We start from the raw sequence: 371,060 nt of genomic DNA, 5'->3' as shown, positions 1-371,060 counted from the left end.
GTCAAGCCGCACAAGAAGTTCAATGCCGAAGCCTACATCCTGACGAAGGAAGAAGGCGGCCGTCATACGCCGTTCTTCACCAACTACCGCCCGCAGTTCTACTTCCGTACGACTGACGTGACCGGTATCGTTTCGCTTCCGGAAGGCACTGAAATGGTTATGCCTGGCGACAACGTCACCGTTGTTGTCGAGCTGATCGTTCCGATCGCGATGGAAGAAAAGCTGCGCTTCGCGATCCGCGAAGGCGGCCGTACCGTCGGCGCCGGCATCGTCGCATCGATCATCGAGTAATGATCGATCGGCCGCTTCGAAAGGGGCGGCCGATTCGAATGACATTATTATGATGCAGGCGGTTTAGGCCGCTTGCTTATTACACAGAAATGTTGCAAATGGCGCGCAAGCGCGATTTGCGTGCTGCTTCGTTCGCGAAGCGGCGAACAAAACTAACAATAAGGTGGGCTTTAAAGGCCCGAAGAGTGGATAGGGATGCCGTTCTCGCGGTGTCCTTCTCGATCTTTGAAACCGGTGGTCCGCCTTAGCGAAAACAAAAAACGCGTCTTGAGAAAGGCGCGCGAAAAACAGAACACAAGGATAATGTCGAATGAACGGCCAAAATATCCGCATTCGCCTGAAGGCGTTCGATCACCGAATTCTCGATGCTTCCACGCGCGAGATTGTGTCGACGGCGAAGCGCACCGGCGCAAGCGTCCGGGGCCCCGTTCCGCTTCCGACTCGCATCGAGAAGTTTACGGTTAACCGGTCCCCACACATCGACAAGAAGAGCCGCGAGCAGTTCGAGATGCGCACGCATAAGCGCCTCCTCGACATCGTAGATCCGACCCCGCAGACGGTAGACGCGCTGATGAAGCTCGATCTCGCCGCCGGTGTCGATGTTGAGATCAAGCTCTGAGCCCTGCTCGAGCGGATTTGGAAGGATTGAACCGATGCGTTCAGGTGTGATTGCACAGAAGGTGGGCATGACACGCGTCTACAACGACGCTGGTGAGCATGTTCCAGTTACCGTACTGCGTATGGAAGGCTGCCAGGTCGTCGCTACGCGTACTGTCGAAAAGAATGGCTACGTCGCTGTCCAGCTTGGTGCTGGCACGGCCAAGGTCAAGAATACCTCCAAGGCCATGCGCGGCAACTTCGCAGTTGCCAACGTTGAGCCGAAGGCGAAGCTCCAGGAATTCCGCGTTTCGGAAGATCAGCTCCTCGAAGTTGGCACCGAAATCAAGGCTGGTCACTTCGCAGCCGGTCAGCTCGTCGACGTGACGGGTACCACGATCGGTAAGGGCTTTGCCGGCGCCATGAAGCGCCACGGCTTCGGTGGTCTCCGCGCCACGCACGGTGTGTCGGTTTCGCACCGTTCGCACGGTTCGACGGGCTCGCGCCAGGATCCGGGCAAGGTTTTCAAGAACAAGAAGATGGCTGGTCACATGGGCCAGACGCGCGTTACGACTCAGAACCTGGAAGTGGTTTCGACCGATGAAGATCGCGGTCTGATCCTGATCAAGGGTGCAGTACCCGGTTCCAAGGGTGCCTGGATCATCGTGCGCGATGCCGTCAAGTCGGCAGCGAAGTAAGGGAGCCGGACCAATGGAATTCAACGTCAAGACCCTCGAGGGAAAAGACGCAGGGAAGGTTTCTCTTTCTGACGCGATTTTCGGCCTCGAGCCCCGTGAAGACATTCTTGCCCGCGTTATCCGCTGGCAGCTTGCCAAGAAGCAGCAGGGCACTCACCAGGCCAAGGGCCGCGCCGACGTTTGGCGCACCGGCGCCAAGATGTACAAGCAGAAGGGTACGGGCCGCGCTCGTCACCATTCGGCTCGTGCTCCGCAGTTCCGTGGCGGTGGTAAGGCTCACGGCCCGGTTGCCCGCAGCCATGAACACGACCTTCCGAAGAAGGTTCGCGCTCTCGGCCTGCGTCTCGCCCTGTCGGCAAAGCTGAAGTCCGATGATGTCATCATCATCGACAACCTCGTTGCTGCTGAAGCAAAGACCAAGGCTCTGGCCGCTACCTTCGAGACGCTCGGTCTGACCAACGCGCTCTTCATCGGTGGTGCTGAGCTCGACGGCAACTTCAAGCTCGCTGCCCAGAACATCCCGAACATCGATGTTCTCCCGATCCAGGGCATCAACGTTTATGACATCGTCCGCCGCGGCAAGCTCGTGCTTTCCAAGGCTGCCGTTGAAGCTCTAGAGGAGCGTTTCAAGTGACCGATCTTCGCCACTATGATGTGATCGTCTCGCCGTCGATCACCGAAAAGTCCACTCTGGTATCTGAGAACAACCAGGTTGTTTTCAATGTCGCCAAGAAGGCGTCGAAGCCGGAAATCAAGGCTGCAGTCGAGGCGCTCTTCGGCGTCAAGGTCACGGCCGTCAACACGCTGCTCCGCAAGGGCAAGACCAAGCGTTTCCGCGGTTTTGCCGGCAAGCAGCAGGACGTGAAGAAGGCTGTCGTAACGCTGGCTGAAGGCCAGACGATCGACGTCTCCACCGGTCTCTGAGGAATAAAAACATGGCATTGAAAACATTCAATCCTATCACCCCGAGCCAGCGTCAGCTGGTCATCGTCGACCGCTCCTCGCTCTACAAGGGCAAGCCGGTCAAGGCGCTGACGGAAGGTCTGACGAAGAGCGGTGGCCGTAACAACCTCGGCCGTATCACTGCCCGCTTCATCGGCGGCGGTCACAAGCGTACCTACCGTCTGATCGACTTCAAGCGTCGCAAGTTTGAAGTTGAAGGCACGGTTCAGCGTATCGAGTATGACCCGAACCGTACGGCTTTCATCGCGCTCATCGCTTACGCAGATGGCGAACAGGCCTACATCATCGCTCCGCAGCGTCTCGCTGCCGGCGATAAGGTCATCGCGTCTGAAAAGGCTGTCGACGTAAAGCCCGGCAACGCAATGCCGCTGCAGTACATCCCGGTCGGCTCCATCATCCACAACGTGGAAATGAAGCCCGGCAAGGGTGGTCAGATCGCCCGTTCGGCTGGCGGCTACGCCCAGCTGGTTGGCCGCGATGCAGGCATGGCGATCCTTCGTCTGAACTCTGGCGAACAGCGTCTCGTTCACGGCTCTTGCCTGGCGACGATCGGTGCGGTTTCGAACCCTGACCACGGCAACATCAACGACGGCAAGGCCGGTCGTACGGTGTGGCGCGGCAAGCGTCCGCATAACCGCGGTGTCGTCATGAACCCGGTCGACCACCCGCACGGCGGTGGTGAAGGCCGCACCTCTGGTGGCCGTCACCCGGTTACTCCGTGGGGCAAGCCGACCAAGGGCAAGCGCACCCGGTCGAACAAGTCGACCGACAAGATGATCATGCGCTCGCGTCATCAGCGTAAGAAGTAAGAGAGGAAGTCTCCAATGGCTCGTTCAGTATGGAAAGGTCCGTTCGTTGACGGCTATCTTCTCAAGAAGGCTGAGAAGGTTCGTGAAGGCGGACGTGCAGAAGTAATCAAGATCTGGAGCCGTCGCTCCACGATCCTGCCGCAGTTCGTCGGTCTCACCTTCGGCGTCTACAACGGCAGCAAGCATGTACCGGTCAGCGTCAACGAAGACATGGTCGGTCACAAGTTCGGTGAATTCTCTCCGACGCGGACCTACTACGGTCACGGCGCGGACAAGAAGGCAAAGAGGAAGTAACGATGGGCAAGGCAAAAGCCGAACGCCGGCTGAAGGACAACGAGGCGCAAGCAGTCGCCCGCACGCTCCGCGTCAGCCCACAGAAGCTCAACCTGGTGGCCGCGCTTATCCGCGGCATGAAGGTCGAGCGTGCACTCGCTGAGCTGGAATTTTCGCGCAAGCGCATTTCGGGCGCCGTCAAGAAGACGCTCGAATCTGCGATCGCAAACGCCGAGAACAACCACGATCTCGACGTTGACTCGCTGGTCGTAGCAGAAGCCTACGTTGGCAAGTCGATTGTCATGAAGCGCTTCCACGCTCGTGGCCGCGGCCGTGCATCTCGCGTCGAGAAGCCGTTCGCGCACCTGACGATCGTCGTGCGCGAAGTGCAGGCACAAGAGGAGGCCGCATAATGGGTCAGAAAATTAATCCAATCGGTTTCCGTCTTGGCATCAACCGTACCTGGGATAGCCGCTGGTTTGCGGACAATGCCGAATACGGTCAGCTGCTGCACGAAGACCTGAAGATGCGTAAGTTCGTCATGAGCGAACTGAAGCAGGCTGGTATCGCCAAGGTCGTCATCGAGCGTCCGCACAAGAAGTGCCGCGTCACGATCCACTCGGCTCGCCCGGGTCTGATCATCGGCAAGAAGGGTGCAGACATCGACAAGCTCCGCAAGAAGCTGTCGGACATGACGAACTCCGAAACGCACCTCAACATTGTTGAAGTTCGCAAGCCGGAAGTCGACGCAACGCTGGTTGCCCAGTCGATCGCCCAGCAGCTCGAGCGTCGCGTGGCTTTCCGCCGCGCCATGAAGCGCGCTGTTCAGTCTGCCATGCGTCTTGGCGCCGAAGGCATCAAGATCACCTGCGCAGGCCGTCTCGGCGGTGCCGAAATCGCTCGTACGGAATGGTATCGCGAAGGTCGCGTTCCGCTCCACACGCTGCGTGCGGACATCGACTATGGCACAGCCGAAGCGGAAACCGCTTTCGGTATCTGCGGCATCAAGGTTTGGATCTTCAAGGGCGAAATCCTTGAGCACGATCCGATGGCCTCCGAGCGCCGCGCACTCGAGGGTGATGCTCAGGGTCCGGCTAGCCGTGATCGCGATCGTCGCCGCGACAACGCTTGATAGCGTTGGTGGCTAAGAAGTTCGGAGAATAAGAAAATGTTGCAGCCAAAGCGTACCAAGTACCGCAAGCAATTCAAGGGCCGCATCAAGGGCGTCGCCAAGGGTGGGTCTGATCTCGCCTTTGGTGAATTCGGCCTTAAGGCTCAGGAGCCAAACCGCGTCAACGCACGTGAAATCGAAGCGGCCCGCCGCGCGATCACGCGCTACATGAAGCGTGCCGGCCGTGTGTGGATCCGCGTGTTCCCGGATGTTCCGGTAACCGCAAAGCCGACCGAAGTCCGTATGGGTAAGGGTAAGGGCTCCGTTGAATACTGGGCATGCAAGGTCAAGCCCGGCCGTATGATGTTCGAGATCGACGGCGTCAGCGAAGAGATCGCCCGCGAGGCACTTCGTCTCGGCTCTGCCAAGCTCTCGGTCAAGACGCGCTTCGTACAGCGCATTGCAGAGTAAGGAGAGGCAGATGAAAGCCGAAGAAGTCCGCGGCCTCACGGCCGATCAGCTCAAGGACAAGCTCGCCGACCTGAAGAAGGAGCAGTTTAACCTGCGCTTCCAGAAGGCAACCGGCCAGCTCGAAAAGTCCTCGCGTATCGACGAAGTCCGCAAGGATATCGCCCGCGTGAAAACCATTGCCCGCCAGAAGGCGGCAGAAGCAAAGGCGTAAAGGAAAAAATCATGCCGAAGCGCATTCTGCAGGGCGTCGTCGTTGGCGACAAGAACGAGAAGACTGTGGTAGTCCGCGTCGAGCGCCGTTTCGCTCACCCGCTGCTCCAGAAGACCGTTCGTCGTTCCAAGAAGTACAAGGCCCACGACGAAAACAACCAGTATAAGATCGGCGATACCGTTTCCATCGAGGAATGCGCGCCGATCTCCAAGGACAAGCGTTGGACGGTCATTTCCGCCCAGGCTAAGTAAGAATTTTCGGCGAGGCCTTGCGCCTCGCGGAAATATCTGTATGAAGCAGCGTCAGAACGCTCGAAAGCCGGGCGTTCTTTTGCTTTGAGCGCACGGAAGGTCCCGTTGGGAAACCACCCTGGCACGATCGATCCCGCGCTATTCAAGCTATTGCCGTGTTTTCGCCTGTCCTTGTGGCAAGCGGCCGGCTGACAATTTTCATAAGCCGGGGTAGGGGGCGAGAGCCCAACCATTCCGGTAAACCAAAAAGGCGACCTGATATGATTCAGATGCAAACAAACCTCGACGTGGCGGATAATTCCGGCGCACGTCGTGTCATGTGCATCAAGGTGCTGGGCGGCTCGAAGCGCAAGTATGCCTCGATCGGCGACGTTATCGTCGTTTCGATCAAGGAAGCGATCCCGCGCGGCCGCGTGAAGAAGGGTGACGTGATGAAGGCGGTTGTCGTTCGCACCGCCAAGGAAATCCGTCGTGTTGATGGCAGCATCATCCGCTTCGACACCAATGCAGCAGTCCTCATCGACAACAAAAAAGAGCCGATCGGCACCCGTATCTTCGGACCGGTTCCGCGCGAACTTCGCGCCAAGAACCACATGAAGATCATCTCGCTGGCTCCTGAAGTACTGTAAGGAGCGAGACCGATGCAGAAGATTCGTAAGGGCGACAAGGTCGTCATGCTCGCAGGCAAGGACAAGGGCCGTACTGGCGAAGTCCTCCAGGTCCTGCCCAAGGAAGATCGTGCCGTTGTCCGCGGCGTCAACGTCGTAAAGCGCCATCAGCGCCAGACGCAGACCCAGGAAGCCGGCATCATCAACAAGGAAGCTTCGGTTCACCTGTCCAACCTTTCCATCATCGACAAGGACGGCAAGCCGACCCGCGTTGGTTTCAAGGTTGTTGACGGCAAGAAGGTCCGTGTAGCTAAGCGTTCCGGTGAGGTGATCTGATGGCTGAGGCAAAGTACGAGCCACGGCTCAAGAAGGAATATGTCGAGCGCATCCGTGCGGCCATGCAGGAGAAGTTCTCCTACGCCAACGAGATGATGATCCCGAAGCTCGACAAGATCGTAATCAACATGGGTGTTGGTGAAGCAACGGCTGATTCGAAGAAGCCGACTGTTGCTGCTGCCGACCTGGCCGCTATCGCTGGTCAGAAGCCGGTCATCACCCGTGCACGTAACTCCATCGCTGGCTTCAAGGTCCGCGAACAGATGCCGATCGGCGCGAAGGTTACTCTCCGCGGCGCCCGCATGTACGAGTTCCTGGACCGTCTCGTGAACATCGCGCTTCCGCGCGTTCGCGACTTCCGCGGCCTGAACCCGAAGAGCTTTGACGGCCGTGGCAACTTCGCCATGGGCATCAAGGAGCACATTGTGTTCCCTGAGATCAACTACGATAAGGTTGATCAGATGTGGGGCATGGACATCATCGTTTGCACGACGGCAACGAAGGACGACGAAGCACGCGCTCTGCTCACAGAGTTCAGCTTCCCGTTCCGTCAGTAACCGTAACGACGAGCGTAGAAAAGGAACCTGACATGGCGAAGACCAGCGCAGTTGAAAAGAACAAGCGCCGCCGTACTACGGTCGCAAATCAGGCTGCAAAGCGTGCAGCTCTGAAGGCGATCATCATGAACCAGTCTCTTCCGATCGAAGAGCGGTTCAAGGCCTCGATCAAGCTGGCATCCCTGCCGCGCGATGGATCGAAGACCCGTATTCGCAACCGTTGTGAAGTATCGGGCCGTCCGCGCGCATACTACCGCAAACTGCGCATGTCGCGTATCGCGCTGCGTGAACTCGGCAATCTCGGCAAGGTGCCGGGCATCGTCAAGTCCAGCTGGTAAGGAGCAGGTTAGATGACAATGACTGATCCGTTGGGCGATATGCTCACTCGCATCCGTAACGGCGCTTCCCGCCGCAAGTCGTCGGTATCGACGCCTGCTTCGAAGCTCCGTGCACGCGTTCTCGATGTTCTGCAGTCCGAAGGCTACATCCGTGGCTATTCCGTTGTCGATTTCGGCAATGGCAAGTCGGAACTCAGCATCGAGCTGAAGTACTACGAAGGCACATCGGTGATCCGTGAGATCGGCCGCGTGTCCAAGCCGGGCCGCCGGGTTTATGTCTCGGTCAAGTCCATTCCGCAGGTCGCGAACGGCCTCGGCATCACCATCCTTTCGACTCCGAAGGGTGTGATGGCCGATCACCAGGCTCGCGAACAGAACGTTGGTGGCGAGGTTCTTTGCTCGGTCTTCTAAGATTGAGCAAGGATCTCCATAGCGAACAGACAGGATTGAAACATGTCTCGTATCGGTAAGAAGCCCGTTCAGGTACCTGCTGGGATCACGGCTACGGTCGAAGGCCAGAAGGTTACTGCAAAGGGCCCGAAGGGCGAGCTGTTCTTCGTCGCAAACGACGAAGTCGGCATCAAGCTCGAAAACAACGCGGTTGTCGTAACGCCGCTCACGCAGTCGAAGGATGCTCGTTCGAAGTGGGGCATGTCCCGCACGATGATCGAAAACATCTTCAAGGGCGTCAAGGACGGCTTCGAGCGCAAGCTCGAAATCAACGGCGTCGGTTACCGCGCATCGCTTCAGGGCAAGAACCTGCAGCTGGCGCTCGGTTTCAGCCACGACGTGGTTTATGAGCCGCCGCAGGGCATCACGATCGCTGTGCCGAAGCCGACGGAAATCGTCGTCACCGGTATCAACAAGCAGCAGGTCGGCCAGGTTGCCGCAGAAATCCGCGAATACCGCGGTCCTGAGCCTTACAAGGGCAAGGGCGTCAAGTATGCCGAAGAGCGGATCATCCGCAAAGAAGGCAAGAAGAAGTAAGGATCACGCGAAATGGCTAGCAGGAAAGAAGCACTTGCACGTCGTGCCAACCGCGTGCGCCGTCATCTCAAGTCGGTGGCCAATGGCCGTCCGCGCCTGTCGGTTCATCGCTCCTCGAAGAACATCTACGTTCAGGTCATCGACGATGTTGCAGGCAAGACGCTCGCGTCTGCCTCGACTCTCGATAAGGATCTGCGCGGTTCTCTGAAGACCGGTGCCGATACCGCAGCAGCTGCCCTCGTCGGCAAGCTCGTTGCAGAGCGCGCAACGAAGGCAGGCGTCAGCGAGGTCGTATTCGACCGTGGCGCCTTCATCTACCACGGCCGTATTAAGGCCCTGGCAGACGCAGCCCGCGAAGGCGGTCTGTCCTTCTAATAAAGTTTCCGGCCGGACGCTGCGAAGCGCCGGCCGGATCTCACCGGACCGCAAACGCTCCCTGATGGGAGGCTGATGCGGTCCTCGTTTTGTTTGCCCGTTGCACCCGGAAAAGAAAAAGGAAAAGGACAATGGCACAGGAAAGAAGAGGCTCGCGGGATGACCGTCAGAGCCGCGAAGAGCGCGATAGCGAATTCGTCGACAAGTTGGTCGCGATCAACCGCGTCGCCAAGGTCGTCAAGGGTGGCCGCCGTTTCGGTTTTGCCGCTCTCGTCGTCGTCGGTGACCAGAAGGGCCGCGTAGGCTTTGGTCACGGCAAGGCACGCGAAGTGCCGGAAGCGATCCGCAAGGCAACGGAAGCCGCCAAGCGCGAACTGATCTTCGTGCCGCTGCGCGAAGGCCGTACCCTGCATCACGACGTTCACGGCCGCCACGGCGCCGGCAAGGTTCTGCTGCGCTCGGCCAAGGTCGGTACCGGTATCATCGCCGGCGGTCCGATGCGCGCCGTTTTCGAAACGCTCGGCGTTCACGACGTTGTCGCCAAGTCGACCGGTTCCTCGAACCCTTACAACATGGTTCGCGCTACCTTCGACGCTCTGAAGCACCAGGTTCACCCGAAGGACATCGCAGCTCAGCGCGGCATCAAGTATGCTACGCTTCAGGCTCGCCGTGCCGCCTCCGGCAACGCCTCTGAAGAATAAGAGGAGTCTGACCCATGGCCAAGGCTACCAAGAAGACCGAAGCAAAGACGGTTACCGTCGAGCAGATCGGCAGCCCAATCCGCCGTCCTGACGTTCAGCAGCGCACGCTGATCGGTCTGGGCCTCAACAAGATGCACCGCCGCCGCACGCTGGAAGATACGCCTTCCGTCCGTGGCATGATCCGCGCTGTGCAGCATCTCGTTCGCATCGTCGACGAGAAGTAAGCAGGGGATACGATCATGAAACTGAACGAAATCAAGGACAACGAAGGTTCGACCCACAGCCGTAAGCGTCTCGGACGCGGTATCGGCTCGGGCTCGGGCAAGACCGGTGGTCGCGGCGTCAAGGGCCAGAAGTCCCGTTCGGGCGTTGCCATCAACGGCTTCGAAGGCGGTCAGATGCCAATCTACCGTCGTCTGCCGAAGCGCGGCTTCAACAACATCTTCAAGGCCGACTACGTTGTCGTGTCGCTTGAGCGCATTCAGGCTGCCGTCGATGCCGGCAAGCTCGATGCCAAGCAGACCGTTGATGCAGCTGCCCTGAAGGCTGCTGGCGTCATCCGCCGTGCCAAGGACGGCGTTCGCGTCCTGTCCGGCGGCGAACTCAAGGCCAAGGTCAAGATCGAAGTTGCAGGCGCTTCCAAGTCTGCTGTCGAGAAGATCGAAAAGGCTGGCGGTTCCATCACGCTTCTTTCTGCCGCAGCGGCAGAATAATAATCTTATGATATGTCGCCCGGGGTGCTTCACACCGGGCGATTTTGCTCCCATATGTGGGCCTCACAAAACCTGTATCGTTGCACCCCCGCGGCGTGCCGGTTTCCGACGAAATCAAGGGTGAGGCAATGGTTGCGCCAGCAATCCGTCCGAAGCCCGGCTTTTGAATATTGACATACCTTTTCCGGGTCCGGCCACTTCGCGAAGGGCTGGAATGGGTAGCGCGGAGAATCGCATGGCTTCTGCAGCGGAACAGTTGGCTTCCAATCTTAATTTTTCGACCTTCGCCAAAGCTGAGGATCTCAAGAAGCGCCTGTGGTTCACACTGGCAGCTCTCCTCGTCTATCGCCTGGGTACGCACATCCCGCTTCCGGGCCTGAACCCCGAAGCCTATGCCCAGGCCTTCCGCGGCCAGGCAGGCGGCATTCTCGGCCTCTTCAACATGTTCTCGGGCGGCGCCGTACAGCGTATGGCGATCTTTGCGCTCGGCATCATGCCTTACATTTCCGCTTCGATCATTGTGCAGCTCATGACCTCGGTCGTGCCGGCGCTCGAGAATCTGAAGAAGGAAGGCGAGCAGGGCCGCAAGATCATCAACCAGTACACCCGCTACGGCACGGTGTTGCTCGGCACGCTGCAGGCCTATGGTATTGCGGTCGGCCTCCAGAGCGGCAACGGTCTCGTTGTCGATCCGGGCTGGTTCTTCAAGATTTCGACCGTCATCACGCTGCTCGGCGGCACGATGTTCCTGATGTGGCTCGGTGAGCAGATCACCTCGCGCGGCATCGGCAACGGTATTTCGCTGATCATCTTCGCCGGTATCGCCGCAGGTCTTCCGACCGCACTGGCCGGCACCCTCGAGCTCGGCCGCACCGGCGCTCTGTCGACGACGCTGATTCTCGCCGTCATCCTGATCGCCATTGGCGTCATCGCCGTCATCGTATTCGTGGAACGCGCCCAGCGCCGCCTTCTGATCCAGTATCCGAAGCGCCAGGTGGGCAACCGCATGTTCCAGGGCGACACGTCGCACCTGCCGCTGAAGCTCAACACCTCGGGCGTCATTCCGGCGATCTTCTCGTCGTCGCTGCTGTTGCTGCCGGCAACGCTTGCTGGCTTTGCCAACACCACGGCTCTGCCGTCCTGGGCGACGTCGATCGTAGCCGCGCTCGGCCACGGCCAGCCGCTCTACATGCTGCTCTACGGCGCGCTGATTGCCTTCTTCGCCTTCTTCTATACGGCCATCGTCTTCAATCCGAAGGACACGGCCGACAATCTCAAGAAGCATGGCGGCTTCATCCCCGGCATCCGTCCGGGTGAGCGTACCGCCGAATATATCGATTACGTCCTGACCCGAATCACGGTGATCGGCGCAATCTACCTCGTGTTCGTCTGCATCCTGCCCGAGATCCTGGTGTCGCAAACCGGCATCCCATTATCCCTTGGTGGGACTTCGCTTTTGATCGTGGTTAGCGTAACTCTTGATACGGTTGCGCAGATTCAGGGTCACCTGATTGCACAGCAGTACGAAGGCCTGATCAAGAAATCGAAGTTGCGTGGAGGAAAGAGGGGGCGATGAGACTCATACTTTTGGGGCCGCCGGGCGCGGGTAAGGGGACCCAGGCCCAGCGGATCGTGGAGAAGCACGGCATTCCGCAGCTCTCCACCGGTGACATGCTCCGTGCAGCCGTTCAGGCCGGCACGGAGGTAGGCAAGCGGGCAAAGGCTGTCATGGACGCCGGCAAGCTTGTTTCCGACGAGATCGTCAATGCCATCGTCTCCGAGCGTCTCGATGCTCCCGATTGTGCCAACGGCTTCATCCTCGACGGCTTCCCGCGCACGCTCGTGCAGGCGGATGCCACCGAGGTGATGCTGAAGGGCAAGGGGATCGAGCTCTCGGCCGTCATTGAGATTGAAGTCGACGACAAGATCCTCGCTGATCGCGTCTCCGGCCGTTACACCTGCGCCAACTGCGGCGCCGGCTATCACGACACCAACGTGAAGCCGAAGGTGGAGGGGGTCTGCGACCGCTGCGGTTCGACTCACTTCAAGCGCCGCCCGGACGATAACCGCGAGACCGTGGTGACCCGCCTGGCAGCCTACTACAAGGAAACGTCGCCGCTGATCGGCTATTACCATGCAAAGGGTAAGCTGAAGGTGGTGGATGGAATGGCGGATATCGATCACGTGACTGCGGAGATCGACGCCATTCTTTCGAAGCTCTAGGTCTTCGAAAATAAACTTGGCGGGAGCGGTTGCCTTTCAGCACTGATTCCGTTAAACACCGCGCCAACTCGCGACATTTGATGCGATCGGCGCGGATTTCCCAAGGAAGTCCGGGTTCGGTCGTTTTGACATGTACGAACCCCAAATATGAACGAGCGGCCCTACGGAGGGCGGCATAACGAAGCCCTCTTGCCGGATGGCAACAGGAATGCAAGGAGAACAGGCGTGGCACGTATCGCTGGCGTCAACATCCCGACTGCGAAGCGCGTGATTATCGCGTTGACCTACATTCACGGGATTGGTCCGAAGTTTGCTAAGGAAATCATGGAGAAGGTCGGTCTTCCGGCCGACAAGCGCGTCCATCAGCTGACGGACTCCGAAGTGCTCCAGATCCGCGAAACTATCGACCGCGATTATCAGGTAGAAGGTGATCTTCGTCGCGACACCGCGATGAACATTAAGCGCCTGATGGACCTCGGCTGCTACCGCGGCCTTCGTCATCGTCGCGGCCTTCCGGTCCGCGGTCAGCGCACGCACACCAATGCTCGCACCCGCAAGGGTCCGGCAAAGGCGATCGCTGGTAAGAAGAAGTAATTTCCGGGAAACCGGGAAGGGGAGGCTGGCGGTCCGCCGGCCTCTTTTGAGTTTGGAGCGGTGCCTGTCGGGTATCGCTCTGGTGGAGCCGCTGGCATTACGGCGGTGACGATATCCAAGAAAGGGATAAGAATGGCCAAGGAAGCCGTACGCGTTCGCCGTCGCGAACGTAAAAACATCTCGTCGGGCGTGGCGCACGTCAACTCGACCTTCAACAACACGATGATCACCATCACCGACGCACAGGGCAACGCGATTGCCTGGTCGTCCGCTGGTGCCAAGGGCTTCAAGGGTTCGCGCAAGTCGACTCCGTTCGCTGCCCAGATCGCTGCTGAAGACTGCGCCAAGAAGGCTCAGGAACATGGCATGAAGTCGCTGGAAGTCGAAGTTTGCGGCCCGGGTTCCGGCCGTGAATCCGCTCTGCGCGCGCTCCAGGCTGCCGGTTTCATGATCACGTCCATCCGCGACGTGACCCCGATCCCGCACAATGGCTGCCGTCCGCGCAAGAAGCGCCGCGTCTGATCATCGCCACTCACAACGCCGGTGAGCGCAGTCGCGCTCCCGGCGCTTCTCAAGCTCGGTTGCCACGATTGGATGGTGGCAACGAACGGAAGGCAAAGATATGATTCAGAAGAACTGGCAGGAATTGATCAAGCCGAACAAGGTCGAGTTCTCTTCGAGCTCGCGCACCAAGGCGACGCTCGTAGCAGAGCCGCTGGAGCGCGGTTTCGGCCTCACCCTCGGCAACGCGCTTCGCCGCGTTCTGCTCTCCTCGCTGCGCGGTGCTGCAGTGACGGCAGTGCAGATCGATGGCGTGCTGCATGAATTCTCCTCGATCCCGGGCGTCCGCGAAGACGTTACGGACATCGTGCTCAACATCAAGGAAATCGCCATCAAGATGGATGGCGACGACGCAAAGCGCATGGTCGTGCGCAAGCAGGGCCCGGGCGTTGTAACGGCTGGCGACATCCAGACGGTCGGCGATATTGAAATCCTCAACCCCGAGCATGTGATCTGCACGCTCGACGAGGGCGCCGAAATCCGTATGGAATTCACCGTCAACAACGGCAAGGGCTACGTTCCGGCCGAACGCAATCGTGCGGAAGATGCTCCGATCGGTCTCATCCCGGTCGACAGCCTGTATTCGCCGGTCAAGAAGGTGTCCTACAAGGTTGAAAATACCCGCGAAGGACAGGTTCTCGACTACGACAAGCTGAACATGACCATCGAAACCGATGGCTCGATCTCCGGTGAAGACGCAGTCGCTTTCGCGGCTCGCATCCTCCAGGATCAGCTTGGCGTGTTCGTCAACTTCGACGAGCCGCAGAAGGAAACCGAGGAAGAAGCCGTCACCGAACTGGCTTTCAACCCGGCGCTCCTGAAGAAGGTAGACGAACTCGAACTGTCCGTTCGCTCGGCAAACTGCCTGAAGAACGACAACATCGTCTACATCGGCGACCTCATTCAGAAGACCGAAGCAGAAATGCTCCGCACCCCGAACTTTGGTCGCAAGTCGCTGAACGAAATCAAGGAAGTTCTCGCTTCCATGGGCCTGCACCTCGGCATGGAAGTGCCGGCATGGCCGCCCGAGAACATCGAAGATCTCGCAAAGCGTTACGAAGACCAGTATTAAGAACCAAAAAAGGCAGGCTCTGAGGCTGCCTTTCCCAGTCAAACAGCAGGCAGATCGCCTGTATGTGCCAGGAAACGGCAGGCCCGCTAGAAGCGAAGAGCCCTGCATCAAAGGAGAATAGCAATGCGCCACGCAAAAGCCGGCCGCAAGCTGAATAGAACTGCCAGCCACCGCAAGGCAATGTTTGCCAACATGGCGGCTTCGCTCATCCTGCATGAGCAGATCGTGACCACCCTGCCGAAGGCTAAGGAAATCCGTCCGATCGTTGAAAAGCTCGTCACCCTCGGCAAGCGCGGCGACCTGCACGCTCGCCGTCAGGCGATCTCGCAGATCCGCGACACCGCCGTCGTTTCGAAGCTGTTCGACGCGATTGCTACGCGCTACGCCACCCGCAACGGCGGCTACCTGCGCATCATGAAGGCTGGCTTCCGCCAGGGCGACAACGCCGCTCTCGCCGTCGTCGAATTCGTCGATCGCGACACCTCTGCCAAGGGCGCAGCCGACAAGGCCCGCGTCGAGGCAGAAGCTGCTGCTGCGGAAGCCGCATAAGTCATCCGGTTCTCCGGAAACAAAACAGCCGGGCTGCAAAGCCCGGCTGTTTTCGTTTGTGGTGGCGGGCTGCATTCAGTTCTGCAGATATTGCTGCAGGAAGTCTTTCACCCGCGCGAAGGACTGTTCGGCGGCGGCGGCATCGTATTCCTCCCTATGGCCGAGCATCATCTTCGGCGTTGCGACATCAGGCGCATCGAATGAGTGATAGGCACCAGGATAGACATCGAGTTCGATGGGAGGGCCTTTGCCGCTGAGATGCGAAATCCTCTGCCGGCAGCGTTCGACCGGGCTCCAATCGTCGACATCGCCGTTCAGGATCAAGGTCGGTACCGTCGCATCGCCGGCATGAGGTGCGCAGACCGGATAGTAGCCGACCGCTGCCTTGAATTTACGGTCCATAAGCTGTTCGTTGCCCTCGGCTTTCGTGGCTTCCAGCGCCGCGATCCCACCAGCGGAAAACCCCAGCAGCGCGACATGCCCGGCATCGACGAACGGCAAAGTGGCCAGATAATCGAGCGCGCCATAGGCATCGAACACGCGATCCGGCAGATAGCGTTGACAGGTGTTGTCGATATTGCGGGTCGTGAAGCTGTCGACGACAAGCACGGCGTAGCCCCATGAGGTCAAGCGTTGCGGCCAATAGGTCTTGGTGTTCGGATGGATGCCGCCACAGCCATGCATGACGACGACAGCCGGAAACGGACCGTCTCCCTCGGGTTGGCTTAGATAGCCCTGCAAGTGCGTGGCCTGGGATTGCGGAAGACTTATGCCTTCGTCTTTTATCTTGCGGGCGAGGAACGGGCTTGGCTTAACGACGGCACTGTCAAATCGCACCAACTGGTCCGCCTGAGCCGTCAGACCAGGCGGTACGGCGGCGAGGAGCAAGAATCCGAAAGCAAGCGCTGCAGTTTTCATGGGTCGGTCCCGCGCGCGATAGCGGCCATTCAAACACTATCCTTCACGGATATTGATTTAGGCGCTGAACTATCGGCGTCCATAGGCTTCGGACCTGCCGAATTGCCACAGCTTTCTATGCAGAAACGGCGCTCGCTTCGCCGCTAGCTCACCGTCGCCGCAGCCCGCCCTCTTTGGCGCCCTTGTGTCGCCCGTTTCCGGCTCCTGGCGATCGGCCGCCAGGACCGGTAGAGGATCAGCAGGATGATCAGGCCGACATAGATATATTGCTCGAGGTCGAGGATCTTGGTTGACAGCGCGAAGTGCAGGGCACCCGCGGCGGCGATGATGTAGATCAGCCTGTGCAGCCAGATCCATCTCATGCCCATCTTGCGGATCGAGAAATTGTTCGATGTGACGGCGAGCGGTACGAGCAGGGCGAGCCCCGCCATGCCGAACATGATGAAGGGCCGCTTCAACACGTCGTCCAGAACCGCGGACAGGTCTAGCGCCTGGTCGAGCACCATGTAGACGGTGAAATGCATCAGCGCATAGTAGAAGGTCAGCAGCCCCAGCGCCCGGCGGTAGCGCAGATAGTTCCAGCCGAGCAGGTCGCGGACCGGGGAGACGGCCAGCGTCAGTATCAGGAAGCGGATCGTCCAGAGGCCGAGGAAGAGCTCGAATGTCTTGACCGGGTCGGCGCCGAGCTGGTCGCTGGCGCCGAGATAGAAGGTCCATGCGGCGGGCAGCAGGCCGATGGCGTAGAGCGCCCAGACGGAAGCCGGCTGCCAGCGCTTCGGCAGACTGAACGAAAGATCCGCCATCAGAAATTCGCTCTCAGATCCATGCCGGAATAGAGGCTCGCCACCTCGTCGGCATAGCCGTTGAACGGTAGTGTCGGATGGCGGCTGGCACCGAAGAAGCCGCTTTCGCCGATCCGCCGCTCTGTCGCCTGGCTCCAGCGCGGGTGATCGACGGCCGGGTTCACATTGGCATAGAATCCGTATTCCTGGGCGTTGGTGACCTGCCAGGTGTTCTTCGGCTCCTTGTCGGTCAGCGAGATGCGCACAATCGACTTGATGCCCTTGAAGCCGTACTTCCATGGGACGACGAGGCGGATCGGCGCGCCGTTCTGGTTCGGCAGCGTTTCGCCATAGAGGCCGACGGCGAGCAGTGTGAGCGGATGCATGGCCTCATCGATACGCAGCCCTTCGACATAGGGCCATTCGAGCGATTGGAAGATGCCCTTCTGGCCCGGCATTTCTTCGGGCCGCACCACGGTCTCGAAGGCCACATACTTGGCGCTGCCCTGCGGCTCGACCTTGTTCAGGAGAGCGGCCAGCGGAAAACCGTCCCAGGGGATGACCATCGACCATGCTTCGACGCAGCGCATCCGGTAGGTGCGGCTTTCGATCGGGAATTCCTTCATCAGCGCATCGAGATCGAAGGTGCCGGGCTTGTTCACCATGCCATCGACCTTGACGGTCCAGGGCAGGGGCTTGAAGTCACCCGAGAGTGCTGCTGGATCGCCCTTGTCCAGGCCGAATTCATAGAAATTGTTGTAGGTCGTGACGTCCTTCAGTGGCGTCGTCTTTTCATCGACCGTATATTTGCTGTCGACGGCGTTGAGCGCTGCGGCACTCGCCTTTCCGGCGCCGTAGAGCGCCATGGCGCCGAGCGTCGCAGCGCCGAGAAACTCGCGGCGGCGCAGGTAGACCTGATGCGGGGTGATCTCCGACGAGCGGATTTTCGGGGGGCGGTAGGTCGGCATTTCAAACCTCCTGGGCTGGGGGCGGCCCAAATATCTCTTTAAACGCATGATGGGCGTTTTCAGATTAGTGTCTAGGCCTTGAACCAGCCTGACGGAAAGCCAATTTTTTGTGTTCGGATGTGAAGGAATAGCCTGTAACAAAAGGCTCCTTCGCTCCGTATATGCCCGATGGACGCCTTGGTGCGCCGTACCGGATTTGCCCTTGCCGGTAGTGACAGCCCCTGCCGATTGGATTAGGACAATTCCAAAATACGGCGATCGTCGGCCAGCAAACAGCTTTGCCGCCCTATATCGCAGATAAATCCGGCACTTTGAGGAACACACCGATGCCAGCCTATCGTTCGAGAACCACGACCCACGGCCGCAACATGGCGGGCGCGCGCGGCCTTTGGCGCGCCACGGGCATGAAGGACAGCGATTTCGGCAAGCCGATCATTGCGGTGGTGAATTCGTTTACGCAGTTCGTGCCCGGCCACGTCCACCTGAAGGACCTCGGCCAGCTGGTTGCCCGCGAAATCGAGGCAGCCGGTGGTGTCGCCAAGGAATTCAACACCATCGCGGTGGATGACGGCATCGCCATGGGCCATGACGGCATGCTCTATTCGCTGCCGTCGCGCGAATTGATCGCCGACAGCGTCGAATACATGGTCAACGCGCATTGCGCCGACGCTATGGTTTGCATCTCCAATTGCGACAAGATCACTCCCGGCATGCTGATGGCGTCGCTGCGCCTCAACATCCCGACGATCTTTGTCTCCGGCGGCCCGATGGAAGCCGGCAAGGTGGTTCTGAACGGCAAGACCCACGCCCTCGACCTCGTCGATGCCATGGTCGCTGCGGCCGACGACAAGGTCTCCGACGAGGACGTCAAGGTCATCGAGCGCTCGGCCTGTCCGACCTGCGGTTCGTGCTCCGGCATGTTTACCGCCAATTCGATGAACTGCCTGACGGAAGCGCTTGGCCTGTCGCTGCCCGGCAACGGCTCGACACTTGCCACCCATTCGGACCGCAAGGAACTCTTCCTCGAAGCCGGCCGCCGCGTCGTGGCTCTCGCCAAGCGTTACTACGAGCAGGACGATGCCACGGCACTGCCGCGCACCATCGCCAGCAAGGGCGCTTTCGAAAACGCCATGGCGCTGGATATCGCCATGGGCGGATCGACCAACACCGTTCTGCACATCCTGGCGGCTGCCCATGAGGGCGAAATCGACTTCACCATGGAAGACATCGACCGCCTATCGCGGCGCGTGCCCTGCCTGTCGAAGGTGGCGCCGGCGAAATCCGACGTCCACATGGAAGATGTCCATCGTGCCGGCGGCATCATGGCGATCCTCGGCGAGCTGAACCGCGCCGGCCTGATCAACGCCGGCCTGCCGACCGTCCATGCCCCAACGCTTGGCGATGCGCTGGCCGAGTGGGATATCTCGGTCACCGACAATCCGGCCGCCCTGAAGCTCTTCAGCGCAGCCCCCGGCGGCGTACCGACTCAGGTTGCCTTCAGCCAGAGCACACGCTGGGACGAGCTCGATCTCGACCGCGAGAAGGGCGTCATCCGCGATGCCCAGCACCCGTTCTCCAAGGATGGCGGCCTTGCCGTTCTGAAGGGCAATCTGGCGCTCGACGGCTGCATCGTGAAGACCGCAGGCGTCGATGAATCGATCTTGAAATTCTCCGGCCCGGCCAAGGTCTATGAAAGCCAGGATGCCGCCGTGAAGGCCATTCTCGGCAACGAAGTCGTCGCCGGCGATGTCGTCGTCATCCGCTACGAAGGACCGAAGGGCGGACCGGGCATGCAGGAAATGCTCTATCCGACCAGCTATCTGAAGTCGAAGGGCCTCGGCAAGGCCTGCGCGCTGATCACCGACGGCCGCTTCTCGGGCGGCACCTCGGGTCTGTCGATCGGCCACGCCTCGCCGGAAGCCGCCAATGGCGGCACCATCGGCCTCGTACAGCCGGGCGACATGATCGATATCGATATCCCGAACCGCACGATCAGCCTGCGCGTCAGCGACGCCGAGCTGGCAACACGCCGCGCCGAGCAGGACGCCAAGGGCTGGCGCCCGGCTGAAGTCCGCAAGCGCAACGTGACCACGGCGCTGAAGGCCTATGCGGCATTTGCAACAAGTGCCGATCGCGGTGCAGTGCGTATCCTGCCGGAATAACTCGATCCGGTTTGAGTTGAACCTGAGAGCAGCTGATTAAGAGTCAGCTGCTCTTTTCTTTTTCAGAGATGCCGTATTTCGGCAGGCGTGTTCCACCAGCTGTTATTGCGGCCGTCGAAATGCTGCAGCGGAGCCTCGGCAAGTTCCGACGGATCGAGGTCATCGAGGCAGGCGAGGTTGATCGAGACGTAGTCGCCGCCCACTTCCGCAACATAGCCGTGGCCATAGGGTGCCACGCCGCAGGTGATGCAGAAGCGGTGATGACCGGACATGCTGCCGAACTGGTAGTCGCCGATGCCTGCCTCCTCGCAGGTCAGCCGGAAATCCTCCGGCTTGATGTTGGTGCCCCAGTAGCGGCGCTTCCAGCAGATCGTGCAGTTGCATTTTCCCGTGCCGGCCTGCAGGTCGATATCGGCTTCGTAGCGGATCCGGCCGCAATGGCAGCTTCCGTGATAGGTCTTTTTCATCGCCTCTTTCCCTTGCGATCCCAAATCTAATATGACAACATATTGTCATTATTAAAAATGGACAACATGTTGTCAATATGAAATCGAAGCGAACAGCCGAGGGCGATGCATTCGCAGCATTCTCAATCGCGGTATTGCGGCTTGCGGGACATTTGCAGGCGGAAGGCGATACGCTCGCCAAGCCCGCGGGCCAGACCAGCGCCCGCTGGCAAGTCTTGGCCGCAGCCGACCATGCGCCGATGTCGGTTGCCGATGCAGCCCGCGCCTTGGGTCTGGCAAGGCAGGGGGTGCAGCGGGTCGCCGATCTTCTCGAAGGAGAGGGCCTGATCGCCTATCGCGACAATCCCGCGCACCAGCGGGCGAAACTCATGGAGTTGACCGAGGCGGGTAGAGTGGCCCTCAGTGACATACAAGGACGCCAGGCGAAATGGGCGGATCGGCATGGCGGGAAGTTCGGCGAGCAGCGGTTGCGCGAGGCGACTGCGGTAATTGCTGAGGTGCTGGCATCTCTGAGCGGCAAGCAGCAAGCGTAAGCTGCTTCGGATGGCCACGCATTGCTATCGGTAAGGAACTTCCTTACATTCAGCGAGAGGTGAGCAATGATCACAAGCAAGATAACGAGCAAAGCACAGACAACCATTCCGCAGGCTGTGCGTTCTGCACTGCGCCTTCGGGAAGGCGATTCCATTGTCTATACGCTCGAGGATGAAAACCGCGTCGTGATATCGCGGGCTGCCGAGCCGCTTGCCGACGATCCGTTCGCGGCCTTCTCCGAGTGGGACAGCGAAGCTGACCGGAAGGCCTATGCCGATCTTTGAGCGGGGCGATATCATAAGGGTGCCTTTCCCTTACACCGACCGCGACACGCGCCAGCGCCGCCCGGCGCTGGTCGTTTCCGCTGGTGCCCTCGGAGAGAACGAGGCGTTGGTGTGGGCCGTGATGATCACCTCAGCAGAAAACCGCCCGTGGGTTGGAGACGTCGCGATCGACGATCATCATGCCGCCGGCCTGCCAGCGCCGTCTGTCGTCCGTCCGGCCAAGATTGCGACTGTCGAGACGGGACAGATCGACAGGATCGGCCGGTTGCCCGATGCGACGCTCTCGGCTGTCATATCTACAATACGAGCCCATATTGGCGGCTGATGACTAAAGCGGCCTGTTGATATTCTTGTACGTCTCGCCAAGCTGCTTCAGCCGCTCGTCATAGACCGCCTTGATGCAGGCCGCGTCCGCCTGGCATTCCTGGCGTTTCTTCAGCCAGGCCGTCTGCTCGTCCTGCAGCGTGCCGCGTGAGCCCATGGCGAGCAAGCCGGAGAGCAGGTCGAAGGTGGTGACCATCTTCACATCTGCGTCGTTCAGCGCCCGGTTGTCGCAGATCGCCTTCTCGTCGGGCTTCAGCTCCTTGGCATCGCAATCGAAGCTCGCGGCATTCGCAAGCGGTACGAAGGTCGGGAGGAGAGTGAAGGCGAGGGCGATAGTGGCGGCTTTCATGCAGTGGATTCCTGTTTGCGGGTACGGCGCTCAGAGGAGCGCCCGGATCAGGAAGATGATGCAGCAAGCCCAGACGGCAAGGATGAAGATCAATCCGGTGCGGCTGACTGGGCGTTCTGCACGCTCTGCCGCCTGCGCCCGGAGTTCTGCCATCAGCGGTGGCGGGATGAGCCGGACCGCCAGCAGAATGCCGAGCGGCACGATGATGATGTCGTCGAGATAGCCAAGAACAGGAATGAAATCCGGGATGAGGTCGACCGGCGACAGCGCATAGGCGGCGACCGCGCCGGCAACGGCTTTGGCATGCCAGGGGACGCGCGGATCGCGTGCTGCGAGCCACAGGGCGACAATGTCACGCTTGAGTGACTTGGCCCATATTTTCGCTTGGCTTATCAGGCTCATATGCGCATTTCCTGAATCAATGTGGCAGGCTCCTCAATTGCTTTTTCGCGTGCTCGCTTCTTCCATGCTTCCGCCCTCTTTCCTTTCTAGCGTCCGGCGCTACAACACTGATCCTTGTAGCATTTCAGAAGGAAATACGATGCTAGGCCTGTCGAAACGTTCGTTTGTCCCGCTCTTTGCGCTCGCCGTGCTCCTGCCGCTCGGCGCGCATGCCGAGGATGCGAAAACCGTACCGCAGAGCCAAATGCAAATGCAGCTCTCCTTCGCGCCGCTGGTCAAGCAGACGTCAGGCGCGGTTGTGAACGTCTATGCCGAGAAGACCGTCCAGCGGCAGTCGCCTTTTGCCGGCGATCCCTTCTTCGAGCAGTTCTTCGGCCAGCAGATGCCGAACCGCTCCGAGAAGCAGTCCTCGCTCGGTTCCGGCGTCATCGTCGAGGCAAACGGTACCGTCGTCACCAACAACCACGTCATCGAGGGTGCCGACGACATCAAGGTAGCGCTGTCGGACGGGCGTGAATTCCCCTGCAAGGTGGTGCTGCGCGATGACCGCCTCGATCTCGCCGTCCTGAAGATCGAGACCAAGGCCAATTTCCCGACGCTGCCGATCGGCAACTCGGATGCTGTCGAAGTCGGCGATCTGGTTCTGGCGATTGGCAACCCGTTCGGCGTCGGCCAGACGGTGACGTCAGGCATCGTGTCGGCGCTCGCCCGCAACCAGGTGGTCAAGAACGAGTTCGGCTTCTTCATCCAGACCGATGCTTCGATCAACCCTGGCAATTCCGGCGGTGCGCTGATGAACATGAAGGGCGAGCTGATCGGCATCAACACTGCGATCTTCTCGCGCGGCGGCGGTTCCAACGGCATCGGCTTTGCCATCCCAGCCAATCTCGTCAAGGTGTTCCTGACCTCGGCCGATGCCGGCGTGAAGTCTTTCGAGCGGCCCTATGTCGGCGCCACCTTCGATGCCGTGACGTCAGAGGTCGCCGAGGCGCTCGGCCTGGACAAGGCCCGTGGCGCGCTGATCGTCAAGGTCACCGATGGCAGCCCGGCGCAGAAGGCCGGCCTCAAGGCAGGCGAGATCGTCACCGCCGTCAACGGCATTCCCGTCGAGCATCCCGATGCCCTTCTCTACCGCCTGACAACGGCCGGCCTCGGCAACACCGTCAAGCTTGGTGTCGTCGAAAACGGCGGCGAGCAGGAAGTGGCGCTGAAGCTCGATCGTGCCCCTGAAACCTCGCCGCGCGACCAGCGCACCATTGGCGGCCGCACACCCTTTACCGGCACCGTCGTCGAGAACCTGTCGCCGCGCGTTGCCGACGAGCTGCGCATGCCGACGGAATCATCAGGCGTCGTCGTTTCCGAGGTCAAGGAAGACTCTCCGGCCGCCCGTCTCGGTTTCGAGCCGAAGGATATTATCGTTGCCATCAACGGCACGCCGGTGCAGACGACCGAGCAACTGTCGCAGATCGCCGCTGATGATGCCGGCCTCTGGCGTGTCGAGATCGAGCGTGACGGCCAGCGGATCAGGCAGTTCTTCCGATGAGCAATGATCTGTTCGCCCCACGCGTTCCAGACGAGGTCGCCAACCGGCGGCCTCTTGCCGATCGTCTGCGGCCGCAGACGCTTTCGGAGGTCGCCGGTCAGGAACATCTGACCGGTGAGGACGGCGTTCTCAGGCGGATGATCGAAAGCGGATCGCTGGGGTCGATGATCTTCTGGGGTCCGCCCGGCACCGGCAAGACCACGGTGGCCCGGCTTCTCTCGGGCGAGGCGGGGCTGGCCTTCGAACAGATTTCGGCGATCTTCTCCGGTGTCGCCGATCTGAAGAAGGTGTTCGAAACCGCGCGGCTGCGGCGGATGGATGGACGCCAGACGCTACTCTTCGTCGACGAGATCCATCGCTTCAACCGGGCGCAGCAGGACAGCTTCCTTCCGGTCATGGAGGACGGCACCGTCATCCTCGTCGGTGCAACGACCGAAAACCCGTCCTTCGAACTCAACGCCGCTCTCCTGTCGCGTGCCCGCGTCCTGACCTTCAAGTCGCATGGCGAGGAGAGCCTCAGCGAATTGTTGACGCGCGCCGAAGCCGTCGAGCAGAAGCCGCTGCCGCTGACCGATGACGCGCGGGCAAGCCTGCTGCGCATGGCAGACGGCGATGGCCGGGCGATCCTGACGCTGGCCGAGGAGGTCTGGCGCGCGGCAAGGCCGGGCGAGGTCTTCGATACCGAGGGCTTGACGCGCATCGTCCAGCGCCGGGCTCCGGTCTACGACAAGGCACAGGACGGCCACTACAATCTGATTTCGGCGCTTCACAAATCGGTTCGCGGCTCCGATCCCGATGCCGCTCTTTACTATCTGGCGCGCATGTTCGATGCCGGCGAGGATCCTCTCTATCTCGGCCGCCGGCTGGTGCGGATGGCCGTGGAGGACATCGGCCTTGCCGATCCGCAGGCGCTGGTCATCTGCAATGCCGCCAAGGATGCCTACGATTATCTTGGCTCGCCAGAGGGCGAACTGGCGCTGGCGCAGGCCTGCGTCTATCTGGCCACGGCACCGAAATCCAACGCCGTCTATACCGCCTTCAAGGCCGCGACCATGGCCGCCAAGCAGAACGGCTCGCTGCTGCCGCCCAAGCACATCCTGAATGCCCCGACAAAGCTGATGAAGGATGAAGGCTACAACGACGGCTACCGTTATGACCACGATGAGCCGGATGCCTTTTCAGGTCAGGACTATTTTCCGGAAAAGATGGGCCGCAAGACCTTCTACGATCCGCCGGAGCGCGGTTTCGAGCGCGAGATCCGCAAACGGCTGGAATGGTGGTCCAAGCTCCGCAAAGAGCGTAATCCGCGCTGAACCTGCAGGGCGGCGGCTTTACGAAGCCTTCTTCTGAGCGCCAGGCGCTGCGATCACCTTGACGGCGGATTCCGCCAGCCCGTGATGGCCTTCCATATCGACGATCAGGTGCCAGTGGCCGCTGTCGGGGATCACCATTTTCACCGGCGATTTCTTGGCGACGCCGCCGATATATTTGAAATCGAGAACTTCCGTGAAACGCTGGAATTGCGGCGCCGTCATCAGGCGGACATTGTTGACCGCATTCAGCGCCACCTCGACGATCGTTCCGGCGCGCTGTTCGTGAAGGTCGTAGTGCTTGAAGCGGAAATTCGGCTTGGTCATCGGTCTCAAAAACTGGCTGCTGTCCGACGGCAATCTTAGTCTGTGCCAGTTAAAGAAAAGTTTGGCAGCCTGTGCGGGAAGGCTCCCGTCTTGGCACAACGGGAGCCTGCGCCCTCAATGCAGCCGGGGCTCGATCGCCTCGAAGACGGTGAGATCCGTCACGATCCCGTCTGCAGCACGGTAGATCTCGGCCGGGTTGTGATTGCACTCAGCGGCAGCGAAGTGAAGGGCGGCGGCCTCGTTGATGAAGAGGCCGCCGACCAGCCCGTCGCGGTCGGCAACGATCCACTGTCCGCGCCTGTTCCTGCCGATGGTGAAGCGGGCCGGCGCGGTGTTGCGTTGAAGCGGATCGGCGGACGCGGCGGAAGAAAGACGTGACATCGATATGTCCTTTCGAGATGTCTGGCTTACCGTTCAAATCTATGAAGAGACGGATTGCCTTTCCATTCGGCGCCGTGGCCGAATGTATAAGATTGTCATAGGGATAATGCGCGTTTCGGCGTGGCGGCGAAGGGCATCAGCGCCGCGGCGACCGCCTCTCTTGCTGCATCATCGGCGGCAACGAGCGGCAGGCGGACGTCTGCGCCAATGCCCGGATAGGCACTCAGCGCATACTTGATACAGGCAGGGTCGCCGCCGATGGCATCGATCAGCGCCGTCATGCGATCGGCAAGCGTGAGCGCCGCAGGCAGGTTGCCGCAAGCCGCGGCATGCTGCAGCGAGGTCACGAGTTTCGGAAGCACATCGCCGACAGGTGCAATTAGGCCGTCGCCGCCACAGGCAAGAAAAGCCGGGGCGCCGAGGGCATTGCCGGTGAAGAGATGAAGGCGGTCCCTGTAGCAGGCGAGCGTTGCCATATCGCCCTCGATGTCGAGCAGGCCGAAGATCGTGCCATCGGCAGAAAGTACGTCGAGCGTCGATGGCAGAAGCGGCGAGGCCGTTCGCGCAGGATCGTTGACGATGATCAGCGGCAGGCTGGTGGCCGCTGCCAGTTCGCGAAAGTGATGGAGGATGCCCTTCTGCCCCGGCTTCGAATAGTAGGGGACGGTGACCAGCGCCGCGCTAGCGCCGAGCGCTTCGGCCCGCCGCGTCGCTTCGATGGTCTGCGCCGTGCAGTTGGTGCCGGTCGCAGCAAGAACGGGAATGCGGTCATCGGCAACGCGCAGCACTGCCGAGAGAACCTTGTCGCGCTCGGCCTGCGAAAGCGCCGGGCCTTCGCCGGTAACAGTTCCAACCGCAAGCGCGCCGATGCCGCTGGCGATCTGCCATTCAGCCAGAATCTCGAGTGCCTTGATGTCGAGCGCGCCGTGGCGGAAAGGGGTGACGAGCGGGGTGATGGCGCCGGAAAGGCGCAGCGAAAGATTGGATCGCATCGAAGAGTTCAGATCCAGCTGACGATCACGTAGAGCTCGACGCAGGCAAGAATGACGCCGAACAGCATCAGCACCTGGGCCGTGCGCCTTTCACGCATGGCGCGGGCCTTGACGGCTCGGCGGGGCCGGTCGCGAAGCGGATTGGCGGGCATGACGTTGCGCATGGGATTACCTCTGCATTCTCCACAGAGGTTAAGGCCGCCAGGCGTAGGAAATCCATTCCGGGCAGCCGCGCGTCATATATGAAAAGAATAAATGGCGCAGGCCGGTAGCCATGCGACCAAATCGGAGGTCCGCGCTAGCTTGTTCGCCTGTTCTCGATATCGAGCTGCGAGGTCAGCGCAAGCACCACCTCGGACACCGGCGTCGGAACTGCCGCAAGGCGGCCCAGAGACACGACCATGCCGCTCAGCGGCACGATCTCCAGCGCCTTGCCGGCGAGCAAATCCTGCAGCATCGAGGTTCTGACGGCGCCGATATGGCGCGATTGCTCAAGGCGCTCCTCGATGGTGATCGAGAATGTGGCGCCCAGCGCGGTTCCAACGGCACGAACCTCGTTCATGATCTTGCCGACCATGTCGTAGAGCGCCGGGTCCGCCATGATATCGGTCATCAGGGCGCGCGTCAGCGCGCTCAGCGGATTGAAGGCGGCGTTGCCGGTGAGCTTGTTCCAGATGTCGTCGCGGATGCGTGGGGTTGTGGAGACATTCAGCCCGGCGCCCGTCAGCAGGCTCTTGATGCCTTCAAGATCGGCGCTCATTTCGCCGGAGGGTTCGCCAAGGATGTAGCGGCCATTGTTCGACAGCTGGATTTCGCCTGGCCTGACGACCTCGGCGCCCTGCATTGCCACGCAGCCGATGACGCGCTCCGGGCCGACAAGCCGCCACAGCCGCCCGGCCGGGTCGAGTTCCTCGAACTGCAGCTCGGCATGCTGGCTCTGGCTGTCGCGGTGGAAGTACCACCAGGGAATGCCGTTGAGGATCATCATCACCCGCGTTCCCTGCTTGAGGAGCGTGGCGATGCCTTCGGCGGCATCGCCGAGCTGATGCCCCTTGAGGCCGGTAATGATCAGGTCCTGCGGGGGCAGGGTGGACGGATCATCCGTAGCGGTGATCTCTACCGTGATCGGTTTCTCGCTGCCCGCCTCGAATAGCCGCAGGCCGTTTTCGCGGATGCTTTTGAGATGTGCGCCACGCGCCACCGCCGAAACGGTGACGCCGCTATCCGCGGACGCCAGCTTGGCCGCGATGGCGCCACCAAGCGCACCGGCGCCGTAAACGCAGATCGATTTGAAGGACATTGAGAGAGGTCTCCGCGAAGATGTAATCGTCGCGTTAGACTTAGGTCATTCGCACGCGATGGCGAATGACAATTTTTCACGAGCGCCCAAATTAGTGCGCAGTTGCGCCATCGACGAGTTCGGTGCGGCGCAGCTCATCGATTGCTGCGACCGCATCCTCCGCCGACCAGCCGGCGCGCAACGCAGCAGCCACCATCTTGATCTCGACTTCCTGCTCAAGCGCCAGGAAGAGCGGCTCAAGTGCTTCCTGAACAGTCAGCGTATGCTCGTGGGGTGGGGCGACGGTCTGGTGTGCGGCAATGCTAGGCATCTCAGCGGTACTCCTCTCCGTTGGCAATGATGATGATAAAGATGACATGAATCCGTCATAATGCGCAGCGGTGAAAAAGGTTCCGAATTTTCTTTCGGAGCGGCTGCATCTTGTTCTTTCGCCCCGCCTCTGCCTTCTTGCGCCTTTAGCCTTACACTCGATTCGCTGTTCCGCAACGAGGGCGGGGCATGAGTGAGGCATCAAAGGAGAGTACGATGAGCGACGCCAAGAGCGGCATTTCGGGACTGCGGCCGCGTATTACTGTCATCGGCGTCGGCGGCGGTGGCGGCAATGCGATCAACAACATGATCGCAGAAAATCTTGAGGGTGTCGATTTCATCGCCGCCAATACCGATGCCCAGGTGCTCGCCACCTCCAAGGCCTCGCGCCGCATCCAGCTTGGTGCGCATGTCACGGAAGGTCTCGGCGCGGGCTCGCTGCCTGAGGTCGGCCATGCGGCCGCCGAGGAATCGATCGACGAGATCATGGATCATCTGGCCGGTTCCCACATGTGCTTCGTCACCGCCGGCATGGGCGGCGGCACCGGCACGGGTGCCGCGCCCGTCATCGCCCACGCGGCGCGCCAGGCAGGCATCCTGACCGTCGGCGTCGTCACCAAGCCCTTCACCTTCGAAGGCAACCGCCGTATGCGCACGGCCGATGTCGGCATCGAGGCGCTGCGTCAGGCAGCCGATACCGTCATTGTCATTCCGAACCAGAACTTGTTCCGCATTGCCGATGCCAAGACGACTTTTGCCGACGCCTTCATGACCGCCGACCGCGTTCTCTACGCCGGCGTCGGCTGCATCACCGATCTGATCGTCAAGGAAGGCCTGATCAATCTCGACTTCGCCGACGTCAAGTCGGTCATGCGCGGCATGGGCCGGGCGATGATGGGCACAGGCGAAGCGGCAGGCGAAGGCCGTGCCATGAAGGCTGCAGAAGCCGCAATCGCCAACCCGCTGCTCGACGACATCTCGATGAAGGGCGCCAAGGGCGTGCTGATCTCGATCTCCGGCGGTTCCGACATGACGCTGTTCGAAGTCGATGAAGCGGCAAGCCGCATCCGCGACGAAGTTCAGGACGATGCCGACATCGTCGTCGGCGCGATCTTCGACCGCAATCTCGACGGCAAGTTCCGTGTCGCAGTTGTCGCAACCGGCCTCGATGGCAATGGCGCGCCAGCAGCTCCGGGCCACGCTGTGCAGCAGGCTCCGATCCGTACGCTGCAGTAAGTCACCGCTCGGTGATCAGCCGGTTGACGCCAACCGGCTGATCACCACATCCACGAAGGCCCTCAGCCTCGGCAGTCGCTTCAGATCGCGATGATAGCCGAGGAATGTATCGCGCCCCGGCGGCGCCTCCGGAACGTCGACGCGTTCCAGGCCTTCAAAATTGTCGCCAAGCGGCCGCGGCAGAACGGCCATTCCAGCGCCGAGGGCGCAGAGCGCTGCCTGCACATCGCGATTGTTGCTCCGCATGGTAATCGTCGCCTTCGGGAACATGCGGGTCACCCAATGCACATCGGGCATCTCGGCAAAGGCCTCGTCCATGGTGACGATGGCAAAGCCGCTGCCGTCGCCTGCCGTTGGGTGAGGGGTGCCTTTCGCAACGTAAAGGCCATAGCCGATATGCATCAGCTTGCGTGAAATAACCTCCGGCTCGGTGAATGGCTTGATGCGAAACACCAGATCGGCCTCGCGCCGGGACAGGTTGAGGAGCCGCGCATCCGTCAGCAATTCGACCGAGACCTTCGGATGTGCCAGCGAGAATTCCGCCAAGACAGGCGTCAGCATGTGAAGGCCGAACCAGTCCGAGCATGAAATCCGCAGCATTCCCTCAAGTGATCGCGTGCTGCCCTGCAGTTGCCGCTCCAGCGCAACGGCTTCCTCTTCCATCCGCAACGCATGCTGCAGAACGATGCTGCCCTCGTCTGTCAGCACGAATCCGTCGGCCGTTCGCTGGAACAGCATGTGACCGGTCGCAGCCTCCAGCGCCTTGAGCCGCCGCCCCATGGTCGGCTGTGTCTGGCCGAGCCTGCGGGCGGCCGCACCCAGCGTGCCTTCGCGGGCAATCGCGAGAAAGATCCTGACGTCGCTCCATTCCATGATCGCCTCATTCAATAATGAATGGACATCATGCGATATCTTTGATTTTCATTCAATCGTGTTGGGAAGATCATCCGCTCATCGAAAACGGAGTGACCGACATGAACACGATGAAAGCCCTGATCCTCGAAAACCACAATGCACCGTTCCGCCTGGCCGAGATCGGCCGTCCTAAACCGGGTGCCGGCGAAGTGCTGGTGCGCATCAAGGCAAGCGGCGTCAATCCGCTCGACACCAAGATCCGCGCCGGTGCTGCCGCCCATGCCCGCCAGCCGCTGCCTGCCATTCTCGGCATCGATCTCGCCGGTATCGTCGAGGAGATCGGCGAGGGCGTTTCCGGCTTCCGCCCCGGCGACGAAGTCTATGGCATGACCGGCGGTGTCGGCGGCGTGCAGGGCTCGCTGGCGGAATTCGCCGCCGTCGATGCCCGCTTGCTGGCGATCAAGCCCGCAAACCTGACAATGCGCGAAGCCGCCGCCTTGCCACTGGTCTTCATCACCGCCTGGGAAGGCTTGGTCGACCGCGCTGCGGTGAAGTCCGGCCAGACGGTACTGGTTCTCGGTGGTGCAGGCGGCGTCGGCCATGTCGCGGTGCAGATCGCCAAGGCATTCGGCGCTGACGTCTACGCTGCCGATGGTGCTGCCAAGGCGGACTATATCCGCAGCCTCGGTGCGACCCCGATCGATCACACCGCCGAAAGCGTCGAGGACTATATGGCGAGATATACCGGCGGCAAGGGCTTCGATATCGTCTATGACACCGTTGGCGGGGCAGGGCTCGATGCCGCCTTCAAGGCCGTCGAGCGTTTCGGCCATGTGGTGACCAGCCTTGGCTGGGGCACGCATGCGCTGGCTCCGCTTTCCTTCAAGGCGGCCACCTATTCCGGCGTCTTCACGCTGCTGCCGCTCCTGACCGGCGAGGGCCGCGAGCACCACGGCGAGATCATGCAGGAGGCAACCAGGCTGGCCGAAGCCGGAAAGCTGGCCCCGCGCCTCGACGCCCGCCGCTTCACGCTCGATGAGACCGCCGAGGCTCACCGCCTGATCGAGGAGCGCCAGGCCAAGGGCAAGCTGGTGATCGATATCGGCTGAGACGAGAAACGCCGCCCGTCATAAACGGGCGGCGTTTTCGTGTAGGCGACCTGCCTCAGGCGGCGAAATCGGTCGAAACGGCCAGCGCCCGCCAAGTGGAAAGTTCCTGCTCGACGAAGGCATTCTTCTCGCTAAGCTTCGCCACCGTATCGCTGCCGAAGGGCATGCGCAGCGGCGGGTTTTCGGCATTCACCAGCGTCACGATGCCGACTGCGAATTTCGCGGGATCACCCGGCTGGGCGTGATTGGCGCTGGCGGCGAAGTCCCGCATGTTGCCGGCCGGTGTTCCCACATAATCCGGGATCGAGGCCGGGCTGATCGACAGCGAATTGTCGGCTAGGAAATCCGTGCGGAAGAAGCCGGGCTCGACGATCGTTACCTTGATGCCGAACGGCTCGATCTCCGTCGCCAGCGATTCCGAAAGACCTTCGACCGCAAACTTGGTCGAGCCATAGACGCCCCAGCCGGGATAGCCGGCATAGCCGCCGATCGACGAGAAGTTCAGGACATGGCCAGAGCGCTGACGGCGCATATGCGGCAGCACTGCGCGGGTGACCTTCAACAGGCCGAAGACATTGGTCGCATAGATCTTCTCGATCTCATCGGCGGTGGCTTCCTCGACAGCGCCGAGCAATCCGTATCCTGCATTGTTGACCAGAATGTCGATGCGGCCGAAGCGCTGGACGGCCGCTGCCGCCGCTTCCTGCGCCTGTCGCTCGTCGGTGACATCGAGTGCGGTAGCCAGCAGATTGGGGTGGTCGCCGATAGCATCGATGACGGTCTTGGGATTGCGGGCAGTGGCGACGACGGCGTCGCCTGCGGCAAGCGCTTCCTTGGTCATCAGCGCGCCAAAGCCGCGGGATGCACCAGTGATGAACCAGACTTTCATGACACGTTCCTTTCAGATCTCTCTTCGTTGTGTGCCGGTCTCTCTGTGCCGGTGAGGAGAATTTGACCTGAAAGCGGCTCATGCATAAGATTTGTTATTTTCCGAATTATGCTGAGTGAAATTCATCAATGCGTGCGACCGATCTTTCCGAAATGGCGGCGTTTGCGGCCGTTGCCCGGCATCTCAGCTTTCGTAAGGCAGGCGAGGAAAGGGGCGTGACGGCTTCGGCGATCAGCCATGCGGTGCTCAATCTCGAAGAGCGGATCGGCATCCGGCTGCTCAACCGCACCACCCGCAGCGTGTCGCTGACGGAAGCCGGATTGCTCCTCAAATCGCATCTCGATCCCGCCTTCGGCGAGATCAGCTCGGCGCTCGATGCGCTGAACCAGTTTCGCGACACGCCCTTCGGCAAGGTGCGCCTCAACGTTGCCAATTCGATCGCGCCTTTCGTCATCGGCCATATCATCGGTCCGCTCCTGTCCAAGAACCCCAATCTGCAGCTGGAGATCAGCGCCACCGACCGGCTGGTCGATATCGTCGAGGAAGGCTTCGATGCCGGCATCCGCTTCGGTGAGCGCGTCACGGAGGGGATGATCGCGCTGCGCATCCGCCCGCGCCTGCGTCTCGTCGTCGTCGGCTCGCCCGCCTATTTCGAGCACCGCCCGAAGCCACTGACGCCGCATGATCTGAAGCGCCATCTCTGTATCCAGAACATGTATCCCTCCGGCGTGCGCTATCCCTGGGATTTCGAGCGCGACGGACAGACGATCACCTTCCATCCGAACGGACCGCTGTCGCTCGACGATCACGAGCTGATGACGCAAGCGGCCCTCGGCGGCGTTGCTCTCGCCTATGTCTGGGAAAACCGCGTCGCCGAGCATGTCGCCGCCGGGCGCCTGATCAAGGTGCTCGACGACTGGTGCCAACCGGAGGAACCGCTCTACCTCTACTATCCCAGCCGCCGCCACATGTCCGCTGGCTTCCGGGCGCTGATCGAGGCGATCAAGGCGGAATAGGTGGGGCAATCTGGAAATCGGGCAAAATCGCCCTACATGTTTATTGTTACCTTCTGCCTCCCAAAGGCACTCCCAAAACATCAGGAATAGACCATGTCCCAAGACAACGCCCCCGTCTGGTTCATCACCGGCTGCTCGACAGGCTTTGGCCACGAGCTGGCCAAGCTCACCATCGCCCGCGGCTGGCCGACCATCGTCACGGCCCGCGACAAGGCGCGTGTCGCCGACCTCGCCGAAGGCCACGACAATGCGCTGGCCGTTGCCCTTGACGTCACCGGCCAGGGACAGATTGCAAGTGCGGTCAAGGCTGCCGAGGAGCGCTTCGGCCGCATCGATGTTCTCGTCAACAATGCCGGCTACGGCTACCAGTCCTCGATCGAGGAAGGCGACGACAAGGAGATCCGCGATCAATTCGAAGCCAATGTTTTCGGCCTCTTCGCCATGACCCGTGCCGTGCTTCCCGGCATGCGCACCCGCCGCCGCGGCCACATCATCAATATCACCTCGGTTGCCGGCTTCATCGGATTCCCGGCCTCGGGCTATTATTCGGCGAGCAAGCATGCCGTCGAAGGCTTCTCGGATTCGCTCGCTGCCGAAACGGCGGCACTCGGCATCCAGGTCACCTGCGTCGAGCCCGGACCGTTCCGCACCGATTGGGCCGGCCGTTCGCTGCGCCAGACCGAGAGCAAGATTGGCGACTATGCCGAGACCGCTGCCGGCCGCATGAAGCAGACGGCGGGCTATAGCGGCCAGCAGCCGGGCGATCCGGTGCGCGCTGCCGAAGCGATGATCAAGATCACGCAAGTCGAGAAGGCGCCGCGCCATCTCGTGCTCGGCGCCTTCGGCTACGAGGCGGTCACCAAGAAGCTTGCCGAGCGTCTGGCGCTCGTCGAAGCCTGGAAGGAAACCAGCATCGGCGCTGATTTTCCGAAAGACTGAGCCGAAGACGTAGCAAGCCTTTGACTTCTGCGGCCGTCCTGTTCGATGATCGGGCAGGGCGGCCGTTTGGTTTCGGAGGGATGAATGCGTGACCGGTTATTGTCTACAGCAGCTGGCGTGAGGGCGGCCGGGTTTGCATTGGCACTGCTGCCGGGCTTTCTGGTTGCGGCGGATGCCGGCGCCGCCGATATTCCGCCGCAGAGCGCGCAATCGAAACAGCAGGTCGAGCAATTGACCGGGCGCTGGAAAGAGCATTTCGCCGATGCCGCGACCCCGGAAAAGCGCGCCGCAGCCTTCCGCAGCTTCATGGCTGACAATCCCGAGCCGGCCCGCGTGCAAATCCGCCACATGGATGCCGATGGAGTCGAGGCCGATCTCATTTGGCCGGCCCGGCTTCACCACCCGCTCGGCCGCCGCGGCATTCTTTATGTGCATGGCGGCGGCTTCCACGGCGGCTCGCCGCGCACCCACCGGCTGCTGGCCGGATCGCTCGCCAAGGCTGCCTCCTCGGACGTGCTGGTGATCGACTACCGGCTGGTCCCCGAGGGCCGCTATCCCGCACAGATCGACGATATCAGGACCGCCTATCGCTGGATGCTGGAAAACGGTTATGAAAGCGGCAACATCATCCTTGCCGGTGATGGCACCGGCGCCAATCTGGCGATCGAGGCCGTTCTGCGCCAGAAGAAGGCCGGCCGCCAGCTGCCCGCCGCCGTCATTGCGCTCAGCCCGGTGACCGATCTTTCCGCCAGCGGCGTCTCGATGACGTCGAATGCCGCCACCGATCCCGTCATCACCAAGGCTGGCATCGAGGCGCTGGCCAAGCCCTATCTCGGCGCGACGGCGCCTGACAATCCAGACGTTTCGCCGCTCTTTGCCGATCTTTCCGGCCTGCCGCCGCTCTTCCTGCAGGTCTCGGACAGCGAAGCGCTGCTCGACGACACCCTGCGGCTCGCCGACAAGGCGAAGGCGGCAGGTGTCGAGGTGACGCTGGAGGTCTGGCCGGGCTTGATCCACGGCTGGCAGCTCTTCCCGCATCTGCTTGCCGATGCCGACAGCTCCAACCAGCGCGTCGCCGAATTCGCCATGCGCCATTTCGCCGACACCCCGCAGCAGTGATTTTCAAGGAGACCGATGATGGTTAAGGCAGCCTATGTGCTTGGCACGCTTCTGGTGCTGGTCGGTCTTGTCTGGATCGGGCAGGGCAGCGGCTATTTCCCCTATCCTGCCGAGAGCTTCATGATCGACCAGACGCCCTGGATCTATTGGGGCGCGCTGGCGGCTGCCGCCGGTGCTGTAGTGATTGCGCAGGCGAGGCGGCGCAGTCGATAGGACCGGCTGGCCGACGCAATGGTTGAGACCAGGGTCGGGCGATACCGGTCTGCTTGCTGACGACAGGGGCCATTCACCGCGCACCCGCGGTGAATGGCTTTGGTCCGCCAAATCGATGCCGCACTCCGGCGCATTGGATCCCGGCGGCAAGTGCGGGGTTAAAATGAGCGTGGCGCTCACACCGGATTGCAGGTCATCCCGTTGCGCCGCGCATTGTCGATGCAATCGCTTTTATTGACATAGGCTTCAGTCGACGCACCCACGATGTCGCCGTTGCGCGCGGTTCGCCGCCAGCGCCAGCCGTTGCTTTGATAGATCTCCCAAGTGTCGCCATTTGATTCCTTGCAGCTCGCCATTTTTCCTCCCGTCAGTGTTGCGTGATCGGGCAAACCTAAGCGAGAAAAGTCGCCTGCTCCACGAACTGGCTACAGCCGCTGGATGGTGAAAAAGAGGGTGGCGATTGCAGCCTCAAACGAGCCCGTCGATCGGCCGTCCGATGGCAAGCGACTTGCGCAGATTGGGATCGAGCCGTTCGGCGTAAACGTGGTCTGGCGCGGCACCGAGCGCGTCGAGCATCTTGGAGAAGAAGCAGCGCGCCGCAGCCGCCGCCGTGATGTCGAAGATCTCCGCGTCGGAAAGCCCGTGCGTCTTCAGGGCATCGACATCCTGCTGGGTGACGGTCGTGGCATCGCGCACCACCTTGGCGGCAAACGCCATGATCGCCCGTTCGGCCGCATCGACCGGCGCCTTCTCAGCCCCACCCGCTGTCGCAGCCAGCCCGTCATTGGTAAAACCCTCACGCAGCAGCACGGAACCATGGGCCAGCATGCAATAGGACGACTTGAGCTCCCGCGCAGCAGCCAGCGTCACCAGCTCATAGCGCCTCAGCGTCATATGGCTGCGAATACTGGACAACAGCGCTCCCCAATGCTCCATCACCTCCGGCCTGTGCCCGAAGGCGCGGTACATGTTCGGCAGATAACCGTAGCTGGCCTCTGCCGAGGCGTACATCGACGCGGTCTTGTCGTTCTCGGATGCATGGGGCGTATGAATGAAGGCCATGGCGCGATCCTCCTTCGCTGAGACAAAGAGGATAGTCCAAAATGCCGGTGCGGCAAGCGGGTCGGAGTTGGCAGTGGTGCGGCGCTGGCCAACCTCGTCCTTCGAGGCTGCGCTCTAGCGAGCTTCGCGCCTCAGGATGAGGTTGGAGTGGGCGATGCGGCAGGTCGTCAGGATCGTCGCGATACAGACGCTGCAGCTCCTCGCGAAAACAGGCTGGCACAAACGATCAGCCCTCATCCTGAGGCGCGCAGGCGAGGCCGGAGCCTCGAAGGACGGGGTGGGTTAGGCGGTGGCCAACCTCGTCCTTCGAGGCTGCGCTCTAACGAGCGCAGCACCTCAGGATGAGGTTGGAGTGGGTGATGCGGCAGGTCGCCAGGATCGTCGCGATACAAAGGCTGCGGCTCGCGAAAACAGGCTGGCGCAACCGACCAGCCCTCATCCTGAGGCGCGCAGGCGAAGCCGGAGCCTCGAAGGACGAGGGCGGGTTGCAACTGAAACACCCGCTATGGTAGATTTGAGCCGCGGTTGGGGGGCACGCGATGGAAGTGACCGTTTACATTCTGAGATGCCGCGACGGCGCCTATTATACCGGGCTGACCAAGCAGAATATCGAGGCCCGCTTATGGGAGCACAATGCTGGTGTCTACGACGGCTACACCGCCAAGCGCCTGCCCGTCGAGCTCGTCTTCACCGAAACCTATGACCGCATTATCGATGCCATCGCCCGCGAGCGCCAGATCAAGGGCTGGTCGCGGCGCAAGAAGGAAGCGCTTATAGCACTGGACTATGAGGGGTTGCCGGGATTGTCAAAGCGTGGACCGGTTGCGGCTAAGTCGTGAGGTGGCCAGCCCCGTCCTTCGAGGCTGCGCCCTACCGGGCTTCGCACCTCAGGATGAGGCTGGAGTGGGTGTCCCGCGATGGAGTTTTCGCCATCGAAGTTGCCAAACGGGCTCGCCGTTACCTCAACGCCCCAAAACGATAGCACAACGACTAGCCCTCATCTTGAGGCGCGCAGGCAAAGCCGGAGCCTCGAAGGACGGGGGCGGGTGAATGTCGTGGCCAGCCCCGTCCTTCGAGGCTGCGCCCTATCGGGCTTCGCACCTCAGGATGAGGCTGGAGGGGTGCCGCATCAGGCTGGTGGCAATATCGCCCCAAGCAAAAAAATAAGGGCGCCGAAGCGCCCTTATCACATCATCGTCAGTTCAAATCTCAGCTGCAACCACTCGTCGCGCCGCAGGTGTCGCACTTCTCGCACGTCCCATTCCGCACCATCGTGAAGTTCTGGCACTCGGAGCACATGTTGCCCGTGTAGCCCTGCATGATGGAGCGGGCGCGGCGTTCGGCTTCGACCTTCTTGGCTTCCGTCTTGGCGGTCGCAGCGTCGGCGGCGGCCTTGTCGGAGAAGAGGGCGGTTGCCTGCTGCTGGGTTTCGGTGGCGATCTCCTCGATCACTTCCTCGGCGATCTCTTCGGCCAGTTCCTTTGCGCGCTCCTCGTAATCGCGCTTGAAGGCGACGATTTCGGAGGTGGAGATGGCAACCGTTGGTTCCAGCTTGCGGGCGGCAGCGCCGGCAAAGGAGGTGACGGTCGCGGTCGAGGAGGCGCGGGCAGGAGCGGCGGTCGCCGAACCTTTCGGTTCGCCGGCAGCCTGGCGTTCGCCGTTCGAAACCAGCGTCGGCTTGTAGCCCCGGGTCCAGCCGGTCGAGACGAGGTTCGTCTTGCCTTCCTGGATACCCTTGCCGAGAGCCGTGTTCGAGAAGTCGGACGTATCGACATGCGCGAGGTCATGGCGGCCGAGATAGGAGACAGCCAGTTCGCGGAACACGTAGTCGAGGATCGACGTGGCGTTCTTGATAGCATCGTTGCCGATGACCATGCCGGCCGGTTCGAACTTGGTGAAGGTGAAGGCCTCCACATATTCTTCGAGCGGCACGCCATACTGGAGACCCAGCGAGATGGCGATGGCGAAATTGTTCATCATCGCACGGAAGGCAGCGCCCTCCTTGTGCATGTCGATGAAGATTTCGCCGATGCGGCCGTCGCCGAATTCGCCGGTGCGGAGATACACCTTGTGTCCGCCGACGGCAGCCTTCTGGGTGTAGCCCTGGCGGCGGTTCGGCAGCTTTTCGCGTTCGCGGGTGACGCGTTCGACCACACGCTCGATGATCTTCTCGGTGATCGTTACGGCCTGGGCCGCGACCGGCTGCTGCAGCAGATCCTCGAGCGCATCCTCGTCGCTTTCGTCTTCGATCAGCGAGGCGTTCAGCGGCTGCGACAGCTTGGAGCCGTCACGGTAGAGGGCGTTCGCCTTGAGGCCGAGCTTCCAGGAGAGCATGTAGGCGCTCTTGCAATCGTCGACCGTTGCATCGTTCGGCATGTTGATCGTCTTGGAGATCGCGCCGGAGATGAACGGCTGGGCAGCCGCCATCATGCGGATATGGCTGTCGACCGAGAGGTAACGCTTGCCGATCTTGCCGCATGGGTTGGCGCAATCGAAGACGGCGAGGTGCTCGTTCTTCAGGAACGGTGCGCCCTCAAGGGTCATCGCACCGCAGACGTGAACGTTTGCCGCCTCGATGTCCTTCTTCGAGAAGCCGAGGTGGTCGAGCAGGTTGAAGCTCATGTCGCCGAGCTGCTCGTCGGAAACCTTCAGGGTGCCCTTGAGGAAATCGGTGCCAAGCGTCCACTGATTGAAGACGAACTTGATGTCAAAGGCCTGCTTGAGCGCGCCGTTGACTGCTTCGATCTTCTCGTCGGTGAAGCCCTTAGCCTTCAGCGAGCCAGGGTTGATAGCCGGTGCCTGATTCAGGTTGCCGTGGCCGACTGCGTAAGCTTCGATCTCGGCGATCTGGCTTTCGGAATAGCCGAGCGTGCGCAGCGCTTCCGGAACGGCGCGGTTGATGATCTTGAAGTAGCCGCCGCCGGCGAGCTTCTTGAACTTCACCAGTGCGAAATCAGGCTCGATACCGGTCGTGTCGCAATCCATGACCAGGCCGATCGTGCCTGTCGGCGCGATAACGGTTGCCTGAGCGTTGCGGTAGCCATGCTTTTCGCCGAGCTCGAGTGCCTTGTCCCAGGCGCTCTTGGCGTGTGCGGCCAGATCCTGATCCGGGTTTTCGGAGTGGATCAGGGCGACCGGGTTGATCGACAGGCCCTCGTAGCCGGATGTCTCGCCATGGGCGGCGCGGCGATGGTTGCGGATGACGCGCAGCATGGCTTCGCGGTTCGGCTTGAACATCGGGAACGGACCGAGTTCAGCAGAGATTTCGGCCGACGTGGCATAGGAAATGCCGGTCATGATCGCCGTCAGCGAGCCAGCGATGGCGCGGGCTTCGTCGGAGTCGTAGGGAATGCCCGACGACATCAGCAGGCCGCCGATATTGGCGTAGCCGAGGCCGATCGTGCGGTATTCGTAGGAGCGCTCGGCAATCTGCTTCGACGGGAACTGCGCCATCATCACCGAGACTTCGAGAACGACGGTCCAAAGGCGGACGGCATGCTCGTAATCGGCAATATCGATGCGCTTGGTCGCCGCGTCCTTGAACTGCAGCAGGTTGAGCGAAGCAAGGTTGCAGGCCGTGTCGTCGAGGAACATGTATTCCGAGCACGGGTTGGAAGCACGGATCGGGCCGGCCGCCGGGCTGGTGTGCCAGTCGTTCATCGTCGTGTTGAAATGCAGGCCCGGATCGGCCGATGCCCATGCGGCGTAGGAGATCGACTCCCAGAGGTCGCGGGCCTTCAGCGTCTTCATGACCTTGCCGTCCTTGCGGGCGGTCAGGTTCCAGTCACCGTCGTTCTCGACAGCGCGCAGGAAGTCGTCCTTGATCGAGACCGAGTTGTTGGAGTTCTGGCCCGAAACCGTCAGATAGGCTTCCGAATCCCAGTCGGTGTCATAGGTCTTGAACTCGAGGTCCTTGTAGCCCTGGCGGGCGAACTGGATGACGCGGCCGATATAGTTTTCCGGAACCTGATCCTTCTTGGCAGCGCGGATTTCGCGCTTCAGGGCGGGGTTCTTGTTGGCGTCGAAGCAATCGCCGTCATCGCCGCCGTCGCAATTGACGCAGGCCTTCATGATCGCCTTCAGATGCTTGGCGACGACCTTGGAACCGGTAACGAGGGCAGCAACTTTCTGCTCTTCCTTGACCTTCCAGTTGATGTATTCCTCGATATCCGGATGATCGATGTCGACGACCACCATCTTGGCCGCACGGCGGGTCGTGCCGCCGGACTTGATGGCGCCGGCAGCGCGGTCGCCGATCTTCAGGAAGCTCATCAGGCCGGAGGAGCGGCCGCCGCCGGAAAGGCGTTCGCCTTCGCCGCGCAGGTAGGAGAAGTTGGAGCCGGTGCCGGAACCGTACTTGAAGAGACGGGCTTCGCGGACCCAGAGGTCCATGATGCCGCCTTCGTTGACGAGATCGTCGTCAACCGACTGGATGAAGCAGGCATGCGGCTGCGGATGTTCGTAGGCGGACTTGGACTTGGTCAGCTTGCCGGTGAAAGGATCGACATAATAGTGGCCCTGGCCGGGGCCATCGATGCCGTAGGCCCAATGCATGCCGGTGTTGAACCACTGCGGCGAGTTCGGGGCAACGCGCTGTGTGGCAAGCATGTAGGCAAGTTCGTCGCGGAAAGCAGAGGCATCTTCCTCGGACGAGAAATAGCCGCCCTTCCAGCCCCAGTAGGTCCAGGTGCCGGCGAGGCGGTCGAAGACTTGACGGGCGTCGGTCTCGGAGCCGTATTGCTGATCCTTCGGCAGATCCTTCAGCGCCGCTTCATCGGCAACCGAGCGCCACAGGAAGGAAGGAACGTCGTTTTCCTCAACCTTCTTCAGCTTGGCGGGCACGCCGGCCTTGCGGAAATACTTCTGCGCCAGAATGTCGGCGGCAACCTGCGAAAACTGCGCGGGAACATCGATGTTCTCGAGGCGGAAGACGATCGAACCGTCAGGGTTCTTGATCTCGCTGGTCGCCTTGCGGAATTCGATCTCCGTATAGGCGCCCTGATCTGCCTTCGTAAAACGCCGTTCGATGCGCATGTTGCCTAACCTCTAGATTGCGCGCCCCGTCCCCGATGACCAAGGCGCAAGTTTCCTCATCCGGCAGCGCCGTAAAGAGCGCAGCCAGTTCTCGTATCCGTATCGTGACAGGGGTGTCATCCGGAGATGTCTTTCCTGTATCTTGTGGTGATGGTGGCTGCTAGCACTAAATATAGTATTAACAGCTTATTTTCGCCAGCCCCGGATGTTGTTTTTTGGAGCCAAAAAATCGCGCGCAAAAGCTGTCGAGGTGCACACCCGCGATGGATACAACACCCTGATTCTACGCTCGTTTTTTGAAGAGAACCGGCCTCGTTACTTCCGGTCCAGCTGCCGCCGCAACATCGAAGCCTATTAAGTTTGAAACAGGCGATTCCGTCAAGGGGTGGTTTTTAACGAAGCGTTCACCACAAGATATTGTGGATGGGGCTGTGGACAGTGGGGAAAAGCCCGGAGGCCTTGTTTTTCAAGGGCTTGCAGCGGCTTGAGCCGCCAATGATACCGGCGTCATCAAAAAAACACGAATTTCCAAATCTTGCGATGGCTATTGCGCCCCAAATCGGCATTGCGATTCGGAATGCGAAGAACGCTCAGATCGCGTCCAGCGCGATCGTTACGGTGGCGATGCCGATCGCTGCGCCATTCTCGTCGCGGATCGTGAAACTTGCCTGTGTTTCAAGGATTTGCGTGACATCGTCGCGTTCGGCGCGGTCGATGAAGATCTCATCCGAATCGCTGGCGAAGGTTCTCAGATATTTATTTTCGTCGCCCTGCCAGTAATCCACGGTCGGACGGCTCTCGCCGACATTCAGTCCGTTTTTATCGGTCACAAAGAATTCAATAATGATGCCCTGCGAATTGTCCTGTTCGGCCTTGAGATATCGCGAGACCGGTTTCGCCGAGAGATTGGTCAGCATCTGGTACTGACCAGTCTCGATCTCGGCACGGTAGGTGGAATCGAGCACCTGGATGTCGGTTTTGCTGACATCGCCGAATTTGATGTTCTGGTCCTTGATCGCCTTCATGACAACAGGATCCTTGACCATCGGCCGCACGACCTTATCGACATATTCCCGGACCACCGAGATATAGGCAGGTTCTGCAAGGGCAGGGGAAAAGACAGCAGTTGGCAGGATCGAAAGCCCTGAAGCCACGACCGCAATAACCCAACCCCGGTACCGCATTACCCTTCCTTGCTGCGCGCCCAGAGGCACGCCGTTGCCGGTATATATCTGTGGCAGGGGCAGATTTGCCGGCGCGCCCTTGTGCCGGTAATCTGTGGATGCCCTTGCCGAGCACCCACTATACGTTCGCAATATTACTAAGATAACAATCAATACCCGCACCAGCTGCGCCGGTCGGAAATATCATCTTTAGGTTTATTTTGGGCCTTTTGCAATCGGTTCCTGATAGGTGAAGCCCATATCCCACGGGAAATAGATCCACGTATCCTGGCTGACCTCGGTGACGAACGTATCGATCGTCGGCACACCCTGCGGCTTGGCATAGACGCAAGCGAAATGCGCCTTCGGCAGCATGCGGCGCACCTGGGCGGCGGTCTTGCCGGTGTCGGTCAGATCGTCGACGACGAGAATGCCTTCGCCGCCATTCTGCTGCAGTTCCGGTGCGATCCCCTTCAGCACGACCATTTCACCCTGGTTGACGTAATCGTGGTAGGAGGCGACGCAGACCGTTTCGATCAGCCGGATGTTCAGTTCGCGGCAGATGATCGCTGCCGGAACCAGCCCGCCGCGGGTGATGCAGACGATGCCGGTGAATTCCTTCTTCAGCCCGGCGATGCGCCAGGCCAGAGCACGGGCGTCGCGGTGGAACTGATCCCAGGAAACGGGAAAGGCTTTATCGGGAAGGGACATGGGGCTGCTCCACGGCATGAAAGAAAGACCGCCGGCGACCTGGGGCTGACACAAACGCAAATCGCGCAGCCGGGGCTGCGCGAAAAGTGCCGGAACCCGTCACCGGTCGCCTGAAATAGCGGGATTTGCGGTCAAAACGCAAGTCCCGCCCAGATGTCATCAACGGGAGAGCAGCGTCAACGCCGTCATCGACTGCAGCAGCGACTTGGTGGTGCCGCCGAAAATCAGCTGCCAGAGGCGCGAATGGGTATAGGCGCCCATGACCAGAAGGTCGATGCTGTTGTCGGAAAGCCGGTTCTCGATGACCGACGACGCGCTCTTATTGGCGCTTTCGGCGGTGGCGAGGCTGACCTTGACGCCGTGGCGGGCCAGATTTGCGGCGATATCGGCACCGGCCATGCCGGCACTCTGCGTCGCCGTATCGACCGGATCGACCGAGAACACCTCGACTTCGTCTGCGGCTTTGAGGATCGGCAGGGCATCCAGCGTGGCACGCGCCGCTTCCTTAGAGCCGTTCCAGGCAACCAGCACCCGCTTGATCGGCTTCGGCGTGCGCAGGATATAGGGGATCATCAGCACCGGACGCCCGCTCTCGAACAGGAAGCTGTCAACATCGACATGACTGTCGGAAGGCTTGGCGGGGTCGGCCTGCGAGGCGATCAGCAGGTCGGCACTGCGGGCGGTTTCGATCAGCGGCGCCGAGCCGTAGCCGGTCGCAGTCGCAAAGCTGCGCCATTCGAAGGGCACGCTGCCCGCCTCCGCCTTCTGCCGGAAGATGCGCTCGACCTCGAGCGTTTCGGAATGCGCCATGTCCTGCAGCGCCTGAACGGCAACCGGATCCGGGATCTCCATCGGCGCAACCAGCGGAACCGCAGACAGCGTCTCGGCATGCAGCCCGATCACATGGGCATTGTTTGCCGCTGCAATCGAAAACGCGAAATCTGCCACGGTCGCGCTGTTATCGGCAGTATCGAGAATGGCCAGTATGGTTTTGTAGGACATATCAATTCTCCTTGGGCGGCTGAAATGAACTTCCGCGTCTAAAGAATGCTTTCGATGGTGCTCCGGTTCCTTGACTGAGATCAAAGGCTTGGCGGCAAAAAGCCGCGTGCCTCAAGCTTCGGCGGAATGGTTTTCGCCAATCGCCTTGGCCTTGCGGATATCCTCGATCATCGCTTCCACCTCCTTGCCGGCGGCGTCGATGACGTCCTGCGAGCGGCCGCGCACGACGATCTCGGTCGAGAATTTCTGGCCGACATAGCGCGGATAGGAGCCGATGCTGGTCTCCGGATGCGCCTTCTGGATCGCCGCCAGCGGCGTGCCGATATCACCCTCGCCATAGGGGCAGGCGATCGCCAGCGACAACACCTTGGCGCCTGTTCTCAACGTCGGCAGAACATTGCCGATCATCGCCTGGAAGACCTGCGGCACGCCGGCCATCACATGAACATTGCCGATGATGAAACCCGGTGCTGTCGAGACCGGATTGTCGATATGGGCAGCACCTCGCGGCATCCGCGCCATCCGCTGGCGAGCTTCGGTGAACTCCATCTCGCGGCGCTTGTACATGTCTGCGAGCAGTGACATCGCCTTCGCATCGTGTTCGCAGGGCACGCCGAACGCCTTGGAAATCGCATCCGCCGTGATGTCGTCGTGGGTCGGGCCGATGCCGCCGGAGGTGAAGACATAGTCGTAGCGGCCACGCAGCGCATTCAGCGCCTCAACGATCGCGTCCTCTTCGTCGGCGACGATGCGGACTTCCTTGAGATCGATGCCCGATAGCGTCAGGAGATCGGCGAGATAGCCGATATTCTTGTCCTTGGTACGGCCCGAAAGCAATTCATCGCCGATGGCGAGCATGGCGGCAGTCACGATGGTCTGATTGGTCATGGAAACAGTCCGGAATGAAAATCGTCCGCTATAGGTAGCGCCGATTGCGCCGCTTGCAAATGCGGCGGAAAAACTGTTCGAAAATCACAAAAATAAGACAGCAAGCACTTTTGCGTCTTCATACAGTGAACACTGAGTTCTGTTTAGGCGGGCTGTGCCATGGACGCGCGGCTGATAGAACCGGCACCGGTTACAAACCCAATCAACCCAGACGGAGCTTGAAATGGCAAAAGTCCTCGTTCTCTACTACTCGGCTTACGGCCACATCGAAACCATGGCCTATGCCGTAGCTGAAGGTGCGAAGTCGGCTGGCGCCGACGTCACCGTCAAGCGCGTACCGGAACTGGTGTCCGAAGAAGTCGCCAAGGCTTCCTATTACAAGCTCGACCAGAAGGCCGAGATCGCAACCATCGACGAACTCGTCGAATATGATGCTATCATCGTTGGCGCCGGTACCCGCTTCGGCACCGTTGCTTCGCAGATGCGCAATTTCTGGGACCAGACCGGTGGTCTGTGGTTCGGCGGCAAGCTCGTCGGCAAGGTCGGCTCGATGTTCACCTCGTCAGCTACCCAGCACGGCGGCCAGGAATCGACGATCCTTGGCTTCATCCCGACCTTCCTGCACCACGGCATGGCCTATGCCGGTCTTCCCTATGCCTTCCAGGGCCAGATGGGCACTGAGGAAGTCAAGGGCGGCTCGCCCTACGGCGCTTCGACGATCACCAACGGCGACGGCTCGCGCCAGCCTTCCGAGATCGAACTCGAAGGTGCACGCTTCCAGGGCGCTCACGTTGCAAAGCTTGCAGCCAAGCTCGCCTAACACCTATTGACGCTGATCGATGAGAACGGCGCGGCCTCGGCTGCGCCGTTTTTGCTGGGCGTATCAGCCCAGATTATGAAGCTGTGAAGTCAGGGCAAGAAAAGACACTGCCGCGATCGCCGTTGCGAAAATACAGGCCGCAGTCGCTTTGTAGAATCTCAGACGCTTCGTTCTGACGCCATCCCAATCGTATACCACCGTCTTACTCCCACAAGACAATCTCTACACATACGCCGCATCGTCATTCTTGCATCTTGCGCCGGCCAATCAATCGCCAGCGCCCCGTTCTGCACAATATACAAGCACATTCGAACGCGATGATAAAGCCTTCGGCATTCTGGCGGACTGCGCAAAAATGGTGCAATCGCCGGTGACGCCCTGTCATCGCGTCCTATATGACGGATTTCAAAGGAGATTCGCCGATGCGCGCTGCTGTTTTTCTGATGCTTCTGCTGCCGCTGGCGGCCTGCAACACCACGATGCCGGCGCCCGAGCCAATGCGCGGCAGCCTGACCTATGGCAACAGGGTGGTCTATTATGGAGCAGCGCCGGGCCACGTGGTCGATCACGAATTCCCCGACAAGTTCGGCTATCGCGTCTTCGAGAAATATGTGGTGCAGCCCGACGGCACACTGAAATTGATCTCGCGCCGGACCGGCTCCGACTATTGGAAGATCCATCGCTGAGCATCGCCGCCGTTTGACTTCGCTGTGATCCGCGCCAGTTTTTCGCGCTGAGCCTGTTCCCCGGAGTTTCGCGTATGGTGACGAGAATTGCCAAATGCACCTGCGGCCAGCTGCAGATCGTGGTCGAAGGCGAACCGCTCGGCGTTGGTGTCTGCCACTGCTTCGCCTGCCAGAGCCGCACCGGCAGCGTCTTCGCCGCGCTCGCAGCCTTCAGTCCCGACTATAGGGTGAGCGGCCGCGCCACCGACTACATTCGCACCGGCGACCAGGGTGCCAGATTTCGCTTCCGCTTCTGCCCGGTCTGCGGCAGCAATCTCTATCACACGGAGGAGGGCGAGGAGCATCGCTCGGTAGCGGTCGCCGTCGGCGCCTTCGCCGATCCGGATTTCCCGCCGCCACAGGATTCGGTCTACGATTGCCGCAGGCACCGCTGGGTAAAGCTGCCCGATGGCGTCACCGTCTATGAAAAGGACCCGGAGTAGAGGCTTGGTGCGGGCGGCGGGGATCGAACCCGCATAGCCTAAGGCCGAGGGATTTTAAGTCCCTTGCGTCTACCAGTTTCGCCACGCCCGCATTCAAATCCAAGTTGCCGTATCACATTTGGTTTTCAGCCGTGACGACGCCTTCTAAGCAAACTTTTCAAACACGTTCAATAGCAGGATTTCCAGATGCGCTGCAGACTGATTTGCTCCCAATTTGAAAGTGTTGGGATGTCCACAAGAGTTTCTCCGATCCAAGCAAGTTTTCAGCTCTGCCTTAACATTTTTCCCAATTATCGACAGTCCTTCTAGGCGATCTAAAAAATCGCCCTCCTTCATTTTTCCCAAGTCATCCGTACTGAGGGCTAGTTTCCATTTCGGCCCAAGAACGCGCGTCGCCTCGCTGTTGAATGCCGCCAAATGATTCTTGTGTACGAACTTGTGCAGTACGTCTACCGCACCGAGCCAGGACATAACTACAGCTGCGCGATAGCACCCGGCCTCGTGACAGGTGATCGCCTCTTGAACGAACTTTTGTGTTTGCTGATCAGCCAGTTTGCTCAAATGAGTACGGAGATCAACAGCGATTGAAATCGACGGGGCGCCAGACGCAGGTACACCGAGCCCAATGAGATAAGCTCGCCCTGAGTTTGTTAGTTCCCATCCATCCGGTGTCCGTATCGCTTTTCCCTTACTGCCCGACAGGACTTGAGCAACATTCCATTTCCGGATTTCGTTGAAACCGGATTCTTTCGCCAACGACCTAATGTCTTCGAGTGACATAGGTCGGTCAGAAGCGCCTAGCAGCAGCATCGCCTTATCTAACCGAGAGCGGTCGCTATGAAGCCAGTCTTTAAGCTCATATAGCAGCAATCTTTGCCTCCGCGCTCTTCAGCTCTGAAGCGGTTAGCGCGTAGGAGTCAGCACCTAATTGATTTATGCGCTTGTTCTTGACCAATCCGCTAATTGAGCTGCCAAAATTGCTCATAATGTTCGCGTTGTAGAATGATGTTGCCGTTTTAATATCAGTTTGTATTTCTTTCTTGCTGACGCTCTGCTTTCCTGTTCCTACCTGAAGGTGAGCCAAGGCAGTCATTATCAAATCAGGGCCGGATTTTACGTCGAAATGCGCAGCCAAGGTGTTCAGTGACAACTGCGGCAAGCTCGACGGTGAGACTGGCTGAGCGTCGGAAACAGAAATGGGAGGGTGATCGTTGCTATCGAGATCGACAGCATTCTGGTGCAACAGAACAGACGGGGTCAAATCTTTTAGCGTTTGAAGAAGGTCCGGAAGTCCGTTGGTCAGAAATGCGGGATCGCCTTCATATTCAATTTCTATTCCACCAAACTTCAGCTTTATACTTGATGTCGTCATCGTTAACTCCATCCCAAGAATCGTCACTAACGTTTAAGTAGAAAATCGAGCAAATGCCTTCTCGTCAATGGCTCTTTATTGAGGGCTACCGATGTAGGTTGCCCATGGTCACGACGAATTAAAACGATAGGAACGCTTAGCTGCGCTCGCTTTTGTGGAAATACGCAAAAACGGAATAGCTTGGCGGCGCCGACGTTGTTTCAGTCAAGTGCGGCGCTGGAGGGAGCGGGGTCCGCTGGCTCTTTGGGAGCCGCCTTGCGGGCGCGAATTTTCAGAAGGCCGTGGGCGGCCATCGCGCCGATCGCGGCGCCGATACCCTTGATGATGCCGTCGTGCAGGCGAGCGTGGCGGCTGGGCGAGAAATATTGCAGGGCCTCGATAGCGACGGCGCCGAAGGCGAGCAGCAGGACGATCAGCTTCCATTGCTTGGGATAGCCGAGCACGAAGATGAAGCCGGTAACGGCGTAGGCGAGCGCGCGGTCGAAATCGACCGTGGTCATCGTGTGCGGGCGCAGGCTGATCGACGATATCGTGACGAAGACGATCGCGGCCAGCACCAGCCAGGCCAGCGGTCTCATGATTTTCGGTGTTATCATTCCGTCACATTAGCAGCGCGGCCTCATGGGTGCACTGCAAAAAACCGTGTCCGTGCCGTGTTGTGGAAAGCGGGCTTAAGAAATGCTTGCCGCAACCGAACCGCCGCGGCCGCTTTCAGACTTTCTTTCGGCCCGCGCTCTATGTCATAGCGGACCCTCGAAATGAGGAATGGACCGATGACCGTCAATCGTCAGGATGTTGAAAATGCGGGGGAGGCGCTGCGCAGCCTGTTTCCGGCAACGCCGCTGCAGCTCAATGATCATCTTTCGGCGCGCTATGGCGCGGAGATCTGGCTGAAGCGCGAAGATCTGTCGCCGGTTCGCTCCTACAAGATCCGCGGTGCGTTCAACTTCTTCCGCAAGGCGATTGCCGAAGGTGGCGAGGGGCGCACCTTCGTCTGCGCCTCGGCCGGTAATCACGCGCAGGGTTTTGCCTTCGTCTGCCGCCATTTCGGCGTGCCGGGCGTCGTCTTCATGCCGGTGACGACGCCGCAGCAGAAGATCGACAAGACCCGCATGTTCGGTGCCGAGTTCATCACCATCAAGCTCTATGGCGACTTCTTCGACCAGTGCTACAAGGCGGCCCGCGATCACGTGGAAGCCATCGGCGGCGTCATGGTGCCGCCTTTCGATCATGAGGACATCATCGAGGGGCAGGCGACGGTGGCCGCCGAAATCATGCAGCAGCTGCCGGATGGCAAGGTCCCCGACATGATCGTCATGCCGGTCGGCGGCGGCGGTCTGGCAGCCGGGATCACCGGTTATCTGGATGGCATCGTGCCAAAGTCCGGTTTCGTCTTCACCGAGCCGGCGGGCGCTGCGAGTCTCAAGCGCAGTATCGAGGCGGGTGAGGCGGTAACGCTCGCCAAAGTCGACAACTTCGTCGACGGCGCCGCCGTGGCCCGCATCGGCGATCTCAATTTCGCAGCGCTGAAGGATTTTCCGGCCGATCAGGTGATGCTGATGCCCGAGAATGCGATCTGCGTGACGATCTCGGAAATGCTGAATGTCGAAGGCGTGGTGCTCGAGCCCGCCGGCGCTCTGTCGCTAACGGCGATTGCGGCGATGGATCCGGAGGATATCCGCGGCAAGACCATCGTTGCCGTCGTCTCCGGCGGCAATTTCGACTTCGAGCGCCTGCCCGATGTCAAGGAGCGCGCCATGCGCTACGCGGGCCTCAAGAAATACTACATCCTGCGGCTGGCGCAGCGCCCCGGCGCACTTCGCGATTTCCTCAATATGCTTGGCCCGGACGACGATATTGCCCGCTTCGAATATCTGAAGAAGACGGCCCGCAATTTCGGCTCGATCCTGATCGGCATCGAAACCAAGGCGCCTGAGAATTTCGCGACACTGATCGAGAACTTCGACAAATCGGGCATGGGCTTCGAGGACATTACCGAAAACGAGATCCTGGCAAACCTGATCATTTGACTTTGCGGCATCAAGTCCCTCGTGTTAAAGGCGAAACATGGCTTCGATATTCTCCAGCATTTTTTCGATGTTCTCAGGCGGCGGCGACAAGGCTGCTGCGAGCAGCGGCAGCAGCAAATCCGTTGAGCCGCAGCTCTACGGCGACTGCGCCATCTATGCCGAACCGCAGAAGGAAGGCGGCCAGTACCGCTTGGCAGGCCGGATCGAGAAGGGAGCAGGCGAGGATGTGCTCGTTCGCACCTTCATCCGCGCCGATATGTTCTCCTCGCTCGACGATGCCAACGAGTGCACCGTGCGCAAGGCACAGCAGATTATCGACCAGCACGGCGTGTCGCTTTTCGGCGACGGCGTCAAGCAGCGCCAGGTCTAGGTTCGCCTAGCGCCGGATACGGGCTTCTGTCACTTAATTTTAAGTGATTTCCGCCAAAGGTGCTGCGAAGGGAATCGCAGGATCATTTCGTGGTTGCTCCAACCCGCTCTCCATCCGGACTGGCTCATCGCCCGCATGCGCGCCCTGCGCAGGCGGTGAATGATGCGCGGAATTCGCCTGGGAGCGCGCCGCGATGATCGAAGCCACCAATCTCGGCCTCTTCGTCCTCGAAGCCATCGGCTATTTCGGGCTGATGGTGACGCTGCTGCATTTCAGAAACCGCCTGGGCCTTGGCGTCTTCGTCGCCGCGCTCGGCGTCATGCATTTCATGGAAACCTATCTGGCGGCGGTCTTCTACGTCTCGCTGCCCTTCGGCGTGGCATCGCCAGGCTCTTCGGTGTTCTTTGCCGGCAAGCTGATGATGATCCTGATGCTTTACCTGCAGGAGGATGCCGCAACCGTCCGCCAGCCAATCTATGGTCTGTTCATCGGCAATCTGCTGACGGTGGCGATCGCCTGGATCCTGCAGCTGCATCACACCATCCAGCTTTCGCCCGGCAACGAAGCCGATTTCGGTTTCCTCAAGGAAATGGGCTGGCTGATGATCTGGGGCACGGCACTGCTCTACCTGGATTCGATCGGCATCATCCTGCTCTATGAGCGGCTCGGCCGTTACATCAGGCGCAAGGTCATCCTGCGCTTCATGATCTGCGGTTTTGTGCTTCTGACCTTCGACCAGGTCGGCTTCTTTGGCGCGCTGCATTATTTCATGGACGTGCCGCTGGCGGCTTTCTGGGATGGCTGGAAGGCGAAGATGTTCGCCGTCCTGATCTACACGGTGCTGTTTGCCGCTTACGAGATCTATGTCAGGCGCGACCGCCTGCCGTCCTCGACGCGTTCGATCAGCGACGTATTCGGCGATCTGACCTTCCGCGAGCGTTACAACGATCTGCTCGACCGCAGCGGCCGCGATATCCTGACCGGCGTCTATGACCGCGGCCGTATGGAGCTGGAAGCGCCGGTGATGATCCGCGAGGCGCTGCGCCAGGGACTGCCGGGAACGGTGATCATCATCGATGCCGACCACTTCAAGGACGTGAACGACAATTTCGGTCACCTGCAGGGAGATGAAGTGCTGAAGGCGATTGCCGCGCGCCTCGGTACCATCCTGCGCTCGGCCGACCGTGTCTTCCGCTTCGGCGGCGAGGAATTCGTCGCCATCTGCCCGGGAACCGATCAGGAGGAAGGCCTGCTGGTCGCCGAACGTCTCCGCTGGACGATCGCCACCAGTGTCAAGACGCCCGATGGCAGGCCGGTAACCGTCAGCATCGGCGTCGCCACGGCGGACGAAGACGGCGTCAGCTTCACGACGGTTCTGTCTGCCGCCGACGACCGGCTCTACCAGGCTAAGAAGAGCGGCCGCAACTGCGTCGTCGGCCGCTCCGGTCTCGTCAAGGTCAGCTGAATTTCCGAAGCCCATAGCCGGACAACGAAAAACGGCCGGTGGTGAACCGGCCGTTTTCTTTGGGGATGCGTCGAGCCGTTAAGCGGCAAGGGCGATTTCTTCTGCGCGGGCCTTGGCGGCGCCGATCGCCTTTTCGGCGGCTTCCGGACCGAAGGCCAGGCCTTCGACATAGATGGTCTCGACGTCAGTGATCCCGAGGAAACCGAGAACCGATTTCAGGTACGGAACGGCATGGTTCATGCTGACGGCTGGGCCCTGCGAATAGACGCCGCCCGAAGCGAGCACCACATAGACCTTCTTGCCGGTGGCAAGGCCAACAGGGCCGTTTTCGGTGTAGCTGAAAGTGCGGCCGGCACGTGCAACGTTGTCGATCCAGGTCTTCAGCGAAGAATAGATGTTGAAGTTAATGAGGCCGGTGCCGATGACGATGGTGTCGGCGGCCAGCAGCTCGTCAACCAGCGCGTCGGAGGTCTTGACGGCTTCGGCTTCCTGCGCGGTGCGCTGGTCGGCAGGCTTGCGGATGGCGGCTGTGAAGAGGTCATCGATATGCGGCAGCGGGTTGGCGGCGAGGTCGCGGCGAACAACGACGCTGCCGGCATTCTGAGCGGCGATCTTGTTGGCGAGATCGGCAGCGATCGTCGTCGACAGCGATTCAGCGCGCGGGCTGGAGGTCAGAAGAAGGATGGAAGACATGGCAGGCTCCTCATTTCGAATTGGGTTTGCCGCGGCAGCAAGGGAGGTTTGCCGTGGCTTCGACATGAGAAATAGGTCTGGCCAGCTATCTAAAAAACTGGGATAATATAGATCGAAACTATCGATGGATTAGATATGCTCCCAAACCCCACCCTCGATCAGCTGCAGGTGTTTCTGACCGTTGCCGATACCGGCAGCTTCTCGGCCGCCTCGCGCGTGCTGAACCGTGCGCAATCGGTGATCAGCTACACGATCGCCAATCTTGAGGCGCAGCTGGAAGTCGAGCTTTTCGAGCGCTCCGGCGCCCGCCAGCCGAAGCTGACCAAGGCCGGTCATGCGATGCTCGCCGACGCGCGCCGCCTTGTTGCCGATCTGGAAGTGATGCGCGCCCGCGTGAAAAACCTGAAGGAAGGGCTGGAGGCTGAGCTGTCGATCGCGATCAGCGTCATGGTGCCGTCGCAGGCCGTGGTGATGGTACTGCGCGAATTCCGCGTCAAATTCCCGTCGGTCACAGTCAACCTGATGGTCGGCGAGCTCGGTGAAGTCATGAACATGGTCGCAACCGGCGATGCGACCGTTGGCATCGGCGGCGCGCTGATGAAGCAGGACGATACGCTGGTTGCGGAGCGGATCGGCCATTCATTCATGATTCCCGTCGCCGCACCCTTCCATCCGCTCGCCAAGCTGCGCCGCCCGCTGACGCTTTCGGATGTCCGCGAAGAGGTTCAGATGGTGGTGCGCGATACGTCTGGCATTACCAATGGCCGCGATTTCAACGTGCTGTCCTACCGGACGTGGCGCGTCAGCGACATCGCCATCAAGCACCAGCTAATTGCAGGCGGCCTTGGATGGGGTGGTCTCCCAGCTTCGGTGTCACGCGATGATCTGAACTCCGGCAAGCTCGTGCAGCTCGATCTCCCTGCCTATGAGCAGGGCGAGTACCCGATCTACAGCCTTCACAAGATCGCCAATCCCCCGGGTCCGGCAACCGCCTGGCTGATCGATCGCTTCCGCAATCTCCTGTCGATGTGCCCGAGCCATAGCGAATTCCAGGAGCAGCTTGCCGCGCTGACCTCGGTGCAGGAAGCGGCAGAATAGGCCGGCGCTGCCGCCGGCCCCGTCGTCAGCAAGACCGGTTCGTCAGAGAACCAACCGGAACTTGGCGAAGCCCTCGTTGGCATCGCCAGCTTCCTCGATCTTGGCGCCCTTGATGTCACCCAGGAACTGCTTCGCTTTCGGCCCGCTTTCGAAGATGGCGGTGGTGCCGGGCAGGGACTTGAAGGTCCAGTTGCCGTCAGCCGACGGATTGATCGTGCCCTGATCGTGAATGAAGCGGACGATGACGTCGCGGTTCGTATCCGGTGCCTGGAACACCACCTTGTCGGAGGCGATCTCGGGGAACTTGCCGCCGCCGCCAGCGCGATAGTTGTTGGTCACCACGACGAACTTCTGCTTCGGATCGATCGGCTTGCCTTCGAATTGCAGGTTCTGGATGCGGTTCGAAGCCGCATTCACCGCCTTGCCGTCATTGTCGTACTTGCGCGGCTGCGACAGGTCGATCTGATAGGTGACACCGTCGATCACATCGAAATTGTAGGACGGGAAGTCGTTGTTCAGCAGCGGGGTATCCTTGGACCCCACCTTCACCTCGTTGAACATCCCGGCCGACATTTCCAGCCAGTTCTTCACCTGCTCGCCGGCGATGACGACCGCCTGCACGGTGTTCGGATAGAGATAGAGGTCCGCGACATTCTTGATCGCCAGGTCGCCCGCCGGAACGTCGGTATAGTAATCGGCGCCGCCGCGGCCACCGGCCTTGAAGGGCGCTGCTGCCGAGAGAACAGGCAGATCCTTGAACTCGGTATCGGCAAGCATCTGCTTGATGTACCAGGTCTGCGCCTGGCTGACGATCTGCACCGAGGGATCGTCGGCAACCAGTGCGAAATAGGAGTAGAGAGGCGCTGAAGTCTTGCCGACAGGTGTCCGCACATAGGCGAGCGTTGCCTCATGCTCAGCCTTCGCGGCTTCCACCACTTCCTTCTTGTCGGCGACGTCGGCCACCACCTTCTTGCTCTCGTCGCGATGATAGATCGGCCGCGCCTCGGCAGTGAAATCGACGATCTTCCAGCTCTTGCCGTCCTTCTCCAGCAGCAGGTCGATCAGCCCGAGATGCGATCCCCAGAAGCCGGCCATGACAGTCGGTTTGCCATGCAGAGTTCCCTTGACGGGATCCGCATTGGCAATGCCGTCCCAGGTCTTGGGGCCAGGGAAGACCAGATGCTGGTGACCGGTGAAGATCGCATCGATGCCGTCGACGGCAGCAAGATAGAGCGAGGCGTTCTCCATCTTTTCCGATGGTGCCGTACCGTCGATACCGGAGTGGGACAGCGCGATGACGATATCCGCACCCTCTTCCTTCATCACGGGAACCCAGGCCTTGGCGGCCTCGACGATATCGCGGGTCTGCGCCTTGCCTTCGAGGTTCTTGACATCCCAGAGCATGATCTGCGGCGGCACGAAGCCGATAAAGCCGATCTTGACCGGGCTCTCGTTGCCGGCACCATCCTTGATCTGCTTTTCGACGATCATGTAGGGCTTGAAGAACAGATCGTCCTTCTTGGGATCGGAGGCCAGCTGGCCCTTGGTGAGATTGGCACAGACGAACGGGAAGTTCGCGCCGCCGAGCACCTTGAACATGAAGTCCAGGCCATAGTTGAACTCGTGATTTCCGAGTGTGCCGACCGTATAGCCGAGCGTGTTCATGGCCTTGATCACAGGATGGACGTCGCCGTCCTTCATGCCGTGCTGATAGGCCATGTAATCGCCCATCGGATTGCCCTGCAGCACGTCGCCATTGTCGATCAGCAGCGAGTTGGCAGCTTCCGCTCGGATCGAATCGATGATTGTCGCGGTGCGTGAAAGTCCCATCGTGTCGTTCGGCTTGTCGGCATAGTAGTCGTAGGGAAAGACGTTGACGTGAATATCCGTCGTTTCCATCAATCTCAGATGCGCCTGGTTGGCGGCGGCGCGGGCGGTGAAGGGATGGAGCAGGACGAGGGCCGAGGTCGCGGCGATTCCGCTGAGCAGAGACCTGCGGCTGATCGGGTGCAAATCGAGAATGGAAGACATCAAACACTCCTTCAAAAAATCACGCAACGCCCAGCCCGGGGTCGAACGTAGAATGATTTGCACGGGAGTGCATCCGTAAAATGACAGTGGATCGGCACGCAGTCGAAACCGGGCCGATCCACGGTGATGGCTTCAGGATTGCGTCAGCGCGCCAATACCGGCTTCACGTCGCGGTGGAAGAAACGGAAGTAGGAGGCGACCTTGGCGCGGGCGTTCGAGTTCGGATCGAAGTGAATGCCGAGGCGGCCGTTGTGGCTCCAGCGGATGATTCCGTCCAGCGTTCCCAGGTCCTCGGCTTCGATATAGACGCGGCTACCCGAAGAGGCCGCGACCGGCGTTCGAAGATCGACGGCGATGCCTGTTGTCGACAGATCGACGATGCGGGCGTCGATGATCTGATTCAGATAGCGCAGCTTGCCGAAGATGCGGCAGCGCTTGCGCTCCGACTTGCGGGTGATGATGTTCAGATTGCGTGTCATACAGCTCCCCAAAACGATTTGAGGGAACTGTAGCAACGGAAAATTGAAATCTTTTTAGACAGTTCGATAAAATTGCACGAAATCTAATGCGCTTTGGCGGCCTGCCGCGACACCACATGTTCGCGCCAGATGGTGAAGATGCCAGCCGCCACGACGATGACCGAGCCGATGACTGTGGTCAGGCTGATGCTCTCGCCGAAAATGGTGACGCCGAGGATCGAGGCGTAGACGAGCTGCAGATAGGTGAGCGGCTGCACGGCTGCCGCATCCAGCATGTCGTAGGCGCGAATCAGGAAATAATGGCTGGAAATGCTGGTCATGCAGACCAGCGCCATCCAGCCCCAATCGCCCGGCAGCATCCAGGTCCAGTAGAAGGGACCGATCAGCGTCATGGTGATGCCGCCGACGACGCCGGTATAGAAGAAGCTGGTCATCGAGCTGTCGTCGCGCGACACCAGACGTGTCGCGATGACATAGAAGGCGAAGATGAAGCAGGAGACGATGGCGAGCATCAGCTTGACGTCGAAGAACTCGCCCTCCGGCTTCAGGATCAGCAGGACGCCGAAAAGCCCGGCGCCGATCGCCGTCCAGCGCCGCCAGCCGACGCGCTCGCCGAGGATCGGCATGGAGAGCAGGGCGATGATGATCGGCGTCGCCGCAAAAATCGCCTGCGAATGCGCCAGCCCAATGACGGCAAAGCAGGTAATGGCAAGCACGACCTGAACGGCAAGCAGAACGCCGCGCGTCACCTGCAGCAGCGGCCGCCTGGTGCGCGCCGTCTGCCGGATGCCGCCGCGCATCTTGGAGGCCAGCAGGATGGTGAAAAGCGCAAAGGCCCAATAGCGGATCATCGTCACAAAGATCGGTGGGTAGAGCCCGCCGAGATGCTTGGAGATCGCATCCTGTGCCGAAAAGATCGTCAGCGCCAGAAGGACGAAGATATAGCCTTGCGTCTTGGATTTCATGTCTTGCAGTCAGGCATTGGGGGTGTCCGCTTGCCACAAGCTTGGTCAGGATTCCAGGCGCTTTGCAAGGTCTCAGAAGCCGACATTCGGCCGGTCGAAGATTTCGCGCAGCGCAAAGCTGGAATTGATCTTCACGACATGGGGGAGCGCCGAGAGCCAGTCGCGGTGGATGCGCTCGTAATCTTCGAGATCCCGGGCCGCGACGCGCAGGATGTAGTCGTATTCGCCCGACATCAGATAGCACACCAGCACGTTCGGACAGCGCTTCACCGCCAGTTCGAATTCCGACAGCGTCTTGGCGAACTGGCCCGACAGCGAGATATGGACGATCGCGATCATCTTGTATTCGAGCACCTTATTGGAAAGGCGCGCGTGATAGCCGGCGATCGCTCCGTTCTTTTCCAGGATGTCGAGACGTCGAGAACAGGCCGAAGCCGAGAGGCCCACCTTGTTGGCAAGTTCGGCGTTGGTGATCCGGGCGTTTGCTTGAAGCACTCTCAGAATCGCAAGATCGATACTGTCGAGTTCAGACATTCGAAAAACCTTCGGTTTGGGTCGATGAAACCGCACAATCTTCGAAAAATAGCTTTCAGGCAATACCTCTTTGCAAGGACATTTCGCAACGGCAGTGGTTGGATTCACCCATTGAAAACGTCCCGCGCCAAGCGGGCATATATGAGAGGAACGCTCCATGCGTGTCGGTTGCCCGAAGGAAATCAAGAACCATGAATATCGTGTCGGTCTGACACCCGCTTCGGTTCGTGAATATGTCGCCCATGGCCATGAAGTCTGGGTCGAAACCAAGGCAGGCGCCGGCATTGGTGCCGATGATGCCGCCTATGCCGCCGCCGGCGCGAAGATCGCTGCCACGGCCAAGGAAATCTTCGAAAAGTGCGATATGATCGTCAAGGTCAAGGAGCCGCAGCCTTCCGAATGGGCGCAGCTTCGCGATGGTCAGCTTCTCTATACCTATCTCCATCTCGCGCCGGATCCGGAACAGACCAAGGGTCTGCTCGCCTCCGGCGTGACCGCGATCGCCTATGAGACCGTCACCGACGAGCGCGGTGGTCTGCCGCTCTTGGCGCCGATGTCGGAAGTTGCCGGACGCCTGTCGATCCAGGCCGGCGCCACGGCGCTGCAGAAGGCCAATGGCGGCCTCGGCATTCTCCTTGGTGGTGTCCCCGGCGTTCTGCCTGCCAAGGTCACCGTCATCGGCGGCGGCGTCGTCGGCCTGCATGCCGCCAAGATGGCGGCCGGTCTCGGTGCCGATGTCAGCATTCTCGACCGTTCGCTGCCGCGCCTGCGCCAGCTCGACGATATCTTCAACGGCCGCGTCCACACGCGTTATTCCAGCATCCAGGCGCTCGAGGAAGAAGTGTTTTCGGCCGACCTCGTCATCGGCGCCGTGCTGATCCCGGGCGCTGCCGCACCGAAGCTCGTCACCCGCGAAATGCTCTCGGGCATGAAGAAGGGCTCCGTCATCGTCGACGTCGCCATCGACCAGGGCGGCTGCTTCGAAACCTCGCATGCAACGACCCATTCCGAGCCGACCTATGAGGTCGATGGCGTGGTGCATTACTGCGTCGCCAACATGCCTGGCGCCGTGCCCGTCACCTCGGCGCATGCGCTGAACAACGCAACGCTGGTTCACGGCCTGGCGCTCGCCGACCGTGGTCTGCGCGCCATCGCCGAAGACAAGCACCTGCGCAACGGCCTGAACGTCCACAAGGGCCGCGTCACCTACAAGCCGGTCGCCGAAGCGCTGGGCTACGAAGCCTACGCACCGGAAAGCGTACTCAACGTCGCGTAATTCCCATCGCGCTACGTTAGATGAAGGCGCCGGCTTCGCGAGAGTCCGGCGCCTTTTCTATGCGGCACTGGAAGCAGTTGTTGCGTGCCGAGCGGACATGCACATAGGCGATACCAGGCCGCTCCAGCAGGCCACCGGCATAGGCCGGGATATCACGCGTCGGCGTTACCGCGCCGGTGCCGTAGACGATGCGGTTGTTGTCGGAATAGCCGCGAACGATGTAGTCGGTACTGCTGAGAACGGGCGGGACGATCTCTTCGGCCTGGTAACGCTCGCAACGGCGCTTGTGCAGGAAGATCGGCCCGGTTTCCGCATAGGGCTGCATTTCGGGAAACGGCCGGTAGGCGAAAACCAACAATTCCTCACCGGCGTCGATATTCCCAAGGCAATGGCGGCAGGGATGGCCGGGCCCATCGGACACCATCGTTTCCGGCAGGAAGCCATAAGAATCGGTGCCGCCATTCCAGAGCTGTTCGGCGTCGGCAGTCGGCATTGCGGAAAAACGGATATCGGTCATGGCGGTCTCCTCAGGGGTCCGCCATGAAATGCGCCTTTATCAGGAAGCGAACCACCCGATTCCTGCCGAACTTCAGGCAAGCCTATCGGCGTCGAGTGTCTTCTTCGAATTATCGAATGCCAATTTCAGTCCCGCGAAGCCCAAGATTTGCGGTAGGGGGGCTAAGTTGAGCCCTCCGAACTGCAATGTTGGAAATACCTCACTGCCAGCCGGCGAATCCACCGCGACCGCGTTTGGTCCCATGTCTGCCACCTGCAGACCGGGAATCATCTTGATATCCGCGACCTTGACGAAAAGATCGCCAAAGACGCTCTTCACGTCGGCGGCGACAGCGGCGCCGCTTATGCTCATCGTCACGTCCTTGACCGACGGCGCGTCGTTGTCGATGAATTTGATGATTTCGTAATGCATGGGGTCGTTGAAGGATTTTCCCCAGCGAAAGCCATGATGCTCGAAGACCGGCGCAATCGGGGCGGTGGTGCAGCCGAGACATTTGTCGTCGGCGTTGAGGTCGATCGCGATTCCGAACGAGTGGTTGGATGGCTCCTTGCTGAGCGCGCCCGACGTTGGCTTCTTCAGCCGCTGATAAAAGGCGCCGGCGCAGCTATCGATATGTTTCAGTAGCCCGAGATTTTCGATGTCTTCGAACGCCGCCAGTAGCTGCTTTTGTCCACGCTTGTGAAACTTGATCACCCCGTTATTCGTGTTTGGGATATGCTTCAGCTGCGGAACGGTAACGTTGACTACGTCGGCGGAATTGAAGCCGTCAATGAAGGTGATTGGATCGCCACGCCGCCAATCATTGTGCTTTGTCTTGAATTTCACGACCCCGAAAAGCGGGTGATTATAAGTCCCTATTGGCATCGTCATCCCTCCCTCAGATGAGGTTGAGAATACTGCATCGGGCTGACGAAATCCATCTTAAGTTGCGTTCGATGTAGCAACTCAAGGTATATACGGGTTGCACTCAGCCCTTGCGGGCGATCTCCAGCAATTCCTTGTCGCTCAGCGGCCGGACGATGCCGGTGCCGGTCGAGACCGGGGAGAAGCCGAACATCTGGTAGAGCTGCAGCGCGCGGGGATGATCGAGATTGTTGGTCGTCGTCAGCACCCGCTTCGGGTTCAGCGTCCAGATCGCATAGAGTGCCTGCAGCAGGAACCATTTGCCGATGCCGAGGCCGAGCGCGTGCTCGATCAGGCCGAAATGCGACAGCTCGATCGTGTCCTCGTCCTGGCAGAAATACTCATAAAATCCGCCGGGTGCACCGTTGACATAGAGCACGCTGATATTGTTGCGCTTGTCGTGGAGCGTTGCGGTCAGCTGTTCATCGGTCAACCGGAGACGGTCGACCCACTGCCAGCGGGCTCCGACCTGCCGGTAGAGGTGGCGGTAGAAGGGCAGCGGGATCTCGGTCGTCCGCATGATCGCCGTCTGGATATTGACAGGCATCGGCAGGCTCGCCTTCGGCGGCGAGGTCATTTCAAGGCGAGTGATATGGGCGGAGAGCGACGAAGGAGATTTTGCCATGCGCTCAAGCCTTGATCGGATCGGGCGGGCCGGTGACGACAGGCGTGTCGTCGCGGCTGCCCCATTCGCTCCATGAGCCGTCATAGAGCTTGTTGTCGGTATGGCCGAGTGATTCCAGCGCCAGCGTGATGATGGCCGCGGTGATGCCGGAACCGCAGGACGTGACGACGGGCTTCGACAGGTCGATGCCGGCGTCCTCGATCGTCTGCTTCAGTTCGGGCAGCGACTTGAAGCGGCCCTGTGTGGCGAAGACGCCGGACGGAAGGCTGCGGGCGCCGGGCATATGGCCGGAACGCATGCCTGCGCGCGGCTCGGGCTCGGCGGCGGCAAAGCGTCCGGCGCTGCGGGCATCGGCGATCTGCAGCGCGCCGCTCGAAACGATGTGGCGCATGCGATCGAGCGTGACGACGCGGGCTTCGTCGTAGTTTGTCTTGAAGATCGCAGCCGGATAATCCGGCTTTGCCGTTTCCAGCGGACGTCCCTCGGCTTTCCAGCCATCGAGACCACCGTCGAGCACGAAGACGTTCTTTGCGCCCATCACCCGGAACATCCACCAGACACGCGGCGAGGCGAACATGCCGATGCCGTCATAGACGACGATCCGGTCGTTCTCGCTGATGCCGAGCGTGCCGGCTTCGACAGCGAAATAGTCGGGCGAGGGGATCGTATGGGGCAGGTTGGTGGAGTGATCGGCGATCTTGTCCTGATCGAAGCGGATCGCACCCGGGATATGGCCTGCCGCATATTCGGCATCGGCGTCGCGCTTCTGTGCCGGCAGATAGAAGGAGGCGTCGAGGATACGCAGATCAGGCTTTCCAAGCTCGCCCTGCAGCCAATCGGCCGAAACGACGAAGCGGCTCTTGTCTTCACTCATTCTGCTCTCCCTGATCTCTTGATGCAGCCTTTAAACGGCTGACTTACGCCTCGTCGCCGGGAGCGCCGAAACGGATGCGGAAGCGGCGGTTTTCCTTGCCCTTCTTTTCGATCTTGGCAATGTGAATCTGCCCAACTTCCTGCGTTTCCGACACATGTGTCCCGCCGCATGGCTGGCTGTCAATCGCGGAATTCTCGCCGATGCAGACAAGGCTGACGCGCCCGAGACCCATTGGCGGGCGCACGTTCTTCGACTTGACGATACCAGGGTTGGCGGCGAGCTCGTCGTCGGTGATCCACTGCAGATAGACGGGATGGTTCTGGTTCACCAGCTCCATCATCTTTGCCGTCACCTCGTCCTTGTCGATCGTTTCGCTCATGTCGAAATCGACACGGCTCTCGTCCTCACCGACGGCGGCACCGGTGATCGGGAAAGAACAGACGACGGAGAGCAGATGGCAGGCGGTGTGCATGCGCATCAGCTTGTAGCGGCGCGGCCAGTCTACATGCAGCACCAGTTTCTCGCCGACATCAGGACGTGGCTGCCCCTCCAGCGGTACATGGATGATGATATCCTTGGCAGCGCCGTGCTTCGTCTGGCCGAGTTCTATCTTCGAGCCGTCGGCGCGCTCCAGAAAGCCGGTATCACCCGGCTGTCCGCCCGATGTCGCGTAGAAGCAGGTCTGGTCCAGTTCGATGCCCCCATCGTCGTGGACGGCGGTGACGACCGCCTCCGATGTCGAAAGGTAGAAGTCGTCACGGTAGAGGGCATTGACTGGCATCGGGTCTCACGCTGCTGGTTCGTAGGGTATGTTGATATCTGCCGCGGACTTGATGAATCCCGGAACCGGCAGGCCCTTGGACTTCAGGAAGTCGGCGTTGAAAAGCTTAGACTGGTAGCGGTTGCCGTAGTCGCAGAGGATTGTCACCACCGTGTGACCCGGGCCCAGATCCCGTGCGAGATGAACGGCACCGGCGATGTTGATCGCAGTCGATCCGCCGAGGCAAAGCCCCTCATGCTCGACAAGATCGAAGACATAGGGAAGCGCTTCGGCATCGGTGATCTGATAGGCGAAATCAGGCGTGAAATCTTCGAGATTGGCGGTGATGCGCCCTTGGCCGATGCCCTCGGTGATCGAGGAGCCCGAGGATTTCAGTTCGCCGTTCTTGTAGAATTCGTAGAGTGCCGCGCCTTCAGGGTCGGCAAGGCCGATCTTGATGTCCTTGTTGAAACCCTTCAGACCGGCCGCGACGCCCGCCAGAGTGCCACCGGAGCCCACGGCGCAGATGAAGCCGTCCACCTTGCCATCGGTATCCTGCCAGATTTCCCTGGCGGTCGTCTCGATATGTGCCTGACGGTTGGCGACATTGTCGAACTGGTTGGCCCAGATGGCGCCGTTCGGCTCGCTCTTTGCCAGCTGTTCGGCAAGACGTCCCGAAACCTTCACGTAGTTGTTCGGGTTCTTGTAAGCGACGGCAGGCACTTCCACGAGTTCGGCGCCGAGCAGCCTGAGCGCATCCTTCTTTTCCTGGCTCTGGGTCTCGGGAATGACGATGACGGTGCGGTAGCCGAGCGCCTTGGCGACGACGGTCAGGCCAATGCCGGTATTGCCGGCCGTGCCCTCGACGATCACGCCGCCAGGCTTCAACAGGCCCTTCTTCTCCGCATCGCGGATGATGTAGAGCGCGGCGCGATCCTTCACCGACTGGCCCGGATTGAGGAATTCAGCCTTGCCGAGAATGGTGCAGCCGGTCGCTTCTGACGCGCTCTTCAGCTTGATGAGCGGGGTGTTGCCGATCGCTTCGATCACGGAGGGGTAGAAGGTCATGGAATCTGCCTCTTTGGAGCTCTTACTGTAAGAACGGTCTTTTCCCTTCACAAGGCAGGGTTGGCAAGAAATGCTATTCCTCGCCATTGCCCGCGCCGGTAAAATTAGTCTTCAGTTTCGGGAAGTCTCGAAGTCGGCCCAAAAGTGGCGGGTGATCCGAAGATTGACTTTCCGCGTATGGACGACGACAAGCAATTGCGGAGCGCAGGAACAGGGCGTGGCCGAAACCGATATGGTTCATGAGCATATAGACAGTGTCGATGCATTGATGGCGCATTATGTCGCCGGTTCATTGCCAGAACCGGCGCGCGTGCTTGTGGCCTCCCACCTGGAACTGAAGCCGGATAACCGCGGCCTGGTGACGGATCTGGAACTGCTGGCCGGCGAAGCCCTCGAGCTGACGGACGGCACGCCGATCGCCGATCGCGACCAGCGCCTGCAGGCGATTTTTGCTTCAAAAGACATGCCATCGGCTGCCCGCGTGCCGAACTCTGCCAGGCCTGTCTTCCCACGCCCCATCCGCGAGCTTGTCGGCTTCGATGCCGATACCGTGCCGTGGAAGACCAAGCTTCCCGGGTTCAAGGAATATTCGACGGACATAGATGGCTGCGAGGTCAGCCTGATGTGGATCCGTCCCGGCCGTGCGCTTCCCGCCCATACCCACAAGGGCATGGAGCTGATCCTCATCCTCGACGGCGCCTTCATCGATGAACGCGGCCGGTTCGGGCCGGGCGATATTTCCGTTGCCGACGAGACCCTCAACCACCGGCCGGTCGCCGAAAAGGAGCGTCCGTGCATTGCTTTTTCCGTGCTCGACGCACCGATCAAGCTCACGGGATCGTTCCGCCAGCTGATCGGCGATCTGATCGGCTGAAAGCAGCCACAATAGCGTGATATGAGCTTGAATCCGGGAGCACTCGGGGAACTTCCGGACGTGGTTTGGGTTGAGTCCGGCAGTCTTGGAGGTATTTCATATGCGCGATTTCATTGCCCGCCCCGAACACGGCATCGTCTGGATTTCAGGCGCCAGTTCCGGCATCGGCCGAGCCTTGGCGCTGAAGCTCGCAGGCGAGGGCTACAAGGTTGCCGTCACCGCCCGGGATCACGAAAAGCTTGCCGAACTGCAGTCCGAAGCCAACGGCCTTTCGGGCAGCATCATCGTTCTCGACGGTGACGTGACCGATGCCGAGGACATGGAACATGTGCTCGCCTCGATCGAATACGAACACGGCGCACTCGCCATGGCGATCTTCAATGCCGGTGTCTATCTGCCCGTTCATGCCGAGGAATTGCATATTGCCGACTTCGAAAAGACTTTTGCGGTGAACCTCTCCGGCGTCGTCAACTGTCTGGTGCCTGCCGTCCGGCACATGAAGGGCAAGGGGCAGGGACAGATCGCCATCGTCTCGTCGGTGACGGGCTATGGCGGGCTGCCAACGAGCGCTGCCTACGGCGCCAGCAAGGCTGCACTTATCAACATGGCCGAGAGCCTGAAGTTCGATCTCGACAAGATGGGAATCCGCATCCAGATCATCTGCCCGGGTTTTGTCGATACGCCGGCAACGCAGAAGAACGAGTTTCCGATGCCGTCGCTGATATCCGTCGAGGAAGCGGCGTCGGAGATCGCCGCCGGCCTCAAATCCCAATCCTTCGAGATCAGCTTCCCGAAGCGCTTCACCTATCAATTGAAGTTGCTGCGCATGCTGCCCTATAGCCTGTACTTCTGGCTGCTGAACCGCTCGACCGGCTGGAGCGAACGGCCGGTCGGAAAGCACAGCCATCACCCCGTCACTCCCCATCCGGCCGAGTGATCAGCGGCTTTCGATCCGATGGCGCAGCTCGCGATGCTTTGCCTCGTCGAGTGGAAAATTCCACATCAATGCCACGGCGCCGAGCTTCAGCGCGATCGGCACCCATGCGTAGATGGCGCCGAGCGCCGTCAGCGCAGCAGGCGCGTTGTCTGCTCCCTTCGCGGCATCGAAGCCGAACAACGCCAGGGCGGGAAACACCAGCCCTGCAGCCACGGCCAACGAGGCCTTGGTCGCCAGTCCCCAGGCGGCGAAATAGAGGCCGCTGCGCTGTTCGCCCGAATTCGCCGTATCCTCGTCGATCACGTCGGCCTGCATCGCAGGCGGCAGCGACAGATCGAAGCCTAGCATCAGCCCGGTCAGGACACAGATAAGGCCGAACGAATAGACGGCACCCGGCGGCAGCAGAGGTGCCACGGCAAACACCAGACAAGCGGCGATCATCGCCAGACACCAAGCGCGGTGCTTACCTGCTCGTTTGGCGGCAAACGCCGCCAGGGGCACTCCGGCTATTCCGGCAAGGAAATAGATGAAAAGCAGCGGACCGCGTGCCTCGGGCATGCCGAGCCTCGCAGAGACGAAATAAAGAAACAGCGTGGCGGGTATTCCGTTGGCAAGCCCGTTCATGAAATAGGCGGAGAGCAGCCGGACAAACGGACGATTGGCGGCGAGATAGCCGAGCCCCTTGCGCCAGCCGACGATCGCAGCCGTATGCTCCGAAGGTTCCGGGACTTTCGATAGGGTAAACGCGCCGATCACTGGCAGCGAGATGGCGACGGCAATGCCGAGCACGGCCAGTCCCGAAATGCCGCCCGCCGGATCAAGGCCGATTGCAAAGGGCAGGACGATGGCGATCAGGGTTCCCACCAGCGTCGTCGCTTCGCGCTGTGCGGCAAGCGAAGTGCGCCCCGCATAATCGCTGACCAGTTCGGCGCCCCAAGCCGAATAGGGCACCAGCGCCAGCGTAAAGCCGAGGGAAAGCAGGCAGCCCCAGAATCCGAGCCAGACCACTGTCGCACCGGCAGGCGGCGCATAGAGCGCCAGTGCCGCGATCGCCGCCACCGGTAACGACAGCGCGAAGAAGAACCGCCGTCGCCCGAATCTCGGCCGGTAGCGGTCGGCAAGCAAGCCGATAATGGGATCGCAGACCGCATCGAAGACCCGGACCAGCAACAGCGTCAGCCCGACGGCCGCAAGCGGCAGACCGAGCGTCTCGGTATAATAGGTCGGAACGACGGCATAGAGCGGCAGGCCGAGCGCTGCGAGCGGGGCGGCGGGCAGCGCATAGGCGAGGCGGGTCGCGGCTGTCACATTTGCTCCATGCCGCTCGCCGCTCATCCGCTGCCGTCAGCTGCGCGAAAAGACGACCTGGCGGACGTCGATATTCTTGGCGCGGAATCCTGCCTCGCAATAGAAGAGGTAGAATTCCCAGAGGCGCTTGAAACGCTCGTCGAAGCCCATCGGCCGGACCCGCTCCCAGACATTCCAGAAGCGTTCGCGCCATTCGGCCAATGTCCGGGCGTAATCGAGGCCGAAGCCGAAATCCTTCACCAGCGACAGATCGACCCTGCGGCCGAGTTCCGCCAGATGGTCCTGCGTCGGCAGCATGCCGCCCGGGAAGACGTATTTCTGGATGAAGTCGGGATTGCTGCGATACTGATCGAAAGCCTCGGGTTTGATGGTGATGATCTGCAGCCCGGCCTTGCCGCCCGGCTTCAGGCATTCGCGGAGCTTTGAGAAGTAGGCGGGCCAGTATTTTTCGCCGACGGCCTCGAACATCTCGATCGAGACGATCCGGTCGTAGAGCCCTTTCTCGTCGCGGTAATCCTGGAAACGCAGCTCGACTCGGTCGGCAAGCCCCGCCTTGCGGATGCGCTCTTCCGCAAAGGCCAGCTGCTCGCGGCTGATCGTCAATCCCGTCACCTTGCAATTCATCTCGCTGGCGGCGAATTCAGCGAAGCCGCCCCAGCCGCAGCCGATCTCCAGCACATGATCGCCGGGCCTGATGCCGGTCGCTTCGGCGAGCGCCCGGTATTTGGCGTTCTGTGCCGACTGCAGATCGTTGGCGCCGGTGGAATAGAGCGCCGACGAATAGGTCATCGTCGGATCGAGCCACTGTTTGTAGAAGTCGTTGCCGAGATCGTAGTGGGCCGAAATGTTGCGCTTCGAGCCCGTCTTGGTGTTGGTGTTCATCCAGTGGCGGATGCGCTCGAACACCCGCATGATGCCTTTCCTGCCGTTCGAATATTTTTCGGCCGCCTCGCCGTTGATCAGGAACAGTTCGAGGAAGGCGGTAATGTCGGGGCTCTGCCAGTCGCCGTCCATATAGGTCTCGGCAACACCGATCGTGCCGCTGGTCATAGCCCGGCTGGCAAGGTTCCAGTTGTTCAGCTTGACGGCGGCGCGGGGACCCTCGATCCGTCCTTCGATCAGCGCCTTGCGTCCGTCCGGAAGCTCGAGCGCCAGCGCACCGTGCTGCATCTGCAGGAGGCCGCGCAGCGCGAACTTCGCCTTCAGTGGCAGACCCTTCGAAAAGCGGCCAAGATTATCGGCCGTCAGCGCCAGTGCGCCGCGGGCAAAGGAATTCCAGTCTTCTGCAGTGGTCATGATCGGTTCCTCCAGCCGTTAGCCGGTTAAGGACGGAGATTGCATGAGCCAGCCCCCCGGCATTTCTGCGAACGCTAATGTCATTCAGCAGCTTCTGCAATATGGGATGGATGGCGCACACTTACCGGCGGCGGCGGGGCAGGGCGCGAGATGTATTTCGCCCCCTTGATCCAGAGCTTGAGCGCCTCCCAATGGATGCCGGCGACGATCTTGAAGGTCAGGAAGGGAATGCGCGCCGTCAGCCCGGCAAGGGTGGCGGTGGCGAGCGGCTTCATCGCGCCGGAGAAGGTCGCCGCGAGCAGCGGTCCCTGCCGATCTGTCTCCAGGATCCGCCAGCGGATCTCGTCGCCCGGCGGAAGCATGCGGAAGTGATAGTCCATATCCATGCCGATGAAGGGAGAAACATGGAAAAGCTTGCTGCAGCTCTGCCGCAGCCCGCTGTCCGAAAGGTCGCCAAGGCCGACGGGGCAAACATAGGTGTGCCGCTCGCCAAAAGTGTTCCTGACCTCGTAGATCATGGCGATGAGATCGCCCGACGCACCATAGGCGTAATAGACGGAAATCGGATTGAACACGTAGCCGAGGATACGCGGATAGCAGACGAGCAGAATGCGCGCCGCCCGTTCACCAAGCCCGGCGTCCTCGAGCAGCCGGTCGGCATAGGCGCGCAACGGCATCCCGGCGGTACCGGTGTGATCGGCTTCGTAAAAAGCGACGAGGTTGCGGCTGTTGACGGAGAAGACCGGCGACAGGCCGTCGGCTTCCGCAAGCCGGTCGAGATCGATGAGCAGCGAGAAGACTTTGTACTGGAAGCGGTGCCCGAAGGGCTTCATGCGCTGGTGCATGACGCTGCCGCAATAGAGCGCGGCGGCGGCATCCGGCGGCGGACCGTTCCGTCCCATGCTCGCGCCATGTCTTTGCGGGCGGGCAGTCACGCCGCCGCGTCCAGAAGAGGTTCGCGGGAAGAAGCCTGGGTGGCCCGCCAGGGGATCACCCCGCCCAGGGCTTCCGCCGCCGCTAGGCCGGATACGAGTCCATCCTCATGGAACCCGTAGCCCGTCCAGGCGCCCGCGAAATAGCAATTGTTGTTTCCCTGGATCGACGCGATCTCCCGCTGGGCCGCCATGCCTTCCGCCGAGAATTGCGGATGCTCATAGCTGAACTCGGCAAAGACCTTCGCCGGATCCGGCTCGCGCCCGGGATTGAGCGTCACGAACAGCGGCAGCGTGGGATCGATGCCCTGCAGCCGGTTCATCCAGTAGCTGACGGCAACCTCGGCGCGGCCATCGTCCTCGCTGGAGCGCAGGTAGTTCCACGATGCCCATACCTTCTGCCGCTTGGGCATCAGCGACAGATCGCGGTGCAGCACGACGCGGTTCGGCTGGTAGGGTACGGCCCCGAGCAACCGCTTCTCGCGATCGGTGGCATCGACGAGCATTCTCGCCGTCTGGTCGCTGTGGGAGGCGAAGATCACCTTGTCGAAATGCTGCTCGTTGCCGCTGTCGTCGATCACGGTCACGCCATCAGCGTTACGCATCACACCGCGCACGCCGCAGGAAAGCTTCAGCCGGCTGCCGAGCGGCGCCAGCAACTTTTCCAGATAGTTGCGGCTGCCGCCGGTCACGGTCCGCCACTGATGCTGCTTGGTGTAGATCAGCCGGTGATTGTCGAAGAAGTTGACGAAGTGTTCGGCCGGAAACTGCATCATCCGCTGCGATGGCGTCGACCAGATGGCAGCCGCCATCGGCACCAGGTAATTGTTGGTGAAGCCAGGGGAAAAGCCGCGCCAATCGAGATAATCGCCGATCGAGCGTGATGCCAGATGGCCGGCGGCGCGGTCTTCCAGGCAGGTCTTGTTGAAGCGCAGGATCTCGCGGATCATCAGCAGGAAGGACGGGCGCAGCAGGTTGCGCTTTTGGGCAAACAGCGAGGAGAGACCGCAGCCGCTCCATTCAAGACGGCCCTCGTCCAGCGACAGCGAGAAGCTCATGTCGCTGGCATGCGTTGCGACGTCGAGCTCCGCAAACAGCGCGGTCAGATTGGGGTAGTTGCATTCGTTATAGACGATGAAGCCGGTATCGACCGCGATGTGCTTCCCGTCATAATCGACATCGACGGTCGCCGTGTGTCCGCCGGGGCGGCTGTTCTTTTCGAACAGCGTGACGTCGTGCACCGGATTGAGCGCCCAGGCAGCCGAAGCACCCGAAATGCCGGAGCCGATCACGGCGATCCTCAAGCGTTCCTGCGGTGGCCGGGCGATGTGAAAATGCGCGTTCATGCAGCGTCCTTTATGGCGTTGTAAGCTTTCAGCGCGCGGTCGCGGGCGGCGGCGTGATCGACGATCGGTTTTGGATAGGTGTCACCAAGAATGATGCCAGCTTTCTCAAGCACCGCAGCCGGTGCATCGAAGGGGCGGTGGATGTATTTGGTGTCGAGCTTTGCGAGCTCGGGGATGAATTCGCGCACATAGGCGCCGTCTGGATCGAACTTCTCGCCCTGCAGCACCGGATTGAAGATGCGGAAGAATGGCGAGGCATCGGCGCCGGAGCCCGCGACCCACTGCCAGTTGGCCGCGTTGCTCGCCGGATCGGCATCGACGAGCGTGTCGCGGAACCACTTTTCGCCGCGCCGCCAGTCGATCATCAGATCCTTGATCAGGAACGAGCCGGTGATCATCCTGACGCGATTGTGCATGATCCCATGCCGCCAGAGCTGACGCATGCCGGCGTCGACGATCGGATATCCCGTCAGGCCGCGCGTCCAGGCGTCGAAATGCGCCTTGTTGTTATGCCATTCGAAGCCGTCGAAACGATCGTTCCAGTTGGCGTAGGGCAGCTTCGGGAAGTGGAAGAGCAGATGATAGCAGAATTCCCGCCAGGCAAGCTCCTTGCGGAAATGCACGAGATCATCCGGCGAAACACGTTTCGACAATCCCCGCGTCGCATCCCAGATGCGGGCAGGCGATATTTCTCCGAGTGCCAGATGCGGGGACAGCATCGAGGTGGCTGTAACCGAGGGGAAGTCGCGATCCTTCTTGTAGCCGCTCAGGCGATCGTCGACGAAATCGGCAAGCTTCTCCAGCGCCGCATCCTCGCCAGGCGTCCAGACCTCGTCGAAGGCCGACGCCCAGTTCGGCTTCGCCGGTAGCAGCTTCCAGGAAGCAAGGCTTTCCGATTGCGGCCAGTGGCGGGGGAACGCGATCTTCTTCGGCGCTTCCAGCGGATGCGGCGGCTCTCCGGAGCCCTCCAGCGCCCGCCAGAACGGCGTGTAGACCCGGTAGGGCGTGCCGGCGCCGGTCTTCAGCTTAGAAGGCTCGTGCAGCAGCTGCCCGGCAAAGCTCTGCGCCTGTACGGCCTGCCGCTCCAGTTCGTGCTTGATGCGCGTGTCGATGGCGATCCCAGGCGGATCGTAGCGGCGGTTCCAGAGCACCGTTTCGGCACCCGTCGATTTGATCAGCGCGTGCAACACATCGAGCGCGTTGCCGCTCAAAAGCACGAGCTTGCTGTGATGTTTTTGAAGCGAGCGGTCGAGTGCTTCAAGAGAGTGGTGAAGCCACCAGGCCTGGGCAGCGCCAAGCGGGCCATTGCCCGACGATTCGGGCTCGCGGATATAGATAGGAATGACCGGCTTTCCCAAGGCGCAAGCCTCGTGCAGCGCGTGATTGTCGTCCAGACGCAAATCCTTGCGAAACCAGACAATAACCGGTTTTTCCACTGCCTTCGCCAACGCCGTCATTCCCTGTTCTGTTCTTTTGGTCTGCTACGCACTTACGGCGCCTCTGGATCAAAAGTTTCAGACGGAGAGACAGTTTTATTCACACGTCAGGCGGACATGAAAAAGGCCGGTCGAAACCGGCCCTTTCCGGGGAATGACGTCGGTCAGTTGTCATACTCGCGGCAGCGATCGCTGATCGATGCGCCGCCCTGACCGGCACGGCTATCGACGACGCCCTGCTGCGGCATATTCGGGCAATCGAGCACGCCACGCGGCTCGCCGATGCTCTCGGTCGTCACCGGATCGACCGGCTCGACACGAACAGGATGCGTGCCGTTGTTATCAACGCTCATATCGGACGAATAGCGCGGTGCATCCGGTGCCGTCGTATCGTAGGCCGGTGCCGATTGCGCGAAGGCGGGCGCGGCGAGGCCGATGGCGAGCAGCGATGCTGCGGCAAATGTCTTACGCATGGAGAAACTCCTCCTTATTCTGCTTCCTCACTATGGGTGACCAAGGCGAAACCCGTGGGACGAGCTATTGTTCCGAAATTTCCCGTTGAAGTTTCAGTCCGCAAAAGCCGGCGTGGTTACGCGTAAACCTTAACAGGCGAAGCCGCTGGCCACGGCTTCTTTCGCGTGATTAGGAAGCGCCATGTCGCATGATGCGGCGCGTGGGGTTCAGGTGGTCATTTCCTTTATCGAAGCAGCGGATATGTCGTTCAAGGCCGCCCTGTCGGTTGCCCTGACGATCGGCGGCATGATGGCGGCCACTGCTATCCTGAAGAGCGAATCTGCCGAGAGCCAGCGTCTTGACCTGTCGCGGCCGGTCCTTTGGACGGCTGAACCGGTCCGCGTGCCGCCGCCGCTGAATTTCGCGTCGGGTGATGGCGAAGACAGCGGGCGCTTCTGCGTCAGCGAGATCGGCCTGCGCATCGATTGCGATCTGATCAACACGACATCGTCGTCGCTCTGATCAGAGCGTGCCGCCATCCTTGTAATAGCTTGGATATTGCACGAATTCCGGATCGCGTCCGCTATCGCCTTCGGGGCGTTGAGCGTTGCCTTCAAGCGTTTCCGCATAGCCGTGGCTGATCAGCCAATCCTGCACGATATGGCGCATCGCTTTGTCGCGCTCGGTTATGCCGAACTCCGCCATGAACCGCTGAAGGGCCTGCTCGCACCGTTCTGAAAAATCCTCTGCCATCAGATGGTAAGCGGCGAGGGCGGAGATTGTTCCACGCATTGTAGCGCAGAAAAAAGAAGAGCCGGTTCGCTGACGAACCGGCTCATTCAATCTATCAGCTAGGCTGATGAATCTGGCTCCCCGGGCCGGATTCGAACCGGCGACCTGTCGATTAACAGTCGAATGCTCTACCGCTGAGCTACCAGGGATCACCGCTTGCCGCGGTGTGAGTGGGCTAATACAAATGCTTGTTCGATTTGCCAAGCGGTTTTTTCAAAAAAATGACATCTGCTTGCAATTGCTGCACTTATCCCCATCTCCTGTGGATGACTGACGGGAAAAACAACACTGGAAATTCGCGCGCCAAGCGCTTTGGCATCGATCATGCGACCGGCGAGCTCGTTCTTGGCTCTTGGCGCATCCCGCTGCCGCGCTCGCGCATGGCGCGGATCGGCATCGGACTGCTGCTGATTGTCTGTGGCTTCCTGGGGTTTCTGCCCATCCTCGGCTTCTGGATGCTGCCGCTGGGCTTCATCGTACTGTCGCACGATCTGCCTTTGGCGCGCCGCTGGCGCCGCAGGCTGTCGGTCTGGTGGCACCGGCGGGGCAGGCCCGCCGGTAGCTAAAGTCTGGAATCAGGCGAAGAAGCCCGCGGCCCAGTAGAACAGCGCCGAGATCAATGCCGCCGCCGGCAGCGTTACCACCCAGGCGATGACGATATTGCCGGCAAGCCCCCACCGCACCGCTGAGACGCGCTTTGCCGCGCCGACGCCGATGATGGCGCCGGTGATCGTATGCGTCGTCGAAACCGGAATGCCGAGCCATGTCGCGCCGAACAGCGTCAGCGCTCCGCCGGTCTCGGCGCAGAAACCCTGCATCGGATTGAGCTTGGTGATCTTTGATCCCATCGTGTGGACGATTCGCCAGCCGCCGAAGAGCGTACCGAGCGCCATCGCCGTCTGGCAGGAAAGCACCACCCAGAGCGGAACGTGGAAGCTGCCGCCGAGATAGCCCTGCGAATAGAGAAGCACGGCGATGATGCCCATGGTCTTCTGCGCATCATTGCCGCCATGGCCAAGCGAATAGAGCGAGGCGGAGACGAACTGCAGGATGCGGAAGGTGCTGTCGACGGCAAACGGCGTCTGCCGCACGAAGATCCACGAGACGGCGAGCACCAGAAACAGCGCCAGCAGAAAGCCGATCATCGGCGACAGCACGATGGCCCCCGCCGTCTTCAGCAGGCCGCCCCAGACGATCGAGCTGAAGCCGACCTTGGCGAGACCGGCGCCGACGAGACCGCCGACCAGCGCATGCGATGAGCTCGACGGTATGCCGAAGACCCAGGTGACGATGTTCCAGATGATCGCGCCCATCAAGGCCGCAAAAATCACCAGCGGGCTGACGATCTCGGGATTGATGATACCGGTGCCCAGCGTTTCCGCCACATGCAGGCCGAAGAACAGGAAGGCGATGAAATTGAAGAACGCCGCCCACATCACGGCATATTGGGGCTTCAACACACGCGTCGAGACGATCGTCGCGATCGAATTCGCCGCGTCGTGCAGTCCGTTCAGGAAGTCGAAGAACAGCGCGACCGCGATCAGTCCGATCAGCAGCGGAAAGGCGAGGGTGGCATCCATCAGACGTTCTCGATCACGATGCCGCTGATTTCGTTGGCGACGTCCTCGAACCGGTCGACGACCTTTTCGAGCTCGGCATAGATCTCACTGCCGATGATATACGCCATCGGGTTGGAGGCGCCGTGACGGCGGAACAGGTCTTTCAGACCGAGATCGTAAAGCTCGTCCGACTTACCTTCGACCCGGGTCACTTCCTCGGCGATCGACGTCAGCCGCTGCGCATTGGCGCCCATGCGGTCGAGAAGCGGAATGGCCTCGGCAATCAGATGGGCCGCCTTGACGATTTCCTTGCCCATCTCCTGCATACCTGGATCGAAGCTCTTCTGTTCGAACAGGCGGATGGTCTTGACCGTCTTGTGCATCATGTCGATCGCGTCATCGAGCGACTGGATCAGATCCTTGATGTCGCCGCGGTCGAATGGCGTGATGAAGCTGCGGCGGACGGCCAGCAAAACTTCGCGGGTAATATCGTCGGCCTCGTTTTCCAGCGTGACGATGCGGTTGCAATGCCGCTCGGTATCGTTTCCGGCCAACAATTCGTTCAGCGATTCCGCCGCGCCGACGACGGTGCGCGAGTGCTGAGCAAAAAGATCGAAGAATCGGTCTTCGCGCGGAAGAAGTTTGCGAAACCAGCTTAACATGGCGACCCCGTGAGTGCTTGAGTTGTCACGCAACTGTCACAAATGGGGTCCTGTTGCAATAAAAGCCGGGCCGAACATACCGCGCCAGCAGGCTTTTCCACGCGTTTGAGGCAGGTTTCACACAGCCCCGGGAATACGATTCTCTTAATGAAGGTCGAGTGTCAGCTGCCGGTTCTTGATCTGAGGCAGGGGCAGGCCGATATCGATCTTGCCGAACACGCGCCGTCTGCGCTCCTCGTCCTTTTCCCGCTCAGCGCGGCTGGCAGCCACGGTCGCAAGCGCATTCGCAATTACCTGTTCGGCATGGGTCATAGGAACCTCCGTCTTATGTTCCTATTTTGTTCTCATTCAAGCGAATAGTCAAGTCTGCTCATTCACCGAAGTAGAACAGCGGTTCACGGGTCAGTTCACCGTTGCCGATATGGCCATACAAGTCCTGGCCGAGAATCCAGTAGGTAATCTTTTGCGTCGTCAGGGAGAAAACATAGTCTCCGTCGATCCAGTGCTCGGCCTTGCTGCCGCCGATTGGGAACAAAAACTTGCCTGCTTGAAACAGGACCGCTTTCTCAGACTTATGATCGAAAATGTATCTCGTTTTCGCCATGTGTCATCCCGCTTCTATACGCAGGATGCAACGTCACATGGGATTTTGATCATGTCTATATTATCAGAAGTAGAGTCTGATTATATTCACAGATAAGCTTTAGCTTAAACAGCATTATCCCAAAAATGGATAATACATCACCGGCCGCAGGGGCGGGGATGTATTCCGGCAATACAAGCTTGGATTGTTGAATTTGGAGGCCTCGCCCGGAATTGAACCGGGGTACAAGGATTTGCAGTCCTCTGCGTCACCACTCCGCCACGAGGCCATCCGTGAACGACTTGTTCAGTGGTGGCGCGGATTTAGAATGATCCAAAGGAAACCGCAAGAGGTGTTTTTCGAAAAATCTTGACCGGCAACAACTCGTCCACCGGCAATCGGCATCCGGCGCCCTTGATCATTCGGCGAATCCGCTCATTATCCATATATGAGAAACATCTCAAAACCCTTTGTCACCAAGGACGATCCCGACCGCCACATTCGGTGCCAGGACGCGCTTCAGTTCGCGTTCCGCGATTTGATCGAGGCGGCGGTTGCCGCCGGATGGAGTGAGCAGGAAGCGCTGGATGCCGTCGGCTATCTTGCCGAAGGGCATATGCAGGAGCGGGTGGCGAGAGCGGATGCCGCGGCATTGGCGGCGCTTTTGAAGACAATGCGCTGATCCGCGCGGCTATCCAACGCCTCAATTCGATCTTTGAAGCGCGGCAATCGGCGAGACGCCACCTGTGGTGACGCTGGGTGCGGCAGAGCCGATCAGTGGAATGCAGAGAATGATTGCGACGAAACCGCCGATAAAGCAGGCGCCGAGTATCAGGGATCTGTTCATGCCTATTCCGCGTTCGCTTCGATTGCGGCCTTTATCGCAAGCGAAGCTGACAGGTTCCTGAAACGCTGTTCAGGGTCTTGGTGCGGATTTCAGGTAAAGATAGGCGCCGATGGCAAAAAAGCTAAGCGTCAAGCCCGGCCAGGCGATGAACACGGTCGTGTAGCCGCATGCGCCAGTGAAGCAATCTCCGAGCGTTCCCGCCAAGGATAGCCGCATGGACAACACGCCCGCAAGAATGACGCTTGCGGCGGCGATCAGCAGCAGAATGAAAATCGTAAAACCCGTGCTTCGCATTCGAACCTAAAGAGCGGGCCTACTGATTCCTGCCTGCTGCGCTGTGATTGTCCTCAACTCGTCCGGCTGTTGACCAGCCCGCAGCAAAGAATGCCGACGAGCGCCGCACCGATGAACAAGTCGAAGAGTGTGAAATGCACGAACATGGCAGACATGGCCTGCTCCTCCTCATTTCCTCCGGTTGCAATAATACCACAGGGCCACGCTTTATGCCACTTCGGAGTTTGGAATGCGCGCTGGCGCACGCGACAGCGCCGCGTCCACTCAAGTATTCTTGCCGCAGCCGCGCGCGGAGCCTTGAAAGCATCCGAACCCGGGATTAAGAGACGCATGTAGCCGCCGAAAACGGGCAAGAGGATAAGATGGATTTCGAATCAGCACGCGTGAAGATGGTCGACAACCAGATCCGTACGACGGACGTGACGTCCCATTCCGTGTTGAGCGCGTTCCTGACGGTCGAGCGCGAAACTTTCGTGCCTGAAAAGTCGAAGGCGCTGGCCTATATCGATAATGACGTCGAGATCTGTCCCGGCCGCTTCCTGATGGAAGCCTCGCCGCTGGCAAAGCTGCTGCAGCTTGCCGCGATCACCAAGGACGACACGGTTCTCGAAGTCGGCTGCGGTACCGGCTATACCTCGGCGCTGCTGTCGCTGATCGCCGGTTCGGTCACCGCTCTCGAATCCGATGAAGCGCTTGCCGCAACGGCAAAGGCCAATCTCGCAGCCTATCCGAATGTCGCCGTTGTCACCGGCAGTCTCGAGAAGGGCCATACGGCCGGCGCGCCTTATGATCTGATCTTCGTCAACGGTTCCGTCGAGCAGGTTCCGGCAGCTCTTCTCGGCCAGCTCGCCGAGGGCGGCCGTCTGGTCACAGTCGAAGGTTACGGCAACGCCGCCCGCGCCAAGGTCTTCGTTTCCGAGCGCGGCGCCGTTTCCGAAAATGTCTTCTTCAACGCGTCGGTCAAGCCGCTGCCGGGCTTCGCAAAGCTGCGCGAATTCGTGTTCTGAGCAGGATTGCATTGCTCCTTGACGATGCGGGCGCCTCGGGCGCCCGTTTGCGTTTGCGGCGCTGAAACCGGGCCGGGCAGACGGCACGCAGTTCATCCAACAAAACTGTGCATGGACGCATTCATTTGATTCGCGATGATTTTTTTCGCGTCTTGGGTATTCTAGTGTCTGGGTGATTCGGATGCCCACACCACGCAATCCGATCGTTGCTTTTAGCATAACGGGGATAGATATGGCTCAGCCAAGCGTAGCGCGTGAACCGTCCATGGAAGAGATCCTGGCGTCGATCCGCCAGATCATCGAGAGCAATGATCCGGGTGCCGGCAAGGCCATTTCCCAATCTCTGCCGCCGGTTTACGGCGATGACAGCGAAGACGAAGGCAGCGACTCCAACATCCGTCTGACCGTCGACGACACCTATGCCAATGTCGAGTTTCCCGAGCCGGTGATGCAGGCCGATCCGCGCTTCGTCGCCGCCAATTCGGCAGGTACGCGCGATATCGAGGAGCCCGCGCGCTCCATGTCGCTTGCCGATGTCGCCGCCCGGGTTCGTGCCGCCTCCGAGCGTCTGCCGGCCCAGCCGCCGCGCGAGCTCCCGCCGGTCTTCCGCCAGCCGGACCCCGTGGCCGAGCCCGTCGCTGAACATGTCCGCGCACCGGTCGAGCATGTATCCGCTCCCGTCGTCGCCCCGCTGCCGGCACCGAAGCCGGCGCCGCTTGTTGCCGAAGCCGCACCGGTGGACGCTGCCCCTCAGCCGGTAGCAGCCGCTGCCACAGAAGTGTTCCCGGAGCCGCAGGCAACGATCGCTCCGCAGGCCGAAATCGCGCCGGAGGCACCCGTCGCCGAAGCCCCGGCTGCCATGCCCCAGTTTCTGCCGCAGATCATGGAAGAAGCCCAGGCGCTGATCTCCCAGGATGCCAGCCTTCAGGTCGCACGTTCCTTCGAGGAACTGGCGCTTGCCATCGATGGCGCCGAGCGTCGCTCGCTGGATGAGATCGCCGAAGACATGCTGCGTCCGATGCTGCGCGAATGGCTGGACGACAATCTGCCGACGCTGGTCGAACGCCTCGTGCGTGAAGAAATCGAGCGCGTGGCGCGCGGTCCGCGCCGCTAACCGGAAACGCTTTTTAACGAACAAGCCGCTCCGGTTTCCGGGGCGGCTTTTTTATTGACTTGCCCGCAGCCATCCTATTTACAAACCCGCATCCTAAAACCCCGAAGTTTGGTCATAAAATGCTCGACAAGACCTATGATTCCGCCGCAGTCGAACCGAAAATCGCTGCGAAATGGGACGAAGCCGATGCTTTCCGTGCCGGCGCCAACAAGAAGCCGGGCGCCGAGACGTTCACGATCGTCATCCCGCCGCCAAACGTGACGGGCTCCCTGCACATGGGCCACGCGCTCAACAACACGCTGCAGGACATCATGATCCGCTTCGAGCGGATGCGCGGCAAGGATGTGCTGTGGCAGCCGGGCATGGACCATGCGGGCATCGCCACGCAGATGGTCGTCGAGCGCAAGCTGATGGAACAGCAGCTTCCGGGCCGCCGCGACATGGGCCGCGACGCCTTCATCGACAAGGTCTGGGAATGGAAGGCTGAATCGGGCGGCCTGATCTTCAACCAGCTGAAGCGCCTTGGCGCCTCCTGTGACTGGTCGCGCGAACGCTTCACCATGGACGAGGGTCTGTCGCAGGCCGTTCTCGAAGTGTTTGTAACGCTTTACAAGCAGGGGCTCATCTACAAGGACAAGCGTCTGGTCAATTGGGATCCGAAGCTGCTGACGGCAATTTCCGACATGGAAGTCGAGCAGCTCGAGGTCAAGGGTAACCTCTGGCATCTGCGCTATCCACTGGAAGAGGGCGTCACCTACCAGCATCCGGTTGCCTTCGACGAAGATGGCAAGCCGACCGAATTCGAAACCCGCGACTATCTCGTCGTTGCCACGACCCGCCCGGAAACCATGCTTGGCGACACCGGTGTTGCCGTCAACCCGGACGACGATCGCTATACGTCGATCGTCGGCAAGCACGTCATCCTGCCGATCGTCGGCCGCAAGATCCCTGTTGTCGCCGACAGCTATGCCGATCCGACCGCCGGTACCGGCGCCGTCAAGCTGACGCCGGCGCATGATTTCAACGACTTCGACGTCGCCCGGCGCACCGGTCTGCGCGCTATCAACGTGCTGGATATCGATGGTTCGGTCACCATCAAGGAAAACGAGGACTTTCTGGAAGGTCTCGACAATCCGGCTGCCCTGCATGGCGCCTGGGATCGTCTCGAGGGCCAGGATCGCTTCGCGGCGCGCAAGATCATCGTCGAGATTTTCGAAGAAGCCGGTCTGCTCGACAAGATTGAGCCGCACAAGCACATGGTTCCGCATGGCGACCGTGGCGGCGTGCCGATCGAGCCGCGCCTGACGGAACAGTGGTGGGTCGACAACAAGACGCTCGCCAAGCCAGCGATCGCCTCGGTTCGCGAAGGCCGCACCAAGTTCGTGCCGAAGAACTGGGAAAACACCTACTTCCAATGGATGGAAAACATCCAGCCCTGGTGCATCTCCCGCCAGCTCTGGTGGGGACACCAGATCCCGGCATGGTATGGCCCGGATGGTCAGGTCTTCGTCGAGAAGACCGAAGAGGAAGCGCTGCAGGCGGCGATCCAGCATTATCTGTCGCATGAAGGCCCGATGAAGGCCTATGTCGAGGACCTGCTCGAAAACTTCAAGCCGGGCGAAATCCTGACCCGCGACGAAGACGTTCTGGATACCTGGTTCTCGTCGGCGCTCTGGCCGTTCTCGACGCTCGGCTGGCCGGAAAAGACGCCTGAGCTGGCGCGCTATTACCCGACCAACGTTCTGGTCACCGGCTTCGACATCATCCCGTTCTGGGTGGTTCGCATGATGCAGATGGGTCTGCACTTCATGAAGGACGAGGACGGCAATCCGGTCGAGCCCTTCCATACCGTCTATATCCACGCGCTGGTCCGCGACAAGAACGGCCAGAAGATGTCGAAGTCGAAGGGCAACGTCATCGACCCCCTGGAACTGATCGACGAATACGGCGCCGACGCGCTGCGTTTCACGCTGGCCATCATGGCGGCGCAGGGACGCGACGTGAAGCTCGACCCGGCGCGTATCGCCGGCTACCGCAACTTCGGAACCAAGCTCTGGAACGCGACGCGCTTTGCCGAGATGAACGGCGCCAAGAGCGACCCGAACTTCGCGCCTGATAGCGTCAAGCTGACCATCAACCGCTGGATCCTGACGGAACTTGCCCGTGCGGAACGTGACGTAACGGAAGCCATCGAGGCCTACCGTTTCAACGATGCGGCCGGCGCGCTTTACCGTTTCGTCTGGAACCAGGTCTGCGACTGGTATCTCGAACTGCTGAAGCCTGTCTTCAGCGGCGAGGACGAGACTGCCAAGGCGGAAGCGCAGGCCTGCAGCGCCTATATTCTCGAAGAGATCTACAAGCTGCTGCATCCGTTCATGCCGTTCATGACGGAAGAACTCTGGGCGCATACCGCAGGCGAAGGCATCGAGCGCGATACACTCGTCTGCCACGCCGACTGGCCGGCACCGTCCTTCTCCGACGATGCGGCCGCCGATGAGATCAACTGGCTGATCGATCTGGTGTCCGGCATCCGCTCGGTTCGCGCCGAGATGAACGTCCCGCCGTCGGCGACTGCGCCGCTCGTCTTCGTCAACGCCAATGCGCTGACCAGGGAGTGCCTGTCGCGCCACGACGCGGCGATCAAGCGTCTGGCGCGCGTGGAGACTGTCTCGCTTGCCGACACTGCGCCGAAGGGCGCTGCACAGATCGTCGTCGGAGAAGCCACGGCCTGCCTGCCACTCGGCAGCCTGATCGACCTTTCGGCCGAGAAGTCGCGTCTCGAAAAGGCGATCGGCAAGACCGAAGGCGAGATGGCCCGCATCAACGGCAAGCTGTCGAACGAGAAGTTCGTCGCCAACGCCAATCCCGAAGTGGTCGAAGCCGAGCGCGAGCGCCTGACCGAACTGCAGGGGCAGATGGAAAGCCTGACGGTTGCGCTGGCGAGGGTGAACGAAGCTTAATCCACTCTTGGTAGTAAACTATTCCAAAGCGGCGTCCGGACTTGCACGGGCGCCGTTTTGCGTTCGCAGCAATCCGAATCGGAAGAACTTGCTCATATGCGCCGCCGATCACGCTGAATCGGGCGGTTTTGCAAATTATTCAGTGGGTAGGGCCGAAAAAACTGACTGTTGTCAGATTGATACAGGGGCAGATCGGCTTGGAAGGATAATCCAAAACTAACCCGGAATGATTAGTTTATTGGGATAAAATTTTACCATACGCAAAAATTTGACGTGCTCGTCAATTTCTTACGTCAATTTAACTTCTTGCATGCATTGTGGCGTCATGAAGGCGCGCATTGTCATCCGCGCTATTCCTTTGCAAGGTGCATCATCTGCATTGCTTGAGTGGGGGAGACACAATGGCATCTCGTATGTTTTCCAAGGGCGTAGCATCGCTCATTATCCTTTCGTCCGTCGCGACGCCGTCCTTTGCGGGCGGTCTGGAACGCGGCGGCTACAATATCGATCAGTTGTTCGATACCGGTCCGTTTTCGTTCAATTCGGGCGTTACCTATGTGATGCCGCAGCGCAAGCTGAAGAATGTGAAGGACGAAGACACATCGATGACCATCAATGGTGGTGGTGACCTGAGCGGACGTCCGAATTACGCTGACGAGACCGAGAATTATGCGGTTCCCTACGCCGGTTTCAGGGGTAACGTCGGAGACATCGACTGCTTGGTCGATTATTCCGAGCCCTTCGGTGCGCATACCAATCCCGGCGTGAACTGGGCAGGGGCGAACGACAATATCGAGACCAAGGTGACGAGCCACAACTACGCCGGAACCTGTTCATACAAGTTCGATGTCGGCCAGGGCCAGTTTCGCCTGATTGGCGGCGCGTTCTATCAGGAGATCGACGCGTTCAAGGAACGCCAGGTTATCACCATCCCGCCGGTATTGGGAACGGGTATCGGCCGCCTCGATTTGACGGGCGAAGGCTGGGGCTGGCGCGCTGGTGTCGCCTATGAAATTCCCGAATATGCTTTGCGGGCAAGCCTCGTTTACAACAGCCGGGTGAAATACGACAATCTCGACGGTACGGTTGACCTCACCCAGGTTCCGGCATTCCTCGACCCGACCAATCCGGCGCTGGGCAAGCGGACGGACGTTTTCGGTTCTGCCGATGCACCAGACTCGCTTGAGCTCAAGCTGCAAAGCGGTATCGCGCCTGATTGGCTCGCTTTCGGCTCGGTAAAGTGGACAAACTGGAGCGTATTGCAGTCGATCGCCTTCTGCCCGACAGCAACCAAGGGCGTTAAATGCACCTCGGGCGGGGCGACCGAGCTCACATCGCTTGACCTTCTTTACCGTGACGGCTGGACGATCACCGGAGGTGTCGGACACAAGTTCAACGATCAGTGGGCTGGCGCAATTAGCCTCACTTGGGATCGCGGGACCAGTCAGGGATACGGCGCGCAGACTGACTCTTGGACCATCGGCGCGGGCGCGTCGTACACTCCGACGGAGAATGTCGAACTGCGGTTGGCCGGAGCAATTGGATTGCTGACCAGCGGTTCTTCACACGCCGTAACCTATGACGGCATCACATACGGCGAGGGAGTTTCATACGATTTCGGCAACGATCTTGTAACGGCACTCTCCGCCAGCCTCAAAGTCAAGTTCTAATCAAGACCTGCCAAACACAAGGCCCGGCCCAGCGCCGGGCTTTTCTTTGCTTGCTGCCATATTAATCATGCCTTTTGGCCATCCCATTTTGTGACGAATCCGCAACAGTTTTTTACGACAGTTGGCGTAAGCTCTCTCCAGGGACAATTTGTCCATTTCCCGCCACAAACAGAGCGCAGCGGTATCTTCGGGCAAGGGAATGGCAGGCGTAGGGTGCGTTTGAAAAGTAAGATGGGTCGAGTTTTTTTAGGGACAGGCAAGGGCCGATCGGGGGCTGGATTTTATTCCGCTCCATTGGCGATTCAGCTTTTCCCGCAAGGCGATTCCGCCGAAAAACTTCGCTCTCAGGTCGTGTCTTCCATCTGTCCATTCTCCGATGTTTCCGCGTCCATGATGGGCGCCGAAGAACGCCGCGATCACGCCGATACCGGTTTGGTCACATTTGGTGTTTACGACTATTGGCGAGGCGGAGAGAGAGACATTTCCTCCGCAAAAATGACGCCGCAGGCATTGCAGGCGGGCCGGGCCGGAAACCGGGCGGTCCATCGCGATGCGCAGGAAATTCACGCCCTCGAAGAAGGGCGAAAGGCTGGATGCGACGCGGGCAAAGGAGCCAGAGAGCTCGCCGCGGGATCGCTCGCCTGGAGGGAATACGCCGGGACGCGTGACAGCGGAGTTTTTGCTGCCGGGCTGGTCTGCGATGGAAGCGAAAGAAACCGAGTGAAATGCTGACATCCGAGTTCAGACTTTTCAGATCATCTATCATGGGGCTGTCCATCGCTCTTTCAGCGGCGATTGCATCCCCAGCCGGCGCGTTTGATATCAATGCCGGCGTAACCAAGGAATCCGGTCCTTTCGATCTCTTCAAATTCGGCTTCAAGGCATACAAGAGCGGCCAGAAGGAAGAAGCCGTCGAGGCCTATAAATACGCCGCCGAAAAGGGGCACACAGGCTCGCGCTGGGCGCTGGCCAATATGTATGCCGATGGCGATGGCGTTACCCAGGACGATTTCGAGGCCTTCAAGATCTATAGCGAGATCGCCCAGCAGGGTGTCGAGCCCGGTTCCGAAGACACCGGCTTCTTCATCAATGCGCTTCTTTCGCTTGCCAGCTATTACAAGCACGGCATTCCGGGCAGCCCCGTCAAGACCGACCTCAATCAGGCCCGCCAGCTTTATTTCCAGGTCGCCTCCACCTTCGGCGTGCCGGAGGCGCAGTTCCAGCTGGCGCAGATGATGCTGTCCGGCGATGGCGGCAGCGCCAATCCGCTGCAGGCCAAGAAGTGGCTGAACCAGGCCCGCAAGAGCGGGCATCCCGGTGCCATGTCGGTCTTCGGCAATATTCTTTTCCAGGAAGGGCAGTCGGCCCGCGGTCTGGCAATGATGACGGCGGCGCTCGACCGCTGCAAGCCGAAGGACTGTGGCTGGATGGAATCGCTGCAGGAGCAGGCGTTCTCGGTCGCCACCGAAGGAGACCGCCGTGCGGCGGTATCGCTCTCCCACAATATCGCCACCAGCGGCGACTGATTTCCTTTAAGCGGCGAAGTCGAAATAGGCGACGACGGGCACGTGGTCCGACGGCTTTTCCCAGGCGCGGACATGCTTTTCGATCGCCGTCGACGTCATCCGGTCAGCAGCCTCGGGCGACAGCATCAGATGGTCGATACGAATGCCGTTATTCTTCGGCCAGGCACCGGCCTGATAATCCCAGAATGAATAGAGCTGTGTCGCATCGGTGGTCGCGCGCACCGCGTCGGTAAAGCCGAGGGCTTCGAGCCTGCGGAAAGCCTCGCGCGTCTGCGGCAGGAACAGCGCGTCATTCTCCCAGACCTTCGGATCGAAGCAATCATGCGGTTCGGGAATGACGTTGTAGTCACCGGCCAGGATGAAGGCTTCCTCATATTCGAGACGCTGGATCGCGAATTGCCGCAGCCGCTCCATCCACGCGAGCTTGTAGGTGTATTTCTCGGTATCAACAGGGTTGCCGTTCGGCAGGTAGAGGCAGCCGATGCGAAGCGCCTTGTTGCCGGGTAACGAAAAGACGGCCTCGAGGAAGCGCGCCTGCTCATCCAGCGGGTCGCCGGGCAGGCCGCAGTTCACTTCGTCAGGCTTGCTCTTGGAAAGGATCGCGACGCCATTGAAACCCTTCTGGCCGTGGGTTTCGACGTGATAGCCGAGCGCCTCGATCTCGAGGCGAGGAAACCCTTCGTCGACGGTCTTGATTTCCTGCAGGCAGGCGATGTCAGGGCTGGAATCCTTCAGCCATTGCGTGAGGTTGTCGATACGCGCCTTGACGCCGTTGATGTTCCAGGTCGCGATCTTCATCCATCACCTCTTGCTTCGTGCCGATCTTGTATCGTGATGGGCAGCGTCCGGACAAGACGATAAACCGGCCGGAAGAGATTTCTTCGGCCGGTCTGATTTGGGTGCTCTGATGTTGTTCAGATCGAAAAGCTGGTGCCGCAGCCGCAGCTGGCGACCGCGTTCGGATTGTTGATCTGGAAGGATTGGCCGAGCAGGTTGTCGACGAAGTCGATCTCGGAGCCTGCCATATAGATCAGCGACATGCTGTCGATCAGCACCTTCGCATCGTTCTTCTCGACAATCACGTCGTCGTCCTGCACGCCATCGGCGAGATCGAACTTGTAGGAAAAGCCCGAACATCCGCCGCCTTCGACGGAGACGCGAAGGGCGCTCTTGCCGGCTTCGGCGCCGACGATGGCGGCGATTCGCTTTGCCGCAGCATCGGAGAGGGTTACTGTGGTCTCTGTCATGCTTCCTCCTGCCGGGGTCAAGATCCGGAGAGAATTGATAGAAGCCGATGATCTTTCAAACGGCTGATATCAAAAGAATTTATCACATGCGTCGTTGAAACGCATTATTGCGGAAAGCGGTTAAGAAAGCGCCGCTTTGCCGTATATACTGACTATAGGTATGAAGAGCGTGAAGCGGCGTCAATGGGCGATCCGGCCGCGAGCTCGAATGACGGTGAAGAATGACGATCGACAGGCATGCATTGGGTTTTGGAAACAGCGAGCGGGCGGTCTATGCGGCAGACCCCTGGACGACCCGCGGGCGGCTCTATGACGAAAGCTCCAGCCCGACGCGCTCCGACTTCCAGCGCGACCGCGACCGCATCGTCCACACCACGGCCTTCCGCCGCCTGAAGCACAAGACGCAGGTCTTCATCGCCCAGGACGGCGATCACTACCGCACGCGCCTGACGCACACGATAGAGGTGGCGCAGATCGCCCGCGCTTTGGCCCGTGCGCTCAAGCTCGACGAAGATCTGGCCGAGGGCGTGGCATTGGTGCACGATTTTGGCCACACGCCCTTCGGCCATACCGGCGAGGACGCGCTGCATGAGGTGCTGCTGCCCTATGGCGGCTTCGATCACAATGCCCAGTCGTTGCGGATCGTCACCAAGCTGGAGCGCCGTTATGCGGAATTCGACGGTATCAACCTGACCTGGGAAAGCCTCGAAGGCCTCGTGAAGCATAACGGTCCGCTGCTGGCCAAGGACGGGCAGGGCACGCGCGGCCCGGTCCCGCAGCCGATCCTTGACTATTGCGAGCTGCATGACCTGCAGCTCGACACCTATGCAAGCCTGGAGGCGCAGGTGGCGGCGATTGCCGACGACATCGCCTACAATACCCATGATATCGACGACGGCCTGCGCTCCGGCTACCTGACCTTCGAGATGCTGGAGGAAATTCCCTTCCTCGCCGGACTGATGGCGGAAGTGCGCGAGCGCTATCCGAACCTCGAGGCCAGCCGCTTCACCCATGAAATCATGCGCCGCCAGATCACCCGCATGGTCGAGGATGTCATCTCTGTCGCGCAAGAACGCCTGGCGCAGATCAAGCCGGAGAGCGCTGATGATATCCGTCACGCCGACCGCGTCATCGCCACCTTCTCGCCGTCGATGGCCGAAACCGACAGGCTGATCAAGCAGATGCTCTTCAAGCGCATCTACCGCCATCCCGAGATCATGCGCATCCGGGCAGGGGCCGCGCAGATCGTCACCGACCTCTTCGGCGCCTATATGGCGAACCCGAAGGAGATGCAGAGCCACTACTGGGTCGATCATATCGCAGGCCTTGCAGACGCCCCGAAAGCCCGCCATGTCGGCGACTATCTGGCCGGCATGACTGACACCTATGCCATCAGCGCCCACAGGCGATTGTTTGACCACACTCCCGATTTGCGATAGGCAGCACGCGCCCGGCAAAAGGCCGGTCGATGCCTTGTGGCACAGCCTATGCATGGAAGAGTGCGATGAACCTTTTTACCGATTTCGAAGCCCGGATTAAAACCGCCCTTGAACAGATCGATCTGGTCAAGGAAAAGCGATCCGAGCTCGATTTCGGCCGCATCGCCGTCGAGCCGCCGCGTGACGCCACTCATGGCGACGTTGCGACCAACGCAGCGATGGTGTTGGCCAAGCCGCTCGGCACCAACCCGCGGGCCTTCGCCGAAATCATCATCGACAAGTTGAAGGAAGATCCGGATGTGGCCGACGTCTCCGTCGCCGGTCCTGGATTCATCAACATCAAGCTGTCCGTCGGCTACTGGCAGCGGCTGCTCGCGTCGATGATCGGCGCCGGCACCGATTACGGCCGCTCGACGCTCGGCACCGGCCGCAAGGTCAATGTCGAATACGTCTCGGCAAACCCGACCGGCCCGATGCATGTCGGCCATTGCCGCGGCGCCGTCGTCGGCGACGCACTGGCAAATCTTCTGTCTTTCGCCGGCTATGCCGTCGAGAAGGAATATTACATCAACGATGCCGGCTCGCAGATCGACGTGCTGGCACGCTCGGTCTTCCTGCGTTACCGCGAGGCGCTTGGCGAGAAGATCGGCGAGATCCCGGCAGGTCTCTATCCGGGTGATTACCTCGTGCCGGTCGGTCAGTCACTGGCCAGTGAATACGGCGTGCGGTTGCACAATATGCCGGAAGAGCAGTGGATACCTATCGTCAAGGACAAGGCGATCGACGCGATGATGGTGATGATCCGCGAGGATCTGGCAGCACTGAACGTCCACCATGACGTCTTCTTCTCCGAGCGCACGCTGCATGATGGTGGTGCTGCCGCCATCCGCACGGCGATCAACGACCTCACCTTCAAGGGCTTCGTCTACAAGGGCTCCCTGCCGCCGCCGAAGGGTCAGCTGCCCGAGGATTGGGAAGACCGCGAGCAGACGCTGTTCCGTTCGACCGAGGTCGGCGACGATGTCGATCGTCCGCTGATCAAGTCGGATGGGTCCTATACTTACTTTGCCGCCGACGTTGCTTACTTCAAGAACAAGTTCGACCGTGGCTTCAACGAAATGATCTATGTGCTCGGCGCCGACCATGGCGGTTACGTCAAGCGTCTGGAAGCGGTTGCGCGTGCCATTTCTGAAGGCAATTCCAAGCTGACGGTGCTGCTCTGCCAGCTCGTGAAGCTCTATCGAAATGGCGAGCCGGTGAAGATGTCGAAGCGCTCCGGCGACTTCGTGACGCTACGCGACGTGGTCGAAGAAGTCGGCCGCGATTCGGTGCGTTTCATGATGCTCTACCGGAAGAGTTCCGAGCCGCTCGACTTCGATTTCGCCAAAGTAACGGAACAGTCGAAGGATAATCCGGTCTTTTACGTGCAGTATGCGCATGCCCGTTGCATGTCGGTTTTCCGGCAGGCGAGGGAGGCGTTTCCGGACCTCGACGTGACCCCGTCAGGGCTTGCGAAAGCCGTCTCCGGAATCTCGGATCCCGCGGAATTGCAGCTGATTGCGAAGGCTGCGGAGTTCCCCCGCGTCGTCGAATCCGCGGCCCAGGCACAGGAGCCTCACAGGGTCGCTTTCTATCTCTACGACCTCGCCAGTTCGTTCCATGCACACTGGAACAAAGGTAAAGATCAGACTGAATTACGATTTGTTAACGATAAGAGCCGAGAATCGAGTATTGCCAGACTAGGGCTGGTGTACGCTGTCGCTTCGGTTTTGAAGTCGGGTCTTGCCATTACTGGTACCGCCGCACCGGATGAAATGCGATAAACGTCACCAAATCCCCACATTGCGCTGGCATTGACCGCGTTGGCTTTTGAGTGGGATGGGTATGGCAGACAAACAACTTGCGTATGACGCGCGACAGAAGACGGAGCTGTTCGATGAAAACGATCCGCTTGCGGAACTCGCGCGCATCGTTGGCTTCGAGCCGCGGGTAGCCGCCAATACTGTTTCAGAGCCGGTCCGGCAGGAGCCCGCCTTCGATCTCGAAGACGAGCTGCTGCGGGAATTCGAAAGCTACGATGCGCCGCGCGCACCGGATGTTGTCGACCATCCGGCCGAGCCGGTCGCGGCCTACGAGCCCGTCGCTTACGAGCAGACTGCGCAGGTCGAGCCGGAGCCGACCTATTACGAGACACAGGCCGTAGAGTCTGAGCCGGTCGTCCATGCCGAGCCGGCAGCCGCTTCCGCCTGGAATGCTGCGGGAGCCTTTGCTTCGGCGGATTGGACTGCGCAGCAATCCGAGCCGGTGTCGAACGGCGCCCGTGATCTGATCGAAGAGCTTGAAATGTCGATCGGTGCGGCTGCAGCTGTTCAGCCGGTGGCACCGGCTCCGAAGGCGCCGCAGTGGTCGGCTGCCAGCATCAAGCTGCCGCTTGCCAATTTCCACACGGCTCGCCGCGAAGAACCGGCGGCTCCTGTCGCCATGGTGCCCGAGCCGGTCGTCGCTGCGCCCGTTGCCGCCGCGCCGCAGGTGGTTGAGACCATTCCATCCGAAGCTGCAATTCACGAACTTGCAGCTCTCGATGTCGCCGATGAGTTTCTGCCGGTTTCCGGTGGTTTTCCGGCCGAGATCGATCGCCACGAAGTCGCCGAATTGCCACAGCACGAGCCGGTCGCCGAAGCGGCAGCCGTCGAAGCCGACGCTGAACCCGTTTCGCACGATGCCGGTTTCGATCTTGCCGCCGCCGCCAAGGATGGCGTCGTGGCATCGGATGCCGCGCTGACCGAAGCTTTGCCGCAGGATGCGGCCACGGCGTTCGATATCGATAATCTGCTGGCCGACGTCTCCCGCTACCCGGTCCCGCAGCGCGCTGCCGAGCCGGTTCATCATGAGGTGCCCGTCGAAGCTGCTCCCGTTCGCCATGCCGAGCCGGTTCAGGCCTTTGCTCCCGTTGCTGCCAAGCCGGCTGCTCCGGAAGAGGAAGACCCGTTTGCCGGTCATGACTTCGAGCTCGATCTCGAGGGCATCGAACTGGAACTCGCTGATCTTGATTTCGCCGAACCCGTGAAGCCGCTGCCCGAACCGGTCGCTGCTGCTCCGGCACCGGTGGCCGCGCCTGCTGCCGCATTCGTTCCGGCACCTGTTGCCGCCGCGCGTCCGATTGCACCCGCGCCTGTGCTTGATGAGGCGCCGCGTCCGGTGGTGCAGCCTGCCTATACGCCTGCGCCTGTTTCCTATGTGCCTGCTGCCTCGGTCTTTACCCCGGCGCCGCAGCGGACCGCTCCCGTGCAGGCAGCCGCACCTGAGCCCGTTGAAGAACTGCCTTTCGATCCGTCGATGATTGCCGATGCCGATGGGCATCCGGAGGCTGTCGAAGAGATGCATGTTCCGGCGCTGCCGCCTGTCGAACAGCACAAGCCTGTAGCGCAGACTTCCGATTTCGATTTCGACGTCGACGCCGAGATTGCCAGCCTCTTTGAGCCTATGAAGTCTGCAGAGCGTGCACCTGCCGCTGCTCCCGCCTGGGCGCCGCCGGCCGCTACTCCTGCCGCCTTGAAGCCTGCCGCAGCACCTGCCGTTGCCGGTCTTGACGATCTGGAGCGCGCGCTTGAGGAAGACCTTCGCCGCAGCATGCGCGAACCGGTGCAGCGCACCGAGCAGTTCGCGGAAGTCCACATTCAGTCCGCAGGCGCAGCCGAAGACATGCACCGCGCCCGCTCGATGAAGCGCATGCTTGCCGCCGCTGCCATGGTGGTGGTTTTCGCAGGCGGTGCCTACGGTCTCTACACGGTCGTCGCCGACTCAGGCATTGCCGGTGGCTCGGGCGAGCCGCGCATCATTTCTGCCGACAAGGAACCTGTTAAGGTCGTTCCTGACAATCCGGGCGGCAAGACCGTTCCGAACCAGGACAAGGCCGTTTACGACCGTGTCGCTGGCGCCACCGAGACGCCGAAGCAGACGGCCTTGGTGTCTTCGGATGAGGAACCTGTCGACGTCGTTCAGCGCACGCTGACGCCTGAGATTGCCCCTGAAGACAATGACGGCGATGTCACCGATCAGGCGATGAGCACGCCGGTCAGCGATACGCAGGATCCGCGCCTTCTTCCGGACCAGAACCAGCCGGAGCAAGCCGCAAATGACGGCGACGCAGACCGCGTCCCCGCCGTTTCGCCACGCAAGGTCCGTACGATGATCGTCAAGCCTGACGGGACTCTGGTAGCCCGTGAGGACGAAGCACCCGTCGATGCGCCTGTTGTCAAACAGGTCAAGACGACCACGATCACGCCGAACGGCTCGGCTGCCAGCTTCCCCGCCAGCACCGAAGTCGCATCTGCCGACATCCGCTCCACCCCGGTCGAGAATACGGCAACGCCGCCTGCCCAGGCTGGTGCGTCCGAATCGGTGCTTGCCAAGGTTGCCGCGAGCAACCCTGCCAATGTCGAGCCGCCGGTCCGTCAGGTTCAGTCGACGCCGGTCGAGCCCCAGGCTGCAGCAGCAAAGCCTGCAGATGCTGCGCCGGTCCCGGCAGTCCGCCCGGCTGCCAAGCCTGCAGCCGCCGCAGCTCCCCAGCCGCCGAAGCCGGCCGAGGTTGCCTCTGTGGCACCCGCAGCCACCCAGACGCAGGCTGCAGCGCCTTCCGGCGGCTACGGTGTCCAGATCGCATCGCTGCCCTCTGAGGCCGAGGCCAACAAGTCTTATGCAAGCCTCTCGAAGAAGTTTGGCAGCGTTCTGGCTGGCCGCAGCTTCGAAATCCGCAAGGCTGATATCGCTGGCAAGGGCACCTTCTACCGCGTCCGTATCCCGGCCGGCTCAAAGGATGAAGCAGCAGCGCTTTGCGAAAAGTATCGTGCCGCAGGCGGCACATGCCTGATCTCGAAGTAAGCAGCGTCACACCCATTCAAGGCGGCGGGCATGGTCCCGCCGCTTTTGTTTTGCCCAGCCTTTCCTGTGAATGCCTGTTGACCTCTATCGCAATTCGCCTCAGCACCTCTATGATTCGGGTATGACCGAATCAAAAGCGATGATCCTGGGCTGTAGCGGCCTGTCACTGACCCCGGAAGAAAAGGCCTTCTACAGGGCCGAGCGCCCCTGGGGCTTCATTCTTTTTGGACGCAACATCTCCGAGCCGCAGCAGATCGCCGATCTCGTCGCCGAGATGCGCGAAAGCGTCGGCTGGCACGCGCCCGTGCTGATCGACCAGGAGGGCGGTCGCGTCCAGCGTATCCGTCCGCCGATTCTGCAGCACTATCCATCCGGTCAGGCGCTCGGCGACATCTATCGCCAGGATCGGGAGCAGGGGCTTCGCGCCGCCTGGCTGATGTCGCGCCTGCACGCCTTCGATCTGCTGACGTTCGGCATCAATGTCGATTGCCTGCCGGTGCTCGACGTGCCGGTCGAAGGCAGCAGCAATGTCATCGGCAACCGCGCCTATGGCGGCGATCCCCAGACGGTGACCGCGATGGGCCGTGCTGCCAGCGATGGTTTGAAGGCCGGCGGCGTGTTGCCAGTGATGAAGCATATGCCGGGCCATGGCCGGGGCTTTGCCGATTCTCACCACGAACTCCCTGTCGTTACCGTTTCGCGTGACGAGCTCGAAGCCCATGACTTCCCGCCCTTCATCGCCATGAAGGATGAACTCGCGGCGATGACCTGCCATGTCGTCTTCACGGCGATCGACGATGCCAATCCGGCAACCACGTCCCGCAAAGTGATCGACGGCGTCATCCGCAGCCACATCGGCTTCAACGGCCTGTTGCTTTCCGATGATACATCGATGAACGCGCTGGCTGGCACCATCGGCGAGCGCGCCGCGAATATCATTGCAGGCGGATGCGATATCGTGCTGCATTGCAACGGCCACATGGACGAGATGCTGCAGGTGGTCGCCAATGTTCCGGTCCTGTCGGACGCTTCGCTGAAGCGCGCCGACGCGGTCCTGGCCGGCATGCCGAAGCCCGATCAATCCGAGGAAGCTGCAATCCGCAGTGAATTCGATGCGATGTTCGCCACCGTCTGAAAACTGGAAGCGAGGCAGAGTTGAACGTAGTCAAGGGTCCCGAGCGGTCGCCGTCGTCAGCAACGCCGATGGACAAGCTATGGCAGGATAACGGGGCCGAACGCGCCACCCACGAGCCGGCGCTGGTGATCGACGTCGCGGGCTTCGAGGGCCCGTTGGACCTGCTGCTTTATCTCGCCCGTAATCAGAAGGTCGATCTGTCGCGGATCTCGGTTCTGGCGCTTGCCGAGCAGTATCTGCTGTTTGTCGACAGCGCCCGCCGCATCCGCATCGAACTGGCCGCCGATTACCTCGTCATGGCGGCCTGGCTTGCCTATCTGAAATCGCGCCTCCTGATCCCGCAGCAGATCAAGGACGATGGCCCGTCGGGCGAGGAGATGGCGGCAACGCTCGCCTTCCGCTTGAAACGCCTGGAAGCGATGCGTGAGGCCGCCAGCGGTCTCGTCAACCGCAACCGTCTCGGCCGCGATATCTTCGCTCGCGGTGCGCCCGAACATATCCCGGATCGCCACCGGTCCGCCTACGATGCCAGCCTCTACGATCTCCTGACTGCCTATGCGTCGCTGCGACAGCGCCAGGCGGTCACACAGGTCACGATCGCCCGGCGCACTGTCTGGTCGCTGACCGAGGCGCGCGAGCTCTTGACCCGGATGATCGGTGACGTTTCCGACTGGACGGCGCTGGAGCACTATCTGCTGCGCTACATGACCTCGCCGGAAGAACGCGTCACCGCGATCGCCAGCGCCTTTGCGGCGTCGCTGGAGCTGGTGCGCGAGGGCAAACTCGAAATCCGTCAGGAAGGCGCCTTTGAGCCACTCTACATGCGCCGCGGACCGAAGCACGCCACATTGCAAGTTATCGAGCAGGAGACGCCGCTGTGATCGATCCTGAGGGCGATATCGGCGGAGAGGAAGACGAGGGCACCGAAAGCCGGGATTTCCAGGCGGAGCTCGAGGCAGAGCGTATCGCCGAGGCGCTGGTCTTCGCCTCGTCGCAGCCCGTTTCGGAAGCCTTCATTGCCGATCGCATTGCCAAGCACTTCAATGTCCGCGCCATCATGCTCCGGTTGAAGGAGCAATATGCGCCCCGTGGGGTCAATCTTGTGCAGGTCGACGACGCCTGGGCCTTCCGCACGGCAGCCGATCTCTCATTTGTGATCCGCCGTGGTGAGAACGAGGCGAAGAAGCTTTCGCGGGCCGCGCTCGAGGTCCTCGCGATCATCGCCTATCACCAGCCGGTGACGCGCGCCGAGATCGAGGACATCCGAGGCGTCCAGACGTCGCGCGGCACGCTCGATGTGCTGATGGAGGCCGGATGGGTTCGTTTCCGCGGCCGCCGCCGCACCCCCGGCCGCCCCGTCACACTCGGCACGACACGGGACTTTCTCGACCATTTCGGCCTTGAGGAACTGCGCGATCTGCCGGGTATCGAAGAGCTCAAGGGGGCAGGGCTGCTCTCTGGCCGTATCCCGGCGAATTTCAATATTCCGTCGCCGCTGATGAGCGATGAACTGACGGAGGATGAGGACCCGATCACCCAGATGGATTTGGAGGAATTGGGTCTTCTTGCCCCCGGCGGCGCCTCCGAAGATTAGCGGTTGCTGGTCTTTGTTTTGACACCGAGGGCGAAAACAATAGTGATCACCATAATTCGATGGCGCAATGACTTGTCACAATGGCCAAAGCCGTGACATTAAGCGTCAATCCAAGGGGAATTTTGGTGTTGGAAACGATGGCGGAAACTCTTACATCGAAGAGACATCGCAACAGGGAGTATGCGTAATGGGTTCTTTTAGCATGTGGCACTGGTTGATCGTTCTGGTCATCGTGCTGTTGTTGTTCGGTCGCGGCAAGATCCCGGAATTGATGGGCGACGTCGCCAAGGGCATCAAGAGCTTCAAGAAGGGCATGAACGACGAGGACGCGCCGGTCGACGGCAAGACCGTCGATCACAAGGCCGACGAAACGAAGTAACCAGTCCGGAAACGGGTGGCTTGCCCCGCTTCCCATCCAGGAGCCTTGAATGTTCGATATTGGCTGGACCGAGCTGCTCGTCATCGCGGTCGTGTTGATTGTTGTGGTCGGTCCGAAAGACCTGCCGCCGATGCTGCGTGCGTTTGGAAAAATGACCCAGCGCGCCAAGAAGGTTGCCGGTGAATTCCGCGCACAGTTCGACGAGGCGCTGCGTGAGGCAGATCTCGACGAGGTGCGTCAGACACTCGCCGACGCCCAGCGTCTGAACCCCGCCAATACGCTGCGCGAGGCGATGAACCCGCTGCGCCAGATGGGCAACGACATCAAGGCAGATTTGCAGAGCGCCACCAAGGTCGAGAACAAGACCGACGCGCCGCCTGTCAGTGTCCCGGAACCGTCGATGAGCCTGCCGGAAACGCCGCCGATCATGGCGCCGCTGCCCGAGCCGGCTGTTGCCGCGGCCGTTGAAAAGCCGAAGGCTGTGCGCAAACCGCGTGCCGTGGCTGCTGCAAAGGTTGAGCCCGTGGCTGCCGCTCCCGCTGCCAAGGCAAAGCCTGCACCAGCTGCCAAGGCCTCTGCCGCTCCGGCAAAGACTGCGGCCGCCAAGGCGGCCCCAGCAAAGGCGCCTGCCAAGACCGTGGCCGCAAAGGCCACACCAGCAAAGAAGACCGCAGCTGCTCCGAAGAAGGCAGCGGCAACGAAAAAGGATGAGGCATGAGCGGCGATATCGAAGACAAGCCGCAGCCCTTGATCGAGCACCTCATGGAGCTGCGCAGGCGGCTGATGTGGTCGATCGGCGCGTTTTTCATCGCCTTCATCGTCTGCTTCTTCTTTGCCAAGCATCTCTTCAACTACCTCGTCTATCCCTACAAGCTCGCCGTCATCTGGGCGGGCATGGATGTCGACAAGGCGCAGCTGATCTACACGGCGCCGCAGGAATTCTTCTTCACGCAGGTGAAGGTCGCCATGTTCGGCGGCGTGGTGATCGCATTCCCGATCATCGCCGCGCAAATCTACAAGTTCGTGGCGCCCGGCCTCTACAAGAACGAGCGCGCGGCCTTCCTGCCGTTCCTGATCGCCTCGCCAATCCTCTTCCTGCTCGGCGCCGCACTCGTCTATTTCTTCTTCACGCCTATGGTCATGTGGTTCTTTCTGGCCATGCAGCAGACGCCGGGCCATGGCGACGTCGCCATCTCGCTGCTGCCGAAGGTCTCGGAATATCTGAGCCTGATCATGACGCTGGTGCTATCCTTCGGCCTGGTCTTTCAGCTCCCCGTCATTACCACGCTGCTCGCCCGCGTCGGCCTGCTCACCTCGCAGTGGCTTGCCGAAAAGCGCAAGTTCGCGATCGTCATGGCCTTCATCGTCGCTGCGGTTCTGACGCCGCCCGATCCGATGTCCCAGATCGGTCTTGCACTGCCGACGATCCTTCTCTACGAGATTGCAATCCACGCGGCTCGACTCGTCGAGCGCCAGCGTGCGCGGCAGTCGGTCGAAGAGGCGGAACGATCCGCGGATGTTGCCAACACGGACAGCGTCTGAGCGGCTTCGCAATCTCTTCCCGTACGCTTCCGTATCTTCCGGCCGCAGCCAGGTCAGGCTCCGGCCGGTTCCTGTTTTGTAACGACCCGGAACGACAATGCTCGATATCAAATGGATCCGTGAGAACCCCGAGGCTCTAGACGCCGCGCTTGCAAAGCGTGGTGCGGACGCGTTGGCCCAGTCCCTCGTAGCCCTCGATGAGAAGCGCCGCTCCGCCGTGCAGAAGGCGCAGGACCTGCTGTCACGCCGCAACACCGCCTCGAAGGAGATCGGCGCGGCGATCGCGCAGAAAAACACCGAGCTTGCCGAGAAGCTGAAGGCCGAAGTCGCCGACATCAAGGTGACACTGCCGGCTGCCGAAGACGACGAGCGCCAGTTCACCGCCGAGCTCAACGACGCGCTGTCGCGCATCCCGAATATCCCGTTCGACGACGTCCCCGTCGGCGCCGACGAGAGCGGCAATGTCGTCACGCGCACGATCGGCGAAAAGCCGCGCTGGAACCATACGCCGAAAGAGCATTTCGAAATCGGCGAAGCGCTCGGCTACATGGATTTCGACCGCGCGACCAAGCTTTCCGGCTCGCGTTTCACGGTCCTGACCGGCCCGCTGGCGCGTTTGGAGCGGGCGCTCGGCCAGTTCATGATCGACCTGCATACCGGCGAGCACGGCTACACCGAGGTGTCGTCGCCGCTGATGGTACGCGACGAGGCGATGTTCGGCACGGGCCAGCTTCCGAAATTCGCCGACGACCTCTTTAAGACGACGGATGGGCGCTGGCTGATCCCGACGGCTGAGGTGACGCTCACCAATCTCGTCTCTGCCGAAATCCTCGAGCAGGAAAAGCTGCCGCTGCGCTTCACGGCGCTGACCCCGTCCTTCCGCTCGGAAGCGGGCTCCGCCGGCCGCGATACCCGCGGCATGCTGCGCCAGCACCAGTTCTGGAAGTGCGAGCTCGTATCGATCACCGACGCGGAAAGCGCGGTCGCCGAGCACGAGCGGATGACCGCCTGTGCCGAAGAGGTGCTGAAGCGCCTCGGCCTGCATTTCCGCACCATGACGCTCTGCACCGGCGACATGGGTTTCGGCGCCCGCAAGACTTACGATCTGGAAGTCTGGCTGCCGGGACAGAACACCTTCCGCGAAATCTCCTCCTGCTCGGTCTGCGGCGATTTCCAGGGACGGCGCATGGATGCGCGCTACCGCGTCAAGGGCGAGAAGGGCACCAGGTTCGTTCACACGCTGAACGGCTCGGGTACCGCCGTCGGCCGCTGCCTGATCGCCGTTCTGGAAAACTACCTGAACGAAGACGGCTCGGTGACTATCCCCGATGTGCTGCTGCCCTATATGGGCGGCTTGAAGAAGATCGAACGGGCGGCCTGAGACCATGCGCATTCTGCTCACCAATGACGATGGCATTTATGCCGAAGGCCTCGCAGCCCTTGAGCGGATTGCGCGCACTCTCTCCGACGACGTCTGGATCGTGGCACCCGAGACCGATCAGAGCGGTCTTGCCCATTCGCTGAGTCTGTCGGAGCCGCTGCGCCTGCGCAAGGTTTCCGACAAGCACTTCGCGCTGCGCGGCACACCGACCGATTGTGTCATCATGGGCGTCAAGCAGGTTATGGACATCAAGCCGGATCTCATCCTGTCCGGCGTCAATTCCGGCTCCAACGTCGCCGATGACGTGACCTATTCCGGCACCATTGCCGGCGCCATCGAGGGCACGATGCAGGGCGTACGCTCCTTCGCGCTCAGCCAGGCCTATGTCTATGCGGACGGTGCCCGTATCGTGCCGTGGGAGGTCTGCGAGGCGCATGCACCAGCGCTGCTGCAGAAGCTGATGAATGTCGATCTGCCCGAGGGCACCTTCCTCAACCTGAACTTCCCGAACTGCCGTCCTGAGGACGTCAATGGGGTCGAGGTTACCGCACAGGGCAAGCTCGCCTTCAACCTGCAGGTCGACGCCCGCTCGGATGGCCGGGGCTTTCCCTACTACTGGCTGAAGTTCGGCGAGCGCGCCGGCGCCTTCGCCGAAGGCACCGATATCCACGCTTTGAAGCATAATAAGATTTCGGTAACACCTTTGAAACTGGATCTGACTGATTATTCCGTGAAGGACCGCGTCGAGCGGGCGCTTTCGGTTACGGAGTAAGCAGGCATTGACGTCACAGTTGGTCGAGAAGGAAGGTTTTGCGGCTCTCGTCCTGAGGCTGCGGGCCCAAGGTATTTCCGATATCGATCTTCTGACGGCGGTCGAGCAGACGCCGCGCTCGCGCTTCGTTCCGGCGCAGTTTGCCGATGAGGCCTATTCAACACGGACGATCCCTATCGAGTGCGGCTCGTTTCTTGAAGGCGTCGATCTTGCCGTCCGCATTCTCCATCATCTGAAGGTCAAGCCCGGCCAGCGCGTTCTCGAGGTCGGCACAGGCAGCGGCTTCATGGCCGCCGTCATGGGCCGGATTGCCGAACGGGTTCTGACCATCGACCGCTACAAGACGCTGGTGGTTAATGGGCAGAAGCGCATGGATCAGCTCAGCCTGCGCAACATCATCGTCCGCCAGGCCGATGGCAGCAACGGCCTGCAGGGCGAGGGCACCTTCGACCGCATTCTCGTGACCGCCGCGTTCGCATCGATGCCGCGCGTCTATACCGATCAGCTGGTTTCCGGCGGATCGATGATCGCGCCGCTGATGATATCGGACGAGGAGTGCCGGATGGTGCGGCTGACGAAAACCGGCAGCCGCTTCGAGCGCGAGGAACTCTTCACCGTTCCCTATCTGCCGATCGTTCCGCGGGTCGCTTCGCAGCTCTGATCTGCGCGCATTTCGCGCCGCTTTCGCGGGGTGCGATTTTTCACCCGCAAGACTATGGTTATCAATTCCTCTAAAAAACTGCTCCAATTCCAGCGCTTTAACCGCGTGGTAATACTAACGCGCTTTAATACTCCCACAAATGGTTGCGTTGTGAGTGGGTCGTATCATGAGTTTTTGTGTATCGCCAAAGTTCGGAAAATCGGCCTTCAATCTTCTGGCCGTCGCCTTGTTGGCGAGTGCAGCGACAGGCTGCAGTTCAGATGTTTCGCGCTTCAGCGGTGGTCTTTTTGGCTCCGGTCAGGATCAGATGGCAACGGGTTCGGTCCCGCGCCGCAGCATGAGCGGACTGCAGGGCGATCCCGTACCGCAGGGCGACATGCAGGGCGGTGGCGCCATGCAGCCGGCCTACGGCAGCAACAATCAGTCCTACGGCAATCAGTCGTACAATCAGCCTTACCCGGCTTCGACTGGCGCGATCCGCTCCAATGCCCGCATCGCATCGGCGCCGGTCACGGTTCAGCGTTCCGAGCTCTCGGCACCGGGCGCAGCTGCTCCCGTCGCATCCCGCGAACGCCAGGAAGCACTGGCTCAGCCGTTCCCGGCATCGCAGGCTTCCGCGCCGCGCAAGCTGCAGGCTGCTCCGAAGCTTGCTGCGCCCGACACGCTGACGACGGGTTCGACGCCAAAGGCAACCGGCTGGTCTGCAGCTAACGCTCCGTCCGTCACGGTTCGTCCGGGCGAAAGCCTCGCTGTGCTGGCACGCCGCTACGGTGTTCCTGAAAACGAAATCCTCCGTGCGAATGGCATGAAGTCCGCTTCGGCCGTCAAGCCTGGCCAGTCGATCCTGATCCCGACCTTCAACGGCGGCAGCAACGCGGCCAAGGCCGCCTCGCAGACGGCCGACCTCTCCAAGCCGGGCAAGGCTCCAGAGCCCTACAAGGCGCCGGAACAGAACGTCGCTGTTCTGCCGGGCGCCAATACGGCACGAGACAAGTCGCAGGTCAGCGCTGACGGTGCCATGGGCAAGGTTGCAGCGGCCGGCGGCAAGGCTCCCGGCGGCGCCGGAAGCTATACCGTCAAGCAGGGTGACTCGCTCGCCAAGATCGCCAAGGCCACCGGCGCCAGCGTCGACTCTATCAAGCAGGCCAACAATCTGCAGGCAAGCTCGATCCGCATCGGCCAGACGCTGACTATTCCGGGCGGCTCTGCCGGAACCGACCAGATGAAGACGGCTTCGATCCCGGCCAAGGCCGCAGAGCCGAAGGCTGCCGCGCCTGCCGCAACCGAGACCGCGTCGAACCAGCCTGCGGGCTACAAGGCGCCCGCGGCAACGCAGACCGTCGATGAAGTCGAGAAGAAGTCCGATGTTGCTTCCGCAGCGCCTGAGGCAACCGGCATCGGCAAGTATCGCTGGCCGGTCCGCGGTGCGGTCATCGCTGCCTACGGCGCCAACGTCAACGGCAGCCGCAACGACGGTATCGATATCTCGGTTCCGCAGGGCACACCGATCAAGGCTGCTGAAAACGGCGTCGTCATCTATGCAGGCAACGGCCTGAAGGAACTCGGCAACACCGTTCTCGTCCGTCACGACGACGGCACGGTCACCGTTTACGGCAATGCCGATACGCTGAGCGTTACCCGCGGCCAGAAGATCCAGCGCGGCCAGACCGTTGCAGTCTCCGGCATGAGCGGCAACGTCAAGCAGCCGCAGGTCCACTTCGAAGTCCGCAAGGATGCTTCGCCGGTCAACCCGATCACCTTCCTCGAATAGTTAGCGCGTACGGGGAAATGCGAAAGCCCGGCCATGCGCCGGGCTTTTTGCGTTTTGGGCGAGGGCCAGCGGAATCAGTCGCGGGAAAGATTGATGCGCATGCGGCCGGCAAGATCCTGGATATACTGCCAGGCGACACGGCCGGAGCGCGCGCCGCGCGTCGTTGCCCATTCCAGGGCCTCGGCGCGCATCTTGTCGCGATCGAGCGTCAGCTTGAAATGATCGGCATAGCCGTCGATCATCGTCAGATAGTCTTCTTGGCTGCACTTGTGGAAGCCGAGCCACAAGCCGAAGCGATCCGACAGCGATACCTTCTCTTCCACCGCTTCCGACGGATTGATCGCCGTCGACTGCTCGTTTTCCATCATGTGGCGCGGCAGCAGGTGGCGGCGGTTGGACGTGGCATAGAACAGCACATTGTCAGGCCGCCCTTCGACGCCGCCATCCAATGCCGCCTTCAGCGACTTGTAGGCCGTGTCGTCATGATCGAAGGAGAGGTCGTCGCAGAAAACGATGATCCGGTGCGGCACATCCTTCATCAGGTCGAGAAGGGCAGGCAGGCTGGCGATGTCTTCGCGATGAACCTCGACCAGCTTCAGCGAAACGCCGCTTTCGCGCCTGACATCCTCATGCACCGCTTTGACCAGCGACGACTTGCCCATGCCGCGTGCGCCCCAGAGGAGCACGTTGTTGGCCGGAAAGCCGTCGGCGAAACGCACGGTGTTTTCATGCAGGATATCGCGCACGTGATCGACGCCGCGGATGAGCGTCAGCGCCACGCGGTTCGGCCGCGCGACGGGTTGCAGATGCTGCCGTGCGGGCGACCAGACGAAACAGTCCGCGGCATTCCAGTCGTTCACGGCAGGGGCGGGCCCGGCAAGCCGCTCGACGGCTGCCGTCAGCCGCTTCAGTTCCTGCAGGATGACGCTGTTGATCTCTTCAGCCATGCTATGTCCTCCTGAAAATAGACTGCGGCGAACCGCCTCTTGTCTTTCATGGCGGCGTAACATGGCCTTTCCACAGCCGAAAGGTTATCAGGCGGCGGATTCGGTACGCCTCACGGCTGTTTTTGTTGCATTCGTTCTTACCGCAACTATAGTCCGGCCACTGAAAAGAGGGGCGGAATTTCGCCGCCCGCAGCTGAGGAGTTTATCAATGTTCATCACCCCGGCATTTGCCCAGGCCGCAACGGATACTGCCGCGTCGCCATTCGGCTCCGGCTTCGAAATGATCATCCTGTTCGTGCCGCTGATGGTCGTCTGGTATTTCCTGCTGATCCGTCCGCAGCGCGCCCAGGCCAAGAAGCGCGCTGAGACGCTTTCCGCCATTCGCCGCGGCGACCAGGTCGTTACTGCCGGCGGTCTCGTCGGCAAGGTCACGAAGGTCGTTGACGACAAGGAAGTGGAAGTGGAAATTGCTGATGGCGTTCGCGTTCGCGTCGTCCGCAGCGGCATTGCAGACGTCCGCGTCAAGGGCGAGCCCGTCAAGGCAGACGCCGCATAAAGACCGGCTTCAGACGAGCCGGATCGGAAAGGCAGCATGCACCACTTTTCCCGTTGGAAAACATTTCTGATCTGGCTTGTCGTCGCCGCGGCGGCATTGGCCGCCGCGCCAAATCTCTTCTCCGCCAACACGCTTTCTTCACTGCCGCAATGGCTGCCGCATAAGGCGCTGACGCCGGGCCTCGATATCGAGGGCGGCGCGCATCTGGTGGTGAAGATCGAGCGGGCCGATATCGTCAAGAACCGGCTCGAAAACACGGTCGCCAGTGTTCGTTCGCGGCTCCGCGACGCGAATATCCGCTATACCGGTCTGGCAGGCAACGATCAGACCATCCAGGTCCGCATTACCGATCCCGCGCAGACCGACCAGGCCGCATCATTGCTTTCGCCGCTGGCAGTCGCCTCGGGCGGATCGGCAGATCCCGATTTCACGATCACGAAGAGCGCCGACGGGCAGCTGAACCTTGCAATCTCGGGCAAGTCGATCGATCGCGACCTGGCATCGGCCCTGCAACGCTCGATCGCCATCGTCGCGCACCGCGCCGTCGAAGCCGGTGGAGCCGATCCTGTGATCACCACCGAGGGCCGCGACCGGCTGACGGTGCAGATCCCCGGTCTCGGCGATCCGCAGCGTTTCAAGGATCTGCTTAGTCAGCCGGGCAAGATAACCTTCCGTCTGGTCGATGCGAGCGTGACGCCGCAGGATGCCATGGCGGGCACTGTTCCCGCCGGTTCAGAGATCGTCTACTCGCAGGACGATCCGCCGATCGCCTATCTCGTCGAACGCGCCGAGGTCATGCACCAGTCGGATCTCGGCGACTTTGCCGTCGAGCCGGGCAATTCGCCCGACGACTCGTTCCTGAGTTTCAACTTCAATCTCGACGGGTCCAGACGCTTTGCCGATCTCGTCCAGAAGAATGCCGGACGCACACTTGCGGTCCTCCTCGACGATCAGGTGCTCGCCGCGCCCGAAATCAGCAAACTGCAGGTGGGCGACAGCAGCCGCATTCCGCTGGCTTACGCACCCGATGAGACCGAGGATCTGGCAGCAATGCTCCGCTCCGGTCCTCTCCCGGCCGGCCTGACCATCGTCGAGGAACGCACGATCGATCCGGGGCTCAGCGGCGGCGCGATCCGCGCCGGTCTGCTGGCGGGCATTATCGGCGCCGTCCTCGTTGCCGGGCTGATGATCGGCCTCTACGGCATGCTCGGTGTCATCGCCAGCCTCGCGCTGCTCGTCAACGTCCTGATGATCATCGCCGTTCTCAGCGTAGTCGGCGCGCCGCTGACGCTGCCGGGCGTTGCAGGCATCGTGCTGATGATCGGCATTGCCGTCGATGCCAGCGTGCTGATCTACGAGCGCATCCGCGAAGAGTTGAAAGCCGGACTGCATCTCGATCAGGCGATCTCGGCCGGATATTCGCGCGCCTTCATGACCGTCGTCGATGCCAATATAACGACGCTGATCGCGTCGGCGATCCTCTTCTATCTCGGCAGCGATGCGATCCGCGGCTTTGCCGTAACGCTGGCGACCGGCATCGTCACGACGGCATTCACCGCATTCCTGTTCACGCGCCCGCTGGTCGAGGCCTGGGTGCGCCGCCGCCGCTTGAAGCATCTGCCGAAGAGCGTGCACACCGACGTGTTCGACGGCACCTCTATCCGCTTCATGGGCATCCGTCGCTACAGCTTCACGGCGCTTGCCGCGCTGTCGCTGGTCTGCATGCTGGGCGTTGCCGCATCCGGCCTGCATCTTGGCGTCGATTTCACCGGTGGCTCGCTGATCGAGGCACGCTCGAAACAGGGACCTGCTGATCTCGAAGATATCCGCTCGCGGCTCAGTGAGCTCAATCTCGGCGACGTCGAGGTCAAGCGCCTGCGTGATCCGAACAGCGCCGCGATCCGCCTCCAGTCGCAGGGCGGCGGTGACAACGCCGAACAATCGGCGATCTCGCTGGTCCGTAGTGAATTGCAGGACGAATATGATTTTCGCCGCGTCGATGTCGTCGGCCCGGCCGTTTCCGGTGAATTGGCGCGCACAGCGACGCTCGGTGTTCTGGCATCGCTGGCTGCGATCCTGATCTATATCTGGATCCGCTTCGAATGGCAGTTCGCGATCGGCGCCATCATCGCCACGCTGCACGACGTCATCCTGACGCTCGGCTTCTTCGTCGTCACAGGCATCGAGTTCAATCTGACGAGCATCGCCGCGCTGCTTGTCATCGTCGGTTACTCGCTGAACGATACAGTGGTGGTCTACGACCGCATGCGCGAGAACCTGAAGCGCTACACGCGTATGCCGCTGCCGATTCTCATCGATGCATCGATCAACCAGACGCTGTCGCGGACCATCCTGACGGCCGCCACGACGCTGCTCGCGCTTCTGGCGCTGACATTGTTCGGCGGCGAAGTGATCCGTCCCTTCGCGCTCATCATGCTGTTCGGTGTTGCCGTTGGCACGTTTTCCTCCATCTATATTGCTGCGCCGGTCCTGATCCTTTTCAGGCTTCGCCCGAAATCCTATGACGACGAGGACGAAAACGAGACCGCGGGCGGCGCACCCGGAAAGGCTACAGTCTAAGTCATGGCAAGAGGCATCGAAATCCGCGCGGCACATTTTCCCGGCCGGGCGCCCATCGACAGCTATGGAAACGGCGGCTTCCGCTTCGCCGACATGTCGCATCGCGGCTCTATCCTCTGCCTGCCGTCGGGTATCTATGGCTGGGAGATGGACGTGACGAAGCCGCTCTCGCCCGAAAATTTCATCCGCGTGCTCGAAGAGGCCGGCGATATCGAAGTGCTGCTGGTCGGCACCGGCCCGGAACTGAAACGCCTGCCGCCCGAGCTGAAGCAGGCGCTGAAGGCCCGCGGCATCTCGTCCGATCCGATGAGCACCGGCGCAGCCGTGCGCACCTACAATATCATGCTGGCCGAATCGCGGGCCGTCGCCGCAGCGTTGATCGCGGTCTGACCATGGCCGAGCAGACGATGACCAACCAGGAGATCTGCCTGGCGATGCTGCGCGACAGCGACCGGGACCGTTATCTCGCAAGCCTGCTGTCGCCGCCGGAGAAGCGTGCCGCACTTGTCGCTCTCTATGCCTTCAATGCCGAGCTCGCCAAGATCCGCGATCTCGTGCATGAACCCCTGCCGGGGGAAGTGCGTATGCAATATTGGCGCGATCTGCTTGAGGGCAGCGCCCATGGCTCGACGGAAGCAAATCCCGCCGCCGCCGAGCTTCTGAGCGCGATCGAAACCCACCGCCTACCGCGGCAGACGCTGGTCGACATGATCGAAGCCCGCATTTTCGATCTCTATGACGATCCGATGGAGAGCCGCTCTTCGCTGGAAGGCTATGCGGGCGAAACCGCCTCGGCGCTGATCCAGCTCGCGAGCCTGGTATTGTCGCCGGAGGACGCGGCGAAATCCGCCGATGCTGCCGGACATGCGGGTGTCGCGCAGGCGATTTCAGGCTTGCTGCTGTTGATGCCGCTGCACCGCCACCGCGGCCAAGTCTATATTCCGCTGGAGATCCTGAGCTCGACCGGGCTCGACCGCGACAGTTTCATCGCAGGCGCCGATAAGACCCGGATTTCCGCAGCGATCGAAGCCTTTGCCGGGCTCGGCCGCGATCATCTCGCCAAGGCGCAAAAGGCGGCAATCCCGCCCTCCGTCTTTCCGGCTTTCCTGCCGGCAACGCTTGCCGGGCCGGTGCTGGCAAGGGCGCAACGGGCAGGGGCAGGGTTGTTCGACAGACCGTTGCAGCAGCCGCAATGGCGCCGTCAGCTGGGAATGACCTTTGCCCTGATGCGCAAGAAAATCTGAGGCCAGTTCAAACTCGCGCAAGCCTCAGGCATTATAAGGCGGCAACCGCAATTCCGGATTGGAGACCGCGTTGAGCATTATCATCTGGTCGATCATTTTCGCTGGCCTGTTTCTCCTGGCTTTCGTCGCGACACGCATGGCGTCGCAGAACAAGGAAGAAGAGGGGCTGCGCGACATGGGTCTCGCGATCCTCGAGTTCAACCGCGCCTTCCCGCACGAGGCGATCCGCCAGCTTCAGGCGACGGCCGATGGCCAGGTGGTGTTCGTCAGATTGCACGACAACAAGGCCGGCTTCATGCGCAGCATGCACCGGCACTTCTCCTGCCACGTGCTGCAGCCGGGTAGGGTGCGGGTTGCAAGCTCGGAGACAGGCAAGGGACTGGTGATCGAGTTCCTCGACCACCCGCATCAGAACAGCACTTTCGAATTCGTTTCCGCCAAGGAAGCGTCCGAAGTCTCGCTGTGGCTGCTCGGCAATTATGTCGCCGATGCCGATCTGGTGCTGCCGCCGGCAGATGCGCCGGCAGCCAGCAACCAGTAAGCCGTCAGGCGCTTTCGGCCAGCAGCACGCTCTGGCCGAGCCATTCTGCGCAATCGGCAAGCGCCCGCTTGGCGATCAGCTGCCGTTTCATGATCGTCTTGTCCTTGCCGCGGAAGCGCTTGACGCCCTCAGGCTTGACGATCGAGCCCGGCTGCAATTCCGGAAACAGCCCGAAATTGATGTTCATCGGCTGGAATGACCGCTTACCGGGCTCTTCGTCGGTGACGAGATGACCGCCGGTGATGTGGCCGAGTAGCGAGCCAAGGGCCGTCGTGGACGGCGGCAGCGAGACTTCTTCGCCCTTCCGCTCGGCGGCGGCGAAACGTCCGGCCAGAAGGCCGACGCTGGCACTTTCGACATAGCCTTCGCAGCCGGTGATCTGCCCGGCGAAGCGTAGACCCGGCCGCGACTTCAGCGTCAGAGAGCCGTCCAGCAGCGTCGGCGAATTGATATAGGTGTTGCGGTGCAAGCCGCCGAGGCGGGCAAATTCGGCATTTTCCAGGCCGGGGATCATCCGGAAGATATCCGCCTGGGCGCCGTATTTCAGCTTCGTCTGGAAACCGACCATATTGTAGAGCGTGCCGAGCGCATTGTCCTGGCGCAGCTGAACCACGGCATAGGCCTTGACCGTCGGATTGTGGGCGTTGGTGAGCCCCATCGGCTTCATCGGCCCGTGGCGCAGCGTTTCGCGGCCACGCTCGGCCATCACCTCGATCGGCAGGCAGCCATCGAAATAGGGCGTGCCTTCCCATTCCTTGAAGCCGACGGTGTCGCCAGCGATCAGCGCGTCGATGAAGGCGTTGTACTGCGCCTCGTCCATCGGGCAGTTGATATAGTCCTTGCCGGTGCCGCCGGGGCCGACCTTGTCGTAGCGCGACTGATACCAGCAGATATCCATGTCGATGCTTTCGCGGTAGACGATCGGCGCGATGGCATCGAAGAAGGCCAGCGCGTCGGCGCCGGTTTCAGCCTGGATGGCCTCCGCGAGCGACGGCGCCGTCAGCGGTCCTGTGGCGACGATCGCCAGATCCCATTCCTTCGGCGGCAGGCCGGTGACTTCCTCGCGCACCACGGTGACGAGCGGATGCTCGTGGATCGCCTTGGTTACTGCATCAGAAAAGCCGTCGCGGTCGACGGCGAGCGCGCCGCCTGCCGGTACCTGATGCTTGTCGGCGCAGGCCATGATCAGCGAACCGGCCAGGCGCATTTCCGCATGGATAACGCCGACGGCATTGCTGGTGGCGTCGTCGGAGCGGAAGGAATTGGAACAGACGAGCTCGGCAAGGCCGTCCGTCTTGTGGGCGTCGGTGCCGCGGACGCCACGCATCTCGTGGAGGATGACGGGTACGCCGGCCTGGGCGATCTGCCAGGCTGCTTCGGAGCCTGCAAGGCCGCCGCCGACGACGTGGATGGGTGAATGGGAAGAGGTCTTGTTCATGCGCGGCTGATTATCACGGCTTGCCGACGCAGGAAACTCCCGCGTTCAAAAAGCGACCGCTTGCGGGAAGTCAGCTGAACGCCGGTTCCCACTCCAGCTGGAGATGGACGGGACGCTGCATCGGCCGCTTCGCGACTTTCTTCGGCTTGGCTGCCCTGACCTTCTGAGTGGGCCTCTGTTCGCTGACAATGCGCCGAAGGGCATCGCGTGACTTTTCGACATAGGTCTGTTGCATCGCGTCGTCGAAGTCGTAACGCTCGATCATCGAGAAAACGCGCGCCGCCTCCTCCTTGCGTCCGGCGCCGGCGAGCGCCACACCCTGCTTGTAATGCGCCTGCGCGTCGAAGGGTGCGTTCTGGATGATCTTGCCGAAGGTGAGCGCCGCCTCATCATAGCTGCCGAGTGCCAGCTGCGTTTCTCCGAGCTTCAGATAGACGGGTGCGACGTCCTTGACGCGTCCGATAAGCGCCGTGAAACCTGCCTCGGCCTCGTGCAGCTCACCCTTGTCGAACGCCAGGCTGGCGAGACCGAATTCTGCGCCGATATGACCGGGAACGGTAACCGCGAGCTGCTTGAATGCCATCTCGGCATAGGCCTTCTCGCCGCGCCGGTACATTTCCAGCGCCCGCTCATAGACGAAATCGATGCTCCGCCGGTTGATGATACCACCGAGATTCTGGCCGGTTCGCGTGCGGAAGACGGTGCAGGAAAGCTGCCGCTCCTCTGGGCCGAACATGTATTTATAGGGCTCGGTGCCGCGCAGGAAATCGTAGCTCGCAAAACCGTCGGCGATGGCGCGGCGAATGCAGTAGCCATGAAGGATAAGACCGGGCGAGGGCGTCTTCCATTCTTCGTCGCGGCCGGTGATGTAGAACAGGATGGCTTTTTTCTGCCGGTCGACGATGTTGGCAAGCACGCCGAGTGGCCGGTCGCCATGCCAGAGCACGGGCACGTCAAGATTGCCCGTCGCAAAGCTGTCCATCAGCAGCGTGCGTGTCGCGTTGATCAGCTTGTCGATCCGTTCCACTCCCTTCTTCGCCAGCCATTTTGTCCGCCAGAACCGGAAGAGGATGTCGAGATCGCGATCGATCGTCTCCGGGGTCGCCATGGTGATGCGGAACTCTTCGCCGCCATCCAGTTTGCGCAGAAAGCGCCGCAGCTTCTGCCGCGACTGGCTGCTCATGCTGCTATCGAGATAACCATCGAAGCTGTCGGGCAACCGGACGACGGGACAGACGCAGTTGTCGATATTGTCGGCGTTGCGGATCGCGCTGTCGCGAAACATTACGTCGGGACCTTCGAGCTCGCGCAGGAAGGCTTTGCGCCGCTCCGGCGAGCCATAGAAATACTCGACCTTCAGATGCGTCCAGTTCTGCTGCCTGAGATAGCGCGCGAAGCCTTCGATGGCGAAACGCTCATAGGCGGGATCAGCGAGAAACCCGGCATAATCAGCCGAATAATTGCCGGCCATGACGATCTCGTCGAAGAACAGGCCGGTCTTTTCGTCATGCTGGGTAAGAACCCGTAACGGAAAGAAGGCGACGTACGGTGAACCTTCCGGCTTTTCCCGCAAGGCCAGAACAAACCAGCGGTTCCGCCGTGCAAGATAGGATCTGAGCCAGATCCAGGAGAGAAAATGCTGTGCGTGGGGGTCCTGCAGATAAACCCGGTCCCACTGCTCGCGGAGCTGGTCGAACCCAGCGTCCGTGTCGATCACATCAATGCGCATTGCCCCCTCCCAACACCCCTTACACAGTTCGGGAGCTTGCATTCTATGGGGAACCGGCGGCCATCAAATATGCCGTTCGGATAAAACACCGGCATCAAATCGGGCTAGCATTTGCGGGTTATGGGGACCCGAGCGGGTAATCCCGGCGCTTGCCGACGTGCTGGGCAAGCCTGCTGTTTATAGGATCAGATGTTGGCCGACGCATGCTCGCTGGCGTGGATGAATTCCCAGAGCGATTTGCTGATGGCGACGATCTCGGCGATCGAGTGTTCCAGCGCCTGGATTTCTTTCTCATCGAGCTGCTCGACCTTGCCGTAGCGGATTTCCTTGTCGTCCTCGACGAGGCGCATCAGCTGCGTGGACGAGATCTGGCCGTTGTCGTCGAAGGAATAGATGCAGTGATTGTATTTGTTGCGCATCCGCGATTCCCGCTTCAGCCGGCCCATCGTCTGAAGCACCGCCTTGCGGTCCGCCACAGGCGTTGAGGGAAGTTTGGCGAGGCGCTCGACAAGGTCGATCCGGGCGCGGGTGGTATTCAGCGTCAGGAAGACGACGATCGCCGCATCCTTCTCCACTTTCAGAAGGTGGGCAATGACATAGATCAGCAGGCTTTCGGTATTGGTCCAGACATAGTTCAGGCGCCCAACCCGCAAAAGCACGTCAGACATGGCCGCCATAGAAGCCTCCAACAACCGATCCTGTGAAGGACAATACTGCAGATCGGAACGGGAGGCTTCTAATCTCTTCGTATTAGGGCGGTCAGCGCTCCTTGAAGGCTCGCGACATACTGTCGGTGATCGGCTTTGTGATGTATTCGAAGAATGTCCGCTCCGATGTCTGGATCAGTACATCGGCCGGCATCCCGGGTACCGGATGGAACCCATGCACCTTGGCAATCTCCGAATCCGGTATTTCGACGCGGACGATATAGACATCCTTGGTCTGCAGACCGGCATTCTCCTCGATAGAGTCCGCCGAAACATAGAACACCTTGCCGTTCAGAACAGGCGTCGTGCGCCGGTTTAACGCCGAGAGGCGGATGGCGGCCGTCTGACCTTCATGCAGCTGGTCGATCGACGTGCGCAGAACCTGCGCCTCGATGATCAGCGGCACATGCGCCGGCAGGATTTCCATGATCGGCTTGCCCGTGGTGATGACACCGCCTGCCGTATGGTAATAGGCGCGGATCACGGTGCCGTTGACGGGCGAACGGATCACTGTCCGCTCGAGCACGCCCTGCGCCTCGCGGGCCTGTTCGCGCACGCTGTCGAGATCGGAATCAGCGCTTTCAAGCGCATCGAGCGCGGCCTGCTTGTTGGAGTTGACGGCGATAACGGCTTCCTGGCGAAACTTGGCGATTTCGGCTTCGCTCTCGTTTAGCTCGCCTTGCAGGCGCGAGATATCGCCCATGGCATCGGCCATGGCGCGCTCGATCGCCAGAAGGTCCGTCTTGCGCATGTAGCCGACCTTGACGAGGCGGGCCTTGGAATCGCGCTCTTCGGTTAGCAGTGAAAGCTGCCGTTCGAAAGAATCCTTCTGCCCGCTATAGCCCTTGAACCGGTAGTCGAGCGAGGCGATGTTTTTGTCGATCAGGTTCAGCTGTTCTTCAAGTTTGACCTGCTTGCTGCGGAACACGATATTCTGGCTCTGGATAATCGAACCGACATCCGGATCGCTTGCCTCGGCCATGACGACCGCGGGGATCTTCAGATCCTTGTCGCCGGCAGCTTCGGCCCGCAACCGGGCGACTACCGCCTCCAGGCGCAGCCGCCGGAGCTTGAGCATGCGGTCATTCGAGAGCGCCGCTGTCGGGTCGAGGGTCAGGAGGACGTCACCTTCCTTGACGACGTCGCCTTCACTCACCCGCATGTCCTTGATGATGCCGCCCTCGAGATGCTGGACGACCTTGTTATTGCCCGTGGCAACGAAGCTGCCCTGCGCGATGATCGCCGAGGCCAGCGGCGCCGTGCCGGCCCAGATGCCGAAACTGCCGAAGGAAGCAGCAAGGACGCTGAGGCCGATGATGCTGTGATAGCGGATCGAGCGCGGAACCTCGCTATACCATTCGACGGGATTGTTGCTCGTCTGCAGAGTGGTACTCGCCATTTCGATTTAACCTTCGATACGCGGCTGGGGACGATTGTTATTGTTGTTGCCCTGGATGGCTTGCAGCACTTCCATACGCTCGCCGAACATCCCGACCGAGCCATCCTTGAGTAGAAGGATCTTGTCTACGCACTGCAGCAGGGCAGGGCGTTGCGTGATGGTGACGGTGGTAATGCCCTGCTTCTTGGCATGGATCAGCGCGCGGGCAAGAGCTGCCTCACCCTGCGTGTCGAGGTTCGAGTTCGGCTCGTCGAGTACCACGAATTTCGGGCTGCCGAAGAAGGCGCGGGCTAGCGCGATACGCTGCTTCTGGCCGCCGGAGAGCGGCGCACCGTCGGCTGCAACGACCGTCTCGTAGCCCTGCGGGAAGCTGGCGATTAGCTCGTGAACGTCGGCAAGCACGGCTGCTTCGTAGATCTGATGATCCTCGACGTCATCGCGCATGCGGCAGATGTTGGCCTTGATCGTTCCCGGAAACAGCTGCACGTCCTGCGGCAGATAGCCGATGCTTTCGCCGAACTGCCGCTGATCCCAATTGCGCAGGTCCATGAGGTCGAGGCGTACGTTGCCGGAGGTCGGCAGGATCGAACCAACCAGCATCTTGCCGAGCGTCGTCTTCCCGGAGCCCGAATTGCCGATCACCGCAAGGGATTCGCCCTTCTTCAGCGAGAAGGAGATGCCGTTGAGGATGACCTTCTTCTGCGGCGGCGGAACGAAGAGGATACGCTCGACGTCGAGGCGTCCTTCCGGATTGGGCAGGCGCAGGCGCGGGAAGTTCAGCGGCGAATTGATCAGCAGCTGCTTGATGCGGCCATAGGCGGCGGCAGAGCGGTTAAACTGATGCCAGCCCTCGATCGCGCCTTCGATCGGTGCCAGCGCGCGTCCGGAGACGATCGAAGCGGCGATCACCATGCCGCCCGTCAGCTCGCCCGACAGCGACAGATGTGCGCCCCAGCCAAGCAGCGCTACCTGCGTGATCATCCGGCAAGCCTTGGAGATGCCCGAGAAGATGATGTTTCGGTCCTGGGCGGCGACATGGCTTTTCAGCGATCCCGCCGTTTCCCGGCCCCACATCTTCACGGCTTCCGGGATCATCGCCAGTGCGTTGATGATCTGCGAATTGCGGGCCATCGAATCGAGATGGAAATTCGCCCGGCTGAGATAACCGTTAGCTTCGGCGAACGGGCGCGCCGTGAAGCGCTGGTTCAGATAGGCGATGAAGAACAGCACCGCGCAGCAGACCATGATGATGATGCCGAGATGCGGGTGGACGAGATAGACCACGACGATGAACAGCGGCATCAGCGGTGCATCGAGGAAGGCGATCAGCGTGCCCGATGTGATGAAGCCGCGCAGCTGCTGCAGATCCTGCAGGATCTGATAGTCCTTGCCGGTTCCGTGCAGCGAGGCGCGGGCCGCGGCGCTGAGGATCGGCGCGCCGAGCTGCACTTCGAGTTCGACGGCCGTGCGCATCAGGATGAAGCGGCGGATGGAATCGAGAAATGCCTGGATCAGCACGGCGCCGAGCACGGCGATGGTCAGCATGACGAGCGTGTCGATCGACCGGCTGGTCAGGACGCGGTCGGAAATCTGGAAGAGGTAGAGCGGGATTGCCAGAAGCAGCACGTTGATCGCAATGGTGAAGGCCATGACGATCACCATGTTGCGCCGGATCGCGGCGATGCCCTTGGCTAGGCTGGCTGCAAAATTCACAGGCTCGCTGCGTTTGTGGAAGTTGGCGCCGTTTCCGCCGCCACCGCCACCGCCACCACCTGAATCGGTGTCCTTGCCATTGCCGCCGCCGCCAGTCTTCAGCCGGCGTTCGTTGTCCTGCAGCGGACCGGTATTGCCTTCGATGGTCTTGCCGAAGGGAATGGCGGCAGGGCTCTGTTTCAGTTCAGGCGCGGCCTCGGGTATGGCAATGGGAATTTCCGGGCTCTCAGGCGTCCGGCGCGCGACAGTCTCTTCCTGAACCGGTGCCGCCTTCTCCATGACGGGAGTAACAGGTTCTGCAACAACGGCGATTGGTTCTGCGGTCGCGATGATTTCAGACTCCGGAGCGGGCGCTTCGGCGACAAGCTCGATCACGGGCTCTGCGGCCTCAACCTCAACCTCAGACGTTGCCTCGACGACGGTGTCCGCTTCTGCATCGATGACCACGGAGGGTTCGGCCTCAGCGGCTGCTGCCGGAACCTCGGCAATATCTTCGGACGCAGCGGCACGGAACGCCGCATCGGCGCGCGCGGCGGATTCTGCCTGTGCCGCAGCCCTTGCGGCAGCACGCTTTGCCGTCAGCTGGCGAAGGTTCGCCACCGCATCGTCGATCGCCGACATGCACTCGTCGGTCATGTCCTCGTCGAAGGCACTGCCGCGGCGGCCAAGTCCCAAAGTCCGGCTTCCGGTGAAGGTGTTCTTTGGAATGTGATTCATGGGAGCGTTTCCCTCTACTCAAAACTATGCAGTGACGCCTTGCATCACGTCCGGGTGGGTCAGCGTCCATGAAAGATCGTGGCCGCCGTTGATTGTGGCGTCCTCGGAGCCTGCGTGATGCGTTGCGTCATCGCCGAGAAATGCGATGACCTCATTTGCAAGTGGCGCGGATTGCGGCTGGGAGGTGTCGTGTTCGACGAGGCCGCTCTGGATCAGGATGGCATCCGAATAGAGCTGTCCGCCGAGATAGGTCGTATGGCCGAACGTGTCGTAATCCAGGATCTGCGCGATATTGACGACAGCGTTGCTGCCAGTATCGACATGGATCGTGGCATTCTGGTTGTTCTGGGCGATCGCCGAGATCGCGTGGGTCACGTCGTCTGAATCGCCGAGCAGGCTGACCTGCTTGATGACGTTGACGTCATAGAGATTGCCGGTGATGTAGAGGACGTTGAGCCCGGCGTGGCCTGCGAAATTGGCGTCATGCGCCAGCCCCGATGGCATCGATGCGTCACGCTCCTCGATCGCTTTCTGCGTCTGCACCATATAGTCTGGCATCGCCTGGAAACGGTCGTTGGCGCCGACATTGTGGATTTCGGCCAGGTTCCAGATCAGGTTGTTGCCTGACTGGATGGTCGCACCCGGAGCGCCGGGTTCGCCGCGCGCCCAATCGTTGTCATAGAGGACGGCGATCTGCGAAATGACGTTCATGTCGAGGACGTTGCCGCCGACGATCACCAGATCGTATTGCATGCCGATGCCGAACATCGACGCGAAGTTCACGGATGCATTGCCGCCCGTCAGCACGGTTGCTTCCGTGCCGGTGGCGGTAATCGTCATCGTGTCGTTGTCGTTGATGAAGTGATACTGCTCGATCCAGTTGACGAAGGACACGTCGCCATCGACGACGCTGACGCGCCAGGCGGTCGGGAAGATCGGGTCGTGACCTGTATCGGCTGAAGTCGCGTGTTGAGAGGCGCCGTCGTCATAGACGCTGCGCTGGAAGCTCGCGATGTTCTTGGCAACAGTCGCAGCGCTTCCAGAGGTGTCGAACATGCTGTCGATATGGTCATGGTCGCTGTAGACGTAACTCTGCGAGATCGCGTCGATCTGATGGTAGTTGCCCATCACTGCGGTCACCGAGGATATGACGGCGGTATCGGTGATGGCGACGATATTGGCGAGCACATTGGCGCCGGCGGCCACGTCGAGGCTGTTGAGCGGTCCGCTATGCTGCTCGATCGGCAGGTCGGTCTTGCCGGTCTCGGGATCTTCCGGCGGCTTCGCGATGCCTCTATCCGGCATGTAGTCGTCGAGAACGGGGGCTGCATCAGCGAGCTTGCCGTTGATGTAGATTGCACCCGTCAGCTCGGCGCCGCCGATATCGTGGCCCGCATCGACATAGCTATAGGTCTGCCCGCTCGTATCGGTGTCGTCGCTGCCATAAGTCTGCAGCTCGCCGCCAGGGCCGGGTGTTCCCGACTCGAGGACCGAGTTGACATAGGTATGAATGTTGTCGGCAATCGTCTTCAGCGCATCGGCGCTGTCGGTGCGATCGAGACTGATGAACGGTGACGCAGCTTCGGCCTTTTCCTGGAGATAGAGCAGTTGCGCAGTGACGAAGCTCGTATCCCGGAATTCGGCATCGCGGTCCGTCATGTTCAGATAGTCGTCGTCGTAGAGGATGTTCACCTGCGCGACATGCGCGACCATCGAGCCCGGTCCTTGAAAGACCTGCAGCTCCGGATCTTCACCCGGCATGCTGAAGCTCGGGATATAATGGAGGCCGCTGAAGTCGCGATGCGCGAGATCGGAAAGCTTCGCCAGACTCTCTTCGAAGGCGTGCCCATAAAAGCGCGGATGGGCGAAATTGATGTCGTAGGCCAACGAGCGGTACGGTGCGCTCGGGTCGAAGTCCTTGAGTTGCAGATCCGATGAAAACGCCGCCGCCCGGATTTCGTCCTCGGGCTGGATGGCGACGTCCTCATTCGGGCGCGCCCCTTCTGCATATACATTGCGTGCTCTCGCCTCTTCGACCGCCGTATCGAATAGACCGATGAAGTGCGCAATGATTTCGGAAATCTTCTCGCTATGCATGATGGCCCCTCCCGTTTGACACGGTGTCCGGCCTGATCTGCAGCATATCCGCCCTTGGATACTCTCGTGTGCTGCGTTTCAAGCCGCCAAACTGCACCGGCGCGAACGCCGGTGCAGCAGGTCTTGGACTTTGCTTGAGGTTACGCGGCACCGCCGTCGTGCGAGTCCTGGCCCGTGGTATGCGAGTCATGTCCGATCGCATCGAACGTGTTGCTGAGCATGTTCGCGCCCTGCACGAGTTCCATGTGGATACCCGAATTCGCAAGGATCGCAGATGCGTCCGCAACGCTCGAACCGTTGACGTCGTCGCCTGCGCCGCCGGTCCAGCCGCCATGATGGCTGAGGTCCATGCCGTCAGCGCCATGCGCGTTACCGCCATCCACCGACAGTTTGTTGTCGGCGTTGGAAGCATCCATCTTCATGCCCCAGGACGTGTCCTGGTCCGCCAGGTGGTTTGCCTGGATGGCACTGAAGGCGTTGCCGTTGTTAAAGGCACCGTTCAGGATGTTGTCGATATCGAGCGTAAAGGAGAAGTTGTCGCCGAGGTTGAAGTTGACGTCGTTGCCGGCCACTCCAAGATTGTCGAAGTCCTTGACGTCGTGAATGGTCGCGAAGTCGGTATCGGTCTTGTTGAAGCTGTCGGCAGTGTTCGTCGTGTCGTTGTCGGTCTTGTTGAAGCTGTCAGCCGTGTTGAAGCTGTCCGATGTCGTGGTTGTCTTGACGTCGGTATCGGTGACCGTCTTGATGTCGGTGTCGGTCTTCGTGTTGATATCGTTGTCGCTGTACGACTTGCTGTCGTAGCTCCAGTCATAGTCCGACTTCACATTGGTATCAGCATCGTTGATGTTGGTGTTGGTCGTCGTATTCGTGGTCTTGCTGTCGTAGTCCCAATCGTAGCTGTTGTCGCGATTGTTGCCGTTCAGCAGGTCGAGCGTCGCATCGACGGTGATATCCGAGCTGTTGTCGCTGTGATCACTGTTGTCGCTGTTATCGCTATTATCACTGTTGTCGGTATTGGTCGTGTTGTCACGATTGTCGCCATTGGCGAGGCCGCCAATATAAGCGGTGGAATTATCCGAAGTGTCCGGATCATTGATTGCGGTATTGCCCAGGAAGCCGTCTGCAAGCGCACCGATGTTATTTGTCTCGGTGTCGCCGCCCGGCTGATAATTCTGGCTCATTTCGCTTCCTCCAAAGGAATTCGGAGCAGTGTGCGAAATCCCTCTCATCTCAAATGGGATTTTACTCGCGCTTACTCCGATACTGATTACTCATATGCAGATGTATGCATTACCTGGTCATCTGCGGTTCAATTCCGGTTTGTTGGCCAAACCTGATGTATTGGATTGCGCGTAACTCAGTACAAGGACGCACAGATCTAGCTCCGCAATCATGTGATTGAAGACTTCATGCTTTCAGTTGTTTGAGTTGCCCCAATGGAAAAGCAGAGATATCGCAGTCGCGAGGGGATATTCCGCGTTTCCGGTGCCGCAATTGAGCGACAATACGACTTTGACCGAGAAGAACCGAGCTTCCTAGATACCAATTCGGGCTAGCGCGTTGGAACTCACTGTGGCTCGCCCGGACTGATCAAGGCGTTTCAAGATGACCTCTGTTCGCTGGCAATGAAACCGCATGCATCCACCCCCATTTGCGGGCAATTGGGCCGCTTCGTTTCGCTCCACCTCTAAGTCAAAAGTCTTGCATAAGTAACATTCCGGTTAATTGGCGCTGTCCAAAAGAGTGAAAAAGACGACGCGCCTACTATTGGTTCGAAAATACCATAAAGGACCAAAAATAACCGACTATATACCCCATAAGTTATCTAGGATGGGGTGGATACAACCAGAACAATAGGAAATGTCATTGTATATTTACAAAAACTAACCCGTTTGGGCCATTTCCTTCAATGGAACTTCGTATTACCATAATTAAGAAATGGCTAACTAATGAAGACGGGAATTACGAGGGGTGCCCGTCCGGGCCGCCCGGAAGTATCACTCAAAGCATTTGTAACGTGTAACGCTATGGGGAGGCGTAAATGTTCATGACTGCGTCGAAGACTGGTGATGCCGATCAGAGCCGAAAGTTCGGTCCGGCCGGGGACACAATACTTGTCATTGCGAATGCCGACTTGTTCTCCGAATGCCTCGTCGAGGCGCTGGCGAAGAAGTTTCCGAGTTGCGAAGTCATCAGCAGGGGCTATTCCAAGGCCATGCTGCAGAATGATGCCAACGACGCCACGCTGGTTCTCTTCTACCACATTACCGGAACGGAGCTCAGCGATGCTCTGGCGACTGTCAGGGAAAATCACCCCGCGACATCGATAGGTCTCGTCGTCGAAGCGATCGACATGATGGAGCCCTATATCAACCGGCTCGTCGAGGCCCGCGTCATCGATGGCGTCCTGCCGCTCAACCTGAGGCTCGACGTGTTCATGGCAGCCGTCGATCTTCTGATGAAGGGTGGCGAGCATTTCCCGTCGGCACTGCTGAACCGCCTGACCAACCAGGCACCTGAGCGCTCGCTTTACGAGGCACGCTCCGTTGCGGTGGCCGGGGCAGGGGCGATGCGGCTGAGACAGGGCGATATGTCGTCCCTGACGACGCGCGAGGTGCAGATCCTTGATCTGATCTGCAAGGGCACGCAGAACAAGATCATTGCCGATGAACTCCATCTGTCGGAGAACACGGTCAAGGTTCACGTCCGCAACATCTACAAGAAGATGAATGTGCGCAATCGCACCGAAGCAGCCTCGCGGTTCTTCAGCAGCGAAGCGAACAATCCGACGGGAAGATGGCGGAACTGACTACCGGTCAATATGATCAATGAGCAGGCCGCGCGAAACAGCGCGGCTTCTCCAGCCGGTAGTGTTGCAGACGTCGATGCGCTGATGCGCGTGTCCGCAGCCAGGCGAAGCGCAAACCGCGCATAATTCTCAATCACAAAGAATCTGATGAATCCGCGTTCGTTTGAACGGACGGCTGTAACGGTGAGCACCGGCGACTTGCCGGCTTATGAACAGGCCTGAAAACGAAAACGGCGCCTAACGGCGCCGTTTTGGGTGTATCGCATTCGCCGCTGATTAGCGGAACGAACGGGATGCAATGTTACGGATCTCGTAGCGGCTGATGCCGATATCGGAGAGGGTCTGGTTGGACAGGTTGCCGAGTTCGTTGAGCGTACGGCGGTAGCTAATCCAGCTCTTTGCAATGCGGATCGGGTTCATTGTCTTCATCCTTAGAAGTGTCTCGCGGCCGGCGTCATCGCCGTCTCTGCGCTTGGACATTCATATAGTGGATCTCTGTCATATTGTGCAGTGCAAAGAAAAGGCATCTGCTATGCGTTTGTGCAATGATCTGCCCGCGAAATGCGCAGGTGTGATTTTTTGAGCGGCTAAATTGAGCCTTTTTATCTGCAACTCTTACGAAAGTGTAAATTTCAGACAAAAGAAAACGCCCGTTGCGTGAGCACCGGGCGTTTTGAGAAGGAGATCAGCTTGGGAGGACGCTGATCGCCTGAATTAGCGGGCGGCTGCCTCGCGAGCGACGCGATGGATTTCCGACCGGTCGATGCCGAGGTCGTGCAATTCGCGGTTGCTCATGCGGCCGAGTTCGCTAACGGTCTGACGGTACTTGCGCCAGTTGTTGAAAGAGCGAGTAATGTTCATTTTGATCCCCTTTCCGAGGGTTCGCATCTGCCAGCTGCAGCCTATCCGCGCTGGCTTTCATTTGATGGGCTGAATATATGCTGCGTCGCAAAGAACGAATAGAGACAAGATTTCAAGTCACCTATGCGCCTTGCGCAGGTCTGGCGCCGTGAATTACATGATTTTGCCGCTTTCTGGTCAATGAACAGGCAGAATGATATTCCCCCAGCGTGCCTATTGCCGGTGACCTGGCGCCAGGTGCGGCTGAGAGTGTTTTCGAGGCGCGCAAAGAGGGAAGCCGGATGCCCGGAGTAGGCGCCGCCGTGGCAGCGCCCAACATTTCCGGCCGGCGGCGGGATATCTGTTTACAGATTCTCGCGCCCCGCCGGCTCGATCCGCAGACATCAAGCGGATATATGCATTCCGGCTGATCTAATCGTTTAACCACCCGTTAAACAAAACGCCCACCGGGGGAGGATCCGGTGGGCGTCATGTAGGTGACTGACAACTGGGAGGAGGAGTGTTGTCAGTCTATCGGAGTGCGCTGGGAGGAGGAGTGCGCATCTCCGAATTCTTTATACGGACATCATATCCGCAGGCTTCCGGTTAACCGGGCCGGGCCGCCATGCCCGCGCTTCTTGATGATCTAAATAGTATGACTAATGATTATTTTGCAGTGCAATATTTTCATAGTGGCTATGCGCATCGTGCATGCCTTTCTACAATGATCATATATTAGAACATTGGCGTTAACTGTCGGTTAAGAAGCGCACCAAGTTCATGCAGGGCGTTTCTTGCATTTCGAGCGCGGGATTGCCTAACCGGATCACCGGCGATAACGCTAGCGGATGCCATCACGGGGGCGGAGGCTGATATGTATCGAGGCAGGTTGGAGCGTGATCTTTCGGTGTGGGTAGGCAAGGGATTAATCCCCGAGGCGACTGCCGAACTGCTGCTCGGGGAATATGACAGCCGTCCGGCGAGCTTCAGTCTCGGCCGCGTCCTGATGGTACTGGCCGCTGTCCTGCTGGGTGCGGCCCTGCTGCTGCTCGTCGCGTCCAACTGGGAGGCCATTCCACGGCTGGTGCGCGCCGGCGCGATCCTGGCCGTGATCTGGATGGCCTATCTCGGCGCGGCCGTGCTGTTTGCCCGCGGCGCCATCGCCGCAGGCAATGCGCTGCTTGTCGTCGGCGTCCTCAGCTTCGGCGGGGCCATATCGCTGATCGGGCAGATGTATCATCTGTCCGGCGACGAGCAGACAGTCATGTATCTCTGGTTTGCCATCGCTGCTATTTCGGCCGCGCTCTTCCGCTCGGGTCCGGCAACGGCAATCGCGGGCTTTCTCTCCTGGGCGTCCTTTGGTGTCTATCTCAGCAATTACGACACCCGCTGGGTCGGTGCCGGCGCCTGGGCGCCGCTGGCAATGAGCGTCGTCCTCATTGCGCTGGTTCGCTACACCGACGCTGGCCGGTCACGCCACCTTGCCTACTTCCTGGTGGTCGGCTGGCTGGCATGGCTTTATACCTTGCACGACGATTTCTGGCTGGCCGCAGCCTATGTGGTCTGCGGTCTCGCGGTGTTCCTGGCCGTCAGCCTGCCGCCGCTACGCAATTCCGCCTTCGTCAAGACCGCGGGGGCTGCACCGGCTTTCTACGCATTCCTGATCGCCACCGTCGGCCTGCTGCTTCTTAACATAGAACTGGAGAAGGGCGGCGCGCTTGTCGTTCTCAGCCTGATCACGCTGGCCATCGCCGTACTGGCAATCGCGCTACAGGGCCGGGATAATGGCGCCGTTCGCTATCTGGCCTATCTGATGTTTGCTGCCGACGTCCTTTATCTCGCATCGGAAACGGTCGGCTCGATCCTTGGCACATCCAGTCTCTTCCTTCTCTCCGGGGTCTTCGTTGCTCTGGTCGCCTGGCTGGTGATCCGGCTGGAACGGCGCTTCGGTGGAAAAAAGGCGGAGGTGGCCCAATGAGCGCGATCGTCTCGAGCCGCAATCCGGCAAGGCGTTATATGGTGGCGGCGCTTATCGCTGCCGGTCTGCAGACCGCGGTACTCGGCTATATCATAGAGAGCCGTGCCGCTATTCTGCGCAGCGGCGCGGAGGTCGTCCTCAAGACCGCGCCCGTCGACCCGCGCGACTTCCTGCGCGGCGATTACGTCGTCCTGAACTACGACATCTCTTCCGTGCCGGTCAGCAGCGTCAAGGGCGGGCTTCCATCTGCCGCCGGCGAACAGGTGCTATGGGTGCGGTTGAAGCCGCAAGCCGATGGCTTCTGGAACGTCGCCGACTCGTCCTTCTCTGCGCTGCCGGAAGAGAGCGGCAGCGCAGTGATCAGAAGCCAGCCTTTCTATAGTTATGGCCCGGCCGGCGGCGACAGCATGCGCGTCGAGTATGGCATCGAGCGCTACTATGTTCCCGAGGGCGAGGGCAAGCCACTTGAGGAGGCCCGGCAGGATGGTCAGGTCTCGGTTGCGGCCCGTGTTTCGGCCGATGGAACGGCGCAGATCAGGAGCCTTTTCGTCGATGGCAAGGCAGCCTATGAGGAGCCGCTTTACTGATTGGAGGAGAGGCCTGTGGATTGCCGCTCGCCGGGCGGTTGATCGCTGTCATCCGGCCTTCATTTTTCCTTTGCCTCTACCAAATCGGGTGATATAGAGACGCCGCGCTCCGGAAGGCCTCATGCGCAGGCATATGCATGCGGTTTTGCGAACGCGGGTATGGTGAAATTGGTAGACACGCCAGATTTAGGTTCTGGTGCCGCAAGGCGTGGGAGTTCAAGTCTCTCTACCCGCACCAAAGCTGGCTTGCAGGCGGGATATCCCGATTACCCGGCAGGATGGCGCCGTCCCCCTTAACGGCGGGATGTATTGGAATTTGAAGAACAAAGCCACGCGCGGCCAAATTGTCCGGCGTCGTGCTCATCGAAACGAAGGCGTCTGGGCACGGCCGCCAACGAAATGAAGGTAGGAAGACATGCAGGTTATCGAAACGCTCGCTGAAGGGCTGAAGCGCGAAATCAAGGTCGTTATCCCGGCCAAGGACATGGAAAGCAAGCTGAACGAGCGTCTTGCCGACGTAAAGGACAAGGTCCGTATCAACGGCTTCCGTCCGGGCAAGGTACCGCCTGCTCACCTCAAGAAGGTCTACGGCAAGTCGATCATGGCCGACCTCGTCAACGAGATCGTCCGCGAACAGCCGACCCAGATCCTTTCCAGCCGTGGCGAAAAGTCGGCTACCCAGCCGGAAATCGCCATGACTGAGGACAAGGACGAAGCCGAGAAGATCCTCGCCGCTGAGAAGGACTTCGAATTCACGCTGTCCTACGAAGTCCTGCCGCCGATCGAACTGAAGTCCACCAAGGGCATCAAGATCACCCGCGAAGTTGTCGACATCTCCGACGACGAAGTCAATGAACAGGTCCTGAAGGTTGCCGAGAGCGCCCGCTCTTACGAAACCAAGAAGGGCAAGGCTGCTGACGGCGACCGCATCACCATGGACTACGTCGGCAAGGTCGACGGCGTTGCCTTCGACGGCGGCACCGATCAGGGCGCCGAACTGGTTCTCGGTTCCGGCCGTTTCATCCCAGGCTTCGAAGACCAGCTCGTCGGCACCAAGGCTGGCGACGAAAAGACCATCACCGTGACGTTCCCGGCCGATTACCCGGCCAAGAACCTCGCTGGCGCTGAAGCCACCTTCGACGTCACCGTCAAGGACGTCGCTGCTCCGGGCGAAACCGAAATCAACGACGAACTGGCCAAGAAGCTCGGCCTCGAATCGGCTGACCGCCTGCGCGAAATCGTCCGCGGCCAGATCGAATCGCAGTACGGCTCGCTGACCCGCCAGAAGGTCAAGCGTCAGATCCTCGACCAGCTCGACGAGATGTACAAGTTCGACACGCCGAAGTCGCTCGTCGATGCTGAATACAACGGCATCTGGAGTCAGGTGAACAACGACCTCGCACAGTCGGGCCGCTCGTTCGAAGACGAAGGCACGACCGAAGACAAGGCGCAGGAAGAGTACAAGACGCTCGCTGAACGCCGCGTCCGCCTCGGCCTCGTTCTCTCCGAAATCGGCGAAAAGGCCGGCGTCGAAGTCTCCGAAGACGAAATGCAGCGCGCGATCTACGAACAGCTGCGTCAGTATCCGGGCCAGGAAAAGCAGATCCTCGAGTTCTTCCGCAGCCAGCCGGGCGCAGCCGCTTCGATCCGCGCTCCGATCTTCGAAGAGAAGGTCATCGACCATCTGCTGACCGAAATCGACGTCACCGACAAGAAGGTCACCAAGGAAGAGCTGCTCGCCGACGAAGAAGGCGAAGGCTCCGACAAGGACGCCAAGAAGGCCGCCCCGAAGAAGAAGGCAGCCGCCAAGGCTGAAGCTTCCGAAGGCGAAGAAGCAGCTCCGAAGAAGAAGGCTGCTCCGAAGAAGAAGGCTTCCGAAGGCGACGCTGAATAATCGGCTGATCCCTTATGGATTTTCGAAGGCCTCGCCGCTTGCGGCGGGGCCTTTTCGTTTGTCATCGAGCGTCCTGACTCCGAGGCTGTGAAGAAGTTTCATATTTGCTAATCAGTGCCTTGCAGTGTGAAGCTGATCCTTTACACTTCTGGATTGCGACGATGTGCAAAGGGGAAAATCTTGGCCTTCCAGAACAGCGCCATTGAGTCCGAACAGGCCGATTGGCAGGCGGCAGAGTCCGGCTTTTTCACCTGGGATATCGTGGCGAACCTGCTCTATGCCGACGGTGCGGTCGCTGAGCTTTTCGGCCTTGATTACGTCAAGACCGAGCACGGCCTGCCGCTGGATATCTATATCGAGCGCATTCATCCGGAAGACCGCGCGAATGTTGCTGCCGCCATCCACGAATCGATCGCGACAGGCGAGCCGGAGCAGCAGAGCTACCGGACGCGCCAGGCAGACGGTCGCTACAGCTATGTGATGGTCTTTGGCCGCTGCTTCCGCGACAAGGCGGGCATCCCGTCGCTCTATGCCGGCATCATTTGTCCGGTGTCCGATGAGCCGATGCTGACCAAGCCATTGGTGAAATACTGCCTCACGGCCTACGATATCGCCGTTCGCGAAGGTAACCACGCCGTTGCCAAGCACCTGCAGGCGGCGCTTGGCGAACTCGACTGGATGAAACCAGATGGTTTGCTGGCGAACTGAGCCGGCTTAGCCGGGAAGCTCTCTAAAGCTCCGACTTGATATCGCCCATGCGGTTCCAGGCGTCGAGGCCTGCAATCTTGTAGGCTTCGGCAAGCGTCGGATAGTTGAAGGTGTTCTCGACGAAATATTCGACGGTACCCTTCAGGTTCAGCACGGCCTGGCCGATATGAACGAGCTCGGTGGCGCCTTCGCCGACGATATGGACGCCGAGCAGGCGCCGCGTCTTCAGCGAGAAGATCAGCTTCAAAAGGCCGGTATCGAGGCCCATGATATGGCCTCGCGAGGTCTCGCGGAAACGGGCGATACCGCATTCATAGGGAATGCCGCGTTCCTTCATCTCTTCTTCAGTCAGGCCGCAGGTGGAGATTTCAGGGACGGCATAGATGCCGTAGGGGAAGTATTTCGGCGGCTCCTTGGCAACGGCACCGACGGCGACGCGTGCCGCGATGCGGCCCTGTTCCATCGAGGTCGAGGCAAGGCTCGGAAAGCCGACGACGTCGCCTGCGGCATAGATATTCGGTACCGAGGTCTGGAAGGTTTCCGGATTGACCTTCAGGCGGCCGCGATTGTCGGCTTCGAGGCCGATGGCAGGCAGGTTGAGCGTATCGGTAGCGCCCATGCGTCCGGCGGCAAACAGCACCATGTCGGTGACCAGGTGGCGGCCATTGTCGAGTGTCAGCTGCACCTTGCCATTGTCGAGCTTCTCCACCTTGTCGGCCTTCTGGCCGAGCAGCAGTTTCATGTTGCGGTCACGCAGCTGATAGGTGAAGTCCTCGATGATTTCCTTGTCGATGAAGTCGAGCATCGTCGACTTCGGATCGATGACGGTCACGGCGGTGTCGAGCGCGCTGAAGATCGTCGCATATTCGATACCGATGACACCGGCGCCGATGACCACCATCGAGCGCGGCAGTTCCTCGATATCGAGCAGCTCGTCGCTGTCGATGATCGCCTTGCCGTCGAAGGGCATGTAGTCGGGCCGGAACGGCTTGGTGCCGACGGCAAGCAGCACGCTTGCCGCAGAGACCTGGATCGTCTCGCCGTCATCCTTGACGACCTGCAGCGTCGCGGCGTCGATGAAGCTCGCCTTGCCGCGCATATGCTGCACGCGGTTGCGGGCGAACTGATGTTCCAGGACTTCGACTTCATGATCAAGGGTGATCAGCAGGCGGCGGCGAAGGTCCTCTGCGCTGATCTGGTCCTTGACGCGATAGGCCCGGCCGTAGAAGCCGCGTTCCCGCCAGCCGGAGAGATTGAGCGCTGTTTCGCGCAAGGTCTTGGACGGGATCGTGCCGGTATGAACGGAGACGCCGCCCACCCGCTTGCCCTGTTCGATGACCAGAACCTTCTTGCCGAGCTTGGCTGCCTGAATGGCGCCGCGGCGGCCTGCGGGGCCGCTGCCCACAACAACGAGATCGTACTGGAACATGGCTCAGCCCCGGCTGGAAGAGGAATCAAATATTGCGCCGCAAAATGTCGCGCATTCACCGGTAGCTGGTCAATGTTACAGATGGTTTAAGGCGCTGGTATCAAGAATTACCGAAGCCAAGCAGGGGTTCCATCTTCTCGAAGGTAATATCCATAGGGAAAGCGTGTGAAAACGAGTAGGGGATATGGCCGTAAAGCAGCGACAGCTGGCCCTCCGCGACCTTTTCACTCTTGCCGGCGATGGCAGCGAGATAGAGCGCCGAAGCGAGCCCCGTACGGTCTGCGCCTGCCTGGCAATGGATCAGGAGCGGCTTCGGCGCGTCGCGCATGATGGCGATCAGCTGCAGAGCCTGTTCAGGCGTCAGTTCCCTCGAGGAATTCATGCGGAAGTCGATATGCTTGATCCCAAGTGCATTCGATTGGGCGATCTCGCTGTCGTACCAGCTCTTGCTGCCGTTCTCGCCCCTTAGATTGAGGATCGTCTTGATGCCGTAACTGCCTTCCAGCCGGGCGATCGCTGAGGCGGAAGGCTGCGAGGAACGATAGACTTCCCCGGGCACGACGGCGTGGAAATTATTGGTCGCCAGCAGATGGACATAGTAGCCGCCGATCAGCAGCACAATCAGGCCGCTGAGGCTGAGGATGCGCTTGGCGATCGGGGAAATGGTCAGGCGCGGAAATCTCAGTGTCATCGAATCTCAAGCTCGGGTCGCGCTGCGAGAAGAGCAGCATGCGCTCTTTGCGAGCCGAAGCTGACAGACACCTGAAGGAAACTGTGACGGTAGCTAGATTAGCCTGAGGCCTTTAAGACTGGCATGGCCGTCCTTGCCAATGATGATGTGGTCGTGAACCGTTATGCCGAGCGGCTTTGCCGTATCGATGATCATTTTCGTCATGTCGATATCGGCGCGCGAAGGCGTCGGGTCGCCGGAGGGATGGTTGTGGACCAAGATCAGCGCGGTTGCCGAAAGCTCCAGCGCGCGCTTCACTACTTCACGCGGATAGACAGGCGTGTGATCGACCGTACCGCGCCCCTGCACCTCGTCGGCGATCAGCGCGTTGCGTTTGTCGAGGAAGAGAATGCGAAACTGCTCGCGGGTTTCGTGCGCCATCGCCGCATGGCAATACTGGATCACGGACGACCATGAACCCAGCACCTGCTTGTTGCGCAGCTCGCTCTTCAGCGTGCGCTGGGCCACTGCGGCGATCAGCTTGAGATCCAGCGCCACCGTCTCGCCGATGCCCTTGACCTCCTGCAGCAGCCCGGCCGGCGCGCCGAAGACGGCGGCGAGCGTGCCGAAGCGGTCGAGCAGGGCCTTGGCGATCGGCTTGGTGTCGCGCCGCGGGATCAGGCGGAAAAGCAGAAGCTCCAGGATTTCGTAATCGGCCAGCGCCCCGTCGCCATTTTCGCGGAAGCGGTTTCGTAGCCGCTCGCGGTGGCCGTGATAATGCTGCTCTCCGCCAAGAGCAGGCGGTGCTGAAGCCGCTTTCGCCATCGAGGGTTTTGCGGGCTGCTCGGCAAAGAACAGGCGCTCGTCGATATCCGGTTCGCCGACAGGCAAATCGTCGAAAGGCAGTTCGTCATCGGAAGTCAGAACCGGGCCTTTCGCCATCTTCGTTTCACCCGTTGAGCGGCGCGAGCCCCGGACGGTCGAGACCACCGGGCGACAGTGTGAAGATCTCGCATCCGCTGGCCGTGACGCCGACGGTGTGTTCGTATTGTGCCGAGAGCGAGCGATCGCGGGTGACTGCCGTCCAGCCGTCGGCCAGAACCTTCACATGCGGACGCCCGAGATTGATCATCGGCTCGATGGTGAAGATCATGCCTTCCCGCAGTTCCGGCCCTTCGTTGGCGCGGCCGTAATGCAGGATATTCGGCGAATCGTGGAACAGGCCGCCGACGCCGTGGCCGCAGAAATCGCGCACGACGGAGCAGCGTTCGGCCTCGGCATAGGTCTGGATCGCTTCGCCGATCGCGCCGGTGCGGGCGCCCGGACGCACGGCGCCAATGCCGCGCATCAGTGATTCATGGGTGACCTCGAGAAGCCGTTCGGCCGCGCGCTTCAGCTGACCGACCGGATACATGCGGCTCGAATCGCCGTGCCAGCCGTCGACCACATAGGTGACGTCAATATTGACGATGTCGCCATCGCGCAGTGGCTTGGCATCGGGAATGCCGTGGCAGACGACGTGGTTGATCGAGGTACAGGTCGATTTCGTGTAGCCGCGATAGTTCAGTGTCGCTGGGTAGGCACCATTGTCCATGCCGAATTCGAAGACGAAACGGTCGATCGCATCGGTCGCAAGCCCGGGCTTGACGATCGCCGCCAGCTCGTCGAGACAGCGGGCGGTCACCTGGCACGCCTTGCGCATACCCTCGAAAGCCTCGGGGCCATAGAGCCTGATTGCGCCGGTATTTTTCGGCGGCGCCGATGCGGCTTCGATATAATTCACCATTGCAGGGCCTTAGCGGAAATTGTCCTTGTCGTACATAATGCAGCTATGCCGGGTTCGTCCATGCCGATCAATGGGCCTGTCGCGATTTGTGCCAGCATAACGCAGATGAGGCGGCCAGTTGCCTGGGCCGCCTCATCGATCAAATGCAGATACTGGACTTAGGATTGCTTGGAGAAGAGCGATGCCAGCGTCGATTTGGGCGAGGAGCCCGTCGAGCCGCCGGTATATTTCGGCACGACGACGAGCTGTTTGACTTCGCCACGCTTGAACGCGGCCAGGAAGCGCTTGTAGTCCCTGAACGATACGCAGCCGTTGGAATCGCCGCGCTTGCCGAGCATGTAGGTGTGGGCAAGCAGCCCGACACGGTCATGAATGGCGCCAGGGCCGCCGACGGGATGCAGGCGGATTGCCTCGACGCCGTGGAACAGGGCTTCGCGCATCTGCAGATTATAAGTATGCGGCGGCGTCGGGCCGCGCATCTTCTGGCTGACATAGCGCGGGTTGTCGCGCATTGCACCAAGGCCAGAATGGGCTTCGAGGCGCTCGCCGTTCGGCATGTACACAGTGCCGGCGGAAATGTCGTAGATCGCAATGCCGTTGCGGGCGACTGGGGCAAGCGCCGGCCGGCCGATCTTCGGCATGTCGCCGTCATCGTCGTCCTGATCCACCTTGGCATAGGCGAGTGCTGCGACCGGTGAATCGGCAGCAGGCTTCGGCCGGTTCGGGCGTGCCATCGGCAGCGGCACGTCGCCGCTTTCCGACAGAACGAGGCCGAACGGTGCGTCGGAAACGACGCTCTCGGCAAGCGCGGTCTCGACGGCCGGTGCAGCGGCGGCTTCCGGCTTCTGTTGCGGCAGAGCTTCTGCAGCTGCCATGGTCGGCGCCGTTTGCGGCGCCTTGACCGTGGCGACCTGGACTGGCGCGGGGAGGGAGGCCGGAACCGTGACGGCAGAAAATGCCGCAGCGCCTGCGATCGTTTCCGCCTGCTTCTTCAGGGCCGAGGCAATCTCACTGCCGTTGTTGCGCATGGCGAGCGCCGAGAGCCCGCGGCGCTGCATCAGTGCCACCATGTCCTTGGAGGATTTCGACTGCACCTCTGCCGTCATGCGATCGGACACGGTGATCTGGCCGGGCAGCCGGGAAAATTTGCCGATGTGGACGAGCGTATGGGCAGCCGATGCGTTGTGATGCACAGGCGCCATCGGCGCGATGGCGATATCCGCAAACAGCCGCTTGTCTTCGCGTTCCGGCATGGCCGACGAGTGCATCGTTGCGACCGATGCGAGCGCCCATGTCGATACAGCGGCCCCAAGGCCGATGGCAGCGATGACCGGAACGAGCCGGAGGAGCTTTGCCGAGCCAAAAATCGCCCAGCCGAAAGGGTTGACGCTTTCACACGTCTCGACAGCAAACGCCATATTACTCGGTTTCCAAACGCGTCACTCTACCGGCGGCTTACGCAGGACGCTTTCGCCGGAGCCGATAATGAAGCAAGAGGGCCTAATTGAGGCATCCCGCACATAATCAACTGTCTGGAACTATGCGGGATTATGGTTTCCAATTTCTTTATAAGCATGAAGGACCGCCCAAAAAAAGATTCTGGTTCGGTTCTTCTGGCGACGAAATCGGGCTAAAGATCGACCGTTCGGAGGCAGATATGGCCTATGCCCGCTCCATCACGTAGCTGCCCGGTGCTTCCTCGATCGCATTCAGCGAGGCGCCGCCGGGCTTGCGGGCGGGCACGCGCTTGCCGTCCTTGGCCTCGATCCAGGCCTGCCAGTGCGGCCACCAGGAGCCTGGATTTTCCTCGGCCTTGTTGAGCCAGCTGTCGTAATCGCCCTTGGCTGGGCCGCCGGTCCAATACTGATACTTCTTCTTGTCCGGTGGATTGACGACACCGGCGATATGTCCCGATCCGGTGACAACGAAATCCACCTTGCCGCCGAAGAACTGGCTGCCGAGGAAGACCGACTTTGCCGGCGCGATATGATCCTCGCGGGTCGCCAGATTGTAGATCGGGATCTTCACGTCCTTCAGCGACACTGTCTTGCCGTCGAGGATCATTTCATCCGCGGTCAGGGCATTCTTGAGATAGCAGTTGCGCAGATAGAAGGCGTGGTTGGCAGCCGCCATGCGCGTCGAATCGGCATTCCAGAACAGCAGATCGAAGGGCATCGGCATTTCGCCCTTCAGGTAGTTGTTGACGAAATAGGGCCAGATCAGTTCCGAAGCGCGCAGCATGTTGAACGCCGTCGCCATCTTCGAGCCGTCGAGATAGCCGACCGATTGCATATGCGCTTCGAGCGCCTGCAACTGCTCCTCGTCGACGAAAACCTTCAGGTCTCCGGCATGGGTAAAATCCACTTGCGTGGTGAACAGCGTCGCCGAGCGGATGCGCTTGTTCTTTTCCTTGGCATGCAGCGCCAGCGTTGCGGCGAGCAGCGTCCCGCCGACGCAATAGCCGACGGCGTTGACGTCCTTTTCGCCGGTCGCCTTCTCGATCGTCTCCAGCGCGAAATCCACGCCCTCGCGGGCATAGGCCGTCCAGTCCTTGTCGGCATGGCGCGAATCGGGATTGACCCAGGAGATCACGAACACCGTCTGCCCCTGATCGACGCACCACTTGATGAACGACTTCTGCGGATTGAGGTCGAGGATATAGAACTTGTTGATCCAGGGCGGGCAGATCAGGAGAGGGCGCTTCAGCACCGTCTCGGTCGACGCCTCGTACTGGATGATCTGGCAGATATCGTTTTGGGCGATAACCTTGCCCGGTGTCAGCGCCATGTCCCGGCCGACGGCGAATTTCGTCATGTCGGTCTGGCGAAGCTTCAGGTCGCCGTGCCCGGCAACGATATCCTCGGCCAGCATCTTCATGCCGCGCACCAGGTTTTCGCCGCTGCTGGCGATGGTTTCCCGGTAGAGCTGCGGGTTGGTGGCGACGAAATTGGTGGGCGAGAGCGCCGCGGTGATCTGCTTGATGTAGAAGCCGGCCTTGTGCTTTGTGTGCTCGTCCAGACCCTCGGTCTGCGTCACCATCTTCTCGGCCCAGTCGGCGGTGATGAAATAGACCTGCCGCAGGAAGTCGAAGAACGGGTTCTTCTCCCAGTCCTGATCGGAAAACCGTTTGTCCTTGCGCTCGGGCTCTGGTTCGGCGGCTTCGCCCTGCATGCGCTGCATCGAGCGCATCCAGACGCCGAAATAGCTGCTCATCAGCTGTGTCTGCGCCTCGAAGGTGCGGCGCGGATCGGACATCCAGTATTCGGTGATCTTCGACAGCGTCTTGACCATGTCGGTCATCGGCTCGGCGGCTTTGTCGCTGACGTCGCCCCGTTCGCGGGGCGCCAGCCATGCCGATGCGGCCTTGCCGAGATTTTCGAGGGCGCGGGCAAAATTCATCGCCGTCGCCTCGGGATCCTTCATCAGATAGGGATCGAGGTCTGCCGTTTCGAAGCCTTGCGGCTTTCCCTTGTCGCCTGTCTTGCTGTCGGTCACACGTTTCCTCCGGGCGGCAGCAATCATCCTGAAATCGATTTGTACATCGTGCAAGATCGATAAAACAAGTTCAACACAACCACGCTCGTGCTATTGCTTTGTTGCTGCGACAAATTTAACAGTCGCAGAGGCTTGAGGATTTGGAAGATCTGGCATGACGAACAACGGCAGCTCTGGCATCGCAATCGCAACCCGCATGGCAATTATTGCCGCGGCCGCGGCGATGACGCTTGCCGGCTGCACGTCGACGCCGGATGAGAAGGCAGCGCTTGCCGCCAGGCGAGCGGCCCCCACGGCGGTCGTGATGACCGCCACCAAGGGTGAGGCTCCGGCCGAGAGCGGCCTTTCGCACTATAGGGACGGTTATCCGTCCTTCGGTGCGCCTCTGACGGCCGCCAACGTTCAGATGAACGATGACGAGGCAAAGGGCCTGCAGACCAAGCTGACTGCGCTTGGCGCGCAGCGCAAGGCGGGCACGATTTCCGAGGCCGAGTATCATCGCCGCGTTGCCGAATACCGCAAGCTTGCGGCCGATCACGGCGCCGACACACTCTCGGAAATCACCAAGTAGGCCTTGCCTTTCAGGCAATTTGCACGCAAAGCCTTCCGCAGCTGGCGGGAGACGTAAATTTTCCCGATAATGCTTCGCCAGGCATGGTCTCTGCCAAAGAATCGCCGCCTGACGACAGTCTGATGAATACGGCGCGTGCGATTCTGAAGTTCGTATCGCAAGCAGCCGGGAACAGGACGAACTTCGAGCGCGGCCGCGGTGGCCGCATTTCCATGGGGAATGAAATGGAAGAGTTTCACAAAGTCCGGCGTTTGCCGCCTTATGTTTTCGAACAGGTCAACCGTTTGAAAGCAAGCGCGCGAGCGGGCGGCGCCGATATCATCGATCTCGGTATGGGAAACCCTGACCTGCCGACCCCGAAAGCAATTGTCGACAAGCTCTGCGAAGTGGTCCAGGACCCGCGCACGCATCGCTATTCGTCCTCCAAGGGCATTCCCGGCCTTCGACGCGCGCAGGCCGCCTATTACGCCCGCCGCTTCGGCGTGAAGCTCAACCCGGATACGCAGGTCGTCGCGACCCTCGGTTCCAAGGAAGGCTTCGCCAACATGGCGCAGGCGATCACCGCGCCTGGTGACGTCATCCTCTGCCCGAACCCGACCTATCCGATCCACGCCTTCGGCTTCCTGATGGCAGGCGGCGTCATCCGTTCGATCCCGGTCGAGCCGGATGAGAATTTCTTCGCGCCGCTCGAGCGCGCCGTGCGCCACTCGATCCCGAAGCCGCTGGCGCTGATCCTGAACTATCCGTCGAACCCGACGGCCTTCGTCGCGACACTCGATTTCTACAAGGACGTCATCGCCTTCGCGAAGAAGCACGACATCATTGTGCTGTCCGACCTTGCCTATTCGGAAATCTACTTCGACGGCGAACCGCCGCCCTCCGTTCTGCAGGTTCCTGGTGCCATCGATGTCACGGTCGAATTCACCTCGATGTCGAAGACCTTCTCCATGCCCGGCTGGCGCATGGGCTTTGCCGTCGGCAACGAGCGCCTGATCGCAGCCCTGACGCGCGTGAAGTCCTACCTTGATTACGGCGCCTTCACGCCGATCCAGGTTGCAGCGACCCATGCGCTCAATGGCGACGGCTCCGACATCGCTGAGGTCCGCAACGTCTACAAGCGCCGCCGCGATGTGATGGTCGAGAGCTTCGGCAAGGCAGGCTTCGAAGTGCCGCCGCCGGCAGCCACGATGTTCGCCTGGGCGAAAATCCCGGAGAAGTTCCGTCACCTCGGTTCGCTGGAATTCTCCAAGCTGCTGGTCGAAAAGGCCGACGTTGCCGTCGCGCCAGGCATCGGCTTCGGCGAAATGGGCGATGATTACGTTCGTCTCGCACTCGTCGAGAACGAGCACCGCATCCGCCAGGCCGCGCGCAGCATCAAGAAATTCCTGTCGACGGCCGACGAGACGATGCACAACGTCATCTCTCTGAACGCACACCGCTGATAGACACCTCCCAATCGGCAGCCGCGGTCCGCGGCTGCCACTCATGAACATTCAGGATCGCTTCATGGCAGACGCCCTCAAAATCGGCATTGCGGGTCTTGGTACCGTCGGTGCCTCGCTCGTCCGTATCATCCAGAAGAAGAGCAACGAGCTTGCTGCCACCTGCGGGCGTCCGATTCACATTACGGCCGTGACGGCACGCGACAAGACCAAGGATCGCGGCATCAATCTCGATGGCATCACCTGGTACGATACGCCGGAAGAGCTGGCCGCCAAGGCCGATATCGAGGTTTTCGTCGAGCTCGTCGGCGGTGCCGAAGGCGCTGCCAAGGCATCCGTCAAGGCCGCTCTCGATCGTGGTCTCCATGTGGTGACGGCCAACAAGGCGCTGCTGGCCTATAACGGCGTCGAGTTCGCGAAAATCGCTGAAGAGAAGGGCTCGCTGCTCAACTTCGAGGCGGCTGTTGCGGGCGGTATCCCCGTCATCAAGGCGCTGCGCGAATCGCTGACCGGCAATTCGATCTCCCGCATCTACGGGATCATGAACGGCACCTGCAATTACATCCTCACCAAGATGGAGAAGGAAGGCCTGTCCTTCGCCGATTGCCTCGCCGAAGCCCAGCGTCTCGGCTATGCCGAAGCCGATCCGGCCTTCGACATCGAGGGCAACGACACGGCGCACAAGCTGTCGATCCTGACGACGCTGGCCTTCGGCAATCAGATCGCTGCCGACGACATCTATCTCGAAGGCATCACCAACATTTCGATCGAGGATATTCGCGCGGCTGCCGATCTCGGCTACCGTATCAAGCTCCTCGGCGTTGCACAGCGAACCGAAACCGGCATCGAGCAGCGCGTTCATCCGACGATGGTGCCTGTCGATTCCGTCATCGCCCAGGTCGATGGTGTTACCAATGCCGTGGCGATCGAATCCGATATTCTGGGCGAACTGCTGATGGTTGGCCCGGGTGCCGGCGGTAACGCCACCGCCTCGTCGGTTCTCGGCGACATCGCCGACATTGCCAAGAGCCAGCCGGGCGCCCAGCGCGTTCCCGTTCTCGGTCATCCGGCCAAGTCGCTGGAGCCCTATCGCAAGGCGCAGATGCAGAGCCACGAAGGCGGCTACTTCATCCGCCTGACGGTTCTCGACCGCACCGGCGTTTTTGCCAGCGTCGCCACCCGCATGGCCGAAAACCACATCTCGCTGGAATCGATCGTGCAGCGCTCGCAACAGCACCTGTCGCCGTCGCATCACCAGACGATCATTCTCGTCACCCATGCGACGACCGAGGATTCGGTTCGCAAGGCGGTTGCCGCGATCAAGGGCGAGGGCTATCTCGTCGGCGAACCGCAGGTCATCCGCATCGAGCGCCCCAAGGAAGACTGAGGGTAACGCCAGCCCGGGCGTTGCCACCGGCCTTAAGCCTGCATAAATGTGCTCATGGAATTTTTGCCGCCCCGTCACGGGGCGGTGACATTGTGGGGCATTGGCAAAATGGTGGATATAGCCGCTGATCCTGTACAGCGCGCGTTCCTCGGGGTGGAGAAATCCATTCTCGACAATCGCTGGATTTCGCGGCTCGACCAGGCCGGGCAAAACCGCGCGCTCGCCATGTCGCAAGTCCATGGCCTGCCGGATCTGATTGCCCGCGTGCTTGCCGGGCGGGGCGTTGCGGTCGATGAAGCCGTCGAGTTCCTCGATCCGACCATCCGCAACCTGATGCCCGATCCCTACAAGCTGACCGATTGCGAGACGGCGGCAAAGCGTTTGGCAGAAGCCATCCGGCGCGGTGAGAATGTTGCGATCTTCGGTGACTATGACGTCGACGGTGCCGCCTCATCGGCCCTGATGTACCGCTTCCTCGCCCATTTCGGCGTCAAGGCCGAGATCTACATTCCGGACCGCATTTTCGAAGGCTATGGACCGAATGCTGCCGCGATCAACCAGCTGATCGACAACGGCGCGAAACTCATCGTCACCGTCGATTGCGGATCGACCAGCCACGAGGCGCTCGACGCCGCCAAGGCGCGCAATATCGACGTCGTCGTCATCGATCACCATCAGGTGACACACGCGCTGCCGCATTGCCACGCGCTGGTGAACCCCAATCGCGAAGACGATCTTTCGGGGCAGGGACACCTCTGCGCCGCCGGCGTGGTCTTCCTGGTGCTGGTGGCCACGCTCCGATTGCTGCGCGAAGCCGGCGACAAGCGCATTCTGGCGATCGATCTCCTGCAGTGGCTCGATATCGTGGCGCTGGCGACGGTCTGCGATGTCGTCCCGTTGAAGGGCCTGAACCGCGCCTATGTCGTCAAGGGCCTCGTTGCCGCGCGTCACCAGAGCAATGCGGGTCTCGCCGCCCTGTTTCGCAAGGCCAGTCTCTCCGGCCCGGTCACGCCCTATCATTTCGGCTTTCTCGTCGGCCCCCGCATCAATGCTGGCGGCCGTATCGGCGACGCAGCCCTTGGCAGCCGCCTGCTGACGCTCGACGATGCCGGTGAGGCGGAGACGATCGCGCAGAAGCTCGACGAACTGAACCGTGACCGCCAGGTCATGGAAGCCGCCGTGCTGCAGGAGGCGGAGGCCGAGGCAATGGCGGAGTATGGCGACGGCCAGGGTGCTTCCGTCATCGTGACCGCTCGCGACAAGTGGCATCCGGGGATCGTCGGTCTTCTGGCCGCACGGCTGAAGGAGAAGTTCAAGCGCCCGGCCTTTGCCATCGCTTTCGATCCCTCAGGTCGCGGCACAGGATCCGGCCGCTCGATCAACGGCTTCGATATGGGACGTATGGTCCGCGCCGCTGTCGACGAGGGGTTGCTGATCAAGGGCGGCGGACATGCGATGGCCGCCGGCCTGACGGTCGAGCGGGAAAAGCTTGGCGCCCTGCGCAGCTTCTTCACCGAACGCGCCGAAAAGACCGTCGCCAATCTCGTCGCCAACGAAACGCTGAAGATCGATGGCGCGATCGGTGCCAGCGGCGCCACGCTCGATCTCATCGACCGGCTGGAAACTGCAGGCCCCTACGGCTCCGGCCATTCGCAACCGGTCTTCGCCATCCCCGCCCATCGCTTGCGCGATGTCAGGACGGTCGGCGAAAAGCACGTCAAGGTGACGCTGGAAGCCATGGACGGCGCCCGTCTCGATGGCATCGCCTTCCGCGCCGCCGATACCGCTCTCGGCAACCTGCTGCTCAATTCACGCGGCGCCAATCTGCATGTCGCAGGCTCGCTCGGCGCCGATCACTACCAGGGCTCGCGCCGCATTCAGCTGCGCGTTTCCGATGCAGCACCGGCGAAGTGAACCCTACCAGTCGGCTGAAAGCTTGGTGAGATATTGCCCATAGGCGCTCTTGCCGAGCTTTTCGGCAAGCTTTGCCAGATCGTCCTGGCTGATATAGCCCATGCGCCACGCCACTTCCTCAGGGCAGGCGATCTTGAAGCCCTGGCGCTTCTCCAGCGTACTGACGAAGGCGGCTGCGTCGAGCAGGCTATCGGGTGTGCCGGTATCAAGCCAGGCATAGCCACGGCCCATCAGTTCGACATAGAGTTCGCCGCGCTCCAGATAGGTGCGGTTGACATCGGTGATCTCCAATTCACCGCGCGGTGACGGCTTCAGATTGGCGGCGATATCGACGACCTGCTGGTCGTAGAAATAGAGGCCGGTGACAGCCCAGTTGGATTTCGGCAGCTTCGGCTTTTCCTCGATCGACAGCGCGTTCATCTTGCCGTCGAATTCGACGACGCCGTAACGCTCGGGATCGGTGACGTGATAGGCAAAGACCGTGGCGCCCTTGGTGCGCGCCGTCCCCGACTTCATGATCTCCGGCAGGCCGTGACCGAAATAGATGTTGTCGCCGAGAACCAGTGCGGAATTCTGGCCGTTGATGAAATCGGCACCGATGATGAAGGCCTGCGCCAGGCCATCGGGACTCGGCTGCACCGCATAGCTCAGAGAAATGCCCCATTGCGAGCCATCGCCGAGAAGCCGCTTGAAGGCCTCGACGTCATGCGGCGTGGTGATGATCAGTATGTCGTTGATCCCGGCCAGCATCAGCGTCGTCAGCGGGTAGTAGATCATCGGCTTGTCGTAGACAGGCATCAGCTGCTTCGACACCGCCTGGGTGATCGGATGAAGCCTGGTGCCGGTGCCGCCCGCTAGAATGATCCCCTTCATCTCAGTCTCCTCAAATCGCATTCTTCAAAATGGCTTTGACCGCAATTTCCGTGGAGCTCTTCCAGCCGGGCAAGCGGATGCCGTAGGTAGCAGCGAGTTTGTCGCCCGAAAGCCGCGAATTGGCGGGGCGCCTCGCGGGCGTCGGATATTCGGCAGTGGTGATGGGCGTAACCGTAGCGCTGTTGCCGCCGAGTGCTCGCGATTGCGCAAATATCTCGGTAGCGAAATCGGCCCAGGTGGCTTCGCCGGTCCCGGTCAGATGAAACGTGCCGCGCAGCGCGGGATCTGGATCGGCTTTCAAACGCGCCGCAATGGCGAGGATCGCATCGGCAATATCAAGCGCCGATGTCGGGCACCCCCGCTGATCGGCGACGACACGCAGCTCGTCGCGCGTTTCGGCAAGCCGCAGCATCGTCTTCACGAAATTGGCGCCGAAGGGCGAATAGACCCAGGCAGTACGCAGGATGACGTGATCGGTATTGCCCGCCGCCACCCGCAGCTCCCCTTCGAGCTTGGTGCTGCCATAGACCGAGATCGGACCGGTTGGATCGGTCTCGACATAGGGCGCAAGCTTCTCGCCAGAGAACACATAGTCGGTCGATAGATGGATGACGGGGATGCCAAGCTTGGCCGCCGCTTCGGATACGGCGCCGGCACCAGCTGCATTCACGGCAAAAGCTGATTCAGGCTCGCTCTCGGCCTTATCGACAGCCGTATAGGCCGCGGCTGAGACGATCACGTCGGGCTGTGCGGCTGCCAGAGCCGGCAGCACACTAGCGGGATTGGCAAGATCGAGCTCAGGACGGCCAATCGTGATAACCTCAATGCCTGAGGGTGCTGTTGCCAGAAGCGACCGAGCGACCTGACCTTCTCTACCCGTTACGGCGATGCGCATCGTCATCGTCCCTTGAAGACGCCAAGGCGTTCGCCGGAATAGACGTTGTCGCGCAGAGGGCGCCACCACCATTCATTGTCGAGATACCAGCGCACAGTTTTGTCGATGCCGCTGTCGAAATTCTCCGCAGCCTTCCAGCCGAGCTCCGTCTCCAGCTTTGTCGCGTCGATCGCGTAGCGAGCATCGTGGCCAGGCCGGTCGGTGACATTCGTGATCAGGCGCGAATGCGAGGCCTTGTCCGGAAACACGGTGTCGAGAATGGCGCAGATGCGCTCAACCACCTCGATATTGCGGCGCTCGTTGCGTCCGCCGACATTGTATTTTTCACCCGGGCGTCCGCGCGAGGCGATGGTGAAGAGCGCCCGCGCATGATCCTCGACATAGAGCCAGTCGCGGATATTGGCACCGTTGCCGTAGACCGGCAGCGCCTTGCCATCCAGCGCGTTGAGGATCATCAGCGGAATGAGCTTTTCCGGGAAGTGGTAGGGCCCGTAATTATTGGAGCAGTTGGAGACCACGACCGGTAGCCCGTAGGTCCGGTGCCAGGCGATCGCCAGATGGTCGCTCGCAGCCTTCGAGGCCGAATAGGGGGAGGAGGGGTCGTAGGCGGTCACCTCCTCGAACAGGCCCTGATCGCCGAGCGAACCATAGACCTCGTCCGTCGAGACATGCAGGAAGCGGAACGCCGCCTTCGGTCCCGCATCGAGGCCATCCCAGTAGTGTCGCGCAGCATCGAGGAGGCTGAAGGTGCCGACGATATTGGTCTGGATAAAATCGCCAGCACCGGAGATCGAGCGGTCGACATGGCTTTCAGCGGCCAGATGCATGAGGATGTCAGGGCGGAACGATGCGAAGGCTTCCTGCATCTTCGCCCGGTCGCAGATATCGGCCTGCAGAAAGCGGTAGTTGGCGGCATTCTCGACTGAGGAAAGCGAGGCAAGATTTCCGGCATAGGTCAGCTTGTCGATATTCAGCACCTCGGCACCGATCTCGCTCACCAGATGACGCACAAGCGCCGAACCGATAAAGCCTGCTCCCCCCGTTACGACGACACGCATTGCCGGAAATCCCCTGAATTACTGTGCTGAAAACTGAAAATGGCCTGGAATATCGGCAAGCTTCGGAAGCTTCCGGTCCTTGTCGGAAAGCACCGCATCCGCCTCCTGGACCGGCCACCGAATGCCGATATCAGGATCGTTCCACAGGACGCCGCGGTCGTGTTCGGGGCTGTAGGGCGCCGTCACCTTGTAGCTGATCACGCTGTTCGGCGCGAGCGTCACGAAGCCATGCGCAAAGCCCGCCGGCACCCAAAGCTGGGCACCGTTATAGGGCGTCAGTTCTTCGCCGAGCCACTGGCCGAAGGTCGGAGAGCCCTGGCGAATATCGACGACGACGTCGAGAATGGCGCCCTGAAGGCAGCGCACCAGTTTTCCCTGGGCGAAGGGTGGCGTCTGGAAATGCAGGCCGCGCAGCGTACCGGCTTGTGCCGAAAGCGACTCGTTATCCTGGACGAACGTGACGTTGGCGGCATTCTCGCGAAACCATCCGTCCTTGAAAACCTCGGAAAAATAGCCGCGGTGATCGCCATGCCGCGCCGGCGTGATCTTCAGGATACCCTCGATCGTCGTGGTCTCGATACGCATGGTCTTTTCTATCCGGCCTGCATCACGCTCATCAGCATATCCGCCTGCGACCGGCTTTGCATGGCTGCAAATCCATTGGCTGCGATGAGCTCGCGCTCCTCGTCATCGGCGATGAGCTCCTTGCAGCGCTCGACGAGATCCTCATAGAGTTCGACTGCCAGGCCGCCCATGAACGGCTCGAGATCCGGATCCTCGATATCGCCTTCGGTCAGAACGCAGACGCGGTTCGCCAGGAGATAGGAGATGCGGACGATCTCGAAGACGCCGCTTTCATAGTGGTGGATGTTGATGACGATCTTGGCGCGGGCGATCGCGGCGTCGCGCTCGGCACCGTAGACGTTGAACAGATGGACGACCTTCAGCCCTGCCTCGTGGAGAGCCATGAGGATGTCACGACGGCGATCGTTCATCGAGCCGTAGAACAGGACGTCGATATCCTTCACCGGCGCCCATTCGATCTGCGTCAGCACCTCGCTATAGCCGATTTCGAGGACACCAGCGTGATCGATGCCCTTGGCCGCCAGGTTCCGCCTGTTGCGCGGGCTGTAGTCGAGCACCGGAAAGGACTTGAGAACGGCGCTATAGCGCTCGTTCATCCATGTGCTGTCGTCTGATACCTGCTCGAGATTGACGATGACGCTGTCCTTCGGCAGATGCGCGGTGATCTCCGGCGGCAGCAGATTGCCGCCATAGACGATCGGCGAGCGGCCGGCAAATTCGCTCATCTCGCGCACGATCGGCGCCGAGCCACCAAGCTCCTCGAACGCACCTTGCAGCCCGAGCGCCACCTCGTCGAACGCATGGCTGTGATTGTAACCCTTGGGCGTGACGATCCAGATGCAGTGCCGGTCCTTGTGCGCATCCCAGCCGCCCTCGAACGCTTGCAAGCCCGAAAGATCTGACGCAACCGGTTCTGCGACAGAGAGCGGTGCCAGGGGCTGGCTCATCGCCTGCAAGGCGGCGGCATTCGGTGCGGGCAGCGATTGGTCGCCGGCGCTTGACGCGCTCGCCGGCCGCGACTTGCCCTTGGGGAAATTGCCACGCGGCGTCCAGTCGGGCGGGTCGTCGCCGGACCAGATCAGTTGCGGCTGCTTGACGATAGGCATCCGGCCTTCCTGCCAGAGTTCGAGCTTCGCCGGATCACGCGTTTGCAGGAACGCTTCCTTGCGGCCGTAGAGGCTGTGGAGCAGCTGGCCGGTCCGGATGCCGAACTTCCATTCGAAATCTTCGGCGGAGGGCACGAAGGCGGAGACTTTCATGCCGCTTGCCACCGCATGCGGGATATAGAGCCCAAGCAGCCGTTCGATCACGAAGGGCCGCATCGCGGCATTGCCGTCGCGGCTGTAATTCGCCGTGCCGCTATAGGCACGTCCGGCCGCCGTGCCGCGCGCCGCTTCCTGCTCTAGCGCCTGCAGGATATGTTCGCAAAAGGCGAAATAGCCGGACCAAAATTTCTGATTTCCGACGAAATAGTTGCAGAAGAAGAATGAGGTGCGGCCCTGTGGTGGCGCGATCGGATAGCCCATCTCCTTGAGATGGCCGAAAACCGGCTCCATACCGGGATGGCCGCCCATCATCGCATGTTCCCAGACGTTGCTGTAAACAGCCGCGTGGCCGATCAGCGGATTGTAGAGATAGGCATCGGCGCCGCCGGCACGCGCCTTTCTCGCTTCCGTGATGAAGGATTGCAGGCTGGAGACCGATTTGGTCTCGAACTTGCTGGAGAGCAGTCCCCAGAACACATCCGCCTGCAACCCGGCCTGCAGATGGTGCTCGTGCAGGATCCGGAAGAGTTCATATTCGCGCGTCGTCGATTGCGTGTTGAAGGAAATGTCGAAGGGCAGGGCAGCCGAATCGAGATTCGCCCGCTGCCTGGCGTCGAGATAAGGCTGGTAGACGATCACTGATCCAGATTGCTGCGCCTTTCCGGTCAATTGCTGAAGGCTCGGCAATCCCGCGGGCAGGGTGGTCGGAATCTGCTGGTTGATCGTCAAAGTCGCGTCCTTCGAATGCCGCCTCCGCTGGAAAGAGAGATTCCCGCGAGGCTATCCGGGCCGGACTATTGGCATTGAAGCTTGCGCCACCCTGTTGGATGCGCGGTGCATGCGACGGGCGGATATCGCTACGTCGAGTGTGTGTGTTTGCTTTAGCGTGAAGGTCCACGAAACTTAAAAACATTCTCTCAGAAATCGAGAGAGAAGTGGCACGCCCTAGGGGAGTCGAACCCCTCTTCCCAGAATGAAAATCTGGTGTCCTAACCGATAGACGAAGGGCGCTTCCTTCGTGGTGGCGCCCTTATAGTCAGCACCTTTCTGAGCCGCAAGCGGTAAAATGCGAAATTCCGTAGATTTTTTCTGAGCTTGTGGAAATAGCTTGCAGCAGGCGGCGAAGTCCCTGGAATACAGGGGATGCCGCGCCTCGCGGTAGGATCGGCAGAACGCGGTTTGCAGCCGCTGACCCAAAAAGATTGAAACGAATTCCGCCGGCACCGGTTTTCCAGATGTCACCACCTCAACAATGGAGACAGATATGAGCAAGACTGATGCAAAGGAAATCCAGAAGCGCGCCGAGCGCCAGGTCGAAAACACCAGCGGTGGCGGCCATCTCGGCGGAACCTATGTCGGCCAGCAACCCGACGGCAAGACCGCCTCGGTGAGCAGCAAGGAAGGTCCGAAGGCGAGAGCCAATGACGGTTAAGGAGAGAGCCCCGCTTCGGCGGGGCTTTCTTTGCCGGCCGCGCACCAAAGGATTCTAATCGCCATCCAACGATGACAATCCGCCGTCGCGAAGAATACTCGAAAAGCCAGTTTTTCTGGATGGAAACAGGAAGAAGCAGATCGCTCCGCAAGCGTCTCGATCATTGAAAATGAAAGAGAGAAGTGGCACGCCCTAGGGGAGTCGAACCCCTCTTCCCAGAATGAAAATCTGGTGTCCTAACCGATAGACGAAGGGCGCTTCCTTCGTGGTGGCGCCCTTATAGTCAGGGTCTTTGAATCCCGCAAGCGGGAAATTCGCATTTCCTTCAAAAAAATGACACGCCACGACCGGCGGGATTTTTTCGAGTTAAATCAACGCTCTGCGAAAACTCTTTCGAAGAGGGACGTCAGGTGACGTTGCGGCACGGCAAAAACCGTGACGTCCTTCAGATGGCGCGGGCGCTTGGCGGCGTGTTGCGCCGGGCGCCGCATCCCCAGTTCCAGTCGCGATTGTTTCCGGTGTCGAGATGGACCGAATCCGTGTGGCAATAGGTGCCGACACCGCCGCGGCCGGGAAGCGAGCGGATATAGCTGGCGATATCCCATTTCGAGACGCCGTCGATCTGGATGTCGGCGGCGTCGCAGCTCTTGTGCATCGATTCCTCGGCGCCGCCAACCTGACGATTGTGCTCCGGATCGCGGTAACCCGACGTGACGATCACCGGACGGCCGAAATGGGTCTCGACCGTCTTGATGACGTTCAGGAGGTTGGGCTTGAAACAGCTGACCTCGACATTGGCGTTCTGCACATGGATGCCATTCGGCGCCACGCGTGTCATGCCGGGCAGCGAGGCCTTCTGCAGGAGCCCGGAGAGGCTGCCGAGCAGGTTCTGCTTCGGCGCGGCATAAAGCGCGTTGGTGGAGGCGCCCTGCAGGCTGCCTGTTGCCAGCGACGCTGCCTGATAGGGCGCAACCTGGGTGCTGGTGGTATTCTGCGACGATTGTTGCGGCGGCAGAATTTCGCCCTGCGGCGCCTGTTGTCGCTGCTGTTGCTGTTGGGGCGTCCCGAAGACGCCGCCGCGCGACGTTGCAAATCCGCCCTGCACTGGTGCATACGCGTTTGCATCGGCCGGCTGGATGACCGTCGAGGTGCGGTTGTTCTGAGGCGGTGCGGGCTGCGCCGAGAAGATGCTCATTGCATTGGCATTGATGCGGGTCGATTGCATCGCCATGCCACCGATATTGGCGGGCTGCATCTGCGGTGCGCCGGGCGGCATGTTCGCGGCATTGGGATCCATCGCCGCTGTCTGCTGCTGGCCTCCGGCCGCTGCGACCATCGGGTCGCGATAGCCTGCCGTCTTGGCGCCGGGCTGGCCGGCGGGAGCGCTCGCCGCCTGCTGCGCGGCGGCCGGCGCGGGTGCAGCAGCTGCAGAATCAAGTGCCTTCTGGTCGGACACGCAGCCTGCAAGCGCAAGCGTCGAGACTGCGGCAAGAAGCAGGCACGGACGGGTTCGAAGATGGGGCAAGCGTAGGCTCTCCGGTCAAAACTGAAGCAGCCCGGCGCTAGCCCGACTGCAGGAATTGACCGGAAGGTGCCTGCGGCGGCTGGATGCGGCAAGTGCGAACCGGCGTCTCGGGCCGGAAATCGCAAAAGCCGCAAGCCTCACTAAAGCCTCGGCCTACCAGACGCCGGTATTGCCCATGGAAAGCCAGGGTTCGGCTGCCGGCAAGCTGCCATTCTTCTGCAGAATCTCGATCGAGATACCGTCCGGAGAGCGGACGAAGGCCATGCGGCCGTCGCGGGGCGGGCGGTTAATGGTGATTCCACTGTCCATCAGCTGCTGGCAGGTGGCGTAGATGTCATCCACCTCATAGGCGAGGTGACCAAAGTTGCGTCCACCGGTATAATCCTCCGTGTCCCAGTTATAGGTCAGCTCGAGGCAGGGGGCGCCATAGGCTTCAGCGTCGGAAATGTCGTTGGTGGCAGCAAGGAAAACGAGCGTGAAACGGCCCTTTTCGTTCTCCGAGCGACGGATTTCTTTCAGTCCGAACAATGTGCAGTAGAAATGCAGCGAGGCATCGAGGTCCTTCACGCGGACCATGCTATGGAGATAACGCATTCTATTTCCTTTCGAATGTTGGGTCATAACCCGGATAGGCGAGCGGACGTCAGCTTCGGGCAAGACATGACGCTAAAATCAGCAACTGGGAATAACCGAAAACAGGACTTGCGCTTATCCGTTACCAAGATGTTAATCTTGATTTCAAGAATCAGTTAACCGTAACAGTGTGACGCGTAATGAGGGGCTGGCGACATGGCTGATAGGATTTCATCGAAGGAGTTCATTGAGCTCGAAGAGCTATCGGGGGATAGCGTCGATCTCATTGAAATCACCGGTGTCGTTAAGTGGTTCGATGTCGCCAAGGGATTCGGTTTCATAGTCCCCGACAACGGCATGCAGGACGTGCTCCTTCATGTGACCTGTCTGCGCCGCGATGGCTATCAGACGATCCTTGAGGGCACCCGGATCGTCGCGCTGATCCAGCGCCGCGAACGTGGCTATCAAGCCTTCAAGATCCTCTCGATGGACCAGTCCACGGCAATCCATCCCTCGCAGCTGCCGCCGGTGCGCACCCATGTGCAGGTCATCGCGACGAGCGGCCTGGAGCGGGCTCTGGTGAAGTGGTTCAACCGCACCAAGGGCTTCGGCTTCCTGACGCGCGGCGAAGGCACGGAAGATATCTTCGTCCATATGGAAACGCTGCGCCGCTTCGGCCTCACCGAGCTGCGCCCCGGCCAGGTCGTGCTGGTGCGCTTCGGGCCCGGTGACAAGGGTCTGATGGCCGCCGAGATTCACCCGGATATGCCGAGCCCGGCAAGCCGTGCACACTGATGTTCAGGATTGATGAGAATGCATAGAATCAAAGGCGCCTTATTGGCGCTTTTTTTCATTGTGGCAGCACCTGCTTTTGCCCAGCAGCAACAGCAGATGGTCTTCGACAAGGAGCCGCTGGCCGTGCAAACGGCCTCCGGCAAGATGCTGAACTTCACCGTCGAGATCGCCTCGACGAACGAGCAGCGTCAGTATGGGTTGATGTATCGCAAGGAAATGCCTGAGAATGCCGGAATGCTGTTTGATTTCGGGCAGTCGCGCCGGGTGACCATGTGGATGGAGAACACCGTCCTGCCGCTCGATATGCTGTTCATCGACAGCAAGGGCGTCATCCGTCACATCAAGGAAAATGCCGTGCCCTTTTCGGAGGACATCATCGATTCGATGGGCGAGGTGAAATACGTCGTTGAGCTGAACGCCGGCACAGTCAAGAAGCTCGGCATCAAGACTGGCGACAAGGCCGCCAGCGCGACGATCACGAAAAAATAAGGGGAAGTTACTGCTTCTTCTTTGCAGCCTGCGCCTGGGTCACCGCAGCCTGACGCATGCGTTCCATGAAGCGCGCCATCTTCGCCTTGACCGAACCATAGGTGCCAAGCTCGAAATTGCAGCTGTAGCAGCTGATGATGTCGTTATCGAGCGGCTGCGGGCGCGGGAAATTCATCCGGGTCTTGCCGCATTTGGGGCAGGGGATTTCGACTTGCATAACCGGCTCCCATACCAGCGGACGACCGCCTGCTTACCGTAGAAATCTAGGGAAAAATGGTCGGAGTGGAGAGATTCGAACTCCCGACCCTCTGGTCCCAAACCAGATGCGCTACCAGACTGCGCTACACTCCGTGTGAGGGGGCAATACACGCTTCGCCGGGGGGCCGCAATATCAAAAACGCGTTTGTCCCATCCTTAAATGCGGCTTTTGCATTCAGGATAGTGTCAGGAAGCCTCTCCATGGTCGCCCGGATTTTAAGATGGGCGGCCAGAGGCTTGAGTCGGATGGTCCGCCCGGCGCGGAGCGAACCTGACAGCATGGCCATGACACTGAAGACGGCGCGGATGCGCCCCAAGATCGGCAGCATCACGCTCGCCGTCATCGTTTCGCTCTATATTCTCGCTGTTGCCAATTACACGTTCTGGAGCCGGGCCTATGTCTATTTCGACGGCCACCGGCTGGCTTTCGCCGGATTCGTTGTCGGCATGATCGCGCTGACCGTGGCGATCGCCGTCACCGTTTCGGTCAAATATCTCATAAAGCCGGTGCTGATTCTGCTGTTGCTGGCGGCTGTCGCGGCCGCCTGGTTCACAGACAGGTTCGGCGTCATCATCGACCGTGAGATGATCCGCAATGCCGCCGTCACGACGCAGTCGGAAGCGCAGCACCTGATCACCACGAAATTCATTCTCTATATGCTGCTGGCCGGCGTCCTGCCGTCGCTGTTCATCTCTGCCGTGCGTGTCGTCCACCGGCCGTTCCCCAGCAAGTTTCTGCACAATATGGCGGTGATCGTGCCCTGCATCACAGTCATCGCGGTGATCGGCATGGGCTTCTATCCGACCTATGCCGCCGTCGGCCGCATCCATCGCGATCTGATGATGACCATCAATCCGCATTTTCCGCTGGGCAGCGCGGTCTATTTCACCGCGACCTATGGCGACAATCTCAATCTCGTGCGTCAGCCGATCGGCACGGACGCGCACCAGATCCCCGCGGCTTCCCCGGCCAAGCCGCGTGTGCTGATCATCGTTGCCGGAGAGACGGCCCGCGGGCAGGACTTTTCGCTCGGCGGCTATGGCCGCGATACCAATCCGGAGATGAAGGCGCGCGGCGTCACCTTCTTCCCCGATGTCACCAGTTGTGGCACGGAGACGGCCGTCTCCATTCCTTGCATGTTCTCGGTCTATAAGCGGACGGAATACAGCTACCGCAAGGGGCTGGTCACCGATAACCTGATCGATGTTCTCGGCCACGCCAAGGTCGGCGTCGAATGGTGGGACAACGATACCGGCATGTACGGCGTCGCCGACCGCATCAAGTACAAGTATCTGCCTGACAGCCGCGATCCGCGGTTCTGCAAGGACGGCGAGTGCCTGGACACCATCCTGCTCGACAAACTCGATGACTGGCTTTCCAGCGTCAAGGGCGACAGCGTGCTTGTGCTGCACCAGCTGGGGAGCCACGGCCCGGCCTATTATCTGCGCTATTCCGACAGCGCCCGGCGCTTTACCCCCGATTGCCGCGCCGCCGATTTCGCCACCTGCAAGCCGGAAGAAATCACCAACGCCTATGACAACACCGTTGTCATGACCGACCAGGTGCTGGCCGCGGTGATCGACAAGCTGAAGGCGCATCAGGCCGCGCTGGCCGGTTCGATGATCTATCTCTCCGACCACGGCGAATCGCTGGGCGAAAACGGCATCTATCTGCATGGCGCGCCCTATTTCATCGCGCCGAAGGAGCAGACGCATGTGCCGATGGCGCTGTGGCTGTCGGATGATTTCGCCAGCGAGACGCGGCTCGACACCGCCTGCATTGCCGCTCGCGCCAAGCTGCCTGCCTCGCACGATAACCTCTTCCACAGCGTTCTCGGCCTGATGGAGGTGGAAACCAGCGTCCGCGATGCGTCGCTCGACCTTATCTCCCCCTGCCGGCGGCCCACGGACAAGCTTGCCGCCAAGTAAGCAGCGGCAGTTGGGTGCGGCTCGGCTTTTTTCTTGAAACCGCAGGGATTCGCGGATAAGCAAAATTCATCTCTTTGCGTTAGATAGAGCGGAGGGAACCGTGCTGGTGACGGCGCGGCAGTTTGAAATTCCAGCGGATGTTGTCCGCGTATCCGGAGGCGAATGCAGCGATGTCTGCCAAGATCTACCGTCCAGCCAAGACCGCCATGCAGTCCGGCAAGGCCAAGACGCATCTCTGGGTGCTCGAGTTCGATCAGGAGCAGCCGCGCAAGATCGATCCGATCATGGGCTACACCTCTTCGGGCGACATGCGCCAGCAGGTCAAGCTGACCTTCGAAAGCCAGGAACTGGCCGAAGCCTATGCCAAGCGCAACGGCATCGAATACCGGGTGCTGCAGCCCAAGGATCCGATCCGCCAGACTGTCGCCTATCCGGATAATTTCCGTTATACCCGCACACAGCCCTGGACGCACTGAGTGTCCGTGTATGCCGCGTTTCGCCGCTATCGCTGGATAGCGGCCGGATGGCCCCTTAGCTCAGCTGGATAGAGCACCTGCCTTCTAAGCAGGTGGTCGCAGGTTCGAATCCTGCAGGGGTCGCCAATTCTTTTTTCCGAAAATTTTGAACGCAAAAGCGGCGCCTTGGTGCCCCTGCCGAGGAATTGAACCTGGATCGGCTGCTAACGGCGCAGCTGCTCTGACGTTGAGCTACGAGGGGCGTGAGGCATTGTATGCCTCCGGCGTGCCGCGGCTTCAACGCGTTCTTCGCCGGACGGTTAGCCGGTAAGCTTAATGCACATGATGCCGAAGGCATGATGATTGAAAAAGGCCCGGTGATGAACCGGGCCTTTTCTCGCTTACTGCGGGGTGTTGCCACCGGCTGCGGGCGGCGTAGCCGGGGCCGGAGTAGCGTTTGTATCGGCCGGTGCCATCGGCTTTACGGGAGCCGGTGCCGGTGCTGCCGGTTCCGATTGCGTCGATGCCGTCGTCTGCGGGTCGGTAGTCGGCGTGCCGTTCCACTCCGTATAGGCAAAGGCCGCGACGGCGACCACGGCGATCGCTGCCACCCAGCCGACCCAGGCGTTGGATTTTTCAGCGCGGACAGGGGTGGCGCGGTAGTCGGGAGTGCCCGCCGGATCCAGCGGACGGTTCGGGTCATTCAGGTTGTTCGGGTCGTATGTCATTGTCTCTTCTCCTCTTCACATGGGAGGGAAACTGACATTCACGCTTATTTGTTCCCGAGGCGGTCATTGCTGTTGCCGCTGTCCGGCCCGTGACTGCATCGCAGAGCCGTTCCATGCGGCAAGGGACGAGAGCAGGAGCGCCACCGGAAACGCAGGCCTGTTTGCCGGAATCAATCGTTCCAGCGGAAGATCGGGCGATAGACGCGATTGGCGATCATCAGGCTGCGGTCCGGCCGGATGATGTAGGTTTCCTCGACCTCGCGGCCGCGATTGTCGACGAAGGTGTGCGGAAACTGCGAGCCGATCGGCGACTTGGTCAGCTTCGTCCGGGGTTGGCCGTTATAGGTGATGCTGCCCGGGATCGGTGCCAGGCCTGGGCCGGAGATATCGCCGGTCGCCGTGCAGCCGGAAAGAACAGCACCCGCGATGATCGCTGCGGCAAGAGAGAGTTTCATCGGGCTGCTCCGTCGGTTGTTTGTTATCTCAGGCAATTAGGCTTTCGCTCGCTCTTGTCTATGGCCGGTATCACAGCGATTCGCCAACCGCCGCCTGTTGACGAAGAAGTGTATGCTTCCGGCACGCTTTGGCCGGATCTTTGCTTCGCGGTAACCGTGGCTCATTCTTGCGTGAAACAATGCTAATATTACTGCGTTCGCTTTTCATGGACCTGACCGCGATGGCCAAGTCCACGGACCGGCCAACGGCCGTGTCCAAGGACCGGGCTGGAGGCCCGGTCCATTTGATCGAAGGTGCGCGCGTTCCGTCGATTTTCGGCTGCCGGTGATCCGGCATTGAGAAAACGGAGGAATATCATGACTTACGCTCATTCGAGGACCGCGATCGCCGTCCTTGCATCCGCCTGCTCGATTTTCGTCATGCCGGTCAGTTCTGTGCACGCTCTCGATATCTCCATCGGCGGCAGCAACGGCGTCAATGCCAGTGTCGGCCTCGGCTCCGGAAGTTCCGGCGGCGTTGGCGCCAATGTCGGCGCTTCCGTCGGTGGCTCCGGTGGCGTCAATGCGAATACCAACGCAACGGTCGGCGGGTCCGGCGGTCTCGTTGATGCCGATGTGAAAGCCAGCGTCGGCGGCAGCAATGGCGTGAATGCGGCGGTCGGCGCCAATGCGGGCGGCAGTGGCAACCTCGCAGACGTCGATGCCGGCGTATCGGCTGGCGGCAGCAGTGGTGTGAACGCCAATGCCGGCGCAACTGTCGGCGGCAGCAATGGTAATATCCTCGATACGGATGTCACCGCGTCGATCGGCGGGTCGAACGGCATCAACGCCAATGTGGGCGCAAATATCGGCAATGGCGCAGGCGCCAATCTCGGCCTTGGTATCGGCGGCGGCTCGTCCGGTGGTGGTGCATCTGGTGGCGGCAGTGGAAGCGGGATGACGCCGAGTGCGGTGACCCGCGAATTCAGCAGGATGGATGCCAGTGATCAGAGGAAGATGCTGGTTCGCTGCCGCGACATTGCCTCTGGTGGCTATGATGCCGGGCTGACCGGTCTCTGCAAGATGCTGCGGACGCTGGCATCCCGCTAAAGCCGCAAACAAAAAAGCCGCCGGATCGCTCCGGCGGCTTTTTCTGATCTGTTATCCGCTTAATGCAGGATCTGGCTGAGGAACAGCTTGGTGCGCTCGTGCTGCGGATTGTCGAAGAATTCGGCCGGCGAATTCTGCTCGACGATCTGGCCCTGGTCCATAAAGATGACGCGGTTGGCGACCTGGCGGGCAAAGCCCATTTCGTGGGTGACGCAGAGCATGGTCATGCCCTCTTCGGCCAGACCGACCATCGTATCCAGCACTTCCTTGATCATTTCAGGATCGAGCGCCGAGGTCGGCTCATCGAACAGCATGATCTTCGGGTTCATGCAGAGCGAACGGGCGATTGCCACGCGCTGCTGCTGGCCACCGGAGAGCTGGCCTGGATACTTGTTTGCCTGTTCCGGAATCTTGACGCGCTTCAGGAAGTGCATGGCGACTTCTTCCGCCTGCTTCTTCGGCATCTTGCGCACCCAGATCGGCGCCAGCGTGCAGTTTTCCAGGATCGTCAGATGCGGGAAGAGGTTGAAGTGCTGGAACACCATCCCGACTTCGCGGCGCACTTCGTCGATCTTCTTGAGGTCGTTCGTGAGTTCGGTGCCATCGACGACGATCTGACCCTTCTGGTGCTCTTCCAGACGGTTGATGCAGCGGATCATCGTCGACTTGCCGGAGCCCGACGGGCCGGCGATGACGATGCGCTCGCCGCGCATGACCTTCAGGTTGATGTCGCGCAGAACGTGGAAATCGCCATACCACTTGTTCATGTTGACGATATCGACGGCGACCTCGGTCGTGGAGACGGTGAGCTTCTTGGTTTGAGCTTCAGCCATATTTGTTACCCTCAATTCTTATCGTTTGTGGCCGGTGTCGAGATGGCGTTCCATGAACACCGAATAGCGAGACATGCCGAAGCAGAAAATCCAGAAGACAAAACCCGCAAAGATCAGACCTGTCAACGGTGTTACGGCTGATGCCCAGTTGCCGTCGGAGAAGTTCAGACGGACGATGCCGAGCAGGTCGAACATGCTGATGATCGAGACCAGCGAGGTATCTTTGAACATGCCGATGAACGTATTGACGATGCCGGGGATGACGAGCTTGATCGCCTGAGGCAGCACGATCAGGCGCATCTTCTGCCAATAGCCCAATCCAAGCGAATCCGCGCCTTCGTACTGGCCCTTCGGAATGGCCTGCAGACCGCCGCGGATGACCTCTGCCATATAGGCCGACGCGAAGATCGACACGCCGATCACGGCGCGCAGCAGCTTGTCGACGTTCCAGCCCTGCGGCAGGAACAGCGGCAACATGACGCTGGCCATGAACAGGACGGTGATCAGCGGAATGCCGCGGATGACTTCGATGAAGATGACGCAGACCATCTTCACGACAGGCATCTTCGAGCGGCGCCCGAGCGCCAGGATGATGCCGAAGGGCAGGGAGACCGCGATGCCGACGAAGGAGACGACGAGCGTCACCAGAAGGCCGCCCCAGAGCGGGGTTTCGACGACTTCGAGACCGAGACCGCCATACAGCAGCCAGAGCGAAACGAGCGGCAGCGCCACGAAGAGCAGCAGCGCGTTCAGCCCTTTGCGCGGCATCGACGGCATCAGCATCGGCACCAGAAGGGCGGCGAACATGATGAAAACAAGCGTCGGACGCCAGCGGTCGCTGAGCGGGTAGCGGCCATAGACGAACTGGTCGAGCTTGGCGTTGACGAAGGCCCAGCAGGCGCCGCTCCAGCCATCGGGCTGCGTGCCGCCCTGAACGGTGGTGGCGCAGAAGGTGCGGTCCGTACCGGTCCAGACGGCCTGGATGAACAGCCAGTTGATCATGTGCGGCAGCACCCAGGCGAGAACTGCGATGGCGATCACCGTCAGGATGATGTCCTTCGGCGTCGCCAGCAGGTTGCGCCTGATCCAGGCGATTGCGCCGCGTTCGCTGGATGGAGCCGGTTCCGGCTGCAGCATGGCGTTGCGGACGAAAGAAATGTTGGAACCCGACATCTTATCTCTCCACCAGTGCCATTTTGCCGTTGAACCAGTTCATGAATAGCGACGTCAGAATGCTGAGGGTGAGGTAGACGGCAATCCAGATGACCACGACTTCGATCGACTGGCCGGTCTGGTTGAGCGTCGTACCGCCGACGGCAACGAGATCCGAGAAGCCGACGGCGATTGCCAGCGATGAGTTCTTGGTCAGGTTGAGATACTGGCTGGTAAGTGGCGGGATGATGATGCGGAAGGCCTGCGGCACCACGACGAGGCGGGTGACGGAGGATGGATGCAGGCCGAGTGCGCCTGCCGCTTCCGACTGTCCCTTCGGCACGCCCCGGATACCGGCACGCACGATTTCGGCGATGAAGGCCGCGGTGTAGAAGGACAGCGCCAGGAACAGCGACATGAATTCCGGCCCGACGACGGAGCCGCCGGTCAGATTGAACTTGCCTGCGACAGGAACGTCGAAGGTCATCGGCAGACCCGCCGCCAGGAAGGCCAGGATCGGCAGGCCGGCGATCAGCCCGATCGACACCCAGATCGTATGGAACTGCTTGCCCGTTGCCGCCTGGCGCTTATGCGCCCAGCGGGCGATGATCACGGTGGCGACGATGCCGATCACCAAGGCTGCGAGGACAGCCCACATGCCGGTATCGAAGATCGGCTTCGGGAAGGCGAGGCCACGGTTGTTCAGGAACATGCTGAACGGCAGATGCACGGATTCGCGCGGCTGCGGCAGCACGGCCAGAACTCCGGAATACCAGAAGAAGATGACGAGCAGCGGCGGGATGTTGCGGAACACCTCGACATAGACGGTGCACAGCTTGGCGATCAGCCAGTTGTGCGACAGGCGCCCGATGCCGACGATAAAGCCGATGATCGTCGCGGTGATGATGCCGGTGACGGCAACGAGAATGGTGTTCAGGATGCCGACGACGAGCGCGCGGCCATATGTCGAATCGCTCGAATACGGGATCAGCGACTGGCCGATCTCGAAGCCGGCGCGTCCGTTGAGAAATGCGAAGCCAGATGCCGTATTGCTGCGCTGCAGGTTGAGCGCGGTGTTGTGAGCGACCCATGCCACGAACAGCACCAGCAGAAGTACGGTCAGAACCTGGAAAAAGATGCCCCTGAATTTGGGGTCGTAAAGTGCCGACTGGAGCGTCCAGCGGCTCTCCGGCAAAGGTGTAGTGTGCACAGCCTCTTGCGTCATGCCGAGCCTAATCCCCTATGCGCCCGTTTTTGGGCTTTTTTTCTTTGAAGATGGAAAGGCAGTTTCCCGCCTTTCCGGCATTCTTGTCGAAAGCTTAGCGAACCGGTGGAGCGTACTGGATGCCGCCCTTGTTCCACAATGCGTTCAGGCCGCGTGCGATCTTCAGCGGGCTGCCCTGACCGACGTTGCGTTCGAAGACTTCGCCGTAGTTACCGACGCCCTTGATGATGTTGTAGGCCCACTCGTTGGTCAGGCCGAGGTCGGTACCGATCTTGGTATCGGCTTCGGTGCCGAGGAAGCGCTTGATATCCGGGTTCGGCGAGTTCTTCATCTCGTCGACATTTGCCTGGGTGATGCCGAATTCTTCAGCGTTCACGAGGGCGTAAGCCGTCCACGAAACGATATCGAACCACTGGTCGTCGCCCTGGCGCACTGCCGGGCCGAGCGGCTCCTTGGAAATGATCTCCGGAAGGATCATGTGCTCGTCGGGGTTCTTCAGCGTCAGACGCAGCGAGTAGAGGCCGGACTGGTCGGTCGTGTAGACGTCGCAACGGCCGGAATCATAGGCAGCGTTGACTTCTTCGAGCTTCTCGAAAACGACCGGATTGTACTGAAGATTGTTGGACTTGAAGTAGTCGGCGAGGTTGAGCTCGGTCGTGGTGCCGGACTGTACGCAGACAGCGGCGCCAGAGAGTTCGAGAGCCGACTTCACGTTCAGGCTCTTGCGAACCATGAAGCCCTGACCGTCGTAATAGGTGACCGGACGGAAGTTGAAGCCGAGAGCGGTGTCGCGGTTGATCGTCCAGGTGGTGTTGCGCGAGAGAACGTCGACTTCGCCCGACTGCAGGGCCGGGAAGCGGTCTTTGGCGGACAGAGGCGTGTACTTGACCTTGGTCGGGTCGCCGAAGACGGCGGAAGCGACGGCCTTGCAGAAATCAACGTCGAAGCCGGCCCAGTTGCCGGATGCGTCAGGCTGCGCGAAACCCAGGAGGCCCGAGTTGACGCCGCACTGAACGAAGCCCTTTGCCTTCACGTCTTCAAGAGTGGTTGCCGAGGCCGCATGGGCGCCAAGAGCGAAAACTGCTGCGCCGACGGCGGCGGACAGGAGCTTAATCTTCATTTTTCCCAACCTTTTATCTGTTGTCTTATGTTTTTGTGGGAGGAGAGGCGAAGAAAACCCTGTCCCCCCAATTTCTCGACACCCTCCCGGCGCGAGTGGTTCTATCACAGTCGCAAATGCCAATACGGTCAAGTGTCGCGGCTAATAAATGCGGCAAAATTCGGCATTTTGGCAAAATGCGCCGTTCTGATAGGCAGTTGGATAGTATTTGGGCAGTGTTTTGCGGAAAAATACCGCGCAATTCACTGATATATCTGCGAAACTAACGTTCCGGGTAATTTTCGGCCCGTCGCGGCTACGGGGTTGACCCGACTTTTCCTGAGGTCCAAAACTCGCCCATTGCATCCCTCGCCAAAGGCTATTTCAGACTATGAAAGACAAAGACGGTCTCCTGCAGAACGCCGGTATCAACACCCGCCTCTCGCATATCGGCAACGACCCTTCGGAATATCACGGTTTCGTCAATCCGCCCGTCGTGCACGCATCGACGGTGTTGTTTCCGAATGCCAAGGCGATGGAAACACGCGGGCAGAAATACACCTATGGCACCCGCGGCACGCCGACCACCGATGCGCTCTGTGAGGCGATCGACGAGCTCGAAGGTTCCGCGGGCACGATCCTCGTGCCGTCGGGTCTTGCCGCCGTCACCGTGCCGTTCCTCGCGTTTCTGTCTTCGGGCGATCACGCGCTGATCGTCGATTCCGTCTACACGCCGACCCGCCATTTCTGCGACACCATGCTGACGCGCATGGGCGTCGATGTCGAATATTACGACCCGGCGATCGGTGCCGGCATCGAGCAGCTGTTCAAGCCGAACACCAGGCTCGTCCACACGGAAGCGCCGGGCTCGAACACGTTCGAGATGCAGGATATTCCGGCGATTGCCGCGATTGCCCACAAGCACGGCGCCGTCGTTGCCATGGACAATACCTGGGCCACGCCCGTCTATTTCCGCCCGCTCGATTTCGGCGTCGATATCTCGATCCACGCGGCAACCAAATATCCGGCCGGCCATTCCGATATCCTGATGGGCACCGTCTCGGCCAATGCCAAGCATTGGGAGCAGCTGAAGGAAGCCAACATCACGCTCGGCATCTGCGGCGCCCCCGATGACGCCTATCAGGTGCTGCGCGGTCTGCGCACCATGGGCATCCGTCTGGAGCGTCACAATGAAAGCGCGCTCGCGCTCGCCAAGTGGCTGGAAGGCCGCGAAGAGGTGGCCAAGGTGCTGCATCCGGCACTGCCGAGCTTCAAGGGTCATGACATCTGGAAGCGTGACTTCAAGGGCGCCAGCGGCATCTTCTCCTTCGTGCTCAAGGTCGATTCCGCCGAGCAATACAAGGCGAAGGCCCATGCCTTCCTCGATGCGCTCAGCATCTTCGGGCTCGGCTGGTCCTGGGGCGGCTTTGAATGCCTGGCCGTTCACGTCAACCTGCACGACCGCCGTATCGCCAAGGCGCCGGAAGGGGGCCCGCTGATCCGCCTGCAGATCGGCCTCGAAGACGTTGCCGATATCAAGGCCGATATCGAACGCGGCTTTGCAGCAGCCAAGACCGTCTGATCAGCCGAGCGGCCGGTAGCCGTAGATCCAGTCGAGATCCGCCGCGAGGCTTTGCGGCGGTTTCATCGACAGCACGATATCACGCCCGATCCTGATAGGGCCGCCGGCGTGATAGGCAAAGCGGTTGAATGCGCCGCGCTTGCGGATCTTGGCGATCCGCGGGCCCCGATGCGCCTCGAAGCGGGGCAGGGCCCGCTCGATGGGATTGCTGCCCAGAAAATAAGCCAGCTCATAGGCATCTTCGATCGCCATGGCCGCGCCTTGGGCTGCGAACGGCATCATCGCATGCGCAGCATCGCCGATCAGCACGCGGTCGCGTCCGTTCTGCCACGATCCCTCAGATACCTCATAGAGCGGCCAATAGGTCGGCTCGATATTGCGAAGCAGGGACAGAGCTTCGGGATGCCAGCCGCGGAAGCGTGAACGCAAAGTCTCCAGCTGGTGACTCGCCGCGCCACTATCCCACCGCTCGGTGTTTTCATTGCCGCTGGTGATGGCGACGAGATTGAAGCTCGCCGTTTCCTTCAGGGGATAGCAGACGAGATGCACCGATCCACCGAGAAACGCCGAGACGCTGTTCCTGTCGAGAAAGTCAGGCGCCGCGGCGGCTGTGATCGTGAAGCGATAGGCGATGTTGCCGGAAAATCGGGGCGAAGGCGAACCATCGATCGCGGCTCGCGTCTTCGACCAGACGCCGTCCGCGCCGATCAGCACGCCCGGGCCATTAGACGGCAAGCCTGCGGATTCGATTGGAGTACCAAGGTGCAGCTGGCAGAGCGGATTGGCGCGCACCGCATCCAGAAGCACGCGCTGAAGCGTTGCACGGTGCAGGACGCCGTAGGGAGCATCCCATCGCCCACGGGCGAAACGGCCGGCGGGAACGGCAGCGAGCTGCCGCAACGTGTCGCCCGCAACGAGCCGGATCATCTCCGGCTCGAGCCAGCATTTCTCGATCTCGCCGAGAACGCCGAGTTCACGGAGAATGCGCGATGCATTGGGGGAAAGCTGCAGGCCGGCACCGACCTCTGCCAGTGCGCCGGCCTGTTCGAAAATATCGGAACGGATGCCCCGTTTGGCCAGTGCCAGCGCGGCTGTCAGCCCTGCAATTCCTGCGCCCGCAATGGCGGCGTGCTCGACCGGCATCGTTTGTCCGATCTTCAGGAGAGAATGATCAGGCGGCCTTCACATGGAAGACGCAGCCGGCCGGGTTCGTCTGGTTGGCCTTCAGCGCGCCATTGAAACGAAACAGGGTCGAGCAATAGGAACAGACCTTTTCGTTGTCGTCGCCCATGTCGATGAAGATATGCGGATGGTCGAACGGCACGGATGCGCCGGTGCACATGAATTCCTTCACGCCGACTTCGATCACGCGGTGTCCGCCGTCGTTCTGGAAGTGAGGAATGCTGTGGCCGGCCATGTCTGTCTCCGAATGCTTTGAAATTTGGCCGGACATTACCGTCCTTCGCCGCAAATGTGTAGAGCCAAAGCGCCGCAAGCGGCATGGTTTTTTGCCCGCCGGGGTTCACCTCGCGGCAGCGATAAAATATGGTCCGGCGCAAACCGGGGCCCGCCTTTATGAATTTGAATACGCCTGCATTCTCCAGCTTCACGCATGACGGCCTGAAACTCGCCTATTTCGACGAAGGCGACCCGAATGGCCCGCCGGTCCTGCTCATTCACGGCTTTGCCTCGACGGCGAGCGTCAACTGGGTGCACCCGGGCTGGCTGAAGACGCTGGGCGACGCCGGTTACCGCGTCATTGCCATGGACAACCGCGGCCACGGCGCCAGCGACAAGCCGCATGATGCCGAAGCCTACCGCCCGTGGATCATGGCGGCGGACGCGATGGCGCTTCTCGATCATCTCGGCATCCCCGAAGCAAACGTCATGGGCTATTCGATGGGCGCGCGCATTTCGGTCTTTGCGGCGCTGGCCAATCCGCACCGCGTCTGCTCGCTGGTGCTTGGCGGCCTCGGCATCGGCATCACCGATGGCGTCGGCGACTGGGATCCGATCGCCGACGCGCTGCTGGCGCCGTCGCTCGACACCGTGACCCACGACCGCGGCCGGATGTTCCGCGCCTTTGCAGAGCAGACGAAGAGCGACCGCGAGGCGCTGGCCATGTGCATTCGCGGATCCCGCGATCTCGTTGCCCGCTCCGACATGGGCAAGATCGAAGCGCCAACGCTGATTGGCGTCGGAACGAAGGACGACATTGCGGGTTCGCCTCAGGAACTTGCCGCCCTGATGCCGAATGCCGAAGCGCTCGATATCCCGGGCCGCGACCATATGCTGGCTGTCGGCGACAGGGTTTTCAAGAAAGCGGTTCTGGAGTTTTACGAGAAAGTCGCCTGACGGTGACATGCCGCTGTTGAGCAGATATTCACGGAAAAATCATTCTAGAAGGCGCTGGCGGCCCGACCCATTTATGTTACAGCCGTTTTGCTCTATACACTGACGTTCCCACGGGAAATGAGGAGACCGGTAATGGTCGCGAAGACAGACATTCGTCCTCTTGAAGCTGCAAGCCCGCTCAAGGTGATGGATCCGATCTGGGACAGCCTGCGCGAAGAAGCGCGCATTGCTGCCGAGAAGGATCCGGTACTGGCGGCTTTCCTTTATTCGACGGTGATCAATCACCGCTCGCTGGAAGAATGCGTCATCCACCGTATCTGTGAACGCCTCGACCACCCGGACATGCAGGCGACGCTGCTGCGCCAGGCCTTCGATGAAATGCTGTCGGACTGGCCGGAATGGAGCGACATCCTGCGCGTCGACATCCAGGCGATCTATGACCGCGATCCCGCATGCCTCCGCTTCATGGAAGCCGTGCTCTATTTCAAGGGCTACCATGCCCTGCAGACGCATCGTCTGGCGCATTGGCTGCTCAACCGTGGACGCCGCGATCTGGCGCTCTATCTGCAGAGCCGTTCGTCAAGCGTCTTCCAGACGGATATAAATCCGGCGGCCCGGATCGGCAGAGGCATCTTCCTCGACCACGCAACCGGTCTCGTCGTTGGCGAGACGGCGGTGATCGGCGACAACGTCTCGATCCTGCATGGCGTGACGCTCGGCGGTACCGGCAAGGAAGGCGCAGACCGCCATCCGAAGATCGGCAGCGGCGTGCTGATCGGAGCCGGGGCGAAGATTCTCGGCAATATCGAGATCGGCTACTGCTCGCGCGTTGCGGCAGGCTCGGTGGTCTTGAAGGCCGTTCCGCCGAAGACGACCGTCGCAGGCGTGCCGGCGAAGGTCGTCGGCACCGCAGGGTGTTCGGAGCCGTCCCGCGTCATGGACCAGGTGATCGGCGCGGATATCTGAGCCGGTCATATTCGCAGAGGCTGAAAAAAAGCTGGTGAAAATCGCAAGGGGAAAGCCGGGCACGTTGGCCTGTCTCAACCTTTACAGCGCCACTTTTCGTGTGCAAGAAGCGGCCACCAGAGACCGCTAGGAGATCAAGTGTGAAGCCCGAAGAACTCAAGAAGCTCGACGCCTACTTCAAGAAAACGCTCAATCCGGAGATCGTCGTCAAGGCGCGCCCGCGCAAGAACGACTCGGCTGAAGTTTACCTCGGCGAGGAGTTCCTGGGTGTCGTCTATATCGACGACGAGGACGGTGACCGCTCCTATAACTTCTCGATGGCGATCCTCGACGTCGATCTCTGATCCGGCGCCGATTGACATTGCGTGACGGGCCGCTTTTGCGGCCCGTTTGCGTTTTATGGCACGCAATCGGTCCTCAACGCTGGATCGCGCCGCTCTCTGCTCCATTTTAGTGATTGCGAATGCGATCAATCATCATGGAGGCCTGGGACATGGGAATTTTCGACAAGATCAAGCACGCTATTTTCGGGGAGGCGAAAGCGGCTCCCGTTACGGCGGCAGCCGCGCCGAAGGTTGAACCGGCCGCAACTCCGGCCCCGCCATCAGCTGCGCCTGCGCCTGCGCCTGCCGCTGCGGCACCGGCACCTGCGGCTTCCACTGCGCCAAAGGCTGCATCGGCCGCCGTCGATATCGTTCCGATCCTCGATGCTGCCGTGAAAAAAAGCGGCCAGAAACTCGACTGGCGCCGCTCGATCGTCGATCTCATGAAGGCCGTCGGCATGGATGCAAGCCTTGCCGAGCGCAAGGAACTGGCAGCCGAGCTCGGCTACTCAGGTGACACAGGCGACTCCGCCAAGATGAACATGTTCCTGCACAAGGCGCTGATGAAGAAGCTCTCCGAGAACGGCGGCAAGGTGCCCGCCGATCTGCTAGATTGAGCCGGTAAAAGCAATGTGTTTCGAGGCTTCGCTGGCTACCGGCGAAGCCTCTGGTTGCGTCTGGCTGATATATGTCTGCAAAATCAACGACCGACGTACGTTCATCTTTTTCCGGAAAACATGCGGCATCGTGAATGCACGCATGAGTAGTTTTGCATCGCACAAAATCTCTTGACTCCTGATGGTTTGCGGCTACCATTTTTGCTGCAGAGCCGAAGAGGAGGATGCGCATGTTCAACTTTGACGATACGAGCCGCAAGAGCAAGGAAGCCATGGACACGATGCTCAAGAGCTATTCGGATAGCGCCAAGGGCTTCCAGGCAATTGCCACCGAAGCCGTGGAATATTCCAAGAAATCGTTTGAAGACACCGTCAGGCATTTCGAAGCGCTTTCGGGCGTTCGCAGCATCGAGGCTGCCTTCGACCTGCAGAGCAGTTTCGTGAAATCGTCCTATGAAAGCTTCGTCGCCGAAGCCACCAAGATGGGCGACATGTATTCCGACCTCGCCAAGGGCGCCTACAAGTCCTACGAGGCGCAGGTTCCGGCACCGGTCGTGAAGGCTGCGAAAGCGGCCGCACAGGCGACGCCCGCCGCTGCCTGATTCCATGCGCCTTGTGGCGCACCCCTTGAAAAATGAAGACCGGCTACGCACTTGCGGCCGGTCTTTTTTGTTTTCTGCTCTGTTCAAGAAATAGTCCGGGACTTTTTTGGCGTTTGCGTCAAGTCCTGCGGAATTGTGATTGCAGTCGGGAACAAGGGGCTTAAAATCGCAGCATTATGAACTAAGTTAGTGTTTCAGATATTCGGTGGGTAAAGCATCCTCCCATGCACCATCGGACTGATCGAGGAATGAATGAAAATGATCGCAAAGCCGATCCGGATGCAAAACGATGGCGAAAGGAACGGGGACAACGGAAATCGCGGAACCTCGGTCATTACACGTACGAAGCCGAAGACCAAGAAGCCTAATCTCTACCGCGTGCTCATCCTGAATGACGACTACACTCCCATGGAATTCGTCATCCACATCCTGGAGCGGTTTTTCCAGAAAGATCGCGAAAGTGCCACCCGCATCATGCTCCATGTCCATAACCACGGCGTCGGCGAGTGCGGGATATTCACATACGAGGTAGCGGAAACGAAGGTGAGCCAGGTGATGGACTTTGCCCGGCAGCATCAGCATCCGCTGCAATGCGTCATGGAAAAGAAGTGAGGATCACAACGTGCCAACATTTTCGCCTAGCTTAGAAAAGGCGCTCCATCAGGCACTGACCTTTGCCAACGAGCGGCATCACGAATATGCGACGCTCGAGCATCTGCTGCTCGCCCTTGTCGACGACTCCGATGCGGCCGCGGTCATGGGTGCCTGCAACGTTGATCTCGACGCGCTCCGCAAGACGCTGATCGAGTATATCGACAACGAACTTTCCAATCTGGTCACCGGCTATGACGAGGACTCCAAGCCGACATCCGGCTTCCAGCGCGTCATCCAGCGTGCCGTGATCCATGTGCAGTCGTCGGGCCGCGAAGAAGTGACGGGGGCAAACGTCCTCGTCGCGATCTTTGCCGAACGCGAAAGCCATGCCGCCTATTTCCTGCAGGAGCAGGAAATGACCCGCTACGACGCGGTCAACTACATCTCGCACGGCATCGGCAAACGGCCGGGCTCGTCGGAAAGCCGCACCCCGCGCGGTGCCGAGGATGAATCCGAGAGCAAACCGAGCGCATCGCGCGGCGGCGCCGAAGACGATACCGCAGGCAAGAAGCAGCAGGATGCGCTGAAGGCCTATTGCGTCAATCTCAACGAGAAGGCCAAGACCGGAAAGATCGATCCACTGATCGGCCGTCATGCCGAAGTCAGCCGCACGATCCAGGTCCTGTGCCGCCGTTCGAAGAACAATCCGCTCTACGTGGGCGACCCGGGCGTCGGCAAGACGGCGATTGCCGAAGGTCTTGCCAAGCGCATCGTCGAAGGCAAGGTGCCGGAAGCGCTGGCTGACGCGACGATCTTCTCGCTCGATATGGGCACGCTGCTCGCCGGCACGCGCTATCGTGGTGACTTCGAAGAGCGTCTGAAGCAGGTCGTCAAGGAGCTCGAGGAATATCCGGGCGCCGTGCTGTTCATCGACGAAATCCACACCGTGATCGGTGCGGGCGCCACTTCGGGCGGCGCCATGGATGCGTCGAACCTGCTGAAGCCTGCTCTGTCGTCCGGTGCGATCCGTTGCATCGGTTCGACCACCTACAAGGAATATCGCCAGTTCTTCGAAAAGGACCGGGCTCTGGTCCGCCGCTTCCAGAAGATCGACGTCAATGAGCCGTCGATCGACGATGCGATCGAAATCATGAAGGGCCTGAAGCCCTATTTCGAAGAATACCACCACCTGCGCTATTCGAACGACGCCATCAAGTCGGCTGTCGAGCTGTCGGCCCGTTACATCTCGGACCGCAAGCTGCCGGACAAGGCGATCGACGTCATCGACGAGACGGGTGCAGCGCAGATGCTGCTGCCGCCCTCGCGCCGCCGCAAGCTGATCACCGAAAAGGAGATCGAAGCGACGATCGCGACGATGGCCCGCATCCCGCCGAAGACGGTATCGAAGGATGACGAAGCCGTTCTTGCCAATCTCGAGCAGGAATTGCGCTCGGTGGTCTATGGCCAGGATACGGCGATCGAAGCCCTGTCGACCGCGATCAAGCTGGCGCGTGCCGGCCTGCGCGAACCGAACAAGCCGATCGGCTCCTACGTCTTTTCCGGCCCGACAGGCGTCGGCAAGACCGAGGTCGCCAAGCAGCTTGCCTCGTCGCTCGGCGTCGAGATGCTGCGCTTCGACATGTCGGAATACATGGAGCGGCACACCGTCTCGCGTCTGCTCGGTGCACCTCCCGGCTATGTCGGCTTCGACCAGGGCGGTCTTCTGACCGACGGCGTCGATCAGCATCCGCATTGCGTCGTTCTTCTCGACGAGATCGAGAAGGCGCATCCTGATATCTACAACATCCTGTTGCAGGTCATGGACCACGGTACGCTGACCGACCACAATGGCAAGAAGATCGACTTCCGCAACGTCATCCTGATCATGACGACCAATGCGGGCGCATCGGAGATGGCCAAGGCTGCCTTCGGCTTCGGTTCGTCCAAGCGGTCGGGCGAAGACGAGGAAGCGCTGAACCGCCTCTTCACACCGGAGTTCCGCAACCGTCTGGATGCGATCATTCCGTTCGCATCGCTGCCGACTGCTGTCATCCACAAGGTCGTCCAGAAGTTCATCATGCAGCTGGAAGCACAGCTTTCCGAACGCAACGTGACCTTCGACCTCCACGAGGATGCGATCGCCTGGCTGGCGGAACGGGGTTACGACGAGAAGATGGGCGCCCGCCCGCTGGCTCGCGTCATCCAGGACGTCATCAAGAAGCCGCTGGCGAACGAAATCCTCTTCGGCAAGCTGAAGAAGGGTGGCGTGGTTTCCGTCACCGTCGGTCTGAAGGAAGACGGCAAGCCTGGTATCGTGCTCAATTCCGTTTCGGAACTGGCACCGATCAAGCCGAAGCCCGAGGCCGAACTCATCCATCCCGACACGGATGGCGAGGATGATGGCGAGCTGAAGACCAAGCCGAAGAAGGCGACGGTCAAAAAGGCCAAGGCGCAAGCCGAGCCGGAAGTGAAGGCGGCGACGAAGAAGAGCAGCACGGTTCCGAAGGTTCCGCGCAAGAGCTGATTGTCACCGCATGGTGAATTGAAAAAGGCCGCAGTGATGCGGCCTTTTTTGCGTCTGCCGATGCGGCTTCAGAGCGGCGTGTAGTCGATCTCCAGAAAGTCCTCGACCTCCGGAACCCAGCGGTCGCGCACGAAAGCGGTATGCACCGGGTGGATATTATAGGCGTCGTAGCCGGCCTGGTTCTCGAATTCCATCGAGAAGCCGAAGGTGAAGGCGTTCTTGCCGCTGGTCTGCCGCAGCTGCTCGAAATTGCGCACGCTCGGAATGGCCGCAAGCGTCAGTGCTTCGGTGAGGAAAGCCTTTTCCTCCGCCGAGCCGGCCGGATGCTTCAGGCGGAATGCCACCGTATGACGGATCATCTTAGTCTCCCAGGTTCTGCTGCGGCTCAGGCGAGTTCGGCTCTGATCTTCTCGGCATTCGCAGCCAGCACCGCGCCGTCTTCCATCGTACCGGAATGCGGCTTCAGCGCCACGCCGTCGTGGCGCGGGATGACGTGGAAGTGCAGGTGGAAAACGGTCTGTCCGGCGGCCGGGTCGTTGAACTGGCAGACGAAGACGCCGTCGGCATCGAAGGCATCCTTAACCGCATTGGCGATCTTCTGAACAACGGTGATCGAATGCGACAGCGCTGCCGGATCGGCATCGAGAATGTTGCGGGACGGAGCCTTGGGAACGACGAGGACGTGGCCCGGCGCCTGCGGCATCACATCCATGAAGGCCACCGTATGATCGTCTTCATAGACCCGGTGCGACGGGATTTCGCCGCGCAGGATCTTGGCGAAGATGTTGTTGTCGTCATAGGCGGCGCTGGTCATGGTGAAATCTCCTCGTGTTTGCAATCGGGTAACGCGGTGACGGCGAGTGCGTCAATCCTCCTGCTGCCGCTCTCCCTTGCGGAACGGGCTGTGGTCGGTGAGGATCTCGTTCATATGCTCGACATCCTCGCGCTCGCGCTTGAGATAATCGGCGATCGCCCGTCGCAGACCGGCATGGGCGACATAGTGGGCGGAATGCGTTGTCACCGGCAGGTAACCTCTGGCGAGCTTGTGCTCGCCCTGCGCTCCGGCCTCGACACGCTTCAGGCCTTTCGCGAGGGCAAAATCGATCGCCTGATGATAGCAGACCTCGAAATGCAGGTAGGGGTGATCCTCGATACAGCCCCAATGGCGGCCATAGAGTGTATCGCCGCCAATGAAGTTGATGGCGCCCGCCACATAGCGGCCCTCGCGCTTGGCCATGACGAGCAGGATATCGTCGGGCATCCGCTGGCCGATCAGCGAATAGAATTCGCGCGTCAGATAGGGCCGGCCCCACTTGCGGCTGCCGGTATCCATGTAGAAGGAAAAGAACTGGTCCCATATCCGTTCGGTCAGGTCGCTGCCGGTCAGCCAGTCTATGCTGATGCCGCTTTCCAGTGCTGCGCGCCGTTCCTTCTTCAACGCCTTGCGCTTGCGTGACGCCAGGGTTTCCAGGAAGGCGTCGTGATCGGCATAGTCATCATTGATGAAGTGGAACTGCTGGTCGGTGCGATGCAGATAGCCGTCGGTCTCGAAGACCGAGATCTCGTCCTCGGGCACGAAGGTCACATGCGCCGAGGAAACGCCGAGCTGACGCACGACCTCCTTCAGGCTCTCGGCAATCACGCTCTGAACCGGACGCCGCTCAAAACCCTCGGCAACGAGCAGCCGCGGACCGGTCGCCGGCGTGAACGGGATCGAGCATTGCAGCTTCGGATAGTATCGCCCGCCCGCCCGCTCGAAAGCATCCGCCCAGCCGTGGTCGAAGACATATTCGCCCTGGCTATGGTTCTTGAGATAGCCGGGCAGGGCGCCGATCAGCTCGCCCTTGTCTGTCTCCAGAAGCAGGTGATGGCCAAGCCATCCGGTGTCCGCCGTTGCGGAGCCTGATTCTTCGAGCGACGAGAGAAAAGCGTGAGACAGGAACGGATTGTAAGGGACGGTGTTTGCCGTCTTCGATGTCCCGGAAAGCCGTGACCAGCTCTCCGGGGAAATCGCGGTAAAGGACCGTTCGACGCGGATCGATAGTTCATCAGTCATGGAGCAAAAGACGAGGCCGTTGGGGGAGGAAAGTGGCTCCCTTCCAGTCTGCGCATGATCTTGTCCAAAAAGCGAGCATCAAACCGAAGCGCGGGGATCAAAGCCTTCAAAAGTCATTTGATCGGCATTTTCGAATGTATGCTTGCGGGCCTTCTCGTCGCGCACGGTCCAGGTGATCACGGGGATACCCTTGTCGCGCTGGCCCGAGATGAACGGGTTCGGCAGATCGGCGAAGAAATAGGAGATGAAGTCGAGGCCGAGCGCCATCGCCTTCTCGTGAACCTCGAATTCCTCGGGCTTGTTACCGCCAGCCGTCAGGCCGACGGGGTAGGGTGCCTTCAGTTCCTTCAGGTCGCGCAGCAGCCAGTGGTCGAAGCTCATCAGCGCGACCTTGCCCTGGTAGCCTTCCAGCACTTCGAGCACGGTCTCGGCAAAGCCCTCGTCATCGGCTTCACGGCCCTTGAGCTCGAGCACCAGCGGAACCTTGCCCTGAACGAGATCGAGCAGCTGCTTCAGAGTCGGGATCTTGTCGGCGGTGCCGCCGACGGAGAGCAGGCCGAGCTCCTTGGAGGTCCGCTCGCGGATATCGCCCGGCATGTTGCAGAGGCGCTCAAGGTTCTCGTCGTGGAAAACGATTGGAACGCCGTCGGAGGCATAATGCAGATCGCACTCGATGGCGAAGCCCGCCTCGACGGCGCGCGAAAACGCCGTCAGCGTGTTTTCCCAGACGAGCTTGTTGGTGTCGTGGTAGCCGCGATGCGCGACCGGCAGTTCCTTGATCCAGGCGGCGGATGTCATGTTATGCGATTTCCATGATGGCATCGATTTCGACGGCGGCGTTGAACGGCAGCGCGGCCATGCCGACGGCAGCGCGGGCATGCTTGCCGGCGTCGCCGAGAACATTGGCGATCAGGTTGGAGGCGCCGTTGATGACGAGGTGCTGCTCAACGAATTCAGGCGCCGACGCGACAAAGCCATTGAGCTTGATGACGCGCTTGATGCGGCCGAGGTCGCCGCCGAGTGCGGCACTGGCCTGCGCCAGGATGTTGATGGCGCAAAGCTCAGCGGCGCGCTGACCGGCGGCAACGTCGACATTCTTGCCGAGATGGCCGCTGACGGCGACTTTGCCGCCTTCCATGGGGAGCTGGCCGGAAATGTAGAGAAGGCCGCCGCTGATCACATAGGGAACATAATTGGCAGCCGGAGCAGCGGCTTGCGGCAGGGTTATCCCCATTTCCTTGAGTTTTGCGGCAATCTGGTCGGACATTTTCGCCTCCACTTTCATTGTCAATGCTTCAAAAATTATGCATCAAGACTAGAATGTTGCGTATGACAGCTTCCAGCCTCGATTTGGCCGAAAGCGTTCTTATAACATCGCGGCCGAGTCCAACAGGAGATAATGGATGTTCCGATCGAGTCTTGCCGCTCTGCTTATCGCAAGCGTTTCCGCACCGGCCCTAGCCGCCGCGCCCGCGGCGGGCGCTGCGATCGCGTCAGGCCTCGTGGCGCATCGCGCGATCTATGATCTCGAACTCAAGGACGCATCCGAACGCTCAGGCATTGCCGGCATGTCCGGCCGCATGGTCTATGAATTCAACGGTAGCTACTGCGAAGGCTTCACCACGAATTTCCGTTTCGTGACGCAGATCGATACGGGTGAAAACACCCGGGTCAGCGACCAGCAGACTAAGACCTTCGAAAATATCAAGGACCGCAAATTCACCTTCGAGACCAAGTCCTTCACCGACGACCAGTTGGACAAGGAAGTCAACGGCGCGGCCAGCGACAAGCCGAATGGCGTGACCGTCGACCTGACGAGCCCGCAGACGAAGGAATTGCAGCTGGCGGAAAGCCGCTTCCCTACGGAACACATGCTCGACGTGATCGAGAACGCCAAGTCTGGCAAACGCTTCTTCGAGGCCCGCGTCTTCGACGGTTCCGATGATGGCGACAAGGCGCTGGCGACGACGACCGTCGTCGGCAAGCAGATCAGCCCCAAGGCGGGCGACGAGGCCGATGCCGGCAATGCTGGCGCCTTCGCCAAGCAGGCTTTCTGGCCGGTGACGATTTCCTACTTTAACGAGAACAGCAAGACGGACGCCTTGCCTGTCTACCGGATGTCGTTCAAGCTCTACGAGAACGGCATTACCCGCGATCTCACCATGGACTACGGTGATTTCGTCCTGACCGGCAAGCTCGCGAAGCTGGAAATGCTCGACAAGAAGCCCGAGACCTGTAAGTAGCTGAATAGCCGCTTCGACGCGGCAGGTCTTTTTCCGGGGGAGGATGGCATGACCTGCATGCCAGTGAAAATGCTTGCTTCTTCGGTCATTGCGCTCGCAGCCTTCTGCGCAGCCATGCCGGCATTTGCTGCCGATTGCGGCGAGACGCCAGCGTCCGGCGTTGATTGGAGCAATTGCAACAAGAAGAACCTTATGCTCGAATCGAGCGACTTCGAAGGCGCCAACCTGGCTGATGCCGACCTGTCGCAAACGAGCCTCAAGGGCGCCAACCTCACATCAGCCAATTTCGAAAAGGCGACCCTGATCCGCGCCTGGCTCGAGAATGCCAAGGCCGACGGTGCGAAATTCGACAAGATCGAAGCCTATCGCTCCGTCTTCCAGAGCGCATCGGCGCAGAAGGCATCCTTCGCCGCGGCCGAGTTGCAGCGTGCCGATTTCACCGGTGCACAGTTGTCAGGCGCCAGCTTCGAGAAGGCCGAGCTTGGCCGCACCAACTTCGCCAAGGCGACGCTCAACGAATCCAAGTTCGCGCTGGCAAACCTGTCGCGCGCCAATCTGGTTGGCGCGACGCTTGGCGGAAAGGTCAGTTTCGACCGCGCCTTCATGTATCTGACGCGCATCGAAGGCGTCGATCTTTCGACTGCCACCGGACTGGAACAGGCGCAGATCGACCTCGCATGCGGCGACGCGACGACGAAGCTGCCCTCGGGGCTGAAGGCTCCCACAGATTGGCCGTGCCCCGCAGAGCCCAACTGATGCCGGTAAGGCCCGGCGCTCAGATCGCCGGGCGTCGGTTTTTTTCAGAGAAACCCTTGCAATCGAGGTGAATCGACTGTAAGGGCACCCGCATTCCACACGTAAGGCATGGGATTGTCCGGGAGAAATCCGGATTGTTCCGCCCGGTGGCATTCTCGAAGAGGATGCTGTTCGCCTTGCGGAGGTTCAACCGGAAAAGGATAACAAGGCATGGCATTGCCCGATTTCTCTATGCGCCAGCTCCTCGAAGCAGGCGTCCACTTCGGCCACCAGACGCACCGCTGGAACCCGAAGATGAAGCCGTACATTTTCGGCGATCGTAACAACATCCACATCATCGACCTGGCTCAGACCGTTCCGATGCTGTCGCGCGCTCTGCAGATCGTCAGCGACACGGTTGCTCGTGGCGGCCGCGTTCTGTTCGTTGGCACCAAGCGTCAGGCTTCCGAGCTCATCGCTGACTCGGCCAAGCGTTCCGCTCAGTACTACGTCAACTCGCGTTGGCTCGGCGGCATGATGACCAACTGGAAGACGATCTCCAACTCGATCCAGCGCCTGCGCAAGCTCGACGAAATCCTTTCCAGCGACGCCTCCGGCTTCACCAAGAAGGAACGTCTGAACCTTGAGCGCGAGCGCGAAAAGCTCGACAAGGCCCTCGGTGGTATCAAGGACATGGGCGGCACGCCGGACCTGATGTTCATCATCGACACCAACAAGGAAAAGATCGCGATCGACGAAGCCAAGCGCCTCGGCATCCCGGTCGTCGCCATCATCGACTCGAACTGCGATCCGGACCTCATCGACTACCCGATCCCGGGTAACGACGACGCGTCGCGCGCCATCGCTCTCTACTGCGACCTGATTGCTCGCGCTGCCCTCGATGGCATTGCGCGTCAGCAGAGCTCGTCTGGCCGTGACCTCGGCGCTTCCTTCGAAGCTCCGGCCGAGCCTGCGCTCGATGAGACGGCTCAGGCCTGATAAACAAGCGGCGGATCTTACGGTCCGCTTTGCTTGACTGAATTGGGAAAAGGCCGCGCGAGACTTTGCGAAGTTCCGGCGGCCTTGACCTTTTCAGGCGAAGGCATCCGCCATTGCCTGACATGTTTCGTTATGGCGCGTCATTCATCACGCTGTCATACATACAGGTACATTTCGTGCCTCAATCCGGTGCCGCACGCGTTTCGCGGGCCACCGTTGAACCGACAAAGAGGAAGCTTATGACCGAGATTACGGCTGCACTGGTGAAGGAACTGCGCGAAAAGTCTGGCGCAGGCATGATGGACTGCAAGAAGGCGCTGCTCGAAAACAACGGCGACATCGAAGCATCGATCGACTGGCTCCGCGCCAAGGGCATCTCCAAGGCCGACAAGAAGGCTGGCCGCGCTGCTGCTGAAGGCCTGATCGCCATCGCCGGCGCTGGCCACAAGGCTGTCGTCGTCGAACTCAACTCGGAAACCGACTTCGTTGCCCGTAACGACGCCTTCCAGGACCTCGTTCGCGGTATCGCCAGCGTTGCGCTTGCGACCGACGGCACGGTTGAAGCCATCGCGGCTGCGACCTACCCGGCATCCGGCAAGCCGGTTATCGACACCATCAAGGACGCGATCGCCACCATCGGCGAGAACATGACGCTGCGCCGCTCTGCCAAGCTCGAAGTCGAGCACGGCGTTGTCGCGACCTACATCCACAACGCTGCTGGCGACGGCATCGGCAAGCTCGGCGTTCTCGTCGCGCTGAAGTCGGAAGGCGACAAGGCTGTCCTGACGTCGATCGGCCGCCAGGTTGCCATGCACATCGCTGCGACCAACCCGCTCGCCATCCGCTCTGAAGAAGTCGATGCCGCTGTCGCCGAGCGCGAACGCAACGTCTTCATCGAACAGGCCCGCGAATCCGGCAAGCCGGAAGCGATCATCGAAAAGATGGTCGAAGGCCGCATGCGCAAGTTCTTCGAAGAAGTCGCTCTTCTCTCGCAGGCTTTCGTCATCAACCCTGACCTGACGGTCGGTGCTGCTGTCCAGGCTGCCGAAAAGGAAGCTGGCGCCAAGATCGAAGTCGTCGGCATGGCACGTCTCCTGCTCGGCGAAGGCGTCGAAAAGGAAGAGAGCGACTTCGCTGCCGAAGTCGCTGCTGTTGCCAAGGGCTGATAGCCTCTCTTACATGTGAAAACGCAAGGGCATCGCGTGACAACGCGATGCCCTTCGTGTATCCGGCAGTCAGCGGTGATAAACGAGGAGCCAAGATGTCGCGAGAGCCTGTCTACAAACGCGTTCTACTCAAGGCTTCCGGCGAAGCCCTCATGGGCAGCCAGGGTTTTGGCATCGACGTAGCGGTCGCGGACCGCATTGCTTCCGATATCGCGGAAGCCCGCCATATGGGCGTTGAGGTCGGCGTCGTTGTCGGCGGCGGCAATATTTTCCGTGGCGTTGCCGTAGCCTCCAAGGGTGGCGACCGGGTGACCGGCGACCACATGGGGATGCTCGCAACCGTCATCAACGCGCTGGCGCTGGCAACCTCGCTACGCAAGCTGAATATCGACACCGTGGTGCTGTCGGCTATCGCAATGCCGGAGATCTGTGAAAGCTTCTCCCAGCGCGCGACGCTCTATCACCTGTCGCTTGGCCGCGTGGTGATTTTCGCCGGCGGTACCGGCAATCCCTTCTTCACCACCGATTCGGCTGCAGCACTGCGCGCCGCCGAAATGGGCGCAGAGGCGATCTTCAAGGGCACGCAGGTTGACGGCATCTATTCGGCTGATCCGAAGAAGGTTCCCGATGCGACGCGCTTCGACCGCCTGACCCACAAGGAAGTGCTCGACAAGGGCCTCGCGGTGATGGACGTGGCTGCCGTCGCGCTTGCCCGCGAAAATTCCATTCCGATTATCGTCTTCTCGATCCACGAGAAGGGCGGTTTCGCTGAAATCTTGACGGGCGGTGGTCTCAAGACCATCGTATCCGACAACTGACAAAGACGGCGCCGCAAACACGGCGCGATTCCGACTGAGACGGGAGCATGACTATGAGCGAAGGCATCGACATCAAGGAAATCAAGCGCCGCATGGATGGCGCAGTTTCCTCATTCAAGAGCGATATCGCATCGCTGCGCACCGGCCGTGCCTCGGCCAATATTCTGGATCCGGTCACCGTCGAAGCCTATGGTTCGCGCATGCCCCTGAACCAGGTTGCCAACATCACCGTTCCCGAGCCGCGCATGCTGTCGGTCTCCGTCTGGGACAAGTCGATGGTCGGCGCCACCGATCGCGCGATCCGCGAATCGAACCTCGGTCTCAACCCGATCGTCGATGGCCAGAATCTCCGCATTCCGCTGCCTGAGCTCAACGAAGAGCGCCGCAAGTCGCTGGTCAAGGTTGCTCACGACTATGCCGAAAAGAGCAAGGTGGCGATTCGCCATGTTCGCCGCGACGGCATGGACGGCCTTAAGAAAGCCGAAAAGGACGGTGTCATTGGCCAGGATGAAAGCCGGGCGCAATCCGATCGTGTGCAGAAGATGACGGATGAGACGATTTCCGAAATCGATCGCTTGCTTGCCGAGAAGGAAAAGGAAATCATGCAGGTCTAGGCTTTCGCCTGCGCCCCAAGAGACCGGACGGGAAATGTCGGAACCAGCATTCGTGAGCATGCCAGAACATGTTGCCATCATCATGGATGGCAACGGCCGTTGGGCCAAGCAACGCGGCTTGCCGCGCGCCATGGGGCACCGCAAGGGCGTGGAGGCGGTCCGTGCGACCGTCCGCGCTGCCGGTGACGCTGGCATCAAGTATCTGACCCTTTTTGCATTTTCGTCCGAAAACTGGCGCCGGCCGGAGGCCGAGGTTTCCGACCTGATGGGCCTTCTCAAGGCCTTCATCCGTCGTGATCTCGCCGAGCTTCACTCGGAGAATGTCCGCATCCGCATCATCGGCGACCGCCACACGTTGCGCAGCGATATTCTCGATTTGCTGCTGGAAGCCGAAGAGACGACCAGCAACAATACCGCGCTGACGCTGGTCATCGCTTTCAACTACGGCTCGCGCGACGAGATGGCGAGAGCCATGGTCAGCCTTGCCAGGGACGTCGAGGCCGGCCGTCTGCGGACGCAGGACATTACGCCAGCGCTGATCAACGCCCGGCTCGATACGGCTGGCATTCCGGATCCGGACCTGATCATCCGCACCAGCGGCGAAGAGCGGCTGTCCAATTTTCTGCTCTGGCAGGCCGCCTATTCCGAGCTGATTTTCGTGCCGGAATACTGGCCGGATTTCGGACGCGAGCTGTTCTATTCGGCGCTTGAGAAATACGCCGCCCGCGACCGCCGCTTCGGCGGACTGTCGTCCCAAGCCGCGGCAGTGGGTACTTGATGCAGCAGGAACTGAAGCTTCGCATCATCTCGGGCATCATCCTTGCCATCATCGTGCTTGCGGCGACCTGGTACGGTGGCTTGGCGTTTCAGGCGCTGTCGGCGCTGATCGGGCTGCTGATCTACTATGAATGGTCGACGATCACCCGCCTTAGCGTCGAGCAGCCGGTTGCCAATGCCGCAGGCTGGGCCGGGCAGGGTGCGATCGCCCTCGCAATCCTCCTTGGCCGCTTCGATTGGGCCCTCGGACTTCTCCTGGCGGTTTTCATCGTTGCCATCGGCTTCACGCTGCTGCGTGGCGTTAGCCGCTGGTTTCCGGCAGGTGTCGTCTATGCCGGGCTGACGGGCATTGCGCTGGCTGAGATCCGTGGCGTCGATACCGGCGGCCTGCATGCCATGCTTTTCCTGTTTGCCGTGGTATGGGCGACCGATATCCTCGCCTATTTCGTTGGCCGGGCAATCGGCGGGCCGAAGCTGGCACCGAAGATTTCTCCCGGCAAGACCCAGTCAGGTGCGATGGGCGGCGCGGTTTCCGCTGTGATCGCCGGCAGCTTGATTGCCTATTTCCTGGTGCCTGAGGCCGATTGGCTGGTCGCCGCTGCGGTTGCGTTCATCCTGTCGGTCTGCAGCCAGGCCGGAGATCTCTTCGAATCCTTCATCAAGCGCCGCTTCGGCGTCAAGGATTCCAGCCGTCTCATTCCGGGACATGGCGGCGTCATGGACCGTGTCGATGGCCTGATTTTCGCCTGCTTTGCGGCTTTCTTGCTTGCGACGTGTTTTTCATTGACAAGAGGCGGCACAGCAGCGCCGCTTGGCGCGGCGTTGTTCGGACTTTGAATTCGCGGAAAGGCGGCGGAAGAAACTATGGAAGGCTTGACCGGAATATTCGGCTTCCTGACGGGGTATATCATCCCCTTCGTCCTCGTTCTCTCGCTGCTCGTTTTCGTGCACGAGATGGGGCACTATCTCGTCGGCCGCTGGAGCGGCATCCGCATCCTGGCTTTTTCTGTCGGCTTCGGCCCTGAGATCATCGGATTCAGCGACCGCCACGGCACGCGCTGGAAGATCTCCGCCATTCCGCTCGGTGGTTACGTGCGGTTCTTCGGCGACGAGGATGCATCGAGCAAGCCGGATGCCAGCGTTCTGAATGCCATGTCCGAAGAGGACAGGGCGCGGTCTTTCGCAGGCGCCAAGCTCTGGAAACGGGCCGCGACCGTGGCGGCGGGTCCGATTGCCAATTTCATCCTCGCGATCGCCATCTTTACCGTACTGTTTTCGATCTACGGCCGCTCGGTCGCCGATCCGGTCGTTGCCGAGGTCAAGCCCGAAAGTGCGGCTGCTGAAGCTGGTATATTGCCGGGTGACCTGCTGATCGCCATCGACGGCGGCAAGGTCGAGACCTTTGATGACGTGCGCCGCTATGTCAGCATCCGTCCCGAGCAGAAGATCGTCGTCAGCATCGAGCGCAATGGCGAAAAGCTGGACCTGTCGATGGTGCCGAAGCGTACCGACATGAGTGACCAGTTCGGCAACAAGATCGAGATCGGCCTGATCGGTATCGTCACCAATCAGGAAGTCGGCCATTTCCGCGTCCAGACCTATACGCCGGTCGCAGCCCTGAAAGAGGGTACGATCCAGACCTGGCATATCGTTACCGGCACGTTCAAATATATCGGCAATCTCTTTGCCGGATATATGAAGCCCGACCAACTGGGCGGCCCGATCCGCGTTGCACAGGCCTCCGGTCAGATGGCGACGCTCGGCGTTGCTGCTTTGCTGCAACTCGCAGCAGTATTGTCCGTCTCTATTGGATTGCTTAACCTGATGCCTGTACCGGTACTTGATGGCGGGCATCTGATGTTCTATGCGATTGAAGCGGTGAGGGGAAAACCTTTGGGGTCCTCGGCTCAGGAAATTGCATTTCGCATCGGCCTGGCTATGGTGCTTTCGCTAATGGTTTTTGCCACCTGGAATGACATAAGCGCGCTAATTGGATAGCGCGTGCGGTGAGGGAAAATTACCGTTTATTTACGATGTTTCAAAGCTGTAGTGGCGAATGGGTCACGCTTCGAAATGAAGTAAACAGAAATTAACTTGCTACCTTGCTTGTATGTCAAAAGCGGGTAAAACGACACACGTGGCCGGAATCGGGTTCTCCCGGCGACGGGGACGAGAAAAAAGGTAATGGGTGAAATGAAGGCTGGTTCAAGATTTTTGAACGCAGTATCGGCGGTTGCGCTGTCTGCAAGTGTTGTGGCTTCCGGCGCAGGTGTCATTACAATCATCTCTGCGGGTGCGGCTGAAGCCGCAGTCATTCAGCGCATCGATGTACGCGGGGCAAGCCGCGTCGGTGCTGAGGCTGTGCGTTCCAACCTGACCATCGCTCCAGGCAAGAGCTTCTCCAACACCGACATCGACGACTCGGTGAAGCAGCTCTACGGCACTGGCTATTTCTCCGACGTCAAGATTTCCGTCTCCGGCGGCACGCTCGTCGTGCAGGTTCAGGAAGCCCAGCTCGTCAACCAGGTCGTCTTCAACGGCAACCGCAAGGTCAAGGACGACAAGCTGGCCTCCGTTGTCGGCACGCACGCCTCCGGCCCATACAATGATGCACAGATCCAGGCTGACATCGCCGCCATCAAGGAAGCTTATGCTGCCACCGGCCGTAGCGAAGTCAACGTCACGACGCAGGTCGTTCCGCTCGGCGAAGGCCGCGTGAACCTTGCTTTCGTCATCGACGAGGGTGACCGCACCAAGATCGATTCCATCAACTTCGTTGGCAACAACGCTTACAGCGCCGGCCGCCTGGCTGCTGTCATCTCGACGAAGCGTTCAAACTTCCTGTCGTTCCTGACGCGCAAGGACGTTTACAACGAAGACAAGCTGCACGCCGACGAAGAGGCGCTGCGTCAGTTCTACTTCAACCGTGGCTATGCCGACTTCAAGGTCGTCTCGTCCGACGCTCAGTTCGACGAAACCACGAACAAGTACACGCTCACCTTCAACATCGAAGAAGGTCCGCGCTACAATTTTGGTCCTGTTACGGTCCAGTCGACGGTCGATGGCGTCAGCGGCGAACAGCTGCAGGGTCTCGTCAAAACGCATGAAGGCGAAGTCTACAGCGCCAAGAGCGTACAGCAGTCGATGGAAGCGATCTCCGACCAGGTTGCTTCGGCTGGCTATCCCTTCGCCCGTGTAACGCCGCGCGGCAACCGCGATCTCGGCAACAACACGATCGGCGTCGAGTATCTCGTCGACCAGGGTGAGCGCGCCTATATCGAGCGCATCGAAATCCGCGGTAACAGCCGCACGCGCGATTACGTCATCCGCCGCGAATTCGACGTCTCTGAAGGCGACGCCTTCAATCAGCAGATGATCACCAAGGCGAAGCGCCGCCTTGAAGCGCTTGGCTTCTTCTCGTCGGTCAATATCTCGACGCAGCCGGGCAGTGCCGCTGACCGCGTCGTCGTTGTCGTCGATGTTCAGGATCAGTCGACCGGTTCGTTCGGTATTGGCGCTGGTTACGCTGCGGGCGGCGACGGCCTCATTCTCGAAGCCTCGATCGAAGAAAAGAACTTCCTCGGCCGTGGCCAGTACATCAAGGTTTCGGCCGGTGGTGGTCTCGAGGGTTCTCAGAGCTACGGCCTGAGCTTCACCGAGCCCTACTTCCTCGGCTATCGTCTTGCGACCGGTTTCGACCTGAACCACAGCGAAACCTCGAGCAACGACAACTACGACTACACCGAAGACAGTCTTGTGCTGCGCGCAACAGCGCCGATCACCGAAGACCTGGCGTCGACCTTCCGTTACAACTTCAAGCGGATGGACTACGACTCCAGCGGCAGCGATCTGACCGATTTGTCCACGCCGTATCAGGATCTGGTCAACAACGGTCCTTGGATCAAGTCGTCGATCTCGCAGACTTTCACCTACAACACGCTCGACGATATGACGTTGCCGCGTGAAGGTATCTACGCAACCTTGACCAACGAAATCGCTGGCCTCGGCGGTGACTCGCAGTTCTACAAGGTTTACGGCAAGGCCCGCTATTACCATCTGCTTGCTGACGATGCAGACATCATCGGTTCGCTCGCCGCAGGCGCTGGCTATGTTGTTGGTTTCGACAAGAACCTGAATATCTTTGACCAGTTCACTCTGGGCAACAGCGATATTCGCGGCTTTGAAAACAAGGGCATCGGTCCGCGGATGGGGGGATCCCAGCCAGACGATCCGCTCGGCGGCACCACGTACTTTACTGTGTCTGCTGAAGCGTCGTTCCCGATGCCGGGCTTCCCGCGTGACTTCGGCCTGCGTGGTGCAGTTTTCGCGGACGCCGGTACGCTTTTCGGTAATGATGTGGACGTCGGCAGTGCGACCGTCGATGGGGATAACGCAGCTCTGCGCGCTTCCGTCGGCCTCGGCCTGATCTGGCAGTCGCCTTTCGGTGCACTTCGCGTCGACTATGCGATCCCGGTCGTCAAGAAGGACTACGACAAGACGCAGTACTTCAAGTTTGGCATCAACAACCAATTCTGATATCGGCAGTCCGGAACCATACTGGAATTCCGTTCTGGAGCATTGCCGATGGAGCAAAATTCGTTCTTTAAGCCTCGGGATGGGGTGAAGCTCTCTGAGCTCGCTCAATATCTCGGGGCAGAACTCCCCGATTCGTCCAAGGCTGACGTCGTTATCCATTCCGTGGCTCCTGTGAGCCGCGCCAAGGCTGGTGACATCTGTTATGTGATTTCGCGCAGGAGCCGGGCCGAGCTGGAAACATGCGAGGCATCGGCTGTTCTGTGCGATCCGGCTTTGCTGTCTGCAATCCCGGGGCATATACCGGCCCTCGTCTCAAAAAATCCTCACGCAGCATTTGCGATGGCTGGCGGATATTTGCATCCGTCGGCTCTGCAGCCATTGCCATCCATGTCGGTTGACAGCGCCATCGGCACTGGCGCCGTGGTCGATCCGACCGCCAAGCTGGAAGCCGGCGTCATCGTCGAGCCTTTGGCTGTCATCGGCGCCGGTGTGGAAATCGGTTCGGGCACCCGGATCGGAGCGGGCGCGATCATCGGCCCCGGTGTCAAGATCGGCCGCAATTGTTCGATCGCCAGCGGCGCGAGCGTGCTGTGTGCTTTTCTCGGCAATCACGTCATCATCCACAATGGCGCACGTATCGGCCAGGATGGATTCGGCTATGCGCCGGGTCCGCGTGGCATGATCAAGATCGTTCAGATCGGCCGTGTCATCATTCAGGACAATGTCGAGATCGGCGCTAACTCGACGATCGACCGCGGTACGATGGACGACACCGTCATTGGTGAGGGTACCAAGATCGACAATCAGGTGCAGATCGGCCACAACGTGAAGATCGGCCGCCACTGCGCGGTTGTTTCGCAAGTTGGCATCGCCGGCAGTGCCGTGATCGGCGATGGTGTGCAGATCGGTGGTCAAACCGGGATTAACGGCCATATTACCATTGGCAACGGCGTTCAGATCGCTGCCAAGAGCGGTGTGGTACAAAGCATTCCGGACGGCGAGCGTTATGGTGGCATTCCGGCCAGGCCGATCAAGCACTTCCTGCGCGAATCTGCCGAGATCATGGCACGTTCGGCGGCACGGGCGAACAAAACGGGAGACAAGAATGACTGAAGAAGCAAAGGCTTCTCTTTCGTCGGCAGACATCATCGAGATCATGAAGCTGCTGCCGCATCGCTATCCCTTCTTGATGGTCGACAGGATCATCGAGATCGACGGTGACGATTCCGCGATCGGTATCAAGAACGTCACGGCCAACGAACCGCAATTTACCGGCCATTTTCCCGATTCGCCGATCATGCCAGGCGTGCTTCTGGTCGAGGGCATGGCTCAGACGGCCGGTGCGATCTGTGCGCGCAAGGACGGCACGAGCGGTAATCTCGTCTACTTCATGACGATCGACAATGCCCGCTTCCGCAAGCCTGTCATCCCCGGCGATCGTGTTGAATTCCACGTCAAGAAGCTGAAGCAGCGCGGTAATATCTGGAAGTTCCACTGCGACGCCAAGGTTGATGGTAACCTGGCCGCGGAAGCCGATATCGGTGCAATGATCCTACGCAAGGACAAGGCATGAGCACGGTTGCTGCCAGCGCCCGCATTCACCCGATGGCCGTCGTTGAAGACGGCGCCGTCGTCGGTGAGAACGTGACCATCGGTCCCTTCGCCTATGTCGGTCCGAAGGTGACGCTTCATGACAATGTCGAGCTTCATCCCCATGCCATCGTCACCGGCCGGACCATCCTCGGCAAGGGTTCGAGGGTGTTTCCGATGGCCGTCATCGGCGGCGATCCGCAAAGCGTCCATCACGCCGGTGAAGAGACGACGCTGACCGTCGGCGAAAATTGCACGATGCGCGAAGGCGTAACGATCAATACCGGCACCAGCGATTTCGGCGGCAAGACCATCGTCGGCGACAACAATCTGTTCCTCGCCAATTCGCATGTTGCCCACGATTGCCGCGTTGGCAACAATGTCATCATGTCGAACAACGTCATGCTTGCAGGTCACGTGACGATCGAAGATCGCGTCATTCTCGGCGGCGGTTCGGCGGTGCATCAGTTCACGCGTGTCGGCCGCCAGGCCTTTGTCGGCGGCCTCTCCGCCGTCAGCTACGACGTCATTCCCTACGGCATGCTGAACGGCAATCCGGGGCTGCTCGGCGGCCTGAACGTCGTCGGCATGACGCGTGCCGGCGTTGATCGCGCTGTCATTCACACCGTACGGCGCGCCTACAAGGCGATTTTCGAAGGTTCCGGTTCGGTTCGCGATAACGCAGCCGCAATCCGCGCCGAATACGCCGATTGCCCTCAGGTTGTCGAAATCCTCGATTTCATTGCCGCCGAGAGCGATCGGGCGCTGTCTTCGCCGACGCGGGGGCAGAAAGGCTGAGCGTGTCCGTTTCCGGCGACACCGCAAAGGGCCGTCTTGCGATCATCGCTGGAAACGGCCTTTTGCCGGCTTACGTCGCCCAGGCTGCACGTGCCGCCGGCGATGAGCCCTTCGTGATCTCGTTGAAGGGCGAGGTCGACCGTTCCTGGCAGGGCTACGACCATGCCGTCATCGGCGTCGGCGATGTCTCCGCGCTCGAGGGGATCTTCAGCAAGCATGACATCCGCCGCGTCGTGATGTCCGGTGGCGTCCGCCGCCGTCCGGAATGGCGGGAAATACGCCCGACCTGGAAGTCCATCGTCAAGATCCCGTCGGTCGTCAGAACATTGATCTCCGGCGGCGATGACACCGTGCTGCAGATGGTGATCAAGCTTATCGAAAATAACGGCCGCCGCGTGATCGGCGCCCAGGAGATTGCCCCCGATCTTCTGGCTTCTGTCGGCTCTCTTGGTGCGGTGGCGCCGGGCAAGGATGATATCTCCGACATGCTGAAGGCTGCCGAGGCCGCCAATGCCTTGGGATTGCTGGATGTCGGGCAGGGTGCCGTCTGTGTGGGCGGACGCGTCGTCGCGCTCGAGGGACCTGAAGGTACCGACGGCATGCTGGAGCGGGTCGCGTCGCTGCGCGGTGCAGGGCGGATATCGGCGCGCCGCAATGGTGTGCTCGTCAAGCTCTGCAAGCCGCAGCAGGATTTGCGCGCCGATCTGCCATCAATCGGCGTGTCGACCATTGCCAATGCGCAGAAAGCCGGTCTCGCGGGTGTTGCGGTCGAGGCGGGCAGGGCACTGGTTCTGGAGAGAGATGAGATGATCGCTGCGGCGGATCAGGCTGGCCTTTTCGTGTGCGGCATCGACCGCGGCTTGCCGGGATGGGGGCTGACATGAGCACCAGTCTGAAAATCGCTATCATTGCCGGAGAAGTCTCCGGCGACCTGCTGGGCGGCGATCTGATCGCTGCGCTGAAGCAGATCCATAGCGGCCCCGTCGAGCTTGTCGGCGTCGGCGGTGAAGCGCTGGAAGCCCAGGGACTGAAATCGCTTTTCGACTATTCCGAACTGTCAATCATGGGCATCAGCCAGGTGCTCGCCAAGCTGCCGACGCTTTACAGGCTGATCCGCCAGACCACGGCGGCAATCATCGCCGCCAAGCCTGATGTTCTCGTCATCATCGACAGTCCCGACTTTACCCATCGCGTCGCCAAACGCGTATGCGCGGCTCTTCCGGATCTGCCTGTCGTCAACTATGTCTGTCCGAGTGTCTGGGCGTGGAAGGAATACCGCGCACAACGCATGCTGGGATATGTCGATCATGTTCTGGCGGTCCTGCCATTCGAGCCCGGCGTGATGAAGGAACTCGGCGGGCCGCCGACGACCTATGTCGGTCACCGGCTGACGGCAGATCAGGATCTCATCGCGACACGAAACGCGCGCAGCGCAAGGGCAAACTCTACCCAGTCTGCCGTCAAGTCGATCATGCTGCTCCCCGGCTCCCGGGCCTCGGAGATCAACCGTCTTTTGCCTCATTTCGGCGATGCAGTGAATGAGCTCGTCTCGCGCAACGGCGAGATGCGCTTCATGCTGCCGACCGTCGCCAGACGCGAGGCGCAGGTGCGCGAGATGATCAAGGATTGGCCGGTGAAGCCGGAGATCCTTGTCGGCAGCGAGGCGAAGTGGCGGGCTTTCGCCGAAGCCGATGCAGCGATGGCCGCGTCCGGAACGGTGATCCTGGAGCTGGGGCTCGCCGGCGTGCCGACGGTGTCGGCCTACAAGATCGACTGGATCATGAAGCTGCTGACGGGCCGTATCAAGACCTGGACAGCTGCCATTCCGAACCTGATCGCCGACTACGCGGTCGTGCCCGAATATATCAACGAGGTTGTCCGCGGCGGCAGCCTGTCGCGATGGATGGAGCGGCTGTCGGCAGATACGCTGCAGCGCCGCGCGATGATCGAGGGCTTCGATCTCGTCTGGCAGCGCATGCAGACGGACAAGCCGCCGGGACAAAAGGCGGCCGAGGTCGTTCTCGAGATTCTGGACAAGAAAAAACCCGGTCAGAAATGACCGGGTTTTTTGTTTCGCTGATATAGGCGCTTAGCGCTTGGAAACCGGAACGTAGTTACGCTCGGCCTCGCCGATATAGAGCTGGCGCGGACGGCCGATACGCTGCTGCGGATCCTCGATCATTTCGTTCCACTGCGCGATCCAGCCGACGGTGCGGGCGAGAGCGAAGAGAACCGTGAACATGGTCGTGGGGAATCCGAGAGCCTTCAGCGTGATACCCGAGTAGAAGTCGATGTTCGGGTAAAGCTTCTTCTCGATGAAATACTCGTCGGTCAGCGCGATGCGCTCGAGTTCCATCGCCACTTCGAGAAGCGGATCGTCCTTGATGCCGAGTTCGCCGAGAACTTCATGCGTCGTCTTCTGCATGATCTTGGCGCGCGGATCGTAGTTCTTGTACACGCGGTGACCGAAGCCCATCAGGCGGAACGGATCGTTCTTGTCCTTGGCGCGGGCAACATATTCAGGGATGCGGTCGACCGAGCCGATTTCCGAGAGCATGTTGAGGGCCGCTTCGTTGGCGCCGCCGTGAGCGGGGCCCCAGAGGCAGGCAATGCCGGCCGCGATGCAAGCGAACGGGTTTGCACCCGAAGAGCCGGCGAGACGAACGGTCGAGGTCGAGGCGTTCTGCTCGTGGTCGGCATGCAGGATGAAGATGCGGTCCATGGCGCGCGAGAGAACCGGATTGACCGTGTACTCTTCGCAAGGGACGGCAAAGCACATGCGCAGGAAGTTCGACGCGTAGTCCAAGTCGTTCTTCGGGTAAACGAAGGGCTGACCGATGTGATACTTGTAGGCCATGGCGGCCAGCGTCGGCATCTTGGCGATCATGCGCAGCGAAGCGACCATACGCTGGTGCGGATCGGTGATATCGGTCGAGTCGTGGTAGAAGGCCGAAAGCGCGCCGACACAGCCGCACATGACGGCCATCGGGTGAGCATCGCGGCGGAAGCCGGTGAAGAAGCGGCTCATCTGCTCGTGCACCATGGTGTGGTGCGTGACGCGGTAATCGAAGTCCTTCTTCTGCGCTGCGGTCGGGAGTTCGCCGTAGAGCAGCAGATAGCAGACTTCGAGGAAGTCGCCGTGCTCGGCCAACTGCTCGATCGGATAGCCGCGGTGCAGCAGAACGCCTTCATCGCCATCGATGTAGGTGATCTTCGATTCACAGGATGCGGTCGAGGTAAAACCAGGATCGTACGTGAAGGAACCGGTGTTCTTGTAGAGTGCGCCGATATCGATGACATCAGGCCCAATCGTTCCGCTCTTTACGGAAAGATTGGCGGATTTGTCGCCGATTTTGATTGTTGCGCTTTGATCCGTCATTCTGATCCTCCAAATTGGCGGCGGCGCCATAAAAGCGCCATAGGGTTAAGCGTCCGCTCAGATTGCTATATGATAGCGCGCCTAATGCCAAGTTACCGTGACGCCATTTTGTGCATCGCAGTATCAACTTTTAGGCACTCCTGCGATGCTGTAAACGCATAGCGGAAGCCGATGATTTATTTAGGCTTTTTGCACTCACGTTTTTTCATCATTTTTCAATCGATTATTGTTGCTGAAACGCGCGCAGGGTTGCATTCTGGTTGTATTCTATCGGGTCATCAGGCTCTTTGCATGCCGGAGTTGAAAACCAGCGACGTCAGCACGATCACCATCGGTGCCGCGGCCAAATTGCCGCAGACGCCGCTGATGCCGCCTGCAGCAGGCTCTCTCTTCGCACCTGTTAATCTAGGTCACCGCCGGCAGCTTTCTATTCATGCTCTTCGGTCGCTGCAGCGCCGTGTTGCGCAAAGCCTGCCGGCCTGCGCTATCGAAGAGCTGGCTTATGGCGGCCGCATGTTGTTTGCGCCGGTGGCGCTCGGACTGGGCTCCGTTCTCTGGTTTGCCTGCGGCGCAGACATTTCACCGGCTGTGCCGCTTTCATGCGCGGTCGTGCTGCTTCTGCTGCTCGCCGTGACCGATCGCGGCCGGGAGTGGAGCCGGATCTGCGTGGCCTCCATGACGTTGATCGCTGTTGGCATCCTCGCCGCACAATTCGAGACCTGGAGAGCCGGTACTGTCGTTCTCGATTCGGCGGTAACGACGACGCTGACAGGCCGCGTAGAGCGGCGGGAAAGCGATGGCCGCGGCGGCTGGCGGTATCTGTTGGCGCTCAAGGCGACGGAGAACCCGGCGCTGAAGCGGCTGCCAGAGCAGGTGACCGTGATTGCGCGCGGCCAGAAAGCGGAGTTCGAAACCGGGACTTGGCTGAAGGGCAGGGCAAGGCTGACGCCGCCCTCAGGGCCCGCTCTTCCCGGCCTCAACGACTTTTCGTTCGGTGCCTATTTCGACGGCGTCGGTGGCAACGGTTTCTTTTATGGTGCCCCTGCCGTGGTTCCGGCGGACGAACCCGGGTCCGCATCGATGCAGGATCGCGCGCTTGAATGGCTCTACCGCTTGAGAAGCGGCATCGGCGACCGTATTAGAGGCATCCTGCCTGGCGACACCGGCGCTTTTGCCGCCGCTCTGGTCACGGACGAGCGCCGCGCCATTTCGAGCGAGACGACCGAGGCGCTGCGCCAATCGGGCCTTGCGCATATCATTGCCATTTCCGGTCTCAACATGGCGCTGTCGGCAGGCATCTTCTTCGTCGGCTTCCGCACCGTGCTCAGCCTGCTTCCGGCTGTCGTCCAGGCCTATCCCGTCAAGAAGATCGCCGCAGCCGGTGCGCTTGCCGCCGTCACCGCCTATTTCCTGATCTCGGGCTTCGCAGTCTCCGCCGAGCGCGCCTTCATCATGATGGCGATCATGCTGGCGGCGGTCTTCTTCGACCGGCCGTCGATCAGTCTGCGCAACGTAACCCTATCGGCGCTGGTGATCATTGTCCTCTCACCCTCGGAGATCATGGGGCCAAGCTTCCAGATGTCCTTCGCCGCGACACTGGCCCTCGTCGCGGGCTATGCGCTCTGGAAGGAGAGGCCGGTGCGCGACCGGCCCTTCGCAAAGTTTCGCGCCGTCAGGATGCTGTCTTCCGCCGCCGCGTTCTTCGGCGGCATCCTGCTGACCTCCGTCATCGGCGGCTTCTCGACTGCATTGTTCTCGGTCGAGCACTTCCACCGGCTGACGGCCTATGGCCTGCCAGCCAATCTCGCCGCAATGCCGATTATCTCCTTCATCATCATGCCGTTCGGCCTCATTGCCATGCTGTTGATGCCCTTCGGCCTCGATGTATGGGCGTGGCAAGTGACGGGTTTCGGGCTCGATCTGGTGATCGCCATTGCCAGGACGGTTGCCTCATGGGGCGGCGATATCGGCGTCGGGCGCCTGGCGTTTTGGTACTTTCCCGCGGCGGTGACAGGTTTCCTGCTGCTGACTTTGCTGCGCAGCCGCATGCGCCATCTCGGCACCGCGATCTTGGTGGCATCGACGACAGCAGCCGCGATGTTAGGAGGCCCTCCGCCGCCGAAAATCGTGATTGCCGAGGACGGGAGCATGGCGGGCATCGTCAGTGACAACGGCCTCGCCACCAATCGCGAGCGGCCACCGGGCTTCATCTTTGATCAATGGAGGCGCGCTCTGGTGATCGATAAGCATTTGTCACCGGCGTTCCCGGCGCTCCCGGATATTCCCACCGCACCGCGCGGTGAAAGGCTGAAACTGACGGAGGCACAGCAGAACGACACCATGAACGCGATCAAGGCCAGTGCGACGGGCGAGCGCTTCTCATGCGTGAAAAAGTCCTGGTGTACGGCGAAGCTCGACAACGGTTCGATCCTGACCGTGATCGAGAATGCGGCGTTCCTTGGCCCAGCCTGCGACATATCCGATATCGTCGTCACACCAGTTCGCCTGCGCCTCGATACCTGCCGCTCAGGCGCCCTGCTTTTCACCGGGGAGACACTGCGAAAGACAGGCGCTGTCGAGCTTCGTTTCCCCAATGGGATCGCCGAAATCACCACATCATTCGAGGGTCTCGACCGGCCCTGGATCCGCCACCGCGCCTACGATTGGCGCAGCGGCACTTTTGGTGAAAGCGAGACGCTCAGTGATAGCGGCGGATAAGGCCAACGAGCTTGCCCTGAACCTTGACGCGGTCCGGTCCGAAAATACGGGTTTCGTAAGCCGGGTTGGCAGCTTCGAGCGCAACGGATGCACCCTTGCGGCGAAAGCGCTTCAGCGTTGCCTCTTCGTCATCGACGAGAGCAACGACGATATCACCGGCATTGGCGGTATTGGTGTTGCGGATGATGACCGTATCGCCGTCGAAGATGCCGGCCTCGATCATCGAGTCGCCCTTGACCTCAAGAGCATAATGTTCACCGTTTCCGAGCATGTCGGCGGGAACAGTGATGTCGTGTGTGTTCTGCTGGATCGCCGAAATCGGCACACCGGCTGCGATCCGGCCCATGACCGGCACCGAGATCGACGTGTGATTGTCCTCGTTCGCAGGCTTCGGCGGCGCGACCGGCTGCGGCTTGCCGAGGCTGCCTTCGATGACGCTCGGCGAGAAGCCGCGGCGCGGCTGGATGCTCGGGCTGTAGGCTTCCGGAAGCTTGATGACCTCGAGTGCGCGCGCCCTGTTCGGTAGGCGGCGAATGAAGCCACGTTCTTCCAAAGCCGTGATCAGGCGATGGATGCCCGACTTGGAAGCCAGGTCGAGCGCGTCCTTCATTTCGTCGAAGGACGGCGGTACGCCGGACTCCTTCATCCGCTCGTGAATGAAGAGGAGAAGCTCCTGTTGTTTGCGCGTCAGCATCGAAGTCTTTCCCCAGATTCGTGAAACAAAGCCAGAACGGACACTATATGTTCCATATGTGTTCCGCAAGTGCCTAAATATTGGTAAAACTTCCGATGATTTTTCGTCGTTTTTGAAAGTTTATTTGCCGGATTGGTGATCCACGCTTGCGCTTTACCAGGCAGGGCGTGCAAATCTCTGCCGGCTTCACCGGAGGGAACCGCCATGACGCATCCGCTCGATCATCTGGTACTGCCCGTCACCCATATAGATGTTGCCCGCGAGCGACTCGGCCGTCTCGGTTTCACCGTCGCGGCCGATGGCCGTCATCCGTTCGGAACGGAGAATGCCTGCATCTTCCTTGCCGACAGGACCTACCTCGAACCGCTCGGTGTCGCCAACCAGGCGGAGTGCGACGCGGCCGTCGCGAAGGGCAACAGCTTCGTCGCCCGCGATCAGGCCTTCCGCTTCCGCTGCGGCGATGACGGCTTTTCGGCCATCGTCTTCGGCACCGATGATGCCGATGCGGACAAGGCTGCCTATGATGGCGCGCAGCTGAGCGGCGGTGATATGGTCGAATTCTCGCGGCCGATCGTCATGCCCGACGAAACACAGGCAACGGGCGCCTTCAAGCTCGCCTTTGCCGCCGATCTCCGGGCGCCCGATGTCTTCTTCTTCGCCTGCCAGCGGGTCAACGCCTTTCCGGCCGATCGCAAGGCACTGGAAACCCATGCAAACGGCGTCATCGGCATCAGCGAGATTGCCCTGAGCGCTGAGGATCCGCAGGCCTTCGCCGAATTTCTTGAGACAGCCAGCGGTGGAGCTGAGCCTAGGGAGGCGGCACTCGGCCTATCCTTCGAATTACCGAACGGGAAACTTTCCATCTTCTCGAACGAGGGCATGGAGGCCTATTTCGATGCGGAGCCACTTGGGACCGATAACGGCCTCAGGGCGCGCGCAATCGTGTTTTCGGTCGGTGATCTGGCCGTGACAGCGGCGCATTTGGCTGCTAACGGGATCACCCATGTCAGTATGAGCAATCGTCTATTGGTGAAGCCGGCGCCGGGACAAGGCGCGATCTTTGCCTTCGAGGAGATCCAATGAGCAACACCAATGCAGAAGTCGTCGCCGGCGAGGGTGCTGGCCGCGTCACATTTTCGAATACGGGCAAGCTGTCGCTGATTGCCGGTCCCTGCCAGATGGAAAGCCGCGACCACGCTTTCATGGTCGCCGGTGTTCTGAGCGAACTCTGCAAGTCGCTCGGTATCGGCCTCGTCTATAAGTCGTCTTTCGACAAGGCGAACCGCACATCGCTTTCCGCCGAGCGCGGCATCGGTCTTGAAAAGGCGCTCGAAGTCTTCTCCGATCTGAAGAAGGAATTCGGCTTCCCTGTTTTGACCGACATTCACACGGAAGAGCAGTGCGAGCAGGTGGCTTCCGTCGCCGACATCCTGCAGATACCGGCCTTCCTCAGCCGCCAGACCGATCTTCTCGTTGCCGCAGCCAAGACCGGCCGGATCGTCAACGTCAAGAAGGGCCAGTTCCTGGCGCCTTGGGACATGAAGAATGTTCTCGCCAAGCTGAATGCCAGCGGCAATCCGAACATCCTGCTCTGCGAACGCGGCGCCTCCTTCGGTTACAACACGCTGGTCTCCGACATGCGCTCGCTGCCGATCATGGCCGCACTCGGCGCTCCCGTTATCTTCGACGCCACGCATTCCGTGCAGCAGCCGGGCGGGCAGGGCGGCTCGAGCGGTGGTCAGCGCGAATTCGTCGAGACCCTGGCGCGTGCCGCCGTTGCCGTCGGTGTCGCAGGTGTGTTCGTCGAAACCCACGAAGACCCGGACAACGCCCCGTCCGACGGCCCGAATATGGTCTATCTGAAGGACATGCCGCGGCTTCTCGAAAAGCTTCTCGCCTTCGACGCGATCGCGAAAGCGGCCTGACGTTCAAAAGGCTGACATGATCCTGTAATAGGCCTCGAATGAGGCCTGAAACGAAGGCATGTTAGGCGGCTCAAAAACGGCCATTGTAATTTGCGTGCCTTCGATTAAGACGATTTCAAACGATTTATCCCACCCACCGAGCAGGAAGAAACCCATGACTGCAATTACCGATATCATCGCCCGCGAGATTCTCGATAGCCGTGGCAACCCCACCGTCGAGGTCGACGTTTATCTGGAAGATGGCAGCATGGGCCGCGCGGCTGTTCCATCGGGTGCCTCGACCGGCGCGCACGAAGCCGTCGAAGTTCGCGATGGCGGCAAGCGCTATCTCGGCAAGGGTGTTGAAAAGGCTGTCGAAGCTGCCAACACGGAAATCTTTGACGCCATCGGCGGCATCGACGCCGAAAACCAGATCCAGATCGACAACATCATGATCGAGCTGGACGGCACGCCGAACAAGTCGCGCCTCGGCGCCAACGCCATCCTCGGCGTTTCGCTCGCTGTCGCCAAGGCTGCCGCTGAAGCTGCCGGCCTGCCGCTTTACCGTTACGTCGGTGGCGCTTCCGCCCACCTGCTGCCTGTTCCGATGATGAACATCATCAACGGCGGTGCCCATGCCGATAACCCGATCGACTTCCAGGAATTCATGATCCTGCCCGTGGGCGCCGACTCGATCCGTGAAGCCGTCCGCATGGGTTCGGAAGTCTTCCACGTCCTCAAGAAGGAACTCTCGGCTCAGGGCCACAACACCAACGTCGGCGACGAAGGCGGTTTTGCACCGGGTCTGAAGAGCGCCCCTGAAGCCCTCGATTTCATCATGAAGTCGATCGAAAAGGCTGGCTACAAGCCGGGCGAAGACATCTATCTCGGCCTCGACTGCGCCTCGACCGAATTCTTCAAGGACGGCAAGTACGTTCTCGAAGGCGAAGGCCGCACGCTGGAGCCGGGCGCCATGGCCGAATACCTGGCGCAGCTCGCTGCCCAGTATCCGATCATTTCGATCGAAGACGGCATGGCTGAAGACGATTGGGACGGCTGGAAGGCCCTGACCGATTTGGCCGGCAAGAAGGTTCAGCTGGTCGGCGACGATCTCTTCGTCACCAATTCGGCCCGCCTGCGCGACGGTATCAAGATGGGCGTTGCCAACTCCATCCTCGTCAAGGTCAACCAGATCGGCTCGCTGACGGAAACCCTCGACGCCGTCAACACTGCGCACAAGGCAGCCTACACCGCCGTCATGTCGCACCGTTCGGGCGAAACCGAAGATTCCACGATTGCCGATCTCGCGGTTGCCACCAACTGCGGTCAGATCAAGACCGGCTCGCTGTCGCGCTCGGATCGTCTTGCAAAGTACAACCAGCTGATCCGCATCGAAGAGGGCCTCGGCCCGCAGGCCCGCTACGCCGGCCGCTCGATCATCCGCGGCTGATAGCCGTTAAGGTTCAATGCCTTGAAACCCGCGCTTCACCGGTGCGGGTTTTTTCTTGCCCGCAAAAATTCATAGTCAACGGACGGTTAATCTCTCAGCGCTACTCTCATCACATAGGTAATGCGTTTTAGAGCATGTGTGCGTATGTGGACAAAGCATCATAAGAAAAAGAAGATCGGCCGGTTCGTTGTTCCGGCTATGACGGTCGCCTTTCTCTCCTATTTCGGCTATCATTGCATCCATGGCGATTACGGCCTGCGTGCGACCGAAGTCTTCGAGCAGCGGCGCATCGCCCGCGAGAAGGAGCTTGCGACGCTGAAGGCCAAGCGCGAGCATATCGAGCAGCAGGTCGCGCTTCTGAGCGATGGCTCTCTCGACAAGGATATGCTGGACGAAAAAGCCCGTTACCAGCTGAATATGTCACGCGCCGACGAGGTCGTCATATTCAATTCATATTCCAATTAACCGAAAACAAGTTAATCGTTAATTATATAGAATTATCAGTGGCTTAATCCTGAATACGTGCCATGCATTTATGGCATTGCTGTGGCCATATTTCTTCCCTATGGTACGCGCCACCTAAGAACCACAAACCCATAGGGAGGGTTGAATGGCGCCGCGAAAGAACGCGACCGTTTCCAGCCGCAAGACCAGCGCAAAATCCGCAGCCAAGGCCTCGAATGGTGGTCCTGTCGCCGATTTCGATCGCGACGAGGAGCTCAAGGCTTACCGCGAGATGCTGCTGATCCGCCGCTTCGAAGAGAAGGCCGGCCAGCTTTACGGCATGGGCTTCATTGGTGGTTTCTGTCACCTTTACATCGGCCAGGAAGCTGTCGTCGTCGGCATGCAGATGGCGCAGAAGGATGGCGATCAGGTCATCACTGCCTATCGCGACCACGGCCACATGCTGGCAACCGGCATGAGCGCCCGCGGCGTCATGGCCGAACTGACCGGCCGCCGCAACGGCTATTCCCACGGGAAGGGCGGTTCGATGCACATGTTCTCGAAGGAAAAGCATTTCTACGGCGGACACGGCATCGTCGGCGCGCAGGTCTCGCTCGGCACCGGCTTGGCATTTGCCAACCGCTACCGCGGCAATGACTCGGTCAGCGTCGCCTATTTCGGCGACGGCGCGGCCAACCAGGGCCAGGTTTACGAAAGCTTCAACATGGCGGCACTCTGGAAGCTGCCGATCATCTATATCGTCGAAAACAACCGCTACGCTATGGGCRCCTCCACGGCCCGCGCCACCGCACAGTCGAACTATTCGCTGCGCGGCTCCGGCTTCGGCATTCCGGGCGTACAGGTCGATGGCATGGATGTTCGCGCCGTCAAGGCTGCCGCCGACGAGGCGCTCGAGCATTGCCGCTCCGGCAAGGGCCCGATCATCCTGGAAATGCTGACCTACCGCTACCGCGGCCACTCCATGTCGGACCCGGCCAAGTACCGTTCCAAGGACGAAGTGCAGAAGATGCGCTCGGAGCATGACCCGATCGAGCAGGTGCGTCAGCGCCTCGTCGAAAAGGGCTGGGCCTCCGAAGACGATCTGAAGGCGATTGACAAGGACGTCCGCGACATCGTCGCCGACAGCGCCGATTTCGCCCAGAACGATCCGGAGCCGGATGCATCCGCGCTCTACACCGACATTCTGCTCTAATCGGGGAGGGAACCAATGCCTATCGATATCCTCATGCCCGCCCTCTCTCCGACGATGGAAGAAGGCACGCTGTCCAAATGGCTCAAGAATGAAGGCGACAAGGTCACCTCTGGTGATGTGATTGCCGAAATCGAAACCGACAAGGCGACGATGGAAGTCGAAGCCGTCGATGAAGGCGTGATCGGCAAGCTGCTGGTTCCGGCCGGCACCGAAAACGTCAAGGTCAACGCCAAGATCGCGATCCTCTTGCAGGACGGCGAATCGGCTTCCGACATCTCGGCCGCACCCGCTGCTGCACCGGCTCCCGCCGCTGCTCCGGCACCGGCCGCAGAAGCCAAGCCTGCCGCAGCACCGGTTCCGGCTGAGCCGAAGGCCGCAGCACCGAACGATCCGGAAATCCCCGCCGGCACCGAGATGGTCTCCATGACCGTCCGCGAAGCGCTTCGCGACGCGATGGCCGAAGAAATGCGCGCTGACGACAACGTCTTCGTCATGGGCGAAGAAGTGGCCGAGTATCAGGGTGCCTACAAGGTCACCCAGGGCCTGCTGCAGGAATTCGGCGCCCGCCGCGTCATCGACACCCCGATCACCGAGCACGGCTTTGCCGGCGTCGGCGTCGGCGCTGCGATGGCCGGCCTGAAGCCGATCGTCGAGTTCATGACCTTCAACTTCGCCATGCAGGCGATCGACCAGATCATCAACTCCGCTGCCAAGACGCTCTACATGTCCGGCGGCCAGATGGGCGCTCCGATCGTCTTCCGCGGCCCGAACGGTGCAGCCGCACGCGTCGGCGCCCAGCACAGCCAGGATTACGCTTCCTGGTACAGCCAGATCCCCGGCCTCAAGGTCGTCATGCCCTACACGGCAGCCGACGCCAAGGGCCTGCTGAAGGCCGCGATCCGTGATCCGAACCCGGTTGTCTTCCTCGAGAACGAAATTCTCTACGGCCAGCACTTCGACGTACCGAAGCTCGACAATTTCGTTCTGCCGATCGGCAAGGCCCGTATTCACCGTCAGGGCAAGGATGTGACCATCGTTTCCTTCGGTATCGGCATGACCTATGCCACGAAGGCAGCCGCTGAACTTGAGAAGATCGGCATCGACGTCGAGCTGATCGACCTTCGCACCCTGCGTCCGATGGACCTTCCGACGGTTATCGAATCGGTCAAGAAGACCGGCCGTCTTGTTACCGTCGAAGAAGGCTACCCGCAGAACTCGGTTGGCACCGAAATCGCCACCCGCGTCATGCAGCAGGCCTTCGATTATCTCGACGCACCGGTCCTGACGATCGCCGGCAAGGACGTTCCGATGCCTTACGCCGCAAACCTCGAAAAGCTGGCGCTGCCGAATGTCGACGAAGTCGTCCAGGCAGTGAAGACCGTCTGCTACAAATAAGGGGAGTGTATTTCGATGCCTATCAACATCACGATGCCTGCCCTCTCTCCGACGATGGAAGAAGGCAACCTGGCCAAGTGGCTAGTCAAGGAAGGCGATACGGTCAAGTCTGGCGATGTCATCGCCGAGATCGAAACCGACAAGGCGACGATGGAAGTCGAAGCGGTCGATGAAGGCACCGTTGCCAAGATCGTCGTTCCGGCTGGTACGGAAGGCGTCAAGGTCAACGCGCTGATTGCCGTTCTGGCTGCCGATGGCGAAGACGTGAAGGCGGCCGCAAGCGGCGCCGGTTCGTCCGCGCCGGCTCCGAAGGCCGAAGCTGCCCCGGCACCGAAGGCTGAAGCCGCAGCTGCCCCGGCAGCCGCCGCTCCTGCCGCAGCACCTGCTGCTGCCGCATCGTCTGGCAACCGCACCTTCTCGTCGCCGCTGGCACGCCGCCTCGCGAAGGAAGCCGGTATCGATCTCGCTGCTGTCACCGGCTCCGGCCCGCATGGCCGCGTCGTCAAGAGCGATGTCGAAGCTGCCGTATCCGGTGGTGGTGCCAAGGCGGCTGCGCCTGCTGCTTCTGCAGCTGCACCTCAGGCCGCTGCTGCTCCTGCCGCAGCCCCGAAGGGTGCTTCGGAAGAAGCCGTTCTCAAGCTCTTCGAGCAGGGTTCCTACGAGCTCGTGCCGCATGACAACATGCGCAAGACGATCGCCCGCCGCCTGGTGGAATCGAAGCAGACCGTGCCGCACTTCTACGTCACCGTCGATTGCGAACTCGACGCACTGATGGCGCTTCGCGCGCAACTGAACGATGCCGCTCCCCGCAAGGACAGCGCACCGGCCTACAAGCTCTCGGTCAACGACATGGTCATCAAGGCGATGGCTCTGGCGCTGCGCGACGTTCCGGATGCAAACGTCTCCTGGACCGACAACAACATGGTCAAGCACAAGCATGCCGATGTCGGCGTCGCGGTGTCGATCCCCGGCGGCCTGATCACCCCGATCATCCGCAAGGCCGAGCTGAAGACGCTGTCCGCCATCTCCAACGAGATGAAGGACCTCGGCAAGCGCGCCAAGGATCGCAAGCTGAAGCCTGAAGAATATCAGGGCGGCACGACCTCGGTTTCGAATATGGGCATGATGGGCGTGAAGGATTTCGCAGCCGTCATCAACCCGCCGCATGCAACGATCCTGGCGGTCGGCGCAGGCGAGCAGCGCGTTGTCGTCAAGAAGGGCGAGATGGCCATTGCAACGGTCATGAGCGTCACCCTGTCGACCGACCATCGCTGCGTCGATGGTGCACTCGGCGCGCAGCTGCTGCAGGCCTTCAAGGGCTATATCGAAAACCCGATGGGCATGCTCGTCTGAGCATTGAGCGGAGGCGGAAATGACGAAGACCGTTCTTTGCTATGGTGACTCGCTGACCTGGGGCTACAGCGCCGAGACGATCGGCCGCCATGCCTACGAGGATCGTTGGCCGAGCGTGCTGCAGGCAGCGCTCGGCAACGGCACGCGCGTCATCGCTGAAGGCTTGAACGGCCGGACCACCGCCTTCGACGACCATCTGGCCGATTGCGACCGCAACGGCGCGCGCGTTCTGCCGACCATCCTGCAGACGCATGCGCCGCTCGATCTGGTCATCCTGCTGCTTGGCACCAACGACATGAAACCTGTCGTGGCAGGTTCGGCCTTTGCCGCCTGCCAGGGCATCGCCCGCCTGGTGCGGCTGATCCGCAATCATGCCTGGCCCTTCGAATTCGACGGGCCGGATATCCTGATCGTCGCGCCGCCGGTTCTGTGCGAGACGGCGAACGCACCGTTTGCCGCGTCCTTTGCCGGTGGTGTCGAGGAGTCTGCAAAGCTCGCGACCCTCTATCGCGATCTTGCCGACGAACTCGGCTGCGGCTTCTTCGACGGCAGTTCTGTTGCGAGAACCACGCCGCTCGATGGCGTGCATCTCGATGCGGAAAATACCCGCGCTCTCGGGCGCGGTCTGGAATCTGTCGTCCGGATGATGCTGGGAGTGTGACCGTGGGCACCTTCGCCGCGCTGCGGCCGGCGGAACGGCGGGATGCGGCAGAGCTCGCGATCCTCGTCGATATCGGCTCTCACGGTTTTGCTTCATGGCTTTGGTTCTCCGAAGTCTCCGGCGGCAAGGTCGATACGCCCCTCGAGCAGGGCCGGCTGAAGATGAGCCGGGATGGCGAGTGGGGAAGCTGGCAGAATGCTGTCGTCGCCGAAGCTTATGGCGAAATCGCCGGAGCGGCGGTGGGTTACGAACTCGGCGCCGGCATCAGCGCCATCGAAACGGATCGTCCGGCGCTGGTGCCAGTGATCACCATGCAGAAGACGGTCGCCGGCGGCTGGTTCATCGGTACGCTGGCCGTCTACCGCCATCTGCGCGGCATCGGCATTGGAATGAAACTGCTCGGCGATCAGATCGACAAGGCAAATGGCTTGCCGGTCAGCCTGATCACATCGAGCGACAATGAGGCAGCGCTGGCGCTGTACAAGAAGAATGGTTTCTCGGAAGCGGATCGCGCGGATGCCGTGCCGATTTTCGAGAGCAGCAAGAAACACGAGTGGGTGCTTTTGACCCGCCTCGCCGGATAAAAAGGCAGGAAACATGGCTGAGAATTACGACGTCATCATCATCGGTTCGGGTCCGGGCGGCTATGTCGCGGCGGTGCGCGCCGGTCAGCTCGGTCTGAAGGTCGCGATCGTCGAGCGCGAGCACCTGGGCGGCATCTGCCTGAACTGGGGCTGCATCCCGACCAAGGCGCTGCTGCGCTCCGCCGAAATCCTAGATCATTCGAATCACCTAAAGGATTACGGCCTGGTTCTCGAAGGTTCGGTCAAGGCCGACACCAAGGCTGTCGTCGCCCGCTCGCGCGCCGTTTCCGGCCGCCTGAATGCCGGCGTCGGCTTCCTGATGAAGAAGAATAAGGTCGATGTCATCTGGGGCGAGGCGAAGATCACCAAGCCCGGCGAGATCGTCGTCTCCAAGTCGACGAAGCCTGTTGTCGAGCCGCAGCATCCGCTGCCGAAGAACATCAAGGCCGAGGGCGGCACCTACACCGCCAAGCACATCATCATCGCCACCGGCGCCCGTCCGCGTGCGCTGCCCGGAATCGAGCCCGATGGCAAGCTGATCTGGACCTATTTCGAAGCGCTGAAGCCGGATGTTCTGCCGAAGTCGCTGATCGTCATGGGCTCGGGCGCCATCGGCATCGAGTTCGCCAGCTTCTACCGTTCGATGGGCGGTGACGTCACCGTCGTTGAAGTCATGCCGACCATCATGCCGGTCGAAGATGCCGAGATCACTGCGATCGCCCGCAAGCAGCTGGAAAAGCGCGGCCTGAAGATTTTCACCAGCGCCAAGATCACCAAGGTCGAGAAATCGGCAGACAGCGTCACGGCGCATGTCGAGACGGCTGACGGCAAGGTACAGCAGATCACCGCCGATCGCATGATCTCCGCCGTCGGCGTTCAGGGCAATATCGAGAACCTCGGCCTCGAGGCGCTCGGCGTCAAGACCGACCGCGGCTGCGTCGTCATCGACGGCTACGGCAAGACCAATGTCCCCGGCATCTACGCGATCGGCGACGTTGCCGGCCCGCCGATGCTCGCTCACAAGGCAGAGCACGAAGGCGTCGTCTGCATCGAGAAGATCGCCGGCCTGCCGAATGTGCACCCGACCGACAAGAGCAAGGTTCCGGGCTGTACCTATTGCAACCCGCAGGTCGCCTCGGTCGGCCTCACCGAAGCCAAGGCCAAGGAAGCCGGCCGCGATATCCGCGTCGGCCGCTTCTCCTTCGTCGCCAATGGCAAGGCGATCGCGCTCGGCGAAGACCAGGGCATGGTCAAGGTGATTTTCGACAAGAAGACGGGCGAACTGCTCGGCGCCCACATGGTCGGTGCCGAAGTCACCGAGCTGATCCAAGGCTTCGTCGTCGCCATGAACCTGGAGACGACGGAAGAAGAACTGATGCACACGATCTTCCCGCATCCGACCGTTTCGGAATCGATGAAGGAAGCCGTGCTCGACGCTTACGGACGCGTGCTGAACGCTTGATAATTTCCGTTTCCGCCCTCTTTCTTGAGGATAGCAGAGGCCATCCCTGAAAGAGGGAAAAACGAAAGGAAATCATCATGTCAATGAGTACGCAGGCATTGCTCATCTTTCTGCTGATCGGGCTTGTCGCCGGTTTTCTGGCAAGCCTCGTGGTCGGTGGGGGCGGGCTGATACGGTGCCTGCTGAGCGGCGTCATCGGCGCCTTCGTGGGCGGGTTTCTGTTCAATGCACTGGGCATCTCGCTCGGCATTGAAAATGCGTTGGTGGTGCAGATCATTCACGCCACGGTCGGCGCCATCATCGTGGTGCTGATCGCAAGGGCGATAGCGTAGGGAAAAGGGTTCATATGGAAGGCGTCGGCTGGATAGCGGCAATCATCATCGGCGGTTTTGCGGGCTGGCTCGCAGGCAAGCTGATGGAGGCACGGTACGGCATTCTGCTGAACATCGTGCTCGGCATTGTCGGCTCCGTCGTCGCCACCGCCATTCTGGCGCAATTCCATATCGAAGTGGCCGGCGGGCGGCTCGGCTACTTCGTCACCGGCTTCCTGGGTGCCTGCCTGCTGATTTTTCTCGCCCGGCTCGTCCGGCGATGATGCACATGACGGCTCGATTGTAAGATCGGCGTAAAACACTTATGTGCAGACTGATGATGAAGCCGCATCGGGCGGCGGAAAGTTGAAACTGCAATGGTCACTATCCTCGACACGATCAATCCCGACGTAAAGCGCGTACGCCATCCCGAAAAGGCCCACCGGCCGGACCAGGAAGTGCTGCGCAAGCCGGACTGGATCCGCGTCAAGGCGCCGACGTCGAAGGGTTACTCGGAGACGCGCTCGATCGTGAAGGAGCACAAGCTCGTCACCGTCTGCGAGGAAGCCGGCTGCCCGAATATCGGCGAGTGCTGGGACAAGAAGCACGCCACCTTCATGATCATGGGCGAGATCTGTACCCGCGCCTGCGCCTTCTGCAATGTCTCGACAGGCAAGCCGAATGCGCTGGATATGGCCGAGCCCGAGAATGTCGCCAAGGCCGTCAAGCAGATGGGCCTTTCGCACGTCGTCATCACCTCGGTCGATCGTGACGATCTGGCCGATGGCGGCGCCGAGCATTTCGAAAAGGTGATCTGGGCCATCCGCGCCGCGTCTCCTCAGACGACGATCGAGATCCTGACGCCTGACTTCCTGAAGAAGCCGGGTGCCCTGGAGCGCGTCGTCGCCGCCAAGCCTGACGTTTTCAACCACAACATGGAAACCGTGCCGGGCAACTATCTGACGGTTCGCCCCGGCGCCCGCTATTTCCACTCCATCCGCCTGCTGCAGCGCGTGAAGGAACTGGACCCGACGATGTTCACCAAATCGGGCATCATGGTCGGTCTCGGCGAAGAGCGGAACGAAGTACTCCAGCTGATGGACGACCTGCGCACCGCCGACGTAGACTTCCTGACGATCGGCCAATACCTGCAGCCGACCAAGAAGCACCATGCGGTCATGAGCTTCGTCACGCCGGACGAATTCAAGTCCTACGAGACTGTAGCCTATACCAAGGGCTTCCTGATGGTCGCCTCCAGCCCGCTGACGCGCTCCTCGCATCACGCCGGCGACGACTTCGCCCGTCTGAAAGCTGCGCGCGAAAAGAAGACGCTGATCGCCGCAGAATAAAATCCCTGCTTGCATTTTCTGAAAGCCGCGGCGATTTTCGCCGCGGCTTTTTGTTTGCGAGCGAGAGACGCGATGCCTGCTTATATCGACGATATCGGTGAAGCCGTCCGCCTCGCGCGCCGGTCCTCCCGGATCATGGTCATCGGATGCTCCGGCGGCGGCAAGAGCACGCTGTCGCGAAAGCTCTCCGCAAGGCTAGGTCTCACCCATATCTCGATGGACAGGGAATTCTTCTGGCTGCCGGGCTGGGTGAAGCGCGAGAAGGCCGAGGAACGGCAATTGATCACCGACACCGTCAACGGCGATGAGTGGCTGATGGACGGAACCGGCCCATCCACCTTCGATATCCGCGTCCCGCGCACACAACTGATCCTCTGGGTGCGCATGCCGCGCTGGCTTTGCCTATGGGGCATCTGCAAGCGTGCTTTCTTTCATCTCGGCAAGACGCGGCCGGATATGGCGCCCGGATGCCGGGAACAGCTGCCCGATCGCGAGTTCCTCACCTACATCTGGACGTTCGAGCAGCGGTTCGCACCGCTCGTCATCGCCGGTATCGATCGCTATGGCCCTGATGTCCCGGTTTTCCAGCTGAAAAGCCGGCGAGAGGTGGGCCGCCTTCTTGATCTTCTCGATGCGCCCGCTTAACTGCCCTTCATGCCGCAATTCGAAACGCATCGCCCCGTTCCCCATAGTGCCGAGCAGATGTTCGACCTCGTTGCCGATGTCGAACGCTATCCGGAATTCCTGCCGCTCTGCGAGGCGCTGACCGTGCGCAGCCGCAAGGAGCGCGATGGCAAGATCCTGCTCGTGGCCGACATGACGGTCGGCTACAAAGCGATCCGCGAAACCTTCACGACGCAGGTCCTGCTGAACAAGGCCGAGCACGTCATCGACGTCAAATATATCGATGGCCCATTCAAGTATCTCGACAACCGCTGGAGCTTCACCGGCGCCGCCAACGGCTCGACCGTGAATTTCTTCATCGACTACGAGTTCAAGAGCCGCATCCTCGGCGCGCTCATGGGGACGATGTTCGACAGGGCGTTCCGCATGTTCACGGAAGCCTTCGAAAAACGCGCGACGACGATCTACGGCAGCTGAGCTTAGCGGTCGAGGAAGTGGTCGAAGACCTGCGTTGCCGGATAGGCATAGTAGCCGCGATCGACAAAACTACGGCGGTAGAAGCAGTTCCTCAACGCGGTATTGTAGCGCAGGCTGCGCGTGTCGGGCGAACCGCGCCACGACACCGATTCTCGCTCGCAATAGGAGAGGGCGCGGTCGTAACGCGCCAGCAGCACCGGATCGGAATCGACACGGATGCCGGTATAGGTCTGGTAATTGGACGGTGCTTCCGCGGCGGAAATGCAGCCGAGGCTCAATGCAACGCCGAAGACGGCCAAGTATCGCATGGGAACAATCCTTCAAAACCGGCATTGGCCGGCAACGCGGCAGGAACGGTAGCAGAAGACTTTTGTTCCAGCATGCTACTTCAGCGACAGCAGCATTTCCAGAGCTGTCGCAACGGTCGCGAGCCGAACCTTGTCGCGGCCGATATCGCCATAGAGCATCTTGCGGTGGACGAGTGCGCCGCGCCGCGATTTGGCTGCGAGATGCACGAGACCAACAGGCTTTTCCGGCGAGCCGCCGCCAGGTCCCGCAATGCCGGTGACGGCAACCGCCACAGCGGCGCGCGAGCGGAAGAGGGCGCCATGCACCATCTGCCGCGCCGTCTCCTCTGAGACTGCGCCGAAGCGGGCGAGCGCCTCGTCCTGAACGCCGAGCATCTCCATCTTGGCGGTATTCGTATAGGTCACAAAGCCACGGTCGACGACCGCGGAGGAGCCTGAAATCTCGGTCAATGCACCGGCAATCAATCCGCCCGTACAGGACTCGGCCGTCGAGATCATCAGGCCAGCGGCCGAAAACTCCCGGATGATCTTTTCTGAAACAGCAATGATATCAGCCGGAAACATCGTCACTCCTTCGTGCCGCGGAAGACGACCGTGGCCGTGGCGATTGCCGCGATACCTTCACGGCGGCCGACGAAGCCGATCGTTTCGTTGGTGGTGGCCTTGACCGAGCAGCGGCCGATCGAGATGCCGAGGAATTCGGCCAGATTGGCGCGCATCTGATCGCGGTGAGGGCCGACCTTCGGCGCTTCGGCGATCAGCGAGACGTCGGCATTCATGATCGTGCCGCCGCAGTCGCGGACGATCTTCGCTGCATGCTCAAGAAAAATCCGCGAGGCGGCACCCTTCCACTGCGGGTCGGATGGCGGGAAATGATCGCCGATATCGCCGGCGCCGCAGGTGGCAAGCAGCGCGTCCGTCAAGGCATGCAGCGCGACATCGGCGTCCGAATGGCCCTTGAGCTTCTGGTCGTGCGGAATGAACAGCCCGCAGAGCGTCACGCCGTCGCCGGGCACGAGCTGGTGGACGTCGTAGCCATTGCCGGTGCGAACATCGGGTAAGGCGGACGACGACAGCCGGTTGTCGGCAAGGGCGATATCGCGTTTGACGGTCAGTTTCATGTTGTCAGCCGATCCTTCCACGATGGTGACCGGCATTCCGGCCCATTCGGCAATCGAAGCGTCGTCGGTGAAATCGATGCGGCCTGCGGAATGGGCCTTTTCATGAGCTGCAAGAATGGCTTCATAGGCGAAGGACTGTGGGGTCTGCGCTGCGAAGAGATGCTCACGCGACACGGTTTCGAGAACCGTTCCGTCTTTGTCGGAGCGCTTCAGCGTATCCGCGACCGGTGTTGCCGGGAGAACCGCGGGCGCGCCGTCGGTCAGCGCGCCGGCAATGCGATCGAGCAGGACATGGTCGAAGAACGGCCGCACCGCATCGTGGATCAGCACGTGGGTGATGCCCTTGTCCTTGAGATGTCTCAGACCCGCCAGGACCGACTGCTGGCGCGTCGCGCCGCCATGCACTGCCACGATCGGCGTTGCCGAGAGGATATGGCGCAGCGCCTTGTCGAACAGCGCCTCGTCGTCGGGATGAATGACGACGACGATCTGCGAGGCGTGTTCCCATGTCATGAAGTTTTCAAGCGTATGGGCAATAACCGGCTTGCCGCCGATCATCCGGTACTGCTTCGGACCCTCGGTGGACGCGCCTGCACGCTCGCCGCGCCCGGCGGCAACGACAACGATCCCGGCCGATAATGGTTGCTTCGAATGCATTTGCGCCATAAATCCCTAAAATAAGCAGAAAGCGACACAGGTGCTCTATAGGCTCGGCCACCGGCTTTCCAGCTTCTGCCCGAAAAATATCAATTCTAACCAAAGCCTCTTGGCAAGCCATTCGTCTATGGCTAAAAATAGTGCAGCCATATTGTGTGCCTGAAAGATAATCAATTGCATCGAGTGAACCTAGAAGCGCCTTTGCAGATCGGAAATGTCTCCGTGCGCAACCGTGTTGCGCTGGCGCCCATGTCCGGCGTCACCGATATGCCGTTCCGGCAATTGGCCTGGCGATACGGCGCCGGTCTCGTTGTCACCGAGATGGTCGCGAGCCGTGAACTGGTCAACAACGCCGCCGAATCCTGGTCACGGCTGCAAGCCGCCGGTTTCAAGCCACATATGGTGCAGCTTGCCGGCCGCGAAGCCTACTGGATGGGAGAGGCGGCAAAGGTCGCTGCCGACGCAGGTGCCGATATTATCGACATCAACATGGGCTGCCCGGCAAAGAAGGTCATCGGCGGTTATTCGGGCTCGGCGCTGATGCGCGATCCTGATCATGCGCTCACCCTGATCGAGGCGACGGTGAAGGCCGTCAATGTGCCTGTCACGCTGAAGATGCGCCTCGGCTGGGACGAGAATTCGCTGAACGCTCCCGAGATTGCTAAGCGCGCCCAGGATGCCGGCGTCCAGCTGATCACCATCCATGGCCGCACCCGCATGCAATTCTACGAAGGCAAGGCGGACTGGGATGCGATCCGCGCCGTCCGCGATGTTATTTCCGTGCCGCTGATCGCCAATGGCGACGTGAACACGCCTGAGGATGCTGAGGAGATCCTCCGCCGCTCGGGCGCCGATGCGGTAATGCTCGGCCGCGGCTGTCAGGGGCGCCCCTGGCATGCGGGCGTCATTGCCGGTGCCGCCGGTCCGAAGCGGCAGGAGATCGCTGATATCGCCGTCGAGCATTACCGGATGATGCTCGAATTCTACGGCGAACATGTCGCCATTCGCCATTCGCGCAAGCATCTCGGCTGGTATCTGGAGCGCTATGCGCCAGCGCTGTCAAAGGACGACAAGGCCGTGATCATGACTTCGAAGCAGCCGCTGGAGGTGGAGCGGCGGCTTTACGATGCGCTCTCTGCAGAGGCAGAAGCAGCTGAAAGCCGGGAGGCGGCATGACCGACAAGACGCAGGCGGATCAGGCGGGTGGCGTAGCGATGGCGGTTCTGAACGCCATCCAGAACCCGGTCATCATGGTGGACGAGCAGGGCCTCGTTGCCTTCGCCAACTGGGAGGCGGAGGCCTTCTTCGGCGCCAGCGCATCGCATTTGGCGCGCTATCGCATCTCGACCTTCATTCCCTTCGGCAGCCCGCTGCTGGCGCTGATCGACCAGGTCCGCGAACGCCGCGCACCGGTGAATGAATACCGCGTCGATCTGAGCTCGCCCCGCCTTGGCCAGGACAAGCTGGTGGATCTCTACGTGGCGCCGGTGATCAGCGCGCCGGGTTCCGTCGTCGTCGTCTTCCAGGAGCGCTCGATGGCTGACAAGATCGACCGCCAGCTGACGCATCGCGCCGCTGCCCGCTCGGTAACCGGCCTTGCATCGATGCTCGCCCATGAAATCAAGAACCCTCTCTCGGGCATTCGCGGCGCGGCACAGCTGCTGGAGCAGTCGGCCGTCGACGAGGACCGGGCGCTGACGCGGCTGATCTGCGACGAGACCGACCGCATCGTCTCGCTTGTCGACCGTATGGAGGTCTTCTCCGACGAGCGCCCCGTCGATCGCGTCCCGGTCAACATCCACTCCGTTCTCGATCATGTGAAGGCCGTGGCCAAGGCTGGCTTCGCCCGCCAGATTCGCATCACCGAGAACTACGACCCTTCGCTTCCGGCCGTTTATGCCAATCGTGACCAGCTGGTTCAGGTGTTCCTCAATCTGGTGAAGAACGCGGCAGAAGCCGTCGGGGAAAGGCAGGATGGCGAAATCCTGCTGACGACGGCCTATCGTCCGGGTATCCGCCTCTCCGTCGCCGGAACCCGCGAAAAAATCTCGCTGCCGCTGGAATTCTGTGTGCAGGACAACGGCCCCGGCGTTCCCTCGGACCTGCTACCGCATCTCTTCGATCCCTTCATCACCACCAAGACCAATGGCAGCGGCCTTGGTCTGGCGCTGGTCGCCAAGATCATCGGCGACCATGGCGGCATCATCGAATGTGACAGCCAGAACAACAAGACCACCTTCCGCGTCCTGATGCCGGCATCCAAGGATGCCTCTTCCGATGACGCGGCAATTGCAAACCCCACAGGAACTTCTCGATGACAGCAACGATCCTCGTCGCAGATGATGATGCGGCCATTCGTACGGTGCTCAATCAGGCGCTCAGCCGGGCAGGCTACGATGTTCGCATTACCTCGAACGCAGCCACGCTCTGGCGCTGGGTTTCGGCAGGCGAGGGCGATCTTGTGGTGACCGACGTTATCATGCCCGATGAGAATGCCTTCGATCTGCTGCCGCGCATCAAGAAGGCGCGGCCGGATCTGCCGGTGCTTGTCATGAGCGCCCAGAATACCTTCATGACGGCGATCAAGGCCTCCGAAAAGGGTGCCTACGACTACCTGCCGAAGCCGTTCGATCTGACGGAGTTGATCGGCATCATCGGCCGGGCGCTTTCCGAGCCGAAGAAGAAGCCGGCAAAGCTGGATGAGGACATGCAGGACGGCATGCCGCTGGTCGGCCGCTCGGCGGCGATGCAGGAAATCTACCGCGTGCTCGCGCGCCTGATGCAGACCGACCTGACGCTGATGATCACCGGCGAATCCGGTACCGGCAAGGAACTCGTCGCCCGCGCGCTCCACGATTACGGCAAGCGCCGCAACGGCCCCTTCGTCGCCATCAATATGGCGGCGATCCCGCGCGACCTGATCGAATCCGAACTCTTCGGTCACGAGAAAGGCGCCTTCACCGGGGCACAGAACCGCTCGACCGGCCGCTTCGAGCAGGCCGAGGGTGGCACGCTGTTCCTCGACGAAATCGGCGACATGCCGATGGATGCGCAGACCCGCCTTCTGCGCGTCCTGCAGCAGGGCGAGTACACCACCGTTGGCGGCCGCACGCCGATCCGCACCGACGTCCGCATCGTTGCCGCCACCAACAAGGATCTGAAGCAGGCGATCAATCAGGGCCTGTTCCGCGAGGATCTGTATTACCGCCTCAACGTCGTCCCGCTGCGCCTGCCGCCGCTGCGCGACCGCGCCGAAGATATTCCGGATCTCGTCCGCCATTTCATCCAGCAAGCTGAAAAGGAAGGTCTGGGCACCAAGCGATTCGATCAGGAAGCGCTGGAGCTAATGAAGGCCTATGCCTGGCCCGGCAACGTGCGCGAGCTTGAGAACCTTATTCGCCGTCTGATGGCACTTTATCCACAGGATGTGATTAGCCGCGAAATCATCGAAAGCGAACTGCGCTCCGACGTCCCCGACAGCCCGATCGACAAGGGTCCGATCCGCTCCGGTTCGATGACCATCGCGCAGGCTGTCGAAGAGAATATGCGCACATACTTTGCAAGTTTCGGCGAGAATCTGCCGCCACCGGGGCTTTATGACCGTGTGCTGACGGAACTGGAATATCCGCTGATCCTCGCGGCCCTGACGGCGACACGCGGCAACCAGATCAAGGCGGCAGATCTGCTGGGCTTGAACCGCAATACGCTGCGCAAAAAGATCCGTGAGCTTGGCGTTTCGGTCTACCGGAGCTCCCGCACAGCTTGACAATGTGGCGGCATGCGTTGCATTTTCGCCACAATGCGTTGCTTAAAGGTCACGCATAGGGTTTGGACAATCGTAACCATAACAGATGGTCTGTGCCGCTGATCTCCATAGACCGGGATTGCGCGGGCGCTGATGGTTTTTAGGCCCGGTGATTGCAGATGTGGCGTGGCGGCTTGCCGCCAGGAGAATGACCAGATGAAGCAGGATGCGGCATCGCCTGCGGCAGAAGACGAAGGGGTGGCAATCGTCACCGATCGTCGTGCGCTCTTTGCATTGCCCGGTCTCATGCTGGCCGGTGGTGCGCTTCTTTGTGCCACCGCTACACTCTTCGTGCTTCTCGGCTTCACGCCGATCGAACCGACCTCCCGCGTGGTCATCACCTCCGTCGTCGTCAATTCGTTCTTCGTTCTCGGCCTGATGGCGCTGATTGGCCGCGAGGTCGCACGGCTGATGAAGGCGCGTACGCGCGGAAGGGCGGCCGCCCGCCTCCACATCCGCATCGTCGTGCTGTTCTCGCTCGTGGCGATCACGCCGGCGATCCTCGTCGCACTCTTCGCCAGTATCACTCTGAACGCCGGCCTCGACCGCTGGTTCGCGCTCCGCACTCAGTCGATCGTCAGTTCGTCCCGCAATGTCGGCCAGGCCTACATGATGGAGAACGCCAGTTATCTCCAGGGCCAGACCGTATCGATGGCCAATGATCTGGAGCGCAATCGCACGCTCTACAATCTCGATCGGACCGGCTTTGCGGAATTGATGACCCGCCAGGCGCGTGGCCGCGGCCTGCTCGGAGCTTTTCTCGTCGAAAGCAATGGCGACGTCATCACCCAGGCGGACATCAAGACCGAGAAGCCGCTGCCGGCGATCCCGCCGGATGCGCTGACCAAGGCCGCTGCTGGCCAGCCGACGCTGATCCCGCCGGGCGTGACCAATCTCGTCGGCGCCATCATCAAGCTCGAATCCATCCCGGATGCTTTCCTCTACACCGTTCGTGCGGTCGATCCGAAGGTCATGGGCGCGATGCGGCTCATGCAGGAAAATGCCAACGAATATCAGTCGATGGAAGCGGGCCGCGTCTCGCTGCAGATCGCCTTTGCCGTTCTCTATATCGGCTTCGCGCTGATCGTGCTTCTCGCCGCCATCTGGACCGCGATTGCCGTCGCCGACCGTATCGTCCGGCCGATCCGCTTGCTGATCACGGCGGCCGACAGCGTTGCCTCGGGCAATATGGATATCGTCGTGCCTGTCCATGCCGTCGATGGCGACGTTGCCAATCTTTCGCGCACCTTCAACAAGATGATCTCCGAGATCCGCACGCAGCGGGACGAAATTCTGGAAGCGAAAGACGAGGTCGACGACCGCCGCCGCTTCATCGAGGCGGTCCTCTCCGGTGTCACCGCCGCCGTCATCGGTGTCGAGGGCGACCGGGCAATCACCATCGTCAACAGCTCGGCCGAGGCATTGATGACGCTCGACGCGTCCGACATGCTCGGCAAGCAGCTGGCCGATATCGCCCCCGAGGTCGATCAGGTGCTGACCGAGGCCGCCCAGCGCTATCGCGGCGATTTCCGCAAGCAGATCGCCTTGGTGCGGGGCGGTACCGTTCGTACTCTCAGCGTCCAGGTGACGCGTGAAGAGGTGCGCGATGGTGCCGAGTCCTACGTCATCACCCTCGACGACATCACCGATCTGGTCATTGCCCAGCGCTCGACGGCTTGGGGCGACGTGGCGCGCCGCATTGCCCATGAGATCAAGAACCCGCTGACGCCGATCCAGCTCTCGGCCGAGCGCATCCAGCGCCGCTATGGCAAGCAGATTAATCAGGACGACAAGACCGTCTTCGACCAGTGCACCGATACGATTATCCGCCAGGTCGGCGACATCGGCCGCATGGTCGACGAATTCTCGGCCTTTGCGCGTATGCCGAAGCCGACCAAGGAGCAGAGCGACCTGCGCGATATTCTCCGCGACGCGATGTTCCTGCGCGAGATGGGCAACACCCATGTCAGCTTCCTGCAGGATCTCGGCGAACGCCCGCTCGAAGGCATGTTCGACAGCCGCATGCTCGGCCAGGCCTTCGGCAACCTTATCAAGAATGCCGTCGAGGCCATCGAGTCGGTGCCGAGCGAGGAGCGCGACGAGCGCAAGGTGCTTGTGCGCGCTGGCATGGACGAGGGCAGGGACCGCTTCACCGTCGATGTCATCGACAATGGGCGCGGTCTGCCTGTCGAGAACCGGCACAGCATTCTCGAGCCCTATATGACGATGCGCGAGAAGGGCACCGGGCTCGGCCTGGCGATCGTCAAGAAGATTATTGAAGAGCATGGCGGGCAGCTTGAGCTGCATGATGCGCCCGCAGATTTTGACCAGGGGAGAGGAGCCATGATCCGCGTGCATCTGCCGCGTCTCGAGCCGGCCTCGTCCGCCCCTGCTGAAACCGACAAGGAAAGCGTTTATGGCCTCTGATATTCTCGTCGTCGACGATGAGCACGATATTCGCGAGATCGTCTCGGGCATCCTTTCGGATGAAGGTCACGAAACGCGCACCGCGCATGACAGCGACAGCGCGCTGGCGGCGATTTCTGATCGCGCCCCGCGGCTGATCTTCCTCGATATCTGGATGCAGGGCAGCAAGCTCGACGGGCTGTCGCTGCTCGACGAAATCAAGACCCGCCATCCCGATATCCCGGTCGTCATGATCTCCGGTCACGGCAATATCGAGACCGCGGTCTCCGCTATCAAGCGCGGTGCCTTCGATTTCATCGAGAAGCCTTTTAAGGCCGATCGGCTGATCCTGATTGCCGAGCGCGCGCTCGAGAATTCCAAGCTGAAGCGCGAAGTCTCGGAACTGAAGAAGCGCGCAGGCGATGCCGTCGAGCTGATCGGCACTTCGGTTGCCGTCTCCCAGCTTCGCCAGACGATCGAGAAGGTCTCGCCGACCAACAGCCGCATCATGATCTTCGGTGCATCCGGCTCCGGCAAGGAGCTGGTGGCACGGATGATCCACAAGAAGTCGACGCGCGCCAGCGGCCCGTTCGTCGCGCTGAATGCCGCCAACATTACGCCGGATCGCATGGAGATCGCGCTTTTCGGCACCGAAGGTTCGCCCGGCCAGGCTCGCAAGACCGGCGCGCTCGAGGAGGCGCATCGCGGCATTCTCTACCTCGATGAAGTCGGCGAGATGCCCCGCGAGACACAGAACAAGATTCTTCGCGTGCTTGTCGACCAGCAGTTCGAACGCGTCGGCGGCTCGAAGCGCGTCAAGGTCGATGTCCGCATCATTTCCTCGACGGCCTATAATCTCGAAAGCCGCATTGCCGAAGGTTGGTTCCGCGAAGATCTCTATCATCGCCTGGCAGTGGTCCCGGTCCGCGTGCCGGCGCTCGCCGAGCGGCGCGAAGACATTCCGTTCCTCGTCGATCAGTTGATGCGCCAGATTTCCGAACAGGCCGGCATTCGCCTGCGCCGGATCGGCGACGACGCGATGGCGGTGCTACAGGCGCATGACTGGCCGGGCAACATCCGCCAGCTGCGTAACAATATCGAGCGGCTGATGATCCTTGCCCGCTCCGACGGTCCCGACGCGCCGATCACCGCCGACATGCTGCCGACCGATCTCGGCGACATGCTGCCGAAGGTCTCTGCCAAGAACGACTACCACATCATGACGCTGCCGCTGCGCGAGGCCCGCGAGATGTTCGAGAAGGACTATCTCATCGCCCAGATCAACCGCTTCGGCGGCAACATCTCGCGCACGGCCGAGTTCGTTGGCATGGAGCGCTCGGCGCTGCATCGCAAGCTGAAGTCGCTCGGCGTCTGACAATTTTCCGGCGCGCAAGCCCGCGCCGGCGCTCTTCATTGCCCCACAGCCAGGTTTCCCGATGCCAAGAATTTCCTACGTCAACGGCCAGTATGTTCCCCATGCCCAGGCGGGCGTTCACATCGAGGATCGTGGCTACCAGTTCGCCGATGGGGTCTATGAGGTCTGCGAAGTCAGGCATGGCTATATCGTCGATATCACCCGCCACCTCGACCGCCTGAACCGCTCGTTGAGTGAACTGCGGATTGCAGCGCCGATGAGCCGCGCGGCACTGGTCACCGTGATTCGCGAGACGCTTCGCCGCAACAAGGTGAGGAACGGCTTGTTCTACATGCAGGTAACGCGCGGTGTGGCGCGGCGTGACCACGTTTTCCCGGCCGAAGGCACCAAGCCGTCAATCGTCATCACCGCCAAGAGCACGGATCCATCGATCATCGCCAGGAAGAATGCCGGCGGCATCAAGGCCATCAGCGTGCCTGACAACCGCTGGGACCGCGTCGATATCAAGACCGTTGGCCTGCTGCCGAATGCGATGGCCCGCCAGCAGGCCAAGGAAGCCGGCGCCCAGGAAGCGATCTATGTCGATCGCGACGGCTTCGTCACAGAGGGGGCTGCAACGAACGTCTGGATCGTCGATGCCGATGGCACGCTGATCACCCGTCCGGCTGAGCACGGCATCCTGCGCGGCATCACCCGCACGACGCTGATCGATGTCGGCGCCAAGCTCGGCCTCAAGATCGCCGAGCGCAAATTCACCGTCGCCGACATGCTCGCGGCTCGTGAAGTCTTCATCACCGCCGCGACAAGCATTTGTTTTCCCGTCGTTTCCCTGGATGGCCAGACGATCGCCAACGGTCACCCCGGCAGCGTCTCCCAGAATATCCGGGAAGCCTTTTTCGACGTTGCGGAAAAGATTGCGATTTGATACCAAGATTTGCTGGACGCAGGGGATGAGGGTTACCTGCTGATGGCTTGGAGAGGCTGATTAGTATTCCACCGGCTGAGACATGCCGGCAATAAAGAAAGAAGCGGCGCGATGGCGGAACGTTCTCAAAATTTGCAGGACTTATTTCTCAATACTGTTCGCAAACAAAAGATTTCCCTGACAATTTTTCTGATTAACGGCGTTAAGCTGACCGGCGTTGTCACTTCCTTCGACAACTTCTGTGTTCTTCTTCGCCGTGACGGTCATTCGCAACTCGTGTATAAGCACGCGATCTCGACCATCATGCCGGGCCAGCCGATGCAGATGTTCGAGAGCGAAGAAGCCGCTTCCTGATAGGGTCAGACGTTATTTCGACACGCGATACGAAGAATGATTCCATCATCCCGGAAGCCGAAAAGCTCCGGGACGATATGAACGCGACCGTCGTCGTGCCTGTTCTCAAGCAGGCACGTGGACGCGGCGCATTCGCTGACGGTGCGATCACCGTCACCCGCTCTCCTGAAAGCCGGCTCGAAGAGGCCAGCGGCCTCGCCGAAGCGATCGACCTCGATGTCGTCTACGGCGTCATCGTGCCGATCAGCGATCCGCGGCCCGCAACGCTGCTCGGGACTGGCAAGATCGAAGAGATCAAAGCCAAGCTCGAGGAATACGATTCGGGCCTGGTGATCGTCGATCACCCGCTGACCCCCGTACAGCAGCGCAATCTCGAGAAGGCATGGAACGTCAAGGTCATCGACCGGACCGGCCTGATCCTCGAAATCTTCGGCCGCCGCGCCTCCACCAAGGAAGGCACGCTGCAGGTCGATCTGGCGCATCTGAACTACCAGAAGGGCCGCCTGGTCCGCAGCTGGACCCACCTTGAGCGCCAGCGTGGCGGTGGCGGCTTCATGGGTGGTCCGGGCGAAACCCAGATCGAAGCCGACCGGCGCATGCTGCAGGACCGGATCATCAAGCTCGAGCGTGAGCTGGAGCAAGTGGTGCGCACCCGCCAGCTGCATCGCGCCAAGCGCCGCAAGGTGCCGCATCCGATCGTCGCTCTCGTCGGCTATACCAATGCCGGCAAGTCGACGCTGTTCAACCGCATCACCGGTGCTGGCGTGCTCGCCGAAGACATGCTCTTCGCGACGCTTGATCCGACGCTGCGCCGCATGAAGCTGCCGCACGGCCGCACCGTCATTCTCTCCGACACCGTCGGCTTCATTTCCGATCTGCCGACGCATCTGGTCGCCGCCTTCCGCGCGACATTGGAAGAAGTGCTGGAAGCCGATCTCGTGTTGCATGTCCGCGATATGGCCGATGACGACAATCCGGCCCAGAGCGCCGACGTGCTGCGCATCCTCAACGACCTCGGCATCGACGAGGCGGAAGGCGCCAAGCGCATCATCGAGGTCTGGAACAAGATCGACCGGCTGGAGCCGGAAACGCATGATGTCATGGTCCAGAAGGCCGCCGGCACCAAGAATGTAGTGGCGGTTTCGGCCGTCAGCGGCGAGGGCGTCGATCAGCTGATGGAAGAAATCAGCCGCCGCCTTTCCGGCGTCATGACAGAAGCGACGATCACAGTACCCGTCACCAAACTCGCGCTTCTGCCGTGGATCTACGAGCACGCCATCGTCGATGCCCGCGAGGACAACGAGGACGGCTCGGTGACGCTCGATCTTCGCCTGTCGGAGACGGAAGCCACGGCCCTCGAAGGGCGGCTCGGCAGCGGATCGAAGGCCAAGGAAGATTGGGAGCGCTGAGCGCTCCAAGGCTCTAGCTGTATTTTCGGTTCATGGAGGGGATGGCATGGCTGGGGTCAAGGCGCGTGCTGGAGGGTTGCTGTTGATTGCGCTTGGATGCGCGATCGCCTGGTTTTTTCTCCTGCAGCCACTTGAGGAAGCACAGGCCGGTGTTCCCGAAGTCAGCTATCAGCTGAAAGCCTTTCTTGCGGTACCCGCCTGCCTGGTCTTCGGCCTGGGCTTTCTGGTCGCAGGTGCGAAGCTCAACTATCGCGATGCCGCCGCGAAAAAGCTGACGGCAACCGGCTGGGTGCTGTTTGCCGTCGTCGCCGTTCTGACGGCCGCAGGCTACTGGTGGTTCCAGCAGCAGTTCTCCGCGCTCGGCTATAGCAGCGCCGTCTGATTGCTCACTGGCAACGCTCCATCGGGCGAAAGCCACTTGAGGCCAATGCGACCAACTGGATCGAGCAGCTCGCCGGTGACCAGCGTCGTGATCAGGTTTCGCAGCAGCGGCAGTTTGGTCGCCGGACCGATCATCACATCTCTGCTCATCGGCAGGAGACGGCTGTCGGACTGATAGAACGGTGTCAGGACCCGGCTCAGCAGTTGATAGAACCGGATGTGCAATTGCCGTTGCCTGAGATGGCGGGCGATCGCCTCGCTGACCGACGGTTCGCGGGCAAGCGCCGCGCACAGCGAGGCGGCGTCGAGCAGCGCCATATTGGCGCCCTGTCCAAGCTGCGGACTGGTCGCGTGCCAGGCATCGCCGATCTTGACACTGTTTGCTGCCGCAAGCGGTAGCCGCGTATGGTGCCGGTAGCGGGCATGGACAGGCTCGGCCGCCGCGGCGAAAGGTGCCGCCTCGGGCCAGAAGCGATGCACGGCCTCCATCCAGGCCTGACGCCCGGCGTCCCGCCAGGCTGCCACATCCCTGTTACGGATGCTCCAGAAGAAAGTTGCCATCGCCGCCGCGCCATCCTTCGCCGTCCCGACCGGCAGGACGCCCGCCATTTGGCTGGCGCGATGGTAGCGCTGCTCCAGTTCGTCGGAGCGGAAGATTCCCGACCCATCCCATGGGACGGTTGCCCAGAGTGCGCCATAGTCCAGTTCAGTCGAAGACTTGTAGCCGATCGGCGAACTGGCACCCATGGCGTCGACGACGATGTCGGATGCCGCTGACATCTTGCCATTGCCGAGCTTCAACCGCGGCCGCACGCCCGGCTCGATTGCCGTCACCCGCGATGCGGTCTCGAAGCCGACGCCGGCGGCGACCGCGGAATCGAGCAACAGGTCGAAAAGTGCGACACGCTGGATGGCGATGCCGGAGGCGCCGTTGCGGTAGCCCACGTCGAGAACGGTGCGGCCCGTCGTCGCGAGCCTTCCATGCATGCGCCGGATCCTGGCGCCGCGTTGCTCGACCTGATCAAGCAGCCCCATCGCGGAGAGAACCGCCGATCCCGTCGGCTGCAGCACGAAGCCCGATCCAACCGGCTGTGGTGCCGCCATCTGGTCGTAGATGGTCACGGCGGCACCGTGGCGGGCCAAGAGTGCCGCCAGCGACAGTCCGCCGATCCCGGCACCAGCAATCGCGATCTCAAGGCCGGTGAGCTTCATGGCGCCTCAGCCAAGTTGCCGTTCGATGGCCTTGGCGGCCTGCCAGATTTCTTCCATCCGTTCCAGGCTGGCGGCTTGCAAAGTCTCGCCTTCTTTCTCAAGAACAGTTTCTATATGATTGAAACGACGCCTGAACTTGGTGTTGGTTCCGCGCAGGGATTGTTCCGGATCGGCATCGACATGGCGGCCGATATTGACGACGGCGAAAATCAGATCGCCAAGCTCGTCGCTGACCTTGGCTCTGTCTCCCTGCGCCAGCGCTTCCCTTAGTTCGCCGATCTCTTCCTCGATCTTGTCCAGGATCGGGTCCGGCGCCGACCAGTCGAAACCGACCTTGGCGGCGCGCTCCTGCAGCTTTAAAGCCTCCGTCAGCGCCGGAAAGCTGCGCTGCACGGAGCCGAGATGTCCTGCGTTGAAATCCTCGCTCAAGCCCCGCTTGGCGCGGCGTTCGGCGCGCTCCCGCTTTTCCACCTGCTTGATCTCGTCCCACTGCTGCTTCACCCGCGCGGGCGTATCGGCATCCGAGCGGTCGAAGACATGCGGGTGGCGGCGGATCATCTTGCGGGTGATCGCCTCCACGACATCGCCGAAGGAAAACTCGCCGGCTTCCTCGGCCATCCGCGCATGAAAGACCACCTGCAAAAGCAGGTCGCCGAGCTCGTCACAGAGATCGTTCATATCGTTGCGCTCGATCGCGTCGGAGACCTCGTAGGCTTCCTCGATCGTGTAGGGCTTGATGGTCTCGAAGGTCTGGACGATGTCCCAGGGGCAGCCGGTCTCAGGATTGCGCAGCGCCGCCATGATCTCGATGAGGCGCGAAATGTCTTTCGAAGGTTCCATGATCGCTCAATTCAGGGGGATGTCGTTGGCGCTTTTTGAGGATTGGTAGCTGTCGGACAGTGCTGCGTAGCGCGCCTTGATTCTGGCTGTCTGTTCCTTGAGCTCAGCGCTCAGCGCACGCTCCTCGGTTTCCACTAGGTCGGCAATCGCAAAACTGTTCCAGAAGGCGTTCTGCTTGCGGTAGCCACCGGGCTCAAGCCCAAAGACTTCCTTGAGGATTTTCAGGTCGTGCGGGATCGCGAAGGCATCGCGCGAATCCTCGTGGCTGAAGAAATAGTAGAAATTGTCGAAACCCGCCCAGGTGATTGCCGACATGCACATCGTGCAGGGCTCGTGGGTCGAGAGGAAAATCAGGTCCTTCGTCGCCGGCTTGTCGCCGAGCTCGTAGAAGCGCTTCAGCGTATGAACCTCGCCATGCCACAGCGGATTTTCGAGCTCGTTGTTGGTCTCGGCGATGACAAGCGAGAGATCGGACTTGCGCAGGATCGCGGCGCCGAAAACCTTGTTTCCGGAAGCGACACCGCGCTCGGTCAGCGGCAGGATATCGCGCTCCATCACGTCGAGCAGGCGAGGGGCGATCGTCTTTGAGGCCATGGCTTTCTCCTTGTGCCCCGAAGTCTATCCCGCCCGGGCGAGAAGAAAAATGCCGAAATGCCAGATGGACGTTTTTGATCACAGGCTTTACATTGCACTGCAGCGACAACGGCGTCGCTCGGGCGACTTTTCTCAAATCAGTGGCATGCAGGCAAAAGATTACGCGGACCGCGTAGGCTTTCGAATTTCTGTTTCTTCAACGCCTTGCCCGTTACAGGCATATTGGCGCAACTTCGAAGTGGAATGATAATGCCTTCCAAGAGCGAACAGCTATCGGTTTTTCCTGCCTTCTTCCGTGTGGAAGGGCGTGTCGCAGCCGTCTTTGGCAACGGAGACGAGGCCTATGCGAAGGTGCGCCTGCTGATGAACACGCAAGCGCGGATCGTTGCCTATGCCGACCGCCCCGAGGCCAGCTATCACGCTTTCCTGATTGCCAATCGCATCGAGACGGTTCGCGCGGATTTCAGCGCTGATCAGGTGAATGGCGCAGCGCTCGTCTTTGCCGCCACCGGCGAGGCCGGGCAGGATCGCGCGATCGTCGACGCCGCGCGCGCCGAAAAGATCCCGGCCAATGCCGTCGATCAGCCCGACTATTGCGATTTCTATACGCCAGCCCTCGTCAATCGCGCGCCCGTCGCCGTCGCGATCGGCACCGAAGGCGCCGGTCCCGTGCTGGCGCAGATGATCCGCGCGCAGGTCGATCAGCTGCTGTCGCCGTCGCTTGGGCGTCTTGCAACGCTGGCGACCAGCTACCGCCGTGCCGTCGAACAGCTAGTTCCGCGCGGCGTTTCCCGCCGCGTCTTCTGGCGCGGTTTCTTTTCCGGTGCCGTGGCCGATGCCGTTGCGAATGGCAATCTGCCCGAAGCCAAGCGTGCCGCCAATGCGCTGCTGCAGGAAACCGGCAAGGCGCAGGGCCGCGTCTGGTTGGTCGGCGCCGGTCCGGGTGCCGAAGATCTACTGACGCTGCGTGCCCAGCGCGTCATGATGGAAGCCGATGTTCTGGTTTTCGATGCGCTGGTCCCGCAGGCGATCGTCGATATGGGCCGCCGCGATGCTGAGCGCATCTCCGTCGGCAAGCGCAAGGGCTGCCATTCGAAGTCGCAGGAAGAGATCAACGATCTGCTGGTGCAGCTTGGTCGCGAGGGCAAACGTGTCGTGCGACTGAAGTCCGGTGATCCCCTGGTCTATGGCCGGGCAGGCGAGGAGATGGCGGCGCTGCGCGCCGCTGGTATCGCCTATGAGATTGTCCCCGGTATCACGTCGGCTTTCGCTGCCGCCGCCGATTTCGAGCTGCCACTGACGCTTCGCGGCGTTGCCTCCTCGCTGGTCTTCACCACCGGCCACGATCTGACCGGCGATGTGCTGCCCGACTGGGCAAGCCTTGCGGTCTCCGGCGCGACGATTGCCGTCTATATGGGCCGCACAGTTGCTGCTTCGGTCGCCGAGCGGTTGATGGAAGCAGGCATCCCGGCGGAGACCACGGTCGCTGTCATCGAGAATGCCAGCCGCGCCGATCGCCGGCTGCTGCATGGCATTTTGAGCGATCTTCCCGACCTGCAGCATCGTGATGAATTGACCGGTCCCGTCATGGTCATTATCGGCGATGCGGTAGCAGGCGCCAATTTCGAACTGTCTGAGCCTCTGGTGCGCCGTCAGGCGACCGTGCCGGAACTTGCAAGGAGCTGATTATGGTAGACAAGGTACTGACCGCCAACCGCCTGACGGATGGCATTGCCGTCTGGCTCGATGCCAACGGCGCTTGGGTCACCTCGTTGCAGGATGCGCTGGTCGCCCGCCATGCCGAAGCGGTGACGGCGCTCGAGGAAATCGGCAAGAAGGCTTACGCCGACAACAAGGTTGTTGACGTGAATGTCATCGAAGTTCAGGAAACCAACGGAGTTCTGTGGCCGCTGCGCCTGCGCGAACGTATTCGCGCGCAAGGGCCGACCATGGAATATGCGCCGGGCTACAAGCCTGCCGATCCGGAATTCATTGCAGTCTGAGGAAGCAGATGTACCGTTACGACGAATTTGACCACGCCTTTGTCGCCGAGCGCGTTGCGCAGTTCAGCGATCAGGTCCAGCGCCGTCTCGCCGGCGAGCTTTCCGAGGATGCTTTCAAGCCGCTGCGCCTGATGAACGGCGTCTATTTGCAGCTGCATGCCTACATGCTGCGCATCGCCATTCCCTATGGCACGCTGAGCTCCAAGCAGATGCGCATGCTCGCCCATGTCGCCCGCACCTATGACCGCGGCTATGGCCATTTCACCACCCGCCAGAATCTGCAGTTCAACTGGCCGAAACTCTCCGACATGCCTGCGGTTCTCTCGGAGCTGGCAACCGTCGAGATGCACGCGATGCAGACGTCGGGCAACTGCATCCGCAACGTCACCGCCGACCATTTCGCCGGTGCCGCCGCCGATGAAGTCGCCGATCCCAGGCCCTATGCGGAAATCCTGCGCCAGTGGTCATCGGTTCATCCGGAATTCTCGTTCCTGCCGCGCAAGTTCAAGATCGCCGTCACTGGCGCGGAGCGCGACCGTGCGGCGATCCAGGTCCACGATATCGGCCTGCATCTGAAGAAGAACGACAAGGGCGAGATCGGCTTTGCCGTCTATGTCGGCGGTGGCCAGGGGCGCACGCCGATGGTCGCCAAGCTGATCCGCGACTTCCTGCCGGAAGAAGATTTGCTGTCCTACACGACGGCCGTCATGCGCGTGTACAATCTGCACGGCCGCCGCGACAACAAGTACAAGGCCCGTATCAAGATCCTCGTTCATGAGACCGGCGCCGAGGGGCTGGCCCGCCAGGTCGAGGTCGAGTTCGCTCAGCTGAAGGATACGGAACTCAGGCTTCCCGAGCAGGATGTCGAGGCGATCACCGCCTATTTCGCGCCGCCGGCCCTGCCGCAGCGCGCCGAAGGCTGGGAAAATCTGGCTCGCTGGAAGAAGGCCGATCCGGCATTTGCCCGCTGGGTCCAGCAGAATGTCCAGCCGCACAAGAACCCAGACTACGGCATGGTGACGATCTCGCTGAAGCCGATCGGCGGCATCCCGGGTGACGCATCCGACAGCCAGATGGATTCGATCGCCGATATCGCCGAGGAATATGCCTTCGATGAAATCCGCGTCAGCCACGAGCAGAACCTCATTCTGCCACATGTAGCACTGGCCGATCTCGAAGCCGTCTATCGCGGCCTCGTCGCCATCAATCTGGCCGAAGCCAATGCCGGCCTGATCACCGATATCATTGCCTGTCCGGGCTTGGACTATTGCGCGCTGGCCAATGCGCGCTCGATCCCGCTGGCGCAGGAAATCTCGCGCCGCTTCGGCGATGCCGAGCGTCAGGCCGAGATCGGTGAGCTCAAGATCAAGATTTCGGGCTGCATCAATGCCTGTGGCCACCACCATGTCGGCCATATCGGCCTGCTAGGTGTGGAAAAGAAGGGTGCCGAACTCTATCAGATCACTCTTGGCGGCTCGGGTGATGAGCACACCTCGATCGGCGAAATCATCGGCCGCGGCTTCGAGCCTGAGAAGGTGACGGATGCGATCGAGACGATCGTCGATACCTATCTGAAGATCCGCAAGGATCCGTCAGAAATCTTCCTCGAAGCCTACCGCCGCGTCGGACCGCAGCCTTTCAAGGATGCGCTCTACGGCTCGGCAGCGGAAGCGGCATAAGGAGGGGATGATGACCAAGATCTGGAGAGAAACCGGCTTCGTCGAAAACGATGCCTGGGTCATCGAGACCGAGGAAGTGAAGGCGACCGGCGATCAGAAGCCGCTGCTTCCCCTCGATGAGCTGCTTGCCAAAGTGCAGGAGAGCAACGATGTCGGCCTCGGCGTGCTGATCAAGCCGGCCGACGATGTTCGCAAGCTCGAGCCCTATCTCGACCGCCTCGCGATCATCGCGGTTGCCTTCCCGGCATTCAACGATGGCCGCGCCTTCAGCCATGCCTCGCTGCTGCGCGATCGCCTCGACTACAAGAGCGAGTTGCGCGCCGTCGGCGATGTGCTGATCGACCAGGTGCCGCTGATGCTGCGCGTCGGTATCGACAGCTTCGCTGTCAGCAACGAGACGGCCTTGAAGCGTCTCTCGGAAAACCGTCTTCCGGGAATTCAGCATCATTATCAGCCGGCCGTGCGTGACGCGGACAGTGGCAAGGGCTATAGTTGGCGCCGTCAGGCGAAGCCGGCGGCTTAAGGCCGGCTCGCCGTCATCTGATGACGGAAGCGATGCGATGAAGAATTTCGAAGTGGCGGTGATCGGTGGCGGTCTCGCCGGCATGGTTGCCGGGGTAGCGATTGCCCGCGGCGGCCGCAATGTGGCGCTGATCGCGCCGCCTGCGCCCAAGGAAGACCGGCGCACCACGGCGCTGATGGATCAGTCGATCCGCTTCCTTGACCGCCTGACCCTCTGGGACAAGCTGAAACCGGCCACCGCGGCGCTGACCAGCATGCGCATCATCGACGGCACGAATCGCCTGCTCCGCGCACCGGCGACGACCTTCCGCGCCCCAGAAGTCGGCCTTGATGCCTTCGGTCACAATTTCCCGAATGCCGCCTTGATGACGGTGCTTGAGGCCGCCATCGCAGGCGAGGGCAATATCACCCGCTTCGATGCCTTCGCCGAGACGATCGAGATCGGCGCCGAAAGCGTGACGCTGACGCTTGCCGGCGGCGAGCAGCTGACCGCTGATTTCGCCGTGGGCGCTGATGGCCGAAAATCGAAGCTGCGCGAGACGGCCGGGATCGATATTCGCAACTGGTCCTATCCGCAGTCGGCCATTGTGCTGAATTTCAGTCATTCCGTGCCGCACCAGAATATCTCCACCGAATTCCACACTGAGCATGGGCCGTTCACACAGGTCCCGCTTCCCGGAAGCCGCTCCAGCCTGGTCTGGGTCCAGAACCCGGCGGAGGCGGCTGCGAATGCGGAGCTCTCCCTGGAGGATTTGAGCCGGCTCGTCGAGGAGCGCATGCAGTCGATGCTTGGCAGGGTCAGCGTCGAGGAGGGCGTCCAGGTCTGGCCGCTGTCCGGCATGATGGCGCACCGTTTCGGCAGGGGCCGCATTGCGCTTGTCGGCGAGGCGGCGCACGTCTTCCCGCCAATCGGCGCTCAGGGTCTCAATCTCAGCCTGCGCGATATCATGGCGCTGACCGACATTCTCTGCGGCCGCGCCGAACTGCCGGTGGCAGCCGATTCGGGCGATCAGTTCGACCGCAAACGCCGCGCCGACATCATGACGCGCACCGCGAGCGTCGACTTGTTGAACCGGTCTCTGCTGTCCGATTTCCTGCCGGTGCAGATGCTGCGGGCCGCTGGGCTGCATATTCTGTCAGCCATCCCGCCGCTGCGCAGCATCGTGATGCGCGAGGGCATAGAGCCAGGCCGCGGTCTGCGCGGCATACCGGCTGCGCTGAAGGAAAGACTAAGCCGGCAGAAAGCCTGATTTGATCGCGATCAGAAACACCGACACCGTCACGACGGAAAGGGCGGTCGCGATCAGGATCGTTGCCGAGGCGCGTTCCTGCCAGACGTGATACTGCTGGCCGATGACGAAGACATTGGTCGCGGTCGGCAGCGCCGCGAGCAGAACCGCGGCATAGACCCAGATCGGATCGAACCCGCCGACCAGTGTCAACGCTCCATAGACGACGAGCGGGTGCATGATCAGCTTTGCCGGAACGATATAGCCGATTTCGGGCGGGATTCGCTTCAGCGGTCTAAGCGCCAGCGTCACACCCATCGCAAACAGCGCACAGGGCGCGGCGGCCTGCGCCAGATAATCGACGAACTGCCGCAGCGCTGACGGTTGCTCGAATTGCAATGCGGCTGCGAGAAAGCCTGCTGCCGTCGACAGGATGAACGGGTGCAGCGCCACCTTCCTGATGATATCGGCGGCGATCTGGCCACGTGAACGATCGTCATCGCCAGCCGCCGCCATCATCGCCGGCGCGACGATGAAATGCATCGCATTCTCCAGGCAGACGATCAGCGCCACCGGCACGGCCGCCTTGTCGCCGAAGGCGATCAGCGCCAGGCCCGGCCCCATATAGCCGATATTGCCGTAAGCACCCGCAAAGGCCTGGATCGTCGATTCGTCCATGCGGCTTTTCCTGAGATAACGGCCGATGACGAAGAGTGCGATGAAGATCGAATAGGTGGCGGCGAGATCGGTGGCGATGAAGTCGATCCGCGCCAGATCTTCCACCGGTGTCCGCGACACCAGCTTGAAGAACAGCGCAGGCAGCGCGGCATAGATGATGAAGGTGTTCAGCCATCCGAGCGCCTCGGCGGGCTGCTTGGTCGCCTTTGCGGCAATATAGCCGATCAGGATCAGGCCGAAGAACGGCAGAAGAAGGCTAATGATGTCGGTCACGGGACCGTCCGATGATGTTGCAGTGCGAAGCTTATGCTTCCGGCTTAGCCGATCTGCATCAGGATTGGAAAGGTCTGCTGGAACCAGATTGCGGCTTGACTGATGAATCCGAACATGAACGCCAGCCCGGTCAATACCAGAAATGCGCCGAGCACCTTCTCGACTGTACCGAGGTGACGGCGGAAGCGTGCCAGGAAGCGCATGAACGCGCCGGAAAAGCCCGCAGCAATCCAGAACGGAATGGCAAGCCCGAGCGAATAGATCGCCAGCAGGCCAGCCCCGGAACCGACCGTTTCGCGCGAAGCAGCGACACCAAGGATCGCACCCAGTACCGGACCAATGCAGGGCGTCCAGCCGAAGGCGAAGGCAAGGCCCATGACATAGGCACCGGTCAGCGTCGCTGGCTTGCCGCCGCTCTGGAACCGCGCCTCACGTGCCAGCAGGCCGATTCGGAAGAGGCCGAGAAAATTCAGCCCCATGATAACGATGATCAGCCCGCCGATCTTCGACAGCAGATCAAGGTGCTGGCGAAGAGCCATGCCAATACTGGAGGCACCGGCACCCAGCGCCACGAAAACGGTGGCAAATCCAAGTGTAAAGAACAGCGCCGAAAAGAACACGCTGCGGCGTACATCGGGCGCGACGGTCACCGCCGCGCCGCCACGGAACTGATCGACGGAAATGCCTGCCATATAGCAGAGATAGGGCGGAACGAGCGGCAGGACGCAGGGAGACAGGAATGAGAGGGCGCCGGCGATCAACGCGCTCCACAAGGAAATATCGGCAATCGACACGCATTCTCTCCGGCTGCAATCCAGGCCGTTGTCTAGCGCTGCGACCTGCCGATTGCCAATCACCTTTTTGCGCTCCCGCAAGAAATGTGCCTAACGCTTGTGAAAGTCATGATTTTTCGGTTGACCGCAATGGGTCGCCTGCCTATGTTCCGCGCACTTCCGGCAGGGGCAGCAAAAATGCTGTTCTTGGGGTTAGGTTGCGTAGCTCAGCTGGTAGAGCATTTGACTTTTAATCAAAGGGTCCTGGGTTCGAACCCCAGCGCAGCCACCACACACTTCAAGCTTTGTTTTTCGCAATCGATGCGCCGGGTTGTTCGCGTGTCGTTCTAAGCTTTGCCTGAAATGCAATGGGCCTGCACCGTAGCGCCGGTGCAAGCCCATGGAATAGCTGGTTAGCGTCTTCCGGTCAGGCTGCGTCAGACCGGTGAGGGGCCGGAACCGCCGCGGTTGCCTGGCTTGTCGTTGCCTGGCTTGTCGTTGCCTGGCTTGTCGTTGCCTGGCTTGTCGTTGCCTGGCTTGTCGTTGCCCGGCTTGTCGTTGCCCGGCTTGTCGTTGCCTGGCTTGTCGTTGCCTGGCTTGTCGTTGCCTGGCTTGTCGTTACCCGGCTTGTCGTTGCCCGGCTTGTCATTGCCTGGCTTGTCATTGCCTGGCTTGTCGTTGCCCGGCTTGTCGTTGCCTGGCTTGTCATTGCCTGGCTTGTCGTTGCCCGGCTTGTCGTTGCCTGGCTTGTCGTTGCCTGGCCTGTCATTGCCTGGCCTGTCATTGCCCGGCTTGTCATTGCCTGGCCTGTCATTGCCCGGCTTGTCATGACCAGGATTGTCATTGCCCGACTTACCATGACCAGGCTTTCCATCACCGGGCTTGCCATGACCAGGCTTTCCATCACCTGGCTTGCCATGACCAGGTTTTCCATCACCGGGTTTACCGTGGCCAAGCTTTCCGTCACCGGGCTTGCCATGACCAGGCTTTCCGTCACCTGGCTTGCCGTGGCCAGGCTTTCCATCGCCGGGCTTGCCATGACCAGGCTTTCCATCGCCGGGCTTGTCATGGCCCGGCTTTCCGCCGCCACCGTTGTCACCGCCGCCACCGTTGTCACTGCTGCCGCCGTTGTCGCTATTGCCGCCATTGCCGCCATTGCCATTGCCATTGCCATCGCCGCCGGCCGTCCCGGCGTTGGATGACTGCTGGCCTCTGCTGCTGCCCTGGCTGCCGCCCTTGCTATCGTTCGACCCGCTGTAGCCAGCGTCCGGGATCGACTCGGTCGGCTTGCAGAGCCGGTATTCAAGCGTGCCTGGCTTGGCAATTCTGCAGTTCAGGAGGGTGGTAGGCGCTGCAAATGCGAGACTGCTGCTGGCCAATAGGTAAGCAACGGCGACGCTGTACTTCGCTGCTTTGCGGATCATTGATTTGTCTCCCAAGGTTAACGAAATGCTAACGGAGACAATTCTTATATTAGCAACTAATTAATATGAAGAAATATTTGTGGATACCCGGATGAGTTCTTAATCTATAGTTAATTACGCAAGTATAAAATTTTACTAAAGCTCTAATAAAAAAGCATGTTATTGTCCCGCCGCAAATAGAGGGACTTACATATGATTCGTCTTATTGCTGCTGTTTTCGCTTTGTTTCTTTCTCTGCAATTTCAAGCCTTTGCGGGTCAGTTCTTGCCGGTCACGCGCAGTATCGGCGCGCCTGTCGGATTCGCGTCGGCCTGCGCCAAGTACAGGTGGCTTTGTCACAAGACGTCGTCGCATCAGGCCGGTGAGGGCGCCGGTGTGCCGTTGCTGCAAAAAGTCAACCGTGCCGTAAACGGACGGGTCATTCCGCAAAATGATGGTCCGCTGGCCGCAAATGGCGACGACTGGTCGCTGCCGACAGGCGGCCGCGGCGATTGCGAAGACTACGCGCTGCAGAAGATGAAGGATCTGATCGATGCCGGTTTCCCGGCGGACCGGCTGGCGCTGTCGGTGGTGATTGGCCCGCACGATCAGAATCACGTCGTGCTGATTGCCCGCACCGATGGCAGCGACTACGTGCTCGATAATCTGACGAACGCGGTGCGGCCCTGGCAGCGTACGCCTTACACCTTCCTGGCAACCCAGGATTTCCGGGCGCGATCGGTCTGGCGCGTGACGCTTGCAGGCCCTCGGGCGGGCGAGTTCTCCTGATCGCGATGCGGCCGGAAAGGCGTGCGTGGTGCACACGTCGTTAATGCTGGATTAATCGCAATGATGCCATTGTTTCCATGTTTGAGTGCGGTGCGCGAAGCGCGGAAGCTCGACTGGAGACATGATGAAGAAGATACTCATTTCGACCCTTGCGGCGGTCATCGCGGGAAGCGCCATGCTGGCGACCGCGCCGGCTTCTGTCGCTCAGGATTATGGATGGCAGCGGCGTGACCGCGGCTACTACCCGCCACCACCACCGCCGCGCCGCCGCCACCATGACAATACCGGTGCTGCGATTGCCGGTGGCCTGGCTGCCGGCGTGATCGGTGGCATGATTGGTGGCGCGATCGTCAATAACAGTGGTCCGCGCTATGTCGAGCCGCCACCACCGCCTCCGCCGCGCTGCTGGTTCGAGGACCGTCGCGTGCCCAACGCCTATGATGGCGGCTGGCACATGGAGAGCATGCGCGTCTGCCGCTGATCGCAGACAAGCCTCAAAAGAAAAGCGCGCCGTCAGGGCGCGCTTTTTTGTTTCCAGCTGTCAAAAGAAATTGCTGGATCAGCGCCGGGGAAAGTCGTTCCAGCCCGAGGCGCGTGCCTTCGCAACCACCGTCTGCGCCTCGCGGCCGATGAACAAGATGCTGAAGATTGCGACGATCGTAATGATATCCCACATGGCCTGATCCCTCGTTTTGCGGCCCCGCCTCGGGCCCGCTCTATCCAGACGCGACCGCCATCGCGCGTTTGGATGGCATAGTTATGATCGAAGGTCGCGTTTCAGGATATCGTGAGATTTGGGGATGCCCCGCTGAACGCGCAGCGGGGCATGGCATCACATCCGGCTATGCTCAGCTCTTCAGCTTCGCATTGCAGAGGCTGTAGTAACCGCCGCCTTTCTGGATCCACTTCAGGCCGCCAAGCGAATTGCTGGCCTTGTCCTCGTTATAGGCGTCGACGCAGGTATGCATGCGTGCCTTGCCGGGTTTTTCGCTGGCATATTTCGTCGAGATCGCCGTCGGGAACTTGACGCCTGACGGAGCTGCCGTGGTGGGTTTTTCCGGCTCTTCGTTGGTGTTGAGCGAGACATCGGGCTCGGCGGTAGCATCCGCGCCGCACTGCGCCTTGCGGAAGTCGTTCCACTTGACGCCCTTGGCCGAACCATCCGTCTGCGCGGACTTATACTTGGCGCTACATTCCTTCATCGTCAGTGCCGAAGCCGACGTTGCCATGAAGGCGGTGGCACCGAGAAACGCAAGCGAGGTCAGCAGAACTGCACGATTAAGCATTGGTCCATCCTCCGATTGTACCTTGTACGGGTAAACTATCGGTCCGGACAAAATTCTTAGTCAACGTGGCATTTCATCTCACCAACCCTAAGTATAATTCCTGAAAATATTAGAGTTTGCACTTTCGCCTTCCTGGCTGGGCTGTCCTTTCCATCATGTGGCCGCGCCCTAGTTTCCTTTTGAACCGAAGGAGGGATGCTTCATGTCAGAGCAATCAGGCGAGGGGATCACTACGCCCCGCAAAGTGCTGCGCGGACGCCCCTACAGCATCAGCGAATTCGCCCGCAAATACCGGCTCGACGATGAAGAGGCGAAACGGCTGTTCGAGAAATTCGGACCATCGGCGACGGAACTCGACCTGCTGATGGCGGCCAAGCGCAAGCCGCCGCTCCCCGTGCCGGGTGTCCGCATGTGAGCCTGTCGCGCAAAGGCGCTTGCCTCTGCGGCGCCGTCCGCTACGTCATTGCCGGCGCGCCTTTGCTCTCCGGTCTGTGCCATTGCGCGGATTGCCGCAAGGAAAGCGGCTCCCTGTTTTCAGCCTTCGCCATCTGGCCGCGCGCTGCATTATCTTATTCGGGCACGGTCTCAGCCTTTGCGGGCCGCAGTTTCTGCCCGCTCTGCGGCGGCCGGCTTTTCTGTCTGACCGAAGACAAGGCCGAGATTCGATTGGGTTCCCTCGATGACGCGCCGGGGGAGATCCAGCCCGACCACGAGATATGGACGAAGCGTCGCGAAAGCTGGCTGCATCCAATCGCCGGTGCTGGTCAGTTTCCCGGCGATGCGGATTAAAACCGGATTTTCATTACCAAGATTTAATTGCACATCGCCCGCTTTCCGTGGCAATGCGCCTCTATCGCTAATCTCCGGTTCATCTTGCCTATGACTATCTAGGGCTGAACCGAGCAGATGCTCTTATATCTCTGTTTGAGGACTTTCATGAGCGATTCCGAATCTGGAACCGGCCCGAAACCGTCTGCCCCGCAAGCGCCCGGCCATGCCGATCTGGCAGCCGTTCTCGCCGCGTCGGGCAAGCAGCGCCGGTCCGGCCGGTGGCGCGGCAGGCTGCTGGCAGCGGTGGCAATCATTATCATCGGCGGCGGCGCGGCCTATTATTATGCCGGCCGCGGCGGCAACGAATACAGCTACACGACCCAGCCGGTGAAGCGCGGCGATCTGACGGTTCTGGTGACCGCGACCGGCTCCGTCCAGCCGACCGAGCAGGTCGATATATCAAGCGAGCTGTCCGGCACCGTCCGGGACGTCAATGTCGACTACAACAGCACCATCAAGGCAGGCGACGTGCTTGCCGTTCTCGACACCACCAAGCTGGAGGCTGACGCCAAAAGCTCGCGGGCGAAGCTGGCATCGGCACAGGCCAATGTCACCAAGGCCAGCGCCGATCTCGAATCGGCCCGTACCTCGCTGGATCGCGTGAAGAACCTCGTGCAGAGCAACGTCACCACCCGCCAGAGCCTAGACGACGCGACCTACAAATATGACTCCGCCGTCGCCGCCAAACAGATCAACGAGGCCGATGTGCTGTCTGCCGAGGCCGATCTCCAGCTTGCCGAGGTCAATCTGCAAAAGTCGCGTATCGTTTCGCCGATCGACGGCGTCATCCTGACCCGCTCCGTCGATCCCGGCGCGACGGTCGCCGCATCGCTGTCGGCGCCCGTTCTCTTCGTCATCGGCGGCGATCTGAAGAAGATGGAGCTGCAGGTCGATGTCGATGAGGCCGATGTCGGCCAGATCGCTGTCGGTCAGAAGGCGACTTTCACCGTCGATGCCTATCCGGACCGCACGTTCCCGGCTGAAATCGAGCAGATCCGCTTTGCCTCCGAGACGACGAACAATGTCGTCACCTACAAGGCAGTGCTATCGGTCGACAATGCCGATCTGCTGCTGCGCCCCGGCATGACTGCAACCGCAGACGTGACGGTCGAGGCCGTCAAGAACACGCTGATGGTGCCGAACGCGTCGCTGCGCTATGCCCCGCCGGAAGCGGGCTCCGGCCGCAACCGCGGACTGCTCGGTCTCTTCCGGCCGCCGCGCATGGGGCCACGTTCGGGTGCCGGCGGTGAAGCGCTGACGGGAAACAAGCGCCGCATCTGGGTTCTCCGGGGTGAGCGGCAGGTTCCCGTAGTGATCCAGGTCGGTTCCTCCGATGGCCAGTTCACGCAGGTGGCGTCTGGCGACGTCAAGGAAGGCGACGCGCTTGTGACCGACGCCACGGCGAAGACGCGGTAGGCGGCAGAGCGATGAGCAATCCGCCGCTTCTGGAATTCAAGCAGGTCTCGAAAGTCTACGGCGAGGGCGAGGCGGCAATCCGCGCGCTCGACCATGTCGACATGATCATCAATGCCAATGAATTCGTTGCTATCATGGGGCCCTCAGGCTCCGGCAAATCGACGGCGATGAATATCCTCGGCTGCCTCGATGTGCCGACATCGGGCGACTATGTCTTTCAGGGCATCTCGACCGGCGGCTTCGATCGCAGCCAGCTGACCCTGTTGCGGCGCCACATGCTGGGCTTCGTCTTCCAGGGTTTCAACCTGCTGTCGCGCACCTCAGCTGTCGAGAATGTCGAGCTGCCGCTGATCTATCGCGGCATGGCGGCCGGCGAACGCCACGAGCGGGCCAGGGAAGCGTTGAAGCTGGTCGGCCTGTCGGGCCGCGAAAACCACAAGACGCAGGAACTCTCCGGCGGCCAGCAACAGCGCGTCGCCATCGCCCGCGCCATCGTCACCGAGCCGGCGCTGCTGCTCGCCGACGAGCCGACCGGCAATCTCGACACCAGGACCAGCGTCGAGATCATGGACCTGATGACCCGGCTGAACCGGGAGCAGGGGATAACCATCGTCATGGTCACGCACGAGCCTGACATCGCCGCCTATGCGCAACGGCTGCTGCGGTTCGTCGATGGCAAGCTCGAAACCGAAACCGTGCATCAGGCGAGGGCAGGCCATGTTTCTTGAGACGCTGAAACTTGCCCTGCGGGCCATCACCCGCAACATGCTGCGTTCGTTCCTGACGGTGCTCGGCGTGGTCATCGGCGTTGCCGCCGTCATCGCCCTCGTGACGATCGGCAACGGCACGACGGCCCAGGTCACCACTGAATTGCAGCGCCTCGGCACCAACATGCTGTTCGCAAGGCCCGGCCAGTTCGGTCCCGGACGTGCGAGTACCGAAGCGCGCCGCTTCACGGTCAAGGACGTCGAGGCGATCCGCGATCAGGTCGGCGGCCTGCGCGCCGTTGCCCCGCTCAACCAGACGACCGCGACGGTCATCTATGGGGGCCAGAGCCATTCGACCAGCGTCATGGGCACGACCAACGACTATTTCGTGGCGCAGGATTGGGACATGGCCCTTGGCCGCACGTTCGATGCGGCGGAGGAACGCGGCAGGGCGCGTTGCATTCTCGGCGAGACCGTACGCTCGCAGCTCTTCGGAGCAGCCGATCCGACCGGCCAGCAGATCCGCGTCGGCAAGGTGTCCTGCAGCGTCATCGGCGTTCTCGCCAAGCGCGGCCAGTCGGGCATGGGCAACGACCAGGACGACGTCGTCATCATGCCGGTGAAGGTCTACCAGCGCCGCATCGGCGGCAAGGCCAATGCCAACGTGCAGATGATCGTCATCTCGGCCCGTGACGGCGTCGCGACGTCGAAGATCCAGGACGAGACCGAGAACCTGCTGCGTGAGCGGCGCAAGATCATTCCCGGTCGCGAGGACGATTTCAACGTCAACGACATGACGCAGATCGCCGAGGCGATGACCGGCACGACGACGCTGCTGACCGGCCTGCTCGGCGCGGTCGCGGCCATCAGCCTGCTCGTCGGCGGCATCGGCATCATGAACATCATGCTTGTTTCGGTCACCGAGAGGACCCGCGAGATCGGCATTCGCCTGGCGATCGGCGCGCTGGAAACGCAGGTGCTGATGCAGTTCCTCGTCGAGGCTGTCGCGCTGTCGCTCTTCGGCGGCATCACCGGCATCGTGCTCGGCATGGGGATCGGCTTCGTCTCGGTGACCCTGCTCAAGGTTCCCTTCGTCGTCAGCCCGCTGATGATCGGCGTCGCCTTTGCCTTCTCGGCAGCGATCGGCATGATCTTCGGCTATTTTCCGGCTCGTCGCGCCGCGCAACTGAACCCGATCGAGGCCCTGCGTCATGAGTGATGCGTCTTTGATTTGCCGTTCGCATCTGTGATCTTGTCATCGCTCGAAAGGCATGCGAGGGATGATATATCAGTAACTTGCAGCGGATCGCCTGATGCAGAACTCGCAAAGTCACCAATCCTATCTGGCGCTGGAGCACGCGATCGTCACGCTTGCGCTGAAGCCGGGTGCCTTGGTGACGGAACGGCAGCTGATAGACATGACCGGCCACGGGCGCACCCCGGTTCGCGAGGCGATCCAGAAGCTTGCCTGGCAGGGCCTCATCGTGGTGCGCCCGCGCGTCGGCCTGCAGATCGCCGAGATTGCGCCGGGGGATCATGCAAGCGTCATGCAGGTGCGCCGGGAGCTGGAGCCGATTGCCGCTTCCCTGGTCGCCGAACATGCAGGCGATGACCATCGAAATGCGCTGGCGGCGTGCGAGAGCGCCATGCGCGGCTGCGCCGACAGCGGCGATCTCGCCGCCTTCTTTGCCGCCGACAAGGCCTTCGACGAAATCCTCGAAGAGGCCTGCCCGAACCAGTTCATCACCGCGGCACTCGGCCCGGTGCAGACGCATTCGCGGCGTATCTGGTACTCGACGGCCAATCCTTCGCGTATGGAGCGTTCCATCGCGCTGCATGTCGCAACGATTGAGGCGATCCGCGAGGCCCGCACCGATGAGGCGCGCGACACCATGGTGGTGCTGATCGACTATCTCAGCCAGAAATGAAAACGGCTCCGTTTCCGGAGCCGTTTTTCCTCTGAAATCCAGTTGTGCGTATCAGCCGACGAAGGCGCGCTCGATGACGAATTCGGCCGGCTTGCTGTTGGCGCCTTCTTCAAGGCCAGCCTTTTCCAGCAATTCCTTGGTGTCCTTCAGCATCGCCGAGGAGCCGCAGATCATGCCGCGGTCGATGGCCGGGTCGATCGGCGGAATGCCGAGATCGGTGAACAGCTTGCCGGATTCAATCAGGTCGGTGATGCGGCCGGTGCGCTCGAAGTCCTCGCGGGTCACGGTCGCGTAGTGGCGCAGCTTGTCGCCGACGACTTCGCTGAGCAGTTCGTCATTGCGGATTTCGTCGACGAGGTCGAAGCCGTATTTCAGCTCGGCCACGTCGCGGGTCGTGTGGGTGAGGATGACTTCCTCGAACTTCTCATAGGTCTCGGGATCGCGGATCAGGCTGGCGAAGGGCGCAATGCCGGTGCCGGTCGAGAACATGTAGAGACGCTTGCCGGGGGTCAGCGCATCGAGAACCAGCGTACCGGTCGGCTTCTTGCGCATCAGCACCTGGTCGCCGGGCTGGATGCCCTGCAGATGCGACGTCAGCGGACCATCGGGAACCTTGATCGAGAAGAACTCGAGTTCTTCGGCCCAGGCGGGGCTGGCGATCGAATAGGCGCGGAACACCGGCTTGCCTTCGACCATCAGGCCGATCATCGCGAACTCGCCGGAGCGGAAACGGAAGCCCTGCGGCCGGGTCATCGTGAAGCGGAACAGCCGGTCGGTATAATGCGTGACGCTCAGCACCGTTTCGGCATAGACGTTTGCCGGAATGGAGGAGGCGAAGTCTTCGGTCTTTGCAGGGGCGTTCATTTCGGTATCGGATCCCGTATTCGTCGCACTGTAGTTCTGTGCGAGGCAGATATTACAAATCCGGCGGAAATTAAAGGCAATCCATTCTCCAGCACGCAGTTGAAGGGAAATATGCATGTCATTGTCAGGATTCAATGGCCTGTGGGCCGATGTCGCTTTTGATCTGGCGGAGCGGGACAAAGGATGCATATTAAGGCCAAAACGCGCCCGGTAGTAATGGGGGCGGCAGGCGGTACGGGGAAACATGAAGATTTTCAATTACAAGCGCGTGCCCTATGCGGAGATGCGCGCCTTTTCCGTCCATATTCTGACGGCTTCCGGCTCGTTTCTGGCTTTTCTCGGTGTCGTCGCCGCTGCGGAGCATCGCTTCATCGATATGTTCTGGTGGCTGGGTCTGGCACTCCTCGTCGATGGCATCGACGGCCCGATCGCCCGCAAGGTGCGGGTCAAGGAAGTGCTGCCGAACTGGTCAGGTGATACGCTCGACAACATCATTGACTATGTCACCTACGTGCTGCTGCCGGCCTTCGCACTCTATCAGAGCGGCATGATCGGCGAGCCCTGGTCCTTCGCCGCGGCCGGCATGATTGTCGTCTCCAGCGCCATCTATTATGCCGACATGGGCATGAAGACGGAGGAGTACTTCTTCTCAGGCTTCCCGGTCGTCTGGAACATGATCGTCTTCACATTGTTCGTCATGGATGCCAGCGCCTTGACCGCGATGATCGTCGTCACCGTGTCGGTTGTGCTGACCTTCCTGCCGATCAGCTTCCTGCATCCGGTCCGCGTCAAGCGTTTGCGGCCGCTCAATCTCGGCGTCTTCTTCCTCTGGTCGGCGATCGGCATCTACGCGCTGTTGATGCATTTCAGTGTGCCGCATTGGGCGGTTGTCCTCTTCATCATCAGCGGTATCTATCTCTATTGCATCGGCGCCGTGCTGCAGTTTTTCCCGGCGCTCGGAAAATCGGCATAAGGACAGGCATGATGGCACAGACGAAGGCAGTCGCGTTCAGCCGCAACGGCGGACCAGAGGTTCTGGAATATGTCGATGTCGATCTGCCGCCGCCATCTGCCGGTGAGGTGCAGTTGAAGCATGCTGCGATCGGCCTCAATTTCATCGACGTCTATTTCCGCGACGGCACCTACAAGGCGCCGCATCTGCCCTTCGTTCCCGGTAAGGAAGCGGCAGGAACCATTACCGCGGTCGGGCCCGGTGTCACCGATTTTGCCGTCGGCGACCGCGTTGCCTATGCCGGTGCGGATGGCGCCTACAGCGTCGAGCGCAATGTCGAGACCAAGCATCTCGTCAAGGTTCCCGACGGTGTCAGCCTGGAGACCGCGGCGGCGATGATGCTGAAGGGCATGACCGCCGAGTATCTCCTGAACCGTACCTTCAAGGTCGGCCCTGAAACCGTGCTGCTGTTTCACGCTGCCGCCGGCGGCGTCGGTCTGATTGCCGGGCAGTGGGCGAGGGCGCTTGGCGCAACGGTCATCGGCACGGCTGGTTCCGACGACAAGGTCAAGCTGGCGCTGGAATACGGCTATGACCACGTCATCAACTACAAGACCGAGAACTTCGTCGACAGGGTGAAGCAGATCACCGGCGGCAAGGGCGTCGATGTCGTTTACGACTCGATCGGCCGCGACACGTTTCCGCAATCGCTGGACTGCCTGAAGCCGCGCGGCCTGTTCGCGTCTTTCGGCCAATCCTCTGGCGGTATTGAGAATTTCACGCTCGCGGCACTGGCCCAGCGCGGTTCGCTCTACGCCACCCGGCCGACGCTCTTCAGCTATATTGCGACAGCGCAGGAGCTTAAGGATTGTGCAAACGCGCTATTTGCTGTTGTGCTGAGCAACAAAGTGCGTATCAATATCAATCAAACATATCCGTTACGTGAGGTGGGACGGGCTCACACGGATCTGGAAGCAAGAAAAACGACTGGAACTACGCTGCTGATCCCATAAGAGCCTCCAAGGCCAGATCGACAGTGAGAAATGAGGGGAACGTGTCGTCATCCAATGCGCCGTCGTCCGGTGCGTTACTGTCGGTCCAGAAGCTGACCAAGCATTTCGGCAGCTTTGCTGCCTGCAATGAAATCGACCTCGATATTGCGCCCGGCGAAATCCATGCTCTGCTTGGAGAAAACGGTGCAGGCAAGTCGACCCTGGTGAAAATGCTGTTCGGCGTGCTGGAGCCGACGGCAGGTCACATCCTCTGGCAAGGCAAGCCTGTCTCGATCGGCTCTCCTGGCGAAGCCCGTAATCTCGGCATCGGTATGGTCTTTCAGCACTTCTCGCTGTTCGAGGCGCTGACTGTTGCCGAAAACATTGCGCTTTCCCTCGCTGACACCATTCCGATCGGCAAGATCGCCGAAGAGGCGCGCACACTGTCGGCAGCTTACGGTCTGCCACTCGATCCGCATGCCCATGTTGCCGATCTCTCGGTCGGCGAGCGCCAGCGTATCGAGATCGTCCGCGCATTGCTGCAGAACCCCAAGCTGATCATTCTCGACGAACCGACATCGGTGCTGACGCCGCAGGAAGCCGACAAGCTGTTCGAAACGCTTTTCAAGCTTAAGGCCGAGGGCCGGTCGGTTCTCTATATCAGCCATCGTCTAGAGGAAGTGCAGCGCATCTGCGACCGCGCAACAGTGCTGCGCCACGGCAAGGTGACGGGTGCCTGCGATCCGAAGCAGGAGACGCCGGCATCGCTCGCCCGCATGATGGTCGGCAGCGATGTCGCAGCCGTCACCCATCCCGATCGCGGCAATAAGGGCGAGGTGCAGCTTGCCGTCAGCAGCCTGTCTGTCGCCGCGCGCACGCCTTTCGCGATGCCTCTGAGGGATGTCTCGCTTGCGGTGCGTTCCGGTGAGATCCTCGCGATTGCCGGTGTTGCCGGAAACGGCCAGGGCGAGCTCTTCGATGCGCTGTCGGGCGAGTATCCGGTCTCCGAGCCATCGGCGGTCGTCATCCGCAGCAAGCCCGTCGGCAACGTCGGGATCACCGCGCGCCGCCTGCTCGGCGCAGGCTTCGTTCCCGAGGAACGCCACGGCCACGCGGCTGTCTCCGCCATGAAGCTTTCCGACAATCTCGTCCTGGCGCGCTGCCAGTCCGACCGCAAGTCGTTCCTCGGCGGCGGCTTTCTGGGCGTCATCCGCCATGGTGCCGTCAAGAACGCCGCGCGCCGCATCTCCGAAGCGATGGACGTGCGCAAGAGCGGTGAGGATCCTGCAGCCGGATCGCTGTCGGGTGGCAATCTGCAGAAATTCATCGTCGGCCGCGAGCTCGACCGCCAGCCGGCCGTGCTCGTCGTCAACCAGCCGACCTGGGGCGTCGACGCCGGTGCGGCAAGCCGCATCCGCCAGGCGCTGGTCGATCTGGCGCGCGCCGGTTCGGCCGTCATCGTCATCAGCCAGGATCTCGACGAGATCTTCGAGGTGGCAACCGAGATCGCCGTCATCTCCGAGGGACGTCTGTCGCCGCCGTTCCCGGCTGGCGAATTGACGCGCGAAAAGATCGGCCTGCTGATGGGCGGCCTGCACGACAGCAAGCCCGCTGCGGAGGCCGCACATGCGCATTGAACTCGAAAAGCGCCCGCAGGTCTCGAAGCTCTACGCGTTCGTCTCGCCGCTGCTGGCTTTGGCACTGACACTGATTGCCGGTGCCATCATGTTCGCGATCCTTGGAAAGGATCCGATCCAGGCGCTCGACGCCTTCTTCATCGAGCCGCTGCTCGAGGTCTGGTCGCTGCACGAACTGGCGATCAAGGCCGCACCGCTGATCCTGATCGCCGTTGGCCTGTCCGTCTGTTATCGCTCCAACAACTGGAATATCGGTGCCGAAGGTCAGTTCACGGTCGGCGCCATCACCGGCTCGATCCTTCCGATCGTCTTCACCGAATGGCATTCGCCGATGGTGCTGCCGCTGATGCTGATCATGGGCACCATCGGCGGTGCCCTGTTTGCCGCGATCCCGGCGCTGCTGAAGGCGCATTTCAATACCAACGAGATCCTGACCTCGCTGATGCTGGTCTATATCGCCCAGCTGTTCCTCGACTGGCTGATCCGCGGCCGCTGGCGCAATCCACAGGGCTTCAACTTCCCTGAAAGCGTCAGCTTCCCGCCGGAGGCGACGCTTCCGGCCATCTGGGAAGAATCCGGACGAGCCCACTGGGCCTTCATCTTCGCGATCGTGGCCGCGGTGCTTATCTGGTTCATGATGAAATATACGCTGAAGGGCTTCGAGATCGTCGTCCTCGGCCAATCGGAACGGGCAGGGCGCTTTGCAGGGTTCTCGTCGAAGCGGATGATCTGGTTCGGTTTCCTGTTCTCCGGTGCGCTTGCAGGCCTCGCCGGTATCTCGGAAGTGTCCGGTTCGATCGGCCATCTGCAGCCGGCGATCTCGCCGGGCTACGGCTTCACCGCGATCATCGTCGCTTTCCTGGGGCGCCTGAACCCGCTCGGTATCATTCTCTCGGGCCTGGTGCTGGCGCTGACCTATCTCGGCGGCGAGGCGGCGCAGCTTTCGATCGGCGTCTCCGACAAGGTGACGCGCGTCTTCCAGGGGCTGCTGCTGTTCTTCGTGCTCTCCTGCGATACGCTTATCTATTACAAGATCCGCATCATCTGGTCGCGGGTCAGGGGAGGTGCGGCATGAGCATCTTCGAAGCCATCCTGCTGACCGTCATCACCGCCTCGACACCGCTCGTCATCGCCGCGCTCGGCGAACTGGTGGCAGAGCGATCCGGCGTCCTGAACCTCGGCGTCGAGGGCATGATGATCATGGGTGCCGTCGCGGCCTTTGCCGGCGCGCAGTTGAGCGGTTCACCCTATATCGGCCTGATCTGCGGCATCGCCGCCGGCGCGCTGTTCTCGCTGCTCTTCGGCTTCCTGACGCTGACGCTGGTCGCCAACCAGGTCGCGACAGGTCTGGCGCTGACGATCCTCGGTCTCGGTGTCTCAGGCATGCTCGGCGAATCCTTCGTCAGCGTCCCCGGCATCCGGTTGAGCCCGATCGTCTTCCCGTTCCTATCTGACATTCCGGTGATAGGCTCGGTGCTCTTCCGCCAGGACCTGACTTTCTACCTGTCGATCGCACTGCTGATCGGCGTCAGCTGGTTCCTGTTCCGCAGCCGTGCCGGCCTGAAGCTGCGCGCCATCGGCGATAGTCACGCCTCGGCCCATGCACTCGGCATTAATGTCATCCGCACCCGTTATCTCGCCGTCATCTTCGGCGGCGCCTGCGCTGGTCTGGCCGGTGCTCAGCTGTCGCTGGTCTATACGCCGCAATGGGTGGAGAACATGTCGTCCGGGCGCGGCTGGATCACGCTGGCACTGGTCGTCTTCGCCTCCTGGCGGCCGCTGCGCGTCTTTGCCGGCGGTTATCTCTTCGGCGCTGTCACCATTCTGCAGCTGCACGCCCAGGCATTCGGCATCGGCATTCCGGCGCAGTTCCTGTCGATGCTGCCCTACGCGGCCACTATTGTGGTTCTCATCATCATTTCTCATAATCGGCGCACGACGTTGATCAACACGCCCGCGTCGCTTGGCAAAGCCTTCGTACCGGAGCGATAGAAGAACAAGAATCAGACGGGTTTCCGGAAATCTCTTCAAAACCAACAGGGGTCACCATGAAGAAAATAGCACTCGCACTCGCTGCTTCCGCTGCCGCGCTGATCAGCGTCGGCTCGGCTCAGGCTGCGGACAAGACCAAGATCTGCTTCGTCTATGTCGGTTCGCACACCGACGGCGGCTACTCGCAGGCACATGATCTCGGCCGCCAGCAGATCCAGAAGGAATTCGGCGACAAGATCGACACGCCCTACCTCGAAAACGTTCCGGAAGGTCCGGATGCCGAGCGCGCCATCGAGCGTCTCGCCCGTTCGGGCTGCAAGCTGATCTTCACCACCTCGTTCGGCTTCATGGATGCAACCGTCAAGGTTGCCGCCAAGTTCCCGGATGTGAAGTTCGAGCACGGCACCGGCTACAAGTCCGGACCGAATCTCGCGACCTACAACTCGCGCTTCTATGAAGGCCGCTACATCCTCGGCCAGATCGCCGCCAAGACATCGAAGAAGCACGGTGCGGCCTACATCGCCTCCTTCCCGATCCCTGAAGTCGTCATGGGTATCAACGCGTTCGAGCAGGGCGCGAAGTCCGTTGACCCGAGCTTCAAGCTCAAGGTCATCTGGGTGAACACCTGGTTCGACCCGGGCAAGGAAGCCGACGCTGCCAAGGCGATGATCGACCAGGGTGTCGATGTTCTGACCCAGCACACCGACACGACCGCGCCGATGCAGGTTGCTGAAGAGCGCGGCATTCACGCTTTCGGTCAGGCATCCGACATGATCGCAGCCGGCCCCAAGGCTCAGCTGACGGCAATCGTCGATACCTGGGGCAACTACTACTCCAAGCGCGTGCACGCGCTGCTCGACGGCACCTGGAAGTCCGAGCAGAGCTGGGATGGTCTGAAGGACAACATCCTGAAGATGGCGCCCTACACGAACATGCCGGATGACGTGAAGAAGATGGCCGAGGAAACCGAAGCCAAGATCAAGTCCGGCGAGCTGCATCCCTTCACCGGTCCGATCAACAAGCAGGACGGTACGCCGTGGCTGAAGGCTGGCGAAAAGGCTGATGACGGCACGCTGCTCGGCATGAACTTCTACGTCGAAGGCGTCGACGACAAGCTGCCGCAATAATATCTGGCCGCAACTTTTGCGATTGCGAAAGGCGCTCCGAAAGGGGCGCCTTTTTTGCTGCAGCGCATGCTAAAATGTCCATTTACAAAAGTAATACTATATGATTTTTTGAACGTGTCGCGAGGAGCGGCAATTGGGAGAGACAATCATGAAATTGAAAACTGCACTTTTGAGTGCCACGGTTTTGGCTGCCTGCATGTTAGGTTCGGCCAACGCGGCCCAGCTCGTCGTCGGCTTTTCGCAGATCGGCTCGGAGTCGGGCTGGCGTGCGGCAGAGACGACCGTCACCAAGCAGGAAGCCGAGAAGCGCGGCATCGACCTGAAGTTCTCCGATGCTCAGCAGAAGCAGGAAAACCAAATCAAGGCGATCCGCTCCTTCATCGCGCAGGGCGTCAACGCCATCCTTCTGGCACCGGTTGTTGAAACCGGCTGGGACGACGTCCTGAAGGAAGCCAAGGAAGCCGAAATCCCGGTCATCCTTCTCGACCGCACCATCAAGGCGCCGGATGATCTCTATCTGACGGCCGTCACCTCCGATCAGATCCACGAAGGCAAGGTTGCCGGCGACTGGCTAGTCAAGAATGTCGGCGACAAGAAGTGCAACGTCGTCGAGCTTCAGGGCACCACCGGCTCCTCGCCGGCGATCGCCCGCAAGAAGGGCTTCGAGGAAGCCATTGCCGGCCACAAGAACTTCAAGATCGTCCGCAGCCAGACGGGCGACTTCACTCGTGCCAAGGGCAAGGAAGTCATGGAAAGCTTCCTGAAGGCGGAGAATGGCGGCAAGGATATCTGCGCCCTCTACGCCCATAACGACGATATGGCCGTCGGCGGCATCCAGGCGATCAAGGAAGCCGGCCTGAAGCCGGGCAAGGACATCCTCGTCGTCTCGATCGACTCGGTTCCGGATATCTTCACGGCGATGGCCGCAGGTGAAGCCAACGCGACCGTCGAGCTGACGCCGAACATGGCAGGCCCGGCTTTCGACGCCCTCGACGCCTACCTGAAGGACAAGAAGGCGCCGCCGAAGTGGATCCAGACGGAATCGAAGCTCTATACCCAGGCTGACGATCCGAAGAAGGTCTACGAGTCCAAGAAGGGTCTCGGTTACTGATCGGCACTGAACCCGCACCGGCCCATCATGGACCGGTGCGGACTTGCCTCTGCACGCGGGACATCATGTCCCGCGCCTGCAACGGCACGACGGCTGAATATCAGGAAAAGACCGGACCATGATTCACGATTTCGAGAACGTCCTCGTCGCGTCAGGCATATCGAAATTCTTCCCCGGCGCGGTGGCGCTGGACAAGGTTGATTTCACGCTGCGCAAGGGCGAAGTGCATGCGCTGCTCGGCGAAAACGGGGCAGGCAAGTCGACGCTGATCAAATGCATGACGGGCGCCTATCGCCACGACGAAGGCACGCTGACGCTCGACGGCAACCACATCGATCCTGCCGATACGCTGGCAGCTCAAAAGCTCGGCATCGGCACCGTCTATCAGGAGGTCAACCTCCTCGCCAATCTCAGCGTCGCGGAGAACCTGTTTCTCGGCCGCCAGCCGCGCCGCTTCGGCATGCTGGATAACCGCGCCATGAACCGCCAGGCGCGCGACCTGCTGGCACAATACGGTCTTACCATCGACGTCACCGCGCAGCTCGATCGCTTCTCGGTCGCCGTGCAGCAGGTGATCGCCATTGCCCGTGCCGTCGATCTCTCGGGCAAGGTCCTGATCCTCGACGAGCCGACCGCCAGCCTGGACACTCAGGAAGTGGCGATGCTCTTCGGCATCATCAGGAACTTGAAGGAGCGTGGATTAGGCATTGTTTTCATTACCCACTTCCTTGAGCAGGTCTATGAAATCAGCGATCGCATCACCGTGCTGCGCAACGGCAAGCTGGTCGGAACGCGCGACAAGGCGGAGCTACCGCGACAGGGGCTGATCTCGATGATGCTCGGCCGCGAACTGGCGCATGCCGAAGAGGCCGCCAAGGAGCGCAGCATTGCCGCCGGCGCCGTCAAGTATCGCTTCGAAGGTTACGGCAAGCGCGGCAAGGTGAAGCCCTTCGACCTCGATGTCCGCGTCGGCGAAGTCGTCGGCATCGCGGGCCTGCTCGGATCCGGCCGCACCGAGACTGCGGAATTGCTGTTCGGCATCGAGAATGCCGATAGCGGCAAGGCCGAAGTTGACGGCAAGCCGGTGGCGCTGGCCAATCCAAGGGCGGCAATCCGCCATGGCTTCGGCTTCTGCCCCGAGGATCGCAAGACCGATGGCATCATCGGCGACCTGTCGATCCGCGAGAATATCGCGCTGGCACTCCAGGCGCGCCGCGGCTGGGCGAGGCCGCTCTCCCGCAGCGAGCAGAATGCTCTGGCCGACCAATATATCAAGGCACTGGATATCCGCACCACGGACCGCGAGAAGCCGATCCGGCTGCTGTCAGGGGGCAACCAGCAGAAAGCCATTCTGGCGCGCTGGCTGGCCACCAATCCTGGTTTCCTGATCCTCGACGAGCCGACGCGCGGTATCGATGTCGGCGCCCATGCCGAGATCATCCGGCTGATCGAAGAGCTCTGTGCCAAGGGCATGTCGCTGATCGTCATTTCATCCGAACTGGAAGAACTCGTCGCTTACAGCTCGCGCGTCATCGTGCTGCGCGACCGCGAGCATATTGCCGAGCTGACCGACGACCGCATAACCGCATCCGGCATCGTTGACGCCATTGCTGCGGCTGACAAGAAAACGGAGGATGCATGAGTTCCTCGCTGAAGGCGCTTGCCATACGCCTGGCGCCGCAATTGATTGCGCTTGCTGTCATTCTTTTGTTGAATTTCATCATGTTCCCGCAATTTTTTAATGTCGTTATTCAAAATGACCGCCTCTATGGCAGTTTGATCGATGTGCTGAACCGCGGGGCGCCGGTGGCGCTGCTGGCGATCGGCATGACGCTTGTGATCGCCACCAAGGGGATCGATCTCTCGGTCGGTGCCGTCATCGCCATCTGCGGTGCGGTCGCGGCTTCCTCGATCGTCTCAGGAAACTCGCTCGGCTATACGCTGATCGCCGCGCTGGTCGTCGGTCTGCTCTGCGGCGTGTGGAATGGCTTCCTGGTTGCCGTCCTCAATATCCAGCCGATCATCGCCACGCTGGTGCTGATGGTCGCCGGCCGCGGCATCGCCCAGCTGATCACCGAAGGCGTGATCATGACCTTTAACGATCCCGGCCTGATCTTCTTCGGCAGCGGCTCCTTTGCCTTCCTGCCGATGCCCGTCGTCATCTGGCTGGTAGCCGGGGCGATCGTTATCGCGCTGGTTCGCCGCACCGCTCTTGGCATGCTGGTTGAAGCAGTCGGCATAAATCGCAGAGCCAGCACGCTTTCTGGCGTTCGTACACCTGTCTTGCTGATGGCTGTCTATATGCTGAGCGGCCTTTGCGCGGCCATCGCCGGCATCATCGTCGCCGCCGATATCAAGGGCGCGGATGCCAACAACGCCGGGCTCTGGCTGGAGCTCGATGCCATCCTAGCTGTCGTCGTCGGCGGCAATTCGCTGCTCGGCGGGCGGTTCAGCATTCTCGGTTCGCTGATCGGCGCGATGATCATCCAGTCGGTCAACACAGGCATCCTGCTGTCGGGCTTCCCGCCGGAGTTCAACCTCATCATCAAGGCGGTGATCATCCTGGTGATCCTAATCATACAGTCGCCGGCACTGCAGTCTGCCGCCGTCTTCATCAGCCGCAAGTCCAGAGCGGAGCAGCCGAAATGAATTCCCGATACCTGCCGCTGCTCGCGACCATCGTCATCTTCATCCTGGCCTATGCGGCCTGCGCGCTGCAGTATCCCAACATGCTGTCGACGCGTGTTGCCGGAAACCTTCTGACCGACAATGCCTTTCTCGGCATCGCCGCCGTTGGCATGACCTTCGTCATCATTTCCGGCGGCATCGATCTGTCGATCGGTTCGGTCATCGCCTTCACCGGCGTCTTCCTCGCCGTCATTCTGCGCGACACCTCCATCCACCCGCTGCTCGCCTTCGTGCTGGTGCTGGTCATCACCACTATCTTCGGCGGGCTGATGGGAGCGGTGATCCATTATCTGAAGATGCCGCCCTTCATCGTCACGCTCGCCGGCATGTTCCTGGCGCGCGGCATGTCTTACGTGCTGTCGATCGACAGCATCCCGATCGAGCATGACTACTATTCTACGCTGACAAGCATCTACTACCGCCTTCCGGGCGGCGGCCGCCTGACGCTGATCGGCGGCATCATGCTCATCATCTTCATCGCCGGCATCTTCGTCGCCCATCGCACCCGCTTCGGCGCAAACGTCTATGCGCTTGGCGGCGGAGTGCAGACGGCTGAGCTGATGGGGGTTCCGGTCGCCAAGACGACCATCCAGATCTATGCGCTTTCAGGCTTTCTCGCGGGCCTATCCGGAATCGTTTTTTCTCTCTATACCTCGGCCGGTTATTCCCTTGCAGCGGTGGGCGTCGAGCTCGATGCCATCGCAGCGGTCGTCATCGGAGGGACGCTGCTGACTGGGGGTGCAGGATTTGTAGCAGGGACCTTCATCGGTCTCCTGATACAGGGGCTCATTCAGACATACATCACCTTCGACGGGACCCTGTCGAGCTGGTGGACGAAGATCTTGATCGGGCTTCTGCTCTTTGCATTCATTCTGATGCAGAAGGCCATTCTGTTCCTTTCCAGCCTGAACAAGAGGTATGCCTGACGGAGGACGTGTTGCTTGCGCAACAGAATGATTGATACCCGCAGAACGGGACGGAAGACACGGACAAGCCACGCACAGGTCGTGGACGAGCTTGGCAGAGCCATGGTCGCCGGAACATATCCGGTCGGTTCGATCCTGCCCGGTGACGTGGAGCTCGCCCAGCGCTTCAAGGTCTCCCGCACGGTGCTTCGCGAAACCATGAAGACGCTTGCCGCCAAGGGTATGGTCGTTGCCAAGGCGCGCGTCGGAACGCGTGTGACAGAGAAGAACCTCTGGAACATGTTCGACAGCGAGATCATCGCCTGGCACTTCGATAACGGCGCCACCGAAGAATTCCTGCTGCAGCTCTACGATATCCGCCTGGCATTCGAGCCCTTCGCGGCTGGCCTCGTCGCCGAGCGCGCCACCGGCGATGATATCGCACATTTGCGCGAACTGGCACTGGTCATGGCGGAACCCGGCCACACCACCGAGAGCTTGGCGCTCGCCGACCTCCGATTCCATCTGGCGGTCGCCGATGCCTCGCACAATCCCTTCATGCGCACGCTCGGCAGCCTGATCGAGGCAGCCCTTGTCGGCATGTTCCGCATCAGCACACCGCCATCGCAGAACGGCTTCTCGAATATCGCCGATACCCATATGCGGATCGTCGATGCGATCGCCGCCGGCGATGTTGCCGGTGCCCGCAAGGCGATGGAAGACGTCATCATCGATGGTCGCGATCACGTCCACGAAGCCTTCCTCACGATGAGCCGCGCCTCGGCCTAGCGGCGTAATCCATTTTTCATCTTTGTCGCCGCTTCGCCTTGCTGCTATGTCACAGCAAAAGCGTCGAACAACGGATTCCCGGAGCCTGCATATGGAACGCACCTGCCTTGCCGTCATCCTCGCCGCCGGTGACAGCACCCGCATGAAGTCTTCGAAGTCGAAGGTTCTGCATCCGGTGGCCAACCGGCCGATGATCGCCCATGTGGTCGATGCCGTGTCGAAGGCCAGCATTTCGTCGGTCGCGCTCGTCGTCGGCCGCGATGCCGACGAAGTGGCAAAAGCCGCATCGGTCAGCGGCGTTGCCGTAGAAGCGCATCTGCAAAAGGAGCGGCTTGGGACCGGTCATGCGGTGCTCGCTGCCCGCCAGGCGATCGCCCGCGGCTATGACGACATCCTCGTCACCTACGGCGATGTTCCGCTGCAGACCGATGGACCGCTGAAGGCGGCACGTCAGGGGCTTGCCGATGGCAGCGACATCGTCGTCATCGGCTTCCATACCGATAAGCCGACAGGCTACGGTCGTCTGCTGGTCAAGGACGGGGAACTCATTGCCATCCGCGAGGAAAAAGACGCGACCGATGCCGAGCGCACCGTAAACTGGTGCAACAGCGGCCTGATGGCCATCAACGGCCGCAAGGCGCTGGATCTGCTTTCCCGGATCGGCAACAGCAATGCCAAGGGCGAATACTATCTGACCGACCTCGTCGAGATCGCCCGTTCGCTGGGCGGACGGGTGACGGCTGTCGATGCGCCGGAAGTCGAGATGACCGGCTGCAACAACCGCGCCGAGCTCGCTAACATCGAGCGCCTCTGGCAGGAGCGCCGCCGCCACGAACTGATGCTGTCAGGCGTATCGATGATTGCGCCTGAAACCGTCTTCCTGTCGCATGACACGGTGATCGGCCAGGATGCGTTGATCGAACCGAACGTCATCTTCGGACCCGGTGTGACGATCGACAGCGGCGCCGTCATTCACGCCTTCTCGCATATCGAGGGCGCCCATGTCAGCGCCGGCGCCACGGTCGGCCCGTTTGCACGCCTGCGCCCCGGCGCCGATCTCGGCGAGGGCTCGAAGGTCGGCAATTTCTGCGAAGTGAAGAATGGCAAGATCGCCGAGGGCGCCAAGGTCAACCATCTGACCTATATCGGCGACGCCGTCGTCGGCGCTCACACCAATATCGGGGCAGGGACCATCACCTGCAATTACGATGGGGTGAACAAGCACGAGACCAGGATCGGTGCCAACGCCTTCATTGGGTCGAACAGTTCGCTGGTCGCACCTGTCCGGATTGGGGATGGCGCCTACATTGCGTCCGGTAGCGTCATCACCGATGATGTTCCGGACGAAGCGCTTGCATTTGGACGTGCGCGCCAGGAAATAAAGCCGGAGCGTGCGAAGGTTTTGCGCGAGCGGGCGCTGGCGATCAAGGCTCAGAAGAAGGCCAAGGGCTGAGTTACGGGCCGAAATCCAAAGTGACCGCCTGACCGATTGAGAAATAAGAATAAATCGATAGGAGTGGCGTCACTATTTCGAAGCGGTTGGGGATAATTTCATGTGTGGTATTGTTGGGATCGTCGGTAGCAAGCCGGTTGCCGGGCGTCTGGTCGATGCGCTGAAGCGCCTGGAATACCGGGGCTATGACTCGGCCGGTGTCGCCACGGTTCATGACGGCGTCATGGATCGCCGCCGCGCCGAAGGAAAGCTCTTCAATCTTGAAAAGCGCCTCGATTCGGAACCGTTGCCGGGCACTGTTGGTATCGCCCACACGCGCTGGGCAACGCATGGCGTTCCGAACGAAACCAACGCCCATCCGCATTTCGTCGGCGGCGTCGCCGTCGTTCATAACGGCATCATCGAAAACTTCTCGGAAATTCGCGATCACCTGACCGCCGAAGGTTCGGTCTTTGAAAGCCAGACCGATACCGAGGTCATCGCCCACCTGATGGCGAAATATCTGCGCGAAGGCCTGCAGCCGCAGGCAGCACTGTTGAAGATGCTGAACCGCGTCACCGGCGCCTTCGCGCTGGCGGTGATGCTGAAGGATCATCCGAACACGATCATGGCTGCCCGCTCGGGCCCGCCGCTCGCCATCGGTCACGGCAAGGGCGAGATGTTCCTGGGGTCGGACGCCATTGCGCTATCTCCCTTCACCAGCGAGATCACCTACCTCGTCGACGGCGACTGCGCGATCATCACCCGCGACGGCGCGACGATCCTCGATTTCAGCGGCAACGTCGTCAAGCGCCCGCGCCAGATTTCCCAGGCAACAGCCTATGTCGTCGACAAGGGCAATCACCGCCACTTCATGGAGAAGGAAATCTATGAGCAGCCGGAGGTCATTTCCCACGCGCTTAGCCACTACGTAAACTTCGCCGACAACACTGTCGGCGCCAACGCCGCAGGTATCGATTTCAAGTCGGTCAGCAGCCTGGCGATCTCCGCCTGCGGCACGGCCTATCTTGCCGGCCTCGTCGGCAAATACTGGTTCGAGCGCTATGCGCGCCTGCCTGTCGAGATCGACGTTGCCTCGGAGTTCCGCTACCGCGAAATGCCGCTTCAACCGACACAGGCTGCGCTCTTCATCTCCCAGTCAGGTGAGACCGCCGATACGCTGGCATCGCTGCGCTACTGCAAGGACAACGGACTGAAGATCGGCGCTGTCGTCAACGTCCGGGAATCGACGATTGCCCGCGAATCCGATGCCGTCTTCCCGATCATGGCCGGTCCGGAAATCGGCGTTGCCTCGACCAAGGCCTTCACCTGCCAGCTGGCCGTGCTTGCCTCGCTGGCGCTCGGCGCCGCCAAGGCTCGTGGCACGCTGACCGCCAAGGACGAAAAGGAGCTCGTCAAGCATCTGGCTGAGATGCCGCGCATCATGAGCCGCGTGCTGAACCTCATCCAGCCGCAGATGGAGAGCCTTTCCCGCGAACTCTCGAAGTGCCGCGACGTGCTCTATCTCGGCCGTGGCACCAGCTTCCCGCTGGCGATGGAAGGCGCGCTGAAGCTCAAGGAAATTTCCTATATCCACGCCGAAGGCTATGCGGCGGGCGAACTCAAGCATGGGCCGATCGCACTGATCGACGAGAACATGCCGGTCATCGTCATCGCCCCTTATGACCGCTTCTTCGACAAGACGGTCTCCAACATGCAGGAAGTAGCAGCCCGCGGCGGCCGTATCATCTTCATCACTGACGAGGCCGGTGCCGGCGCCTCGAAGCTGCCGACCATGGCTACCATCACCCTGCCGAACGTCGATGAGATCATCGCCCCGATGATCTTCTCGCTGCCGATCCAGCTGCTCGCCTATCACACGGCCGTCTTCATGGGCACCGATGTCGATCAGCCGCGCAACCTTGCAAAGTCGGTCACGGTGGAGTGAACCTGGAAATCCCCGGACGAGGCTTGTCCGGGGAACCGAATTCTGGCAGCTTCGTTTCGAAGGTACGGGGGAGCGCCGGATCACGAAAGCCGATAGACTCAAGGGAGTTCATCGCCAGCGATGACGAACAAGATTCCCCGTTTGCCGATTGCAACGCGCATCAGAAACAACTTCCTCGCGGGCCTGATCATCTGCGCGCCGATCGCTATCACCCTGTGGCTGACATGGTCTGTCGTGCGCTGGGCCGACAGCTGGGTGAAACCCTATATTCCGGCCCGTTATGATCCGGACAGCTACCTGAATTTCGCGGTCCCGGGCTCCGGCCTGCTGATCGCGATGATCTTCATCACCATCATCGGTTTTCTCGGCAAGAACCTGATCGGCCAGACGATCGTGCAGTTCAGCGAATCGCTGGTGCGCCGCGTGCCGCTGGTGCGCAGCATCTACAAGAGCGTGAAGCAGATTTTCGAGACCGTACTCAAGGAGCGCAGCAACTCCTTCAAGAAGGTCGGACTGATCGAATATCCGAGCGCCGGGCTCTGGTCGCTGGTGTTCATCGCCACCGATGCCAAGGGCGAGATTGCCTCGAAGTTCAATGCGATGGGCAAGGACATGGTCAGCGTCTTCCTGCCGCCGACGCCGGTGCCGACCGCCGGCTTCCTGATCTTCGTGCCACGGGAAAAGATCCTCGTGCTGGACATGAGCGCCGAGGATGGCGCCAAGCTGCTGATATCAGGCGGCCTGGTCACGCCCGAACATCTGCCGGTCATCCCGGGCGCAGAACCGCAGCCGAGCGTCAAGCCGAAGCTCTCAGCCCGCGTGAAGAAAGCGGATCGCCTCATCGCGCCGGAATAGGTAGAGCAGGGTGCGGACCGCCTGTCCGCGCTCGCTGGTCAGTTCCGGATCCCGCTCGATCAGATAGGCTGCGTCCTTGCGGGCGATCTCCAGCAGGTCGGCATGCGCCTCCAGGCTGGCGATGCGAAAACCGGGTGTTCCGGATTGCCGGATGCCGAGCAATTCGCCTTCACCGCGCAGCTTCAGATCCTCCTCGGCGATCCGGAAGCCATCTTCGGTCTCCCGCATGATCGTCAACCGCGCGTGCCCTGTCTCCCCGAGCGGCCCCTTGTAGAGCAGGATGCAGGTCGACGCCTCGTCGCCACGTCCAACGCGGCCGCGCAGCTGGTGCAGCTGCGCGAGCCCGAAACGCTCGGCATGCTCGATGACCATGATCGTCGCGTCGGGCACGTCGACGCCCACTTCGACGACGGTTGTTGCCACCAGCAGCCGGATCTCGCCGTTCTTGAACGCCATCATCACGGCATCTTTTTCCGGCCCGCTCATGCGCCCGTGAATCAACCCGATACCGGGGCCGAGCGCCGAGGTCAGTGTCGAATGCCGCTCTTCGGCGGACATCAGATCCAGCTCTTCGGATTCTTCCACCAGCGGGCAGATCCAATAAGCTTTCTTGCCCTCGGCCAATGCGCTCTTCAGCCGCTGGACGATATCGCCGGTACGTTCGTTCGGAATGGTGATCGTCTGGATCGGTTTGCGCCCCGCCGGCTTCTCGGTGAGCTTCGAGACATCCATGTCGCCGAAGGCGGCGAGCACCAGCGTGCGCGGGATGGGGGTCGCGGTCATCACCAGCATGTGCGGCGAGATGCCCTTGGCTGTCAGCCGCAGCCGCTGGTGAACACCGAAGCGATGCTGCTCGTCGACAACCGCCAGCATCAGGTTCTTGTAGCTGACGCTATCCTGGAACAGCGCATGGGTGCCGATGATGATCTGCGCCTCGCCGGAGGCAATGCGCTCAAGAATGTCCTCGCGCTCGCGCCCCTTGGTGCGGCCGGTCAGCACCTCGATGCGAAGACCGGCAGCTGCGCCGAATTTCGAGATCGTCGCATGATGCTGCCGCGCCAGAATTTCCGTCGGCGCCATCAGCACCGCCTGGCCGCCGCTTTCGAGCACCGCCGCCATCGCGAGCAGCGCCACGAGCGTCTTGCCGGAGCCGACGTCGCCCTGCAGGAGGCGCAGCATCCGGTCTTCGCTCGCCATGTCCTTCAGTACCTCGGCGATTGCCTGCGTCTGGCTTCCGGTGGGAGAAAAGGGAAGAGACTGCAATATCTTGCCGCTGATTTCTCCGGTAGCACTTACGGGCTGACCGGAGACTTTGCGCAACCGCTGCCGGACGAGACTGAGCGACAGCTGGCCAGCCAGAAATTCGTCATAGGCAAGGCGCCGGCGCGCCGGCGCCTGCGGATCGATATCGGCCGCATCCTGCGGTTCGTGCAGCATATGGAAGCTGTCACGAATGGTCGGCAGGGCCTGCTTTTGCGTCAGGGCCAGATCGATCCATTCCGGAAGCTCGGGCATCCGCGGCAAGCCGCCTTCGATGATCTTGCGCAGGGTCTTCGGCGATAGGCCGGCGGTCAGCGGATAGACAGGCTCGACCAGCGGCAGGTTCTCGGCCTCGCTCGCCTTCACGATGTAATCGGGATGCACCATCGTCGCACGGCCATTGAACCAGTCGACCTTGCCGCTGACGGTCACCTCTTCATCGAGCGGCAGCTGCTTCTCCAGCCAGTTGGCCTGCCCGCGAAAGAACACGAGGCCAAGCTCGCCGGTCTCGTCATGCAGGAACACCCGATAGGGAATGTTGCTCTTGCCGCGCGGTGGCGCCTGATGTCGGTCGACCCGCCCGGTGATCGTCACGATCGCGCCCTGTGGCGCCCGCGCGATGCCCGGCTGATTGCGCCGGTCGACGATTGAAGACGGCGCATGAAACAGCAGATCGACGATCCGCGTATCCTCGGGCGTCTCGCGGCCGAGCAGCTTGACCAGCAGTTCCGCGATCTTTGGACCGACGCCTGCAAGAGCCGAAACGGGAGAAAACAGCGGATCGAGAATGGTGGGACGCATGGCGGCAAAATGCGATGAACAATAGGGCCTTGGCAAGGCTGACAAGCTGCTTTCGAGGGTCTATAGAGGCGCATCAACAGGAAGGTACTGCCATGACAGGTGTGACACTCTCGAGCGCCGGACTTGATCCGCGCCGCCGCCGGATCTTGTTCCGTTGCTGGCACCGGGGGCTGCGCGAGATGGATCTGGTCTTCGGCCAGTTCGCCGAAGCCGAGATCGCCACACTCTCGGACGCCGAACTCGATGAGCTAGAGACCATCATGGGCGAGGAAGACAACGATCTGGTGCGCTGGGTGATGGGAACCTGGCCGGTACCGGAGCGTTTCCAGACGCCGATGTTCCAACGCATCGCCGCCTTCAAGCCGGACTTCGAATATCCCGCCGATACCGCCTCCAGGAAACCGGAATGATTTCAGGATTTGATGCAAAGAAGCTCGCAGCCGCCGCCGAGCCGCTGACGATCGGCAACGTGCCTGCAGGCATGGAGCCGATGCTGCTGGCCGAACTGGCGCGCGCCGGCCGCCCGGTCGCCTATGTGCTTTCGGACGGCCATCGTATGGCCGATCTGGAGCAGATGCTGAGTTTCGTTGCGCCTGATATCCCTGTACTCACGCTGCCCGCCTGGGACTGTCTGCCTTACGACCGCGTCTCGCCAAGCGCCGATACCTCGGCGCGCCGTCTGGCGGCGCTGAGCGGCCTGATCGCGCATCAGAAGAAGCCGCATGCGGCAATCGTTCTCGTCACCGTCAATGCGATGCTGCAGAAGGTCGCGCCGCAGGATGTGATTGAAAGCCTGGCGTTTTCGGCCCGTCCCGGCAATCAGGTCCGCATGGACGATATTGCCGGCCGCCTGGAGCGCAACGGCTTCGATCGTGTCGCGACCGTGCGCGAAGTCGGCGAATATGCCGTGCGCGGCGGCATCCTCGATGTCTTCGTGCCGGGCTCGGAAGAGCCTGTTCGCCTCGATTTCTTCGGCGATACGCTGGAGAGCATTCGCAGCTTCGATCCGGCCAGCCAGCGGACGACGGGGCAGGTGCGCTCGCTCGATCTCAATCCGATGAGTGAGGTGACGCTCACCCCGGATACGATCAGCCGCTTCCGCAAGAATTATCTCTCGTCCTTTGGTGCCGCGACCCGCGACGATGCGCTCTATCTGGCCGTCTCCGAAGGCCGCCGCTATCCGGGCATGGAACACTGGCTGCCGCTCTTCTATGAGAAGCTCGATACCGTCTTCGACTACCTGAAGGGTTTCCAGCTCGTGACCGACCACACGGTTCGGGAAGCGGCCGAAGAGCGTTCCAAGCTGGTTCTCGACTATTACGATGCCCGCCTCAGTTCCGGCCAGCCAGCCAAGGGCCAGATGTCGCAGGGGACACCCTACAAGCCTGTTACCCCCGGCCAGCTCTATCTCGACAGCAAGACTTTCGCGGCAACTCTGGATGCCTTCAACACCATCCGCATGTCGCCCTTCAACGAGCATGAGGGCGAAGCGCGCCGCGTCGTGAACATCGATGCCCGCCAAGGCGAGCGCTGGGCGCGTTCCAACGCGGAAGGCGCCGACAATGCCGAGCGCGTCAACGTCTTCGACGTCGTCGTCAAGCATATCGCCGACAAGCGCGCCGGCGGCGCCAAGGTGCTGATCACCGCCTGGACGGAAGGCTCGCTGGAGCGGCTCCTCCAGGTGCTGAACGAGCACGGCCTGGAGCGCGTCAAGCCGATCGAGGCGCTGAAGGATATCGGCAGCCTTGGGAAGGGCGAGGCGGCCGCGGCCGTCTTCAGCCTGGAAGCCGGTTTCGAGACCGGCGATCTGATCGTCATAGGCGAACAGGATATTCTCGGCGACCGCATGGTGCGCCGCTCGAAGCGCCGCAAGCGCGCCGCCGATTTCATCTCGGAAGTGGCGGGTCTCGACGAAGGCTCGATCGTTGTCCACGCAGAACACGGTATCGGCCGTTTCATCGGCCTCAGAACCATCGAGGCCGCCGGCGCGCCGCATGCCTGTCTCGAGCTGCAATATGCTGATGAGGCCAAGCTCTTCCTGCCGGTCGAAAACATCGATCTTCTGTCGCGCTATGGCGGCGAGGGAACTGAAGCCAGCCTCGACAAGCTCGGCGGCGGCGCATGGCAGATGCGCAAGGCCAAGCTCAAGAAGCGCTTGCTCGATATGGCTGATGCGCTGATCCGCATCGCCGCCGAACGCCTGACGCGCCATGCGCCGGTGCTGACGACGCCAGAGGGCCTCTACGACGAATTCGCTGCCCGCTTCCCCTATGACGAGACGGAAGATCAGGACACGGCGATCGAGGCCGTGCGCGGGGATCTCGCCGCCGGCCGTCCGATGGATCGCCTCGTCTGCGGCGACGTCGGCTTCGGCAAGACCGAAGTGGCGTTGCGCGCGGCCTTCGTCGCGGCGATGAATGGCGTCCAGGTCGCGGTCGTCGTGCCGACGACGCTGCTGTCGCGCCAGCATTTCAAGACATTCTCCGAGCGCTTCCGCGGCCTGCCGATCCGCGTCCAGCAGGCATCGCGCCTTGTCGGCTCCAAGGATCTGGCGCTGACCAAGAAGGAAGTCGCCGACGGAAAGACCGATATCGTCGTCGGCACTCACGCGCTGCTCGGCGCCGGTATCAACTTCGCCAATCTCGGCCTGCTGATCATCGACGAGGAACAGCACTTCGGCGTCAAGCACAAGGAACGCCTGAAGGAACTGAAGAGCGACGTTCACGTCCTAACGCTCTCGGCTACGCCTATTCCGCGCACGCTGCAGCTGGCGATGACCGGGGTGCGCGAGCTCTCGCTGATCACCACGCCGCCGGTCGACCGCATGGCGGTCCGCACCTTCATCTCGCCCTTCGACAGCCTGGTGATCCGCGAAACGCTGATGCGCGAGCATTACCGCGGCGGTCAGAGTTTCTACGTCTGCCCGCGCCTCGCTGATCTGGAAGACGTCCACGCCTTCCTGCAATCCGACGTGCCGGAGCTGAAGGTGGCCGTCGCCCATGGCCAGATGCCGGCCGGCGAGCTCGAAGACATCATGAATGCCTTCTATGAAGGCCGTTACGACGTGCTGCTATCGACGACGATCGTCGAGTCGGGCCTCGACGTGCCGACCGCCAATACGCTGATCGTCCATCGCGCCGACATGTTCGGTCTCGCGCAGCTCTACCAGCTGCGCGGTCGCGTCGGCCGTTCGAAGGTGCGCGCCTTCGCGCTCTTCACGCTGCCGGTCAACAAGGTGCTGACGGCGACCGCCGAACGCCGCCTGAAGGTGCTGCAATCGCTGGATACGTTGGGCGCCGGTTTCCAGCTCGCCAGCCACGACCTCGATATCCGCGGCGCCGGCAACCTGCTCGGCGAGGAGCAGTCCGGCCATATCAAGGAGGTCGGCTTCGAGCTTTATCAGCAGATGCTCGAAGAAGCGGTTGCGGAAGTGAAGGGCATCGACGAGATTGCCGATACCGGCTGGTCGCCGCAAATCTCCGTCGGCACGCCGGTGATGATCCCGGACAACTATGTTCCCGATCTGCATCTGCGCATGGCGCTCTATCGCCGCCTCGGCGAAATCACCGAACTCAAGGAAATCGACGGCTTCGGCGCCGAGATGATCGACCGCTTCGGCCCGATGCCGATCGAGGTCCAGCATCTTCTCAAGATCGTCTACGTGAAGTCGCTCTGCCGCATCGCCAATGTCGAGAAGCTGGATGCCGGGCCGAAGGGCATCGTCGTCCAGTTCCGCAATAAGGAATTCCCGAATCCGGCAAACCTGGTCGGCTACATTGCCAAGCAGGGCTCGATGGCGAAGATCCGCCCGGACCACAGCCTGTTCCTGACCCGCGACCTGCCGACGCCGGAAAAACGGCTGCAAGGCGCAGCCGTGATCATGACGCAATTGGCGGAATTGGCGAAGGGATAGCCGGGATCAGTTCATTCCGGCGCGGGCTTCTGCCTTTGCCTTTGCGATATCGCGCAGCGCTCCGGCAATCACGTCGGGCGTCTGCGCGCCGCTGACGGCATATTGCTGGTCGAAGATGAAGAACGGAACGCCGTTGACGCCCATTTTCTGCGCCGCCTCGATCTCGCCGACAACGAGATCCCGATCGGCATCCGAGGCCAGCAGCGAGGCGGTGACGGCGCGGTCGAGACCGGCTTTCTCGGCGATATCGAGCAGCACCGCATGGTCGCCGACATTGCGGCCTTCCTCGAAATTCGCCTTGAACAGAGAGTTGACGACGCGGTCAGCTTTGTCGCGGTCCTCGATCATCGCCCAATGGATCAGACGGTGCGCGTCGAGCGTGTTCGGCCCGATCTTGATCGCTTCGAAATCGAAATTGATCCCGACGTCCTTGCCGAGACCGGTGAGCATCTGATGGGCCTGCGCCACACGCTCGGCGCCGCCGAGCTTTTCTTCCAAGCTCTTCTTCTGATCGACGCCTTCAGGCGGATAATCGGGGTTCAGCCGGTAGGGACGCCAGTTGATGTCGACGCCAACCTCGTCCTGCACTTCGGCGATCGCCAGCTCCAGCCGCGCCTTGCCGAGATAGCACCAGGGGCAGACGACATCCGAGATGACGTCGATAGTGATGCGTTCCATGGTGCTTTCCTTTTCTGGCTCGGGTGCTTCACGCCATCTATGCGTTCAGGCCGCCGACTTCAACCAGGCAGGAAAAAGGAACCGCCTATTGGGCGCTTTGGTCCCACCAGGCCGGCAGTTGATAGCCGTAGAGCGGCACCTTGTCCGGATGGCCGATGCGCTTGCTGCGGGCGATCCACTGCTGATCGATGTGATAGAGCGGCAGTACATAGTGGCCGGACAGCAGCAGACGATCGTGCGAGCGGACGGCGGCGGTGAAATCCTCATCGGACCGCGCCGCCAGCAGATGCTTGATCGCCGTATCGACATCGGGATCGGCGACACCGGCGAAGTTCGAGCTGCCTTCGCGGTCGCGGCTGGCAGAAGCCCAGTAGGAAAGCTGCTCGTTGCCCGGAGACAGCGACGAGACATAGGATTTGACGATGACGTCGTAGTCGAAGCTGTTGGTCCGGCTCTGATATTGCGAATCGTCCACGGTGCGGATGGAGACCGTGATTCCCAGCGTCTGCAGCGAGCGCTGATAGGCGATCGCCAGCTTCTCCTGGTCGGCGTTCTGGGTCATGATTTCGAAGGAGAGCGGCTTGCCCTTGTCATCGGTCATCTTGCCGTTCTTGATCGAGTATCCGGCTTCCTTCAGCACGTCGACCGCCTGCTTCAGCACCTTGCGGTCGCGGCCGGAGCCGTCGGTGACAGGCAGCTTGTAGGTGCCATTGAGGATTTCAGGATCGATCTTGTCCTTGAGCGGCCCGAGCATCGCCAGTTCGCGCTCGTCGGCCGGGACACCGAAGCTCGAGAGCGCGGAATTCTGCCAGAAACTTTCCGTGCGCTTGTAGGCGCCGGAGAACAGGTTCTTGTTCGCCCATTCAAAGTCGAAGATCAGCGACAGGCCTTCGCGCAGCTTAAGATTCTGGAACATCGGCCGGCGGGTATTGAAGACGAAGCCGAACATGCCGCTTGGCAGCTGCGGCTCGAACGTATCCTTGATGACGGCGCCCGAGCCGACAGCCGGGAAATTATAGGCGCTTGCCCAATGACCCGGGCTTCCATCCGGATAGACGTCGATATCGCCCTTCTTGAAGGCCTCGAACAGCGTCGTGTCCTGCAGGAAATACTGCACGGTGATCCGGTCGTAATTGTCCATCCCGACCTTGGAGGGGATATCCTTGCCCCAATAGTTCGGATCGCGCTCGTAGGTGATGCTTTCACCGGGCTTCACGGTCTTGATCTTGTAGGGGCCTGATCCGACCAGCGCCGTCAGCGACGTGCGGTCGAAGGTTTCCGGGTCGATCAGGTGCTTCGGCAGAACAGGCATCAGCCCGAATACCATCGGCGTCTCGCGGTCGGCCTTGTCGTTGAAGGTGAAGCGCACGCTGCGATCGCCGATCTTCTCCATTTTCGACACGAGATTGAGCCGAGTCGAGAACGGCACGCGTCCCTTGTCGCGCAGCAGCTCGAAGGTGAACATCACGTCGTCGGCGGTGACGGGCTGCCCGTCCGCCCATTTGGCCTTCGGATTGAGGTTGAATTGGATGAAGGTCCGGTCGTCGTCCCATTCGACGGTTTCGGCCAGAAGGCCGTAGAGCGTGAAGGGCTCGTCGCGCGAGCGCTGCAGCAGCGATTCGTAGATGAGGTTGCCGTAATCGGGATCCCACATGCCGCGCGCCGTGGTGCGCATGCTCTTCAAGATGAAGGGATTGAGATTGTCGAAGGTACCGACCACGCCATAGGTGATATGGCCGCCCTTTTTGGCATCCGGATTGACGTAGGAGAAGCTTTTGTAGTCGGGCGGCAGCGCAGGCTGCCCATGCATGGCGATGCCGTGCAGCGGCTCGGCAATGGCGGCACTGCAAAAGAGCGCAAAGATGGCGGGCAGGGCGATCCGGAGCATCTTTCGTTCCTTTCCGGCAATGGCTCGATTCGCGCGAAGACTATCATGGAGCGCGCGAAATCGAACATTCTCACCCTCAAATCTTTCCGGGCATCCAGAAATTGCCAAAGAAATACTGGATATCTGGAGCGCCTCAATGTAACAGGTGTTCCCGAGTTTCGGGGTCATGCATTTGCCTTATTGTTTTAAGAGGTGGAATGCCGAATGACCCGGTTGGAGAGGGCTGCAAATCGCGGTCCCGAATGGGTATCAGGAGACGGAATCCGCTATGATGTTCAAGTCTGAAAAGAAAATGCGGGCAGCTCTGTCCGTTCTGGCCGTTGCTTTCGGCGCCGCTTCGGCACCGGTTGCTTCTTTCGCACAGGATGCAGCGAACGCCTCTCAGCAGGCCGCCGGCGCACCGCGTCTCGGCTGGTACAAGACCTGCAGCAAGCAGGAAGACAACGACATCTGCGTCGTCCAGAACCTGATCCTCGCCAATGGCGGCCAGCTCGTCACCGCAGTCGGCCTCATCAGCGTTTCCGGCAAGGTCAACCGCAAGATCCTCCAGGTTTCGGTTCCGACCGCCCGCCTGATCCCGCCCGGCATCATGATGCAGATCGACAACAACAAGGGCCAGAAGCTCGATTACGCCGTCTGCCTGCCCGACAAGTGCACGGCTGAACTGCCGCTGACCGACGCGATGATCGCCAGCCTCAAGAAGGGCAGCGACGTGATCTTCACCTCGATCAACTTCCGCCGCGCTCCGAACCCGATCAAGATCTCGCTCGAAGGCTTCACCGGCGCTTACGATGGCGAAGCGGTTTCCGAATCGAAGCTTGCCGAAAGCCAGAAGAGCCTGCAGGACAGCATGCAGAAGAAGGCTGAAGAAGCCCGCAAGAAGCTGGAAGACGCACAGAACGCTGCCAAGACCGCTCAGTAAGCGTCTTGCATACCGTTTCAGAAAACCCGGCCATCGCGCCGGGTTTTTTATTGCCGCCGGCAAAGAAAAACCCCGCCGGAGCGGGGTTTGTTAGGCTTGGATCCGATGCGCTTAGTTGGCCAGGCTCATCTTGGGCTTGAACTGGCCTGTCGGCGCCATGTCGAAGATCTGGTAGACCTGCTCGTTGCGGAGCGGCAGGCCGCTCTCGTCATTTTCCAGGTTCTGCTCCGAGACGTAGGCGACATATTCATTCTCGTCGTTTTCGGCGAGCAGGTGGTAGAACGGCTGGTCCTTGCTGGGCCGAACTTCGGCCGGAATGGAATTCCACCATTCCTCCGTATTCGCAAATTCCGGATCAACGTCGAAAATCACGCCGCGAAACGGAAATACCTTATGCCGGACCACTTCACCGATACCGAACTTTGCAACTCTTTCTTTCATGGTACGACTTCCTTTCATCACCAGATTTGGTGATTGGGCCTGCTCAAATCAAGATTTGTGCAGGATTTCGTCACATGAGTGTCATGTCGCCATCAGCCTCAGTGACATCTTGAAAAGCCCCGGCTTTCGCCAGGGCTTTCCGGTATTTGCTTATGCCGAGTAGTACATGTCAAATTCGACAGGATGCGGCGTCATTTCGAAGCGCATCACTTCGGCCATCTTCAGCTCGATGAACGAGTCGATCTGGTCGTCGTCGAACACGCCGCCGGCGGTCAGGAACTTGCGGTCCTTGTCGAGGCTCTCAAGCGCTTCGCGCAGCGAACCGCAGACGGTCGGGATCTTCTTCAGTTCCTTCGGCGGCAGATCGTAGAGATCCTTGTCCATGGCCTTGCCCGGATGGATCTTGTTCTTGATGCCGTCGAGGCCGGCCATCAGCATCGCTGCGAAAGCAAGGTACGGGTTCGCCATCGGATCCGGGAAGCGGACTTCGACGCGCTTGGCCTTCGGGTTGCTGCCGAACGGAATGCGGCACGATGCGGAACGGTTGCGCGCCGAATAGGCGAGCAGCACCGGCGCTTCATAACCCGGGACGAGACGCTTGTAGGAGTTCGTCGACGGGTTGGTGAAGGCGTTCAGTGCCTTGGCATGCTTGATGATGCCGCCGATGAAATAGAGGCAGGCTTCGGAAAGACCTGCATATTCGTCGCCTGCAAAGCTCGGCTTGCCGCCCTTCCAGATCGACAGATGCACGTGCATGCCCGAGCCGTTGTCGCCGAAGATCGGCTTCGGCATGAAGGTTGCCGTCTTGCCATAGGCATTGGCGACCTGATGGACGACATACTTGTAGATCTGCATCTTGTCGGCGTTGCGCACCAGCGTGTCGAACTTGATGCCGAGCTCGTGCTGAGCGGCCGCCACTTCATGGTGGTGCTTTTCGACGACGACGCCCATTTCGCTGAGAACCGTCAGCATCTCGGAACGCATGTCCTGGGCGCTGTCGATCGGCGGAACCGGGAAGTAGCCGCCCTTGACGCGCGGACGGTGGCCGAGGTTGCCGGTCTCATATTCGGTGTCGTCGTTCGACGGCAGTTCGTTCGAATCGAGCTTGAAGCCGGTATTGTAGGGGTCTGCTTTGTACTTGACGTCGTCGAAGACGAAGAATTCGGCTTCCGGACCGACGAACACGGTGTCGCCGATACCCGATGCCTTCAGATAGGCTTCGGCCTTCTTGGCGGTGCCGCGCGGGTCGCGGTTATAGGCTTCGCCCGAAACCGGGTCGAGAATGTCGCAGATGATGACCATCGTCGACTGCGCGAAGAACGGATCCATGTGCACGGTGTCGGTATCCGGCATCAGCACCATGTCGGACTCGTTGATGGCCTTCCAGCCGCCGATCGAGGAACCGTCGAACATGACACCATCGGCGAACATGTCTTCGTCCACGCAGACGACGTCCATCGTGACGTGCTGCAGTTTGCCCTTGGGGTCGGTAAAGCGCAGATCGACGAACTTGACGTCGTTTTCCTTGATCTGCTTCAGAATTTCGGCTGCACTCGCCATGAAACACTCCCTTTGATTTGCTATGACGATCTGGCTTTGCCTCTTGGGGGCAAGGCTTGCTTAGATAGCGTCGATACCGGTTTCGCCAGTACGAATGCGGATGACTTCCTCGACATTCGAAACGAAAATCTTGCCGTCGCCGATGCGGCCGGTCTGTGCGGCCTTGCGGATGGCGTCGATTACCGCTTCTGCATTCTCGTCGGCGAGGACGACTTCGACCTTCACCTTCGGCAGGAAATCGACGACGTATTCGGCGCCACGGTAAAGCTCCGTGTGGCCCTTCTGGCGACCGAAGCCCTTGGCTTCCGTAACCGTAATGCCCTGCAGGCCGACTTCCTGAAGGGCTTCCTTCACTTCGTCGAGCTTGAAAGGCTTAATGATCGCTTCGATCTTTTTCATGAGAAAATGACTCTCCGCTTCTCCCGTTAAAGCGTGCGTATGCCGCTCGCCAAACATGATGCAGGTATCATGCCAGTTCGCAACCGGCCAGACCGAAAAAATCCCGCAAATGCACCCAAATCGATGCGATTGCCTGCATCTGTGGGCGATTTTTTAGAAAAATATGACGATTTTTATCCAAAAAATCGAAAATTCGCTCGAAATTGAGAAATTCTGCAACTCTCCGGTTTGCGTTGCGATGCAAGTTTAAGATTATAAAATAGGCAAAAGCACAAAATATATGCGAATATGAATTGAGCGAAAGCGGTTGTTTTTTAGGCGCTTTTTGACTTCAATGGCGCCATGACCGATCGATTGAGCGAATTGCTTCTTATTCCCAAGGAAATGGCAGCGGTCGATGCCGCTGCAGCAGAGACCGGCATCGAGAGTTTTGGCTTGATGACCAATGCCGGCGGCGCCGTCGCCGCCGCCGCGATGCGGCTTTATCCCGGCACGCTCCGCTTTGCCGTGCTCTGCGGCCCCGGCAATAATGGCGGCGACGGCTATGTCGCGGCGCGATTTCTCGCCGAAAGCGGTGCCTGTGTTTCGGTGTTTCATCTCGGCGATCCCGATAAGCTCCAAGGCGACGCCTTGCGCGCCCGGTCGGAATGCACAGTGGCCAGCGAACCGCTGGCGTCCTATGAACCGCGGCCCGGCGATACCATCATCGATGCCTTGTTCGGCGCGGGGCTAAGCCGCGACGTGCCGCCCGAGGCGGCCTATGCCATGACGGCGATCCGCAAGGCAGGCCTCCCGGTCATCGCCGTCGATCTGCCATCCGGCATCCATGGCGCCACCGGAGAGGTTCTCGGCACAGCATTCGCCGCATCGCACACCATCACCTTCATGACCCGCAAGCCCGGCCATCTGCTGATGCCGGGCAGGGAGCTCTGTGGCACGCTTGAGGTCGCCGATATCGGCATTCCCGGCCGCATCGTCCGGGCGCAGGCGGTGTCGGGAATCGCCGAGAACACACCGGCCCGCTGGGCGCATCTGATGCCGTCGTCGAAGATGGAAACGCACAAATACAAACGCGGCCACCTCGTCGTCTTCTCCGGAACGTCAGGCAAGACCGGAGCGGCCCGGATGTCGGCTATATCGGGCCTCAAGGCAGGCGCAGGTCTGGTGACGATCGCGGCACCCCCGGATGCTTTGCCCGAGAACAGCGCCCATTTGACTGCGGTCATGCTGCGTGATGTCGACGGTATTGCGGCGCTCGAGGCGTGGCTGGAGGACGATCGCCTTCAGACCTTCGTGCTCGGGCCCGGTTTCGGCATCGGCGAGCAGGCGAGGGACTATGCCGCCGCACTCAGCGATCGCCATCTGGTTCTCGATGCCGATGGCATCACTTCGTTTCGCCAGGAGCCGAAGCGGCTGTTCGACCTGTTCGCCGGCGGCGAGACGCGTCTGGTGCTGACGCCGCATGATGGTGAATTCGCCCGGCTGTTTCCCGATATCGCCGCCAATACCGAGATCGGCAAGGTCGGCAAGGCGCAGATGGCCGCGAAGCGTGCCAATGCGGCCATCGTCTTCAAGGGAGCCGACACGGTGATTGCCGCGCCGGATGGGCGCGCGCTGATCAATACCAATGCGCCTGTCTGGCTGGCGACGGCAGGCTCCGGCGATGTGCTGGCCGGTATCATCGGCGCCTTGCTGACGCAGGGCCTGCCTGCCTTCGAGGCCGCCGCCGCCGGCGTCTATCTGCACGGCATGGCCGGGCAGCGCGCAGGCAAGGGGCTGACGGCGGAAGATCTCGCCGCCCACGTCCTGCCGTATTGATTACTTGCCGACTTCTTCCTGCAGGGCGATGGCACCGAAGGGAGCGTTGACCTTGCCCTCGTGGATCATGAAGGCGAACACGTCGCGCGGCTCCACCTTGACCTTGCGATCCCCATCGATGACAGGCAGATCATCCGGCACCTTGCCCGCCGCCCAGGTCTCCAGCCTGACCGCCCAGGCCTTCAGATCCTTCGGCGGATAGCAGGTCCGGATCTCGTCGGAGCCCTTCTGCAAGCGCGCATAGACGAAATTAGCCGTCACGTCAGCGATCATCGGATAATCGAAATGCTCAGCGACAACGGGTGCGACGCCGTATTTGGCCAGCAGCGCCACGAAGTCAGGCACCTTGAAACTGTCGTGGCGGACTTCGACGACATGCCGGAGCGGCAGCCCGTCCTGTTTGTCCGGCAACAGCTTGAGAAAGGCTTCGAAATCGTCCGGCTCGAATTTCTTGGTCGGCGCGAACTGCCAGAGGATCGGCCCGAGCCGGTCGCCGAGCTCCGTCAGCCCCTGCGTCAGGAACCGCTGCATGGATTCGCCGGCCTCGCCCAAAACCTTGCGGTTGGTGACGAAACGGCTGGCCTTCAGCGAGAAGATGAAACCATCGGGAACATCGGCACCCCATTTGGCGAAGGTCTCGGGCTTCTGCGAGCTGTAATAGGTGCCGTTGACCTCGATGACCTTCAGCTGGCGGCTGGCATAATTGAGCTCGTCCTTCTGTTTCAGGTCGCCGGGAAAGAAGTGGTTGCGCCAGGGCTCGAATGTCCAGCCGCCGATGCCGACGCGGATAGTGCCGGATGTGCTCATTCTCTTCCTCCCTTTGCCCGTTCAGGCGATTTGCTTTGCCATATCGACGATCACCCATCCTGGCCGGTAAGGATTGGGCCGTCGACCCGTTTCCTGAAAGCCGGACGCTGCATAGATCGCAATGTTCCGCTCCATCCGCGCATTGGTGTAGAGCCGCAGCTCGGGCAATCCCCATTCGCGCGTTTTATCTTCCACCCAGCCGAGGATCCTCCGTCCGATACCGCGGCTGTGATGATCGGGCGACACGGCGATACTGAAAAGCATCGCATGATCCGCATGCCGCTCCAGTACCGCAAGCCCAACCGGCACACCCTCCATATCGAGAAGCCAGACCTCGCGATTGGCGATCCGCGCGCGATAGTCTTCGCGCATCGGCAGCGGCTCGCCGCCAAACGCCTCGACATAGGGGCCATAAGCCGCAGCCGTCAGGCGGCGAACAGTCTGCAGATCGTTCGCGCCTGCCTGCCTCAGCATCTCACTCCGCCGCCGCGACCGTCTTCTTCATTGGACGCCGCTCCAGCAGCTCCTTCAGGAACTGGCCGGTATAGGACCGCTTCTCCTTGACGATTGCTTCGGGCGTGCCGGTCGCGACGATCTCACCGCCACCATCACCGCCCTCGGGGCCGAAATCGAGCACCCAGTCGGCGGTCTTGATGACTTCGAGATTGTGCTCGATGACCACGACCGAGTTGCCCTGGTTGACCAGCTCGTGCAGCATTTCCAGCAGCTTGGCGACATCGTGGAAATGCAGGCCGGTGGTCGGTTCGTCGAGAATATAGAGCGTGCGGCCCGTCGAGCGCTTCGACAGTTCCTTGGCGAGCTTGACGCGCTGCGCCTCACCGCCCGACAGCGTATTCGCCTGCTGGCCGACCTTGATATAGCCGAGACCGACGTCGAACAGCGACTGCAGCTTGTCGCGCACCGCCGGAACGGCGGCGAAGAACTCGACGCCTTCCTCGACCGTCATGTCGAGCACGTCGGAGATCGACTTGGTCTTGAAGGTGACGTCGAGCGTTTCGCGATTGTAGCGCTTGCCGTGGCAGACGTCGCAGGTGACGTAGACGTCGGGCAGGAAGTGCATCTCGATCTTGATGACGCCGTCGCCCTGGCAGGCCTCGCAGCGGCCGCCCTTGACATTGAACGAGAAGCGGCCCGGCTGATAGCCGCGCGCCTTGGCTTCCGGCAGGCCGGCAAACCAGTCGCGGATCGGCGTGAAGGCGCCGGTATAGGTCGCCGGGTTCGAGCGCGGCGTGCGGCCGATCGGTGACTGGTCGATATCGATCACCTTGTCGATATGCTCGAAGCCGTCGATTCGGTCGTGATCGGCCGGAATCTCCCGAGCGCCCATCACGCGGCGCGCCGCCGACTTGTAGAGCGTCTCGATCAGGAAGGTCGATTTGCCGCCGCCGGAGACGCCGCTGACGGCGGTGAAGACACCCAGCGGAATAGAGGCGGTGACGTTCTTCAAATTATTGCCGCGCGCGCCGACGACCTTGATCTCCTTGCCCTTCTTCGGCTTGCGCCGTTCATCCGGGATCGGCACGCCGAGTTCGCCAGACAGATACTTGCCGGTCAGCGACTTCGGGTTCGCCATGATATCCTGCGGGGTGCCGTGGGCAATGACCTGGCCGCCGTGAATGCCGGCCGCCGGGCCTATATCGACGACGTCGTCAGCCGTCAGGATCGCATCCTCGTCATGCTCGACGACGATCACGGTATTGCCGATGTCGCGCAGGTGCTTCAGCGTATCGAGAAGCCGCGCGTTGTCGCGCTGGTGCAGGCCGATCGACGGTTCGTCGAGCACGTAAAGCACACCAGTCAGGCCGGAACCAATCTGCGACGCCAGACGGATACGCTGGCTCTCGCCGCCCGACAGCGTGCCCGAATTGCGCGACAGGCTGAGATATTCGAGGCCGACATCGTTCAGGAAGCGCAGGCGGTCGCGGATTTCCTTGAGAATGCGGACGGCGATCTCGTTCTGTTTGGCCGAGAAATGTGATGGCAGCACTTCGAACCAGTCGCGGGCGACACGGATCGACATTTGCGTGACTTCGCCGATATGCAGCTTGTCGATCTTCACCGCCAGTGCTTCCGGCTTCAGGCGGAAGCCGGCGCAGGAAGGGCAGGGTGCTGCCGACATGAAGCGCTCGATCTCCTCGCGCGCCCAGGCGGAATCGGTTTCCTTCCAGCGGCGTTCGAGATTGGTGATGATACCTTCGAAGGTCTTGTGCGTCGTGTAGGAACGCGCGCCGTCGGCATAGTGGAACTCGATCTTTTCCTCGGTGCCGTTCAGGATCACGTCCTGCGCCTTGGCCGAAAGATCGTTCCAGCGGCTGCCGAGCTTGAAGCCGAAATGCTTGCCGAGCGCTTCCAGCGTCTGATTGTAATAGGGCGAGGACGACTTCGCCCAGGGCGCGATGGCGCCGTCGCGCAGCGTCCGCTCCGGTTCCGGGGTGATCAGGTTGGCGTCGATCTTCTGCTGCGCGCCGAGGCCGTCGCAGGTCGGGCAGGCGCCGGCCGGGTTGTTGAACGAGAACAGCCGCGGCTCGATCTCTGGAATGGTGAAGCCCGAGACAGGGCAGGCGAATTTTTCCGAAAACAGCACGCGCTCATGCGTCTCGTTCAGCGACTTGTTGGCCGAGCCGCCCGCCGAGGTTTCCTCCGGCGGCAGCGGCTTGTCGGCAAATTCGGCGACAGCCAGACCATCGGCGAGCTTCAGCGAGGTCTCAAGGCTGTCTGCCAGGCGCGAGGACATGTCGGCGCGCACGACGATACGGTCGACGACGACATCGATGTCATGCTTGTACTTCTTGTCGAGGGCGGGAACGTCGGCGATCTCGTAGAACTGGCCATCGACCTTGACGCGCTGGAAGCCCTTTTTCATGAGCTCGGCGAGTTCCTTCTTGTACTCGCCCTTACGTCCGCGCACGAGCGGCGCCAGAATATAAAGACGGGTACCCTCTTCGAAGGCGAGAACCCGGTCGACCATCTGGCTGACCGTCTGGCTCTCGATCGGCAGGCCCGTGGCTGGCGAATAGGGAACGCCGACGCGCGCAAACAGCAGGCGCATGTAGTCGTAGATCTCGGTGACCGTGCCGACGGTCGAGCGCGGGTTGCGCGACGTCGTCTTCTGCTCGATCGAAATGGCCGGCGACAGCCCGTCGATCTGATCGACATCGGGCTTCTGCATCATTTCAAGGAACTGGCGCGCATAGGCCGAAAGACTTTCGACATAGCGCCGCTGCCCTTCGGCATAGATTGTGTCGAATGCCAGCGAGGACTTCCCGGATCCGGATAGCCCCGTCATCACGATAAGCTTGTTGCGCGGCAGATCCAGGTCGATGCCCTTCAGATTGTGCTCGCGCGCGCCACGGATGGAAATCGTCTTCAGTTCGCTCATCGTCTTCTGCTTTGGTCTCTCTGATGAAGCCCCTTATTTAGTGATGCTCGCGGGCGAGTCGAGGCTGAAATCCGGGCTAGGAGAAGGTTTTCGATTCTGTTGACAGGATCATAGTCATTTAATAGAACAAATAAAGAACAAAATTCCTTGTGGATGACGCCGCCATGGACGCCCCTCCCGAGGGCTCTATAGTTTAAGGTACATCCATTGTTTCTAGCGCCACCGGGCAGGGTGGCAGGTAAGGTGAAAAGTATGGCTGGTAGCGTGAACAAGGTAATTCTGATCGGAAACGTGGGTGCAGACCCTGAAATCCGCAGAACCCAGGACGGCCGTCCGATCGCCAACCTTCGCATCGCGACCTCGGAGACGTGGCGCGACCGCAATTCGGGCGAGCGCAAGGAAAAGACCGAATGGCACACCGTCGTGGTCTTCAACGAAGGCCTGTGCAAGGTCATCGAACAGTACGTCAAGAAGGGCGCCAAGCTCTATATTGAAGGCGCGCTGCAGACCCGCAAGTGGCAGGACCAGCAGGGCCAGGACCGTTATTCGACGGAAGTGGTGCTCCAGGGCTTCGGCTCGACGCTGACGATGCTGGACGGCCGCGGCGACGGCGGTGGCGCGGGCTCCGGCTTCGGCGCTGGTGGCGGCCGCAGCAACAACAACGATTACGGCGGCGGCGGTGGCGGCTATGGCGACGATTACGGCGCGCCTGCGCAGTCATCGGGCGGCGGCGGCCGTGGCGGCAGCTCTGGTGGAGGCGCCGGCGGCAACTTCTCGCGGGATCTCGACGACGACATCCCGTTCTGATCCAAACGGCGCCGCAAGGCGCCGTTTTCATTTGGGCATCCGATTATCTCGATAGTGAGGGTTTTCATGAGTGACGTTGCATCGGCGCAAAAAGTGCCGGCGACCTGGCGGATCGTTCTGGCCGCCATCCTTGATTTTTTCACGATCTTCTGGGTCGCAGGATACGGCGTGGCTCTGATCTTTGGTGGAAAGACGGAGAATGGCTTTTCGTTGAATGGCGGTCCGGCCCTTTGCCCTGATGATCGCCTATTTCGTCATCTTCAATAAGTATCTGGGCGGAACGATCTGGAAGCGCATTCTCAAGGCCAAGCGGACGGATCGCTAGCCGCTTTGGAATGGCATCCTGCGGCGCCTAAAGGCTGAACGCCGCCTTGACGCCATCGACCACGAACTGCGCCGCAAGCGCCGCCAGGATGACGCCCAAGAGCCGAGTCAGGATTGCCCGGCCGGTGACGCCCAGAAAGCGGTCGAGGCGATCAGCGATCAACAGCGCCGCCAGCATCAGCAGCAGATTGGCGGCAATGACGATCAAGAGCTGCGCCCGCTCGAATGTCGTCGGCAGCGACCCGGCAATCAGGATGGTGGCCGAGATCGCTCCGGGGCCGGCGATCAGCGGGATCGCCAGCGGGAAGACGGCGATATTCTGGATGTGGTCCTTGGTGATCGCCACCGTGCTGGTCTTCTCCTTGCGGTCCTGGCGCTTCTCGAACACCATTTCGAAGGCGATCCAGAAGAGCAGCAGACCGCCGGCGATACGGAAGGCGCCGATCGAGATGCCGAGCACGCCGAGCACGCTGGCGCCGAACAGTGCGAAGACCGCCAGGATGATGAAGGCGATGACCGAGCCGCGCACTGCCACCTGCTTGCGCTGGCTGCGGCTCATGCCCGTCGTCAGCCCTAAAAAGATAGGGGCGAGCCCGGGTGGATCGATGGTAACGAGCAGCGTCGTGAAGGCATTGATCAGTTGGTCGGCGCTTGCCATTGTCCCTCCGGAACACCATATGAAGTCTTGATTTTTCTGATTGTGAAGCTGCCCCTCGCATTTGGCAAATCGCCGTATGGCGCTGAAGCGCCGAAACGGCTGATTTGCCGCCTTTCCGCCGTAAAAGCCTGTTCAAAACGCCCGCTCAAATTGGCGCGGAACGGGGCTTTCCGCTATAAATCTTTCAGTGATTCTACAAAGAGATCGTGATCTGTTTTGACTGAACAAACACCCCCAGGCGGCGGGAAGCTCCCGCCAGGCATCGAGCCCATCTCCATCATGGAGGAAATGCAGCGGTCGTATCTCGATTACGCGATGAGCGTCATCGTCAGCCGCGCGCTTCCGGATGTCCGCGACGGCCTCAAGCCCGTGCACCGGCGCATCCTTTACGGCATGTCCGAGCTCGGCATCGACTGGAACAAGAAATACGTCAAATGCGCCCGCGTCACCGGTGACGTGATGGGTAAATACCATCCGCACGGCAACTCGGCGATCTACGATGCGCTGGCCCGTATGGCGCAGGATTGGTCTCTCCGGCTGCCGTTGATCGACGGCCAAGGCAACTTCGGCTCCGTCGATGGCGATCCGCCGGCGGCCGAACGTTACACCGAATGCCGCCTGGAAAAGGCCGCGCACTCGCTGCTCGACGACCTCGACAAGGAAACGGTCGATTTCCGCGACAACTACGACGGCACGCTCTCCGAGCCGGTCGTGGTGCCCGCGAAATTCCCGAACCTGCTGGTCAACGGGGCAGGCGGCATCGCCGTCGGCATGGCGACCAACATCCCGCCGCACAATCTCTCCGAAGTCATCGAAGGCTGTATCGCGCTGATCGACAATCCGGCGATCGAGCTGCCGGAGCTGATGCAGATCATCCCGGGTCCCGACTTCCCGACCGGCGCCAAGATCCTCGGCCGTTCCGGCATCCGTTCGGCCTATGAGACGGGCCGTGGTTCCGTCGTCATGCGCGGCGTTGCCACCATCGAGCCGATGCGCGGCGACCGCGAGCAGATCATCATCACCGAAATCCCTTATCAGGTGAACAAGGCGACGATGATCGAGAAGATGGCCGAGCTGGTGCGCGAGAAGCGCATCGAAGGCATCTCCGACCTTCGCGATGAATCTGACCGTCAGGGCTACCGCGTCGTCGTCGAGTTGAAGCGCGACGCCAATGCCGACGTCATCCTGAACCAGCTCTACCGCTATACGCCGCTGCAGACCTCCTTCGGCTGCAACATGGTGGCGCTGAACGGCGGCAAGCCGGAACAGCTGACGCTGCTCGACATGCTCCGCGCCTTTGTCGCCTTCCGCGAAGAAGTTGTTAGCCGGAGAACGAAATTCCTGCTGCGCAAGGCGCGTGAGCGCGCTCACGTCTTGGTCGGTCTGGCAATCTCGGTTGCCAATATCGACGAAGTCATCCGCGTCATCCGCCAGGCGCCGGATCCGGCAACGGCCCGCGAACAGCTGATGACCCGCCGCTGGCCGGCATCCGACGTCGAAAGCCTGATCCGCCTGATCGACGATCCGCGTCACCGGATCAACGAGGACATGACGTATAACCTCTCGGAAGAGCAGGCACGCGCCATCCTCGAACTGCGTCTCGCCCGCCTGACGGCGCTTGGCCGCGACGAAATCGGCGACGAACTCAACAAGATTGGCGAGGAAATCAAGGATTACCTCGATATTCTGTCGTCGCGCATCCGCATCATGACCATCGTCAAGGATGAGCTCGGCGCCGTTCGCGACGAGTTCGGCACTCCGCGCCGCACTGAAATCATCGACGGCGGCCTCGAAATGGATGATGAGGATCTCATCGCCCGCGAGGACATGGTCGTCACCGTCTCGCATCTCGGCTACATCAAGCGCGTACCGCTGACCACCTACCGGGCGCAGCGCCGCGGCGGCAAGGGCCGCTCCGGCATGACCACCCGCGACGCAGATTTTGTTAGCCGGCTATTCGTGGTCAATACCCATACGCCCGTGCTTTTCTTCTCGTCGCGCGGCATCGTCTACAAGGAAAAGGTTTGGCGCCTGCCGATCGGCACGCCGACCTCGCGCGGCAAGGCTCTGATCAACATGCTGCCGCTCGCACCCGGCGAGCGCATCACCACCATCCTGCCATTGCCGGAGGATGAGGACAGCTGGGATAGCCTCGACGTCATGTTCTCGACGACCCGCGGCACCGTTCGCCGCAACAAGCTGTCGGACTTCGTCCAGGTCAACCGCAACGGCAAGATCGCCATGAAGCTCGAGGAAGAGGGTGACGAAATCCTCTCCGTCGAGACCTGCACCGAGCATGACGACGTGCTTCTGACCACCGCGCTCGGCCAGTGCATCCGCTTCCAGGTGGACGACGTTCGCGTCTTTGCCGGCCGCAACTCGATCGGCGTACGTGGCATCAATCTCGGCGACGGTGACCGTATCATCTCGATGACCATCGTCGGTCACGTCGATGCCGAGCCGTGGGAACGTGCTGCCTATCTGAAGCGCTCCGCTGCAGAGCGTCGCGCAACCGGCGTCGATGAAGACGATATCGCTCTCGTTGGCGAGGAAGTCACCGAGGAGGGACAGCTTTCCGACGAGCGCTATGAAGAACTGAAGGCACGCGAGCAGTTCGTGCTGACGGTTTCCCAAAAGGGCTTCGGCAAGCGCTCCTCGTCTTACGACTTCCGTATCTCCGGCCGTGGCGGCAAGGGTATCCGGGCCACCGATACGTCGAAGACCGGCGAGATCGGCGAACTCGTCGCCGCATTCCCTGTTGATGACGGCGACCAGATCATGCTGGTTTCGGATGGCGGTCAGCTGATCCGCGTACCGGTCGGCGGCATTCGCATCGCGAGCCGCGCGACGAAGGGCGTGACGATCTTCTCGACTGCCAAGGACGAGAAGGTTGTGTCCGTCGAGCGTATCAGCGAGCCGGAGGATGACGGCGAGGAAGCGGGCGAGGGAACCGGCGAAGCGGTTGCCGAAACCGGCGAAGCAACGCCTGCAGCCGAGGGTGACGCACCGCCTTCCTCTGAAGAATAATTTAACCAGGCTTTGGTTTGAGAACCGGGCGGCCCCTGCCGCCCGGTTTTTTAATGGAGTAAAGAGATTTCTGCTAGCTTGAGTTGATATTTGGGTGAGGGGAATCATGGGGAACTGGACGCGGCGCGGCGTTCTCGTTGCGGGCTCGGCGATCGCCGGGGCGGTGGCAGGACAATATCTTCTCTCGCCATCGAGCGATCCCGGCCCGGCCTTTCCCGCAGATGCCGATGCGCCGGCGGGCGAGGCGATCCTCAATGATGCCGGTGAACTGTCGCCGACGCCGGTTGCCCGGCACCTGACCTTCAGCGAGCCGCCGCAACAAGCGCTTGTCGATCGCCTCAGGGCAACACTCGCGGACGCCCGCAGCAACGGTCAGCCGGTGGCCGCAAGTGCGGCCCGCCACTCGATGGGTGGCCATAGCCTGCCGCTGAATGGCACGGCCCTGACCCTCGATCAGGACTGGCTGGAAGCCGATACCGCGGCAAAGACCTATCGCGTAGCCGCCGGCACCCGCTGGTCGACTATCATCAGCAAGCTCGATGCGATCGGCTTTTCGCCCGCCGTCATGCAGTCGAACAACGATTTCGGCGTCGCCAGCACCTTCTCGGTCAACGCGCACGGCTGGCCGGTGCCCTTCAGCGCCTGCGGCAGCACGGTGCGGTCGATGAAGATGATGACCTCCGACGCTAATCTGCTGACCTGCTCGCGCACCGAAAATGCCGATCTCTTCAACCACGCCATGGGCGGCTATGGCCTGTTCGGGGTGATCACCGAGCTTGAGCTCGACATGGTGCCCAACAGCCTGCTGGAGCCGTCCTTCGAACATCTTGCCGGCGAAGACGTTGGCCGCCGTTTCGCTGAAGTGCTGGCATCCGATCCATCAGTGCAGATGGCCTACGGACGCTTGGACATCTCGCTGGACCGATTCTTCGAAGACGGGCTGCTGATCACCTACCGCCCGGCGGCCGATCAGTCCTCCATTCCCGCCGCCACCGGATCCGGCTTCATCAGCCACGTCTCGCGCGAAATCTTTCGCCGCCAGCTGGGCTCCGATGGCGTCAAGCACATGCGCTGGTGGACGGAGGCGGTGCTCAATCCGCAGATTTCATCTGCTTCGACCCGCAACAGCCTGATGAACGAGCCGGTCGTCACCCTCGACGACCGCGATCCCTTGCGCACCGACATCCTGCACGAATATTTCGTCTCACCGTCGCGATTTGCCGATTTTGTCGCGGCCTGCCGCGATGTCATTCCCGCCTCATACCAGCAGCTCTTGAACATCACGCTGCGTTATGTGAACACCGACAGCGACAGCGTTCTGGCTTACGCTACGGAACCTCGCATTGCCGCTGTCATGCTGTTCTCGCAGGAGAAGACGGTGCGCGGCGAGGTCGATATGGCGCGGATGACCGAAGCTCTGATTGAGCGGGTGATTGCCATCGGCGGCAGCTACTATCTGCCTTACCGGCCGCATGCACGGCTGGATCAACTGCAGCGGGCCTATCCGCGCACGGCCGATTTTGCGGCAGCGAAACGCAAGGCCGATCCGGATCTGCTGTTCCGCAACCGGTTCTGGGATAATTATCTGGGCAAGATCTGAGGGGGAATGATGAGCAAGCTTCGACTGATCGCGGCACTTTACACCGTGGCGCTGCTGTTTGCGGCGGCGCTCAATTACATTCCGGGCCTGACGGATGCGCAGGGCAGGGCCTTCGGCATCTTCGCGCTCGATATCTATGACGACAGCCTGCATCTGGCTTCAGCCTTGTGGGCCGCGATCGCTGCCTATCTGTCGGCAAGGGCGTCGCGCTCCTTCCTCTTCTATTTCGGGCTGCTCTACTTCACCGACGGCCTGCTCGGCCTTATCACCGGCTCCGGCTATCTCGATCTCGGTATCGTCAATTACGGCATCCAGGATCTGCCCTTCGGCTTCAAGATTCTCGCCAATCTGCCTCATCTGTTCCTCGGCGGTGTCGCGATCGTCTCGAGCTATCTCTTCCGCAGCGAGGCGCGCTGATGCGCCGGCTGCTAAAGGTCTTCGGATTGTTTCTGGGTGCGATCGTCATCATCGTGCTGCTGTTGCTCAGCCCGGCCGCCTATGTCGAAACCTTCTGCCATGCCGATCCCGAGCCGGACAGCTACAGCCCGCTGATCCGCGATCCCCAGATGAAGCGTGAGGAAGCCAACACGTTCCTCACCTATCCCGAATGGCACATCGTCTATGCCTATGATGGGCTGGCCGAGGTGCTGAAATCAGGCGACGAATATCGTTTCGACTATCTGGCAAGCGTTCGCGATTTCTGGAAGGCCGATTGCGCACTGACGGCGATCGCCGATCGCCATGGCGGCGCCGATACGCAGACGCGTATGATGGTGGCAACGATCGGCGTCAGCTTCACGCTCGAAATGGGCCTGAAGGCCGCCTACGAGGAAACGCTCGGCCGCCTGACGGCCTATTGGCGTGGCGATCAGAAGACCCCGCAGGATATCGTCGCTCGCGACATGGCGATCGATTACGCCGCGTTCCTGCGCCAGACGCCCTGGTACAAATATCCGTTCCAACCCGAGATCGACAAGCTCTGGGCCGTACCGGTGGACGAGCCGGTCCGCGGCTGGGAGCGGCGGCTGGCGCTCGGCGGCGAATGGAAGGCGAAAATCGCCTATGCCGGCATGATCGCCAACGCCGTTGCGGCGACCGGCGAGGCGAAACTGACGATCTTCTCCATCGTCTCAGGAATTCAGGCGCCCGCGCTTTCGGCAATGCCTGATGTCAGGGTCGTCTCGGAAAACGCCAGCGGTATTCTCATCGAAACGCCACGCTACGATCGCTTCACGCATATTCTTGCCGATATCGCCAAGGCTGGCGGGACGATCCGTGAAATTGCCGGCAACGACGAGATCATGGTGTCGCTGACGGCGGCAGCTACTGACCAGACGCCGCCGCCGGGCGAGTTGATCGCCCGTTTCCCGCGCGCAGGCTTCGATAGCGACCGGCTGCTGGTGGTCGTCAAGGTTGCTGATCTCGGCCAGCTGCTGCGCGAACGTCCGATTGCCGATCCCGGGATCGAGCATATATTCGACTTCTGACGGGAGAAGGCGATGAGATTGCCCATGCGGATAGCGAAAACGGCGGGAGTGGCAAGCGCCATTCTCGTGGCCGTATTCCTGCTCTTTGCCGGTGTCTTCGCGGCGACTGGCAATGCCCCGGCCGCCATGGTCTTCCGCCCGCCCGGCAGTCCGTCCAGCCTGCCTGATGGTGTGAAGCTGCTCAGATGGGGAAGTGCCTTTGCCATCGTGCGGGGCGACAGCCCCGATTACGTTCGCAGGCTCTATGCCAATGGCGCACTGCTGGTGCTGCCGTTCCGCAAAAGTGGCTGTCTCGCCTATCGTCCGGCCTGACCGGACAAAGAAAAAGCCGGACGCTTTTGTGGCGTCCGGCTTCATCTGACCCGAGCGCGGGAGGGGAATGCGCTCAAGGGCGGGAGTGGCTTAGAAAGTGATGCGCTTTTCGTTGTAAGCCTTGACCTCTTCGCTTTCACGGCGAAGAGCGGAAATGGTTGATGCCACAGACACGATGAACATCACGCTGATAAGAGCGGTAAGTACAGTCAAGATCGTGAACATGGGCAATCCTTTCCGAAGTTGCGTTCACGTTCCTCAGTACTGGCTGACGATCGGCGCGCGAGCCGAAGCGTAAGGGCCAAATACCTTGGACGTATCAGTTTTCTGATCGTAGAGTGCGATTGTTGCGGTGAGCATTCCCGTGACCATTGCCATCCAGAAAACGTTAATGACGGTAATCTTATCGGGCATATTCTTTTCCTTAAAACCGCGTATCGCATCTACGCTTCGGTTGATTAAATGCATCCGCTTGGAAATGGTTCCGCAGGATGTTGACGTGTCGTTTACTAAGCCTGGTCTGAAGCGACCTTGAATGCCTCGTTCATCTGGCGTTCAGATTCGCGAGGCCCTTCAACGCAGCCGGCCGAGCTGGCGCATCAGCGCATTGTGCTCGCTGACCTCAGGCCGAACCCAGCGCACTTCATACTTTTCCTTGTAAACGCCATAGGCGATCTCGCCGGCAAGAGAGATGAAGACGGCAAGCGCGATCAGCAGCATGAGCATTGAAGTGACTTCCAGGGGGAGCCGGATACCGGAATGGCATCGGCCGTGTTGATGGTTTTCATTATGCCGATCGCATCTGAAACGGCCTTGAACGGAGCATTCATCCGCCGTTCAGCCACCCGGCCGGGAGACGCCAAATGACTTGCGGGAACGGGGCATCCGTGACAAAAGGCAACGAACGAAACGGCCGGGTTCCATGACGACTGCTTTTTATCCGGGGTCCTTCGACCCGATCACCAACGGACATATGGATGTGCTCGTCCAGGCGCTGAATGTGTCCGCGAAAGTGATCGTCGCGATCGGCGTTCATCCGGGCAAGGCGCCGCTATTCTCCTTCGAGGAGCGGGCCGAACTGATCCGCAAGTCGCTGGCCGAGATCCTGCCGCAGAAGGCTGCCGGCATCGATGTGGTGTCCTTCGACAATCTGGTTGTCGACGCGGCCCGCAAGCACGGCGCCTCTCTACTGATCCGCGGTCTGCGCGACGGCACCGATCTCGATTACGAAATGCAGATGGCAGGCATGAACCGGCAGATGGCGCCCGATATCCAGACCGTTTTTCTGCCGGCTGGAACGGGCTCACGGCCCATTACTGCCACATTGGTCCGCCAGATCGCCGCCATGGGTGGAGATGTCAGCGCCTTCGTTCCGGCCGCAGTCCTGCAAGCCCTTCAATCCAAGCGCAAATCTTGAGGCGGTCGTCCGCCGCAACGGAGCTACAATGAAACTGTTTTATGCCGCCTTTGCCGCCGTGCTGTATATCGCGTCCTTCGCTGGTGACGCTCTTGCCGCCGATACGCTCACTATTCAGCTGAAGGATGGTCCTGTCGTGATTCAGCTGGCGCCTGACGTCGCGCCGAAGCATGTTGCCCAGATCGAAGCGCTTGCCAAGAAGGGCGCTTACGACAACGTTGCCTTCCACCGCGTCATCGACGGCTTCATGGCCCAGACCGGCGACGTTCAGTACGGCAACATGTCGAAGGGCTTCGATCCGAGCCTCGCCGGCACCGGCGGCTCCGACCTGCCGAACATTCCTGCCGAGTTCTCCAAGACACCTTTCGTCCGCGGCACGGTCGGCATGGCCCGCTCGCAGGATCCGGATTCGGCCAATTCGCAGTTTTTCATCATGTTCGCTGACGGCTCCTTCCTGAACGGTCAGTACACCGTCGTCGGCAAGGTCGTCTCCGGCATGGAATTCGTCGACAAGATCAAGAAGGGCGAAGGCCAGAACGGCGAAGTCAGCAATCCTGACCGCATGGTCAAGGTCACCGTCGCCAAGTAACTCAAAGCAAGTAGTTCAAGAACAACGAGGAGAATAAGAATGGCCGAGATCAAGGATCCCGAAAACACCATCATCCTGGAAACCACCAAGGGCAAGGTCGTTATCGCGCTGCTGCCGCAGGTGGCACCTGAGCATGTCGCCCGCATCAAGGAACTCGCCCGCGAGAAGGCCTATGACGGAGTCGTCTTCCACCGCGTCATCAACGACTTCATGGCCCAGACGGGTGACGTGAAGTTCGGCAAGAAGGGCAGCGAGAGCTTCAACCCAGGCCGTGCCGGCATGGGCGGCTCCGAGAAGCCGGACCTGAAGGCCGAATTCTCCGCTACCCCGCATAATCGCGGCGTTTGCTCGATGGCCCGCTCGCAGAACCCGAACTCGGCCAACAGCCAGTTCTTCATCTGCCTTGCGGATTCTCCGTGGCTGAACAAGCAGTATTCCGTCTGGGGCCAGGTCATCGAAGGCATGGACAACGTCGACAAGATCAAGAAGGGCGAGCCGGTCGTAGACCCGGATTCGATCGTCTCGATGCGGGTTGCCGCCGACGTCTGATTGTGATTTCTGACGGAACCCGCCCTTGCGTGAGAACGCGGGGCGGGTTTCGCTTTGCCCGGAAGTACCCCAATGCGCGTAGACCTTTTCGATTTCGACCTGCCGGATGAGCGGATTGCGCTCAGGCCCGCCGAGCCGCGCGACAGCGCGCGCCTCCTGGTCGTCGATGCCGCTGCCAGCGAGACGCTGAGCGATCACACGGTCCGCGATCTTCCCAGTTTCCTGAAGCCGGGCGATGCGCTGGTTTTCAACGACACCAAGGTTATCCCCGCACAGCTCGAAGGCATCCGCCACCGCGAAGGAGCGGGCGGTCAGCAGGTCTCGGCGACGCTTCATATGCGGGTCGGCGCCAACCGCTGGAAAGCCTTCGCCAAGCCCGGCAAACGCATTAAGGAAGGCGACCGCATCGCTTTCGGCCATAGCGGCGAAAGCTGCTTTCTCGGACAGCTCGATTGCACCGTTGTCGAGAAGGGTGATGCAGGCGAGGTGACGCTGGCTTTCGATCTCTCCGGCCCGGCACTCGACGAAGCCATCGCATCCGTCGGCCATATCCCGCTGCCCCCCTATATCGCCGCCAAGCGGCCGGAGGACGAGCGCGACCGCGCCGACTACCAGACGATCTACGCCCGCGAGGAAGGCGCTGTCGCAGCCCCCACCGCCGGCCTGCATTTCACGCCGGCACTCTTCGAGGCGCTCGACAAGGCCGGGATCGAACGGCATTTCGTGACGCTGCATGTCGGCGCCGGCACCTTTCTGCCGGTGAAGGCTGACGATACCGACGACCACAAGATGCATCTCGAAAGTGGCTACGTCACCGAAGAGATCGCCGCCAGGCTCAACGCCGTGAAGGCGAGGGGTGGGCGCATCGTCTGCGTCGGTACGACCTCGCTGCGGCTGATCGAAAGTGCCGCGGCCGATAGCGGCGAGATAAAGCCGTGGGCGGGCGCCACCGGCATCTTCATCACGCCCGGCTACCGCTTCAAGGCGGTCGACATGCTGATGACCAACTTCCACCTGCCGCGCTCGACCCTGTTCATGCTGGTGTCTGCCTTTGCCGGTTTCGAGACCATGCACGCGGCCTATGACCACGCCATTTCGACAGGCTACCGCTTCTATTCCTACGGCGATTCAAGCCTGCTTTTCCGGAACGACAGATGACCGAGAATTTCCAGTTCACTCTTAAGAAAACCGATGGCGGCGCCCGCCTCGGCGAAGTCACCATGCCGCGCGGCACGATCCGCACCCCGGCCTTCATGCCTGTGGGCACTGTCGGGACCGTCAAAGCGATGTATCTCGATCAGGTGCGAGACACCGGCGCCGACATCATCCTCGGCAATACCTATCACCTGATGCTGCGCCCCGGCGCCGAACGCGTTGCCCGCCTCGGCGGATTGCACAAGCTGATCCGCTGGGAACACCCGATCCTGACGGACTCCGGCGGCTTCCAGGTCATGTCGCTCTCCGGCCTTCGCAAGCTCGACGAGCAGGGCGTCACCTTCAAGTCGCATGTCGATGGCAGCCTGCACCACATGTCGCCGGAGCGCTCGATCGAGATCCAGGGGCTGCTCGGCTCCGATATCCAGATGCAGCTCGACGAATGCGTGGCGCTTCCCGCCGAGCCGCGCGAGATCGAACGCGCCATGGAAATGTCGCTGCGCTGGGCCGAGCGCTGCAAGGTGGCCTTCGGCAACCAGCCCGGCAAGGCGATGTTCGGCATCGTCCAAGGCGGCGACCAGCCGAATCTGCGCGTTCGCTCGGCAGAGGCGCTGAAGCAGCTCGATCTCAAGGGTTATGCCGTCGGCGGCCTCGCGGTCGGCGAGCCACAGGATGTGATGTTGCGGATGTTGGAAACCACGCTTCCGGTTCTGCCGACGGAAAAGCCGCGCTATCTGATGGGCGTCGGCACGCCTGACGACATGCTGAAATCCGTCGCCCGCGGTATCGACATGTTCGACTGCGTAATGCCCACTCGCTCCGGCCGTCATGGCCTAGCGTTTACCCGCCGCGGCAAGGTCAATATCCGCAACGCCCGCCACGCCGAGGACATGCGGCCGCTCGACGATCAGTCGAACTGCCCGGCAACCCGCGACTATTCGCGCGCCTATCTGCATCACCTCGTCCGCGCCAACGAGGCACTCGGCGGCATGCTGCTCTCCTGGCATAACCTGAACTATTATCAGGAACTGATGCAGGGCATCCGCAAGGCGATCGCCGAGGGACGCTTTGCCGATTTCATGGCGGAGACGATCGAAGAATGGGCGAGGGGCGATCTCGAGCCGGTGTAAGGCTCAGATACCCTTGCTGTCGGTGTTCGGAACGATCTGGACGCCGTTGATCTTGTAGCTGCCGTCGGGTTGGCGCGCCATCTGGTAGATCGCCGTCCAGTCCTTGCCGTCGCGCCCTGAGATCAGCACTTCGTTATAGATCATCGCGCCGTCGGCAATCGATTTGCTGCGGCCGAAGGCGTAGTTGCCGGGATGATAGACCGGCTCGTAGCTTTTCTTCACCATCGCGAAGAACACGTTCTTGTCCGGAAACAGCGCCTTGATCCCAGGAGCCGCGTAGGAATAGGCGGTATCGGGATCGTCCTTGAGAAAGGCAGTGATCTGCCCTTCGATGATCTGCTGCGTCGTTGCGATGGGACCTTCGGCGCGCGCCTGTAACGGTGCGGTCAGCAAAGCGGCAGACAGAAGAAGCACGGCGGATAGAGCACGCATGAGATTGTCTCCGGCCAATAGACTGGAGTGTAGGGCATTTCAGCGAATTTGAAAGTGGCGGACCGATCGCCCGCCACTCGCAGGAGACGTTCAGTTCCAGCGGCGGAAGAGGGCGCTGGCATTGACGCCGCCGAAACCGAAGCCGTTGCTGATCGCATACTCCATCTCGAGCTTGCGCGCCGTCTTGCCGACGATGTCGAGACCGTTGGCGACGGCATCCGCCTCATCGAGATTGCGCGTCGGCGGGACGATCTGGTCGCGCAGTGCCAGGATCGTGAAGATCGCTTCGAGACCGCCGGCAGCGCCGAGAAGATGGCCGGTCGCCGATTTCGTGGCACTGATGGTGATCCCGCCATCGCGGCCGAAGACCGTTCCGATCGCCGCCATCTCGCCACGGTCGCCGACTGGCGTCGAGGTTGCATGGGCGTTGAGATGCTTGATCTCTGATGGCGTGATCTTCGCCTGCCGGATGGCCGCTTCCATCGCCCGGCGTGCGCCGTCGCCGTCTTCAGGTCCTGCGGTCATGTGATAGGCATCGGCCGCCGTGCCGTAGCCGACCAGTTCCGCCAGCGGCGTGGCGCCGCGGGCAAGCGCATGTTCCAGCGTCTCGATGACGAGAATGCCAGCACCTTCGCCCATGACGAAGCCATCGCGGGCAATATCGAATGGGCGCGAGGCGAGTTCGGGCGTGTCGTTGAAGCCGGTCGAAAGCGCGCGCGCGGCCGCAAATCCGCCAAGGCTCACGCGGTCAATACAGGCCTCCGCACCGCCACAGATCGCCACATCGGCTTCACCCGACCGGATCAGCCGGGCCGCATCGCCAATGGCCTGAACGCTGGCCGCGCAGGCCGTAACCGGCGCGCCGAGCGGTCCCTTGAAGCCATATTTGATGCTAATCTGTCCGGCCGCCAGGTTGACGAGGAACGAGGGTACGATGAACGGCGAAAGCCGTCGCGGCCCGCGGGTCTCGACCGTGCGCACCGCATCGGTGATCGCGGGAAATCCGCCGACGCCGGAAGCGATGATCGTTGCCGTGCGCTCGCGGGAGGCGGTATCCTCGGGCATCCATCCGGCCTGGCGCACCGCTTCGTCGGCCGCCGCCATGGCGAAATGGATGAAGCGGTCCATCTTTTTCTGGTCTTTCGGAACGATATAGCGATCCGGATCGAACCCGCCCTCCGCATCCTCAGCGATGTCAGGCACGACGCCACCGACCTTGGCCGCAAGATCGCCGACGATATCTTCGCCCAGCAAGCGAAGGCCGGAGCCGCCGGCAAGCAGCCGCTTCCAGGCGATCTCCACACCCGTTCCAAGCGGCGATACAAGTCCCATACCGGTGACGACAATGCGATCCATGATTTGTTCCTTTTTAAGCATCAAAGCCCAGATACCAGGCCTTCATCCGCGCAATGCGCTCATGCGCCGCCTCATCGGCCGCAGGGCCGGGCAGCAGGCAGGTATTCCGGGGGGTGAGTTCTTCGCCGGTTTTGGCATCGACCAGCTTGGTTTCAAGCTCTTCGCCGCATGCATTGCCGAGAAGATAGGCGAGATCTTCCTGTGGGGCGTGCCGTCCGCCCCATGTCGACAGCGCCATCAGCACCGGAAAGAAGTCCTGTCCCTTCGCGGTCAGCACATATTCATGGCGGGCAGGGCGCTCGCTGTAGAGCCGCTTCTCGAAAATGCCTTCCTCGACCAGATGGGCGAGGCGCCGTGTCAGGATGTTCGGCGCGATCCCGAGGCTCTTCTGGAAATCGTCGAACCGCGTCAGCCCTTGAAAGGCGTCCCGCAGGATCATGATGCTCCAGGAATCGCCGACGCTGTTCAGCGCGCGGGCGGCAGGACATGGGAAGATGGCAAAGCTGGTTCGTTGCATGAAGCAAGTCACTATCGCAGTGACTTGCTTTATGCAAGTCACTCTTCAACGCGCATCGGAACTGAAGATTCGGGCGAGGATGACGCCCATGACAAGCATGCCCGCAGCAACGAAGATCGTATCGCCGGGCGTGCCGATATAGAGCGGCCCGATATTGGCGAACAGCAGAAAGGCGATCAGGAAATTCAGCCAGCCCCATATGACGTTGACTTCAGCAGAACTGATATTCGAGCTGCCGAGCCGCGCGAAGGGAGTGCGGAAGGAGCGCCCGCTGACGCCGTTGACGAAGTGCGGAATGCCGTTTGTCAGGAACGCGGCGGCGATGAAATGAACGATATAGGCGATCCAGGGCAAGAGAGCCTCCGACTGAGAAACATGTCCTCTCTAGATTGGCGCCATATGCAGGAAGGCAAGGGCACGAACAGGGTGTCGCAGCCGCGAAATTTCCACCCATTATCAGCAGATTAGCATATAATCGTTTATATCCCGGACGACGGATTGACCTTCCGGCCCGATTGCAATTTCTATGCGCGCGAGGTGGAGTGACGGGGGAATAATGAGAGTTTTCTCTGACATTGGTGAGCTGCGCGCAGCACTTGAGGCTTTGCGCCGGCAATCGCGCACAATCGGCCTGGTACCGACGATGGGCTATCTGCATGCCGGCCATCTGGAGCTGGTGGCGCGGGCGAGGGTGGAGAACGACATTGTTGTCGCCTCGATCTTTGTCAATCCGCTGCAGTTCGGCGCCAACGAGGACCTCAGCAAATATCCCCGCGATATCGAGCGCGACACGGCCATGCTCCGGCAAGCCGGCGTCAACATCCTCTTTGCGCCTGGCGTTACCGACATGTATCCGAAGCCGATGATGACGGTCGTAGACGTACCCGAGATCGGCCGCGAGCTAGAAGGGTCGGTGAGGCCCGGCCATTTCGCCGGCGTCGCCACGGTCGTCTGCAAGCTTTTCAATATCGTCCAGCCGCAGCGCGCCTATTTCGGCGAGAAGGATTACCAGCAGGTGGTCGTCATCAGGCGTATGGTCGAGGATCTGGCATTGCCGGTCCGGATCGTCCCGGTGCCGACGGTGCGTGATCATGATGGCCTGGCGCTGTCGTCGCGCAATGTCTATCTCAGCGCCGGCGAGCGCAAGGCGGCTGTGATCGTGCCGCAGACGCTCGCCGAAGCCGAGCGGCTGGTCGCCGCCGGCCTGACCGATCCGGCCGAGCTTGAGCATTTGCTGAAGACCTTTCTCGGCCGCGAACCACTTGCCAATCCCGAAGTCGTCGCCGTTCGCGATGCCGCGACGCTAAAACCGGTCGAGGTAATCCGCGATCCCGTCGTCGTCGCGCTGTTCGTCAGGATCGGCACGACCCGGCTGCTCGACAACCGTGTAATCGGCGGGCAGGGCGTCATGAAACTGGGAGCGGTGCGATGAGTGCATCCGGAACAACAAGGCGTCTGACCCCGTCGAAGATCACGGCGATGAAGGGCGCCACGCCGATCGTCTGCCTGACGGCTTATACGACCCCGATGGCCCGTCTCCTCGATGCCCATTGCGATCTGCTGCTGGTCGGAGATTCGCTGGGAATGGTGCTCTATGGCATGGAGACCACGACCGGCGTCACGCTCGACATGATGATCGCCCACGGCAAGGCCGTCATGCGCGGCGTCGAGAAAGCCTGCGTCGTCGTCGACATGTCGTTCGGAACCTATCAGGAATCGAAAGAGGCCGCCTTCCGCAACGCCGTGCGCATCCTGCAGGACACCGGCTGCGACGCCGTGAAGCTCGAGGGCGGCGAGGAGATGGTCGAGACCATCGCCTTCCTGACGGCACGCGGCATCCCGGTACTCGGCCATATCGGTCTGATGCCGCAGCTTGTCCACACCGCCGGCGGCTACCGCTCGGTCGGCCATACCGAACACGAGACCTCGAAGATCCGCCGCGACGCCCACGCAATCGGCGGCTCCGGCGCCTTCGCTGTCGTCATCGAGGGCACCGTCGAACCGCTGGCCCGCGAAGTCACATCGGCCATCCATGTCCCGACGATCGGCATCGGCGCATCGTCCGCCTGCGATGGCCAGATCCTGGTGTCCGACGACATGCTCGGGCTGTTCAACGATTTCACGCCACGCTTCGTCAAGCGCTACGATGAGCTCGGCAAGCGTGCTGCCGCCGCGGCAGAGGAGTATGCTGCAGACGTTCGCTCACGAAAATTTCCAGCGGCAGAGCATACGTTCAAACGGCGAACGTAACCGGGCAAAACAGGAGCGGGCGGCATTCATAGGCAGTTCGCCAATAGCTACACAAAGATCGCATAAGATAGATTATGGAACTAAAATGGATGCCGTGATTACCGAAAACCCTTGAAATACAAGGCTCTGTCTATCCTCGGGCCGTTTCCAGATCGTCAATCTCGACGTCGAATGTCATCTGGTCGTAAGCCGGTTCGACATGATCCGGCGTCTCGCCCATCACCGCGTCGTAATCCAGCGGCGTATGCATATGCGTCAGGATCGCACGCTTCGGCTTCAGTCTTGAAATCCAGTCCAGCGACTGCTCTAGCGACAGATGGCTCGGATGATAGCGGTATTGCAGCGCGTCGATGACGAGCACATCGAGATTTTCAAGCTTCGCTGCAGTTTCCGGCGAAAAGTCGCTGATATCGCTGCAGTAAGCGACATCGCCGATGCGGAAGCCGAGCGAGATGATATCGCCATGCTGCTGCTCGTGCGGCCGGAACGAAATCGTGCCGCCGGCGCCTGAGATGCGCACCGGTTCCTCAAGCGTCTCGATCAGCCGCGGCTCGACGATCGGCGGGTAATTGCTGCCTGGAGGCGTTTCAATGCAGTACCCGAAACCCTGGCGGATACGCTCCATCGTGAACGCATTGGCGTAGATCGGCACGCGCTGCTGAGCGTTGTGATAGTAGCCACGCAGATCGTCGATGCCGTGGATGTGGTCGGCATGCGGATGCGTGTAGAGCACGGCGTCGATATGCTCGACCCTGGCGGCGATCATCTGCTCGCGAAAATCCGAGCCGGTGTCGATGACGACGGTCGTCGCGCCGCCATTATCATCGAACTGCTGCACCATGAAGGATGCGCGTGTCCGCCGGTTCTTCGGATTGTCGGGATTGCAGGCGCCCCAGTCTCCGGTGATGCGCGGCACGCCTGGCGACGATGCACAGCCGAGAATGGTGAAACGCCGCCGGTAACCCACGAGGCTAGATCCTCGGCATCTTTGTGAACAGCCGGAAGGCATTGTCGGTCGTGATGAGCGCCATCTCGGCATAGCTGAGACCAAGCGTCTCGGCCAGCACTTCGGCGGTGTTCACCACATAGGACGGCTCGTTGCGCTTTCCGCGCCAGCGCTTCGGCGCCAGATACGGCGCGTCGGTTTCGACCAGCAGCCGCTCATGCGGGATCGTCTTGGCGATCGCGCGAAGCTCTTCCGACTTGGGGAAGGTCAGGATGCCCGAAAACGAGATGTAGCCGCCGAGTTCGACGCCGGTCCTGGCAAGTTCAGGTCCGGCCGAGAAGCAGTGCAGGATGAAAGGGAAGGCCCCCTTCCCTGTTTCCTCGGTCAGGATCGCCGCCATGTCTTCGTCGGCGCTGCGGCTGTGAATGACCAGCGGCAGCTGCGTTTCGCGCGCAGCCGCGATGTGACGGCGGAACCCGGTCTGCTGATCCTCGGGCGTCTGCGTGTCGTAAAAATAGTCGAGACCGGCTTCACCGATCGCGACGATCTTTTCATGCGCATTGGCCAGACGGACGAGATCTTCCGTCTGGATATCCAGCTCTTCATTGGCGCTGTTCGGATGCGTGCCGACAGAACAGAAGACCGACGGATAGCGTTCGGTAATGGCAAGCAGGCCATCGAGCTTGCGCACCCGCGTCGAGATCGTCACCATCTGCTTGACGCCCGACTGATGCGCGCGCGCGACGATTTCGTCACGCTCGGCATCGAAGTCGGCAAAGTCCAGATGGCAATGCGTATCGATCAGCATCTGCAGTCCTTACGCCTCAGGCGCCACGTAGCGCGGGAAGACAGGCGTCGGCGCTTCCAGCTCGGTGCCGGGGACCAGGCGGCCCGCTTCGCCGAGCGCTGCGAAATCGCGCTTGTCCGCAGGTGCGGCAACTAGATCGAGCAGCTTCTCGGCCGACTGCGGCACGATTGGCTGCAGCAGGATAGCGAGCTGACGCACGACCTCGGCCGTCACATAGAGGACGGTCGCCATCCGGTCCGGATCGGTCTTTTTCAGTGCCCACGGCGCCTGGCCGGCGAAATAGCGGTCGGTTTCCGAGACGACGGCGATGATCGAGGCAACGGCCTTGTGGATCAGCTGCTTGCCCATATCCTCGCGGGTGGAGGCCAGAAGCGCATCGGCAGCCGCCAGCATCGCCTTGTCTTCATCCGTCAGCGGGCCGGGTTCCGGGATCTTGCCATCGCAGTTCTTGACGATCATCGACAGCGAACGACTGGCAAGGTTGCCGATACCATTGGCGAGGTCAGCGTTGATGCGCTGGCCGATCGCTTCCTCGCTGTAGCTGCCGTCCTGGCCGAAGGAGACTTCGCGCAGGAAGAAGTAACGCACCTGGTCGAGACCAAAGTGATTGACGAGGTTGACAGGGTCGACGACGTTGCCGAGCGACTTCGACATCTTCTCGCCCTTGTTGAGCAGGAAGCCGTGAGCAAAGACGCGCTTCGGCAGCGGCAGACCAGCCGACATTAGGAATGCCGGCCAGTAGACGGCGTGGAAGCGGATGATGTCCTTGCCGATGATATGAACGTCGGCAGGCCAGTATTTCGCGCGCGGGCCGTTCCGGTCCTCGATATAGCCTGTGGCTGTGATGTAGTTGGTCAGCGCGTCGACCCAGACATACATGACGTGCTCGGGGTCGTTCGGAACCTTGATCCCCCAGTCGAAGGTCGTGCGCGAAACCGAGAGATCCTTGAGGCCTGATTTCACGAAGGAGATGACCTCGTTACGGCGCTCCGACGGGCCGATGAAATCGGGGTTCTCTTCGTAATGCTTCAGCAGCTTGTCCTGGTATTCGGACAGCTTGAAGAAATAACTGGCTTCCTCCACCCATTCGACAGGCGTGCCCTGCGGTCCGTAGCGGACGCCGTCGGCGCGCACTTCGGTCTCGTCTTCCTGGTAATAGGCTTCGTCGCGCACCGAGTACCAGCCGGCATAGGAATCCTTGTAGATGTCGCCGTTGTCGGCCATCAGGTTCCAGATGTTGCGCGAGGTCTCGTGGTGGCGTTCTTGCGTCGTGCGGATGAAGTCGTCGTTCGACGCATTCAACAGTTTCGCCATCGCCTGGAATTCGCTGGAATTGCGGTCGGCAAGCTCCTGCGCCGTGATGCCTTCGGCACGCGCCGTCTGCTGCATCTTCTGGCCGTGCTCGTCGGTGCCCGTCAGGAAAAATACATCACGGCCGTCGAGGCGCTGGAAGCGCGCCATGGCGTCAGTTGCGATCAGTTCGTAGGCATGGCCGATATGCGGCTTGCCGTTCGGATAGGAAATCGCGGTGGTGATGTAGAAGGGCTTCTTGTCGGTCATGGCGGACATCCGGCTTACTCTATAAAAATTGTCAGCCGCTCTTAGCGCATGTGATGGCGAAGAGAAACACTAAGTTTCGAAAGCGGCAGCGTTTTGACCGCCTCGCTGGCCTGCTGCGCTTGACGGGATTTCACAGGCATTCTACGCCTTGGCGACAATTCCGGGCGAGGCATAATGACCGTCAAATATGAGCCGATCAGCGCAGGCGCCTCAAGGTCTGCCCCGTGAGCCTGCCGCAAACGTTCCAGCCTCTCTATTCGCTTTCCGGCTTTCTCGTCGGCATGCTGGTCGGTATCACCGGCGTCGGCGGTGGCTCGCTGATGACGCCGATCCTCGTGCTGTTGTTCGGCGTTCATCCGGCGACAGCCGTCGGCACTGATCTGCTCTATGCGGCGATTACCAAGTCGGCAGGCACCGCCGTTCACGGCATGCATGGCAGGGTGAACTGGCGCATCGTTGGCTCACTCGCCGCCGGAAGCGTGCCGGCCGCCCTCCTCATGCTCTGGCTGATGGCCGGCGTTGATCGCAAGAGCGTCGAGGTGGCACATACGATCACCATCGCGCTCGGCTGGCTGCTTGTCATCACGGCCTTCATGCTGATCTTCCGTACCCAGGTTCTGTCCTTTGCTCGCGGCGCCATCGGCGAGCGGACGCCGCCAAAGCCCACGACGATCGCCATTTTCACCGTCATCCTCGGTCTGGCGCTCGGTGTCCTGGTCACGCTGACGTCGGTCGGCGCGGGCGCACTCGGCGTCACCATCCTGCTGATCCTTTACCCGAATCTCGACGTTCGCGAGATCGTCGGATCCGACATTGTTCACGCCGTACCGCTGACGCTGATCGGCGGCATGGGCTACTGGTTCATCGGCGAAATCGACTGGCTGATGCTTCTGACACTGCTTGTCGGATCGATACCCGGCATCGTCGCCGGAAGCCTGCTGGCACCGAAACTGCACGAGCGGACGATCCGCATCGTCCTGGCGCTGACACTTGCCGTCGTCGCCTGGAAACTGCTGGCAGGCTGATTAAGGGCCGGGCTGCTTGATATCGGACAGGATACCGAGGATCGTCTGCTTGCGGTCGAGGTTGTAGGCGCCCGAGACGGTGAGCCGCTCGTTGACATCGGATTGCAGCCTCGCAAGCCGTTCGGCAGCACCGAGATCGCCTGCCCTCGCCGCCTGGCGCGCCCGGTTCATCAGGTCGTCGCCGACATGGCTCGCGAAGAATTCGAAGATCGTGTCGCTTTCCTTGCCTGACAGCGCATCGGCCAGCCGGTGCATGGCGCGCCGCGCCGCCGGTCCCTGAGCCGATAGCACATCCTGATAGGCGGAGATGATCTCGCCGCCACCGTAATTCATCAGCTGCAGCGCCTCTCCAACGCTGCCCTTCGCCGCCGTCAGCAATGCCCGGTCGTCGACCGCGGCGCCGAGATTGGCAAGTGCCAGAGCCAGCGCATCGTCGCCAAGCGGCGCGAGCCTCAGCGGCAGGCAGCGCGAACGGATGGTCGGCAACAGCTTGCCCGGCGCATGCGACAGAACGAGGAAAAGTGCCCGCTTCGGCGGCTCCTCGAGGATCTTCAGGATGGCGTTTGCCGCATTGCGGTTCATGTCATCGGCCGGATCGATGATGACGATGCGCCAGTTGCCGGTTCCCGATGTCTGCGAGAAGAATTTCCCGGCGCGGCGCACTTCATCGACAGTGATCGCCGATTTCACCTTGCCGGTCTTTTCATCCACCGGCCGTGCAAGATGCAGAAGATTGTGCGAAGCGCCTGCCGAAATCTGGCGGCTGACCGGCGACGCAGGATCGGGATCGGGAACGATCTCCGGCGCCAGCGCCGGATCGGGATTGGAAAGCACATAATTGGCGAAGCGGAAGGCGAGCGTCGCCTTGCCGATGCCTTCAGGGCCTTCGATCAGGATGGCGTGATGGCCTTTGCCGGACCTATAGGACTGAGAGAGAAACGCTTCCGCGTCCTCATGTCCGAAGAGCTTGGGATTTTCCGCCGGCCAGATCGCTCCATCCAGCAGGCCGGGCCGCTCCTCACTCATGAACGGCTACCGGCGTCTTTTCGGCCGCAATGCCACTCATCAGCTTCGTGATGATCGCAAGGATCTCGGCGGCGATGTCGGCCTCGTCCTGCATTGCATTGACGACGCGGCAACGTTGCGGCTCGCGGGCTGCGATATCGAGATAGGCCTCGCGGCGCTTCTCGTGCGTCTCCAGCTCTTCCTTCTCGAAACGGTCAGGTCCGTCGGCATTGCGCGACTTGACGCGCGCAAGTCCAGCGGTTGCAGGAATGTCAAGAATGACCGTGCAGTCAGGCACCACGCCATTGACGGCGATGCGCTGCAGCGTCTCGATGAAATCGGGTTCGAGATTGCCGGTGACGCCCTGATAGACGCGCGACGAATCCATGAAGCGGTCGCAAAGCACGATCTTGCCGTCGAGCAGCGCCGGGCGGATGACTTCCTCGACGTGATCGTTGCGCGCCGCGGCAAAAAGGATCGCCTCCATCCGCGTTCCGAAGGCTTCGGCGGCACCCGATAGCAGCACGTAACGCACCGCCTCGGCACCCGGAGAACCGCCCGGCTCGCGCGTCAGCAGCACTTCATGGCCGCGGCTGCGCAACGCTTCCGCAAGGCGGCGGATCTGCGTCGACTTGCCGGCACCCTCACCGCCTTCGAATGTAACGAACAATCCCGTACCGGACGACAACAGCACTTTCCCGTATTCCTGACATGCCGCCGACAAAACGTCGGCAGCGCCTCGATCTATCTATCCGAAGATGCGCCCGGGCGAAACCTCGCTGTTTCCCACCGGCTCCGCCTTCCCCGGTAATTTCACGGCAGAATGCGGCCTTCAGGTGGGCTCGGCTTTGTCCCAGAGCCAGGAGAAGAACATCGATTCGCCGAGTTCGACCAGCGCATCGACAGCCCGGCTGGTCAGCGATCCCACGGCGATAGTCTGAACCGTATAGAGCGGCACCTCGCGCAACACCCGGCCGCCGGCAGAAATCACCAGCGTCCCGGCTTCGGCGTCAGCTGCGACCGGCGCCGTCAGCGGCCAGCGATAGATGATCCTGGCCGCCAGCCGGTCCGGATTGCTGACCGGAATATAGACGCTGACAGGCGTCCTAGCCACGAGATCGACATGACCCGATTGTCCGCCATAGACGCTCGCCGAACCGACGACTTCCTTTTCGGCGAAGATCTGCCGCGTCTCGAAGCTGGTCAGACCCCATTCGAGAATACGCTTGGCCTCATCGGTCCGCTCCTTGTCGGAGGCAATGCCGCCGAGCGCCAGGAACAGCCGTTTGCCGTCACGCTCGACCGAGGCGACGATCGAGAAGCCTTCGCCCTCGGCGAACCCCGTCGCCAATCCGTCGGCGCCGAGCCCCAGTCCGAGCAACGGGTTGCGATTGCGCTGGAAGATCTTGTTCCATTCGAAGTCGGCCTGGGCGAAATAGGGATAATAGGCCGGATAGGTCTGCTGCAGATCGGCAGCCAGCGTCACCATGTCCCGCGCCGTCGTCTTGCTCTTGCCATCCGGCAGACCGGTCGAGTTTCCGAAGATGCTCTTCGTCATCCCGAGCGTCTGCGCCCGGCGCGTCATCGCCGAGGCGAAATTCTCCTCGGTGCCGCTCATGCCCTCGGCCAGAATGATGCAGCCGTCATTGGCGCCCTGGATCGCCACGCCCTTGACTAGGTCCTCGACACGCACCCGGCTCTTGAGGGCGGCAAACATCGTCGCCGAACGGGACGGCGCACCGCCGGTGCGCCAGGCATATTCGGAGACCGGATAGTCGGTGTCGAGGGTGATCTCGCCGCCCTTCAGCGACGCAAAGACGATATCCATCGTCATCAGCTTGGCGAGCGATGCCGGCGAAAACGCCTGATCCTCGTTCTTGGCAAGCAGGACCGTGCCCGTCGACGCCTCGATCATATAGGCCTGCGCCGCCTTGGTAACGAATCCCGCGGGTGCAGGCTCGGCGGCAGCAGCAGATGAAGCGGCCGACAGCATGACCGCGCAAAAACCGATGAAACGCTTCAGCATTGCAAACCCCTGGCGCGAAATCGATTCTGGAGGTTAGTGATAGCGGCGGCCTGCCGCAATCGGCGTCTTAGCGCGCCGGCTGCTTTGCCTGCTGGCGTTTGAAAGACGCAAGGATCGATTCCTCGGTCAGGCCGTCGTTGCGAACCATCACCGCATCGAACGCGATCGGCACTGTCACGGTCCGAACGCCGTCTTCCTGATAGCCCATCGCCAGAGACCCCTGCCCCCAGCCATAAGGACGCTCGTAAGGAACAGGGCCGATTTCCGGCAGTACGATCATTTCGCCCATACCCTGCGGCGCGCTGAGCGTCCCGAAAGCCGATGGCGCCGGTGGGGGTGCCACATTGTAGCGAGCGCTCGGCGTTGCGCCGCCATAGGCCGTGGCGGACATCGGCACAGGCACGCGTGACGCCTGCGGCGCCGTCAGCGTTCCCAGGCTCTGCAGCTGATCGCTGGTAATGCGGCGGTCATTGGAGGCGACCATCACGCCACTGGCAATCTGCCCGCCCGGATCGACGGCCGGAATACGGCTGCCCTTTGGCACGTAGGACGCCATCAGATAAGGCATGTCGTGGCCGTCCATGCGCGCCTTGCCAACATACTGAACGCGAACGCGACCGGTGCCGCTATGCTTCATGTCGAGGAGATCGGCCGTCTTGTTTGAAAGGTCGATGATCCGGCCCTCGTGATACGGTCCGCGGTCGTTGACGCGCACGACGATCGACGAGCCGTTCTCGATATTGGTGACGCGTGCATAGCTCGGCAGCGGAAAGGTCGGATGCGCGGCAGAAATCGACAGCTGGTCGTAGACCTCGCCATTGGCGGTCAGGCGGCCGTGAAAGGCCGAACCGTACCAGGAGGCCACGCCCGTCTTGCTATAGGAAAAGTCTTCCTTGGGATAATACCACTTGCCTTTGACCTGGTAGGGATTGCCGACGAGATAGCGCCCGCCCCCCTTCGGGATCGGACCGCCCTCGACGACGCGCGGGCTGGCTTTGACGCCATATTCCTTCTCGGAGAAATATTCCTTGCCGTGGGCGCGCTTCTTCGGCGCCTGAGACGTTGTTCCGCATGCCGTCACCGCGGCGCACATCGCTGCTAGCGCCAGCCACCGCGCACCCGTTGCGAAAGACGCCGCCCCGTATTCCAACTTCATATGTCCCACGCCGCCAAAGATCGTTATGGTTAAGCAAGTGCCCTAAATCGGACCAACCCTGCCTACGCCCCTGCACCTAACGAGACTTTAATTGTGTGGCCAATGTGCCGAATTTGCGAACAATATCGCGGCGGTAGCGGTAATTTTAATGGTTATGGTTTATGAAGGGTTAAATTAGGGGTGTTTCGCGTGGCGATACATATGGCGGAAGAGGTGGGATTCGAACCCACGGTACGGTTTCCCGCACGCCGGTTTTCAAGACCGGTTCCTTAAACCACTCGGACACTCTTCCTTCGAGCGCCTTATGACGCAAAGCCGCGTTGCAATGCAAGGGCCGGACATAAAAATCTGTGCTGCGGGAAGCGCGCCCACCTGTCCCATCAGGCGTGCGGAACATCTTGGGTCGTCAGCTGTTCGGAGAGCATCTGATGATGCATAGGGAAGAAGTCCATGCTGAAGAAAGTTACAGCCACTGTCGTTCTCTCGCTGGGTCTTGCGACGGTTGCCCTCGCCCAGTCCGGTAACGTGTCTGCCGACGGCGCGAGCGCCTCCGGTTCGTCGATCGGGACGGTCCCAGGTTCACGCGTGAGCGGCACTAATGATCGTAGCCGCGTCGGATACACTGACAAAGCGCAGCCCGGAACGATTGATCCAAGCGCAACGAACAGCACCATCAATAGCGGGGATTCGAACTCCAGCACCGACGTGAACGACTGCCGTAGCGAACGGAGATCTGCGCGAAAGGCTGCGCACGATCCCGGTGGAAACGTCGTCAGTCCTGGCAAATCTGCCGCCTGCGGTCAGTAATCGCTCTGCGCTATTGGATAAGGCGGTCCCGAACGGTTGGATAACGCTTGACTTTCGCCGCCCTGGAGAACCCGCAAAAGTTGCCGGATCGAAAGAGATTTTGGTCCTTTCGATCCGGGAGGCCTCTTCAAAATGCTAGCGGAAGGCTTTTCTTGCCCGGCAATCTTGGTTCCGTCGTCATATTACCGGACACTTTCGTCTAAGGCCGCAACCGTCTCAAGCGGCAATCGCCTGCTTGTCGCGCGGCATCTTGTCTTGCTTGCGCGCCGCCTCTTTCGCGATTTTTATCAAGTAGGCGACGAACATTTCATTGTCTGCTTCCGCAATCTTTCGAGCGGCTTCGAGATGTTCCATGAGATGTGAATGACGCATCTGAGTCTCCTCCAGGTTGCTATAGATCGATGATCACTAATATGCATTAACGGCACGTTAATTTTGCAACCTGGAATATTTTACGTGGCGAAGTAAAAAACGGTTTCATCGTCGCCGATTCATTCAAATTTTATGCTTAACTATCCGTTAATATTTAACTTGCCGCCCTTTGCCGATGATCTATTCTCAATCGGCAAAGGGAGTGAGTAAAAATGTCGAGTAAGAGTTTGATCATGCCGCTGGGCTTTGCGATCCTGGCGCTGTCTGGCCTTCTGTTCCAGCTGGTCACGCATGCATTGCATATGCCGGTCACGCTGTTGCAACCCTGACCGGGACGGAACCTTTCTGCAGTTTCCGCGTTCATTTCGTTGTTTTCTTAGGAGGGAAATCATTATGGAAGATCAGAGTGTCGGCTGGATTGCGGCAATCATTATTGGCGGCCTTGCCGGATGGCTCGCCGAGAAATTCATGAACAGCAACATGGGCGTGTTCATGAACATCATTCTGGGCATCATCGGCGCCATCGTTGCCAATTTCATCCTCGGCCTGTTGCATATCCAGCCGCTGGCTGGCTGGCTCGGCTATCTCATCACCGGTTTCGTTGGTGCCTGCCTGCTGATCGCGATCGGCCGGATGGTCCGGCGCTGAGCGCACGGAATTTGAACGCAAAAAAGCCGGGAGTTTTGCTCCCGGCTTTTTTGTTGTCTCGCAATCGTTAACGGCGGCTCATCAGTCCGAACACATAGGCAATGCCGGCCGTGACGGCGAGAGCGAAAATCGGTTCCTCGCGCACCTTGTCGCGCACCTTTTCCGTCATCACCGACGCTTCGTCGGTCACGGCGCTCTTGGCGCCCTGCCCCAAGGCGACGACACTTTCCGAAAGACGGGCCAGATCCTCGCGCAAGGCTGCGACCTGCGCAGAAAGATCATCGGCGGCGATATCCGCCTTGACGCGCGCGGCTGTCGATTGGGCGGAGGCGGTTTTCAGTTCGGCCATTGTCTGCTCCTATTTTTCCGGATGCCGCAACAACGAACTGAGGGCCGGAAAGGTTCCGGTACCGGTGTGCTTTTGTTGCCTGCCGCAAGCACCGCAAATCCATTCCGGATGCTGTCATGTTTTCGTCGGATAGCGCTTCATTTTCGCCTTACTTTGCTCTAAGGAACGTCGAAAGCTTTGCCCGTGAATGGGCGGAATCTAATGCGAGGTTTGCGTTTCGATGTTCCATATCCTGAGAAGAGCCGCCCAGACCTGGGTAGCCAAGCTCCTCATGCTTCTCCTGGTCGCGTCTTTCGGCATCTGGGGTATTTCCCGCGAGCTGATCGGCGGCGGTTCGAGCACGACAGTCGTGACTGTCGGCGATCAGAAAGTGGACGTCAACGAGTTCCGGCTGGCCTATCAACGACAGGTTGCCAGCCTCAGCCAGCAATTCGGCATGCGCCTGACCCCGGAGCAGGCCAAGGCCTTCGGCGTTGAGCAGCAGACGATTGCGCAGCTGGTTGCCGGCGCTTCGCTCGATCAGCTGGCCGCCGACATGAATCTCGGCCTCTCCGAAGACCGCCTTGCCCAACTGATCGGCGACGATCCGGCTTTCAAGGATGTCAGCGGCAAGTTCGACCGCAGCCTCTTCACCTCGCGCCTGCGCAACGCCGGCATCCCTGAGGCCGACTATATCAACGAGCGCAGCAAGGTCGCCGTCCGCAGCCAGATCGTCGATGCCGTTTCCAACGGCTTCAAGGCGCCGGCCGCCCTTGTCGACGCGCTCAAGCTTTACCGTCAGGAAAGCCGCGACATCGATTACCTGCTTCTCACCAACGCCAATATCGAACCGATCAAGGCGCCGGCTGACGACGTGCTGTCGAAGTGGTTCGATGGCGTGAAGGCCCGCTACCGCGCGCCTGAATACCGCAGGGTCGCCTACCTTAAGCTCGAATCGGCTGATATCGCCGATGTCGCGACGGTGACCGACGATCAGATCCGCGAAGATTTTGACAAGCGCAAGGAAACCTTCCGCACGCCCGAGACGCGTACCGTCGAACAGCTGACCTTCGCCAACAAGGACCTCGCCGCCGCCGCACAGACGGCGCTGAAGAGCGGCACAACCTTCGATCAGCTTGTCACCGACCAGGGCAAGACCGCGACCGACGTGCTTCTCGGCGATTTCACCAAGGACAAGGTTCCCGATCAGTCGGTTGCCGAGGCCGCCTTCGCCGTCACCAAGAATGGCGGCACGACGCCGGTCGTCGATGGTGCCTTCGGTCCGGTGATCCTGCGCATCACCAATATCAAGCCTGAAACCGTCAAGACGCTCGATGAGGTCAAGGAAGACATCCGCAAGCAGCTGGCGCTGGTCAACGCTTCGCAGGAAGTCATCAACGTCCACGATCATATCGAAGACATGCGCAGCGCCGGTCAGTCGCTCGAAGACATCGCCAAGGAGCTGAAGCTCAAGGCCGTTGTCGTCGATGCGATCGACGCCACCGGTGCAGACAAGGACGGCAACGAGGTCAAGGACATCCCGTCGAAACAGCAGCTGCTCGGCGAAGCGTTCAAGACCGAGCCCGGTACCCAGCCGGTCGCACTTGCGCTCGGCAATGACGGTTACGTCTGGTTCGACGTCCGCGAAGTCACGCCGGAGCGCGAGCGCCCGCTTGCCGAAATTCGCGACAAGGCGGTTGCCGACTGGACAGCGGAACAGCAGAAGCTGGAACTTGCCAAGAAGGCCGACGAGCTGAAGCAGGAAGCGCAGAAGGGCAAGTCGCTTGCCGATATCGCGGCACCGCTCGGCATTGCCGTCGAAAGCAAGAGCGGCGTGAGCCGCACCACCGACGATGCCGTTCTCGGCCGCGGCGGCGTCAGCGCTGCCTTCAGCGGTCCGGCCGACACCGTTGCCAATGCCGTCGGCGCCGACGCGACCACGCAGATCCTGCTGAAAGTAACCAACGTCAACACCGATCCGACGACCGATGCGCTGAACAACCAGGATGCGCAGATCGCAGCAGTCGCCAATGCGGCCGGCGATGACATCCTCGACCAGATGGTCACCCTGCTGCAGACGCAGTACAGCGCCTCGATCAACCAGACGCTCGCCGATCAGGCAACCGTTCGCTAGGAGGAGCTTTAGCGCATGACCGATCTGAAGCCGCTTCTGGCTAAGGCCGCAAGCCGTGAGCCCCTGACACGGGACGAGTCTCGCCAAGCGTTCGACATCCTGATGTCGGGCCAGGCGACGCCCTCGCAGATCGGCGGCTTCCTGATGGCGTTGCGCGTGCGCGGCGAGACGGTCGATGAGATTGTCGGCGCCGCCACGACGATGCGTTCGAAGATGCTGCGCGTCGAAGCGCCTGCCGATGCCATCGATATCGTCGGTACCGGCGGCGATGGCGGCGGCACCTACAATATCTCGACACTGGCGGCGCTGATCGTCGCCGGCGCTGGTGTGCCGGTTGCCAAGCACGGTAATCGCGCGCTGAGCTCGAAATCCGGCTCCTCCGACAGCCTTGCCGCTCTCGGCGTCAAGCTGGAGATTTCGCCGGAAGTGATTTCGCGCTGCATCGCTGAAGCTGGCGTCGGCTTCATGTTTGCGCAGCAGCATCATTCGGCCATGCGTCACGTCGGGCCATCGCGCGTCGAACTCGGCACGCGCACGATCTTCAATCTGCTCGGCCCGCTGACCAACCCCGCGGGCGTCCGCCGCCAGCTGCTCGGCGTCTTCGCCGAGCAATGGGTACTGCCGCTGGCCGAAGTCATGCGCGATCTCGGCTCCGAAAGCGTCTGGGTCGTCCATGGCGATGGTCTCGATGAAATCACCACGACCGGCAAAACCACTGTGGCCGCGCTTGAGAATGGCAAGATCCGCAGCTTCGAGCTGTCGCCTGCCGATTTCGGTGTCTCGCCCTGCACGCTCTCGGCTCTGAAGGGTGGCGACGGCGTCGTCAATGCTGCGGCACTCCGCCACGTCCTCGGCGGTGCCAGGAATGCCTACCGCGATATCGCGCTCGCCAATGCCGCCGCCTCGCTCGTCGTCGCCGGCAAGGCCGAGACGATCGCCAAGGGCATGACGCTGGCAAAGGAATCGCTCGATAGCGGCGCAACCGCCGCAGCACTCGACAAACTCATCGCCGTTTCCAACGACATCGACTAGGATCGACCGATGACCGATATCCTGAAGAAGATCGAGACTTACAAGCGCGAGGAAATCGCCGCCGCCAAGGCCAAGGTCTCGCTCGCCGATCTCAAGGCAATGCAGGCAGGCCAATCGGCGCCGCGCGGCTTTCACAAGGCGCTGGTCGCCAAGCGCGATGCAGGGCTCTACGGACTGATCGCCGAGATCAAGAAGGCAAGCCCGTCCAAGGGCCTCATCCGCCCGGATTTCGATCCGCCGGCCCTGGCAAAGGCCTATGAGGACGGTGGGGCTGCCTGCCTGTCCGTGCTGACGGATACGCCAAGCTTTCAGGGCGCACCGGAATTCCTGACAGCGGCGCGTGCTGCCTGCGCGCTACCGGCGCTGCGCAAGGATTTCATGTTCGAGACCTATCAGGTTCACGAAGCCCGCGCCTGGGGCGCCGACTGCATCCTGCTGATCATGGCCTCGCTGACGGACAGCGATGCGGAGCGCCTGCAGGACGAAGCCTTTGCGCTCGGTATGGATGTCCTGGTCGAGGTCCACGACGAAGAGGAAACGGAGCGGGCGCTGAAGCTCTCGTCCCCGCTTCTTGGCATCAACAACCGCAATCTGCGCACATTCGAAGTCAGCCTGACCGTCAGCGAGAAGCTTTCGGCGATGGTGCCTTCAGACAAGCTGCTGGTCGGCGAGAGCGGTATCTTCACCAATGCTGATTGCAGGCGCCTTCAGGCCTTCAACATCAATACCTTCCTCGTCGGCGAAAGCCTGATGCGCAAGGATGACGTTACGGCGGCCACCCGCGCGCTTCTCTTCGGCGAAGCGGCAATCGCGGCTGAATGACATGAGCGGCGCCAAGCCCGGCCTTACCCACATCGATGCCGCCGGTGAGGCGCATATGGTCGATGTCAGCGGCAAGGCCGAGACCGTGCGCATTGCCACTGCCGAAGGCTATATCCGGATGTCTCCGGAGACTCTGGCGCTGATCCGCGACGGCAATGCCAAGAAGGGCGACGTCATCGGTACGGCCCGGCTGGCAGGCATCATGGCGGCCAAGCAGACGGCAAACCTCATTCCGCTCTGCCATCCGCTGATGCTGACCAAGGTCAGTATCGAGATCGCCGAAGATGCAGCGCTTCCGGGCCTCAGGGTCACGGCGACCGCGAAGCTGACCGGCAAGACAGGCGTCGAGATGGAGGCGCTGACCGCCGTGTCGGTCGCGTGCCTGACGATCTACGACATGGCGAAAGCCGCTGACAAGGCAATGGAAATCGGCGGTGTCAGGCTGTTGGAAAAGTCGGGCGGCAAGTCCGGCGATTTCCGTCACCCGGAGGCGCAATCATGAGCCTGCTGCCGGTCGAGGATGCGCAGGCACGCCTGCTCGGCAGCGCCTCGCCGATCGCCGATGCGCAGACCGTGCCGCTCGCCGCCGCCGATGGGCGCGTGCTGGCGGGCGATCTTGCTGCACGGCTGACGCAGCCCCCCTTCAACTCTTCCGCCATGGATGGCTATGCGCTTCGCCAAGCGGATGCGCCCGAGCCGGGTGCCAAACTTCGCGTCGTCGGCACCTCGTCGGCCGGGCATGCATTCGACGGCGCGATTGGTGATGGCGAAGCCGTCCGCATCTTCACCGGTGCGCCTGTACCTGACGATGCCGACAGCGTTTTGCTTCAGGAGGACGCCGAAAAGATCGATGGCGGCATCCGCACCAAGTTTCCGGTTCGCGAAAACCAGCATATCCGCCCCCGCGGGCAGGATTTCCGTCTCGGCGAAACGGTGCTCACATCAGGCAATGTCATGGATTTCACACGGCTGACGGTCGCGGCCGGCATGAACCATGCCGAAATCCCGGTTCTGCGCAAGCCGCTGGTGGCGATCCTTGCAACGGGCGATGAACTGCTGGCACCCGGCGGCATGCCCGGCCCATCGCAGATCGTCGCGTCAAGCGGCTTCGGCATAGCCGCGCTCGTGCGCAATGCCGGTGGCGAGGTCCTCGATCTCGGCATCGTGCCGGATGATAGCACAGCCATCACCGAAGCGGTGCGCAGGGCCGAAGGCGCCGGCGCCGATGTCATCGTCACGCTTGGCGGCGCATCGGTCGGCGATCACGACCTCGTGCAGGCAACGCTGATAGCGGCAGGCATGCAGCTCGATTTCTGGCGTATCGCCATGCGTCCCGGCAAGCCGCTGATGGTCGGAAGTCTCGGCCGGATCCATGTTCTCGGTCTGCCCGGAAATCCGGTCTCGAGCCTCGTCTGCGCCCTGCTATTCCTCGAACCACTGCTGCGCAAGCTCGCCTCGCTGCCACCGGTCAAACGCGAAGCGATCGTCGAGGCCGCGGTCGATCTCGCGGCCAACGATCACCGGCAGGATTATGTTCGGGCCAGCTTTGAAATGTCACCGGATGGTGCGCGTCGTGCGCGGCCTTTCGGCAAGCAGGATTCGTCGATGATGAAGATCTTCGCGCAGGCCGATTGCCTGATCATCCGGCCGCCGAATGCGCCCGCCGTTGAGGCAGGCGCGCCCTGCCCCGTCATGCTGCTGCGGCCGGCGCTTCTGCCCTGATCCGGGTGGCTTTCACGCCGATCCACAAGCAACTCTGCGCCAACAGGCTGGCGCCGAGAATGACACTCGCTGCGGCAAAGCCCGGATCGCCGCCAATGCCTGCCAGCGCCGTACAGACGGCTCCGACGGCCATCTGCGTGGCTCCATAGAGTCCCGAGGCTGAGCCTGTGACCTTCGGATTGACGCTGACGGCAAGCGTCAGCGCATTCGGCGACGCCACCCCAGCCCCGATCGTATAAACCATGATCGCCGCCATCATCGGCAGCAGGCCGAGCTCGCCGGTTGCTGCCAGCCCGAAGAAGGCGATCGCAGCCGCGATGCTGACGAGATTGGAAACGAGCATCAGCGGCTTCATGGCAATCCTGCCGATCAGCCGCGTGGCGATCATGCTGCCGATCCAATAGCCGAAGATCAACAGCGCGAGGCAGATGCCGACCTCGGTCGCCGGCCGGTGCAATTCGTTGATGACGATGAATGGTGCGGCAGCGGTGAAGGCATACATCGATGTCGTAGCGCAGCCGCCGCCAATGGCGTAACCGACGAAGGCGGGCGAGCGAAGCAGACCGAGATAATCGCGGCTCAGCGATTTCATCGATGCTTCCGCATTACGCCTGCCGGTTTCCGGCACCATCTTCCAGGTCATCAGCATGTTGAGAACGCCGAGCGCGCATAAAGCGACGAAGATCGACCGCCAGCCGAGTGTCGCGGCCAGCGCCCCGCCGGCGATCGGCGCCAGGCCAGGACCGACGGTGACCATCAGGTTCATCACCGCCAGCCGTTTTGCCGTGTCGTCAGCCGTCGAGGTGTCCCGGACGATGGCCCTGGCGATCACCAGTCCGGCACATCCGCCAAGCGCCTGAAACAGCCGCGCAACGATCAACGCGTGGACCCCGGGTGCAAACAGCGCGGCGAACCCCGCCAGCGTGTAAAGCACCAGCCCGCTCATCAGCACGGGCCGCCGTCCATAGCGGTCGGAAAGCGGTCCGTAGATCAACTGGCCGACGGCAAGTCCGAAAATATAGAGGCTGACCGTCATCTGCATCTCGCCGATGCTCGCCCCAAGATCCGTGGCGGCTGCAGGCAAGGCAGGCACGAAAATATGCATGGCAAGCGTGCCGCTGAAGGTAACCAGCGCCAGAAGCCAGACGGGAACGGCCTTACGGGCAGTCAGCGGTTCGGCGCCGGCCATGCGGCCAGGATGAGAATTCACGGTGTCGGCTCCTCGCCGTTGCGGGAAAAGACGCTCGAAATATGCTCGAGCACGCGGAAGGCCGTCTCGATGTCGGCCTTGGAGAGACCGGCGAGCGCTTCTTCGCGGACGCCCTGGGCGATGCGCTCGACGTCGATCACTGTATGCCGCCCAGCCTCGGTCAGAACGATCGCCTTCGAACGCCGGTCCTCACCCTCCTGGCGTTCGACGAGGCCAGCCGTTTCCAGATTGTCGATGAGCCGGACGACCGAGGAATTATCGAGCGAAAGTGATGCCGCGAGCGCTCTTTGATGCATAGGCACCTCTGAGCGAGAGATCCGCAGCAGCGGCAGCCATGTGGCTTCCGTCAGACCGAAGGGCTGCAGCCGCTGGTCGGCAGCTCGGCGCCACAATCGCGCCGTCTGCGCCACCAACGCACCGAAGGTGGCGGCAATCTTTTCGTGTTCTGGAGGCATGAACCGATATCCGATGATATCACAATAAATGACATATCATCCATTTTTCCGCAAGGCGCATCGATGGCGATTTCCGCAATGTCGATCGTCCCAACGGGCGCAGCACGCTGACCGGCAAGGCGGGTTTTCAGAAGGCGCCTGATGTCATGTAGAAGGCTGCTGCCCATGCAATGATTGCCAATAGTCCCAATCCGATAATCAATACCCGCATGAATATGTCTCTCGTTCTCGGCGGGGATTACGTAGAGTGACCCGTTTCAGATCAGTAGGATGCAGGTAAAAGCGATGCTTTCGCGCAAAGGTCGTGTCACGGCCGCGTCACGCGACACGCATGCCGTCTTATGGTTACTTGATGATGAGGCGTCCGATCCGCCTCCAAACCTTCAATTCTATACCCGCCGTCTTGGCGGGTGCCTGATGCAAGTCGGCGGACCTGCGAGGGCAAGGGCTCGCCTCCTGTTTCGCGTGGCGAGCCCGTTTCTTTCTGCAGCCGTGTTTCGAGGATTTCAGAGTAGAGCCATGCGTTCGATTAAAGATTCCGATCCCGATCTCGCCGTGTTCCTGCGGCTCCGCATGCAGGAGATCTTCCTGCGTCTGAAAAGCCAGGGCTGGACCGATGCCGATATCGGCGTTGCACTGGATGAGCTGGTTGTCCGCTTCGAGCGGAACGGCGAACCTGAGGATATGCGCTTCCGGCTCGCAATGTAGCCGTTGCAGCGCTCGCCTTTGCAGAACCGGGATGATATCACGGCTGCCGTCATATAACGGCGCGCCGGCCAGTCCGGTGCGCGTCTGCAATGGAGGCATGCATGTCGGTTGATAAGGTAGCACTGGTGACGGCGGGCGGTAGCGGCATGGGTGCCGCAGCCGCAAAGCGCCTGGCTGAGGATGGCTACAAGGTGGCGATCCTGTCCTCGTCTGGAAAAGGCGAAGAGCTTGCCCGGGAACTCGGCGGTTTCGGCGTCACCGGCTCGAACCAGTCGAACGACGATCTCCGCAAGCTGGTCGATCGTGCCGTCTCGGAATGGGGCCGCATCGACGTCCTCGTCAACAGCGCCGGCCACGGACCTCGCGCGCCGATCCTTGAGATTACCGATGAAGATTGGCATCGCGGCATGGACGTCTACCTGATGAACGTCATCCGCCCGGCGCGCCTCGTCACGCCGCACATGCAGAAGCAGAAATCCGGCTCCATCATCAACATCTCCACCGCCTGGGCCTTCGAGCCGAGCGCGATGTTCCCGACCTCGGCAGTCTTCCGCGCCGGTCTCGCCTCCTTCACGAAGATCTTCGCCGAGACCTATGCCGGTGACAACGTCCGCATGAACAACGTGCTGCCCGGCTGGATCGACAGCCTGCCTGCGACGGAAGAGCGCCGCGACAGCGTGCCGATGAAGCGTTACGGCACGAGCGAGGAAATCGCCGCCACCATCGCCTTCCTGGCCTCCGACGGCGCTGCCTATATCACCGGCCAGAACCTGCGCGTCGACGGCGGCCTGACGCAAGCCGTGTGAGTTTGCCGAGCGGCGCCCACGGGCGCCGTTCACTTCGCGAGGGTGTAGATACCGCCGCTCGCCTCGCCTTCCCCGAAATCCGCAACCCTGTATTCAGCGACCGCAGTCAGCCTGCTGCGCGGCAGCGTCTTGCGGCCGGGATCACCGATCAGCACCGAAATGCCCACCGCTCTGCAGCGCTGCAGGAAAGGCAACGTCCTGCGCGCGAGGCTGCGATTGTAGAACAGATCGCCGGCAAGGATGAGATCGGCCGAAGGTGATGGATCGTCGAGAATGTCAGCCTGGAGGACATCGATCGTGACGCCGTTTTCCTGCGCGTTGAGCGCTGTCGCGGCAACCGCATAGTGGTCGGTATCAATGGCGGTCACACGAGACGCGCCGCCTTTCGCTGCCGCTATCGCAACGATGCCGGAGCCGCAGCCCAGATCGGTCACCGTGCGGCCGCCGACTATATCGGGATTGTCGAGAATATGGCGGGCCAGCGCGCTGCCGCCGGCCCAATGATAGGCCCAGTATGGCGGCTCGCCACCGCCGCCCGGCAGGCGGCCGAGGCGGCTTGCCGGATGGGCGGCATAAAGAGCGATCTCCGGGACTGATGGTGCCGGGCGAAGCTCAAGATGGCGGCGTATGAACGCTTCCGCATCATGAACCATCGCACCGGCCATCATCGTCATCGCTGCTGCCCGCTATCGAGCGGCCGGGATGGCGTTGCCGCCAACCTCAGCCCTGCTTCTTCTTGCTGAACTTGCCCTTCGGAGCGAAGCCGCCCTTGCCCTCGAATTTCTGGCCTTCGAACTTCGGCTTGCCCTCAAACTTGGGCTTGCCTTCGAACTTCTGGCCCTCGGCCCTCGGCTTGCCTTCGAATTTTGGCTTGCCGGGCTTCTTGCTCCAAGGCTTGTCGCTGCGCTCGCCACCGGCAGGCGCCTGCTCCGGGGAGAAGTCCTTCTTGAACTTCGCCTTCGGGCGGTCGTCGCGCACGGCGTCGTCGCGGCGTGCCTCGTAGGCCTTCTTGCCCGCAGGCCGGTCGTTCGCCGGGCGGCTGAAATCGGGTGTGCCGTTCAGGCGATTGACGCGAATACCGCGTTCCATCGTCTTGTTCGGGCCGAGTGCCGCGAGAAATGCCTCGGCATTGCCGGCGGCGATCTCCACGAAGGTTTCTTCCGGCTGCATCTTGATAGCGCCGATCTCGCGCTTCGTCAGGTTGCCGTTGCGGCAGATCATCGGGATCAGCCAGCGCGGTTCGGCATTCTGCTTGCGGCCGACCGAAAGCGAGAACCAGACGCTGGCGCCGAAATCGTCGCGCGGCCCCTTCTGGCTCGGCTCACGCGGACCATCGGCATTGTCGCGGCGCTTGCGTGCACCGCCGTCAAGCGACACCTCGGTGATATCTTCAGGCGCAGACTGATTGGAGCGGTAGAGCCGTACGAAAGCGGCAGCCAGCTTCTCGGCGCCATAGTTGGCGATCAGCTGATTGACGAGCGTCTGGTCGTCATCGGACTGCGCTTCGCTGAGGATCGGATCGGCAAGCAGCCGCTCGTCGTCACGCTGCATCACCTCTTCGGCAGACGGTGGGCGGGCCCAGGTCGGCGAAACGCCGGCGCCGTCCAGAATGCGCTCGGCCTTGCGGCGGGCATTCAGCGGCACGATGATGGCGCTGACGCCCTTGCGCCCGGCGCGGCCCGTCCGGCCGCTGCGGTGAAGCAGCGTTTCGGAGTTGGTCGGCAGATCGGCATGGATGACGAGATCGAGGCCCGGCAGGTCGATGCCACGGGCGGCAACATCCGTCGCGATGCAGACGCGAGCACGTCCGTCGCGCATCGCCTGCAGCGCATGCGTTCGTTCGTTCTGCGTCAGTTCGCCGGAGAGTGCCACGACAGAGAAATTGCGATTGTTGAACCGCGCCGTCAGATGATTAACGGCCGCACGCGTCGAGCAGAAAACGATGGCATTCTTGGCATCGTAATAGCGCAGCACGTTGACGATGGCGTTCTCGCGATCAGAGGGAGCAACGGCCAACGCGCGATATTCGATATCGACATGCTGCTTTTCTTCCGACTGCGTCGAGATGCGAACCGCATCACGCTGGAAGCTCTTGGCGAGCTTGGCAATAGCCGCCGGCACCGTTGCCGAAAACATCAGTGTGCGACGGTCGTCAGGCGACGATTCGAGGATGAATTCCAGGTCTTCGCGGAAGCCGAGATCGAGCATCTCGTCCGCCTCGTCGAGCACGACGGCCTTCAGCGACGAAATATCGAGTGCCCGGCGGCGGATATGGTCGCAGAGACGGCCGGGCGTGCCGACGACGATATGAGCGCCGCGCTCCAGCGCCCGGCGCTCGCTGCGGATATCCATGCCGCCGACGCAGCTGACGATCAGCGCGCCGGTCATTTCGTACAGCCATTCGAGCTCGCGCTTGACCTGCAGCGCGAGTTCGCGAGTCGGCGCGATGACCAGGGCCAGCGGTTCCGCTGCCGGCTCGAAGCGGTCGTCGTCCTGAAGCAGCGTCGGTGCCAGCGCCAGGCCAAAGGCTACGGTCTTGCCGGAGCCGGTCTGGGCCGATACGAGGGCGTCCTTCGAGGCAAGCGCCGGGTCGAGCATTGCCTGCTGAACCGGGGTCAACGCCGTATAGCCGCGCTTCGACAACGCCTTGGCGATCGCCGGAACGACGCCGTTAATCTCTGTCATGTGATCTGTCTTTCGGAATTTTCAGGCGCAAGCGCGCCTTGGCCGGGATCTGCCCGGCCGAACGGTTGGCGCGTTCCTATCCCTTTGCAGGCAAAAAGTCAAAGCGCCAGTTTCACGCAGCCTGCTGCCGCCGCAACCAGACTTCGATACCGCCGGCCCGCCCGCGAATGCGCGTCTCGAATGGTCCCTCGAGAATTCCACCCGCAGGCGGTGTGCCGCCCTGAGAGGCCGCATGCACCAGCGCTGCGCTGAAAGCGATCTCCGAGCCGCGCCCTGCCGCCACTTCCATCAGCCGGCTGGCGACGTTGACAGTGTCGCCCGTCGCGGTGATCTGTTGGCGGTTACCGGTGCCGAGACGCGATGCGACGACGGGACCGCAATGCGCGCCGATCTTGAAGCCGACTTTGTGGCCTGTGGGTAGCGTCGGGTTGGCCGCCAGCCAGGCGCGGGTGCGCTCCGCCAGAGACAGTGCACAGGCGGCTGCACGCGCCGCGTCGTCCGGCTGTGGCTCCGGCAGGCCGAAGAGGATCATCGCACCATCACCCATGAAGCTGGTTATGGCACCCTGGTGGGCGCGCGCCTCTTCATCGACAAGCTCGAAGAAGCCGCTGAGAATCTCACGGACGGCGACAGCGCCGACCGCTTCGCTCATGCCGGTAAAGCCCGAGAGATCAATGAAGACAACGGCAGCATTCTGGCGCACGGGATGGGAGAGGAAGGAAGGATCCCGGGCAAGCCATTCTCCGAGGCCCGGCGCTTCGATCCGCTGCAGCAATTCGCTCTGCGCGGCGAAAAGACGGGCGCGGCGGCGGTCGGTAAACAGCTGCGCGGCGCCGAAGATCAGCGCGGGTGGCAACGCGGCTGCAATCGGCAATGCCGCGCTCAGCCAGTATCCCTGCCGGAATGCCGCGACATTGACGCCGGCCCAGGCGACGAACAGCAGCGCGATCATCACGAAACCGATGACGCTGCGCCGCCAGGCAAGCAGACCGACGACGGCAAGCGGCAGCAGCACCGCAAGCGTAGCATCGAACCTTCGAACGTTGTGGTCGCGGATGACGCTGTCCCCGGCGACCAGATGCGTGATCGCCGTCGACATCACTTCGACGCCGGGCAGGACGGGATCGAAGGGCGTGGGAAAGACATCGCCGCCGCCGGTGACCGTGGAGCCGATGACGACGACCTTGTCGGCCACCTCCTGCGCGGTGAGCTTGCCATCGAGCGCATCGGCGATGCTGACAGTCGGAATGGTGCCGCGGGGGCCGTAGAAGGTCAGCGGCAGGCGTTGTCCGGTGTCGGTCGGGATTCGGGTGTCGGTAAAGGCGATCGCGCCGGGCTGGAATGCCGGATCGTGGCCGATCGCCAGAGACGCTGCCTTCAGCGGAAAGGACGGGTCGATACGCCCCTCGCCGCGCGACAGCAGCGGGATGAAGCGCGGTACGCCGGTCTGGTCCGTCGAGACATTGACGATGCCGGTCGCCGCGACATCGGCAAGCCGTTCTTGCGGAAGCAAAAGGCTCTCTGCGACGGGAATGGCCGCCAGCGGATCGTTTGCTTCGTTGCCGACGAACTGGACGCTTTGCGGGAAGACTGCAGCACCCGCTATCACCGACGGAGCGAGCTGAAGCGCCGAAGCCAGCGCGCTATCGGCCGCATCGCTACCGGGATCGACGAACAGCAGATCGAGCGCGATGACTTTCGGCTTTAGGGCGGCAATAGCCGTCACGGCCTTGGCCAGCGTTGCGCGGTCGAGCGGATAGCCGTGCGCCGCAGCCGTCCGGTCGTCGATTGCCGCGATGGTAACGACGGGTGGCGGCGTCCTCCTGCCGATCAGCGTGCTCTTGAGATCGGTCAGCGACGCTTCGGGACGATCGAGAACAGTCGCGCCGCCGCCAAGATGCGCCGAGCCGAGGAACGCGCCCCAGATCGCGGACAGAAGCAGCGCGGCGGTCACAAGAACATTCTGACGGGGCATGGGATCCTACTGGCCGAGGCGGGCAAGCAGTGCCGCGGCGCGCGCCTGCGGCCAGCGGCGAACTTCGAGCGCGCTGCTGCCGGCGCGAACATCGACGCCCTCGCCCGGACGAAGAACGACGGAATCGCCCTGTGGGCGCCGCACGGCAACCGCGCCGCGGACGACCAGCACCGAGGTCTGTCCGCCACCGACATCGACAGCCCATTGCGTGCCTCGGACAGCCGCAATCGCCTGTGGTGTCACCACTTGAAAGCCACCCGTATGACGGCTGCTGTCGACATCGACGAGGATCGCCTTGCGCCGCAGCGATGCGCTGTCTGGACTGCCGTCGCCATTCCGGTCGTTAAGATTGAATCCGGCACCAGCTTCAGCGGTGACTGTCACGCCGCCTGGGCAGCGCAGGATCCGGCGTCCGCCATCGGCGTTCTGCAGCGCGCAGCCGCTCGTCTGCGCCGCTGCGGCGACCGGCAGCGCGAGCAATATGCATGCAGCAGCCGATCCGCGAAGGATTGTTGAAACCAAGCCCATGATACGTCCCCACATGACTTTCGGCCAATCCTGAGATGCGCAGTCTCTACGCAGGCGATCGGCCTGTTTTCCGGCTCGCCATCATAAAACAAAAGCTTGATCCCGTATGCAGAAAAGCGCCGCCGCTGGCAAGCGCTAGCCGCCGGCCACCAATGCCGGGCCACAATAGCGCGCCCGCGGGCGGATCAGATGGCCGTCTTCGACCTGCTCCATCGCATGGGCAAGCCAGCCGCACGTGCGCGCCAGGGCGAAGATCACCATCGGCGCCTCGCCGGGCAGCGCAAAGCTCTCCGCCATCGCTGTCAGGGCGAAATCGACATTCGCCCTCTCACCTGTCGCCGCTTCGCCTGCCTTCCTGATCTCCTCGAACAGGCGGGGCATTTCGAAATGTTGAAGAAGCGCCGATGCCCTTACGTCACCGTCCGGATACAGCGGATGACCGAAAGCCGGAAGCGGATTTCCCTGAGAGAGAACGCGGCGCACCGCCTCTTCGGCGCCAGCGTGTCTTGCCATGTCCGCGAGCGCGGAAACGCCCTGCCACGCGCCGCCGTGCAGCGGGCCGGTCAGTGCCGAGAGGCCCGAAAGCACCGCGGCCGAAAGAGACGCCCCCGAAGACGCCGTGACCCGGGAGGCAAATGTCGATGCATTGAGCTCATGGTCCGCAAGAAGCACCAGTGCCCGGCGCAGGCAGTCGGCAGTCTCCGGCCTGCCCCAGGCATTGGCAAGACGGATATGGACGAAATCGCCGCGGCCGGGCGCGAGGACGGCGCTGACAGTGCTGAAAACCGAGGTCGCCTCCCTGCGCAGCACCGAACGCGAGCGCCCGAGGCTTGGAAGATCCCGCGTCACTCTGCCGGCAAGCGCCAGGAATGCGTTGCGGATGACAGGCGGGCCGCCTTCGATGACCTCACCCGCAAGCTCGACGGCAGGCGCATCCCAAAGTATGGCCGCTGCCGCTTCCAGCGTTACCGAGGCCGACAGTGAAACCGCATCGCGGCCGCGGTAGTAAAGCCTGCCGTCAACGATCGTCGAAACGGCGGATGGTAGGACCGGATCGCCCCACTGGATCGCCTCGGCCGCAACCGTCTCGCTCTTGCGGCGTCCGGCATGGCGTTCGGCCAGCCGGGTGACGTCGGCGGTGTGATAGAGGCTGCGCCGCGGATCGGCGGGATCGGCCTTGGCGCGAATGCGGCCACGGCTGACATTCGCATAGAGCGTCTGCGGTTTGGTGCCGAGTTGCGCCAGCGCCTCCTCTGCCGTCAGCCAGGACATGTGAACCTCACATTGATCAATTGCATCAAGATTGACGTCAACTAATCTAAGCCCGATCCTTTACCGGGTAAAGGAGAAACACTGATGAAGAATGGTCTTGAAGATGTCGTCGCGGCAGAAACGCAGCTCTCGGATGTCGATGGCGAAGCTGGTCGGCTGATCATCCGCGGCGTCTCGCTGGATGATCTCGTCGCCGACAGCACCTACGAGCGCACCGCGACTCTGCTGCTGGATGGCCTGATGCCCGAAGCGCTCGATGAAGCCTCCCTGACGCGGCGTCTCGGCGAAGCACGCGCCGATATATTCCGCCATGTCGAAGCGGCAGACGCCACGATCCTGGCGCTGCCGCCAGTCGATGCCATGCGCGCCCTGCTCGCGCGCCTGCCCGATGGCGAAGGCAGCCCAGTCGCCATCCGCCTGATGGCTGCATCCGCCGTATTCCTCCCTGCAGTTCTGCGGCTGCAGAAAGGCCGGGCCCCGATAGCGCCGGATCAAAAGCTTTCCCAGTCTGCCGACATGCTGCAGATGCTCAACGGCACGCCTCCGAGCGGTGAACAGACATCGGCCCTCGACGCCTATCTGGTCACCATCTCCGACCACGGCCTGAATGCCTCGACCTTCGCCTCGCGCGTCATCGCCTCTACCCAGGCCGGTCTCACTTCCTCAGTGCTCGCGGCAATCAGTGCCCTCAAGGGCCCGCTGCACGGCGGCGCGCCGGGGCCGGTGCTGGATATGCTCGACGCCATCGGCCAGGCCGAAAACGCCGAGACATGGCTCGGCAATGCGCTCGACAAGGGCGAGCGCTTGATGGGCTTTGGCCATCGCATCTACCGCGTCCGCGACCCCCGCGCCGACGCCCTGAAAAACGCGCTGAAACCACTGACAGCGACCGGACAGGTTGATAGCGCCCGCGTGGCGCTGGCCGAGGCCGTCGAAGGCGCGGCACTTTCGATCCTCAAGCGGCGCAAGCCGGATCGTCCGCTCGACGTCAATGTCGAGTTCTATACGGCGCTGCTCCTGGAAACATTGGGCTTCCCTCGCGAAGCCTTCACCGGCGTCTTCGCCATTGGCCGGACGGTCGGCTGGATTGCCCATGCGCGCGAGCAGGCGCTGCAGGGGCGGCTTATCAGGCCGCGCTCGGTCTATGTCGGTCCCTTGCCGAAAGCGGCATAAGACGGGTGGCCCGGCGCTTGACGCCGGGCCACTTTTCTCAATTGCCTGAATCGAGCCCCAGGAAGCCGCCGGACTGACGCGACCAGAGGCGCGCATAGATGCCGTCCTGTCTCAGCAGCTCCTCGTGGCGGCCTTCCTCGACGATCCGGCCCTGATCCAGCACAACGATCCGGTCCATCCGGGCGATGGTCGAGAGCCGGTGGGCGATGGCGATCACTGTCTTGCCCTCCATGAAGCCGTAGAGCGTATCCTGGATGGCCGCTTCGACTTCCGAATCGAGCGCCGATGTCGCCTCGTCAAGGATCAGGATCGGCGCGTTCTTCAGGATCGCCCGCGCCAGCGCGATGCGCTGACGCTGCCCGCCGGAGAGCTTGACGCCGCGTTCGCCGACATGCGCGTCATAGCCGGCACGGCCTTGCTGATCGCGCAGGCCGGGGATGAAGCTGTCGGCATGCGCCTTGGCTGCCGCCGCCTCGATCATCGCCTGCGGCAGGTCCTCGCGGCCGTAGGCGATGTTGTCGCGCACCGAGCGGTGCAGCAGCGCCGCATTCTGCGCCACCATGCTGAAACGGCTGCGCAGGCTTTCCTGCGTAACGGTGCGGATATCCTGGCCGTCGACGCAAATCAGCCCGCTCTCGGCTTCGAAAAAGCGCAGCGCCAGATTGACCAGCGTCGATTTCCCCGCGCCTGACCGGCCGACCAGCCCGACCTTCTCTCCCGCCTCGACCTTGAGCGTGACACGCTCCAGGCCACCCTGCCCCTTGCCGTAATGATGACTGACATTGTCGAAGCTGAGCGTCCCGCCGTTCAGCCGCAGCTTGCCCGCATTCGGCGCATCCGGGATATCGACCGCTTGTGCGATGAGCCGCAGCTGATCGCGTGCGGCACCCATATGGTTGAACAGCGAGGCAACGGCATCCAGCAGCCATTCGGCCATGGCGGTGATCCGGAAGCCGAGGGCTAGTGCAGCAGCGACCATGCCGAGCGGCGCATTGCCGTTTTGCCAGAGCAGGATGGAATAGCCGATCAGGCTGACCATCAGCAGGCTGCTCAGAAACACCATGCTGCTGTTAACCGTCACCTCGAGCTTTTGCGAGGCGATGAAGGCCCGGCGGGCGGCATCCAGATTTTGTCTGCTGTCGCGGTCTTCGTCCCGCTGGCGAGAGAAGAGCTTGATCGTGTCCATGTTGGAGAACGTATCGACCAGCAGGCCGGACAAGGCCGAGTCCGCCTCCTGGAAACGCTCCGAGGCCAGCCGGACACGCGGAATGACATAGGCCATCAGCGCGAAATACAGCCCCACCCAAACCAGCATCGGAATGATCAGTCTGATATCGACGGACGCCATCAGCCAGACTGACCCGCCGATGTAGATCGCGACGTAGAAGATGGTGTGCAGGAAGCAATAGGCGGCACCGGTTGCGCTGTTGCCGATCTCCTGGACGCGTGCAGCGATGCGCCCCGAGAAATCGTGCTGGAACCAGCCGACGGATTGGCGCTGGACATGGCGGAGCGCCCGCCAGCGGATCATTGCCACGGCATTCGGCTTGAAGACGATGTCGTCGAGTCCTTCGCAGAACAGCGCGGCAACCGGGCGGATGACCAGCAGAAGAAAGGCGGCAAACAGCAACTCGCTACCGTGACGCGCCCAGAGCTCGCCGGGCTGGATTGCCGCCAGTATATCGACCAGCCGGGCAGAATAGCCGATCAGCCAGACTTCGAGGATCGCGCCGACGGCGGTCAGCGCCAGACTGGAGGCGGCGACGTGGCGGAGCGGTTTCAGAGTATTGAAGATGAATGGCCAAACCCTATCGGGCGGCGTCTCTTCGGCATAGGTTTGGAAAGGATCGGTCAGCTTTTCGAAGCGACGAAACATGAAGGCCCTCCATGGGGCAGGAAATGTCGTTTGATGATGGACCGAACATGCCAGCCCGAACGGCACGGCTTGTTCAGCTGTGGTTTTCGGTGCCGTTGGTTTTCATCAAACGATCTCCCCATGGGTCGCTTCGTGCCGGTGGAAACCGGCGACGAAGCAATACTTAGCAAAAAGTGCCTGCGAACGGAAGCCGCGTCGGAAGACGAGCTTGAGTAACAGCAATGGCGCTCTTGAAATAAACTCTAAGCGTGCAATCATTGATTGATGTGGATTTTAGAGCGGAGATCGAGTGACAACCTATACCGTCGTAGTAGATGAAAGTGGCGAGGCTGGCATATCAAAAGTAAGGACAGGTAGCTCGGGAGGCGCATCACCTTACCTAACGTTAGGTGCTTGCATATACAGAACAGAAACCGAAGACGAGCTAATATCGGACTTAGATCGCGTTAAGGTTTTGCTTAAGAAAGCTGATCTCCATTGTTCTATCCTAGGCCACTTTCACAAAGTTCGGTACGCGCGGGAAATTAGCAATAATAAGTTTATGGCGTTTGGAGTCATCTCAGATAAAAGCACATTAGGTGGCTATAAATCGAAGATACTTGAGAACAGCAAAATGTATTACAACAAATGCTCTCAGTATCTTCTGGAGAAAATCGGACGCTTCATAAAAGAATACGGGTTGGATCCAAATGAGGTATTAATAATTTTTGAAGAAGGAAACTTCGATTACCAATCTCTACGAAATCTAATTGAGAAATGCCAAAAGACACCAATCCATGAGAACGCAAAATTTTTACGTTATGTAAGAGCTGAGCGAATTGTCGCTCGACCAAAAAAAGATATGCTTACGCTATGTCTAGCCGACCTAGTCGCTCATGCGCTCTATAAATGCGTGGATAAATCAGATCGAGATTTTCAAATTCCAGAATCTCGGTATCTCAAAGAGCTGTCGTCAAAGTTTTACGCCGACAAAAAGAATAAGTCCATTCTTGGATACGGCATAAAGTGCATCCACAACGTTGATAAGCTCGATTTAGACGATGACATCGTCGAAGTATTAAAAAACCTAAAGGCTAAGGCTTTTTGAACAGGGATTGGCCCGAACGGTTGTTCGGACCAAGAATGTCCGGCTATTTCACACCAGACGGCTCTGCTCGGTTGCCGCTTCGATGAAGCTGGCGAAGAGCGGGTGCGGGTCGAGCGGGCGCGACTTCAGTTCCGGGTGGTACTGAACGCCGATGAACCACGGATGGTCAGGATATTCGACCGTTTCCGGCAGAACGCCGTCGGGCGACATGCCGGAGAAGACGAGGCCGCAATTTTCCAGGCGGTCCTTGTAGTCGACATTGACTTCGTAGCGGTGGCGGTGGCGCTCGGAAATATCGGTTGAGCCATAGATGTCGGCGATCTTGGTGCCCTTTTTCAGGGCTGCCTTGTAGGCGCCGAGACGCATGGTGCCGCCGAGATCGCCGGCCGCATTGCGCTTCTGTAGCTCGTTGCCCTTGACCCATTCGGTCATCAGGCCGACGACCGGTTCTTCGGTCTTGCCGAATTCGGTCGACGAGGCCTTCTCGATGCCTGCCAGGTGACGAGCGGCCTCTACGACTGCCATCTGCATGCCGAAGCAGATACCGAAATAGGGAACGTTGCGTTCGCGGGCGAACTGCGCCGCCTTGATCTTGCCTTCCGAACCGCGCTCGCCGAAACCGCCCGGTACCAGAATGCCGTGAACCTTTTCGAGATAGGGTGCCGGATCTTCCTTTTCGAAGATCTCCGACTCGATCCATTCAAGGTTGACCTTGACGCGGTTGGCGATACCGCCGTGATGCAGCGCCTCGATCAGCGACTTGTAGGCATCCTTGAGGCCGGTGTACTTGCCGACGATCGCGATCGTCACTTCGCCTTCAGGCGTGCGGATACGGTTGCAGACCTCATCCCAGGCATCGAGGCGAGGCTTCGGAGCCGGTTCGATGCCGAAAGCGGCCAGCACTTCGTTGTCGAGGCCTTCCTTGTGGTAGGCGATCGGCACGTCGTAAATATTAGCAACGTCGAGTGCCTGGATGACGGCGGACGGGCGAACGTTGCAGAACAGCGAGAGCTTGCGGCGCTCGGCTTCCGGAATTTCGCGGTCGGCGCGTACCAGCAGGATATCGGGATGAATACCGAGCGCCTGCAGTTCCTTGACGGAATGCTGCGTCGGCTTGGTCTTCAACTCGCCGGCTGCCGGAATATAGGGCATCAGCGTCAGGTGCACATAGATCGCGGTACCGCGCGGCAGATCGTTGCCTAGCTGGCGGATCGCTTCCATGAACGGCATCGCCTCGATGTCGCCGACCGTGCCGCCGATTTCGCAGATGACGAAATCGTAGTCGTCATTGCCCTCGATGACGAAATCCTTGATCTCGTTCGTCACGTGCGGGATGACCTGGACGGTCGCGCCGAGGTAATCGCCGCGGCGTTCCTTGTCGATGATGTTCTTGTAGATGCGGCCAGTGGTGATGTTGTCGGTCTTGGTCGCCGAACGCCCCGTGAAGCGCTCGTAGTGGCCGAGATCGAGATCGGTTTCCGCGCCGTCGTCGGTGACGAAGACCTCGCCGTGCTGGGTCGGGCTCATGGTGCCCGGGTCCACGTTCAAATAGGGGTCGAGCTTGCGAAGCCGCACCCGATATCCACGGGCCTGCAGCAACGCTCCGAGAGCCGCGGCCGCAATTCCTTTACCGAGAGAGGAAACCACGCCGCCAGTGATGAATACGTATCGCGCCATGGGAGTCACCGGATACCTTTTCAAAAACGATTCCACCAGCCCAAAAATTCTTTTCCAGAACTTTTGGTGCCAGCTTGAAATCTGAACAAAAGAAAACCGGCAGACCCTTGGGCCTGCCGGCGGTTTATTTCGCTGACCGGTTTATTGTCCGGTCGGTACGCCGCCCGGCTGGGCCGGGGTGGCGGGAGTAGCAGGTGCTGCGGCCGGTGCGCTGGCGGCGGGAGCCGTCGCGGCAGGTGCCGGAGCCGTTGCAGCAGGCGCGGATGCAGCTGGGGCCGGAGCCGCGGGTGCTGCAGGAGCCGGAGCAGCTGCGCCGTTCGGAACGCCGTTGCTGGCAGGCTGATTGGCCGGAGGCTTGGCCGCGCCGCCACCCAGCGAATCGAGAATGCCGTTGCCGGCGCCACTCGTTGCCGGAATGCGGTTCAGGATATCCGTCGGATTGCCCTGGTAACGCGTCAGGATGCCGAGGCCGAGCGACGTGATGAAGAACAGCGTCGCCAGGATCGCGGTCGTGCGGGTCAGCGCATTGGCCGTGCCGCGCGCCGACATGAAGCCGGAACCGCCGCCGATGCCGAGGCCGCCGCCTTCCGAACGCTGGATAAGCACGACGCCGACAAGCGCCAGCACGATCATGAGGTGGATGACAATCAATACGGTCTGCATGGGTCCAGTCCTGCCCGCAAGGCGGGCATCCAATAAAATCTGGCGCTCTTTACATGAGGCAATCGCCTATTCCAAGCCCTTAGCTGAGATTTAGGCAGTGAGTTCCGTGTATGCGCCGTAGATGGCGAGGAAATCTGCCGCTTTCAAGCTCGCGCCGCCAATCAATGCGCCATCGACATTGGCGACACCCATCAGCTCCTTGGCGTTGGACGGCTTGACCGACCCGCCATAGAGGATGCGAACCTTCTTGCCCTCGGCGCCGAAACGGGCCGTCAGCTCGCTGCGCATAAAGGCATGCGCCTTCTCGACGTCATCGACGGTCGGCGTCAGACCGGTGCCGATTGCCCAGACGGGCTCATAGGCGATCACGGTGTTTTCGGCCGTCGCGGTGTCAGGCACCGAGGCGGAAAGCTGACGCTTGATGATATCGAGCGTCTGACCGGCCTTGCGCTCGTCGGCGGTCTCGCCGATGCAGATGATGGCGGTCAGGTCGGCAGCGAATGCAGCCTCGGCCTTGGCGCGCACCAGATGGTCGGTCTCGGCATGGTCCGTGCGACGCTCGGAGTGACCAACGATGACGTAAGTACCGAAGCAATCGGCGATCATTTCCGCCGATATGTCACCGGTATGGGCGCCGGACGGCTTCTGATGGCAATCCTGCGCGCCGATCGCCAGCGGGCTGTCGGTGCAGAGCGCTGTTGCCACGTAGAGCAGCGTGGCCGGCGGGCAGATCAGCGCTTCGACCTTCGAGGAGAGCGGGCCTTTGACACCTTCCGAGATCGCCTTGATCTGGTCGAGAGAGTCGCGGGTACCGTTCATTTTCCAGTTCCCCGCCACGAGCGGACGCACGTCAGGTGTCATGCCAAGCCTTCCACATTTTTCCGGTATGCTGCGGCCTTAGCAAAAGCAGCAGCGAATGAAAAGCTTTCCGCCCCTTACGTAAGGGAAAAAGACGCTTTAGCGCTCAAAATGCTTAAAATCCGCTCGCTGGACTGCCTAGGAAGCAAGAATCCAGTTCAGCACCTTGCGCCAGTCGATCATGCGGATCGGCGTCCCGTGATTGCCGGTGTCGAAGAGCGTGAAGCGGGTCGGGTACTTGGACTTGTAGAGCGTTTCGAACAGCCCCTGCTGATCGGTTGCGGCATAGACAGGATCGCGGCTGCCATGGGCGAAATACATCGGCAGCTTGGCCTTGTAGAAGGCGCTCTTGGTGAAATCCGGATCGGTGACCCCGCTCATGATCAGCATGCCCTTCAGCCGCTTGACGCTCGCTGCATCCCGCGTCACGCCCCAGCAGATCTGGCTGCCCATCGAGGCGCAGGTCAGAATGACAGGCTTGCCGCCCGACTTCTCGCTGGCGTAACGGATCAGTTCAACGATGTTGGCAACGCCATCGCTGTCGAAGGTCTTGACGGTCGGTGAGTAGTAGACGCCGCCGTTGCCGGCAACGAGGTTCTTCACCCGGTTGAAGTTGCCGCCGAAGGTGAAATCGTTTGCGCCAAGCCGGCGCGTCCCGTCGCGCCCATGAATGAAGATCACCGTAAAGGCGGCATTTTCAGCCGGTCCCACCCTGGTGACATCGATCCGGTGCCCATCGAGCGAGAGCGTTTCTTCCTGTTGCAGCTTGCGGATGCCAAGCGACACGTATTTCTGCTGGACTCGCTGTTCCGGGATCTGATCACGGCCGTTGATGTCGCGCATCTCGTCATAGCTGATCGTTTCGAAGGCGCCGTTATCGGAAGTCTGGAGCACTGTTTGTGCCGAAAACAGCTCGTCCTTGTACGGCGGCAGGACGTCGGCTGCCGAGGCCTTCAGCCCGCCGGACAGCAAAAAGGCCGCAATTGCGGTGACAATCATGCAATGACTTGTGGACATTTTCATGCGAGCGCTTTCCTCAGAGATAAGTCCGCTTGCCATTCCGCGCCCGGCAACGCAAACCAATTCTAGAGAATTCCGCCAAATCGGGCGGCGTCGCGTAACGAGGCGATTTCTGGCAAAATCTGCCTGATTCGCAAACGTGACATCAAATGCGGTGATTTTGGGTCCAGCCCATGCGGACGGGCTGCCCAAACAGGATTGAAGATCTGAACGATTCCATGGATGACAGCAACGACCTCTTCGCCGGAATGCCCCTCGCGCCTAAGCAGGAGGAGCCAGCAAAGCCGGCTGCGCCTGCGGAAAAGCCCGTCGTGGCAGCACCCGCCGCTTCCGCCCGCCCCGGCCCCGCCTCATCCACATCGGATGATTACGGCGCCTCGTCGATCCGCGTTCTCGAAGGCCTTGAGCCGGTGCGCATGCGTCCAGGCATGTATATCGGCGGCACTGACGAGAAGGCATTGCACCACCTGTTTGCCGAAGTCATCGATAACTCGATGGACGAGGCCGTTGCCGGTCACGCCAATTTCATCGAGGTCCATCTCGATATCCAGGGCTATCTGACGGTCAGCGACAACGGCCGTGGTATCCCGGTCGAGAACCATCCGCAGGTTCCCGGCAAATCGACGCTCGAAGTGATCATGACCAAGCTGCATGCCGGCGGCAAGTTCGACGGCAAGGCCTATGAAACGTCGGGCGGTCTGCACGGCGTCGGCGTCTCGGTCGTCAACGCACTGTCCGACGATCTGGAAGTCGAGGTCGCCCGCAATCGCAAGCTCTATCGCCAGCGGTTTTCGCGCGGCCTGCCGCAGGGTGGCCTCGAGGAACTCGGCGACGTTCATAACCGGCGCGGCACCCGCGTCCGCTTCCATCCGGATCCGCAGATCTTCGGCGATCATGCCAAGTTCGACGCGGGCCGCGTGTTCCGCATGGCGCGGTCTAAAGCCTATCTCTTCGGCGGCGTCGAAATCCGTTGGAGCTGCGATGACGGCATTCTGCCCGAGGGTTCGGAAGTCCCTGACAAGGCTGTCTTCCACTTCCCGGGCGGCCTGAAGGATTATCTTCAGGCAACGATGGGCAAGGAATTCACCGTCACCCGCGAGATCTTTGCCGGCAAGACCGAGAAGGCCAGCGGCCACGGCTCTATGGAATGGGCGATCACCTGGTATGGCGGCGATCCCCAGCTTCATTCCTATTGCAACACCATTCCGACGCCAGAAGGCGGTACGCACGAGGCCGGACTGCGCATTGCTCTGACCAAGGGTCTGAAGGCCTATGGCGAGCTGACGCAGAACAAGCGTGCCGCGCAGATCACCACCGATGATGTGATGATCTCCGCGGTCGGCATGCTGTCGATCTTCATCCGTGAGCCTGAGTTCGTCGGCCAGACGAAGGACAAGCTCGCCACCGTCGAGGCCCAGCGCATCGTCGAAAACGCGCTGCGCGACCCCTTTGACCACTACCTCGCCGACAATCCCAACGAGACAGCCAAGCTGCTCGACTGGGTGATCGAACGCGCTGAAGAGCGCCTTCGCCGCCGCAAGGAAAAGGAAGTCAACCGCAAGACGGCTGTGCGCAAGCTGCGCCTGCCCGGCAAGCTCGCCGATTGCTCGCAGAACACCGCTGCCGGCGCAGAACTCTTCATCGTCGAGGGTGACTCGGCAGGTGGCTCCGCCAAGCAGGCGCGCAACCGATCGAATCAGGCGATCCTGCCGCTGCGCGGCAAGATCCTCAACGTCGCCAGCGCCGGGCGTGAAAAGCTCGGTGCCAACCAGCAGCTTTCCGATCTTGTCCAGGCGCTCGGCTGCGGCACCCGCTCGAAATACCGCGAGGAAGACCTCCGCTACGAACGCATCATCGTCATGACCGATGCCGACGTCGACGGCGCACATATTGCCTCGCTGCTTATCACCTTTTTCTATCAGGAGATGCCGGAGCTCGTGCGTGGCGGTCACCTCTTCCTTGCCGTTCCGCCACTCTACAAGCTGACGCAGGGTGCGAAATCGGCCTATGCGCGCGACGACAGACACCGCGCCGAGCTGATGGAGAAGGAATTCAAGGGCAAGTCGAAGGTCGAGATCAGCCGGTTCAAAGGTCTCGGCGAAATGCTGCCCGCCCAGCTCAAGGAAACGACCATGGATCCGAGCAAGCGCACATTGCTGCGCGTGCTGATCGATGAGATCGATTTCGAGGGCACCCGGACGGCTGTCGACGATCTCATGGGCACCAAGCCGGAAGCCCGCTTCCGCTTTATCCAGGATCGGGCCGCTTTCGCCGAAAACCTCGATATCTAAGAGGCAGTCGCCAAGAGAGTTTTGAAACAGTGTGACGGATTTGCTCCGCCGCGCTGTTTTCGTTTGGCGTTCTGCCATCCTTTGCGATTTCTCGTTGAGCGGCGCGCATCATCTTTTCGCTGACGGTCAACACTCTGGCAGGAAATTGCCGTCACACTGGCTTCAGCACAAAGCGCTATGCCAACCGCAGCATGGTCCTTGGCGCTGCCGGAGCAACTGGCATTTCCTGGCCGAAATGCTTGCGTCCGGTGGCACGATGGCCCATATCCGTGGTTGAGAAGAAAAGCAGGGAACGACGTGAGCCTCTCGAATAAAAACAAACTGCCAGGCGAGCCGCGGTGGCTTGGTCCCTCCGCACATGCCCGCACGCCTCTCATTCCCTCGATTTCAGCTGCCCGCTGGCTTCTGATCCTGATTGTCGCCGCTGGCGTTTATTTCTTCTACGGCTTTGTCGTCCCGGTTCTGGCCGCTCTCGTCATCGGCTTTGCCAGCTGGCCGCTTTATCGCAAGCTGCTCGCCCGCGTCGGCGGCAACACCACCGTTGCGGCGACGATAGCGATTATCCTGATCGTCACCTTTCTGATCATTCCGATCGTCTTTGCCATTACCTATACGACGGGCGAAGTGCGCGAATGGGTCGCCTGGGCGATCCGCGCCAACCGGATGGGCGCGCCGACGCCGCAATGGATCCTCGCCCTGCCCTTCGCCGGCCCCTATATCGATGAGCTCTGGACGAAATATATCGGCACGCCGGGCTCGATGGGTGAGGTCATCCAGGCCGTCAGCGGTGCCAATATCGGCAATATCTACCGTGCGGTCCTTGCTGCCGGTGGCGCGTCCTTCCACCTGCTGCTGACGCTGCTCTTCATGCTGATCGCCCTGTTTTTCGTCTATCGCGACGGCGCGTCCTTCTCGAAACAGATCGACATGCTCGGCGAGCGTATCCTGCCGAACCGCTGGGAGCGCATTTCCAGGGTTGTGCCGGCGACAATCAGCTCGACCGTCATGGGCATGACGCTGATCGCCATCGGCGAAGGCATCGTTCTTGGCATTGCCTACTGGATCGCCGGCGTCCCCTCGCCGGTGACGCTTGGCGTCCTCACCGGCATCATGGCGCTGATCCCTGGCGGCGCGCCGCTCTCCTTCACGCTGGTGTCGATCTATCTGGTCGCCAGCGGCTCACACGTCGCCGGTGCCGGACTTTTCATCTGGGGCAGTGTCGAGCTCTTTATCGTCGACAAGACCCTGCGCCCAAAGCTCGTCGGCGGTCCGATCAAGCTCCCCTTCCTGCCGACATTTTTCGGTCTCGTCGGCGGCGTGAAGACCATGGGCTTCCTCGGCCTGTTCATCGGCCCGGTGCTGATGGCGCTGCTCGTCGCGATCTGGCGTGAGTGGATGCACGAGGTCCGCACCGCCGATCAGGGCGGCACCGGACCCGAAATCATCATCGACGAGCAGGCGCCGCCATCGCAGCGCGCGGCAGCCGAGGGCTGATCAGCCGAGCCGCTTTTCCATGAACAGACTGAGCGGATCCGGCTGGTATGAGCCGAAAGGCTCGATCTCGACATAACCGTACTTGCGGTAAAGGCAGATCGCCTCGGGCTGGTAGATGCCGGTTTCAAGCCTGATCGCCTTTAGTCCGCTCTTCGTTGCCTGCTCCTCGAGCTTGTCCATCAGCCGGCTCGCTGCCCTAAGGCCGCGCGCCTCGGGATCGACGAACATGCGCTTGATCTCCGCCGTGCCATCGCCCGCTTCGACAAGAGCTGCGCAGCCGACGGCCACACCGTCGTTACGCGCGATGAAGAAGCTCACCGAAGGCTGCTCCAGCGTCGAGAGATCGACGAGATGGTTGCTCTCCGACGGATAGAGCGAAGCCGCATAGGCATCCGACATGTCGAGCAGGCGTATGATTTCAGGCTGGCGCGGCGTTTCGAGGGTGATGGTCACGAACATGGCTTCTGCTTTCCCGGTCGGCTTGCATGAAGAGATGGTAATGTAACCGCCTTTATTCCGTTGGAATTGCGACGTCTAAGATCATCAGTTTCAATAGCCAGGGATCCCGGATATGCAAGCCGTCCTCATCGCCATGACCATCTTCGGGTGCAACGATTCCGTCACCCAGTGCAATTACGTGGCGACGGTCGACAAGCATTGGCAGACGGTAGCAATGTGCGATGCCGAGTCGGAAAAGCAGCTGAAGGGTTTTACCAACGCCAAGTATCCGACGGTGATCGCCGTCTGCGAGGAACCTAAGCCCGTAGCCGCTCCCGAGACAGCAAAGCTTGAAGCGCAGGCAACAGCAACGGCTCCAGCCGTCGAACAACCGCAGCCAACCGGCATTCGCGCCTATGCTGTGCGGGCTGCCGAGCGCGTCCGTGCCGGGCTGCCAACCGGTGACGACATCAAGCAGACGCTCGTCAAGCCGGTGCATTTCGTTTCAAACGGATATTCCTGGGTCGCTCAGCGCTTTAGCCACTAGGCTGCGACAAGCGCCGCCTGCGAGGCATAGGCGCGCGCCGACTGGCGCTGCTCGGCAATATGCAGCTTCTCGACCATGTCGAGCAGTTCCTTGACGGCGTCATGGGCGCCGTGATGGCGGAAGCGTTCAAGCAGCCGGCCGCAGATCGTCGAAAGCATCGTTGCCGAAGCCTTGCGCGAAGCCTCGCGCCACAACAACGTCGCCTCGACGAAGATCGTGCTGATTTCACGCGTCAAACCGGCTGTCTCGTACAGCGCGCGAACCGCATGCATGCGGCCAGTCGCCAGGATCGAGCGGACCCGTTTTTCGCTGCAGCCCGTCAGGTTGACGACGGCGCCTGCGAAGAAATCGACCTTTCCCGAGCACAGCGCATGCATCAGGAAGGATGGCGTCAGATGGCCGTGGACGCGCAGATGCTCCACGAGGTCGTCGATCTCGCGCGGCTGAATTTCGCCGGCGATCGACACGACGGCAGACTGCGTCGCTTCGCGGCTGATCCGCTGCAAACGGTTGAAGCCGATCGCGGCCTGGACGAGCGGCAGCGCTACCAGCGCATCGCTGACATGCTGCGTCAGAAGCTGGCGGGCATCGGCCGGCAAACTGTCGCGATCGAGCAGCAGATTGCGGATATCGCAGCAGCCACCGAGCCTTTCGGCGATACGCTTCAGCGAATGCGGTGCAATCGAGGCGCCCTCGTTTTCAAGCAGGCAGAGCACGTCCTCCTCGCCACCGATCTCGACAAGCGCCGCAGAGACGGCGCGCGACAAGCTGCTGCGCGCTGCGATCAGCATCCGCGTCACCTCGCTGCCCCGTCCTGCGAGATCCACGAGATCGGCATCGGTCAGCAGCGGCGAGCAGGTAACGGCATGGCAGGCAATTTCGGGCTGATCTTCGGCCAACGCCAGGATCAGCGAGCGCGGTGCCTCATCCGACCAGGCGATGGCTTCCGCGAGAGCGAGGCGGACTTTAGGCGATGGATCGTCGAGCAGGAAGGTCATCGCCATCTCGGCGGCCTTGCGCTCTTCCGGCTGCATCTCGGATTGCAGATAGGCCCGGCCAAGGGCGCTGGCCGCTCGTGCCCGGTCTCCGGACTTGGCGGTTTCGACCCAGCGAAGGAATGCCTCTACAATCACCATTACGCCCCAACCTGCGGAACGTGATTCCTTCACGCTCCTCTTGTTCTGATAACGCTACCGGCAAATGGTTTATGATTGGTTCACCATATTCATTAACCCCTATGCGCAGGGCACAAGCGCATCAGGGCGTCTTCGGCCGCATCATTTCGAAGACATCGCTGCCTTCCGCGTAGTCCATATATCCCATGCGGGCCACCGGCCGGGCGATCGACATGTCCAGGCGGCCTTCGCGGATGATCGTCTCGTCGATATGGATGCCGACCACCTCGCCGAGCACCATGACATTCTCGGACGGCTCGCCGGACAGCCCCTTCGGCTCAATGATTTCGGTCACCTTGCATTCCAGAACCGCAAAGGCTTCCGCGACATAGGGTGCGTCGACGATCTCGCCCTGCCGCGCCGTCAGCCCCGCTAGCTCGAACTCGTTGGTTCCGTAGGGCACGGCCGCCGATGACACATTCATGTGCTCGACCAGATGGCGGCTGACGAAATTGCAGGTGAAGACGCCGGTATCGGCGGCATTCTTGTAGCTGTGCTTGCGGCCGCTGGAGGAGAACATCACCAGCTTCGGACGGTCCGAGATCGCATTGAAGAAGGAATAGGGGCCGAGATTCAGCGAACCATCCGTCCCCTTTGTCCCGATCCAGCCGATCGGCCGCGGCGACACGATCGCCTTGAAGGGATCATGCGCCAGGCCATGCTTGTTGGCGTCCGTCCGGTAGAACATCAGTTCTCTCCACCGACCCAGGTGACGGTTTCCGTCAGTTCCGGCCGCGGCCGCTCGACCGGCGGAAATTCAGACGACCCCATATGGATGAAGCCTGCAACCTTCTCACCCGGCTGCACGCCGAGCAGCGGATAGGCGCGTTCGTCGAAAGCGAACCACTCTGTCAGCCAGTTCGCCACCCAGCCATGCGCATTGGCGGAGAAGATGACGTTGAGGCACAGCGCACCCGCCGACATCACCTGCTCCCATTCCGGGATCTTGAAATGCGGCCCGGCCTTGCTGACGACTGCGACGACGACAGGCGCCCGGGTGAAGCGGGTGCGCTCGACCTGGATCATCTCCTCCGACAGCTCGGGCTTGGCCTCGAGGGCGAGCTTCAGCAATTCCTCGCCGATCCGTACGCGCTCTTCGCCGCGATAGACGATGAAGCGCCATGGCGCGAGCTTGCCGTGGTCGGGAACGCGCGACGACAGGCGAAGGATTTCCTCGATTTCGGCTTTGCCGGGACCCGGCTCGCACATCTGGAACGCAGGAATGGAACGGCGCACGTTGAGGTAATCGATCAGCTTGATATCGGATTTCATGCGGGAGAAACTTTCAATTTCAGGACTGTAACGGGGATGGGTCTTGAATTTGCCATCGGGTTGGTCTTGAAGTGGCCCCTGTGATTTCTAAAGTCAATCGGTCCAGGAAACTCATGACCGGCATTTTGCCCCTTGCGCGGATAGCCCTTGCGCTTGCACTGGTGATCTCCTCGCCGTTTTCGGCAGGCGCGCAGGATGCATTCAAGGACTTCAAGCAGCTCGACACCACGGCCAAGATGCCGAAGCTGAACGCTTTCATCGCCCCCGGCACGACGCCGCCGGGCGCGCTTCTGCATGAAGTGCCGATGGAGGCAAAACTGACCGCGGACGGACAGCCGGTGGAAGACGGCCTTTCCTGGTACGTCTTCAGCCCGATCGCCGGTGCCGACGGCAAGCTGCCGCTGATTGCCAGCGCCAAGGGCGGTTCTGCCGCGTTCCAGCTGGCGCCCGGTGACTATTTCGTCAATGTCTCCTTCGGGCGCGCCGGCGTCACCAAGAAGGTCAACGTGCCCGAGAGCGGCGCGGTCGATAAGCAGGTCATGGTGCTCGATGCCGGTGGTCTGCTGTTGAATGCGGTATCCGGTTCCGACGTCCGCATCCGCCCGGATCAGCTGAGCTTCTCGATCTATTCTTCCGAAGTCCGTGACGACGGCGAGCGTGGCCTCGTCATGGCCGATGTATCGCCCAATACCGTCGTTCGCCTGAATGCCGGGACCTATCACGTCGTCTCCGAATATGGCGACGTCAATGCCGTCATCCGCGCGGACATCCAGATCGAGGCTGGCAAACTGACGGAAGCGACGATCCAGCACCGCGCGGCACAGATAACCTTCAAGCTCGTCTCCGACGCCGGTGGCGAGGCAATCGCCGACACCGCATGGTCGATCCTGACGGCGGCGGGCGACAGCGTCGGCGAAAGCGTCAGCGCCTTCCCGACCATGGTGCTTGCCGAAGGCGAGTATTCCGCGGTCGCCCGCAACAAGGACAAGATCTACCAGCGCGACTTCAAGGTCGAAGCTGGCAAGAACACCGATGTCGAAGTGCTGATGAAGGACGTCCAGCCACAGGAGCCGGACAGCGCTGCAACGACCGTCCAGCCTGAGCCGCAGCCCTCTGCGGCCGGTGAGCCGCCGCAGAAATCGGCGCAAGCGCCGCTGCCGTCCTACGACCAGCTGGTTCCGAACAGCGGATCGGACGGCGCAGACGCGGACTGATTGGCCGCTCCCCTCCTCTGAACGGAGCATTCCCCTCGCCCATCCCGATGACCGGCGCATAGCCCGCGCGCAGAGCATCCGCATCCGATTAGGCGAATGGAAGCCTGAAGGTGGACATGCGATTGTCGGGCGTGCGGAGGGGTTCCGTATCGAGAAGTCATGCCGAACGAAGGAGGTGTCCCATGCGGACCATCTGCGCGGCATTGACGATGTGTATCGCGCTCGCGCTCTGTGCGCCGAGTGTCAAGTACGTCAGTTTGCCCGGATATGCCTTCAAGACCGACCCGAAATGCATGCGGACGGTATCGAAGGCCAAGTTTGACCGCAAATGCGATTACCCGAAACTGGGGATCAAGGATTTCACGCCGCCAAGCGTAACCGTCCTCGGAATTTGATCCATGAAATTCAAAGGGGCGGCGCTCGATCGAGCGCCGCCCCTTTGCATGCTTGCATTCACCCGGATAGGCTCAGGCGGCCTTGGCTTTCTTCGCCTCGATCTTGCGGCGAACATCCGGCGGCGTCGCTTCCCAGGTCAGGCTTTCGATCGCCGCATCGAGCGTCATCGAGGTCTGCTCCTGGCTGCCGAGGCGGCGGATGTTGACCGTCCGCTCTTCGGATTCCTTCTTGCCACAGACGATGATCACCGGAACTTTCGTAACGGAATGTTCTCGGACCTTGTAGTTGATCTTCTCGTTACGGAAGTCGGTCGAAACGTTCAGACCGGCTTCGCGCAGCGCTTCGGCAACTTCGGCGCCGTAGCCGTCGGCTTCCGACGTGATCGTCGCGACGACGATCTGCTGCGGTGCGATCCACAGCGGCATGTGGCCGGCGAAGTTCTCGATCAGGATACCGAGGAAGCGTTCCATCGAGCCGCAGATGGCGCGATGGATCATCACCGGCTGCGTCTTCTCCGAATTGCTGTCGATATAGAAGGCGCCGAAACGCTCCGGCAGGTTGAAATCCACCTGCGTCGTACCGCACTGCCATTCACGGCCGATGGCGTCCTTCAGCGTATATTCGAACTTCGGCCCGTAGAAAGCGCCTTCGCCCGGCAGAATGCCGGTCTTGATCCGTCCCTCGGACTGCTCCTCGATCGTCTTCAGCACGTCCATCATCACGCTTTCGGCGCGATCCCAGAGGGCATCGGTGCCAACGCGCTTTTCGGGGCGGGTCGAGAGCTTGACGACGATCTCCTTGAAGCCGAAGTCCTCGTAAACCGAGAGGATCAGGTCGTTGATCCTGAGGCATTCCGAAGCCATCTGCTCGTCGGTGCAGAACACATGCGCATCGTCCTGCGTGAAGCCGCGGACGCGCATCAGCCCGTGCAGCGCACCAGACGCCTCGTAGCGATGCACGTTGCCGAATTCGGCAAGACGGATCGGCAGCTCGCGATAGGATTTCAGGCCATGCTTGAAGATCTGCACGTGACCCGGGCAGTTCATCGGCTTCAGCGCGAAGATGCGGTTGTCGGCTTCCTTGTCTTCAGGATGCGTGAAGGCATAGGCCGACTTCACCGCGAACATGTTCTCCTGATACCAACCCCAGTGACCAGAGGTCTCCCAGAGCGAAGCATCGAGGACCTGCGGTGCGTTGACCTCTTCATAGGTACCGGCGAGGCGGCGGCGCATGTAGGCGGTCAAGGTCTGGAACATGCGCCAGCCCTTGCCATGCCAGAACACGACGCCCGGGCCCTCTTCCTGGAAATGGAACAGGTCCATCTCGCGGCCAAGCTTGCGGTGATCGCGCTTCTCGGCTTCGGCCAGAATATGCAGGTAGTTGTCGAGCTCTGACTGCTCGGCGAAAGCCGTGCCGTAGATGCGAGAGAGCATGGCGTTGTTGCTGTCACCGCGCCAATAGGCGCCGGCAACCTTCATCAGCTTGAAGGCGTTGCCGATCTGGCCGGTTGAGGCCATATGCGGACCGCGGCACAGGTCGAACCATTCGCCCTGATTGTAGATCTTCAGATCCTGTCCTTCAGGGATCGCATCGACGAGCTCGACCTTGTACTGCTCGCCCTTGGCGGCAAAGACTTCCTTCGCCTTCTCGCGCGACCACACCTGCTTGGTGAAGGGCGCATTGCGGGCGATGATTTCCTTCATCTTCTTTTCGATCTTCGGCAGATCGTCGGGCGTGAAGGGCTCGTTCTTGGCGAAGTCGTAATAGAAGCCGTTCTCGATCACCGGACCGATGGTGACCTGCGTGCCGGGCCAGAGCTCCTGCACGGCTTCGGCCATGACGTGCGCTGCGTCGTGGCGGATGAGTTCCAGCGCGCGCTCGTCATTGCGGGTGATGATCTCGATCTTGCCCGTAACAACGGGATCGGAAAGGTCGCGCACGACGTCGTCGATCGCAATGGCGACGGACTTCTTGGCAAGCGACTTGGAAATGGATTCGGCAACTTCGCGCCCGGTCGTACCGGATGCGAAATCGCGCACATTGCCATCAGGGAAAGTCAGGGAAACGGATTGGGACATATCGATATTCTCCTTGTCCAGTCCCGCCAACGAATGCGGGTGGTTGCAATGAAGCGCTGCGTCCGTACGCAAAGCGCTGCCGCCTGATAATCGGATTTGGCCTGTTAGTAAAGAAAAAGCAGGGCCCGTCAGAGCATCTCGGCCAGACCGCGGACGGTGTTCCAGTTGCGCAGCGTGCCCGCCCCCATACGCTTGGTGGTCAGCGCCGAAAGCAGCTTCCATTCGCTGGGCTTGCCGGCGAAATCGATCCACAGATCGCCATCGACGAGCGCCAGACGCTGGCTGGGGTCGGCATAGGCCTTCAGCTTGTCGAGTGCCGAGATATCGAGCGGCCTACGCATGACGCGAACGATCACCTGGCTGCCCTCGCCATCAGGAAACGGATTGGACCGTGCCAGCCGCTCCCAGCTCTTGCCGGTGCGGACGATGATGTCGACCGGCTTGCCGAACTTCTCGATGAACGCCGCCTCCAGCTTCTTCTCGATATTACCGGTAGACGACTCCGGTGCTTCGAAGATGATATTGCCGGTCGAGACAAGTGTGCGTGGATTGCGGTAGCCGAGGGCCGAGGCCATGTCGCGCAGGTCGGACATCACCACCCGGCGACCGGGGGCCAGAACAATGCTGTGCAGCAAGGCGACGTAGACGGTCACGCGGCTTTCCGGCCGAACGCGAGATAGCGCCAGGGTGTCCACCAATGGAATCGCCGTTCCAGCCGTTCCGGCACCGGATCGAGCCCGCTCGTGCCACCCGGCCCGCAGCGCCCGACGCGAAACAGCGTCATCCACCCGCCGGGCCACAGCCCATGACGGGCGACGGCCTCATAGCCATATTCGGAGCAGGTCGGGATATGACGGCAGGAATTGCCGATGAAACCGGAGAGTGTCAGCTGGTAGAGCCGGATGAAGCCCATGCCTGCGAGCCTGCCGGGCGTTTTCGGGAAAGCGCCCGCGTAGTTGCGGGAGAAGCGTCTGGCCTTCTGCGGAGCAGCGGCCGCGCCGCCCTCGTCCTCGTCGTCATGCTGCAGGGAGCAGAACTCGCACATCGCCTCAGGCTTCCGCCATCTCGGCGCGCTTCGCCTCGATCTGCCCGATGGCATCGACGACGGCGTCGAAGGTCAGCATCGTCGAGGCATGCCGTGCCTTGTAATCCTTGACGGGACGCAGATAGCGCATCTCTTCGAAGCGGCCCTCGGGGCCTTCGCCATCGGCCTTCAGCATGTCGAGCATATCCTGGCGCGCCTTGCGCAACTCGCCTGCGGTGGCGCCAATGACATGGCGGGCCATGACCGACGAGGACGCCTGGCCGAGCGCACAGGCTTTGACGTCATGGGCGAAATCGCTGACTGTATCGCCATCCATTTTCAGCCAGATCTTCACCTTCGAACCACACAATTTCGAATGCGCCTGGGCGCTGGCATCGGCATCTTCGAGGCTGCCGATGCGCGCGATATTGCCGGCAAATTCCAGGATTTTGCTGTTGTAGATCTCGTCCATGGTCAACTCCGCCCCAGATCGCTGTGGACCGGCTCATTCGGTGGTCATTGTATCTTAAACAAAAAACGCACCGTCTCGTGTTAGCATACTTACATGAAGACGCTGTCTTCCTATATGTATGTCGTTCGAGGGCCATGAAAAAGCAATGGCCTCCGGTAAGATTGATTGGGAAACCGTGCCGGATGGGCGACGCCCTGAAAGCCCCGGAGCCTGCCAAAGGTGCAACATTCCTGACAGGGGATACCAGTTGGCGAGTCCGAAAGACGATCCGCATTCGAGCGGATCAGGAGACTTGAACAGTATGGACGCCATCGTAAAGAATTTTCCGCAGAACAGCCGCGATTCCAACCGCCCGAGCCAGAAAGAAGCCGAAGACGCCGTCCGCACGCTGCTGCGCTGGGCTGGCGAAGATCCGGCGCGTGAAGGCCTGCTCGACACCCCCTCGCGCGTGGCCAAGGCCTATCGCGAACTCTTTGCCGGCTATGATATGGATGCCGAGGACGTGCTCGGCCGCACCTTTGAAGAGGTTGCCGGCTACGATGACATGGTCCTCGTCAAGGACATTCCATTCTTCTCGCATTGCGAACACCACATGGTGCCGATCATCGGCAAGGCGCATGTCGCCTATATGCCTGACGGCAAGGTCCTCGGCCTGTCGAAGATCGCCCGTGTCGTCGAAATCTTCGGCCGGCGCCTGCAGACGCAGGAAACCATGACGGCGCAGATCGCCAAGTCGATCGATGAAACGTTGCGTCCGCGCGGTGTCGCGGTCATGATCGAAGCCGAACATATGTGCATGGCCATGCGCGGTGTGCAGAAGCAGGGTTCGACCACATTGACGACAACCTTTACTGGGACCTTCAAGTCCGAACCTGCCGACCAGGCGCGATTCATGTCCATGGTACGGGGCCGCTGATACCGGCTCCATAAAGAGAGCCGATCGATGACGCCATTCGCCTTCAATGCGCCTTCTGACGACAAGTCCGAGCTCGAGGACGCGGGGGATTTCACCCCGCGCTTCGATGATCGCGGCTTGATCACTGCGATCGTGACCGACGTTCAGGACGGCGAGCTCCTGATGGTCGCACATATGAACGCGCAGGCTCTGGCGCTCACCATCCAGACAGGCAAGGCGCACTATTTCAGCCGTTCGCGTGGCAAGCTGTGGATGAAGGGTGAAACGTCGGGCAATATCCAAACGGTCAGGGAGATCCGTACCGATTGCGATCAGGATGCCATCTGGCTGAAAGTAGAGGTCGCCGGTCACGATGCGACATGCCATACTGGCCGGCGTTCATGCTTCTACCGGACCGTATCGTTGCAGGATGGAAAGCCGATGCTCGACATCGTCGATGACGAGCGCCATTTCGATCCCGCTGACGTCTATAAGAAATAGCGGAAAACGGCGGCATTTGCCTCTTATAGGGACAGATCAGCCCTCTATATACGATTTGGAAAGGGAAGAGGAACACACTTCGAAAACACAGAGTGTTCTGCCGGGAGGAGGCACGCCATGCTGAACTGGAGTTTGCACCGTCAGGGCTCTGAAGCTGGCCAATCCGATTCCGGTTCGTCTTCCACATTGCCCGATATGACAGTTCCTACGATCTCCCCACCACCACAGAAGAAAGCCAAGATCGCTCTCGCGCTCGGCGGCGGCGCCGCGCGTGGCTGGGCCCATATCGGCGTGTTGCGAGCGTTGGATGAAGCCGGCATCGAGATCGGCATGATCGCCGGCACCTCGATCGGTGCTCTCGTCGGCGGCTGCTATCTTGCCGGAAAGCTCGACGAACTCGAAGAATTCGCCCGTTCGCTCACCATGCGCCGCATCGCCAGCCTGCTTGATCTGACGATCGGCGGCAGCGGCCTGTTCGGCGGCATGCGGCTGACGAAGCGCATGGCCGAGCATCTGGAAGGCCTGAATATCGAGGATCTCGACCGCCCGTTCGTCGCCGTCGCGGCGGAGGTCAATACCGGTCACGAGGTCTGGATCTCCAATGGTTCGCTGATCACGGCGCTGCGCGCTTCCTACGCCCTGCCCGGCATTTTCGAGCCGATCCGCAGCAACAACCGGACACTGGTCGATGGCGCCCTCGTCAATCCGGTGCCGGTCTCCGTCTGCCGCAGCTATGAACAGCCGCTCGTCTGTGCCGTGAACCTCAACTACGACCTCTTCGGCCGCTCCGCCGTCGTCAAGCACAATGCCGGACTGACAGTGCAGGAAATGCAGAAGCGCGAGGAAACACCCTATACTCGTCTCGGAATGACCGGCGTGATGGTGCAGGCCTTCAACATCATTCAGGACAGGATTTCGCGCGCGCGCCTGGCGGGCGACCCGCCTGATATCTCGCTGCATCCGCGGCTGAGCGATATCGGGCTTTCGGAGTTCCATCGCGCCGGCGAGGCAATCGAGCGCGGTTACCAGGAAGCCTCGTTGAGGCTTCCCGAACTGAAGCGAATGCAGGAAGCTTTTGCCGGCCACGCGTGATGGCCGGCGGCGTGCCTATCCTGCGATATAGGCCTTGATCTCTTCGGCCTCGCGCTCGACCGCCGCAATGCGGGTCTTCACCACGTCACCGATCGAAATGATGCCGCTGAGCTTGCCGTTGCTCTCCACCGGCACATGCCTGAAGCGCTTGCTGGTCATCAGCTCCATCAGTTCGTTGACGGTCGAATCCTCGTGGCAGCGGAACACTTTCGAGGTCATCATCGAGGCGACCGGCTGATCGAGACAGTCCTTGCCGGATTTGGCGATCGCATGAACGACGTCGCGTTCGGTAAATATCCCGGAAATCTTGCCCTGCACGCCGACGATGACGATCGCGCCGATCTTTTTCTGGCTGAGAACCTTGGCGGCTTCGGCAACGGTGGTGTTCGGACCAGCCGTCACGACGTCGCGGCCCTTCAGGTCGAGTATGGCTTTTACTGTGTTGGACATCAGCAACCTCCTATGTCGTAAGTGGATACACTTTACTGGATCACAGGCATCCGCGACGGTCTCTCCTCCCAACGCGGATCAGTTGGAATGGTGCACTTCAACGATCAGGATTGCAATACGGACGGCTCGTCCTGACCTTCGTCCGAAGGCGGTAGTGCACGGTCGAACAGCGGAAACAGGAAGAAGCCGAAGACGAAACCGCCGATATGGGCGTCCCAGGCGATCGCTTGGCTACCGTCGCCGATCAGCGGCACGCCGACGGCGATCAGCGCGTTGCCGAACAGCCAGAACAATGTGAAGGCGATCACCGTGCGGCTGCGGAACGTCTGCGCGATCGAAAGCCGGGGATTGAGATGCGCCGGCCAGCCCGGACGCGCATCGGCGGGAAAGGCAAACCGGCAGGCCGCACCCATCAGGCCTGAAATCACGCCGGACGCGCCGATCAGCAGCGTCGGATCGCCCCAGTTCAATGCGGCATGCAACGCTGCCGAAGCAATCGACGAGAGGAACCAGAAGGTCAGATAACGGCCGATACCGATCCGCCGGATCACCGGCGCGCCGAAGGCCATCAGCCACAGCCCGTTGAACAGGATATGCTCGATGCTTCCGTGCAGCAGCGAATAGGTCACCGGGCTCCACAGCCACTGCAACCCCTGTTCCGACAGTGGAATCACGTAGCGCGCGGGAATGAAGCCGAAGGTGATGAGCAGCCACTCGACCGCCTGATCCGGCAAGACCAGCGTCTGCACGGCGTAGATAGCGGCAAGAAGGGCGAGTGTTGCAACGAGAATGCCTGGCAGATTGAAGACCGGTTCGCGCTTGGCCTGCACCCGTTCCTCACCGTTCGTCTGCCGCTCCGGCGATTGCTCGTCCATCTGTACCCTCATGTTTCGAGGCCACAGCCTTACAGGAGCGTCGGGCAAAAAAAAAGCCGTCCGGCAGAACCGGACGGCGGCCGAGCGTCCCCCGGGATAACCCCGTGCCCGATAAGTCTTTCGTGCTGAACTTCGTTTCCGAAGCGATGACAAGACATCTCCCACGGACAGGCGGGACGGGCAATCGAAACCCTTCTTTAACCTTAACGGGCCCGACTTGGCATGAAACCCGCAGGATAACACCCAAGCAGGCCATGACGGCCTGATTCTGGACTGTAATGAAACAGATTGGGTGCACCGTGCGTCATCACACCATCATCGATGTTTACGACTACTGGAACCGTTTGCGCGGCACCCGGGACGCGCCGCTGAAATCCGAACTGGAACCGTCCACTTTGGGTCACATGCTGCCCAGCCTCTTCATACTGGAGATCAGCGCCGAAGGCCCGGTCACCTTCAGGCTGGCCGGCGCCAAGATTTCCGATCTTTTCGGCCAGGATCTGCGCGACGAAAGCTTCTCGGCATTGTTCGGCGAAGGATATGGCAACACCATCGAAGCCACGCTGGCCGGCGCCATGCGCCATGCGATGCCGGCACTGCTCAACGTAACGGGTTACAGCACCGCCGGCCACCGCGCAGCCTTCGAGATCGCGCTGATGCCGCTGCGGTCGGATGACGGTCACTGCGAGCGTCTCTTCGGCGTGATTGCCGCCACGACTGTCGCCAGCTGGCTGGAGGTCGTGCCGCTCGATTTCCTGGTGCTCGACCGCTGCCGCGCGCTGCGGAATTTCCAGGGCGACGCTAGTGCCGAAGCAGGCTGGCAGGTGAGCACCAAACCCACAAGACCGCATGGTCTGGGCGCGATTCTGGGGCGCGTCGTTTCCTCGTTCCGCAGTGGTTCACCTGCCCGCTGAAGCGTCTCGAAACGATACAGATCGGATGCTTGCCAGAAGCTGCAATGTGAGGTCGTCAGACAACCTTCTGTTAAGGTGTTGCGGGTAAAGATCGCACTATATCATTTTATAAAGAAGCGCTTTCATGCACTCGTTCCAGCAAGCTCAGACGCAGAGAGCGCCGCGCCCTGAACAGGGTGTTTTTCAGCGCGTGCCGATCAATATGCAGGGCCGGCTGATGCTTGCGAACTACGAAGAGTTCGAATGCATGGTCATCGACATGTCGCCAGGCGACATGTACGTCACCTGCCCCGGCCGCCCGCGCGCCAACGAACGTGTCGTCGCCTATATCGATCATCTCGGCCGCGTCGAAGGCCATGTGCAGACCGTCGATGCCCGCGGCTTCACCATGTCGATCAATGCAACGGAACGGAAGCGCGAGAAGCTCGCGGCACAGCTGACCTGGCTCGCCAACAAGCATGAGCTAGGCCTGCCGGAAGACCGCCGCCACGACCGTCTGACACCGCGCGAAACCAAGAGCGAACTGACGCTCGAAGACGGCACGCGCTATGTCTGCCGTATCATGGACCTTTCGCTGTCGGGCGCTGCCGTCGACGTCGAGGCCCGGCCGCCGCTCGGCACCGCGATCCGCCTCGGCAACATGCGCGGCCGCGTGGTGCGCCATTTCTCCGAGGGCGTGGCGCTCGAGTTCCTGTCGCTGCAATCTCGCGATACGCTGCGCGAATTCCTCTAGGCGTCATCCTTCTGTCATCGCCATCGACGATCAAGGCCGCCTCGCAAGAAGGCGGCTTTTTTGATGTCTGTATTATTTCCTGAGATCGAGCCATACGATCACGGCATGCTGGATACCGGCGACGGCAACCGGCTCTATTTTGAATGCTGCGGAAATCCGGACGGCCTGCCGGTTGTCGTTTTGCATGGCGGCCCGGGCTCGGGGTGCTCGGGTGCGGCGCGCCGCTATTTTGATCCGTCGGCGTACCGGATCATCCTCTTCGATCAGCGCAATTGCGGCCGCAGCCTGCCGAATGCGGCCGACCCGGATTGCGATCTTGCTGCCAACACCACCTGGCATTTGGTCGCCGATATCGAACGCCTCCGCGAACATCTCGGCGTCGGGCGATGGCTCCTGTTTGGCAACTCGTGGGGTACGACGCTCGCGCTTGCTTACGGACAGCGTCACCCGCAACACGTCGCAGGCATGATTCTCGCGAGCGTCACCACGACACGCCGCTCCGAGATCGACTGGCTCTGCAACGGCATGGCCCGGTTCTTCCCCGCTGACTATGCGCATTTCATCGAGGCCATCCCACACTGCCTCCGTGATCGGGGACCGCCGGCGGCCTACTTCGCGATGCTGAACGGGCCCGGACCTCGATCTGCGCCAGGCCGCCGCCGTGGCTTGGCACCGGTGGGAGGCCGCGTCGATCCTGCTTGCCGATCCGAACGGCATGCCGCGCCGGTGGGCCGATCCGCGCTATCTGCTGACGCGTGCGCGGATCGTGACGCACTACTTCCATCACGGCGCCTGGCTGAAGGACCGGCAGCTGCTCGCCGATGCCAGCAAGCTTCGCGGCTTACCCGCAATGTTGATCCAGGGCCGGTTTGACCTTGAGGCGCCGTTGACCACCGCATGGGAACTGGCCCAATCCTGGCCTGAAGCCGAGCTCGTCATCGTCGAAAATGCCGCTCATTCCCTCGACAACAGCGCCATCGCCGCTGCTATCGTCGATGCGGCGGCAAAATTTCTGCATTTTCTCGAAAAATAATTTTCGCTGGAATCGAGCGAAAACCTGCCAATTCGGCGCTTTTTGCGCCCTCATGTCAGCGATCTCGCATCTGTTCTGGCAAGGTCAGCCGGCAAGGCAGCGTTAACAACGCGATAACACGCAACAATCCGGAACACTCCGCCGTTAACTTTTACCCCGGAATAGCGCCATTCCGGCACAGAACCCGTATCGGGAATAGCTGCAATTTTAATCGAATTTGCCGCAAATTTTCTGCGGTTTTTATGCGTATTCGATTCAAATATCGTTCAAGTTTTCTCCGCTTTTGAATCAACTAAGCACTTAATTTGACTACGTAATTTTGCGCCGGATAAAAACGTCGATGTCATTGTCACCTCAACAAACGGGGAGACGGCAGAGACAATGTTCAACGCAATCAAGAGCGGCATTTTCGCCAGTATCATGATGATCACCATGACGGGCACAGGACAGGCGGCGCCCGGCAGCATGACGCTTGCAGGCAACGCTAGCCCACCGATCGGCGCCTATCAGTTCTGCAAGGAAAATCCGGCCGATTGCAGCAATCCCGCCGGTGACGCCGGCCCGCTGCTTCTCACCGAAGCACGCTGGAAGGATATCCTGAAGATCAACTATCAGGTCAACTCGTCGATCCAGCCGATGACCGACATGGAGATCTACGGTGTCGAAGAGCGCTGGGCCTACCCGCGTACCGTCGGCGACTGTGAGGACTATGCGCTCTTGAAGCGCAAGCTGCTGATCGATGCCGGCGTGTCGCCGTCCGACCTTCTGATGACCGTGGTGCTGCAGCCGAATGGCGAAGGCCACGCCGTCCTGACCGTCCGCACCGACCACGGCGACTTCATTCTCGATAACATGCGCAACAAGGTCATGCTCTGGGCCGATACCGAATACACCTACCTCAAGCGCCAGTCTTCCGACGATCCGAATCGCTGGATGAAGCTTCAGGATGGCCGTGCGGTTGCTGTCGGCAGCGTGAAGTAAGAGACCTGCCGGGTTATCCCGGCGTCACGGCCAGGCACCGGTCAGTCCCCCGCATCCCCGTCCCCGACCGGCGCCCCAGAGCCGCTCCCGCTGTCCCGGGAGCGGCTCGCCCTTTATCGGGCGCTCCGCATTTCTTTGGTTAATGCGATATTAACCACCCTCGCCTGATGATGGCGCCAGATTCATCCAGGCACCGGCGGCTCACGTTTTTCTTGCGGCGGTCAACGACTGAAGAGCCGCCATGAGCCATCTTGCCCCCAATGCCGCCGCAGTCGACGAAAGTCCTATCCTCTCCAGTGGCTTCCTCATCCGCGTGACCGCCGCCGTCGCCGTTCTTGCTGTCCTCACCATCGCGATCAGCCTCGGCGGCCGCTGGTTCGGCCGCCACATCACGCTGGCAGGCAATAGCGACAGCACCCAGGCCGTCAGCATCACGATCGGCCGCGACACGCTCAACCTTTCCGAAAACACGATTCGCTTCCCGAGCCAGCGCCATGCCGGCGTCGCCGAGCGCGCCGACCTGTATCTGACCTGGCCGGAAATGCAGGGCTACACGAAGAACGACCGCGAACGCTTCGACGACGTCGCCCAGTCGGCCGGCCTCATCTTCCTGCAGATCACCCAAAGCACGATGTCGCGCGACATGTCCGGGCGAATCGAACCGATCTACGCCCATCTGATGGACGGTATTGCCAAGCCCTATGCCGATGGCCTGACGCTCCATCACCTGCGCGCCGACGCAGGTTACACCGGAGAAGTTCTGCTGACCGCAGAGCGCCCGAATACGGCCGACTATGCCGTTCGCTGCATATTGCCCGAATCGCCCGAGCTCGCCACCAGCGGCGACTGCCAGCGCGACATCAAGGTCGGCAAGGATCTGAGCGTGCTTTACCGATTCTCCAGCCGTCATTTGAACGATTGGGACCATATTGATGCCGCTATTCGCTCTTTTGTGGAGGCGCGCCTCGCGACCCGTTCTGCGACAAGCCGCTAAAACGCGGCTGACTGGCGAAAGAAACGATTAATCATAAACGGATTGGTAACTCAGCCCCGGTAACGTCCGTAGTCAACGATCGCCGCGGAGGGGCGTGCGGTCCGGTTCAAAAACATCAGAAATGCAAGCGAAGAGTGAAATAGTGTCAAGGTCAGTCTCCTCCGTACATCCGTCGCGGTCCGGCAATTTCCTGGTGAAGATGCTTGCGGCACTTGCGATCGCCACGACGGCGTTTCTTGCCGAATCGGTTACCGCGGAAGCGGAAGCAGCCAATCCGAAATATGCCGGCATCGTGGTCGATGCGAAGACCGGTAACGTTCTCTACAGCGAGAACGCCGACCGTCTTCAGTATCCGGCATCGCTGACCAAGATGATGACCCTCTACATGACCTTCGAGGCGCTGGAGCAGGGCCGCATTTCGCTCGATACCCGCGTTCCCTTCTCCCCGCACGCTTCCGCACAGGCACCGACCAAGCTCGGCGTCCGCGCCGGCGGTTCGATCACAGTCGAACAGGGCATTCTCGGCCTCGTGACGCTGTCCGCCAACGATGCGGCAACCGCGCTTGGCGAGATGATCGGTGGTGGCAGCGAAGACCGCTTCGCACAGATGATGACGGCCAAAGCCCATGCGCTCGGCATGACCCGCACCACCTATCGCAACGCCAACGGCCTGCCGAACACTGCGCAAATGACGACGGCCCGTGACCAGGCCCGCCTCGGCATCGCGCTTCGCCAGCATTTCCCGCAATATTACGGCTATTTCGCCACGCAGAGCTTCAAGTTCGGTACCCGCACGATCCGCAGCCACAACCGCCTCGTCGGTTCCGTGCGCGGCGTCGACGGCATCAAGACCGGCTATACCCGCGCTGCAGGCTTCAATCTCGTCAGCTCCGTGCAGGACGACGGCCGCTCGATCGTCGGCGTGGTCATGGGTGGTGCCTCTACCCCTGCCCGCGACAACCAGATGCGCAAGCTGATCGCTACCTATCTGCCGAAGGCTTCGACACGCGGCGGTACCAAGCTGATCGCCGAACCGGCTCCGACGCGGGCACCTGCCCCGGCAGCTGAAGTTCCGGTCGCTGCTGCCTCCGAGATCGAATTGCCGCACACAGCTCCGGCTCCGGCTGCACGCTACGAAGTTGCCGCTGCGGCGACCGCTTACACCGACACACCTGCGGTAAAGACGGAAAACCCGCTGGTCGCCGCTCAGCAGCCAGCCGAAATGCCGTCGCCGACAAAGGTCAAGACCGTTGCGATCAAGGGTTCGGTTGCCGTCCCCACGCCGGCGCCTGCCTATATGCCGGAACAGCCTGACGACAATTCCGTCGATCAGCTGACCACGGCTTCCGTCCCTGCGGCAAAGGCTGCTGCGACGCCTGCACCTGTCACCGAAAAGGGTCCGTCCGGCTGGGTTGTCCAGATCGGCGTCTCGTCCAGCAAGGATGCAGCGATGGATCTGCTGCAGAACGCCAAGACCAAAGGCGGCAAGGCGCTGAGCTCGGCCAAACCTTTCGCTGTCGCCTATGCCAATGACGGCGAACAGATTTACCGTGCCCGCTTCGGTGGTTTCGACGACCAGCGCGACGCGGTCAATGCCTGCAAGGCGCTGAAGCGCGCAGGCGTCAAGTGCTGGGCCGCTGCCCAGTGAGACACTCGGTGCCGCCAGTCCTGTTTCTGACGGCACCGCTGATGGCCGAACCGGTGTTCGCGGTTCTGGTCGAAGTTCGTGACCTCGATTGTTAGTGCGTACGGGGAATATTATGGCGATCAATGGAAATGTACCGGGCTTTCCGCCCGAAGGACGCGCAACCGGCAAGCCGGCCCGCATCGGCCTGCACCCGCTTCATGAGGCTGCATTGCGCCTCGCCGAGATCGGGCGGCCGCGCGCGACCAAATCAGCCAAGACCAAGGATCTGATCAATCTTCTGCTGACCCATGGCGCCCGCGCCTGGCGCTACCAGCAGCCTGAGGCCCGCATCCACCTGCACGTCACCTGCCCGGAAGGCACGTCGCCGGTTACTCTGCGGCTTCGCTGATTATCTAGAGCAATCCGAGTTCCGAAAGCTCGCGGCGCAAGTCCGCGGGCATTTCAGCAATACCGGCGCCGAGGCTCATCAGGTCGCGCGGCGTGTCCTCTTCCGGATAATAACGCCAGCCCTGGAACGCCCGCTTCGGCTGAACAGATGTCTCGATGACCTCCGGTCCGAGAATGAGATGGCAGCGGCCGATGCCCTCGCCATCCGTGAAGGTCTCGATACCCAGCAGCTTCTGGCGCGCCTGCACCTGCCCCTTGATCACCCAATAGAGCGAGCCGCCGTCGAGAAGTTCATCGACGCGCTTCGGCACCATGCGGGTGGTGTGGATGGAGTGGGGCTCGAGACCGGCGGCAATCGCCCGCAGAGAACGTTCAGCGACCCATTCGCGCAGATCCTCGATGGAGTCGGCGCCAACGCACAATTTGATGAGATGCAATGCCATGCTGGCTGTTGAAATCCTTTTGACCGGCAGCGTCAAGCGCTACCGGCCCGAAGTCCACAAACTCAGCATTCCACGACGTTGACGGCCAAACCTCCGGTGGAGGTTTCCTTGTATTTCTCGCTCATGTCGTATCCCGTCTGGCGCATCGTCTCGATACAGGCGTCCAGCGGAACGAAATGCTGACCGTCTCCCTTGACCGCCAGCGAGGCCGCCGTCACTGCCTTAACGGCACCCAAGGCGTTGCGCTCGATACAGGGAACCTGGACGAGGCCTGCAACCGGATCGCAGGTCATGCCAAGGTGATGCTCGAGCGCGATCTCGGCGGCATTTTCGATCTGGGCCGGTGTCGCGCCCATGACCGCGGCAAGCCCCGCAGCCGCCATCGCAGCCGCCGAACCCACCTCGCCCTGACAGCCGACTTCAGCGCCGGAGATCGAGGCATTGTGCTTGATGATGCCGCCAACGGCTGCTGCCGTCAGCAGGTAGTCGCGGATACCGTTCTGGTCCCAGTCGTCGTGGAAATGCTCGTAGTAGCGGATGGTCGCCGGAATGACGCCGGCAGCGCCGTTGGTCGGCGCCGTGACAACGCGGCCGCCCGCGGCATTCTCCTCGTTGACCGCCATGGCATAGACGCTCAGCCAATCGTTGGCGAGCAGCGGGTTGATGCGGTTGCTGCGCCATTCTTCCTGCAGCTTGTCGTGGATCTGGCGCGCCCGGCGGCGAACCTTGAGCCCGCCAGGCATGATGCCATCGACCTTCAGGCCGCGCTCGATACAGGAGCGCATCGCGTCCCAGATCCGGTCGAGACCGGCATCGAGCTCTTCGCGGCTGCGCTGGCTCTCCTCATTAGCGCGCTTCATCTGCGCGATGGTGAGCCCGGAGCGATCGGCCATCTCCAGCATCTGGGCAGCAGTGGCGAAGGGATAGGGCACCTTAGTCGCACCGGGCGCTGCCTTCTTCTTGGCGCGCATCTGCTCGAGTTCGGTATCGGTGACCACGAAACCGCCTCCGACCGAGTAGTAGATGCGGCGCAGCAGCAGCCGGTCGTCCTTGTCGAAGGCTGAAAAGATCATGCCGTTCGCATGGCCGGGAAGCGTCTGCTTCTTGTCGAAGACCAGGTCGTTCTTCGGCAGGAAGAAATAGGCCGGATGGCCGGGCGGCGTGATGCGGCCGGAACGCTCCACCTGATCGATGATGCCGTCCATCTTGTCGGGATCGACGCTATCTGGCGCCTCGCCCATCAGGCCGAGAATTACCGCCCTGCCCGTTCCGTGGCCAATCCCGGTATAGGCGAGCGAGCCATGCAGGCTGGCCTTGATCGACGCGACCTGCGCGCCTGATGAAGGCCGCGGCCACTCGTTCGACAGAATGAGGTCGAGGAAGCGGTTGGCAGCCGACATCGGCCCCATCGTATGCGAGCTCGAAGGCCCGACGCCGATCTTGAAAACATCGAATACCGAAAGGAACATACCTGCTTCCCAATAATGAACTGCACCGAGACTATCCCCGGGCGCAACGTGCCGCGCGCGGCGAACCGACATCGCGTTTGACCGGCGCGACACTGCTGCAGAAGGATTTAATGCCTGCCGGCGCTTTGCGAAAGGCCGCGCCACTGGAAATCGCTTCGGGCTGCCGCCCCGGTCATTGCAGCATCGCATGGCATATGTAGAGTGGCGCCGGATACCAAGGGGCTGAATCATCGATGCTTACGCTTGCGGACTATACTGCGCTTGCCTTCTTTGCCGTGTCCTGGCTCGGCTATTCCTGGCTTCTCCGCGGCCGGACCTTCTTCGGGCGCACCAGTCTGACGCATGCGATGGGCGAGCGCCGCCGCGAATGGATCTACAATTCGCTGCGCCGTGACCTGAAGATGATCGACACCCAGATCATGGCCGGCCTGCAGAACGGCACGGCTTTCTTCGCCTCGACCTCCATCTTCGCGATCGGCAGCTGCTTCGCCCTGCTCGGCGCCACCGACAAGGTCAGCGCCATCTTCGCTGACCTTCCTTATGTCTTCGGCGGCAGCCACGTAAGCTTCGAGCTCAAGGTCGGCGGGCTGGCGGGACTGTTCGCCTATGCCTTCTTCAAGTTCGGCTGGTCCTACCGGCTCTTCAACTACTGCACCATCCTGTTCGGCGCGATCCCGATGATGCGCGACACGGAGACCGACGTCTATGCCGCGGAGCGCGCCGCCGAGCGCGTCATCCGCATGAACATCATCGCCGGCGGCCATTTCAACGAAGGCCTGCGAGCGATCTTCCTGTCGATCGGCTATCTCGGCTGGTTCGTCAACGCTTACGTTTTCATGGCAACGACGGCGACCGTCGTGTTCGTCCTGACGCGCAGGCAGTTCTTTTCGGAGGCGCGGCTGGCGATCATGGATGTGTCGCCGCCATCAAATCTCCACCTTTCTCCTATTCCCCGCGACCCAGCGCAAAACGGCGACGGTGATTTGTCCGGGAGACAGTGAATGACGATGATGGCTGACAGCAACGGCAGCCCGGCGCATCCGCCCCGGATCGGCCTCCTCGATACGCTGCGCGGCGCCGCCCTGATCGCCATGGCAACCTATCATTTCAGCTGGGACCTGGAGTTCATGGGCTATCTGGCGCCCGGAACCGCAGAGACCGGCTGGCTGAAGCTCTATGCCCGTGCCATCGCCACCACATTCCTGTTCATCGCCGGGCTCAGCATGGCGTTGTCGAGCCAGGCAGGCATCCGCTGGCCATCGTTCTGGAAGCGCTTCGCGATGATTGCAGGCGCTGCACTGCTGATCTCCGTCGCAACGCGCATCGCCATGCCCGGCGAGTGGATATTCTTCGGCATCCTGCACTGCATGGCGGCGATGACGCTTGTCGGCGTGGTTTTCGCCCGCCGGCCGCTATTCGTGACCGCCCTTGTCACGGTCGCCCTTGTTGCCGCCTGGATTGCCGATACTTTCGTTACGCCCGGCATGCTCCGCTCGGCATCGTTCGACCAGCCGCTGCTCTGGTGGATCGGGCTTACCGACATGCCGCCGCGCTCGAATGACTATGTGCCGATCTTCCCCTGGGCCGCAGCCTATATGTCCGGCTTGACGCTGGCGCTGATTGCCCTGCGCACCAGCCTGCCGCAGAAGCTTGCAGCACTTGGGACCGGCGGCTCGCTACTGGCACGCGGCGGGCGCCACAGCCTGGCATTCTATCTGATCCATCAGCCGGTGCTGATCGCCATCGCTTACGGACTGACCTTCGTCGCGCCGCCCGCAAAGCCGGATCTGGCCGAAATTCACATGCGCCAGTGCAATCCCGGCTGGTGCCAGGGCATGGATGCCAAATCATGCCAGATCTATTGCGAATGCACGCTGACCGAAATGCAGGGGCAAAAGCTGCTGGAGCCCTTCCACACGGGGATCGTCAAGGCTGACGACGACCGGGTGCAGGCGATCGCCAATCAATGCAGCATCAAGGCGCTTCCATCCGAACCGTAATAGCGGCTCAGGTGCCGACGCCGATTTCGGCCAGCCGGCCGAGGCAGGATTCCTCGATATTGTCGAGTTCCGCCAGCGTGTCGTCGATATCCTTGCGCTTCTGGCGCAGGTCCTCACGCTTCTCATCGACGCGCTTCATCAAAAGCTTGAGCTGACCGAGTTCGCCCGGCGGCTCCTTGTAGACGGTGATGATCTCGCGGATCTCGGCGATGGTAAAACCGATGCGCCGGCCGCGCAGGATTTCCTGGATGAGCCTGCGGTCCGCCTGGCGGAAAAGGCGGGTACGGCCACGGCGCTCCGGATGGATCAGACCTTCGTCTTCATAGAAGCGAAGCGTGCGCGTCGACACACCGAATTCGCGCGTCAGCTCCGTTATGCTATAATACTTGTTCACAGGCATCAGATTCCCACTCTCTCCAGCCAATAATATTGACTTTTACGTAATAGTCAATTTCGGCAGGGCAGCGTGGTTAAATGGCAAACCACCATGTGGCAATCCCCAGGAACGCGAAGAAGCCCGTACAGTCAGTGACCGTCGTCACGAAAACCGACGAGGCGATGGCGGGATCGGCACCGACCTTGTCCAGAAGCAGCGGCAAAAGGATGCCGGCCAGCGCCGCGGCAATCAGGTTGATGATCATCGCCGCGCCGATCACCATGCCCAGCTGGTAGTCGTGGAACCAGGTGCCGGCAATCGCTCCCATGATCGTTGCGAAAATCACCCCGTTCATGATGCCGACGGTCGCTTCCCTGCGGATGATGCGGCCAGCGTTGTAAATGTCGAGATCGCGGGTCGCGAGCGCCCGCACCGTCACCGTCATGGTCTGCGTGCCGGCATTGCCGCCCATCGAGGCGACGATCGGCATCAGCACCGCCAGCGCGATCATCTTCTCGATCGAGCCGTCGAACAGCCCGATGACGCTTGCCGACAGCATCGCCGTGCCGAGATTGATCAGCAGCCAGAGGAAGCGCGAACGGACTGTGGAGATGACATTGTCGGAAAGTTCTTCGTCGCCGACACCGCCAAGGCGCTTGATATCCTCGTCGGCTTCTTCGTGAATAACGTCGACCACGTCGTCGATGGTCAGCACACCCACCAGGCGTTCGTTCTCGTCGACGACGGCGGCTGAGAGAAGGTCATACTGCTCGAAGAGCTGTGCCGCCTCTTCCTGGTCCATCTCGGCCGGGATCGGGTGGTTCGTCTCCCGCATGATCACTTCGATCTTGTTCTGCCGCTTGGTGCGCAGGATCTGGTCGAGATCAACGGCGCCGAGCAGCTTGAAGGTCGGATCGATGACGAAGATCTGCGTGAAGGAGTAAGGCAGGTCCTCCTCCTCGCGCATGTAGTCGATCGTCTGCCCGACCGTCCAGAACGGCGGCACGGCGACGAATTCCGTCTGCATACGCCGGCCGGCCGAGCTCTCGGGGTAATCGAGCGCTCGGCGAAGCCGCACCCGCTCGGTGAACGGCAGCTGGGCGAGAATTTCGTCCCGATCTTCCTGATCGAGATCTTCGAGAATGTAGACGGCATCGTCCGAATCGAGATCGCCGATCGCCGCCGCGATCTGCTCGTTCGGCATCTGGTCGACGATTTCGCGGCGGATCGCTTCGTCCACCTCGGTCAGCGCCGTCATGTCGAAGTCGTCGCCGAGCAGGCGCACCAGCGCCAGGCGCTGATCCGGCTGGATCGCTTCGAGCAGATCGCCGATTTCCGATTCGTGCAGGCGCGCCACATTCTGGCGCAGGAAAATCGTGTCGCGATCAGCGATCGCTGCGCCGAGCAGCGCTAGAAAATCGCTGCGAACGTTGCCGTCCTCGTCATAGATGTCGGCGTCTTCGTCCTCTGGACGTTTGCGGATGCGTTCGTCTTCTTCGCTTGCCGTCATTTGCGCCTCGCATCCAGGATCATAACAGTTACGGCTTTCCTGCCGCGTTCGAGAATGGCGGCGGAAAAGGCATTGTCAACAAGCGGATAAACGAACCCCGCCAGCCGTTGCGGCAGCATAAGTCCCCGTCCCTGCTAACCGAATTGGCTCCTTGCGTCTAGCGTCCAAAACCATGTCTGCGGATGACAATGCGCCGTTGCGGCGATAGTTTCCGCAACCCGAATATCAGGAGCTTATGAAAACATGACGATCCGCCCGATCCTGCGCTATCCGCATCCCGGATTGAAAACAGTCTGCGCACCTGTCAGCGCCTTCGACGGCGATCTGCAGAGCCTTGCGGGCGATCTCCTGGACACCATGCGGGCCGCACCCGGCGTCGGCATCACGGCGGCCCATATCGGCATCTTCCAAAGGGTGGTGGTGATCGAACTCAGCAAGGCCGATGGCGTGCGGACCTATGTCAATCCGGAAATCCTCTCGTCTTCGGCGGAACCTTTGCGCCAGATGGAAGGCAGTGTCTCCATGCCCGGCGCGACAGAGGAGGTCATCCGGCCCGGCGCAATCCGTTTCCGCTATCAGACCGTGACCGGCGAGACGAAGGAGGAAAACGCAGATGGCTTTCTCGCCATCTGCATCCAGCATGAGATCGACCAGCTTGATGGTATCTTCTGGCTGCAGCGCCTCTCCAAGCTCAAGCGCGACCGGCTGATCCGCAAATGGGAAAAGGCCGCCCGCTAATTTCATAAAACTTCCACGAACCAATCCAGCCGATGAGCGTTCTTTGAGCATGACCTTGAAGGAGGACGATCATGCCGAAGACCGACGACAAGAGCACCATTTCACGCGAAGAAGACTATCGCGACTACGAGGAGCGCAATCTCGATGACGGCTGGCCCTATGCCGATAGCCCTGGCGCATCCTCGGCCAAGCCAGCCAACGGCGCCTATGGCGAGACATCGGCGAATTTCGACCGCGACCGCAACGGCGGCTTCCGCATCGATGGAACCGACGAGGACGGCAATGAGAACCGTCTGAGGGATTCGCTGACGGCAGATATGATCGATCGCAGCGAGGGCGACGATCTGGAAGCCCGCGTCTCCGAAAACCTCGAAAACATTCCTGATCTCGACGCAGACAGCATCGACGTCCATGCCGACGGCCATACGATCACGCTGGAAGGTTCAGTCGAGACGATCGGAATTGCCCGCAAGGCCGAACTCGGCGCGCTTTCCGTCGATGGCGTCCACCACGTTCGCAACCGTCTTGAGACGACAGGCGTCGACTCGCATATCCCGAACGAGGATTAGCTTCAACAATTGTAGAAACGAATAATGTATTAATGGGTTGCATGTTTCGATAAACCCGGCCGCACACGCGGCCGGGTTTTGTTGTTTTGATAGGTTGCTAACCTATGTCACAAAACGGTGAAATATCGCCACAGAATCGTGAATTACATGGACAATTCGTAATCCGCACTGGTCATACACTCCCACAATTTCGCCTCAATTCAGGAGCGAACTCGTACCTGCCGAGGGTTATCGTTTCGTTGTTGATTGCAACAACTGATTGAGGAGATATCACATGAGAATCAAACTTGCAGCCACCGCGGCCCTGTTTGCCATTGGCGTCGCATCGTCCGCTTTCGCCGCTCCCATGTACGACGACAGCTACGTCCGCCCGATCCGCATCAGCCCGCCGAAGCCTGTTCACTACACCGAACATGCCCCTCCGGCCTATTCCGACGACTACACCAATGACAGCGACGGCTGGTACCAGACCAAGATGGCCGCGCCCAAGAAGATCAACTATTCCAAGCTCGAAGCCCAGCGCCTTCCGCCGTGCAAGAACCCGGCCGAACTGAAGGGCGTACAGACCAGAGCCGGTGATGGTGGAGCTTCCGATACCGATGCCTGCCGTGACGTTGGCACGCACTGACAGCGACGAAAACGCAACAAGAGCCGCATGTGCGGCTCTTGTTTCATCCCCGCGGCGATCAGCCTCGAACCTGAAGCAATGTGGCCGGACCGCCCGGTAGACCATCATCGAAAACCGCGCAGGAGAGTTTTCCCCCGAAGACGCAGCCGCTGTCGAGATTGGTGCGATTTCCCGTCGTTCGCGGATTGGCCGGTGACGGGGTGTGCCCGTGCACCAGATGCTTTCCCCAGAATTCACCTGATACATCGTCTTCGAAGCGCAGCCACATCAGGTCATGCGGCGCCTGATCTTCGAGATAGAGCCCTTCCCTGACGCCGGCATGCACGAAGATGCGATGCGGATCCGTGTGTAGAAGCGGCAGTGCCGCCATCCAGTTCAAGTGCGGCGATGGAACCGGTCCGCCGTAAGAGGTCAGCGTCTCGATCCCGCCATTGTCCAGCCACCACGATTCGTTATGCCGCCCATCATGAGCACCCGTTGCCATGTCCTCGTGATTGCCCTTCAGCGCGATCCATTGCCAGTCCGGCGAGCGCGGCCCTGCCATCAGCGTCTCCACGACGGCACGGCTATCTGGGCCACGGTCGATATAGTCGCCGAGAAACACGACCTTTCCTGATGGCGCATAATCTTCCACCCGTTCGATCATCCGCAACAGCGGGCCGATGCAGCCGTGGATATCTCCAATGGCGAAGGTCAGGCTCAATGCGCGGCACTCCCGTCGATGTGACAAGGGAATAAACTAGCGCGAGGCAGCCAATGGTCGATAGCGCCGAAACCGCTGGTAACGGCTCAGGTTTCACGTCAGCAAAATGAGATAAGAAATTGTAGAAAAAGAAAAACCCGCCGAAGCGGGTTTACTTTGGTGCGGTCGAGAAGACTCGAACTTCCACGGGTTGCCCCACAGCGACCTCAACGCTGCGCGTCTACCAATTCCGCCACGACCGCATCGTGGTAGAGCCGATTTGCGTCGGCGAGGCAGCATGTAGCAAAAGCATTTTGGGCGCACAAGAGCGATATGACGGATTTTTTCAAAACAAATCACAGCATTTGAATTGGTTATCAAACGAGGCCATATAGCAGCATGCCGCTGAGCCTTTGCGGCAAGGGAAAAGTCGATGCTGCGTACCGATCTTCAACTCTCCATGTTTCCACAGGCCGGCAACAAACCCGTGCGCTGGCGCATCGCCGATGAGCTGGTGCCCTATGAGCTTGCTGTGGAAACCATGGAGCGCGAAGTGGGCTTGATTGCCGATGGTGGTGATGAGCTCGTCTGGCTCGTCGAGCACCCGCCCCTCTACACGGCAGGCACAAGCGCCGATGCCAAGGATCTCGTGCAGCCAGACCGATTCCCGGTCTTCGCCACGGGACGCGGCGGTGAATACACCTATCACGGTCCCGGCCAGCGCGTTGCCTATGTGATGCTTGACTTGAAGCGCCGCCGTCAGGACGTCCGTGCCTTTGTCGCAGCGCTCGAGGACGTCGTCATCCGCACGCTCGATTCGATGAATGTCCGCGGTGAACGGCGCGAGGACCGCGTTGGCGTCTGGGTGCGGCGGCCGGAAAAGCCGTTGCTGCCGGATGGCACGATGAGCGAGGACAAGATCGCCGCCCTCGGCATCCGCCTGCGCCGCTGGGTGACCTTTCACGGCCTGTCGCTCAACGTCGAGCCTGATCTCGATCATTTTACCGGCATCGTCCCCTGCGGGATCTCCGCCTATGGCGTCACAAGCCTCGTCGATCTCGGCCTGCCGGTGATGATGTCAGATGTCGACATCCGTCTGCGTCAGTCGTTCGAATCGGTTTTCGGAGAAACCATCTCAGACGCCTAGGTCATATTGATCCGGCGCGGTTCCTGTGGTTGATGGCTGTGTTTCCGAAAGCACAGCATGTCTCAGCCACAATCATACCAGAACCCGCTCCAAGGCATGGCCATCATGGCCAGCGCCATGATCGTCCTGCCGGCTATGGATGCGATCGCCAAATATATGGCGACGTTCGAATCGATGTCGCCGGGCCAGGTCACGTTCTACCGCTTCTTCTTCCAGCTGGTCTGCACGCTGCCGCTGCTGCTCTATATCTTCCGCTGGAAGGCATTGTCGGCCAAGCGCCCGTGGATGAACCTGTTGCGCGGCGCGCTGCATGGCGCGGCCAGCCTGCTGTTCTTCGTCGCCGTCAAATACATGCCGCTCGCCGATGTCTTCGCCATCTATTTCGTCGAGCCGTTCATGCTGACGGCGATGTCGGCAATGTTCCTGGGCGATAAGGTCGGCTGGCGGCGCTGGACGGCCATCGTCGTCGGCTTCGGCGGCGCGATGATCGTGATCCAGCCGAGCTACGAGATCTTCGGCCTGAAGGCGCTGCTACCGGTTTTCTGCGCCTTTCTCTATTCGCTCTACCTGTTCCTGAACCGGGCGATCGGCGATGCCGATTCGCCGCTGACGATGCAGACCATGGCCGGTATCGGCGGCACGCTGTTCATGTCCGTGGCCCTTGCGGGCGGTGCAGCCGCAGGCATTCCGGATTTCGAGATCTCGCTGCCCTCGTCCGTCCTCGGTCTGGTCCTGCTTCTACTTCTCGGAACGATCTCCGGTTACGCCCATATGCTGATCGTTCGCGCCTTCCGCCTGGCGCCGCTCTCGCTGCTTGCTCCATTTCAGTACTTCGAGATCATCTCGGCAACGGTTCTCGGCTACGCGCTGTTCAATGATTTTCCCACACTTTCCAAGTGGATCGGCATCGCCATCATCGTCGCCTCGGGGCTTTTCATCATCTGGCGCGAGCGGGCGCAGTCGAAGTCTGTCAATTCCGTCTGAACGGCGCGGCATTTCGTTAACTGTCGTTGTTCAGGGATCTTCAATTCGCCCGCGCTAGAACCGTCTCCGGCCTCATGATGAGGTTCTGGAGACAAAAAATGAGCGAATTTCGACTCGCTTTCCCGGCATGTGTCATCGCCGGAAAGCATCGGCTTGCCGCCGACGATATCGGCCTTTTGCGCAAGCACAGCTTTCCGGACGGCGTCCGGACATCCGACGACGTCGTCGTCATGCTTGCTCTCAACAATTCCTGCCCCGAAAAATGCCAGGAATGGCACGCGTTCTTCGTCGAGAACCTGGCAGGCTTCATCGTCAATTACACCTATCCGCAGGGCTCGCTCGACGCGATCAACGTTGCCTGGATCATGCGCATGTTTGCGACTGACGGCGTCGTCAATTCCGCGCTCGAGCTGGAGCTCGTGCTGCACATCATGGAGATTTCCTCCCATGTGCCGGACGAGCTGCGCGCCTTCGCTCTCGATCAGCTGCGCCTTGCGATCACCGACAATGTCGGCGGCTACAAGCTTTCGCGCGCCGTCGATCGCAAGGGCATCACCCGCCAGGATATCGATTTCGTCATGCGCGTGCTGCGCAATGTCAGCGAAGGCGGCGTCATTCCGGTTTCGCCGATGACCCATGGTGTTCTCAGGCGGATCGAGACGGAAACCCTTCCCGCGTCGAACCATCCCCGCTGGGTGGAAATCATGCGGGCGCTCGAACTTCGCGACTATCACCAGCCGCGCACCAGCCGCTGGTTACGGATTGTCGATGACGAGCAGGCGGTCGCCTGACCCCCACGCCATAAAGCTGAATATCTGCAAGGCTTTCGCACGATTGTGCGTTCTGAAGTTTCTGCGTAGAACTTCAGGACGCATTTTTCGGGTGGAGTCTGCATGTTCAAGAAAATCCTGATCGCGAATCGCGGCGAGATCGCTTGCCGCGTGATCAAGACTGCGCGGCGTATGCGTATCCTGACGGTCGCGGTCTATTCCGACGCGGATCGGGACGCGCTTCATGTCGAGATGGCAGACGAAGCCATCCATATCGGCCCCGCCCCGGCTTCGGAAAGCTATCTGGTGGCCGAGAAAATCATCGCTGCCTGCAAGGAAACGGGCGCCGAAGCCGTACACCCCGGCTATGGCTTCCTCTCCGAACGCGCCTCCTTCTGCGACGCGCTGGAGAAGGAAGGCTTCGTCTTCATCGGACCGAAGCCGAAGGCGATCCTCGCCATGGGCGACAAGATCGAATCGAAGAAATTCGCCAACGCCGCGAAGGTATCCACGGTCCCCGGCTATCTTGGCGTCATCGAAGATGCCGTCCATGCCGAAAAGATCGCCGGCGAGATCGGCTACCCCGTCATGATCAAGGCCTCTGCCGGTGGCGGCGGTAAAGGCATGCGTATCGCCTGGAGCGAGAGCGAAGTCCGCGACGGTTTCGACCGGGCACGCTCTGAAGCAAAGAGTTCGTTCGGCGATGACCGCGTCTTCATCGAGAAATACGTCGTCGATCCCCGTCATATCGAGATTCAGGTACTCGCCGACGGGCACGGCAACACCGTCTATCTCGGCGAACGCGAATGCTCGATCCAGCGCCGCAATCAGAAAGTCGCCGAAGAGGCGCCCTCGCCGTTCCTAGATGAAAAGACCCGCAAGGCGATGGGCGAGCAGTCTGTCGCGCTTGCCAAGGCCGTCGATTACCAGAGCGCAGGAACCGTCGAATTCATCGTCGATCGCGACCGCAACTTCTATTTCCTCGAAATGAACACCCGCCTGCAGGTCGAACATCCGGTGACCGAACTTGTCACCGGCGTCGATCTCGTCGAACAGATGATCCGCGTCGCTGCCGGTGAAAAGCTGCCCTTCGCGCAGAAGGACATCAAGCTCAACGGCTGGGCGATCGAAAGCCGCCTCTATGCCGAAGACCCCTATCGCAACTTCCTGCCGTCGATCGGCCGCCTGACGCGCTACCGCCCGCCGGAGGAAGGCAAGCAGGGCGGCGTGATCGTCCGCAACGACACCGGCGTTTATGAAGGTGCCGAGATTTCCATGTATTACGACCCGATGATCGCCAAGCTCTGCACCTGGGCGCCGGACCGGCTGGCGGCCATCGATGCCATGGCCGAAGCGCTCGACGCCTTTGTCGTCGATGGGATAGAACATAACGTCCCGTTTCTTTCGGCACTGATGAAACATCCACGCTGGCGCGAGGGCCGCCTGTCGACCGGCTTCATTGCCGAGGAATATCCCGATGGTTTTGCTCCGTCCGAACCTGACGGCTGGCAGCAGACTGCTCTCGCAGCCATCGCGCTATCGGCATCGCTGATCGAAACGAGCCGCCGCGAGCGCCATGCCGATCGGCTCCGTGCGGCCAGCAGCGATCTGCGCAGCGACTGGGTGGTCAGGATCGGCAAGGACTATGTTGGCCTCTCGCTGACGGAAGGCCATGTCACCATCCCCTTCGACATGGGGATGAATGCAGATGGCAGCGAAATTCAGGTTGTCACCACCTGGAGACCGGGCGAGCCCGTCTGGTCCGGAACGATCGGCGGCGTCAAAGTCATTGCCCAGATCCGCCCCATCCTGAATGGCCTGCGGATCGACTGGCAGGGGCTTTCTGTCCGGACGAAGACGTTTACGCCGCGCCACGCGGAACTCGACAGGCTGATGCCGGTGAAGCTGCCGCCCGATACGTCGAAACTCCTGCTCTGCCCGATGCCCGGCCTCGTCGTGTCGATCTCGGTGTCCGAAGGCCAGGAAGTCAAAGCCGGCGAAACGCTGGCGGTGGTCGAAGCCATGAAGATGGAAAATGTCCTGCGCGCCGAGCGCGACCTCGTCGTCGGCAAGGTCAAGGCGAAGCCGGGTGAAAGCCTGGCCGTCGATGCCGTCATCATGGAATTCGCCTGACCCATTCCGGGACAGCCGCAACCTCTGACGGCCTGAAAGCCAAGGATTTTTGTTAAGACGCCCGCTCTATGATGAGCCGTTTTCGTCCTGTGGCTGGGGCCGGAGTTGCGAATGACGGCCCTTCAATCGGCAGGCTTGCTGCTATCGATCAATCTTGGCCTGCTCTGGCTGTTGATGCGCATGCCACTTGGGCAGCGCACGATCAGCGTCATCAGAACCTTCCGCTGTTCGCCGGAGACGCTCTGGAAGGCGATCAATCCCGCTGGCGAAGCCGCTGATTGGCATCACGCCGTCATCAGCAGCCGGCCGATCGCGCATCGCCCTGGGTTCGTCGAGCAGGTTTACCGCCATCTCGACCGGAATGGAGAGCCGCTGCGCCGCATCCTGGCGCTCGACGCGCTCCCGGCTGGCGGCGTTCATGCCTTCCGCTCCCGGATTGCCGACGACAGCACGCTCGATCCGCAGTTCTGGACGCATTACACCGAGAGCCGCATCATCAGGGCAACGCCCCAAGGGGCGACGCTGGAGATCAGTCAGACGGATCACTATCGCGGTCTCGCTTTCCTACTCTTCCGCTATTTCGTTCTGCAGCGGGAGGTAAGGTCGCTGCAGGGCTGGCTGGAAACCGGCATTTCGAAGCCGCAGGGTTACTTCGAAGGTCCGTTGGTGCAGACAAGCCTGGCGATCCTCTCGACGCTGCTGCTCTGGCCATTCTTCGGGCTCAGCGTCAGCGGCCTGATGATCTCCACCTTTCTCACGCTGGTCATCGTGCTCCATGAGCTTGGCCATATGGCTGCCTATCGCGCCTTTGGACACAAGTCAGTGCGGATGATCTTCGTCCCCCTGCTCGGCGGTATCGCCATTGGCGGGCGGCCGTACAAGAATCTCTTCGAGGTCGCAGCCTGCGCGCTGATGGGCGCCGGCATGTCGGCTTTCCTCGTGCAGATCGTCATCACCGCATACCAGGGGATCGGTCATGGCCTTCTGCCTGCGAGTTTCGGACGGCCGCTGCTTGTCTTCCTGCTGATTCTCGGCGCCTTCAATCTGCTGAACCTCCTGCCCATGCATCGCTTCGACGGCGGACAGGTTCTGCGGCAGATCTTCCGCACCCGTCATTCGCTGATGGTGGCAAGTTTCGCGGTCACAGGCTGCATTCTGGCGATCGGCTGGGAGATCGGACTGTCGAACAATCTGCTGATCGCCGGCCTTGTTGTCTTCATCCTGCTGAGCATGATCGGCTCGGGATCCGTCAAACCGCGCCAGAAGCTTGATGAGATGAATGATGGTGAGCGCATGCTTGTTGCATTCGGGCTTTATGCGGCAATCGCGATGCACGGCTATGCCATTATTTTCGCGAGCGAAAACCTCTTCTGACGTTTGCGGCAAACTCGCTGCCGCATCCCGGACAAAGTGTCTTTTGATCAAGCTTTTTGCTTGAGCCTCCCTCACCCGGCGTGCCAATGTCCGCCATCAAATCATATGAGGGAGATCAGACGATGGACGTTCGCGCCGCAGTCGCCGTTCAGGCCGGCAAGCCGCTTGAGGTCATGACAGTTCAGCTTGAAGGACCACGCGCCGGAGAGGTGCTGGTCGAGGTGAAGGCGACGGGCATCTGCCATACCGATGATTTCACCCTGTCGGGCGCCGATCCGGAAGGCCTCTTCCCCGTAATTCTCGGTCACGAAGGCGCAGGCATCGTCGTCGATGTCGGCCCCGGCGTCACCTCGGTGAAGAAGGGCGACCACGTCATTCCACTCTACACGCCGGAATGCCGCGAGTGCTATTCCTGCCTGTCGCGCAAGACTAATCTCTGCACGTCGATCCGCGCGACGCAGGGCCAGGGCCTGATGCCCGACGGCACCTCGCGCTTCTCGATCGGCAAGGACAAGATCCACCACTATATGGGCTGCTCGACCTTCTCGAACTTCACCGTTCTGCCGGAGATCGCGCTCGCCAAGGTCAACCCCGACGCCCCCTTCGACAAGATCTGCTACATCGGCTGCGGCGTCACCACCGGCATCGGCGCTGTCATCAACACCGCCAAGGTTGAGATCGGCTCGACGGCGATCGTCTTCGGTCTCGGCGGCATTGGTCTGAACGTACTGCAGGGCCTGCGCCTCGCCGGCGCCGACATGATCATCGGCGTCGATATCAATCCGGACCGCAAGGAATGGGGTGAGAAGTTCGGCATGACGCATTTCGTCAATCCGAAGGAAGTCGGCGACGATATCGTGCCTTATCTCGTCAACCTGACGAAGCGCAACGGCGACCTAATCGGCGGCGCCGATTACACGTTCGATTGCACCGGCAATACCAAGGTCATGCGTCAGGCGCTCGAATCATCGCATCGCGGCTGGGGTAAGTCTGTTATCATCGGCGTTGCCGGCGCCGGCCAGGAAATCTCGACGCGTCCGTTCCAGCTGGTCACCGGCCGCAACTGGATGGGCACGGCCTTTGGCGGCGCGCGCGGCCGCACCGACGTGCCGAAGATCGTCGACTGGTACATGCAGGGCAAGATCCAGATCGACCCGATGATCACCCATACGATGCCGCTCGAAGACATCAACAAGGGCTTCGAGCTGATGCACAAGGGTGAAAGCATCCGGGGCGTCGTGGTCTACTGAGGAGAGTGATGCGGAATGCGGTTCGACGTTGAAATCGCCTGCGGCTTTGTCGCAAATCGATCCTGATTTGGGAGCTGTGGGCAGCTGAGGAGGAGAAGCTGAACATGGCAAACCAGGTATCGATACACCCGCTGCTCGATGGCGGGGTGAAGAAGGGTCAGGCGAATTTCAACGGCGGAACGCTTGTCTGCGCCTGTACGGACAAGCCCGTGAAGGTGGCGGTCAAGGGCACGGTACTGCACAACCACGCCTGTGGCTGCAGCAAGTGCTGGAAGCCCAAGAGCGCCGCATTCTCGATCGTGGCAGTGGCGGCGCATGAGAATGTCTCGGTTCTGGAGAATGGCGACAAGCTTCACGTCGTCGATCCCGAAGCGCTGATCCAGCGCCATGCCTGCAAGCAGTGCGGCGTTCACATGTACGGACCGGTGGAGCGCGATCACGCGTTCAAGGGGCTGGATTTCGTTCATCCCGAACGCTTCCAGGAAAGCGGCTGGCCTGAACCGGGCTTTGCGGCCTTCGTCTCCTCGATCATTGAAACCGGCACGCCGCCTTCAGCGATGGCGGGCGTGCGGGGCAAGTTCAGGGAGATCGGCCTGGAGACCTACGACTGCCTCAATCCGACGCTGATGGACGTCATTGCCACCTGGGTGGCAAAGAAGGCCGGCACACTGAAAGAAGCCTGACATCTTGAACCGATGGCAGCCGCCGGACTATGAGAGCCGAAAGAAAGAACGCTACGCGGTAACGCGTGGCGTTCCAGCAAAAACAGATTGAACTTCATGATCTATGTCGATGCAGACGCCTGCCCGGTCAAACCGGAAATCCTGAAGGTTGCCGAGCGCCTCGGCATCGAGGTCACCTTCGTCGCCAACTCGGGCCTGCGCCCGTCGCGCGATCCGATGGTGAAGAACGTCATCGTTTCCAATGCCTTCGACGCGGCCGACAACTGGATCGCCGAGCATGCAGGTCAAGGTGACGTCGTCGTCACCGCCGACGTGCCGCTTGCCGTGCGCTGCGTCGCAACCGGCGCGCTCGTCAGCGGCCCGACCGGACGCGTCTTCGACGACACCAATATCGGTATGGCGAGTGCCATGCGCGACCTCGGCGCCCATCTTCGCGAGACCGGCGAGAGCAAGGGTTACAACGCCGCCTTCAGCCCCAAGGACCGCTCACGGTTCCTGGAAACATTCGATCGCCTCTGCCGGCGCGCCAAGGCCGCCAGCCCCAATACGGACAATCAGCCATGAACATCATTTCCCAGGCAACCGCTTTCGGCGGCATGCAGGGCGTCTTCAGCCACGCTTCGGAAGCCTGCAACTGCGACATGACCTTTGCGGTCTTCGTGCCGCCGCAGGCGATCAAGGAGCCCTGCCCTGTGCTCTGGTATCTCTCCGGCCTCACCTGCACCCATGCAAACGTCATGGAGAAGGGCGAATACCGGCGCATGGCCGCTGAACTTGGCCTGATCATCGTTTGCCCCGACACCAGCCCGCGCGGCAACGATGTCGCCGACGAGCTGACAAATTGGCAGATGGGCAAAGGCGCCGGCTTCTATCTCGACGCAACGGAATCGCCTTGGGCCGAGCACTACCAGATGTACACGTACATCACCGAAGAGCTCCCTGCCCTGATCGCCGAACAATTCCGGGCCGACATGAGCCGTCAGGGCATCTTCGGCCATTCGATGGGCGGTCACGGTGCGATGACGATCGCGCTGAAGAACCCGGAGCGTTTCAAGAGCTGCTCGGCCTTCGCGCCGATCGTTGAACCTTCGACGGCCGACTGGTCGGCCCCTGCGCTCGGAAAATATCTCGGCACGGATGAGACCAAATGGCGCCAGTATGACGCCTGCGCGCTGGTAAGCGATGGCGCACGGTTCCCGGAGTTCCTGATCGATCAGGGCAAGGCCGACGGCTTCCTGGAAAAAGGCCTGCGCGCCTGGCTGTTCGAAGAGGCCATCAAGGGTACGGACATCGCCCTGACATTGCGCATGCACGAGCGCTACGACCACTCCTACTACTTCATCTCGACCTTCATGGACGACCATTTGAAGTGGCATGCCGAGCGGCTTGGGTAAGCCGCAAGAAACGGGTGGCATGGCAGCTATGCCAATTCCTACCTTGAACTCAGCCGTTACTCCGCGCATATAGAAATCAACGCAGACGACTGCGGCGCCCGATCCCTCGGGCGCAAATGTCGCGGGGACGGCCTCGCTCTTGAAAAGGAGAGTAAGATGGCCTGGTTCCTGCTGTTTCTAGCCGGACTTTTTGAATGTGGTTGGGCGATCGGTCTGAAATACACCGATGGCTTCACCAAACCCATGCCGACGATTTTCACCGTTATCTCGATGGTGATCAGCGTCGTACTTCTGGGGCTGGCGGTGAAAACGCTACCGATCGGCACGGCTTACGCGATCTGGACCGGAATCGGCACCGTCGGCACGGTCCTTCTCGGTATCTGGCTGCTTGGCGATCCCGCCACCGCATCGCGCCTTGCCTGCATCGCGCTGATCGTTGCGGGCATCGCCGGGCTGAAGCTCACCGCATGAGATAAAAACGCCGCGGGCCAAAACCCGCGGCGTCTTCTTTAGGCGTTGCGCTTGTCCACCGATAGCGCGCCAGCTCCGGCGAAAACCAGGAACAGGAAGATGAAGCAGAACAGGATGGCTTCGCCGCCGCCGTTGACCGCCGGGTAGAAGCCGCGCGGGAAATGCGCCATGAAATAGGCGATCGCCATCTCACCGGACAGCAGGAAAGCAACCGGGCGCGTCAGGAAGCCGACGAGAACGAGCAGGCCACCGATAACCTCAAGCAATGCGGCAACGAGAAAAAGCGGTGGCAGCGAACCACCCTCGCCCTGCGGGATGGGAAAAGCGAAAAGCTTCATCGTGCCATGCTCGATAAAAAGCAAAGCGGTGAAAATTCTGAGCGCAGCCAGCGCGAAGGGTTGGTAGGCGTTCAGGCGATCAAAAATACCAGACATAAGGACTCTCCTTTTAGGGGCGCAAGAGCGTTAGCGCGTCGCCATTCCCAAGAAAAATCACGGAATGCCAACGTCTATTCACTTCTTCGACAGTGCGTAAACAGCTGAAAGGACAGTTTTATTCGCTCATAACGGAATGTTGTCATGCTTCTTCCAGGGATTGGAGAGATCCTTGTTGCGCAGCATCTTCAATCCGCGCGCCAGACGGCGGCGCGTCGAGTGCGGCATGATCACCTCGTCGATGTAACCACGCTCGGCGGCAACGAAAGGCGACAGGAACCGGTCCTCGTACATTTTCGTATGCGCCGCGATCTTCTCGGGATCGGCAATATCCTTGCGGAAGATGATCTCGACCGCGCCTTTGGCTCCCATGACGGCGATCTGTGCCGTCGGCCAGGCGTAATTGAGGTCGCCGCGCAGATGCTTCGACGCCATCACGTCATAGGCGCCGCCGAAAGCCTTGCGGGTGATCACCGTCAGTTTCGGAACCGTCGCTTCGGCATACGCAAACAACAGCTTTGCGCCATGCTTGATCAACCCGCCATATTCCTGCGCCGTCCCCGGCAAAAATCCGGGCACGTCGACAAAGGTCACCAGCGGAATGTTGAAGCAATCGCAGAAGCGCACGAAACGCGCCGCCTTGCGCGATGCATCGCTGTCGAGCACGCCGGCCAGCACCATCGGCTGGTTGGCCACGAAACCGACCGTAGAGCCCTCGATGCGCCCGAAGCCGCAGACGATGTTCTTGGCGAAGCTCGCCTGGATCTCGAAGAAATCGCCCTCATCGGCGACCTTCAGGATCAGTTCCTTGATGTCATAGGGCTTGTTGGCATTGGCGGGCACAAGCGTATCGAGCGACTCGTCCGCCTCTGTCACCGGCTGGTAACATTCGATTTCCGGGATCGGCGATGTGTTTGACAAGGGCAGGAAATCGATCAGGCGGCGCACCTGCAGCAGCGTATCGACATCGTTGTCATAGGCGCCGTCGGCAATCGACGACCGCGTCGTATGCACGGAGGCGCCGCCGAGTTCTTCGGCCGTCACCGTCTCATTGGTCACCGTCTTGACGACGTCGGGTCCGGTCACGAACATGTAGGACGTGTCACGCACCATGAAGATGAAATCGGTCATCGCCGGCGAATAGACATCGCCGCCGGCGCAAGGCCCCATGATGACGGATATCTGCGGGATGACGCCCGATGCCAGGACGTTGCGCTGGAACACTTCCGCATAGCCGCCAAGCGCCGCAACGCCCTCCTGGATGCGTGCGCCGCCTGCATCATAGATACCGATGACCGGCGCGCGGTTCTTCAGCGCCATGTCCTGCACCTTCATGATCTTCTCGGCATGCGCTTCCGAAAGCGAGCCGCCGAAGACCGTGAAATCCTTGGCGAAGACGAAGACGGTACGACCGTTGACCGTGCCCCAGCCGGTGACGACACCGTCGCCGGCAAAGCGGGTCTTCTCCATGCCGAAATCGGTGGAACGGTGCTCGACGAACATGTCGAATTCTTCGAAGGAATCTTCATCGAGGATCAGGTCGATCCGCTCGCGGGCCGTCAGCTTGCCACGCTTGTGCTGCGCATCGATGCGCGCCTGCCCGCCGCCAAGCCGCGCTTCGTCGCGCCGGCGCTCAAGCTCCTCGAGAATTTCCTTCATGAAAACTCCTCCTGCCGCCAGCGCGGCATTGATCAGCCGCGCCCGGCCGTCAGCTTGAATGCCGAGCGAAGCCGCGCGGCAATATCTTCTGCGAGAATCTGATCGGCCATCGCAGGATCGTTGGCGAAGCTCGACACGTCGAAGGCCGAGACACCGATCACCGACCCGTCGTCGACAGAGGCAGCATCGGCGGTGATCTTCGCGACGTTGCGGTTTTTGTCGAAGCCTTGCCCCTTGGTGACGGAAACGATGCGGATCGTCAGCACGACGCGCGGATAGACGTCGGTGCGGACCGTGGCATTGATGGCAGCATTGACGCGGTCGCTGATGCCTGACAGCAGAGGCCCGGCGATCCCGGGGCCACCGAGAACCACAGCACTTCTGACGTCATATAAAGGGGCTGGCGGCTCGCTGGAACCCATGCCGGCACAGCCGGTCAAGGCAGCGCAGATCATCGCTATCTGGCAAAAACACAACCGCAGCCACTTCATTGAAAAAACCTGCACCCATCCCCACTCAGGAGTCGCAGAGTTCGTCATTATGGCGGTCAAAGCAATATGTTTCAGGCCCTTAGCGCCAAAAAAACATCCGCCGACGCCTTGAAGTCCTCGAAGCGCTTGGCGCGGCGCTCTTCGGCTTCCTCGTCGCTGCCCCAATGCTCGATCGTCCAGTCCTCGTCGAGATGCGCAAGCGACCAGGCTTCGTCCATCGTCAGGTGCCGCTCGGCAAAAGCCAGCGCCAGAATTGCCGATCCAGTCAGCGTCGTCATCGTATGCAACGCCGCAAGCGCCAGCGCGCTATTATGGCGGCGAAGCGTCACGCCGAAAGCCGCGATGGCGTCACGCGGCTGCTCATGATGGATCACGCCCTCGATCAGCAGGAAGCGCGCACCGAGATCCCCGGCCGCCCAGTCGAGCACAGGATCCCAGCGCTCGGCCTGGCGCTGCACCAGCAGCTCCGGCTGGTCGGCGCGGTAGCAGAGAAGGTCGCTGGAGGAAAAGCGCACAATATCGTCGAACACCGCCTGCGTATCGGTCGCCACACCGTCGAGCGCCGTGTTCACCAGCCGCGTGACAGGCATGGTCGCCGGATCGATCACCTCGGCCTGCGCTTGCCATTCGGCAGAGAGCAGATCGGCAAGAGGCTTGGTCGGCACGGCAAGGATCTGCTTGGCAGGCGTGCGGACGGGCCGGCCGTCGAGCAGAATCGCAAATCCGGCGTCCTGTTCGGCAACGGAAACGTCCTTGTAGAAGCGCTTCGGCAGCGGCTTCTTCATCTGGATCTGCGCGCGGCGGATCGGATCGGGATGGCTGAGTCCTTCGGAAAGGTCGTTCAACAGGTCGCGCATGGCGTCACCTCATAAATGGTCGAGCACGTCGTTCGGATGATGGGCGATGGCATCGGCACCTGCAGCAATCAGCTCATCGACACTGGCATATCCCCAGGATACGCCGATCGCTTTGGCACCGGCGGCCTTCGCCATCTGCATATCGTAAATCGCATCGCCGATGACAACGGTATCGGCAGGGTTCATGCCGGTTTCGTCACAGCATTCCGTCACCATGGCCGGATGCGGCTTCGACGGGCAATCGTCGGCAGTCCGCGAAACGATGAAGTGTGGCGCAAAGCCATGGGTTTCAAGAACGCTGACAAGGCCACGCCGGGACTTGCCGGTCACGGCACCGATCAGGATGTCGTCGCGCGCCGCAAGCGCTGCAATGACGGGCTTGATGCCGTCGAACAGCGGCACGTCCATGCCGGGCTCGCCGCGCACGTCCATGTAGATTTTCTTGTAATGCGCGGTCATCGCCACCGCTTCGTCATCGACATGCGGTTTGCCCTGCATCCGGGCAATGGCGATGTCGAGCGTCAGGCCGATGATCGACTTGGTGCTTTCGATCGCAGGCCTTGGATGGCCGAAGGCCACGAAAGTCCGTGCCATAACTTCATGGATCAGCGCAGCACTGTCGACAAGCGTGCCGTCGCAATCGAACAGGGCGAGCTTCATTCGTAGTCTTCCCGATCCGCCTCTGCGAGGTCGAGGCCGAGCAGGTTCCAGGTCTGCACCATATGCGGGGGCAGCGGCGCGGTGACCCGCAGACGGCCGCCGTTCGGATGAGGAACGTCAATCTTGCGCGCATGCAGATGCAGCTTCTTCTGCACGCCGCCGGGGAAATCCCAGTTATGGTCGTCGTCGAAATATTTGGGGTCGCCGATGATCGGGTGGCCGATGTGCAGCGCGTGCACACGCAACTGGTGCGTACGCCCGGTGTAGGGCTCCATCTCCAGCCAGGCGAGGTTCTGCGCTGCCGTTTCGCGCACCTTGTAGTAGGAGATCGCGTGGTCCGCCCCCTCCTCGCCGTGCTTGCAGACCCGCATGCGGTCACCGTCCGGCGTCTGCTCCTTGACGAGCCAGGTCGAAATCTTGTCCTCGTGCTTGCGCGGTACGCCCTTCACCAGCGACCAGTAGGTCTTCTTGGTGTCGCGCTCGCGAAACGCCGCCGTCAGCTTCTGCGCCGCGCCGCGGGTGCGGGCAATCACCAGCACGCCCGAAGTGTCGCGGTCGAGCCGATGCACCAGCCGCGGCTTCTCGCCCTTCGGGCTGGTCCAGGCCTCGAGCATCTTGTCGATATTGCGCGTCACGCCCGATCCGCCCTGCACAGCAAGGCCGGCCGGCTTGTTGAGCACGATCACTTTGTCGTCTTCGTGCAGCACCATACGCTGCAGCAATTCGTAATCGCCACCATGCTTCAAGTCGTGCCCGGCGATCGGAGTGTTCTTCTTGGCGTCAACGTCGATCGGCGGAACGCGCACCACCTGGCCGGGCTGCACCCGCGCATCGGTCTTGACGCGGCCGCCATCGACACGCACCTGGCCGGAGCGCAGGAGCTTCTGGAGAGGACCGAAGCCCAGGCCCGGAAAATGAATCTTGAACCAGCGATCGAGCCGCATGCCAGCCTCGTCCGGTTCGACGGTGATATGTTCAATGCCAGCCATGAAAGTACTTTCGGAAAGAGTTGCCGGCGCCAGGCGCGGCCTTTGCCGGTGGCTTTAGAGCATTTTTGTCGAAAACGGAAACCCGAATCTCAGATCAGCGCCCGCATCAGCGCAAGACCGGCGACAACGGCGGCCATCGAGAGACCGACGCTGGCAGCGATATAGACGCCGCCAAGCACGGCTTCGCCGCGTTCGAAAAGCGAAATTGCGTCCAGTGAAAAGGCTGAGAAGGTCGTGAACCCGCCGAGGAAGCCGGTGACCAGCAAGAGCCGCAGCTCTACCGACGCATTGAAACGGCGGGCGATCATTTCGGCAAAGACGCCGATGACGAAACATCCGGCAACGTTGACGATCAGCGTGCCCCACGGAAAGTTGGGACCCCACAGTCTGAGCGACCACTGGCCGACGAAATAACGCAGCAGAGAGCCGAGAGCGCCACCGGCGGCAACGAGAAAAGCCTGGAACATGGCTCTGTTTAGCGCAGCAGAAGAGCATTTCCAATCGCTTCCCGGTAATTCCGGCAGATCGGTAAAATGCGAGTATTTTCCTTAGCCGGGAGCCAACGCCACACCGGTATCGTCGAAAGCATGACACAGGTCGTGACCATATCGGCAAGCACTGCGGCTGCCGCCTTCGACTCGTTGCGGATCGCTCCGCGCGTTCCGGCAAGCATGGCCGCGAAGGATGCCCGCAGGATTGCCGAGCGCCAGCTGCGCGGCGTCGAAGCGGCCGACGAACATGAAGAAATGCCGAACATCATCCAGTCGACGGAAGTGGCGCTGGACCTCATGACCAAGGGCAACAAGCAGCCGCAGGCAGGCCTGCAGCACGCGCTCAAATCCTACGAAGACTTCTAACTTCTGTCCCCGGAAGGCAGAAAGGCCCGCGGTCTGTGACGCGGGCCTTTTTGTTGATTGCCTTGACGGGCGTGTTACTTGCCCTGCGCTGAAAGCACCTTCAGCGTCACATCGACCTTGCCCGCCTTTTCAAAGGTCAGCGTCACCGGAACTGTGTCACCCTGCTTGAAGGGCGCCGTGACCTTCTGGAACATCAGATGCAGGGCGCCGGGCTCAAGCTTGACGGTCCCGCCCGCAGGAATGGCGATGCCACCCTTCAGCTCGCGCATCTTCATGACATTGTTCTCGGTCTTCATCTCGTGCATCTGCACCTCGCCGGCATTTGGCGACGTGATGGCGACAAGCGTGTCATCGCTCTTGCCGTTGTTCTTGACCGTGAAGAAG

Annotated in this window: 386 protein-coding genes, 12 tRNA genes and 3 pseudogenes (1 of these 401 only partly in view); 231 read left to right on the top strand and 170 right to left on the bottom strand. The window is 60.9% G+C overall.

The window, feature by feature from the left end; all coding sequences use genetic code 11:
- The 28 genes and pseudogenes from tuf to rplQ all read left to right on the top strand — a co-directional run.
- Window positions 1-291 (top strand): annotated as a pseudogene (tuf, locus tag AB4Z25_RS05860) (elongation factor Tu); the annotation flags it as partial.
- Between the two features lie 310 nt (window positions 292-601).
- The gene (gene rpsJ, locus AB4Z25_RS05855) at window positions 602-910 is read left to right on the top strand and encodes a 30S ribosomal protein S10 (RefSeq protein WP_003547547.1); all 309 of its coding nucleotides are present in this window, start codon (window positions 602-604) and stop codon (window positions 908-910) included.
- 34 nt (window positions 911-944) lie between these two features.
- Window positions 945-1,586 carry a 50S ribosomal protein L3 gene (gene rplC, locus AB4Z25_RS05850; protein WP_112387879.1) on the top strand — a complete coding sequence of 214 codons (642 nt, stop codon included), beginning with the start codon at window positions 945-947 and terminating at the stop codon, window positions 1,584-1,586.
- A 13-nt stretch (window positions 1,587-1,599) separates the two neighbouring features.
- Window positions 1,600-2,220: a 50S ribosomal protein L4 gene (gene rplD / locus AB4Z25_RS05845; protein WP_112387880.1), complete on the top strand. Its 621-nt coding sequence runs from the start codon at window positions 1,600-1,602 to the stop codon at window positions 2,218-2,220.
- Window positions 2,217-2,510 (top strand): 50S ribosomal protein L23, encoded by a 294-nt coding sequence (locus tag AB4Z25_RS05840; protein WP_112387881.1) that lies wholly within the window; start codon window positions 2,217-2,219, stop codon window positions 2,508-2,510. Before rplD ends, AB4Z25_RS05840 begins: the two co-directional genes overlap by 4 nt.
- A gap of 11 nt (window positions 2,511-2,521) precedes the next feature.
- Window positions 2,522-3,358 carry a 50S ribosomal protein L2 gene (gene rplB / locus AB4Z25_RS05835; protein ID WP_112387882.1) on the top strand — a complete coding sequence of 279 codons (837 nt, stop codon included), beginning with the start codon at window positions 2,522-2,524 and terminating at the stop codon, window positions 3,356-3,358.
- Between the two features lie 15 nt (window positions 3,359-3,373).
- Window positions 3,374-3,652 carry a 30S ribosomal protein S19 gene (rpsS, locus tag AB4Z25_RS05830; RefSeq protein WP_007531666.1) on the top strand — a complete coding sequence of 93 codons (279 nt, stop codon included), beginning with the start codon at window positions 3,374-3,376 and terminating at the stop codon, window positions 3,650-3,652.
- A 2-nt stretch (window positions 3,653-3,654) separates the two neighbouring features.
- The gene (gene rplV / locus AB4Z25_RS05825) at window positions 3,655-4,044 is read left to right on the top strand and encodes a 50S ribosomal protein L22 (RefSeq protein WP_112387883.1); all 390 of its coding nucleotides are present in this window, start codon (window positions 3,655-3,657) and stop codon (window positions 4,042-4,044) included.
- Window positions 4,044-4,763, top strand: a complete 720-nt coding sequence (rpsC, locus tag AB4Z25_RS05820; protein ID WP_018857109.1) for a 30S ribosomal protein S3 — start codon at window positions 4,044-4,046, stop codon at window positions 4,761-4,763. The genes rplV and rpsC overlap by 1 nt, the downstream gene beginning before the upstream one ends.
- Window positions 4,764-4,799: 36 nt before the next feature.
- The gene (rplP, locus tag AB4Z25_RS05815) at window positions 4,800-5,213 is read left to right on the top strand and encodes a 50S ribosomal protein L16 (RefSeq protein ID WP_003573792.1); all 414 of its coding nucleotides are present in this window, start codon (window positions 4,800-4,802) and stop codon (window positions 5,211-5,213) included.
- Between the two features lie 10 nt (window positions 5,214-5,223).
- Window positions 5,224-5,424, top strand: coding sequence for a 50S ribosomal protein L29 (rpmC, locus tag AB4Z25_RS05810; protein ID WP_007812871.1), 201 nt, complete (start codon window positions 5,224-5,226; stop codon window positions 5,422-5,424).
- Window positions 5,425-5,435: 11 nt separating this feature from the next.
- Window positions 5,436-5,675, top strand: coding sequence for a 30S ribosomal protein S17 (rpsQ, locus tag AB4Z25_RS05805; RefSeq protein WP_112387884.1), 240 nt, complete (start codon window positions 5,436-5,438; stop codon window positions 5,673-5,675).
- Between the two features lie 260 nt (window positions 5,676-5,935).
- Complete coding sequence (gene rplN / locus AB4Z25_RS05800; RefSeq protein WP_018900268.1) at window positions 5,936-6,304, top strand: 50S ribosomal protein L14; 369 nt, start codon at window positions 5,936-5,938, stop codon at window positions 6,302-6,304.
- Window positions 6,305-6,316: 12 nt separating this feature from the next.
- Window positions 6,317-6,619, top strand: a complete 303-nt coding sequence (rplX, locus tag AB4Z25_RS05795; protein WP_112387885.1) for a 50S ribosomal protein L24 — start codon at window positions 6,317-6,319, stop codon at window positions 6,617-6,619.
- A complete protein-coding gene (gene rplE, locus AB4Z25_RS05790) occupies window positions 6,619-7,176 on the top strand; it encodes a 50S ribosomal protein L5 (RefSeq protein ID WP_112387886.1) in 558 nt (185 codons plus the stop codon). Before rplX ends, rplE begins: the two co-directional genes overlap by 1 nt.
- 32 nt (window positions 7,177-7,208) lie before the next feature.
- A complete protein-coding gene (rpsN, locus tag AB4Z25_RS05785) occupies window positions 7,209-7,514 on the top strand; it encodes a 30S ribosomal protein S14 (RefSeq protein ID WP_074067600.1) in 306 nt (101 codons plus the stop codon).
- Between the two features lie 12 nt (window positions 7,515-7,526).
- On the top strand, window positions 7,527-7,925 hold the full coding sequence (gene rpsH, locus AB4Z25_RS05780) for a 30S ribosomal protein S8 (RefSeq protein WP_022718381.1): 399 nt from the start codon (window positions 7,527-7,529) through the stop codon (window positions 7,923-7,925).
- 42 nt (window positions 7,926-7,967) lie between these two features.
- Window positions 7,968-8,501 (top strand): 50S ribosomal protein L6, encoded by a 534-nt coding sequence (gene rplF / locus AB4Z25_RS05775; RefSeq protein WP_112387887.1) that lies wholly within the window; start codon window positions 7,968-7,970, stop codon window positions 8,499-8,501.
- Between the two features lie 12 nt (window positions 8,502-8,513).
- On the top strand, window positions 8,514-8,876 hold the full coding sequence (gene rplR, locus AB4Z25_RS05770; protein ID WP_112387888.1) for a 50S ribosomal protein L18: 363 nt from the start codon (window positions 8,514-8,516) through the stop codon (window positions 8,874-8,876).
- Window positions 8,877-9,007: 131 nt separating this feature from the next.
- Entirely contained in the window at window positions 9,008-9,577 is a 570-nt protein-coding gene (rpsE, locus tag AB4Z25_RS05765; RefSeq protein WP_027509270.1) for a 30S ribosomal protein S5, read from the top strand.
- A 14-nt stretch (window positions 9,578-9,591) separates the two neighbouring features.
- Window positions 9,592-9,801: a 50S ribosomal protein L30 gene (rpmD, locus tag AB4Z25_RS05760; RefSeq protein WP_016553562.1), complete on the top strand. Its 210-nt coding sequence runs from the start codon at window positions 9,592-9,594 to the stop codon at window positions 9,799-9,801.
- Between the two features lie 15 nt (window positions 9,802-9,816).
- On the top strand, window positions 9,817-10,290 hold the full coding sequence (gene rplO / locus AB4Z25_RS05755) for a 50S ribosomal protein L15 (RefSeq protein WP_112387889.1): 474 nt from the start codon (window positions 9,817-9,819) through the stop codon (window positions 10,288-10,290).
- 235 nt (window positions 10,291-10,525) lie between these two features.
- Window positions 10,526-11,866 carry a preprotein translocase subunit SecY gene (gene secY / locus AB4Z25_RS05750; RefSeq protein ID WP_112387890.1) on the top strand — a complete coding sequence of 447 codons (1,341 nt, stop codon included), beginning with the start codon at window positions 10,526-10,528 and terminating at the stop codon, window positions 11,864-11,866.
- A complete protein-coding gene (locus AB4Z25_RS05745; protein WP_112387891.1) occupies window positions 11,863-12,513 on the top strand; it encodes an adenylate kinase in 651 nt (216 codons plus the stop codon). The genes secY and AB4Z25_RS05745 overlap by 4 nt, the downstream gene beginning before the upstream one ends.
- Before the next feature lie 225 nt (window positions 12,514-12,738).
- Entirely contained in the window at window positions 12,739-13,107 is a 369-nt protein-coding gene (gene rpsM / locus AB4Z25_RS05740; RefSeq protein WP_112387892.1) for a 30S ribosomal protein S13, read from the top strand.
- Between the two features lie 132 nt (window positions 13,108-13,239).
- Window positions 13,240-13,629, top strand: a complete 390-nt coding sequence (gene rpsK / locus AB4Z25_RS05735) for a 30S ribosomal protein S11 (RefSeq protein ID WP_003547577.1) — start codon at window positions 13,240-13,242, stop codon at window positions 13,627-13,629.
- A gap of 100 nt (window positions 13,630-13,729) precedes the next feature.
- Window positions 13,730-14,740, top strand: coding sequence for a DNA-directed RNA polymerase subunit alpha (locus AB4Z25_RS05730; RefSeq protein ID WP_112387893.1), 1,011 nt, complete (start codon window positions 13,730-13,732; stop codon window positions 14,738-14,740).
- Window positions 14,741-14,863: 123 nt separating this feature from the next.
- Entirely contained in the window at window positions 14,864-15,289 is a 426-nt protein-coding gene (rplQ, locus tag AB4Z25_RS05725) for a 50S ribosomal protein L17 (RefSeq protein WP_112387894.1), read from the top strand.
- Between the two features lie 75 nt (window positions 15,290-15,364).
- Here rplQ and AB4Z25_RS05720 read toward each other — a convergent pair whose 3' ends face one another.
- From AB4Z25_RS05720 to msrP, 3 genes are all read right to left on the bottom strand, one after another.
- Window positions 15,365-16,207, bottom strand: a complete 843-nt coding sequence (locus AB4Z25_RS05720; RefSeq protein WP_112539789.1) for a dienelactone hydrolase family protein — start codon at window positions 16,205-16,207, stop codon at window positions 15,365-15,367.
- Window positions 16,208-16,350: 143 nt separating this feature from the next.
- Window positions 16,351-17,010, bottom strand: coding sequence for a protein-methionine-sulfoxide reductase heme-binding subunit MsrQ (gene msrQ, locus AB4Z25_RS05715; protein WP_112539787.1), 660 nt, complete (start codon window positions 17,008-17,010; stop codon window positions 16,351-16,353).
- Window positions 17,010-17,957 carry a protein-methionine-sulfoxide reductase catalytic subunit MsrP gene (msrP, locus tag AB4Z25_RS05710; RefSeq protein WP_112539785.1) on the bottom strand — a complete coding sequence of 316 codons (948 nt, stop codon included), beginning with the start codon at window positions 17,955-17,957 and terminating at the stop codon, window positions 17,010-17,012. Before msrP ends, msrQ begins: the two co-directional genes overlap by 1 nt.
- Window positions 17,958-18,283: 326 nt before the next feature.
- Between msrP and ilvD the strand changes: the two genes are divergently transcribed.
- Window positions 18,284-20,119 (top strand): dihydroxy-acid dehydratase, encoded by a 1,836-nt coding sequence (ilvD, locus tag AB4Z25_RS05705; protein WP_112539783.1) that lies wholly within the window; start codon window positions 18,284-18,286, stop codon window positions 20,117-20,119.
- 62 nt (window positions 20,120-20,181) lie between these two features.
- Here the strand turns inward: ilvD and AB4Z25_RS05700 are convergent, their stop codons facing one another.
- Window positions 20,182-20,586 carry a GFA family protein gene (locus tag AB4Z25_RS05700; protein ID WP_112539781.1) on the bottom strand — a complete coding sequence of 135 codons (405 nt, stop codon included), beginning with the start codon at window positions 20,584-20,586 and terminating at the stop codon, window positions 20,182-20,184.
- Window positions 20,587-20,663: 77 nt separating this feature from the next.
- On the opposite strand from AB4Z25_RS05700, the gene AB4Z25_RS05695 reads away from it, so the two are divergent.
- The 3 genes from AB4Z25_RS05695 to AB4Z25_RS05685 all read left to right on the top strand — a co-directional run bounded on the left by AB4Z25_RS05695 (window position 20,664) and on the right by AB4Z25_RS05685 (window position 21,729).
- Window positions 20,664-21,119, top strand: coding sequence for a MarR family transcriptional regulator (locus AB4Z25_RS05695; RefSeq protein WP_112539779.1), 456 nt, complete (start codon window positions 20,664-20,666; stop codon window positions 21,117-21,119).
- Window positions 21,120-21,185: 66 nt separating this feature from the next.
- Window positions 21,186-21,404: a type II toxin-antitoxin system PrlF family antitoxin gene (locus AB4Z25_RS05690; RefSeq protein ID WP_112539777.1), complete on the top strand. Its 219-nt coding sequence runs from the start codon at window positions 21,186-21,188 to the stop codon at window positions 21,402-21,404.
- Window positions 21,391-21,729 (top strand): type II toxin-antitoxin system PemK/MazF family toxin, encoded by a 339-nt coding sequence (locus AB4Z25_RS05685; protein ID WP_112539775.1) that lies wholly within the window; start codon window positions 21,391-21,393, stop codon window positions 21,727-21,729. The genes AB4Z25_RS05690 and AB4Z25_RS05685 overlap by 14 nt, the downstream gene beginning before the upstream one ends.
- A 3-nt stretch (window positions 21,730-21,732) precedes the next feature.
- Here AB4Z25_RS05685 and AB4Z25_RS05680 read toward each other — a convergent pair whose 3' ends face one another.
- A complete protein-coding gene (locus AB4Z25_RS05680; RefSeq protein WP_112539773.1) occupies window positions 21,733-22,077 on the bottom strand; it encodes a lysozyme inhibitor LprI family protein in 345 nt (114 codons plus the stop codon).
- Window positions 22,078-22,107: 30 nt separating this feature from the next.
- Window positions 22,108-22,479, bottom strand: coding sequence for a YkvA family protein (locus tag AB4Z25_RS05675; RefSeq protein WP_112539771.1), 372 nt, complete (start codon window positions 22,477-22,479; stop codon window positions 22,108-22,110).
- Between the two features lie 139 nt (window positions 22,480-22,618).
- On the opposite strand from AB4Z25_RS05675, the gene AB4Z25_RS05670 reads away from it, so the two are divergent.
- Window positions 22,619-24,022 (top strand): DegQ family serine endoprotease, encoded by a 1,404-nt coding sequence (locus AB4Z25_RS05670; protein ID WP_112539769.1) that lies wholly within the window; start codon window positions 22,619-22,621, stop codon window positions 24,020-24,022.
- Window positions 24,019-25,335: a replication-associated recombination protein A gene (locus AB4Z25_RS05665; protein ID WP_112539766.1), complete on the top strand. Its 1,317-nt coding sequence runs from the start codon at window positions 24,019-24,021 to the stop codon at window positions 25,333-25,335. Before AB4Z25_RS05670 ends, AB4Z25_RS05665 begins: the two co-directional genes overlap by 4 nt.
- A gap of 18 nt (window positions 25,336-25,353) precedes the next feature.
- On the opposite strand, the gene AB4Z25_RS05660 is transcribed toward AB4Z25_RS05665, so the two are convergent.
- The 6 genes from AB4Z25_RS05660 to AB4Z25_RS05635 all read right to left on the bottom strand — a co-directional run bounded on the left by AB4Z25_RS05660 (window position 25,354) and on the right by AB4Z25_RS05635 (window position 28,642).
- Complete coding sequence (locus AB4Z25_RS05660; RefSeq protein ID WP_112387906.1) at window positions 25,354-25,659, bottom strand: DUF1883 domain-containing protein; 306 nt, start codon at window positions 25,657-25,659, stop codon at window positions 25,354-25,356.
- Between the two features lie 114 nt (window positions 25,660-25,773).
- Entirely contained in the window at window positions 25,774-26,040 is a 267-nt protein-coding gene (locus AB4Z25_RS05655; RefSeq protein WP_112539764.1) for a hypothetical protein, read from the bottom strand.
- A gap of 95 nt (window positions 26,041-26,135) precedes the next feature.
- Window positions 26,136-27,032 (bottom strand): dihydrodipicolinate synthase family protein, encoded by an 897-nt coding sequence (locus tag AB4Z25_RS05650; protein WP_112539763.1) that lies wholly within the window; start codon window positions 27,030-27,032, stop codon window positions 26,136-26,138.
- Window positions 27,033-27,040: 8 nt separating this feature from the next.
- The gene (locus AB4Z25_RS05645) at window positions 27,041-27,196 is read right to left on the bottom strand and encodes a hypothetical protein (RefSeq protein ID WP_162698787.1); all 156 of its coding nucleotides are present in this window, start codon (window positions 27,194-27,196) and stop codon (window positions 27,041-27,043) included.
- 134 nt (window positions 27,197-27,330) lie between these two features.
- Window positions 27,331-28,332, bottom strand: a complete 1,002-nt coding sequence (locus tag AB4Z25_RS05640; RefSeq protein ID WP_112539761.1) for a 2-dehydropantoate 2-reductase — start codon at window positions 28,330-28,332, stop codon at window positions 27,331-27,333.
- Between the two features lie 91 nt (window positions 28,333-28,423).
- On the bottom strand, window positions 28,424-28,642 hold the full coding sequence (locus tag AB4Z25_RS05635; protein WP_112539759.1) for a hypothetical protein: 219 nt from the start codon (window positions 28,640-28,642) through the stop codon (window positions 28,424-28,426).
- Window positions 28,643-28,857: 215 nt separating this feature from the next.
- Between AB4Z25_RS05635 and ftsZ the strand changes: the two genes are divergently transcribed.
- The gene (gene ftsZ / locus AB4Z25_RS05630; protein WP_112387911.1) at window positions 28,858-29,877 is read left to right on the top strand and encodes a cell division protein FtsZ; all 1,020 of its coding nucleotides are present in this window, start codon (window positions 28,858-28,860) and stop codon (window positions 29,875-29,877) included.
- 15 nt (window positions 29,878-29,892) lie between these two features.
- Here ftsZ and AB4Z25_RS05625 read toward each other — a convergent pair whose 3' ends face one another.
- Window positions 29,893-30,750, bottom strand: a complete 858-nt coding sequence (locus tag AB4Z25_RS05625; RefSeq protein WP_112539824.1) for a LysR family transcriptional regulator — start codon at window positions 30,748-30,750, stop codon at window positions 29,893-29,895.
- Between the two features lie 101 nt (window positions 30,751-30,851).
- On the opposite strand from AB4Z25_RS05625, the gene AB4Z25_RS05620 reads away from it, so the two are divergent.
- A complete protein-coding gene (locus AB4Z25_RS05620) occupies window positions 30,852-31,841 on the top strand; it encodes a zinc-dependent alcohol dehydrogenase family protein (protein WP_442207896.1) in 990 nt (329 codons plus the stop codon).
- 55 nt (window positions 31,842-31,896) lie between these two features.
- Here AB4Z25_RS05620 and AB4Z25_RS05615 read toward each other — a convergent pair whose 3' ends face one another.
- Window positions 31,897-32,730, bottom strand: coding sequence for an oxidoreductase (locus AB4Z25_RS05615; RefSeq protein ID WP_112539757.1), 834 nt, complete (start codon window positions 32,728-32,730; stop codon window positions 31,897-31,899).
- Window positions 32,731-32,858: 128 nt separating this feature from the next.
- Between AB4Z25_RS05615 and AB4Z25_RS05610 the strand changes: the two genes are divergently transcribed.
- The 4 genes from AB4Z25_RS05610 to AB4Z25_RS05595 all read left to right on the top strand — a co-directional run bounded on the left by AB4Z25_RS05610 (window position 32,859) and on the right by AB4Z25_RS05595 (window position 36,017).
- On the top strand, window positions 32,859-33,746 hold the full coding sequence (locus tag AB4Z25_RS05610; protein WP_112539755.1) for a LysR family transcriptional regulator: 888 nt from the start codon (window positions 32,859-32,861) through the stop codon (window positions 33,744-33,746).
- A 93-nt stretch (window positions 33,747-33,839) separates the two neighbouring features.
- Window positions 33,840-34,685, top strand: a complete 846-nt coding sequence (locus tag AB4Z25_RS05605) for an oxidoreductase (protein ID WP_112539753.1) — start codon at window positions 33,840-33,842, stop codon at window positions 34,683-34,685.
- A gap of 84 nt (window positions 34,686-34,769) precedes the next feature.
- On the top strand, window positions 34,770-35,804 hold the full coding sequence (locus AB4Z25_RS05600) for an alpha/beta hydrolase (protein WP_112539752.1): 1,035 nt from the start codon (window positions 34,770-34,772) through the stop codon (window positions 35,802-35,804).
- Window positions 35,805-35,822: 18 nt separating this feature from the next.
- Window positions 35,823-36,017 carry a hypothetical protein gene (locus tag AB4Z25_RS05595; RefSeq protein ID WP_112539750.1) on the top strand — a complete coding sequence of 65 codons (195 nt, stop codon included), beginning with the start codon at window positions 35,823-35,825 and terminating at the stop codon, window positions 36,015-36,017.
- A gap of 176 nt (window positions 36,018-36,193) precedes the next feature.
- Here the strand turns inward: AB4Z25_RS05595 and AB4Z25_RS05590 are convergent, their stop codons facing one another.
- Together AB4Z25_RS05590 and AB4Z25_RS05585 are read right to left on the bottom strand one after the other, a co-directional pair.
- Window positions 36,194-36,373 carry a DUF1508 domain-containing protein gene (locus AB4Z25_RS05590; RefSeq protein ID WP_112539748.1) on the bottom strand — a complete coding sequence of 60 codons (180 nt, stop codon included), beginning with the start codon at window positions 36,371-36,373 and terminating at the stop codon, window positions 36,194-36,196.
- 112 nt (window positions 36,374-36,485) lie between these two features.
- Complete coding sequence (locus tag AB4Z25_RS05585) at window positions 36,486-37,079, bottom strand: carboxymuconolactone decarboxylase family protein (RefSeq protein WP_112539746.1); 594 nt, start codon at window positions 37,077-37,079, stop codon at window positions 36,486-36,488.
- A gap of 539 nt (window positions 37,080-37,618) precedes the next feature.
- Here AB4Z25_RS05585 and AB4Z25_RS05580 point away from each other — a divergent pair.
- Window positions 37,619-37,918, top strand: a complete 300-nt coding sequence (locus AB4Z25_RS05580) for a GIY-YIG nuclease family protein (RefSeq protein WP_112539744.1) — start codon at window positions 37,619-37,621, stop codon at window positions 37,916-37,918.
- A 370-nt stretch (window positions 37,919-38,288) separates the two neighbouring features.
- Here AB4Z25_RS05580 and AB4Z25_RS05575 read toward each other — a convergent pair whose 3' ends face one another.
- From AB4Z25_RS05575 to AB4Z25_RS05555, 5 genes are all read right to left on the bottom strand, one after another.
- Window positions 38,289-42,113, bottom strand: coding sequence for a vitamin B12-dependent ribonucleotide reductase (locus tag AB4Z25_RS05575; protein ID WP_112539742.1), 3,825 nt, complete (start codon window positions 42,111-42,113; stop codon window positions 38,289-38,291).
- Window positions 42,114-42,703: 590 nt separating this feature from the next.
- A complete protein-coding gene (locus tag AB4Z25_RS05570; RefSeq protein WP_112387921.1) occupies window positions 42,704-43,297 on the bottom strand; it encodes a PDC sensor domain-containing protein in 594 nt (197 codons plus the stop codon).
- Between the two features lie 195 nt (window positions 43,298-43,492).
- The gene (gene gpt / locus AB4Z25_RS05565; protein ID WP_112387922.1) at window positions 43,493-43,987 is read right to left on the bottom strand and encodes a xanthine phosphoribosyltransferase; all 495 of its coding nucleotides are present in this window, start codon (window positions 43,985-43,987) and stop codon (window positions 43,493-43,495) included.
- A 159-nt stretch (window positions 43,988-44,146) separates the two neighbouring features.
- Window positions 44,147-44,989 carry a universal stress protein gene (locus tag AB4Z25_RS05560; RefSeq protein ID WP_112539740.1) on the bottom strand — a complete coding sequence of 281 codons (843 nt, stop codon included), beginning with the start codon at window positions 44,987-44,989 and terminating at the stop codon, window positions 44,147-44,149.
- 111 nt (window positions 44,990-45,100) lie between these two features.
- Window positions 45,101-45,877, bottom strand: coding sequence for a competence/damage-inducible protein A (locus AB4Z25_RS05555; RefSeq protein ID WP_112539738.1), 777 nt, complete (start codon window positions 45,875-45,877; stop codon window positions 45,101-45,103).
- 223 nt (window positions 45,878-46,100) lie between these two features.
- On the opposite strand from AB4Z25_RS05555, the gene wrbA reads away from it, so the two are divergent.
- From wrbA to AB4Z25_RS05540, 3 genes are all read left to right on the top strand, one after another.
- Window positions 46,101-46,697 carry an NAD(P)H:quinone oxidoreductase type IV gene (gene wrbA, locus AB4Z25_RS05550; protein WP_112539736.1) on the top strand — a complete coding sequence of 199 codons (597 nt, stop codon included), beginning with the start codon at window positions 46,101-46,103 and terminating at the stop codon, window positions 46,695-46,697.
- A 422-nt stretch (window positions 46,698-47,119) separates the two neighbouring features.
- Window positions 47,120-47,383 carry a hypothetical protein gene (locus tag AB4Z25_RS05545; RefSeq protein WP_112539820.1) on the top strand — a complete coding sequence of 88 codons (264 nt, stop codon included), beginning with the start codon at window positions 47,120-47,122 and terminating at the stop codon, window positions 47,381-47,383.
- A gap of 74 nt (window positions 47,384-47,457) precedes the next feature.
- On the top strand, window positions 47,458-47,865 hold the full coding sequence (locus AB4Z25_RS05540; protein ID WP_112539734.1) for a GFA family protein: 408 nt from the start codon (window positions 47,458-47,460) through the stop codon (window positions 47,863-47,865).
- 5 nt (window positions 47,866-47,870) lie between these two features.
- Here AB4Z25_RS05540 and AB4Z25_RS05535 read toward each other — a convergent pair.
- The 4 genes from AB4Z25_RS05535 to AB4Z25_RS05520 all read right to left on the bottom strand — a co-directional run bounded on the left by AB4Z25_RS05535 (window position 47,871) and on the right by AB4Z25_RS05520 (window position 49,815).
- Window positions 47,871-47,956, bottom strand: a tRNA-Leu gene (locus tag AB4Z25_RS05535).
- Window positions 47,957-48,009: 53 nt separating this feature from the next.
- The gene (locus tag AB4Z25_RS05530; RefSeq protein WP_442207895.1) at window positions 48,010-48,735 is read right to left on the bottom strand and encodes a hypothetical protein; all 726 of its coding nucleotides are present in this window, start codon (window positions 48,733-48,735) and stop codon (window positions 48,010-48,012) included.
- Window positions 48,722-49,237, bottom strand: a complete 516-nt coding sequence (locus AB4Z25_RS05525) for a hypothetical protein (protein ID WP_162698794.1) — start codon at window positions 49,235-49,237, stop codon at window positions 48,722-48,724. Before AB4Z25_RS05525 ends, AB4Z25_RS05530 begins: the two co-directional genes overlap by 14 nt.
- Before the next feature lie 200 nt (window positions 49,238-49,437).
- Window positions 49,438-49,815: a VanZ family protein gene (locus AB4Z25_RS05520; protein WP_442207894.1), complete on the bottom strand. Its 378-nt coding sequence runs from the start codon at window positions 49,813-49,815 to the stop codon at window positions 49,438-49,440.
- Between the two features lie 195 nt (window positions 49,816-50,010).
- Between AB4Z25_RS05520 and ilvA the strand changes: the two genes are divergently transcribed.
- The 3 genes from ilvA to AB4Z25_RS05505 all read left to right on the top strand — a co-directional run bounded on the left by ilvA (window position 50,011) and on the right by AB4Z25_RS05505 (window position 53,102).
- On the top strand, window positions 50,011-51,267 hold the full coding sequence (ilvA, locus tag AB4Z25_RS05515; protein ID WP_112539728.1) for a threonine ammonia-lyase: 1,257 nt from the start codon (window positions 50,011-50,013) through the stop codon (window positions 51,265-51,267).
- Window positions 51,268-51,304: 37 nt separating this feature from the next.
- Window positions 51,305-51,637, top strand: a complete 333-nt coding sequence (locus AB4Z25_RS05510) for an HlyU family transcriptional regulator (RefSeq protein WP_112539726.1) — start codon at window positions 51,305-51,307, stop codon at window positions 51,635-51,637.
- 193 nt (window positions 51,638-51,830) lie between these two features.
- Window positions 51,831-53,102: a diguanylate cyclase gene (locus AB4Z25_RS05505; protein WP_442207893.1), complete on the top strand. Its 1,272-nt coding sequence runs from the start codon at window positions 51,831-51,833 to the stop codon at window positions 53,100-53,102.
- A gap of 78 nt (window positions 53,103-53,180) precedes the next feature.
- On the opposite strand, the gene AB4Z25_RS05500 is transcribed toward AB4Z25_RS05505, so the two are convergent.
- Window positions 53,181-53,795: an FMN-dependent NADH-azoreductase gene (locus tag AB4Z25_RS05500; RefSeq protein WP_112387931.1), complete on the bottom strand. Its 615-nt coding sequence runs from the start codon at window positions 53,793-53,795 to the stop codon at window positions 53,181-53,183.
- Window positions 53,796-53,930: 135 nt separating this feature from the next.
- Here AB4Z25_RS05500 and AB4Z25_RS05495 point away from each other — a divergent pair, with 135 nt between their 5' ends.
- Window positions 53,931-54,893 carry a LysR family transcriptional regulator gene (locus AB4Z25_RS05495; RefSeq protein WP_112387932.1) on the top strand — a complete coding sequence of 321 codons (963 nt, stop codon included), beginning with the start codon at window positions 53,931-53,933 and terminating at the stop codon, window positions 54,891-54,893.
- 42 nt (window positions 54,894-54,935) lie between these two features.
- On the opposite strand, the gene AB4Z25_RS05490 is transcribed toward AB4Z25_RS05495, so the two are convergent.
- The 4 genes from AB4Z25_RS05490 to AB4Z25_RS05475 all read right to left on the bottom strand — a co-directional run bounded on the left by AB4Z25_RS05490 (window position 54,936) and on the right by AB4Z25_RS05475 (window position 58,902).
- The gene (locus AB4Z25_RS05490) at window positions 54,936-56,924 is read right to left on the bottom strand and encodes a bifunctional 2',3'-cyclic-nucleotide 2'-phosphodiesterase/3'-nucleotidase (protein ID WP_112539721.1); all 1,989 of its coding nucleotides are present in this window, start codon (window positions 56,922-56,924) and stop codon (window positions 54,936-54,938) included.
- Window positions 56,925-57,067: 143 nt separating this feature from the next.
- Window positions 57,068-57,403, bottom strand: a complete 336-nt coding sequence (locus AB4Z25_RS05485; RefSeq protein WP_112513846.1) for a PilZ domain-containing protein — start codon at window positions 57,401-57,403, stop codon at window positions 57,068-57,070.
- An 83-nt stretch (window positions 57,404-57,486) separates the two neighbouring features.
- Window positions 57,487-58,368, bottom strand: coding sequence for a DMT family transporter (locus AB4Z25_RS05480; RefSeq protein ID WP_112539719.1), 882 nt, complete (start codon window positions 58,366-58,368; stop codon window positions 57,487-57,489).
- Between the two features lie 72 nt (window positions 58,369-58,440).
- The gene (locus AB4Z25_RS05475; protein ID WP_112539717.1) at window positions 58,441-58,902 is read right to left on the bottom strand and encodes an Lrp/AsnC family transcriptional regulator; all 462 of its coding nucleotides are present in this window, start codon (window positions 58,900-58,902) and stop codon (window positions 58,441-58,443) included.
- A 157-nt stretch (window positions 58,903-59,059) separates the two neighbouring features.
- Here AB4Z25_RS05475 and ald point away from each other — a divergent pair, with 157 nt between their 5' ends.
- Entirely contained in the window at window positions 59,060-60,178 is a 1,119-nt protein-coding gene (ald, locus tag AB4Z25_RS05470; protein ID WP_112387937.1) for an alanine dehydrogenase, read from the top strand.
- 16 nt (window positions 60,179-60,194) lie between these two features.
- Here the strand turns inward: ald and AB4Z25_RS05465 are convergent, their stop codons facing one another.
- From AB4Z25_RS05465 to AB4Z25_RS05440, 6 genes are all read right to left on the bottom strand, one after another.
- Window positions 60,195-60,695, bottom strand: a complete 501-nt coding sequence (locus AB4Z25_RS05465; RefSeq protein WP_112539715.1) for a DUF1203 domain-containing protein — start codon at window positions 60,693-60,695, stop codon at window positions 60,195-60,197.
- 72 nt (window positions 60,696-60,767) lie between these two features.
- Window positions 60,768-61,565: a M15 family metallopeptidase gene (locus tag AB4Z25_RS05460; protein ID WP_112539713.1), complete on the bottom strand. Its 798-nt coding sequence runs from the start codon at window positions 61,563-61,565 to the stop codon at window positions 60,768-60,770.
- 97 nt (window positions 61,566-61,662) lie between these two features.
- The gene (locus AB4Z25_RS05455) at window positions 61,663-62,223 is read right to left on the bottom strand and encodes a GNAT family N-acetyltransferase (protein WP_112513840.1); all 561 of its coding nucleotides are present in this window, start codon (window positions 62,221-62,223) and stop codon (window positions 61,663-61,665) included.
- Between the two features lie 4 nt (window positions 62,224-62,227).
- Entirely contained in the window at window positions 62,228-63,097 is an 870-nt protein-coding gene (gene sseA, locus AB4Z25_RS05450) for a 3-mercaptopyruvate sulfurtransferase (protein ID WP_112539711.1), read from the bottom strand.
- Between the two features lie 43 nt (window positions 63,098-63,140).
- A complete protein-coding gene (locus AB4Z25_RS05445) occupies window positions 63,141-63,878 on the bottom strand; it encodes an alanyl-tRNA editing protein (protein ID WP_112539709.1) in 738 nt (245 codons plus the stop codon).
- A gap of 6 nt (window positions 63,879-63,884) precedes the next feature.
- Complete coding sequence (locus tag AB4Z25_RS05440) at window positions 63,885-64,925, bottom strand: cysteine synthase A (RefSeq protein WP_112539707.1); 1,041 nt, start codon at window positions 64,923-64,925, stop codon at window positions 63,885-63,887.
- Window positions 64,926-65,142: 217 nt separating this feature from the next.
- Here AB4Z25_RS05440 and AB4Z25_RS05435 point away from each other — a divergent pair, with 217 nt between their 5' ends.
- Window positions 65,143-65,799: a ChrR family anti-sigma-E factor gene (locus AB4Z25_RS05435; protein WP_442207892.1), complete on the top strand. Its 657-nt coding sequence runs from the start codon at window positions 65,143-65,145 to the stop codon at window positions 65,797-65,799.
- A 100-nt stretch (window positions 65,800-65,899) separates the two neighbouring features.
- On the top strand, window positions 65,900-66,736 hold the full coding sequence (locus tag AB4Z25_RS05430; RefSeq protein WP_112539705.1) for an SDR family NAD(P)-dependent oxidoreductase: 837 nt from the start codon (window positions 65,900-65,902) through the stop codon (window positions 66,734-66,736).
- Here the strand turns inward: AB4Z25_RS05430 and AB4Z25_RS05425 are convergent, their stop codons facing one another.
- The 6 genes from AB4Z25_RS05425 to AB4Z25_RS05400 all read right to left on the bottom strand — a co-directional run bounded on the left by AB4Z25_RS05425 (window position 66,737) and on the right by AB4Z25_RS05400 (window position 73,527).
- Entirely contained in the window at window positions 66,737-68,044 is a 1,308-nt protein-coding gene (locus AB4Z25_RS05425; RefSeq protein WP_442207891.1) for an MFS transporter, read from the bottom strand.
- A gap of 36 nt (window positions 68,045-68,080) precedes the next feature.
- Entirely contained in the window at window positions 68,081-69,340 is a 1,260-nt protein-coding gene (locus AB4Z25_RS05420) for an SAM-dependent methyltransferase (protein WP_112539701.1), read from the bottom strand.
- Between the two features lie 80 nt (window positions 69,341-69,420).
- The gene (locus tag AB4Z25_RS05415; protein WP_112539698.1) at window positions 69,421-70,275 is read right to left on the bottom strand and encodes a DUF1365 domain-containing protein; all 855 of its coding nucleotides are present in this window, start codon (window positions 70,273-70,275) and stop codon (window positions 69,421-69,423) included.
- Entirely contained in the window at window positions 70,272-71,618 is a 1,347-nt protein-coding gene (locus AB4Z25_RS05410; RefSeq protein ID WP_442207890.1) for an NAD(P)/FAD-dependent oxidoreductase, read from the bottom strand. The genes AB4Z25_RS05415 and AB4Z25_RS05410 overlap by 4 nt, the downstream gene beginning before the upstream one ends.
- The gene (locus AB4Z25_RS05405; protein WP_112539815.1) at window positions 71,615-73,066 is read right to left on the bottom strand and encodes a cryptochrome/photolyase family protein; all 1,452 of its coding nucleotides are present in this window, start codon (window positions 73,064-73,066) and stop codon (window positions 71,615-71,617) included. The genes AB4Z25_RS05410 and AB4Z25_RS05405 overlap by 4 nt, the downstream gene beginning before the upstream one ends.
- Before the next feature lie 152 nt (window positions 73,067-73,218).
- Entirely contained in the window at window positions 73,219-73,527 is a 309-nt protein-coding gene (locus AB4Z25_RS05400; protein ID WP_112387949.1) for a hypothetical protein, read from the bottom strand.
- Between the two features lie 181 nt (window positions 73,528-73,708).
- Here AB4Z25_RS05400 and AB4Z25_RS05395 point away from each other — a divergent pair, with 181 nt between their 5' ends.
- Window positions 73,709-74,029, top strand: coding sequence for a hypothetical protein (locus tag AB4Z25_RS05395; protein ID WP_112539694.1), 321 nt, complete (start codon window positions 73,709-73,711; stop codon window positions 74,027-74,029).
- On the opposite strand, the gene AB4Z25_RS05390 is transcribed toward AB4Z25_RS05395, so the two are convergent.
- Both AB4Z25_RS05390 and AB4Z25_RS05385 read right to left on the bottom strand, forming a co-directional pair.
- The gene (locus tag AB4Z25_RS05390; protein ID WP_162698793.1) at window positions 74,030-74,350 is read right to left on the bottom strand and encodes a hypothetical protein; all 321 of its coding nucleotides are present in this window, start codon (window positions 74,348-74,350) and stop codon (window positions 74,030-74,032) included. It abuts the gene before it with no gap.
- Window positions 74,351-74,373: 23 nt separating this feature from the next.
- Window positions 74,374-74,448, bottom strand: a tRNA-Asn gene (locus tag AB4Z25_RS05385).
- Between the two features lie 117 nt (window positions 74,449-74,565).
- Here AB4Z25_RS05385 and AB4Z25_RS05380 point away from each other — a divergent pair.
- Window positions 74,566-74,865, top strand: coding sequence for a hypothetical protein (locus tag AB4Z25_RS05380; RefSeq protein WP_112513818.1), 300 nt, complete (start codon window positions 74,566-74,568; stop codon window positions 74,863-74,865).
- Between the two features lie 9 nt (window positions 74,866-74,874).
- On the opposite strand, the gene AB4Z25_RS05375 is transcribed toward AB4Z25_RS05380, so the two are convergent.
- The 5 genes from AB4Z25_RS05375 to AB4Z25_RS05355 all read right to left on the bottom strand — a co-directional run bounded on the left by AB4Z25_RS05375 (window position 74,875) and on the right by AB4Z25_RS05355 (window position 77,392).
- Complete coding sequence (locus AB4Z25_RS05375) at window positions 74,875-75,879, bottom strand: inorganic phosphate transporter (RefSeq protein WP_112387953.1); 1,005 nt, start codon at window positions 75,877-75,879, stop codon at window positions 74,875-74,877.
- Window positions 75,879-76,520 carry a DUF47 domain-containing protein gene (locus AB4Z25_RS05370; protein WP_112387954.1) on the bottom strand — a complete coding sequence of 214 codons (642 nt, stop codon included), beginning with the start codon at window positions 76,518-76,520 and terminating at the stop codon, window positions 75,879-75,881. Before AB4Z25_RS05370 ends, AB4Z25_RS05375 begins: the two co-directional genes overlap by 1 nt.
- Before the next feature lie 144 nt (window positions 76,521-76,664).
- The gene (locus tag AB4Z25_RS05365; RefSeq protein ID WP_310298919.1) at window positions 76,665-76,832 is read right to left on the bottom strand and encodes a hypothetical protein; all 168 of its coding nucleotides are present in this window, start codon (window positions 76,830-76,832) and stop codon (window positions 76,665-76,667) included.
- Between the two features lie 58 nt (window positions 76,833-76,890).
- Window positions 76,891-77,124 (bottom strand): hypothetical protein, encoded by a 234-nt coding sequence (locus tag AB4Z25_RS05360; RefSeq protein ID WP_112539689.1) that lies wholly within the window; start codon window positions 77,122-77,124, stop codon window positions 76,891-76,893.
- A gap of 194 nt (window positions 77,125-77,318) precedes the next feature.
- Window positions 77,319-77,392: transfer RNA gene (locus AB4Z25_RS05355), tRNA-Cys, on the bottom strand.
- Between the two features lie 159 nt (window positions 77,393-77,551).
- Here AB4Z25_RS05355 and AB4Z25_RS05350 point away from each other — a divergent pair.
- Window positions 77,552-77,785 carry a hypothetical protein gene (locus AB4Z25_RS05350; protein WP_112387956.1) on the top strand — a complete coding sequence of 78 codons (234 nt, stop codon included), beginning with the start codon at window positions 77,552-77,554 and terminating at the stop codon, window positions 77,783-77,785.
- A 21-nt stretch (window positions 77,786-77,806) separates the two neighbouring features.
- On the opposite strand, the gene AB4Z25_RS05345 is transcribed toward AB4Z25_RS05350, so the two are convergent.
- Both AB4Z25_RS05345 and AB4Z25_RS05340 read right to left on the bottom strand, forming a co-directional pair.
- The gene (locus AB4Z25_RS05345) at window positions 77,807-77,950 is read right to left on the bottom strand and encodes a hypothetical protein (protein ID WP_162705969.1); all 144 of its coding nucleotides are present in this window, start codon (window positions 77,948-77,950) and stop codon (window positions 77,807-77,809) included.
- A gap of 69 nt (window positions 77,951-78,019) precedes the next feature.
- The gene (locus AB4Z25_RS05340; RefSeq protein WP_112539686.1) at window positions 78,020-78,244 is read right to left on the bottom strand and encodes a hypothetical protein; all 225 of its coding nucleotides are present in this window, start codon (window positions 78,242-78,244) and stop codon (window positions 78,020-78,022) included.
- A 362-nt stretch (window positions 78,245-78,606) separates the two neighbouring features.
- Between AB4Z25_RS05340 and AB4Z25_RS05335 the strand changes: the two genes are divergently transcribed.
- The 6 genes from AB4Z25_RS05335 to exoR all read left to right on the top strand — a co-directional run bounded on the left by AB4Z25_RS05335 (window position 78,607) and on the right by exoR (window position 86,521).
- The gene (locus tag AB4Z25_RS05335) at window positions 78,607-79,251 is read left to right on the top strand and encodes a protein-L-isoaspartate O-methyltransferase family protein (protein ID WP_112539684.1); all 645 of its coding nucleotides are present in this window, start codon (window positions 78,607-78,609) and stop codon (window positions 79,249-79,251) included.
- A gap of 232 nt (window positions 79,252-79,483) precedes the next feature.
- Entirely contained in the window at window positions 79,484-80,365 is an 882-nt protein-coding gene (locus AB4Z25_RS05330; RefSeq protein ID WP_112539682.1) for a DUF2497 domain-containing protein, read from the top strand.
- 119 nt (window positions 80,366-80,484) lie between these two features.
- Window positions 80,485-83,325 (top strand): valine--tRNA ligase, encoded by a 2,841-nt coding sequence (locus tag AB4Z25_RS05325; protein WP_112539680.1) that lies wholly within the window; start codon window positions 80,485-80,487, stop codon window positions 83,323-83,325.
- A gap of 401 nt (window positions 83,326-83,726) precedes the next feature.
- Window positions 83,727-84,995 carry an OmpP1/FadL family transporter gene (locus AB4Z25_RS05320; protein WP_112539679.1) on the top strand — a complete coding sequence of 423 codons (1,269 nt, stop codon included), beginning with the start codon at window positions 83,727-83,729 and terminating at the stop codon, window positions 84,993-84,995.
- 231 nt (window positions 84,996-85,226) lie between these two features.
- Window positions 85,227-85,727 (top strand): hypothetical protein, encoded by a 501-nt coding sequence (locus tag AB4Z25_RS05315; protein WP_442207889.1) that lies wholly within the window; start codon window positions 85,227-85,229, stop codon window positions 85,725-85,727.
- The gene (exoR, locus tag AB4Z25_RS05310) at window positions 85,721-86,521 is read left to right on the top strand and encodes an exopolysaccharide production regulator ExoR (RefSeq protein WP_112387962.1); all 801 of its coding nucleotides are present in this window, start codon (window positions 85,721-85,723) and stop codon (window positions 86,519-86,521) included. Before AB4Z25_RS05315 ends, exoR begins: the two co-directional genes overlap by 7 nt.
- A 6-nt stretch (window positions 86,522-86,527) precedes the next feature.
- On the opposite strand, the gene xth is transcribed toward exoR, so the two are convergent.
- Both xth and erpA read right to left on the bottom strand, forming a co-directional pair.
- On the bottom strand, window positions 86,528-87,319 hold the full coding sequence (gene xth / locus AB4Z25_RS05305; protein ID WP_112387963.1) for an exodeoxyribonuclease III: 792 nt from the start codon (window positions 87,317-87,319) through the stop codon (window positions 86,528-86,530).
- 116 nt (window positions 87,320-87,435) lie between these two features.
- Entirely contained in the window at window positions 87,436-87,768 is a 333-nt protein-coding gene (gene erpA / locus AB4Z25_RS05300) for an iron-sulfur cluster insertion protein ErpA (RefSeq protein WP_112387964.1), read from the bottom strand.
- A 221-nt stretch (window positions 87,769-87,989) separates the two neighbouring features.
- On the opposite strand from erpA, the gene AB4Z25_RS05295 reads away from it, so the two are divergent.
- The 13 genes from AB4Z25_RS05295 (at window position 87,990) to AB4Z25_RS05235 (ending at window position 103,323) form a co-directional block, all read left to right on the top strand.
- Window positions 87,990-89,207 (top strand): deoxyguanosinetriphosphate triphosphohydrolase, encoded by a 1,218-nt coding sequence (locus AB4Z25_RS05295; RefSeq protein ID WP_112539677.1) that lies wholly within the window; start codon window positions 87,990-87,992, stop codon window positions 89,205-89,207.
- Window positions 89,208-89,272: 65 nt separating this feature from the next.
- Window positions 89,273-91,030, top strand: a complete 1,758-nt coding sequence (argS, locus tag AB4Z25_RS05290; protein WP_112539674.1) for an arginine--tRNA ligase — start codon at window positions 89,273-89,275, stop codon at window positions 91,028-91,030.
- A gap of 61 nt (window positions 91,031-91,091) precedes the next feature.
- Entirely contained in the window at window positions 91,092-94,088 is a 2,997-nt protein-coding gene (locus tag AB4Z25_RS05285; protein ID WP_112539672.1) for an SPOR domain-containing protein, read from the top strand.
- A 121-nt stretch (window positions 94,089-94,209) separates the two neighbouring features.
- Window positions 94,210-95,223 (top strand): beta-N-acetylhexosaminidase, encoded by a 1,014-nt coding sequence (gene nagZ / locus AB4Z25_RS05280; RefSeq protein WP_112539813.1) that lies wholly within the window; start codon window positions 94,210-94,212, stop codon window positions 95,221-95,223.
- A 20-nt stretch (window positions 95,224-95,243) separates the two neighbouring features.
- Window positions 95,244-96,104 carry a segregation and condensation protein A gene (locus AB4Z25_RS05275; protein WP_112387968.1) on the top strand — a complete coding sequence of 287 codons (861 nt, stop codon included), beginning with the start codon at window positions 95,244-95,246 and terminating at the stop codon, window positions 96,102-96,104.
- Window positions 96,101-96,817: an SMC-Scp complex subunit ScpB gene (scpB, locus tag AB4Z25_RS05270; protein ID WP_112539670.1), complete on the top strand. Its 717-nt coding sequence runs from the start codon at window positions 96,101-96,103 to the stop codon at window positions 96,815-96,817. The genes AB4Z25_RS05275 and scpB overlap by 4 nt, the downstream gene beginning before the upstream one ends.
- Window positions 96,818-97,004: 187 nt before the next feature.
- A complete protein-coding gene (locus tag AB4Z25_RS05265; protein WP_112387970.1) occupies window positions 97,005-97,196 on the top strand; it encodes a twin-arginine translocase TatA/TatE family subunit in 192 nt (63 codons plus the stop codon).
- 49 nt (window positions 97,197-97,245) lie between these two features.
- Window positions 97,246-97,914 (top strand): Sec-independent protein translocase protein TatB, encoded by a 669-nt coding sequence (tatB, locus tag AB4Z25_RS05260; protein ID WP_112539668.1) that lies wholly within the window; start codon window positions 97,246-97,248, stop codon window positions 97,912-97,914.
- Window positions 97,911-98,738, top strand: a complete 828-nt coding sequence (gene tatC, locus AB4Z25_RS05255; RefSeq protein ID WP_112387972.1) for a twin-arginine translocase subunit TatC — start codon at window positions 97,911-97,913, stop codon at window positions 98,736-98,738. The genes tatB and tatC overlap by 4 nt, the downstream gene beginning before the upstream one ends.
- A gap of 97 nt (window positions 98,739-98,835) precedes the next feature.
- Window positions 98,836-100,119: a serine--tRNA ligase gene (gene serS / locus AB4Z25_RS05250; RefSeq protein WP_112387973.1), complete on the top strand. Its 1,284-nt coding sequence runs from the start codon at window positions 98,836-98,838 to the stop codon at window positions 100,117-100,119.
- A 4-nt stretch (window positions 100,120-100,123) separates the two neighbouring features.
- The gene (gene surE / locus AB4Z25_RS05245) at window positions 100,124-100,891 is read left to right on the top strand and encodes a 5'/3'-nucleotidase SurE (protein WP_112387974.1); all 768 of its coding nucleotides are present in this window, start codon (window positions 100,124-100,126) and stop codon (window positions 100,889-100,891) included.
- A gap of 7 nt (window positions 100,892-100,898) precedes the next feature.
- Window positions 100,899-101,552 carry a protein-L-isoaspartate(D-aspartate) O-methyltransferase gene (locus AB4Z25_RS05240; RefSeq protein WP_112539666.1) on the top strand — a complete coding sequence of 218 codons (654 nt, stop codon included), beginning with the start codon at window positions 100,899-100,901 and terminating at the stop codon, window positions 101,550-101,552.
- Between the two features lie 166 nt (window positions 101,553-101,718).
- Window positions 101,719-103,323, top strand: coding sequence for a peptidoglycan DD-metalloendopeptidase family protein (locus AB4Z25_RS05235; protein ID WP_112445167.1), 1,605 nt, complete (start codon window positions 101,719-101,721; stop codon window positions 103,321-103,323).
- A 74-nt stretch (window positions 103,324-103,397) separates the two neighbouring features.
- Here AB4Z25_RS05235 and AB4Z25_RS05230 read toward each other — a convergent pair whose 3' ends face one another.
- Entirely contained in the window at window positions 103,398-104,270 is an 873-nt protein-coding gene (locus AB4Z25_RS05230) for an ATP-binding protein (RefSeq protein ID WP_112387977.1), read from the bottom strand.
- A 208-nt stretch (window positions 104,271-104,478) separates the two neighbouring features.
- On the opposite strand from AB4Z25_RS05230, the gene yajC reads away from it, so the two are divergent.
- The 5 genes from yajC to AB4Z25_RS05205 all read left to right on the top strand — a co-directional run bounded on the left by yajC (window position 104,479) and on the right by AB4Z25_RS05205 (window position 109,191).
- Window positions 104,479-104,826, top strand: a complete 348-nt coding sequence (yajC, locus tag AB4Z25_RS05225; RefSeq protein ID WP_112387978.1) for a preprotein translocase subunit YajC — start codon at window positions 104,479-104,481, stop codon at window positions 104,824-104,826.
- Between the two features lie 36 nt (window positions 104,827-104,862).
- Window positions 104,863-107,406, top strand: a complete 2,544-nt coding sequence (gene secDF / locus AB4Z25_RS05220) for a protein translocase subunit SecDF (RefSeq protein WP_112539664.1) — start codon at window positions 104,863-104,865, stop codon at window positions 107,404-107,406.
- 3 nt (window positions 107,407-107,409) lie between these two features.
- Window positions 107,410-107,796, top strand: coding sequence for an Mth938-like domain-containing protein (locus AB4Z25_RS05215; RefSeq protein WP_112518656.1), 387 nt, complete (start codon window positions 107,410-107,412; stop codon window positions 107,794-107,796).
- A 2-nt stretch (window positions 107,797-107,798) separates the two neighbouring features.
- Window positions 107,799-108,650, top strand: a complete 852-nt coding sequence (locus AB4Z25_RS05210; protein WP_112539662.1) for a phytoene/squalene synthase family protein — start codon at window positions 107,799-107,801, stop codon at window positions 108,648-108,650.
- A gap of 70 nt (window positions 108,651-108,720) precedes the next feature.
- Window positions 108,721-109,191, top strand: coding sequence for a hypothetical protein (locus AB4Z25_RS05205; protein WP_112518654.1), 471 nt, complete (start codon window positions 108,721-108,723; stop codon window positions 109,189-109,191).
- A gap of 4 nt (window positions 109,192-109,195) precedes the next feature.
- Here AB4Z25_RS05205 and trmFO read toward each other — a convergent pair whose 3' ends face one another.
- The 7 genes from trmFO to AB4Z25_RS05170 form a co-directional block, all read right to left on the bottom strand.
- Entirely contained in the window at window positions 109,196-110,629 is a 1,434-nt protein-coding gene (trmFO, locus tag AB4Z25_RS05200; protein WP_112539660.1) for a methylenetetrahydrofolate--tRNA-(uracil(54)-C(5))-methyltransferase (FADH(2)-oxidizing) TrmFO, read from the bottom strand.
- A gap of 70 nt (window positions 110,630-110,699) precedes the next feature.
- Window positions 110,700-112,358, bottom strand: a complete 1,659-nt coding sequence (locus AB4Z25_RS05195; RefSeq protein WP_112539658.1) for a GNAT family N-acetyltransferase — start codon at window positions 112,356-112,358, stop codon at window positions 110,700-110,702.
- Between the two features lie 185 nt (window positions 112,359-112,543).
- A complete protein-coding gene (locus tag AB4Z25_RS05190) occupies window positions 112,544-113,035 on the bottom strand; it encodes a hypothetical protein (protein WP_112539656.1) in 492 nt (163 codons plus the stop codon).
- An 82-nt stretch (window positions 113,036-113,117) separates the two neighbouring features.
- Window positions 113,118-114,464, bottom strand: coding sequence for an HlyD family type I secretion periplasmic adaptor subunit (locus AB4Z25_RS05185; protein WP_112539654.1), 1,347 nt, complete (start codon window positions 114,462-114,464; stop codon window positions 113,118-113,120).
- Between the two features lie 6 nt (window positions 114,465-114,470).
- Window positions 114,471-116,813, bottom strand: a complete 2,343-nt coding sequence (locus AB4Z25_RS05180) for a type I secretion system permease/ATPase (protein ID WP_442207904.1) — start codon at window positions 116,811-116,813, stop codon at window positions 114,471-114,473.
- 105 nt (window positions 116,814-116,918) lie between these two features.
- The gene (locus tag AB4Z25_RS05175; RefSeq protein ID WP_112539652.1) at window positions 116,919-118,991 is read right to left on the bottom strand and encodes a hypothetical protein; all 2,073 of its coding nucleotides are present in this window, start codon (window positions 118,989-118,991) and stop codon (window positions 116,919-116,921) included.
- Window positions 118,992-119,131: 140 nt separating this feature from the next.
- Window positions 119,132-120,172 (bottom strand): fibrinogen-binding protein, encoded by a 1,041-nt coding sequence (locus AB4Z25_RS05170; protein ID WP_112387989.1) that lies wholly within the window; start codon window positions 120,170-120,172, stop codon window positions 119,132-119,134.
- Between the two features lie 860 nt (window positions 120,173-121,032).
- On the opposite strand from AB4Z25_RS05170, the gene AB4Z25_RS05165 reads away from it, so the two are divergent.
- Window positions 121,033-121,800, top strand: a complete 768-nt coding sequence (locus tag AB4Z25_RS05165; RefSeq protein WP_112387990.1) for a helix-turn-helix transcriptional regulator — start codon at window positions 121,033-121,035, stop codon at window positions 121,798-121,800.
- 276 nt (window positions 121,801-122,076) lie between these two features.
- On the opposite strand, the gene AB4Z25_RS05160 is transcribed toward AB4Z25_RS05165, so the two are convergent.
- Together AB4Z25_RS05160 and AB4Z25_RS05155 are read right to left on the bottom strand one after the other, a co-directional pair.
- Window positions 122,077-122,220 carry a DUF1127 domain-containing protein gene (locus AB4Z25_RS05160; protein ID WP_074061123.1) on the bottom strand — a complete coding sequence of 48 codons (144 nt, stop codon included), beginning with the start codon at window positions 122,218-122,220 and terminating at the stop codon, window positions 122,077-122,079.
- Between the two features lie 294 nt (window positions 122,221-122,514).
- Window positions 122,515-122,661, bottom strand: a complete 147-nt coding sequence (locus tag AB4Z25_RS05155; protein WP_112387991.1) for a DUF1127 domain-containing protein — start codon at window positions 122,659-122,661, stop codon at window positions 122,515-122,517.
- Between the two features lie 853 nt (window positions 122,662-123,514).
- On the opposite strand from AB4Z25_RS05155, the gene AB4Z25_RS05150 reads away from it, so the two are divergent.
- The 5 genes from AB4Z25_RS05150 to AB4Z25_RS05130 all read left to right on the top strand — a co-directional run bounded on the left by AB4Z25_RS05150 (window position 123,515) and on the right by AB4Z25_RS05130 (window position 127,807).
- Window positions 123,515-124,618: a DUF2157 domain-containing protein gene (locus tag AB4Z25_RS05150; RefSeq protein ID WP_112539648.1), complete on the top strand. Its 1,104-nt coding sequence runs from the start codon at window positions 123,515-123,517 to the stop codon at window positions 124,616-124,618.
- Window positions 124,615-125,205 (top strand): GDYXXLXY domain-containing protein, encoded by a 591-nt coding sequence (locus AB4Z25_RS05145; protein ID WP_112539646.1) that lies wholly within the window; start codon window positions 124,615-124,617, stop codon window positions 125,203-125,205. Before AB4Z25_RS05150 ends, AB4Z25_RS05145 begins: the two co-directional genes overlap by 4 nt.
- Window positions 125,206-125,358: 153 nt before the next feature.
- A tRNA-Leu gene (locus AB4Z25_RS05140) sits at window positions 125,359-125,443 on the top strand.
- A gap of 177 nt (window positions 125,444-125,620) precedes the next feature.
- Window positions 125,621-127,099, top strand: coding sequence for a trigger factor (gene tig, locus AB4Z25_RS05135; protein WP_112539644.1), 1,479 nt, complete (start codon window positions 125,621-125,623; stop codon window positions 127,097-127,099).
- 180 nt (window positions 127,100-127,279) lie between these two features.
- Window positions 127,280-127,807: a PAS domain-containing protein gene (locus tag AB4Z25_RS05130; protein ID WP_310299018.1), complete on the top strand. Its 528-nt coding sequence runs from the start codon at window positions 127,280-127,282 to the stop codon at window positions 127,805-127,807.
- 22 nt (window positions 127,808-127,829) lie between these two features.
- Here AB4Z25_RS05130 and sthA read toward each other — a convergent pair whose 3' ends face one another.
- The 6 genes from sthA to AB4Z25_RS05100 form a co-directional block, all read right to left on the bottom strand.
- Window positions 127,830-129,236, bottom strand: a complete 1,407-nt coding sequence (gene sthA / locus AB4Z25_RS05125; protein WP_112387995.1) for a Si-specific NAD(P)(+) transhydrogenase — start codon at window positions 129,234-129,236, stop codon at window positions 127,830-127,832.
- 100 nt (window positions 129,237-129,336) lie between these two features.
- Window positions 129,337-129,927 carry a dual specificity protein phosphatase family protein gene (locus AB4Z25_RS05120; protein WP_112539642.1) on the bottom strand — a complete coding sequence of 197 codons (591 nt, stop codon included), beginning with the start codon at window positions 129,925-129,927 and terminating at the stop codon, window positions 129,337-129,339.
- A 93-nt stretch (window positions 129,928-130,020) separates the two neighbouring features.
- A complete protein-coding gene (radC, locus tag AB4Z25_RS05115; protein ID WP_112387997.1) occupies window positions 130,021-130,848 on the bottom strand; it encodes a RadC family protein in 828 nt (275 codons plus the stop codon).
- Window positions 130,849-130,855: 7 nt separating this feature from the next.
- A complete protein-coding gene (map, locus tag AB4Z25_RS05110) occupies window positions 130,856-131,692 on the bottom strand; it encodes a type I methionyl aminopeptidase (protein WP_112518646.1) in 837 nt (278 codons plus the stop codon).
- 158 nt (window positions 131,693-131,850) lie between these two features.
- The gene (locus AB4Z25_RS05105; RefSeq protein ID WP_112539640.1) at window positions 131,851-133,110 is read right to left on the bottom strand and encodes a DUF2778 domain-containing protein; all 1,260 of its coding nucleotides are present in this window, start codon (window positions 133,108-133,110) and stop codon (window positions 131,851-131,853) included.
- Between the two features lie 244 nt (window positions 133,111-133,354).
- A complete protein-coding gene (locus AB4Z25_RS05100) occupies window positions 133,355-135,214 on the bottom strand; it encodes a PHA/PHB synthase family protein (RefSeq protein WP_442207888.1) in 1,860 nt (619 codons plus the stop codon).
- A gap of 127 nt (window positions 135,215-135,341) precedes the next feature.
- Between AB4Z25_RS05100 and AB4Z25_RS05095 the strand changes: the two genes are divergently transcribed.
- The 4 genes from AB4Z25_RS05095 (at window position 135,342) to recJ (ending at window position 140,501) form a co-directional block, all read left to right on the top strand.
- Entirely contained in the window at window positions 135,342-135,758 is a 417-nt protein-coding gene (locus tag AB4Z25_RS05095) for a hypothetical protein (RefSeq protein WP_112539636.1), read from the top strand.
- A gap of 224 nt (window positions 135,759-135,982) precedes the next feature.
- Window positions 135,983-137,200 carry an LL-diaminopimelate aminotransferase gene (locus tag AB4Z25_RS05090; RefSeq protein ID WP_112388164.1) on the top strand — a complete coding sequence of 406 codons (1,218 nt, stop codon included), beginning with the start codon at window positions 135,983-135,985 and terminating at the stop codon, window positions 137,198-137,200.
- A gap of 64 nt (window positions 137,201-137,264) precedes the next feature.
- Entirely contained in the window at window positions 137,265-138,587 is a 1,323-nt protein-coding gene (locus tag AB4Z25_RS05085; protein ID WP_112388165.1) for a homoserine dehydrogenase, read from the top strand.
- 108 nt (window positions 138,588-138,695) lie between these two features.
- Window positions 138,696-140,501, top strand: coding sequence for a single-stranded-DNA-specific exonuclease RecJ (gene recJ, locus AB4Z25_RS05080; protein WP_442207887.1), 1,806 nt, complete (start codon window positions 138,696-138,698; stop codon window positions 140,499-140,501).
- 3 nt (window positions 140,502-140,504) lie between these two features.
- Here recJ and rfbA read toward each other — a convergent pair whose 3' ends face one another.
- The 6 genes from rfbA to AB4Z25_RS05050 all read right to left on the bottom strand — a co-directional run bounded on the left by rfbA (window position 140,505) and on the right by AB4Z25_RS05050 (window position 146,188).
- Window positions 140,505-141,374 carry a glucose-1-phosphate thymidylyltransferase RfbA gene (rfbA, locus tag AB4Z25_RS05075; RefSeq protein ID WP_112539632.1) on the bottom strand — a complete coding sequence of 290 codons (870 nt, stop codon included), beginning with the start codon at window positions 141,372-141,374 and terminating at the stop codon, window positions 140,505-140,507.
- A 10-nt stretch (window positions 141,375-141,384) separates the two neighbouring features.
- Complete coding sequence (gene rfbD / locus AB4Z25_RS05070) at window positions 141,385-142,269, bottom strand: dTDP-4-dehydrorhamnose reductase (RefSeq protein ID WP_112539811.1); 885 nt, start codon at window positions 142,267-142,269, stop codon at window positions 141,385-141,387.
- Between the two features lie 2 nt (window positions 142,270-142,271).
- Window positions 142,272-143,327 (bottom strand): dTDP-glucose 4,6-dehydratase, encoded by a 1,056-nt coding sequence (gene rfbB, locus AB4Z25_RS05065; protein WP_112539630.1) that lies wholly within the window; start codon window positions 143,325-143,327, stop codon window positions 142,272-142,274.
- A gap of 18 nt (window positions 143,328-143,345) precedes the next feature.
- The gene (gene rfbC / locus AB4Z25_RS05060) at window positions 143,346-143,912 is read right to left on the bottom strand and encodes a dTDP-4-dehydrorhamnose 3,5-epimerase (RefSeq protein ID WP_112539628.1); all 567 of its coding nucleotides are present in this window, start codon (window positions 143,910-143,912) and stop codon (window positions 143,346-143,348) included.
- Between the two features lie 8 nt (window positions 143,913-143,920).
- Window positions 143,921-145,906: a glycosyltransferase gene (locus AB4Z25_RS05055; RefSeq protein WP_112539626.1), complete on the bottom strand. Its 1,986-nt coding sequence runs from the start codon at window positions 145,904-145,906 to the stop codon at window positions 143,921-143,923.
- 207 nt (window positions 145,907-146,113) lie between these two features.
- A tRNA-Glu gene (locus AB4Z25_RS05050) sits at window positions 146,114-146,188 on the bottom strand.
- Between the two features lie 253 nt (window positions 146,189-146,441).
- Between AB4Z25_RS05050 and AB4Z25_RS05045 the strand changes: the two genes are divergently transcribed.
- A complete protein-coding gene (locus AB4Z25_RS05045; RefSeq protein ID WP_442207886.1) occupies window positions 146,442-146,609 on the top strand; it encodes a hypothetical protein in 168 nt (55 codons plus the stop codon).
- Window positions 146,610-146,792: 183 nt separating this feature from the next.
- On the opposite strand, the gene AB4Z25_RS05040 is transcribed toward AB4Z25_RS05045, so the two are convergent.
- The 3 genes from AB4Z25_RS05040 to AB4Z25_RS05030 form a co-directional block, all read right to left on the bottom strand.
- A tRNA-Glu gene (locus AB4Z25_RS05040) sits at window positions 146,793-146,867 on the bottom strand.
- Between the two features lie 187 nt (window positions 146,868-147,054).
- The gene (locus AB4Z25_RS05035; RefSeq protein ID WP_442207885.1) at window positions 147,055-148,134 is read right to left on the bottom strand and encodes a YcbK family protein; all 1,080 of its coding nucleotides are present in this window, start codon (window positions 148,132-148,134) and stop codon (window positions 147,055-147,057) included.
- A gap of 153 nt (window positions 148,135-148,287) precedes the next feature.
- Window positions 148,288-148,728, bottom strand: coding sequence for a VOC family protein (locus AB4Z25_RS05030; protein WP_442207884.1), 441 nt, complete (start codon window positions 148,726-148,728; stop codon window positions 148,288-148,290).
- 195 nt (window positions 148,729-148,923) lie between these two features.
- Here AB4Z25_RS05030 and AB4Z25_RS05025 point away from each other — a divergent pair, with 195 nt between their 5' ends.
- Window positions 148,924-149,502, top strand: coding sequence for a cold-shock protein (locus AB4Z25_RS05025; protein ID WP_442207883.1), 579 nt, complete (start codon window positions 148,924-148,926; stop codon window positions 149,500-149,502).
- Window positions 149,503-149,514: 12 nt separating this feature from the next.
- A complete protein-coding gene (locus AB4Z25_RS05020) occupies window positions 149,515-149,991 on the top strand; it encodes a DUF192 domain-containing protein (protein WP_112539620.1) in 477 nt (158 codons plus the stop codon).
- A gap of 7 nt (window positions 149,992-149,998) precedes the next feature.
- Here AB4Z25_RS05020 and AB4Z25_RS05015 read toward each other — a convergent pair whose 3' ends face one another.
- Window positions 149,999-150,208 (bottom strand): hypothetical protein, encoded by a 210-nt coding sequence (locus AB4Z25_RS05015; RefSeq protein ID WP_148194348.1) that lies wholly within the window; start codon window positions 150,206-150,208, stop codon window positions 149,999-150,001.
- Window positions 150,209-150,265: 57 nt separating this feature from the next.
- Window positions 150,266-150,342: transfer RNA gene (locus AB4Z25_RS05010), tRNA-Pro, on the bottom strand.
- Between the two features lie 192 nt (window positions 150,343-150,534).
- Here AB4Z25_RS05010 and AB4Z25_RS05005 point away from each other — a divergent pair.
- The 3 genes from AB4Z25_RS05005 (at window position 150,535) to AB4Z25_RS04995 (ending at window position 152,780) form a co-directional block, all read left to right on the top strand.
- Window positions 150,535-152,178 carry a phosphoethanolamine transferase gene (locus AB4Z25_RS05005; protein WP_442207903.1) on the top strand — a complete coding sequence of 548 codons (1,644 nt, stop codon included), beginning with the start codon at window positions 150,535-150,537 and terminating at the stop codon, window positions 152,176-152,178.
- 170 nt (window positions 152,179-152,348) lie between these two features.
- The gene (locus AB4Z25_RS05000; protein WP_112388167.1) at window positions 152,349-152,654 is read left to right on the top strand and encodes an ETC complex I subunit; all 306 of its coding nucleotides are present in this window, start codon (window positions 152,349-152,351) and stop codon (window positions 152,652-152,654) included.
- A 49-nt stretch (window positions 152,655-152,703) separates the two neighbouring features.
- Window positions 152,704-152,780: transfer RNA gene (locus AB4Z25_RS04995), tRNA-Arg, on the top strand.
- 40 nt (window positions 152,781-152,820) lie between these two features.
- On the opposite strand, the gene AB4Z25_RS04990 is transcribed toward AB4Z25_RS04995, so the two are convergent.
- From AB4Z25_RS04990 to AB4Z25_RS04980, 3 genes are all read right to left on the bottom strand, one after another.
- Window positions 152,821-152,896: transfer RNA gene (locus tag AB4Z25_RS04990), tRNA-Thr, on the bottom strand.
- 138 nt (window positions 152,897-153,034) lie between these two features.
- On the bottom strand, window positions 153,035-153,361 hold the full coding sequence (locus AB4Z25_RS04985) for a hypothetical protein (protein WP_112388083.1): 327 nt from the start codon (window positions 153,359-153,361) through the stop codon (window positions 153,035-153,037).
- A 170-nt stretch (window positions 153,362-153,531) separates the two neighbouring features.
- Window positions 153,532-153,816 (bottom strand): hypothetical protein, encoded by a 285-nt coding sequence (locus AB4Z25_RS04980; protein ID WP_112388084.1) that lies wholly within the window; start codon window positions 153,814-153,816, stop codon window positions 153,532-153,534.
- A 357-nt stretch (window positions 153,817-154,173) separates the two neighbouring features.
- Here AB4Z25_RS04980 and AB4Z25_RS04975 point away from each other — a divergent pair, with 357 nt between their 5' ends.
- Window positions 154,174-154,905, top strand: coding sequence for a hypothetical protein (locus AB4Z25_RS04975; RefSeq protein ID WP_112539575.1), 732 nt, complete (start codon window positions 154,174-154,176; stop codon window positions 154,903-154,905).
- Between the two features lie 59 nt (window positions 154,906-154,964).
- On the opposite strand, the gene AB4Z25_RS04970 is transcribed toward AB4Z25_RS04975, so the two are convergent.
- From AB4Z25_RS04970 to AB4Z25_RS04955, 4 genes are all read right to left on the bottom strand, one after another.
- A complete protein-coding gene (locus AB4Z25_RS04970) occupies window positions 154,965-155,738 on the bottom strand; it encodes an amino acid ABC transporter ATP-binding protein (RefSeq protein WP_112388086.1) in 774 nt (257 codons plus the stop codon).
- 18 nt (window positions 155,739-155,756) lie between these two features.
- Entirely contained in the window at window positions 155,757-156,911 is a 1,155-nt protein-coding gene (locus tag AB4Z25_RS04965) for an amino acid ABC transporter permease (RefSeq protein ID WP_112388087.1), read from the bottom strand.
- A 1-nt stretch (window position 156,912) separates the two neighbouring features.
- Window positions 156,913-158,115: an amino acid ABC transporter permease gene (locus AB4Z25_RS04960; RefSeq protein ID WP_112539574.1), complete on the bottom strand. Its 1,203-nt coding sequence runs from the start codon at window positions 158,113-158,115 to the stop codon at window positions 156,913-156,915.
- Window positions 158,116-158,209: 94 nt separating this feature from the next.
- Window positions 158,210-159,235, bottom strand: coding sequence for an amino acid ABC transporter substrate-binding protein (locus AB4Z25_RS04955; protein ID WP_112388089.1), 1,026 nt, complete (start codon window positions 159,233-159,235; stop codon window positions 158,210-158,212).
- 370 nt (window positions 159,236-159,605) lie between these two features.
- Here AB4Z25_RS04955 and AB4Z25_RS04950 point away from each other — a divergent pair, with 370 nt between their 5' ends.
- On the top strand, window positions 159,606-160,796 hold the full coding sequence (locus AB4Z25_RS04950; protein ID WP_112539571.1) for a cystathionine beta-lyase: 1,191 nt from the start codon (window positions 159,606-159,608) through the stop codon (window positions 160,794-160,796).
- On the opposite strand, the gene AB4Z25_RS04945 is transcribed toward AB4Z25_RS04950, so the two are convergent.
- Window positions 160,797-161,939 (bottom strand): FAD-dependent monooxygenase, encoded by a 1,143-nt coding sequence (locus tag AB4Z25_RS04945; protein ID WP_442207882.1) that lies wholly within the window; start codon window positions 161,937-161,939, stop codon window positions 160,797-160,799.
- Window positions 161,940-161,967: 28 nt separating this feature from the next.
- Window positions 161,968-162,213 (bottom strand): zinc-finger domain-containing protein, encoded by a 246-nt coding sequence (locus AB4Z25_RS04940; RefSeq protein ID WP_112388092.1) that lies wholly within the window; start codon window positions 162,211-162,213, stop codon window positions 161,968-161,970.
- A 158-nt stretch (window positions 162,214-162,371) separates the two neighbouring features.
- Here AB4Z25_RS04940 and AB4Z25_RS04935 point away from each other — a divergent pair, with 158 nt between their 5' ends.
- From AB4Z25_RS04935 to clpA, 7 genes are all read left to right on the top strand, one after another.
- A complete protein-coding gene (locus AB4Z25_RS04935) occupies window positions 162,372-163,151 on the top strand; it encodes an alpha/beta hydrolase (protein ID WP_112539567.1) in 780 nt (259 codons plus the stop codon).
- Between the two features lie 132 nt (window positions 163,152-163,283).
- Window positions 163,284-164,117: a serine O-acetyltransferase gene (cysE, locus tag AB4Z25_RS04930; RefSeq protein WP_112388094.1), complete on the top strand. Its 834-nt coding sequence runs from the start codon at window positions 163,284-163,286 to the stop codon at window positions 164,115-164,117.
- Between the two features lie 140 nt (window positions 164,118-164,257).
- Window positions 164,258-164,461, top strand: a complete 204-nt coding sequence (locus AB4Z25_RS04925; RefSeq protein ID WP_112388095.1) for a DUF3126 family protein — start codon at window positions 164,258-164,260, stop codon at window positions 164,459-164,461.
- 149 nt (window positions 164,462-164,610) lie between these two features.
- The gene (locus tag AB4Z25_RS04920) at window positions 164,611-165,057 is read left to right on the top strand and encodes a DUF3597 domain-containing protein (RefSeq protein WP_112539803.1); all 447 of its coding nucleotides are present in this window, start codon (window positions 164,611-164,613) and stop codon (window positions 165,055-165,057) included.
- A gap of 230 nt (window positions 165,058-165,287) precedes the next feature.
- Window positions 165,288-165,659, top strand: a complete 372-nt coding sequence (locus AB4Z25_RS04915) for a phasin family protein (RefSeq protein ID WP_112388097.1) — start codon at window positions 165,288-165,290, stop codon at window positions 165,657-165,659.
- A gap of 258 nt (window positions 165,660-165,917) precedes the next feature.
- The gene (gene clpS, locus AB4Z25_RS04910; protein ID WP_112388172.1) at window positions 165,918-166,271 is read left to right on the top strand and encodes an ATP-dependent Clp protease adapter ClpS; all 354 of its coding nucleotides are present in this window, start codon (window positions 165,918-165,920) and stop codon (window positions 166,269-166,271) included.
- A gap of 10 nt (window positions 166,272-166,281) precedes the next feature.
- Window positions 166,282-168,777 carry an ATP-dependent Clp protease ATP-binding subunit ClpA gene (clpA, locus tag AB4Z25_RS04905; protein WP_112539565.1) on the top strand — a complete coding sequence of 832 codons (2,496 nt, stop codon included), beginning with the start codon at window positions 166,282-166,284 and terminating at the stop codon, window positions 168,775-168,777.
- Between the two features lie 68 nt (window positions 168,778-168,845).
- Here the strand turns inward: clpA and AB4Z25_RS04900 are convergent, their stop codons facing one another.
- From AB4Z25_RS04900 to AB4Z25_RS04880, 5 genes are all read right to left on the bottom strand, one after another.
- Window positions 168,846-169,136 (bottom strand): Dabb family protein, encoded by a 291-nt coding sequence (locus tag AB4Z25_RS04900; RefSeq protein ID WP_112539563.1) that lies wholly within the window; start codon window positions 169,134-169,136, stop codon window positions 168,846-168,848.
- A gap of 26 nt (window positions 169,137-169,162) precedes the next feature.
- The gene (locus tag AB4Z25_RS04895) at window positions 169,163-169,591 is read right to left on the bottom strand and encodes an HIT family protein (protein ID WP_112539561.1); all 429 of its coding nucleotides are present in this window, start codon (window positions 169,589-169,591) and stop codon (window positions 169,163-169,165) included.
- A gap of 51 nt (window positions 169,592-169,642) precedes the next feature.
- Complete coding sequence (locus AB4Z25_RS04890) at window positions 169,643-170,833, bottom strand: GNAT family N-acetyltransferase (RefSeq protein WP_112539559.1); 1,191 nt, start codon at window positions 170,831-170,833, stop codon at window positions 169,643-169,645.
- A 78-nt stretch (window positions 170,834-170,911) separates the two neighbouring features.
- Entirely contained in the window at window positions 170,912-171,631 is a 720-nt protein-coding gene (locus AB4Z25_RS04885) for a glycerophosphodiester phosphodiesterase (RefSeq protein WP_112539557.1), read from the bottom strand.
- A gap of 1 nt (window position 171,632) precedes the next feature.
- Window positions 171,633-172,100, bottom strand: coding sequence for a RidA family protein (locus tag AB4Z25_RS04880; RefSeq protein ID WP_112539555.1), 468 nt, complete (start codon window positions 172,098-172,100; stop codon window positions 171,633-171,635).
- Window positions 172,101-172,236: 136 nt separating this feature from the next.
- Between AB4Z25_RS04880 and AB4Z25_RS04875 the strand changes: the two genes are divergently transcribed.
- From AB4Z25_RS04875 to lpxB, 15 genes are all read left to right on the top strand, one after another.
- Window positions 172,237-173,076 (top strand): cell envelope integrity EipB family protein, encoded by an 840-nt coding sequence (locus AB4Z25_RS04875; protein WP_112388104.1) that lies wholly within the window; start codon window positions 172,237-172,239, stop codon window positions 173,074-173,076.
- A 48-nt stretch (window positions 173,077-173,124) separates the two neighbouring features.
- Entirely contained in the window at window positions 173,125-173,832 is a 708-nt protein-coding gene (locus AB4Z25_RS04870; protein ID WP_442207881.1) for a pentapeptide repeat-containing protein, read from the top strand.
- 210 nt (window positions 173,833-174,042) lie between these two features.
- Window positions 174,043-174,810: a 30S ribosomal protein S2 gene (rpsB, locus tag AB4Z25_RS04865; protein ID WP_112388105.1), complete on the top strand. Its 768-nt coding sequence runs from the start codon at window positions 174,043-174,045 to the stop codon at window positions 174,808-174,810.
- A 239-nt stretch (window positions 174,811-175,049) separates the two neighbouring features.
- Complete coding sequence (gene tsf / locus AB4Z25_RS04860; RefSeq protein ID WP_112388106.1) at window positions 175,050-175,976, top strand: translation elongation factor Ts; 927 nt, start codon at window positions 175,050-175,052, stop codon at window positions 175,974-175,976.
- Window positions 175,977-176,071: 95 nt separating this feature from the next.
- Complete coding sequence (gene pyrH / locus AB4Z25_RS04855; RefSeq protein WP_112388174.1) at window positions 176,072-176,794, top strand: UMP kinase; 723 nt, start codon at window positions 176,072-176,074, stop codon at window positions 176,792-176,794.
- Between the two features lie 53 nt (window positions 176,795-176,847).
- Window positions 176,848-177,408 carry a ribosome recycling factor gene (gene frr, locus AB4Z25_RS04850; RefSeq protein WP_112388107.1) on the top strand — a complete coding sequence of 187 codons (561 nt, stop codon included), beginning with the start codon at window positions 176,848-176,850 and terminating at the stop codon, window positions 177,406-177,408.
- Window positions 177,409-177,442: 34 nt separating this feature from the next.
- The gene (locus AB4Z25_RS04845) at window positions 177,443-178,186 is read left to right on the top strand and encodes an isoprenyl transferase (protein WP_112539553.1); all 744 of its coding nucleotides are present in this window, start codon (window positions 177,443-177,445) and stop codon (window positions 178,184-178,186) included.
- On the top strand, window positions 178,186-179,022 hold the full coding sequence (locus AB4Z25_RS04840) for a phosphatidate cytidylyltransferase (protein WP_112539551.1): 837 nt from the start codon (window positions 178,186-178,188) through the stop codon (window positions 179,020-179,022). The genes AB4Z25_RS04845 and AB4Z25_RS04840 overlap by 1 nt, the downstream gene beginning before the upstream one ends.
- A gap of 27 nt (window positions 179,023-179,049) precedes the next feature.
- Window positions 179,050-180,183, top strand: a complete 1,134-nt coding sequence (gene rseP / locus AB4Z25_RS04835; RefSeq protein ID WP_112539549.1) for an RIP metalloprotease RseP — start codon at window positions 179,050-179,052, stop codon at window positions 180,181-180,183.
- A gap of 195 nt (window positions 180,184-180,378) precedes the next feature.
- Complete coding sequence (bamA, locus tag AB4Z25_RS04830) at window positions 180,379-182,721, top strand: outer membrane protein assembly factor BamA (RefSeq protein ID WP_112539799.1); 2,343 nt, start codon at window positions 180,379-180,381, stop codon at window positions 182,719-182,721.
- 48 nt (window positions 182,722-182,769) lie between these two features.
- Window positions 182,770-183,834, top strand: coding sequence for a UDP-3-O-(3-hydroxymyristoyl)glucosamine N-acyltransferase (gene lpxD, locus AB4Z25_RS04825; RefSeq protein ID WP_112539547.1), 1,065 nt, complete (start codon window positions 182,770-182,772; stop codon window positions 183,832-183,834).
- The gene (gene fabZ / locus AB4Z25_RS04820; protein ID WP_112388112.1) at window positions 183,827-184,294 is read left to right on the top strand and encodes a 3-hydroxyacyl-ACP dehydratase FabZ; all 468 of its coding nucleotides are present in this window, start codon (window positions 183,827-183,829) and stop codon (window positions 184,292-184,294) included. The genes lpxD and fabZ overlap by 8 nt, the downstream gene beginning before the upstream one ends.
- Window positions 184,291-185,109: an acyl-ACP--UDP-N-acetylglucosamine O-acyltransferase gene (gene lpxA / locus AB4Z25_RS04815; RefSeq protein WP_112444974.1), complete on the top strand. Its 819-nt coding sequence runs from the start codon at window positions 184,291-184,293 to the stop codon at window positions 185,107-185,109. The genes fabZ and lpxA overlap by 4 nt, the downstream gene beginning before the upstream one ends.
- 2 nt (window positions 185,110-185,111) lie before the next feature.
- Window positions 185,112-185,993, top strand: a complete 882-nt coding sequence (locus AB4Z25_RS04810; RefSeq protein ID WP_112539545.1) for an LpxI family protein — start codon at window positions 185,112-185,114, stop codon at window positions 185,991-185,993.
- Window positions 185,990-187,168, top strand: coding sequence for a lipid-A-disaccharide synthase (gene lpxB, locus AB4Z25_RS04805; RefSeq protein ID WP_112539543.1), 1,179 nt, complete (start codon window positions 185,990-185,992; stop codon window positions 187,166-187,168). The genes AB4Z25_RS04810 and lpxB overlap by 4 nt, the downstream gene beginning before the upstream one ends.
- Window positions 187,169-187,198: 30 nt before the next feature.
- On the opposite strand, the gene gltA is transcribed toward lpxB, so the two are convergent.
- On the bottom strand, window positions 187,199-188,488 hold the full coding sequence (gene gltA, locus AB4Z25_RS04800; protein WP_112388116.1) for a citrate synthase: 1,290 nt from the start codon (window positions 188,486-188,488) through the stop codon (window positions 187,199-187,201).
- A 513-nt stretch (window positions 188,489-189,001) separates the two neighbouring features.
- Here gltA and AB4Z25_RS04795 point away from each other — a divergent pair.
- Complete coding sequence (locus AB4Z25_RS04795) at window positions 189,002-191,206, top strand: ComEC/Rec2 family competence protein (protein WP_442207902.1); 2,205 nt, start codon at window positions 189,002-189,004, stop codon at window positions 191,204-191,206.
- Here AB4Z25_RS04795 and lexA read toward each other — a convergent pair.
- Window positions 191,187-191,900: a transcriptional repressor LexA gene (lexA, locus tag AB4Z25_RS04790; protein WP_112539539.1), complete on the bottom strand. Its 714-nt coding sequence runs from the start codon at window positions 191,898-191,900 to the stop codon at window positions 191,187-191,189. The two genes, AB4Z25_RS04795 and lexA, sit on opposite strands and share 20 nt — an antisense overlap.
- A 204-nt stretch (window positions 191,901-192,104) precedes the next feature.
- Between lexA and AB4Z25_RS04785 the strand changes: the two genes are divergently transcribed.
- The 15 genes from AB4Z25_RS04785 (at window position 192,105) to AB4Z25_RS04715 (ending at window position 205,127) form a co-directional block, all read left to right on the top strand.
- Complete coding sequence (locus tag AB4Z25_RS04785; protein ID WP_442207880.1) at window positions 192,105-192,983, top strand: VOC family protein; 879 nt, start codon at window positions 192,105-192,107, stop codon at window positions 192,981-192,983.
- Window positions 192,980-193,825 (top strand): 3-deoxy-8-phosphooctulonate synthase, encoded by an 846-nt coding sequence (kdsA, locus tag AB4Z25_RS04780; RefSeq protein ID WP_112539535.1) that lies wholly within the window; start codon window positions 192,980-192,982, stop codon window positions 193,823-193,825. Before AB4Z25_RS04785 ends, kdsA begins: the two co-directional genes overlap by 4 nt.
- 154 nt (window positions 193,826-193,979) lie before the next feature.
- Entirely contained in the window at window positions 193,980-195,254 is a 1,275-nt protein-coding gene (eno, locus tag AB4Z25_RS04775; RefSeq protein ID WP_112388121.1) for a phosphopyruvate hydratase, read from the top strand.
- Window positions 195,255-195,398: 144 nt separating this feature from the next.
- Window positions 195,399-195,719 carry an FtsB family cell division protein gene (locus AB4Z25_RS04770; protein ID WP_112518610.1) on the top strand — a complete coding sequence of 107 codons (321 nt, stop codon included), beginning with the start codon at window positions 195,399-195,401 and terminating at the stop codon, window positions 195,717-195,719.
- Between the two features lie 145 nt (window positions 195,720-195,864).
- Window positions 195,865-196,911, top strand: a complete 1,047-nt coding sequence (gene pdhA / locus AB4Z25_RS04765; RefSeq protein WP_442207879.1) for a pyruvate dehydrogenase (acetyl-transferring) E1 component subunit alpha — start codon at window positions 195,865-195,867, stop codon at window positions 196,909-196,911.
- A 15-nt stretch (window positions 196,912-196,926) separates the two neighbouring features.
- Window positions 196,927-198,306 carry a pyruvate dehydrogenase complex E1 component subunit beta gene (locus AB4Z25_RS04760; protein ID WP_112539533.1) on the top strand — a complete coding sequence of 460 codons (1,380 nt, stop codon included), beginning with the start codon at window positions 196,927-196,929 and terminating at the stop codon, window positions 198,304-198,306.
- 15 nt (window positions 198,307-198,321) lie between these two features.
- On the top strand, window positions 198,322-199,659 hold the full coding sequence (locus AB4Z25_RS04755) for a pyruvate dehydrogenase complex dihydrolipoamide acetyltransferase (protein ID WP_112539531.1): 1,338 nt from the start codon (window positions 198,322-198,324) through the stop codon (window positions 199,657-199,659).
- A gap of 19 nt (window positions 199,660-199,678) precedes the next feature.
- Window positions 199,679-200,320 carry an SGNH/GDSL hydrolase family protein gene (locus tag AB4Z25_RS04750; RefSeq protein WP_112539530.1) on the top strand — a complete coding sequence of 214 codons (642 nt, stop codon included), beginning with the start codon at window positions 199,679-199,681 and terminating at the stop codon, window positions 200,318-200,320.
- A 2-nt stretch (window positions 200,321-200,322) separates the two neighbouring features.
- Window positions 200,323-200,904: a GNAT family N-acetyltransferase gene (locus AB4Z25_RS04745; protein ID WP_112388127.1), complete on the top strand. Its 582-nt coding sequence runs from the start codon at window positions 200,323-200,325 to the stop codon at window positions 200,902-200,904.
- A 13-nt stretch (window positions 200,905-200,917) separates the two neighbouring features.
- Entirely contained in the window at window positions 200,918-202,366 is a 1,449-nt protein-coding gene (lpdA, locus tag AB4Z25_RS04740) for a dihydrolipoyl dehydrogenase (RefSeq protein WP_112539528.1), read from the top strand.
- A 77-nt stretch (window positions 202,367-202,443) separates the two neighbouring features.
- On the top strand, window positions 202,444-202,698 hold the full coding sequence (locus tag AB4Z25_RS04735; RefSeq protein WP_112539526.1) for a GlsB/YeaQ/YmgE family stress response membrane protein: 255 nt from the start codon (window positions 202,444-202,446) through the stop codon (window positions 202,696-202,698).
- Window positions 202,699-202,712: 14 nt separating this feature from the next.
- Window positions 202,713-202,961 (top strand): GlsB/YeaQ/YmgE family stress response membrane protein, encoded by a 249-nt coding sequence (locus tag AB4Z25_RS04730; protein ID WP_112388129.1) that lies wholly within the window; start codon window positions 202,713-202,715, stop codon window positions 202,959-202,961.
- Window positions 202,962-203,054: 93 nt separating this feature from the next.
- A complete protein-coding gene (lipA, locus tag AB4Z25_RS04725; protein WP_112539525.1) occupies window positions 203,055-204,026 on the top strand; it encodes a lipoyl synthase in 972 nt (323 codons plus the stop codon).
- Between the two features lie 72 nt (window positions 204,027-204,098).
- Window positions 204,099-204,671, top strand: coding sequence for an AAA family ATPase (locus tag AB4Z25_RS04720; protein WP_112539523.1), 573 nt, complete (start codon window positions 204,099-204,101; stop codon window positions 204,669-204,671).
- A gap of 9 nt (window positions 204,672-204,680) precedes the next feature.
- Window positions 204,681-205,127, top strand: coding sequence for a type II toxin-antitoxin system RatA family toxin (locus AB4Z25_RS04715; protein ID WP_112539521.1), 447 nt, complete (start codon window positions 204,681-204,683; stop codon window positions 205,125-205,127).
- A gap of 2 nt (window positions 205,128-205,129) precedes the next feature.
- On the opposite strand, the gene AB4Z25_RS04710 is transcribed toward AB4Z25_RS04715, so the two are convergent.
- The 3 genes from AB4Z25_RS04710 to AB4Z25_RS04700 all read right to left on the bottom strand — a co-directional run bounded on the left by AB4Z25_RS04710 (window position 205,130) and on the right by AB4Z25_RS04700 (window position 207,222).
- Window positions 205,130-205,435, bottom strand: a complete 306-nt coding sequence (locus tag AB4Z25_RS04710; protein WP_112539519.1) for a hypothetical protein — start codon at window positions 205,433-205,435, stop codon at window positions 205,130-205,132.
- A 75-nt stretch (window positions 205,436-205,510) separates the two neighbouring features.
- On the bottom strand, window positions 205,511-206,005 hold the full coding sequence (locus AB4Z25_RS04705) for a CinA family protein (RefSeq protein ID WP_112539517.1): 495 nt from the start codon (window positions 206,003-206,005) through the stop codon (window positions 205,511-205,513).
- Window positions 206,002-207,222, bottom strand: a complete 1,221-nt coding sequence (locus tag AB4Z25_RS04700; RefSeq protein ID WP_112539515.1) for a bifunctional 2-C-methyl-D-erythritol 4-phosphate cytidylyltransferase/2-C-methyl-D-erythritol 2,4-cyclodiphosphate synthase — start codon at window positions 207,220-207,222, stop codon at window positions 206,002-206,004. Before AB4Z25_RS04700 ends, AB4Z25_RS04705 begins: the two co-directional genes overlap by 4 nt.
- 144 nt (window positions 207,223-207,366) lie before the next feature.
- Here AB4Z25_RS04700 and dusB point away from each other — a divergent pair, with 144 nt between their 5' ends.
- The 9 genes from dusB (at window position 207,367) to AB4Z25_RS04655 (ending at window position 217,869) form a co-directional block, all read left to right on the top strand.
- Window positions 207,367-208,389, top strand: a complete 1,023-nt coding sequence (dusB, locus tag AB4Z25_RS04695; RefSeq protein WP_442207878.1) for a tRNA dihydrouridine synthase DusB — start codon at window positions 207,367-207,369, stop codon at window positions 208,387-208,389.
- Entirely contained in the window at window positions 208,386-209,531 is a 1,146-nt protein-coding gene (locus tag AB4Z25_RS04690; protein ID WP_112539511.1) for a two-component system sensor histidine kinase NtrB, read from the top strand. Before dusB ends, AB4Z25_RS04690 begins: the two co-directional genes overlap by 4 nt.
- Window positions 209,528-210,979 carry a nitrogen regulation protein NR(I) gene (ntrC, locus tag AB4Z25_RS04685; protein WP_112388138.1) on the top strand — a complete coding sequence of 484 codons (1,452 nt, stop codon included), beginning with the start codon at window positions 209,528-209,530 and terminating at the stop codon, window positions 210,977-210,979. The genes AB4Z25_RS04690 and ntrC overlap by 4 nt, the downstream gene beginning before the upstream one ends.
- Window positions 210,980-211,174: 195 nt before the next feature.
- The gene (locus AB4Z25_RS04680; protein ID WP_112388139.1) at window positions 211,175-213,445 is read left to right on the top strand and encodes a sensor histidine kinase; all 2,271 of its coding nucleotides are present in this window, start codon (window positions 211,175-211,177) and stop codon (window positions 213,443-213,445) included.
- Window positions 213,435-214,799 (top strand): nitrogen assimilation response regulator NtrX, encoded by a 1,365-nt coding sequence (ntrX, locus tag AB4Z25_RS04675; protein WP_112388140.1) that lies wholly within the window; start codon window positions 213,435-213,437, stop codon window positions 214,797-214,799. Before AB4Z25_RS04680 ends, ntrX begins: the two co-directional genes overlap by 11 nt.
- 61 nt (window positions 214,800-214,860) lie before the next feature.
- On the top strand, window positions 214,861-215,724 hold the full coding sequence (locus AB4Z25_RS04670; protein ID WP_112539509.1) for a D-amino-acid transaminase: 864 nt from the start codon (window positions 214,861-214,863) through the stop codon (window positions 215,722-215,724).
- A gap of 111 nt (window positions 215,725-215,835) precedes the next feature.
- The gene (gene hfq, locus AB4Z25_RS04665; protein WP_003539403.1) at window positions 215,836-216,078 is read left to right on the top strand and encodes an RNA chaperone Hfq; all 243 of its coding nucleotides are present in this window, start codon (window positions 215,836-215,838) and stop codon (window positions 216,076-216,078) included.
- 77 nt (window positions 216,079-216,155) lie between these two features.
- Window positions 216,156-217,487, top strand: coding sequence for a GTPase HflX (gene hflX / locus AB4Z25_RS04660; protein WP_112539507.1), 1,332 nt, complete (start codon window positions 216,156-216,158; stop codon window positions 217,485-217,487).
- A gap of 46 nt (window positions 217,488-217,533) precedes the next feature.
- The gene (locus AB4Z25_RS04655) at window positions 217,534-217,869 is read left to right on the top strand and encodes a hypothetical protein (protein ID WP_112539505.1); all 336 of its coding nucleotides are present in this window, start codon (window positions 217,534-217,536) and stop codon (window positions 217,867-217,869) included.
- On the opposite strand, the gene AB4Z25_RS04650 is transcribed toward AB4Z25_RS04655, so the two are convergent.
- From AB4Z25_RS04650 to AB4Z25_RS04640, 3 genes are read right to left on the bottom strand one after another with little or no spacing between them, the layout of a single operon-like run.
- Entirely contained in the window at window positions 217,851-219,080 is a 1,230-nt protein-coding gene (locus AB4Z25_RS04650; protein WP_112539503.1) for an FAD-dependent oxidoreductase, read from the bottom strand. The two genes, AB4Z25_RS04655 and AB4Z25_RS04650, sit on opposite strands and share 19 nt — an antisense overlap.
- A gap of 6 nt (window positions 219,081-219,086) precedes the next feature.
- Complete coding sequence (gene mazG / locus AB4Z25_RS04645) at window positions 219,087-219,920, bottom strand: nucleoside triphosphate pyrophosphohydrolase (protein ID WP_112539501.1); 834 nt, start codon at window positions 219,918-219,920, stop codon at window positions 219,087-219,089.
- A 6-nt stretch (window positions 219,921-219,926) separates the two neighbouring features.
- Window positions 219,927-220,514 (bottom strand): nucleoside deaminase, encoded by a 588-nt coding sequence (locus AB4Z25_RS04640; protein WP_112539499.1) that lies wholly within the window; start codon window positions 220,512-220,514, stop codon window positions 219,927-219,929.
- A 249-nt stretch (window positions 220,515-220,763) separates the two neighbouring features.
- On the opposite strand from AB4Z25_RS04640, the gene cysG reads away from it, so the two are divergent.
- Genes cysG through AB4Z25_RS04615 form a run of 5 tightly spaced genes read left to right on the top strand, consistent with a single transcriptional unit; the run spans window position 220,764 to window position 225,968 of the window.
- Window positions 220,764-222,200, top strand: a complete 1,437-nt coding sequence (gene cysG, locus AB4Z25_RS04635) for a siroheme synthase CysG (protein WP_112539497.1) — start codon at window positions 220,764-220,766, stop codon at window positions 222,198-222,200.
- Between the two features lie 2 nt (window positions 222,201-222,202).
- The gene (locus tag AB4Z25_RS04630) at window positions 222,203-222,517 is read left to right on the top strand and encodes a DUF2849 domain-containing protein (protein ID WP_112518588.1); all 315 of its coding nucleotides are present in this window, start codon (window positions 222,203-222,205) and stop codon (window positions 222,515-222,517) included.
- An 8-nt stretch (window positions 222,518-222,525) separates the two neighbouring features.
- Window positions 222,526-224,196, top strand: a complete 1,671-nt coding sequence (locus AB4Z25_RS04625; protein WP_112539495.1) for a nitrite/sulfite reductase — start codon at window positions 222,526-222,528, stop codon at window positions 224,194-224,196.
- A gap of 10 nt (window positions 224,197-224,206) precedes the next feature.
- Window positions 224,207-224,719 carry a DUF934 domain-containing protein gene (locus tag AB4Z25_RS04620; RefSeq protein ID WP_112539493.1) on the top strand — a complete coding sequence of 171 codons (513 nt, stop codon included), beginning with the start codon at window positions 224,207-224,209 and terminating at the stop codon, window positions 224,717-224,719.
- Window positions 224,720-224,756: 37 nt separating this feature from the next.
- Entirely contained in the window at window positions 224,757-225,968 is a 1,212-nt protein-coding gene (locus tag AB4Z25_RS04615) for a UbiH/UbiF family hydroxylase (RefSeq protein ID WP_112539491.1), read from the top strand.
- Here the strand turns inward: AB4Z25_RS04615 and AB4Z25_RS04610 are convergent.
- A complete protein-coding gene (locus AB4Z25_RS04610) occupies window positions 225,948-226,898 on the bottom strand; it encodes an AEC family transporter (RefSeq protein WP_112539489.1) in 951 nt (316 codons plus the stop codon). The two genes, AB4Z25_RS04615 and AB4Z25_RS04610, sit on opposite strands and share 21 nt — an antisense overlap.
- Window positions 226,899-226,942: 44 nt before the next feature.
- Window positions 226,943-227,692: a cytochrome c biogenesis CcdA family protein gene (locus AB4Z25_RS04605; protein ID WP_112387438.1), complete on the bottom strand. Its 750-nt coding sequence runs from the start codon at window positions 227,690-227,692 to the stop codon at window positions 226,943-226,945.
- Between the two features lie 195 nt (window positions 227,693-227,887).
- Between AB4Z25_RS04605 and AB4Z25_RS04600 the strand changes: the two genes are divergently transcribed.
- Window positions 227,888-227,963: transfer RNA gene (locus AB4Z25_RS04600), tRNA-Lys, on the top strand.
- 145 nt (window positions 227,964-228,108) lie between these two features.
- Here AB4Z25_RS04600 and AB4Z25_RS04595 read toward each other — a convergent pair.
- Window positions 228,109-229,095, bottom strand: coding sequence for a hypothetical protein (locus tag AB4Z25_RS04595; RefSeq protein WP_442207877.1), 987 nt, complete (start codon window positions 229,093-229,095; stop codon window positions 228,109-228,111).
- A gap of 192 nt (window positions 229,096-229,287) precedes the next feature.
- On the opposite strand from AB4Z25_RS04595, the gene AB4Z25_RS04590 reads away from it, so the two are divergent.
- Window positions 229,288-229,863, top strand: a complete 576-nt coding sequence (locus AB4Z25_RS04590; protein ID WP_112387435.1) for a transglutaminase-like cysteine peptidase — start codon at window positions 229,288-229,290, stop codon at window positions 229,861-229,863.
- 124 nt (window positions 229,864-229,987) lie between these two features.
- Window positions 229,988-230,344, top strand: a complete 357-nt coding sequence (locus AB4Z25_RS04585; RefSeq protein WP_112387434.1) for a hypothetical protein — start codon at window positions 229,988-229,990, stop codon at window positions 230,342-230,344.
- Window positions 230,345-230,711: 367 nt separating this feature from the next.
- Here the strand turns inward: AB4Z25_RS04585 and AB4Z25_RS04580 are convergent, their stop codons facing one another.
- Window positions 230,712-231,149: a hypothetical protein gene (locus AB4Z25_RS04580; protein WP_112539483.1), complete on the bottom strand. Its 438-nt coding sequence runs from the start codon at window positions 231,147-231,149 to the stop codon at window positions 230,712-230,714.
- 202 nt (window positions 231,150-231,351) lie between these two features.
- Here AB4Z25_RS04580 and AB4Z25_RS04575 point away from each other — a divergent pair, with 202 nt between their 5' ends.
- The 6 genes from AB4Z25_RS04575 to AB4Z25_RS04550 all read left to right on the top strand — a co-directional run bounded on the left by AB4Z25_RS04575 (window position 231,352) and on the right by AB4Z25_RS04550 (window position 236,031).
- Window positions 231,352-231,564 carry a hypothetical protein gene (locus AB4Z25_RS04575; RefSeq protein ID WP_112539481.1) on the top strand — a complete coding sequence of 71 codons (213 nt, stop codon included), beginning with the start codon at window positions 231,352-231,354 and terminating at the stop codon, window positions 231,562-231,564.
- Window positions 231,561-231,938 carry a GFA family protein gene (locus tag AB4Z25_RS04570; RefSeq protein WP_112539479.1) on the top strand — a complete coding sequence of 126 codons (378 nt, stop codon included), beginning with the start codon at window positions 231,561-231,563 and terminating at the stop codon, window positions 231,936-231,938. The genes AB4Z25_RS04575 and AB4Z25_RS04570 overlap by 4 nt, the downstream gene beginning before the upstream one ends.
- Window positions 231,939-232,085: 147 nt before the next feature.
- Window positions 232,086-233,396 (top strand): efflux RND transporter periplasmic adaptor subunit, encoded by a 1,311-nt coding sequence (locus AB4Z25_RS04565; RefSeq protein ID WP_112539477.1) that lies wholly within the window; start codon window positions 232,086-232,088, stop codon window positions 233,394-233,396.
- An 11-nt stretch (window positions 233,397-233,407) separates the two neighbouring features.
- Entirely contained in the window at window positions 233,408-234,124 is a 717-nt protein-coding gene (locus AB4Z25_RS04560; protein WP_112539475.1) for an ABC transporter ATP-binding protein, read from the top strand.
- Window positions 234,114-235,322: an ABC transporter permease gene (locus AB4Z25_RS04555; protein ID WP_112387428.1), complete on the top strand. Its 1,209-nt coding sequence runs from the start codon at window positions 234,114-234,116 to the stop codon at window positions 235,320-235,322. Before AB4Z25_RS04560 ends, AB4Z25_RS04555 begins: the two co-directional genes overlap by 11 nt.
- Window positions 235,323-235,416: 94 nt before the next feature.
- Complete coding sequence (locus tag AB4Z25_RS04550; protein ID WP_112539473.1) at window positions 235,417-236,031, top strand: GntR family transcriptional regulator; 615 nt, start codon at window positions 235,417-235,419, stop codon at window positions 236,029-236,031.
- A 51-nt stretch (window positions 236,032-236,082) separates the two neighbouring features.
- Here AB4Z25_RS04550 and AB4Z25_RS04545 read toward each other — a convergent pair whose 3' ends face one another.
- The gene (locus AB4Z25_RS04545) at window positions 236,083-236,895 is read right to left on the bottom strand and encodes a ferredoxin--NADP reductase (RefSeq protein WP_112539797.1); all 813 of its coding nucleotides are present in this window, start codon (window positions 236,893-236,895) and stop codon (window positions 236,083-236,085) included.
- Window positions 236,896-237,139: 244 nt separating this feature from the next.
- Here AB4Z25_RS04545 and pcsA point away from each other — a divergent pair, with 244 nt between their 5' ends.
- The 14 genes from pcsA to AB4Z25_RS04475 all read left to right on the top strand — a co-directional run bounded on the left by pcsA (window position 237,140) and on the right by AB4Z25_RS04475 (window position 253,323).
- Window positions 237,140-237,868, top strand: a complete 729-nt coding sequence (gene pcsA, locus AB4Z25_RS04540; RefSeq protein ID WP_112539471.1) for a phosphatidylcholine synthase — start codon at window positions 237,140-237,142, stop codon at window positions 237,866-237,868.
- An 11-nt stretch (window positions 237,869-237,879) separates the two neighbouring features.
- Window positions 237,880-238,860 carry a quinone oxidoreductase family protein gene (locus AB4Z25_RS04535; RefSeq protein ID WP_112539795.1) on the top strand — a complete coding sequence of 327 codons (981 nt, stop codon included), beginning with the start codon at window positions 237,880-237,882 and terminating at the stop codon, window positions 238,858-238,860.
- A gap of 41 nt (window positions 238,861-238,901) precedes the next feature.
- Window positions 238,902-240,476 carry an ABC transporter ATP-binding protein gene (locus AB4Z25_RS04530; protein WP_112539468.1) on the top strand — a complete coding sequence of 525 codons (1,575 nt, stop codon included), beginning with the start codon at window positions 238,902-238,904 and terminating at the stop codon, window positions 240,474-240,476.
- Window positions 240,466-241,551, top strand: a complete 1,086-nt coding sequence (locus AB4Z25_RS04525; protein ID WP_112539466.1) for an ABC transporter permease — start codon at window positions 240,466-240,468, stop codon at window positions 241,549-241,551. Before AB4Z25_RS04530 ends, AB4Z25_RS04525 begins: the two co-directional genes overlap by 11 nt.
- On the top strand, window positions 241,548-242,468 hold the full coding sequence (locus AB4Z25_RS04520) for an ABC transporter permease (RefSeq protein WP_112539464.1): 921 nt from the start codon (window positions 241,548-241,550) through the stop codon (window positions 242,466-242,468). The genes AB4Z25_RS04525 and AB4Z25_RS04520 overlap by 4 nt, the downstream gene beginning before the upstream one ends.
- A 56-nt stretch (window positions 242,469-242,524) precedes the next feature.
- On the top strand, window positions 242,525-243,595 hold the full coding sequence (locus tag AB4Z25_RS04515) for a BMP family ABC transporter substrate-binding protein (RefSeq protein ID WP_112443912.1): 1,071 nt from the start codon (window positions 242,525-242,527) through the stop codon (window positions 243,593-243,595).
- A gap of 148 nt (window positions 243,596-243,743) precedes the next feature.
- Window positions 243,744-244,706, top strand: coding sequence for a galactofuranose ABC transporter, galactofuranose-binding protein YtfQ (ytfQ, locus tag AB4Z25_RS04510; protein WP_112539462.1), 963 nt, complete (start codon window positions 243,744-243,746; stop codon window positions 244,704-244,706).
- Between the two features lie 118 nt (window positions 244,707-244,824).
- Window positions 244,825-246,348 carry a galactofuranose ABC transporter, ATP-binding protein YtfR gene (gene ytfR / locus AB4Z25_RS04505; RefSeq protein ID WP_112539460.1) on the top strand — a complete coding sequence of 508 codons (1,524 nt, stop codon included), beginning with the start codon at window positions 244,825-244,827 and terminating at the stop codon, window positions 246,346-246,348.
- Window positions 246,345-247,355: an ABC transporter permease gene (locus tag AB4Z25_RS04500; protein WP_112539458.1), complete on the top strand. Its 1,011-nt coding sequence runs from the start codon at window positions 246,345-246,347 to the stop codon at window positions 247,353-247,355. Before ytfR ends, AB4Z25_RS04500 begins: the two co-directional genes overlap by 4 nt.
- Entirely contained in the window at window positions 247,352-248,320 is a 969-nt protein-coding gene (gene yjfF / locus AB4Z25_RS04495; protein ID WP_112539456.1) for a galactofuranose ABC transporter, permease protein YjfF, read from the top strand. Before AB4Z25_RS04500 ends, yjfF begins: the two co-directional genes overlap by 4 nt.
- A gap of 27 nt (window positions 248,321-248,347) precedes the next feature.
- The gene (locus tag AB4Z25_RS04490) at window positions 248,348-249,088 is read left to right on the top strand and encodes a FadR/GntR family transcriptional regulator (RefSeq protein ID WP_405049648.1); all 741 of its coding nucleotides are present in this window, start codon (window positions 248,348-248,350) and stop codon (window positions 249,086-249,088) included.
- Window positions 249,089-249,179: 91 nt separating this feature from the next.
- The gene (gene glmU, locus AB4Z25_RS04485) at window positions 249,180-250,541 is read left to right on the top strand and encodes a bifunctional UDP-N-acetylglucosamine diphosphorylase/glucosamine-1-phosphate N-acetyltransferase GlmU (protein WP_112539454.1); all 1,362 of its coding nucleotides are present in this window, start codon (window positions 249,180-249,182) and stop codon (window positions 250,539-250,541) included.
- Between the two features lie 100 nt (window positions 250,542-250,641).
- Window positions 250,642-252,468 (top strand): glutamine--fructose-6-phosphate transaminase (isomerizing), encoded by a 1,827-nt coding sequence (gene glmS / locus AB4Z25_RS04480; RefSeq protein ID WP_112539452.1) that lies wholly within the window; start codon window positions 250,642-250,644, stop codon window positions 252,466-252,468.
- A gap of 120 nt (window positions 252,469-252,588) precedes the next feature.
- Window positions 252,589-253,323, top strand: a complete 735-nt coding sequence (locus tag AB4Z25_RS04475) for a DUF502 domain-containing protein (RefSeq protein ID WP_112518464.1) — start codon at window positions 252,589-252,591, stop codon at window positions 253,321-253,323.
- Here the strand turns inward: AB4Z25_RS04475 and recG are convergent.
- Entirely contained in the window at window positions 253,279-255,384 is a 2,106-nt protein-coding gene (gene recG / locus AB4Z25_RS04470) for an ATP-dependent DNA helicase RecG (RefSeq protein WP_112539450.1), read from the bottom strand. The two genes, AB4Z25_RS04475 and recG, sit on opposite strands and share 45 nt — an antisense overlap.
- 92 nt (window positions 255,385-255,476) lie before the next feature.
- On the opposite strand from recG, the gene AB4Z25_RS04465 reads away from it, so the two are divergent.
- On the top strand, window positions 255,477-255,794 hold the full coding sequence (locus tag AB4Z25_RS04465) for an FAD assembly factor SdhE (RefSeq protein ID WP_112387412.1): 318 nt from the start codon (window positions 255,477-255,479) through the stop codon (window positions 255,792-255,794).
- Complete coding sequence (gene mfd, locus AB4Z25_RS04460; RefSeq protein WP_442207876.1) at window positions 255,791-259,297, top strand: transcription-repair coupling factor; 3,507 nt, start codon at window positions 255,791-255,793, stop codon at window positions 259,295-259,297. Before AB4Z25_RS04465 ends, mfd begins: the two co-directional genes overlap by 4 nt.
- A gap of 6 nt (window positions 259,298-259,303) precedes the next feature.
- Here the strand turns inward: mfd and AB4Z25_RS04455 are convergent, their stop codons facing one another.
- Complete coding sequence (locus AB4Z25_RS04455) at window positions 259,304-259,975, bottom strand: DsbA family oxidoreductase (protein WP_112539446.1); 672 nt, start codon at window positions 259,973-259,975, stop codon at window positions 259,304-259,306.
- 85 nt (window positions 259,976-260,060) lie between these two features.
- The gene (locus AB4Z25_RS04450) at window positions 260,061-261,863 is read right to left on the bottom strand and encodes an extracellular solute-binding protein (RefSeq protein WP_112539444.1); all 1,803 of its coding nucleotides are present in this window, start codon (window positions 261,861-261,863) and stop codon (window positions 260,061-260,063) included.
- Window positions 261,864-262,131: 268 nt separating this feature from the next.
- Here AB4Z25_RS04450 and AB4Z25_RS04445 point away from each other — a divergent pair, with 268 nt between their 5' ends.
- A complete protein-coding gene (locus AB4Z25_RS04445; protein ID WP_442207875.1) occupies window positions 262,132-262,785 on the top strand; it encodes an invasion associated locus B family protein in 654 nt (217 codons plus the stop codon).
- Between the two features lie 111 nt (window positions 262,786-262,896).
- Here AB4Z25_RS04445 and hspQ read toward each other — a convergent pair whose 3' ends face one another.
- The 3 genes from hspQ to AB4Z25_RS04430 form a co-directional block, all read right to left on the bottom strand.
- Window positions 262,897-263,226, bottom strand: coding sequence for a heat shock protein HspQ (hspQ, locus tag AB4Z25_RS04440; protein WP_112387407.1), 330 nt, complete (start codon window positions 263,224-263,226; stop codon window positions 262,897-262,899).
- A 150-nt stretch (window positions 263,227-263,376) separates the two neighbouring features.
- A complete protein-coding gene (gene glnA, locus AB4Z25_RS04435) occupies window positions 263,377-264,786 on the bottom strand; it encodes a type I glutamate--ammonia ligase (protein WP_112387406.1) in 1,410 nt (469 codons plus the stop codon).
- Between the two features lie 60 nt (window positions 264,787-264,846).
- Window positions 264,847-265,185 carry a P-II family nitrogen regulator gene (locus AB4Z25_RS04430; protein ID WP_003539626.1) on the bottom strand — a complete coding sequence of 113 codons (339 nt, stop codon included), beginning with the start codon at window positions 265,183-265,185 and terminating at the stop codon, window positions 264,847-264,849.
- Window positions 265,186-265,527: 342 nt separating this feature from the next.
- On the opposite strand from AB4Z25_RS04430, the gene AB4Z25_RS04425 reads away from it, so the two are divergent.
- Window positions 265,528-267,003, top strand: coding sequence for an NAD(P)H-hydrate dehydratase (locus tag AB4Z25_RS04425; protein ID WP_112539440.1), 1,476 nt, complete (start codon window positions 265,528-265,530; stop codon window positions 267,001-267,003).
- On the opposite strand, the gene AB4Z25_RS04420 is transcribed toward AB4Z25_RS04425, so the two are convergent.
- From AB4Z25_RS04420 to uvrA, 3 genes are read right to left on the bottom strand one after another with little or no spacing between them, the layout of a single operon-like run.
- Window positions 267,004-267,810, bottom strand: a complete 807-nt coding sequence (locus tag AB4Z25_RS04420) for a DUF72 domain-containing protein (RefSeq protein WP_112539438.1) — start codon at window positions 267,808-267,810, stop codon at window positions 267,004-267,006.
- 21 nt (window positions 267,811-267,831) lie between these two features.
- A complete protein-coding gene (locus AB4Z25_RS04415; protein WP_112518471.1) occupies window positions 267,832-268,284 on the bottom strand; it encodes a GNAT family N-acetyltransferase in 453 nt (150 codons plus the stop codon).
- 1 nt (window position 268,285) lies between these two features.
- Complete coding sequence (gene uvrA, locus AB4Z25_RS04410; protein ID WP_442207874.1) at window positions 268,286-271,210, bottom strand: excinuclease ABC subunit UvrA; 2,925 nt, start codon at window positions 271,208-271,210, stop codon at window positions 268,286-268,288.
- A 252-nt stretch (window positions 271,211-271,462) separates the two neighbouring features.
- Here uvrA and AB4Z25_RS04405 point away from each other — a divergent pair, with 252 nt between their 5' ends.
- Both AB4Z25_RS04405 and AB4Z25_RS04400 read left to right on the top strand, forming a co-directional pair.
- The gene (locus AB4Z25_RS04405) at window positions 271,463-272,017 is read left to right on the top strand and encodes a single-stranded DNA-binding protein (protein WP_112518510.1); all 555 of its coding nucleotides are present in this window, start codon (window positions 271,463-271,465) and stop codon (window positions 272,015-272,017) included.
- Between the two features lie 66 nt (window positions 272,018-272,083).
- Window positions 272,084-272,284, top strand: coding sequence for a hypothetical protein (locus AB4Z25_RS04400; protein WP_442207873.1), 201 nt, complete (start codon window positions 272,084-272,086; stop codon window positions 272,282-272,284).
- Window positions 272,285-272,369: 85 nt separating this feature from the next.
- On the opposite strand, the gene AB4Z25_RS04395 is transcribed toward AB4Z25_RS04400, so the two are convergent.
- Entirely contained in the window at window positions 272,370-272,999 is a 630-nt protein-coding gene (locus AB4Z25_RS04395; protein WP_112387399.1) for a MarC family protein, read from the bottom strand.
- Window positions 273,000-273,215: 216 nt separating this feature from the next.
- On the opposite strand from AB4Z25_RS04395, the gene gyrA reads away from it, so the two are divergent.
- From gyrA to AB4Z25_RS04370, 5 genes are all read left to right on the top strand, one after another.
- Window positions 273,216-276,026 carry a DNA gyrase subunit A gene (gene gyrA, locus AB4Z25_RS04390; RefSeq protein ID WP_112539435.1) on the top strand — a complete coding sequence of 937 codons (2,811 nt, stop codon included), beginning with the start codon at window positions 273,216-273,218 and terminating at the stop codon, window positions 276,024-276,026.
- A 106-nt stretch (window positions 276,027-276,132) separates the two neighbouring features.
- Window positions 276,133-277,626, top strand: coding sequence for an FAD-binding oxidoreductase (locus tag AB4Z25_RS04385; protein ID WP_112539433.1), 1,494 nt, complete (start codon window positions 276,133-276,135; stop codon window positions 277,624-277,626).
- Window positions 277,627-277,635: 9 nt separating this feature from the next.
- Entirely contained in the window at window positions 277,636-278,043 is a 408-nt protein-coding gene (locus AB4Z25_RS04380; RefSeq protein WP_112539793.1) for a hypothetical protein, read from the top strand.
- On the top strand, window positions 278,043-279,113 hold the full coding sequence (locus AB4Z25_RS04375; RefSeq protein WP_112539431.1) for a hypothetical protein: 1,071 nt from the start codon (window positions 278,043-278,045) through the stop codon (window positions 279,111-279,113). The genes AB4Z25_RS04380 and AB4Z25_RS04375 overlap by 1 nt, the downstream gene beginning before the upstream one ends.
- 12 nt (window positions 279,114-279,125) lie before the next feature.
- Window positions 279,126-279,425 carry a hypothetical protein gene (locus AB4Z25_RS04370; protein ID WP_442207872.1) on the top strand — a complete coding sequence of 100 codons (300 nt, stop codon included), beginning with the start codon at window positions 279,126-279,128 and terminating at the stop codon, window positions 279,423-279,425.
- Between the two features lie 90 nt (window positions 279,426-279,515).
- Here the strand turns inward: AB4Z25_RS04370 and AB4Z25_RS04365 are convergent, their stop codons facing one another.
- The 3 genes from AB4Z25_RS04365 to AB4Z25_RS04355 all read right to left on the bottom strand — a co-directional run bounded on the left by AB4Z25_RS04365 (window position 279,516) and on the right by AB4Z25_RS04355 (window position 280,151).
- A complete protein-coding gene (locus AB4Z25_RS04365) occupies window positions 279,516-279,650 on the bottom strand; it encodes a hypothetical protein (RefSeq protein WP_281438207.1) in 135 nt (44 codons plus the stop codon).
- A 33-nt stretch (window positions 279,651-279,683) separates the two neighbouring features.
- Window positions 279,684-279,839 carry a hypothetical protein gene (locus tag AB4Z25_RS04360; RefSeq protein WP_310299585.1) on the bottom strand — a complete coding sequence of 52 codons (156 nt, stop codon included), beginning with the start codon at window positions 279,837-279,839 and terminating at the stop codon, window positions 279,684-279,686.
- A 159-nt stretch (window positions 279,840-279,998) separates the two neighbouring features.
- The gene (locus tag AB4Z25_RS04355) at window positions 279,999-280,151 is read right to left on the bottom strand and encodes a hypothetical protein (RefSeq protein WP_442207871.1); all 153 of its coding nucleotides are present in this window, start codon (window positions 280,149-280,151) and stop codon (window positions 279,999-280,001) included.
- 196 nt (window positions 280,152-280,347) lie between these two features.
- On the opposite strand from AB4Z25_RS04355, the gene coaD reads away from it, so the two are divergent.
- The 5 genes from coaD (at window position 280,348) to tgt (ending at window position 284,265) form a co-directional block, all read left to right on the top strand.
- On the top strand, window positions 280,348-280,842 hold the full coding sequence (gene coaD, locus AB4Z25_RS04350; protein ID WP_112539430.1) for a pantetheine-phosphate adenylyltransferase: 495 nt from the start codon (window positions 280,348-280,350) through the stop codon (window positions 280,840-280,842).
- A gap of 28 nt (window positions 280,843-280,870) precedes the next feature.
- A complete protein-coding gene (locus AB4Z25_RS04345) occupies window positions 280,871-281,431 on the top strand; it encodes a peptidylprolyl isomerase (protein ID WP_112387394.1) in 561 nt (186 codons plus the stop codon).
- Window positions 281,432-281,470: 39 nt separating this feature from the next.
- Window positions 281,471-281,980: a peptidylprolyl isomerase gene (locus tag AB4Z25_RS04340; protein WP_112387393.1), complete on the top strand. Its 510-nt coding sequence runs from the start codon at window positions 281,471-281,473 to the stop codon at window positions 281,978-281,980.
- Window positions 281,981-282,052: 72 nt separating this feature from the next.
- Window positions 282,053-283,138 carry a tRNA preQ1(34) S-adenosylmethionine ribosyltransferase-isomerase QueA gene (queA, locus tag AB4Z25_RS04335; RefSeq protein WP_112539428.1) on the top strand — a complete coding sequence of 362 codons (1,086 nt, stop codon included), beginning with the start codon at window positions 282,053-282,055 and terminating at the stop codon, window positions 283,136-283,138.
- Window positions 283,135-284,265 carry a tRNA guanosine(34) transglycosylase Tgt gene (gene tgt / locus AB4Z25_RS04330; protein ID WP_112539426.1) on the top strand — a complete coding sequence of 377 codons (1,131 nt, stop codon included), beginning with the start codon at window positions 283,135-283,137 and terminating at the stop codon, window positions 284,263-284,265. The genes queA and tgt overlap by 4 nt, the downstream gene beginning before the upstream one ends.
- 3 nt (window positions 284,266-284,268) lie before the next feature.
- Here tgt and AB4Z25_RS04325 read toward each other — a convergent pair whose 3' ends face one another.
- The 4 genes from AB4Z25_RS04325 to AB4Z25_RS04310 all read right to left on the bottom strand — a co-directional run bounded on the left by AB4Z25_RS04325 (window position 284,269) and on the right by AB4Z25_RS04310 (window position 286,924).
- Complete coding sequence (locus tag AB4Z25_RS04325; protein WP_112539425.1) at window positions 284,269-284,697, bottom strand: DUF4864 domain-containing protein; 429 nt, start codon at window positions 284,695-284,697, stop codon at window positions 284,269-284,271.
- A 90-nt stretch (window positions 284,698-284,787) separates the two neighbouring features.
- Complete coding sequence (gene fabF / locus AB4Z25_RS04320; RefSeq protein WP_112539423.1) at window positions 284,788-286,053, bottom strand: beta-ketoacyl-ACP synthase II; 1,266 nt, start codon at window positions 286,051-286,053, stop codon at window positions 284,788-284,790.
- A gap of 13 nt (window positions 286,054-286,066) precedes the next feature.
- The gene (locus AB4Z25_RS04315; RefSeq protein ID WP_112539421.1) at window positions 286,067-286,570 is read right to left on the bottom strand and encodes a winged helix-turn-helix transcriptional regulator; all 504 of its coding nucleotides are present in this window, start codon (window positions 286,568-286,570) and stop codon (window positions 286,067-286,069) included.
- Window positions 286,571-286,615: 45 nt separating this feature from the next.
- Window positions 286,616-286,924, bottom strand: a complete 309-nt coding sequence (locus AB4Z25_RS04310) for a hypothetical protein (protein ID WP_112539419.1) — start codon at window positions 286,922-286,924, stop codon at window positions 286,616-286,618.
- A gap of 202 nt (window positions 286,925-287,126) precedes the next feature.
- On the opposite strand from AB4Z25_RS04310, the gene panC reads away from it, so the two are divergent.
- Entirely contained in the window at window positions 287,127-288,002 is an 876-nt protein-coding gene (panC, locus tag AB4Z25_RS04305; RefSeq protein ID WP_112539417.1) for a pantoate--beta-alanine ligase, read from the top strand.
- On the top strand, window positions 287,999-288,820 hold the full coding sequence (gene panB / locus AB4Z25_RS04300) for a 3-methyl-2-oxobutanoate hydroxymethyltransferase (protein WP_112539415.1): 822 nt from the start codon (window positions 287,999-288,001) through the stop codon (window positions 288,818-288,820). The genes panC and panB overlap by 4 nt, the downstream gene beginning before the upstream one ends.
- Before the next feature lie 130 nt (window positions 288,821-288,950).
- Here panB and AB4Z25_RS04295 read toward each other — a convergent pair whose 3' ends face one another.
- The 3 genes and pseudogenes from AB4Z25_RS04295 to metG form a co-directional block, all read right to left on the bottom strand.
- The gene (locus AB4Z25_RS04295) at window positions 288,951-289,787 is read right to left on the bottom strand and encodes an MBL fold metallo-hydrolase (RefSeq protein WP_112539148.1); all 837 of its coding nucleotides are present in this window, start codon (window positions 289,785-289,787) and stop codon (window positions 288,951-288,953) included.
- A gap of 4 nt (window positions 289,788-289,791) precedes the next feature.
- Window positions 289,792-290,574 (bottom strand): TatD family hydrolase, encoded by a 783-nt coding sequence (locus tag AB4Z25_RS04290; RefSeq protein ID WP_112539149.1) that lies wholly within the window; start codon window positions 290,572-290,574, stop codon window positions 289,792-289,794.
- 9 nt (window positions 290,575-290,583) lie between these two features.
- A pseudogene (gene metG / locus AB4Z25_RS04285) lies at window positions 290,584-292,182 on the bottom strand (methionine--tRNA ligase); the annotation flags it as partial.
- Between the two features lie 182 nt (window positions 292,183-292,364).
- Between metG and AB4Z25_RS04280 the strand changes: the two are divergent.
- Window positions 292,365-293,159 (top strand): sulfite exporter TauE/SafE family protein, encoded by a 795-nt coding sequence (locus AB4Z25_RS04280; protein ID WP_442207901.1) that lies wholly within the window; start codon window positions 292,365-292,367, stop codon window positions 293,157-293,159.
- Here AB4Z25_RS04280 and AB4Z25_RS04275 read toward each other — a convergent pair whose 3' ends face one another.
- The 6 genes from AB4Z25_RS04275 to AB4Z25_RS04250 all read right to left on the bottom strand — a co-directional run bounded on the left by AB4Z25_RS04275 (window position 293,160) and on the right by AB4Z25_RS04250 (window position 298,507).
- Window positions 293,160-294,185 carry a DNA polymerase III subunit delta' gene (locus AB4Z25_RS04275; RefSeq protein ID WP_112539152.1) on the bottom strand — a complete coding sequence of 342 codons (1,026 nt, stop codon included), beginning with the start codon at window positions 294,183-294,185 and terminating at the stop codon, window positions 293,160-293,162.
- Window positions 294,178-294,852, bottom strand: a complete 675-nt coding sequence (gene tmk / locus AB4Z25_RS04270; protein WP_112539153.1) for a dTMP kinase — start codon at window positions 294,850-294,852, stop codon at window positions 294,178-294,180. The genes AB4Z25_RS04275 and tmk overlap by 8 nt, the downstream gene beginning before the upstream one ends.
- Before the next feature lie 144 nt (window positions 294,853-294,996).
- The gene (locus AB4Z25_RS04265; RefSeq protein WP_112539154.1) at window positions 294,997-296,190 is read right to left on the bottom strand and encodes a D-alanyl-D-alanine carboxypeptidase family protein; all 1,194 of its coding nucleotides are present in this window, start codon (window positions 296,188-296,190) and stop codon (window positions 294,997-294,999) included.
- 67 nt (window positions 296,191-296,257) lie between these two features.
- Window positions 296,258-297,346, bottom strand: coding sequence for a septal ring lytic transglycosylase RlpA family protein (locus tag AB4Z25_RS04260; RefSeq protein ID WP_112539155.1), 1,089 nt, complete (start codon window positions 297,344-297,346; stop codon window positions 296,258-296,260).
- Window positions 297,347-297,548: 202 nt separating this feature from the next.
- A tRNA-Ser gene (locus AB4Z25_RS04255) sits at window positions 297,549-297,638 on the bottom strand.
- Window positions 297,639-298,369: 731 nt separating this feature from the next.
- Window positions 298,370-298,507: a hypothetical protein gene (locus tag AB4Z25_RS04250; RefSeq protein WP_162698783.1), complete on the bottom strand. Its 138-nt coding sequence runs from the start codon at window positions 298,505-298,507 to the stop codon at window positions 298,370-298,372.
- 411 nt (window positions 298,508-298,918) lie between these two features.
- On the opposite strand from AB4Z25_RS04250, the gene AB4Z25_RS04245 reads away from it, so the two are divergent.
- On the top strand, window positions 298,919-299,173 hold the full coding sequence (locus AB4Z25_RS04245; protein WP_112387376.1) for a GlsB/YeaQ/YmgE family stress response membrane protein: 255 nt from the start codon (window positions 298,919-298,921) through the stop codon (window positions 299,171-299,173).
- 67 nt (window positions 299,174-299,240) lie between these two features.
- Here the strand turns inward: AB4Z25_RS04245 and AB4Z25_RS04240 are convergent, their stop codons facing one another.
- A complete protein-coding gene (locus AB4Z25_RS04240) occupies window positions 299,241-299,522 on the bottom strand; it encodes a hypothetical protein (protein WP_112443920.1) in 282 nt (93 codons plus the stop codon).
- Between the two features lie 220 nt (window positions 299,523-299,742).
- Between AB4Z25_RS04240 and AB4Z25_RS04235 the strand changes: the two genes are divergently transcribed.
- Genes AB4Z25_RS04235 through AB4Z25_RS04215 form a run of 5 tightly spaced genes read left to right on the top strand, consistent with a single transcriptional unit; the run spans window position 299,743 to window position 305,211 of the window.
- Window positions 299,743-301,635 carry a peptidylprolyl isomerase gene (locus tag AB4Z25_RS04235; RefSeq protein ID WP_112539156.1) on the top strand — a complete coding sequence of 631 codons (1,893 nt, stop codon included), beginning with the start codon at window positions 299,743-299,745 and terminating at the stop codon, window positions 301,633-301,635.
- A gap of 15 nt (window positions 301,636-301,650) precedes the next feature.
- On the top strand, window positions 301,651-302,667 hold the full coding sequence (trpD, locus tag AB4Z25_RS04230) for an anthranilate phosphoribosyltransferase (protein ID WP_112539157.1): 1,017 nt from the start codon (window positions 301,651-301,653) through the stop codon (window positions 302,665-302,667).
- Between the two features lie 9 nt (window positions 302,668-302,676).
- Window positions 302,677-303,489 (top strand): indole-3-glycerol phosphate synthase TrpC, encoded by an 813-nt coding sequence (trpC, locus tag AB4Z25_RS04225; protein WP_112387372.1) that lies wholly within the window; start codon window positions 302,677-302,679, stop codon window positions 303,487-303,489.
- 1 nt (window position 303,490) lies between these two features.
- Window positions 303,491-303,991 carry a cyclic pyranopterin monophosphate synthase MoaC gene (gene moaC / locus AB4Z25_RS04220; protein ID WP_112539158.1) on the top strand — a complete coding sequence of 167 codons (501 nt, stop codon included), beginning with the start codon at window positions 303,491-303,493 and terminating at the stop codon, window positions 303,989-303,991.
- Window positions 303,988-305,211, top strand: a complete 1,224-nt coding sequence (locus AB4Z25_RS04215; RefSeq protein WP_112539159.1) for a molybdopterin molybdotransferase MoeA — start codon at window positions 303,988-303,990, stop codon at window positions 305,209-305,211. Before moaC ends, AB4Z25_RS04215 begins: the two co-directional genes overlap by 4 nt.
- Here AB4Z25_RS04215 and AB4Z25_RS04210 read toward each other — a convergent pair.
- Together AB4Z25_RS04210 and AB4Z25_RS04205 are read right to left on the bottom strand one after the other, a co-directional pair.
- Window positions 305,180-306,421 (bottom strand): multidrug effflux MFS transporter, encoded by a 1,242-nt coding sequence (locus tag AB4Z25_RS04210; protein ID WP_442207870.1) that lies wholly within the window; start codon window positions 306,419-306,421, stop codon window positions 305,180-305,182. The genes AB4Z25_RS04215 and AB4Z25_RS04210 overlap by 32 nt on opposite strands.
- On the bottom strand, window positions 306,418-306,876 hold the full coding sequence (locus AB4Z25_RS04205) for a MarR family transcriptional regulator (protein WP_112539161.1): 459 nt from the start codon (window positions 306,874-306,876) through the stop codon (window positions 306,418-306,420). Before AB4Z25_RS04205 ends, AB4Z25_RS04210 begins: the two co-directional genes overlap by 4 nt.
- Window positions 306,877-307,395: 519 nt before the next feature.
- Here AB4Z25_RS04205 and AB4Z25_RS04200 point away from each other — a divergent pair.
- Together AB4Z25_RS04200 and AB4Z25_RS04195 are read left to right on the top strand one after the other, a co-directional pair.
- Window positions 307,396-307,584: a hypothetical protein gene (locus tag AB4Z25_RS04200; RefSeq protein WP_112387367.1), complete on the top strand. Its 189-nt coding sequence runs from the start codon at window positions 307,396-307,398 to the stop codon at window positions 307,582-307,584.
- A gap of 101 nt (window positions 307,585-307,685) precedes the next feature.
- Window positions 307,686-308,390, top strand: a complete 705-nt coding sequence (locus AB4Z25_RS04195; RefSeq protein ID WP_112539162.1) for an SDR family oxidoreductase — start codon at window positions 307,686-307,688, stop codon at window positions 308,388-308,390.
- 29 nt (window positions 308,391-308,419) lie between these two features.
- Here the strand turns inward: AB4Z25_RS04195 and AB4Z25_RS04190 are convergent, their stop codons facing one another.
- The 5 genes from AB4Z25_RS04190 to AB4Z25_RS04170 all read right to left on the bottom strand — a co-directional run bounded on the left by AB4Z25_RS04190 (window position 308,420) and on the right by AB4Z25_RS04170 (window position 314,850).
- Window positions 308,420-309,064 (bottom strand): class I SAM-dependent methyltransferase, encoded by a 645-nt coding sequence (locus tag AB4Z25_RS04190; protein WP_442207869.1) that lies wholly within the window; start codon window positions 309,062-309,064, stop codon window positions 308,420-308,422.
- A gap of 46 nt (window positions 309,065-309,110) precedes the next feature.
- Window positions 309,111-311,075, bottom strand: a complete 1,965-nt coding sequence (locus tag AB4Z25_RS04185; protein WP_112518501.1) for a DEAD/DEAH box helicase — start codon at window positions 311,073-311,075, stop codon at window positions 309,111-309,113.
- Between the two features lie 112 nt (window positions 311,076-311,187).
- Window positions 311,188-313,050: an adenylate/guanylate cyclase domain-containing protein gene (locus tag AB4Z25_RS04180; RefSeq protein WP_112539163.1), complete on the bottom strand. Its 1,863-nt coding sequence runs from the start codon at window positions 313,048-313,050 to the stop codon at window positions 311,188-311,190.
- Window positions 313,051-313,056: 6 nt separating this feature from the next.
- A complete protein-coding gene (locus tag AB4Z25_RS04175; RefSeq protein WP_112539164.1) occupies window positions 313,057-313,578 on the bottom strand; it encodes a FecR domain-containing protein in 522 nt (173 codons plus the stop codon).
- Window positions 313,579-313,713: 135 nt separating this feature from the next.
- Window positions 313,714-314,850, bottom strand: a complete 1,137-nt coding sequence (locus AB4Z25_RS04170) for a citrate synthase (protein WP_112539165.1) — start codon at window positions 314,848-314,850, stop codon at window positions 313,714-313,716.
- 84 nt (window positions 314,851-314,934) lie between these two features.
- On the opposite strand from AB4Z25_RS04170, the gene AB4Z25_RS04165 reads away from it, so the two are divergent.
- Complete coding sequence (locus AB4Z25_RS04165; protein WP_112539166.1) at window positions 314,935-316,023, top strand: citrate synthase/methylcitrate synthase; 1,089 nt, start codon at window positions 314,935-314,937, stop codon at window positions 316,021-316,023.
- Between the two features lie 37 nt (window positions 316,024-316,060).
- On the opposite strand, the gene AB4Z25_RS04160 is transcribed toward AB4Z25_RS04165, so the two are convergent.
- Window positions 316,061-317,899, bottom strand: a complete 1,839-nt coding sequence (locus AB4Z25_RS04160; protein ID WP_112539167.1) for an ABC transporter ATP-binding protein — start codon at window positions 317,897-317,899, stop codon at window positions 316,061-316,063.
- 289 nt (window positions 317,900-318,188) lie between these two features.
- On the opposite strand from AB4Z25_RS04160, the gene AB4Z25_RS04155 reads away from it, so the two are divergent.
- The gene (locus tag AB4Z25_RS04155; RefSeq protein WP_112539168.1) at window positions 318,189-318,986 is read left to right on the top strand and encodes a DUF3800 domain-containing protein; all 798 of its coding nucleotides are present in this window, start codon (window positions 318,189-318,191) and stop codon (window positions 318,984-318,986) included.
- Between the two features lie 48 nt (window positions 318,987-319,034).
- Here AB4Z25_RS04155 and AB4Z25_RS04150 read toward each other — a convergent pair whose 3' ends face one another.
- The 4 genes from AB4Z25_RS04150 to AB4Z25_RS04135 all read right to left on the bottom strand — a co-directional run bounded on the left by AB4Z25_RS04150 (window position 319,035) and on the right by AB4Z25_RS04135 (window position 323,207).
- Window positions 319,035-320,663 (bottom strand): CTP synthase, encoded by a 1,629-nt coding sequence (locus AB4Z25_RS04150; protein ID WP_112539169.1) that lies wholly within the window; start codon window positions 320,661-320,663, stop codon window positions 319,035-319,037.
- Window positions 320,664-320,804: 141 nt separating this feature from the next.
- Window positions 320,805-321,326 carry a preprotein translocase subunit SecG gene (gene secG / locus AB4Z25_RS04145; protein ID WP_112539170.1) on the bottom strand — a complete coding sequence of 174 codons (522 nt, stop codon included), beginning with the start codon at window positions 321,324-321,326 and terminating at the stop codon, window positions 320,805-320,807.
- A gap of 90 nt (window positions 321,327-321,416) precedes the next feature.
- Window positions 321,417-322,187 carry a triose-phosphate isomerase gene (tpiA, locus tag AB4Z25_RS04140; RefSeq protein WP_112518508.1) on the bottom strand — a complete coding sequence of 257 codons (771 nt, stop codon included), beginning with the start codon at window positions 322,185-322,187 and terminating at the stop codon, window positions 321,417-321,419.
- Between the two features lie 135 nt (window positions 322,188-322,322).
- Window positions 322,323-323,207, bottom strand: a complete 885-nt coding sequence (locus tag AB4Z25_RS04135) for a dienelactone hydrolase family protein (RefSeq protein ID WP_112539171.1) — start codon at window positions 323,205-323,207, stop codon at window positions 322,323-322,325.
- Window positions 323,208-323,422: 215 nt separating this feature from the next.
- Here AB4Z25_RS04135 and parE point away from each other — a divergent pair, with 215 nt between their 5' ends.
- Window positions 323,423-325,495: a DNA topoisomerase IV subunit B gene (gene parE, locus AB4Z25_RS04130; RefSeq protein ID WP_112539172.1), complete on the top strand. Its 2,073-nt coding sequence runs from the start codon at window positions 323,423-323,425 to the stop codon at window positions 325,493-325,495.
- A gap of 297 nt (window positions 325,496-325,792) precedes the next feature.
- Complete coding sequence (locus AB4Z25_RS04125; RefSeq protein ID WP_112539173.1) at window positions 325,793-326,989, top strand: AI-2E family transporter; 1,197 nt, start codon at window positions 325,793-325,795, stop codon at window positions 326,987-326,989.
- Here the strand turns inward: AB4Z25_RS04125 and AB4Z25_RS04120 are convergent, their stop codons facing one another.
- A complete protein-coding gene (locus tag AB4Z25_RS04120; protein WP_112539174.1) occupies window positions 326,990-327,448 on the bottom strand; it encodes a GNAT family N-acetyltransferase in 459 nt (152 codons plus the stop codon).
- 112 nt (window positions 327,449-327,560) lie between these two features.
- On the opposite strand from AB4Z25_RS04120, the gene AB4Z25_RS04115 reads away from it, so the two are divergent.
- The gene (locus AB4Z25_RS04115; protein ID WP_112539175.1) at window positions 327,561-327,974 is read left to right on the top strand and encodes a hypothetical protein; all 414 of its coding nucleotides are present in this window, start codon (window positions 327,561-327,563) and stop codon (window positions 327,972-327,974) included.
- Here the strand turns inward: AB4Z25_RS04115 and AB4Z25_RS04110 are convergent.
- The 3 genes from AB4Z25_RS04110 to AB4Z25_RS04100 form a co-directional block, all read right to left on the bottom strand.
- Window positions 327,971-329,110, bottom strand: a complete 1,140-nt coding sequence (locus AB4Z25_RS04110; protein ID WP_112539176.1) for a DUF2336 domain-containing protein — start codon at window positions 329,108-329,110, stop codon at window positions 327,971-327,973. The two genes, AB4Z25_RS04115 and AB4Z25_RS04110, sit on opposite strands and share 4 nt — an antisense overlap.
- A 121-nt stretch (window positions 329,111-329,231) precedes the next feature.
- A complete protein-coding gene (locus AB4Z25_RS04105) occupies window positions 329,232-329,837 on the bottom strand; it encodes a flavin reductase family protein (RefSeq protein WP_112518321.1) in 606 nt (201 codons plus the stop codon).
- The gene (locus AB4Z25_RS04100) at window positions 329,837-330,421 is read right to left on the bottom strand and encodes a nitroreductase family protein (protein ID WP_112539177.1); all 585 of its coding nucleotides are present in this window, start codon (window positions 330,419-330,421) and stop codon (window positions 329,837-329,839) included. The genes AB4Z25_RS04105 and AB4Z25_RS04100 overlap by 1 nt, the downstream gene beginning before the upstream one ends.
- A gap of 113 nt (window positions 330,422-330,534) precedes the next feature.
- Here AB4Z25_RS04100 and AB4Z25_RS04095 point away from each other — a divergent pair, with 113 nt between their 5' ends.
- Together AB4Z25_RS04095 and AB4Z25_RS04090 are read left to right on the top strand one after the other, a co-directional pair.
- Complete coding sequence (locus AB4Z25_RS04095) at window positions 330,535-331,635, top strand: hypothetical protein (RefSeq protein ID WP_112518319.1); 1,101 nt, start codon at window positions 330,535-330,537, stop codon at window positions 331,633-331,635.
- A gap of 182 nt (window positions 331,636-331,817) precedes the next feature.
- Window positions 331,818-332,030, top strand: coding sequence for a hypothetical protein (locus AB4Z25_RS04090; RefSeq protein ID WP_112387345.1), 213 nt, complete (start codon window positions 331,818-331,820; stop codon window positions 332,028-332,030).
- A gap of 72 nt (window positions 332,031-332,102) precedes the next feature.
- Here the strand turns inward: AB4Z25_RS04090 and thrS are convergent, their stop codons facing one another.
- From thrS to AB4Z25_RS04070, 4 genes are all read right to left on the bottom strand, one after another.
- On the bottom strand, window positions 332,103-334,109 hold the full coding sequence (thrS, locus tag AB4Z25_RS04085) for a threonine--tRNA ligase (RefSeq protein WP_112539178.1): 2,007 nt from the start codon (window positions 334,107-334,109) through the stop codon (window positions 332,103-332,105).
- Window positions 334,110-334,237: 128 nt separating this feature from the next.
- Window positions 334,238-334,762, bottom strand: coding sequence for a DUF1697 domain-containing protein (locus tag AB4Z25_RS04080; protein ID WP_112539179.1), 525 nt, complete (start codon window positions 334,760-334,762; stop codon window positions 334,238-334,240).
- Entirely contained in the window at window positions 334,759-335,154 is a 396-nt protein-coding gene (gene yidD / locus AB4Z25_RS04075) for a membrane protein insertion efficiency factor YidD (RefSeq protein ID WP_112539180.1), read from the bottom strand. Before yidD ends, AB4Z25_RS04080 begins: the two co-directional genes overlap by 4 nt.
- A 4-nt stretch (window positions 335,155-335,158) precedes the next feature.
- Entirely contained in the window at window positions 335,159-335,605 is a 447-nt protein-coding gene (locus AB4Z25_RS04070; protein ID WP_112539181.1) for an iron-sulfur cluster assembly scaffold protein, read from the bottom strand.
- Between the two features lie 301 nt (window positions 335,606-335,906).
- Here AB4Z25_RS04070 and folE point away from each other — a divergent pair, with 301 nt between their 5' ends.
- The 3 genes from folE (at window position 335,907) to AB4Z25_RS04055 (ending at window position 338,093) form a co-directional block, all read left to right on the top strand.
- Window positions 335,907-336,521, top strand: a complete 615-nt coding sequence (gene folE / locus AB4Z25_RS04065) for a GTP cyclohydrolase I FolE (RefSeq protein ID WP_112387340.1) — start codon at window positions 335,907-335,909, stop codon at window positions 336,519-336,521.
- A gap of 27 nt (window positions 336,522-336,548) precedes the next feature.
- Window positions 336,549-337,001 (top strand): phosphoribosyl-AMP cyclohydrolase, encoded by a 453-nt coding sequence (hisI, locus tag AB4Z25_RS04060; RefSeq protein ID WP_112387339.1) that lies wholly within the window; start codon window positions 336,549-336,551, stop codon window positions 336,999-337,001.
- A 117-nt stretch (window positions 337,002-337,118) separates the two neighbouring features.
- On the top strand, window positions 337,119-338,093 hold the full coding sequence (locus AB4Z25_RS04055) for a patatin-like phospholipase family protein (RefSeq protein WP_112387338.1): 975 nt from the start codon (window positions 337,119-337,121) through the stop codon (window positions 338,091-338,093).
- A gap of 15 nt (window positions 338,094-338,108) precedes the next feature.
- Here AB4Z25_RS04055 and AB4Z25_RS04050 read toward each other — a convergent pair whose 3' ends face one another.
- A complete protein-coding gene (locus AB4Z25_RS04050) occupies window positions 338,109-338,543 on the bottom strand; it encodes a CBS domain-containing protein (protein ID WP_112387337.1) in 435 nt (144 codons plus the stop codon).
- Between the two features lie 104 nt (window positions 338,544-338,647).
- Complete coding sequence (locus AB4Z25_RS04045; protein WP_112539182.1) at window positions 338,648-339,418, bottom strand: rhomboid family intramembrane serine protease; 771 nt, start codon at window positions 339,416-339,418, stop codon at window positions 338,648-338,650.
- Between the two features lie 278 nt (window positions 339,419-339,696).
- Between AB4Z25_RS04045 and AB4Z25_RS04040 the strand changes: the two genes are divergently transcribed.
- From AB4Z25_RS04040 to AB4Z25_RS04010, 7 genes and pseudogenes are all read left to right on the top strand, one after another.
- Entirely contained in the window at window positions 339,697-340,332 is a 636-nt protein-coding gene (locus AB4Z25_RS04040) for a PAS domain-containing protein (RefSeq protein WP_310299848.1), read from the top strand.
- Between the two features lie 124 nt (window positions 340,333-340,456).
- Window positions 340,457-341,065 carry a PilZ domain-containing protein gene (locus tag AB4Z25_RS04035; protein WP_112387334.1) on the top strand — a complete coding sequence of 203 codons (609 nt, stop codon included), beginning with the start codon at window positions 340,457-340,459 and terminating at the stop codon, window positions 341,063-341,065.
- 63 nt (window positions 341,066-341,128) lie between these two features.
- Window positions 341,129-342,098: pseudogene (pip, locus tag AB4Z25_RS04030) on the top strand (prolyl aminopeptidase).
- Between the two features lie 381 nt (window positions 342,099-342,479).
- Window positions 342,480-343,079 carry a transglutaminase-like cysteine peptidase gene (locus tag AB4Z25_RS04025; RefSeq protein WP_112387332.1) on the top strand — a complete coding sequence of 200 codons (600 nt, stop codon included), beginning with the start codon at window positions 342,480-342,482 and terminating at the stop codon, window positions 343,077-343,079.
- Window positions 343,080-343,320: 241 nt separating this feature from the next.
- On the top strand, window positions 343,321-344,073 hold the full coding sequence (locus AB4Z25_RS04020) for a hypothetical protein (RefSeq protein ID WP_112539184.1): 753 nt from the start codon (window positions 343,321-343,323) through the stop codon (window positions 344,071-344,073).
- Between the two features lie 121 nt (window positions 344,074-344,194).
- Window positions 344,195-345,721 (top strand): SPOR domain-containing protein, encoded by a 1,527-nt coding sequence (locus AB4Z25_RS04015; RefSeq protein WP_112516296.1) that lies wholly within the window; start codon window positions 344,195-344,197, stop codon window positions 345,719-345,721.
- 112 nt (window positions 345,722-345,833) lie between these two features.
- Window positions 345,834-346,109 (top strand): hypothetical protein, encoded by a 276-nt coding sequence (locus AB4Z25_RS04010; protein WP_112387329.1) that lies wholly within the window; start codon window positions 345,834-345,836, stop codon window positions 346,107-346,109.
- A gap of 4 nt (window positions 346,110-346,113) precedes the next feature.
- On the opposite strand, the gene AB4Z25_RS04005 is transcribed toward AB4Z25_RS04010, so the two are convergent.
- A complete protein-coding gene (locus AB4Z25_RS04005) occupies window positions 346,114-346,551 on the bottom strand; it encodes a DUF1489 family protein (protein ID WP_112387328.1) in 438 nt (145 codons plus the stop codon).
- A 62-nt stretch (window positions 346,552-346,613) separates the two neighbouring features.
- Window positions 346,614-348,020, bottom strand: a complete 1,407-nt coding sequence (locus AB4Z25_RS04000) for an L-serine ammonia-lyase (RefSeq protein ID WP_112387327.1) — start codon at window positions 348,018-348,020, stop codon at window positions 346,614-346,616.
- A 233-nt stretch (window positions 348,021-348,253) separates the two neighbouring features.
- Between AB4Z25_RS04000 and AB4Z25_RS03995 the strand changes: the two genes are divergently transcribed.
- Window positions 348,254-349,021, top strand: a complete 768-nt coding sequence (locus tag AB4Z25_RS03995) for a DUF599 family protein (protein ID WP_112539185.1) — start codon at window positions 348,254-348,256, stop codon at window positions 349,019-349,021.
- Window positions 349,022-350,020: a heparan-alpha-glucosaminide N-acetyltransferase gene (locus AB4Z25_RS03990; RefSeq protein WP_112539186.1), complete on the top strand. Its 999-nt coding sequence runs from the start codon at window positions 349,022-349,024 to the stop codon at window positions 350,018-350,020.
- A gap of 7 nt (window positions 350,021-350,027) precedes the next feature.
- On the opposite strand, the gene AB4Z25_RS03985 is transcribed toward AB4Z25_RS03990, so the two are convergent.
- On the bottom strand, window positions 350,028-350,420 hold the full coding sequence (locus AB4Z25_RS03985; RefSeq protein ID WP_112387324.1) for a MerR family transcriptional regulator: 393 nt from the start codon (window positions 350,418-350,420) through the stop codon (window positions 350,028-350,030).
- Between the two features lie 70 nt (window positions 350,421-350,490).
- Window positions 350,491-351,906: a magnesium transporter gene (gene mgtE, locus AB4Z25_RS03980; RefSeq protein ID WP_112539187.1), complete on the bottom strand. Its 1,416-nt coding sequence runs from the start codon at window positions 351,904-351,906 to the stop codon at window positions 350,491-350,493.
- Between the two features lie 243 nt (window positions 351,907-352,149).
- On the opposite strand from mgtE, the gene AB4Z25_RS03975 reads away from it, so the two are divergent.
- The 3 genes from AB4Z25_RS03975 (at window position 352,150) to AB4Z25_RS03965 (ending at window position 353,841) form a co-directional block, all read left to right on the top strand.
- Entirely contained in the window at window positions 352,150-352,644 is a 495-nt protein-coding gene (locus AB4Z25_RS03975; RefSeq protein ID WP_112539188.1) for a peptide deformylase, read from the top strand.
- 71 nt (window positions 352,645-352,715) lie between these two features.
- Window positions 352,716-353,213 carry a BON domain-containing protein gene (locus AB4Z25_RS03970; protein WP_112539189.1) on the top strand — a complete coding sequence of 166 codons (498 nt, stop codon included), beginning with the start codon at window positions 352,716-352,718 and terminating at the stop codon, window positions 353,211-353,213.
- Window positions 353,214-353,487: 274 nt separating this feature from the next.
- Window positions 353,488-353,841: a hypothetical protein gene (locus AB4Z25_RS03965; RefSeq protein ID WP_112539190.1), complete on the top strand. Its 354-nt coding sequence runs from the start codon at window positions 353,488-353,490 to the stop codon at window positions 353,839-353,841.
- Between the two features lie 58 nt (window positions 353,842-353,899).
- Here AB4Z25_RS03965 and AB4Z25_RS03960 read toward each other — a convergent pair whose 3' ends face one another.
- Together AB4Z25_RS03960 and AB4Z25_RS03955 are read right to left on the bottom strand one after the other, a co-directional pair.
- Window positions 353,900-354,544: a metallophosphoesterase family protein gene (locus tag AB4Z25_RS03960; protein ID WP_112539191.1), complete on the bottom strand. Its 645-nt coding sequence runs from the start codon at window positions 354,542-354,544 to the stop codon at window positions 353,900-353,902.
- A 157-nt stretch (window positions 354,545-354,701) separates the two neighbouring features.
- A tRNA-Leu gene (locus AB4Z25_RS03955) sits at window positions 354,702-354,786 on the bottom strand.
- 170 nt (window positions 354,787-354,956) lie between these two features.
- On the opposite strand from AB4Z25_RS03955, the gene lipB reads away from it, so the two are divergent.
- From lipB to sugE, 10 genes are all read left to right on the top strand, one after another.
- A complete protein-coding gene (lipB, locus tag AB4Z25_RS03950) occupies window positions 354,957-355,670 on the top strand; it encodes a lipoyl(octanoyl) transferase LipB (protein WP_112539192.1) in 714 nt (237 codons plus the stop codon).
- Between the two features lie 57 nt (window positions 355,671-355,727).
- Window positions 355,728-356,654, top strand: a complete 927-nt coding sequence (locus AB4Z25_RS03945; protein ID WP_112387317.1) for a DMT family transporter — start codon at window positions 355,728-355,730, stop codon at window positions 356,652-356,654.
- Window positions 356,655-356,752: 98 nt separating this feature from the next.
- Window positions 356,753-357,445, top strand: coding sequence for a hypothetical protein (locus AB4Z25_RS03940; protein WP_112539193.1), 693 nt, complete (start codon window positions 356,753-356,755; stop codon window positions 357,443-357,445).
- Window positions 357,446-357,547: 102 nt separating this feature from the next.
- Window positions 357,548-359,557, top strand: a complete 2,010-nt coding sequence (locus tag AB4Z25_RS03935) for an acetyl-CoA carboxylase biotin carboxylase subunit (protein WP_112539194.1) — start codon at window positions 357,548-357,550, stop codon at window positions 359,555-359,557.
- Between the two features lie 111 nt (window positions 359,558-359,668).
- Window positions 359,669-360,931 (top strand): hypothetical protein, encoded by a 1,263-nt coding sequence (locus AB4Z25_RS03930; protein WP_112539195.1) that lies wholly within the window; start codon window positions 359,669-359,671, stop codon window positions 360,929-360,931.
- Between the two features lie 122 nt (window positions 360,932-361,053).
- Window positions 361,054-362,181: an S-(hydroxymethyl)glutathione dehydrogenase/class III alcohol dehydrogenase gene (locus tag AB4Z25_RS03925; protein ID WP_112539196.1), complete on the top strand. Its 1,128-nt coding sequence runs from the start codon at window positions 361,054-361,056 to the stop codon at window positions 362,179-362,181.
- Window positions 362,182-362,285: 104 nt separating this feature from the next.
- Window positions 362,286-362,864: an S-(hydroxymethyl)glutathione synthase gene (gfa, locus tag AB4Z25_RS03920; RefSeq protein ID WP_112539197.1), complete on the top strand. Its 579-nt coding sequence runs from the start codon at window positions 362,286-362,288 to the stop codon at window positions 362,862-362,864.
- 96 nt (window positions 362,865-362,960) lie between these two features.
- Entirely contained in the window at window positions 362,961-363,428 is a 468-nt protein-coding gene (locus AB4Z25_RS03915) for a YaiI/YqxD family protein (protein ID WP_112516200.1), read from the top strand.
- Window positions 363,425-364,258 carry an S-formylglutathione hydrolase gene (gene fghA, locus AB4Z25_RS03910; protein WP_112516199.1) on the top strand — a complete coding sequence of 278 codons (834 nt, stop codon included), beginning with the start codon at window positions 363,425-363,427 and terminating at the stop codon, window positions 364,256-364,258. The genes AB4Z25_RS03915 and fghA overlap by 4 nt, the downstream gene beginning before the upstream one ends.
- Before the next feature lie 156 nt (window positions 364,259-364,414).
- A complete protein-coding gene (sugE, locus tag AB4Z25_RS03905) occupies window positions 364,415-364,729 on the top strand; it encodes a quaternary ammonium compound efflux SMR transporter SugE (protein WP_112387309.1) in 315 nt (104 codons plus the stop codon).
- Window positions 364,730-364,767: 38 nt separating this feature from the next.
- Here sugE and AB4Z25_RS03900 read toward each other — a convergent pair whose 3' ends face one another.
- From AB4Z25_RS03900 to crcB, 7 genes are all read right to left on the bottom strand, one after another.
- The gene (locus tag AB4Z25_RS03900; RefSeq protein ID WP_112387308.1) at window positions 364,768-365,163 is read right to left on the bottom strand and encodes a DoxX family protein; all 396 of its coding nucleotides are present in this window, start codon (window positions 365,161-365,163) and stop codon (window positions 364,768-364,770) included.
- Window positions 365,164-365,289: 126 nt separating this feature from the next.
- Window positions 365,290-366,822 carry an acyl-CoA carboxylase subunit beta gene (locus tag AB4Z25_RS03895; protein WP_112539198.1) on the bottom strand — a complete coding sequence of 511 codons (1,533 nt, stop codon included), beginning with the start codon at window positions 366,820-366,822 and terminating at the stop codon, window positions 365,290-365,292.
- 32 nt (window positions 366,823-366,854) lie between these two features.
- Window positions 366,855-367,313, bottom strand: coding sequence for a hypothetical protein (locus AB4Z25_RS03890; RefSeq protein WP_112539199.1), 459 nt, complete (start codon window positions 367,311-367,313; stop codon window positions 366,855-366,857).
- Between the two features lie 71 nt (window positions 367,314-367,384).
- The gene (locus tag AB4Z25_RS03885) at window positions 367,385-368,170 is read right to left on the bottom strand and encodes an ATP12 family chaperone protein (protein ID WP_112539200.1); all 786 of its coding nucleotides are present in this window, start codon (window positions 368,168-368,170) and stop codon (window positions 367,385-367,387) included.
- Window positions 368,171-368,179: 9 nt separating this feature from the next.
- Complete coding sequence (locus AB4Z25_RS03880) at window positions 368,180-368,830, bottom strand: HAD-IA family hydrolase (protein WP_112539201.1); 651 nt, start codon at window positions 368,828-368,830, stop codon at window positions 368,180-368,182.
- The gene (locus tag AB4Z25_RS03875) at window positions 368,827-369,819 is read right to left on the bottom strand and encodes an RluA family pseudouridine synthase (protein WP_112539202.1); all 993 of its coding nucleotides are present in this window, start codon (window positions 369,817-369,819) and stop codon (window positions 368,827-368,829) included. The genes AB4Z25_RS03880 and AB4Z25_RS03875 overlap by 4 nt, the downstream gene beginning before the upstream one ends.
- 89 nt (window positions 369,820-369,908) lie before the next feature.
- Entirely contained in the window at window positions 369,909-370,286 is a 378-nt protein-coding gene (gene crcB, locus AB4Z25_RS03870; protein ID WP_112387302.1) for a fluoride efflux transporter CrcB, read from the bottom strand.
- A gap of 120 nt (window positions 370,287-370,406) precedes the next feature.
- Between crcB and AB4Z25_RS03865 the strand changes: the two genes are divergently transcribed.
- Complete coding sequence (locus AB4Z25_RS03865) at window positions 370,407-370,676, top strand: hypothetical protein (protein ID WP_112387301.1); 270 nt, start codon at window positions 370,407-370,409, stop codon at window positions 370,674-370,676.
- Window positions 370,677-370,750: 74 nt separating this feature from the next.
- Here the strand turns inward: AB4Z25_RS03865 and AB4Z25_RS03860 are convergent, their stop codons facing one another.
- Window positions 370,751-371,060, bottom strand: the 3' end of a protein-coding gene (locus AB4Z25_RS03860) for a DUF1775 domain-containing protein (protein ID WP_112539374.1). 677 nt of this gene lie beyond the right edge of the window; the window shows 310 of its 987 coding nt (coding positions 678-987); its start codon lies beyond the right edge, outside the window; its stop codon occupies window positions 370,751-370,753.

Origin of the sequence: Rhizobium sp. RAF36 (assembly GCF_052114105.1) — a bacterium.
Taxonomy (GTDB): domain Bacteria; phylum Pseudomonadota; class Alphaproteobacteria; order Rhizobiales; family Rhizobiaceae; genus Rhizobium.
This window is presented reverse-complemented; position numbering and strand designations above follow the sequence as displayed.

Excerpts from the sequence above, each read along its gene's own strand:
- AB4Z25_RS04420 (WP_112539438.1), bottom strand. The coding sequence starts at position 267,810 with ATGAGCACATCCGGCACTATCCGCGTCGGCATCGGCGGCTGGACATTC.
- AB4Z25_RS05645 (WP_162698787.1), bottom strand. The coding sequence starts at position 27,196 with ATGCGCAACGTCATGCCCGCCAATCCGCTTCGCGACCGGCCCCGCCGA.
- AB4Z25_RS04915 (WP_112388097.1), top strand. The coding sequence starts at position 165,288 with ATGTTCAACTTTGACGATACGAGCCGCAAGAGCAAGGAAGCCATGGAC.
- AB4Z25_RS04035 (WP_112387334.1), top strand. The coding sequence starts at position 340,457 with ATGCACTCGTTCCAGCAAGCTCAGACGCAGAGAGCGCCGCGCCCTGAA.
- AB4Z25_RS04680 (WP_112388139.1), top strand. The coding sequence starts at position 211,175 with ATGAAGCAGGATGCGGCATCGCCTGCGGCAGAAGACGAAGGGGTGGCA.
- AB4Z25_RS04430 (WP_003539626.1), bottom strand. The coding sequence starts at position 265,185 with ATGAAAAAGATCGAAGCGATCATTAAGCCTTTCAAGCTCGACGAAGTG.
- AB4Z25_RS04195 (WP_112539162.1), top strand. The coding sequence starts at position 307,686 with ATGTCGGTTGATAAGGTAGCACTGGTGACGGCGGGCGGTAGCGGCATG.
- AB4Z25_RS04640 (WP_112539499.1), bottom strand. The coding sequence starts at position 220,514 with ATGGCCTCAAAGACGATCGCCCCTCGCCTGCTCGACGTGATGGAGCGC.
- AB4Z25_RS05570 (WP_112387921.1), bottom strand. The coding sequence starts at position 43,297 with ATGCGGTACCGGGGTTGGGTTATTGCGGTCGTGGCTTCAGGGCTTTCG.
- AB4Z25_RS04345 (WP_112387394.1), top strand. The coding sequence starts at position 280,871 with ATGAAACTGTTTTATGCCGCCTTTGCCGCCGTGCTGTATATCGCGTCC.
- AB4Z25_RS05360 (WP_112539689.1), bottom strand. The coding sequence starts at position 77,124 with ATGGCGAAAACGAGATACATTTTCGATCATAAGTCTGAGAAAGCGGTC.
- AB4Z25_RS04595 (WP_442207877.1), bottom strand. The coding sequence starts at position 229,095 with ATGATCCGCAAAGCAGCGAAGTACAGCGTCGCCGTTGCTTACCTATTG.
- AB4Z25_RS04380 (WP_112539793.1), top strand. The coding sequence starts at position 277,636 with ATGAGCAAGCTTCGACTGATCGCGGCACTTTACACCGTGGCGCTGCTG.
- AB4Z25_RS05625 (WP_112539824.1), bottom strand. The coding sequence starts at position 30,750 with ATGGAATGGAGCGACGTCAGGATCTTTCTCGCGATTGCCCGCGAAGGC.
- AB4Z25_RS05590 (WP_112539748.1), bottom strand. The coding sequence starts at position 36,373 with ATGGCGAGCTGCAAGGAATCAAATGGCGACACTTGGGAGATCTATCAA.
- AB4Z25_RS04400 (WP_442207873.1), top strand. The coding sequence starts at position 272,084 with ATGAGTGACGTTGCATCGGCGCAAAAAGTGCCGGCGACCTGGCGGATC.
- AB4Z25_RS04965 (WP_112388087.1), bottom strand. The coding sequence starts at position 156,911 with ATGTCGGGTTCCAACATTTCTTTCGTCCGCAACGCCATGCTGCAGCCG.
- AB4Z25_RS05005 (WP_442207903.1), top strand. The coding sequence starts at position 150,535 with ATGACACTGAAGACGGCGCGGATGCGCCCCAAGATCGGCAGCATCACG.
- AB4Z25_RS05475 (WP_112539717.1), bottom strand. The coding sequence starts at position 58,902 with ATGTCTGAACTCGACAGTATCGATCTTGCGATTCTGAGAGTGCTTCAA.
- AB4Z25_RS05410 (WP_442207890.1), bottom strand. The coding sequence starts at position 71,618 with ATGAACGCGCATTTTCACATCGCCCGGCCACCGCAGGAACGCTTGAGG.
- rplF (WP_112387887.1), top strand. The coding sequence starts at position 7,968 with ATGTCTCGTATCGGTAAGAAGCCCGTTCAGGTACCTGCTGGGATCACG.
- rpsJ (WP_003547547.1), top strand. The coding sequence starts at position 602 with ATGAACGGCCAAAATATCCGCATTCGCCTGAAGGCGTTCGATCACCGA.
- tpiA (WP_112518508.1), bottom strand. The coding sequence starts at position 322,187 with ATGACACCTGACGTGCGTCCGCTCGTGGCGGGGAACTGGAAAATGAAC.
- AB4Z25_RS04275 (WP_112539152.1), bottom strand. The coding sequence starts at position 294,185 with ATGAGTGAGGAGCGGCCCGGCCTGCTGGATGGAGCGATCTGGCCGGCG.
- AB4Z25_RS05025 (WP_442207883.1), top strand. The coding sequence starts at position 148,924 with ATGGCTGATAGGATTTCATCGAAGGAGTTCATTGAGCTCGAAGAGCTA.
- AB4Z25_RS04315 (WP_112539421.1), bottom strand. The coding sequence starts at position 286,570 with ATGCAACGAACCAGCTTTGCCATCTTCCCATGTCCTGCCGCCCGCGCG.
- AB4Z25_RS04020 (WP_112539184.1), top strand. The coding sequence starts at position 343,321 with ATGAGCCATCTTGCCCCCAATGCCGCCGCAGTCGACGAAAGTCCTATC.
- nagZ (WP_112539813.1), top strand. The coding sequence starts at position 94,210 with ATGACCGAATCAAAAGCGATGATCCTGGGCTGTAGCGGCCTGTCACTG.
- AB4Z25_RS04900 (WP_112539563.1), bottom strand. The coding sequence starts at position 169,136 with ATGATCCGTCATACGGTGGCATTCCGCCTGAAGCATCCGGCCGGCTCG.
- panC (WP_112539417.1), top strand. The coding sequence starts at position 287,127 with ATGAGAGTTTTCTCTGACATTGGTGAGCTGCGCGCAGCACTTGAGGCT.
- AB4Z25_RS05375 (WP_112387953.1), bottom strand. The coding sequence starts at position 75,879 with ATGGATGCCACCCTCGCCTTTCCGCTGCTGATCGGACTGATCGCGGTC.
- AB4Z25_RS04025 (WP_112387332.1), top strand. The coding sequence starts at position 342,480 with ATGTTCAACGCAATCAAGAGCGGCATTTTCGCCAGTATCATGATGATC.
- AB4Z25_RS04895 (WP_112539561.1), bottom strand. The coding sequence starts at position 169,591 with ATGACCAGCGCCGCCTATGACGACAACAACATCTTCGCCAAGATCCTG.
- exoR (WP_112387962.1), top strand. The coding sequence starts at position 85,721 with ATGCTGACATCCGAGTTCAGACTTTTCAGATCATCTATCATGGGGCTG.
- AB4Z25_RS05365 (WP_310298919.1), bottom strand. The coding sequence starts at position 76,832 with ATGACCCATGCCGAACAGGTAATTGCGAATGCGCTTGCGACCGTGGCT.
- rplN (WP_018900268.1), top strand. The coding sequence starts at position 5,936 with ATGATTCAGATGCAAACAAACCTCGACGTGGCGGATAATTCCGGCGCA.
- pcsA (WP_112539471.1), top strand. The coding sequence starts at position 237,140 with ATGAAGATTTTCAATTACAAGCGCGTGCCCTATGCGGAGATGCGCGCC.
- AB4Z25_RS04360 (WP_310299585.1), bottom strand. The coding sequence starts at position 279,839 with ATGCCCGATAAGATTACCGTCATTAACGTTTTCTGGATGGCAATGGTC.
- AB4Z25_RS05105 (WP_112539640.1), bottom strand. The coding sequence starts at position 133,110 with ATGGCGTTTGCTGTCGAGACGTGTGAAAGCGTCAACCCTTTCGGCTGG.
- AB4Z25_RS05460 (WP_112539713.1), bottom strand. The coding sequence starts at position 61,565 with ATGACGATGCCAATAGGGACTTATAATCACCCGCTTTTCGGGGTCGTG.
- rfbC (WP_112539628.1), bottom strand. The coding sequence starts at position 143,912 with ATGCGTATCGAGACCACGACGATCGAGGGTATCCTGAAGATCACGCCG.
- AB4Z25_RS05680 (WP_112539773.1), bottom strand. The coding sequence starts at position 22,077 with ATGAAAGCCGCCACTATCGCCCTCGCCTTCACTCTCCTCCCGACCTTC.
- AB4Z25_RS04880 (WP_112539555.1), bottom strand. The coding sequence starts at position 172,100 with ATGTCCGACCAGATTGCCGCAAAACTCAAGGAAATGGGGATAACCCTG.
- AB4Z25_RS05420 (WP_112539701.1), bottom strand. The coding sequence starts at position 69,340 with ATGACCACTGCAGAAGACTGGAATTCCTTTGCCCGCGGCGCACTGGCG.
- AB4Z25_RS04180 (WP_112539163.1), bottom strand. The coding sequence starts at position 313,050 with ATGCCCCGTCAGAATGTTCTTGTGACCGCCGCGCTGCTTCTGTCCGCG.
- AB4Z25_RS04525 (WP_112539466.1), top strand. The coding sequence starts at position 240,466 with ATGCGCATTGAACTCGAAAAGCGCCCGCAGGTCTCGAAGCTCTACGCG.
- AB4Z25_RS05320 (WP_112539679.1), top strand. The coding sequence starts at position 83,727 with ATGGCATCTCGTATGTTTTCCAAGGGCGTAGCATCGCTCATTATCCTT.
- AB4Z25_RS05525 (WP_162698794.1), bottom strand. The coding sequence starts at position 49,237 with ATGACGACATCAAGTATAAAGCTGAAGTTTGGTGGAATAGAAATTGAA.
- AB4Z25_RS04100 (WP_112539177.1), bottom strand. The coding sequence starts at position 330,421 with ATGAAATCCGATATCAAGCTGATCGATTACCTCAACGTGCGCCGTTCC.
- recG (WP_112539450.1), bottom strand. The coding sequence starts at position 255,384 with ATGCGTCCCACCATTCTCGATCCGCTGTTTTCTCCCGTTTCGGCTCTT.
- AB4Z25_RS03900 (WP_112387308.1), bottom strand. The coding sequence starts at position 365,163 with ATGTCTGGTATTTTTGATCGCCTGAACGCCTACCAACCCTTCGCGCTG.
- AB4Z25_RS04250 (WP_162698783.1), bottom strand. The coding sequence starts at position 298,507 with ATGGAACATCTCGAAGCCGCTCGAAAGATTGCGGAAGCAGACAATGAA.
- gfa (WP_112539197.1), top strand. The coding sequence starts at position 362,286 with ATGGCAAACCAGGTATCGATACACCCGCTGCTCGATGGCGGGGTGAAG.
- AB4Z25_RS05575 (WP_112539742.1), bottom strand. The coding sequence starts at position 42,113 with ATGCGCATCGAACGGCGTTTTACGAAGGCAGATCAGGGCGCCTATACG.
- surE (WP_112387974.1), top strand. The coding sequence starts at position 100,124 with ATGCGCATTCTGCTCACCAATGACGATGGCATTTATGCCGAAGGCCTC.
- AB4Z25_RS05730 (WP_112387893.1), top strand. The coding sequence starts at position 13,730 with ATGATTCAGAAGAACTGGCAGGAATTGATCAAGCCGAACAAGGTCGAG.
- AB4Z25_RS04090 (WP_112387345.1), top strand. The coding sequence starts at position 331,818 with ATGCGGACCATCTGCGCGGCATTGACGATGTGTATCGCGCTCGCGCTC.
- AB4Z25_RS05440 (WP_112539707.1), bottom strand. The coding sequence starts at position 64,925 with ATGACCTTCTACCCCTCCGTGATCGAAGCGATCGGCAACACCCCGCTC.
- AB4Z25_RS04465 (WP_112387412.1), top strand. The coding sequence starts at position 255,477 with ATGACAGGTGTGACACTCTCGAGCGCCGGACTTGATCCGCGCCGCCGC.
- AB4Z25_RS04870 (WP_442207881.1), top strand. The coding sequence starts at position 173,125 with ATGACCTGCATGCCAGTGAAAATGCTTGCTTCTTCGGTCATTGCGCTC.
- AB4Z25_RS05500 (WP_112387931.1), bottom strand. The coding sequence starts at position 53,795 with ATGTCTTCCATCCTTCTTCTGACCTCCAGCCCGCGCGCTGAATCGCTG.
- AB4Z25_RS05000 (WP_112388167.1), top strand. The coding sequence starts at position 152,349 with ATGTCTGCCAAGATCTACCGTCCAGCCAAGACCGCCATGCAGTCCGGC.
- AB4Z25_RS04655 (WP_112539505.1), top strand. The coding sequence starts at position 217,534 with ATGGCTGGGGTCAAGGCGCGTGCTGGAGGGTTGCTGTTGATTGCGCTT.
- AB4Z25_RS04650 (WP_112539503.1), bottom strand. The coding sequence starts at position 219,080 with ATGAAGCTCACCGGCCTTGAGATCGCGATTGCTGGTGCCGGGATCGGC.
- yajC (WP_112387978.1), top strand. The coding sequence starts at position 104,479 with ATGTTCATCACCCCGGCATTTGCCCAGGCCGCAACGGATACTGCCGCG.
- AB4Z25_RS03865 (WP_112387301.1), top strand. The coding sequence starts at position 370,407 with ATGACACAGGTCGTGACCATATCGGCAAGCACTGCGGCTGCCGCCTTC.
- AB4Z25_RS05555 (WP_112539738.1), bottom strand. The coding sequence starts at position 45,877 with ATGACCAATCAGACCATCGTGACTGCCGCCATGCTCGCCATCGGCGAT.
- AB4Z25_RS04405 (WP_112518510.1), top strand. The coding sequence starts at position 271,463 with ATGGCTGGTAGCGTGAACAAGGTAATTCTGATCGGAAACGTGGGTGCA.
- AB4Z25_RS04940 (WP_112388092.1), bottom strand. The coding sequence starts at position 162,213 with ATGGCCGGCCACAGCATTCCTCACTTCCAGAACGACGGCGGACACCGC.
- AB4Z25_RS04170 (WP_112539165.1), bottom strand. The coding sequence starts at position 314,850 with ATGTCCTGGCTGACGGCAGAGGAGGCGCTGGCGCAACTCGGCACCAAA.
- gpt (WP_112387922.1), bottom strand. The coding sequence starts at position 43,987 with ATGTCCCTTCCCGATAAAGCCTTTCCCGTTTCCTGGGATCAGTTCCAC.
- rplE (WP_112387886.1), top strand. The coding sequence starts at position 6,619 with ATGGCTGAGGCAAAGTACGAGCCACGGCTCAAGAAGGAATATGTCGAG.
- AB4Z25_RS05640 (WP_112539761.1), bottom strand. The coding sequence starts at position 28,332 with ATGTCCTTCAAATCGATCTGCGTTTACGGCGCCGGTGCGCTTGGTGGC.
- gltA (WP_112388116.1), bottom strand. The coding sequence starts at position 188,488 with ATGACGGATCAAAGCGCAACAATCAAAATCGGCGACAAATCCGCCAAT.
- AB4Z25_RS03985 (WP_112387324.1), bottom strand. The coding sequence starts at position 350,420 with ATGCCTGTGAACAAGTATTATAGCATAACGGAGCTGACGCGCGAATTC.
- cysE (WP_112388094.1), top strand. The coding sequence starts at position 163,284 with ATGGTCGCGAAGACAGACATTCGTCCTCTTGAAGCTGCAAGCCCGCTC.
- AB4Z25_RS04115 (WP_112539175.1), top strand. The coding sequence starts at position 327,561 with ATGCAAGCCGTCCTCATCGCCATGACCATCTTCGGGTGCAACGATTCC.
- rfbA (WP_112539632.1), bottom strand. The coding sequence starts at position 141,374 with ATGAAGGGGATCATTCTAGCGGGCGGCACCGGCACCAGGCTTCATCCG.
- AB4Z25_RS04975 (WP_112539575.1), top strand. The coding sequence starts at position 154,174 with ATGACTTACGCTCATTCGAGGACCGCGATCGCCGTCCTTGCATCCGCC.
- AB4Z25_RS05155 (WP_112387991.1), bottom strand. The coding sequence starts at position 122,661 with ATGAACATTACTCGCTCTTTCAACAACTGGCGCAAGTACCGTCAGACC.
- AB4Z25_RS04920 (WP_112539803.1), top strand. The coding sequence starts at position 164,611 with ATGGGAATTTTCGACAAGATCAAGCACGCTATTTTCGGGGAGGCGAAA.
- AB4Z25_RS05690 (WP_112539777.1), top strand. The coding sequence starts at position 21,186 with ATGATCACAAGCAAGATAACGAGCAAAGCACAGACAACCATTCCGCAG.
- AB4Z25_RS05325 (WP_112539680.1), top strand. The coding sequence starts at position 80,485 with ATGCTCGACAAGACCTATGATTCCGCCGCAGTCGAACCGAAAATCGCT.
- AB4Z25_RS05215 (WP_112518656.1), top strand. The coding sequence starts at position 107,410 with ATGGCAAGAGGCATCGAAATCCGCGCGGCACATTTTCCCGGCCGGGCG.
- AB4Z25_RS05655 (WP_112539764.1), bottom strand. The coding sequence starts at position 26,040 with ATGTCACGTCTTTCTTCCGCCGCGTCCGCCGATCCGCTTCAACGCAAC.
- AB4Z25_RS04720 (WP_112539523.1), top strand. The coding sequence starts at position 204,099 with ATGCCTGCTTATATCGACGATATCGGTGAAGCCGTCCGCCTCGCGCGC.
- AB4Z25_RS04165 (WP_112539166.1), top strand. The coding sequence starts at position 314,935 with ATGAAGAATGGTCTTGAAGATGTCGTCGCGGCAGAAACGCAGCTCTCG.
- AB4Z25_RS04095 (WP_112518319.1), top strand. The coding sequence starts at position 330,535 with ATGACCGGCATTTTGCCCCTTGCGCGGATAGCCCTTGCGCTTGCACTG.
- rplV (WP_112387883.1), top strand. The coding sequence starts at position 3,655 with ATGGGCAAGGCAAAAGCCGAACGCCGGCTGAAGGACAACGAGGCGCAA.
- AB4Z25_RS04340 (WP_112387393.1), top strand. The coding sequence starts at position 281,471 with ATGGCCGAGATCAAGGATCCCGAAAACACCATCATCCTGGAAACCACC.
- kdsA (WP_112539535.1), top strand. The coding sequence starts at position 192,980 with ATGAGCAACACCAATGCAGAAGTCGTCGCCGGCGAGGGTGCTGGCCGC.
- bamA (WP_112539799.1), top strand. The coding sequence starts at position 180,379 with ATGAAGGCTGGTTCAAGATTTTTGAACGCAGTATCGGCGGTTGCGCTG.
- AB4Z25_RS05380 (WP_112513818.1), top strand. The coding sequence starts at position 74,566 with ATGACTGACGGGAAAAACAACACTGGAAATTCGCGCGCCAAGCGCTTT.
- AB4Z25_RS05160 (WP_074061123.1), bottom strand. The coding sequence starts at position 122,220 with ATGAACCCGATCCGCATTGCAAAGAGCTGGATTAGCTACCGCCGTACG.
- AB4Z25_RS03890 (WP_112539199.1), bottom strand. The coding sequence starts at position 367,313 with ATGAAGTGGCTGCGGTTGTGTTTTTGCCAGATAGCGATGATCTGCGCT.
- AB4Z25_RS04585 (WP_112387434.1), top strand. The coding sequence starts at position 229,988 with ATGAAGAAGATACTCATTTCGACCCTTGCGGCGGTCATCGCGGGAAGC.
- AB4Z25_RS04755 (WP_112539531.1), top strand. The coding sequence starts at position 198,322 with ATGCCTATCAACATCACGATGCCTGCCCTCTCTCCGACGATGGAAGAA.
- AB4Z25_RS04615 (WP_112539491.1), top strand. The coding sequence starts at position 224,757 with ATGAAGAATTTCGAAGTGGCGGTGATCGGTGGCGGTCTCGCCGGCATG.
- ilvD (WP_112539783.1), top strand. The coding sequence starts at position 18,284 with ATGCCAGCCTATCGTTCGAGAACCACGACCCACGGCCGCAACATGGCG.
- AB4Z25_RS04520 (WP_112539464.1), top strand. The coding sequence starts at position 241,548 with ATGAGCATCTTCGAAGCCATCCTGCTGACCGTCATCACCGCCTCGACA.
- AB4Z25_RS04935 (WP_112539567.1), top strand. The coding sequence starts at position 162,372 with ATGAATTTGAATACGCCTGCATTCTCCAGCTTCACGCATGACGGCCTG.
- AB4Z25_RS03925 (WP_112539196.1), top strand. The coding sequence starts at position 361,054 with ATGGACGTTCGCGCCGCAGTCGCCGTTCAGGCCGGCAAGCCGCTTGAG.
- AB4Z25_RS05015 (WP_148194348.1), bottom strand. The coding sequence starts at position 150,208 with ATGCAAGTCGAAATCCCCTGCCCCAAATGCGGCAAGACCCGGATGAAT.
- AB4Z25_RS05145 (WP_112539646.1), top strand. The coding sequence starts at position 124,615 with ATGAGCGCGATCGTCTCGAGCCGCAATCCGGCAAGGCGTTATATGGTG.
- AB4Z25_RS05230 (WP_112387977.1), bottom strand. The coding sequence starts at position 104,270 with ATGGCTGAAGAGATCAACAGCGTCATCCTGCAGGAACTGAAGCGGCTG.
- rpmD (WP_016553562.1), top strand. The coding sequence starts at position 9,592 with ATGGCCAAGGCTACCAAGAAGACCGAAGCAAAGACGGTTACCGTCGAG.
- AB4Z25_RS05185 (WP_112539654.1), bottom strand. The coding sequence starts at position 114,464 with ATGGCGAGTACCACTCTGCAGACGAGCAACAATCCCGTCGAATGGTAT.
- rplO (WP_112387889.1), top strand. The coding sequence starts at position 9,817 with ATGAAACTGAACGAAATCAAGGACAACGAAGGTTCGACCCACAGCCGT.
- AB4Z25_RS05490 (WP_112539721.1), bottom strand. The coding sequence starts at position 56,924 with ATGTCTTCCATTCTCGATTTGCACCCGATCAGCCGCAGGTCTCTGCTC.
- AB4Z25_RS04890 (WP_112539559.1), bottom strand. The coding sequence starts at position 170,833 with ATGACTGATGAACTATCGATCCGCGTCGAACGGTCCTTTACCGCGATT.
- AB4Z25_RS04150 (WP_112539169.1), bottom strand. The coding sequence starts at position 320,663 with ATGGCGCGATACGTATTCATCACTGGCGGCGTGGTTTCCTCTCTCGGT.
- AB4Z25_RS05620 (WP_442207896.1), top strand. The coding sequence starts at position 30,852 with ATGAACACGATGAAAGCCCTGATCCTCGAAAACCACAATGCACCGTTC.
- eno (WP_112388121.1), top strand. The coding sequence starts at position 193,980 with ATGACTGCAATTACCGATATCATCGCCCGCGAGATTCTCGATAGCCGT.
- tgt (WP_112539426.1), top strand. The coding sequence starts at position 283,135 with ATGACCGAGAATTTCCAGTTCACTCTTAAGAAAACCGATGGCGGCGCC.
- yidD (WP_112539180.1), bottom strand. The coding sequence starts at position 335,154 with ATGTGCGAGTTCTGCTCCCTGCAGCATGACGACGAGGACGAGGGCGGC.
- AB4Z25_RS05400 (WP_112387949.1), bottom strand. The coding sequence starts at position 73,527 with ATGCGTAAGACATTTGCCGCAGCATCGCTGCTCGCCATCGGCCTCGCC.
- mgtE (WP_112539187.1), bottom strand. The coding sequence starts at position 351,906 with ATGACGGCAAGCGAAGAAGACGAACGCATCCGCAAACGTCCAGAGGAC.
- AB4Z25_RS04475 (WP_112518464.1), top strand. The coding sequence starts at position 252,589 with ATGACGAACAAGATTCCCCGTTTGCCGATTGCAACGCGCATCAGAAAC.
- rpsH (WP_022718381.1), top strand. The coding sequence starts at position 7,527 with ATGACAATGACTGATCCGTTGGGCGATATGCTCACTCGCATCCGTAAC.
- thrS (WP_112539178.1), bottom strand. The coding sequence starts at position 334,109 with ATGTCCCAATCCGTTTCCCTGACTTTCCCTGATGGCAATGTGCGCGAT.
- AB4Z25_RS04385 (WP_112539433.1), top strand. The coding sequence starts at position 276,133 with ATGGGGAACTGGACGCGGCGCGGCGTTCTCGTTGCGGGCTCGGCGATC.
- AB4Z25_RS05660 (WP_112387906.1), bottom strand. The coding sequence starts at position 25,659 with ATGACCAAGCCGAATTTCCGCTTCAAGCACTACGACCTTCACGAACAG.
- AB4Z25_RS05395 (WP_112539694.1), top strand. The coding sequence starts at position 73,709 with ATGTCGCATGATGCGGCGCGTGGGGTTCAGGTGGTCATTTCCTTTATC.
- lpxA (WP_112444974.1), top strand. The coding sequence starts at position 184,291 with ATGAGCACGGTTGCTGCCAGCGCCCGCATTCACCCGATGGCCGTCGTT.
- secG (WP_112539170.1), bottom strand. The coding sequence starts at position 321,326 with ATGCAGACCGTATTGATTGTCATCCACCTCATGATCGTGCTGGCGCTT.
- hflX (WP_112539507.1), top strand. The coding sequence starts at position 216,156 with ATGAACGCGACCGTCGTCGTGCCTGTTCTCAAGCAGGCACGTGGACGC.
- mfd (WP_442207876.1), top strand. The coding sequence starts at position 255,791 with ATGATTTCAGGATTTGATGCAAAGAAGCTCGCAGCCGCCGCCGAGCCG.
- trpC (WP_112387372.1), top strand. The coding sequence starts at position 302,677 with ATGACCGATATCCTGAAGAAGATCGAGACTTACAAGCGCGAGGAAATC.
- ftsZ (WP_112387911.1), top strand. The coding sequence starts at position 28,858 with ATGAGCGACGCCAAGAGCGGCATTTCGGGACTGCGGCCGCGTATTACT.
- AB4Z25_RS04560 (WP_112539475.1), top strand. The coding sequence starts at position 233,408 with ATGAGCAATCCGCCGCTTCTGGAATTCAAGCAGGTCTCGAAAGTCTAC.
- fabZ (WP_112388112.1), top strand. The coding sequence starts at position 183,827 with ATGACTGAAGAAGCAAAGGCTTCTCTTTCGTCGGCAGACATCATCGAG.
- AB4Z25_RS04555 (WP_112387428.1), top strand. The coding sequence starts at position 234,114 with ATGTTTCTTGAGACGCTGAAACTTGCCCTGCGGGCCATCACCCGCAAC.
- AB4Z25_RS03975 (WP_112539188.1), top strand. The coding sequence starts at position 352,150 with ATGACGATCCGCCCGATCCTGCGCTATCCGCATCCCGGATTGAAAACA.
- AB4Z25_RS03995 (WP_112539185.1), top strand. The coding sequence starts at position 348,254 with ATGCTTACGCTTGCGGACTATACTGCGCTTGCCTTCTTTGCCGTGTCC.
- AB4Z25_RS04015 (WP_112516296.1), top strand. The coding sequence starts at position 344,195 with ATGCAAGCGAAGAGTGAAATAGTGTCAAGGTCAGTCTCCTCCGTACAT.
- AB4Z25_RS05520 (WP_442207894.1), bottom strand. The coding sequence starts at position 49,815 with ATGAGACCGCTGGCCTGGCTGGTGCTGGCCGCGATCGTCTTCGTCACG.
- AB4Z25_RS05695 (WP_112539779.1), top strand. The coding sequence starts at position 20,664 with ATGAAATCGAAGCGAACAGCCGAGGGCGATGCATTCGCAGCATTCTCA.
- AB4Z25_RS04580 (WP_112539483.1), bottom strand. The coding sequence starts at position 231,149 with ATGCTTAATCGTGCAGTTCTGCTGACCTCGCTTGCGTTTCTCGGTGCC.
- AB4Z25_RS04245 (WP_112387376.1), top strand. The coding sequence starts at position 298,919 with ATGGAAGATCAGAGTGTCGGCTGGATTGCGGCAATCATTATTGGCGGC.
- glmS (WP_112539452.1), top strand. The coding sequence starts at position 250,642 with ATGTGTGGTATTGTTGGGATCGTCGGTAGCAAGCCGGTTGCCGGGCGT.
- trmFO (WP_112539660.1), bottom strand. The coding sequence starts at position 110,629 with ATGAACAAGACCTCTTCCCATTCACCCATCCACGTCGTCGGCGGCGGC.
- yjfF (WP_112539456.1), top strand. The coding sequence starts at position 247,352 with ATGAATTCCCGATACCTGCCGCTGCTCGCGACCATCGTCATCTTCATC.
- AB4Z25_RS04590 (WP_112387435.1), top strand. The coding sequence starts at position 229,288 with ATGATTCGTCTTATTGCTGCTGTTTTCGCTTTGTTTCTTTCTCTGCAA.
- AB4Z25_RS05560 (WP_112539740.1), bottom strand. The coding sequence starts at position 44,989 with ATGTCCTACAAAACCATACTGGCCATTCTCGATACTGCCGATAACAGC.
- AB4Z25_RS05265 (WP_112387970.1), top strand. The coding sequence starts at position 97,005 with ATGGGTTCTTTTAGCATGTGGCACTGGTTGATCGTTCTGGTCATCGTG.
- sugE (WP_112387309.1), top strand. The coding sequence starts at position 364,415 with ATGGCCTGGTTCCTGCTGTTTCTAGCCGGACTTTTTGAATGTGGTTGG.
- AB4Z25_RS05090 (WP_112388164.1), top strand. The coding sequence starts at position 135,983 with ATGGAAGAGTTTCACAAAGTCCGGCGTTTGCCGCCTTATGTTTTCGAA.
- lexA (WP_112539539.1), bottom strand. The coding sequence starts at position 191,900 with ATGCTGACGCGCAAACAACAGGAGCTTCTCCTCTTCATTCACGAGCGG.
- glmU (WP_112539454.1), top strand. The coding sequence starts at position 249,180 with ATGGAACGCACCTGCCTTGCCGTCATCCTCGCCGCCGGTGACAGCACC.
- AB4Z25_RS04700 (WP_112539515.1), bottom strand. The coding sequence starts at position 207,222 with ATGGCGCAAATGCATTCGAAGCAACCATTATCGGCCGGGATCGTTGTC.
- AB4Z25_RS04760 (WP_112539533.1), top strand. The coding sequence starts at position 196,927 with ATGCCTATCGATATCCTCATGCCCGCCCTCTCTCCGACGATGGAAGAA.
- AB4Z25_RS05580 (WP_112539744.1), top strand. The coding sequence starts at position 37,619 with ATGGAAGTGACCGTTTACATTCTGAGATGCCGCGACGGCGCCTATTAT.
- AB4Z25_RS04985 (WP_112388083.1), bottom strand. The coding sequence starts at position 153,361 with ATGACATACGACCCGAACAACCTGAATGACCCGAACCGTCCGCTGGAT.
- msrP (WP_112539785.1), bottom strand. The coding sequence starts at position 17,957 with ATGCCGACCTACCGCCCCCCGAAAATCCGCTCGTCGGAGATCACCCCG.
- crcB (WP_112387302.1), bottom strand. The coding sequence starts at position 370,286 with ATGTTCCAGGCTTTTCTCGTTGCCGCCGGTGGCGCTCTCGGCTCTCTG.
- folE (WP_112387340.1), top strand. The coding sequence starts at position 335,907 with ATGGACGCCATCGTAAAGAATTTTCCGCAGAACAGCCGCGATTCCAAC.
- AB4Z25_RS04620 (WP_112539493.1), top strand. The coding sequence starts at position 224,207 with ATGACCAAGATCTGGAGAGAAACCGGCTTCGTCGAAAACGATGCCTGG.
- trpD (WP_112539157.1), top strand. The coding sequence starts at position 301,651 with ATGACCGATCTGAAGCCGCTTCTGGCTAAGGCCGCAAGCCGTGAGCCC.
- AB4Z25_RS04055 (WP_112387338.1), top strand. The coding sequence starts at position 337,119 with ATGCTGAACTGGAGTTTGCACCGTCAGGGCTCTGAAGCTGGCCAATCC.
- AB4Z25_RS05485 (WP_112513846.1), bottom strand. The coding sequence starts at position 57,403 with ATGACACGCAATCTGAACATCATCACCCGCAAGTCGGAGCGCAAGCGC.
- AB4Z25_RS04325 (WP_112539425.1), bottom strand. The coding sequence starts at position 284,697 with ATGCGTGCTCTATCCGCCGTGCTTCTTCTGTCTGCCGCTTTGCTGACC.
- AB4Z25_RS04040 (WP_310299848.1), top strand. The coding sequence starts at position 339,697 with ATGAAACAGATTGGGTGCACCGTGCGTCATCACACCATCATCGATGTT.
- pyrH (WP_112388174.1), top strand. The coding sequence starts at position 176,072 with ATGTCGCGAGAGCCTGTCTACAAACGCGTTCTACTCAAGGCTTCCGGC.
- AB4Z25_RS04455 (WP_112539446.1), bottom strand. The coding sequence starts at position 259,975 with ATGGAACGCATCACTATCGACGTCATCTCGGATGTCGTCTGCCCCTGG.
- glnA (WP_112387406.1), bottom strand. The coding sequence starts at position 264,786 with ATGGCGAGTGCAGCCGAAATTCTGAAGCAGATCAAGGAAAACGACGTC.
- AB4Z25_RS04735 (WP_112539526.1), top strand. The coding sequence starts at position 202,444 with ATGTCAATGAGTACGCAGGCATTGCTCATCTTTCTGCTGATCGGGCTT.
- AB4Z25_RS04885 (WP_112539557.1), bottom strand. The coding sequence starts at position 171,631 with ATGACATCCGCCGCCTGGATCAAGGAACTGCCGGTCGCGCATCGCGGC.
- lpxB (WP_112539543.1), top strand. The coding sequence starts at position 185,990 with ATGAGCACCAGTCTGAAAATCGCTATCATTGCCGGAGAAGTCTCCGGC.
- frr (WP_112388107.1), top strand. The coding sequence starts at position 176,848 with ATGAGCGAAGGCATCGACATCAAGGAAATCAAGCGCCGCATGGATGGC.
- AB4Z25_RS03945 (WP_112387317.1), top strand. The coding sequence starts at position 355,728 with ATGTCTCAGCCACAATCATACCAGAACCCGCTCCAAGGCATGGCCATC.
- secY (WP_112387890.1), top strand. The coding sequence starts at position 10,526 with ATGGCTTCTGCAGCGGAACAGTTGGCTTCCAATCTTAATTTTTCGACC.
- AB4Z25_RS05335 (WP_112539684.1), top strand. The coding sequence starts at position 78,607 with ATGGATTTCGAATCAGCACGCGTGAAGATGGTCGACAACCAGATCCGT.
- AB4Z25_RS04500 (WP_112539458.1), top strand. The coding sequence starts at position 246,345 with ATGAGTTCCTCGCTGAAGGCGCTTGCCATACGCCTGGCGCCGCAATTG.
- rfbB (WP_112539630.1), bottom strand. The coding sequence starts at position 143,327 with ATGCGTGTCGTCGTAACGGGGGGAGCAGGCTTTATCGGTTCGGCGCTT.
- AB4Z25_RS04265 (WP_112539154.1), bottom strand. The coding sequence starts at position 296,190 with ATGCTGAAGCGTTTCATCGGTTTTTGCGCGGTCATGCTGTCGGCCGCT.
- fabF (WP_112539423.1), bottom strand. The coding sequence starts at position 286,053 with ATGGATCGCATTGTCGTCACCGGTATGGGACTTGTATCGCCGCTTGGA.
- AB4Z25_RS04515 (WP_112443912.1), top strand. The coding sequence starts at position 242,525 with ATGAAGAAAATAGCACTCGCACTCGCTGCTTCCGCTGCCGCGCTGATC.
- AB4Z25_RS04785 (WP_442207880.1), top strand. The coding sequence starts at position 192,105 with ATGACGCATCCGCTCGATCATCTGGTACTGCCCGTCACCCATATAGAT.
- AB4Z25_RS05545 (WP_112539820.1), top strand. The coding sequence starts at position 47,120 with ATGCGCGCTGCTGTTTTTCTGATGCTTCTGCTGCCGCTGGCGGCCTGC.
- rplC (WP_112387879.1), top strand. The coding sequence starts at position 945 with ATGCGTTCAGGTGTGATTGCACAGAAGGTGGGCATGACACGCGTCTAC.
- AB4Z25_RS05100 (WP_442207888.1), bottom strand. The coding sequence starts at position 135,214 with ATGATTGCTGCCGCCCGGAGGAAACGTGTGACCGACAGCAAGACAGGC.
- AB4Z25_RS04750 (WP_112539530.1), top strand. The coding sequence starts at position 199,679 with ATGACGAAGACCGTTCTTTGCTATGGTGACTCGCTGACCTGGGGCTAC.
- AB4Z25_RS04110 (WP_112539176.1), bottom strand. The coding sequence starts at position 329,110 with ATGGTGATTGTAGAGGCATTCCTTCGCTGGGTCGAAACCGCCAAGTCC.
- AB4Z25_RS05455 (WP_112513840.1), bottom strand. The coding sequence starts at position 62,223 with ATGGCAAAATCTCCTTCGTCGCTCTCCGCCCATATCACTCGCCTTGAA.
- AB4Z25_RS04690 (WP_112539511.1), top strand. The coding sequence starts at position 208,386 with ATGACCGACAAGACGCAGGCGGATCAGGCGGGTGGCGTAGCGATGGCG.
- AB4Z25_RS05650 (WP_112539763.1), bottom strand. The coding sequence starts at position 27,032 with ATGCGATCCAATCTTTCGCTGCGCCTTTCCGGCGCCATCACCCCGCTC.
- rseP (WP_112539549.1), top strand. The coding sequence starts at position 179,050 with ATGGAAGGCTTGACCGGAATATTCGGCTTCCTGACGGGGTATATCATC.
- lipB (WP_112539192.1), top strand. The coding sequence starts at position 354,957 with ATGCTGCGTACCGATCTTCAACTCTCCATGTTTCCACAGGCCGGCAAC.
- queA (WP_112539428.1), top strand. The coding sequence starts at position 282,053 with ATGCGCGTAGACCTTTTCGATTTCGACCTGCCGGATGAGCGGATTGCG.
- parE (WP_112539172.1), top strand. The coding sequence starts at position 323,423 with ATGGATGACAGCAACGACCTCTTCGCCGGAATGCCCCTCGCGCCTAAG.
- rplQ (WP_112387894.1), top strand. The coding sequence starts at position 14,864 with ATGCGCCACGCAAAAGCCGGCCGCAAGCTGAATAGAACTGCCAGCCAC.
- AB4Z25_RS05210 (WP_112539662.1), top strand. The coding sequence starts at position 107,799 with ATGGCCGAGCAGACGATGACCAACCAGGAGATCTGCCTGGCGATGCTG.
- AB4Z25_RS04070 (WP_112539181.1), bottom strand. The coding sequence starts at position 335,605 with ATGGACGAGATCTACAACAGCAAAATCCTGGAATTTGCCGGCAATATC.
- ytfR (WP_112539460.1), top strand. The coding sequence starts at position 244,825 with ATGATTCACGATTTCGAGAACGTCCTCGTCGCGTCAGGCATATCGAAA.
- AB4Z25_RS05085 (WP_112388165.1), top strand. The coding sequence starts at position 137,265 with ATGGCAGACGCCCTCAAAATCGGCATTGCGGGTCTTGGTACCGTCGGT.
- AB4Z25_RS04010 (WP_112387329.1), top strand. The coding sequence starts at position 345,834 with ATGGCGATCAATGGAAATGTACCGGGCTTTCCGCCCGAAGGACGCGCA.
- AB4Z25_RS05370 (WP_112387954.1), bottom strand. The coding sequence starts at position 76,520 with ATGTTAAGCTGGTTTCGCAAACTTCTTCCGCGCGAAGACCGATTCTTC.
- rpmC (WP_007812871.1), top strand. The coding sequence starts at position 5,224 with ATGAAAGCCGAAGAAGTCCGCGGCCTCACGGCCGATCAGCTCAAGGAC.
- AB4Z25_RS03970 (WP_112539189.1), top strand. The coding sequence starts at position 352,716 with ATGCCGAAGACCGACGACAAGAGCACCATTTCACGCGAAGAAGACTAT.
- panB (WP_112539415.1), top strand. The coding sequence starts at position 287,999 with ATGAGTGCATCCGGAACAACAAGGCGTCTGACCCCGTCGAAGATCACG.
- AB4Z25_RS04575 (WP_112539481.1), top strand. The coding sequence starts at position 231,352 with ATGTCAGAGCAATCAGGCGAGGGGATCACTACGCCCCGCAAAGTGCTG.
- AB4Z25_RS05180 (WP_442207904.1), bottom strand. The coding sequence starts at position 116,813 with ATGACCGACGAGTGCATGTCGGCGATCGACGATGCGGTGGCGAACCTT.
- AB4Z25_RS05665 (WP_112539766.1), top strand. The coding sequence starts at position 24,019 with ATGAGCAATGATCTGTTCGCCCCACGCGTTCCAGACGAGGTCGCCAAC.
- AB4Z25_RS05295 (WP_112539677.1), top strand. The coding sequence starts at position 87,990 with ATGACGATCGACAGGCATGCATTGGGTTTTGGAAACAGCGAGCGGGCG.
- AB4Z25_RS04370 (WP_442207872.1), top strand. The coding sequence starts at position 279,126 with ATGAGATTGCCCATGCGGATAGCGAAAACGGCGGGAGTGGCAAGCGCC.
- AB4Z25_RS05670 (WP_112539769.1), top strand. The coding sequence starts at position 22,619 with ATGCTAGGCCTGTCGAAACGTTCGTTTGTCCCGCTCTTTGCGCTCGCC.
- rpsN (WP_074067600.1), top strand. The coding sequence starts at position 7,209 with ATGGCGAAGACCAGCGCAGTTGAAAAGAACAAGCGCCGCCGTACTACG.
- AB4Z25_RS05445 (WP_112539709.1), bottom strand. The coding sequence starts at position 63,878 with ATGCCAGTCAATGCCCTCTACCGTGACGACTTCTACCTTTCGACATCG.
- AB4Z25_RS04770 (WP_112518610.1), top strand. The coding sequence starts at position 195,399 with ATGTGGACAAAGCATCATAAGAAAAAGAAGATCGGCCGGTTCGTTGTT.
- AB4Z25_RS05330 (WP_112539682.1), top strand. The coding sequence starts at position 79,484 with ATGGCTCAGCCAAGCGTAGCGCGTGAACCGTCCATGGAAGAGATCCTG.
- rplD (WP_112387880.1), top strand. The coding sequence starts at position 1,600 with ATGGAATTCAACGTCAAGACCCTCGAGGGAAAAGACGCAGGGAAGGTT.
- AB4Z25_RS04950 (WP_112539571.1), top strand. The coding sequence starts at position 159,606 with ATGAAAGACAAAGACGGTCTCCTGCAGAACGCCGGTATCAACACCCGC.
- erpA (WP_112387964.1), bottom strand. The coding sequence starts at position 87,768 with ATGACAGAGACCACAGTAACCCTCTCCGATGCTGCGGCAAAGCGAATC.
- AB4Z25_RS05340 (WP_112539686.1), bottom strand. The coding sequence starts at position 78,244 with ATGCGAAGCACGGGTTTTACGATTTTCATTCTGCTGCTGATCGCCGCC.
- AB4Z25_RS05285 (WP_112539672.1), top strand. The coding sequence starts at position 91,092 with ATGGCAGACAAACAACTTGCGTATGACGCGCGACAGAAGACGGAGCTG.
- AB4Z25_RS05095 (WP_112539636.1), top strand. The coding sequence starts at position 135,342 with ATGACGAACAACGGCAGCTCTGGCATCGCAATCGCAACCCGCATGGCA.
- AB4Z25_RS04565 (WP_112539477.1), top strand. The coding sequence starts at position 232,086 with ATGAGCGATTCCGAATCTGGAACCGGCCCGAAACCGTCTGCCCCGCAA.
- AB4Z25_RS05615 (WP_112539757.1), bottom strand. The coding sequence starts at position 32,730 with ATGAAAGTCTGGTTCATCACTGGTGCATCCCGCGGCTTTGGCGCGCTG.
- secDF (WP_112539664.1), top strand. The coding sequence starts at position 104,863 with ATGCACCACTTTTCCCGTTGGAAAACATTTCTGATCTGGCTTGTCGTC.
- AB4Z25_RS04730 (WP_112388129.1), top strand. The coding sequence starts at position 202,713 with ATGGAAGGCGTCGGCTGGATAGCGGCAATCATCATCGGCGGTTTTGCG.
- AB4Z25_RS04375 (WP_112539431.1), top strand. The coding sequence starts at position 278,043 with ATGCGCCGGCTGCTAAAGGTCTTCGGATTGTTTCTGGGTGCGATCGTC.
- wrbA (WP_112539736.1), top strand. The coding sequence starts at position 46,101 with ATGGCAAAAGTCCTCGTTCTCTACTACTCGGCTTACGGCCACATCGAA.
- AB4Z25_RS04425 (WP_112539440.1), top strand. The coding sequence starts at position 265,528 with ATGACCGATCGATTGAGCGAATTGCTTCTTATTCCCAAGGAAATGGCA.
- AB4Z25_RS04135 (WP_112539171.1), bottom strand. The coding sequence starts at position 323,207 with ATGAAAATGTCCACAAGTCATTGCATGATTGTCACCGCAATTGCGGCC.
- AB4Z25_RS03935 (WP_112539194.1), top strand. The coding sequence starts at position 357,548 with ATGTTCAAGAAAATCCTGATCGCGAATCGCGGCGAGATCGCTTGCCGC.
- xth (WP_112387963.1), bottom strand. The coding sequence starts at position 87,319 with ATGAAGATCGCGACCTGGAACATCAACGGCGTCAAGGCGCGTATCGAC.
- hspQ (WP_112387407.1), bottom strand. The coding sequence starts at position 263,226 with ATGAAAGAAAGAGTTGCAAAGTTCGGTATCGGTGAAGTGGTCCGGCAT.
- AB4Z25_RS04960 (WP_112539574.1), bottom strand. The coding sequence starts at position 158,115 with ATGACGCAAGAGGCTGTGCACACTACACCTTTGCCGGAGAGCCGCTGG.
- AB4Z25_RS04160 (WP_112539167.1), bottom strand. The coding sequence starts at position 317,899 with ATGTTTCGTCGCTTCGAAAAGCTGACCGATCCTTTCCAAACCTATGCC.
- AB4Z25_RS03940 (WP_112539193.1), top strand. The coding sequence starts at position 356,753 with ATGAGCGAATTTCGACTCGCTTTCCCGGCATGTGTCATCGCCGGAAAG.
- AB4Z25_RS03875 (WP_112539202.1), bottom strand. The coding sequence starts at position 369,819 with ATGGCTGGCATTGAACATATCACCGTCGAACCGGACGAGGCTGGCATG.
- AB4Z25_RS04670 (WP_112539509.1), top strand. The coding sequence starts at position 214,861 with ATGCCAAGAATTTCCTACGTCAACGGCCAGTATGTTCCCCATGCCCAG.
- AB4Z25_RS04105 (WP_112518321.1), bottom strand. The coding sequence starts at position 329,837 with ATGTTCTACCGGACGGACGCCAACAAGCATGGCCTGGCGCATGATCCC.
- lpdA (WP_112539528.1), top strand. The coding sequence starts at position 200,918 with ATGGCTGAGAATTACGACGTCATCATCATCGGTTCGGGTCCGGGCGGC.
- ntrX (WP_112388140.1), top strand. The coding sequence starts at position 213,435 with ATGGCCTCTGATATTCTCGTCGTCGACGATGAGCACGATATTCGCGAG.
- AB4Z25_RS05190 (WP_112539656.1), bottom strand. The coding sequence starts at position 113,035 with ATGGCGGCCATGTCTGACGTGCTTTTGCGGGTTGGGCGCCTGAACTAT.
- AB4Z25_RS04630 (WP_112518588.1), top strand. The coding sequence starts at position 222,203 with ATGGTAGACAAGGTACTGACCGCCAACCGCCTGACGGATGGCATTGCC.
- rplX (WP_112387885.1), top strand. The coding sequence starts at position 6,317 with ATGCAGAAGATTCGTAAGGGCGACAAGGTCGTCATGCTCGCAGGCAAG.
- AB4Z25_RS05045 (WP_442207886.1), top strand. The coding sequence starts at position 146,442 with ATGAGCAAGACTGATGCAAAGGAAATCCAGAAGCGCGCCGAGCGCCAG.
- map (WP_112518646.1), bottom strand. The coding sequence starts at position 131,692 with ATGGTGAATTATATCGAAGCCGCATCGGCGCCGCCGAAAAATACCGGC.
- AB4Z25_RS04795 (WP_442207902.1), top strand. The coding sequence starts at position 189,002 with ATGTTGTTTGCGCCGGTGGCGCTCGGACTGGGCTCCGTTCTCTGGTTT.
- rpsK (WP_003547577.1), top strand. The coding sequence starts at position 13,240 with ATGGCCAAGGAAGCCGTACGCGTTCGCCGTCGCGAACGTAAAAACATC.
- fghA (WP_112516199.1), top strand. The coding sequence starts at position 363,425 with ATGAACATCATTTCCCAGGCAACCGCTTTCGGCGGCATGCAGGGCGTC.
- ilvA (WP_112539728.1), top strand. The coding sequence starts at position 50,011 with ATGACCGTCAATCGTCAGGATGTTGAAAATGCGGGGGAGGCGCTGCGC.
- AB4Z25_RS04845 (WP_112539553.1), top strand. The coding sequence starts at position 177,443 with ATGTCGGAACCAGCATTCGTGAGCATGCCAGAACATGTTGCCATCATC.
- AB4Z25_RS05235 (WP_112445167.1), top strand. The coding sequence starts at position 101,719 with ATGAGTTTTTGTGTATCGCCAAAGTTCGGAAAATCGGCCTTCAATCTT.
- argS (WP_112539674.1), top strand. The coding sequence starts at position 89,273 with ATGAACCTTTTTACCGATTTCGAAGCCCGGATTAAAACCGCCCTTGAA.
- AB4Z25_RS04365 (WP_281438207.1), bottom strand. The coding sequence starts at position 279,650 with ATGTTCACGATCTTGACTGTACTTACCGCTCTTATCAGCGTGATGTTC.
- AB4Z25_RS03930 (WP_112539195.1), top strand. The coding sequence starts at position 359,669 with ATGACGGCCCTTCAATCGGCAGGCTTGCTGCTATCGATCAATCTTGGC.
- AB4Z25_RS05675 (WP_112539771.1), bottom strand. The coding sequence starts at position 22,479 with ATGAGCCTGATAAGCCAAGCGAAAATATGGGCCAAGTCACTCAAGCGT.
- AB4Z25_RS05700 (WP_112539781.1), bottom strand. The coding sequence starts at position 20,586 with ATGAAAAAGACCTATCACGGAAGCTGCCATTGCGGCCGGATCCGCTAC.
- radC (WP_112387997.1), bottom strand. The coding sequence starts at position 130,848 with ATGGCGAAAGGCCCGGTTCTGACTTCCGATGACGAACTGCCTTTCGAC.
- ntrC (WP_112388138.1), top strand. The coding sequence starts at position 209,528 with ATGACAGCAACGATCCTCGTCGCAGATGATGATGCGGCCATTCGTACG.
- AB4Z25_RS05175 (WP_112539652.1), bottom strand. The coding sequence starts at position 118,991 with ATGCATAGCGAGAAGATTTCCGAAATCATTGCGCACTTCATCGGTCTA.
- msrQ (WP_112539787.1), bottom strand. The coding sequence starts at position 17,010 with ATGGCGGATCTTTCGTTCAGTCTGCCGAAGCGCTGGCAGCCGGCTTCC.
- AB4Z25_RS04970 (WP_112388086.1), bottom strand. The coding sequence starts at position 155,738 with ATGGCTGAAGCTCAAACCAAGAAGCTCACCGTCTCCACGACCGAGGTC.
- AB4Z25_RS05195 (WP_112539658.1), bottom strand. The coding sequence starts at position 112,358 with ATGCGCATTGATGTGATCGACACGGACGCTGGGTTCGACCAGCTCCGC.
- AB4Z25_RS05510 (WP_112539726.1), top strand. The coding sequence starts at position 51,305 with ATGGCTTCGATATTCTCCAGCATTTTTTCGATGTTCTCAGGCGGCGGC.
- AB4Z25_RS04980 (WP_112388084.1), bottom strand. The coding sequence starts at position 153,816 with ATGAAACTCTCTCTTGCCGCAGCGATCATCGCGGGTGCTGTTCTTTCC.
- AB4Z25_RS04450 (WP_112539444.1), bottom strand. The coding sequence starts at position 261,863 with ATGCTCCGGATCGCCCTGCCCGCCATCTTTGCGCTCTTTTGCAGTGCC.
- mazG (WP_112539501.1), bottom strand. The coding sequence starts at position 219,920 with ATGGAACCTTCGAAAGACATTTCGCGCCTCATCGAGATCATGGCGGCG.
- AB4Z25_RS04120 (WP_112539174.1), bottom strand. The coding sequence starts at position 327,448 with ATGTTCGTGACCATCACCCTCGAAACGCCGCGCCAGCCTGAAATCATA.
- AB4Z25_RS04840 (WP_112539551.1), top strand. The coding sequence starts at position 178,186 with ATGCAGCAGGAACTGAAGCTTCGCATCATCTCGGGCATCATCCTTGCC.
- AB4Z25_RS04185 (WP_112518501.1), bottom strand. The coding sequence starts at position 311,075 with ATGACAGAGATTAACGGCGTCGTTCCGGCGATCGCCAAGGCGTTGTCG.
- AB4Z25_RS05120 (WP_112539642.1), bottom strand. The coding sequence starts at position 129,927 with ATGACACTGAGATTTCCGCGCCTGACCATTTCCCCGATCGCCAAGCGC.
- AB4Z25_RS04710 (WP_112539519.1), bottom strand. The coding sequence starts at position 205,435 with ATGCGATACTTGGCCGTCTTCGGCGTTGCATTGAGCCTCGGCTGCATT.
- AB4Z25_RS04200 (WP_112387367.1), top strand. The coding sequence starts at position 307,396 with ATGCGTTCGATTAAAGATTCCGATCCCGATCTCGCCGTGTTCCTGCGG.
- serS (WP_112387973.1), top strand. The coding sequence starts at position 98,836 with ATGCTCGATATCAAATGGATCCGTGAGAACCCCGAGGCTCTAGACGCC.
- cysG (WP_112539497.1), top strand. The coding sequence starts at position 220,764 with ATGCCTTCCAAGAGCGAACAGCTATCGGTTTTTCCTGCCTTCTTCCGT.
- AB4Z25_RS04355 (WP_442207871.1), bottom strand. The coding sequence starts at position 280,151 with ATGCTCATGCTGCTGATCGCGCTTGCCGTCTTCATCTCTCTTGCCGGC.
- rpsQ (WP_112387884.1), top strand. The coding sequence starts at position 5,436 with ATGCCGAAGCGCATTCTGCAGGGCGTCGTCGTTGGCGACAAGAACGAG.
- AB4Z25_RS04445 (WP_442207875.1), top strand. The coding sequence starts at position 262,132 with ATGATGTTCAAGTCTGAAAAGAAAATGCGGGCAGCTCTGTCCGTTCTG.
- AB4Z25_RS05345 (WP_162705969.1), bottom strand. The coding sequence starts at position 77,950 with ATGAACAGATCCCTGATACTCGGCGCCTGCTTTATCGGCGGTTTCGTC.
- AB4Z25_RS05350 (WP_112387956.1), top strand. The coding sequence starts at position 77,552 with ATGAGAAACATCTCAAAACCCTTTGTCACCAAGGACGATCCCGACCGC.
- AB4Z25_RS04415 (WP_112518471.1), bottom strand. The coding sequence starts at position 268,284 with ATGCTGAGGCAGGCAGGCGCGAACGATCTGCAGACTGTTCGCCGCCTG.
- tig (WP_112539644.1), top strand. The coding sequence starts at position 125,621 with ATGCAGGTTATCGAAACGCTCGCTGAAGGGCTGAAGCGCGAAATCAAG.
- AB4Z25_RS05505 (WP_442207893.1), top strand. The coding sequence starts at position 51,831 with ATGATCGAAGCCACCAATCTCGGCCTCTTCGTCCTCGAAGCCATCGGC.
- rplP (WP_003573792.1), top strand. The coding sequence starts at position 4,800 with ATGTTGCAGCCAAAGCGTACCAAGTACCGCAAGCAATTCAAGGGCCGC.
- rplB (WP_112387882.1), top strand. The coding sequence starts at position 2,522 with ATGGCATTGAAAACATTCAATCCTATCACCCCGAGCCAGCGTCAGCTG.
- AB4Z25_RS03895 (WP_112539198.1), bottom strand. The coding sequence starts at position 366,822 with ATGAAGGAAATTCTCGAGGAGCTTGAGCGCCGGCGCGACGAAGCGCGG.
- AB4Z25_RS05600 (WP_112539752.1), top strand. The coding sequence starts at position 34,770 with ATGCGTGACCGGTTATTGTCTACAGCAGCTGGCGTGAGGGCGGCCGGG.
- rplR (WP_112387888.1), top strand. The coding sequence starts at position 8,514 with ATGGCTAGCAGGAAAGAAGCACTTGCACGTCGTGCCAACCGCGTGCGC.
- AB4Z25_RS04535 (WP_112539795.1), top strand. The coding sequence starts at position 237,880 with ATGGCACAGACGAAGGCAGTCGCGTTCAGCCGCAACGGCGGACCAGAG.
- AB4Z25_RS04260 (WP_112539155.1), bottom strand. The coding sequence starts at position 297,346 with ATGAAGTTGGAATACGGGGCGGCGTCTTTCGCAACGGGTGCGCGGTGG.
- sseA (WP_112539711.1), bottom strand. The coding sequence starts at position 63,097 with ATGAGTGAAGACAAGAGCCGCTTCGTCGTTTCGGCCGATTGGCTGCAG.
- AB4Z25_RS05465 (WP_112539715.1), bottom strand. The coding sequence starts at position 60,695 with ATGACCGATATCCGTTTTTCCGCAATGCCGACTGCCGACGCCGAACAG.
- AB4Z25_RS04625 (WP_112539495.1), top strand. The coding sequence starts at position 222,526 with ATGTACCGTTACGACGAATTTGACCACGCCTTTGTCGCCGAGCGCGTT.
- AB4Z25_RS05585 (WP_112539746.1), bottom strand. The coding sequence starts at position 37,079 with ATGGCCTTCATTCATACGCCCCATGCATCCGAGAACGACAAGACCGCG.
- AB4Z25_RS05635 (WP_112539759.1), bottom strand. The coding sequence starts at position 28,642 with ATGCCTAGCATTGCCGCACACCAGACCGTCGCCCCACCCCACGAGCAT.
- AB4Z25_RS04205 (WP_112539161.1), bottom strand. The coding sequence starts at position 306,876 with ATGCCTCCAGAACACGAAAAGATTGCCGCCACCTTCGGTGCGTTGGTG.
- AB4Z25_RS04945 (WP_442207882.1), bottom strand. The coding sequence starts at position 161,939 with ATGCCGGTCGAGCACGCCGCCATTGCGGGCGCAGGAATTGCAGGGCTG.
- AB4Z25_RS04550 (WP_112539473.1), top strand. The coding sequence starts at position 235,417 with ATGCAGAACTCGCAAAGTCACCAATCCTATCTGGCGCTGGAGCACGCG.
- AB4Z25_RS03990 (WP_112539186.1), top strand. The coding sequence starts at position 349,022 with ATGACGATGATGGCTGACAGCAACGGCAGCCCGGCGCATCCGCCCCGG.
- rpsS (WP_007531666.1), top strand. The coding sequence starts at position 3,374 with ATGGCTCGTTCAGTATGGAAAGGTCCGTTCGTTGACGGCTATCTTCTC.
- AB4Z25_RS04290 (WP_112539149.1), bottom strand. The coding sequence starts at position 290,574 with ATGCTGATCGATACGCATTGCCATCTGGACTTTGCCGACTTCGATGCC.
- AB4Z25_RS05030 (WP_442207884.1), bottom strand. The coding sequence starts at position 148,728 with ATGCGTTATCTCCATAGCATGGTCCGCGTGAAGGACCTCGATGCCTCG.
- AB4Z25_RS05480 (WP_112539719.1), bottom strand. The coding sequence starts at position 58,368 with ATGAAATCCAAGACGCAAGGCTATATCTTCGTCCTTCTGGCGCTGACG.
- AB4Z25_RS04545 (WP_112539797.1), bottom strand. The coding sequence starts at position 236,895 with ATGAACGCCCCTGCAAAGACCGAAGACTTCGCCTCCTCCATTCCGGCA.
- AB4Z25_RS05685 (WP_112539775.1), top strand. The coding sequence starts at position 21,391 with ATGCCGATCTTTGAGCGGGGCGATATCATAAGGGTGCCTTTCCCTTAC.
- hisI (WP_112387339.1), top strand. The coding sequence starts at position 336,549 with ATGACGCCATTCGCCTTCAATGCGCCTTCTGACGACAAGTCCGAGCTC.
- AB4Z25_RS04215 (WP_112539159.1), top strand. The coding sequence starts at position 303,988 with ATGAGCCTGCTGCCGGTCGAGGATGCGCAGGCACGCCTGCTCGGCAGC.
- AB4Z25_RS04240 (WP_112443920.1), bottom strand. The coding sequence starts at position 299,522 with ATGGCCGAACTGAAAACCGCCTCCGCCCAATCGACAGCCGCGCGCGTC.
- AB4Z25_RS05020 (WP_112539620.1), top strand. The coding sequence starts at position 149,515 with ATGAGAATGCATAGAATCAAAGGCGCCTTATTGGCGCTTTTTTTCATT.
- AB4Z25_RS05315 (WP_442207889.1), top strand. The coding sequence starts at position 85,227 with ATGGGTCGAGTTTTTTTAGGGACAGGCAAGGGCCGATCGGGGGCTGGA.
- AB4Z25_RS03915 (WP_112516200.1), top strand. The coding sequence starts at position 362,961 with ATGATCTATGTCGATGCAGACGCCTGCCCGGTCAAACCGGAAATCCTG.
- AB4Z25_RS04395 (WP_112387399.1), bottom strand. The coding sequence starts at position 272,999 with ATGGCAAGCGCCGACCAACTGATCAATGCCTTCACGACGCTGCTCGTT.
- moaC (WP_112539158.1), top strand. The coding sequence starts at position 303,491 with ATGAGCGGCGCCAAGCCCGGCCTTACCCACATCGATGCCGCCGGTGAG.
- AB4Z25_RS04175 (WP_112539164.1), bottom strand. The coding sequence starts at position 313,578 with ATGGGCTTGGTTTCAACAATCCTTCGCGGATCGGCTGCTGCATGCATA.
- AB4Z25_RS04045 (WP_112539182.1), bottom strand. The coding sequence starts at position 339,418 with ATGGACGAGCAATCGCCGGAGCGGCAGACGAACGGTGAGGAACGGGTG.
- AB4Z25_RS04000 (WP_112387327.1), bottom strand. The coding sequence starts at position 348,020 with ATGTTCCTTTCGGTATTCGATGTTTTCAAGATCGGCGTCGGGCCTTCG.
- rpsC (WP_018857109.1), top strand. The coding sequence starts at position 4,044 with ATGGGTCAGAAAATTAATCCAATCGGTTTCCGTCTTGGCATCAACCGT.
- ald (WP_112387937.1), top strand. The coding sequence starts at position 59,060 with ATGCGTGTCGGTTGCCCGAAGGAAATCAAGAACCATGAATATCGTGTC.
- tsf (WP_112388106.1), top strand. The coding sequence starts at position 175,050 with ATGACCGAGATTACGGCTGCACTGGTGAAGGAACTGCGCGAAAAGTCT.
- AB4Z25_RS04235 (WP_112539156.1), top strand. The coding sequence starts at position 299,743 with ATGTTCCATATCCTGAGAAGAGCCGCCCAGACCTGGGTAGCCAAGCTC.
- AB4Z25_RS04955 (WP_112388089.1), bottom strand. The coding sequence starts at position 159,235 with ATGAAGATTAAGCTCCTGTCCGCCGCCGTCGGCGCAGCAGTTTTCGCT.
- AB4Z25_RS05605 (WP_112539753.1), top strand. The coding sequence starts at position 33,840 with ATGTCCCAAGACAACGCCCCCGTCTGGTTCATCACCGGCTGCTCGACA.
- rfbD (WP_112539811.1), bottom strand. The coding sequence starts at position 142,269 with ATGCGCATCGCCGTAACGGGTAGAGAAGGTCAGGTCGCTCGGTCGCTT.
- AB4Z25_RS03965 (WP_112539190.1), top strand. The coding sequence starts at position 353,488 with ATGAGAATCAAACTTGCAGCCACCGCGGCCCTGTTTGCCATTGGCGTC.
- AB4Z25_RS05595 (WP_112539750.1), top strand. The coding sequence starts at position 35,823 with ATGGTTAAGGCAGCCTATGTGCTTGGCACGCTTCTGGTGCTGGTCGGT.
- lipA (WP_112539525.1), top strand. The coding sequence starts at position 203,055 with ATGGTCACTATCCTCGACACGATCAATCCCGACGTAAAGCGCGTACGC.
- hfq (WP_003539403.1), top strand. The coding sequence starts at position 215,836 with ATGGCGGAACGTTCTCAAAATTTGCAGGACTTATTTCTCAATACTGTT.
- AB4Z25_RS03880 (WP_112539201.1), bottom strand. The coding sequence starts at position 368,830 with ATGAAGCTCGCCCTGTTCGATTGCGACGGCACGCTTGTCGACAGTGCT.
- ytfQ (WP_112539462.1), top strand. The coding sequence starts at position 243,744 with ATGAAATTGAAAACTGCACTTTTGAGTGCCACGGTTTTGGCTGCCTGC.
- AB4Z25_RS05430 (WP_112539705.1), top strand. The coding sequence starts at position 65,900 with ATGCGCGATTTCATTGCCCGCCCCGAACACGGCATCGTCTGGATTTCA.
- AB4Z25_RS04875 (WP_112388104.1), top strand. The coding sequence starts at position 172,237 with ATGTTCCGATCGAGTCTTGCCGCTCTGCTTATCGCAAGCGTTTCCGCA.
- AB4Z25_RS05165 (WP_112387990.1), top strand. The coding sequence starts at position 121,033 with ATGTTCATGACTGCGTCGAAGACTGGTGATGCCGATCAGAGCCGAAAG.
- AB4Z25_RS04005 (WP_112387328.1), bottom strand. The coding sequence starts at position 346,551 with ATGGCATTGCATCTCATCAAATTGTGCGTTGGCGCCGACTCCATCGAG.
- AB4Z25_RS04190 (WP_442207869.1), bottom strand. The coding sequence starts at position 309,064 with ATGACGATGATGGCCGGTGCGATGGTTCATGATGCGGAAGCGTTCATA.
- AB4Z25_RS05610 (WP_112539755.1), top strand. The coding sequence starts at position 32,859 with ATGCGTGCGACCGATCTTTCCGAAATGGCGGCGTTTGCGGCCGTTGCC.
- AB4Z25_RS04490 (WP_405049648.1), top strand. The coding sequence starts at position 248,348 with ATGATTGATACCCGCAGAACGGGACGGAAGACACGGACAAGCCACGCA.
- uvrA (WP_442207874.1), bottom strand. The coding sequence starts at position 271,210 with ATGAGCGAACTGAAGACGATTTCCATCCGTGGCGCGCGCGAGCACAAT.
- sthA (WP_112387995.1), bottom strand. The coding sequence starts at position 129,236 with ATGTTCCAGTACGATCTCGTTGTTGTGGGCAGCGGCCCCGCAGGCCGC.
- AB4Z25_RS04715 (WP_112539521.1), top strand. The coding sequence starts at position 204,681 with ATGCCGCAATTCGAAACGCATCGCCCCGTTCCCCATAGTGCCGAGCAG.
- recJ (WP_442207887.1), top strand. The coding sequence starts at position 138,696 with ATGGTGGATATAGCCGCTGATCCTGTACAGCGCGCGTTCCTCGGGGTG.
- AB4Z25_RS05495 (WP_112387932.1), top strand. The coding sequence starts at position 53,931 with ATGCTCCCAAACCCCACCCTCGATCAGCTGCAGGTGTTTCTGACCGTT.
- AB4Z25_RS03885 (WP_112539200.1), bottom strand. The coding sequence starts at position 368,170 with ATGCGCGACCTGTTGAACGACCTTTCCGAAGGACTCAGCCATCCCGAT.
- coaD (WP_112539430.1), top strand. The coding sequence starts at position 280,348 with ATGACGACTGCTTTTTATCCGGGGTCCTTCGACCCGATCACCAACGGA.
- clpS (WP_112388172.1), top strand. The coding sequence starts at position 165,918 with ATGATCGCAAAGCCGATCCGGATGCAAAACGATGGCGAAAGGAACGGG.
- AB4Z25_RS05540 (WP_112539734.1), top strand. The coding sequence starts at position 47,458 with ATGGTGACGAGAATTGCCAAATGCACCTGCGGCCAGCTGCAGATCGTG.
- rpsE (WP_027509270.1), top strand. The coding sequence starts at position 9,008 with ATGGCACAGGAAAGAAGAGGCTCGCGGGATGACCGTCAGAGCCGCGAA.
- AB4Z25_RS05745 (WP_112387891.1), top strand. The coding sequence starts at position 11,863 with ATGAGACTCATACTTTTGGGGCCGCCGGGCGCGGGTAAGGGGACCCAG.
- rpsB (WP_112388105.1), top strand. The coding sequence starts at position 174,043 with ATGGCATTGCCCGATTTCTCTATGCGCCAGCTCCTCGAAGCAGGCGTC.
- AB4Z25_RS04050 (WP_112387337.1), bottom strand. The coding sequence starts at position 338,543 with ATGTCCAACACAGTAAAAGCCATACTCGACCTGAAGGGCCGCGACGTC.
- lpxD (WP_112539547.1), top strand. The coding sequence starts at position 182,770 with ATGGAGCAAAATTCGTTCTTTAAGCCTCGGGATGGGGTGAAGCTCTCT.
- tatC (WP_112387972.1), top strand. The coding sequence starts at position 97,911 with ATGAGCGGCGATATCGAAGACAAGCCGCAGCCCTTGATCGAGCACCTC.
- AB4Z25_RS05170 (WP_112387989.1), bottom strand. The coding sequence starts at position 120,172 with ATGAGCCAGAATTATCAGCCGGGCGGCGACACCGAGACAAATAACATC.
- AB4Z25_RS05720 (WP_112539789.1), bottom strand. The coding sequence starts at position 16,207 with ATGAAAACTGCAGCGCTTGCTTTCGGATTCTTGCTCCTCGCCGCCGTA.
- tatB (WP_112539668.1), top strand. The coding sequence starts at position 97,246 with ATGTTCGATATTGGCTGGACCGAGCTGCTCGTCATCGCGGTCGTGTTG.
- AB4Z25_RS05150 (WP_112539648.1), top strand. The coding sequence starts at position 123,515 with ATGTATCGAGGCAGGTTGGAGCGTGATCTTTCGGTGTGGGTAGGCAAG.